Genomic DNA, 453,895 nt, shown 5'->3' on the forward strand with positions numbered 1-453,895 from the left:
CAGCAGCCATTACACAACGGGTCCAGCGGATCCATAATCGCAAGACGAGGAGTAAGACCATGAAGAACGATCTGTTTTCCACCAAGACCCTGGCCGGCGCCGTCGGCAGCGCGGCAATCGGCATGGCCATGGCGACCAGTCCGGTGTTCGCATCGGCCGATCTGAATCACGGGTACCAGCAGTCCGGGCAGTCGGCGCTCATGCTGGCCGAGGGTGCCTGCGGTGAAGGTACTTGCGGTGGGGCGGCCGAAACCAAGGACAACGAAGGCAGCTGCGGTGAAGGGACCTGCGGCGGCGCGAGCGATACCAAGGACAGTGAAGGCAGCTGCGGCGAGGGCACCTGCGGGGGCTCGGACGGCGACGAGAAGGATTCCGAAGGCGCCTGTGGCGAGGGGACCTGTGGCGGCTAAGGTCGTCCACCCTGCCAACCCGGCCCGCGTTAGCGGTGCCGGGCTCGGCTTGCGGCGGGCCCTGCTGGGCCCGCTGGCCGAGGCCCCGGAGGCGACGGAACGCCTGGGGTTCTTCGAGGCGGCACCGGAGAACTGGATGCACCTGGGCGGACGCCTGGGCCGCATCTTTCGCGAATATACCGAGGCCCAGCCCTTCATCTGCCACGGGCTGTCTCTCGACATCGGCGGGCCGCGCCCGCTGGACAAGGCCTTCCTGCAGGACCTGCGTGCGTTCCTGGATACCCACGGGATCGAGGACTACAGCGAGCATCTCTCCGCCTGTGGCGACGCCCAGGGGCATCTCTACGATCTGATGCCGATCCCGTTTACCGAGGAGGCGGTGCACTACGTGGCCGATCGCGTGCGCCAGGTGCAGGACATCCTCGGGCGCCGGATGGCGCTGGAGAATGTCTCCTATTACACCCCGGTGGGGGCGGAGCTGGACGAGATCAGCTTCGTGCGCGCGGTGCTGGAGGAGGCCGACTGCGACCTCCTGCTCGACGTGAACAACATCGTCGTCAACAGCATCAACCACGGCTACGAGCCGACTGAATTCCTGGATGCGATGCCGCTGGAGCGAGTGCGCTACCTGCATATCGCCGGGCACGAGGAGGAGGCCCCGGACCTGCGCGTCGACACCCACGGCCAGGCGATCTGCCCGGATGTCTGGGCGCTGCTGGAGGCCACCTATGCGCGCATCGGGCCGGTTCCGACCCTGCTCGAGCGTGACTTCAACTTTCCGCCGCTGGAGGAACTGCTGGCCGAGACCGACCGGATCCGGGACCTGCAGTTGCAGGCGCGCGCGGGCCAGGAGGAGCGGATCCTGCATGCCTGAGGCGGATTTCCAGCAGGTGCAGGAGGCGTTTGCGCGTCACCTGCGCGACCCGGAGCGCTATCCGCCCCCAGAGGGGATCGAGAGCCGGCGCCTGGCGATCTACCGGCGTCTTTTCTTCAACAACGTGGCGAACCTGCTGGCCAGGGGGTTCCCGGTCCTGCGGGGACTGCTGGAGGCGGCCGCCTGGGAACAGCTGGTACGCGACTTCTATCGCGATCATGGCAGCGAAACGCCGTACTTTCCGCAGCTGGCGGCGGAGTTCGTGCGCTACCTGGCGGAGGAACGCCCGGCGCAGCCCGGCGATCTGCCCTTCCTGGCCGAGCTGGCCCACTACGAGCGGGTGGAGACCGAACTGGTCTATGCGGATGCCACGCCGCCCCCGGAAGTCGAGCCGGATGGCGACCTGATGATTCAGGTTCCGGTGTTTTCCAAGGCCGCGCGGCTGCTGGCCTACGAGTACCCGGTGCATCGGATCGGGGCCGACTTCCAGCCGGATCAACCGGGAGAGGTGCCCACCTACCTGCTGGCGTACCGCACCGGGGAGGAGCGGGTGCGGTTTGCCGAGCTGAACCCGCTCGGCGCCCGGCTACTGTGGCGGGTGATCGAGACACCGGCGACCGGCGATGAACAGATCCGCCGGGTGGCCGGCGATTTCGGGCTGGAGGCCACCGATGAACTGGTGGCCAGTGGACGTCAGTTGCTGGAGCACTACCGCGGGCTGGGCGCCATCGTGGGGACCCGGCCTGACTGCGTGGCCTCCTGATCAAGAGGGGTCCTGATTAGCAACGAGCTTCAGCCAATTGCAGGGAACGTTCTCCCATGGGTTGGCACCCTTCCGCCGCGGCAGGGTGCCGTTGAGCGCAGCGAAACGCACCCTTTCCCGGGTCGTGCCAGTCCCTTGATGGGATTCGCTGCGCTCATCCCATCCTACGACCCGGCGGCTGGCCGAACGTCATTGCTAGTCTGGAGAGGGGTTGGACGCGCGCGTCGCAGACGTGGACTTCCGTGCATGGCCAAAGCCCAGGGCGGCCGCTAGTTACTGAAACAGGAAGCAGTGGTTTCAGTGGAGCGGCAGCCAATGCGAAGCATGCTGAATCAATGGGTCGAGTCGATCCGGCAGGGGATCGGACGTCGAACGCCAGGCGGGGATGTCCGTCGGGTGCCTCGCCGCCACCGGATACGGGCCCAGCTGCGTCGGCACAGCGTCGCGATTATTTCATTGCTGATCGCACTCTCGTCCCTGGGCTACAACACCTGGCGCAATGAGACCTCGGAGCTGCATCGGAATTGGCGTCAGGCGTCCTTCGAGCTGACGCGCGAGATTAACGAGCTCCAGCAGGTGGTGCTGTACCGGCGCTATTTTCACCCGGTAGAAACCACCTCGCCGGGTGGGGTCGGGGATGCGGAGACCTGGATCCTGGGCTGGGGGCGGGTGGCCAGCGTGCGCGACCTGACCTCGGTATTGCCGGAGCCGCTGCCGGCGCACGGCGTTCATCTGCACACCACCTGGGCGCAGCATGCGCAGCACCTGAATGCCGGTGACGAATCCGCCCGCGAGGCCGAGGAGGCCCTGCTGGCCGCCCTCGACGATACTCGCGACTCGGTGCTGGAGCTGATCCGGAACCTGCGGTGAGGGCGGGCCTGGGGGCGGGGGTTCAGTAACCGAGGTCGAGGGCGGGTTCGTCGAGGGCGGCGGCCTGCTCGCGCAGGGTCAGGATGTGATCCTCCCAGAAGCGCGGCGTGTAGAAGATCGGAAAGCCGTCGACAAAGGCCGGGTCGTCGGCGCGCCGGGCCAGCCAGGCGGCGTGGCGCAGGATGCGCAGGGTGCGTAGCGGGGCGATCAAGCCGAGCTGGCGGCGATCCAGCGGTACGAAGGTCTCGTAGCCTTCCAGCAGGGCCTGCATCTGCCAGGCCATCTCGGGCGGTTCGCCGGACAGGAACATCCACAGGTCCTGCATGGCGGGGCCGGTACAGGCGTCGTCCAGATCGACAAAGTGCGGGCCGTCGTCGGTCCACAGGATGTTGCCGGGGTGGGTGTCGCCGTGCAGGCGCAGCTGCGGGACCGGTCCGATCGTGTCGAGGTCACGCTGGATCCGCCCCAGCAGGTCGGCGCTGAGATCGCGGTACACGGATTCCAGCTCCAGGGGCAGATAGCCGGAGGCGAGCACGGCCTGGCGCGCCTCCTCGCCACGCGGGACGGGATCGAGCACCGGTCGCTCGTGGAACCGTGCGGCGCGTCCGACCTCGTGGATACGCGCGATGAAGCGGCCGATGCGGACCAGGGTGTCGCGCTGTTCCAGATCCGGTGCGCGGCCGCCGCAGCGCGGGTAGACGGCGAACATGAACCCGGCGTGATCGTGCAGGGTTTCGCCTTGAGGATCGGCCAGAGGGGCGACTACCGGGATCTCGCGGCTTGCAAGTTCCTGGCTGAAGCCGTGTTCCTCGCGGATGGCGGCGGGTGTCCAGCGTTGCGGTCGATAGAACTTGGCGATGACCGGTGTGGTGTCCTCGATGCCGACCTGGTAGACGCGGTTCTCGTAGCTGTTGAGGGCCAGCAGGCGCCCGTCGCAGCGCAGACCGGTCGTTTCCACCGCGTCGAGGATGACACCGGGTTTCAGTTCGTCGTACGGATGTGCATGCATGCTTGCAGTGTACGGGTTTGCCGCGCATCGTTCCGGCAAATTGACCGCGAGGAGTCGCGCTTGAATCGCTATTACTGGGGGTTGGTTGTTGCCCTGGTGGGTCTCGTCGCCGTCTGGCTGGTGGTTGCGATGGGCCCGGGTCTGGATCTGGAGACCCTGCAGGTCGCGCGCCTGCAGGTGGAGGACTGGCGGGTCGCGCACCCGTTCGTCACGGCCTGGGTGTTCTTCCTGTTGTACATGGTGGTGGCCGCCTTTTCGGTGCCGGGGATCGTGGTGATGACCCTGGCCGGCGGTGCCCTGTTTGGCGTGGTCTGGGGCACCGTGCTGTCGTCGCTGGCTTCGACGTTGGGGGCGACCCTGACCTTTGTTGTGGCGCGGGCGCTGGCGCGCGATGCTGTTCAGCGTCGTTACAAGAACCAACTTGGGCGCATCAATGCGGGCTTTGAGCGCGAGGGCGCGTTCTACCTGTTCGCGCTGCGGATGATTCCGGTGTTCCCGTTCCTGTTGATCAACGCCGGGATGGGCCTGTTGCCGATCCGGATCTGGACGTATTTCTGGGTATCACTCGTGGGGATGCTGCCGGCCACGGCGGTGTTCGCGAATGCCGGGACGCAGTTGGGGCGGCTTGATGGCATCGAGGGCATTCTCTCGCCGGTGCTGGTCCTGTCCCTGGTTGCCACGGGGTTGTTTCCGCTCCTGGCGCGGTGGCTGGTGAATGCCGTGCGCCGCAGGCGGGGTCGATTGGAGAACCCGGGCGCGGACTAAGACGCACGCAGTATCTGCCATCGCGTATATAATAGGGTTTACCGTTGGGAGGCGGCCGTGGAGCGCGCACCGCCGGACACAATCTCGAAGTTCAACGAACGATCCCGTCACATATTGCGTGCGCTGTCCGACTCGGGGCGCGAACGACACAAGGAGTTTTCCATGACATTGAATGTTTTGTTGCGCCAGGGTCAGGTGGCCTTCCTCGCGCTGGGCCTGATGGGCTTCGGCATGGCCGCCGTGCAGGCGGAGGAAGCGTCGCTGGATCGTCCGATCGAGAAGGTGCTGGAGCCGATTCAGCTGACCGACCGGGTTCATTACTTTTACGGCTCGCTCGAGAACCGCACGCCGGCCAATCTCGGTTTCACCAACAACACCGGCTTCGTGGTAACCGACGAAGGCGTGGTGCTGATCGATTCGGGGCCGAGCTACCAGGTCGCCCAGCGCATGGAGAAGGCGATTGCCGGGGTCACCGACAAGCCGATCACGCACGTGATCTCGGTGGGCAGCCAGGACCACCGCTGGCTGGGCAACGGCTACTTCCACGAGCAGGGGGCGGAGCTGGTTGCGCTGCAGCGGACCGCGAGCACCCAGGCCGATCGCGGGGAGGGGCAGATCGCCTCGCTGGCCAATTCCGTGGGCGAAGAGGCGATGGAGGGCACCCAGCCGGTTCCGGCACCGAACCCCATCGATGCCGATGAATACACCCTGACCGTGGGCGGTGTGGACTTCGAGCTGATCTATGCCGGGGATGCCCACTTCCCGGGCGACATCATGGTTCACCTTCCGGGCGAGGACGTCGTCTTTACCGGTGACATCGTCTACACCGAGCGCATGCTGGGCATCCATCCCTTCAGCAACCCGGTGGAGAAGCTCGAGGCCTTCCGGCACCTGGAATCCATCGATCCGGAGATCGTCGTGCCGGGGCACGGCCGCGCGACCGACATGGCCGAGGCACGCCAGGATACCGGCGATTACCTGGAACTCCTGGTGCGCGAGGTGACGGCTGGCATCGAGGACTGGGAATCGCTTAACGAGGTGGTCGACCGCCTGGCGGATCTGGAACAGTTCAAGCACCTGCGCCACTACGATGACTGGCACCGCCCGAACGTGAACCGGACCTACCTGTTCATCGAAGGCAACATGTAACAACCGCACGGTAATCCCGGCCACAGCCCGGGAGATCTGCCGACGGCGCGGGGCACATGGTATGCTTCGCGCCGTTGTCGTTTCCGGCAACTCCAAATTTCTGATACGCGACGTTCGACCCCGCGTATGGGTCGGCGAAGGAGCCTCGCAATGCCCGCAATAACCCTCCCCGACGGCAGCCGCCGCGAGTTCGATCACCCGGTCACCGTGCTGGACGTGGCGAAGGACATCGGTCCCGGCCTGGCCAAGGCCACCCTGGCCGGCAAGGTCGATGGCGAACTGGTCGATGCCCGCCACGAAATCGACACAGACGCCGCGCTGGCGATCGTGACCGACCGCGACCCGGAAGGGGTGGAGATCATCCGGCATTCGACCGCGCACCTGATGGCGCAGGCGGTCAAGCAGCTGTTTCCCGACGCGCAGGTGACCATCGGCCCGACCATCGAGAACGGCTTCTACTACGACTTCGCCTATGACCGCGGCTTTACGCCGGAGGATCTGGAGAAGATCGAGAAGCGCATGAAGGAGCTGGCCAAGCAGGATCTGCCAGTCGAGCGCTCGCTGATGGATCGCGACGAGGCGGTCAAGTACTTCCGCGACATGGGCGAGGCGTACAAGGCCGAGATCATCGCGAGCATCCCGCAGGGGGAGAACATCTCGCTGTACAAGCAGGGCGACTTTGTCGATCTCTGCCGGGGCCCGCATATCCCGTCCACCGGCAAGCTGAAGGCCTTCAAGCTGACCAAGGTGGCCGGTGCCTACTGGCGGGGCGACTCCGACAACGAGATGCTGACGCGCATCTACGGTACCGCCTGGCCGAACAAGGACCAGCTGAAGGAGCATCTGGATCGGCTGAAGGAGGCCGAGCGCCGCGATCATCGCAAGATCGGTCAGGAACTGGATCTGTTCTCGATCCAGGACGAGGCCGGTGGTGGCCTGGTGTTCTGGCACCCGAAGGGCGCGCGCATCCGCCGCGAGATCGAGAAGTACTGGTACGACATGCACGAGAAGGCCGGCTACGACTTCGTGGTCTCGCCGCATATCGCGAACCTGGAGCTGTGGAAGACCTCCGGCCACGCGGATTTTTATGCCGAGTCCATGTACGAGCCGATGGAGGACGAGCACCAGTCCTTCCAGCTCAAGCCGATGAACTGCCCGTTCCACGTGCTGATGTACAAGGACCGGCTGCATTCCTACCGCGACCTGCCGCTGCGCTGGGCGGAGATGGGCACGGTGTACCGCCGCGAGATGTCCGGTGCGCTGCACGGGCTGATGCGCGTGCGCGGGTTTACCCAGGACGATGCCCACATCTTCTGCCGCGAGGACCAGATCGAGGCCGAGGTCATGGGCGTGATCGACCTGACCCTCGAGGTTCTGCAGACCTTCGGCTTCGAGAAGTTCGACGTGAACCTGTCGACCAAGCCCGAGGATGCGGTCGGGTCGGATGAAATCTGGGAACACGCGACCGCTTCGCTGCGCTCGGCGATCGAGAAGAAGGGCCTGGATTATTCGGTGGACGAGGGCGGCGGTGCCTTCTACGGTCCGAAGATCGATATCAAGATCCATGACGCGATCGGCCGCGAATGGCAGTGCTCCACGGTGCAGCTGGACTTCAATCTGCCCGAGCGTTTCGACATGGAATACGTCGCCGAGGACAACGAGCGACGCCGTCCGATCATGATCCACCGCGCGCTGCTAGGCTCGGTGGAACGCTTCTTCGGCGTGCTGATCGAACACTATGCCGGACACTTCCCGGCGTGGCTGGCCCCGGTGCAGGCCGAGGTGCTGACCATTACCGAAAGGCAGGATGAATACGCCCGCGAGGTCACGAAGACGCTGCGCGCGATGGGGTTCCGGGTCGAGGCCGACTTGAGAAACGAGAAGATCGGCTTTAAGATTCGCGAGCACACGCTCAAGCGCGTGCCGTACCTGCTGGTCCTTGGAGACAAGGAGATGGAAAATGGGCAGGTGGCGGTGCGTACGCGGAGCGGGGAAGACCTCGGCGTGATGCGCCTCGAGGACTTCGGCGAACGCCTCCGGGAGGAGGTCGGCAGTCGCCAACACTGAACCCTGAACTGGAGAGAAGGCTATTAGCGCAGCGAAAACGGTCCGCCTGAACGATCAGATCACGAGTCCGCAGATCCGACTGATCGACGCCGAAGGCGAGAATCGCGGTGTCTGCAGCACTGCAGAGGCCCTGGAAATGGCCCAGGAAGGTGGTCTGGACCTGGTCGAGATCTCGCCGAATGCCGAGCCGCCCGTGGCCCGGATCATGGATTACGGGAAGTTCAAGTTCGAGCAGGCGAAGAAGGCGCAGGAAGCCAAGAAGAAGCAGAAGCAGATCCAGATCAAGGAAGTGAAGTTTCGTCCGGGTACGGACGAGGGCGACTACAACGTCAAGCTTCGCAACCTGCGCCGCTTCATCGAGGCCGGTGACAAGGGCAAGGTGACCATCCGCTTCCGCGGGCGCGAGATGCGCCACCAGGAACTGGGTGGCGAGCTGCTCGACAAGGTCGAGAAAGACATGGCCGACATCGCGATCGTGGAACAGCGGCCGAAGATGGAAGGACGCCAGATGATCATGGTGCTGACGGGCAAGAAGAAGTAAGTCCGTCAGACGATGGGATACACTGGCCGATATACACGAGCGCGTTGGTTCTTCATTTTTTCCGAGACCAGGCGCGGCGCGCAGACCGGTAGTGGTTCTACCGGCTAGCGGCGCAACGCAGGATCGGGGAAAATGAAGCACCAACCCCGAAGGGGCTCGGCCGATTTTGCGCGCTGATGGCGTTGCGGCTCCCTTGTGCAGAATGCTGCACCGCAGTCGCCGCGCCTTGTCAGCACGCAAAATCGACTCGAGCGCGCACGTGTATATCGACCAGCGTATCCCAAGGGCGATCGGGTTTCCGCATACCCGTATCGCTTTTTCATAAACGGTCGGCCCGCAGTGGGTACGGCCCAAAATGCCGGAGAGAGTAATGCCGAAGATCAAGACCAATCGGGGTGCGGCCAAGCGCTTCACCCGTACCGGGTCGGGGAAGTTCAAGCGGTTCCAGTCGCACCGCAGCCACATCCTGACCAAGAAGCCTACCAAGCGTAAGCGTCACCTGCGCAGTCCGGCGATGGTGCACGAGTCGGATGCCCCGGCCGTGCGCAAGCTGCTGCCGTACCGTTGAACTGACCGAGGAATCGAGACATGCCACGAGTCAAGCGCGGTGTAACCGCTCACGCCCGTCACAAGAAAGTCCTGAAGCAAGCCAAGGGCTACTACGGCGCCCGGAAGAACGTCTTCCGCGTTGCCAACCAGGCCGTCATCAAGGCCGGTCAGTATGCCTACCGTGACCGTCGCCAGAAGAAGCGTCAGTTCCGGTCGCTGTGGATCGTCCGCATCAATGCGGCGGCCCGTCAGTTCGATCTCTCCTACAGCCGTTTGATGAACGGTTTGAACAAGGCCGAGATCGATATCGACCGCAAGACCCTGGCCGATCTGGCCGTGCACGACCTGACCGCGTTCGGCAAGATCGCGGAGAAGGCCAAGGCTGCACTGCCGGCCTGAGGCGCAGGGCCTGAAGGACTGCCCGCCGGCGGTGTGCCGGCGGGTCCCGAGAAGGGAGGGTCGATGCCCTCCCTTTTTTGTTTCGGGAACAGGAAACGAGGCGCCTGCAAGGCAGCGGCCCCCGAGTGCGGGCCACTGCCTTGCAGGCGAATAGGGGGCCGGGGAGGCCCGTACCAGTCGGGGGAAGTCGTGGAACAACTGCAACAGCTGGTCGCCGAGGCGCGCGAGCGCGTCGAAGGGGCCACGGACCTGAAGGCGCTGGACGAGGTCCGGGTGCACTATCTCGGCAAGAAGGGCGCACTCACGGCACAGCTCAAGGAGCTGGGCAAGCTACCGGCGGAGGAACGGCCGGCGGCGGGGCAGAAAGTGAACGAGGCCAAGACCGAGGTCGCCGGCCTGATCGAGTCACGCAAGGAGGCCCTGGCGCAGAGCGCACTGGCGGAACAGCTGGCGGGCGAACAGGTCGACGTGACCCTGCCGGGGCGGCGTCAGGCCGATGGCGCGCTGCACCCCATTACACAAACCCTGGAACGCATCGAGACCTTCTTTGCTGGATTGGGCTTTCGCGTGGCCGAGGGCCCCGAGGTGGAAGATGACTTCCACAACTTCGAGGCCCTGAACATCCCCGAGCATCACCCGGCGCGGGCGATGCACGACACCTTCTACTTTGATGCGCACCGCGTGCTGCGCACGCATACCTCGCCGGTGCAGATCCGCACCATGGAACAGGAGCGCCCGCCGCTTCGCGTGATCGCGCCAGGGCGCGTGTATCGCTGCGATTCGGATCTGACGCATAGCCCGATGTTCCACCAGGTGGAAGGGCTTTGCGTGGATACGGACATCACGTTCGCGGATCTGCGCGGCGTGTTGAGTGCATTTCTGCAGGCCTTCTTTGATCGGGACGATCTGGCCACGCGCTTTCGGCCGTCGTACTTCCCGTTCACCGAGCCGTCGGCCGAGGTCGACATCCAGTGCGTGCATTGCGGCGGTGACGGCTGCCGCGTTTGCAGCCACACCGGCTGGCTGGAGGTGATGGGTTGCGGGATGGTGCACCCCAACGTGCTGGGTCATGTGGGGATCGACGCCGAGCAGTACACCGGCTTTGCCTTTGGCCTGGGGGTCGAGCGCATGGCGATGCTGCGGCATGGCGTGAACGACCTCCGGCTGTTCTTCGACAACGATATCCGCTTCATCGGGCAATTCGGGCAGACAGGCTAATGCGTATCAGTGTGCAGTGGCTGCAGGAATGGCTGCAGATCGACGAGACCCCGGAACAACTCGGCCATCGCCTGACCATGGCGGGTCTGGAACTGGATGCGATGGAAGCGGCGGCGCCCGCGTTCAGTGGGGTGCGGGTGGGCCACGTGGTGGCGGTCGAGCCGCACCCGGACGCGGATCGCCTGCGCGTGTGCCGGGTCGAGGCCGGAGAGGTGGAGCCGCTGACCATCGTCTGTGGCGCGCCCAACGTGCATGAAGGCATGCGGGCGCCGGTGGCGGTGGTCGGTGCGGTATTGCCCGGCGATTTCCGTATCAAGCGCTCCAAGCTGCGCGGCGTGGCTTCCGAGGGCATGCTGTGCTCCGCTCGCGAGCTTGGCCTGACGGATGATGCCGAAGGCCTGATGTCGCTGCCGACGACGCTGGAGGCCGGTCAGGACCTGCGTGAGGCGCTGGGGCTGGACGATACCATCCTGGAAGTGGACCTGACGCCGAACCGGGCCGATTGCCTGGGCATGCGCGGGATTGCGCGGGAGTGCTCGGCATTGCTGGACCGGCCGCTGCATGCCCCGGCCATGCCGGCCGTGGACGTCGCCAGCGATGCCCGGGTGAGCGTGATCATCGAAAACCCGGAGGCCTGCCCCTTGTATGCCGCCCGGGTCCTGGAGGGCCTGGACGCCAAGGCCGCGACGCCGCTGTGGATGACCGAACGCCTGCGCCGTGCCGGGGTACGCCCGCTGAGCGCGATCGTGGATGTGACGAACTACGTGATGCTGGAACTGGGCCAGCCACTGCATGCCTTTGATGCCGATCGCACGGGCGCCCCGATCCAGGTGCGCCAGGGCAAACAGGGGGAAACCCTGACGCTGCTCGGAGGCGACCAGACGGTGAAATTGTCGCCGCAGGATCTGGTCATTGCGGGTGATGACGGCCCCCTGGCGCTGGCCGGAGTGATGGGCGGCGCCGCCAGCGCGGTGGATGCCAGCACCACCCGCGTGATCCTCGAATGTGCGCATTTCGCACCGCGCGCCCTGGCCGGTCGGGCGCGGGCCCACGGCCTGCATACCGATGCCTCCCACCGTTTCGAGCGGGGTGTCGACCCGACCCTGGTCCCGCAGGCGATGGAACGCGCGACCCAGCTGCTGCTGGAACTCTGCGGCGGGCAGTGCGGCCCGGTCGAGCAAGTGGGCGCGACGCCGGCCTCCCATGCGGAACAGGCGATCGTCCTGCGCCCGGATCGTGTCCAGCGCTTGCTCGGGGTGACCCTAGAGGCTTCCGAGGTCGAGCGGATCCTGGAGGCACTGGACTGCCGCATCGAGACAAGCGAGAGCGGCTGGTCGGTACGCGCGCCGCGGGCCCGATTCGACCTCGAACGCGAGGAGGATCTGATCGAAGAGCTGGCCCGGGTGCACGGCTATGACGCCCTGCCGCAGACACTCCCGAAGCCGGTTGCGCCGGTGACGCCGGAGTCGGGTCTGCGGTCACTGCGCAACGGGCTTGCCCGCCAGGGCTTCCATGAGGTGATCAGCTTCAGTTTTATCGCTCGCGAGGCCGCCAGTGCGTTCTACCCGGACGTGGGACCGCTGGCGTTGGCGAATCCCATTTCGTCCGATCTGGCGGTGATGCGCCCGGGACTGTGGCCCGGGTTGGTGACCACCGCCGCCTACAACCAGGCGCGCCAGCAATCGGACCTGCGCCTGTTCGAGCATGGCCTGCGCTTTGTGCCGGATGCGTCCGGTCTGCGGCAGGAGCCGCGACTGGCCGGCCTGCTCGGTGGGAGGGTGGCTCCCGAAGCCTGGGAAGGCGAGGCGAAGAAGGTCGATTTCTTCGACGCCAAGGGCACCGTGGAAGGCTTGTGCGAACGCGTCGCCGGCCCGCTCGGCTTTCGCGCGGAACGTCATCCGGCGCTGCATGACGGGCAATCCGCACGGGTGCTGGTCGACGGCCAGCCGATCGGCTGGGTCGGGCGCCTGCACCCGGCGCTGTGTGAGCGCTTCGACGTGGAGCCGGTCTACCTGTTCGATCTGGACGCGACCGCCGTGGTGCGCGCCCCGGTGGCGCAGTTCACGCCGTTGTCGCCGTACCCGTCCATCCGTCGGGATCTGGCGCTGGTGGTGGCCGAGTCGGTGGCGGCGGGCGATGTGCTGGCGGCCATCGACGAACTGGGCCTTGAGCTTCTGCAGGATGTTCGCCTGTTCGATGTGTATCAGGGCAAAGGCTTGAATCCGGACGAAAAAAGCCTGGCTTTGGGCTTGATTTTACGGGCTTTTGATCGCACCCTAGGCGAACAGGACGTGGCTGGCGTCACCGACGCGGTGGTGCAGCATCTCCAGGCCCGGTTCAACGCAACCTTGAGACAATAGCCGATGGCAGCTGTAACCAAGGCGGATCTCGCCGCCGCGCTAAACGAGGAACTGGGTCTCAACAAGCGCGAGGCCAAGGAATTCGTCGAGATGTTCTTCGAGGAGATGCGGCAGTCGCTGGAGACCGGCGAGGGCGTGAAGCTTTCCGGGTTCGGGAATTTCATCCTGCGTGACAAGAACCAGCGGCCAGGGCGCAATCCCAAGACGGGCGAAGAGATTCCGGTCTCCGCGCGTCGTGTGGTGACCTTCCGGCCGGGACAGAAACTGCGCGAGCGGGTAGAGAGCTATGCTGGAGGCGAGTAACCACCAGGAACTGCCCGCCATCCCGGGCAAGCGCTACTTCACCATCGGCGAAGTCGCGGAGCTGTGCCAGGTCAAGCCGCATGTGCTGCGGTACTGGGAGCAGGAATTCCCGATGCTGGAGCCGGTCAAGCGGCGCGGCAACCGTCGCTACTACCAGCGCCAGGACGTGATCCTGATCCGTCAGATTCGCGCATTGCTGTACGAAGAGGGCTACACCATCAATGGTGCCCGTCAGAAGCTCTCCGGCGACGAAGCCAAAGGTGATCGTCAGCAGGCCCAGCAGATCATCCAGGACACCATCTCGGAGCTTGAGTCGGTTCTGCGCGTACTGCGCGCCTGAGGCCCGGACCCAGGGGGTGGGTGGCTTTCGGGACGTCGTGTTGATGCGATTCGCTTCGCTCGTCGCATCCTACAGAGCTGAATCGGATTTACGGTAACGCAGGCGGGAACCCGCGTAGGATGCGACGAGCGAAGCGAATCGCATCAATGCGCCATTCTCGGCGTACGTGGCACGAATGGTCCGCACGGATCTCGCAGCAATGGGGTGGCCGATGCTTTCGTGAAGGCGGGGAATCGGATATAGTTCGCGGCTTCGGGGCGTGGCGCAGTCTGGTAGCGCATCTGCATGGGGTGCAGAGGGTCGCAGGTTCAAATCCTGCCGTCCCGACCAAACAGGAACGATCAAAAAAGGCCGCTTTAAGCGGCCTTTTTTTGTGTTCGGAGTTGCGGGTTGCGGCGTCGCCTGGGCGCAGGCTCAATCCATCGAGCGGCGGCGCGCTTCGCGCTGGTAATGGAGCAGGGCGATGTTGGTCTGGCGTTCCATCCACTGGGTCATTCCGACGATCTCGAAGCCTGCAAACTCGAAGCCATCACGCGTGCTGCGGCGACGGTTGGCCAGCCGCAGGTCCCCGGAAAGGCGTTCCCTGACATCGGGGAGCAAGAGGTTCTCGAAGGCCAGGTTCGCCTGGTCCTCAAGCGCATCCAGAAGGGTGGTGGACAACTCGATGCACATGCCCTGGGCAGAGAGGTCGGCAACCTCGCCAATCACGGGATCCTTCCAGGCCTTTGCATGGAGTTCGATCTGAGGCCGCTGGGCCATCGGGATGTGCACGCGGAACGTTTCGCGGCGTTGCAGGTAGTACAGAGTTTCCGGATAGGTGCAGACGTAGAGCGCGCCTTTTTGCTCCTGCTCGATGCGTGTTACATGCGTGCCGAATCGTACTGCAACCCCGCGCAGCGCCGCGAATACGCGCAAGTCCATGCCGGCCTGAACCTGCTGGTGCGCCCGAGGCGGGGTCAGCTCGTCGAGAAAGAGTTCCTTGGCGGCTGGGTCCAGACGGACCAGGGCCGAGGTGTACAGGGGGCCGTCGGTATCCACGCGAACGCTCACGACGGTGAGCTTGTGGTCGAGGTCCTTGAGGATGCCGGCAATCCGGTCCGGCTTATCGACGGTATAGTCCGTGTCGTCCATGCGTCCGAAGTGTTAGGAAGGTGTGAGGACGCAAGGTACTGGTGGATGCCGCGAAAAGCCAGCCTCCACCAGGACCGGGCTCTCAGGCCTGGGTGATCTGGCGTCCGCCGTGGTTTCCGGGCCGGGCGCGGCCATACGGGTCGTAGGTGGCCGCGGGGCCGGTTTCCTCGCCGCGGAGGATCTGCATGGAGAGTTCCACGCGCTGGCGGTCACGGTCGATCAGGCGCGCATTGCCTTGATTCAGAGTGTCGCAGCGTTCGATGGACTGGCGCAGGGCCTGCCACAGGTCGTTCAGTACGACGCCATCGTCCATCTTCGAGAACAGGCGCGCGACGCCCTCGGGGCTGAAGGCCTCGCCGGCGGCCTCGACCAGGCCTTGCTGGTTGCGTGTCTCGGTTTCCAGTTCATGCAGCAGGGTCTGCTTGCCGGTCACCACGTCCTGCAGCGTATCGGGTTGGCGCGCTTCGACCGCGCGCGTCTCCTTTAGCAGACTCTCTTCCAGCTGATGAGCCAGCCGGATTGAGGTCTCGAGCGAGCGTTGCAGTTTATGGTGCGCGTCGGCATTCATGGGCGATAGACCGGGTTAGCGCAGCAGGCTTTCGAGGTCGATCATGCGATCGGCCAGCTGCTGGTTGTCCACTGGATAGTTGCCGCTGGAGATCGCCTCGCGCAGTTCTGCAACGCGGGCGGCGTCGAAGGGGGCGGTGTCGCCCGCGCCGGCCGCGGCATTCATTGCCTGGGCGGCCCCGGTGAGCGTGACCGAATCATTGTTTGCCGTCGATGCGTTACCGGAGGCCGGGGCACGGCTTGCCGTGTTGGCGGACTCGTCGCGACCCTTTACCCCGGGGTTCTGGTTGTCGGGGCGCAGGCTGTTCGTATTGAGGCCCTTGATATCCATGATGCCTTCCTGTTGTTGTAACTGTGCTGCAATTGTTTACGGCCAGCGTTGCTGAAACTGTAGGCCTCGGGGGCGGAAAAGTGTAACGGGCTTCACAGTCCGCTTCGAAGATCGTTGGCGTGCCTGGTGGGTCGAGGCCTCAAAGCGCTACCCGGATGTGGCCGGAGGCCTGGATTTCGCCTTCGACGACGCGCCCGGAGGATGCGTTCTTGACGCGGATTCGCTCGCCCAGCGTCCCGTTCTCCAGCGCTTCGCCCTGCATGCGGATGGCGATCGAGCCGTTCTCTGCCAGGATGGTAACCCGCTGGCCGCGACTGATGATCTCGCGCGGGCTCACGTGCTGCGTTCCGATGATCTGACCCGGGCGGATGCTGCGCCGGGTCTGCTGGCCGATCAGGGCATTCTTTTCCTCATGATAACTGCCGGCATGGCGCGAGGTCTCGATTCGCTGGAAACGCAGGTCGCCCGCCGAGAGGGTGTGCTGGCGCGGCAGGGTACGGTTCGCAACCAGCACTTCGGCGTAACGTTCGACCGTCGCCGGCACGTATAACTGCCAGGTCACCGGGCCGGCACACTGGATATGGACAGCGGTGTTGCCGTCACGCCGACCGCCGGGTGGGAAACGCGCTTCCAGGCCGTCCGTGCAGGGGACGAGGCGCAGACGCTTGTCGAGCTGGCCAATCTCGATGGAAACATCCTTCTCGGTATCGGTAACGCCCAGTTCCTGAATCAGGAACTGCTCGGCGGCGTGACGAATGTCGTCAACCGGGTGGACTTCGGCCCGGACGCTGGTAGACAGCAGTACCAGGATGAACAAGAGGGCGACTCCGGCAAGGAGACGCGGAATGCTTCGCACATTTGCGTTCGAGGCGATCACGCTCGCTGGCGAGGCACCGGAGGGCCCGCCTTTTCCTGGAACGAATGAGGCCCCAACGCGAACGAGCGAACGGATCAGCGTCTCCCTGGCAGCGGAAGAAAATTCTGAAATGGGTCGGCGCTGGTTCATGTCGCGGTCCTGTTTGGTCCTGTCCTGCGCAGCCAGTTCGGTGCGGGCGTCGGACTGTGCGCGAATGGCTCGGGTTTGACGGATCTTGCGTCGATGTCGAGCGAGTCGCGTGCAGTTTCAGTACGCAAAAACATGCAGATGTCGTGCCAATGAATGGGCATCTCGCGCCGCGCGCGCATTCAAGGCCCGTCGCGGGCGGCCGTTATGGCCATGAGGCGGCGTCAGAAGGCGCATGCACGCAAATGCAAATGACAGGCCGGGGTTGCGCGGTGCACACTTGGCCTTTGAGGCCTGTCCGGTGCCTAGGGAAACACTGATTAATGTACGCACTCGCGTTGGTACCCCAGGTTCCCCGAGACAAGGCGCGTCGTGCAGCGGGTAGTGGTTCTACCCGCAAGCGGCGCAACGCAGGATCGGGGAACCTGGGGTACCAACCCCACAATCCTTTGAAAAGCAGGGGCTCGGCCGCTTTTGCGTGCGCACGGCGTTGCGGCTCCCTTGTGCAGAATGACTGCACGGCAGTCGCCGCGCCTTGTTCGCACGCAAAAGCGACTCGAGCGCGAGCGTGTACATTAATCAGTGTTTCCCTAGAGCAATCGGGGCAAGGAGAGCGGCACGATGAGTCAATTCATTGACGATGTGAATCAGCGAACCCAGTTGGTGGGGCAGAACCGCATGGAGCTGCTGCTGTTCCATCTGGGCGGGTCGCAGACCTTCGGGATCAATGTCTTCAAGGTCCGCGAGGTGATTCCGTCGCCACCGCTGCGTCAGATTCCCGGCTCCATGAGCGTGGTGCGCGGGGTGGCGTCGCTGCGTGGCGGTACCGTGCCGATCATTGACCTGGCGCGAGCGATGGGCCTGCGTGGCGGCGTCGGGGCGGTCGACAACGGGGAGCAGAAAGTGGTGGTCACCGAGTTCAATCGTTCGGTGCAGGGCTTCTGGGTGTCGGCGGTGGACCGCATCGTCAACGTGAACTGGCAAGACGTGAAGTCGCCCCCGCGCGGAACCGGACGCGAATCCTTCCTGGTGGCCGTCACGGAGATCGACAACAAGCTGGTCGAGATCATCGACGTCGAACGGGTGCTCTCCATCGTCAATCCGCTGCCCAGCGAGGTCTCGCCATCCATCCGCGAGAACGCCAGAGAGGCCAGCGGGCGCAAGGTCGTGATCGTCGATGACTCGGTGGTGGCGCGCAAGCAGATCGAGGGCGCGATCAAGGGCCTCGGTTTCGAATACGACGTCTTCAAGGATGGCCAGGAGGCACTGGATTTCCTTGAACAGAAGGCCGCGGAAGGGCCGGTGGGTGACCAGATCGAGATGGTGATCTCGGATATCGAGATGCCACGCATGGACGGCTACACCCTGACCGCGCGCATCCGGGACAACACCGCGCTGAAGGACCTGAAGGTGCTGCTGCACTCCTCGCTGAGCGGTGAGTTCAATACCGACATGGTCAAGCGCGCGGGCGCGGATGCCTTTCTCTCCAAGTTCAATCCCGATGAGCTGGCCAATGCCGTACTGGATCAGACCGGGCGCGAGAGTCAGCAGGCCGAATGACCGGTCGGGCGGAACCGCGTTGCCGCCCGGCAAGCCCGGAGCGGCGACGGGTGGCCGCCACTCGGTGTGTATGGTGCCATGCGCGCGACGCCGTATACTCGACCCGATCTTCGGGGTCACCCCGGTTTTCCGGCCAAGAGGCCCCGGTCAAGGATTCGTCATCAGGATGCCTAATCACGATGGACAGCGCTCAGGGATGACTCGGTGATCGATTCCCGCGACTACGAGGAGTTCTCCCGCTTCCTGCAGGACTGCTGCGGCTTGGTGTTGGGTGACAGCCGCCAGTACCTGGTTTCCAGTCGTCTGTCGCGGCTGCTCGACGAGTTCGACTTCAAGAGCGTCCCGGAACTGCTGCATGCGATGCGGCAGGCCCCGAATCCGCGCCTGCGCACCCGCGTGATCGATGCGATGACGACCAACGAGACGTCCTGGTTCCGCGATGGCTTTCCGTTCGAGATCCTGCGCCACGTGCTGTTGCCGGAACTGGCCGCGAAGGGAGGCAGCATCAAGGTCTGGTCCGCGGGCTGCTCCAGTGGGCAGGAGGCCTATACGATCTCCATGGTGGTCTCGGAATGGGAAGAATCGCGGCCGGCCCGGAAGGTACCGGTTTCCATTCTTGGCACGGACCTGTCAGAGAAGATCCTGGACGATGCGCGGCGGGCCGTGTACGACGGCCTGAGCATCGTGCGCGGGCTCAGCGAGAGCCGGCGCGCGCGCTTCTTCGAGACCGTCGCGGATGGCCACAAGGTGATCCCGGATGTGCAGCGGCGCTGTCGCTTTCAGAAGCTCAACCTGATCGACAGCTATGCGGCGCTGGGCAAGTTCGACCTGGTGTTCTGCCGCAACGTGCTGATCTATTTCTCGGGCGACACCAAGCGACAGGTTCTTGACGCTATCGCCCGGCAGATGAATCCGGGCGGGTATCTGTTTCTTGGCGCTTCCGAGACCGCAGGGCCCTATACCCAGGCTTTCGAAACCGTACGAACCGAGTACGGCTCGGTACTTCGTCTGAAGTCCTGACGTAATCCAGCCCCGGGGCTGATTCCCGGGAACGCCCGTGCAATGCGGGCGGCGAATCGTTCCATCCCTTCCCCTGGCTGCCCGCTGTGCCTGCGCCCCTGCGGCACGCCGCTCGAGAATGGCATAACGATTGCATCAGTCCCCCTGCGAAGGGTCGCAATCGGTGCGCCCCGTTCTCCAAGCGAGGGTCCGCCGCGGGCGGACAGGACGGAAGCGATGAGTCTCTCTCTCGACAAGGCGATGGGTATTTCTCCGCAGGCCGTGAACGTGCGGGCGCAGCGCATGGAGCTGTTGGCCTCCAACATCGCCAACGCGGATACCCCGAACTACAAGGCGCGGGATATCGATTTTCGTGCGGTGCTCGAATCCGCGGCCGGCGGCGGCAATAGCTTGCCCATGGCGCGCAGCCAGGCGGCGCATCTCGACCCCAACGCCGGCGCGATGAACGGGCAGGTCGAGGCGCTTTACCGCGTCCCCTCGCAGGCGTCGCTGGATGGCAACACGGTGGACCCGCAGATGGAGCGGGCCGCCTTTGCCGAGAACGCCGTTCAATACCAGAGCAGCCTGGAATTCCTCAATCGCCGGGTCTCCGGCATCCGCGAAGCCCTTAGGGGCGATCGCTAACGTGACGCGGACCTGATCGGGAGATCGATGTCGTGAGCAACCTCTTCAGCCTGTTCAATACCTCCGCCTCGGCGCTGTCGGCGCAGTCGGTGCGCCTGAACACCGTGGCCTCGAACCTGGCCAACGCGAACACCGCCGCGACCAACCCCGACGAGGCCTATCGCGCCAAGCAGGTGCTGTTCCAGAGCGTGATGGACCAGGCAAACCCGAACGGTTCGTCGACGGCCGTTCGGGTGGCCGGCGTGACCGAGTCGCAGGCGGCGCCGCATGCGCATTACGAACCCCATCACCCGCAGGCCAACGAGGAGGGCTACATCTTCCGTCCGGCCATCAGCGTGGTGGAGGAGATGGCCAACATGATGTCCGCCTCGCGCAACTACGAAGCCAACGTGGAGGTGATGGAGACCTCGCGTCAGCTGCTCCAGCGCACATTGCAGATCGGTCAAGGCTAGGGAGCCATCGATGACACAGATATCCCCCGAATTGCTGGATCGCCTGGGCCTCTCGCGCCCCGAGCAGAAACAGGACAAGGACATGGACCGCCTGGGCCAGTCCGACTTCCTCAAGCTGATGACGACCCAGCTGGAGAATCAGGATCCGATGGAGCCGATGGACAACGGCGACTTCCTGGGCCAGATGGCGCAGTTCTCGACCGTAACCGGCATCGAGGAGCTGTCCAAATCCTTCCAGCAGCTGGCGCAGTCGCTGGGCCAGAACCAGACGCTGCAGGCGGCCTCCCTGGTAGGCAAGGACGTGCTGGTTCCCGTCGAATTCGGCGAGCTGGGTCCGGACGGCATGGTCAAGGGTGCGGTGGACCTGGATCGCTCCACGGAGGAGCTGCAGATCGACGTGTACAGCCCGAACGGCGAGCGCATCCGCCGCATGAACCTGGGCGCCGCCGGCAGCGGCCTGCAGGAGTTCAGCTGGAACGGCATGCGCGACGACGGGACCTTCGCACCCCCGGGCGTCTACGAGTTTAAGGCCACGGCCCGCTCCGGGACTCAGTCCGAGGCCGTGGATACCTTCCTGGATGCCCGCGTGGAGAGCGTCGCGGTGGGCAATGATTCCGGGCTGGCACTGACCGTGCAAGGCCTGGGCGAGATCAGCTTTTCGGATGTACGGCGGATTGGCGGCTAACGACCGGCGCGCGTCGAACGAACCCTAACGGAGGAAACACCCCATGCCCTTCAATATCGGATTGAGCGGACTGAACGCGGCCCAGGCCGACCTGCAGACCACCGGCAACAACGTCTCCAACTCGGGGACCACCGGATTCAAGCGCTCGCGGGCGGAATTCGGTGACGTGTTTGCCCAGAGCTTCGGCGGCATCAGCCAGACGGCGATCGGTTCCGGCACGCGCCTGCAGGCGGTGACCCAGCAGTTCTCGCAGGGCCGGACCGAGTTCACCGAGAACGGCCTGGACCTGGCCATCAACGGCGAGGGCTTCTTCGTCCTGAACGACCAGGGCAGCACGGTGTACAGCCGGGCGGGAGCCTTCCAGGTCGATCGCGACGGCTACCTGGTGAACAACCAGGGGCTACGTCTGCGTGGCTATGACGAGGCTGGTGGGACCAATCTCGGAGATCTGCGTCTGCAAACCGATACGGCCGCTCCCCAGGCCACCTCAAACCTTGAGGCACTGATTAACTTGCGTTCGGATGCGGCGACATTGAGTGACGATCCGGACGATTTCGTTCTCGATGACCCGGAGACCTACAACTTCTCCACCTCGCTCACCATGTATGACTCCCTAGGTATTGCGCGGGACGCCAACCTCTACTTCGTGAAGACTGCCCAGAACGAGTGGAATGCCCATGTTGCGGTGCGGCGAGACGATGGAAACTTGGAGGAGCTCGCTAACTATGGGGGTGGTGATTCAGGGCCGTTGGGTCTGGAGTTCGATGTCAATGGCCAGCTGGTGGGTGTAGATCCGCCCGCGGAAGGCCTCACCGTCCCGGGCGGTAGCTTGGACGGCGCGGATGACTTGGTCTTCGATATCAACTTCGACGGGACCACGCAGTTCGGTGGTGATTTCTCGGTGAACGACCTGAATCAGGACGGTTTCGCCTCCGGCCAGCTGACCGGCATCGATATCGACCAGACCGGTGTAGTGTTCGCGCGCTTCACCAATGGTCAGTCCTCGGTTCTCGGCCAGCTGGCGCTGGCGAATTTCCCCAACCCGCAGGGTCTGGAACAGCTAGGTGACAACAACTGGGCCGAAACCTTCGCGGCGGGTGACGTGCGACTGGATCGTCCAGGGTCGAGCAACCTAGGTTCCGTACAGGCCGGTGCACTTGAGGCCTCCAATGTGGATATCGCGCAGGAGCTGGTGAATCTGATCACTGCGCAGCGCAACTTCCAGGCGAACGCGCAGACGATCTCCACGGCCGATCAGGTCACCCAGACGATCATCAACATCCGTTAAGTCGCGGATGAGACGCTGAAGAGGGCTTGAGCATGGATCGATTTCTGTACATCGCGATGTCCGGTGCGAAGGAGACGATGCACGCACAGGCCATCAATAACCACAACCTGGCCAACGCCAATACCGACGGCTTCCGCCAGGCCCTGGCTACGGCAGACACCTTGCCGGTGCGCGGGCCGGGCCATGCCTCGCGTGATTACACCCAGATCGGGAACGATGCGGTGGACTTCAGCAAGGGCAAGATGCAGAGCACCGGCCGCGACATGGATATCGCCATCGAGGGCGAAGGCTTTATCGCGGTGCAGGGCCCGGACGGGGAGGAAGGCTACACCCGCGCCGGCTCGCTGCATGTGGATGCCTTCGGGCTGCTGCGCACCGCGCAGGGTCACCAGGTACTGGGGGATGGCGGTCCGATTGCCATCCCGCCGGCGGAGCAGATCGAGATCGGCACCGACGGCACCATCAGCGTGCGCCCCCTGGGCGTGGGTCCGGAGGCCCTGGCGGCGGTGGAACGCATCCGCCTGGTCAACCCGGACACCGACGAGCTCCAGCGTGGGGATGACGGCCTGTTCCGCCTGGCGGAAGGGGGCGAGGCGCCGGCGGATGCCGAGGTGCGCGTGGTCTCCGGGATGCTGGAGGGCAGCAACGTGAACACGGTAGAGGCGCTGACCCGGATGATCGAGCTGTCCCGCCACTTCGAGATGCAAGTGAAGATGATGGATAGCGCCAACACGCTGGAACAAAGCAGCAACCGCCTGCTGGGCCTCGGGTAATTTCCCGGGACTCGCGCGGCACTTGAGAGAAAACAGGAGAACACCATGAACCAGGCACTGTGGATCGCCAAGACCGGCCTCGACGCGCAGCACACGCGCATGTCGACGGTCTCGAACAACCTGGCCAACGTGAATACCACCGGGTTCAAGAAGGACCGGGCGGTATTCGAGGACCTGATTTACCAGACCGTGCGCCAGCCGGGCGCCCAGGCCACTCAGGATCAGCAGCTGCCCTCGGGCCTGCAGATCGGTACCGGGGTGCGCGCCGTCTCCACCGAGAAGATGTTCCAGCAGGGCAACCTGCAGCAGACGGACAACTCGCTGGACATGGCCATCGAGGGCCGCGGGTTCTTCCAGATCCTGCTGCCGGACGGAAATGTGGGTTACACCCGGGACGGCAGCTTCCAGTTGAATTCGGATGGCCAGGTCGTGATGTCCAATGGCTACCCGCTGCAGCCAGGCCTGTTCGTGCCTGAGGACACCCAGTCCCTCTCGATCGGCAAGGACGGCACGGTGACCGCGCAGATCCCGGGGCAGGCCGCACCGGTGGAGCTGGGCAATATCCAGCTGGCGGACTTCGTGAACCCGGCCGGTCTGCAGGCGGTGGGTGAGAACCTGTTCCGCGAGTCTGCGGCCTCGGGCGTGGCGCAGCAGTCCCTGCCGGGCCTGAACGGCACCGGCACCGTGGTGCAGGGCTCACTGGAGACCTCGAACGTGAACATTGCCGAGGAGCTGGTGAACATGATCGAGACCCAGCGCGCCTACGAGGTCAACTCCAAGGCGATCTCCGCGGCCGACCAGTCGCTGCAGTTCGTCAACCAGACCATCGGGTGATCTGATGACGCGCCTCGGAACCGTTCTCCGCCTGGCCCTGGCCGTGACCGCCGCATTGCTGCTGTCCGCCTGCGCCGCCACTCAGACGACCAAGCCGGACGACAACCCGGAGTACCAGCCGGTGATGCCGGCGCAGCCGGTCCCGCAGTCACAGAACAATGGCGGCATCTACCAGGCCGCCCACTCCCAGGGGCTGTTCGAGGACTACAAGGCGCGCAATGTCGGCGACATCCTGACGGTCATCCTGGCGGAGAGCACCAACGCGCAGAAGTCGGCGTCGACTTCCACCGGCAAGGATTCCAACCTGGAGCTGGGCAATCTCTCGGCCTTCGGCCGCGATGCCACGTTCAACGGTCGCCCGTTGTTTGGGGCGAGCAACTCGAGTTCGCGGGACTTCGACGGGTCCGGGGACTCCTCGCAGAGCAACCAGCTCGACGGCGAGATCACCGTGACCGTGGCCGAGGTACTGGCGAACGGCAACCTGGTCGTGCAGGGCGAGAAATGGCTGGGCATCAACCAGGGCGAGGAGTACGTGCGCTTTCGCGGCATCGTGCGCCCAGTGGATGTGACGACCAACAACACCGTGCTTTCCACCCAGGTGGCCAACGCCCGTGTGTACTACGGCGGTTCCGGCGTACTGGCGGACAGCAACACACCCGGGTGGATCACGCGCTTCTTCAACAGCCCGATCTGGCCCTTCTGACCCGGCATGACCGTGGCGAGGTACGACATGAATTCCACACGCACGACACAACGCGCCTCAGGCTTACCGGCTGCGCCGTTCGGCGACTGGCGCCGGCTGGGGCTACTGCTCCTGGCGGCGCTGCTGGTGGCCGGGCTGGGGAGTGCCGCGGTCTCGGCGCAGACCGCGATGCAGCAGCAGGTGGCCATGCAGGAGCGCAGCTACATGGAGCGGGTCAAGGATGTGGCCAGCGTCTCCGGCGTGCGGGATAACCAGCTGATCGGTTATGGCCTGGTGGTCGGCCTCGATGGTACGGGGGACCAGACCACCCAGACCCCGTTCACCGTGCAGAGCCTGAACAACATGCTGGGCCAGCTGGGGCTGACGCCGGATGCTGGCAACCCGCAGCTGCGCAACGTGGCCGCGGTGATGGTCACGGCTGAACTGCCACCGTTCGCCAAGGCGGGTCAGCGGATCGATATCACCGTGTCGTCCATGGGCAACGCGACCAGCCTGCGCGGCGGCACGCTGCTGATGACACCGCTGAAGGGGGCGGATGGCCAGACCTACAGCATCGCCCAGGGCAATCTGATCGTGGGCGGTTTTGGCGCGGAAGGCACCGATGGCTCGCGCATCACCGTGAACGTGCCCAGCGTCGGCCGTATCCCCAACGGCGCAACCGTGGAGCGCGAGGTCCCGACGGCGTTTGCCCAGGGCGATCACGTCACCCTGAACCTCAATCGGCCGGATTTCACCACCGCCAACCGCCTGGTGCAGACGGTGAACGATACCTTCGGCCATGGCGTGGCCCATGCCCTGGACGGCTCGTCCGTGCGGGTGCGGGCGCCGGCGAACCCGGATCACCGGGTCGGCTTCGTGGCCGAGCTGGAGAACCTGCCGATCGAACGCGGTGCGCCGCCGGCGCGGGTGATCGTCAACTCGCGTACCGGGACCGTGGTGATCGGCTCCAGTGTGCAGGTGACCCCGGCCGCCGTCTCCCACGGCAGCCTGACCGTGACCATCAGCGAGGCCCCTCAGGTCGTCCAGCCCGCGCCCTTCGGCGAGGGCGAGACCGCCATCCAGCCGGATACCGACATCGCGATCGAGGAGGGCGACAACACCATGTTCCTGTTCGACCCGGGCACCTCGCTGGACGAGATTGTCCGCGCGGTGAACAACGTGGGCGCGGCCCCGGGCGATCTGGTCGCGATCCTGGAGGCCCTGCGCGAGGCCGGTGCCCTGCGCGCGGAGCTGGTGGTGATCTGATGATTGGTTCGGGTGTCGATACCCAGATGCAGGCCCGCGCGGCCATGGCCTCGGACCCCAGTGGTCTGCAGGACCTGGCCCGGGGCGCGCGTTCGGGCGATCAGAAGGGTCTGGAGGCCGTGGCCCGCGAGTTCGAGGCCATGCTGATCGGCCAGATGCTCAAGCAGATGCGCGAGGCCTCTCTGGGCGACGGCCTGTTCGACAACGACCAGAGCGAGATGTACCTGGAGATGCAGGATCAGGAGTTCGCCAAGGCCATGAGCCAGGGCGACGGCATCGGCCTGCGTGATGCCCTGATGCGCCAGCTCTCCGCCCAGCAGCCTGTCGATCCCGAGACACTGAATGACCCGGATCGCCAGGCGGCCCTGGAAATGCCGCGTCGACGGTCGGAGCTGGATACCCTGCGGGCGTTACAGGGCGAGGCGGAATTCGAGTTGCGCCCGGTGGGCCCGCAACGCCCGGAAGCTGTGTCGCCGGAGGCGGCTCGCAAGGCGGCGCCGCAACCGGCCCCCATCGCCTGGCCGCCGCGGGACGCCGCGGACTTTGTGCAGACCCTGGAACCCCTGGCGCGGGATGCCGCGGCGGAGCTGGGCGTCGAGCCCGGCATCCTGCTGGCGCAGAGCGCGCTGGAGACCGGCTGGGGGCAGCACGTGCCGTCGCGGGCCGACGGCCAGCCGAGTTTCAACCTGTTCGGGATCAAGGCCGACAGCCGCTGGGATGGCGATCGCGTCTCCGTGGGCACGCTGGAGTTCCGCGAGGGCGTCGCCCAGCGCGAACAGGCACGCTTCCGGGCCTATGCCGATCCGTCCGAGTCGTTCTCCGATTACGTCGATTTTATTCGTAACAACCCGCGTTACCACCGGGCCCTGCAGGCCGGCGATGACGCGCAGTACATCCGCGAGCTGCAGGATGCCGGCTATGCCACCGACCCGGCTTACGCGGACAAGGTCCTGCGGGTGCGCGACCAGATGGCCGCGCATCGTGACAACGGATCGACTCAAGTCGCGGCCGATGCGGCCGTTACCCGTACCAAGGGGTAGAGCATGAAGCAGAAATGGCCCAGTCCGATGATTAAACAGGCGTTGTCGCGGGAGGCACGGGCATGAGCGCGTCCGGCATCGGCACCTCCGCGCTGCTGGCGTTCCAGCGCGCGATCGGCACCACCAGCAACAACATCGCGAACTCGGCGACCGAAGGCTACAGCCGCCAGCGCACCGAGCTGTCCAACCTGACGCCGCAGTTCCTGGGCGGCAGCTTCCAGGGTCAGGGCGTGCAGGTGGACACGATCCGCCGTATCTCCGACGATTTTGTGAATACCCAGCTGCGCAACTCGATCTCCGATCAGTCGAACGCCGAGCTGAAGGCGTCGCTGGCCGGGCGCATCGACGACCTGCTGGGCAGCTCCAGTTCCGGGCTGACGCCGGTGCTGCAGGACTTCTTCGACGCCGGCCAGGATCTGGCCAACGACCCCACCTCCAGCGCCGCGCGCACGGTCTTCCTGACCGAAGCGGAGTCTCTGGCCGAGCGATTCGCCTCGATCGACCGGCGCATCGAGGAGCAGCGCGACATCATCAACGGCCAGATCCGCACCAACGTCGACGAGATCAACTCGCTGACCGAGGCGGTCGCCGGGCTCAACCGCGAGATCGTGTCCAAGTCCACCCAAGGCACCCCGAACGATCTGCTGGACCAGCGCGACCGCGTGCTGAACCAGCTGGCGGAGAAGGTGAACGTCCGCATCACCGAGCAGGACGACGGCGCGGTCAATGTGTTCGTCGGCAACGGCCAGGCGCTGGTGCTGGGCGGTAACAACCGCGAACTGGTCGCCGAGTCGCTGACCGGGGACCCGCGTTCGCCGGACATCGGACTGGCCACCAGCGGCGATCCGGTCAACATCTCCCGCTTCATCCAGGGCGGCGAGCTGGGCGCGCTGCTGGAGACGCGCGGCGGGATCATCGACGAGGCGCAGAACACCCTGGGCCGCCTCGCGATCAGTATCGGTGAGGAATTCAACCAGCAGAACAACCTCGGGCTGGACCTGGAGGGCAATCTGGGTGCGAATATCTTCGGGATCAGTGAGCCGACCGTGCGTGGGTTCCCGGGAAATGAGTCCGGTGGTGTCCCGGAAGTGGAGATCACGGATGTCCGCGCCATGACAACGTCCGACTACCGTCTGCGTAATGTCGGGGGCGAATACGAGTTGACTCGGTTGTCTGATGGCACCTCTGTAACGCCCGAAAACGGTGTGCTCGAATTGGACGGGATCAGCGTAAATACCAATGCGATCGGCGGTGTGGAGGATGGGGACGAGTGGCTCATTCAACCCACGCGTAATGGGGCGAGGGATTTGTCCGTCGACATGACCGATCCCGCCGGGATTGCAGCTGCTGCCGCCGTGCGTGCTGACCTCGGCGAGGACAACAAAGGGGGTGCCACGATCGCCTCTGTCCGAGCCGATGCCTCCGACATCAACTTAGGAGATCTGTCCGCTGACGAGCCCGATGTGGTTTCCTTTGTTGCCGATGGCGGTTCCGATGAACAGGGCGCGTTCGTGATCGATGACCAAGCGTTTGACCTCGATGACAATGGGGTGACCACGATCTCGTTCAACGGCTGGGAGATGGAGATCCGTGGCACGCCGGCGGACGGAGACACGTTCGGGGTCAGCAGCAACGAGGGCTATCCGGGTGACAGCCGCAACATGCTGGCGATGAATGACCTGTCGGACGAACGCCTGGTGGGTGGCGATCGCACATTCGGGGATGGCTACAACAGCCTGCTGGCCAACGTCGGCACGCGCACCCGCCAGGCGCAGGTCGCGCAGGAATCCGCCGATGCGCAACTGGAGCAGGCGCGTGCCCAGCGCGAGGCGGTGTCCGGGGTCAATCTGGACGAAGAGGCGGCGGACCTGATCCGCTATCAGCAGGCCTATCAGGCGGCGGCCCAGGTCATCTCGGTCAGCAATTCGCTGTTCGATACATTGCTCGGCGCAGTTCGCCGCTAGCGCCCACTGGGAGACCCGAACATGCGCATTTCCACCACCCAGATCTTCCAGACCGGGATCGACCAGATCCAGCGCGGCCAGACGGAGCTCAACCGGACCTCGCTGCAGATGGGGCGAGGCGAGCGCATCTTGTCGCCGTCCGATGACCCGAGCGGTGCGACCCAGGTCAATCAGTTCGAGCGCATCATCCAGGCCACCAAGCAATACCAGCGCAACATCGACAACACCCAGCCGCGCCTGCAACAGGAGGAATCGGCCCTGCAAAGCGGGACCGACCTGCTGCAGCGCGCGCGCGAACTGGTGGTGGCCGGCAACAACGACAGCCAGACCAACGAGACCCGTAGCTATCTCGCCGGCGAGCTGCGCCAGCTGCGCGAAGGGATGTTCGATATCGCGAACACAAAGGACCCGAACGGCGAATATCTCTTCGCCGGCACGAAGTCCCTGGATCAGCCCTTCCGCCAGAATGGCGACGGGGAAGTCATCTACGATGGGGCCAAGGGAACGGGCAGCGTTCGCGAGGTCGCAATCTCCCCGAACCGGAAGGTTGCGGTGGGTGACACCGGCGAACGAGTGTTCATGGCCATCCCCGAGAACGACGGACGGGTTGGGGCCGCCGCGCATCCCGAAAACACCGGTCGGCTGGTTGTGGAGCAGACTGGGGTAAGTGACCAGGCCGCCCTGAACACCGATGACAATTTTCTGATTCAGTTTAAGGAAGGTCCTGAGGGTGGCTTTAGCTATCACGTGTACCAGGCGGACGAGGATGGCGAGCTGGTGGAGGATGAAGATGGTAATCCAGAGCCGCTCGAAGTTAACGGTGGAGCAGTGACAGGCGATTACGTGCCGGGCGCCGCGATTGAGTTTGCAGGGCGTTCCGTCACAGTGAGTGGCACGCCTGATGACGAGGACATGGTCCTGTCCAGGCCGGCGGAGAACAAGAGTGTCTTCGATACCCTGGATGCCATCATTGCTGCCCTGGAACAGGGCGGAGCCGATGGCCCCAGTCGGGCGAATCTGGCGACGGCCAGCAATACCGCACTTGGCGATCTGGATGCTGTGCTGGGGAATTTCAGCGACATCCGCGCCGAGGTGGGATCGCGCCTGAAGACCTTTGACCAGCAAAAGGATCTGAACGAGGACCGGCTGGTGGACCTGAACAGTGCGGTGTCCGAGATTCGCGACCTGGACTACGCCGAGGCGATCAGCCGCTTCAACCAGCAGCAGGTGGCCCTGCAGGCCGCGCAGCAGACTTATACCCAGGTGAACCGCCTGTCGCTGTTCGACTTCCTCTGATCAATCCCCGGTCGGGCGGATGAGGGTCGTGCCTTTGTGCGACCATGACGCCATTGTGACCTGCGAGAGTCCGGCATGGCGAAGAACAACGAACCCTCTGCGCCCATCCAGTACCGTTCCACCGGGCGTCCCCCGCGCTACCTGATTGTCCTGCTGATCCTGGCTGCGTTGTGGGCCGGCTTCTGGGGTGTGATCCACCTGCAGTCGGGCGAGCCCGAGGCGGTGACGCTGGACGTCGAGGAGCAGGCCGAGCTGGAGGCCAAGTTGCAGGCGCTGGGGCCGCGCGATGCCGAGCCCCGCCCGGATCAGGCGCCCGGAGAACCGATCATCGATCTCGACGCCGAGGCCGAGCCGCTGGTCCCGGAACTCTACGAGGAACGCGCCGAGGCGCGCAGCGTGCGCTTCAGCGAGCGCGAACTGAATGCCCTGATCGCCCAGGACCCGGACTTGGCCGGACGCGTGGCCATGCGTCTGACGCCGGGGCAGGTCAGCACTCGGGTGCGTATTGATGTTCCGGCCGATATCCCACTCCTTGGGGGCCGTGTCCTGAATGTCCGCTCGGGTGTCCGCTTCGAGACCGAGGATGGGCGGGTGCATGCGCGCCTGGTCGGTGTCAGCGTCGCCGGAATCCCGCTGCCGGATGCCTGGCTGGGCGGGCTGAAGGACGAAGACCTGCTGGCGCTGGAGCCCTTCCAGCAACTGCGCGCGGGCATCGAGTCCATCGAGGTCCGCGACGGCGAACTGGTGCTGGAACTCGCCCGCTGAGGGGCGTTCTCGCGAACTCTGATATCCAGGGGCTATCCCTGATCATGAACGACGTAGGGTGCCAATGAGCGCAGCGAATTGCACCGATCGAGGTCGGGGGTACCCGGGGGTCGGGGCCCGCATGGATCGGTGCGGTTCGGCTAGCGCCTCACGGCACCCTACGGGATGGACTTGCGCGCTAACGCGGGGTGACGCGCAGGGTCTCGGCGCCCAGGGCCTGCAGGCGTCCACGTACGCTGAGGGTCAGGGTGGAATGCCCGGCCTCCAGCGACGGCTGGCTGGCTGACTCGTCCATGGCGCGCATGGCCATCATGGGCTGTGGCCGATCGTAGTGGTCGTCCGGCAGTTCCACTTCCAGCGTGCGCAGGTGCGTGGCCCCCAGCGAGCGGGCGATGACGCGCGCTTGTTCCTTCAGGTCTTCCATGGCCTCTTCGATCATCGCCTCGCGATGTTCCTGGCGTGCCTCGGGGCTGAGGGAGAATCGGATCTGGCTGACGTTGAGGTCCCGCTGCTGGAGCGCGCCGACCAGTTCGGTCAACCGATCGAAATCGGCTCCGGTCAGTTCCAGGTTCTGCTGGACCAGCCAGGCATTGATGCGGCTGCGGTCGTCGGAGTCGTGAATGGCGCGGGTGGAATAGCCGATGGTGCGGGCGTCAATCCCATCCTGTTCGCCGGCGCGTTCCAGTGCGGCCTGCATGTTGCGGTTGACGGTGGCAGCGGCCGTGGCGGCCTCCGGGGCGCGGGCCTCGGTCGTCATCAGCACGGTCATGTGGTCGTTGGCGACCTGGCGCTCGGCCTTGCCGGTCAGGGCCAGTGTGGTTCCGCCGTCGCTTGCGATGGCCGTAGCCGGAAACGCCAGGACCAGGGCGGCGAGCCCGGCGACGAGCCAGGACGGGCGGGACGCGAGGGGAGTGTTCTTCGGTCGCATGTTCATAACCTCTACAGATTGCGCGCAAGCCGGAGGCCGGCGAACACGTGGCGTTTTTCGGGGGTGAAGAAGTTGCGCATTGTAGAGCGGGTGAGCAGTGGATCGCTCCAGGCGCTTCCGCCGCGCAGAACGTAGTGTTCGCCGTCGAACCAGGGTAGGGAGTATTCCTTGTACGGAAAGGGCTGGAAGCCCGGGTAGGGCTGAAAGGGGTTGCCGCACCATTCCCATACCTGGCCCGTGGCGCGCAACCGTCCGGCCTGCGCGGCGTGTTCCCATTCGTGTTCGTGGGGGAGGCGGGCACCCACCCAGCGGGCGTAGGCCGAGGCCTCGAACCAGGAGAGTCCCACGGCGGGTGCATGCGGATCGAGTGTCTGGGTGCCGTGGGGGAGGGTTTGTACCCGGGTGCCGTCGGGTAAGTTCCACCATCCGAGAGGTGCCTCGATGCCCGTTTGTTCCAGCCAGGTTCGACCCGGCGGGTCCCAGTGGGGGCCCGGGCGGTAGCCTCCGGCCTCGATAAACGCGGCGATCTCGGCATTGGAGACCGGATGCGAGCGGATCGTGTGGGGCGCGAGCCGGACCGGGTGGAGGCCACGCTCGTTGTCGAAGGCGGTCGCCGCGTCGCTGCCGCTGACATGTTCGCCGCCCGGGCACTCGATCCAGTCGCCGCCGGCCGCCAGTGCGGGTTTTGGCTCCTGCGTTCGGGGTGGGGCGGGGCGATGCAGGCGGGCGAACCAGCGCACCTGCTCCAGGCTTTCCAGGTGCATGGCGTGGTGCTGCGCGAGAAAACCGGTCAGGTAGTCCCGCTCGAGCAGGGGATGGCGCCGCACCGCCGGATGGTTGTGCAACAAGTCCAGGTGATGTTGCTGGCTGGCCTGGCCCCATTCCAGCAGGGATTGGCGCGTCGGGAGTCTTCCGCCGCGGCGCCACTTCGGGCTCTGTTCCGGGAAGTAGAGATCGTGCCAGTCGCGCCGGTCGGGCGGAGGTTCACCCAGGATGCGTTCGTGTAGCCATACCGCCTCGATGAAATGGCAATGGGCGTAGTGCCACCCGATGGGACTCAGGTCCGGGTGATACTGATTGCGCCATTCGTTCCCCGGTGTCGACTCCAGTGCCGTGTTCAGGCGGTCGTGCTGGGTCGCCAGGCAGTCCAGGAGGTCGGATGGGTGCGGGTTTGCACTTGGCTGCGGATGGGCGGCATTCATATCCGGTGGAGCGTGTTACAGCGCCAGGAGTTCCGGCGGTTCGTCGGGATCGAGGATCAAAAGATGGCCGGGCGGGACCGGGCGCCAGCGTTCGCGGTCGGTGAGGGGCTCGGAGGCCACGACCACGCTGTCGTCGGGGAACGTCTCGTCATCGGTGGTGTAGTAGAGGCTGGGACAGGGCGCATTGACCGCATGGCGGCTGGCGATGATGCGGCGGCCGTCGGACAGGATCACGTTCAGCAGGGCGGTGTCGGCACCCAGCCAGGTCTCCACGGTGGAGAACGCCTCGCCGAGGGCGCCCTCCAGCGTCGCGTTGTCGTCATCGGCCAGGTATTGCCGGACCAGGGCGAAGAGGTATTCGGAATCGGTGGTTCCCTCGATGCTCGATTCGACCTCCTGGCTGAGGATGTTCTGGATCTGGCGCCGGATGTCGGGACGGAAGCGGCTGATCAGGCCGTTGTGGCTGTACAGCAGGCCATCGCGGGCGAATGGCTGGGCGTTGACGGTGTCGCCGCCGAAGCCGGGGGTTGCACTGCGGATGGCGGCAACCCACAGGGGCTGGGTCATGTCGCTGGCCAGATCCACCAGGTTGGGATCCTGCCAGAGCGGATCGGCGCGCCGGTAGTGGCGCGCAACGCCCCCCTCGCCAAACCACCCGAAGCCGAAGCCGTCGGCGTTGACGCGGGCATACACCAGCTCCTGCGGGGCCATGGCTTGCTCGATCAGGTTGTGTGGCGGATCCAGGATCAGGCTGCGCAGCGTGATCGGAGGACCCAGATAGGCGAGGTGTCGGCACATGGCTAGGGTCAGTTGGGGCGTCCGGGGTTTCGTGCTAGCGTGCCGCAAACCACCCCGATACGGAAGCCCGGATGTCCGCCGAACCCAGTGCTGTCTCTATTTCCCCTCGTTACAGCCGCCAGGTGGTGGAGGAACGCGACGCCCACGCCGACTTGCTGGCCGATTTCCGCGCGGGGATGCTCGAGCCGCCCCGGTCCCTGCCGCCGAAGTATTTCTACGATGCGCGCGGATCGCAGCTCTTCGATGCGATCTGCGATACCCCGGAGTATTACCCCACGCGCCTGGAGGCCGACCTGCTGGAGCGGCATGCCGAAGCGATCCTGGAGGCGTCCGGGGCGCGCACGCTGTTTGAACTCGGCAGCGGGACGTCGCGCAAGACCGAGTACCTGCTGGCGGCGCTGGAAGCCCGCGTCTCCGCGCCCCATTACGTCGCGAACGATGTCTGTGGCGAGATCCTCGACGAGGCCGGCGCGCGACTCCTGCAGCGCTTCGATCAGATGCGGGTGGACAGCCTGTGCGGGGACTATGCGGCGGCGCTGACCCATCTGGCCGATGTTTCCGGTGCGCAAGCCGACGGTCCGCGTCTGTTTGCCTTTCTCGGCAGCAGTCTGGGGAATTTCGAGGACGCCGAGGCGGCTGCATTGCTGCGACGAATCCGCGACACCATGAACCCCGAAGACCGGCTGCTGCTGGGGCTGGACCGGGTCAAGCCGCGCCCGGTCCTGGAGGCGGCCTACAACGATGCGGCGGGGGTAACCGCGGCATTCAACCTGAACCTGCTGTCGGTGTTGAATACCGAGTTGGGGGCGGACTTCGATCCGGAGGGTTTCGAGCATCGCGCTCCGTTCGTCGAAGACCTCTCGCGGATCGAGATGCACCTGGTGTCGCGGCGGCAGCAGACGGTGCGCGTGTCGGAGCCGGAGGCGGTTCTGGAGATCGCCGAAGGCGAGGTGATCCGGACCGAGATCTCGCGCAAGTTCAGCCGCGAGGCCATCGACCGTCTGCTGACGGCGGCCGGGCTCGAACATGCGGCACAGTGGTCCGCGCCCGAGGAGTGGTACTCCCTGTTTCTGCTGCGGCCGGGGGCGGACTGAGCGGGATGCGCGCACCGCGGCTGGTGCTGGTGCGGCACGCCCAGGCCGGAAACCCCGGCGACTGGGACGGGGCGGATCGTGACCGGCCGCTGACCGACAAGGGCCAGGTGAGTGCGGTACGCATGGCGCAGGCGCTCGGGGATCTGCTGCCGGGATCGGTCGAGCTCCTTTGCAGCCCCTATCTGCGGGCCCGCCAGACGGCGATCCCCCTGTCCCAGGCGCTGGATGTCCCGGTGCGGCAGAAGAAATGGCTGGCGCCCGGGCAACCCACGGGGCTGGAGGTCGAGGCCCTGGCCCGCAATCTCCCGGCGGATGGTGGACTGGTGATCGTGGGACACGAGCCGGACCTGTCGCTGCTCGTAAGCTGTCTGCTGGGCACGACGGGCGGGCGGAGTCTGGTTCATATGGGCAAGGGCGATGCCTGCGGATTGACGGGCGCGCTGCCGGGCCCCATGCAGCTCGCCTGGCACCTGCCTCGACGTATCCTCGAACGGCTGGCCGGCGGTGAGGCGGATTGAACATGCACACGGAGAACGATGCCGAGACGGTTGCGGCCGTTGATCTGGGTTCCAACAGCTTTCACATGATCGTCGCACGGCGCCAGGACGGCGAGGTCCTGAAGGTCGACCGCATCAAGGAGACGGTGCGTCTTGCCAGCGGTCTGGATCCCGATGGACAGCTGGATCCGGAGGTGGGGCAGCGTGCCCTGGCTTGTCTGGATCGCTTCGGCCAGCGACTGCGCCAGCTGCCGCGCGGCTGCGTGCGCGTGGTCGGGACCAACACCTTGCGCCAGATGCACGACAGCCGCGCCTTCCTGCGCGCGGCGGAAGAGGCCCTGGGGCATCCGGTGGAGATCATTGCCGGGCGCGAGGAAGCGCGGCTGATCTACCTGGGCGTGGCGCATGCGCTGGCGGACGATAGCGGCCGCCGGCTGGTGATGGATATCGGTGGCGGCAGTACCGAATTCATTATTGGAGAGCGCTTCGAGCCGGCCCTGGCCGAGAGCCTGGAGATGGGCTGCGTGACGTTCACCCGCAGCTTCTTCGCCGATGGCAAACTGACGCGCAAGGCCTTCGCGGCCGCGCAACTGCAGGCGCAGCGGGAGCTGCAACCCATCGCGAGTGCCTACCGCGCGGCCGGCTGGGAGCAGGCGCTGGGGGCGTCGGGTACGATCCTGGCCCTGGACCGCATGGTGCATGAGGGGGAATTGGACGAGGCGCCGGGTGTAAGCCGCGAGAACCTGGAGCGGCTGCGCGATGCCCTGATCGAGCAGGGGGCCATCAAGCGGCTGAAATGGCCCGGTCTGGCCGAGGACCGGGCGCCCGTGATTGCCGGTGGCCTTGCGGTGATTCTGGGTGCCTTCGAGGCGTTGGGGATCGAGCGGCTGCACCCCTCGGACGGGGCTCTGCGCGAGGGCGTGATTCACGACCTTCTGGGACGTTTTCGGCACGAGGACGTGCGTGGCAGCACCATTCACCATCTGCGCCGGCGGTTCGCAGTCGATGCGTCCCAGGCGGAGCGGGTGCAGGCGACGGTGGCGCGTCTGGTGACCGCCGTTCGCGCCGCCTGGGAGCTCGGCGAGGACGACGCGGAACGCCTGGACTGGGCGGCCGAACTGCACGAGATCGGCCTGGCACTGGCCCACAGCAAATACCACAAACATGGGGAGTACATCCTCACCTGGGCCGACCTGCCGGGTTTCTCGCAGCCCGAACAGGCCGAGCTGGCGTGGCTGGTGCGCCTGCACCGGGGCGGGCTGAAGCCCAAGTTGTTGTCCGGGGTGCGAGAGGATCGCGCGCGGCCGCTGCTGTTCATGGCGGCCCTGCTGCGTCTGGCCGTGTTGCTGCATCGTTCGCGCGCGCCGGATCCGGTGCCGCTGGAGCGCATCGAGGCGACGCAGGAGGGTCTGACGCTGACCTTCGCGCCCGACTGGCTGGATACCCACCCGTTAACGCGCGCCGATCTGGATGCAGAACGCGAGGACTGGGCCCGCCACAAGCTGGAACTGGAGTTCGAGTGAGCCCCTATTCCGAACCTGACACAAGGAACGCAGGATGCTGAACGTGGTGGTCTGGATCTACGTACTCGCGGTGCCACTGTGGATCGGCATCTGGTGGTCGGCGACCGGGTTTCGGTTGATGCGACACAACCGGTTGCTGGCACTGCCCTTCCTGCTCAGCCTGGTGTATGTGATCGGGAATGCGCTGCTGGTGGCGGTGTTCGGCGGGCTCAGCGAAGCCACCTACGAGGAGGGTCGGTACGTGTTCATCACCGACCGGGCCATGATTGCGGTTCAGGCGACGGCGAGTGTGCTGATCGTGGCGACCATCGTCTACGGCTTGAGCATCCGCAGGGTCCCGGTGCATTTCATTCGCTTCATGGTGTACGCATTCGTGGCGCTGCTGGGGGTGATGGCGCCGATCCTGTGGATTCCGGCGCAGGAGGCGGAATTCTTCTTTGTGCTCCGCCATGTGCAGTCGATCGGCCTGAATTTCGGGCTGTTCCTCTGCGTGGCCGGGATCGTGGTCCTGCTGCAGGACCTGCTGCGGCACGGCGACGCCGAAGTCAGCTTGCTGGGCGGGATGCACGATGTCCCGCGTTCCGGCAACGCTTCAGCGGACCGGCACCACGACAAATCCTGACCTGACTAGCCATGACGTTCAGCCAGCCGCCGGGTCGCAGGATGGGATGAGCGTAGCGAATCCCATCAAGGGATTGGCACGACGCGGGAAATGGTGCGTTTCGCTGCGCTCAACGGCACCCTACCGCGGCGGAAGGGAGCCAACGCCTAGGGAGACGCTGATTTAATCGCGCGTTCGCGTTGGTGCCCCCTGTTTCCCGAGCCAAGGCGCGTCGCGCAGCGGGTAGTGGTTCTACCCGCAAGTGGCGCAACGCAGGATCGGGGAACAGGGGGCACCAACCCGACAAGTGATTGAAAGAGCGGGCTCGGCCGCTTTTGCGCGCGAACAGCGTTGCGGTTCCCTTGTGCAGAGTGACTGCACGGCAGTCACCACGCCTTGTTCGCACGCAAAAGCGACTCGAGCGCGAACGCGCGATTAAATCAGCGTCTCCCTAGGAGAACGTTCCCTGCAATTGGCTGAAGCTCGTTGCCAATGAGGGATTCTGAAGTCGGCGAGACAGAGGGTCGCTCAGCCCGTGGTGGCACCCGACAGTTGGGCGGTCAGGGATTCCTGAGCGGAATAGGGGATCTCGCCCGCGGTTGGCCGGATGCGTTGGTAGCTGCCGTCGGGCTGCAGTGCCCAGGCGGTGGAGCTGTCCTGCAGATAGTTGAACAGGGATTCCTCGGCGACGCGGTCGCGCAGTTCCGGGTCGCGTACGGGGAAGGCTACCTCGACGCGGCGGAAGAAGTTGCGCGGCATCCAGTCGGCGCTGGACAGGAACACCTCGGGGTCGCCGCCGTTCTCGAAATAGAACACGCGGGAGTGTTCCAGGAACCGGCCCAGGACCGAGCGCACCTCGATGGTTTCCGAGATGCCGGGCACCCCGGGGCGCAGGCTGCAGATGCCGCGCACGACCAGCTGGATGGGGACGCCCGCCTGCGAAGCCTTGTAGAGGGCCTGGATGATCTTCGCCTCGTTGAGCGAGTTCATGCGCGCGATGATGCGGGCGGGCTTCCCGGCCTGGTGGTTGTCGATCTCGCGCTGGATCTTCTCGAGCATCGCGGCGTGCAGGCGGAATGGCGCCTGGAGCAGCTGGCGCAGCCGGGTCACCTTGCCCAGGCCGGTGAGCTGGAGGAACACGCGGTGGACGTCCTCGGTAAGCACGGGGTCGGCCGTCAGCAGGCCGAAGTCGGTATAGGCCTTGGCGGTGCCGGAGTGATAGTTCCCGGTGCCCAGGTGGGCGTAGCGGGTGATGCGGTCGCCATCGCGGCGCACGACCAGCGCCAGCTTGGCGTGGGTCTTGTAGCCGACCACGCCGTAGGTCACATGGACCCCCGCGTCCTGCATGCGGTTGGCCAGCTCGATGTTGTCGGCCTCGTCGAAGCGCGCCCGCAGCTCGATCACGACGGTGACCTCCTTGCCGGCCTGCGCCGCCTCGATCAGGATCTCGACCAGCGGCGAGCGGGTGCCGGTGCGGTAGAGCGTCTGCTTGATGGCCAGCACCCGCGGATCCGCCGCCGCCTGGCGCAGGAAGTCGACCACCGGCATGAACGACTGGTAGGGGTGATGCAGCAGCAGCTCCTGGTCGCGGATGCAGGCAAAGATGCCGCTGCCGCTCGTGTCACTGCGGGGCAGGGCCGGGACCAGCGGGGGAAACTTGAGGTCCGGCCGCTCCACCAGTTCGTGCACGGCCATCAGGCGGTTCAGGTTGACCAGTCCGGTGACCTGGTAGAGGTCGTCCGGCTCCAGGTGGAATTGCTGCAGCAGGAACTCCGCGACCTCCTGCGGGCAGTTGTCCGCGACCTCGAGGCGCACGCCGGCACCGTAGTTGCGCTGGGGCAGCTCGCCCTCCAGGGCGTTCAGGAGGTCGTCGATCTCCTCTTCCTGCACGAACAGGTCCGAGTTGCGGGTCAGCCGGAACTGGTAGCAGCCGGTGACCTTCATGCCCTGGAACAGCTCGTCCACGTGCGCATGCAGGATGGATGACAGCAGCACGAAGTCGTTGTCGCCGCTGGCGACCTCGCGCGGCAGCCGTACCAGGCGCGGCAGGGAACGCGGGGCCTGGACCACGGCGCGGCCGGATTCACGCCCGAAGGCATCCTTGCCCTTGAGGGTGACGATGAAGTTCAGGCTCTTGTTGAGGATGCGCGGGAACGGATGGGCCGGGTCCAGGCCGATCGGGCTGAGGACCGGCTGGAGTTGTTCGCGGAAGTACTCCCGCACCCAGTCCCGCTGGGCCGCGTCCCAGTGGGTGCGCCGAACGAAGTGGATCCCCTCCGCTGCGAGCGCCGGGATCAGCTCGTCGTTCAGCGTGTTGTACTGCTGTTCCACCAGGTCGTGGGCGCGCGGCGCGATCTGGCGCAGCTGTTCGGCGGCCGAGAGGCCATCCGGGCCCGGGGCCTGCACGTTCAGTTCGACCTGCTGGCGCAGCGAGCCCACGCGGACCTCGAAGAATTCGTCCAGGTTGGTGGAGGAGATGCTGAGGTAGCGCAGGCGTTCCAGTAGCGGGAAGGCCGGGTCCTGGGCGATGGCGAGTACCCGGCGGTTGAATTCCAGCAGGGACAGTTCGCGGTTGAGGAACAGGTCGGTTTGGGTCACGTCGGCATCCGGCATGCACGACTCGCGGCAGAAGTGGGACCGAGAGTCTATGACGGCATTATGTCAGTTCCGTGAACCGGGGTCGGTTGGGACGGCCGAGAACGGTCCTGGAAGTCCCCGGGCGGCGTACCTGAACTGCGCTGTCTCGGCGCTGGTGGCTATACTTGAACGCTTGATCATGCAGCGCGAAACGCGCTGCCGTAAGGAGAAGTCCGTTGGCCGAATTTACCCTGACACTGCACGCGCGCGACGAGGCACAGCCGGAGCTGCACAAGGTCTCGGTGGTCGCCGAAGGCGAGCTGCCCGAATACGGTCAGGTCTGGGTCTGGGACATCCTCTACGCCCGGCAGTTGTTCGCCCTGGGCGAGGTGCAGGCGGCCCAGGACCTCAAGGAGACCCTGGAGCTGTGGGCAGTGAACATGTCCAGCAAGGTGTTTCAGCCCCACGGCCATATCCTGTCCAAGGGCTACCTGGACCTGTCCGAGAACCTGCAGCTCGTGACTGGGGACGATATCCCCGCCGCGGCCGAAGGCGATCGCCAGGTGGTGGTCTCGGTCGATGGCCAGGCCGGGCAGCTGCCGGATGTCGTGGTGTCGCCGGAGAGCCTGACGGCCGAAGAACGCCAGGACCTCGTGCTGGGGCTCGGGCAGTACTTCAACTTCGAAAACCCGATGTTCGCGCGCGAGCTGCCGATCCACGTGCTGGCCATGCGCAAGTACTACGCGGATATCAACTTGCCGCATACGCAGATCGCCCTCGACGAGGCCCCGTTCTTCGCCATCCAGAAGGCGATGGAGTACTTCCAGGCCGCCAACCAGGGCACCGTGCAGTAGGCACCGCCGCCGCTGCGCCGGGTTCGGGCTGCGTGCTACGGTCGCGATCATGAGGACCGTCTATTCTGCCGCCGACCCGGTGATGGCCGGGTTCATCGAGACCCTGCTGCAGGAGGCCGGCATCCCGGCCTACGTGAACCAGGCCGGGCTTTACGGTGCCGTCGGGGAAGTCCCGCCGACCGAGACCTGGGCCCGCATTATGGTGGTGCACGAGGAACAGGCCGAGGAGGCGCGCGCCATCATCCTGGAATATCTGGAGGGCGAGCCCGAACACGACGGCCGCGACTGGAAGTGCCCGCGCTGTGGCGAGGTGATCGAGCCGCAGTTCACCCAGTGCTGGAACTGCGGCCGGGACAAGCCCAAGGCCTGAGGGTCGTCAGTCGAGCCGCCCGTTGCCGCCATACTGGGCGCGGATGCGCTGGATGTAGTTCTGTGTCTCGCGAAACGGGGGCACGCCGCCATGCCGTTCCACCGCGCCGGGGCCGGCATTGTAGGCGGCCAGGGCGAGATCCAGATCCCCCTCGAAGCGATCGAGCATGGCGGCCAGGTAACGCGTGCCGCCATCGATATTCTGGGCGGGATCAAAGCGGTCGGTCACCCCGAGATCGGCGGCGGTAGCGGGCATCAGCTGCATCAAGCCGTGCGCGCCCACCCGGGATACCGCCTGCGGATCGAAGCAGGACTCCACGTGAATCACCGACTGCACCAGCGCCGGGTCCACGCCCTGGCGGTGGGCGGCGTTGTGGATGAGGTCCGCGAAGTCGCCACCGCCGGTGGCCAGGGCATTGCGGGCGCGGGCACCGCAACGTGCGCGGGCGGTCGGTCGGCCGTAGGTAGCGATCAGCTCCATGCCGCTATTCTGCTGACGCTGGTTGGTGATCAGGCGCTCTCCACCCGGGCCCTGGAACACGAAGATCTGACTGGGTGACCAGTTTCCACCGCCGGGTGTCGAGGTGACCGTGCCGGCACCGCCGGGCGAGCGGATGGTCTCGTAGGGAACGCCCTGCGGGCGCTCGTCGGTCAGGACCCGGGCCCCGGAGGCATCGCGAAAGGAGTAGAGCTCGGCCGCGCTGGTGCCGGCCAGAGCCAGCCCCGCCACCAGTATCAGCAGGCGCAGCACCGTCCGACCGGAATGCTTACCATGGTGCCTTGTATGCAAGCCCTGTTCCCCCTGGCCCGGATGCGAGCCGAGTACTGATCCCGATGACCGAGACCGCGTTCACAGTTTGCATTATGGCGCCGGAGAGCGCACGCCTGAAAGCGCGTGTCGAACGCCTGGTCGACGGGGCGGGTGTGACGGCGCCGACGGTCGAGGTGCTGGAGTCGGTGGACTCGACCAACCGCTATCTGCTGGAGACCCGCCCCGAGGCGGGCGATCTGCCACGCGCCTGCGTGGCGCAGGCCCAGACAGCGGGTCGCGGGCGGCGCGGTCGTGTCTGGCATTCGCCTCCGGGGGCGAGCCTGGCGCTGTCGCTGGCATGGCCCATCATGCAGGGGCGGGTGCCGCCCGCCTATCCGGTCGGGGTTGGCATTGGGGTCATCCGTGCGCTGGAAGCGCTGGGTCTGGAAGGTGTGCGGCTCAAGTGGCCCAATGATCTGATGGTCGATGCCGCCAAGCTGGGCGGCATCCTGGTGGAGCAGCGCGCGGCGAGTGGTGGCCAGCCAGGCTGGCTGGTGGTGGGGATTGGTCTCAACCGGCAAGGCGCCGGTGCCCTGGAGCTGGAGCGCGCGGTGACCGATCTCGCGACCCAGCTCCCCGGCCCGGTTCCGGATCTCCTGGAGCTTGCAGCCCGGGTGATCGCGGAGCAATGTCGCCTGCATCCGCTGTTGATGGGCGAAGGGCTTGTGCCGCTGGAGCGTGAGCTGGTACGGCTGGACTGCCTGCGCGGCCGGCCGATCGAAATCCTGGATGACGGCGTCCGCGGACAGGCGCATGGAATCGATCCGGCGAGTGGCTGCCTGGTTGTGCAGTTCGACGACGGTGCGATCCGGCACCTGCATTCGGGCGAGGTCTCGGTACGGAGTTGCGAACATGTCTGACATTGCCCTGGTGGATATCGGCAGTACCCGTGTGAAGTGGCAGGTGCGCAACGCGGAGGGCGAAGTGCTGGGGTCCGGGGCGAATCGTGACCCGGCCGGTTGTGTCCGTGGCCTGGCCTCGATGGCGCGCGAGGCCCCGCTCACGGCCGTCTGGTTGTCGCGGGTCGGGCCCGGCGAGCGCGAGGCGGCGTTCTCGGTCGAACTGGCGGCTGCCGGGATCGACGCGCCGGTACACGCGGTGACGGTGCCGGCGAACGGCCCGCATGGCCTGCGGATCGACTATGCGGCGGGGCAGTTGGGCGTCGATCGCTACTGCGCGCTGGTCGCGGCGCGGGCCCGCTGCGATGCGCCGGTGATCCTGGTCGATGCGGGCACCGCCGTCACCGTGGATGTACTGGAGGCGGACGGTCGCCATGCGGGAGGCTATCTGTTGCCGGGGCGCCAGCTCGGCTGGGAGGCGCTGCAGACGCGTCTGACAGATCGCATTGCGCCGCGCGAGGCCACGCAGTGGCCGGATGACCTGGAGACCGCGCCGGGCCTGAACAGCACCGAGGCCCTGGAGCGCGGATGGAGCCTGGGGCTGGCCGGCGCGCTGGATGGGTTGATCGCGCGCTCACGGACCGTGGAGCGGGCGGGCGCGGCCTGCTGGCTGACGGGGGGCGATGCCTACTGGCTGGCGCCGGTGCTGCGTGCAGAGTCCACGATCTTCCCGAACCTGGTGCTGGACGGCCTCTGGGAGCTGGCGCGCTGGGAGGGCGCCGAATGCGCTGGCTGATCCTGTTTCTCGCGTTGGTGAACCTGGGGTACTTCACCTGGGCCTGGCACGATGGCCGCCTCAACCCCGATCCCTACGCGGACGTGCCCCCGCTGGAGCGCAATGGTGGCCAGGTGGAGCTGCTGGATGCGTGGCTGGAGGCGCCCGCTGATGACCCGGACCCGGGTGATTCGGTGTGGCGTGAACGACGTCGGAGCGGGGTCCCGTAGTGGCTCTCTAACGCTCCCGCTGTGCAGCGCGTTCGGCACGGCGCCGGTCGCGGTGGCGTTGCCAGGCGGCCGACAGGCGGCGGGAGGCCCAGTAGCCGGCAATGGCGGTTGGCGTGGCGATCAGCAGGCTGCCCATCAGGGTATAGGTGATCTCGTCCCCGATGCCCTGCAGATACCAGGCGTCGGGGTCGTGCGAGATCAGGGGGACATAGTAGAACACGGCCTCGCCGAGCTCGTGGAAACCCCAATACAGCGGCGCGGCGGTGAAGGGGTTGCTGACGAACGAGGCCACGAACGCCGTGGGAAAATTGCCCGCCAGTGCAATGCACAGAATGATGATCAACACGGTCTGGAAGCCGACCGTGGGGGTCAGGCCAATAAACAGCCCGATCGCGACCCCGCGGGCCAGCGCCTCCGGGCCGCTCTTCATGCTCCCGGCGGCATGCAGCCCGGCATGCAGGCGCGGATGACGGGCCAGCCAGTTGTGGGCGCGCCAGCGCAAGGCCCGCCAACGGATGCTGGTCCGCCTCAGCATGGCCGCGGGTGCCTCAGGCCGCTCCCCACCGGGCCGCGGTCTCGGGGGTCCAGCCGACGGTGATCGCGGTGTCCTGTTCGATGACGGGCCGCTTGATGAGCGCCGGGTGTTCGAGCATCAGCGCGATGGCGCGTTCCGCATCCAGTCCCTCGCGCTGATCGTCCGGGAGTTGGCGCCAGGTCGAGCCGCGCCGGTTGACCAGGGTCTCCCAGCCGACTGCGTCGACCCAGCCGCGCAGCCGATCCGCCTCCAGCCCGTCCCTGCGAACGTCCACGAAACGATAGCCCACGCCGGCCGCATCCAGCGACCGGCGGGCCTTGCGGACGGTATCGCAGTTGGCGATGCCGTAGAGCGCGATCTCAGACATCGCGCAGCAGGGCGTTTAGGCCCACCTTGGCCTTGGTCTTCTCGTCCACGCGCTTCACGATCACGGCGCAGTACAGCGAGTACTTGCCATCCTTCGACGGAAGGTTGCCCGAGACGACCACGGAGCCAGCCGGCACGCGGCCGTAGAGGATCTCGTCGTTCTCGCGGTCGTAGATGCGGGTGGACTGGCCCAGGTACACGCCCATGGAGATGACCGCGCCTTCCTCGACGATCACGCCCTCGACCACCTCGGAGCGCGCGCCGATGAAGCAGTTGTCCTCGATGATGGTCGGGGCGGCCTGCAGCGGCTCCAGTACGCCGCCAATGCCCACGCCGCCGGAGAGGTGCACGTTCTTGCCGATCTGGGCGCAGGAGCCGACCGTGGCCCAGGTGTCCACCATCGTGCCTTCATCGACATAGGCGCCGATGTTCACGTAGGACGGCATCAGCACCGTGTTGGGGGCAATGAAGCTCCCGCGACGGGCGGTCGCCGGGGGCACGACGCGCACGCCGGCCTCGCGGAAGTCGCGGCTGGAGGTGTCCGCGTACTTGGACGGGACCTTGTCGTAGTAGTTGGTGAAGCCGCCTTTGATGAACTCGTTCTCGGAGATACGGAACGACAGCAGCACGGCCTTCTTGAGCCATTCGTTCACCACCCAGTCGCCGTCCTTTTTCTCGGCGACGCGGGCACGGCCGGTGTCCAGCATATCCAGCGCCTCGTTCACGGCGTCGCGGACGTTGGTTTCCACGTTGCGCGGGTTGATGTCGGCGCGGCGTTCAAAGGCGGCTTCGATGGTGCTCTGGATATCGGACATTAGGTATTCCCTTTAAGGCAATGAAAAATAAATTGATGAGTGGCGTTAACGATAAAGCGCGGTGATCCGCTCGGCCGCCTCGATGCAGGCGGCGGGCGCGGCGACCAGCGCCATGCGCACGTGTCCGGCCCCGGGATTGTGCCCGGTCTCCGGGTCGGTCCGGGAGAGGTAGCGCCCCGGCAGGACCGTGACCCCCGCCTCGCCGTAGAGGCGTCGGGCAAAGCCCTCGTCGTCACCATCCGGCACGCGCGGCCACAGGTAGAAGCCGGCGGCGGGTGCTCGCACGTCGATCACCGATTCCAGGATCGGGACCACCGCAGCGAATTTCTCGGCATAGAGGGCACGATTCTCGGCCACGTGGGCCTCGTCTGACCAGGCGGCGCGGCTGACGGCCTGCGTCGGCGGCGGCAGGGTGCAGCCATGGTAGGTCCGGTACAGCGCGAAGCGGTCGAGCAGGGCCGCATCGCCGGCCACGAAACCAGAGCGCAGCCCCGGGAGGTTGGATCGCTTGGACAGACTGTGGAAGACGATGCAGCGCTCGAAGGCGGTATTGCCCATTCGGGCGGCAGCGCCCAGCAGGCCGGCCGGCGGTTCGGCGTCAGGGTGGTAGATCTCGGAGTAGCACTCGTCCGCCGCGATGATGAAGTCGTGGCGCTCGGCCAGGCGGATCAGGTCCTGCATCGCGGCCTCGGACATGCAGGCCCCGGCGGGATTGCCCGGGTTGCAGATGTAGACCAGCTGCACGTCCTCCCAGGTGGCCGCGTCGACCGCCGAAAAGTCGGGCAGATAGCTGTTCTCCGGCGCCAGGTCGTAGAAGGCCGGCGCGGCCCCGGCGAGCAGCGCCGCGCCTTCGTAGATCTGGTAGAACGGATTTGGCATCAGCACGCGGGCGCCGGGCTTCTGTGCCACGACCGCCTGGGCAATCGCGAACAGGGCCTCGCGCGTGCCGCTGACCGGAAGCACCTGCCGGTCCGCATCCACATTGCCGAGGTCAAAGCGCCGTTGCAGCCACGCCGCGATGGACTCGCGCAGGGCCGGTTCGCCGCGTGTGGTCGGGTAGTGGTTGAAGCCCTGGAGGGAGGCCCGCAGGGCGGGTTCGATGAAATCGGGCAGTGCGTGGCGCGGCTCGCCAATCGACAGTGCGATGGGCTCCCGGTCCGCAGGCGGTTGCAGGTCCGCGAACAGCCGGCGCAGGCGTTCAAACGGATAGGGCTGTAGCCGGTCCAGGCGCGGGTTCATGGCGGCTCGGGCGTCGTGGTCGGAGTTGAACGGGAGACCGCGCAGTATACCGGGCCTCGATGCCCCGCGGGAAAACCCCGACAGACCGGCGGCGACCGGGTGGCCCGGCGCAAACCCTGCAGGCTGTGCGGGGCGGCATCGGGCGGTTCTTGAGAAAGAGGTGCGCGCCCGTGGCAACGGCGACTGGGTCCTGTCACTTGACAACGATACAAGGATCGTTGAAAAATTGGCCTATGGACAAGGTCACCGCCACCCACATGTTCGAGTCGCTGGCCTCCGGCATTCGCCTGGATATCGTGCGCCTGCTGGTGCGATATGGCCACGATGGGCGGGTCGCCGGCGAAATCGCCAAAACCCTGGAACTGCCGCGCACGAACCTCTCATTTCACCTCAAGACCCTGACGCAGGCGGGTCTGCTGACGGTCACGCAGGAAGGGCGCTACCAGCGCTATCGGGTGAATCTCGACGCGATGCAGGACCTGGTCGCCTACCTGACCGAAAACTGCTGTGCGGCCGACGCCGACGGCTGCGCGTTGCCTGCGGCCCTGGACTGTGCAGGGGATACGGAAGCCACAGCGGCTCTGCAAGTGCCGGGCCGGCACGTCCGATAGACCACGCGCCCGGGTGGGGACCGCAACAACCGAGCCGGACCGGGTTCACCCGGGATGGCCAGTGGGACCCCGGGCCGATCCGCGACATGTAGTGAATCAAGGAGTCTGATCCATGAAGCGCATGCACCTGCACGTTTCCGTGCCGGAACTGGAACCGGCGATCCGCTTTTACTCGCAGCTGTTCGCGGCCGAGCCGAGCGTGGTCAAGGGCGACTACGCGAAATGGATGCTGGAGGACCCGCGGGTGAATTTCGCGGTGTCGGCCCGCGGTGCGCCGGTGGGCCTGAACCACCTCGGCATCCAGGCCGAAGAGGCGGCCGAGCTCGAGGAGCTGGGCCAGCGTCTGGACGCCATCGACGCGGACGTGCACGAGGAGATGGGCACGCATTGCTGCTACGCGCAATCCGACAAGTACTGGACCACCGATCCGGCCGGGATCGCGTGGGAGAGTTATCACACGCTCGGGAGCATCCCGATGTTCGGCGCACGGGATGAAGGGACCGGTGACTGCTGTGTACCGGAAGGGACATCAAGCGTCTCGTGCCAGCCAGACCGTGACGATGAAGCCAAGGGTTGCGGCTGACGCTTCACCCCGGCAGATACGGAGAAAGCAATGACCGACCGGAACGCCTCCGTCGAGGAGATCTCGACGAAGGAAGGCATGGGCATCTTCGAGCGCTACCTGAGCGTGTGGGTGGCGCTGTGCATCGTGGCGGGCGTCGCCCTGGGGCAGCTCCTGCCCGTCGTTCCGGAGACGCTGTCGCAATGGGAGTACGCGCAGGTGTCGATCCCGGTGGCCATCCTGATCTGGGCGATGATCTACCCGATGATGGTGCAGATCGACTTCTCCGCCATCCTCGGCGTGCGCCGGGAGCCGAAGGGCCTGGCGATTACCACCTCGGTGAACTGGCTGATCAAGCCGTTCACCATGTTCGCGATCGCCTGGTTCTTCTTCATGGTGGTGTATGCCGCCTGGATCCCGGAAGACCTCGGGCGTGAATACCTGGCCGGGGCGATCCTGCTCGGCGCGGCGCCGTGTACTGCGATGGTGTTCGTCTGGAGCTACCTGACCCGCGGGGATGCCGCCTACACCCTGGTACAGGTGGCGGTGAACGACATCATCATGCTGTTCGCCTTTGCCCCCATCGTGGTGCTCCTGCTGGGCGTGTCCAACATCCACGTGCCCTGGGACACGGTCGCGCTGTCGGTGCTGCTGTACATCGTCATTCCATTCGTCGCCGGCTACCTGACGCGCATCTGGCTGATCCGCAAGAAGGGCATCGAGTGGTTCGACAACGTGTTCATGAAGCGTCTGGGCCCGGTCACGCCGATCGGCCTGCTGGTGACGCTGGTCCTGCTGTTCGCCTTCCAGGGCGAGCGCATCCTGGAGAACCCGGGGCATATCGTGCTGATCGCGATCCCGCTGATCATCCAGACCTTCCTGGTGTTCTACATCGCCTATTACTGGGCCAAGGCGTGGCGCGTGCGGCATGCGGTGGCGGCCCCCGGCGCGATGATCGGCGCGAGCAACTTCTTCGAGCTGGCGGTGGCCGCGGCGATCGCGATGTTTGGCCTGCAGTCGGGTGCGGCGTTGGTGACCGTGGTGGGTGTGCTGGTCGAGGTGCCGCTGATGCTGGCGCTGGTGCGCATCGCCAATCGCACTCGCCACTGGTTCCCGGCGGACATCGAGGGGAAACCGGCATGACCACGGTTACCCTGACCGATGCGGCACGCGACTGGCTGGCCGGGCAGGGCGGCGAGGTGACGCTGCGGTTGTCTACGCGCCACGGCTGCTGTGGCGGCCAGGCCGCGGCGCCGGTGGCCGAACCGGGCGCACCGCGTAATGCGAACGGTTATACCGTCCGGGAGATCGATGGCGTCCGGGTCTTCGTCGCCGATGATCTCGGTGCGGGTCCCTATCGTATTGATGGGGAGGGCCTGTTTCGCTGGCGCCGGCTGGTGGTGGAAGGCGAAATGGGCCAAAGCCAAAACTAAAGGCTGGAGAGCGCGATGTTCGAACATGTTCTGGTTGCAGTCGACTTCTCGCCCGCCTCGGCCCGTCTGGAGGGCCAGCTAGAACGCTTGCGAGCGCTAGGCTGCCGCAGGCTGACCCTGGTCCACGTGCTGGTCGGGGGGTACACCCAGGCCCCCGAGCTGGGGCATGGCCCGTATTACGAAGAGCGCCTGGAGGAAATGGCCGCCCGGTTTCGTGAGCGAGGTTTCGAGATCGATACGGCCGTCTGCGCGGGCGCCGTGGCCTCCGAACTGGAGCGTGTGGCCCGAGAGCGTGGTGCCGGCGTGATCCTGGCCGGCAGCCATGGTCACAGCTCGCTGCGCGACATCTTGCTCGGTAGCACGGTGCTGGATCTGTCGCGCCGCGCCCGGCGCCCGTTGCTGCTGGCACCCACCGGCGGCGATGTGGCACTGGCCGAGGCCCCGGTGTGTCGCCCTTTGCTGGCGACGGATGGCTCGAAGGCCGCAGCGGCTGCCGAGGAGGTCTTCCTCCAGGTCTTGCCTCAGTGTCGGCGCGGGGTGGTGGTGGCGGTCGGGCGTTGGGACGATGATCCCGAACGCGTCGAGGAGCGCCGGACCATCGAGGCCCACGTCGAGGGGCTGGCGCAGCGGGCCGGTGAGCGCCCCTGCGACACCGTGCTCGTCGGCCAGGGCAAGCCCTCGGTCGTGATCGGTCGGGTGGCCGAGGAAAAGGCCGCGGATCTCGTGGTCATCGGCAAGCGCGGCCGCAACCCGGTCACGGACCTGCTGCTGGGCAGCACGGCCGAGGCGGTATGCCGCCAGGCCCGGCGCCTGACGCTGCTGGTGCCATCATCCTGAGAGGCCAAGTTCTGGAGTTCGATGTGCTTTGTTAATGCCGGCGTGGGCGGGTGTACCAGAACCAGCTGAGGCGGCGTGAGCGCAGGCTCCAGGGGAACAGCAGCACCTGCGTCACCACGAGGATGTGGCGACCTGGATGGAACCAGTCCGCCTTGCGGCCGGAGGTCAGTACGGGCGTTTCCAGGATCTCGACGCGCTGGCCGTGCGCGCGGCCCCAGCGTTTCAGCGCGCGGGACAGGAACACCTCTTCCCCCGCGTACACGGCCTCGCTGAAGCCGCCCACCGCCGCGAAGGCCTCGCGGGTGCAGAAGACGTAGCAGCCAGCCGCCAGAACCAGGCGCGCGGAGAGGGTGTTCCACGCGGTGGCACCCCAGCGATAGATCCGGTGGCTGAGGTGGTCGAAGGTCACCCGCGCGCCACCCCCACAGACCTCGCCGCTGTCCAGCGCGTCCAGTGTTGCCTGCAACAGGGCGCGGTCGGGCCAGGTGTCGGCATCGACGAACAGGAGGTAATCGCCGCAGGCTACGGCCGCGCCGACATTGCGGGCGCGGCTGATGCGGCGCTCGGGTTCGAACACGACGCGGCATCCCGCGGCCTGGGCGATCTGTGGCGTGCGGTCGGTCGAGGCGTTGTCGACCACGATGATCTCGCTGTTCCGGTCAATGCCGGATAGCGCTTCCTGCACCGCCGCCAGGGTGCGTGGTAGCCATTCGGCCTCGTTCCAGGCCGGGATGATGATCGACAGGGCCGGTCTGCGGGACACGTGGGTCAGTAGGTCGGCATGTGGGGGTCGACATCGCGCGCCCAGGCATCGACGCCGCCCGTCAGGTTGATCACGTGCTGGAATCCGGCCCGGTCCAGGAATCTGCAGACCTGCTGGCTGCGCACCCCGTGGTGGCAGATCACCACGATCTCGTCCTCGGCGTTCAGATCCTGATAGGCCGTCGGGATCTGGCCCATCGGGAGCAGTTGCGAGCCCCCGATGTGGCAGTGCTCGTATTCCCAGGGCTCGCGGACATCCAGGAGCAGCGGCGGGTTCTCCGCCTGGGCGAGGTAGTCCTGTAGTTCTCGGGGAGACATCTGGCGCATGGGTCGATCCGTGCCTGAGTTAGCCCGCCACGCTAGGGTGCGGCGGGCCGGGGCGCAAGAAACACGATCATTACCGCGTCGAGGGGGATCGACCGGCATGCTGTCGCGGAGGGAGACACCCATTCATGGGCACGGCGGGTCGAGGCGCCCGGGATCGCATCGTCCGGTTTGCGGCAGGAGGGCTGGCTGGAGGTTGCGGCGGTTCTTGTATAACTGCGGCGATGGGGAGGCGTGCGAGAGCATGCGAATGGCGTCCGGACCCGCGACGTTCGGTGGTGGATGGGCCTGGGATCAGAGGCGCTGCATCCATGGCGATCGGGGGGCTGTCAGCGAGACACGCTTAATCGGCGCCCCGTCTGCAGATCAGGCGTCGTCGACAGCAGACGATGGTATTCCGCCCGGACCGCCGCATAGCATTCACAGGCACACGCCTCCAGACCGGGCCGGTCGAGCACGGTGATGTGCCCGCGGTGGTACTCGATCAGGCCCGCTTTTTGCAGTTTTCCGGCGGCGCAGGTGATGCCTTCCCGGCGCACGCCCAGGATATGCGCGATCAGTTCCTGGGTCATTTCGAGGGTGTTCGCGTGCAGACGGTCGAGATTCAGCAGCAGCCAGCGGGCGAGTTGCTGGTCCAGGGTGTGATGACGGTTGCATACCGCCGTTTGTGCCATCTGGGTCAGCAGCGCCTGGGTATAGCGCAACAGCAATTGCTGCATGTGACCGCCGTGGGTGAACTCGTCTTTCAGGACCTGGGCCTTCAGCCGAAACCCGTGTCCGGCGCTATGCACGACCGCGCGGCTGGATGTGCTTTCGCCGCCCATGAACAAGGAGACCCCGATCATGCCCTCGTATCCAACCACGGCAACTTCGGTCGTTCCGCCATCTTGCATCACGTTGAGGAGGGACACGATGGCCGTGGTGGGGAAGTAGGCGTAGCGCATCGGGTGTCCGGGCTCGGCCAGGACTTCCCCCAGCGGCATGGGTACCGCCTCCATGTGCGGGGAAAGATGCGCGTAATCGTCGAGCGGAAGTCCTGCGAGTAGGTGGTTCTCGCGAGTTTTACTGGCGTACGGCATTCCAGGCCTCCTGCCATGAGGTTCCGTCGGCACATAGACGCCCCCCCGATTGCCGCGACCGCAACTGTTCCGCTGCGTGTACTGACGTACGCAGGGCTCGATTGGTTGCATCGCCTATCACATTAATAGACGTACAGGTGCAAGGGGTCAATGCGCGGTTCACAGGGAACGTGAGTTCGACAGATGTTCCCCGAGGGGGCTCGTCCCTGATGCGGGGCGCCCCGGACCACTGGCGTGTGTGCACCCGAGCCTGAATGGCGGGTAGATCGAGTAACACCCGGATGCTACAGAGGTTTGGACGTTCCACGTTCAATGTGCGTGTCCAATGGGCGTGACCAGGGCGTCTGCACGAACTTGCGGAGGCGAACAGACGACAAGGCTCGCGGGGGGCGGAGCGGAAGCTGCCATGGTGCAGCAGGCGCAATGTGCGGGATCGAACATACGGTGAACGCGCCTGGCCCCAGTATAGGTTGGAAGTGTACGGCTTTCGGACCCGCTCCTAGTATCGAGACCGAAAGCCCGGTGTTAGAAACCGGCTCGCCGGCGGTGGGTTGCGAACCCGGCCGCTGGAGTCGAGCCAAGTACGGAGCCTCAGCATGGAACCACCAGCAGCGGTTGTCGAAACCGCCGATGATCCCCGAGCGTTACAGCGTGCCCTGGCCGCCTATCGTACGCCGCTTCTCGCGCGCAGCGTGTTTGAACTGGTCGTTACTGTGATCCCGTTCGGACTTTTCTGGTTTCTGACCTGGGCCAGTGTGAGCGCCGGCTACTGGGTTGGCCTGGTGCTGGCCATTCCCGCTGCCGGATTTCTCGTGCGGCTGTTCATGATCCAGCATGACTGCGGGCACGGGTCATTCTTCCCGTCCCGGCGCGCGAATGACTGGGTGGGACGGGCGCTGGGCATCTTCACGCTCACGCCCTACGACTTCTGGCGCCACACGCATGCCCTCCATCACGCGCACTCCGGCAATCTGGATCGCGCGGACGAGGGGAGCATCGATACCTTGAGTGTGCGGGAATACCAGGCCCTGTCTGCCTCGCAACGCCTGCGTTACCGGCTGTACCGGCATCCGCTGATCCTGTTCGGGCTGGGTCCGGTCTACCTGTTCATGTTGAACAATCGCGTTCCTGTCGGCTTCCTGCGCGCGGGATGGATGCCCTGGGTGAGCACCATGGGTACCAATGCAGGCATTGCGCTGGTCGTCGTTGCGATGATGTGGCTGGTGGGTGCGGGCACCTTTCTCCTGGTGCACCTGCCGATCGCGGTTCTGGCGGGTTCGATCGGCGTCTGGCTGTTCTATGTCCAGCACCAGTTCGAGAATACGCGCTGGGCGCACGACGAGGCGTGGAGCTTCCAGGAAACGGCGCTCTACGGAAGTTCTTATTACGAGCTGCCTGCGGTGTTGCGCTGGATGACCGCGAATATCGGGGTACACCACGTCCACCATCTCGCCAGCCGCATTCCGTTCTACCGATTGCCCGAGGTGCTGGAAGACCATCCGCAGCTTCGCAAGATCAGCCGTGTCACGCTGAAGCAAAGCCTCCATTGCGCCCGGCTCGCCCTGTGGGACGAGGAACGGCAGCGTCTGGTGCCCTTCGAGCACGCAAGCACGGAGACGCCTCCGGTACGCGCGTAGGCATGCAGAGCGGGGTCTCCGGCAGGGCGCTCGACGCGTGCGTCGGCCACCGGTGCGCGACGTGCGAATGGATCAGGGTCTCCCTGGCGCGCAACCGGCCATGTCGGATGGCGCACCCTGCCTGACGGATGGGGGCCTGTGGCTGCTCCCCCGAATGACCGGCGGGCTGTTCGGCGGCCCGGCAAAGCTGCGGGCAAACCCTCCGCGGCGACGATGCGGGTCCTATCGGAGTCCGAAGAATCCCAGTATGAACAGGACGATAACGATGGCGCCGACGATGTAGATGATCTGGTTCATGAGCTTTTTCCTGGTTGGACGGGTTCGGCGACAGGCTGTCCGAACCCCGTGATTCGCCTTTAAGCGTATGCGTGGCCGGATTGCCCGTCGGTGCGGCACCGCACAGGGCGTCTCGGGACTCATGCGAGCGGGCCGCGCACGCTTCGAGGTCATCACTGCATTGGCTTGCTTGTCGCGCACAGACACCCGCATGGCCGCATGCCGAAGTAGGACGGGTTGTGTTCCGCTGCCGGGTTTTGTTCGGCAACAGACAGACGCGGGGCTTGGCGCTCACGTAGCTTGACGCTGGCTAAACACCGAGAACGTGGGCGGTGGCTCGAACACGCCGGAGACCGCATCCGGGATGCGGGTCGGGCCCCCGTAAGTGATTGGCGGGTGGGCCGGGCGGTGATCCCGGACGTGACTCCTTTTTATCCACAACCGTTAACGGGAGAACAACATGAACAAGGACCAGATCAAGGGCCGCGTCGAAGAGGCGAAGGGCCAGGCAAAGCAGACCGCCGGCAAGGTCGTTGGCAACAAGGAACTGGAAGTGAAAGGAAGCGCTCAGAAGGCGGGTGGAAAGCTCCAGGCGGGATATGGCGACCTGAAGAAGGACATCAAGGATTCCACCTGACCCGGACTTTCCGCGAGTGAAACCGGTCACCGGCTGCGAACGCGGTGCGTCCGCCGGGAAGCAGAGCGGCCCGGCACCGGGCTATTATGCGCGCACCAGGGGCGGTGACCTCGGGATGGATTTGACTGGAGGACCGATGCGGAAGCTGAGCCCGGAGTTCGAGAGACAGTTGCAATTGCGCCATGAGGCGGAGTGCCGGCTTAAAGAGGGTTCGGCTCCGCCTACCGGTGGCTGGACGGTTGGCCCGGATTCGCTGACGCTCCTTTACCGCCTGGCGAGTGACCCCGATACCGCCGCGGATGCCCTCAGGCTGCTGAGTGAACTGCAGACCCACCAGGTCGAGCTGGATCTGCAGAATTTCCAGCTGAGAACCGACCAGGAGGAGCTGGACCAGGCCCTGGCGCGTTATCGAAGTCTCTATGAGTTTGCGCCGGTGGGGTATCTGGTGGTCGGGCTCGATGGAAGAATCCGCGAAGGCAATCGCGCCGGAGCGGAGCTGCTCGGTACGGCACCGGATGGACTCGAGGGCGCGCCCCTGGCGTCGTGGTTCGCGCAGGGCAGCCAGTCGGCGATCCAGGGCGTGGTTGAAGCGTGCCGGGAAGGCGCCGGGGGTGTCTGCTGCTCGGTCGAATCCAGCGGCCGAGGGGGTAATGGCGCAGAACTTTTGCGAATCACCGCGAGCCTGGGCCCGGGGGGCGAGGACGTATTGCTGATCGTCTCGAGGTGCGAATCATCGCCGCGATGAGTCTGCCCGAGAGGCGCTGAGTATGGGTAACCGTTCCCCTGTCGATGCTCCGGAGGCGGTGCGCATTATAGGAATCGGGGCATCGGCCGGCGGTCTGGTCGCGCTGGAGGAGTTTCTGCACCGCATACCGCCGAATCGCGGCATTGCTTGTGTCGTGGTGCAGCATCTTGATCCCACCCAGAAGGGGTTGCTGCCCGAACTGCTGCAGCGGGTTACGGCCATGCCAGTGCGTGCGGCCGAACAGGGGATGCGCATCGAACCGGGTCACGTGTATGTGATTCCGCCGAACACGGAACTCACCGTGGTCGGCACGACACTGCATTTGGCCGCACCCGCGGAGCCACGGGGCATGCGCTTGCCAGTCAATATCCTGTTTTCGTCGCTGGCCAGTGGGCAAGGCGAACGCGCCATCGGTGTCGTGCTCTCCGGTATGGGCTCGGACGGAACGGCGGGCCTGGAGGCGATCAAGGCCGTGGGCGGCCTGACGGCGGTGCAAGACCCAGAATCGGCGCAGTTCGACTCGATGCCCCGAAGCGCCATCAATGCGGGGTGTGCCGATATCGTGGCGACGCCGAGCGAGTTGCCGGAACGGATCCTGGCCGTCGTGCGCGAGGCGAGCGTCGTTTCAGAAGAGGCGCCCCCCTTGGATAGCTCCACGCCTCTGGAACGGATCGTTGCCGCGTTGCAGCAGCGGATTCGCCATGACTTTTCGTTGTACAAGCCCAGCACGCTGCAGCGCCGGACGGAACGGCGCATGGCCATCCATGGCATCGCCTCGCTGGAGGAGTACGCGGCGTTCCTCGAACACAACGCGCAGGAATCCGAACTGCTGTTCAAGGAACTGCTGATCGGCGTGACCCGTTTCTTCCGTGATCCCGCCGCCTGGGAGTATCTGGCGGATACGGTGCTGCCCGGGCTTCTGGAGCGGCAGAAGGGGGCAGAGAAGCTTCGCGCCTGGGTGATTGGCTGTTCGACCGGCGAGGAGGCCTATTCGCTGGCCATGGTGTTCACCGAGGTCATGGAGCGATCGCAGCCGCCGCCTGCCGTCACGCTGCAGATCTTCGCGTCGGATTTGAGTCCGGACGGCATTGCGACCGCGCGCCGGGGCCGGTATCCACTCGCGATCGCGGACGATGTGTCGCCCGAACGGCTGGAGCGTTTCTTTACCGCCCATGAACACCACTATCAGGTGATACCGGGCATTCGGGACATGGTGCTGTTCTCCCAGCATGACGTGATCCTCGACCCGCCATTCACCAAGCTCGACCTGATTGCCTGCCGCAACCTGCTGATCTATTTTGGGCCGGTGTTGCAACGCAAGCTGCTGCCCCTGTTCCACTACACCCTGCGCCCGGGTGGCGTGCTGTTTCTGGGGACTTCCGAGACCGTCGGGCAATTCAACCATCTGTTCACGCCGATCGAGTCGCGGATGCGGTTCTATCAGCGCCAGGATCACACCTACATGGGTGGGCGTGATTTCCTGCTGCATGCCTTCCCGCCGCTGTCGGGCCCGAGCAAGGAGCGTCCCGTGTCCCCATCCGAGGTTTCCTCCCAACCCACCGATGCGCTGCAGGCGGAGGCCGATCAGGTCCTGCTGCAGGTGTATGCGCCGGCCGCGGTGGTGCTCAACGCCGATGGGGATATCGTCTACGTCAGCGGCCATACCGGAAAGTACCTCGAGCCGGCCGCCGGCAAGGCTAACTGGAATATCTTCGCCATGGCGCGCGAAGGCCTGGGTGGACCTCTGGTCGGGGCGTTGAAGCAGGCCGCGAAGGCCGACCGCCCCCTGCATCTGCATAGCCTGGAAGTGTCCACGCACGCCGGAGTGCAGCGCGTCGATGTCACCGTGCATGCCTTTCATGACGCATCCCCCTTGCGGGGCATGACCATGATCGTCTTCCGTGATCTGGCCCCGAGCACGGCCGGGCGGGGTGGGCGCGGGAACAAGAACAAGGGCAAGGGGCCCATGCCGGCGGCGCATGATGCCCAGCTGCAGCAATACCGCGCCGAGATCGAGGCCTTGCGCGAAGAGGCGCGCACGGCCCGGGAAGACTCGCAGGCTGCGACCGAGGAGCTGCAATCCGCCAACGAGGAACTGCAGTCGACCAACGAGGAGCTCAACAGCTCGAAGGAAGAGATGCAGTCCATGAACGAGGAACTGCAGACGATCAATGCCGAGCTGCAGGCCAAGCTGGACGATCTCGCGCTCGCGCAGAGCGACATGCAGAACGTGCTCAACAGCATCGATATCGCCATCCTGTTCCTGGATCAGAATCTGGATGTCCGGCGTTATACCGATCAGGCGGCCCGGGTCTTCCGACTCCGGGAGAGCGATGTCGGCCGGCCGCTGAGCGATCTGACCACCAGCCTGGAATACCCGGAGCTGCATGACGATGCCCGCGATACCCTGCGCACCCTGGCCGTCTCGGAGAAACAGATCACGACCGACGACGGGCGCTGGTTCACGGTCCGCATCATGCCCTATCGGCGGGTGGACAACGTGATCGATGGGGTGGTGATCACCATGGTCGATATCACCGAGACCAAGAGGCTGGAAGCCGCGTTGCGGGAGTAGGCAAACCGATGACGGCCCGCCCCAATGGGCGGGCCGTCATGGAGCATGGACGAGTGGCGGCGCGCCACCGCGGCCTCGGCAGGGGGGCCGCGCGTGCGTATCGGGGCCGGCTGTTCGCGTCCGGCCGCTATTTGAGCTGCATGTCGTTCTCGACCGACCGTACGCCCTCGACGCCACGTGCGATCTCGACGGCCTTGTTGATGTCCTCCTGGGAACTGACGAAGCCGCTCAACTGCACGCGGCCCTCGTAGGTCTCGACGCTGACTTCGAAGCCGCTCAGGGATGGCTCGTTGAACAATGCCGCCTTCACCTTGGTGGTGATCACGCTGTCGTCGACGTACTCGCCGACCGTCTGTCGTTCACCCGATCCAGCGCAACCCGCGAGGAGCAGGGCCAGCAAAAGGGTCAGGAAGATCGGGGGTAAATATCGCAACTGTCTCATTTCTTGTTCTCCAGATGGGTGTGGACCAAGTCACCGTGGACGGTGTCGGTCCGGGGCTGCCTTGGCTTCGGGGTGTCGGTGGCGGCATGTCCGTCGGCAGGAACGATGGGGACTAGATCCGGCCGGTGAGTAGCAGGATGAGAAGGATGATCAGCACCACGCCGATTACCCCGCCCGGGGCATAACCCCAGTTCCGGCTATGCGGCCACGTCGGGATCACGCCGATCAACAGCAGGACGAGGACGATGAGCAGAATGGTTCCCAGTGTCATGGCGTTTCACTCAGTGTTGTGGGCCTTTTTGTGGCCGGGTCTTCTTGACCAGCACCTGTGAGAAAGTCTGGCGCGTGGCCGATGGGCTGTCTGTACGATCCCGCACACATAGCGGGCCTTTCCGCAAGCGAGAAAGATCCGGCGTTACTGCGGGGCAGGCGGGCCGGCTTGAGTTCAACCGGCGCGTGGGCCCCCAACTTGTCGACCAACGGGCGGTGCGCCGCGCCTGGTCCGGTTACCGATCGGAGGGGCAAGGCAGGGAAGGGAAGGTTGTTTTGTTCGGCGGCGAACAGAGTCGTCCGCAGGGGCATGGCATTCTTGTCCGGTCGCGTTTGCCCAAGCCGGGTCAGCCCGGGTAGCGGGTTGGCGGCTTTCTGCCTGGGGAAGCCAGAATGAGGAGGGCTGTCCGCGCTATGGAACGCGCATTCGGTCCGGAGAGAGGAGTGATCATGACCGCCAACGAGCTCGGAAACGCCCCCGGTGATGCCCTTGACCGCACGGGTAGCTGCGCAGACGGGGGCGATGGCCCTGTCTTCTCCAGGAGTGCCCTTGCCAGAGTCTGGAGCGGGCAGGAACGGCTGCGACAGAAAATGCGGAGCCGAACCTCGACGAGCGCTGCTCGCCGCAACGGCTAAGGGCACGGCCCTGCCTTGCGCAATAGCCGCTGAAAATCGTCCAGTGGCAGTGGCGCGCTGAACAGGAAACCCTGGAAGGTATCGCAGTCCTGATCGGCGAGGAGACGGCGCTGTGCCTCGGTTTCTACGCCTTCGGCAACGGTCGCGAGCCCCAGGCTCTTGGACAGGGCGAGGATGGCCGAAACCAGGGTGGCGTCATTCCCCGGTTGACCCATGTTGGCCACCAGCGATCGGTCGATCTTGATTTCCTGCAGCCGCAGCCGAGTAAGGCGAGACAGGGACGACCACCCCCTTCCGAAGTCATCCACCGATAAGCGAACGCCGAGGTCCATGAGCTGGCACGACCGCGCGATGGTCGCTTCACTGCTGTCGAGGGTCGCGCCCTCGGTCAGCTCCAGGGTCAGCCTTTCCGGATTGGCGCCAGTGGACTCCAGTGCCTGGCGGACCTGATCGATGAAATCGGCCTGCCGGAACTCCAGCGCACTGATATTGACCGCCAGGGTAAGTTCGCGGGTAGCGGGATCCTGCGCCCAGGCGGCGAGCTGGGCGCAGGCGATCTCCAGCACCCAGCGTCCGATGGGCAGGATCAGACCCGTCTGCGCGGCCATCCCGAGGAAGGCGCCAGGCGCCATCAATCCGTGTTTCGGGTGTCGCCAGCGCAGCAGCGACTCGGCCCCCACCACGCGCCGTGTTCCATCGAACCGGGGTTGGTAGTGGAGTTCGAGCTGTCCCTTGCTTAGCGCCTGGCCCAGTGCGTCCTCCAGGATGCCCCGGGCATCCAGCACTGCCTGCATGGACGGGTCAAAGAAGATTACCCGGTTACGTCCGGCCGATTTCGCCCGGTACAGGGCCAGATCGGCATGCTGGAGCAATTCTTCTTCGGCTTCGCCCGGACCGAACAGGCGCACGCCGATACTGGTCGTGCAGTGGAACGCGAAGTCGCCGAGATCGACGGGCTCGGCAATGCTTTGACGCAGTTTCTCGCCAATGCTCTGGGCGAGCAGGGCGGCGCTGTCCCGCGTCGGCCCCAGGCCATCCAGGATGACCACGAATTCGTCTCCACCCATGCGCGCCACGGTATCGCCTTCGCGCAGCCCGGCACGCAGGCGCTGTCCCAACTCGGCGAGGAGCCGATCGCCGGCGTCGTGACCCCGGGTATCATTGAGCACCTTGAAATCGTCGAGGTCGAGAAACACGATCGCGCCGTAGAGGCCCTTGCGCTCGGATGCCGCCAGCGTCTGGGCCAGGCGGTCCAGCAGGAGCCGACGGTTGGGAAGGCCGGTCAGCGCATCGAAATAGGCCAGCCGGTGGATCTCTGCCGCGGCCTCGGCGCGCTCAGTGATGTCGAAGAACGCGATGCGCATGGTGGTCCCGGTGTGGGAGCGGTCCAGTGCGCCGCATTGCAGTTGGGCCGGGAACTGTGAGCCCTCCGCATTCTGGAGTAGAAGTTCGTGCTCCTGGGGTGCGTCGAGGCGGCCCGCCCACACGGCCGCGGCCCGTTCCTGCCACCGCCCCCGGTCGCAGGAAGCGATGAACTGGTCGAAGGAATGTTCAAGCAACTGTGCCTGGGTGAGGCCCAGGAGCCGGGTGGCGAGCTGATTGGCGTCGGTCAATCGGCCATCGCGCGCAAGGATCACATAGGCCACAGGGGCGGATTCGAAGAGATCGACATAGCGGTTACGCGATTCCTCCAGTTCATGCTGGGCCTGACGCAGGGTCTCGTTCTGTATCTCCAGTTCGATCTGATGAACCCGGAGTTCGTGCACGAGCGCCTGGGTCGATTCGGGGGGCTCCCGGGAAGCGACCCTTGCGAGGCGGGCCTCCGCCGCGCGCCGCAATGCGTTCTTGGTCTGGTACTCATCCCTCATCTGGTACTCAAGCCTCATGGTATCGTCCCTGTCGCATTCGGGGTTCGGCACGCCTCGTGGCCGTCTGCGTGTACCACCAGGTGTAAAGATTCATCACAAACGATTCGACCGGACGCATGCAGATGGCAGGCCGGCGCGGTGTCCGCGCGGGGTCGAACGCTCATGCCCAACCTTGGCACCGACCCTCCAGGGGGTCTGTGCGCTAGCGAACACGCGGCCGGTTCAATGGGCGTTGCCATCGTTCCGGGCCGATGGGCCGGGCCGTGTGGGCCATGCGGCATTGGTCGCTGGCTGGTGCGGGCGCGATCATGCCTTTGTAACGAGATGGAGTTCGACATGATGCTCCTGGTGGTCGTCCACCAATGGGATGCGTGAATCCGGGCACTCGACACCGTCCACCGTCATGCGCGTCGCCTGACCTTCAGGTTCCCCGATCGGCCGGATGGTGATGTGGTAGACCGTCTCGCGGTAGCGGTAGTGGATGCGGTAGGCGTCCCAGTCCGCAGGGATGCGGGGCGCGATGCGCAGATGGTCGGCCTCCAGGTGCAGGCCCAGCAGGGTCTCGACCGTCAGCCGGTACATCCAGCCGGCCGCCCCGGTGTACCAGGTCCAGCCGCCGCGGCCGGTGTGCGGTGGGGCGCCGTAGATATCCGCGCACATCACGTAGGGCTCGACCCGGTAGCGTTCGATCGCCTCCGGGGTGCTGCCCTGGTGGATGGGATTGAGCATGGCGAAGAACTCCCAGGCGCGTTCCGTGTCGCCCATCCTGGCGAATGCCATCGTGGTCCAGATCGCGGCATGGGTGTACTGGCCGCCGTTCTCGCGCACACCGGGGATGTAGCCCTTGATGTACCCCGGTTCCAGGTCGGAGTGGTCGAAGGGCGGGTCGAGCAGCTGGATGATCCGCTCGTCGCGTCGCACCAGGCGCGTGTCCACCGCCGCCATTGCCTGGCGGGCGCGCAGCGGGTCGCCACCCCCGGAGAGGATCGCCCAGCTCTGGCTGATCGAATCGATCTGGCACTCCTCGTTGCTGGACGAACCCAGCGGAGTCCCATTGTCGAACCAGGCGCGCCGGTACCAGGCACCGTCCCAGGCTTCGGCTTCGATGTTGTCGCGAAGCGCTTCGGCCTGCGCGGTGCACAACTCGGCAAAGTCCGCGTCGCCGTGCTTGCGTGCGAGGTCGGCGAATCGCTCGAGATTCTCGAACAGGAACCACGCGAGCCACACGCTCTCGCCCTTGCCCTCGTTGCCGACCAGATTCATGCCGTCGTTCCAGTCGCCGCAACCCATCAGCGGCAGGTGGTGTTCGCCGAAACGCAGGCCGTGCCGAAGGGCGCGCACGCAGTGTTCATAGAGGCTGGCCGATTCCGACGAGGTCTGCGGCTGGTCGTAGTAGGCCTCCTCGTCCGCATGGAGTTCGCGGCCCTCCAGGAACGCGATGGACTCGTCGAGCACGCCGGTGTCCCCGGTGGCTGCCACGTAGCGACAGGCGGCATAGGGCAGCCACAGGTAGTCGTCGGAGAACCGGGTGCGCACGCCCTGGCCGTTGGGCGGGTGCCACCAGTGCTGCACGTCGCCCTGCGGGAACTGGCGTCCGGCACAACGAAGCAGCTGTTCGCGGGCCAGCCAGGGCGTGGCATGGACGAGCGCCATGGTGTCCTGCAACTGATCCCGGAACCCGTAGGCACCGCCGGACTGGTAATAGCCGCTGCGGCCCCACAGCCGGCACGATATCGTCTGATACACCAGCCAGCCGTTGGCCAGCACGTTCAGGGCGGGGTCGGGCGTGTCCACATGCACCGCGCCCAGCGTGTGATTCCAGTACTCCCAGACCGCTTCGAGGGCGTGGCGCGCGCCGGCGCGGCCGCCGAATCGCTGGATGTACTGGCGCGCCTCGTCGGCGTTGGCGGCCGCACCGAAGACGAACACGATCTCTTGTTCCTCTCCTGCAGCCAGTTCGATCCGGGTCTGGAGCGCGGCGCACGGGTCGAGGCCGGGCCCGGTCTTGCCGGACAGCCGCTTAAGGCGCATCGCCTCCGGGCTGGCCAGCGAGCGGTTGCGGCCAATGAATTCGTTGCGACTCCCGCTGATCCAGCGCTCGCGTCCGCCGACATGGGCAAACACCACCCGGTTGGCGCATTCGCGGCCGTAGGCATTGCGGGCCAGCAGCGCCCCGGTTTGCGCATCGGCTTCGGTGACGATGTGCATCATGTTCGCGTGCCGCCACTCGCCGAGCACCAGTTCCCAGTACCCGGTCAGCGACAGGCTGCGTGGCCGCTGCGATGTGTTGCTCAGTTTGACCCGCACGATCTTCACCGGAGCGTCCATGGCGACGTAGGTATGCAGCTTCGAGGCGATCTCCGATTCGGTGTGCTCGAACACGCTGTAGCCAAACCCGTGCCGGCATACGTAGCCGGATTGGCCGCGGGCTGGCAGCGGCGTGGGTGACCAGAACATCCCGGTCTCCTCGTCGCGGATGTAGAAAGCCTCGCCGCTGGCGTCGGAGAGCGGATCGTTGTGCCAGGTGGTGAGGCGGAACTCGTGCGCGTTCTCGACCCAGGTGTAGGCACTGCCGCTCTCGCTGACGACCGTGCCAATGTGGGGGCTGGCGATGACGTTGACCCACGGCGCCGGGGTCGTCTGGCCGGGCTCCAGGGTGACCACGTATTCCTGCCCGTCGGGGGTGAAGCCGCCCAGCCCGTTGCTGAAGACCCGCTCGCGTGACGCCAGCGGATGAACCGCTTCGGGGGTGGCGGGCTTGGCGGGTTCCAGCAGATCGGAGGCACGCGTTGCGGTCACGCGCCGGTCCACCGATCGGCCCGGCTTCGAGCGGCGCCGATCCACCGATCGTCCCTTGTTCGAGACCCGCCGATCCAGCGACTTGGCCGAGAGCCTCCGGTCCATCTCTTCGCTCAGGGTCTTGGCCGTGTCGCTGAAGACGATCCGCGCCACCGTCTGCAGCAACACCCGTTCGTCCTCGGTCAGTTCTTCGGCACGCCGCACGAAGACCCCGCCGGGGTGGTCGACGACCTGCGCCTCGGGTCCGGCGTGGATCAGCCCCATGATTTGATCCTGGAGCAGGGCGCGGTAGCCGGAGAAGTCCTCGTTCACGATCACCAGGTCCGCGGCCAGGCCCTTCAGACGCCAGTAGGTGTGGGCCTGCAGGATCTGCCGGACCAGGCCGATGCGATCCAGGTTGCGGATGTGCAACAGGACAATGGGCAGGTCCCCCGAGATGCCGAAGCGCCACAGCCCGGACTGGCCCAGCCGGTTGCGCGCGATGGTGGCGGGCTCGGTGCGGCGCAGGGCGTTGCCGTAGACGACGGAACTGGCCAGGCGACCGAAGAGCTGGGCATCGACTTCGGTGGCATTGATGTGGCGCAGCACCTCCTGGCTCTGGAACCAGGCCATCTCGAATGCCCGCTCGACAAAGTAGCGGTCGCAATACTTTTCCAGCAGGGCCAGTGCGGTCTCGCGGGTGTCCACGGCCCCGGAGATGATCTGCACGCTGGCCGACTCGTCGGGCGCCAGGGTCAGGGTGCGGCGGATCGCGACCACGGGGTCGAGCACCGGCCCATCCGTATTGGAAAGGGTCGCCTCGCTGTCCGGCTTGTCGAGCACCAGCGGGTTGGCGGCGCTGCGCCCGCGGCCGATGAAGCGGGCACGGTCGGTCTCGTAGGAGGGTTCGTCGGTTGTCGCACCCGGGGCCGCCATCAGGTGGAACATCCAGGGCACTTGTTCGCCCGGCGTGCGTGGGCGCCGCGTGCAGAGGATCGCCTGGCGCTCCGGCAGGATCTCGGTCTGCACGAACAGATTGCTGAACGAGCGGTGCGCGAGGTCGTTGTTCAACGGCGCCAGCACCACCTCCGCGTAGCTGGTCACCTCGATGTGGCGGGTACTGGACGACTGGTTGGTGAGGGTGACGCGGCGGATCTCGACATCGTCCTCGGGCGAGACACAGATCTCGGTGTGGGCCTCGATCGCGTGGTCGCGGCGGCGGTATTCCGCCCGCCCCTGGACGAAGATCGCCTCGTAGTGGTCGGCGGGGCGCAGGGTGGGCTGGTGGGCTGTCGACCAGTAGGTGCCGCTGTCGCGGTCGCGCAGGTAGATAAACGTGCCCCAGCCATCGGTGGTGGCATCCTCGCGCCAGCGGGTGACGGCGAGGTCGCGCCAGCGGCTGGCGCTGCCGCCGGCATGCGTCGCCACGACGTGGTAACGACCGTTCGACAGCAGATGAACCTCGGGCATCGGCGTGTCCGGGTCGGTGAACATGCGCATGATCGAACCGGTGTCCGCGCCGGAGGGGCGAGCGGCGGCACTGACCTCCGCAGCGTGCGGGTGCACGGTGGCGCCCTTCTTTGGCACCCGTTCCTGGAGCAGCAATTCGGTCGCCCGCACCAGCGGATCGGACATGAAACGGCGCTGCATTGGCTGATCGAGCAGGACATGGGCAAAGGCGAGCAGGCTCATGCCCTGGTGATGCGCCATGAAGGAGCGCACAACGGCATGCGGATTGCCGTGCGGCACCCGGGTCGCCGTATAGTCGATCGCCTCGTAGAAGCCGTAGGCGCCGAGGAATCCCTGATCCGCCAGGTTCTGGAGGTTACGGCAGGCGTCCTGCGGTGCCACGGTCAGGGCCAGGGCGCTGGCGTAGGGTGCGATCACCAGGTCATCGCCCAGCCCCCGCTTCAGGCCGAGGCCGGGAACGCCGAAGGCGCGGTACTGGTACACCTGATGGAGATCCGTGGCGCTGTAACAGGACTCGGATATACCCCAGGGCACTGCCCGTTGACGGCCGTATTCGATCTGGCGTGCCACGGCCGCCTTGCCGGTCTGGTCCAGCAGGGTATTGGCGTAGCTCGGCATGATGAGCTGCGGCATCAGGTACTCGAACATGGAGCCGCTCCACGAGATCAGGCTGATGTCGCCTCCATGGCGAGTCAGCAGGCGGCCGAGCGTGAACCAGTGTTTCTGCGGCACCTGTCCCTGCGCGATGAGCAGGAAACTGGCCAGGCGGGCTTCCGATGCCAGCAGGTCGTAGCACGATGGGTCACGCCGCCGTTCGGTCACGTCATAGCCGATGGCCAGCAGGTCGCGCGGCGCGTCGTAGAGAAACTCGAAATCCATGGTCGCCAGTGCGCTGCAACGCCCGATCAGGTCATCGATGCGGTCGATCTGCGCCCGGGCCCCGCCATCTCCAGTATCCGCTCGGGCCAGTTCCGCCAGCGTCGGGAGGCCGTTGTCCGGCCACGTGGCGGGAACCAGCTGCGCGAACTCTTCCTGGAGGGCCTTGGCCTGGCGCTGGAATGCCTGCGTCCAGGCATCCAGTTCAGGGTCGGTTTCGGTACCTGGCGGCGGCTCCTCGAGGAGCATGCCTCCGAGTAGTCGGTGAAGCTCGCCGAGCGCACGGGTGGCGGCCTCCAGGGTCTGCGGGGGGCCGTTCAGCATCAGGGTGCGCAGGGTCTCCTGCAGCCGGCCGACCGTTTTCGTCAACTCGGGCGCGGAAGCAGGGGGCAAGTGTTCGGCGAGCACCTCCAGGGTGTCCTGTAGGCCCTGCCACGCGTTCGCGGTCAGTATCGGTTGGTGCTTCAGCTCCTCCAGGCCGGCCTGCAGGGTCAGCAGGCTGCCGGCCAGGTTACCGCTGTCCACCGACGATACGTATTGCGGCTGGAGGGGTTGCAGCGTGCGGGTGTCGTACCAGTTGTAGAAATGCCCGCGATAGCGTTCCAGCTGCTCCATCGAGCCCAGGGTATTGCCGATGCGTTCCAGGCATTCCCCGGTCGTGAGATAGCCGAAATCGACCGCTGCCAGATCGGCCAGTAGCGCCATGCCCATGTTGGTCGGCGAGGTCCGCGTGGCGATGGCCGAGGCGGGGGATTCCTGAAAATTGTCGGGTGGGAGCCAGTGGTCTTCGGGGCCGACGAAGTCCAGGAAGTAGCGCCAGGTGCGTCGGGCCACGGCCCGCAGGAAAGCCCGCTGATCCGCGCTCAGGTCCGGGGTGGAAACGATCAGCGGCCGGCTGATCCACCAGCCGATCACCGGCGAGACCAGCCACAGCAGCAGGATCGGGGCGGCGGCAAGCCAGACCGCCGCCGGGCTGCCGGTTAGGGCCAGTAGCATGCCCAGCACGACGGCAAGGCCGGGTGCGCTCGCCATCTCCCGGAAGAAACCGGCCGGCGTCTGGCGGGCGTTGCGGCGCGCGTACGATGGCAGGTACCACAGCAGCAGACCGCTGCGCGTGTACAGCATGCGGATGCCCGAGTGCAGGATCGCACCCACGCTGATCCGCGCGTCGTAGGGCAGGAAGGCCAGGGTCAGCAGGGCGAGCAGCAGCGGCCGGCCGGTCGACCGTCCGGTCAGGTTCAAGTGTGGCGCCCAGTCGCGTCCGGTTGGCTTGTCGATCAGCTCGATGATGCTGGACAGCAGGGTGGGCAGGAGCACCACGGCCACGACCAGCAGGGTCCACAGCCACGCCGGTCCCAGCAGCCAGCCCCCTGCAAGCAGGAGCACCAGCGCGGGCGCCACCAGGCTGCGCCGCAGGTTGTCGAACAGTTTCCAGCGCGACAGGGCCGAGAGCGGGTTCGGCTGGCGCGGTCCCATGGATCCGTCCGGGCCGGGCGGCCCCGGTACCCGCGGGCGCAGCCAGCCTGCCAGTTGCCAGTCGCCGCGTATCCAGCGGTGGCGCCGACTGGCCTCGATGGCAACACTGGCCGGGTGTTCCTCGATCAGTTCGATATCGGTCACCAGGGCCGACCGCGCATACCCGCTTTCGAGCAGGTCGTGACTGAGGATCAGGTTTTCCGGAAAGCGTCCGTCGACGGCCTGGCGGAACGCATCCACGTCATAGATGCCCTTGCCGATAAACGAGCCTTCGCAGAAGACATCCTGGTAGACGTCCGACACTTCACGGGTATACGGGTCGAGGCCGGACTCGCCGGCAAACAATCGGCTGAAGTGCGACTGCTCGGCGCTGGTCAGGCTGATCATCGCGCGGGGCTGGAGGATCGCATAGCCCTCCACCACGCGGCCCTTTTCGGGGTCGTAGACCGGGCGGTTGAGCGGATGCGCCAGATTGCCGATCAGGGCGCGGGCGGCGTCGCGCGGTAGCTGTGTATCGGTATCCAGGGTGATGACGTACTGGATCGACGCGAGCACGGACGGATCGCCAACGAGATCGGAGAAGGCGGTCAGGGCTTCGCCTCGCAGCCGCGCATTGAACTGCTCCAGCTTGCCGCGCTTGCGCTCATGGCCCATCCATATCTGCTCGAACGGATTCCACACCCGGGGCCGGTGGAACAAGTAAAAGATGCAGGGGCGGTCGTCGCTGTAGGTCTGGTTGAGTTGTTCGACTGCACTGCGCGCATGGGCGAGCAGGGCCTCGTCCCCGGGCATGGTTTGTTCGGGCGCGTCGCGGAAGTCCGTCAGCAGGGCGAAAAACAGGTTGGGATCACGATTCCCGAGATAGCGGATCTCCATGGCTTCGAGCAGATCATCGACGTCCTGAGGACTTCCCAGCAGGGTGGGTACGACTACCATGGTGCGGTGGCGGTCGGGAATCCCGTGGGAAAAATCCATGCGCGGCAAGGCCCGTGGTGGCAAAACGCGCGTGTACAGCAGGTTCACCAGGGCGATCGCCAGCGCCGAGGCGGCGATCAGGAGCGGAAGCGCAAGCAGCCAGTTCCACCCGGAACCGGCGCCGAAGAAGCCTCCAAGGGCTGCCGCAACCCCTGCGATGACGAGCGTGAGCAGCCCAATGGGCCCCAGATACAGGGGCAGGCTGTGTTCCCGGAACACCCCGCGGATGCGGGATCTCCACGAGGGCCGGTAGCCCACTGCATGCTCCAGGTCCGGACGTCCCCGGTCGACCAGGTAGTAACCCACATGCACATTGCGGTCGCGGTGGTTCCGGTGTGTGGCTGCCGCTTGTGCCAGACCGATGGCTTCGTGCGCGACGGTCGGTTCGCTGCGGCCGCTGTGGCGCGCCACTTCCTCAATGACGTGGCGATACCGGTCGCGGGTCGCGAAGTCCTGGCCGGCGTAGCTGCCCATTGGATCCTCGCTCAGGATCCGTTCCACCACGCTGAGTGACTCGACATACTGCTTCCAGTCCATCGAGGAGATGAACCGCAGGCTGCCGATGCAGTTGGCGATGGAAATCTGGTTGGCTGCCGCCGTGCGTCCATACGCCTCGGACAACCCGGTAGTGGTGACCCCCTGTTCCTGCAACCGTTGCTCGACCCATGTCTGCACGAAGGCCATGGCCGGCCCCTGCGCCTGGAGCCGGCCGTAGAACTCCTCCACAAACGGCGCCGTCAGCGGTACATCGGCACTGGCAAACTCGGCCAGCAACTGGATCAGCTGCGCGGGTTCGCGTTCGGCGGCCGCGAGCATGCGGTCCGCCCAGCTGATGGCCGCGTCGCGCTCCACGCGGCGCTGGGCGATGCGCACCCCGACGCGGCGCAGGTTCTCCAGCAAGGCCAGCTGGAGCATGATCGGGAACGCCCACAGCTCACCCAGTTTCAGGGGCTCGACGGTTTGATAGGCGGCGATCATCTCGGTGGCGTTGTCGCGATCGACCCGCCCATCCATGTGCGAGATCAGTCCCAGCGCCAGGTCGTAGATGCGCGGGAATCCCGCCGAGGGGCCATCGGCCAGGTGCGGCAGCTGCCGGCTGTAGCCGTCCGGCAGATGCCGTCGTGCCATCGCGATCTGCTGCTCGATCAGGTAGAAGTTGTCGAGCAGCCACGCCTCGTCCGGCACGATTCGCTGGCCCGGTACTTCGGCACGGGTCGCGGTGATGACGTCGTAGGCCGCGATCAGGACCCGTTCATTGTCCGCCAGCCGTGGCAGCAGCCGGTCCGGTCCGGGGCGGGGATCGATACGGTGCTGCTCGGCCAGCGTGACCGCATGCCGCTTGAGCTGCTCGACGCTCAGAAGCTCCGAACGCAGCAACTCGGTGTCGCGGTCGTGGCGAAGCGCCTCGCGCGTACGCGAGGAAGATCCGAACGCCTTGATGTCGATGACCTTCTCCTTGTCCGGACGCAGGTGGGTCAGGGCCGGGCTGGCCTACCCCGTCGTTTGCAGCCATTTCAGTCTTGCACCATGCATCGCCCCCGTATGTTCGCCAGCGCACTGTCGCCTTCCCTTGAATAGTGTCCATCGAGAACTGGAAGGCTTCGGTCAGGCCAGGGAAACACGGATCCAGTTAGGCGTTCGGCTAAAGCCCTTTCCAAAACGTCCGCAGAAACGGGGTTAAACTCAAGCGGAGTACCATCAGCGACTTTAAAGGTCCGCGCGTGCAGCGCGAACCAAACCAATGAGTCTTCGGGAAATCCGGGGCGGTTCAGTTCCGCGGCGGTGGCGGGCGCCTGTTGACCAATGCGTATTTGGCTTGAAGGTGGTTGGAAGCAATGACGAACATGGAGCCTTCAGAGCCGCGGAGCTGGGTTCTGGCCACAATTGTGTTTGCCGGCATGGCGCTCATCCTGGCGACCGAGTTGGTGACGCAGCAGGGCTTTGCGCACGGATTTCTCTACATACCTCTGGTTGTTCTGGCCTTCTATGCCGGTGGTGTTCGCTTTCTGGCATTGGTGACCGCATTGGCCGTTGGCGCGATCTGGGTCGGGTTCCTGCTGTCACCTCCCGCGCCAGAAGGCTTTTCGATGGGGTACGTGCTAGCCAACCGGCTGGGGGCAGCGGCTGCTCTGGTGACGGTTTTCTTTGTCTTTTACCACCACCAGTTAGTCTATGAGCAGGAGCGCAGATGGCTGGAACGTCTGCGCGGGGAACGAGAGCGCTACGAACAAATCGCGGATGTGATCCCGATCCATGTCTGGACAGCGGGGCCTGATGGCGAGCTGGACTATGTCGGGGCCCAGTGTGCCCAGTTTTCCGGGGCATCCAAGCAGGAATTCTTAAGCGCTTGGCGCGATTTCCTCCATCCGGACGACTGTGAACCCACGCTCGAGCAATGGGGCCGGTGTGTGGAGACTGGAAAGCCCTATCTACGCGAGCTGCGGCTGCGCCGCGCGGATGGCGAATACATCTGGCATCTGGCCCAGGCGGTCCCGCAGACGTCGGCGGATGGCGTTGTCCATCGCTGGTTGGGGGCGGCTATCGAGATCACTGCACTCATGCAACTGCGCGAGGAGGCCAAGGCGCTGGACCTCCGCCTGCAGGACACCGTCGAGAGCATTACGGATGCGTTCTTCACGGTGGACCGGGAGTATGGGCTGACGTACGCCAATCTTAAGGCGAGGAGCTTGCTTGGGTTACCGGGCGGCCCGGACGAGGCCCGCTCCATCTGGGGCAAGGGGCGGTTCTCGCCGAGCGACCCGTTCGGAGTCCAATTTCGCCGTGCAATGCGGCGAGGGGAGGCGGTCACCTTTCAGGCGCATTTCGAATCCCGCGGCGTGTGTCTTGATGTGCGGGCCTACCCGTTTCCCGACGGTCTGACCGTATACCTTCTGGATGTGACCGAGGAGCGCAAGCAACAGCAGGAGCTCAAGCTGTTGCGAGCGGCGATTTCGCGAATCAACGACATTGTCCTGATCACGGAAGCCGAGCCGGTCGAGTACCCGGGGCCACGGATCATCTTTGCGAACGAGGCGTTCGAGCGACGCACCGGCTACACGCGCGACGAAGCCATTGGGAATACGCCACGCATGCTCCAGGGGCCGGGTACGCAGCCCGCAGAACTCCGCCGGATTCGGCGCGCCTTAGAGCAGTGGCGTCCCGTCCGGGCCGAGCTCCTGAACTACACCAAAAGCGGCGAGGAGCTGTGGTTGGAGCTGGATATTGTGCCCTTGGCCGACGAGACCGGATGGTTTACCCACTGGGTGTCGGTCGAACGCGATATCACGGCTAAACGGGCGGTGGAGCGAGAGCTGATGAACTCGCAACGCATGGAGGCGACGGGGCGGCTGACTGGTGGTCTGGCACATGATTTCAACAATCTGTTGACCGTCATTCTGGGCAACGTTGATCGACTCGAAGAGCATGTGCCCCTAGGGTCGCAACCGGCTCGGCTGCTGCGGGTCATCGAGCAGGCCGCGGAACGAGGCCGGAACCTCACGCAAAGCCTGCTGGCCTTTGCCCGACGCCAGACCTTGTTGCCCGAGACGCTGGATTTCCAGGATCTCCTCGAAGAGATGCGGCCGATTCTCGAGGCCTCGCTCGGGCAGCGGAGCCGACTGGTCATCCTGACCCCGGATGAAGCAGTCCTGCCGGTGCATATGGATCGAAGTCAGCTGGAGAGCACGCTGCTGAACCTCGCCTTCAATGCCGCCGATGCGATGCCGGAAGGGGGCGTGCTGGAGATCGGTATGCGCAACGCGGACGGTGACGCGGCTGTGGGTGCGCTCGACGCTGACGCAGGCGACGGCGATTTCCTGGTGGTAACGGTGCGGGATACGGGCACCGGAATGTATCCGGACGAGCTGGACCGTATCTTCGAGCCGTTCTTTAGTGGCAAGGCGACGGGGCAGGGCAGCGGCCTGGGTCTGAGCATGGTGTTCGGTTTCCTCCAGCAGTCGGGTGGGTCGATTCACGTCGACTCCGCGCCAGGGTCGGGGACGACCTTTACCTTGTTATTGCCCGCCTCGAGCGAACCGGCCGATTCGTTTGTAGAACCCGTACCGGACGTGTTGGACAAGGGGTGGGGGCAGGTCATCCTGATCGTCGAGGATCACCCCGAGATCCAGGAGCTGGTGGCGGGGATTCTCCGCGAGGCGGGCTTTCAGACGCGCGAAGCTGAGGATGCCGACACGGCGATCGAGATTCTTCGCAGCGATGCGCAGCTCGACCTGTTGTTGTGCGATGTGGTGCTGCCCGGCGGTTTGTCGGGAACCGATGTAGTCGCGCAGGCCCGCGAGGTGCGACCGGGCCTGCCCATCGTCATGGCGTCCGGCTACACCGGTGACGAGCCGATGGTGGGCAATCCGTCCGGAAGCTCGGCACCGGTGCTACGTAAGCCCTATCGCAAGGCACAGCTCCTGACCGCCATCCATCAAGCGCTGCACAAAGGGGTCTGAGCAGTGGGCGAGCCGAGGTCATCGGTGAGCGAGTCTCGTCGCCGCTGGTCCTTGACTGCCGGACGCGCGCCAGCGGCGGTCTGCTCTCCGGTCACGCCATTTCAATGTGACGAGCAGGCTGGATCCAGTTCCGTTTCTTCGCTCTCTGGCACAAGGGAGGGCGAAAGCGGCTTGATCTGGGAGTACTGAACATCCATCAGGCTGTCAATCTGGGTATGTTCGATCGGTTTGCCGAGCAGTGGACCCTGGAGTTCGTCGCAGCCCAGATGCACGAATTCGGCTAGTTGCGTGGAATTCTCGATTCCGGCGCCAATCACCGAGAGTCCCAGGTCATGCGCCATCCGCACGATGGCCTGGATGGAGCGCGGGTCTTGCAGCTTACCGGAGGTGTAGCAGAGGGCCTTTGCATCCAGGTTGATCGTGTCCAGGGGGAGGGTGCGCAAGTGGGTGAGCGGCACATGTTTGCCGTGGAAGCTATCTACAACACAGCGCATGCCGGACGCGCGCAGATGGCGCAGATGCCGCAGTTGCCGACCTTTCAAGGACATCACGTAGCGTTCGTGGATCTGTAAGCCTAGTTGTGCCAGGGATAGGTTATGGGTCCGCAGCTGCCGCGCCACCTCTCCAAAGAAGGTGTGGTCATGCAGCATGTGAGGGTGCAGGTCCAGATAAACGACGGGCTCGTAACCCTGGGCTTTCCACTCGGCCAGGCGTTCCACAACGTCCTCGACTACCCAGCGGGCAAAATGCTGGACCATCCCCGCGTGTTCGATCAGCGGCAGGAAACGGCTGGGCGGGATGAGTCCCCGGATGGGATGGTTCCAGCGGGGCAAGGCCTCGAGCTTGAGGAACTTGCGGCTGCGCAACTCGAGGACCGGTTGATAGACGACCTGGATTTCCTGGTCCTCGATGGCCTTGGCGATCTCGCCCAGCAGTTGCGTGTCGCCGTGCCAAGAAGGGGCGGGTCCACCGGAGTTCAGGTCGGGCTCGGCCATCAGGGCATCGCGCGCACGCCCCAGCAGCCGGCTTGCCGCGTCGCTGATGTCGGCCGGCGGGACATCCGTATCGCCCACGCCAAGATTGGCACTGCGCGGTTCCATGCGTTGGCTGACCGTGCTTGAGACCAGCTCGGTATGAATCTCGAGGCCGTCAATCTGGAGCGGGGTCTCGCGTACCGAGCGCAGTCGCTGGGCCTGCTCGGCAGGGTTCCAGGGCGCATGCGAGCTGTTGACTACGGAGAGCGAGTCCGGGGCCGAACGACTGACGAAGGTTCCCGCGGGCATCACGAGACGGATGCGCTCCGCCAAAACCTGCATGACCTCATCCATGCGCCGTGTCCCGAAGCGCTGTTGCAACGCCTTGAAATTTGCTACCCGTACTTCCGTGACGTTTGCGTACTGGTCGCGGCCGGTGGTGCTGCTCAGCAGAACTTCCACGTGTTTTTGTGCAGACTCGTAATCGGGGTCGCCATTTTCCGGATTGAGACCTCGTAGCATGTTGACGCGGCCCTCGAGGTTACAGACCGCGCAGGAGAGCATGGCGACCAGCACCCCGATCACGGTCAGCCACGTGGCGCGGATGCCCCAATCCAGCCAGAGCCAGGCATGTCCCGGCGATAGGCTCAAGGCGGAATAGGGAGCGATCAGCGCGGTTGCAACCAGCGTCGCGAAAAAACCGCCGGAGATGCCAAACGCCAGGGCTGCGAGGATAACGGGAGCAAACAGGAATAACGTGAAGGTGCCCTGCTGACTGTCGTCAACGTACAGAAAGGCCAGGCTACTGACGAACACCAGGACGACGAGGGCCGCCGACTCTTTTGGGTTCCGGCGCAGGGCATGGACGAGGTCGGTCATCCCCGAGAGCGAGGGGTTCCAGTCGCGCAGGCGCTGGACAGGGCGCAGCCAGGGCTTCATCGCTGGGCCTCTATTCCTCGTGGGGTCCGCCCCGAGGAAAAATCCACCCAAAGTGGGTCAAATAGGCGCCGCTGCGAAGCATTCCGGTGGGCATGGCGCTTAGTGAGCCATGCCGGCAGCCGACGCATGCCACACGCCTGAGTGTGGTCTTCCGGCGGTCTGGGCCTGACATGGGTGCGGTGGATGGCGAGTTTCCTCGAGTCGCGGCTAGGCATGTCGAGTCTCCGTGTTTCCGAATGCTCGTCCTGCTTCCAGCATGTTGCCGCCGCAGCGAATCAGCCAGGCATGTTTGTCCCAGTCTGGTGGGATGCCCTTGGCGCATTAGGCGCGGTCCATGGGGACGGAGATTTCCGGACGCGGGTCGAGCGCGACGGGATCGCCCAGACCGGCTGCCACCGGGTGGCGCAAAAGGACCGGATCCTCGACCCGCCCGGGCTTGAGGGTCAGGCCGGCGGCTTGTAGCGTCTGGTTCACTCGATCATGCAGTGAGTCGAGCAGTCCAAGCCCGTCCAGGGTGTCTCTGAATTCGTTGATCCGTTTGCCTTCGACCGATGTTTCGGTCCCGCAGAAGGCACAGAAAAGGGGAATTTCGTACAGGGCTTCTTCGACTGCCGGGTCGGTATAGGTGAACCACTGTTGCAGGCAATGGATGCGCAGGTGGGTGTTCAGCCCTGCCGGGAAGTGATCCTCGGCAACGCCGGCATCGATCAGCTGCTGGATCAGCGTCTCCCACGGAAGCAGGCGTTCGATTCGGTCCAGAAAAAGCGCACGATGGGTCATGCAGGCCGGGTCATCGGTCAGCGGGCGGGGCCAAGTGAGCAAGGCCATCGGTTTGGGTTCCTCAAATGGTAGAAGGCGGACGGAAAGGATGTTTCTACGGTTGTGCGTTGGGGGGCAGCGGTAGATAAACCGAGACGCGGGCGCCACCGCTCGTGGATGCCAGTTCGACCTGGCCACCGCGGGCCTGTGCGATCCCCTGGACGAGCGTGAGGCCCAGTCCGAGGCCCTGCTCCTTGGTCGTGTAAAATGGTTCGAACAGGCGCGCCGAAGGGCCCTCGGGGAAACCACAACCGGTGTCCTGGATCGCAAGCACCGCCCAGGGGGCACCGTCGTATGTCTCGCGGGACGTGGTGATCCAGATGGTGTCCTGTCCATTGCGCATGCGGGAACCGGGCTTTGTCTCCAGTGCATCGCGTGCATTGGTCAGGAGGTTGGCCACGATGTGTTCGAGATCGCCGAGTGCGGCGTGGACTGCGGGTAGCTCCGCGAACTGACACTGAACCCGGATGTCGCGCATCTCGAGTTGTTGCCGCATCAACGTGAGGACATGGTCAACCGCATCCTGCACCTGGATGGCTTGAGGGGGGGTGGTCTCCTGTCCAAATAACCGCAACAGGCGGATCAGTTCGGCCGCCCGCTCGGTCTGCTCCATGATCCGTTCGAGCCGTGCAAGGGCATAGGACGGTGGCGGACCGCCACCGGGTTTGCGCAAGAATTCCTGGGCATTGTCGGCCGCTAGCTGGATGACCTGAAGCGGCTGGTTGAACTCGTGCGTTAGTCCCTGTGCGATCTGGCCCATGGTGGCCATGCGAGCGTTTTCGAGCAGGCGTTGCTGATTGAGGCGGGCGCCCGTGACATCCAGGGCGAGCCCGGCGATGGTCCAGGGTCCCTCCGTTGTCCTGTCACAGATGGCCAGTCGTTCGTGGATCCAGCGCAGGGTCCTGTCAGGCAGCTGGATGCGATAGTCGACTTCACACCGTCCCTGTTCACGCAGTGTTTCCAGGGCGCGGTCGATGTTCGATGTGTCCTCTTCCACGGCTGTCCCGAACCAGTCGTCCGGAGGTTCGTTCAGCCCGGTAAGGGTGGCATAGCCATCGCTTACGGAGTCCGCCCTGGGGCGACCCTGTGGCGGCAGTGTCCCGCTCCACAGGGCGAGGGGGGCGGGTAGGCCGGTCAGGCACGCCAGTTGATGGCGTTGCGTTGCCTCGGGTGCGGAAGGCTCATCGGGGGGCCCGGGCCTGTCACTCTCTCGCCCGGCGGTATTGGTGCTCGTCACGTCGGCGCCCAGAAATCCGATCAGCCAGGCAGTGGCCAGCCCCACGACCAGGCCCCCAAGCGCGAACCAGGGGCCTCCGGTCGATGGAGGTGAAGCCATGACTGCGTGGCCGGCCCAGGGGATCCCGAACATCACGATCGGGATCACAAGTGCAAGCAGCAAGCCGATGCGTAGCAGGCGGGGTTTCATCAGTGGTGCAGCGCCGCGGTGGTAGAGGATCGACAGGTGTTTCGCGACGGCGAGCGCGCGCAGGCCTGCCTGAATGCCTTGCGGATCTGTTCTCGCGATACCGGTTTTTCAAGGTATTCGGCATGGTGCTCGCGGGCCTGGTTGGCTATCGTCTCGTTGCCATGCCCGGTCAGGATGATGGGAATGGGTGCGAGCTGACGATCGAGAAAGACCGGATGCTGGAGTAACTGCAGGCCGTTTCCGTCGGGCAGGTCGATGTCGATGAACATGACCGCCACATCGTCGATATTTGCCAGTTGCCACTCGGCATCGCTGACGCTGCTGGCCAGCCAGCACGTCACGCCTTCGCCGGTAAGAATCGCGGACATCTCTTCGCGAATATGGGGATCGTCGTCGACGATCAGGCACCAGGCGGATGGTTCGTGGGTCGTCGCTGCATGCGATGAAACGAGGGCCTCGGGTTCCAGGGAGACCTCCGTCGTGCGAATGGTCCGGTTCGGGGCGTCGCTCTTCGAGGTGGATTCCGTGTTCAGGGCGAAGTGATCGGCGCACTCCATGGCGTGCTCGATCGGCACCGGATGCCCGAACAAGTATCCCTGTGCGACACCGAAGCCAAACCGCTGGGCCATCTCCAGCATGGCCTGGTCCTCGATCCCTTCGATGACAGTCTCGATTGCCCGGTGGTTGCAAAGGATGGCGATATCCCGCAACAGGGCCTGACGGCGCCGGTCGCTTGTGGCGTTGCGGATGAACCAGCTATCCACCTTGGCTTCGGTCAAGGGCAATTGGGCCAGCCGTGTCAGACCTGCCGAGCCGGCACCGAAGTCATCCAGAGAGATCCCGAACCCCGTGATGCGTGCCCGGGCGAGACCCAGGCGTTGCTCGACGCTGAGTGACGGTGCGCTCTCGGTCAGTTCGATGGTTAGTGAATGAACGGGCAGCGCTGCCTCGGTGCATGCCCGAACCAGATCGCCCGGGAAGCGGGCGTGTCCAAAAATCGTTGCACCGGCGTTGACGGAAAAGCGCAGGTGAGCGCCGAACCGTTGTTGCAGGGCGGAGGCGTGGCGCAGGACTTGGCGGAAGATCTGTTCGAATACGGGCCATGCGAACTCAGGATCATCCAGATAGGCCGCAAATGTAGCGGGCGTCAGCGTTTGGCCGAGTTCCCAATGCTCCCAGCGGGCGAGGCTCTCGAATCCGAGCAAACGCCCGCTGCGCAGACAGTATTGGGGTTGAAGGTAGGGGATCAGCCGCCTCTGTGCGAGCCCTTCGGTGAATTCACGCCGGCCAAGGACGGCTGGGAGCTCGACCCCGGGGCGGGAGCGAGGCTCTTGTTCCAGTTGCCGAAACAAAGCGGTCAGGGATGCGTGCCGGATGGGCTTGCCGAGTGGGGCGAGCACGTCCAGCCCGAGTTCGGCCGCCACGTCGCCCGCGGCACCCAGGATGTCCGCGTTGAGTCCGGACAGAAACGCCAGCGCGGGTGCCGCCGATTTCATCCGCGCGAGTTCGGGCAACAGGGCGAGCCCGTCCCCTTCCGAGAGCTTCAGGTCGAGCAGGATCAGGTCGTAGCGAACGGTTCGTAGGCGTCGCCGTGCTTCCGCCAGATCGGGGGCGCCATGGGCTGCGATGCCGTGATGGCTGGCGCTGGCGATCAGTTCCTCCCGAATCTCGCGCACATCGTCCACAATCAGCATGAGTGGCGCGCTGGGCATCTTGGCAGGCTGCGTGTGATCCACTGGCGTCATGCTGGGCCCCGGAGTCATTCCGACGATCGTTTTGTGTTGGCTCCAGCATACGGAACCAGCCGCCAAGCGGAAGCGAGCGACAGGGACACTTCTGCCAGAATGGGGCCATTGTGGCGATGCGATGAAAGGCATCTGTGGGGAATCGCTCCGCGCCGGTGCGCTCATTCGGTGCCTGTGGCCGACGAATCGAGGCAGGTGCTGCTCGCGGTGCCGTTTGAGTGTCCTTCCAGAATGAAAGAAGTGGCTTTGACGAGCCGATGTGCTGATGATGCATTGGGCGCGCAGGTATAACACTTCAATCCGGCCATGGATAACCCTCCGCATGAACACGACGTCACTTCCCGAATCGGCGGTTGCCCCGATTGCGCTACTGGTCGATGACGACCCCGATGTCCTGGACGAACTCCAGGGCAGCCTGTCGCTTTCGGATATCCCGTGCGTTGCGGCGATGGACGGACGTGAGGCACTGCGATGGCTGCAGGGACACCCCGGTATTCTGGTCGTTGTCGTGGACCTTCGAATGCCGGGCATGGATGGCTTCGCGCTCATCCGCGCCATACATGACATCGCGGAGGATGGCGCGCGCCCTCGCATCGTCGTGATGAGCGGCCACCTGGATGCCGATGCGGCCGTGACGGCGCTGCGCCACGATGTTGAGGACGTGCTCAGCAAGCCGGTCAGTCGGGAAGTCCTGCACGGAGCGGTCACCCGGGCGATCCGCCGGGCACGCGAAGAGCGCGAGAGAAGTGGCTTTGTCGATAATGTGTCGTCCGCGATGGAGCATTTGCGCAAACAGATGCGCGATATGGACCGCCAGTTGAAGGCGTTCGGGTCGACCAGCCACAGGCGCGGGGCTGGCTCGACGCAACCGGACGAAATCGATCTGTCGGACGGCGAGATGTTGGAGCGTGTCGGAGAGGTGTTGGCCCTGCAGCGACGACGGCTACAGCATTTCCCATCCGATCTCTTTTCCGACCCGGCCTGGGACATGCTCCTCGATCTGACCCATAACCACCTGACTGGCCATGCGACCTATGTCTCCAGCCTCGCGGTAGGCGCGCGAGTGCCGTTGACGACCACCTCCCGCTACCTGGATACCCTCGAGCGGCTCGGTCTGACGAGTCGGTATCCCGATCCAGGAGATCGCCGGCGAATGCGAGTTGCTTTGACGGACAAGGGGCTGGGCTCGATGCGCGCCTACCTGGCATCTCTCTGACGTGACTCTCCCTGGCATCGCAGCGTCATAGGGCGTTGTACGACGGGGGCTGGCGTGACTGGTTAAGAGGGGTCACCGACGCCCTGGAGCCCATAACGAGAAAGGGCTCCCGAATGGGGTGCCCTTTCTCTGGAGTGTGGAGCGCCCGGAAGGATAGCGGCGACGCTGCGCGTCTTGCCCTTCCGGGTGTCGGCCTGCGGTCGACACGTACCTCGCTGCGCTCGGGATCGAACCGGATTGTTGAACGGAGGTTCGAATCCTTTGTGCTGGTAGAAACGAAAAAAGGCACCCGGGTGTGGGTGCCTCTTCTCTGAAATATGGCGCGCCCGGAAGGATTGCTACGACGCTGCGCGTCTTGCCCTTCCGGGTGTCGGCCTGGGGCCGACACGTTCCTCGCTGCGCTCGGGATCGAACCGGATTGTCTGACGGAGGTTCGAATCCTTTGGGGAACTGGAAACGAAAAAAGGCACCCGGGTGTGGGTGCCTCTTCTCTGAAATATGGCGCGCCCGGAAGGATTCGAACCTCCGACCACCTGGTTCGTAGCCAGGTACTCTATCCAGCTGAGCTACGGGCGCATCGACTGAAGGCGCGCATTATCGCGATTGGTCCCGAAGGATGCAAGCCGTCGCGGGGTATTCTTTGCGTTCGGGTTGGTCTGCCTGGCTCTCCCAGCCGTTCATGATCGGGCGATATCGCGTACTTCGCACTCCGTCGCGTTCACGAATGCGGTCGTGGGCGAAATCCGACATGCCGCCGAAGCCCACGGAGGCATGGCCGGCGCGCCGTTGTTCCGGTGTGGATTTTACGATTCGAGCGTGCGCCTGAAAAGCCCCGGCCCCGGACGCGAATCAGAAGTTGTAGCCAAGTCCGACAGTGTACGAAAAGTCACCATCGAGGAACGCATTCTCTGCGTCATTCGAGCGGCTGAAGAACCACTGGTATTCAATGCGCCCCAGGGCGTAGGTGTCCTCCAGGAGGTAGTACTTCAAGCCCCCATCCAATGCGGCGAACCCGCTGTCGTTGACTCCGTCGCCGTAGACTGCGCCCAAGCTCCCGCCAGCGAAGGGACGCATCCGGCCGTCTGTGTCTTGAAGGTTGAGATAGCCTCGAGTGGCGCCGCTCCAGAAGTCATTGGTCAGGAAGTCGCTCTCGAGGTCGGCGTAGTGGATGCTCTGGCGGACGCCGAGGACCAAGTGACCACGCAGATACCAGCCTATATCACCCGTGATGCCGAGGTTGGTGTTGTCGAACCTCCGGTCACTGCTGCCGCTTCCGGAAAGCGAGAATTCGCGGTCGCCTATGGAGGGCCCAAAGTTGGCGGCCGATCCTTGTTGAGCCTGGACGGAAAGGGTGAACGGTCCAGCCAGGCAGAGCATGACTGCGGCTACCTTTTTCATCATTACGTGCCTCCTGAAACGTTACCCACCGCGTTGGCATGGCGCAGAGCGTTTGGAGTGCGACGGCGACCGGGAGGGCCCGCTTTGCATCCGAAACGGCAGATTGCGGTCGCAACCGAGAGGGCATCTGTACGTTGCCGCACATTCGCCCCCGGGCGCGTTGGGTTTCAGATAACGGGAGACAGAAAAAATACGAGAGATCAATGGCGTAACGATGATTACGATACGCCATATGAGATGTTGAAAAGGATCTTCAGCGAGACGCTGATTGAAGCGCGTTTGCTTGTTCTCGCGGTGGCGCCCCATGTCGTCCGAGACAAGGGTGCTGTGCTTTGGGTAGTGAACGAAAGGGGCCTGATCGGGGACGCACAGAAGTCTCTGTCAACCTGGTCTTCGACCCGCTATGAAGCGACTTTGTGGCCCGATTGGATGGTGGCGGGGGGCGGCTGCTCCCCTGATCGTGGTGTGCCTCGGGGCAGGGCAGCAGGCCTTCTTTCGAATGGGCCCTACCCCGGGCAAGAAGGGTCAGAAGTTGTAGCCGAGGCCTACGGTGTAGGCGAACGCACCATCGCGGAAGGCATCTTCTGCATCGCTGGAGCGGCTGAAGAACCACTGGTATTCGACGCGGCCCAGGACGTAAGTGTTCTCCAGGACGTAATACTTCAGGCCGCCTTCCAGGCCGGCGAACGCACTGTCCTTGACGCCGTCGCCGTAGATGAAGCCCAGGCTGCCACCACCAAAGGGACGCAGACGGCCGTCCGTCGTCTGGAAGTTGAGGTAGCCGCGCGTGGCGCCATTCCAGAAGTCATTGGTTATGTTCTCGCCCTCGATGTCGGCGTAGTTGATGCTCTGGCGGACCCCGACGATCAAATGATCGCGCAGGTACCAGCCCATATCGCCCGAGATACCGAAGTTGGTGCTGTCGAACTTGCGGTCGCTGCTGCCGCTTCCGGAAAGCGAGAACTCGCGGTCGCCCATGGAAGGTCCAAAGTTTGCCGTTGATCCGGCTTGCTGGGCCTGGACGGCGAGGGGGAGTGTTCCGGCCAGACAGAGCGTGAGCGCGATTAGCCTTTTGGTCATTAGGTTTCTCCTGATTGGTTCCCATCCGGGGAGGGATGGGGTGGGGTGGTTGTCTCGGTGGGTTCTGGGCGTGGCCGGGATGGTCCCGGTCGATACTCGGAATCAGATTACGTTTCCAGCGATGGGGTATCTGTACGTTGGCGCACACAGACAGCCGGTCGCGCTGTGTCCTGGTTCGCGAAAATCAACAAGCTCCTCGATTTCCCGGAACCGTGGGTCCAAGTAGTGCTTTTCAGGAAGGGAAGAAGCCTCGATGGCAAGAACGAAGATGGACGCTGCGCGTCACGTTCGGGCGGGTTTGTGCGGTCCCGCACAGACGGGCACGGGTGTGCTCCGCAGGGTTCTGGATCGGGCGGCAATCAAGCTGACCAGCCATTCGGAGGAGTGCGAGATGAACTGGAATATCGCGAGAGATCACTGGAAGCAGTTCAAGGGCAAGGTCAAGGCACGTTGGGACCAGCTGACCGACGATGAACTGGAAACCGTGGCGGGGGAACGCGACGAGTTGGTGGGCTGTATCCAGGAGCGGTATGGCGTGAGCCGGGCCGCGGCCGAAGGGCAGCTCGTAGAGTTCGAGAGGAAGGTGAGTCGGGTCCACCACTGAACCGCCAGCCGTGGGTGGGGCCTGGCCCGCCTGGGCTCACCTCCAGGGTGCGGTGATTGGCGTGTGTCCGGGGTGGTGGCGTAGTGGCGGGCGGCCCTGCTAGCCGGAAACCGGCTAGGCGGTTTGGGTGGCGCACTGTGTTTGCGCAAGTGCAGGGCCCCACCCGGACGCGCGAGATAACCAATGTCTGCGTAGCGAGTCGGTGGCCCCGAGGAGTGTGGTACCCCTCGGGGCGAGGACGACCAACGCGTTAGTCGCGTTCGTATTCCGGTATTTCTTGCAGCGTGTCTTCATTCATGTCGATGTAAAGCTTGACCTCTCCGTCTTCGGACGTACGCTCGATACGGTCCCAGGCGATCGCCACGTCCTTTCCGCCGAGGCCGAGAACGCCGCTGCCCGTGCCGATCACGACCGCGACGATACGGCCATCCTGATCGACGACCAGGTCATGGACTTCCCCGATCTCGTCCTGGCTTTCACGGCTATGGATCTTCTGGTCCATCAGGTCCGAGACGTGCAGCCCCTGGTCCGGCATGCGCTGGATATGGGGGGCATCGTCACGGGCGTCCGCACGTGGTTGTTCCATGGCGTCGCGGTCGAAGCCTTCGGCGCCACGTTCTTCCATCACCTCGTGGTCGTCCGAATCCTTCTCGTGTTCGCCGGCCATCGCGCCGGTCATGACACCGCCCAGGCCAAAGACGAAGATGGGGACCGTGGCCGCGGCGAGTTTGAGTGAGGCAAGTTTTTTCATGGTTTACGCTCCTTGATGGGTCCGGCGTTCAATCCGGAAGTCGATGTCGCGTGCATCGCGCGGGCACTTGGACCCGGCGATGCGAACGCACCAACGATGTTGCGGAGCGCTGTCACCCACGTCTGTACGTTGAGGCACACACCTGGTTCGTAGCCAGGAAGTCTATCCAGCTGCGCTGGCATCGACTGGATGCACGGTGGACCGCGATGGGCCCCGACGTAGCAAGCCGTCGCGCTGAGTGTGTTGTGGTTTTCCGGCCCCGTCCGCCGTCCTTATCCCCTCGGGATGGGGTGATAGGGCGTACTGCGTACTCGGTCGTGTTCATGCATGCGGTAATGGACGAAGGCGTCCTTGTCGTCAAAGTGCAGGAAGGGGTTGCCCGCATCCTCCTCCGCCAGCGTGGATTCCGCCTTTTCCGCGTAGTTGTGGCCCGGGTGGATGCAGGTATGGGCCGGAAGCCCCTCGCGCAGGCCGTTGAGGGTGTGAAACATCTGTTCCGGATCGCCGCCGGCCAGGTCGCAGCGGCCGCAGCCGAAGACGAACAGGGTGTCGCCGGTGATCAGGTCGTCGCCCGCCGGCATGTGGAAGCAGGCGGAGCCGGGGGTGTGGCCGGGTGTATGCAGGAAGCGGATCTCGGTGTCGCCCAGACGCATCTCGTCGCCACCGTGGTGCAGTTCCGGACGTTCCAGCTCCTTGCCCCAGAATTCGGCCTCGGGCTTGAGCAGGTGCAGCCGCGCATTTGGATACTGTTCAAGGATTGCCTCGACCCCGTTGATGTGGTCGTGGTGGCTGTGCGTCAGCAGGATGTCGGAGATGTCGACTTCGTTTGCGCGGGCCTGACGGATGATCGCCTCCGGGTCCCAGGCTGGATCGACCACCGCACCACGATGGCTGGCGCGGTCCTCGATCAGATAGACGAAGTTCTCCATCGGGCCGAGTTCCTGGCGGTGGATGCGATAGGGCAGTTGGGTACGGTCCATCGAGGTCTCCGGGAGTTATTCGTGGTTTGGTAGGGTCTATCCGTTTCCTATCCTGTGCCGAGAAGGGGAGTGATGCCAATTTCCGAAGGTTCGCCAGTTGATACCGAAGTTCTGGATGCCGAGACCGACTGGGAGGCGCGCTATCAGGCGGGTTCGACCCGTTGGGATCGCGGCGCGCCCAGCCCTTCGCTGGAGCGGTGGTTGGAGGTCACCGCGCTGGGACCCGGTTCGCGGATTGTGGTGCCCGGTTGCGGTTTTGGGCACGAGGTGCCGGCTTTGGCCACGCGGGGTTTCCGTGTGACCGGGCTGGATGTGGCGCCAACGCCGGTAGAGCACTTGCGCCGCGAACTGGCGCAGGCCGGGCTGGAGGCGGAAGTGGTGCAGGCGGACATGCTCGCCTGGCAACCAGAGGGGCCAGTGGACGGCATCTACGAGCAGACATCTCTTTGTGCCCTGCCGCCCGAGCAGTGGTCGACCTACGAGGCGAAGCTGCATGGCTGGCTGCGTGAAGGCGGTGAACTGTTTGCGTGTTTCATGCAGACCGGTCGCGAGGGCGGGCCGCCCTACCATTGCGCAGTGCCAACGATGCGTCAGCTGTTTTCTGCCGATCGTTGGGATTGGCAGGACGAGGTGGGCCGTACCGACCATACCAATGGCAAGCACGAACAGCTGTTTCGCTTGATCCGGCGTTGAGGCGCTGATGTGGATCGTGTCGGGCGGGCCTGTGCGGGGCCCGTGCGGCGATCGGGAATCTCCCGCGTACAGGCGTGGTAGATGCGGTGAAGTGCATGCGCATGATCTAGATTCGCACTAGGGAGGGCCGCAAGGGCTTTCGGCCGGCGGGCTCTCCCGTCCACCCGAACCAGGAGTGCGCGATGAAAGTCTGGATGCTCGTGTTGTTGTTATTGCTGCTGCCGCTTCCGCTGACCGCGTCCGAATCGACGGAGGGGGACGAGGCGCTGGATCCTGAAACGTTGCAACAGATGGTTCGGCAGAGTGCCGAGATTTTCAAGATCGAAGATGGTGTCACCATCGACGAGGCCATCGAGTCGATGAAATTGCGGGCCAATCTGCGCAATTTCCAGGAGGTCGCCGATTTGCCGCTGTCGGATCAGGTGCAGGCAATGGGCGGCGAGGGCAATTACATGCGTATTCTCGCCTTCTGTGATGCCCTGATCGCCAACCAGATGGTGAAGCACGACATCATCTTTGCGAGCTTTCTGCCCTGTCGTATCGCAGTGGTGGAGGATGACGAGGGGCAGGGCTGGATCGTCACCACCAACATGGACATGATGCTGCATGCGACGGATCTCCCCGAGGATCTCGAGGTCGTGGCCCGCGAGGTGCGCGACACGATCTACAGCATCGTCGAGGCGGGGCGCACCGGAGATTTCTGAACGTCCAAATGAAACGCCCGCGGCTCCTTTCGGAGGCCGCGGGCGTTGTCTGGTACGCGCCTTTGAGTCGCCGCGCTTAGCCGTTGGCGGCCTTGCGCTTGATCATCAGCGTGCCGTCCGCGCGCGAGCCGGTGTTCTTGGGCCCGCTGGTACCCTTGCGTACGGGGCGTTTGCCGGGTGCGGCGGCATAGGCCGGGCGCTTGCCGTTGCCTGGGGCCGGGCCGCGCTTGGCCGGTGTGGGCTTGCTGGTCGGCTTGGACCTGCCGCTGGTCTCCGGCTTGTCACTGCGCGGCTTGGCGGTCTTGCGCGGCGCAGGCTTGCGCGCGTCGTCCTGGTTCGCGGCCTGGCGCGGGGCCTGAAGGGTCAGTTCCAGCTTGCGGTTGGCAATATGGATGTTGCCCAGGCGACGAATCGCGGCTTCGTCCAGCGACGCCGGAAGATCCACATGGCTGTGGTCGTCACGCAGGCCAATGCGGCCGATGTCGCGGCCGTTCAGGCCGCCCTCGTTGGCCAGTGCGCCAACGATGGCACCCGGCGCCACGCCGTTGTTGCGGCCGACCGGCATGTAGTAGCGCACCATGTCGGCTTCCGGCTCGCGATCCTTGCCGCGCGACGGACGCTCGCCCCGGGGCTTGCTGTCCCGGCGGTTGTCGCCGCGTTCGGAATAGGGGGCACGGGCGGCCGCCAGCAGCGGATCGGCGCCCTTGTTGGCGTTGGCATCCAGCGGGCTGCCGGCAGTGGCCAGTGCGACCAGGGCGGTGGCGAGTTCGCGCTCGGATACGCCACTGTCGGCCAGCAGGCGATCGACCAGGGCTTCGTGTCCGGAGTTCTGTTCGCTGCCCAGGAGGGCCTGAACGCGCTCGGCGAAGCGCGTCTCGCGGCGGGCCTGTACGGCCTGGCGGTCGGGCACCGGCTGTTCGCGCACCGGCTTGCCGGTGAGGCGTTCGATGTCTTTCAGCATGCGGCGCTTGCGCGGCTCCAGGAACAGGATGGCGCGGCCCTTGCGGCCGGCGCGACCGGTACGGCCGATGCGGTGGACGTAGACCTCGGCATCGCCGGGGGCGTCGAAGTTGAAGACGTGGCTGATGCGCGGCACATCGATGCCGCGGGCGGCGACGTCGGTGGCGACGATGACATCCAGGCGGCCGTCGCGCAGGTCACTGACCACACGCTCGCGCTCGCCTTGTTCCATGTCGCCGTTCAGCGCGGACGCGGCGATGCCGGCCTGGCCGAGTGAATCGGCGATCTCGACCGTGGAGGCCTTGGTGCGGGCAAAGACGACCGCGCCGTCCAGGTCTTCCTCGGTCTCCATCAGACGGGTCAGGGCCTCCACCTTGTGGCGGGCATCGACCAGGCAATAGCTCTGGTCGATGTCGGTGCCGGCCTCGTTGCCGGCGCCGATGCGGATCTCTTCCGGTTCGCGCATGTGGCGGTGCGCGATCCGACGGATGGGCGCCGGCATGGTGGCGGAGAACAGGGTGGTCTGACGCGCTTCGGGGGTCTGTTCCAGGATCCACTCGATCTCTTCGACAAAGCCCATGCGCAGCATTTCGTCGGCTTCGTCCAGCACCACGACGCGCAGGGCGTCCAGGTTCAGGGTGCCGCGCTTGATGTGGTCGACCACGCGGCCGGGCGTGCCGACCACGATCTGCGGGCCCTTGCGCAGGGCGCGCAGCTGTTCGCCCATCGGCTGGCCGCCGTAGACGGGCAGCACATCGATGCCAGAGAACTCGCGGGCGAACTCAGTCAGGGCGCCGGCGACCTGGTTGGCCAGCTCGCGCGTCGGAGCCAGCACCAGTGCCTGGGGCACACGCTTGCCGGCGTCCATCAGGTCAATCAGCGGCAGGCCGAAGGCCCCGGTCTTGCCGGTGCCGGTCTGGGCCTCGCCCAGAACATCGCGGCCTTCCAGCAGCGCGGGGATGCAGGCGGCCTGGACCGGGGTCGGGGTCGTGAAGCCCATGTTCGACAGGGCATGAACCAGCGACTCGGAAAGCCCGAGCTGGGAGAAGGAGGGGGAATCAGACATTGAGGGTACTCACACAGGCCGGAAACGAAGGCCCGGCGAAAATCGGATGGCAACTGCCAACCCCGCATCATACACGAATCGAAGACGTAACGAGCGAAAACGTCGGACATCTTCCAGGGAGATGCGGCCGGATGTTCGAAATGCCGCAACCGGCTTGCTCGTCCTGGACTGGGGCGGAATCGTGGGGACGCCTATTCGTTGTTCCACTTGAGCTGTCGGGATATAGTTCGTCCAAGGATTTTTGCTGGATACGGTATGTCGCTTACCCCTACGGACCTGTTCAACTTGCTGGCCGACGAGACACGGCTGCGCTCGCTCTTGCTGATGCAGGCGGAAGGGGAGCTGTGTGTCTGCGAGCTGACCCACGCTCTGGAGATGTCCCAGCCGAAGGTATCGCGTCACCTGGCCGCTCTGCGCCATTATCAGGTGGTGCGTACCCGGCGCGAGAGCAACTGGATCTATTATCGGCTCTCGCCGGAGCTTCCTGATTGGGCCGCGGAGATCCTGAAGACTGCGGATCGTGCCGCCTCCCGAACGGAGCCGTACACAAGTGATCGCGACCGGCTCAACACCGCGCCCAGTCGTGCGGAGTGCCTGGATTCGGCCTGAGGGTCGTCGTACTCAGAAAGCTGCAATAACGTCAAAACGGCCGGACCACCAAGAGGGTGGTCCGGCCGTTTCTGTTTGGATGCGAAGCCTTGCGCGTGACCGCTCAATGAGGCTCGCGGTGGACGCAGGCGAGGATCGCCGTCGCGATGTCGCTGGCTTCGATGCCCGGGGCGTCCAGGCCGATCTCCTGCATGCAGGTGGTCGCAGCAGTCCGCAGGGCTTCTTCTTCCAGTGGCTGGCCGTGCAGGGCGTCGGCGATGCGATCCATGCCGTCTTCCGGGAAGACCGTGAAATCGCCGGACAGCAGGAGATCGGCGATGTGGTCGTCCTTCTCCATCAGCTGGGCCCGGATCAGCCCGCCGGGGGCCTTGTGGGCACCTTCGGTCAGGTGGGTTCCGGCGGCGATCTTGACCCCCATCTCGACGAATTTGCGGCCCTTGCGGTAGGTCCATTCGGGGTCGGTCAGCTCGGCCATCTGTTCCTCAATGGCGGCGGTTTCCTCGGCCGTGGGTTCGCTCATATCGACCTCGACGGCGAGGTCGCTGGCCACGCGTTTCAGGAAGGCATCGCGCACGGTCTCGCGGGCAGGCATCTCGCCGAGTTCGCGTGACAACGTGGTGATGTAGTCCTCCATGCCGGCGCGCAGCTTGTCGCGGAACTTCTCCGAAGGGACCTTGAGGCAACGCGCCATGGTCGCGGTGTCGAAGTCGAACATGAAGCTGCCGACCATCACGGTGGCGTTGCCAATGCTGGCGGCACCCGTGCCACCGATCTTGCGTCCGTCCACGTGGATGTCGTTCACCGGGCGGAAGGTCGCGTTCACCCCCAGGTCCTGGTAGGTGTTGATCACCGGGTCGATGAACTTTTTGTAGATGTCGGAGACGATCCGCGGGGCCTTGGACGACGGATAGATGAAGTGGAAGAACATCTGGTTGTGGTCCAGATACACCGCACCGCCACCGACATGACGGCGGATGATCGGCAGGTTCTGTTCCTTGCAGAAGTCTTCGTCGGCCTCCAGGGCAATCTCCTGATGCAGCCCGACGCAGACATACGGGTCGTCGGGGTTGACCAGGGTGAGCACCGGATCGTCGTCCTTGCCCATGGCCTCGGCGATGCCGTGGTAGACCGCCTGGGACCGCACGGCGGGCTGCTGGCCAAAATCGATTACGCGTAAACGCATGGTGTTGTCCTTGTCTTGTCTTGGGGGCGAAGGCGGGGCCGGTCTAGAACTCGGCGTTCCAGGTCAGCCCGAAGCTGCGGCCGGGGGCCCAGATATCCTGTACGCCATTGGCCGGGTCCAGGCGTGCCTCGGTCATCTCGTTGACGTGCTCGCGATAGGCCTTGTTCGCGACGTTGGTCACGCTAAAGGTGATCTCATTGGAACGAAAGCCGGCGCTCGGCCCGAAGCGGTAGCCGACAGCGAGATCGGCGGTGGCGAATCCGGAGGTGTTGCGTTCGCTGTTCTCCGTGAAGGTGTCGGCCGTCCGGCTCTGGCTCGCCACGGCCCGGATGCGGGCATCCCATTGCCAGCCCTGTGCGACAGAATGGCTGAGCCCGACGCTGGCCTCCGGCGGCGGCATCTGGGTCAGCGGCTCGTCAAAGCGGCGGTCGCGGTTCTCGCCGCGGATCCAGGTACCACTGGCGTAGCCGGTGATCGCAGCGGTAAACGCGTGCTCCACCAGGGCTTCGATGCCGTGTATGCGGGCCTCGTCGAGGTTGATCGTCTGCTTGGTTTCGGAGCCGATTACTTCGCCACCTATGTAGTCGCGGATCCGGCTTTCGTAAGCGGATACGGTGTAGGAGGTCGCGCCGATCTGGCCGCGTGCGCCCACCTCGAACGTGCGGTTCCGTTCCGGGTCCAGCTGCGGATTGCTGAGCCAGGTGTAACCGTCGCTGTAGGGGTAGGTGAGATAGCGTTCCAGCAGACTGGCAGAGCGATAGCCCTCGGAGAGGCTGAAATACGGGTTAAAGGCCTCATACAGGTGCCAGGTCAACCCGGCCGACCAGCTGAGGTTACGGTCGGTCTTGTCGAGTGGGGGGGCGACCATGAACGCATCATCCGCTTTCCCGGAAATCTCGTCGTACCGTACACCAAGATTGACCGTGGCCCAGTCCAGGTAGGTTTCGTGCTGCGCGAATATCCCCACCGACTCAATGCGGCCGTTCTCTACCAAAGGCTGAGGCGTATCGATAAACGGATTGACATACTCGCCTGGTTGGAACTCATTGCTCTCGGTCCCGAAATACGATTCGGGGCTTGCACGAAGACGCCAGGCCTCGGCTCCGACCAGCAGGATCTGGTCATCGGTGGGTATCAATTCGGCCTGAAGACGCAGTCCATCAGTCGTGAAGTCCGTGTCGGACGTGCGGTAGTCCCGTCCGAGCTGTTTGTTCCAGTCGTAGTTGCCGCGCGATAGTTCGTGGCGGTAGACCGAGGCTTCGACACGCGGTGCCCAGGCGCCATTCAGTTCGCCTTCGTACCGGAGTTCGTACAGGTCGCGGGTCTGGCGCGGGGTGTAGTGCGTATTCAGCCCCATCGGCGGATCAATAGATCCTTCCCGGGGTTCATCGGTGTTGAAGTTGCGCGAGGCGAGGTACCAGACGTCCTTGCGCTCGTCGCGCTGGGCGCGGAACTGGACTTCGTGGCCTGGTGCCAGCTTGCCGCGGTAGCGCAGGTGGTAGGCGTTCTGTTCGGTGCCGGAGTCGCGCAGACGGTCGCCGTCGCCGTTCTTGTAGTCGTCGGTGTTCAGGTAGGCGGTGGAGAGGTCCAGCACGTTGCGGTCGTTGGAGACGGTGACGCCGACCGCGCCGCGGATGCCTTCGTCCACCGAGGTGACGCCCAGGCGGGAGAAGCCGCGGGTCTCGGGTTCGTCGGTGAAATCGCCGCCGCGGGTGATGATGTTGATCACGCCGCCCATGGCGCCGGCGCCGTAGAGCACGGAGCCCGGGCCGCGCACGATCTCGATGCGTTCGATCAGGTCGACGTTGACATAGGAAGCCAGCGAGCCGCGGGCCGGCGGCTGCATCGCATTGATGCGCACGCCGTCCACCAGAACCAGCACCTGGTCGCGCTTCAGGCCGCGGATGATCGGATCGGAGCCCACCGATCCGTCCACGGCCGTGGCGACACCCGGCTGGCCGCGCAGGAGGTCGCCCAGGGTGCGGGCCTCGCGGTTGCGGATTTCGCTGGCCTCGATCACGGTGACGGAGGACGGCGTCTCGTCGATCAGGGTCTCGTATCCGGTGGCCGTAACCGATACGGTGCCCAGTGTCTGAGCGGCCTCCTGGGCATGAGCGAGGGCGGGTGATGCAAGCAGACTGGCCAGCGTCAGATGACCGACAACACGACGTTTCATGACTCGATGGCTCCCCAATAAGCGTTTCAGAACGCGCTAAAGTAGGTTCGTCGATCACGAAGGGCAACTTAAACCCCGGATGGCCAGGCCCATTCCGGGCGTGTCATGGCCGTTGAAGAACAGCCGCCAGAGGAGGGATCCGCCATGCTGGAACTGGGAATCGTCGCGCTCGCCACGTTTTTCGTGACCATCGGGCCGGTGGATGTCGCGGTGGTATTCGCGGTCCTCAGTCGGGGCGTGGACCCAGCCCAGCGCCGTGCCATGGCCATCCGCGGGGCGGCGGTCGCGGGCGGCATCCTGTTGCTGTTCGCGCTGGTCGGGGAGGCGCTGCTGTCGCTGCTGGGGATCTCGCTGGCGGCGCTGTACACCGCGGGCGGGATCCTGCTGCTGTTGATTGGCATCGACATGGTGTTTGCCCGCAGCTCGGGCGGGGTGTCGGCCACGGCGGCCGAGACGCAGGAGGCGCGCACCCGCAAGGACTTGTCGGTCTTTCCGTTGGCCACGCCCTTGCTGGCCGGCCCCGGCGCGATGGGGGCCGCGATCCTGATGATGAGCCGGGCCGAGGGCGACTGGGTGGCCCAGGTCGTGGTGCTCGGGGCGTTGGTGGCCGTTATGGTGCTTGCGCTGGTGTGCCTGCTGGTGGCGTCACGTCTGCAGCACTGGCTGGGCGTGACCGGCGCGCATGTGCTCACGCGCATCCTGGGCGTGCTGCTGAGCGCGCTCGCGATGCAGTTTATCTTCGACGGGCTTCAGCGAAGCGGTTTGCTCGGCGCCTGAAACGGCTGGCGTGGTCATGCGATGAACGGGGCCCTCCGCTCGCGCGAGAAGGCCCCGGCAGATGGTGGGGTCAGAGCAGGTCTTCGGTGATGGCGTCGATGCCGGCTGCCGCGCATTCGTCATCGACCTGTCCGCTGGGGGCGCCGGAGATGCCGATCCCGCCGACAATCCGACCACCGGTGGTGATCTGCTTGCCGCCGCCCAGAGTGCTGACCCCCGGCAGGTGCTGGATGCCATAGCCGGCCTCTCCCGGTTCCGTCATCTCGCGAAGCTCCAGGGTGTCGGTGCGGAAGCTGACGGCGGTCCAGGCCTTGCGGATGGCGGTATCTACCGTGTGCGGGCCGGCAAAGCGGTCGCGCTTCAGGGCCTGGGGGGTGCCATGTCGGTCGACCACGGCTGCAGTGACCTGGGTGTCGCGTTCGCGGCAGGCCTCGACCGCGGCCTCTGCGGCCTTGACCGCAAGCTCGGGGATCAGCGTCGGGGTGTCGAAAGTACCCTCGCTGGCGTGCAGGGGCGCGGCGGCAAACGCCAGGAAGATCGGGGCAGCAAGGCAGTAACGCAGGGTGGTCATGATGAGCCTCCAGAAAGCTGTGGTTTCGCAACTCTGATAACTAGATGCCCGGGCACCGCTCTTCAACGCGCCGAGACCCCGCGCTAAGTGGTATCCACTTTCGATCAGGTAAATCTGACTATTCGACAGTAAGGTACGGAAGAAGTCTTATAAAACGGATTGAATAACGCCACGCCTGGCGGGTGTGCAGCTGGGGCCCGTAGGACGGGCCGATCAGGCGGCGCCGCTCGCGGCTTCACGCTCGCGACGGGCGAGATCGCGCAATGCGTGGCGCAGGGCCGGGCGCAACGGGGTATTCAGGTGAGCCCTCGCTCGGGACGGCGGGATGGCGTGCCGCCGGCAGAACAACCCCAGGGCGTAGGCAAGGTCGTCGCGCGAGAGTGCGGTTTCGCGTTCGGCGCTCGGCCCCTTGCAGGCACCGCACTGATTCACGCGGACCTGGAAGGCAGTATTGGCCAGCATGACCCCGAAGCCCATCTGGGTGGCGAGGAGTTCCGCGATATGGGCCTCGTTACCCTCCAGAGCGGGTGGGGGCTCGCCAGCCGTGGCGAGCAGGCGCAAGGCGATCTCGCGCGCGAAGTGGGCAATCAGCGCCTGGGAATGGGCGACGAGCTCCGGGTCGTAGGGGATGCCGACGCCCGCCGACTGGGGCTCCCCCGGGTTGCGGCTGGGTCGGGCCGTATTCATCGCATCCCAGGGGATGGGATCGTCCATCAGGTTTCCAGGGTGCACGAGCCGGAATGGGCTGTCCCCGAGCCCGGCATGTTCCAGCACGCGATCGAACACCAGTTGAGCCATGGCCTGGCGATTGTCGGCTTGCCCGGGGAAGTGCTCGGCCGTGGGCAGTACCAGATGTGCCTTGCGCAGCATCGATCCCAGGTGTGGTTCGTTCCCGGCCCAATCGAAGATGGCGTGGATCCAGGCCCGGCTTTCGGGATCGAGGGCCGGGGCGCGTTGAAACAGGCGGGGAATGAGCGAGATCACAGGCGATCCTGAACAGCAGATGTAGGCTCATTGTAAGGGAGGCGAGCGGGGCGTCGCGATGCGCGGGAAGGTCGGGCCGGCAGGGTAAGGGAGAAGCCTGCTATGTTCGACGAACAGGGTGTGCATAACGGCATGCCGCCCCTTGGGGAAAACGCTGGATGAGCCGCGCTTGCGGGTAGCGCCGCGGCGAAGCAATCCATGAACAGCGGATGGCCAGGCCCGATCGATTGGCTCGCTGCACTCGAAATCATGGAAAGCGGGTGGTTCATTTTTCCGGGAACGCTACAAAGGAGGTTGGTATGAGCACGATGAAGGCGGCAGTTTTTGTCGAACCCGGGCGGATCGAGTTGCAGGAGCGTCCAATCCCGGAGATAGGGCCGACGGACGCCCTGCTGCGGGTGACGACCACGACTATCTGCGGGACCGATGTGCATATCCTCAAGGGCGAGTACCCGGTGGAGGCGGGCCGCATCGTGGGGCACGAACCGGTTGGGGTGATCGAACGCCTCGGGGACGCAGTGACCGGCTATGAGGTCGGCCAGCGGGTCATCGCGGGCGCGATCACGCCCTGCGGGCAATGCCATTCCTGCCTGGAGGGCATCTCCAGCCAGTGTGGTGGCAAGGCGATGGGTGGCTGGCAGCTGGGAAACACGATCGATGGCTGTCAGGCGGAGTACGTGCGCATCCCCAATGCGCAGGCGAATCTGACCCCGGTGCCGGACGGCCTGAGCGACGAACAGGTGCTGATGTGTCCGGACATCATGAGCACCGGTTTCGGCGGCGCCGAGCATGGGCACATCCACATCGGTGATACGGTGGCCGTGTTCGCCCAGGGCCCTATCGGCCTTTGTGCCACGGCGGGTGCCAAGCTCATGGGGGCCACCCGGATCATCGTGGTGGACGGGGTGCCGGAGCGCCTGGAGACTGCCCGCAAGCTGGGCGCGGATGTGGCAATCAACTTCCGCGAGCAGGACCCGGTCGAGACGATCATGGAGCTGACTGGCGGGCGCGGGGTCGATGTGGCCATCGAGGCCCTGGGGCAGCAGCAGACCTTCGAGGCCTGTCTGCGCATCCTGAAACCGGGCGGGACGCTTTCCAGCCTCGGGGTGTATTCGGGCAAGCTGTCCATGCCGCTGGATGCGATTGCGGCCGGGCTGGGCGATCACACCATCGTGACCACCCTGTGCCCCGGCGGGAAAGAACGCATGCGGCGGTTGATGGAGGTCGTGGCCTCGGGGCGCGTGGACCTGACGCCGATGGTGACGCACCGTTACAAGCTGGCGGATATCGAGACGGCCTACGAACTGTTCTCGCATCAACGCGACGGCGTGCTGAAGGTCGCCATTACGCCGTAGGCAAGCACTTGCTGAACCAGGCGGCCGCGAGTTCGGCTGCCTGTTCCAGCGTGCCCGGTTCCTCGAACAGGTGGCTGGCGCCGGGTACGATCTGGAGCTCGCAGCGCGCGTGCATGAGCGCCTGCGCCTGGCGATTCAGTTGAATCACCATGGTGTCGTCACCGCCCACGATGAGGAGGGTGGGGCTCTCGACTCGGGGCAGGGCGGCGCCCGCCAGATCCGGGCGCCCGCCGCGCGAGACCACGGCCCGGATGGTCTCCGGCGCTGCGGCGGCGGCCTGCAACGCTGCCGCGGCGCCGGTGCTGGCGCCAAACAGCCCGAGCGGCAGGGGTGCCAGGCGAGGCTGGGCGGCCGCCCATTGGCAGGCCTGCACCAGCCGCCGGCCGAGGAGTTCGATATCGAAGCGGTTGGCGTAGGTGCGATCTTCCCCTTCGGTCAGCAGATCGAACATCAGGGTGGCGATGCGGCTGGCCTGCAGTGTCCGCGCCACTTGATGATTGCGCGGGCTCAGGCGGCTGCTACCGCTACCGTGCGCGAAAACGACGAGACCAATGGGTGTCTCGGGTACGCCGAGAATCCCCTGGTGGACCTGGCCGTCCAGGGCCAGGTCGACGGACTGTTCATTCGCGCGAGACATCGGGGTTTTCCGCACGGTGGACGGAGGCCATCATCGCGATGACCGCGTCGTCGGAGACTTGTTCGAAGTCCTCGTAGTACGCCCCCACCGAGCCGCGGTAGTACTCGGGGATGTCCAGGGTGACCAGTTCATCGACCTCGTTTTCCAGGCGCGCCGCGGTCTCCCCTGGTGCCACCGGGATCGCCACGACCAGATGGCGAGGCCGGCGCTGACGTGCGTCGCGGATCGCGGCGCGCATGGTGAGTCCGGTGGCGATCCCGTCGTCGACAATGATCGCCAGCTTGCCGCCAACGTCCGGGGAAGGCGTCGTGCAGTACAGTTGGCGCCTGCGCCGGGCTTCGGCGCGTTCGCGCGCCTCGGCCTGGTCCAGCCAGCCTGGATCGAGCCGTTCCGCCTCGCGTGGATTGCAGACCGGTTCGCCCTGCTCGGGCACGGCACAGATCGCGTACTCGGGATGGAACGGGTGGCCGATCTTGCGCGGGATCAGGAGATCGAGGGGCATGCCCAGGTGCCGGGCGACGGCGATCCCCAGGGGGACTCCGCCACGCGGCAAGGCATACACCACGCCGGGTTGGCCGCGATAGCGGTCCAGGGCATGTGCGAGTTGCTCGCCGGCTTCATTTCGGTCTCGAAATCGCATTGGGCCTACGCTCAGCGTGAGTGGGTATCACCTGAAGTGTAGACAGGCGTTGATCACTCGCGGGCGGCGCAAACAAAAAGGCCCGGGACCAGCGGTGCCCGGGCCTTGGAAGGAGTGGGGACCCCTTGGTTTTAGTTGAAGGCTTCCCCGGGCTTCACGCCCATCGCCTTCAGGATCATGGCCAGCGGGCAGAAGCCGGTGAAGGCGGACTGCAACAGGTTGGCGCCGACGAACAGGGTCAGGATCAGCCACATCGGGGTGAAGACCCACCCGAGGATGGCGCTGATGATCACGACGGTGCCGGCGAAGGCGAGGACGATGCGGTCAATGCTCATGGATGGTGTCTCCTGGTTAAGTATTAGCTAAGTCTAATATGCAGTCTGCCGCTTACGAACACAAGGGGCGCGTAGTCGATGGGGTTTCCTCGCCATCCACCGCGCGTGTCGGGTTCAGGGGAAGATTTCGCCGGGCTTGAGCCCCATGGATTTCAGGATCATTACCAGCGGGCAGAAGCCGGTAAACGAGGCCTGAATCAGGTGGATGCCCATGAAGACGGCGAGCAGCAGCCACCAGGGGCTGGCCAGCCAGGTGAGCAGTACGCTGACCAGGACGACAATACCGGCAAACAAAATGAAAAAACGGTCGGTGGACATGAGCACTCCCTCCCTTGTTACTACCCAGTAGATAGCACCGGCGCAGGGGTTCGGCAAGCATCCGATCGGATGCCCGCCTGGGGTGGATGCGGATCAACGCACGTGTTCGCGCTCGCACGGCAACACCGTCGCGGGGCAGAAGCGGCCAAGCCCCGGCGTTCCATCGGTCGTGGGGTGGGGCTCCACGCTCCCCGATTTGTTTTGCGACCTCCAAAGAGAGGACACCGTCCGGTAGCGCGTCTACCAGTCGATGTGCCGTATCGGGTCGCGGAAAACATGGGGTGCCAACGCGGACGTACGCATGGACCGGACCAGCGTCTCTCTAGCGTTCCTCGATGGAGGTGTAGTCGCGCGAGCGGTAGCCGGTGTAGAGCTGGCGCGGGCGGCCGATGCGGGATTCGGGATCCTGCATCATTTCGTTCCAGTGCGAGATCCAGCCGACGGTGCGGGCGAGGGCGAAGATCACGGTGAACATATTCAACGGGATGCCCATCGCGCGCAGGATGATGCCGGAGTAGAAGTCCACGTTGGGGTAGAGCTTGCGCTCGATAAAGTAGTCGTCCTCCATCGCGATACGTTCCAGCTCCATGGCGACGTCGAACAGGGGCTGGTTATCGGCGCCCATGTCGCCCATCTCCGCCAGCAGGTCGTGGCACATCTTGCGGATGATCTTGGCGCGCGGATCGTAGTTCTTGTACACGCGATGGCCGAAGCCCATCAGGCGGAAGGAGTCGTTCTTGTCCTTCGCGCGGGCCACGAAGTCCTCCACGCTCTTGTCGGAGTTCACGATCTCCTCGAGCATGCGGATGACCTTCTCGTTCGCCCCCCCATGCAGTGGGCCCCAAAGTGAGGCGATGCCGGCGGAGATCGCGGCGAACGGGTTGGCCTCGGAGGAGCCGGACAGGCGCACGGTGGAGGTCGAGGCGTTCTGCTCGTGGTCGGCGTGCAGGATCAGGATCAGGTCGAGCGCGCGCACGAACACCGGGTTCGGCTGGTAGGGCTCGCTGGGCACGCCGAACATCATCGCCAGGAAATTGGCGGTGTAGGACAGGTTGTTGTCCGGGTACATGAACGGCTGGCCGTTGGCGTACTTGTACGACCAGGCGGCGATGGTGGGCATCTTGGAGATCAGCCGGTGCGCGGCGATGCGCCGATGTTCCGGGTTATGCACGTCCACGTTGTCGTGATAGAAGGCCGATAGCGCGCCGACCACACCGACCATGATCGCCATTGGATGCGCGTCGTGGCGGAAGCCGTCGAAGAAGCGGCGCACGGCCTCGTGCAGCATCGAGTGCTCCTTGATGATGCGCGAGAAATCGTGCAGGTCGTCGGCGGCAGGCAGGTCGCCGTTCAGCAGCAGATAGCAGACCTCGAGATAGGTGCTTTCTTCCGCCAACTGTTCAATCGGGTAGCCGCGGTAGAGCAGGGTGCCCTCGTCGCCGTCGATGAAGGTGACGTCCGAACGACAGCTGGCCGTGGACATGAACCCCGGGTCATAGGTGAAGTAGCCGAGCTCCTTGTACAGGGTGCGGACATCCAGGCAGTTCGGGCCGTGCGAGCCCTCCTGGATCGGCAGTTCGATGCTCTTGCCGGTGGTGTTGTCGGTCAGCGTGACGGTTTTGCTCATGAAACGGCCTCGTAGCGAAGGGGACGTCCGGATGCGGATTAGGTGAATGGTAAACCATCGACCGGCCCGCGGCAGAGGGGTGCGTGAAGTGTGTTGGGCCGGGAGGAAAAGGGCGATCGCGCTTGCCGCGCGAGGGCGTCAGGGCCCGGGGGTTCCGCGGCGCTGGCGCTTGTCGGCGTACATCGCGGCATCGGCGCTGGTCTGGGCCTCGGGCAGGGACCCGCTGACGGTGCGGCAGGCGTAACCGATAGAGGCCGACACACCGGCCTCTTGCAGCGCCGCACGCAGCCGGTTCGCGATCCCGGGGAGGTGGTCGGCCGGCGTCTCCGGCAGCAGCACGCCAAACTCGTCTCCACCCAGGCGGGCAACGATGTCGATTTCGCGACTGGCATCCCGCAGGGCCTGGCCAGCCGCCTTGATCAATCGGTCGCCGGCGTCATGGCCGTCCTGGTCGTTGACGGTCTTCAGGTTGTCGAGGTCGATGGCGACGATGCCCGCCGGGAGGTTGTGATCCTGGCAGCGCTGTTCCTCGGCGCTCAACGCGAGTAGCCAGCCGCGCCGGTTGTAGGTGCCGGTAAGGGCGTCGTTGTAGGCCTCCAGTCGCAGGGCCTCGCGCTCGCGTTCCAGTTCGTCGATCTGGCGGCGCTGGCGGATCAGTGACTCGATGACGGTGACGGCGGCCTGGATCTGTTCCGATTGCGCTTCGATGTCGGCCGATATGGGCTCCGGATTCATCGCGCAAAGCACGCCGTACATCTCGTATTCGTGGTCCTGTACCGGAAATCCGATGTAGCTGCCGATGGCGGGGGGATCGGGTTGTGCGGCGAGGGCTTCCCGGTAGGCGGGAACCTGTTGTACGTCCGGCGTGATTCGCGGGCCGCGTTCGGCGAGCATGCGGATGCAGAAGGAATTGCTCCAGTCAAAGGCCGTGCCGGCCTGAATGCCGTAGCCGTGGTCGTCGGCGCGCACGACGATCTGCTCGTTATCCTCGATGCGGGTCAGCATCCAGACGTCCAGGGGGGCGATCCGGTGGAGCAGTTTCAGGACATGATCGACCCCGAGGTTGAACGGCGAGGGCGCGGGATCGGGGAGGTCGAAGATTCGGGCCATGGGACATTCCGTCGAGACGGTGGGACGGCGGTTCGCCGCGCAGGATGGAAAAAGTCTAGGAGATCGCGGGTCGCGCTGCCGGTCGCAGTTCGCGTTCCGCGCGCTTCAGGGCGTGTTGCAGGCTTCCAGCACCGGGTTCGCGCATGGCGTGGCCAATGGCCGCGGGGATGGCCTTTGCGGACAGGGCCTGGCGGATGTGTCGCGCCCGCGCCGCCAGGGGTTGCGCCCTCAAGTCGATCGCGAGCAGGCCGAAGCGGGTGCCGCCGAGTCGACCGATCAGGTCGGTGGGGCCTGCCAGGCCCTGCAGGGCGAGGATCGCGCGAACCAGTTCGGTGTCATCCTGAATGCCAGTGCTGTCCACGCTCGAGTCCCCGGGGAAGAGATCGAACAGGATGATGCCGGCGGGTTGGCCGCTCTGTTGGCAGCGGGTCTCCTCAGCGTCCAGCGCGAGCTCCCAGCCGTGGCGGTTGAGCACGCCGGTCAGGGGATCACCGTGGGCGGCCAGCGCAGCGTGCTGTCGCAACCGGTCCAGCCCCTCGGCGCGCTGGCTGAGACGCAGCAGGTGCCCCAGCGATCCTGCCAGGGCACGCACGACCGGCTCATGGTGTTCGATGGCGGAGTCCATGGGTTCGGGATGCAATCCGCAAAGCGTGCCGAAGAGTTCGCCATCGGCATCGTACAGCGGGAACCCGATGTAGCAGCCAATCGTTGCGACGTCATTGATCGGGGCACTGGCATAGGCTGGAACCGTGCGTGCGTCGGCGGCGATGTTGGGTCCGTCTCCGGCGTTCATGTGCACGCAGTAGGAGTGCTGCCAGCTGAATGCGGCCCCGGGACGGATGCGCGGTGCGTGGCCGTGGGTGTGCAATACCACCCAGTCGTCGGATTCGACCCGCGTGAGCATCCACATGTCCAGCGGGATCAACGCTTGCAGCGCCCTCAGGGTGGCGTCGACGGCTCCCGAGAAGTCGTCGGCCAGTGCGGTAGCAAGGGTGGCCCGGGGCATTGGAGGTTTAGCTCGGTTCGGTCGAGCCGGTCATCCTACAGGCGCGGGAGTTCCGGGTGCGACAGCTGCCCACCGTGGACGTGCTGGCGCCCGAACTCGGCGCAGCGGGCGAGGGTGGGGATGGCCTTGCCGGGGTTGAGCAGCCCCAGCGGGTCGAACGCGCGGCGCAGGTGGTGAAACTGCTCCAGTTCCGGCGCGGCGAACTGCACGCACATGCCGTCCAGCTTTTCCACGCCTACGCCGTGTTCCCCGGTGACGGTGCCACCCACCTCCACGCAGAGTTCGAGGATCTGCTGGCCGAAGGCCTCCGCGGTTTCCAGTTGCCCGGACTGGTTGGCGTCGTAGAGGATCAGTGGATGCAGATTGCCGTCACCGGCGTGGAACACGTTGCACACGCCGAGGCCAACCTCGCGCGACAGGGTGTTGATTCGTTCCAGCACCGTCCCGATCTGGTGGCGCGGGATGGTCCCGTCCATGCAGTAGTAGTCCGGCGAAATACGCCCGGCGGCAGGGAACGCGGCCTTGCGCCCGGCCCAGAACAATGCGCGTTCGGCGTCGTCGCGGGCGGTGTGCACCTCGGTGGCCCCCAAATCCAGGAGCTTCTGGCGTACCACCATGACGTCCTCGGAGACCTCGGCGTTGGTCCCGTCGAGTTCGCACAAGAGGATCGCGGCCGCCTCCACCGGGTAGCCGGCGTGGACGAAGTCCTCCGCAGCGCGGATGGCAGCGTTGTCCATCATTTCCAGCCCGGCGGGAATCAGTCCGGCGGCGATGATGCCTGCCACTGCGCGTCCGGCGGCCTCGGCCTGGTCAAAGCTGGCCAGCAGGACCTGGGTGCGCTCGGGGCGGGGCAGCAGGCGCACGGTGACTTCGGTGACGATGCCCAGCATGCCCTCCGAGCCAACCATGAAGGCGAGCAGGTCCAGTCCGGCACTATCCAGCGTCTTGCCGCCGAGGCGGATGATCTCGCCCTCCAGGGTGACCAGTTCCAGCCCGATCACGTTGTGCACGGTGAGTCCGTACTTGAGGCAATGCACGCCTCCCGCGTTCTCGGCCACGTTGCCGCCGATGGAACACGCGATCTGCGAGGACGGGTCGGGTGCGTAGTAGAGCCCCTGCGGGGCCGCCGCCTCGGAGATCGCGAGGTTGCGCACGCCGGGCTGGACGACCGCGCAGCGGTTGTCGGCATCGATCTCCAGGATGCGATTGAAGCGCGCCAGGGACAGCAGCAGCCCAGTCTCGCTGGGCAGGGCGCCGCCGGACAGCCCGGTGCCAGCCCCGCGCGGCACGATCGGGACCCCGTGCTCGCGGCACAGCCGCAGGCAGGTCAGCAGTTCTTCGTGGGTCCGTGGCAGGGCCACGGCCCCGGGGATCTGGCGGTAGGCGGAGAGACCGTCGCACTCGTAGGCTCGGCGTTCCGCGGCCTCGACCACCAGGGCGTCCGAGGGCAGCTCGGTGGTCAGAGCCTCAATGACCGTGGCCAGCGCCTGTGCGGCGGCCTCGGTCGGCGGTGTGGCGGGATGGGCGCTCATGGCCTCGATGGTAGGGGTCTGCTGGGTCCGTGCGAGGTGATCGCATAAACTGTGGGTCTTTTCCGCAAGCGGGACGTGATGATGGGCATTGGGCTGGGCTCGTATCTGGCAGTGGCGGCCGGCGGTGCGCTGGGCTCGGCACTGCGCCTGGGGATGCAGGAGTGGATGGTGGCGCACTTCGGGCGTGCCTTTCCCTGGGGTACGTTGAGCATCAACATCCTTGGCTCGTTCCTGATCGGGGTACTGGCCGTGGTGCTGGTGGAGCGCCTGGAACTGCACCCTGCCTGGCGCTTGTTGCTGGTAGTGGGGGTGCTCGGGGGGTTCACGACGTTTTCAACCTTCTCCCTGGAAGTCGTTCACATGGTGGATGTAGGCGCCTGGGCGCGTGCACTGGGCTACATGCTCGCGAGCCTGCTGGTCTGCGTGCTGGCTGCGGCAGCGGGGCTCCATGGAACTCGATTCCTGCTGGGGGTCGGGCCGGTCGCCTCGTGAGGGCATTGGCCGCGACCGTGGACGCCACGGGGCGGCAACCGTAGACTTCCCCGTCGTTCTTTCCACCCCTTGCCGGAAATCCGTCATGCTTGATATCCACAGCCTGCGCCAGGACCTGGATGCGACTGCCACCGCTCTGGAACGCCGTGGCTATACCCTGGACCGCGAACGCTTCAAGGCCCTGGAGGCCCGCCGCAAGGCGTTGCAGATGCGCACCCAGGAGCTGCAGGCCGACCGCAACACCCGCTCCAAGGGTATCGGGCAGGCGAAGGCGCGGGGCGAGGACATCGAGCCGCTGAAGGCCGAGGTCGGGCGCCTGGGCGACGAGCTCAAGCAGTGCGAGACCGATCTGCACGGGGTCCAGCAGGAGCTGGATGCGATGCTGATGCAGATCCCGAATCTGCCGCAGGCGGACGTGCCCGACGGACTGGACGAGAAAGACAACGTCGAGGTCCGCCGCGAGGGAACCCCCCGGACCTTTGATTTCACGCCGCGCGATCACGTGGACCTGGGCCTGCCCGGTGGCTGGCTGGATTTCGAGGCCGCGGTGCGGGTGGCCGGTTCGCGGTTCGTGGTGATGCGCGGTCAGATGGCGCGCCTGCACCGGGCACTGACCCAGTTCATGCTGGATCTGCACACCGGCGGGCACGGCTACCAGGAGACGTACGTCCCCTACCTGGCCAATCCCGAATCGCTGGAGGGGACCGGGCAGTTGCCGAAGTTCGACGATGACCTGTTCTCGGTCGATTGTGACCAGCGCTACCGTCTGATCCCCACCGCCGAGGTCACCCTGACCAACCTGGTGCGCGAGCAGATCCTCGATGCCGAGGCCTTGCCACTGAAGATGGTGGCCCACACCCCGTGTTTTCGTTCCGAGGCGGGCAGCTATGGGCGCGACGTGCGCGGCCTGATCCGGCAGCACCAGTTCGAGAAGGTGGAGCTGGTGCAGATCGTGCAGCCGGAGAGCTCGGATGCCGCACTGGAGGAACTCCTGGGCCATGCCGAGCGGGTCTTGCAGGCGCTGGAACTGCCGTACCGTGTGATGCTCCTCAGCGCCGGGGACATGGGCTTTGCCGCGGCGCGCACCTATGACCTGGAAGTCTGGCTGCCGGCCCAGGATGCCTACCGCGAGATCTCCTCTTGCTCCAACTTCCAGGCCTTCCAGGCGCGCCGCATGCAGGCGCGCTTCCGACCGAAGGCGGGCGAACGCCCGGAGCTGGTGCATACCATCAACGGCTCCGGGGTTGCGGTCGGCCGGGCCCTGGTCGCATTGCTGGAGAATCACCAGCAGGCGGACGGCTCGATCCGCATCCCGGAAAAACTGCGCCCGTATCTCGGGGGAACCTCGGTGATGGAGCCACCGTCCGAATAGGAGGTCCACCGGGAGTCGGCTTGACGTGAATAACGCCCTTGGCAGGAAGAGTTGGTTGGGTTGGCTGGCGAGCGTCTCGCTGGTAGGCATGGTGGTGTTGTTCGCGACCGCCTCTGTGGCGGACGAATCCGTCGAATCCGACGAGGGGATCGTGTTCGATGACACCCCGCGCCCGATCGGGCTGCATACGCCCGACTGGTTCGAGCTGAGCTTCCTCGATCTGCGCGAGGACCTGGAAGACGCGGTGGAGCAGGGAAAGATGGGGCTGGCCGTCTACTTCGGCATGGATGACTGCCCCTATTGCGAGGCGCTGTTCGACAAGAACTTCGCACAGGACGATATCCGCGAGTACCTGGCGTCACACTTCAACGTGGTGGCCATCGACGCGCTGGGCACGCGTGAAGTCACGGACCTGGACGGCGAGACCTGGCTTGAACGGCGCTACGCCGCCGAACAACGGCTGAACTTTACCCCCTCGATTGCCTTTTACGACGAGGACGGCGAGCGCATCCATCAGATGCGCGGATACTACCCGCCATACCGGTTCCGCGCGCTGCTGGAATACGTGATTGACCGGCATGACCGCGAGGAGAGTTTTCGCGACTATCTGGAGCGCGCCGACCCACCGCCAAAGTTCGATCTCGACGACATCAACCAGCGGGAGTTCTTCATCAACCAGCCGTATGCGCTGGATCGGAGCCGGATCCCCGCCGAACGCCCACTGGTGGTGTTCTTTGAGCGCGAGGCCTGTCATGCCTGCGATATCATGCACTCCGAGCCGCTGCAGCAGGACGAAGTGCTGGAGCGCATCGGCCTGATGGATGCGGTGCAGCTGGATGCCGACGATGCCGATACGCCGGTGCTGACGCCGGGTGGCGACCGCACTAACGCAAAAGACTGGGCCGCGGAACTGGGTGTGCACTGGGCGCCCACGCTCATTTTCTTCGACGAGCGTGGCGAAGAGATTATCCGCATCGATTCGGTCGTCCACCAGAATCGGCTACGCAACGTGCTGGACTTTGTCCTGACCCGTGGCTACGAGGAGTATCCGACCTTCGAACGCTGGCGTGCCCAGCAGCCGCCACGCCCCTGACCACGCCGCTGACTCAAGGAATCATCCCTTTGCATTTCGACCGTGACTTCGTAATCCGCAACCGTGATGTGCTGGAAGGTATCGTTGCCCGTTCCCACCGCGTAGCACTGGGAATCTTCGCGGTGACCTTCGGGGGCTATGGGGCGGCGGTATGGCTCTGGTTCCAGGACAACGTGTGGGCCGCCCTGGTGGCGGCGACGCTCAGCTACCTGGTGTTCCGCCAGTTCCGCATGCTGGCGCTGGGAGTAGCGCGCATGCCGCTGCGCGGCGATGCGGAGGCGGTGGAGGCGCTCAAGGCGATCGATATGGCGCTGGAACAGGACAAGCCCCACCCGGTACTGGCCGAGGTCGAGGCGCATCTGCGGGCGCTGGAAGAGGCGCCCGCAACGCAGGAGGAACGCGAGGCCGCGGGCCCGGACGATTCGAAGAAGGGGGCCGGCAAGGGCGACTGACAGCGACCTGTGGTCGTCGGATCAGAGCTCGACGGGTACGCCCAGTTTCTGCTCGATGACCCGCACCAGGGTCGCGTGCAGTTCTTCGCCGTTACGATCGTCGATCCAGGTGCCTTCCTCGTCGGAATAGCCGAAATGGGCCGGTCCTTCGGGCGAGGAGAGCCAGATCTGCTGTGCGGCCTCCTGGCGGTTCAGGATCATCTGGGCGCCATCGTCGAATTCGATCGTCATCACGCCGTCGATCAGGTCAATGTCCAGGTCGTCCAGCGCGCTTTGCTCGGTGAGGCGGGTCTGGATGTCGTCCAGGGTGTTTTCGGCGAATACGGCGAAGGAGGTCTGGCTCATGGGGATCTCGATACGGTCGGGAAGAGGGGGGTGGCTGCGCCGTGATTATAGGTCAGCTGCGCCAGGCGGCAATGGCCAACCCGGCCCAGCCGAGGATAAACGCGGTGCCGCCCAGCGGTGCAATCGCGCCGAGGATACGGGGTGCGCCGAGCGCCAGGGCATACAGGCTCCCAGAGAACAGCAGGATGCCGATCACGAACGCCACAGCACTGGCAGCGGCCCAGCCGTTGGCCAGGTGGGCCCACAACGCCGCGACCAGCAGCAGGGCCAGGGCATGGATGAAGTGATACTGGACGCCGGTATGCCAGGTCGCGAGGGCCTGTTCCGTCAGGCGTTCCTGCAGGGCGTGGGCGCCGAAGGCGCCGAGGACGACGGCAATCCCTGCCAACAGGGCAGCGATGACAACAAGGGGGCGAATCAGCGGTTCGCTGGCCCCCATCAGGCGTCGTCGCCCATCTCGCTGTCGATGTCCTGGCCGGCGACCCAGCCGTGCTCGCGGGCGCGCTCGATGGCTTCGTTATGGATGCGCTCATGGCGCTCGCGCAGCTCGGGCGGGAGGTTGCTGATGCGCAGGCTGTATTTGTCCCACTCGGCGTTGACCTGGTCATGCAGCATCTGGATACGCGAGACATCCCAGCCATCGCAGGTTTCGTCCTCCGGGAGGATGCCGAATACCCAGGCATCGCGGATGAAATTGCCGATGGGGGTCATGCCGGCGTACATGTCGTTGTACAGGCCGACGTAGGTGCGACTGGAGCGTTTGGGTTCATTCATGCTGCATAGTCTAGGGAAATACTGATGAATGTACACACTCGCGTTGGCACCCCAGGTTTTCCGAGACAAGGCGCGTCGTGCAGCGGGTAGTGGTTCTACCCGCAAGCGGCGCAACGCAGGATCGGGGAACCTGGGGTACCAACCCGACAGGTGATTGAAAGAGCGGGCTCGGCCGCCCGTTGTTGATGAAAACGGGCGCGCGCACGGCGTTGCGGTTCCCTTGTGCAGAATGACTGCACGGCAGTCACCGCGCCTTGTTCGCACGCAAAAGCGACTCGAGCGCGAGGGTGTACATTCATCAGTGTTTCCCTCGGCTGCGTCCGTCTCAGGCAAAGCGATTTCGACGAGGTGTCCGAGGGCTTCCGGACGCGAACGGGGATACTAGGTGCACGCAGAAAACGACTCGCTGACTCGGGTACGCATCCGCGCCCTGATCAAACTGATGGTTCTCGGGGCCGCCCTGCTGCTGGTTGGGGTGATGCTCCGGTACGCCTTTTCCGGACCGGGCGATACCCGTGGCGAGACGCTGCGGGTGGATCTTGCCGAGATTGCCCCGGGCGAGGCCCTGCGTGTGATTCACGGTAGCCGCCACGTGCTTGTGGTCCATCGCGATGCCGCGTGGCAGGCCGCCCTGGCCGGTGATGACGAGCTGGTCGACCCGGAGGCCCGCCGCGGCCAGCAACCGGACGGGCTGGATCGGCCATTGCGCAGCTTCCGGCCCGAGTGGCTGGTGGTGATCGGCGAAAGTGCGGATCTGGGTTGCGAGCTGGACCTGGTCCACCCGGACGAGGCCGACGGCTGGAGCGGTGGCTTTGTCGACCGCTGCCGGGGCGGACGTTACGACGGCGCCGGCCGCGTATATGCGGATCAATCGGCCCGGCGCAACCTGCCCATCCCCGACTATCGTTTTGCCGGGGATGACCAACTGATCCTGGGCAGACCGTGAAGGTGACCTCCCAAGCGGCCCTGGCTCTTTCACAGGGCCCCAGGGGTGACGTGGTTCCGCGAGGCGCCAACTCGGTATGGGGGTGTCTCTGCGGACGCGGAAAACCGTGTCCGGCCTGGACGGTCTGAGTCAGCCGTCCTCCACCTTCGCGAGGGTGATGGCAGGGTAGAGGTCAAAGCGCACGCTCTTGCCCTTGATGCTCGCCTGGGGCGAGTCGGGACCGAGGGCGGGCGCATGCAGCGGGCGCTTGACGATGACGCGACGTTCCACGTTCTGGCGCAGGGTGGCCAGGGTTTGCTCTGCGTCGGGGTCGGCCGCCTCGGGCATCAGCGCCTGCATCAGCTGCATGTCCTTTTTCACCGCGGCCCGCTTGGCCCGTTCCGGGAACATGGGATCGAAGACCGCGGCCATTGCCGGGACGGCGAGATGCTCCGGATCGGCCTTCCCCTCGTGCAGGGTGATGCGCCCGATGATGGGCGCGAGTTCCGGGCTGGCCGCCGCGCGTTCTAGCGCGTCGGCGAGCAGGTGGTACACCACGGGATGCCGCTCCCAGGCCGTGACCCGGAAGCCGTGCGCGGCCAGCAGGAGGGTGTCGCGGCCCAGGCCGGCGGAGGCATCCAGCACATGACCGTCACGCGGGAGTCTGCCGAAGGCGCGGATCAGGCCCTCGCGCTGGTGACCGGCATGGGCGAGGCGGTAGCCCTGGCGCCCGGCGGCAAAGTCCAGCTGCAGTCGCAGCGGCGGGTGTACGTCCTCGCGGACCAGTTCGAGCCCGCGGTCTCCCGTCTCCAGCACGAGCGTGGCTTCCCCGGCATGGGCGTAGCTGCGCGCCGCCAAGGCTTGGCGCAGTGCGTTGGCGGCGGACTCGTGGCCGGGGGCCGCGCGTACGGTGAGTGGCATGGGCGTCAGTAGTGCGGCGGGGGTGGTTCGGCGCCCTCCGGCCCGCCGCCGTGCTCCTCGAGGTCGCGCATGCGATCGCGCAGCCACTGGACCTGCTGGCGCAGCTCGGTATTGGCCTGTTGCAGCTCCAGTTGCACGCGGGCCTGCTCCTCCTGGGTGTATTCCTGATGGGCCAGGCGGATCTCCAGATCCTCGATGCGTTTTTGCAGGGCTTCCGAATCCATGTGGGTTACTCCACCACGTTGCGCGGCTGGTCGCTCGCGAAGCCGTGGATATTGGCCGTGACCTCGGCGATCACCCGCTGCCGGGCGGTTCGCGCGGCCCAGGCGGTGTGGGGCGTGAGGACGAGGTTGGGGATATCGTCGGCCAGCAGGGGGTGATCCGCCGGTGGGGGTTCCGGTTCCAGTACGTCGATGCCGGCGCCGCCGAGATGCCCGCTGCGCAGGTACCTGGCCAGGGCCTCGGGATCGACCAGGCCACCCCGGGCGGTGTTCAGCAGCAGGGCCCCCGGACGCATCTGGCGCAGGGCGGCATCATCGATGAGGTGCCGGGTCGTCGCGGTCAGGGGGCAGTGCAGGCTGATGACGTCGCATTGTCCCAGCAACCGTTCCAGCGGCACGCGATCCTCTTGTGCTGCGCGGTCCGGATTCAGGCTCTCGGCGACCAGCACCTCCATGCCAAAGGCCTCGGCGACGCGCGCGGTGGCCCGGCCCAGTGCGCCCCAGCCAATGATGCCGAGGCGCATTCCGGCCACCGTGCCGATGGGGTGGTCGAGGAGACAGAACTGATCGGAGGCGCTCCAGCGACCGGCGCGAATGTCCGCGCGGTAGGCGTCCAGTTGGGTGACCAGCGTCAGCAGCAGGGCGAAGACGTGCTGCACCACGGAGTCGGTGGCGTAGTCGCGCGCATTGCTGACGACGATACCCAGGCGGCGGGCTCCCTCCACGTCGATATTGTTGGTTCCGGTGGCGGCGGCGCAGACGAGTCGCAGGCGGGGTACGGCGGCCAGTACCTCCGCATCCAGCTCGACCTTGTTGGTGACGATCACCTCGGCATCGCCGATCCGGCCCAGTCGTTGATCCGGCTCGGTGTGCTCGTGGAAGGACCACACGGGGAGGCTGGCCCGGAGTTCGGTCAGGTCAAGATCGTCGCGGTCGACCGTGGCGAGATCGAGAAAGACGCCGCGTTTAAGGTGGCTCATGATCGGCGTGTATCCGTATTCAATGAAGATGGTGTCCAATGAAAAGGGCCCCGCTGTGCGGGGCCCTGGAACGCATTCCTGCCGTGCTGTGCAGCGCGGAACCCTAGTTGTCGCCCATGAAGGCGTGGAACAGGTTCAGCAGGTGCAGGAACATCACATAGAGGTTCGCGTACAGCGAGACCGTCATCACGATGTAGTTGGCCTCGGGGTCGTGAATCATCCGGCTGGTGTCGAACAGGATGGCGGCCGACAGCAGCAGGACAACCGCGGCCGAGATGGCCAGCGACAGGGCCGGGATCGCCAGGAACAGGTTGGCGACGATGGCCAGCAGGGCGACGATCAGGCCGACGACCAGGAAGCCGCCGAGGAAGCTGAAGTCCTTCTTGGTGGCCAGGGCGTAGCCGGAAAGCGTGACAAACGCGACCGCAGTGGCGGCGAAGGCGTTGCCGACGATCTGGGGCCCGTTCGGCAGACCCAGGTACATGCTCAGGATCGGGCCGAGGAAGAAGCCCAGCACGCCGGTGAAGGCGAAGGTCAGCACGATGCCCAGCGCCGAGTTGCGCGCGGCGTGGATGGCGAACGGGCCGCCGATCAGCACCCCCAGCATGATGATCCAGTGCACCGGCGGCGCGTTGACCGCCATGGCGATGAACGCGGTGATCGCGCTGAACGCCAGGGTGAGCGACAGCAGCATGTAGGTCTGCCGGATCACCTTGTTGGTGGAGATGGTCTCGCTGATGGAACCAGTGCTGGACGGATTGCGACTCGAGCGGACGATCTGGTCTCGGGACACGGGTCAACTCCTCATTGGATTCGAAACAAGCACAGTGTAGCGACAAGCGTTCCCGGTTGCAGCGTTTCCCTTGAGGTTTCAGGGCATGCGGGCCGATCACGCGGTGATCGGCCCGGTGCGGGTTACTTGATCGGCTCGCCGACCTTTTCCGAGATGGTCTTCACCGCATGGTCGGTGGACTTGAAGATGTTGTCCTTGCCGATGATGTCGTCCAGCCCCGTGCGCTGCATGACCTCCATGATCTGGGCCTTGACGCCGGCGAACACGAGCGTGATGCCGCGGGCCTTGAGGCGGTGCACCAGTTGATGGATGACCTCTTCGCCGGAGGCGTCGATCTCGTTGATGCCCTTGCCGACGACGATCAGATATTTGGATTGTGGGTGGCGGGCCAGCAGGTCCAGTACGGCATCTTCGAAGTAGGGCACGTTGGCGAAGTACAACGACCCATCGAAGCGCATGATGCCGACCTTCTCGTTGGTCTCCAGGCCGTAGCGCTGGGCCTCGCGCAGGGTGCCGTCCTCATAGCGTGCCAGTTCCGAGACACGCGGCTTCATGGTGCGGTACAGATACAGCACGATGGCCAGACCGGCACCGGTGAGGATGCCGTAGTCCAGGTTCGGAGCCATTGCGAGGGTCGCAACGAAAGTCACGGCCGCGGCAGCGCCATCGTGCTTGTTGGCCACCCATGCGTGCTTGATGGCCTTGAAGTTCACGAGCCCGGCAACCGCCATCATGATGATGGCAGCGAGGACCGCCTGTGGCAGGTGATAGATCAGCGGCGTCAGGAACAGCAGGGCCAGGCCGATGAGTACCGCAGTAAAGACCGAGGAGAGGCCGGTCTTGGCGCCGGAGTTCAGGTTGACCGCTGATCGCGAGAACGAGCCGCTGACCGGATAGCCCTGGGTGAAGCCGCCGGCGATGTTCGCCAGACCCTGACCCATCAACTCCTTGCTGGGGTCCAGGCGCTGGCCGGTCCGTGCTGCCATGGCCTTGGCGATCGCGATGGCCTCGGTGAAGCCCACCAGCGCGATGACGAAGGCGGTGGTCAGCAGCGTGGTGAAGGTGCCGAAGGTAATATCCGGGATCGAGAACCCGGGGAGGCCCTGGGGCACATTGCCCACCACGGCGCCGCCGCCATTCAGATGCACGGTATCTTCACCGACCCGTTCGATACGCCATGCGGCGCGATCGGCGCGTGCACGTTCGGCATCAGTCAGGTGATCGTCTGCAATGAACCGCGCAGGCTGATCGTTCTCGCCGGGGACGCGACGCAGCGTGATGTCGCGGATCTCCTCGCGCATGCCGGCAAGTTCGGGGCGCAGTTCATCGCGCTGCAGACGCAGCTGGTCGGCCTCGTGGCGCAGGCGCACGGCCTCGGCGCCCTCCTGTTCCTGGAGCTCTGCTTCCAGTCGGCGGATCTGCTCGTCGAGATCGGCGAGGCGCCTGCCATCGCTCTCGATGGACTGCGCGAGAGTCAGAACCTGGGCCGGGGCGATCTGCTGAAGGGACGTCTCGGCCTTCTGCTCGTAGCCGATTGCCCAGCTCACCAGGATCGCCACGACCACGGCGACCAGTACCCCCGGGATCTTCGGCACGAACCGTTTCATCAGCACCATCAGGCCAATGGCGCCGACGCCGAACGCCAGCGTGGGCCAGTGGACGCTGCCCAATTCCGTCATCACGCCCCAGAGGCCCAGCATGAAGTGGCCGCTGGTATCAATCGGGACACCGAGGATCTTGTTCAGCTGCGACAGGGCGATGATGATGGCCGCGGCATTGGTGAAGCCGACGATGACCGGATGCGAGATAAAGCTGACCAGCGCGCCAAGCTTGAACAACCCCAGCATCAACTGGACCAGGCCCACGATGAATGCCAGGGCAATGGCCAGCATGACAAATTCGGAAGAGCCCTCGGCGGCCAGCGGTATCAGCGCCGAGGCGGTAAGTAGCGAGACCACCGCGACCGGGCCGGTGGCGAGCTGGTTCGATGAACCCCACAGCGCGGCGACCATGACGGGCAGCAGGGAGGCGTAAAGCCCGTACACCGGCGGTAGCCCGGCCAGCTGGGCATAGGCCATGGACTGCGGGATCAGGACCAGGGCGACCGAGATCCCGGCGATGAGGTCCGCGTTGAGGGTTTGCTTCGTCGGGCGCCAGCTGAGGAAGGGGAACACTCGCAGCAGAATCGAAGTCATCGGGTCGCTCGCTTGGCCAGTTCGTGAGGGTTGACGACGGCCGGAACCGATGCAATAGGCCCAAGGGCAGTCCGGGCCGGGGCTTGCCAGGGCCGTCGTCACAATACTGGCAGCCGGTGCTGGGCCCGGTCGGATGCACGGGCGCAGTCGCGAAAGTAGCGCCAGATTATAGGCGGTCAGTCCATTTTCTTCTATCTAACTTGTTCTATATGACACATACCATATCGGCTATGGATTGCGAGCAAGCTGCGAAGGGGGTTCGTCTGGCGGAGGCGGGAGATGACTGCGGCCGGGAGGCTGGAAATGGCGGAGAGGGAGGGATTACGGCCAGCGCCGCTGGCCGCCCTTCGGGCCGCCTTCACGTTGCTACGGCGTTCCGGTGTCGCGTTGCGCCACCGGTCGAACCCGCTTTCTGGAATCTCGGGTTCGAATCCCGGACCGCTGGGGCTTGGCGGCACAGTGCTTTGGGTGAATCCTGAGGATTGGGAATGGCGGAGAGGGAGGGATTCGAACCCTCGAGGGGCTTTCACCCCTGCCGGTTTTCAAGACCGGTGCAATCGACCACTCTGCCACCTCTCCGAGGTTGAGCATTGTCTGGCAAGGGGGACGGGCTGGCAACCGGGGGTGGCCCGCCTGGCCTGGCGGCCACGAGAGGGAGGGATAGATTCGGACCTGCGGTCCTCACCCTTCGGGCGTTGCCTGGCGGCAACGTCCTGCGGCGGCTGCGCCGCCTTGTCGAACCCTCGAGGGGCTTTCACCCCTGCCGGTTTTCAAGACCGGTGCAATCGACCACTCTGCCACCTCTCCGAGGTTGAGCATTGTCTGGCAAGGGGGACGGGCTGGCAACCGGGGGCGGTGCCGGGTCTCCCGGCGAAGGGCTCGCTGGGAGCGGGATATTCGGCATGCAACGCTTGACGTTCGCTCGCTTGAACCCTAATCTTGTCCGCGCTCCGGGCGGTTAGCTCAGCGGTAGAGCACTGCCTTCACACGGCAGGGGTCACTAGTTCGAACCTAGTACCGCCCACCAGCTTTGAATAACAAGAAAGCGGCCTCGGGAAACCGGGCCGCTTTTTTTGTGCCTGTGAGACGGTCGCATGTGACATGAGAGGCGCTTGCGGAATCTGGCGAGCGGGAGCGATTACTCGGCGTGTTGCGCCTCGTCCTTCGGGTCGTCGCCTGCAGCGACGTTCTGGCATCGCTGCGCGCTGCCAGTCGAACCGTCATTTTCGATTCCTCGGGTTCGAACCCCGAAACCGCAGAGGCCAGACATGCGAAAGGGGCCGCTCGGGGCCCTTTGCTAGTATTTGGCGGAGAGGGAGGGATTACTCGGCACTTCGCGCCTTGCCCTTCGGGTCGTCGCCTGCGGCGACGTTCTAGCGCCACTATATGGCGCCAGTCGAAGCTGAATTTCTTTATTCCTCGGGTTCGAATCCCCGCGCGTCTGGGCTAACCATGCAAAAGGGGCCACTCGGGCCCCTATGCTTAAATCTGGCGGAGAGGGAGGGATTCGAACCCTCGGTACTCGCGAGAGTACAACGGTTTTCGAGACCGCCCCGTTCGACCACTCCGGCACCTCTCCGAATCTGCTTGCCGCGCGGGGTCGAGCCGCTACGACGGAGCGAATCCTAGCAGATTCGGTTGGCCGAGCGGTAGCGTCTCCCTTAGGGCATCAGACGGGTGATCTCCCAGTCGCTGCCCACGCGGTGGTATTGGAACCGGTCGTGCAGCCGATTGGGGCGGCCCTGCCAGAATTCGAACAGTTCGGGCTGCAGGCGGTAGCCGATCCAGGCGGGATCGCGCGGAATGTCGCCCTCCGGGTATTGCTGCTCCAGCGAACGCACACGCTGCTCGAGTTCGTCGCGGCCGGCGACCGGGTGGCTCTGGGTCGAGGCCGCCGCGGCAATCTGGCTGCCGCGCGGGCGCTGGTGGAAGTAGGTATCGGCCAGTTCGCCCGGGAGGGCAGTGACCGGGCCTTCGACCCGGATCTGGCGCTCGGTCTCGGGCCAGTAGAACAATAGGGCGGCCTGCGGGTTTTCGCTCAGGTCCTGACCCTTGCGGCTGCGCGAGTCGGTGTACCAGGCCAAGCCCTCGGGATCGACGTGCTTGAGCAGAACGGTGCGAGCGGAGGGCTGGCCGTCGGCGCCGGCGGTGGCCAGGATCATGGCGGTGGGGTCCGGGTTGCCGGCTTCACGGGCGGCCTCGAGCCAGTCATTCAGCAGGCCGAGCGGGTTTTCGTGCAGGTCGCTGCGGCGAAGTTCGGCGCGGGTGTAATCGCGGCGGGTATGGCGGTGGTCGGCGGTGCTCATGGGGCCCCCTGGGCTGGATGCGACGACTTCATCATACGGCGCCGGCGGGGATTCGGAAATTTGTGCGACTTTCACTGTCACAGATGAGGACGATTCAATTCGAGCGCAAGGAGCATCCGATGGCTGAACCGATTATCGCCGCAGTGGAACCCCGGGGAGTGGAACTGACAAAGGGCGAGGAGTACGCGTTCTGTCGCTGCGGGCGCTCGAAGGATCAGCCATTCTGCGACGGCTCGCACGAGGGCACAGGTATCGAGCCGCTGATTTTCACGGCGGAAGAGGACGGCGAGGCGTACCTGTGTCAGTGCAAGCAGTCCGGCAATCTGCCGTACTGCGACGGGACGCATGCGCAGTTCGATCAGGACGCGGTGGGTCAGCCCGCGAGCGCGGCGGAAGGGGATTCCGAGGCATCGGATCAGGGCGATCAGGCCCCGAGCCCCCGTAACAGCGAGGTCGAACCGCATGTCGAGTGGATTCACGCCCTGGCACGCGATGGCTTGGAGGGTGTGGGCCGCCATGGCACAACGGTGGCGATGGGTGTCCCGCGCGATCGATTGCCCGCGTGGGACGGGCTGCAGCTCCTGGCGGCGCAACTGGCCACACGCCCGCTCGACGAAGATGCCGACGTGGGCACCTCGCTGGTGATCGGGCCCGAGGCGAAGCGCCCGCTGGAACTGGCGATTCCGCTGCTGGTGTCGGACATGAGCTTTGGTGCGCTTTCGTACGAGGCAAAGATCGCCCTGGCGCGCGGGGCAGAGCGGGCCGGGACCGGTATCTGCTCCGGCGAGGGGGGCATGCTGGACGCCGAGCAGGCAGAGAATTCGCGCTACCTGTTCGAGTTGGGGCCGGCGCAGTTTGGCTATTCGGACGAGGTGCTGGACCAGATTCAGGCGTTTCATTTCAAGGCCGGGCAGGCCGCGAAGACCGGGCTGGGCGGGGTTCTTCCGGGCAGCAAGGTGAGTGACGAGATTGCGCGGGTGCGTGGGATCGAGGCGGGGCAGGATGCCCATTCACCCGCTGCCCATGCCGATCTGCAAAGCCCGGACGATTTCCGCCGGTTTGCCGACGCGGTGCGCGAGAAGACCGGTGGTGTGCCGGTCGGATTCAAGCTGTCGGCCAACCACATCGAGGCGGACCTGGCCTTTGCCCTGGAGGCTGGCGCCGACTACCTGATCCTGGATGGCCGAGGCGGCGGCACGGGCGCCGCGCCGGCCCTGCTGCGCGATCACATCAGCGTGCCTACCATCCCGGCGCTGGCACGGGCGCGGCGCTTTCTCGATGCCAACGGCGCCACTGGACGGGTGACGCTGCTGGTTACCGGTGGGCTGCGCACGCCCGCGGACTTCGTGAAGGCCCTGGCCCTCGGTGCGGACGGGATTGCCCTCGCCAATTCGGCGATCCAGGCCGTGGGCTGCGTGAGCGCGCGGATGTGCCATACCAATCAGTGCCCCAGTGGTGTAGCGACCCAGGATCCGAAACTGCGCAGCCGGCTGGACCCGCAGGAGGGGAGCGAGCGGCTGGAGCGTTTCCTGAATGGTTCCACCGAGTTGATGAAAGTACTGGCGCGGGCCTGTGGGCATTCCAGTCTGGAGGACTTCGGGCCGAATGATCTGACCACGTTCGATCGCGATCTCGCACGTCTCGCCGGTATCCAGTACGCAGGGGTTCTCGAGGGACGTTGATGGCCGTCCTCTGGAGCCGGGTAACCCCGATGTGTTCCTGCTCCCGGGGGGATCTGGATTAGCCCGCCTCGGAGCAATCCCGGTAGAATCGCGCTTTTTCGGGAATGGGGGTTTTGATGAGCTACTCCGATGTCCACCAGAGCTACGGGCGTTGTCGGCGGGCCGGCAACTTCGTGGATCGCTTCTACGAACGCTTTCTCGCCGCCGACGAGCGGGTGGCACAGGCGTTCACGACCACCAACTGGTCGCAGCAGAAGCGGGCCCTCGGGCAGGCAATCTCCACTGCGATCAGTTACGCCGAGGGCGAGAGCTTCGTCGCACCGACCATGGAAAAGATGGCCGAGGTGCATAGCCGCCATGGCCGCGTACCGGTCGCGCCGGAGCTGTACGGGGTGTGGCTGAACTGCATGGTGGAGACGGCCCGCGAGGTGGATCCGCGCTGGGACGAGTCCCTGGCGCAGCGCTGGCGCGGCGCGCTGAGTCCGGCGATCGATCTGTTCATCGAGCGCTACTGACGCGAGCCGGGCCGTTTCCGGCGGCCCGGTCAACCACTGCGAAGTCCCGCCCGCGGGCGTGCCCTGTTGATCTTGGGGCGCCCCCGGCGTGTAATGCGCGCATTTCCTGTTGCCGGCGTCCGCCGGAAGAAGCCTGGTCATGTCCGCAGCACCCGATTCCCTGTTCGCCCGCAAGCCCTACTGGGCCAAGCGCTTTGGCACGGCGCCGTTTCTGCCAACCACGCGCGAGGAAATGGACGACCTCGGCTGGGACAGCTGCGACATCGTGCTGGTGACCGGCGATGCCTATGTGGACCACCCGAGCTTCGGCATGGCGATCATCGGCCGGCTGCTGGAGGCACAGGGGTTCCGCGTGGGCATTCTGGCGCAGCCGGACTGGACATCGGCCGAGCCGTTCCGGGCCCTGGGGCGGCCGAACCTGTTCTTCGGCGTGACCGCCGGGAACATGGACTCGATGGTCAACCACTACACCGCGGAGCGGAAGATCCGCTCCAACGATGCTTATACGCCGGGGGACGTGCATGGCAAACGCCCGGACCGTGCGGTGATCGTGTACGCCCAGCGCGCCCGCGAGGCGTACAAGGACGTGCCGGTCGTGGCCGGCGGGATCGAGGCCAGCCTGCGGCGTATCGCGCACTACGACTACTGGCAGGACAAGGTGCGCCGCTCCGTATTGCTGGATTCGCGCGCCGACATCCTGCTGTTCGGCAATGCCGAGCGCGCCCTGGTAGAGCTCGCCCATCGCGTCGCTGCGGGCGAGCACCCGCGCGAGATCACGGACCTACGCGGGACGGCCCTGCTGCGCGATGCCGTGCCGTCCGGCTACGTCGAGCTGGATTCCAGCGAGGTTGATACCCCCGGACCGGTGGATGCCAACCCCGACCCCTACGCCATGGTCTCGCCCGAGACCTGCGCCGATGCCGAGGCACAGGATGCACAGGCGGCCGAAGCGGAGGCAGGTGCGAAGGTCGTGCGTTTTCACCGGGATATCCCGCGTGGCACCCCGCGCGAGCAAACGGTGATCCGTATTCCGGCCTTCGAGCAGGTGAAGGGCGACGCGGTGCTCTACGCGCATGCCTCGCGGGTGCTGCACCTGGAGACCAACCCGGGGAATGCCCGCGCGATCGTGCAGCGCCACGGGGACAAGGAGGTCTGGCTCAATCCGCCGCCGATCCCGCTGTCGACGCCCGAGATGGACGCGGTGTTCGACCTGCCCTATGCGCGGGCCCCGCATCCGTCCTACGGGGATGCGCGCATCCCGGCATGGGAGATGATCCGCTTCTCGGTGAACATCATGCGCGGCTGTTTCGGCGGCTGTACGTTCTGTTCCATCACCGAACACGAAGGGCGGATCATCCAGAGCCGCTCCGAGGACAGCGTGCTGCGCGAGATCGAGGAGATCCGCGACAAGGTGGACGGGTTCACTGGCGTGATCTCGGATCTGGGCGGCCCGACCGCCAACATGTACCGCCTGGCCTGCAAGGACCCGAAGATCGAGCAGAGCTGTCGGCGACTGTCCTGCGTGTACCCGGGCATCTGCAGCAACCTGGACACCGACCACGCGCCGCTCATCCGCCTGTACCGCAAGGCGCGGGCGCTGCCGGGCATCAAAAAGATCCTGATTGCATCGGGTCTGCGCTACGACCTGGCGATCGAGTCACCGGAGTATGTGAAAGAACTGGTGACCCACCATGTGGGGGGTTACCTGAAGATTGCGCCGGAACATACGGAAAAGGGACCGCTTTCGCGCATGATGAAGCCGGGCATGGGGACCTATGACCGGTTCAAGGCCATGTTCGAGAAGTACTCGAAGGCGGCCGGGAAGGAGCAGTACCTGATCCCGTATTTCATCGCCGCGCATCCCGGCACCACCGACCAGGACATGCTGCAGCTTGCGCTCTGGCTGAAGCGCAACGACTTCCGCGCCGACCAGGTGCAGGCGTTCTTGCCCAGTCCCATGGCCCTGGCCACCGCCATGTGGCACTCGGGGCGTGACCCGCTGCGCGGCATTCGGCGCACGACCAGCGAACGCGTCCCCGTGCCTCGCGGGGTGCGCGCGCGGCGTCTGCACAAGGCGTTCCTGCGCTATCACGATCCGAACAACTGGCCGCTACTGCGCGATGCCCTGCAACGTATGGGGCGTGCGGACCTGATCGGCAATGGCAAGCATCACCTGGTGCCGACCTGGCAGCCGGCCGGGACCGGTCAGGGTTCGGCACGTCCGGCCACCGGAGGGCGCATCACCCGTGGCGGCAAGGCGCTGAAAAAGCGCGGCCAGACCTTCCAGACGCAGCACAACGGCGTCGAGGCCGCAGCACGCCCCGGTGGCAAGCCAGTAGAAGCGGGCAAGGCCGGGGCGCGTTCGGCCACGCCCAAGGGCGGCAAGCCGCGCGCGGGTGGTGGGAAGGTGCGCAAAGGGCGCCCGGCCGGAAAACGACCGCGCGCCTGACGCCGCTGCGGTTCAGGACGCCGCGTCGGGCACCGGGACCTGGCCTTCCAGACTGATGTTCAGACCGGTGGTGGTGCGGTCGCCGGGGTCAAGGAAGTACAGGTAGGGGCCAACCACGGCCTCGGGCTCGGGCAGTAGGTCGGGGTTTTCCCCGGGATAATGCCCGGCGCGGAAGCGGGTGCGCACCGGGCCGGTGTCGAGACCGTTCACGTGCAGGAAGCGCGGTTCGTTGCGATGCTCGTGCGACAGGATGTCGATCAGGCCGTCCTGGGCCGCCTTGGCCATGCCGAAGGCGCCCCAGAAGGCCTTGCGCGCGTTCTGGGTGGACACGACCAGGCTCCCGGTGGGACTGGCCTCCAGCAGCGGCAGGACGGCCTGCGTGAGGAAGAACGGGCCGTGCAGGTTACTGTTGATGACCTTGAACCACAGCTCCGGGTCGTAGTTCTTCATCGGCATCAGGGCGCCGGCCCAGCCCGCGTTCAGTACCAGCCCGTCCAGACGGCCCAGCGAGTCGCGGATGTTCTCCGCCAGGTCACCATAGTCCTTGACCGTCGCGCCTTCGAGATTCAGTGGGTAGATCGCGGGCTGCGGGTAACCGGCCTGTTCAATCCGGTCATAGACCGCTTCGAGGCCCTTCAGGTCCTTGTCCAGCAGGACCACGATCGCGCCGGCCGCGGCACAGGCCTCGGCAACCGCGCGGCCGATGCCGTCGGCGGCCCCGGTGACCAGGATCACGCGTTCATCGAAGGCGCCGGGTTCGGGGCGGTAGGCGAGCAGGCGGGGAATATCGAGATCGGTCAAGGATGGTCCTCCAGGTACAGGTGCGCCGATTCTAGTCCAGATTGTACGGCCGCTTCGAGCGTGGACGGCAGTGCAGGCGTCAGGTAATCCCCGGCCAGATAACACCCCGGCCAGGGCGTGCGGGCCGGCGGGCGACGTGCATCCAGACCGGCTTGCGCGTCCAGCGTCGCGCGGCGTTCGCACACGCTGTGGCCGGTCTCGGGTCCGCCCAGTTCGGGGAAGGTTTGGGCCAGGGAGCGGGCGACGGTGCGCCATCGCGCACCCGCCGTCAACGGTTCGAGGTCGTCGGCGGCGGAGATCACGACCGCCAGCCAGTGTGGCGCCCCGGCCACATGCCGCGCGATCAGCCATTGGCCATGCTGGTCCAGCAGCCCCTGTAGTGGCGGAAGATCATCAAGGCGCCGCGCATAGCGCAGGTAGACCGTGCAGATGCTGCGGGCGCCCATGGCATTCAGGCCCTGGTGCGTGGCCTCCCAGCCGGTTTCGTGTGGCAGCAGGGCAGCGGCGGTGGCTGGAGGGGTCGCCAGGATCACGCCGCGCGCCGGGCTCGCCACGCCCTGGCGGTCGCGCAGGCGGTAGGGGGCGGCGTCGTGAGTCGTGCTGCGCTCAATGGCGGTGATGCGGCGGCCCAGATCCACTCTGGCGCCACGCTCCCGGAGTTCCTGGACAGCCGGTTCCGGGAACAGCTCGCCGAGTGGCCGCGCGGGGACGAGAAGGCGCGCGGCCTCCGGGCCATGGTTGAGCGCCAGGCGCAGGACGTTCTGGAAGATGCGGGCCGAGGCGGTTCGGGTCGGGGTGTTCATCACCGCCAGGCACAACGGGTCCCACAGGCTGCGAATGAGGGCGTCGGGCTGACGGCGCTGGCGCAGCCAGTCGAGGACGGGGAGATCGTCGCGCAGGGGCCGGTGCAACATGGCGGCGGCGCCGGACAGGGCACGCAGGCGTGTACCAAGGGAGTGCTTCGCAAGCGCCCGGTAAAGCGCGGCGGCCAGGGCGGGCAACCGGGGCGAACGCGGTTCCAGCAGGAACGCCGGGGCCTGCGGCCGGCCGGTAGGCTCGAACATGCGAAGGCCGAAGGGCAGGGCCTGAAACGCCTGCTCGGGGTTGATGCCGACCGAACGGATCTGCTGCAGGGTCTGCTGGCAGGCCCCGACCAGGATGTGCTGGCCGTTGTCGAGCGGGGTGCCGTCCAGGTCGAGGTTGCGGGCACGGCCACCGGGGGTCTTGCCGGCCTCGATCAGGTGCACGGATTGCCCGGCGCGAGCAAGCGCCAGCGCAGCGGTCAGGCCGGCCCAGCCCGCGCCGACCACGACCGCCGGGGCCGGGGGGGAGCTGGAGGTCATGGCATCAGGCCGCGCGGCGGCGTTGTTCGCGCTTCAGGCGGCGCGCGGTGCGCCACGCGATCCACAGCTTGCGGATCGGGGTCAGGCGTACGCGGTGTTCCAGCACGCGATAGCCATCGTCCGCGATCTCGTCGAGCAGGGTGCGGTAGATGGTTGCCATGATCAGGCCCGGGCGCTGGGCGTAGCGGTCGGCGTCCGGGAGGTGTTCCTCGGCGCGTTCGTAGTAGCGTCGCGCCCGTTCCGCCTGCTCCGCGAACAGGGCGCGGTGGCGGTCGTCGGTGATGTTGATCTGGAATTCCTCAGGCTTGACCCCGTGCTTGCTGAGCTCGTCCATGGGGATGTACACGCGGCCGCGCATGGCGTCCTCGTGCACGTCGCGCAGGATGTTGGTGAGCTGCAACGCCATGCCGAGGTCGTGGGCGTACTTGAGAGTGCGCCGGTCGGTGTAGCCGAAGATATGAGCGGACAGGATGCCCACGACGCTGGCGGCGCGGTAGCAGTACAGCGACAGCGTGGTGAAGTCCGGGTAACTGTCGTAGTCGAGATCCATCTGCATGCCGTCGATGATCTCGTCGAAATACTCGCGGCCGAGGTCGAAGGCGGCGATGTGGGGCTGCAGTGCCTGGGTGATGGGGTGGCGGGGTTCGCCGGCGAACAGGCGTTCGATCTCCTGGCGCCACCAGTCGAGCTTGGTGCGCGCAATGCTCTCCTCGCTCACCTCGTCGACGATGTCGTCGACTTCCCGGCAGAAGGCGTACAGCGCCGTGATGGCGCGACGGCGGTCCGGCTCCAGAAAGCGGAACGCGTAGTAGAAGCTGGAGCCGCTTTGCGCGGCCTTCTCCTCGCAATACTCGTCGGGGGACATGCGCTCTCGCGTGGCGGGTGTCGAACAGGGAGGAGAAGGCTAGCACAGGCAGCACAGGGGGCGGGAGAGGGCGCCCTGAAGGCGGATTGTTGACCTGTATCAAGCTCGGGCCTGGCGTGCGGCCGTAGTCTGCAGAACCAAGGTCGCGAGTGCGCGGCGACGGCTGTGGAGCTCCCAATGGAACAACGCCTGGTGTTTGATCCCGAAATCCTGCGCCGATACGACGTGAGTGGGCCGCGGTACACGTCGTATCCCACCGCGCCACAGTTTCACGAGGGCTTCGACGACCGCGCCTATGCCGAGGCGGCGCAGGCGACCAACGGGGCCGATCCGGCGCGCCCCCTGTCGCTGTACGTGCATGTCCCGTTCTGCGACACGGTGTGCTTCTACTGCGCCTGCAACAAGGTCATCACCGGAAATTACCAGCGCGCCCAGCGCTACCTGCAGTATCTGGAGCGTGAGGCCGAACTGCAGGGCGAGCTGTTCGACCGGGAACGCACTGTCGGGCAGCTGCACTTCGGGGGCGGCACGCCGACCTATCTTGGCGATGAAGATCTGCGCCGGGTGATGGCGACGCTGGGGAGGCACTTCCGCCTGGACGAAAGCGATGCCCGCGAGTTCTCCATCGAGATTGATCCGCGCGCGGTGCGGCCCGGGACCATCCCGCTGCTGGGCGAGCTGGGTTTTAACCGGATCAGCCTCGGGGTGCAGGATTTCGACCCGAACGTGCAGCGGGCGGTGAACCGCATCCAGCCGTTCGAGGTGACCGCGCAGGCGGTGGAGCAGGCGCGGGCCAACGGCTTCGAATCCACCAACCTGGACCTGATCTACGGCCTTCCCTTGCAGACGGTGGAGACCTATACCGCCACCCTGGAACGCGCGCTGGAGCTGCGCCCGGAGCGCCTGGCGATCTACAACTACGCGCACCTGCCGCAGATGTTCAAGACTCAGCGCCAGATCCGCGAGGCCGATCTGCCCGACGCCGCGGAGAAGCTGGCGATCTTCGAGACTACGATCGCTCGCCTGACCGATGCGGGCTATGTCTACATCGGCATGGACCACTTTGCCCTGCCGGACGACGAACTGGCCACGGCCCAGCGCGCCGGGACGCTGCAGCGCAATTTCCAGGGCTATTCCACACGGGCGGAGTACGACCTGGTGGCACTGGGTCCGACGGCCATCGGCAAGGTGGGCGCCACCTACAGCCAGAACCTGCGCGAGCTGGATGCCTATTACGCGCGGCTGGATGCCGGGCGCCTGCCGGTGTTTCGCGGACTCGAACTGAGTGCCGACGATCGGCTGCGCCGGGACGTGATTACCGAACTCATGTGCCACTCGCGCATCGATTTCGCCGCGATCGAGGCGCGCCACGGGATCGTGTTCGGCGAGGTCCTTGGGGATGCACTGGAGCGGCTGCAGGGCATGGAGGCCGATGGACTGGTACGGATCGGCGCGGGGCGCCTGGAAATCCTGCCGCGCGGGCGGTTGCTGCTGCGCAACGTCGCCATGGCCTTCGACGCCTACCTGAAGACGGAGAGCGCGCAGCGCTACAGCAAGGTAGTGTGAGCGGCTTGACGGCGATCCGTTCTCGGCGGAAGCTTTGAACAATAGCAACCGGTAACAGGGACGTTCCGGTGAAGACGACACGTTACTTCGAGACTGTACGCGAGAGGCCGGATCGGCGAATGATCCGGGATCACTGGATCAGTAGTGCAATCGACCAACCGTTGTGCGAAGAAGTCCAAGGCGATGGGCGTATCCGCAGATGGGCTCGTGTCGAGGAGGCTGAAGGACGCTACCTTCGCGTTGTTCTGCTGCCGGATGGAGAAACCGTTCACAACGCCTTTTTCGATCGAGGGTTCCAGCCATGAAACTCCAGTACTTCGGGGATACGGATACGCTTTATATCGAATTCCGAGGCGATAGCGTGGCCGAAACCCGCTCGCTTGACGAGAACACTACCCTGGATGTCGATGCCAGTGGTGGTGTTTGCGCCATTACCTTTGAGCACGCAAGCGAACGAACTGACCTCCAGCACCTTACGGTCGAGGGCATTGCCGCTTGATGCCTTTTAAGCCCTCAGCTTAACCAGGGGTTCTCGGCGGCTCGATCCCTACGGTCTTCGGCGGCGCGGCCGAAGGCTGTGGCTCAGGATGATCCAGGCGTCGCGGGTACGCAGGCGCGGGCGGGCAAAGACGTCATCCTGCTGCCGCAGCCGCCAGAGGATGCGTGCCCCGCCGTTGATGATCGCCCGGATCTCCAGCCCCATGCGTCCGCGCAGCAGCCCGCCCAGCGGCGCCCCGGCGCGCAGCAGCCGGTCGGCGCGGGCGTATTGAAACTGCATCAGGTTGCGTAGCTGGAAGGTGGTCTGCCCGGTGGCCAGCATCGCTTCGGTCACGCCGTACTGGTCCATCTCTTCCTGCGGCAGGTAGATGCGGTTGTTCTCCTGCAGGTCCTGCTGCAGGTCCTGGTAGAAGTTGATCAGCTGCAGCGCCGAGCAGATGGCGTCCGAGTACCCCAGCATCTCGTCGGTCGGGTTGCCGTTCAGGTGCAGCATCAGCCGGCCAACCGGGTTGGCCGAGCGGCGGCAGTAGTCCATGACCTCGCCGAAGGTCGCATAGCGGGTCTGTTCCAGATCCTGCAGGAAGGCGTCGATCAGGTCGGAGAACGGCGCGGCCGGGAGGTCGAAGCGGGCGCGGGCGTCGGCAAGGGCAATCCATTCGGGTTCGTGTTCGGCGGCGGGGTCTTCCAGGATCTGCACCCGTTCCTGCATCGTCAGCAGCGCCTGGCGCCGCTCGGCGACCGGACGCGGGTCCTCGTCGGCCAGGTCGTCGGCATTGCGTGCGAAGCAGTAGATCGCCGCCACGGGGCCGCGCAGGCGACTGGGCAGCAGCCAGGAGGCCACGGGGAAGTTCTCGTAATGCGCCTTGGCACGCTGGCGACAGTGGCGGTAGGCCGAACGGATACGGGGCGACATGGGTGCTCAGGCCCTGTTTCCGGCGTGCGGGGCGCCGGGGTGGGCGGATTCAGCGCGCAAGCCCGGGCTCCGTGGCGGCTCCGTCGGCGTACCAGGCCCAGAAGTCGTTCGGCTGTTCCAGGGCGGCATCGGCGCCCCATTGATCCGGACGCTGGTTGGCGTCGATGTAGCCCCAGTTGGCGATCAGGGTGGGCATGCCGGCGGCCCGTCCGGCCGCGATGTCGCGTTCTGCATCGCCCCAGTAGCAGTGGCGTTCCGGCGGCAGGCCAGTCTGCCGGGCGGCCAGCCACATGGGTTCCGGGGCGGGTTTGCGCTGGGGCAGGGTATCGCCGCTGACGACGGCTGCCATGCGCGCATGCAGCCCGAGGGCCTCCAGCAGTGGATCGGTCAGCCAGCCCGGCTTGTTGGTCACCACGCCGACGGACCAGCCGCGGGCCTCGCAGGCGTCCAGCAGCTCTGCGAGTCCGGGAAACAGGGCGGTGGTCCGGCACAGGTCGCGGGCGTAGATCTCCAGGTAGCGCTTCTTGAGATGCTCCGCGAAGGCGGGATCGGCGTCCGGGAAGGCGAGATCCACCAGGGCCCGGGACCCGTGGGAGACAAAGTTACGCACGACCTCGAACGCCAGCGGCGCACGGTCGTGTTCGGCCATCAGGGTGACCAGGGCCGCATGCATGTCGGGAGCGGTGTCCAGCAGGGTCCCGTCGAGGTCGAACAGGACCGATCCGAGTTCGCGGGTCATTCGTCGGGGCCGGCTTCGTCGCGGCGGGCGGCCATCAGGTAGTTCACGTCGGTGCGGGCGACCAGGCGATAACGCCCGCTCAGGGGCGAATAGGTCAGGCCGGTCATCGCGGTGACCTCGAACCCGTGGCGGCGCAGGGCGGTGCCCAGTTCGGAGGGACGGATGAAGCGGCCGTACTCATGGGTGCCGGTGGGCAGCATGTGCAACACGTATTCGGCCCCCACGATGGCCTCGGCAAAGGCGCGCGGAGTTCGGTTGATGGTGGACAGGAACAGCCAGCCGCCGGGGCGCACGAGCTTTGCAAGGGCGTCGATGACGGCATCCGGATCGGGCACGTGTTCCAGCATCTCCAGGCAGGTCACCACGTCGTAGTCGCCGGCGTGACGTTCGGCGTGCGCCTCGGCGGTGGTGTGCAGGTAGTGGATCTCAAGCCCTGCCTCCACCGCATGTTCGCGCGCCACCTCCAGGTGTTCGGCGCCGGCGTCCAGCGCGGTGACCTGAGCGCCGCGAACCGCCATTGCCTCGGAGAGGATGCCGGCGCCGCAGCCTACATCCAGCACCTTCTTGCCGGCGAGATCGGCCTGGCCGTCGATCCATTCGAGGCGCAACGGGTTGATCGCGTGCAACGTGGCGAAGGGGCCCTTCGGGTCCCACCATTCGTGGGCCCGATGGGTGAATTTGTGGATCTCGGCGCTATCGACGTTTGCGTGCGCAGAAGTTTGGGAGAGGGGTTCGGGGCTCATGGCGTCTGTCTCGCTCAGGGAAACACTGATTAATGTACACGTTCGCGCTCGAGTCGCTGTTGCGTGCGAACAAGGCGCGGTGACTGCCGTGCAGTCATTCTGCACAAAGGAACCGCAACGCCGTTCCCGCGCAAAAGCGGCCGAGCCCCTCGGGGTTGGCACCCCAGGTTCCCCGATCCTGCGTTGCGGCCCTTGCCGGTCGAACAACTATCGGCTGCGCACCGCGCCTTGTCTTGGAAAACCTGGGGTACCAACGCGAGCGTGTACATTGATCAGTGTTTCCCTCAGGCAGTGGGCTGCTGGGTTTCCAGCACCCGGATGCGCCAGTACTCGGCTTCGGCGTGGAGATCCTGCGAGTTCAGCGTAAGCAGTTCGCGGTCGCGTAGCAACGGCCGTCCGGCCACGTAGACATCGCGCACGGCATCGCGGGTGGCGGCGTAAACGATCTGTGCACTGGGGTCGTGCGCCGGTTGCAGTTCCAGCGCCTGCAGGTCTACTGCGACCACATCGGCCTGCTTGCCGGGCTCCAGGGAGCCGATCCGATCCGCGAGTCCCAGGGCTTTGGCACTCCCCAGCGTCGCCATTTCCAGCGCGGCGGTGGCGGGCAGGGCGGCGGCATCGCCACTGACCCCCTTGGCCAGCAGTGCCGCGGTGCGCATCTCGCCGATCATGTCGAGATCGTTGTTGGAGGCAGTGCCGTCGGTCCCGAGGGCGATGTTGATGCCGGCGGCCTGTAACCGCGTGACCGGGCAGAAGCCGGAGGCGAGTTTCAGATTGGATTCCGGGCAGTGGGCGATGGAGACCGGGCGTTCGCGCAGCAGATCCAGATCGGTATCGTCTACCTGGGTCATGTGCACCGCGATGAAGGGCTGGTCCAGCATGCCAAGGCGTGCGAGGCGGGCCAATGGTCGTTCGCCCTGGTCGCGCAGGGCGTCGGCGACCTCGCTGGCCGTCTCGTGAACATGCATGTGGATGGGCACGTTCAGTTCGCGGGCACGGGCCGCCACGCGCTCCAGGCTTGTATCCCCCACGGTGTATGGCGCGTGCGGGGCGACATTGAAGGTGATGCGGTCATGGTGCCCCCAGTTCGCGACGACGTCCGCGCCGCGCTGGAAGTATTCGTCTGCCGTGCTGGCCCAGGGCGTTGGGAAGTCGAACACGGTGAGGCCCAGCGAGGCGCGGATGCCGGTCTCGTCGACCACCCGGGCCGCATCGTCCACAAACAGGTACATGTCACTGAAGCACGTCGTGCCCCCGCGCAGCATCTCGGCTATGGAGAGGCGGGTGCCTGCGCGTACGAATTCGGGGGAGAGCAGCTTGCCCTCGGCCGGCCAGATATAGCGCTTGAGCCAATCCATCAATGTGTGGTCGCTGCCGATGCCGCGCAGGAGGCTCATGCCGGAATGCGTATGGGCGTTCACCAGGCCCGGGATCAGGACCTGTCCGGGGTGGTCCCGGTACTCGGCGTCGGGATGGTTTGCGCGAGCGGTGGCTTGCGGCTCGATGGCTTCGATCACGCCGTTACGAATCACCAGGGCGTGCTCCCGCAGGATGGTGTCGCGGGGAATGACCGGGAGGATCTGCGGGGCGCCGAGGATCAGCGTCTGGGCGTTGTGCATGGCGGTATGTCTGCGCGGGGGCCAGGGTCGCGCATGGTACCCGAAAGGGGCGGCATTGCGCCGCCCCGGGAAACGGCCGGGACTACCAGCGATTAATCGCCAGGCGGCCCGGACCGGTCAGTGCCAGGGCGATGGCCGTGAACAGGAACATGCCCTGCAGCTCGAGGGCCCAGCCGCCGGTGCCGGTGAGCAGGAAGACCTCGTGGGTGTGGGCGAGCGCGATGGCGAAGAGCATGTTGATGGCGATAATCACCGCGCCGATGCGCGAATACAGGCCGATGATGACGAGGATCGGGGCGAGGATCTCGCCGATGTAGACGCCATAGGCGAGGATCGCCGGGAGTCCGGCGTTGGTAACCATGCTTTCGATGCCGCTGATCCCGCCAGTCAGCTTGGCGATGCCGTGCAGCAGGATCATGATCCCGAGGGCCAGGCGGAGTACGAGCTTGCCACTGTCGTCTAGCGTGTTGTCCATTGCCATCCTCTCCTTGTCGTGCTGCGGATCGATGTCCCCAGTCGCTACGGTCGGGCCTGTGCCCGACCGGGTTTGTCCCCGGGCAACATCCAGCCAGGGCATGCGCCCCTTTGGGATGTACCTGTGGCGGGTCAGCCGGCGTTGCGCCCCAGACGCTGGGCCCGGGCGACCTCGGCGACGTGACGCCCCTGAAAGGCGGCCATGCCCAGTTCGTTTTCGCTCGGTTGGCGCGAGCCGTCGCCGTCGGCCAGCGTGGTCGCCCCGTAGGGGGTGCCGCCGCAGACCTCGCTGACATCGAGCAGGCGCTTCTCGGTGTAGGGTAGACCAACCACGGTCATACCGTAGTGCAGCAGGTTCACGATGGTCGAGACCAGGGTGGTCTCCTGGCCGCCGTGTTGCGAGGCGGTGGAACTGAACACGCTCCCGACCTTGCCGACCAGCTTGTCGCCGAACCACAGGGCACCGGTCTGATCGAGGAAGTTGGCCATCTGCGCGGCCATCCGGCCGAAGCGGGTAGGGGTGCCGATGATGATCGCGTCGTAGTCCGCCAGTTCTTCGGGCTTGGCGATGGGGGCGGCCTGGTCGAGCTTGGCGCCGGCATTGCGGGCCACGTCTTCCGGCATCAGCTCGGGGACGCGCTTGATCGTGACTTCGGTCTCCGGGACCTCACGGGCGCCGCGGGCAACAGCTTCGGCCATCTGCTCGATGTGGCCCCAGGTGGAGTAGTACAGGATCAGGATCTTGGTGCTCATGGCGGGTCGCCTCTGGTTGGCTAGGTTGCAATACCCGCTACCTTAGATCCGATTTATACGAATGAAAATGGCGAAAAACGGCTCCAACGATTCGGATAATACGAATGGTTAGGGGTGGGTTGTGGCGTTTCCGTTGCCGCTCTGGCGCAGTACCAGGGCCTCAAGTTCTGCCAGCGTGTCGGGGTGGCCGTACAGGTAGCCCTGAAAGTGGCGGCAGCCGAGGCCGAACAGGAAGGCCCGCTGCTGGTCGTTCTCCACACCTTCGGCGATGACGTCCAGGTCGAGGGTGTGAGCCAGGTTGACCACCATCTGGGCGATCGCGGCATCGTTGGGATCGTCCAGGACGTCGCGTACGAAGGACTGATCGATCTTCAGCTGAGCGAGGGGCAGTCGCTTGAGGTAGGCGAGAGAGGAGTAGCCGGTCCCAAAGTCGTCCAGGGAGAACTCGATTCCGAAGCTCCGCAATTCCTCGATGTGGGCAATGACGGTCTCCACGTTTTCAAGCAGCATGCTCTCGGTCAGCTCCAGCTTCAGGCGGTGCCCCGGTGCGCCGGTAGCCTCGAGCGTCTCGGCCAGATTGCGCACGAAGTACTTGTGCCGGAATTGGCGCGCGCTGACGTTGACCGACAGGGTGAGGTCCCGAAAGGCGGGCTGGTGTTTCCAGGCAGCCAGCTGCTCACAGGCCGCGCGCAGCACCTTGCGGCCAATCGGGACAATCAGACCGGTCTGTTCTGCCACGGGGATGAACTCGGCGGGCGAGATCATTCCGCGGCTGGCATGCTGCCAGCGCAGCAGGATCTCGGCCCCGATGACTGCGCCCGACGTGTTCACCTGTGGCTGGTAGTGCACGCTGAAGGCGTCCTCATCCAGGGCGTGGCGAAGCTCGCTCTCCAGCTCGAATCGGGCCTCGACGGCACGGTGCAGCTCGGGGTCGTAGAAGCGCACAGTGTTGCGCCCGGCGTTCTTGGCCCGGTACATGGCGAGGTCCGCCTGCTTGAGGATCTCCTCCACGCTCAGATTGCGGCCGCTGAACAGTGTGGCGCCGATACTGGGCGTTACGTGTCGCCTCTGTCCCGCCAGCTTGAATGGATCGCGCAGAATCTCGATGAGCTTGCGACCCACGGCCTCGGCCTGGGTCGCCGCGCGTGCCGGGTCCGGGTGGAGATCATTGAGGATGATGACGAACTCGTCGCCCCCGAGGCGGGCGAGGGTGTCCGCCTCGCGCACGGAGTTCAGCATGCGCTCGGCGACCTGGCGTAGCAGGTCATCGCCGACTGCATGGCCGAGGGTGTCGTTGATGTCCTTGAAGTTGTCGAGATCGATGAACAGCAACGCGCCATGCAGTCGGGTGCGTTCGGTATTGGCGAGACTCTGACCCAGCCGGTCGTGCAGCAGGGTGCGATTGGGCAGTTGGGTCAGCCCGTCGAAGAAGGCGAGACGCCGGATCTCGTCCTCGGCCTGCTTGCGATCGGAGATGTCGGTCATCGTGCCGAAGGTCGCCGTCACCTGGTCGTGGTCATCGAAGCGGGCACTGGCGTAGATGCTGACCCAGCGGATGTCACCGTCGCGGGTGCGCAGACGGATCTCCTCGGATTGGGAATGGGAGCCGCCCTCGAGGAGGGTGGCACAGAAGCTATGGGCGTCGTCGTGGTCCTCGGGGGCTACAAAGTCGCACAGCGGGCGGCCGAGAGTCTCTTCCACGCTAAACCCCGTCAGGGCCTCCCAGGCTGGATTCAGCAGGGTCCAGTGGCCTTCGGCATCGGTACGGAAGATGACCTCGGAGATGTGGTCCACCACGTCGCGGTAGCGGTTCTCGCTTTCCGCCAGTGCATCGGTGGTGCGTCGGTGGGTGGTGATATCCAGGGTCAGGCCGCGCAGGCTCTCCCGGCCGTCCGCGTCCCGGGCCCAGGAGAGGATGTCTCGCAGCCAGATCCACTGGCCGTCGCGATGGGCGAAGCGGTAGTCCACCGTGCGCGGGCTGGTCCGGCTCTCGCGGGCGGCGTTCTGCACGCGCGGCAGGTCGGCCGGGTGGATATGCCGGGCGCGCAGCTCGCCCCGGCCCAGGTTGTGGGCCGGGAAGCCCAGCAGGCGGCGGGCGTCGCCGGCCACGAACTCCCATTCGTGGGTGCGCGGGTCAGCCTCCCACAAGATCGCGTTGGCGCCGCCGAGCATGGATTCCAGGCGCGCGACCGAGCGGTTCAGTTGTTGGTTCTGTTGTTCCAGGGTGGTCTGGGTGGACCCCAGGTGGGCGGCGACATCGTTGAAGGTGCGCGCGAGGTCGCCGAACTCGTCGTGCGACCGCACCGGGATGCGATGGTCCAGACGGCCGCCCTGCAACGCCTTGCCGCCCTGGTTCAGCAGGCGCAGGCGGCGAGTAATAACCAGGCTGAAGACCACCGCGGCCAGCATGGACAACACGAGCACGCCCAGCGCCAGCAGGACGTTGCGCTGCAGGAGGGTAGCGGACAGGGCGTCGATCGCATCGGTGGAATAGCCCACCGCCAGGGTCCCGAGCGGTTGCCCGGCCAGATCAATGTCGCGCAGGATCTCGATCTGCCCGGGCGTGGTGCGCGTGCCGTCCGCGCGTGCCGGGATGGTGTCCGGCGAGATGCCCACCGACGCCATCGGCTGGTCCTGGGCGTCGAGTACCACGGCATAGAGGACATGGGAGTCGTCCGCGACGAGCTCGAGCAGGTCCTGCAGCATCGCCGGATCCGCGTAGGCCAGGCCGGGGGTCAGCGCGCTGGAGAGCAGGCGGCCCTGCTGTTCGGCAAAGCGTTCCAGCATCTGCGACTGGTTCTGCTGCACCTGGGAGATGCCGCTGATCATCAGCGCTGCCACCATCGCGACCTGGATCGCGACGGTGCCGATGATGATCTGCCAGGCGAAATTCAGGCGCATGTGGGGGGCGCCGACGCCTGTGGGGCGATGCCGGCAGGGGTGGGGCCAGAGCTGGTTGGAGCCGGGCCGGGAAGGGGCATCGATGGAATCCGGGTTGCGTGCGCGCCAGAGTCACCGCGTGGTGCGGCAATGGATGTGATCCCGACCATTTTAACGATACTGGACGATGGATGCCCGTGCCGTTTGAAATTTGGGGAAGGCCACGGCGGTCGGGGGTGATCATCGGGGTGGGTGGATGGCGAGGTAGCGGGGGAGAAGCCGAAACTCCAGGAGCGGTCCGCGTCCGCGCGGCGGGCGTGATGGATGCTGCGGGCTGGACTTACGGGGTCGGCTTCCCGGCCGGGATGGGGGCCCGGAGATCGAATTTGGCTTCCAGGTCATCCAGCGCACCCTGAAATGCCGCGTACTCGCCGGCATGAGCCTCGATGAATCCGCGGTGTCCGATGTGCCTCAGGAGTGTTGTGCCGGACGGGCTCTGCTGCAGCGTGATCAGGCGATGGTGCAATCGCGGGGTGTCGCGATCCAGACGTTCGTGTACCAGAAGGGTAAGTCCCGGGAACCGTTCGGATTGGGCGAGGATACGCACCAGGCTTCCGTCGCCCAGCGACATGTGGCGTTGGCGGGCGCCTTCCATATCCGGTCGTACCGGCAATACGTTGCCTTCGATGATCATGACCAGGGCATCGGCGATTCCGCGTTGGAATGCGGCCACTGCCGCGCTGTTGTGGTGATAGTGCAGGTAGCGGGGCGGGCCGGGTGGGTCGGGCCAGTCCTGGGCGTCAGTCAGGCTGCGTGCGAGGGTCGCCGCGCGGCTTTCCTTGTACGGGACTGCCAGGGATCGGCCTGCGAGGCCGGCAAGCGAATCGATGCCACCCCCGGGCCGCACCAGGAGGACCATCGCCAGCTCTTCCTCGCTGCGTACCAGTAAGCGGTAGGGCCCGTTTTCCGTGAGGAGCGGCACTACCTGCGGTGCCACGAGGATCAAGTCGTAGCGGCCCTCTCGGCTGCGTTCGAGCAGCGTCGGCAGGTCGCGTGCGGACTCCAGCCGTACCGGCTGGCCGAGTTCCGTTCCCAGCCAGTCGCGCAGGGGCGCGTAGCGTGTGAACAGCGCTGGCGGGCTGGCAAATGGCTGAATCCCGAAGGTCAATGGGGCTTGTGCCTGAGCCGGGGTACTCAGCAACCAGAGCAAGATGGCGAATGCCAGCCAGACGAGCGCCGGCCGCCGCCGGGGCGGGCCGGTGGGCTTGCATGACACGTTCGCAGCAGGCGTGACCGTCGCAGGCATGGAGCCACCGTCTATTGGGCTTCACTGGGTAAGACGGATCAAGCGGGCGATTTCGTCCCGTTGCGGGGCGTCAAAGAATGGACGATTGGGCTTTGGTTGGGCTTGGCCGTCTGGTCCGTGGGTGTCGGGAATCCGTCGTCATCTTGTGGCGCGCCCGGTCCTGTCGTGCCTGAAAGCCCCGCTCCGTGGGCCTTTGGCAGGTCTGGCGTTGTTTTTGCTTGCATCCGGTTCCTACGAATCGCACGACCGCGCGCGTGCTACCGGCGCCGCGGGACGGAGGAAGCACATGACCGGAATTTTCGATCGGGTCGCCGAGGCGCTGTTGGCCACGTTGCAGGGGCTCAGTCCATTAAGCGTGATTGGCTTGTTCGCGCTGTTGCTGTTTGGGCTGTTCCTGGCGGCGTTGACGGCGACGGCATTGCGCCGCGCCGAGTCCTTGCAGGGAGCGGCGCCCGCGCTGCTGACCACCGTGGGGATTCTCGGCACCTTCCTCGGGGTCGCCATTGGGCTGCTGGATTTTGACGCTGGACGGGTGGAGGCCAGTATCCCGGCCCTGCTGGAGGGGCTCAAGCTGGCCTTCGTGACCAGTATCGTGGGCATCTTGCTGGCGGCGGTGTTGCGTATGGTTCAGGTGATGGTACCCGCACCGGCGGCCTCCCCCGAAGCGTCTGCGGAGGGTGCGTCGGATGCACCATTGGATAATGCGCACCTGGCGGCACAACAACGGGATGCCTCGCTCGCCGTAGTGGAGGCGGTGCGGGCCCTCGATCAGCGCCTGGATGCCCGGCTGGAGCAACAACACCGCGAACTGACCGGCGCGCTCGATGGCATGGCCGAGCGCATCACCGAGATGAGCAGCGGGCACCTGGTAGAAGCGCTGGAGCGGGTGATCCACGATTTCAACGATCGCCTGGGTGAACAGTTTGGCGAGAACTTCCGGCGTCTGGATGACTCGGTCGCTCGCCTGGTGGAGTGGCAGGATCAGTATCGCGAGCAGATGGACACCCTGCATCGGGCCTTCGACCAGGCCCGTGCCGGGGTCGAACAGACCGAGCAGACCCTGGAGCGCATGACCGGGCAGGCCTTGCAGATCACCCGGCACGTGGAGGACCAGGAATCGACGCTCTCCAGTCTGCGGCGCGAGACGGTGGAACTGGAGGCCCTGCTGGGGAGCATCGCGGCCCTGCGGGATCGCGCCACCGAGGCCTTCCCGGCGATGGACGCACGGCTGGAGGCGATGCTCGAGAGTATCGAGAATGCCGTCCAGGCTGGGCTCGCGGCGGAGACGCGCTGGGGTGGGGAACGTTCCGCCGCCATCGCCTCCGCGGGCGGGCGTAACTGATGTTTTCCTGGTTGGCGCGACGCCGTCGGCGACAAGGTGTGGCCGCGGGAAACGAGGCCGACCAGGGTTCGCACTGGCTGGCGGTGGCGGACCTGATGGCCGCGCTGATGATGATCTTCCTGTTCCTCGCGCTGCTGCACATGGTTCAGGTGGAGCGCGAGAGCGCGGTGCATACCGAGGTTCGCAACGAGGCGGCCGCCTTGCGCGCGGCGATCTATTCGGTTCTGGAGGAGGAGTTTCGCGAGGATTTGCCGCGCTGGAATGCGGAACTGGACCGCGACAGCCTGACCTTGCGCTTTCGCGAGCCGGAGGTCCTGTTCGAGCGCAGTTCGGCACGCATCCGGCCGCGCTTCGAGGCGATTCTCGAGGACTTCATGCCGCGCTACGCGGCACAGTTGCGTCCGTTCGCCGAGGTCATTCGGGAGGTGCGGATCGAGGGCCACACCTCCAGCGAGTGGGCCGGCAGCGACGATGCGCTGGAGGCCTATTTCGGAAACATGGATCTTAGCCAGCGCCGCACGCGCGCGGTGCTGGAATATGCCTATCAGCTAGAGCCCCTGCAGGAGGCGGACTGGTTCCGCTCGCGGGTCGCGGCCGTGGGGTTGTCCTCTTCACGCCGGGTGCTGGACGAGCGCGGCGAGGAGGATCGTCGGGCATCCCGCCGAGTCGAGTTCAGTGTCCTGACCGATTTCGAGGCGCGCCTGCTGGGCGCGGGGGTGGCGTCCGACGAGGCAGGGCCCCGACCTCTGGAGGCTCGCGCCCGCTGACCCGGCTGCCGTCAGATGGCGCCGAGCAGGGCCTTGCGCAGGTGGGCCTGATCCTCGTCGTCGAGCGCCGCGTGGCCGGGGCGGCTGAGGAGGAAACTGTCCTCGACCTGTTCCCCGGCCGTGGCGATGCGTGCAGTCCGCACGTCGATTCCCTGCTCGGCAAGGACATGCCCGATGGTCGACAGCAGGCCGGGTCGGTCCAAAGCGCGCAGCCGCATGCGCGTTGCCTGGCCGCCCGCGGCGGGTTCGAATTCGATCTGCGTATCCACGTCGAAGTGCTTGAGGCGGCGTGGAAGCTGGCGTGAGGCCGGGTTGGGGATGGTCCCTTCGCGTTCGAGTTCGCGTTCGAGGCTCTGGCGGATCTCTTCGGAGCGATAACCGGCATCCACCGTCTGGCCCCCGCCGCTTTCGAGAACCAGAAAGGTATCCAGCGTGCGGCCGCCTGCAGTCGTGATGATCCGTGCGTCCACGATGTCCAGTCCCAACTGGGTCAGGGCGCTGGTGATGCGCGCGAAGATCCGGGGATGGTCGCTGGCGTAGACGAAGATCTCCGTGCTCCCGCGCGAGGTCTTCGGGCGCACCAGGATCAGGGGGAGGGCGTCCGGGGGGAGTGGCAGCAGGGCCCGGCCGTGCCAGGCGATCTCGTCGGCGGAATGGCGCAGGAAGTATTCGTCGTCCAGTTCGTCCCACAACTTCCGGGCCTGATCGGTATCGAAGCCTTGTTGTTCGATTAACGCGAGTGCCTCGGTGCGGGTTTGCCGGATCTGTTCGTCCATGTCCGGCGGGGTATCCAGACCCCGGTCCAGGACATTGCGGGTGGCGTGATAAAGGGTTTGGAGCAGGGAATCCTTCCAGCTGTTCCACAGCTCCGGATTGGTTCCGCGGATATCGGCAATGGTCAGCAGATAGAGAAAGTCCAGGCGTTCGCGGGTGACCACCTCGCGGGCGAAACCCATCACGACCTCGGGATCGGAGATGTCCTTGCGCTGGGCCGTCAGCGACATCAGCAGGTGGGAACGCACCAGCCAGGCAACCAGGCCGGCATCCGCGTCCGACAGGCCGTGATGCTGGCAGAAATGCAGGGCATCGTGGGCCCCCAGCTCGGAATGATCACCCCCGCGGCCCTTGGCGATGTCGTGAAACAGGGCGGCCAGCACCAGGCGTTCGGGGCGCACCAGTCCGGAGTAGATCTGGTGCGCCAGGGGCTGTTCGTGCGCGAACTCGGGCAGCGCCAGGCGGCGCGCGTTGCGCACCACGTTCAGGGTGTGCTCGTCCACGGTGTAGGCGTGGAACAGGTCGTACTGCATGCGTCCGATGATGCGCCCGAAGGCCGGCAGGTAATTGCCCAGCACGCCGTAGCGGTTCATGCGGCGCAGCTGGCTGGTGATCCCGCGCGGGGCGCGCAGGATGTCCATGAACAGCTCGCGGCACACCGGATTGCGGCGGAAGTGCCCATCGATCAGGTGGCGGTGGGCCCGGATCAGGCGGATGGTGGAGGCGCGGATGCCCTGGATCTCCGGGTGTTCCTGGAGCAGGCGGAAGACCTCCAGCAGCGCCGGCGGATAGATCATGAAGACCTGATCGTGCGCCGCCTCGAGGTAGCCGCCCCGGACCTGGAAACGCTGGTGGATGCGTACGGGGTCCTGCAGGGCTTCCGGATCGTCGAGGATGGCCTCGTTGAAGTGCTGCAGCAGCAGTTCGTTCAGCCGTTCGAGATCGTTGATGGTGCGGAAGTAGCGCTGCATGAACTGCTCGACCGCCCGGTTGTGGTTCTGGTCGACGAAGCCGAAGGTGTTGGCCAGCTGGCGCTGCAGATCGAAAAGCAGGCGGTCCTCGCGGCGGCCAGCGAGCATGTGCAGGGCAAAACGCACCCGCCAGAGGAAGTTCTGGCCCTCCATCATCTCGCGGAATTCGCCCTCGCGCAGGAAGCCGAGCGATACCAGCTCCTCGATGCGTTCGGCGCCGTAATGACGCTTGGTGACCCAGCCGATCATCTGGATGTCGCGCAGGCCGCCGGGGCCTTCCTTGACGTTCGGCTCGAGGCGGTAGGCGGTCTCGCCAAAACGCCGATGGCGGGCTTGTTGTTCGGCCAGCTTGGCGGCATAGAAGCTGCGCGAGTCCCAGATGCGGTCGGGCTCGATGGCGCCACGGAAGTCGTTGAACAGGCTGAGATGGCCGGCCAGGTAGCGGGCCTCGATCAGGTTGGTCGCGACGGTGATGTCGTCGCGCGCCTCGCGGGTGCAGTCGTCGATACTGCGCACGCTGTGCCCGACCTCGATGCCGATGTCCCAGAGGAACGTGACGAAGTCACTGATCCGGTCGAAGAGGGCGGGATCATGTTCGCCCTCGAGGATGATCTGGATGTCGATATCGGAGGCCGGGTGCAGTTCGCCGCGGCCATAGCCACCGACCGCGATCAGGCATAGCTGGTCGTCATCCGCGAGGCCCTTCTGGGCCCAGATCAGCTTGAGCAGCTCGTCGATGCGCCGGGCGTGGCCATGGATCAGCTCGGCGATCGGCATGCCGTCGCGAAAGCCCTGGTATTGCTGTTCCAGGATGGCGCGGCGCCGGTCCCGAAACAGCGCAATATTCCCCGGGTTGCGGCTCAGCCGCTGGTAGTCCTCGCCCCAGCCGGGGGTGAAGGCCGGGGTGTCGAGTTCGCCGGGGTTGCTGCCCGCAGGATTCATTGGGGCTCCGTGGAATGGGCGGTTCGAATCGGCGGGGAACAGGCGTGATGGCCTTCGATCAGGCCGCGATCTCCTGCGGTGGGGTTTCGTCCTTGCGCAGGGTCAGGATCTCGTATCCGTCGGCGGTGACCAGCAGTGTGTGTTCCCACTGCGCCGACGGACTGTGATCCTTGGTCACGGCGGTCCAGCCATCCGCCAGGATGCGAGTGTGGCGGCGGCCGGCATTGATCATCGGCTCGATGGTAAAGCACATGCCTTCTCTCAGGGTCATACCGGTGCCGGGCTTGCCATAGTGCAGGACCTGCGGATCCTCGTGGAAGCCGCGCCCGATCCCGTGGCCGCAGAACTCGCGTACCACGGAGCAGCGTTGTGCCTCGGCGTAAACCTGAATCGCGTGGCCGATATCGCCCAGCGTTGCGCCCGGGCGAACCTGCTGGATGCCGAGGTACATGCTGGTACGTGCCACGTCGATCACCCGCTGGGCCTGGATACCGGCCTTGCCGATCACGAACATGCGGCTGGTGTCGCCGTGGAAGCCGTCCTTGATCACGGTGATATCGATATTGAGGATATCGCCGTTCTTCAGCTTGCGATCCCCCGGGATGCCGTGGCAGACCTGATGGTTCACCGAGGTACAGATCGACCTTGGGAAGCCGCGATAGTTGAGTGGGGCCGGGATCGCGTCCTGGGTGTTCACGATGTAGTCGTGACAGATCCGGTCCAGTTCCCCGGTGGTCACGCCGGCTTGCACGTGGGGCTCGATCATCTCGAGGACTTCGGCGGCCAGGCGGCCGGCGACGCGCATGTGTTCGATCTCTTCGGGGGTCTTGATGGAAACGGACATGGGGGCTCCCGCCGCGGCGCCCGGAGGGGCTCGGCGTTTGGTTCGGGTAAGTGTCCTATGCTATAAAGCGCGCGCCTCGCTGGCAATTCGGCGGGGCCGGAAGCCGCCTTTTGCGGGGCGACTCCCGAAACCTTAATCCACACACGCATCGGCACGATCTGTCGGGTGCCCGCCCTCGAAGAAGATTCGGTTCGGGTTTCAGATCGGGATGCGTGGAGGCTCAACCCGTTACAGGAGAAAACTCATGTCCCTCGTGACTATGCGACAGATGCTGGAGGCCGGTGTGCACTTCGGCCACCAGACGCGTTACTGGCATCCCAAGATGGCCCCGTACATCTTCGGGGAACGCAACAAGATTCATATCATTAACCTCGAGAAGTCCCTGCCGATGTTCAACGATGCGTTGAACTTCCTCGGCAAGATCGCGGCCGACGGTGGCCAGATCATGTTCGTCGGCACCAAGCGCTCGGCCCGCGACGTGGTGGCCGAAGAGGCAAACCGTTGCGGCATGCCGCACGTGAGCCACCGCTGGCTGGGCGGCATGCTGACCAACTTCAACACCGTCAAGCAGTCGATCAAGCGCCTGAAGGACCTCGAGACGATGGACGCCGATGGCAGCTTCCAGGTCCTGAACAAGCGCGAGGCCCTGAGCCGTCGCCGCGAAAAGGACAAGCTGGATCGCAGCCTGGGCGGTATCAAGGACATGAACCGCATGCCCGATGCGATGTTCGTGATCGACGTCGGCTACGAGAAGATTGCGGTGGCCGAGGCGAAGAAGCGCGGCATTCCGGTCGTCGCCGTGGTGGATTCCAACCATTCCCCGGAAGGCGTGGATTACGTGATCCCGGGCAACGATGACGCGATGCGTGCGATTCAGCTCTATGTGGCCGCGATCGCCGATACCATCATCGAGGCCAAGGGTGCGGTGACCACGGGTGGCATGGGCGAAGCAGAAGCCGCCGAGCCGGCCGCTGCAACGACTGACGCCCCCGACACCGCGTCGCCCGCCAACCCCGCTTGATAACAGGAGCCGGTCGCCACGCTGGCGGCCGGCTCGAGCATGATTCAGGAGCAAGCAACGATGCAGATTACTGCTGCACAAGTAAAAGAACTGCGCGAGCGCACCGGCGCCGGCATGATGGAATGCAAGAAGGCCCTGACCGAAACCGGCGGCGATCTGGAAGCGGCGGTCGAGGCCATGCGCAAGTCCGGCATGGCCAAGGCCGACAAGAAGGCGGATCGTGTCGCGGCCGAAGGTCGCGTCGAGATTGCCAGCGACGGTTCGCGCGCGGTGATCGTCGAGATCAACTGCGAGACGGACTTCGTCGGCAATGACGACAACTTCCGTGCCTTCACCAGCGCCTGCGCCAATGTGGCGCTGAACACCGCCGCCGATTCGGTGGAAGGTCTGATGACCGAGACCGTCGATGGTCAGACCCTGGAAGAACAGCGTACTCAGCTGATCGCCAAGGTCGGCGAGAACGTCCAGGTCCGCCGTTTTGAACGCATGACGGCGGAAGGTGCGCTGGGTTTCTATCAGCATGGTGCCCGGATTGGCGTGCTGGTTGGTCTGAACGGTGGTGACGAGCAGCTGGCCAAGGATATCGCGATGCATATCGCGGCGAGCCATCCGGTGTGCATCGACGAGAGTCAGGTGCCGACCGAGATGCTCGACAAGGAACGTGCGATCTTCAAGGCCCAGGCCGAGGAATCGGGCAAGCCGGAGAACATCATCGAGAAGATGATCGAGGGGCGTATCCGCAAGTATCTGGGCGAGATCACCCTGGTGGGCCAGCCGTTCGTGAAGGATCCGGATCAGACGGTCGCACAGCTGCTGGAAAGCAAGGGGGCTTCGGTCTCCGGCTTCATCCGCTTCGAGGTGGGCGAGGGGATCGAGAAGAAGACCGAGAACTTTGCCGAAGAGGTAATGGCTCAGGCGCGCGGCGCCTGATCCAGCAGGACTCCGGGGCGGCCGCTTGATGCGGCCGCTTCCGGATAATAGGGCCAGAAAAAACTGGCAAGCGAGAACAACCGAGCCCGAGATAAGGAACCCCATGAGTCAGGACAGCCAGCCCGCGTTCCGGCGCATCCTTCTGAAGTTGAGTGGGGAGGCCCTGATGGGTCAGCAATCCTATGGGGTTGACCCGGATGTCCTGGCGCAGGTGGCCGAAGAGGTCTCGGAGCTCTCCCGCATGGGGGTCGAGGTCGGCATCGTGATCGGTGGCGGCAACATCTTCCGTGGTGCGGGTCTGGCACAAGGCGGCATGGACCGGGTGACCGGCGACCACATGGGCATGCTGGCAACGGTGATCAATGCGTTGGCGCTGCAGGATGCGATCGAGCGCGCCGGGCGTTTTTCGCGGGTGATGTCGGCGATCCGCATCAATCAGGTGTGCGAGGACTACATCCGCCGGCGTGCGGTACGCCACCTGGAAAAGGGGCGCATCGTGGTGTTTGCGGCCGGTACTGGCAATCCGTTCTTCACCACGGATTCCGCGGCCAGCCTGCGGGCGATCGAGATCAACGCCGACATCATGATCAAGGCGACCAAGGTCGACGGGGTCTACGATGCCGATCCGATGACCACCAAGGATGCCCGACGCTACGAGCGGCTGACGTTCGACGATGCGCTGGAACAGCGTCTGGGCGTAATGGATACCACGGCTCTGGTGATGTGCCGAGACAATGGCCTGCCGATCCGTGTAATGAATATGTTTGCCAAGGGCGACCTGCAACGGCTCGTGATGGGCGAGGCGGTCGGCACCTTGGTCGAGGGAGCCCGTAATGAGTGACGCCACCCTGAAAGATGCGCGCGAACGCATGGACAAGAGCCTGGAAGCGCTGCGCAACGAGCTATCGAAGATTCGAACCGGCCGTGCGCACCCCACGCTGCTCGAACATGTGCATGTGGAGTACTACGGCATGGATGTGCCGATCAACCAGGTCGCGAACATCAATGCCGAGGACGCACGCACGCTCTCCGTGGTCCCGTACGAGAAGGACATGGTCGGCAAGATCGAGAAGGCCATCATGACTTCGGATCTGGGACTCAATCCGGCGAGCATGGGGACGACGATCCGTGTGCCGCTGCCGGCGCTGACCGAAGAACGGCGCCGTGACCTGGTCAAGGTCGTCCGGGCTGAGGCCGAGCACGCGCGGGTGGCCGTGCGCAATATCCGGCGGGATGCCAACAACGCGTTCAAGCAGCTGGTCAAGGACAAGGAGATGTCCGAAGACGACGAGCACAAGGCGCAGGATCAGATCCAGAAGCTGACCGACGACCACATCGCCAAGGTCGACGCGATGCTTGCGGACAAGGAAGCCGAGTTGATGGAAGTCTGACCGGCGCAGGCGATGCCGGTTACTACTTCACCCAGCGAGGCGCTCCCGGCGCACGTGGCCATCGTGATGGACGGCAACGGGCGTTGGGCCGAGGCCCGAGGTCTGAGTCGTTCCGAAGGCCACCGGGCGGGGCTGGAGGCGACGCGGCATGCCGTGCGGTTTTTCGCCGAACAAGGCGTGGGCACCCTGACGCTGTTCGCCTTTAGCAGCGAGAACTGGGGCCGCCCGCGCGAAGAGGTCGAGGCACTGTTCGATCTGTTTGTGTCCGCCATCGAGGCGGAACTCCCGGAACTGATCGAGCGCGGGATCGCGCTCACCTTTATTGGCGATCGCGCAAGCTTCCCGTCGGATCTGCAGACGCGGATGGCGGAAGCCGAGCAGGCCTCTGCCGCCAACGAGGGTATGCGGGTTGTCGTGGCACTGGGATACGGTGGCCGCTGGGACATCCTGCAGGCGGCCCGCCGGTGGGTGGCCGCGGGCGACGAAGGGGCGAATCCCGAGACTTCTTTCGCCGGCTATTTGAGCACGGCCGGGATGCCGGACGTCGATCTGTTGATCCGCACCGGCGGCGAACGCCGCATCAGCAATTTCCTCCTGTGGCAGGCGGCGTATGCCGAGTTGCTCTTCATCGAGACGTTCTGGCCGGACATCACAGCCGATGATCTGCGACAGGGGCTGGCGTGGTATGCGAGTCGCCAGCGGCGTTTCGGCTGCGTGACCGGAGCCGCCGAGGCAAGTGCGCGGGAGGTACCGAGTGCTTAAACAACGGATTCTGACCGCCGCGGCACTGGGTTTGCCGGCGCTGGCCCTGGTGGCCTGGGGCCCGAACTGGGCGGTGCTGGCGCTGGTCGCGCTGGTCCTCGGGTTGGCGACCTGGGAGTGGGGTGGACTGGCTGGGCTCGAACACCCGTTGGCACGCGGCGCGCTGGTGGCGGCCGTGGTGGTTCCCGTGCTTGCGCTCGGTCTGGCGCCGGTTGCGGGGCTGCACTACCTGATCCTGGGTCTGGTGTTGCTGTGGTGGCTGGTGATCCTGTTGCTGTTGCCGTTTTATCGCGAGCGCGAGACGGCCGCACCGGCATCCAGTCGGATCCTCTTTGCGGTGGCCGCGATCATGACGTTGGTGCCGGCGGGAATGGGCCTGGTTTGGCTGCATGCCCTGGCACCGTTGCTGGTGGTCTATCTGGTGGTGCTGGTTGGCCTGGCCGACACCGGGGCGTATTTCGCCGGGAAGGCGTTCGGGCGCAACCCGCTGGCGCCGCATATCAGTCCCGGGAAGACCCGCGAGGGCTTGCTTGGCGGTCTACTGACGGTGCTGGCCTTCGCGATCGTGGTGGCGGCCGTTTGGGGCCTCGAGCCGATGGACGCGATGGTATTCCTGCTGCTGTCGGTGCTGATCGGGCTGGTCTCGGTCGTGGGGGACCTGTTCGAGAGCATCCTGAAGCGACAGGCTGGCGAGAAGGACAGTGGTTCCTTGCTGCCGGGCCACGGGGGTATTCTGGACCGGTTCGACAGCATGGTCGCGGCGGCTCCGGTTTTCCTGGCGGGGTTGCTGTGGCTGGCGCTGATTCCGGCCCCGCCGGTGGCGGCATAGCGCGAACGGACGCAGGTACCCATGAAGACGACGCAGATCACCATTCTCGGATCAACCGGCAGCATCGGGTTGAGTACGCTCGATGTCGTGGCGCGTCAGCCGGAACGCTTCCGCGTGTATGCCCTGACGGCGCATCGCAATGTGGAGCGCATGCGCGCGCAGTGCCTGGCGCACCACCCGGAAGTGGCCGTGATGGTCGATCCCGATGCCGCCGAGGCTCTGCGCACGGCTTTGGCGGCGGTCGGCTCGCGTACCGAGGTGCGGGCGGGTGCGGAGGCCCTGGCTGAGGTCGCCCGGGAGCCCCGGGTCGACGCGGTGATGGCGGCGATCGTGGGCGCAGCCGGACTGTTGCCGACGCTGGCCGCGGCCGAGGCGGGCAAACGGGTGCTGCTCGCCAACAAGGAGGCGCTGGTCATGTCCGGGGCCTTGCTGATGGATGCCGTGCGCCGCTCCGGTGCCTGTCTTCTGCCGATCGATTCCGAGCACAACGCGATCTTTCAGTGCCTTCCCAATGGCTACGTCTGTGCCGAGTCGGTGACACCGCACGGGGCACGCCGGATCTGGCTCACCGCATCGGGGGGGCCGTTTCGCGACCGTCCGCTGGACAGCTTTGCCGGGATTACGCCGGACGAAGCCTGCGCCCACCCCAATTGGGATATGGGGCGCAAGATCTCGGTGGACTCGGCGACGATGATGAACAAGGGGCTCGAGGTGATCGAGGCCTGCTGGCTGTTTGCCGTGGCGCCCTCGACGATTCAGGTGGTACTTCACCCGCAGAGCATCGTGCATTCGATGGTGGCCTACGATGACGGGTCGGTACTCGCGCAACTCGGCAATCCCGACATGCGCACACCGATCGCCCATGCGCTGGCCTGGCCCGAGCGTATGGAGTCGGGCGTTGAACCGCTGGATCTGCTCACGATGGGCAAGCTGGAGTTCTCCGAGCCGGAAGCGGCACGTTTCCCGGCGCTCGGTCTCGCCTACGCCGCACTGGAGCGTGGAGGGACGGCCACCGCGGTTCTCAACGCGGCCAATGAAGTGGCGGTGGATGCCTTCCTGGGAGAGCGCCTGGCCTTCAGCGAGATCCCGGCGGTGATCGCCACGACCCTGGAGGCGATCGAGGCCGAGGCGGCCGATTCGCTGGAGCGCGTCCTGGGTGCGGACCGGCGGGCTCGCGAGGTCGCGAGCGAGTATGTCGCGAACGCACGACCCGTCCTGTCATGACGTTCCTGACGAGCCTGCTGGCGTTTGCGGTGGCCATTGGCGTACTGGTGACCGTGCACGAATATGGGCACTACCTCGCCGCCCGTCTGGTGGGGGTGAAGGTGCTGCGCTTCTCGGTGGGTTTCGGCCGGCCGATTTTCAAGCGCTACTTCGGGCGGGACCGGACGGAATTCGTGATTGCCGCATTGCCGCTGGGTGGCTACGTGAAGATGCTCGACGAGCGCGAGGGTCCGGTGGCGGAGGAGGAGGTCACGCGCGCCTTCAACCAGAAAGGTCTTGGGGCCCGTACATTCGTGGTGTCGGCCGGTCCGGCGGCGAATTTCCTGCTTGCGATCCTGGTCTACGCCGTGATGTTCATGGTGGGTGTGGGCGGGATCAAGCCCATTCTGGGCGAGGTGGCGCCGGATACGCCGGCCGCCGAGGCGGGCCTCGAGCGGGGGCAGGAGATCCTGCGGGTGGGCGATCGTGAAGTGGCGGACTGGGAGCAGGTCAACCTGCGCCTGCTGGACCATGCGGTTCGCGGCGAGGCGGTCACCCTGCTGCTGCGGGGCACGGACGGTCGAGAGATCGAGCGGGAGGTGGACCTGCGGGATCGTCAGGCGTTGCTGGCAGAGGGGCAGTTCCTCGACAAGCTGGGGTTGCAGCCCTATCGACCGATGCTGGAACCGCGGATCGGTGCCGTCGAGGGTGGGAGCCCCGCGGCGGCGGCAGGACTGGAGGTCGGGGATCGCGTGCTGGCAGTGGAAGGCGAGCCGGTCGCGGACTGGAATCGCTGGGTCGAGGTGGTGCGTGCGCATCCAGAAGCCGATCTGCGGGTCACCGTGGAGCGCGACGGGCGCACCCTGGAACTACGGATGACGCCGGAGGCGACGGATCACGAGGGGGTGGCCATTGGCCGTATCGGCGCGGGCGTGGATACGGATCAATCGGCGGCACGGGACATGGCCGTACTGGTGCGCCAGGGTCCGGGATCGGCATTTGTCTCGGGGGCGGAGCGGACGTGGGATGTGACCGTCCTGACACTTGGCATCCTGTGGCGAATGATCACCGGGGATGCGTCGGTTAAAAATATCAGCGGACCGGTTACCATAGCCGAGTTTGCGGGGGTCTCGGCATTGATCGGGATTTCGGCGTTCCTGGGATTTCTCGGGCTGGTGAGCGTCTCGCTCGGGATCATCAATCTGCTGCCGATCCCGATGCTGGATGGCGGCCATTTGCTGTATTACGCCGCCGAGGCGGTGAAGGGCAGCCCGGTGTCGGAGCGCACCCAGATAATCGGTCAGCAGGTGGGTCTGCTGGCGATCGCGGGGCTGATGGTACTGGCCCTGTACAATGATTTGACACGACTGTTCGGTTAGGCGAGGGCACTCTGGAGCGGCATCCCGGGTGCCTCGATCAGCCCACCGAACGGCCTATTTTTTGGCGGAGAGCATGGCGCGAAACAGCTTGAGAGGAATGGCCCTGGTCGGTTTGCTGGGCCTGGCGGGGACGGCCTGGGGCCAGGCCTACGAGATCGAGGATATCGAGATCGAGGGGCTGGAACGGATCACCGCCGGTACCGCGCTCAGTTATCTGCCCGTGCAGGTTGGGGATACCTTCGACGACAATCGCAGTCCGGAGGTGATCCGCGAGCTGTTCCAGACCGGCTTCTTCGACGATGTGGAGATCGCCCGGCGCGGGGACGTCCTCGTTGTGATTGTCTCGGAACGCCCCGCGATCAACGAGATCAATTTTTCCGGTAACCGGGATATCCCCGACGAGGGCTTGCGCGAGGCGCTGGATTCGGCCGGCCTGCGTTCCGGGCGGGTATTCAACCGCACGATGCTGGACCGCATCGAGAGCGAGCTGCGCCAGCAGTATTTCGCGCGCGGACGCTACAACGTGCAGGTCGATGTGGAGATCGTGGAACTGCCGCGTAACCGCGTGGACATCGAGATCGACATTACCGAAGGGCCGGTGGCCAAAATCCGCCAGGTCAATGTGGTGGGTAACGAGAGCTACTCGGGTCGTGAACTGACCCGGCGTTTCGAGTCCGGCGTGCCACGCTGGTGGGCCTTTTTCAGTCGGCGGGACAATTACTCGCGCGAGAAGCTGTCCGGGGATCTGGAACAGCTCCGTTCGCATTATCTGGATCAGGGTTTCCTGGAGTTCGATATCGACTCCACTCAGGTGACGCTGACGCCGGATCGCCGGGATCTGTTCATCACGATCAACGTCGACGAGGGCGATCGCTATACGGTGACTGGTGTGGATCTCGCCGGGGAGTTCGTGATCCCGCGGGAGGAACTGGAAAGCCTGATTGACGTGGACATCGATGCGCCGTTTTCGCGCAGCCAGGTGACCGAATCCGCCGAACGGATCAGCGAGCGCCTGACCCGGGAAGGTTTCGCATTCGCCAACGTGAACCCGGTGCCCGACGTGGACGAGGACAACCGCGAAGTGGCGATCACGTTCTTCGTCGACCCGGGTCCGCGCGTCTATGTTCGGAACATCCGGATCACCGGCAATCAGAACACCGAGGAACGGGTGTATCGCCGCGAGATGCGGCAGATGGAGAGTGCCTGGTACAACGGGGCATTGGTCGAACGTTCCCGGGTGCGTGTCCAGCGGCTGCCGTTCGTCCAGAGCGTGAACGTGGAGACCGAGCGGGTCGCCGGTACCGATGACGAAGTGGACCTGAATATCACCGTGACCGAGCAGCAGTCCGGGGCCTTGTCGCTGGGCGCCGGGTTCTCGCAGAACCAGGGGCTGCTGCTGACCGCGAGCCTGACACAGGACAACTTCCTTGGGACCGGCAATCGCTTCTCCACCGAGGTGAGTACCAGCAAGGTCAACCAGCTGTTCCGCATGAGCGTCACCAATCCGCACTTCACCCCCTCCGGTGCGAGTCGCGGGTTCTCCGTGTTTTATCGCAAGATCGACGCCGAGGAGGCCAACATCTCGCGGTATTCATCCAACCGCTTTGGCTTCGACGTGACCTACGGGATTCCGCTGTCGGAGTTCGACCGGATTCAGGTGCGACCGGGTTTCGAGAACATCGAGATCGAGACGGTCGAACGCTCCGACACTCGTATCGGAACCCCGGACGAGATCATCGACGAGCTGGACGAATTTGGCGATTCCGCGAACCTCTACAAGCTCGAGACCAGCTACGTCCACGATACGCGGGACAGCACGACCTTCGCCTCGCAAGGCCGTCGTCATCGGGTCGGCCTGGAAGTCACGGTGCCGGGCAGTGACCGCGAGTTCTACAAGCTCACCTATTCGGGCCAGGAGATCTTCCGGCTGTCCGATCGGTACTCCTTCAGCCTCTCCGCCGGACTCGCGTACGCGGATGGCTACGGAGGGGATGACGTGCCGTTCTACGAACGGCTGTTTGCCGGGGGCATTCGCTCGGTCCGCGGCTACGAGGACAACCAGCTGGGCGATCTGCGACCGATCCGCGATGGTCAGGTGGCGACGCGCGATTCCAATGATGATCCTTACGGTGGGCGTTTCCGGACTACGCTGTCCGCGGAATTGTTCTTCCCGATGCCGTTTGCGGCCGACAACGATGCAGTCCGCATGAGTACCTTTGTGGACGCGGGGAATGTGTTCCATGATGTGTCGGACTTTGATACCAGCGAGTTGCGGGCATCGGCGGGTGTGGCGGTGACCTGGTTCTCGCCGGTGGGGCCGTTGAGCTTCAGTGTGGCCGAGCCGTTCAACGATCAGCCGGGTGATGAGCTGCAGCGCTTCCAGTTCCTGCTGGGGGCCAGTTTCTGAGGATGATCGATGCAAGCGCATCGGGAGGCGTCATGAGATCCGGGATGGCCTGGTTCGCGGCGGTGATCCTCGTCGTCAGCGGATGGCTGGTGGTACCCGCTGTGGCCGGGGCGCAGAACGTCGCATTCGTGACGATGAACCGGATTCTCGAGGATTCGCCGCAGGCCGAAGAGGCCATGCGCGAACTGGAGCGCGAGTTCTCGCCGCGCGATTCGGAGCTGGTGGCGGAGCGTGAGGAGCTGCAGCGGCTGCGTGACCGGCTGGAACGTGACGGGGACCTGATGAACCCATCGGAACGGGCGGACCTGGAGCGGGAGTTCTCGCAACGTTCGCGCGAATTCCGGCGGGCGCAGGAGAGCTTCAGCGAAGACCTGAACGTACGCCGCAACGAGGAGCTGGCCAAACTGCAGCGACGGATCAACGATGCCATCGTCGATCTCGCCCGGGAACGCGACATTGATCTGATCCTGACCGAGCGCAACGTGCTGTATGCCAGCGACCGGATCGACATCACGGACGACATCCTTGCCACAATGCAGCGAGACTGACGGCGGGTATTTGGCCCGTGAGCTGGCCGAGGCGCTGGGCGGGCAGCTCACGGGAGATGGGCAACGCCGCTTCACCGGGTTGAGCCCGCTGGCCACGGCAGGCCCCTGCGATCTGAGTTTTGTGACGGACGCCGGGCGTCATGCCGAGGCCCTGGCAGCGAGTGCCGCGGGTGTCATCCTGGTACCGGTGGCCGCGGGGCTGCAAGCGACGGCTTCCCGAACCCTGATCCACCTGGATGATGTCTACCTGGGCTATGCGCGAGCGAGTCAGTGGCTGGGCAGGCCACGTCGCGCCCGAGCTGCGGGTGTCCATCCGGGTGCGTTTGTGGATCCCGAGTCCTCGGTTGCTCCCGACGCATTCGTGGGGCCCGGGGCGGTGATCGGCGCGGGGGCTACGGTGGGACCCCAGAGTGTCGTGGGGGCGCACTGCGTGGTGGGCGAGGGGGTGATGGTGGGGGCCGATACCTTCCTGCACCCCCGTGTGACCCTGCTTGAAGGCGTTGCGGTGGGGGATCGCTGCATCCTGCACAGTGGTTGCGTGATCGGGGCCGATGGCTTTGGCTTCGCCCCCGCGGGCGACCAGGGTTGGGAGAAGATCGAACAGCTGGGCCATGTCGTGATCGGTTCCGATGTGGAAATCGGAGCGAACACGACCATCGATCGCGGGGCGTTGCGCGCGACGCGGATCGGGAGGGGTGTAAAGATCGACAACCTGGTTCATGTTGCCCATAACGTCGAGATTGGCGACCATACAGCCATTGCCGGCTGTGTGGGGATCGCGGGCAGTGCCCGGATCGGCGCGCATTGTGCAATCGGGGGCGGCGCCGGGATCCTGGGCCACCTGTCCATCGTGGATCACGTCACCATTCACGCGATGACCCTGGTCACGCGCTCCATTACGCGGCCGGGTCACTACGCCTCTGGAGTCCCGCATCAAGAGGCCCGGTTGTGGAATCGCATGCTGGCCCGACTGCGCCGTCTGGCGCGTTAGGCGATCGAGGGGCGATCGATCGGCCCTGGTAGTAACTGGCCTTGCCGCGCGTGGGGAGGCCGAGTCGAACGTCGTATTGCACGTCCCGCGCAGCGGTCCGGATGCGGCACAACAAGATCAAGAGAAAGGACACCGGCGTGGATGACTTTAATGTCCAGGAGATCATGCGCTACCTGCCGCATCGTTACCCGTTCCTGATGGTGGATCGGGTGCTGGAGTGGGAGGCGGGCAGCTATCTGACGGGGATCAAGAACGTCAGCATCAACGAACCGTATTTCCAGGGGCACTTCCCGATCAAGCCGGTGATGCCCGGGGTTCTGATCCTCGAGGCCCTGGCACAGGCCACCGGCCTGCTTGCGTTCAAGACCGAAGAGGCGCGTAACGAGAACCAGGACAAGCAGCAGCTGTACCTGTTTGTCGGGATCGACGAGGCGCGCTTCCGGCGCCAGGTGGTACCCGGCGATCAACTCCACCTGCGGGTGGATCTGAAGCGTACGGTGCGGGGTATCTGGCGCTTCGACGCGGTCGCGAAGGTGGGCGACGACGTGTGCGCGACGGCGCAGCTCATGTGTTCCGGTCAGGAAATCCCGGCGTGATCGATCCGCGCGCGGACGTCCACCCCAGCGCCGAGATCGACAGCTCGGTGACGATCGGGCCGTTCTCGGTCATCGGTGCCAATGTGAAGATCGGCGCGGATACCTGGGTGGGCCCGCATGTGGTGATCAACGGACCGACCGAGATCGGGCGGGAAAACCGAATCTTTCAGTTCTCCTCGATCGGGGAGGAGCCTCAGGACACCAGCTATCGGGGTGAACCCACGCGGCTGATCATCGGCGATCGCAACGTGATTCGGGAGTCGGTAACGCTGCACCGCGGAACCGAGAAGGGGCTGGGTGAGACGGTCATCGGGCACGACAACCTGATCATGGCGTATGTCCACATCGCGCACGACTGCACCATCGGGAACGGCATCATCTTCTCCAATGCCACGTCGCTTGCCGGGCACGTGGAGATCCAGGATCACGCAACGCTGGGTGGTTTCACCCTGGTGCATCAGTTCTGTCGCGTCGGCACCTACGCCTTCACCAGCATGGGTGCGGCGCTGAACCGTGACCTACCGCCGTATTGCCTGGCGAGCGGCAACTATGCGCGGCTGATCGGGATCAACAAGGTTGGACTCAAGCGCAACGGTTTCTCCAATGACGCCATTCAGGCGCTGCACCGGGTATTCATCCAGGGAATGCGTGGACGCGCCGGGCGCGAAAGTCATCTGGACGCCATGTTCGAGGAGACCGAGGTGCCGGAGGTGCGCAATCTGATCGGTTTCGTGCGCGGCAGTCGTCGCGGCATTCTGCGCGGCGGTCGTCCGCACTGACGCGGTCGCTGCGGGGCAGGGCCCTGTGTGCTGCCCAAGCGTTTGCTCCCCAAACGAACCGTCGCCCTTAGATCGGCTTCTCGCTGTCGCTTAGTTGGCCGTGGTGCAGGAGTTGGTGCGCCATTTCGGCCACGCGGCGGTCGGCTCCGCCATTGCCCAGGTGATCGCGCACTTGCGCCAGGCGATCGCGCATCGCGTCCAGGGCCGGGGGGCGGTCGAGCAGATCCGCGGCGTCGTGGGCCAGGCGCTCGGCGGTCGCCTGCTGTTGCAGGTATTCGGGCACCAGGCGCTCGCCGCCCACGATGTTGACCAGGGCGATGTTCTCAACCCGCACGAGACGCGAGAAGACCGCGTGGCTCAGGGTGCCCATGCGGTAGAACACCAGCATCGGGGCCTGGAGCAGACCGGCCTCTAGGGTTGCCGTGCCCGAGGCGATCAGCAATAGATCCGCCCCCGCCATCAGGGAGTGGGTGGCGGTGTCGCCGCCCACGAAATGGACGGGGAGATCGTCACAGGTGGCGAGGGCCCCCAAGTGTTCCGTGGTGACCCCCGGCGCCATGGAGGCCACGAACTGGATGTCCGGGTGCGACATGTGGAGGCGGCGGGCGGTGTCCACGAGCATGGGCCAGTGGCGCTTCAGTTCGCCGTTGCGGCTGCCGGGGAGAAGACCGACCAGGCGCGTATTGGCCGCGAGGCCAAGCTGTTCGCGAATCGGCTGTTTGGGCGGCTGCACCCGATCCACGAGAGGGTTTCCGACATAGCGTACTGGCACCCCGGCCTTCTCGTAGACGTCGGTTTCGAAGGGAAAAAGTACCGCCATCGCGTCCACGCTGCGCTGGATGCGCTTGATCCGGCCCGAACGCCACGCCCACAGCTGCGGGCTGACATAGAACAGCACGCGGATACCGAGGCGGCGGGCGTGGGCAGCCAGGCGCAGGTTGAACTCCACGTAGTCCACCAGGACCAGCAGGTCCGGGCGGTGGGTCTCCAAATGCTCGCACATGCGCCGGAACAGCCGGCGCAGGCGCGGGTAGTTGACCAGCACATCGACCAGGCCCACCACGGCCAGTTCGGAGACGTCGATCAGGGTGTCGACCCCGGCGGCGCGCATCTGCGTCCCGCCCATGCCCGTGTAGCGGAGACCGGGCTCCAGTGCCGAGAGTTCGTGGACCAGTCCCGCCCCGAGTGCGTCACCGGAGCTTTCGCCGGCGCAGATCACGACATGCTGCGTCATGACCGGTGGGGACCCCCTGTGGAAGCGATGTGGCGCGGCGTCACGCGAGGGCGGCGCGGATCTTCCCGCAGATCATGTCGATGGTCGCATCCTCGAGTTCCGGGAACACCGGCAGGGACAGGCAGCGCGCGGCGACGTCTTCGGTGACCGGCAGCGATTCCGGCCGGTTCGGGAGATCGGCGAAGGCCTTTTGCTGATGCAGGGGTACCGGGTAGTAGATTGCACAGGCCACCTCGGCGGCCTTGAGCGCCTCCATGATCGCGTCGCGATGATCAGTCAGCAGCGTGTACTGGTGGTAGACGTGGACCCCGATGCCGTCCTCGAACGGCACTTCGACCGGCAGCCCGGCCAGGCCATCGCGATAACGTGCCGCCACCCGGCGGCGTTCGGCGTTGTAGGTGTCGATATGCGGCAGCTTCACCCGCAGGATCGCCGCCTGCATCTCGTCCAGGCGGCTGTTGTAGCCGATCTCGTCGTGGTAGTAGCGCACGCTGGAACCGTGGTTGCGCAATCGGCGCAGGGTATCGGCGGCGGACGGGCAGTTGGTGGTCACCAGACCCCCGTCGCCGAAGGCCCCGAGGTTCTTGCTGGGGAAGAACGAAAAGCAGCCGAAGGCGGTGGCCGCGCCGGTCTGTACGCCATCGACCGTCGCGCCGAAGGACTGTGCGCAATCCTCGACGATCATCACCTTGTGTTTATCGGCGATAGCCTGCAGGCGCGGCATGTCGGCCGGCTGCCCGAACAGGTGGACCGGCAGGATCGCGCGGGTGCGCTCGGTGATGGCCGCCTCGACCTGGTCCGGGTCGATGTTGAAGGTGCGCGGGTCGATGTCCACGAATACCGGGTCGGCCCCGACATAGCGGATCGCCTCGGCCGTGGCAATGAAGGTAAACGGGGTGGTGATGACCTCGTCGCCCGGGCCGATGCCGGCCGCGGCCAGCGCCAGATGCAGGGCATCCGTGCCGGAGGCACAGGTGATCGCGTGTTCCACGCCCAGGTACTCGGCGATCTCCTGCTCCAGGGCCTGGACGTTGGGGCCGAGGATAAAGCGCGCACCGGCCAGCACGTCCTGTAGCGCGGCATCGATTTCGGGGCGCAGGGTCTGGTACTGGCGCTGCAGGTCGACCATCGGGATCACGGCTTGACTCCTGTGGGGTTCGCGTCGAGGTGGCTGTGCGGACCGTCGGCCCGGCTCATGATGTTCAGGTTTTCGTAGACCAGGTCGGTGATGCGGCTGGCCGTTTCCAGGGCCCGCTGGCCGTCACGGCCGCTGACCACGACCGGTCCCTGACCGCGCACGGCGGCGACAAAGGCCTGGATCTCCGCCAGCAGGGCATCCGCCTCGTCGAAGACACTCTCCGTGCGGTGAATCGCAGGGGCTCCCGTCTCCGGATCGGGTTCGCCAATGTGGTTCAGCGACAGGATGCGGTTCTGGAAGTCCACCGAGGCGTAGGCATGTGACTGGAAGATGCGCATGCGGCGCTCGGACTTGGTGCTGATGCGACTGGAGGTGACGTTGGCTACGCAGCCGTCCGCGAATTCCAGTCGGGCATTGGCGATGTCGATGTCGCCGGTCAGCACGCGGGCGCCGGAGGCGCGAATGTCGGTCAGCGGGGCATCCACCAGCGACAGGATGATGTCGATGTCGTGGATCATCAGATCGAGCACGACCGACACGTCGGTGGCGCGCGGCTTGTAGGGCGCCAGGCGGTGCGACTCGATAAACCGCGGGTGCAACGGGGTCTCGGTCAGGCGGCGTAGCGCGGCATTGAAGCGTTCCAGGTGCCCGACCTGGAGGACGACGCCCTGTTGCTCGGCGATCTGGTTCAGCGTTTCGGCCTGCTCCAGGGTGGCGGTAATCGGCTTCTCGACCAGGACATGACAACCGGCCTCGAGGAAGTCCCGGGCGATGTCGAAGTGCAGGGTGGTCGGTGCGGCGATGGAGACCGCATCGACCTGACCGATCAGGGCGCGATGGTCGGTCTCCGCGCGGCAGCCGTGCTCCGCCGCGACGCGGCTGGCGGTTTCGGAATCGGCATCGACCACGGCAACCAGTTCGGTGTCCGGCAGCGCGGCGTATTTGGCGGCATGCCATTTGCCAAGATGGCCCACGCCGATAGCGGCGCAGCGTAACGGAGATTGGGACATGAGTAGGCTCGGATCCGGAGGGGGTGTGCTAGGATTTTCGGCGCTATTGTAACGGATCCCCGGCGCGGCGCATGTTCGCGTTCGGGCGATTGCCCGCAGTTCACCGTGGTGGAGACTCCATGTCCGATTTAGAGGCAGCGCAGCGCTACGTCGCCGGCGTGGACGAAGTGGGGCGCGGGCCGCTGGCCGGGCCGGTGGTGGCGGCCGCCGTCATCCTGCCGGAGGGCTACACCTGCCCCGGCTTGACCGACTCCAAGAAGCTCAGCGCGAAACGCCGCGAGACGCTGGACGTGCAGATCCGTGCCGACGCGCTGGCATGGTCGCTGGGCCGGGCCGAGGCGGCGGAGATCGATGAACTGAACATCCATCATGCGACGCTGCTCGCCATGCAGCGAGCGGCGGCCGGGCTCGCCATCGCGCCGGCACATCTGCTGGTGGACGGGCGCTTCACACCGCAGGGTCCCTGGACTGCCGAGGCGATCGTCGGCGGGGATGGCTCGGTGGCTGCAATCAGTGCCGCCTCCATCGTCGCGAAGGTGGCGCGCGACGGCTGGTTGCGCGATCTGCATCACGACTACCCCGATTACGGCTTCGATCGCCATTCCGGCTACCCCACGGTGGCGCATCGCGAGGCCCTGGAACGGTTGGGGCCGTGCCCGCAACACCGCCGTAGTTTCGGCCCCGTAGCGCGTGCGCTGGCGGCGCGTGAACAGGAGATGGGGGCATGAGCGAAGGCCATCCCGGTTTCGTGCACCTGCGGGTGCATTCGGAGTATTCCCTGATCGACGGGCTGGTCCGCCTCAAGCCACTGGTGAACGCGGTGGCCGAGGGCGGGATGCCGGCCGTCGCGGTAACCGATCACTGCAACCTGTTCGGGCTGGTAAAGTTCTACCGTGCCGCGATCGCAAAGGGTGTGCAGCCCATCATCGGTGCGGACGTTCTGGTGCGCGATGCCCGTGCCGACGGGAGCCTTGCTCGCATGACCCTGCTGGCGCAGAACGACCCGGGTTATCGCAATCTGACCCGGCTGATCTCGCGCGCCTGGCAGGAGGGCCAGGAGAAGGGCATTCCGCGGGTGGACTGCGCCTGGCTGGATGCGGCCGCCGAGGGCCTGATCGCATTGTCTGGCGGGATCGACGGCCTGTTCGTGAACGGTTCGGGGGCCGCGCGCGCGCTATTGGCCGAGGATCTCGAGCCGTGGATGCAGCGCTTCCCGGGTCGCTTCTATCTGGAACTGGTGCGCAGCGACCGCCCGGGCGAAGAGGCCTGGATCGAACAGGCGCTGGCCGCGGCCGAGGCCTTCGATCTGCCGGTGGTGGCCACCAATGATGTTCGCTTCCTGCGGCCCGAGGACTTCGAGGCCCACGAGGCGCGCGTCTGCATCCATGACGGCGTGACCCTGGACGACCCACGGCGCCCGCGCCGTTACTCGGAGGCGCAGTATCTGCGTACACCCGAGGAGATGGCGGAGCGGTTCGCGGACATTCCCGAGGCCCTGGCCAACAGCGTGGCGATCGCCCGGCGCTGTTCGGTGAGCCTGACCCTGGGCGAATCGGTGCTGCCGGACTTCCCGGTCCCCGAGGGCTATACGGTCGAAGATCATCTGCGCGAGACCTCGGCGCAGGGGTTGGCGGGGCGCCTCGAGCGCTTCTGCTTCGCGCCGGCGGCGGATTACGAGGCGCGCTTGCAGCGCGAGCTGGACGTGATCTGCCAGATGGGTTTCCCCGGCTACTTCCTGATCGTGGCGGACTTCATCCAGTGGGCCAAGGACAATGGCATCCCCGTGGGCCCGGGGCGTGGTTCCGGTGCGGGCTCTCTGGTGGCCTATGCGCTGGGTATTACCGACCTGGATCCATTGCGTTACGATCTTCTTTTCGAGCGATTTCTCAACCCTGAACGTGTCTCCATGCCCGACTTCGATGTCGACTTCTGCATGGAGCGACGCGACGACGTGATCGACTACGTCGCCGAGCGCTACGGGCGCGACAAGGTCTCGCAGATCATCACCCACGGCACCATGGCCGCCAAGGCGGTGGTGCGCGACGTCGGGCGTGTGCTGGGCCATGGCTACGGTTTCGTCGACCGCATTGCCAAGCTGATCCCGTTTGAGCTGGGCATGACCCTGCAAAAGGCCCTGACCGAGAGCGCGGACCTCAAGACGCAGTACGACGAAGACGAGGAGGTGCGCGCGATCATCGATCTCGCGCAGAAACTCGAGGGCCTCACCCGGAACGCGGGCAAGCATGCCGGCGGGGTGGTCATTGCGCCCTCGGCGCTGACCGACTTCTCGCCGCTGTACTGCGAAGACGACGGTGGCTCGCTAGTGACCCACTTCGACAAGGATGACGTCGAGGCGGTCGGCCTGGTGAAGTTCGACTTCCTCGGCCTGCGCACGCTCACCATCATCGACTGGGCGGTGGACAACATCCGCAAGATGGATGCCGCGGTGCAGGTGGATCTGGATGCGATCCCGCTGGATGACCCGGACACCTTCCGCCTGCTGAAGGACTACCAGACCACCGCGGTGTTCCAGCTGGAATCCGGCGGGATGAAGGATCTGATCAAGCGTCTGCAGCCGGACAGCTTCGAGGAGATCATCGCGCTGGTGGCGCTCTACCGCCCGGGCCCGCTGCAGTCGGGCATGGTGGACGACTTCATCGACCGCAAGCATGGTCGTGCCCAGGTGGAATATCCGCATCCGGATCTGGAACCCATTCTCCAGCCCACCTACGGCGTGATCCTGTATCAGGAGCAGGTGATGCAGATCGCCCAGGTGCTGGGCAATTACACCCTGGGTGGTGCGGATCTGTTGCGCCGCGCGATGGGCAAGAAGAAGCCCGAGGAGATGGCCAAGCAGCGCGAGATCTTCCTCGAGGGTGCACTGGGGCGCGGTGTGGATGAAGGGGTTGCGACCTACATCTTCGACCTGATGGAGAAATTCGCGGGCTACGGCTTCAACAAGTCGCACTCCGCGGCCTATGCCCTGGTTGCCTACCAGACCGCCTGGCTCAAGGCGCATTATCCGGCGCCGTTCATGGCGGCGGTGCTGTCCGCGGACATGGACAACACCGACAAGGTGGTGGGGCTGATCGAGGAATGCCGCAACATGGGCCTGGAGGTCCTGCCGCCGGACGTCAATCAGTCGGACTACCGCTTTACCTGCCACGACGCGCAGACCGTGGTCTACGGCCTGGGCGCGATCAAGGGCGTTGGGGAGTCGGCCATCGACACCCTGCTCAAGGCGCGCGGCGAGGGCGGTGAATTCCACGGGCTGGTGGACCTGTGCCAGCGGGTGGATCTCGGCAAGCTGAACAAGCGTGTGCTGGAGACGCTGGTGCGCGCCGGCGCGATGGATCGGATCGGCGCCAACCGTGCGACGCTGCTGAACGACATCCCGATGGCGGTCGCGGCAGCCGAACAGAGCGAGCGCAATGCCAATCTGGGTGTGGTGGACCTGTTCGGGGATCCGGCTGCGGCCGTGATCCCGGATAGTGCGACCCTCGCCGAGATGGAGGACGACGATCGTCTGCGCGGCGAGAAGGACACCCTGGGGCTTTATCTGACCGGTCACCCGGTGGAGCGCTACCGCGCCGAGTTGCTGCGCCTGACCGGCACCACGCTGCAGGCGCTGGAGGCCAAGCTGGAGGATCGCCCGGACGAGCCCCAGGGCCAGAAATGGCGGGGCAAGCAGGAAACCGTGCGCATCGCCGGTCTGATCGTCGGGGTGCGAGTGCGCAACACGCAGAGCGGGCGCATGGGCATCGTCACCCTGGACGACCGCAGCGGGCGGGCCGAGGTGGTGTTGTTCAACGACGACTTCACCACCTACAAGGACCGTCTGGAGCCGGATGCCCTGCTGGTCGCGGAGGGCACGGTGACGCTCGACGACTATGCCGGCGGGATCCGTATGCGGGCCCGTACCGTGTACAGCCTGGATGAAGCGCGGGTCCAGTGGGCCCGCGCGCTGCACCTGTGCCTGGAAGGGGTGGTTCCCGAGCAGGTGGCCCATTTGCGCGGGCTGATGGAGCCGCATCGTGAGGGGCCTTGCCGGGTGCACCTGTGCTATCGCCGTGACGGGCTGGAGGCGGATATCAGCCTGCCGGAGGGATGGACCATCCGCCCGGACGAGCGGCTGTTGCGTGGCATTCAGCAGTCCCTGGGTCCGGGTTGCGAGGCCGAGGTGCTCTACGGCCGATAGCTGGAAACAAGGCGTCGCCGCACCTGCATTGGAGCGGGGATCGCCGCAATTGGTTACAATTCGCATCCTTCGTCGGTATCCACAACCAAGTCTTCGGGACCCTGCATGAATCCGGACTTTCTCGACTTCGAACAGCCCATTGCCGAACTGGAAGCGAAGATCCGCGATCTGCGCTATGTCGGCGACGATGCCGAGGTCAACATCCAGGAAGAGATCCAGCGCCTGGAAGGCAAGTGCCGGTCTTTGACCGAGAGCATCTTCGCCAAGCTGACCCCGTGGCAGGTCTCGCAGATGTCGCGGCATCCGCGGCGACCCTACACCCTTGACTACATTCCCGACTTGTTCGACGAGTTCGAGGAACTGCATGGCGACCGGGCGTTTGGCGACGACCCGGCGATCGTGGGCGGCGTGGCGCGCCTGGACGGGCGGCCGGTGATGCTGATCGGGCACCAGAAGGGGCGCCAGACCCGCGACAAGGTCTACCGCAACTTCGGCATGCCGCGCCCGGAGGGCTACCGCAAGGCCCTGCGTTTGATGGAGATGGCCGAGCGCTTTCGCATGCCCGTGCTTACCTTTATCGACACGCCGGGTGCCTACCCGGGCGTCGGGGCGGAAGAGCGTGGCCAGAGCGAGGCGATCGCGCGCAACCTGCGAGTGATGGCGCGGCTCGATACACCGATCATCGCCACGGTGATCGGCGAAGGCGGCTCCGGTGGGGCCCTCGCGATTGGGGTGGGCGACGCCACCCTGATGCTGCAGTACTCGACCTACTCGGTGATTTCGCCGGAGGGCTGTGCCTCCATCCTCTGGAAGAGCGCGGAAAAGGCCTCGGAGGCCGCGGAGGCCCTGGGCATCACGTCGGAACGCCTGCGCGAGCTGGGGCTGGTGGACCGCATCGTGCCGGAACCCCTGGGCGGTGCCCACCGCGACCCCGACACCATGTCCTCCAGTCTGCGCGCCGCGCTTCTGGAAACCCTGGACGGCCTGGAAGGGCTGGACCCGGGCAAGCGCCTGGAGCGGCGCTATCGCCGGCTGATGGATTACGGTGCCTTCCAGGAAGCCGCTTCCTGATCCCGGTGCCGGGGCGCTCGATCCTGTAGCCGCGGCGCTACGGGACTTCCTCCAGGCGCATCCCGGCTATCGTCAGGTGCGCATCGCCTTCAGCGGCGGTCTCGATTCGACCGTGCTGCTCCACGCCGCGGTGCGCCTGGGTATCCCCAAGCTCGAGGCCATGCACGTGGATCATTGCCTGCGTCCGGACTCCGGCGAGCAGGTCGAGCACTGCCGCGCCTTTGCACAGGCACTGAACTGCCCGTTCCGGCTCCGTACCCTCGGCTCACTCGACACCCGTGCCCTCGGCGTGGAGGCCGCGGCGCGCGAGGCACGCTACGCGATGCTGCGCGAAGGGCTGGACGCTACGGGCATCATCCTGGCCGCGCAACATGCGGACGATCAGGCCGAAACGTTCCTGCTGGCCGCCCTGCGCGGCAGCGGGCCCGAAGGGCTGCAGGCCATGCGGCCGCTGCGCCGCGAGGGCGAGACCTGGCTGGGGCGACCCTTGCTGGGCCTGCCCCGCGAGGCACTGGCCGCCTTGGCGGAGCAGGAGGGCCTCGACTGGTATGACGATCCCAGCAATCAAGATCCCCGATTCGACCGCAATTTCCTGCGCCAGTCGGTGCTGCCCTTGTTGCAGGAGCGATTTGATGGCGCGGCCGGGCTGGCGCGCGCTGCCGCCTGGCAGCAGGAGGCGGTCGGGCAATCCCGTCAGCACTTTTCCGGGCTACTGAAAGGGCTGCGAGACCCGCTGGACGGTAGCCTGGATCTCCGCGCCTTGCGCGCGCTCGACTCGAGTACCCAGCGCGGGCTGCTACGGCACTGGCTGCGCGAGCAGGGCCTTCGTGCGCCCGGCCACGACCGCCTGGGCGAATTCCTGCGCCAGGTTCTCGTGGACAACCCCGAGGCCTCCCCCGCCGTGGAATGGGATGGCGGATGGATGCGGCGTTATCGCGATCAGCTGCACGCCGGGCCGAAGGAGGAGGCTGCGGGTCCGCCGCCCGAACAGCCCTGGCCAGCCGATCAGTCGGAACTGATTCTGGCAGACGGACGCCGCCTGACCCGGGAGATGCTGCCGCGGCTCGGCGTTGACCGCGAGGCCGCGCTCACCGTTAGCTATCGAAGCGGGGGCGAGGTGGTCGCGACCCCCGTCGGGCGCCGATCCCTGAAAAAGCTGATGCAGGAGCGCGGGATCGCCCCCTGGGAACGCAATCGGGTTCCGCTTTTGTGTCAGCTGGATGGAACGATTGTGGCGGTGCTCTGGCCCGGGTCGGTTCACGCTGGGAGTTGACGCGCCTGTCCAAATCGGACAATTCTTGGATCGTATTCAGGGGTGCGGGTGAGTGGTACGTGACAGGTTTCGCGGCACAATGCGGACGACGTACGGGCATGGGGGTGCTGGCGGCCGGGATGTTGCTGGCCGCGCCTCTGGCCGCGGACTCGCTGATGCTCACGACCGAGAGCTACCCCCCGTTCAATTTCGAGACCGAAACGGGCGAGCTGGACGGGATCTCCATCCGGGTGATGGATGCCCTGCTGGATGTCGCCCAAGTGGACGCCGAGATCCGCCTGCTGCCGTGGAGTCGGGCCTACGCCGAGGCTCAGTCGGACCCTGGTACCTGCGTCTTTTCCACCACGCGCACCTCCGAACGCGAAGATCTGTTCACCTGGGTCGGTCCTCTCGTGGAAAACCAGTGGCATGCGTTCGTGCTTGAAGGTGCCGAGGTGGATGCGCAGTCTCTGGAGGATCTGGAACGCTACCGCGTCGGGGGCTATCGAGACGATGCCGTGGCGCTCTTCGTTGAGGGCCGGGGCATCCCCGTGGATACCGCACCGAATGACCGGCTGAATGCGCGCAAGCTTGCGGCCAACCGGATCGATGTATGGGTCAGCGGTGAACATCTGGCCCCGTGGTTTGCCCGCCAGGAGGGTATCGGTGAACTCCGGTCCCTGTTCGCGTTCAACGATACCGTGATGTCCCTGGCCTGCCACCCGGAAACCGCGCGAGCCCCGCTGGATCGCATGCAGGAGGAACTGGATGCGATGCGCGCGGACGGGCGCTATGCGGCCATCGTGCAGGATGTCCTGGACAGCAATGGAGAGCGCAATGACTGACGCAGCCGAGGCCCGGACGGAATCGTCGGCCCTGATCGCCGAGGAGGTGCTGGGCTTTCAGCGCAACATGACGCGGCGCGGCATCATCTTTTCGTTCACTGGCTACATTTCCGAGGGCATCCTGAAGGCCCTGGGGGATGCACTGCGGCAGAAAATCCGACTGGAGTCCACCGATACGAAGACCGTGAACCGCGTCTTTTCGGTATTCGTGGAACAGGTGCAGAACGTGATTCGCTATTCAGCGGAGCGTATCGAGCACGACGCGGAGCCCCCCGTCGAGCTGAGCTCCGGGATGATTACCGTCGGGTCGGAAAACGGCCGCTTCTTCGTCATTTGCGGCAACGTGATCGGGCGCAAGGATGCCGACACCCTGGCCGTGCGCCTGCGTGAGCTCGCGGGCATGGACAGCGATGAGTTGCGCCGCTTTTACAAGGAAAAGCTGCGGGAACCACCGGACGAAGGCAGCAAGGGCGGCAGCATCGGCCTGATCGAGATCGCACGCCGGGCAAGCGAGCCAATCCAGTTCGACTTTCAGCATCTCTCCGATGCGCAATCCTATTTTGTCCTGAAGGCCTATATCTGATGGCAGTCGTCGAGACCATTGAACACGCGGCAACCGACCGGACCCCGGCTGTCGTTTTCGATTTCGTGGCGGGGCAGTACCGGCTGTCCGGCGAGTCGTATCCGGAAGATGCCGCGAACTTCTACGGCCCGCTGACTCAGGGGTTGCGGCAGGCGATCGAGGACCGGGCCAGCGACGAGGTGGAGTTCACCGTGGAAATGATCTACTTCAACAGTTCGACTGCGAAGGCCTTGATGAACATGTTCCAGATCCTGGAAGAGGGCGCCGAGTCGGGTCTGAAGGTGCGGATCAACTGGTGTTACCACGATGACGACGAAACCATGGAGGAGTTCGGCGAGGACTTCTCCGAGGATTTCGAACACGCTGACTTCCGAATGTGTCCGCTGACATGAAGGCCCCCTCCCGAGAGGACCCGATGAATCCTGCTACCCGGCCACGGGAGGGCCAGGAAATGGAGAGGCTCGCGGACTTCTCCCTGTTCGAGCAGGAAAAGTCCGTCATGCAGCGCTCCGAGCAGATGCTCGAGGCGCTGGATGCGGTAGGCGATGGCGTGAAGGTGCTCGCCAAGGCCTATTCCGAGAGCTATCGGGCGCAGCGTCGCATGATGCGCATGAGCGACCGCATGCAGGCGGATCTGCAGGAGGCCAACCGCCAGTTGCGCGAGCAGGCGGAGCACCTGGCACAGCTCAACAATGCATTGTCCGACGAGGTGCGCGAGCGCGAGCGCCTGACAGCCGAGCTGGAGCGCCTGGCGCTGGAGGATGCCCTTACCGGCCTGTTCTCGCGTCGCCGGGTGATTGACTGCGTGGAGGGCATGGCGGATAGCGTCGGCGAGGAATCGCGTTCGCTCACCGTGATGATGCTGGATCTCGACGACTTCAAGGCGCTGAACGACACCCACGGCCATGCCGCCGGCGATTTCGCCCTCGAGAGCTTTGCCGACATCCTGCGGGGCGAGCTGGGGGCGGAACAGTACGCTGGGCGCATGGGCGGGGAAGAATTCCTGGTAGTGGCGGCGGATCTGGATTCCGAAGAGGCAGTCGCGCTGGCCGAGCGCATTCGTTCGTCGGTGGAGAATGCATCGCTGCACTGGAAGGACGAACCGCTCGCGCTGGCGGTTTCCATTGGCCTGGTCATCACCACGAACCCGTGGCCGGATGCCGGCGAGCTGGTGGCCCTGGCCGATGACCTGCTCTACCGGGCCAAGAACGAGGGACGCAACCGTGTCATCGTGCAAATGCACGGCGAACGCGGGTGATGGCGGGCGGCACCCGCCGGAATCGTAGCCTTGTCGCCAAGCTGGCCGTCGCCACGCTGCTGGCGGCGCTGGCGCTGAGCCTTCTCAGCAGCGCCTATGTCATTGCCTCGGACTGGCATGCCTTCCGTGCCGAGACCGGGGAACAGATCGACCGTCTGCAACGCCTGGTCGAACCACCCGCCGCCGAGGCGGCCTTCCAGTTGAGCGCTGCCCAGGCCGATTCCCTGGTCCAGGGCCTGCTGGTTTTCGACGAGATCCGGCGGGTCGAGATCCTCGACGATTTTGGCAACATCCTTGCGGAAGATGCCCAGGAGCGCACCCAGACCGGTGGTGAGTGGGCGCACTGGCTCTTCGGTGATCTGCAAACCCATGAGCGCGAGCTGCGCCACCCTGATACCCGCGGAAATATCCAGGGCGTGGGCGTCCTGCGCGTGGAATTGGACCCCGGCGTGCTGGGGCGGGCCTTCGTCAACCGGCTGCAGACCGGGGTCGTGACCAGTGTGACCCAGGCGGTGATCGTCTCTCTGGTGGTGGTTGTACTGTTCTATCTGCTTATGCTCCGTCCGATGTTGAAGATTTCACGTGCGGTGGCGGACACCGACCCTGAGCAGCCCGCGCACTGGCCGAGGCCGCGCCTGGGCCATCACGAAAACGATGAGCTGGGGGCGCTGGGGCGTTCGCTGGATCGTTTGCTGCGGGCCTTTCAGGCGGGGCTGGACGCGCGCGACGGGGCCCGGGGCGAGCTCAAGGCCCTGAATGCGGACCTCGAGCGGCGCGTCGAGGACCGCACCCGGCAGTTGGAGGCCGAGAAATCCGAGACGGAACGGGCACTGGCCAAGGTGGACGAGGCCAACCGTGAGCTTGAACGCAGTAATCGCCTGGTGGTGGAGAGCATCCGCTATGCCCGCCGCATCCAGACCGCCATGCTGCCGGACAAGCATGCCCTCGATGGTCACATGGACGAGGTGCAGATCTACTGGGAGCCTCTGCACCTGGTGGGTGGCGACTACTTCTGGGTCGAGGCCATCGACGGACACAGCATCCTGGTGGTGGCGGACTGCACCGGCCACGGTGTACCGGGTGCCTTCATCACCCTGGTAGTGGCCTCGGCGCTGGATCGCATCCTGCACGAACACCGCTTGCTGGAGCCCTCGGCCATCCTGCGCGAGATGGATCGACTGGTACGCTCGCGGCTGCGTCAGGATGGCTATGACTCCGACTCGGACGACGGGCTGGAGGCCGCGGTCTGCGTGTATCGACCGGAGGACCGCAAGCTGGCCTTTGCCGGGGTCGGGCTGCCGTTGATGATCGACCGCGGCGGCGAGGTCGAGGAGATCCGGGGCGTACGCGGCGGCCTTGGCTACCGCAGCCTGGAACCGGCCCAGCCCGTGGACCACGAGGTCGACGTGGAGCCGGGCACGGAATTCTTCCTGATCACCGATGGCGTGCACGATCATGTCGGCGGAGAGCCGCCGCGATTGTTTGGTCGGCGGCGGTTGCGCCAGGTGCTGACGGACAAGAGTGGCCGCGATCTGTCGGCCAAGATCGATGCCGTGGTGCGGGTGCTGGAAGATTATCGCGACGGCGAGCCGCGGCGTGACGATATGACCCTGGTGGCCTTCCGGCCGTTGTCATCTCGGGCCGGAAACGAGGCACTGCCCCCACCTTCCGATTGAGCGGGGGCGGGTGCTCTGGTACTCTCTCAGGGGTTTTCCGCCTGCCCCGGATTGCGTGTGCGAACCGGGGCAGGGTGCTTGTCAGCTCCCAGCCAGGTTTCCCGCATGACGCGTTTTGTTTTCATTACCGGAGGCGTGGTCTCGTCTCTGGGCAAAGGTATTGCATCCGCCTCGCTGGGGGCGATCCTGGAGGCGCGTGGCCTCAAGGTGACGCTGCTCAAGCTGGATCCGTACATCAACGTGGATCCGGGCACCATGAGCCCGTTTCAGCATGGCGAGGTGTTCGTCACCGATGACGGCGCCGAAACGGACCTGGATCTCGGGCACTACGAGCGCTTCGTGCGCATTCGCACCTCGCGGCGCAACAATTTCACCGCCGGGCAGATCTACGAGAACGTGATCCGCAAGGAGCGTCGCGGGGATTATCTCGGCGGCACGGTGCAGGTCATCCCGCACATCACCGACGAGATCAAGCGCTCGATCCACGAGGGGGCCGGCGATGCCGACATCGCCCTGATCGAGATCGGCGGTACGGTCGGTGACATCGAATCCCTGCCGTTTCTCGAGGCGATCCGTCAGATGGGCGTGGAGCTGGGGCATGACAACGCCCTGTTCATGCATCTGACGCTGGTGCCGTATATCGAGGCCGCCGGCGAGATCAAGACCAAACCGACCCAGCACTCGGTCAAGGAACTGCGCTCCATCGGTATCCAGCCGGATATCCTGCTGTGCCGCTCCACGCAGGCGATCCCCGAGGGTGAACGGCGCAAGATCGCGCTGTTCACCAACGTCGAGGAGAAGGCGGTCATCTCTGCAGTGGACGTAGACAATATCTACAAGATCCCGCTGTGGCTGCATTCGCAGAAGCTCGACGAGATCGTGCTGCGCAAACTCCATATCGAGGTCCCGCAAGCCGACCTTTCGGACTGGAAGCACGTGGTCAATGCCATGGAGTTCCCGGAGTCCGAGGTGACGGTCGGCATGATCGGCAAGTACGTCGATCTGACCGAGTCGTACAAGTCGGTGAACGAAGCCCTGACCCACGCGGGCATCCAGGCGGGTACCCGGGTCCGGATTCGTTATCTCGATTCGGAAAAGCTGGAAGGGGCCGAGAACGAGGCCGCGCGCGAACTCGAGGGCCTGGACGCCATCCTCGTTCCGGGTGGCTTCGGCGAACGCGGCGTGGAGGGCAAGATTGCCGCGGTGCGCTACGCCCGCGAGAACCATGTGCCCTATCTTGGAATCTGCCTGGGCATGCAAGTGGCGGTCATCGAGTTTGCGCGCGATGTGGTCGGGCTGGAAGGTGCGCACAGCACCGAGTTCGCCCCCGACACGCCGCATCCCGTCATCGCGCTGATTACCGAGTGGCAGGACAAGGAAGGCCGCATCGAACAGCGCGATGCCGACAGTGACCTCGGTGGCACTATGCGTCTCGGCGCCCAGAGCGCGCGCCTGACCCCGGGGTCACGCATTGCCGAGGCCTATGGTCGCGAAGAGGTGGGAGAACGCCATCGTCATCGCTTCGAATTCAACAACGCCTATCGTGAACGCCTGGAGGCCGCAGGTCTTCGACTCTCCGGGGTCTCGGAATCCGGCGAACTGGTAGAGGCCGTGGAGCTGGCCGACCATCCGTGGTTTGTGGGCTGCCAGTTCCACCCGGAATTTACCTCGACCCCAAGGGATGGCCACCCGCTGTTCACCGCGTTTGTGTGTGCCGCCCGGGATTACCAGGATGCCCGCGAACCGGAAACCACCACGGCGCTGACGGAATAGGCGCCCGTTCACTTTTTTGTGGCCGCACCCGGAGGGTGGTGGCCTCCAGACAGGACAGAGCATGCAGCTTTGCGGTTTTGAAGTCGGCCTTGATCGGCCCTTTTTTCTGATTGCCGGCCCCTGCGTCATCGAATCCGAGGCCATGGCCCTGGAGACGGCCGGCGCGCTGAAAACGATGGCGGACGATCTCGGCATTCCGTTCATCTACAAGTCCTCGTTCGACAAGGCCAACCGGTCGTCGACGAAGAGCTTCCGCGGGCTGGGCATGGAAGAGGGCCTGCGCATCCTGGACAAAGTGAAGTCGGAGATCGGTGTGCCGATCCTGACGGATGTTCACGAGGACACCGCGCTGGACGAAGTCGCCAGTGTTGTTGATGTGCTGCAGACCCCGGCCTTCCTTTGTCGGCAGACCAACTTCATCCAGAACGTTGCGCGCCAGGGCCGGCCGGTGAACATCAAGAAGGGCCAGTTCCTCGCACCCTGGGATATGGGCAATGTCGTGGATAAGGCCCGCGAGGTCGGTAACGATCAGATCATGGTTTGCGAGCGCGGGGTCTCGTTTGGCTACAACACCCTGATCTCCGATATGCGCGGCCTGGCCCAGATGCGTCAGACCGGCTGCCCGGTCGTCTTCGATGCGACCCATTCGGTGCAGCAGCCGGGCGGGCAGGGCGCCTGCTCCGGTGGGCAGCGCGAATTCGTGCCGGTGCTGGCACGGGCGGCGGTGGCCGCTGGCGTATCCGGCCTGTTCATGGAGACCCATCCGGACCCCGAGAAGGCCCTGTCCGACGGTCCCAACGCCTGGCCGCTGCCGAAGATGGCCGCGCTGCTGCAGACGCTCAAGGCGCTGGACGCCGCCGCCAAGGCGCAGCCGTTTGCAGAGGCGGAGTACGGTCTCGGTTAACGACCGAAAGAATCGATAAAACGTCCCGGACGGGCCCGTCCGGGCGGGTATTTTCAAGGAGAGAGCATGTCCAAGATTGCGGAGATTCACGCCCGCGAGATCATCGATTCTCGGGGCAACCCGACGGTCGAGGCCGATGTTGTCCTGGATTCCGGCGCCATGGGGCGCGCGGCGGTGCCCTCCGGTGCCTCCACAGGCGCCCGCGAGGCCCTGGAACTGCGCGACGACGAAAAGCGTTACGGCGGCAAGGGCGTGCTGAAGGCCGTCAGCCACGTGAACGGCGAGATCCGCGACGCCCTGCGAGGTATGGAGCTGGACCAGACCGCGGTCGATCGCCGCATGCTGGAACTGGACGGGACCGACAACAAGGCACGCCTGGGTGCCAATGCCCTGTTGGCCGTCTCCATGGCCACTTCGCATGCTCTGGCCGCGGATCGCGAACAGCCACTGTTCGAGACCCTGGGCGGCGACGACGCCACGCTGCTGCCGGTGCCGATGATGAACATCATCAATGGTGGCGCCCACGCCGATAATAGCGTGGACATGCAGGAGTTCATGATCCTGCCAGTGGGGGCGGATTCGGTACGCGAGGCCGTGCGCTACGGCGCCGAGGTCTTCCACGCGCTGAAAAAGGTGCTGTCCAAGCGCGGGCTGGCGACGGCGGTGGGCGACGAGGGCGGTTTTGCGCCGGACCTGCCGTCCAACTCCGCCGCGATCGAGGTGATCCTGGAAGCGGTTCACAACGCCGGCTTCAAGGCGGGCGAGGACATCTGGATCGGCCTCGACTGCGCCAGCTCCGAGTTCTACCGTGATGGGCGCTATCACCTCGATTCCGAAGGCAAGGCCTTCTCTGCCGACGAGTTTTCCGAGTATCTCGCCCACTGGGTAGACCAGTACCCGATCCTGACCATCGAGGACGGGATGGCCGAAGATGACTGGGACGGCTGGAAGACGCTGACCGAGCGCCTGGGCAATCGCGTGCAGCTGGTGGGTGACGACCTGTTCGTGACCAATACCCAGATCCTGCAGGAAGGCATCGACAAGGGCGTTGCGAATTCCATCCTGATCAAGCTCAACCAGATCGGCACCGTGACCGAGACGCTGGAAGCCATCGAGATGGCGCGCAAGGCCAATTACACTGCAGTGATCTCGCATCGCTCGGGCGAGACCGAAGACGTGACCATCGCAGACCTGGCCGTGGCCACGCGCGCCGGCCAGATCAAGACCGGTTCGCTGTCGCGTTCCGATCGGGTCGCCAAATACAACCAGCTGATCCGGATCGAGGAACACCTGGGTTCGCGGGCGACCTATCCGGGCATGTCGGCGTTCACCTTCGGGCGCTGATCGAGACCCGGGACGGCCTTGGTCACCACGCAGTCCTCAGCCTGCGGCGCGGTTCCTGTCCCCGGTCGTCCGGGGCTCGTAGAATGCCGGGCATGCCGGCCACTTGCGAAAGCCCTCGTCTCCACGTTGTCGCGTCTGTCGCGCTGCGCGGGCGAGGGCTTTCTCTGTTCAACCATACGGAGTGCGGGTGATGCGCGGCCTGTTGATCGGTCTGGCCCTCGTGCTGCTGGCCCTGCAATGGCCCCTGTGGCTGGGCGAGGGGAGTTGGCGCGATGTGCGCGATCTGCGCGAGCAGGTCGCGCAACAGCAAGCCGCAAATGCCGAGCTGGAACAACGCAACCAGGCCCTGGAGGCCGAGGTGCGCGATTTGCGCGGCGGTACCGCGGCGGTCGAGGAGCGCGCGCGTCGCGATCTGGGGATGATCCGCGAGGACGAGATCTTCTTCTTCGTGGTGGGCGAGGACGAGCCCACGAGGCTGCAGGTCGAGCCGCTACCGGGCCCGGCTGGAGAGACCGATCCGGGCCCGGACGCGCAAGTCCCGGAGGATGCGGAGCCCGCCACCGACACCCTGCCACCCGAGGACCCCTTTGATGGCTGACGCGGAACACGTGCCGACTCGGGAGCCAGCGTTCTGGGCGTTGATCCCTGCGGCTGGCATCGGTCGGCGCATGGGATCCAACCGTCCGAAGCAGTACCTGACACTCGGATCGCACACAATCCTGTCCCACACCCTGTCGATCTTTCTCGAACACCCGCGGATTCGCGGGGTGGTTCTGGTACTCGGTCCAGACGTCGACCCGGATGCCCTGGACCTGCCGCTGGCCGGCGGGCGGCTGTTCCGTGCGGCCGGAGGGGCGGAGCGCGCGGATTCGGTCCAGAACGGGCTCGATTTCCTTGCCGAACGGGCGCACGAGGACGACTGGGTACTGGTGCATGACGCGGCACGACCCTGTCTGCCGCTAGCGGATGTGGACCGGCTGCTGCACGAGTTGCGTGACGATCCGGTGGGGGGGCTGCTCGCCAGTCCCAGCACCGATACCATCAAGTGGAGCGATGGTGCCGGGAAGGTCGAACGGACGCTGGATCGCGAACGGGTCTGGCGGGCCCTGACCCCGCAGATGTTCCGGCTGGGCATGCTCCGAACGGCCAACGCGCAGGCGCGTGCCGAGGGGCATCCGGTGACGGACGAGGCCAGCGCCATCGAGTTCCTGGGCCAGGCACCCCGACTGATCGAGGGCTCCCCGATGAACATCAAGATCACCCGCAGCGAAGACCTTGAGCTCGCTCGCCTGTATCTGATGCAGCAGGGACGCCTGGAAGGCGGGTTTCGCGCATGAGCGGCTTGCGGATTGGCCAGGGCTTCGACGTACACGCCTTCGGCGAAGGCGACCACTTGGTACTCGGTGGCGTTCGCATCCCGTTCGAGCGTGGATTCGTCGCCCACTCGGATGGGGACGTGCTGATCCACGCGGTGTGTGACGCCCTGCTGGGCGCGGCGGCGCTGGGGGATATTGGCCTGCACTTTCCGGATACCGATCCGGCGTTTCGAGGGGCGGACAGCCGCGTCCTGCTGCGGGAGACGCTCGAACGAGTGGCCGGGGCCGGCTGGCGCCCGGTCAACATCGACACCACGGTGATCGCGCAGGCGCCCAAGCTTGCACCGCATGTGCGCGCGATGCGTGAGAACCTGGCAGCCGATACGGCACTGACAATCGCCGATGTCAGCGTGAAGGCGACGACTACCGAGCACCTCGGTTTTGCTGGGCGCAAGGAAGGGGTGGCGGCCCAGGCCATTGTGTTGCTCGAACCGGCTTCGGGGGTGATGCGGGTATGACTTCGGCGAAGCGGGTAGAACCCGGCATCCTGCGTCTGCATCACGCAAGCCTGGTGATTGCGGACACACGGGTGGCGGCGACCTTTTACGGGGAGCAGCTCGGCCTGGTGCCACTGGAACGCCCGGATCTCGACTTTCCCGGTCTGTGGTATGACCTGGGGAGCGGACAGGCTCTGCATCTGTTGCAGGTGCCGAACCCCGATCCGACCGAGCGCGGCGTGCGCTGCGGTCAGGACCGTCATCTGGCGTTGCGCGTCCGTGGCCTGGAGGTGCTGGCAGCGCGTCTTGAAGGGGCGGGGATTACCGTGGAGCGCAGTCGTTCCGGACGCCCGGCCGCATTCGTTCGCGATCCCGATGGCAACGCCATCGAGCTGATCGAGGAAGGCGTCTGATCCCGGACCCGGGGGCCGGTCACGAACAAGCGACCCTGCACCCGTTGCGGGGCCATCCTTCTCCACGGAACGGATCGTGGGATCACCGGATCCAGCCCCAAGCCTAGCTGGGTGGCCCGCGACGCCATCCATAACGACCTTGGCTCCCAAAGCCCCTTCACCGCAGCCGTAACGAACCGAAGAGCCGTGGTTTTCTGCATGGGTGCGAGACAGCGGGTCGGGGCTCGTTCCACGCAGTGAGATCCCGGATAACCGCTGCGCGGTTCCCGGGATGACGAAAGCGGTAGGTGGCGGGGGATGCAAGTATCACCGGTCGGGTGATCTTCCTCGGCGTCATCCCGGCCGCAGCGGAGCGAAGAGCCGGGATCTCCGGCGCGGGTGCCAGGCAGCAGGTCTTGGTCCACGCGGTGAGATCCCGGCTAACCGCTGCGCGGTTTCCGGGATGACGGAGAGGGGGATTCGCGCGAGGAACTTGCGGGATGCTGGGCCGGCTCGAGCTCAGTCCATGCTGGCCGGTTCGGCGGCGAGCTGGCCGGACTGGTAGTCGCTGATGGCCTGTTCGATCTCGTCGGAGGTGTTCATCACGAACGGGCCGTAGTGGGCGATCGGTTCGCCCAGCGGCCGCCCCTTGAACAGCAGTACCCGGGCATCCTGCTGCGCGATCAGGTGGATCTGGGTGTGGCCGTGCCAGACGCCCAGTTGGCCCGTGCCGAGGCCGGTCAGCTCGCCGTCGAACACGTAGGCCAGCACACGATCCTCCAGTTGCACCGCAAGCGACAGGCGATAGCCGGCCGGTAGTGTGAGGTCGGCCATGGCGGCGCCTTCGCCGATCTGCGGCAGCGCGCCTTCGGTGTCCCCGGCGCTGGTCTGCCAGGAGCCGGCAATGGCCTTGAAGCGCAGCGAATCGTCGTCTTCCGGCAGGTGACGCATCGCGTCGGCGCGTACGTCGCGGTAGCGCGGCGGGTCCATCTTGCGCGCGGCGGGCAGGTTTACCCAAAGCTGGAAGCCGTGCAGGCCGTCCGCGTCCAAAAGCGGCATCTCGGAGTGGATTACGCCACGCCCGGCACTCATCCACTGGGCCTCGCCGGCCTCGACGCGGCCCTGGTTGCCCATGGAGTCCTCGTGGGTGAGCCCGCCATGGACCAGGTAGGTCAGCGTCTCGAAACCGCGGTGCGGGTGCGAGGGGAAGCCGCCGATGTAGTCCTCCTGGGCGCTGGCGTTCAGTTCGTCCAGCATCAGGAAGGGATCCAGCCCGCCACTAAAATCATGGATGCGCCGAATCTTCACCCCGGCCCCGTCCTGGGTGGGATGAGAGGTCTTCACGCTGTCCGGCGGTGTCGGGTTCATGGCGTTCTCCTTCGCAACAGATCTGCACCATACCGACCATGAAACGAAAAGAAAATTGCATCGTTTCCCGTCATGGGGCGTTCTGTCAGGTGGCCGAAAGCTCCCAGGAATCGGCGAACATCTCCAGGCTTTCGATGAAATCGGGATCGTGTTCCTGGCGATTGATGGTCAGGTGCAGGATGACGGCGTGGGCGGCGGGCGGATGACCCGTGGTCAACGTCCAGGCGAGGCCATTCGGGCATTCCGGAAGGGAAAAGCGAACGCCACCGTTGATGACTTCCCGATGGACGCGAAACTCGCCCCACAGGCAGTACACGACGCCGGCATCCGGGCCCTCGTCGGCGATCAGCGTATCGATCGCGCCGCTGGCGTCGGGTAATGCGGGCACGGTGAGGCTTCGTTGCAGGCTTTCGGCATCCAGATCGGAATGCAGGGTGCGGAAGAATTCCATGGGGACTACTCGTTGCGCGGCAGGAAGACGGGCAGGCCGTCCACCTCGCCCACGCTCAGGCGTTGGTTGTACAGGCGCTCCAGTGCGCTGGGCACCAGCATGGTGGCCGTGGGGCCCCAGCACGCCTGTCCGTCAGGGAATAGCAGTAGCAAGTGATCGCAGTAGCGCGCCGCGAGGTTGACGTCGTGCAGGACCAACACCGCGCCTCGGTCTTCCTGACCGACGATGGACTGCACGCGGTTGAGCACGGCCACCTGATGATGCAGGTCCAGCTGGCTGGTGGGTTCGTCCAGCAGGAGCAGGCTGGGGTCCTGCGTCAGCACGGTCGCGATTGCCAGGCGCTGGCGTTCCCCGCCGGACAAGGTGTCCACCATGCGGTCCTCGAGGTCGGCGAGATCCATCGCCGCGAGTGCCGCCCGGGCGCGGGCGTAGTCCTCGGAAGATTCGATATCCCAGGGCCGCAGATACGGGTGGCGTCCGATCAGGGCCGTCTCCAGCACCGTGGCGGGAAAGCCGTCGTGGTGGGTCTGGAAGACCAGGCCCAGGCGACGGGCCAGTTCCGCGCGGGCGAGGGTCGCAATGGATTGTCCCTTGACCTTGATGGTTCCGGCACGCGCGGCCCGCAGGCCGGCGAGGGTCTGCAGGAGGGTGCTCTTGCCGGCCCCATTCGGCCCCAGGATGCCCCAGCACTGGCCCGGATCCACCGTCAGGTCCAACGGCGATCCGGGCGGCCGCTCGGGCACGTCGATGACGAGCTCATGCGTGGCGAGCAGGGTCTTGGGCCCCGGTTCCTGGTGGACGCTGCGCGCGCCCAGGCCCAGCGTGTCGTGTGGCTGGGTCGCTGCGGGGGCGGGGGAAGGCGTACGCGGCATCAGCGGCTCCGGTAGAGCAGGAACAGGAACACCGGGACACCCAGCATCGCGGTGATGACGCCCACCGGCAATTGTTCCGGGGCAATGATCGTCCGGGCCAGGGTGTCGGCCAGGGTGAGGAGGATGCCCCCGCCCAGGGCCGAGGCCGGGAGGATCACGCGCTGGTCGTTGCCAAAGATCAGACGCAGCATGTGTGGCACGATCAGCCCGACAAAGCCAACCGCGCCGACCTGGGTGACTGCGGTCGCGGTGATCAGGGCCGCCACCACATAGATCGTCCATTCCACCGGGCGTACGGCCACTCCGAGGGCCGCGGCCTGCATGGGCCCGCGCGCCAGGACGTTCAGGGTGCGGCCAAATGGCAGGGCGAGCAGCGCGACGACCACGAGTACGCCCCAGGCCGGGTAGGGGTTGCGGGCATGGGAGACGTCGCCCATTAGCCAGTACAGCATGCCCGGGAGCTCCGCAGTGGGGCTGACCGCGAGGATGAAACTGATCATCGCGCCCCAGCCGGCGGCCACCACGACACCGGTCAGCAGCAGGCGGGTCGGGGTCCAGCTGCCCGTGCCGTGGGCCAGGCCGAACACCAGAATGGTGGACAGCAGGGCGCCCACGAAGGCCGCGGCCGAGACCGAGAACATGGACAGCCCCGCGAGCATCGCCAGCAAGGCGCCCACCGAGGCACCGCCAGAGAGCCCCAGCACGTAGGGATCGGCCAGTGGATTGCGTAGCAGAACCTGCATCAGCGCTCCGGCCAGGCCCAGCAACCCGCCGGCGGCGAACGCGGCCAGCGCGCGCGGCAGGCGCAGATCCAGTACCAGGGTGCTGTGCAGTCGCGAGGCCTCGCCGAAGAAGACACTCAGGAGGTCAGGGAACGGAATCTGCACGCTGCCGTAGGCCAGTGCCACCAGAACGGAGAGCACAGACGCGGGCAACAGCACGCCCAGGGCCAGGAGGAACGAACGGGTCAAGCGGTAGCCCTCCGCTCCAGGCGGACGAAGCGGTAGGTTGCCGGAACGGCGGGAGCGCTGCCTTCAGCGCACGTACCACGCTCCTTCATTGGTGTCCCGCGATATCCTTTCCGGGAGACTGCGAGGCGGACCGTCATGGTCATGGGGCGGAACGGCGGGCGCGGGCGCGTTCGAGTTCTTCGCACATCAGGGCCGTGCCTTCCGCGATGCGTCCGGTATGGCGTTGCAGGAGCGAAGGGGGAATGAAGAACAGATTGTCGCGCTGGACCGCGGTCAGGTCCTCCCATTGGCCCCAGGCGACCACCCAGTCGGGACGGTCCTCGCCCATGCCGCCGCCGATGATGACCTCGGGGTCGGCATCCAGTACGGCTTCGCGCCCAATGCGTGGCACCAGGCGGTCGAGATCGCCGAACACGTTCACGCCGCCACACACGGCGATGGCCTCGGCGATCAGGTGGTCGTCATTGACCGTCATCAACGGTTGCTCCCACACCTGATAGAACACGCGAATCGGGTCCCGGTCACCGTACGTGGCGCGGAGCGCGTCCATTCGGCCCAGGAAGTCCTCTGCCGCGGCGTCGCCCTGGTCATGCGTGCCGGCGAGCGTGGCCATGCGCCGCATGCTCGAGGCCACACCCTCGAAGCTGCGTGGTTCCGATACGTACACCGGCAGTCCCAGTTCGCGCAGGCGTTCGACCTGGGAGGCGGAGTTGCCGCTCTTCCACGCGATCACCAGATCGGGGTCCCTTTCCAGTACCCGTTCCAGGTCAATCCGGCTGTAGCCGCCAATCCGCGGGATGGCCTCCGCCTCGGGCGGATAATCGCTGTACTGCGTTGCGCCCACGATGCGGTCCCCCGCACCCACGGCAAACAGCACCTCGGTGATGTGCGGCGCCAGGCTGACGATGCGCTCGGCAGGCTGCTCCAGATGGACCTCGCGGTCATCGTCGTCGGTGACCGTGATTGAGTCCGCCATTGCGATCAGCGGGGTTGAGAGCAGGCCCAGGAGGCAAGCGAGAAGTGGAGTTCGGGAAGTCCAAAATTGCATGATTTTACAGTCGCATTGGATTGGTTGTTCAAGCGCCTTCGAGCCGGCTGGGGAGCCGCCACCTGGCGCTGGACTAGCGGGGCATCATAGCAGCAAGCCTGGGGCGCCTCGGAGCGTCAATTGGTCGGCAGTGGGCTTGCCGCGTATGATTGGCGCCTTGCTACCAGGTGCCCGGGCGACTGATCGCGCGGGTTAAACGGGAAGTCGGTGCAGGCGCGAGATCCTCCGCAGCCCCATTCCGACGCTGCCCCCGCGACGGTAAGCGAGTGGGTTCGAGGGGTGCTTCCGCAGGCCGCTCGGACCTCGACAAGTCGAAAGCCACTGGGCCGAACGCGGCCCGGGAAGGCGACTTGCCGCCCCGGGTTGCCGGGGCCTCGCGAGCCCGGAGACCGGCCTGGACGATGTTTCTGCGACCGCGCGGTGGGCGAGGGTCGGTAGGTGCGGGCCCCTGTGGCCACACCCCGATCCCTCTGCATCCGCGTCGTGTCCCCCTGACGGTAAGCCGATGCAGTCCGAGTTGCCCGCCAATGAGAACCCTTCCTGCCCGGGCGCTGATGCCGGGGGTTCGGGGTTTGCCCAAGATGAGCTTGCGGCCGTCTATCGCGTGATCGCGGAACGCCGGGATATGCGCCATTTTCGGCCGGACCCGGTCGATCCAGCGGTGTTGCGGCGGCTGCTCGAGGCGGCGCATCGCGCGCCGAGCGTGGGCTATATGCAGCCCTGGCGCTTCCTGCGCATTACCGACCCAGCGGTGCGCGAGGCGCTCCACGCCCACGCGGCGGAGGAACAGGCGCGCACCGCCGAGGCCTGTGGCGAGCGCGCGGCCGACGTGCATCGCTTGAAGCTGGAGGGCATCCGCGAGGCGGGCGAGTTGCTGGTCGTGGCCCTGACCGATGGCCGCGAGCGCTACGTGCTCGGCCGGAGGACCCTCCCCGAGATGGACCTCTGTTCGGCCGCGTGTGCGATCCAGAACCTGTGGCTGGCCGCCCGCGCCGAGGGCCTGGGCATGGGCTGGGTCTCCCTGTTCGATCCGGACTGGCTGGCCAACCGGCTGGAGATGCCCGAGGGCGGGTACCCCATTGCCGTGCTGTGCCTCGGGCATGTCGAGCGCTTCTATGACCGGCCGATGCTGGAAACGGCGGGCTGGGACACCCGCCGCCCCTTGGAAGACCTGGTGTTCCAGGATCGCTGGGGTGCGCCGTGCGAGCTGGCCTTGCCCACGGTTGTGCGGGAATCCGCCGCGCGTCCGGATGGGCCATCCGGGGGTGGCAACACATGAGTACCTTTCTGATCCTGATCGGAGCCCTGATCCTGGACCGACTGTTTGGCGACCCACGGCGGTTCCATCCGCTCGCCGGATTCGGCCAGCTCGCGGCCTGGGCCGAATCCCGCTGGCATGCGCCGAGTCGTGTACGCGGAGCGCTCCTTCTCGCGGCGCTGGTCCTGCCCTGGGTGGTGCTGGCCGCACTGGGCACCTCGTTGGCCTGGGGCTGGCTTCTGACGCTGGCGATCCTGACGCTGGCGATTGGCTGGCGCAGCCTGGACGAGCATGCGGAGGTGGTGGCCGAGGCCCTGGAAAAGGATGACCTGTCTGGGGCGCGCACCGGCGTCGGCATGCTGGTCAGTCGCGACACGGCGGCCCTGGACGAGCGTGGGGTGAGTGGCGCGACCATCGAGTCGGTGCTGGAAAACGGCAACGACGCACTGTTCGCCACGATCTTCTGGTTCCTGGTGGCTGGCGCGCCGGGCGTGGTGGCCTATCGCCTAGTGAACACGCTGGATGCGATGTGGGGCTATCGCAATGACCGGTTTCGCTCGTTTGGCTGGGCCGCCGCGCGCCTGGACGATGCCATGAACCTGATCCCCGCCCGCCTGACGGCACTGGGCTATGCCCTGGCCGGTCGTGGCCGGGACGCGCTGCAGTGCTGGCGCGAGCAGGCCGCCGGCTGGAAGAGCCCGAATGCGGGGCCGGTGATGGCCGCAGGGGCGGGTGCGCTGGGCGTGGTCCTGGGCGGAGCGGCGCCCTATGGCGGGCAGCGCGAGTGGCGACCCCGTCTGGGGATGGGCCGCATGCCGGACGCGGCGGGCATTCGCCAGGCGATTACGCTGCTGGATCGTGCGCTGGCCATCTGGATGGCCTTCATTGTGGCCGGGGTGATTGTCGTTGTCCTGTTCTGAGGCCCAATCGATGCAGACGCCGGAGCCGCAGGCACTGATCCAGGTGCACGGGGGCGGTATCCGCCAGGCGGCCGCGCGCTACCGGATCCCCGAGGCCGACTGGCTGGATCTCTCCACGGGCATCAACCCGCATGGCTACCCCGCGGGCGAGCTGCCGCCAGGGGTCTGGGCGCGCCTGCCGGAACCGGACGACGGCCTGGAGGCCGCAGCCGCCGCCTATTACGGGACCGGGGCGCTGCTGCCGGTGCCCGGTTCCCAGGCCGCGATCCAGCTGCTGCCCGCGCTACGGGAAGGCCCTTCGCGCGTGGGCATCCTCGAGCCCAGCTACAACGAACACGCCCGGGCCTGGCACGGGGCCGGGCATGACGTCGTCCCGCTGGGTGGGGATTCGATTGAGGCCGCATTGCCCGGCCTGGACGTGCTGGTGCTGGTCAACCCCAATAACCCGACCGGACAGCGGTTTGACCGCGCGGACCTGCTGGCGTGGCATGCGACCCTGGCCGCGCGCGGCGGCTGGCTGATCGTGGACGAGGCGTTCATGGACGTGACACCCGAGGCGAGCCTGGCGACGGACGCGCCGCGCGAGGGTCTGGTGGTACTGCGCTCGCTGGGCAAGTTCTTTGGCCTGGCCGGGGCGCGCGTGGGATTTGTCATCGCGGAGGACACGCTGCGCACGCGACTGGCCGCCCGGATGGGCCCGTGGGGTCTTGCCGGACCGTCCCGCTGGATCGCCACCCAGGCGCTGTCGGACCGGGCCTGGCAGGCCGAGACACGCGGCATGCTCCAGGCACGTGGTCAGCGCCTGGCGGACTTGCTGCGCGACCAGGGGCTGGAACCCGCCGGCGGCACCGCGCTGTTTCAGTGGTGCCGCGTGGACGATCCCGCAGGCTGGCAGGATCACCTGGGCGCGCAGGGCATCCTCGTGCGGCGGTTTGATGAGCCGGGCAGCCTTCGTTTTGGCCTGCCGGGGCAGGAATACGAATGGAAGCGCCTGGAACAGGCGCTGGGGGCGTCCTGATGGGTACGACGCTGATGGTGCAGGGCACGACCTCGGATGCTGGCAAGAGCGTGCTGGTCGCGGGGCTGGCGCGCGTGCTGCATCGGCGGGGGCTGTCGGTGGTGCCGTTCAAGCCGCAGAACATGGCGCTGAACAGCGCGGTCACGGCCGATGGTGGCGAGATCGGGCGCGCCCAGGCCCTGCAGGCCGCGGCCTGTGGCCTGGACCCGCATACGGACATGAACCCGGTACTGCTCAAGCCCAGTTCGGACCAGGGCGCGCAGGTGATCATCCACGGCCGCCCGGCGGCGGAGCTGGATGCCCGGGCCTACCACGACTACAAGCCAGTGGCGCGCGAGGCGGTGCTGGCATCGCATGGCCGCCTGACCGCACAGTACGACCACGTCCTCGTGGAGGGCGCCGGATCGCCGGCGGAGATCAACCTGCGTGCCGGCGACATTGCCAACATGGGCTTTGCCGAGGCGGTGGACTGCCCGGTGATCCTGGTCGCGGATATCGACCGGGGCGGGGTGTTCGCGCACCTGGTGGGCACGCTGGCGCTTTTGAGCGAGACGGAGCGCGCCCGGGTGCAGGGCTTCGTGATCAACCGCTTTCGCGGCGATATCGGTTTGCTGCAACCCGGCCTGGACTGGCTGGAACAGGAGACCGGCAAGCCGGTGCTCGGCGTGATTCCGTACCTGCACGGGCTTTATCTGGATGCCGAGGACGCCCTGCCGCGCGAGGCGATGCCTTCGACGCCCGCGGACGCGCTGAAGGTGGTCGTGCCGGCACTGCCGCGCATCTCCAACCATACGGATTTCGATCCGCTGCGCCTGCATCCGGCAGTGGACCTGCGCTTTGTCGGTCCAGGCGAAGCCCTGCAACCGGCGGATCTGGTCATCCTGCCGGGCTCGAAGTCCGTGCGCGCCGATCTCGCCTGGTTGCGCGAACAGGGCTGGGAAGAAGCGTTGCAGCGGCATGCGCGCTATGGCGGAAAGATGCTGGGCATCTGCGGCGGTTTCCAGATGCTGGGGCGTGCCGTGCACGATCCCGATGGGGTGGAGGGCCAGTCGGGCTCCACGCCGGGGCTGGGCTGGCTGGATATCGAGACCCGGCTCGCACCCGAGAAGCACCTGGAGCGGGTTCGCGGAGATCGCGTACTGGACCGAGAAGCCGGCGTAGAAGGTTACGAGATCCATGCGGGCGTGACGACCGGTCCGGGCCTGGAGCGGCCGCTACTGCACCTGGAACACGGCCCGGATGGCGCGCGTAGTGCGGATGACGCGGTGGCCGGCACCTATGCCCACGGCGTGTTCGATACATCGGACGCCGCCCAGGCCTTGCTGCACTGGGCGGGTATGCGCAGCGGGATGGAGACCGGCGAAGACCTGGCAACGGCGCGGGAACGCGGCCTGGAGCGCCTGGCCGATTCTCTGGAAGAACACCTGGATATGAATTACATACTGACCCTTCTGCAAGCCGAGACGAGGGAGCCAGTCGCATGAAGACCCTGGTACTGGGTGGCGTGCGCTCGGGCAAGAGCCGGCTGGCAGAACAACTGGCGGCGGCCAGCGGCCTGCCCGTGACCTACGTGGCGACGGCGCGCGCGGACGATGCCGAAATGGCGCGCCGGATCGAACGCCATCGCGCCGACCGGCCCGGAGACTGGGGCCTCGTCGAGGCGGGCACGGGCTTGGCCCGGTCGCTGGAGCAGGCCGCGGGACCCGAGCAGTGCCTGCTGGTGGACTGCCTGACCCTGTGGCTGACCCAGCTACTGTGCACCGATGACGAGGGCCGGATCGAGCGTGAGCGCGAGGCCCTGATCGAGACGGTTCCGCGCCTGCCGGGCACGTTGGTGTTCGTCTCCAACGAAACCGGCATGGGGATCACGCCCATGGACGCACTGTCCCGCCGCTTTGCCGACGAGGCCGGCTGGCTCCACCAGCGCTTGGCCCCAACAATGGACCGCGTCGTCCTCACCGTCGCCGGCCTCCCGCACGTCCTGAAGGGAGACCCGCTGTGACAGGCCGGCATACAAGCATTCCGCCCGCCAGGCACATAGACAAGCACGCCGGCAGGCCGGCACCACCGCAGTATCCCGACCCCAACCGTCACCCCTGCCACCTAACCCTCGTCATCCCGGAAACTGCGCAGCAGTTATCCGGGATCTCCACCGTTGGCAGGTGGCACGGACGTCGGGGGTATCCCTGGCGTGGGGAGATCCCGGCTCTCCGCTTCGCTGCGGCCGGGATGACGGGAAGTGGTTGGCGAAGACGGGCAATGGATGGCTGGGATCGGGGAAGTAATAGGCCGGCATGACAGTTGGGTGGGCGGCGAGGAGCCTTGGTCCACATGTTCGGATGTCCCCCCCAACGTCGTCATCCCGGAAACCGCGCAGCGGTTATCCGGGATGACGACGTGGGAGGATGGCGCAGACGTCGGGGTATCCCTGGCGTGGCAGATCCCGGCTCTCCGCTTCGCTGCGGCCGGGATGACGGACAGTAGTGGGAGGGCGGGCTGACGTCAGGGGGTGTGCTGCGCCCGGGATGACGCCAAGGGAAGCGCTTACGGCCGGGATGGCGAGGAGCCATGGGTCGGGATGATGGAAAGTGGCAGAGCGTGCACGAGAGACAAACGAGGACGAACAAGTGACCGAAGACTGTGACTGGCTGCAGGTGCCGCCGGCGACCCTGGACGCCGCCGCGCGCCAGGCCGCCGCCGAACGGCAGGCCCAGCTGACCAAGCCGCCCGGGTCGCTCGGGCAACTGGAGGCGATCGCCGAACGCCTGGCCGGCATGCAGGGCCAGGAAAAGCCCGCGCTGGAGAACGTCCACATCGCGGTGTTCGCCGGCGATCACGGCGTGGTGGCGGAGGGCATCTCGCGCTTTCCGCAGGCCGTGACGGCACAAATGGTCGCGAACTTCGCGACGGGTGGGGCGGCGATCTCGGTGCTGGCGCGGTACCTGGGCGCCTCCATCGAGGTGATCAACCTGGGCACGGTCGCAGAGCCGCCCGCCGTTAGCGGTGTGCAGCAACTGAACCTGGGCCCCGGCACCGCCAACCTGGCCCGCGAGCCGGCGATGACGCCGGCGCAGCTGGAACGCGCCCTGAACGCCGGCCGCCAGTGCGCGGAACGCGCCCGGCGCAGCGGCGCCCAGATATTCGTCGGCGGCGAGATGGGGATCGGCAACACGACCGCCGCCGCCGCGCTGGCCTGTTCCCTGCTGGATCTGCCGCCCGCCGATCTGGCCGGCCCCGGCACGGGCCTGGACGCGAACGGGGTGCGGCACAAGGCCGAGGTCATCGAACAAGCCCTGCACACCCATGCGGCCGTGCGGGGCGACGCCCTCGGCAGCCTTCGCTGCCTGGGGGGCTTCGAGATTGCCGGGCTCGCCGGCGCGTATATCGCCGCGGGGCAGATCGGTCTGCCGGTGCTGGTGGACGGCTTCATCAGCACCTCGGCGGCGCTGGTGGCCGAGCGCCTGTGCCCGGGCACAGCGGACTGGTTCTTCTATGCCCATACCTCGGCGGAGCCGGGTCACCAGCGCCTGTTGGCGGCGCTGGAGGCCGAGCCGCTGCTCGATCTTGGCATGCGCCTGGGCGAGGGGAGCGGGGCGGCCACGGCCGTGCCCCTGCTGCGCCTGGCCTGCGAGTTGCACTCGGGCATGGCCACCTTCGCCGAGGCGGGAGTCAGCGGAGAGGACGCTTGAGCGTCGGCCCCGCGCGGATCGGCCTGCTGCGCCACGGCGAGACCACTGGCCAGGGATTCTGTGGCCGGGGCAGCGATGTCCCGCTGACCGAGGCCGGCTGGGCCACAATGCGCGACGCTTTGGCGCGAGATACCGCCTGGGATCGCATCGTCTGCTCGCCGCTGACGCGTTGCCGCGCCCCAGCACAAATGTTTGCGGAAGAGGCCGGTGTACCGCTCGCCGTCGACGACCGCCTGGCCGAACTCGACTTCGGCGCCTGGGAAGGCCGCACGGCGGCGGCGCTGATGGAGACGGACGCCGATGCACTGGGCCGTTTCTGGCAGGACCCGGTGAATCACTCGCCCCCCAAAGGCGAGTCGCTCCTGGAGTTTCGCGAACGCGTTGTCGCCGGCTGGAATGACCTGGCGCCCGAGGAAGGCGAGCGGGTGCTCGTGATCGCCCACGGCGGCGTCATCCGCCTGCTCCGCGCCCTGCACGAGGGCTGGCCGCTGGAGAAGCTGCTGGGCATCGACGTCCCGCTCGCCTCCCTGCATATTGTCGAGCCATGGAAGCCCTATCCATGAATCTCCTGCCCTTGGTGCGGAAAGCCCCTGTGGGTGATCTTGTGAGGGCTCTTGTGGGAGCGTGCTTGCACGCGAAGCCCCTGCCAAAGTCAGACGCGGGCAGCAGGGGCTTCGCGGCCAAGGCCGCTCCCACAGGAATGCCGAGAACCAGCGGTGTGCGTCCCGCATATTGTAGGAGCGCCCTTGGCCGCGAATACCTCCCACCAAAGTCCGACCGGGCACCCGCATGAGCGCCGCGCTGACACCCCTCTGGCTGGCCCTCCAGTTCCTCACCCGCCTGCCAACCCCCGCGCTCGACCCGCAACCGGCCGACCTGGGGCGTTCGGTGCTGGCTTATCCGCTGGTCGGCCTGATCCTGGGCCTGGTCGTGGTACTGGTCGGTATCGCGCTGGCGGCCATACCCGGCGCGCCGCCGCTACTGGTCGCGGCGCTGGTGCTCGCGTTATGGGTCGGCCTGACCGGCGCGCTGCACCTGGACGGGCTGGCGGACACGGTGGATGCGTGGGTCGGCAGCCATCAGGACCCGGAGCGGGCCCAGGCCATCATGAAGGACCCGGCCAGTGGCCCGATGGCAGTGGCAGCGCTGGTCCTGGTGCTGCTGATCAAGTTCGCAGCCCTGGTAACCGTGGTGGAGACGGGTGCCTGGATCGCGTTGCTGGTCGCCATCGTGCTGGGGCGCGCGGCACTCACCGGGCTGTTTGTGCTGGTGCCCTACGTGCGGGAGCAGGGCCTGGGGGCCGAGATGGCCGCACACTTGCCACGCAGTCCCGCCCAGATGGTGCTGGTAGCCACCGGCGTCTTGATCCTTCTGCTGGCACTGATCACTGGCCTCTGGGGCCTGATCCTGGGCCTGGCCGTTGCGCTGGCGTCGGTATTCGCCATCGCCGCCTTCCTGCGTCGCTGGCTCGGCGGCTTCACCGGCGACACCGCCGGCGCCGCCCTGGAACTGGTGGAGGTGGTGGCGATTACCGTCATGGCGCTAGTGCTCGCCCTGCATTAGGGAGCTGCCGCTCAATGAGGCGAGGTGTTCCCCATCGCCTTGTCCATGAGCGCCAGACCTTCCTGTTCCTGACCCTGACCACGCTGGGCGCGCACCCGGAACCGGGTCCCGCATCGTGTTCCGCAATCATCGGCATAGACATCTCGTCGACAAGGCGGTTCACGCGGGTCCCACGTTTGCGTGCCAACGCCTTCAGACGTTCGTACTTGTCGTCCGGCAAACGGATCGTCAATCGAGCCAATTCAGGGTCTCCGCGTTCAGGACCAGATGATTCAAGCCCAAAGTCAGCAAAACCTGTCATCGAATGGTCACGTTATTGCCACATAATTTGGCGATGACCGTTCTCGTGAGATTCAATCCGGCCCGCCTGACCCTGCGCGCGCTCGTGAACCCGCTAGGGGCCGTGCGCGATGCGCGAGCAATCCAGCCCGCGCCCCCATGGTGGCAGACGTTCCTGGGGCTGGCATTGCCGGTGTTATTGGTGAGCGTGATCGCCAGTCAGTGGCTTTACCAGGTGATCCCGACCGGCCTGCCGCCGGAGGCCATGCCGGACGCCTGGGCCTTTGGCGTCTACAGTGCGCTGGCGATGAGCATCGGGGTGCTGGGGATGGTTTGGTCCGCGCACTACCTGACCGATCTTTTCGAGGGCTACTCGCACCCGGACCGGGCGATGCTGGCGGTTTCCGTCGGGCTGCTGCCCGTGTGGGTCGGCAAGGTGGTCGCGGCGTTTCCCTGGCCCTGGGGCAACGGCATCGCGTTGTTGCTGATCCTGTATTCCCTCTGGCTGCTCTACTGGTCCCTGCGCGAGATCATCGGCCTGCGCCGGGGCAACCGCATCGGCCTGTTCGTGGCCACCATCTTCTGCGGCGCCTTCATCACCCTGATCTTCGGCTGGCTCCTGATGGACCTGATCCCCGGCGCCACCCCCGAACACCGTATAGGGAGCACCTGGCTGATCTGAGACGGCTCCCTCCGCGTTTGGTGACGTACAATCAGCAGCCACGTAAAGACGGGACGTGTTTTATGGCTGTGGAGCCCAAGATCGTTAGGGAGTTACGGGCGGCCAAGCCGCACAAGCGCGCGCAAATCCTCAAGCGGCAGCATCGGCGGAACGTGGCGTTTCTGGAAAAGAAGTTTCCCGAACTGGCCCAATACGTTTCCCGCGTTGGGATCGGCCGCTTTCAGGTGGAGCCGGACGGGGCTCTAGTGGCGGTGACTGACAAGACGGCGGGTACGTTGCTGCATCCGCCGGGGAAGCTGGCGGAGTTCGCGAGCCAGTTGGGTGAGGTCAACCATGGCGGCTGGTGGGAATACCAGCTCTCCGCTACCCGAATCTCCGAGACCATCGAGACGGAACATCAGCGGATCGTGCAGGACTGGGTGGACCAGTTGGAGGGGCTGGTTCCGGACATGACGGAGACGGGCGCGCAGACACGTTTTGTACTACCAGCGTCGGACAAGGCTCGGGTGTTCTCCCCGCTCGTGTTCTTTCTTGGCCTAAACACCGGCCTGCACATTGAGTATTACCTGACGCGGGCTCGGGTACAGGATCTGGTGCTGCTGGAACCCGATCCGGAACGATTCGCGCTGTCCTGCCTGTTCCTCGACTACGCCGCGCTGCACGAACGCCTGGGCCACCTGTACCTGTTCGTGGGCGAGGCCGATACGGACCGGGTGCTGGGGACTGTTTCGGCAGCCTTCCCATTGTCCAGCCAGGTATGGGTGCGAATGCTTCGGGGCTACGACGCTCCGGAATTCACCTTGTTTGCCGATCGTGCACGTCTGCACTTCCGCAAAAACACCTATCTCCCGATGGACCGTCAGTTACGCGGCATGGATTCCGCTGTACGGAATCTGCAGGGTAAACGGGCGATCTGGAGCGATGACCGCCGGGGCCTTGGGGATGTGCCGGTGGCCGTAATTGGGGCGGGGCCCTCGCTGGACGACGCCATCGAATGGCTCAAGCGGTACCGCGACCGGATGGTGATCGTCTGTGCGGTCTCGGCGGTTCGCGCTTTGCGTGCCGCGGGTCTTCGACCGGATTTTCAGTGCGCCCTAGACTACGAATACCCCGAAACCACCCTTGAACGACTGGAATTGGATACGGATGTGCCGCTGATCGCGTCGATCAACGCCTCCTCGAGCCTGCTGGATCGCTTCGATACGCCCCTGTTGTTTGCCGAGGCGGCCACGCCGAATATTGCATCGTTCCCTCTAACGTGGCGGCATACCGGCCCGACCTCCGGCAACCTGGCGCTCGCTGCCGCGCTTCGTTTCGGCGCCTCGGAGGTGTATCTTGCCGGGCTCGATTTCGCTTTTCCGAAGGAGGATCGAAGCCATGCAACGGGGACCCTGCATGGGTTCCGCCAATCCGGGGAAGACACCGGAGCACCGCTGCTGCAGACCAATCATCCGGCGTCCGAAGAAGGGGCCTGGGTGAGCACGCCCTATCTCAACAACGCGCGGCAATCCGCGGAGATCGCGATTGCCGACACTGATATCCCGGTGCGCAATCTCTCGCATGGGGCGCTGATCGAGGGGGCAATCCCGGATTACCCGGAAAACATCGAGCTGCCACCGGTGGCCGGACTCGCCGAATGCCTGGAAAAGATCTGTGCAGGGTTCGGGAGCGATGTGCCGTGCCGGCCGTTCTCGACCTGCCCTTGCGAACTGCTCGATCGGCTGCGCAAACCGTTGCAGGAACTCCCAGGATCGCTCGACTGGGTAAGCTTCGTGGCGGGCCTGGACCGGTACTGGTGTGATGTCTCGGATCCCATAGTGAGGAGGGACCCGGAGGACCGTCGTCTCGAAGTATTCGCCAGTCTCATGAGACACATCCTGTTGCGCTGGTATCAACTGATGTTGCGCGCGCCGGCCGCGGCGCAGGCCGACCTGTACCGGGAGGGACGGAGGCGACTTCTTGAGCTGGCGACATCGTTAGAGTGGCCGGAGAGTGCGGAACGGTACATGCGCGAGCGTTGCGACCATGGGGCGGAAGAGACAAACCTGGACCATCCGTGAAAAAAATTAATGGCCAGGACTAAAGGATGCGCGCGGACGGTCGTTAAAGGCCCTGAGAGCGGACGAGTACCGCCGGAAGAGCCGCCCGAAGGGTGGCGTCAGCATAGCTCAGGAGAATGACCATGTCCCAGGTAATCAACACCAACATCTTGTCGCTGAATGCCCAGCGCAATCTGAACAACTCCCAGGGTGCCCTGCAGACGTCGCTGGAGCGGCTGTCGACGGGTTTGCGGATCAACAGTGCGAAGGATGACGCTGCGGGTCTGGCGATCGCCGAGCGCTTTACCACGCAGATCCGGGGTCTGAACCAGGCGGTTCGCAATGCGAACGACGGGATTTCGTTCTCGCAGACGGCCGAAGGTGCCCTTGGCACGATCGGGGATGCCCTGCAGCGCGCGCGGGAGCTGTCGGTGCAGGCGGCGAACGATTCCAACTCCCCGTCGGACCGTCAGGCGTTGAATGACGAGGTACAGCAGCTGATTGCGGAAGTGGGCCGTGTTGCCAACGAGACCGAGTTTAACGGTCAGCGGGTGCTGGATGGCAGTCTGGATGATCTGTTCTTCCAGGTGGGTGCGAACCAGGGCCAGATGATCGCGGTCAGCGGCGTGGATTCGCGCTCCTCCGAGCTGGGGGCGACCGAGGTGATGTCCAGTGGTTCGCTTACGCAGACGCAGATCAACGACGGCATTCAGTTCGCGGCCGGGTCGGGGGATATCACGATTGTGGTGGACCCCGGTGGGGCCAGTGCAGACTTAACCGTTACTCTCGGTAACGATGTGACTTCGCTGGAGGATGCGGTTCGCGAGATCAACACCGCTATCCAGGAGGCGGGCTCCAATGATTCCGATATCTCCGATGCGCGCCTGACCGCAGCCCTGCGGGTGGATAACGACGGGAACACCGGGATCGTGATTAACGGTGCGTTTGACGCCGAATTCCAGGTCGATGGCGGTAGTATCCAGGACGAGGATGGTGTTGCACTCGCTACCCTGTTTGGTGAGTCCGGCCAGACTCAAGTCAATCTGACCGAGATTGGGGTCAGTACTCGCGAGGATGCCTTCCAGACGATTTCCACGATGGACGGGGCGCTGACCCAGATCAGCAGTCTGCGTGCGGAGCTGGGTGCGGTGCAGGTGCGTTTCGAGAACACCATTGCCAACCTGGAGATTTCGTCGGAGAACCTGTCGGCGGCGCGTTCGCGGATTCAGGACGCGGATTTCGCGGCGGAGACGGCGGAGCTGACGCGGGCGCAGATCCTGCAGCAGGCGGGCACCTCGGTGCTTTCCCAGGCCAACGCCGTTCCGCAGAACGTGCTGGCTCTGCTGCAGTAAGCTCGATCACTCGGGCTCTGGTTGAGGGTGGATGGCAAACGCGCCATCCGCCCCTTCTGATGAGGACAGCGATATGAGTGATGGAATCGGCAATATCACATCACCGCTGGTTGCAGTGAACCCGCGCGCGGGCGAAGGGGCCAAGGCGCCCGGTCCCGGCGCGGGTCTTGTCCGTGGCGAGGGACGGCCCGAGGCCGTAGTTCGTTCGGATAGTAGTTCGGAATCAACGGCTCCTGGTGCCACCGGACCGGCGATCGAGGCCATGGATATGGCCGAGGTCAATCAGGTGGTCGAGTCGATCAATTCCTACCTGCAATCCACCAAGCGGGCGCTGGAGTTTAGCGTGGACGACAGCAGCGGCCGCACGGTGATTACGGTGATGGACGGAGAACGCGAACAGGTGATCCGCCAGATCCCTCCGGAGGCCGTGCTGGCCTTGGTGGAGCAGTTCCAGACCGAGCAGGAGCTCGGCGGGACGGGGCTGGCGGACAAGGCCTGAGGGCTCTATCGAGACTGCACCTCAACGCGGTATGTTTCATTGAGCCGGATCCGGGAATGGGTCCGGCTTTTTTTTCGTTGTGGGAACGCCACCGAAGTGGGAGCTTCAAACCATATCGGCCACAGCCCCGCTGTTCACGTAATCCCGACCGCAGCGAAGCCGAGAGCCGGGATCTCCCGCTGCTGGAAGTGCGCATGCGAAAGGGGCACCAGTTACGTTGGAGATCCGTATTCCTGCTGCGCAGTTTTCGGGATGACGGTGTTCCGAAGGATTTCCGGATTGGTGTCAGGTGTTGGAGATCGCTTCGCTGCGCGTGCAAGGACGGGGTCAGCCTGGGCCGCGGAGGGTCGGGACTGAAGGGCGGTTTTGAGCGGTATTTTCTGTGGTGGACTCAAGATTTCGGCTAGTCTGTCGTAAAGGGATATAACGCACGTGCAAACGGTTCGAGACGTCGAACGCCGAGGAGCAAAGTCATCATGGCCATTAGTTCACTGGGGATCGGCTCCGGTCTGGATCTTAACCAAATCGTCAACGATCTGGTGAATGCCGAACGGGTGCCCAAAGAGACCCGTTTCAACCAGCGGGAACAGCGGCTTGAAGCGCAGATCTCTGCCTACGGGAACTTGACGAGTGCCATTGATCAGGTCAAGGGAACGCTCTCGCAGCTTTCCGAGTTCGAGTTGTCGCAGAATGCGTCGGTCTCCAATCGCGATGTGGCCCGGGTTACCGCGGATGGCACGGCCGCGAACGGGAATTTCTCGCTGGAGGTAAAACAGCTTGCGCAGGCGCAAGCCCTAGCCTCCGCCCCGGGTGACTTCGCGGATCCGGACGCCGCGGTGGGAGCTGGGCAGCTCGCAATTCAGGTGGGCGATGGCGATGCGTTCACGGTCAACGTCCAGGAAGGTGACACGCTGCGCGACGTGCGTAATGCGATCAACGACGCGGAGGGCGGCGTCACGGCCTCGATCGTGAATGACGGGGATGGTGCGCGCCTGGTGCTGACGGCGAACACGACCGGGGCAGCCAATACCATTAACGTCACTGCGACTGAGGATCCCGCGGGTAGCGGGCTTGCACGTCTGGATGGAGCCAACCTTGTGCAGACCCGGGCTGCACAGGATGCCGAGGCGGTGATCAACGGCCTGACGGTAACCAGCACGACGAATACCCTAGAGGACACGGTCGAGGGGCTGTCGATCGAGCTTCGGGGCACTTCCGACTCCCCGGTGACGGTCTCGGTCAGCGAGGATCAGGGTGCGTTGCAGCGTGCGCTCGAGGGCTTTGTCGAGGCCTACAATGGCTTGATCGGGCAGACAAGCAACCTGACGGCCTACAACGCCGAGGAGCAGCAGGCCTCGGTGCTAACCGGTGACAGCACGGTGCGCGGCATCCGGAGCCGGTTGGGGAACGCCCTGGTGGAGCCGGCGCAAATCCCGGATGTGAATGCGCGTACCCTCGCATCGCTGGGGGTGGTGTCGAACCGCGACGGTACGCTCGGTTTTGACAGTGACCGGTTCAACCAAGCGCTGGAGAACGACGGTTTCGACAACGTCACGGCGGTGGTCCGGGCGATCGGCGAGCGCATGGAGAGTGTGACCAGCAGCTTCACCGGCCCCGATGGTCTGATTGGCGTGCGCACCGAAGGCCTGCAGAACGATCTGGAGCGGCTTAGTCAACAGCGCGTGGATCTGAATGTCCGCCTGGAGCAATTGGAATCGCGGCTGGTACGCCAGTTCGGACGCATGGACAGCACCGTTGCACAGTTGCAGGGGACTAGTGATTTTCTGATGGGGCAGCTGGCAAACATGCCGCTGGCCCAGAACAATTCTCGTCGATAGTCGCCTCGTATTGGGCGAACGGATAACGGAGACCAACGCATGTACGGACCGGGCATGAATCGAGCGGTGAACCAGTACCGTCAGTCGGGCGCGCTGGCCGAGGCCCAGGTGGCGGACCCGTACCGGCTGATCCAGATGCTCTTCGAGGGTGCGCTGGAGCGTATCGCCGTGGCCAAGGGTGCGGTGCAGCAGGGTAACGTGGGCCTGAAGGGCGAAAAGATCGGCAAGGCGATCGACATCGTTGAGTCCCTGCGGGCGCTACTGGACCACGACAAGAATCCCGAACTCGCGGGGCGGCTGGATGCACTGTACGAATACATGTCTCGCCGCCTGCTGGAGGCGAACGCGAAAAACGATCCGGCGGCACTGGAAGAGGTTACAGGGCTGCTGCGCCAAATCAAGGCTGGGTGGGACGAGATCCCGTCTGAACAGCGAGCCGCCCGCGCGAGCTGAAATTCCTTGATGGTCTCTCTCGCCAAGTCCAAAGGCACCCGATGATCATGAACGGCATCGATATGCGGGAGATGGCGGCCACACTGGAGGATTCGGTGGAGGCGATTCGAGCCCACATGGTGCGAGCCGTGGCGGAGGAAGACTGGGAAGAACTGCAGGAGCTGGACCGACAGGCGAAGTCCCTGGTGGAACGAGCCTTCGGGGCCGAGCCGGTGCCGCTGCGTGATGACTCCGGGGCGGCCCTGCGCGCGGCCCTGGAGGACTTGGCGCGCTTCTACGAGACCTCCGTACAGGACCTGTCGCAACGACGGGGCGAGGTCGCAGAGCAGATCCGCGAGCTGAAGTCCGGGCGCAAGGGCACCAACGCCTACGAGACGACTCGCCGGCATTCAATGCGGACTGGGCCGGGCCACTCGGTCGACTGACGGGGCTCTGTACCCGGTCGACGCTTTTCGACTTCCCCCAAAGCCCGAACACCCCCTCCCGTCATCCCGGAAACCGCAACCCGGTTATTCGGGATCCCCGCGGTGTGCCTCGCCCGAACGTTGGGGTAAACCAAACCGCAGAGATCCCGGCTCTTCGCTTCGCTACGGCCGGGATGACAGTAAAGGGGGGCGCGGCCGGGATGACGGGCCGGGTGGGGCGCGGCCGGCGCTACAGGGTGGGAAGGCGTGCGGTCGGGACGACGAGGCGGGGTCAGGGGTTTGGGGGTAGGCGGCGGACGGTTTGGACGCTGCTGAGGGATTGGAGGCGGTCGAAGAGGTGGCTGAGTTCGCCGAGGTCGCTGAATTCGGCTTCCAGTTCCATGCGCACACTGCGGTCTTCGCGGTTGGTTTCGGTGTTTACGCGCAGCAGGTTGATGCCGCATTCGGAGAAGGCGTTGCCGACTTCGCCCAGCAGGCCGGGGCGGTCGTGGGCATCCACCTCCAGGGTGATGGCCTCGCGTTCGGGCTCTTCACCCCAGGAGACGGGGATCAGGCGGCCGCGCTTGTCTTCCGGCATGTGCAGGATGTTTACGCAGTCGCTGCGGTGGACGGAGACGCCGGCGCCGCGGGTGATGAAGCCGATGATCGGATCACCGGTCTGCGGATTGCAGCACTGGGCGCGCGTGGTCAGCAGCCCGCCGACGCCGCGGATTCGGATGTCGTCCGGTTTGGCTTCGCCCTCGTGGCGGCGCGGCCGCTGGGGCGCAGGGGTGGTGGCCGGTTGTTCTCCCGTGCGGGCGTCGCGCAGCTGGTGGGAGATGCGTCCGGCGATCTGGGCGGTGGTGACATCCCCCGCGCCCAGGGCAATCAGGAGTTCGTCGAAGGTCTGATACTTCATTGCCTCGGCCAGCGCGCTGCGGTCGAGGTTGTGGCCGCAGCCGAGGCGCTGGCATTCGCGATCGAACAGGTGCTTGCCCGTCGCCAGGTGTTCGTCCTGGTGTTGCTGACGGAACCAGGTGCGGACCTTGGAGCGCGCGCGGGCGGTGTTGAGATAGCCCAACGCGGGGCTCAGCCAGTCGCGGCTGGGCCCGCCTTCGCGGGTGGTCAGGATCTCCACGCGCTCGCCGGACTTCAGCTTGTAGGTGAGCGGGACGATATGGCCGTCGACCTTGGCGCCGCGGCAGCGGTGGCCGACCTCGGTGTGGACCGCGTAGGCGAAGTCCAGGGGGGTCGCGCCCTGGGACAGGTCCAGCACTTCGCCTTGGGGCGTGAGCACGAACACGCGCTGGTGCAGCGGTTCGCTCTGGATCTCGTCGAGCAGGTTCTGGTCGTTGTTGTCGGCGGCCTCCAGCAGCTGCCGCAGGCTGTTGATGGCGCGGTTGAGCGCCTGATCCTCGCGTCCGCCTTCCTTGTAGCGCCAGTGCGCGGCGACCCCCAGTTCGGCGAAGTCGTCCATCTCGCGGGTGCGGATCTGCACCTCCACGACCTTGCCCTCCGGTCCGACCACGGCGGTGTGCAGGGACTGGTAGCCGTTGTCCTTGGGGTTGGCGATGTAGTCGTCGAACTCGCTGGGCAGGTGGCGCCAGTCGTTGTGGACGATGCCGAGCACGGTGTAGCAGGTGGCCAGCTGGTCGACGATCACGCGGGTGGCGCGCAGATCGTACAGTTCGGACAGCGAGGTGCGCTTGCGCTGCATCTTTTTCCAGATGCTGTAGATGTGCTTCGGCCGGCCGAAGACCCGGGCCTCGATGCCGTCTGCCTGCAGGCGTGTCTTCAGTGTCTGGGCGAACTCTTCGACGTAGGATTCTCTTTCAGTGCGGTTTTCCTCGAGGCCGACGGCGATGTCGCGGTAGGTTTCCGGTTCCAGGATGCGCAGGGCGAGGTCTTCCATCTCCCACTTGAGCTGGCCCACCCCGAGGCGGTTGGCCAGCGGGGCGATGACGTCGAGGGTCTCCTGGGCGAGGATGCGGGCGCCCTCGTCGGGCTCGCGGACGAGCTGGCGCAGGTGCTGCACCCGAAACGCCAGCTTGATCAGCACGGCGCGCACGTCGTCCACCATGGCCATCAGCATGCGGCGCAGGCGTTCGGCCTGTTCCGGACGCCCGGCCGGGGCCTCGAAGCGGCGGCGCACCAGCGCGGCGACGTTGGTGGTCAGCCGGGCCACCGCGGCACCGAAGCGCTGCTCGAGCTCGGCCGGCTTGAGCAGGTCCGCCAGATACACGGGTACCAGCAAGGTCGCGATCAGCGTCTGCCGGTCGACGTTGAGATGGCGCAGGATCTCCGCCACGTCCAGTGGATGCGATTCGAGCCCGGCGGTATCGACGGCCTCCAGTGCTTGATCCAGTGCCTCGGCCAGCTGCAGGCCGGTGGCGTCGTCCAGGGGCTGGCTGCCCGCGAAATGACGCAGCAACGCGTCGCGGTCGAGCCCCTGAAGATCGGTATTGGTCAGCAGCGAATGGCGCATGGAGGCAATCGTCGGAACGGAGCGAGGCCCCTATTGTACGGGAGCGCAGACGGTGGCGAGAGGCTTGCGCATGGGGGTGACCGGGGTCAGGATCGCGGCATGGCCAACTTGTTCAAGATCCTGGTATTCGCGGGGCTGGGTTATGTCCTGATCACCGGGTTGATCTTTATCACCCAGGACCGCCTGATCTACATGCCTTCCAGCACCATCACCAGCACGCCGGAGCGCATTGGGCTGGACTACGAGGATGTCGAGCTGGTCACCGAGGATGGGGTGCGGATTCATGGCTGGTTCGTGCCGGGCCCGGATGGCGACACGCCCGTGTTGCTCTTCCTGCATGGCAATGCCGGAAACATCGGCCACCGGTTGCATTCCCTACGGCAGTTCCACGAGCTGGGACTGGCCGTGCTGATCATCGATTACCGCGGCTACGGGCGGAGTGCGGGGCGCCCGGACGAGGCCGGCACCTATGCGGATGCCCGCGCCGCCTGGCAGTACCTGATCGACGACCGTTCGATTCCGCCGCAGGAGATCGTGCTATTTGGCCGTTCGCTGGGGGCGGCGGTCGCGGCGGAACTGGCAACGGGCGTGGAGCCGGGGGCGGTGATCCTGGAATCCGCCTTTACCTCGGCTGCCGATCTGGGGGCGCGGCATTACCCCTGGCTCCCGGTGCGAGCGCTGCTGCGGCACCAATACGACACCCTGGGCCGGGTGGGCGCGATCTCCGCGCCCATCCTGCTGGCTCATAGTGCCCAAGACGAGATCGTGCCATTCGAGCATGCCAAACGCCTGCGGGCCGCCGCTACGAACGCGCGAGTGCTGGAGATGGAGGGTGGCCACAACGACGCCTTCCTGACCACGGGGGACGACTACACGGAGGGCCTGCGGGCGTTCCTCCGCGATGCGGGCGTGGCGGTCGACGGCCCTCAATGACGAACGGACAAAGAGACTGGATGAGGCAGGTCGAGGGGAGAACCCGTGTTTCCATCGTGGGAGATTGGTAGACTCCGCGGCTGTTTTGGCTGGAATGGATCTCCCTGGCGTCCGGAATGAGCGAATCTGCCGCAAAAGCCCCCCTGACGGTTACCTACTGTCGTGATGAGCAGCCGGAATGCGCGTCGGCGCCGGTGGTGATCCGCTTTGGCGGGGCGAGCGGTGTGGAACGTCTGCCGGGGCGTCTGGAGATCCGCGTGGGGCTGGAGCCCCTGGGCGTCGAGTCGGACTGGGCGGAATGCTGGTCGCTGCCGGACGGCGCCGAGGGCGAGACCGGGGTGGAAGGCTCGCTGAGCTACCTTCGCCACAAGGATTGCCTGATCGGTTGCTGGATTCAGCCGCTGGATGCCGCAGGCGACCCGGATCCCCTGACCGAGCGCGCGTACCGCGAGATCCTGGCTGGCTGCCGTGCGCTGGGTTTCGAACACCTGGTGCGGGTGTGGAACTATCTTCCCGCGATCAATGACCCGGTCGCCGGCCAGGAGCGCTACCGTGGCTTCTGCAGCGGGCGGGCGCGGGTGTTCGAAGCATTGCCGGAGTACGAACAGTTCCTGCCGGCGGCGACGGCGATTGGCACCCATTCCGACGGCTTGCTGATCTATTTCATTGCCACTCGCGAGGCGGCCGCGCGTATCGAGAATCCGCGCCAGGTCAGCGCGTATCGCTACCCGCCTCAGTACGGGCCGCGCAGCCCTTCGTTTGCCCGCGCCAGTTTGTGGCAGTCGGGGCCGGAATCGGCCGAGCTGTTCATCTCGGGCACCGCCAGTATTGTCGGCCATGAAAGCCGGCATATTGGCGATCTCGAGGCGCAGATCGACGAAAGCCTGCGCAATGTCGGTGTGCTGCTGGAACAGGCCGCCACGGATCACCCGGTTCGGGTGGAGAGGCCGCGCGACTTGTCGCTGCTCAAGGTGTACCTGCGCCATGCGGCCGATGCGTCGGCCGCGGAACGTCACTTGCGCGCGCGCCTTGGTCACGATGTGCCGTGCCTGTTGCTGCACGGGGATATCTGCCGCGAGGAGTTGCTGGTGGAGATCGAGGGACTTTATTCGGAGCGTCTGACCACGACGTTCGCGACACCATGAAGGATTGATGCCGGGCCGGTCAGGCCGCCGACTTGCGGTGGCGCCGGTCCCTTGCCTGGGGAGTACACGCAATGCAGCCAACCACCAAGAAGCCACACCCGGTCCTGAAGGACTACTACGGGGATGAAGCCAGCCGGCGCGCCTACGTCGACGACCTGTTCGACCGGACTGCCCCGTATTACGACCGAATCCTGCGGGTCGGCTTCTTCGGCACCGGGCAGTCGTATCGCCGGTTTGTCCTGAAACAATCCGGTCTCGAGGCCGGCATGGAGGTGCTGGACGTGGCCACTGGCACCGGCCCGGTTGCGGAGGAGATCCGCAAGGTGGTGGGCGATGACCACCTGACCTGCGTGGACCCGAGCCGCGGCATGATGGATGTGGCCCGAACCAAGATGGATGCCACGTTCGTGCAGAGCCTGGGCGAACAAATGCCCTTGCGCGACCAGCAGTACGACCGCCTGTACATGGGGTATGGGCTTCGCCATGTACGCGACCTGCACGAGTTGTTCAGCGAGTACTTCCGTGTGCTGAAGCCGGGCGGGCGCTGCACCATTCTCGAGGTCTCGCGGCCACGTACGAAGTTCCAGTTTGGCCTGGCGCGTTTCTATTTCCGCGATTTCGTGCCGTTCGTGGGCAAGGTGCTCACCCGCGACCCGGACGGGCAACTGTTGATGCGCTATTTCTGGGACACCATCGATCAGTGCGTCCCCCCGGACGACATCATGGAAACCCTGCGATCCGTCGGTTTCGAGGACGTGCAGCGCAATGTCCAACTCGGCGTCTTCAGCGCCTACATGGCGACGCGCCCGGCCGGGTAGGGTTTTGGGCCGGCTGAAGGTCAAGGTGGCGCCCGGGAGCAAGCGCAACGCCATTGGCGGCTGGATGGGCGACACGCTCAAGCTGAAGGTCCATGCACCGCCCGAGAAGGGCCGCGCCAACGCGGCGGTGATCGGGCTCCTGGCGGCGGAACTGGACTGTCCCAAGTCGGCCGTGCAGGTGGTAGCCGGTGCGACCTCGCGCAGCAAGACCGTGGTGGTCGAGGGCTGGTCGGCGGACGAGTTGCACCGCGCGTTATCCTCATGACTCATACACTGTGACGGGGCCCAGTACCGGACGGCCCCCCTGCGAAGGGAACTACGGATGAACCGCCTGACCCTGACTCGACCGGACGACTGGCACCTGCACCTGCGCGATGGCGATGTGCTGGCGACGGTACTGCCGGACACGGCGCGCCGCTTCCGCCGCGCCATCATCATGCCCAACCTGAAACCGCCGGTGACGACGGTGGAGGCCGCCGCCGAGTACCGCGACCGCATCCTGGCGGCGCTGCCGGAAGGGGCGGACTTCGAGCCCCTGATGACGCTGTACCTGACCGAGGGCACGACACCGGGCATGATCGACGCGGCGAAGGCCTCCGGGTTCGTGCACGGGGTCAAGCTCTATCCCGCGGGTGCCACCACCAATGCGGCCAGTGGCGTGACCGATATCCGCCGCTGCTATCCGGTGTTCGAGGCGATGCAGCGGGTGGACCTGCCGTTGCTGATTCACGGCGAGGTGACCGATCCGGACGTGGACATCTTCGATCGCGAGGCGGTGTTTATCGAGCGCCACCTGGAGCCGCTGATCCGCGATTTTCCGGAACTTCGGGTGGTGCTGGAACACATCACCACCGAATCGGCCGTGCAGTTCATCCAGGACGGGCCGGCCAATGTCGGCTCCACGATCACGCCCCAGCACCTGCTGTACAACCGCAATGCGCTGTTCGCGGGCGGCATGCGGCCGCATCACTTCTGCCTGCCGATCCTGAAGCGCGAACGCCACCGCAAGGCGCTGCTCGAGGCGGCCACCAGTGGCCACCCGCGCTTCTTCCTGGGGACCGATAGCGCTCCGCATCCACGCCACGCGAAGGAGTCGGCGTGTGGCTGTGCGGGTATCTATTCCGCGCACGCGGCCATCGAGCTGTACGCGGAGGCCTTTGCCGCGGCGGATGCACTGGACCGGCTGGAGGGCTTTGCCAGTCATTTCGGCCCCGATTTCTACCAGCTGCCGCGCAACACCGACACCCTGACGCTGGAGCGCTCCCCGTGGACTGTGCCGGAGGCGGTGCTGTTCGGGCATGATCCCGGGGTACCGCTGCGCGCGGGCGAGACCGTCGCCTGGCAACTGGCGCGGTGAGGACGGCCGTCACGGCGAACGCTGTAACGCGCGGGCGGTCAGCTAGGTAGAGATACAGGACGAGACGAGGATGGAGACATGACCGAACCCAATGTGCAACGCGGGACTTTGTTGTTCTGGATGGCCATCAGCCTGGGGGTGGCGTTGCTGATCGTGGCTCTGGGGGTCGGGCTGCAGCCGGCCGGCGCGCCGATCCTGCGCGCGCCGCTTAGCTCGCCGGCCGCCGGTGCCCTGGGCTTTGGTCTGCTGATGGTCTGGGCCGCGTATGCCTATGCGCTGTCTGCCGGACGTGCCGCGGGCAGCCAGGAGATGGGGGTGGTGATCCTCAACCTTGGGCTCCCGGTGGCCCTGATCCTGCTGTGGCGTGCCGAACTGAACGCGCTGGCGTTCTTCGTCGCGTTGGGCTGGGCGCTGACCCTGGGTGGCATGGCCGTGCGTCTGTTCCGGCGCGAGGCCCTGGCCGGCGTGATGATGTTGCCGCTGATCGGGGTCAGCCTGACGGCGATCCTGCTGTCGCTGACGCTCTGGGTGCTGCCGGCCGCGACCGGCGGGGCCTGAGGCCGGATTCCTATCCGTCCGCCGGCGCCGCTCGATTGGTGTCCGGCTTCAGCGCTGGCGCGCGGCGGCAGTGATCGAAAAAGGCATTGGCATCCATGGGCCGGGCGAACAGGAACCCCTGAAAGAGCAAGTCACCGTGGGTGGTCAGCCAGCGGTACTGGGCCTCGGTCTCGACCCCCTCGGCCACCACCGCCAGACCGAATTGGCGTGCGATGTCGCAGATTGTGCGCACCATGGCCTGGTCGTCCGGGTCGTGGTCGACCTGGCGGACGAAGCTCCGGTCGATCTTGAGTTCGTCGAACGGGAGACGCTTCAGGTAGCTGAGCGAGGAAAACCCGGTCCCGAAGTCGTCCATCGAGAAGCGCAGGCCCATTTGCCGCAGGGCCTGCATGATGTGGATCACCCGGTCGGTATCCTCCGCCACCACGTGCTCGGTGATCTCGAGCGTGATGCGGTGGGCGTGTTCACGGCCCAGATAGCGGGTGATCAGGTCCTGCATGCGGTGGACAAAGTTCAGGTGCACCAGCTGGCGCGGGCTGATGTTGATTGCGAGCTGCTCCAGGGGGAACCCGGCGCGATCCCAGTCGCGCAAGGCCTGGAACGCCCGCGCGATCACCGCGTCGCCCAGTTCGCTGATATAGCCGGTCTGTTCGGCGATGGGGATGAACTCGGCGGGTGATACGGCGCCCAGCTCGGCGCTGTGCCAGCGGATCAGGGTCTCGGCGCTGCGGATCCGCCCAGTGGTGTCCACCTGGGGCTGGAACAGGACCTCGATCTCGCGATTGTGCAACGCAAAGTGCAGGCAGCGCTCGATCTGCAGATGCCGCTCCACCGCCCGCGACAACTCGTCGCTGAAGACGACCACGCCGTCGCGCCCGCGGTCCTTCACTTCGTACATGGCGATATCGGCCTCGCGCACGAGCTGATGCGAGTCGACCGGCTGCGCGGGCTCGATCAGGCGGATCCCGATGCTCGCGCTCACGTGCAGGTGATGGTTGCGGATAATGTAGGGCGTCTTGACCACCTGAAGCAGCGAATGCGCCAGGCGGCGGGCGGCGCGCTCGCAGGTCTGGCGGTCTTCCTTGCCGGGGGCCACGATGACGAACTCGTCGCCGCCCAGGCGGGCGAGGTGGTGGCCCGGGGGCAGGGTGTTGGCGAAGTCGCGCGTCACGGACTTCAGCAGCTCGTCGCCGATGTCGTGCCCCAGCAGGTCGTTGACCGTCTTGAAATGGTCCAGATCGATCAGCAGCAGGTACGAGTGCTGTCCGTGATGCTGCAGGACCTCGAGGCTTTGTTCGAGATGCTCGATGAAGGCGGCGCGATTGTTCAGTCCGGTCAGGGCATCGTGGGAGGCCTGGTGGAAGCTGTTGCGGAGCAACCCGAAGCTGCTGTTGGCCGCGTAGAACAGGACCAGGGCAAGGGTTGCCGAGAAGGCCGCCAGGACATAGCTATACCAGTCCCCGATTAGCAGGAAATACCCGGCCAGCGGCACCATCATGGCCGGGATTAGCGGCCGGAAAACCCAGGGGGCCGGGTAGAGCAGGGCCGCGACCACCGTGGTGGCGCCGATCTGCGTGAAAATGGCGATGTAGTGGAGATTGTGCGAGTCCAGGCGCACAAAGATCAGAAAGATCGCGGTCCACAACGCCAAGTAGAGATACAGGAAGAGGGTGAGGTGCAGCCGCCAGCGGAGCCGTTGCTCCGGCGACAAGGGAGAGCGGTGGTAACGCCAATACAGCTGCAGGCCCCAGAGCGATGTGGCAAGCATCACGCTGTACCAGGCTGCAGCCGCGGTGAAGGCCCCGTGCAGCGCACCCAGCAGGATGTAGCCCAGGCCGGGGACCAGGGACAGCGCCACCAGCACCGGGATCTGGCGCGTCAGATAGGTGTCGAACTGGGGATCGGCGCGTAATGCCTCGCGGGCCGGAACAAGCGCGCGTACGCTGGACGCCGGTGGATTGTCTCGCGGGGTGAGTGCCATCGGGGTCCAGACGGGGACGGTTTGTGGAAGAGCTGGACGTTACGGTAAATCGGGCGGGGCCTCAACAAGCGCGGCCCGGCGCATGAACAACGGACTACGGGATGTTGCTAACCGAGTTACAGATCGAGGCCCAGCTGGCCGATGCGGCGCGCCGCGGGGAGTTCGATGACCTCCCGGGGGCGGGTCGACCCCTGGAACTGGATGATGACAGCGCGGTGCCGCAAGAGCTGCGCATGGCCTTCCGGGTGATGAAGAACGCCGGCTATGTCCCCGAGGCCGTGCAACTGAGGGGCGAGATCGCCTCCACGGAGGCGTTGCTGCAGGCGGCGGACGACGAGGCGGCGCGCCAGCAGGCGGCCAAGCGTCTGCGCTTGCTGCTCGACCGGCTGAACCGCAGCGATGCGGGTCGGGGCATGCTCTCCGAGTCCGGCTATTTCCGACAGCTGTGCGAGCGCATGGATGGCCCCAGCCAATGAAACCGGTCCATGGACCGACCAAGGGCCGCGGCGCGACCATCGATCCCCATGCCCGCTTTGAGTCGACCCGGCACGAACCCTTCGACGACGGGTGGGTCGGTGATGGCGAGGCACCGGCGCCGCTGCGCACCGAGGTGACGGTCGAGCACCCGCGCAGGGTCCTGTCCTGGAATCAGTCCCCGGATGTGCCATTCGAGCTCTCCCTGAACCCTTATCGTGGCTGCGAGCACGGCTGTGCCTACTGCTTTGCGCGGCCGGCCCATGCCTATGTGGGCCTTTCGCCGGGGCTCGACTTCGAGAGCCGGCTGTTCGCCAAGGTCGGCGCGGCCGACTGCCTGCGGCGCGAACTGGCGCGACCGTCCCACCGGGTGACCCCGTTGGCGCTCGGGATCAACACCGATGCGTACCAGCCGATCGAACGTGAATGGCGGATCACGCGTGAGCTGCTGGAGGTGCTGGCCGAGACCGGGCATCCCGTATCCATCGTCACCAAGTCCGCACTGGTCGAGCGCGACCTGGATTTGCTGGGTCCGATGGCGGAGCGCGGACTGGTGCAGGTGGCGATCTCGGTGACGACCCTGGATCGCGGGCTGTCGCGACATCTGGAGCCGCGCGCGGCGGCCCCGCAACGGCGCTTGCAGACCGTGGAGCGGCTCACGGCGGCGGGCGTCCCCGTCAGCTTGCTGGTGGCGCCGTTGATCCCCGTGCTCACGGACGGGGAGCTGGAGGTCTTGCTGGATGCCGGGGCGGCGGCTGGCGCAGTGGCCGCCGGCTATGTGCTGCTCCGGCTCCCGCGTGAGGTGGCCCCACTGTTCGAGGACTGGTTACGCACCCATCACCCGCTCAAGGCGGAGCATATACTGCAGCGCCTGCGCGAGGCGCATGGGGGCAAGCTCTACGATTCCACCTTCGGTCACCGTATGCGCGGGGCCGGGCCGTATGCGGAGCTGTTGCGGCAGCGCTTCCGGCTGGCGCGGCGCCGGGCGGGGCTGGCCGGACGTCTCGTGGAGCTGGACTGCAACCAGTTTGTCCCGCCCGCGCGCCCGCAGAAGACGCGGTCCGAAGGGCAGCTCGACCTCTTCTGACGCTCGGCGAATGCGGTCCGGCTGGCGCCGTTGTCCCGAGGACGCTTCTCCCGCGGGCGGGGTGTTCTGGTTTACAGTGAGGCCAACATCAAGACAGGGCGGACGATGCCGCAGAATCCAACCATGAGTACCGGCGATGCGGCCTGGTGGGGGCGCCGGGCACTTGCATCGGGGCAACATGGACGCTGGTCCATCGGCCCCCTGGACCTCTGGCTGCTGCACGGTGAGCAGGAATGGCAGATGGTGCTGGAACGCCCGCGCGACCCCGCCGATGCCACACTGGCGATCGATGTTCCCTGCGCCGAGGGGTTCCCTGCCGACGCGAACGACCTGCTGCGTTTTGCCGGATCCCCGGCGGATTCGGTACCGGAGCTGCGGGTGGCCCTGGCGGATCGGCCGATGGTCAGCCGGCCGCAGAACCCCTTCTATGTGCCGGCCCGTGGTCAGGTCACGCTTTATCTGAGTTCCCCGGCCTGGGTGCAGTTGCACCTGGGCGAGGCCATGGTGCAGGAGTTTCCGGTCTATACGCCGTCCGATACCTGGTTCGGCCCGAATACCGTGAACGGGGAGCTCTGTTATGCCACTCGCACCCAGGCTCGCCTGGACCTGGCCGACGTGCCCGTGCGCCCGCACCGCGTCATCACTCCGCTGACCATCGAGAACAAGGCTTCGGATGCCCTGTTCCTGGAACGCGTGAACCTGCCGGTGCCGCGCCTTCCGGTGTTCGCCGACGAGCACCACCGGTTGTGGACCCCGGCAGTGCGCATGGAGCGCGAGGAAGATCGCGACATGGCGGACATGAAGATCGACGCCGGCCCCCCCGGTGTGGCCGGCGGGGCCCAGCGTATCGCCGAGCCCCGCCAGGCCGGGGGACGGCATTTGATGGTCAGGGCGTTCACCGCCCTGTTTCAGTAGGGAGCATCCGGCGCGATGAATGAATGGCTGCAAACCGCTCAGACCTTTGTGACCAGCGAGGCCTTTCTCGCCGCCATCCGCGCCGCGGTCTACCTGCTGGTGGGCCTGTTGCTGGCGCGCCTGCTGTCGCGCGGTCTGGCGCGCGCGCTGGAGGACAAGCTCGACGCGCAGCAGGTCATGCTCACCCGCCGCATCAGCTTTTACTTGATCGTTCTGCTGGTGCTGGCCTCGGCGCTGCGCGAGCTGGGCTTCGATCTCACCGTGCTATTGGGCGCGGCCGGCATCCTGACGGTCGCGCTTGGCTTTGCATCGCAGACCTCGGCCTCGAACCTGATCTCGGGGCTGTTCCTGATCGGCGAACGCCCGTTCTCCGTGGGGGATGTCATCAAGGTCGGGGATGCCACGGGCGAGGTGCTGTCGATCGACCCGCTGTCGGTCAAGCTGCGCACCTTCGACAACCTGATGGTGCGCGTGCCGAACGAGACCCTGGTGAAGACGCAACTGACCAATCTCAGCCGCTTCCCCATCCGCCGCCTGGACATGCAAATCGGGGTGGGCTACCGGACTGATCTCAAGCAGTTGCGCGACGTGCTCATGGGCGTGGCCGAGCGCAATCCGGTCTGTCTGGAGGAGCCCAAGCCGCTGTTTATCTTCCTCGAGTACGGTGATTCCGCGCTGAAGATTCAGCTCTCGGTGTGGGCGCGGCGGGAGAAGTTCCTGGATCTGCGCAATTCCATGCACGAGGGTGTGAAGGCCGCGCTGGACGAGGCGGGGATTGATATCCCGTTCCCGCAGCGCACGCTGGGTGGCCTGGATGGAAGCCCGTTACCCGTGCGCATCGTCGACAACGTGCCGGAGGCCGAGGCGGAAGCGTCCGCGCGCGACTGACCGGCAGGCCGCCGGAGCGGGGTTGGGCCGTCCCTCAATCCAGGCGGAGATCCGCCCAGACCGGGTCGTGATCCGAGGCGCGCCAGGGCCCCGTGGCGGGCGCGCGACCGTCAAAGCCGAGGAAGCCGGGTTCGTCTGCATTGACCGGCCAGGTCGCCCCGTCGTGCACGGCGTCGCGCAAGGCATCGGGACCCAGCAGGTAATCCAGCTGTCCGGCCCGGCCGCGAAAGACATAGGTATGGGCGGACGCTGGATCGTCATGCACCAGGTCCCGCTTGCCGGCCGCGGCCAGCGTTCGCACCGGGTCTTCGGCGGCGTAGGCGTTCAGGTCGCCGAGGATCAGTACGGGAACATTGGCAAACTCATTGCGTTGCTGTTCCCGGATCCATGTCACCAGACGTTCGGCCTGGGCCGTGCGCCGTTCATTCCAGCAACCCTGGCCGCGGTCGATATCGCCCGCGTCGGGGCAACCGCTCTTCGCCTTGAAGTGCACCACCACGGCCCCGAAACGCTTGCCACTCCCGGGTTGCTGGAACCAGCCGAGCAATGGCGGGCGATGATGCACGGCATCGCGATCGGTGGCGGACCCAACGAGTTGCAATCGGTCCGGACGGTAGAGCAGGGCCACCTTGATCGCGTCGTCGCCCGGACCCGGGTGGGCGATGGCCGCATAGTCGCCGCGCGGCGGAGGGACGGCATTCAGTCGTTCGACCAGCTGCCGGCGCGCCGCCTTGGCGTTTTCCAGTTCGACCGCGCCCAGCAGGTCGGCGTCCAGCGTTTGCAGCAGGGCATCCAGCTTGGCCGTCTGGCGCTCGCGTTCCGCCCGGTTTTGTGCGCCGCGCTCGCCCAGCGTCACGAAGTCGTTCTCCAGATTGGCGGTGGCGATGCGCAGGTGGTCCGCTCCCGGCGTCGACGGCGGATCGGGGCGCTCGCCGCCGAGCCAGTTCAGCGAGTCGGTGGGATGGATGCGATGGTCGCCGAAGGCGTGGGTCAGGATCCCGGTCAGGCCTGCCAGCGTGCTGCCCACCCGGCGCGTGCCATGATCGTCGCGATAGGGGATCGGGTCGGGTTCCGCGCGATAGCTGCCATCATCCAGGATGATCCGGCGCTTCTCGTCCCGTGCGGTTCCCGCGGCCCCGATCTGGCCGGGGTGCATGAGCCGCCCCCCGGCCGAGAGCGTCAGGCTGCCATAGCGCGCGAGTTCGTGGTTGGCGGTCAGCGCCAACGGTTGCACAAAACGAACACGGAGGTCGGCGTACTCGCCGAGGCGGCTGGCGTCTTCAGGCAGGCGCACCTCCAGCGGTGCCGGCAGTTCGCCGTGCCCGCAGCGTTGGATGCGGTCCAGCCGAGCGATCTGCGGGCGTCCGCGGTGGCGGCTAAAGACCCCGTGTACTTGCACATGCTCGCCGGTCGAGACCGGCTCGCGCCGCGGGGCATACACGAACATACCCGCCGAGTCGGGCCCGACGCCCTGCTGCAGATAGAACCCGCCGAGTTGATCGGGCCCCATAAACACACCGGTGACGAAGCCCTCCGCGATGACGGCATTCCCCTCGGCGACCGCGCCGGCGCGGAGCTCGGCGAGAGGGGCGACCTCGGCCCCAGGGTGGGGGCAGGCCACCCGGGCATCGACCGGGGAGGCTGCGAATAGCAGAACCACCAGTGCGCCCCCCAGCGTGCGGCGCACGCTCGGGGCCGGGTTGGCGTGGCGGCGGGGGTGCGTCAGCCGATCCATGGCCGCATGAGAAGAATCAGGCGCTCTTGCTGGGGTTCAGCAGTTCGTAGAGATAATCCGGCGCCTGGGTGACATCGGCGATGGTGTAGCGGTCGAGGACGTCCAGGAAGGCATCGCGCGCATCGTTCAGGACCCCACGCAACTGGCAACCAGGGAGAATCGGGCAGACGGGATTCTCGCAGTCCACCACGTTCAGGTTCGGCTCCATGTCGCGGATGACACTGCCCACGTTGATCTCGTTCGGCTCGCAGGCGAGCGAGATCCCGCCCCCCTTGCCACGCCGGGTGATGATGTAGCCCTTCTGGCCGAGCTGGTGAACGATCTTTACCAGGTGGTTGCGCGGGATCGTGAACTGCTCGGAGATATCGCTCACGGTCACGCGCTGGTCGCGCGGCTGCACGGTGAGGTACATCAGGACCCGAAGGGAGAAATCGGTATAGCGAGTGAGCTGCATAGGGAAGGAATCGTCGGTTCGCGGTTATGAAGGATATGCATGCGCGCATATGTCTTGGAACCTTAATCGCTCCGGACACCCGTCACAAGTTCGGTCGTCGCCGCTGAGTGAAGGCCGGGGCGTATTCGGGGTTCAGAAACCGCACAGCCCGGCCGTTACATGCCAATAATAACAAGGCTTCTGAAGCCGAAATACAGGGGAATTCAATGGGGTCAATCAAAGGGTTGGGCCGGCTGTCACTCGCAGGACGGTTTTCGCTGGCGCTGAGCGCGATCGTGGGGGTGTTCTTTCTGATTGCCGCTGCCGCGGTGTTCTGGCATACCGCAACGCTGAAGGCGGGTATGGAGGCGACGTTGACGGGCGTCATGCAGGGCCACGAGACGACCCCGGCACTGGAGGCCGAGGTGGCGCTCGAGATCGACCGTCTGCTGGATCTTGCGGCCTGGCAGGTCAACGCGATGATGCTGGGTGTCGCGATCGGCGTGGTCGTCGTCGTGTATTTCCTGTTCGTGTTGATGATTCGCCGGCGCCTGGCGCATCTGGCCTCGCAGTTTCGCGGGGTATCGGAGGGGGAGGGCGATCTGAGCCAGCGGATCGAGGCCCCGCGCAATGACGGGATTGATCGCCTGGCGCGTCTGTTCAACGCATTTATCGAGCGCTTGCAGGGGATGGTGTCGGAGATGGTGGAACACGCGCGTGAACTGGGGGAGTCCGTCGGCACCCTTCACCGCGTGGCGGAAGAGACCAACCAGGAGGTGCAACAGCAACAAGCCCGGATCGGCCAGGTTGCTACCGCGATGAACCAGATGACGGCCTCGGCCGAGGAGATCGCGCGCAATGCCCAAACCGCGTCGGAAGCCGCCGATCAGGCCGAGAGCGAGACGCGTACCGGGTCCGATGTGGTGGACGCCTCGGTGCGCACGATGCGCGAACTGGCGAGCGAGATTGGCACGGCAAACGAGCAGGTGGCGCGCCTGCAGTCCGAGTCGGACAGCATCGGTTCGGTGCTTGACGTGATCCGCGGCATTGCCGAGCAGACCAATCTGCTGGCGCTCAATGCGGCCATTGAGGCTGCGCGGGCGGGGGAGCAGGGAAGGGGATTCGCTGTCGTAGCGGACGAAGTGCGGACCCTCGCCACGCGTACACAGGACTCCACCACCGAGATCCAGGCCATGATCGAACGCCTGCAGGCCGGCGCTCGGGCGGCGGCCAGCGCGATGGAGCGCAGCCGCGAGAGGGGCGAGGCCGGAGTCGACCAGGCCGCTGGTGCGGGCGACGCCCTGCAGGCGATCCGTTCCGCGGTGGAACGCATCCGTCATCTCAACAACGAGATCTCCGGGGCGGTATCGCAACAGGCGGAGGTCGCGCGCGAGGTGGATGGCACCCTCACGGAGGTTAGCCAGGGAGCCCAGATCACCGCGGGGAATGCCGAAGCCACGGCCAGCGAGACGGACGCCCTAGTGGGGCGGATCGAGCGGCTGCGGGGACTGACCACCCAGTTCCGGGTCTGATCCACGCCTGGCTGGGCGTGCGAACGGGGTCCCGGCGCCTCCCTGGCGTTTTCCGTATACTGCGGCCCGCCTCGGGTTCACGGAGCCGTATCTGCAATGACAGTCTGGGTCGCCGCCCTCCTCGGGATCGTTCAGGGCATCTTTATGTTTCTGCCGGTCAGTTCGACCGCGCACCTGGTCCTGACCCAGCACTGGCTGATCCGTCAGGGCGAACCGCTACCGGCGCCCGAGAGCCCCGAGATGATCCTGTTCGACCTGGTAGTGCACGTGGGCACCCTGGTCTCGATCGTCTTCGTCTTCCGCAAGAGCCTGACCCGGCTGACCGGTGGCATTGCCCGCGAAAGCCTGCAGTGGGCATCGGCCCGCGGGTCGGCCGGGCGCGAGATGCTGTCCCTGCGTCTGGCCCTGCTGGTGGTGCTTTCGGTGTTCGCGACCGCGGTGGTCGGATTCACCCTGAAGGCGGGCTTCGAGCAGGTGTTCGCCCACCCGACCCTGATCGCGGGCACGCTTAGCCTGACCGGGGTATTGCTGTGGTGGACGGACCGGCTGCAACGGCGCCCGTTGGGGCTGCGCCAGCTGAGTCCGAAGATTGCCACCATCATCGGCGTGGCCCAGGGCTTTGCACTGATCCCGGGGCTCTCGCGCAGCGGCATGACCATCACCTTCGCCCTGTTCACCGGGCTCAAGCGGCGCTGGGCGGCGGAGTACAGCTTCTTCCTCGCGATTCCGACCATCCTCGCCGCCACCGCCGTGCAGTCGCTGGACGTGCTCAATGGCGACGGGCTGGGGAACCTGAACTGGACGGCGCTCGCGGTGGGCTTCTTGGTGTCCGCCCTGGTCGGGATCGTCTCGTTGAAGATGGTCCTGTTCTTCCTGTATCGCGCCAACCTCAAGGTCTTCTCGTTCTACCTCTGGGCGCTGGCGCTGCTGGTCCTGTTCGGATTCCTCGACGTGGAGATCATGTACGGAAAATGACCGGATCCCCGGGTGTGGAGTCTCACGAGGGGGGCCCATTTTCCCCAACTCTCCGTGCGTCCCAATGATCGACGCGGGACCGGAGAGTGACCAAGGTGCTGCGCACCGCGCCTTGTCTCGAAAAAAATGGGGTAACCACGCGGACGGGTGAGTGAATCAGCCGCTCCCTGGATTCCTCGGCTTACTCCGGTCCGCGCAGGACCGCCAGGGGCGCCTGATCCAGCACCCGCCGGGTGCCCAGCCAGCCCGCCAGGGCAATCCCCAGCGTACCGCCACCGATGCCGTAGACGAAGGTCAGCGGGTTCACGCTGTAGTCGAACCCGAAGACCTGCCACGCGAGCAGGGCGCCGACCGCCGTGGCAATGACGGACGCCAGCAGCCCGGCCAGCAGCCCCAGGGCGCCAAATTCGGCCAGCAACCCGTTGCGGATCTGGTCGCGGCGTGCACCCAGGGTGCGCAGCAGCGCGGCCTCGCGCCGGCGTACATCGCGCGTCGCCTGCACCGCCGCATAGAGCACGGTCAGACCCGCAATCAGCGTGAACAGGAAGACGTACTCCACCGCCCGGGTGGCCTGATCCATGACGTCGCGCACCTGCGCGAGGATCGCGCTGACATCGATCGCCGAGACCGCGGGGAATTCGCGCAACCACTGGTTCTGGGCGGAGCGCTGCGCCTCGGGTACGTGCATGGCGGTGATGAAGGTCCGGGGCTGCTCGTCCAGCAGCGGCGGCGGACCGATCACGAAGAAGTTCACCTGGAAGCTGTCCCAGTTGACCTCGCGGACGCTGGTGATCGGGCTGCGAATGGCCTGACCGCCGACACGGAAGGTCAGCTGGTCCCCGAGTGCCAGGTTGAAGCGTTCCATCAGCCCGGCCTCGACCGACCACCCGCTATCGGGGTCCTGCCCCTCCTCGCCAAACCAGTCGCCCTCCACGATGGGGTTATGGTCCGGGGGCGACTCGGCGTAGGACAGGTTGAACTCGCGATCCACCAGCCGGCGATCGCGATCATCGTCGAAATCATCCGGACGCACGCGCTCCTCGTTGATCTCGATCAGCCGGCCGCGGATCATCGGGTCCAGTTGCGGGCGCTCGAGACCGGCCGCCTCGACGCGGTCGGCAAAGGCATCTTCCTGTCCCGGCTGGATGTTGATGAAGAACTGGTTCGGGGCATCCTCGGGGATGCTGGCATCCCAGGCCTCCAGCAGGTCTACCCGGACAATCGCAAGCAGCAGCAGTGCCAGGATGCCCACGCTGAAGGCCACGAGCTGCACGGCACTCAGGCCACCCCGACGGGACAGGTTGGCCAGGCCGAAGCGCAGGGCCATGCCGCCGCGGTTGCGCAGGGGCCGCAGGGCCAGCACCAGCGCCATCCCGAGTGCGGCCAGCACCGCGATCGCAACGGCCGTGCCTACCAGCACCCAGGCGGCCAGGCGGGGATCGGCGGCCTGCCAGTACAGCAGGCCGCCGAACGCCAGCAGTGCCAGGGCGCCGGACAGCCAGACCGAGGTCGGCGGCAGACCCAGATCGCGCCGGAGGACCCGCAGCGGCGAGACCTGGCCGATCCGCAACAGAGCGGGCAGGGCAAAGCCCACGGCCGTGATCAGCCCCACCCCAAGGCCGGCGATGACCGGGCGTGAACCGGGCGGAGGCAGGTCCCCGGCGAGCCAGTCGCCCAGCAGGGCCGCGAGGACAAACTGGGCCGCGAAGCCGATCGCGAGCCCAACCCCGCTGGCCAGCAGGGCGACCAGCACAACGCGGCCGAAGTAGATGAGCAGGACCTGGCGTCCGCTGGCTCCCAGCGCGCGCATCACCGCCGCCGGGTCGGCGCGGCGCTGGGCGAAGTGATGGGCCGCGACGGCGATCGCGGCCCCGGCCAGCAGCACCGCCATCAACGAGGCGAGGCCGAGGAAGCGCTCCGCACGCTCGATCGCGGTACGCAGTTCCGGGTTGGCGTCCTCCAGACCCAGCAGGCGCTCGCCGGACTCCAGGTCATCCTCCAGCCAGTCACGGAACTCCGCGACCCCGGCGCTGGGTCCCGCGGCAAAGAACTCGTAGCGTACGCGGCTCCCGGGGCCGATCAGGCCACTGGCCTCCAGGTCATCGAAGGCCAGCATCAGTCGCGGGGCAATATCCAGCAGGTTGCTGCCGCGATCGGGCTCGTGCGTGATGACCCCGGTCACTTCCAGATCGAGGTCGCCGACCTCCACCCGGTCCCCGACCTCCAGTCGCAGGGCCTCGAGCAGCGCCGGCTCCAGCCAGGCCGTACCCGGTTCCGGACCGCGGTCGCGGACCCGCTCGTCCGCCTCGCGGCCAGGACGGATACGCGCCTCGCCTTTCAGTGGCCAGCCCGCCTCGACCGCGCGCAGGGCGGCCAGTCGCGATTCGTCGTCCGCAGTAAAGACGACGCTGGGGAGGGAGGCCGTACGCGCCGTTTCCAGTCCGTTGCTGGCCGCTTCGGCAGGCCAGCCTCCCGGCAGCGGGTTGTCGCTGACGACGGCCAGGTCACCCCCCAGCAGCGCGGTCGCCTGCTGGGCCATGCCCCGATCCACCCGATCGGTGAAGAAGCCCACCGCCGCGACGGCTGCGACGGCGACGACCAGGGCGGCGGCGAGGACGCGCAGCTCGGCCGAGCGCCATTCACGCCAGGTGCCACGCAGCAGGGCGCGTAGATGGCTGCGGTCGGTTCCCCGGGTGGCGATCATTCGAGCACACCATCCTGGATCGAGATAATGCGATCACATTGTCCGGCCAGCTCGGGGTCGTGGGTAACCAGCACCAGGGCCGTTGCCGGCCCATCACTGTCGGGGTGGCGCGCGGGGCTGAACAGCAGCTCGATGATGCGGTGCCCCGTCCGCCCGTCGAGGTTCCCGGTGGGTTCGTCGGCGAACAGCACCGCCGGGTGATCCACAATGGCGCGGGCAATCGCTACGCGTTGTTGCTCGCCACCGGAGAGTTGATGGGGGTAGTGTGCGGAACGTTCGCCCAGACCCACGCGTTCCAGGGCCTGTGAGGCCCAGTGGTTCAGGGTTTCCTGACTCTCTTGCGCATGGGCCGGGTTGAGCTCCAGCGGGAGCAGGGTGTTTTCCATCGCTGTCAGTGCCGGCAGGAGCTGGAAGGACTGGAACACAAACCCGACCCGGCCGGCGCGCAGGGCGGCCCGGCCATCCTCGTCCAGTTCGCTGATGGTTTGCCCGAGCAGCCGAACTTCTCCCGCACTCGGGGCGTCCAGACCTGCAAGCAACCCGAGAAGGGTGGACTTGCCGGAACCCGAGGCGCCGAGAATGGCCACCGTCTCGCCCGCCTGGACCGCCAGTGAGATGCCGCGCAGGATGTCCAGCGGTCCGCTGGGTCCGTTGATCCGCTGCTCGAGGTCCCGGGCCTCCAGTACAAATGACGAGGATGCATCCATGTTGCGTATTCCGTTGGTCGTGATGGGCTTGATCGCGTTGCTATGGAGTCCTGTTGCGGCTGCGAATTCCCTACCGGACGAAAATCGTTCGGCCGAGCCGCTCCGGGTCCTGGTGTTCGGGGACTCGCTGAGTGCCGCGTACGGCATGCCGGATTCCGCCAGCTGGCCGGCCCTGCTGGGCGAACGGCTGGCCGAGCGAGAGAAGGACTGGAAAGTGGTCAACGTATCCATCAGCGGTGATACCACTGCCGGTGGACGGAGTCGCTTGCCCGACGTGCTGGAACGCGCAGCGTTCGAAGTCGTCATCCTGGCCCTGGGCGGCAACGATGGCCTGCGCGGCCTGCCGCCGCAGGCCATGCGCGAAAACCTGGAGGCCATGGTCGATGCGATCGAGGCCGTCGACGCCAACACCCTGTTGCTGGGTATACGCATCCCGCCGAACTACGGCCGCCGCTATACCGAGCGTTTCGAGGCCGTATTCGCCGATCTTTCCGAGGAGCGGGGACTGGCATTCGAGCCATTCTTCCTCGAGGACATCCTGCTGGAAGACGGCATGTTGATGGACGACGGTATCCACCCCAGCGAGGCCGCTCAACCCCATCTGCTGGACGCGGTGTGGTCGCGGCTGGAACCCATGGTGGAGGAGGCCGAAGCCCGATCGCGCCCATGCAACGGAGCCGGGTAAACCCTCACTCCGTCAGCAAACCCCGCAGTTCGGCCACGACGGATTCCGGAAGCAGCTGGCGCAGGACCGGGTGCAGGTCGCGTTCAACCTCTGACAGCAACGAGAGGGTGCGAATTTCCGAATGGCGACAGAGGGGATTGCCGTACTGATTGGCCTGGATGCTGCGCTCGGCGCCCATGCTCATCAAGGCGACCCCGGGCAAACCCCGAGGCCCCTCGTCCAGGACCTCGACCAGTTCCACCATGCAGCCGTCCACCTCGCCCTGAATGCCGATCAGCGGGGCGAGGAGGTCGATCATGCGGGTGGACTGTTCGGTCGTCAGCATGGCCATCCGCCTACCTTACGACCGATGCGGGCACGGCGCCAGACCGGAGATCGACGCCCGCCTTGTGAATTTGGTGTCCCCGGCAGGATTCGAACCTGCGACCTGCCCCTTAGGAGGGGGCTGCTCTATCCAGCTGAGCTACGGAGACCTAGCGCGAGAGTATAAGCGCCGGGCAGGGGCAGCCCCAAACGCTTCAGTCACCCGGGGCGGATTTCGGGTCGAGCTGGTGATGGACCCAGGCGGTGAATTCCTCTAGCGTGGCGCGGTCCTCGCCGGGGGTGTCCGGCCCCGCAAGGTTGCGGTAGGTCACTTGCCCGTCGTCGATACGTAATACGCGCCGCACGGCCCAGTCGGCATCGCTCTCGCCATTGCTGAAACAGTGATCCGGCTGGATCGCGTCCGGCGTGATGGGGTCGGGGTGCTGGTGATGGCGCCGGGCCAATAGGTACAGGCGTGCGAGGTCGTCTTCCGTGAGGTCGAGATACAGGTTCATTTCGCGCATGGCGTATTCGAGGTCGTCCTGGCCCAGTCCTGCTCGCTCCAGGGCGGCCAGGGGACCTTGCTTGGGGGCTTCGGGCGTCGGCGTCAGGCTGGCCGGGTAGCGCCGCCAGGGGAACGGGTAGTTGATGATTACCGCGACAACCAGCATGACGCCCACGCTGGTCAACACGGGATGCAGGAGGAACCAGGGGCCCAGGGCCTGCACCGAGTCACCCCCGAGCACCGCATAGAGCGCGGTGGCGCCGCCGGGGGGATGCAGGCAGCGCAGGTAGTGCATCAGCCAGATTGCGAGCCCGACGGCGACCGCTGCAGCCAGCAATGGGTGGGGCAGAACGTCGCGCACCAGCACCCCCACGATGGCGGCGACGGCATGACCACCGAGCACGTTCCTGGGCTGCGACATCGCCGCGTGGGGCGCAGCGAAGAGCAGCACGGCGGTGGCACCCAGAGACGCGAGGATCAGACCGTTGATCCCGTTCTCGGTGACCGATGCGGCGACTTCCAGCGAGAGGTAGAGGCCGATCACGCCGCCAATCAGGGCAATCAGCTTGTCCTTGTGGTCGGTGGTATCGAGCCAATCCCCCAACAGGGATCCGCGTCCAGAGCGCAAACCGGCCTCCTCGTAAGTGGAAAACGGAGTATATGTTCTGCGCACGCCGTCTCCGGGTCAAATGGCATCGCTTTGACGCGGACTGGCGGAGGATGTCAGCGCGGCAGGTCTATAACGCGGCCGCACCCGGAAAACGCTAATCACAGGCTTCTCCGGAGATCCAGTTTCCGCTACGCGGCCAGCGAGCGAGGCAATCACATCCGGGAAATGCCTGCATGAGCCTGCAGGACCCGTGGGAGGCCTTGCGAAACCGGGGCAGGGTGCCCGAGATGGTAGCCCTGTGCGAAATCGAACTTCAGGGCGCGCACCCGGCTGAGTTGTTCGGCGGTCTCGATCCCTTCCGCCACGGTGGTGTAGCCCACATCGCGAATCATCTGGACCAGGCCCTCGAGGATGTGGTGCTGGTCCGGCACATCCAGGCTGCGTATCAGGGTGATATCGAACTTGACGGTATCCACGGGCATGGAGGCCAGATAGCGGATGGAAGAGTAGCCGCTGCCGAAATCGTCGAGGGCGACGAGAAATCCTTGCCGGCGCAATCGCTGGAGATTTTCCGTCGCCAGTCCGATCTCGGTGATCAGGGCGGTCTCCGTGACCTCGAGGATGATTGGCCGGTCCTGTAGGAAGGGGACGAAGGCCTCCAGCCACTGGGTAACTCCGGCATTCACGATGGTGGGGCCCGACAGGTTGATCGAGATACCGACCTCAGGCGGGATGAGGGAGGCTCGCAGATCGCCGAGGATGCGGGTTAGTACGGCCCGGTCCAGGTCGACCTCCAGGCGGCGCGCCTCGACGACGGGGAAGATATCCGCGGGTCCGATGACCTCGCCCTGGTGTTCGATACGCAGCAGGGCCTCGACATACGAGCGATGGTGCTCGTTGAGCGCAACCACTGGCTGGTAGGCCATTCGGATCCCGGTTCCCCGGGTGGTGGCCTCGTACACGGCATTGTTGATCCAGTTCGAATAAAGGCTCTGGGTATCCTTCTCCAGTTCCGGGGTGAACAGCACGACCGGCGAGGATCCGGGGCGCTTGGCCTTGTACATGGCAACGTCGGCCTGCCACTGCAGGGCAAGCATGGCCGGTGCATCGTTGCCGGGCGCGACGGCCAGGCCGATACTGATCTTGATGGGTTCCCGCACCCCGTGCTGGGTGAAATCGGTGGCCCGGATCCGCTCCTGGCAACGCTCGCCCAGGCGCTGGGCGCCCGATTCGTCGCAGTTGAGGAGAATCGCGGCGAATTCATCGCCGCCGATGCGAAACAGGTGTTCCCCCTCCCGCAAGACCTCGTCGATGCTGCGCGCCACACTCTGCAGGACTGCGTCGCCCGTCTGATGGCCGTAGCTGTCGTTGATGGCCTTGAAGTGATTGATGTCGAACAGGGCAAAGCACACAGGATAGCTGTGGCGGGCGGCCAGTCGCGGAAGGGTGTCCCAGTATTCATCGAAGGCCCGGCGGTTGCGCACGCCGGTCAGGGCATCGTGATGCGCGATGCGCCAGAATTCGCGGTTCTTCTCCTCCAGGCTGGAATGGACGTCCTGGAGCCGGGCCTGGTAGGAATTCAGCGATTCGCGGATCTTTTCCGTCTCCGCGACGGGCAGCAGCCCGCCGACGCGTTTCAGCACAAGGCCCCCGGCGCTTTCGCGCAGCCGGTCGACGTGGCCGGAGATGTCGCGCAGGGGGCGGACGATCAGATAGGCCAACGTGGAGAACAGGACAAGCGTGATCACACCCAGGATGGCCCCGAGATTGACCACCGCGCCCGACAGCAAGTCCTCCACCTGATCGGCCATGGGATTGGGGCGCAGATCGAACTGAGCATGCTGCAGAAGTTCCCTCGCGGGGATGGCGTTCCGCTCGCCGAGGTCGAATCGGATCGATTCGGGATCGACATGGCGGTAGACACGGCCCTCGCGGAGGGCATCCAGGAACCGGCTCTTCAGACCGACGAAGCCGGGTGGGGACTGGGCTGCGTCCGGCGCGGGAATCGGCTCGATGACCAGCAGGAAGGGCTCGGTGTCGCCCCGTACCGCCCGTGGAGCGGGTGGCGGGAGCTCGAGTCTCCCGGGCAAGTGGTCGCTGTCCGAACCGGGCAAGGTCATTCCCTGGTGATCATAGATCCCGGCGTCCAGGATCCTGTCGGTCAGGATCCCCGCCTGGTGCATGCGATGATTCTTCCAGTAGGCATAGTAGTGCGGCGTGCCCAGTTGCTGGCGCACTTCCTCCCAGCGGGCGAACCTTGATGCCTGTTCTGCCGCCTGCGTGAGGACGTGCTCGAGCGTGCCGGCAAGCTCCTGGCGGGCGGCCTCGCGGCCACTTTCCTGGATCTCGCCGCGTAGCTGGTCGACCTTGTACCAGGTGTAGAGGCCAAAACTGGCGAGGGTGACCAGGGCGATCGCTGCTAGCAGTAGGGCATAGTGCGTGATTGACGGGGTTCGGCCAGAAATCATTGCGCGCGGTGTCCCTGGAGGACGTGCTCGATCTCGTCCAGCAGGTCGAATTCGTGAAACTGATCGAAGAAGTGGTTGGCACCCTCCACGATGCGGACCTCTGCGCCATGCTGTTGCAGGGTCTCGATCCATTCCAGGTCGATCCGGTCATCGGCGCTGCCCGCGATCAGGGTGGAAGACACACCGCACGACTGGAAGGCCCGGTTGGTACGTTGCTTGTCCCAGTCGTAGTAGGACAGGTACGCCGCGGGCGTGGTGACGTACTGGCGACAGAAACCCAGGGCATATTCCGCCAGCCCGGCCTCACCACGGGCAAGGGCAGCGCGGGCACGAGTGGCATGTTCGGGGGATTCGAACGCGGCCTCGCCGTGCCCGAAATAGGTCACGCTGATGAAGATGGCGTGGGCGACGGGGCTGCCCGGGGAGTGCGTAAGATAGTCGAGAAGGTTGATGCTGCCGGCGCTGTGTCCGATGACGACGGGTTCCTGGCCGGTCTTTGCGTACAACCAGTCGACCCAGATCGCGATCTCTTCCTGGGTGTGTTCCATGGTGTGGGTATGTACGGCCTCGCATGGCAGGCTCGCCGTGCGCCGATCGATCCCCAGTGTCAGTGTGGGGGTCAGGACCGTGAACCCCGAGTCCGCTAACGCCAAGGCGAGGCGGCGCACGGTGGGGAAGTGACGGGTCTGCAGGAAACCGTGCTGGATCAGGATCGCGGGCATGTCCGGTTCGCCCGCCCAGTACGCCGCTTCAGCCGAATCCCCGGACGACATCTCCAGGATCACGGCTGTTTCCTTGGCGGTTGCAACCGTGTTCAGGCTCAGGAGGATCACGGTCGCAACCGCTGCCGCACTTCGCAAGAACCATCCAGACATCCTTGTATCCCCCTGTCCTGACGCGCAAACCGCTAACGAAAAATCCCAGATCGCAATGTACCAGCATCCTGCGTCGGCGGCATGCGTTGGCTAATAAACACGCGTGGGTCGTACCGCCTGTCGCGCGCTCGCCGCACCGGCGAAGACCCGCTTTTTCGTCGCGGTCGAGCAACGTTGCCTGAGCCGAGCCTACTGGCCGGGATCCGTGTGTGGCACCGCATCGGTCTCCAGCATGAGTGACACACGACGGTTGGCGGCGCGGCCTTCCGGGCTGGCGTTGTCGGCAACCGGACGAGTGTCGGCCAGCCCGACCGCGCGGAGCTGGGCTGCGTCCAGCTCGCGGGCCACCAGGTAGCGCACGACGCCGCTGGCGCGAATCGAGGATAGCTCCCAGTTCGACGGGAAGCGCTCGGTCGCGATGGGGATGTTGTCGGTATGGCCTTCCACGGTGATGGTGCCGGGGTGGTCTTCCAGGATGGGGAGCAGATCCTGGAGCAATGATTGCCCATCCGGGCGCAGGTCGGCCTCGGCGGTCCCGAACAGGATGTCGTCGCGGATGCGCAGCTCCATTCGTCCAGGTTGCTCGACGACGTCCACACCCTCGGGGGCGCGCGCGCGTAATCGGCCGGCCTCGCGGCTTGGGGGCTGTTCGGCGACCACCTCCGGGCCGGAGCGCTCACCGACCGGCGCCTCCTCCAGGGCGGGCCGATCCAGCAGAGAGGAATGGACCAGGGGTTCGATGAGGGCGCTGCGGTCCGGGTGGGCCAGGGCGATCGGGCTGGCCGAGACCGCCCTCGGATCATCGTCACGCGGGTCCATGAAGGTGAGCATGATGACGAACACCACGATAACCAGGGTCAGAACGTCCAGATAGGTCAGGATCCAGGCGTGCTCGTCGTCGCGCTGGCGTTCGCCCGGGTAGGAACCGAGAAAGGCCTGCTCCGGGCGTGTGGCGGCGTGGGCATCCATCTCTGCCTGCAGCGCGTCGCGTTCGGCGGTGGAGGGGCTGGGTCCGGACATGGACTCAGCGCCGCTCCGTGGATTCGCCGCTGGCGCGTTCGTCCGCCTCGGGTTCTTCCTCGCCATTCGGGGCCGCCTGGCGGATCTCGTCGCTGTGATTCTCCATGAACGAGCGCAGGGTCTCGCGGATGTAGCCAGGTGAGCGTCCCTTGCGCATCAGCATGATGCCCTCCAGCACCATGGTCATCAGCACCACGCGCTCCTCGGTCCGGCGCTCCAGCTTGATGGCGATGGGCCGGAAGACCAGGTTGGCGAGCAGGATGCCGTAGAACGTGGTGATCAGGGCGATACCCAGGTTCACCGCGATGACGGTGAAATCGTCGTTTTCGGTGGTCAGCAGCAGGTTGATCAGGCCAATGAGCGTGCCGAGCATCCCGAACGCCGGGGCATAGGTGGCCATGGTTCGGAACATCTGCGCATCGGCCTGTTCACGGGCTCGCAGGCGCGCCATGCGCCAGTTCAGCAGGTCGGACACATCGTCCATCGGGGTGTCGTCGATAACCAGCTGGATGCCGGTGCGCAGGAACGGGTTGCGGATCTGGTCCAGGCGATCCTGGATGCGCCGCAGGTTCTGGGAGAACCAGTAGCGCGAGACCTGGACGATCTCCTCGAGATCCTGGGTGACGTCGTAGCGTTCCTCGCGGATCGCGTTGGCACCGGCGCGAAACACGCGCATCACCTCGTGGAAGGGGTAGCTCATCAGCGTGGCCGCGATGGTGCCGCCTACCACGATGCCGAGGCCCGGCAGGTTCAGAAAGGCGTCGATATTCTGCGAGGAAAACGCGATGACGCTGCCGAACACCAGCAGACTGCCAAGGATGCCGAGGAGGGTGGAGAGATTCATGCGTACTTCCGGAAGGAGACCGGGGTCAGCATAAAACACCGCCATCGTGAGCGTCTGCCTTGTCGTGCTACCCGCATTCCGGCGTACACTCGGCTCGTCGACGATCAAGGAGTGTGGCGGGATGGATATGACTTGGGTGGTACTGGGGATCCTGGTTCTGTTGGTGATCTGGGGGGTGTGGACCTACAACCGCCTGGTGACCTCGCGCAACCGGTACAAGAACGCCTTTGCCCAGATCGACGTGCAGTTGACCCGCCGCTATGACCTGATCCCCAATCTGGTCAAGGTTGCGGAACGCTACATGAGTCATGAGCGCGACACCTTGGAGGCGGTCATCCAGGCCCGTAACAATGCGAAGGAAAGCCTGCAGGAGGTCGGCGGTGATCCAACCAACACCGAGGCCGTGCGCAAGCTCTCGAGCTCGGAACAGGGGCTGTCGGGGGCCTTGGGGCGGTTGTTCGCGCTGTCCGAGAGCTATCCCGACCTGAAGGCCAACGAGAACATGATGCAGCTGTCCGAAGAACTGACCAGTACCGAAAACCGCGTGGCTTATGCCCGCCAGGCCTTCAACGATGCCGTCATGCAGTACAACATCCTGCGCGAGATGTTCCCCAACAGCCTGATTGCCAACAACCTGGGGTTCCGCCCGGGGCAGCTGCTGGAGATCGAGGACCCGCAGAAGCGCGAGCCCGTGCAAGTGAACTTCTCCTGATCCCCGAGGCGTCATGAATTTTTTCGAGCAGCAGGACCGGGCGCAGCGCCGGACGCGCTGGCTATTGTTTCTGTTCGGCCTGGCGGTACTCGCCATCGTGTTGGTGATGAATGCCATCGTGCTGGTGGTGTTCGGTCAGGCAGAGCCTGTCGCTGCGGGCGAACCCTGGCTGACCCGTGAGTTCCTTGCCAGCAATGTCGCCGTGATGGTCTGGACGACCGTGCTGACGGTTGGCTTGATTGGCCTGGGCAGTCTCTACCGCACGCTCGGTCTGCGCGATGGCGGCGGGGCGGTGGCCCGCGAACTCGGCGGGACGCGGGTGGATGGCGATACCCGTGACCCGCTGCGGCGTCGCCTGATGAACGTGGTGGAGGAGATCGCCATCGCCTCCGGCGTGCCGGTGCCCGAGGTCTACGTGCTCGAGCAGGAGGCCGGTATCAACGCCTTTGCCGCGGGTTACTCGCCGGACGACGCGGCCATCGCCGTGACCCGCGGGGCCCTGGAACAACTGGACCGCGATGAATTGCAGGGCGTGGTGGCGCACGAGTTCGGGCACGTACTCAACGGCGACATGCGCCTGAACATCCGCCTGATGGGGATGCTGTTCGGGATCCTGGTGATGGCCCTGATTGGCCAGCGTGTGCTGCTCGCCATGAGCCTGTCGCGCAATAACCGCAACGCCGGGGGCATCGTCGCCGCGGGCGTGGCACTGATCGTGGTGGGCTATATCGGGCTGTTCTTCGGGCGCTGGATCCGCGCATCCGTTTCGCGCCAGCGGGAATACCTGGCGGACGCCTCGGCGGTGCAGTTCACCCGGCAGCCGGAGGGTATTTCCGGAGCGCTCAAGAAGATCGGCGCCGCCCATACCGAGCTCGGGGCGGACACCGAGGAGGTCGGACACATGCTGTTCGCTTCCGGGGCCGTCAGTCAGATGTTTTCGACCCATCCACCGCTGGTCCAGCGCATCCAGGCGATCGAGCCGGGATTCAAGCCGGAAGAACTGGAGGCCATCCGCGAGCAGATGCAGAAGGATGCCCAGGCGCGTCGTGTCGAAAAGGACGCCCAGGCCGAGGCGGAGGAACGCGACCGCGGCTCGACGGAACGCCCGGGTGGCCTGCTCCTGAATCCGGAGCGGCTGATGGAAAACATCGGCGACCCGGGGCTTTCGCAGATCCTCGGGGCGGGGCTGCTGGTGGCGGCGATGCCGGGGCCGCTGGAGCGCGCGGCGCATTCCGATGCCTGGGGTGTCGATGTCTTGTTGTATCTGCTGATCAGTAATGATCCGGAAGTTCGCGATCACCAGCTCCTGCGGATCGCCGGCACGCGGGGGGCGGAGAGCGAGTCCCACGTCCGCACCCTGCTGGAGGCCGAACCCGAGCTGCGCCCGGACCTGCGCATTCCGCTGCTGGAGATGAGCTTTCCGGTATTGCGCCATCGCCCACGCGAGGAACGCCGGCAACTGGAAGGCCTCATCGACGAACTGATCCGCGCCGACGGCCGGGTATCGGCGTTCGAATACGCGACCGGCCGTCTATTGCGGCGCCAGTTGCGCGACCTGGAACAGCCCGAACGTGCCCGCGCGGGCGGACGCGACCGGCTGGCTCGCCATGCTGCCCACGCGCAGGACACGCTGGCCGTGCTCGCGCATCACGGACACCCGGACGACCCCGACAAGGCCCGGGCGGCCCTGCGCGCGGGCATTCTGGTCCTGGCGATCGAGGATCCCACCGGCGAGGCGATTGCCGCGGCTCTGGAGCGGACTGCCGATGAGGCCGCCTGGGCCGAGGGGCTGGATAGGACGCTGGAGGCACTGGATGCCCTGCGCCCGGCGGACAAGCAGACCCTGGTCACGGCGATGCTTGCCACGATCACTCATGGCGGCCAGACGGTGGTCGCGGAAGTGGAGCTGTTGCGGGCGATCGCCGCCTCGCTGCACGTGCCGTTACCCGTCGCGGAGATGCCCGCCGCCGACGCGGAATAGTGCGGCCCGCTCCCGCGGGTGCGACGATCGGGGCCGCGCGGTATGATGCGGCCGCTCCGGGGGCGTGGCGGAACTGGTAGACGCATCGGACTTAAAATCCGCTGGGCGCAAGCCCGTGCCGGTTCGATTCCGGCCGTCCCCACCAATCATTTCTACCCGGGTGTGTGATCGTGGCCAGCCCCCAACCCTGGTACGTCTATCTCCTGCAGTGCCGCGGTGCCCGGATCTATACCGGGGTTACACCGCGGCTTGCGGCGCGACTGGCCGCTCATCGTGCGGGGCGCGGGGCGCGTTTCACCCGCATGTACCCGCCGGAGCAGCTCCTGGGGGCGAAGGTGTTTCCCGGCCACGGCGAGGCACTGCGCGAGGAACAACGTATCAAACGCCTGCCACCCGTCGAGAAGCGACGTCTCGCGGCGACCTGGAAGAGGCAAAACGACGGGCCCGAGGGCACGCTCGATCACGAGGCGTGAGGCGAAGGTTGGTGTTACATCCATGCAACGGTTCAGCGAGGACCGGGAAAAGCGCATAGTGGGGCTCTGAGCGTCCCTGTGAAAAGATCCGGCATGCCCCAGTCCACGGACACAACGGAAGGATCCGAAGCGCGGCCAGCGGCCCAGCCGGCCGACGCCCGCACCACCGAACCGCATATCAGCGGCCCGGTGGTGGCGGCGCTGATTGCCGGGTTGCTGTTTGCCCTGCTGTTCGTGGCCATCGACCAGGGCTGGAAACAGCAGATGGCCGACCGCTATCAGCAAGCCCTGGTCTCGGAGGCAAGCAGCCTTCGGACCCAACTGGAAAGCGTGCTGAATGGCACGGTCCATGCGACGATCGGGCTTGCCGCCTATGCCTATGTCCACCCGGACCTGACCGAGGATGACTTCGACCGGGCAGCGGACCGTCTTTATCGCAGCCAACCGGAACTGATTCGCTCTCTGACCCTGGCGCGCGGCGAGATCCTTGCGCTGGTCTACCCGCGCGATGGCAACGAGGACGCGATCGGCCTCAACCTGGCGGAACATCCGGAGCAGGGCGCCTCCTTTCAACAAGTGCTGGAGAGCCGGCAAACGGTCGTCGCCGGGCCCTGGACGTTGGCACAGGGGGGCCGGGGTCTTCTGGTGCGCGCCCCGGTCCTGACCGATCCGGAAGATCCGCCGGCGTTGGCCAATCCGTGGACACTGTCGAGTATTGCGCTGGATTTCGAAACGATCCTTGGCAAGGCGGGCCTGGCCCCGCGCCCGCCCAGCCTGCAACTGGCACTGCGCGGCCTCGACGGGACCGGCGCCGACGGTGAGGTCTTCTACAACCCCGAACAGATCGACGTGGCCAGCGCGCCGCTCGCGCTCGACGTGACCTTTGCCGGCGGCCAGTGGCAGATGCTTGCACACCCTGTCCCCAACCCATCCGCCACGGAGCGCCCGGCCGCCTGGTGGGTGATGGGCGTGGTCGGGCTGCTGGCGGTCAGTGGGTACACCTTCCGTGTGGGGGAGGGCATCCGGCAGCGGCGGGAGGCCCTCACGCGCTATCAGGCGCTCGTGAATCGTCTGGCGGATGCCACTCTGGTGGTCGCGGGGCGCCGGGTCCTTTGGGCCAATCCGGCCTTTACCCGCATGACCGGCCTGTCGCCGGATCCTGGCCAGACTCTTTCGGCGCTGGGGGTGATTCAGGCCGACGATCGCCGGCGCCTTCCCCCTGCGCTCGATTTTTCAATGGCATTGGAGGAGCCGCGCGGGCGCGAGATTCGCGTCCACACGGCGGACGGAGACCAGCGGTTTCATCTACTGCGTTGGGTGCCGATTGACTGGGAAGGGCAGCGGGCCTTCCTGTTGAGCTTTGTGGATGTACACGACAACCGAATGCTGTTCAACGCGTTGAGCGAGGCCCGTGATCTTCAGGACGCGCTGTTCGAGGCCATGCCCGGCGATGCCCTGGTGATCGACGACACTGGTCTCGTTCGCGCGGTCTTTGGCGAAGCGCGGCGCGGCCAGGCACCCCAGCACACGGCGGCCGGGCACACACTGGCGGAACTGCTTCCGGATGAGGTCGCGCAGCGCTTTTCCGGCGTCGTGCGCCGGGCCTTGCGCGAAGGCGAATTGCAGGAGATTCAGTACCGCCTGCAGGCGAGCGTGTTCCACGGAGGCGAGACGAGTCCGTCAACGGAGGAAACCCGCTGGTATGAGGCGCGGGTACGCCCAATCGACGCACCGTTCGAGGGTTCGTCGGCCGTGGTGTGGCACGCCCTGGACGTGACCGAGCGCAAGCAGCTGGAAGACCGCATGCAGGCCCTGGCCTGGGAGGACCCGTTAACCAGAACCGCGAATCGCGCGGCGCTGGATCGGGCATTTCCGCGGCTTGCGGCGCGCGCGGATCGCAAGGAGGGACAACTGGCGCTGCTGTTCATTGACCTGGACCGTTTCAAGCCGGTGAACGATCAGTACGGCCATGCCGTAGGGGACGAGCTCCTGCGCCAGCTGGCGCAACGGCTTGCGGCCAATCTGCGTCCGGATGACCTGCTGGTGCGCCTGGGCGGGGACGAGTTCATCGTGCTGAGTGCGCCGTTGAATCGGAATCGACGCGAGGAGGCCGGGGGGCTGATTGAACGGTTGCAGGGGGCTTTCCGGCAGCCATTCGAGTTGCATCCCGGCCATATGGAACCGGTGGAGGAGACCCTCTCCTGTAGTATCGGGGTCGCCTTCTACCCCCGAGATGGTCAGCGCCTGGCGGACCTGATGATGGCCGCGGACCATGCGATGTACCGCGTCAAGGCCGCCGGACGCAACGACGTGGCCTACGCGTCGGAGGCGGCGCCAGAATCCGGCACGGAGTGACGCGCCGGGGCGAACCGAGCCGCGGTTTGCGCCTCGAGGGGTTCGACCAGACCCAGCAGATGATCGGCCAGCCATTCGCCGGCCAGTGGGGCATAGAGCAGGCCGCGCGAGCCATGCGCCAGGCTCAACAGCACCCGGCCACCGGGATCCAGCCGGCTGCGCCCGACCAGCGGCAGGCGATCGCGGACCACAGCGCGTTCCCCGGTCCATTGCGCGAGGATCTCGACTGCCTGGGCATCCTGTAGCCCCGGCACCCAGGCCAGATGCCGCAGATTGGTCTGATCATCCTCGGCCTGCGGGGACTGGGACTGTTCATTTTCGGCCCCTGGGGCCTCCGTGCGGCGATAGGTCGCCCCAATCCAGGCGGTTCCGCCGCCCTCCGGGATGCAGTAGCCCTGACCTGTTGCCACAAAGCCACCCCAATCGGGGAAGGGTGCCCGGACCCGGGTCATCTGACCGGTCACCGTGGAGATATCCGCCTGTTCCGGGCACAAGGTCGTGCCACTGCCGGCGGCTGTGGCTACCACGACCGCGTCGAAGGCTTCAGATCCGGTGTCGCTCTCGACCTGCACGGGACCGGCGTTGGACGACGGTTTCAGCGCCTGTACCGGTTCCTTGCGCAGCGGCGGCAGGTCGTCGGCCACGGCCTGGCAAAAGGCCCGCATGTCGATCGCCAGACCGTCTGGGTAATAGAGGTGTGGGGCCGCGGCGGTACAACCGGGACCGCCAGGGTCAAACAGCAGGGCCGCATGTTCGGGACCCGCTTTCAGCAGACGTTCCACGCGCTTGCGTCCGTGGGCGCTGATGCCATGGAAGGCCACGCCCGTTGCCAACCGGGTGCCGTATCCGCCGATCGCGTCGAGCTGGCCGGCAAGGAAACCGGTATGGCGCATTCCCGCGAGTGCCAGGGTATTCAGCTCCCCGTCGCGAGGATGAAGGTTCGGCAACAGGACGCCCGCCGGGTTGCCGGAGGCGCCACCGCCAACACCGTTCGGGTCGAAGACCGTGACCTCCACTCCTCGCGCCTGCAGGGCATGGGCGGCGCTGAGCCCGGCAATCCCGGCCCCCACGATGGCGACACGTTGCGGTACCTCGAGGGGCGGTGACTTCGCGGGCGACTGGGTGTCCCGAAGGGTCCCTACGAGACGCTCGCGTTTCGGGCCATGACCGGGCATCCGGCGTACCTCGAACCCCGTGCTCTCCAAGTCGCGGCGAACCTGACCGGCTGCGGTGTAGGTGCCGAATGTAGTACCCGGCGCGGAAAGCCGCGCCACTTGCCGGAACACCCCGGTGTTCCACAGGGCGGGATTGCTGCGCGGCGCGAACCCGTCAAAGAACCAGGCGTCCACGGTGCCGCGGATCTGTGCAAGAAGTGGAGCGGCGTCACCCAGGCCCAGGGTCAACACGGCCCTGGCCTCGGGGAACTGGATTCGGTGGAGTCCGGGAACCGGTGGTGGATACTGGGCCCGTAGTCGGCGGGCGTCGGCATTGTCGAGGCCCAGGCGTTGGTGCAGGGCCGCAAGGTCGGCGGGTGCGAGCGGGTGGGCCTCGAGGCTCAACAGGGACAGGAAGGCGCCGGGGGGCGCGTGGCGTTGCCACTCCTGCAGCGCCAGCAAGAGGTTGAGCCCGCTCCCGAAGCCGGTCTCGGCAAGCACGAAGCGCTGACACTGGCGGAAGCGCCGGGCGAGGTCGTTGGCCTCGATGAAGACCTCGCGCACCTCGGCATGCGGATCGCTGGAGCCGAAGTAGCCGTCCCCGTAGTCGGCGGCGAAAGGTTGTCCGTCACGCCATTCGAGGCGTGCCCAGTCGAGCAAAGTGGGGGAGAGCAAGGGTGTCGCCAAGGACCGGACCGTCACAGCCCGCCAGGCGCGATTGCGCGAGACGGGCCGTAATGGGAGGTTAGCGGGCCAATTCTTCGAACGGGGTGAACGCCACCTGCTGGTTGCGCTGTCCGTTATCCAGCTGGGCCAGCAGGGTCTGGCTGATGGACTTGAAGCGGTCGAGCTCGTCGCCTTCCAGGGCGTCGCTTTCCGGCAGTTCCACGCGCATCGGGTTCTGGGGGCGGCTGTTCACGTGGATCTCGTAGTGAAGATGCGGCCCGGTACTGCGACCGGTATTGCCGGACAATGCGATGCGGTCGCCCCGCTCGACGGTCTGACCCGGGCGTACCAGCTGGCGGTCCAGATGCAGGTAGCGGGTGGAGTAGCCTTGACCGTGCTCGATCACGATGAAGCGACCGGCATACGGGTGGTTCTCGACGCGGGTTACGCGACCGTCGGCGGGTGCCTGGATCGGAGTTCCGATTGGCATGGCGAAGTCCGTCCCCTGGTGCGGGGCCACGCGTCCGGTCACCGGGTGACGACGGTTCGGGTTGAAGCTGGAGCTGATGCGATAGTTGCCGGAGAACGGGCGGCGATCGAACGGGGGCAGCAGGCTTTCGCCATCCGGGGTGTAGAAGCGCCCGTTGACGTTGCGCGCCGCTCGGATCTCGATGCGCTCGCCTTCGTAGTCGAATGCCAGCAGACGCAGGTTGAGCGGGGTGTCGTCGCCTACCAGGGTTTCCTGCTCTACCAGCAGGGTGAACTGGTCGCCGGTACGGGCGTGGGTGCGCACCGGCAGGTAGCGGTCCAGCAGCACGGCCAGGGCGTTGGCCGAACGCGCGGAGATATCCGCGCGTTCGGTCAAGGCGTTGGCGATGTTGCCATCGATCTCGCTCGTAATGATCAGGTGGCTGACCTCGCGGCCGTTCTCGACTTCGCCGAGTTCAAACTCCCAGCCATCGGCCTCGCGAACCCACTCATGCCCGCGGGCCCGGTCGGTCCACAGGCGCAGGCGAGTCAGGTAGCCCTCGTCGTCGACCTGCCATTCGATCTCCTGGCCGGGGCGTACACGGTTCAGGATCGAGGCGTTGTCGTCGTCGTCCAGCAGGCGGTAGAGGGTCGCCAGCGGGAGTTCCCATTCGCGTTCCCAGAGGCCCGTCAGACGCTCGCCTTTCTGCAGGGTGTGGGTGTACCAGTCGGTGTCCATGGCTGCGGCGTCAGCGGCGACATCGGAGTCGCCGTCGAGATCGAAGGTCTCGTAGGACGTCGGGGCCTCGGCGTCCGGGTCGATTGTGGCGTCGTCGTAATCCGGGGCGGGCTCGCCCGGCAGGTCGGAGGCAAAAGCCACGGTCTGGGCGCCACCCTCGAATGCGGCACTATGCGCCGTCCGTATCGACGCGCCGCCAGCCGGATGCTCCCCACGGGCGAGCGCGAGCTGGGCAGTGGGGAGCGGATTGCCGGCGCCGATTTTCAGCGGTTGGGACGTCTCGGAGGGCTGGGAGGCGAGAAGCAGGCTGGTGCCCACCAGAATGGTGAGTCCGGCGGTGCCCGCCAGAAAGAAATGCAAAGTCTTTCTGTTGTTACCCATATGGCCGTTGCCCTGCAGAGTTTCCGCTTTATACCACGTTTTTTCGGGCAATAAACAGCGTCGGAAGGCGGTCTCCCGGAGTTTCGCGGCCTGCGCGTCTCAGGATCGAATCCCCACGCCCCGGTTGAGCAGGACCAGCGCAACCCCGTACATGACTGCAATGAACCCGGCAATGATGGCAAAGGACATGGCGATCGGGAAGTCGCTATGGCCCAGGCTGCCGTAACGGAAGGCGTCGACCATGTAGAGGATCGGGTTCAGCATGGACACCCCCTGCCAGAACTCCGGCAACAGGCTGATCGAGTAGAACACCCCGCCGAGATAGGTCAGCGGCGTCAGGATGAAGGTCGGGACGATGGCGATGTCGTCGAAGGTACGCGCGAAGACACCGTTGATCAGCCCGGCGAGGGCAAACAGGATGGACGTCATCAGCACGATGATCAGCATTACGGCGGGGTTGTGGATGCTGAGCGGGCTGAAGAACAGCGAGACCAGCAGTACGGCCACGCCGACCGCCAGGCCCCGCGCCACGCCGCCAAAGACGAACCCGAGAATGATCACGCTGTTGGGGATGGGCGAGACCAGCAGTTCCTCGATGTGGCGCTGGAACTTGGAGCCGAAGAACGACGACACCACATTGGCATAGCTGTTGGTGATCACCGCCAGCATGATCAGGCCCGGGACGATGAAGTCCATGTAACGGTAGCCTTCCATCTCCCCGATGCGCTCGCCGATCAACCCCCCGAAGATGATGAAGTACAGCGCCGTGGTAATGACCGGGGGCAGGACCGTCTGCACCCAGATCCGGGCAAAGCGCAGCACTTCCTTGCTAACGATAGTCCGGAAGGCGGTCCAGTAATCGCGCAGATGGGAGTCGCTCATGCCTGATTCTCCGGCTGCTCGGTGGTCCCGCTCGCGCCGGGGGTCAGATGGCTGGGGCTCTGGCCGGGGCGGGTCATGCGGATGAAGAGTTCCTCCAGCCGGTTGGACTTGTTGCGCATGCTCTGGACGCGAATGCCGGCCTGGTCCAGCACCCGGAACAGGTCGTTCAGGTGCTGGCCGCTGCGGATATCGGCCTCCAGCGTCATCTCGTCCACCTGGCGCAGGGCAATCGGGGAATCCAGCGGGATGCCGGGTGGCGGCTCGCTGAGATCCAGCACCATGGTCTCGGTCTCGAGCTTGGCCAGCAGCTGCTTCATCGTGGTGTTCTCGATGATCGCACCGTCATCGATGATCGCGATGTTGCGGCACAGCGTCTCCGCCTCTTCCAGGTAGTGCGTGGTCAGGATGATGCTGCGCCCGTCGGTATTGATGCGGGTCAGAAAGTCCCACATCGAACGCCGCAGCTCGATGTCGACCCCGGCGGTGGGTTCGTCGAGAATCAGCAGGCGCGGTTCGTGGACCAGGGCGCGGGCGATCATCAGGCGGCGCTTCATGCCGCCGGAGAGCGTGCGCGCCATGTCCTTGCGCTTTTCCCAGAGCCCCAGCTCCTTCAGGTAGTGCTCGCAGCGTTTCCAGGCCTCGCGCCGGGGGATGCCGTAGTAGCCGGCCTGATTGACCACGATCTCGCCAATCGGCTCGAAGTTGTTGAAGTTGAACTCCTGCGGGACCAGCCCGATGGAGCGCTTCACTGCCTGCAGGTCGGTATCCACGTCATGGCCGAAGACCTTGACCGTGCCGGCGGTCTTGTTGATCAGCGAGGTAATGATCCCGATGGTCGTCGACTTGCCGGCCCCGTTGGGCCCCAGCAGGGCGAAGAAGCTGCCCGGGGCCACCTCGAGGTCGATGCCCTTGAGAGCCTCGAATCCGTTTTTGTAGGTCTTTTTGAGCCCGCGAATCTCCAGCGCTGGCGTCATCGTCACATCCTGTAAGGCTAGGGGAACACGACCCCGGAGGGTCGACAAGGCAGGTATTATGAAGGCTTTGAATCGTTTTCGAGGAAAGCCGCGTGGATTCTGTTTTTGTTGCGTCGTCCGAAACCGCCGTTCCCCTGATCCCGGTAAGCCGCGAGTCGCTGCCGGTCCGCCTGGAGAGTGCGCCGGAGAGCTGGCGCAAATGGGTGGAAGCCTCCGGGTTCGAGGCGGAGCCGGGCGCAACCCTGCGCATCCCCGATGCCGAGGGCGGACTGGCGGCGGTGCTGGCCGGCTTCGATGCGGAAACTCCGATCTGGATGGTGGCCGCGGCGGCGGAGACCCTCGGGACCGGGGATTACCATCTGGAAACCGATCCCCTGAACCCCGAGATCCAGAACCTGGCGGCCATTGGTTGGGGGCTGGGGCGTTACCGCTTCGAGCGTTACCGCGAGCCGCTGGCGCGCTCGCCGCGGCTGGTGTGGCCGGAAGACGCGGATCAGGCGCGGGTGCTCGCGTTTGTGGAGTCCATCGGGCTGACCCGCGACCTGATCAACACCCCCGCCGCCGACATGATGCCGGCCAATCTGGTGTTGAAGGCACGGGAGCTGGCCGAGGAATTCGGCAGCAGCCTGCATCTGGTCAGCGACAGCGACAAGCTGGAGCAGGATTTCCCCTGTATCCACGCCGTGGGGGCTGCCAGCGACCATGGGGCCCGGGTGATCGAACTGACCTGGGGGGCGCCCGACGCGCCGTCGCTGGTGCTGGTGGGCAAGGGCGTGTGCTTCGATTCCGGTGGCCTGAACCTGAAGCCCGGCAATTCCATGCGCCAGATGAAGAAGGACATGGGCGGGGCGGCGATCGTGCTGGGGCTGGCGCGCCTGATTATGGCGCAGGCACTCCCGGTGCGGCTGACGGTGCTGATCGGGGCCGTGGAGAACGCCATCGGGGCCGGGGCCTTCCGCCCGGGCGATGTGCTGACCGCACGCAACGGCAAGCGGATCGAGATCGACAACACGGACGCCGAGGGGCGCCTGGTGCTGGCCGATCTGCTGGATCGTGCGGGGTCGTTCCATCCGGACCTGCTGGTGGACTTTGCGACGCTCACCGGGGCGGCGCGCGTCGCCGTGGGGACCGAGATCAGCGCCTGCTTCACCCAGGACGACGGCTGGGCGCGAGCACTGGTCGAGCCGGCGCGCGAATGGGATGACCCGGTCTGCCAGTTGCCGCTGCATACGCCTTATCGGTACATGCTGGACAGTGACGTGGCGGACATCGTGAACAGCACCACCGGGGGCCACGCCGGGGCGATTACGGCCGGTCTGTTTCTCAAGGAGTTTGTCCCGGAGGGCACGACCTGGATGCATTTCGACATCATGGCCTTCAACGACCGCGCGCGCCCGGGGCGGCCCAAGGGCGGCGAGGCGATGGGCCTGCGGGCCCTGTTTGCGGCGCTCGAATCGCGCTATCGGAAGCCGGGGTAAGGGGATACTCCCGTCCTGGACGCGGCGCGGCGGCATCAGATCAGTTTCAGGTCGCTGCGGGCACGAATGATCTTGCGCAGCGCGATCAGATAGGCGGCGGTGCGGTAGTCGAGCACCTCGCCATTGCTTTCCATCTCGCGGACCTCGTGCATCTCGCGGAAGGCCTCGCGCATGGCGTCGTCCAGGCCCGAGCGGACCAGGTCGATTTCCTCGGCCCCGCGCACCACGGCATCACGAATCCATTCGGGGACACTCTCGTTGGTCATCATCTCGATGGCACTGACGATGTGCTGGCCCTGGGCCTGATCGTAGCGCCGCTCCAGGCGCCCGAAGCGCATGTGCGACAGATTCCGCACCCACTCGAAGTAGGACACGATGACGCCGCCGGCATTGACATACACGTCCGGCAGGATCGGGACGCCGCGTTCGCGCAGGGCCTGGTCGGCCTCCCAGGTGCAGGGACCGTTGGCGGCCTCGGCGATTAGCCGCGCCTGGATTTGGTCGACGTTATCCCGATGGATGGCGCCTTCCAGGGCGGCCGGAATCAGGATGTCGCATTCGCGTTCCATGATGCGGTTGCCATCGCGCACGAACTCGACCCCCGCGAAACCCTCCATGGTGCCGCTGCGGCGCACGTAGTCGTGCAGGGCCTCGATATCGATCCCGTCCTCGGAATACACCCCGCCATCGCTCTTGATGACGCCGACAATCTTCGCGTGATCGTCCTCCTGCAGGAAGCGGGCGGCGTAGTAGCCCACGTTGCCGAAGCCCTGGATGATGATGCGCTGGTCACCCAGGCCGCCCTCGAACCCGGCCTCGCGGGCCGCCGAGCCTTCGCGGAAAAAGGCCTGCAACGCATACTGAACCCCCCGACCAGTGGCCTCCAGGCGCCCGACCATGCCGCCCAGCTCGACCGGCTTGCCGGTCACCGAAGCGGCATGGTCGAGGTCCTCCGGGTGGCGATCGCGATAGGTCTCCATGATCCAGGCCATCTCGCGCTGGGACGTCCCCACATCCGGCGCGGGGACGTTCTGGGCCGGGCTGATGTAGTCGCGTTGAATCAGTTCGTGGGCAAACCGTCGGGTAATGCGCTCCATCTCCCATTCGTTGTACTTCTGCGGGTCGATGCGCAGGCCGCCCTTGGACCCTCCGAAGGGGATATCCACGATGGCGCATTTGTAGGTCATCAGGGCCGCCAGGGCCTCGGCGTGGTCCTGGTCCATGGTCGGCGAGAACCGCAGGCCGCCCTTGGCCGGCAGGCGATGGGCGGAATGCACCGCGCGCCAGCCCTTGAACACCTCGATGCGGTCGCGAAAGCGGATCGGAAAGCTCACCTGAATGACCGAGTCGCAGGTCTTGACGGCCTCCCGGGCCCCCTCGGGAAGATCGAGGTAGCTCATGGCCCGGTCGACCATGTGTGAGACACTATCGCGAAAGGTTTCAGGCACTTCGCTTTCCGACATGATGGCAATCCTTTCTGATTTTTGGGCGCCGCCTGCGCGGCATGGAGATTCTGTGAATGGGTAACGCGGGCCACGCTCCCGACCCGCGGTTTTCGGTTGCGCCGATGATGGACTGGACGGACACCTGGTGTCGCCGGTTCCATCGGCTGCTGACCCGACGGGCATTGTTGTACACCGAGATGGTGCATGCCAACGCGGTCATCCATGGGGATCGCGACCGGCTGCTGGGGTTCTCCCCGGTGGAACATCCGATCGCGCTGCAGCTGGGCGGCTCCGATCCGGCCACGCTGGCGCAGGCCGCCCGTATCGCGGCGGATCGCGGTTACGACGAGATCAACCTTAACGTGGGTTGCCCCTCCGACCGTGTGCAGTCGGGCGCGTTCGGCGCATGCCTGATGGCACAACCGGGGCTGGTGGCCGAGTGCGTCGCAGCCATGCAGCAGTCCGTTGACGTCCCGGTCACCGTCAAGCACCGCATCGGCATTGACGACCAGGACTCGGAGGCTGATCTGCACGCCTTTGTCGAACGCGTGGCCACCGCCGGGTGCCGCCACTTCGTGGTGCACGCGCGCAAGGCCTGGCTCCAGGGCCTCAGTCCAAAGGACAATCGCGACGTTCCCCCGCTGGACTATCAACGCGTCTATCGGCTGAAGGCCGAGTTGCCCGACCTGACGATTGTCCTGAACGGCGGACTGGATGACGTCGGCGCCGCGCGCGCGCACCTGCAGCATGTGGACGGGGTCATGTTCGGTCGGCTGGCCTACCACCAGCCCTGGAGCCTGTCGGTGGTGGACCGCCTGTATTTCGGGGGCGGGGACGACCCGACGCGTGAAGAGGTTCTGGAGGGCATCTTGGGGATTGCAGAGGGGATGCGCCGTGATGGCGTGCCGCTGGCGCGTCTGACCCGGCATATCCTGGGTCTGTTCCACGGCGCGCCGGGCGCGCGCCAGTGGCGGCGGATCCTGACCGAAGGGGCCCACCACCCGGATGCCGGGCCGGCACTGATCGAGCGGGCCGCGCAGGCCTGTCTCCCCCGGGCAGCCTGAGAGCCCGGAGTCGTCCCGGCGTGACTATTCGCGCGGGTCGTCCGGTGCCAGCCAGCCAGCCTCGAGCCCATCCTCGAGGATCTGCCGGATCATGGGGATTGCCTCCTCCCATTCCGCGATGCTGAGCGTCTCCGCGCTACAGAAGGCTTCGAGAACGTCCGCCGCGACGGCTTGTGCGGGATAGTCTTTTCCGGCGATGCACAGGGTCGGGCCATCGGGGCCCTGGAACCACGCACGCCGGACGCCGGGGTGGATCGCAAAGCGATCGGCCGGGCCGGCGGTGGCCGCCAGTCCCGGATCCCCCGGGGCGAGCTCGACGTTGCCGGCGGGGCGGGTCAGGAAACGCCCCAGATAGGCGTCCAGATCGTGATCCTCCGCCGCCAGCAGGGCACGTAGGGCCTCGCGCAGCTCCTCGCGATCCGCGGTTGGGAGCTCGGCCGCGTGCGCGGACGGGTGCCGACCCGGATCCTCGAAGCGCGCCTGGTCGCCGATCACGTTGGCGCGCTCCTCGAGAAACCCGGTCAGGACATCGAGGATGGTCGGGGCGCGAAACCCCACCGACCAGGTCATGCACTGGTCGTCCAGCGACAGCCCGTAATGCGGCAGGTTGGGGGGCAGGTAGAGCAGGTCGCCGGGACCCAGCTCCCAGGTCTCGGTGGGATCGAATGCCCGCAGGATGGCCAGTGGCAGATCGTCGTGGCAATCCAGCGATCCCGGAGGGTCCTGGATCTGCCAGCGGCGCCGCCCCGCGGCCTGGAACAGGAAGACGTCGTACTGATCCACATGCGGCCCGACCGAACCGCCGGGTGGGGCGTAGGAGATCATCAGGTCGTCCCGGCGCCAGCGTGGGATGAAGTCAAAGCGCGACAGGAAATCCGGGCCACCGGGCCAGAAGCGCTCCACGTCAGTAACCAGCAGGGTCCAGTCGCGTTCAGGAAGCTCGCCCAGCCGCTCGGCTTCGAAGGGGCCGTATTCGACATCCCAGTCCTGGCGGTCGACATGCCCGCTGACGATCCGGCTGGCCGCGTCCGGATCGGTGGCCAGGCCGGCGAGGTCATCGGGCTCGATCGGATTGTCGAAACCCGCAATCGCGTCGCGCACCAGTAGCGGGCGCTGTTGCCAGTAGTCGCGCAGGAATTCGGCGGGCGTCAGGCCGCCGAGTAGCGCGAGCGGTTGGTTCGGGTCCGGGGCCCCCATGCCGCGCGCGGGATCAGAGTTCGCGCGCGAGTCGGTCGGCGATCCCGGTGTAACTGCCAGGCGTCAGATCGCGCAGGCGGGCACGGGCCTCTTCCGGGATCTCGAGGCCGTCGATGAACGCCGCCAGGCCCTCGGGGGTGATGCGCTGACCCCGGGTCAGTTCCTTGAGCTTCTCGTAGGGCGACTCGATGCCGTAGCGGCGCATCACGGTCTGCACGGCCTCGCCGAGGACCTCCCAGTTCTGGTCCAGGTCCTCTGCCAGGCGTCCCGGCTCGATCTCCAGCTTGCCGAGGCCGCGGCCGAACGCCTTGTAGGCGATCAGCGACCAGGCGAATGCCAGGCCGATGTTGCGCAGTACGGTGGAGTCGGTCAGGTCGCGCTGGAACCGCGAAACGGGCAGCTTGCTCGCCAAGTGGTCGAACAGGGCGTTGGCCAGACCCAGGTTGCCCTCGGCGTTCTCGAAGTCGATCGGATTGACCTTGTGCGGCATGGTCGAGGAGCCGACTTCGCCGGCGACCACCTTCTGCTTGAAATAGCCCAGCGAGATGTAGCCCCAGATGTCGCGCGACGCATCCAGAAGGATCGTGTTCGCGCGCATGAAGGCGTGGAACAACTCCGCCAGGAAGTCGTGCGGCTCGATTTGGGTCGTATGGGTGTTCGGTTCCAGGCCCAGACTCTCGATCATCCGGCGCGACAGGGACGGCCAGTCGACCTCGGGGTAGGCCACGGAATGGGCGTTGAAGTTGCCCACCGCGCCATTGATCTTGCCGAGGCAGGCCACCCCGGCGATCTCGGCGCGCTGCCGCTCCAGTCGCGCGACCACGTTGGCCAGTTCCTTGCCCATGGTGGTGGGGGAGGCGGGCTGGCCGTGGGTGCGCGCGAGCATGGGCTGTTCGGCGAAGCGGCCGGACAGTTCGCGCAGCGGTGCGAGCACGGCGTCCAGGGCCGGCAGCATCACCATGTCGCGCGCCTCGCGGACCATCACGCCATAGGCGAGGTTGTTGATGTCCTCGGAGGTGCAGGCAAAGTGCACGAACTCGATCTGGCTCTGCAGGTCGGAGCGATCCGCCATCTGCTCCTTGATGTAGTACTCGATCGCCTTCACGTCGTGGTTTGTGGTCGCCTCGATCTCCTTGACCCGGGCGCCCGCGGTCTCGTTGAAGCTGAAGGCGATCTCGTCGAGGAAGGCGCCGGCCGTATCGGTCAGCGCCGGGACCTCGGGGATCGCGGGCTCGGCGGCCAGGGCCTTGAGCCAGGCGATCTCCACCCGCACGCGGGCCTGCATCAGACCTTGTTCGGAGAAGTAGGGGGCCAGGTCGCGGGTATGCCGGGCATAGCGGCCATCGACGGGGCTGATCGCGGACAACGGGCTCAGGGACATGGGGATTCCGGGGTCGGGTTCGGGACAGGCGGCGCAGTATACTAAGGTGCTCAACTGCAATACAGCATCGCGCCACGCGCAAACCAGGAGGAAGGCATGTCGAAGCCCGCAATGCGTCAGGAACAGGACAGTCTCGGGACGGTGGAGGTCCCGGAGCAAGCCCTGTGGGGCGCCCAGACCCAGCGCGCTGTGGACAACTTCCACATCAGCGGGCGGCCGCTGCCGCAGGCCTTCATTCGAGCCCTGGCCCAGACGAAGGCCGCCTGCGCCGAGGCCAACCAGGGGCTCGACCAGCTCCCGGACGAGGTGGCCGCGGCGATCGTCGCGGCTGCCGAGAGCATCGTCAGCGGCGAGCATGCCGATGCCTTCCCGGTGGATGTCTATCAGACGGGTTCCGGGACCAGCAGCAACATGAACATGAACGAGGTGATCGCGCGGCTGGCCTCGAGTGATGCCTTGACAGTCCACCCGAACGATCACGTCAACCGTTCCCAAAGCTCCAATGACGTGATCCCCACCGCCCTGCATGTGGCTGCGTCCGTTCAGATGGAAAAGCAGCTGATGCCGGCCTTGCGTCATCTCATTGCGACCATCGCCCGGCGCGAGGGCGAACTGACCGCAATCGTGAAGACCGGACGCACCCATCTGATGGACGCGATGCCGGTGCGGATGAGTCAGGAGCTGTCCGGCTGGCGCCGGCAACTGGAACTGGACGTCGAACGCCTTCGCGACACGCGCGCGCGGGTCAACCGACTGGCGATTGGCGGCACGGCGGTGGGCACCGGCATCAATGCACCGGCCCAGTTCGGGGACCGGGTCACCCACCGCCTGGCGGAGCGCACCGGGATCGCCTTCGAGCGCGAGCCCAACGGCTTTGCGGGCCTGGCCAGCCAGGACACCGCTGTGGAGCTCTCCGGCCAGCTGCGCACCACGGCCACCAGCCTGATCAAGATCGCCAACGACCTGCGCTGGATGAATTCGGGCCCGCTGGCCGGACTGGGTGAGATCGCCCTGCCGGCCCTGCAACCGGGCAGTTCGATTATGCCGGGCAAGGTCAACCCGGTGATCCCCGAGGCGGTGATCATGGCCGCGCAGCAGGTCGTGGGCCTGGACGCCGCGGTCGCCGCCGCGGGACAGGGGGGCAATTTCCAGCTCAACGTCGGCCTGCCGCTGATCGCCGACAATCTGCTCAACCAGATGGGTCTGCTGGCGCGCGCGTCCGAACACCTTGCCGATCGGGCCATCGCCGGCTTTACGGTGAACGAGGACGTGTTGCGCGCGGCCCTGGACCGCAACCCGATCCTGGTGACGGCGCTGAACGCGGAGATCGGCTACGAGGCCGGCGCCCGGATTGCCAAGGAGGCGTACGCCAGTGGCCGGCCGATCGTTGATGTCGCGGCGGAACATACGGACATCCCGCGTGAACGCCTGCAGGCCTTGCTGAACCCGGCGACCCTGACCGAGCCCCAGACGGACTAGTCCGAGGCCGCCCGGGCCCATGCATCGGGGGTGACGAACGGGGTCAGGCGGTCGCGGCTGGGAGCTGGATCCGGTCGCGGAGCAGACCCCGAAGCGCATCGAACGCCACCGGGTGCGAGAAATAGAAGCCCTGGGCCGTATGGCAATCCAGCTGTTGCAGGATCTCCGCCTGGCGTTCGGTCTCCACGCCCTCCGCAATCACGTCCAGCCCCAGGGTATGGGCCATCAGGATGATCGCGCGGACGATCTGCGAATGTTCCTCGCCCTGGTCGAGATCCTTCACGAAGGAGCGGTCGATCTTCAGGGTGTCGGCCGGTATCTGCTTGAGCTGCACGAGGGACGCATGACCGGTTCCGAAATCGTCGACCGCCAGGGACATGCCGGCGTGACGCAGTCGCTGGAAGACCCGCGCCGCCCCTTGGGGATCGTCCATGATCGCGGTCTCGGTGAGCTCCAGCTCGATACAGCGGGGCGGAATGCCAGTCTCGCGGATAATGCGGTGGAAGGTCCCCGCAAGATCCGGCTGGCGCAGTTGGCGCGCGGAGACATTGATTGCGATACGCGGCAGTTCGTCTTCGGCCAGGCGCAGGGACTGCAGGTCCCGACAGACCTGGCGCAACACCCATTCCCCGATCTCCTCGATCAGGGTCATGTCCTCGGCCAGTTCGATGAAGTGGCTGGGGGGCAGCAGACCCAGCGTTGGGTGCTGCCAGCGAATCAACGCCTCCGCGCCGATGATTCGGCCGCTGTCCAGGTCGATCTTGGGCTGGTAATGCAGTCTTAGCTGATCATTGGCAATTGCCTGCCCCAGTTCGTTTTCCAGCTCAAAGTGGCGGAAGGTGCGGGCGTTGAGGTCCTGAGTGTAGAACCGGAACCCGTTGCGACCGCGCTGCTTGGCCTCGTACATCGCCGCATCGGCATTGCCGAGCAGGGTGTCCGCATCCTCGCCGTCATAGGGGTAGACGGCAATCCCGCAGGAGACACTGCTGACCACGGGCTGATCGAAGATCTGCCGCTCGGTCGCCGTTTTGCGCACGACATCGGTGACCAGCCGGACAACGCCCTCCAGGCCATGGGTGTCCTCGACGAGGATGCCGAACTCGTCGCCGCCAAGACGCGACAGGGTGGTTCGCAGGTGGCGTCCCGAGCGTTCTCGGGCATGGTCCAGCAGAGCGGACAGGTCCTGGGCGACCTTGCGGATCAGCTCGTCGCCGGCGCGGTGACCCAGCGAATCGTTGGTGCGCTTGAAGTTGTCCAGATCCAGCAGGATCAAGGCCACATGACCCGCCGCAGCACCCGCGTGGCGCTCCATCGCCTGCGACAGCCGGTCGCTGAACAGCATGCGGTTGGGCAGGTTGGTCAGCGAGTCGTGGGACATGTGGTGCAGCAGCTCGCGTGACTGGCGCTCGGTGATGCGCTGCAGTGCCTTCTGGCGCCGGTCCATCATCTGAAACAGGTCGGCACTCTCCAGGGCATAGGCGGTGTTGAACAGCACCATGGTCAGTGTCGACAGGATCATCTCGTAGCGTTGCAGCTCCGCCTGCCGGAAGCGGGCGACGAACATCCCGCGAATCCGGGTGCGCGTCGAGATCACGTGCAGCATCACACTCTCGCCCTCGACCGGGGAGGGCAGACAGACCGGATGGTTCTGGTGCAGCGCCCAGGAGAACTGGCCGTCCTGGATCAGTTGCTCGACAGTCTCCGACAGGTCCGGCGCCAGTTCCCCGGGGCGTTCCTGATAGTCCAGGTTGAACGAGCAGTCGTTGTCCAGGACGTACACCGCCATGTCCTGCGTCGGCAGCAGGCGCCGGATGGACTCGACGGTGTTCTGGATGATCAGTTCGGGACTGCGGTTACGGTCAGTGTCGCCGAAGATCGCCGTGGTCGAGGCGAGCACATCCATCGCGTAGGCGTTGGCCTCCAGCGCTTCCTCGAGGAAACGGATGCGCTCATGGAGGGCATTGACCTCCTCGGGCGTGCGGTACGATGGGCTCATGCAACAGCGTCCTTTGCTTGCATACAGGCTCAGTCGAGGAGGATCGTCTGCATCTGATCCAGATGCTTGCGGGCGTGGCCGATGATGTCCTCGTAGACCGCCATCTCCAGGCCAATGCGGTCGAAGATCTCCGGGGCAACCGGGGGCACGAAACGTTCCCCGGAGGATCCCAGGCGCAAGGAGTTGGCGATGCTGTCGGCGACGTGCACGATGGCCGTCTCCACGGGAAACGCGCGGGCCTCTTCCGGGGCATGGTGGTAGCGCGTGGCTTCCACCTGGGCCGGGGCCATGCCCCATTCCTCCAGCAGGGCGGACCCGATGGCGGCGTGGTCAAAACCCAGCAGCTCGCGTTCTGCCTCGTACAACAGGCACTGCTCGCGCTCGCGGATGTTGATCAGCTCCTCGGTGCGGCTGCCCAGCCGGAGAAACAGCAGCAGCCGCCCGAGGTCGTGCATGATCCCGTAGAGGTACAGACGTTCGATGTTCGCTTCGCGCCGAAAGCGGGCGATCGAGCGGCTGAGCACGCCGACTGCAATGCTGTGGCGCCAGAACGATTCCATGTCGACGCCGATGACCGGCAGGCCGCGGAAGTGCTCGATCACGATGGTCGACAGCACGATCTGCCGCATCTGTTGCAGGCCGATGATGGAGACTGCCCGGTGCAGGGTATCGATCGGTTCGGGGAAACCGTACAGCGAAGAGTTCGCCATGCGCAGCGTCTTCGCCGCAATGGCCGGGTCCAGTTCCACCGCCTCGGTAATCCCGGCCACGTTCGCGGTCGGGTCGCTAAGGCGCGAGAAGATCGTGTTGTAACTCCCGGAAAAGCTGCACAACGAGTCATCCTGCTCGAGAAACTCGGCAACGGTCATCATGCGCTCCGGGCCTTGTGGCCGCGGCGCATGAGCTCGTCGAGCAGCTGGGTACGCGCGATGGAGTAGATGCCGTCCATGGGATAGCCGGTCAAGTCACAGTGACGGAAGCGCTCGGCCAGGATGGCATCGGCCTGTTCCTCCATCTCCGGCGTGGGCCGGGCATCAGCGGCCAGGTCCGGGAACTCGTCGTCCCGGGAATCGTTGGCTGCGGCATGTTCGTCCTCGACGATCTCGACCGTGCTGATGCCCCAGGACAGGAGCACGCGGATCTGCTTGTCCTGGAGCACCATGCCGGCGGGGATCAGGAGACGGCCGGAACGGTCATGCACGGCTGTTGCCAGCGTCTGACCGGACTGAATCACCTCCGTGGATACCCGCCGTCCCATGGCCAAACCTTATGCGGAAGCCGCGAGCTGGCGCAACACGTAGGGCAGGATGCCGCCGTGGCGGAAGTAATCCACCTCCTGCGGGGTATCCAGGCGCACACGCACGGCAAAGGTCTTGCGTTGGCCATCATCGGCCACGGCCGTGACCGTGGCCTCGCGCGACTCGCCGTTCTCCACGCCGGTAATGCTGTAGGTCTCGCGCCCGGTCAGTTCGTGGCTGGCCGCGTTCTCGCCGGGCAGGAACTGCAGCGGCAGTACACCCATCCCCACCAGGTTGGAGCGGTGGATACGCTCGAAGGTCTCGACGATGACCGCCTTGACGCCCAGCAGCAGGGTGCCCTTGGCGGCCCAGTCGCGCGAAGAGCCGGTGCCATATTCCTGTCCGGCGATGACGATCAGCGGGGTGTCCTCTGCCTGGTACTGCATCGCCGCGTCGTAGATCGACATCTGCTCGCCATCCGGCAGGTGCTGAGTCACGCCCCCCTGGGTCCCGGGCGCCAGCAGATTGCGCAGGCGCACGTTGGCGAAGGTCCCGCGCATCATCACTTCATGGTTCCCGCGACGAGAGCCATAGGAGTTGAAGTCGGCCGGCTTCACGCCCTGGGACTCCAGGTAGCGACCGGCCGGGCTGTCCTTGGCGATGGAGCCGGCCGGGGAGATGTGGTCGGTGGTGACCGAGTCGCCCAGCAGCGCGAGGACGCGCGCGCCCTGGACATCGGTCCAGGGCGTAGGCGTCATGCTCATGCCCTCGAAGTAGGGCGGGTTGCGCACGTAGGTGGAATCCTCCTGCCAGTCGAAGCGCTGACCCTGCGGGGCCTCCAGGTTGCGCCAGCGTTCCTCGCCGGAATAGAGGTCACCATACGCGCTGGTAAAGCTGCTGGCGCCGACGTGGCTGGCTACCGCCTCGCGCACTTCTTGCGTGGTCGGCCAGATATCCTTCAGGTAGACCGGCTCGCCCTGTTCATTCTCCCCGATCGGGTCGCTGTACAGGTCGATATTGCTGCGCCCGGCCAGGGCGTAGGCGACCACCAATGGCGGCGAGGCCAGGAAATTCATCTGCACCTCGGAGTGGATCCGCCCCTCGAAGTTGCGGTTGCCGGAGAGCACCGAACTGACGATCAGGTCGTCCTTGATGATGGCCTCGGAGATGGGCTCCGGCAGCGGGCCGGAGTTACCGATGCAGGTGGTGCAGCCATAGCCCACCACGTGGAAACCGAGGGCTTCCAGATCGGTCAACAGCCCGGACTTCTCCAGGTAATCGGTTACCACGCGGGAGCCGGGGGCCAGCGAGGTCTTGACCCAGGGCTTCACTTGCAGCCCGGCCTCGCGCGCCTTGCGCGCCACGAGGCCGGCACCCAGCATCACCGAGGGGTTGGAGGTGTTGGTGCAGGAGGTGATCGCCGCGATCACGATGTCGCCGTGATCCAGGGTGAAGGTCTCGCCGTCCATCTCGATGGCGGTGTGGTGGGGCTCCTCCGCCTGATGCTCCACGCCGACCGCGGTGTGCCCGCCCTCGGCCGCGAAGCGCTCGGCGTCGTCCGGTTCGTCGGCGCCGCTGGCGCGCTCCTTCAGCATGGTGTCGAGGTGACGGCTGATGGTCGCGCCGGCCTGGCTCAGCGGGATGCGGTCCTGTGGGCGCTTGGGCCCGGCCAGGCTCGGCTCCACAGTGGACAGATCCAGTTCGAACATGTCGCTGTAGCGGGCGATCGGGGCGTTGTCGTTGCGCCACAGGCCCTGGGCCTTCGCGTAGGCCTCGATGAACTCGATGTGCTGGGCGTCGCGCCCGGTCAGGCGCAGGTAGGTCAGGGTCTCGTCATCGATCGGGAAGATGCCGCAGGTGGCGCCATATTCCGGCGCCATGTTGGCGATGGTGGCGCGATCGGCCAGCGGCAGATCGGCCAGGCCGTCGCCGAAGAACTCGACGAACTTGCCGACCACGCCTTTCTTGCGCAGCGTCTCGACGATCACCAGCACCAGGTCGGTCGCGGTCGCGCCCTCGGCCAGCTTGCCGGTCAGGCGGAAGCCCACGACCTGCGGGATCAGCATGGAGATCGGCTGGCCGAGCATCGCGGCCTCGGCCTCGATGCCACCCACGCCCCAGCCGAGCACGCCCAGGCCGTTGATCATGGTGGTGTGGGAATCGGTCCCGACCAGGGTGTCCGGGTAGGCCATGCAGCCCCCCTCGGCCTGGTCATCCACGAACACCGTGCGCGCCAGGTACTCCAGGTTTACCTGGTGGACGATGCCGGTATCCGGCGGCACCACCTTGAAGGTGTCGAACGCCTGCTGGCCCCACTTGAGGAAGCTGTAGCGCTCGCGGTTACGCGAGTATTCGAGCTCCGCGTTCAGGTTCATCGCGTTGGCGTTGCCGTGGGCGTCCACCTGCACGGAGTGGTCGATGACCAGCTCGGCCGGCTGCAGCGGGGTGATCTTCTTCGGATCGCCGCCCAGGGCCTCCATTGCATCGCGCATCGCGGCGAGGTCGACGACCGCCGGCACGCCGGTGAAGTCCTGCAGCAGCACGCGCGCCGGACGGAACGCGATCTCCTGGGTCGGTTCGGCCTTCGGATCCCAGTCCAGCAAGGCCTCGATGTCGGCGCGGCGCACCGTGCGCTCGTCCTCGAAGCGCAGCAGGTTTTCCAGCAGCACCTTCAGCGCAAACGGCAGGTCGGTCGCCCGGGCGTCGTCGGTGATCGGCACGTAGCGGCATTCGCGGCCGCCAGCGGTGAGGGTCCGGGTGTTCTTGGGGTCAGCGTGGCTCATGTGCGTCTTCCGCGTTCAGGTATTGAGTCGATTGAGGATGGCATGCGCTTCGCGAATCAGCCGCTTGCGGCCGAAAAGCAATTTCCAGCGCGATCCACCGGCCTGGCGCCAGAGGACCGCCGCGCGGATCCCGGCCAGCAGCAACGCACGGATGCGCGCGGCGGTGTCGGGATTGGAGAGGTTGTTCTGCTCGCCCTGCACGATGATGCGCGGGCCGAGTTCGGAGATGGTCTCCTTGTAGATCTCGGCCAGCCGGGCAATCACGCTTTCGTGGGTGATGTGGAAGTAGTCGATCTGGCGCTGGGCGCCCTGCAGGCCGTCGGTCAGCTTCTGCAGCATGTCGTCACGCTTTTGCAGCTTGCGCTCGAGGAAGATCAGCCCGATGGCGTAACGGGTGATCTCCATGTCCGGCGGCTTGCTGCCGTTTTGCAGTTGGCTCTCGATACGCTCCAGACCACTGCGCAGGCTGACCGCCTCGCGATAGACCGCTTCCGGGGTGTCCGCGTCGAAGGCGAACAGGCTCCCGACCAGGACCTCGAATTCGTAGTCGTCGCAGCTCCCGCGCCAGGCCAGATCCTTGACCAGGCTCGCGCACTGGAAGAGGGCGGCCAGCGCCAGGGTGCGGTTGTGATCGGAGCGGTCCAAACCAGTCGGTTCCTTGGGTGGGTCGGAGTCGGGTCGCCGGGCAGCGGCCACTATACCGGAAGTGGCCTGGCAGACTCACGGCGCATTCGTGGTTCGTGTGGCGATCACCGCCCCACCCAGACAGACATCGCCACGGTAGAAGGCGATGGACTGCCCCGGCGTCGCCGCGCGTTGGGGTGTGTCGAAGACCACGGTGGCGCCGGCCGTGTCCAGCGCCTGCACCCGGCATTCCTGCAAGGGCTGGCGATGGCGTAACCGGGCCTGCAGCGGCTCACCGGGGACCGGTACATCGTGGATCCAGTGCACCAACTCGGTGGTCAGCGACGGGCTCATCAATAGCGGGTGCTGGGGATCCTGGGCGACCACCAGGGTGTTGCTGTCCAGGTCCTTGTCGACGACATACCACGGGGCTTCGGCAAAGCCGTCGACCCCGCCGATCCCCAGGCCCTGGCGCTGACCGAGGGTGTAGAACATCAGACCCTGGTGGCGACCGACCACCTGGCCTTCCGGGGTGCGCATCGCTCCCTCGGGCGCTTTCAGGTACTGGGCGAGGAAGTCACGGAAGCGTCGCTCGCCAATGAAGCAGATCCCGGTGGAATCCTTGCGCGCATGGTTCGGCAGACCCAGTTCCCGGGCGCGTTCGCGGACCTGATGCTTGGGAATGTCTCCGAGCGGGAACAGGGCGGGGCGCAGTTGCTCCTGGGTCAGGGTATGCAGGAAGTAGGTCTGGTCCTTGTTGGCATCGGCCGCCTGGCACAGCTCACTGTAGTGCGCGTGATGGCGCACCCGGGCGTAGTGACCGGTGGCAATCCAGCGCGCCCCGAGATCCCGGGCATGATCGAGGAACGAGCGGAACTTGATCTCGCGGTTGCAGAGGATGTCGGGGTTCGGGGTGCGCCCGGCCTCGTACTCATGCAGGAATTGCGCGAAAACGCGCTGGCGGTAGTCCTCGGCAAAGTTCGCCTTGTGCAGCGGGATTTCCAGGCAGTCCGCCACCTCACGGGCCATGGCATAGTCGGCCTCGGCGGCGCAGTACTCGGCGTCGTCGTCATCTTCCCAGTTCTTCATGAACAGGCCTTCGACGCGATAGCCGGCCTCCAGCAGGCGGCTCGCCGCGACAGCGGAATCGACCCCACCGGACAATCCAACGATGACGCGCTCGCCGCGCATCATGCGCCCGGCGCCCGAACCAGATCGCCCACCGCCGCGAGCGGCAGCCGCAAGCCGTCCTGATACCGGCGGATGCTGCGCATCACCAGCAGACTGCGCAACGGCCATTCACCCTCGGCCTGTTCGGGCGCCAGCCAGTGCAGGGCATGAATCGCCGGGTCGCGGGGGGCTGGGGATTGAACCGGTGTCACCGGGCCGCAGAAGGCCACGCGCAGGATCACGGCGCCGCTGGCCACTTGCAGCAAGTCGCAGCCGAGGACCGCCTCGGGCACGAATTCCAGGCAGGTTTCCTCGCGGACCTCGCGGATCACGGCCGCGATCAGGTCCTCGCCGGCATCCAGGTGGCCTGCGGGCTGGTTCAGCACCCGGCGGCCGGCGTCGGTCTCCTCGACGAACAGGAAACGGCCCTCGCGCTCGATTACGGCGGCCACGGTGATATGACAGGGGAGGCGATCGGTCATGCCACGGATGATAACGCAGGCTGCCGGTCGGGCTGCCATAGGGGAACGCGCAATCGCGCACTGGTTCGGTCACCGGAAAACCCGGTCCGGCATGTATAATCAGGTCATACGTGATTAACGATTCATCTACGAGATCCGCACAAGGAGTTGGCATGGCCTATCAGCACATTCAGGTCCCGGAGAAGGGCGAACGCATCACTGTCGACGGCCAGGGGAAGCTGCAGGTGCCGGATCATCCGGTGATCCCCTACATCGAAGGTGACGGGATCGGTGTGGACATCACCCCGGTGATGCGCCGGGTGACCGATGCGGCGGTGGAAAAGGCCTACGGCGGCAAGAAGGCCATCGAGTGGATGGAGGTTTACGCCGGCGAGAAGGCGACGCAGGTCTACGATGACGACTCCGGGCTGCCTGACGAGACCCTGGAGGCGGTGAAGGACTATCGCGTGTCGATCAAGGGTCCGCTGACCACCCCGGTGGGTGGCGGCTTCCGCTCCCTGAATGTGGCCCTGCGTCAGAAACTGGATCTGTATGTCTGTCTGCGCCCGGTGCGCTATTACGATGGCACCCCGAGCCCGTTGAAGGAGCCGGAGAAGACCGACATGGTGATCTTTCGCGAGAACTCCGAGGACATCTACGCCGGGATCGAGTTCGAGTCGGGGACCCCGGAGGTCAAGAAGGTCATCGACTTCCTGCAGGACGAGATGGGTGTCACCCAGATCCGCTTCCCGGAGACCGCCGGGATCGGTGTGAAGCCGGTCTCCAGCGAAGGCACCAAGCGCCTGGTGCGCAAGGCCATCGAATATGCGATCGATAACGATCGCCCGTCGGTGACCCTGGTGCACAAGGGCAACATCATGAAATTCACCGAAGGCTCCTTCAAGGCCTGGGGCTACGAGCTGGCACGCGAGGAATTCGGCGCGAAGGATCTGGACGGCGGTCCGTGGCAGACCTTCAAGAACCCGAAGACCGGGCGTGACATCGTGATCAAGGATGTGATCGCCGACGCCTTCCTGCAGCAGATCCTGCTGCGCCCGGAGGACTACTCGGTCATCGCGACCCTGAACCTGAACGGCGACTACATCTCCGATGCCCTCGCGGCCCAGGTGGGTGGTATCGGCATCGCGCCGGGGGCGAACCTGTCCGACAGCACGGCGATGTTCGAGGCCACGCACGGCACGGCGCCCAAGTATGCCGGTCAGGACAAGGTGAACCCGGGGTCGCTGATCCTGTCTGCCGAGATGATGCTGCGGCACCTGGGCTGGTCGGAAGCGGCCGACCTGGTGGTCAAGGGGATGGGTGGAGCGATCAGTGCCGGCGAGGTCACCTACGACTTTGCGCGGCAGATGGATGGTGTCGAGCCGATCGACTGCTCGGCCTTCGGCGAGGCGATGATCAAGCACATGTGAGGGTCGGGTGGTCGGAGTGTCCGTAAGGGCACTTGGCCTGAACCCGGAACCAATCGAGGATGACGACTAACAAACGAGTAACCGCTGAAGGCGTAATTTCGACCGATGAGTAATGACAAGCCCCAATCCCCCGATCGAGACGACTCGGTAACGGTCGAAGAATCGAGGCCGGAGCTCAAGCCACCGCGACAGTACAAGGTGGTATTGCTCAACGACGATTTCACGCCGATGGAGTTCGTGATCGAAGTACTGGAGACCTTCTTCAGCATGGATCGCGAGAAGGCCACCCGGGTCATGTTGCATGTGCATACGCGTGGCAAAGGCGTATGCGGCATCTTTACCCGGGATGTGGCCGAGACCAAGGTGGCGCAGGTGAACGACTATGCCCGCAGTCATCAGCACCCACTGCTTTGCTCGATGGAGGAGGTCTGACTCCCATGCTCGACAAGGAACTCGAATTCAGCCTGAACATGGTCTTCAAGGAGGCCCGCGAAAAGCGTCACGAGTTCGTGACGGTTGAGCATCTGCTGATGGCGCTGGCGCAAAACCCCAGCGCTGCCACGGTGCTGCGGGCCTGCGGGGGCGATCTCGATCGCATCCGCGACGAGCTTGCGGCCTATATTGACGAAAACACGCCGCGCATCCCGCCGAGCGATTCGCGCGAGACCCAGCCAACCCTGGGCTTCCAGCGAGTGCTGCAGCGGGCGGTATTCCATGTGCAATCCAGCGGGCGCAAGGAGGTCTCCGGCGCCAACGTGCTGGTGGCCCTGTTCGGAGAGCAGGACAGCCAGGCCCTGTACGTGCTGGGTCAGCAGAACATCTCGCGTCTGGACGTCGTGAATTTCATCTCCCACGGCATCTCCAAGGTCGGGGAAGACGAACTCGGGGCCCAGCCCAACCCGGGCGAGTCCCAGGGCGAGCCGGTGGAGGGTGAGCGCGAAGAAAAGACCAACGCGCTGCAGCTCTACGCCGCCAACCTGAACGACAAGGCGCGCAAGGACGAGATCGACCCGCTGATCGGGCGCGATCACGAGATCGAACGCACCATCCAGATCCTCTGCCGCCGCCGCAAGAACAACCCATTGCTGGTGGGCGAGGCCGGCGTGGGCAAGACCGCGATCGCCGAGGGCCTGGCGCGCCGCATCGTCGATGAACAGGTACCGGACGCGATCGCGTCTGCCACCGTCTATTCGCTGGATCTGGGCGCGCTGGTCGCCGGCACCAAGTACCGCGGTGACTTCGAAAAGCGTCTGAAAGGCGTGCTCGCCCAGCTCAAGAAAGAGCCGGGCGCGGTGCTGTTCATCGACGAGATCCACACCATCATCGGGGCCGGCGCGGCCTCCGGCGGGGTGATGGACGCCTCCAACCTGATCAAGCCGATGCTCGCCTCGGGCGAATTGAAGTGCATCGGGTCCACCACCTATCAGGAATATCGCGGCATCTTCGAGAAGGACCGGGCCCTGGCGCGGCGCTTCCAGAAGATCGAGGTGCCGGAGCCGACGGTGGACGAGACCGAGCAGATCCTCCGCGGCCTGAAGTCCCGCTTCGAGACGCATCACAACGTGCGCTTCACCAAGCCGGCCCTGCGCGCGGCGGCGGAACTGGCCGATCGCTACATCACCGACCGCTTTCTGCCGGACAAGGCCATCGACCTGATCGACGAGGCCGGGGCCAGCCGGCAGTTGCAGCCGGTCAGCCAGCGCAAGAAGACCATCGGCGTCCAGGACATCGAGACGATCGTGGCCAAGATCGCGCGCATCCCGCCGAAGTCCGTCTCCAGTTCCGACAAGGAGACCCTGCGCCACCTCGATCGCAACCTGAAGATGACCGTCTTCGGACAGGACGAGGCCATCGGGACGTTATCCACCGCGATCAAGATGGCCCGCTCCGGGCTGGGCGACATGGACAAGCCGATCGGCTCGTTCCTGTTTGCCGGGCCGACCGGTGTCGGCAAGACCGAGGTCACGCGCCAACTGGCGCAGCAGATGGGCATCCATCTGGCCCGCTTCGACATGTCCGAGTATATGGAGCGGCATACCGTATCGCGCCTGATCGGGGCGCCGCCGGGCTATGTGGGCTACGAACAGGGAGGGTTGCTGACCGATGCCATCCTCAAGCATCCGCATTCGGTGCTGCTGCTGGACGAGATCGAGAAGGCCCACCCGGACGTCTTCAATGTGCTGCTGCAGGTGATGGATCACGGCACGCTGACCGATGCCAACGGGCGCGAGGTCGACTTCCGCAACGTGATCCTGGTGATGACCACCAACGCGGGGGCCGAGCAGGCCAGCCGTCCATCGGTGGGCTTTACCAAACAGGATCATTCCAGCGATGCGATGGAAGCGATCAAGCGCACGTTCACGCCGGAGTTCCGCAACCGCCTGGATGCCACCATTCAGTTCGGGCCGCTGGACGAGGCCACCATCCTCAGCGTCGTCGACAAGTTCCTGATCCAGCTGCAAGCCCAGCTCGACGAGAAGAAAGTGCATATGACGGTCGAGCCGGAGGCGCGTGCCTGGCTGGCCGAGCACGGCTACGACGTCAAGATGGGCGCGCGCCCGATGGCGCGTACGTTGCAGGAGTACATCAAGAAGCCGCTGGCCGACGAGCTGCTGTTCGGGCGACTGGCCCACGGTGGCGAAGTGGTGGTCCGATTGGGCGAGGCCGGTCTGGAGCTGGATATCCAGGAAACCGCGGTGCCGTCCTGACGCGGCTCGCCGATCCGGCGTTACCGGGCCCGGGAGGGCCCGCAAACGAAGAAGCCCCGGTCCGGCCGGGGCTTCTTCGTTGGAGAGGGAACTTACTTGTTGCGGTAGACGATACGACCCTTGGTCAGGTCATAGGGCGTCATCTGCACGATCACCTTGTCGCCGCGCAGGATCCGGATGTAATGCTTGCGCATTTTTCCGGAGATGTGCGCCGTGATCGTGTGCCCGTTTTCGAGCTCCACCCGGAAGGTGGTGTTGGGGAGCGTTTCGACTACAGTGCCCTCCAGCTCGATTTCGTCTTCCTTCGCCATACGGTCCCTCTCGTATTGAATCAAGGTGCGACATTATCCGGATGCACCGGCGGAACACAAGTCACGTGGCGGCTTTCGGGGGACATAGCCTCCCCCCGGCGACGGACCAGAGCCGGTCCCTGCGGATGGGCGGCGTTTGCCGGGGTGTACGTGACCGCCTACACTACGCGCGCTTTCACGCGCGAGATCTGTAACGAATGACAACTTCTTGGGCCGCCGTATTTCCGGGGCAAGGGTCCCAGTCCACCGGCATGCTGGCCGATCTGGGCGATGACCACGCCATTGTCCGCGACACCTTTCAGGAAGCGTCGGATTGCCTCGACGCGGATCTCTGGAGCCTTTGCCAGCATGGTCCGGTGGAACAACTCAACCAGACCGAGTGGACACAACCGGTGATGCTGGCTGCCGGGGTTGCCACTTGGCGCCTCCTGACCGAACAAACGGACGCCCGCCCGCAGGCCGTCGCGGGCCACAGCCTGGGCGAGTACAGCGCCCTGGTCGCCGCCGGCGTCCTGCGCTTCCCGGATGCGGTACGCCTGGTCGCCGAGCGCGCCCGGGCCATGCAGGCTGCGGTGCCGGAAGGTGAAGGCGCGATGGCCGCCATCCTTGGGCTCGACGATGCCGCGGTACACGCGCTTTGCCTCGAGCATGCCGGAGGCGAGATCCTGGAGGCGGTCAATCTGAACGCGCCGGGGCAGGTCGTGATTGCGGGCAATGCCACCGCGGTGGATCGGGCCGTCAGCGTCGCCAAGGATGCGGGTGCGAAGCGCGCCCTGAAGCTGCCGGTCTCGGTCCCGTCGCATTGCGCACTGATGCGCCCGGCCGCGGAACGCCTGCAGGCGGCCCTGGACGGCACCCGCTTTCAGTCCCCAACCATCCCGGTCTGGCAGAATGTGACCGCAGGGCCGACCGATTCCGCCGCGGCCATCAAGGATAATCTGGCCGCACAGCTGTATCGCCCGGTGCGCTGGGTCGAGACCATTCGCGGCTTGCGCGGGCAGGGCGTGGCGGTTCAGGTTGAATGCGGGCCGGGACGCGTCCTGACCGGTCTTGCCAAACGCATCGACCGCGAACTGGAGCTGTTCGATGTCGCCGACCGCGATACCCTGAAGGTCACGCTCGAACGTCTGGCCGCAGGCTGATCGACCGATCGCGACGGCGGCTTCCTCTCATTTGAAGTAAAGGCACAACCATGTCCGACAGCAAACGTGTAGCCCTTGTAACCGGTGCAAGCCGCGGAATTGGCGCGGCCATTGCCCGCCGTCTGGCGGAGCAGGGCCTGCAGGTGGTGGGTACCGCGACCAGTGCGTCCGGCGCCGAGCGGATCACCGAAACCCTGAAGCAATGGGGCGGGCGCGGCATTGCGCTGGACGTGACCGACGCGGACTCCGTCGCGACCGGCCTGCAGGCGATCCAGGAACAGGAAGGGCCGATCGAGGTGCTGGTCAACAATGCCGGCATTACCCGCGACAACCTGTTCATGCGCATGAAGGACGCGGAATGGGACGCAGTCCTCGACACCAACCTGTCCGCTGCCGTGCGCCTGACACAGCGCCTGCTGAAAGGCATGATGAAACTGCGCCGCGGCCGCATCATCCTGGTTGGTTCGGTCGTGGGCTCCACCGGCAACGCCGGGCAGACCAACTACGCCGCCGCGAAAGCCGGCCTTGCGGGATTTGCCCGTTCCCTGGCGCGCGAGGTCGGCAGCCGCAGTATCACCGTGAACACGGTCGCACCGGGTTTCATCGATACCGACATGACCCGCGAACTGGGCGATGACACCAAACAGGCCCTGCTCGGACAGATTCCGCTGGGGCGCCTGGGGGCGCCGGAAGAGATCGCCGCGGCCGTCGGTTTCCTGGCCTCCGAGGAGGCCGGGTACATCACCGGCGAGACCCTGCATGTGAACGGCGGGATGTTCATGCACTGATCACGACGGGTCGGCCGCAGGCCGCCCGCACGACCCGCTGCGCGGATCGCTAGATCGCGGCGGGGCTTTTCTCTAGAATGGCGGACCTTTCAACGAAGCCGCCTCACACTGAAGGGGATTTCTGAACCATGAGTAGCATTGAAGAACGCGTCAAGAAAATCGTTGTCGAGCAGCTGGGTGTCAAGGAAGAGGACGTGACCAACGCGGCCGGCTTCGTCGACGACCTGGGTGCGGATTCGCTGGACACGGTGGAACTCGTCATGGCGCTCGAAGAGGAATTCGAAACCGAAATCCCCGACGAGCAGGCGGAAAAGATCACCACCGTGCAGCAGGCGATCGATTACATCAACGAGCACATGAAGGACTGATTCGACGCCTCCGGGCGCCGATCAGGACGACGCGAACGGGCCTTCCTGCGCGCAGGGCGGCCCTTCGTCGTTGCGCTGAGCGCGTAATTTCAGTCTTTCGAGGAGAACACATTGGCTAAGCGACGTGTCGTGATTACCGGACTGGGGATCGTCTCCCCGGTCGGATCCACTATCGACAAGGCCTGGAGCAACATCAAGGCCGGCAAGAGCGGCATTTCCCCCATCGATGTCTTCGATGCCTCGGACATGCCGGTGAAGATTTCCGGCGCGGTCCGGGACTTCGAGGCCAATGACTACGTCCCGCCGAAAGACCAGAAGAAGATGGATACCTTCGTCCTTTACGGGATCGCGGCGGGGCTTCAGGCCCTGGATGACTCCGGGCTGGAAGTCACCGAGGAGAACGCCGAGCGGATCGGGGTGGCCATTGGCTCCGGCATCGGCGGGCTGCCCTATATCGAACGTTCCTACGGCGCGTATCTGAAGGGCGGGGCGCGCAAGATCTCCCCATTCTTCGTGCCCAGTGCGATCATCAACATGGTGGCGGGGAATCTGTCCATCATGCGCAACCTGCAGGGCCCGAATATCTCCATCGTCTCGGCGTGCGCCACTGGCACCCACAATATTGGCGACGCCGCTCGCATGATCGCTTATGGCGACGCCGATGCCATGGTCGCCGGCGGGGCCGAGATGGCCACCACGCCACTGGGCATTGGCGGCTTTGCTGCCGCCCGCGCGCTGTCCACTCGCAATGATGATCCCGAGCGCGCCTCGCGTCCCTGGGACAAGGATCGCGATGGCTTTGTGCTGAGCGATGGCGCCGGGGTGATGATGCTCGAGGAGTACGAGCACGCGAAGGCCCGCGGGGCCCACATCTACTGCGAAGTGGCCGGCTTCGCCTGGAATGCGGATGCGCACCACATGACGCAGCCGGTCCAGGATGGTTCCGGTGCCGCCAAGTGCATGCATCGTGCCTTGAAAGATGCCGGTGTGAATCCGGAAGAGGTTGGGTACATCAATGCTCACGGAACCTCGACCCCCGCGGGTGACCTGGCGGAGACCCAGGGCCTGAAGAAGGCCTTCGGCGATCATGCCTACAAGCTCATGGTCAACTCCACCAAGTCGATGACCGGCCACCTGCTGGGTGCCGCCGGCGGGATCGAGGGCGTGTTTACCGCCCTGGCGCTGCGCGACCAGGTGTCACCGCCGACCATCAACCTGGATAACCCGAGCGAAGGGTGCGACCTGAACTACGTGGCCAACGAGGCACGCGAGATGAAGACCAAGGTCGGCCTGTCGAACTCCTTCGGTTTCGGGGGCACCAACGGCACCCTGGTGTTCCGCAGCATTTGACGTTGCGGCGCCGCCATGGCGGTCCATGAACTGGCCGCCGGGGTCGACTTTGCGGCCCTGGCGCGGCGATTCCCAGAGCGCTATCCCCACCTGCTGGAGTCGGCCCTGATCGGGCAGGCTCCCGCTCGTTTTTCCATCCTGTTCGCCTTCCCCGGCCGCACGTTGTCCAGTGCGGCCGGGGAAGACGTCCTTGGCGTGCTGGACCAGGATCTCTCGAGCACACCACCACTCGACCCCGAAGACGCCGCGTATGCCCATCTCCCGTTCCTCGGGGGATGGTTTCTGTACGCCGGGTACGAACTGGCCTGGCGCATGGAGCCGGCCCTGGGTGACTGCCGATCCGACCCCTGGCTGCCGGATGCACTGGTGACCTATTTTCCGGCGGCACTGGTCCACGATCACCACGAGGGGACGACCTGGTTCGTCGACGAGGCAGGCGATTACGCGCGTTTGGAGCGGGTGGAGTCGGACTGCGCGACAGTCCGGGGCCAGCCGAGTCCCGCATCCGAGCCGCTGCCCGCCCTGGCCCTTCAGGAGGAGGACGCCCAGTGCTATCGCGACGCAGTGATGAAGGGTCTCGAGTACATCCGGGCCGGCGACACCTTTCAGGTCAATCTGTCCCGCGAATGGCGTGCCACCGCCACGCAGCCGCTGGATCCGGCGGGGCTGTACACCCGCTTGCGCGAGGCCAATGCCGCGCCGTTTGCCGCGTGGCTGCAACTCCCCGGGGCTCACGTGATCAGTTCCTCCCCTGAGCGGCTGGTGTCGGTGGAAAACGCCATGGTCGAGACCCGGCCGATTGCGGGGACCCGTCGCCGCGATCCGGATGCGGAAGAAGACCGGCGTCTTTTCAGTGAGTTGACGTTCAACATCAAGGAACGCGCCGAGCATGTCATGCTCGTGGATCTGGAACGCAATGATGTCGGGCGCGTGGCCGAGATCGGTAGCGTGCGCGTGGCGGAGCTGATGACCATCGAGAGCTATCGCCGGGTGCATCACATCGTCTCCAGCATTGTCGGACGCCTGCGCCCGGGCACCACCACGGCCGACATCCTGCGCGCGGTCTTTCCGGGCGGCACCATCACCGGCTGCCCGAAGATCCGCAGCATGCAGATCATCCAGGAACTGGAACAACAGGCCCCGCGTGGGGCCTACACCGGAGGCTGCGGGTACGTCAGCCGCCACGGCCGCATGGATACCAATATCCTGATCCGGACCCTCGTCGTTCGGGGGAACGAACTGCGTTTTCGGGCGGGGGCCGGGATCGTCGCGGATTCCGATCCCGAGCGCGAGCTGGAGGAGACCCGGCACAAGGCACGCGGCCTGCTGGAGGCGCTGCAGGGGGCGGGGGAGAAGAGCCCATGATCCTGGTGAACGGCGAGCGCGAGGGGCGGGTATCGGCATTGGATCGCGGGCTACTCCTGGGCGACGGCCTGTTCGAGACGCTACGGGTGCGACAGGGCCGACCGCAGCTATGGTCCTACCACTGGGCCCGCCTGACGCGCGGGCTGGAGCACCTCGGGTTTCGGCAACTCGGCGAGACCGAGGTGCTGGACGAGATTGCCCGAGTGGCGACCCTGCCAGCCTGCATGGTGCGCCTGACGGTGACCCGGGGTGAGGGGCCAAGGGGCTACGCGTCGCCCGCGACACCGGCACTGACTCGGATCGTCAGTGCCGGTCCGGCGCTGGACGACACCGCCCCCACTGAACGCGAACCCCTGAGCCTGGGTTGGGCCGCAGTGCCGATCGGCGTAAACCCGGCGCTCGCGGGGCTCAAACACACCAGTCGCCTCGAGCACGTGATGGCCCGGCGCAGCTGGCAACCGGGCTGGGACGAGGCAATCCTCCACGATGCGCTGGGGCGCGTGGTCAGCGCCACGCAGGGGAATCTCTGGCTGCGCGAAGGGCGTACCTTGCTCACCCCGCCGGTGGATCAGTCCGGGATTGCCGGTACGCGGCGCGCCTGGGTCCTCGAGCATGCCGAACGGTTCGGGTTCGAGGTGATCGAGGCGTATCCGGAGCCCGCGCGTATCGAGCGTGCCGATGCGCTCTATGTCAGCAACGCGCGGATCGGGATGACCCCGGCCGTGCTGTCCGAAGGGGACAAGCGGGGGGCTGCGTGGCAGGATGATCCGCTGTATCCAATGGGAATCGCATTGCATGAAGCGGATTAGCCTCGCTGTCCTGGCCCTCCTGGTCGTTCTGGCCCTGGGCGCCGCCTGGTGGCTGAGCGAACACTACCAGGCGCAGCTGGATACGCCGATGGCGCTGGACGCCTCGGAACGCTTTCAGTTGGAACCGGGACAGGGGCTGCGTTCGGTGAGCAGGACCTTTGCCGAACGCGGCTGGGTGGATTCTGCCTGGGTGCTCGAGGCCTATGGACGGCGTCAAGGCATTGCAGCGCGTCTCCAGGCGGGGGAATACGCCGTGACGCCGGGCATGACCCCGCGCGAACTGATCCATGCGATGGCCCGCGGCGAGGTGGTGCAGCATCGCCTCACGTTCCCGGAGGGCTGGACCATCCGCCAGGCGCTGGCCGCCCTGCGCGAGCACCCGGAACTCATCGGGCCCGCCGAATCGGTCGGGGTCGACAACCTGCTGGAGGCACTGGGGCTCGAGGACCAGGGACACCCGGAGGGATGGTTCCTGCCGGACACCTATTTCTTCGGCTCCGGAACCGAGGCCCTGACGGTGCTGCAACGCGCCCACCAGGCGATGCGCCTGCACCTGGACCGCGCCTGGGAGGACCGAATCGAGGACCACCCGGTGAATTCCCCCTATGAGCTGCTGATCCTTGCCTCCATCATCGAACGCGAGACCGGGCGCGGGGACGAGCGTGACCGGGTGGCCGGGGTGTTCGTGAATCGGCTCAAGCGCGGCATGCGCCTGCAGACCGATCCCACCCTGCTGTACGCGCAGGAGCCCGGCGTACAACGCCTGACGCGCGCCGAACTGGACCGCGATCATCCCTACAACACCTATACCCGTGCCGGGCTCCCGCCAACGCCCATCGCCCTGCCGGGGCGCGCGGCCTTACAGGCGGCGGCACGTCCGGCCGCAACCAATGACCTGTTCTTCGTCTCGCGCGGCGACGGCAGTCATCATTTCTCCGAGACCTATCGTGAGCATCGCGAGGCCGTGATCCGCTACCAGCTGGGCGGGGATGGCAGCCGCTACGGCATACGCAACCGGTAACTGGAGACGCCCTGCACATGGAACGCTCGCCCCATCCCGGCCACTTCCTGGTCTTCGAAGGCATCGAGGGCTCGGGCAAGACCACCCAGATCGAGCGCCTGGACACCGTGCTGCGCGCTGCCGGACACCCGGTGCGCAACACCCGGGAGCCGGGCGGGACCGCCCTCGGCGAACGCCTGCGCGGCCTGCTGCTGGACCCCGATCTGCCGGGCATGTGTGCCGAGTCCGAGCTGCTGCTGATGTTCGCCGCGCGGGCCCAGCACCTGCACGAGGTGATTCGGCCGGCTCTGCAGGCCGGCGATTGGGTGCTTAGCGACCGCTTTACCGATGCCTCGTTTGCCTACCAGGGGGCCGGGCGGGGGCTCGGCTCCCAGCGGGTCGCGCAGCTGGAGGACTGGCTGCAGGGCGATCTCCGCCCGGATCTGGTAATCCTGCTGGACATCGACCCAGAGACCGGGCTCGATCGCGCCGTCCAGCGCGGCCGGCGAGACCGCATCGAACTCGAGGCGCTGGACTTCTTCGAGTGCGCACGCCAGGCGTATCGGGAACGCGCCGAGCGAGCGCCGGGACGCTATCTGGTCGTGGATGCATCCGCGGACCCGGACACGGTAGCCGAGCGCATCCTCGCGGGCGTGCGCGAGCGCCTGCCGTTGCACGCGCTGGAGGGTTAAGGGGGCCATGGCTGCGCCAGTCACCGACGATACCTTGCCGCCCTGGCTGCAAAAGCCGTGGGAGGCGCTGGCGCGGCGCGGGCGCGAAGGGCGCCTGCCCAGCGGTCTGCTGATTCATGGCGCTCCGGGCGTTGGCAAGGCACTGCTGACGCGGGCGCTAGTCCAGGCCCTGCTGTGCCAGCGCGCGACGGGCACCGAGCCGCCGTGCGGCGAATGCAACGGCTGTCGCAGCTTCCTTGGTGCTGTACACCCCGAGGTGATGACGCTGGAGCCGGAGGAGGCGGGCAAGGAGATCCTGATCGCGGCGGCCCGCGAGGCGATCGAGTTTCTCTCGCTGTCCGGTTCGGGCGGGCTGCGCAGCGTGATCATCCGCCCGGCCGATGCCCTGAACACGAATGCGGCGAATGCGCTGCTGAAGACCCTGGAGGAACCCCCGCCCAGGGCCATGCTGATTCTCGAGGCGGCGCAGCCGGCGCGTCTGCCAGCGACCATCCGCAGCCGCTGCCAGATGGTCGAGATCGCCACGCCGGGGCCTGCCGAAGCAACGGACTGGCTGCGCGGGGCCGCCGATGACCCTGCGGCAGTGGACGAGGCCTATGCCGCCAGTCTCGGGCGTCCGCTGGCCGCCCGCGAGATCCTGACCGACCCCGACCGTATGGCGCGCTGGGAACAGGACCGCGAGGCCCTGACCCTGCTACTGCGTCGCCCCGGGGTGACACCGATGGCCAGTGCCATGCAACGCAGCCTGCCGGAATCCCTGATCCCACGAATCCAGGCCCTGCTGGTTGCGGCCCAGCGCCTGCTCGTGAACGGCGAGCCGGATGCGTTTGGCCGGCAGTTCCCGCGCGATCGACTCGAGGACTTCGCGCGCCGCATGGGACCGCGTCGGCTGGCCGAACTTTCGAATCAAGCGCTCGGCTGGCAACGCCAGGCCTCGCGCCAGCTCAACCCGCAGCTGCGCATGGAAGACATCGCATTGAGCTTCCTCGAGCAGTAAGGCGTCACCCGCCACGAGTACAGGTCGGGGTGGCGCGGTATCGGTGCGATGGGCGATACTGCCAGACCCAGTACGATTTCAGGTCACACGGAGGGTCTATGGCCGGGCAGGGCATGCTCACCTTGGCAATCAAGGAAAAACCCGCGCTGTATGCGGCATACATGCCGTTCGTGACCAATGGCGGTCTATTCATCCCGACCGACAAGGCCTACAAGCTCGGAGACCAGGTCTTCCTGCTGCTGTCACTACTGGAGGATTCGGATCGCCTTCCGACCCCCTGCACGGTGGTCTGGATTACGCCGCCGCGCGCCCAGGGCAACCGGCTGCGGGGCATCGGCGTGCAGTTCAACAAGTCGGACAAGGGTGTGACCCACCGCCGCATCGAGGAACATCTGGGCGGCATGCTGAACTCCGACCGCAAGACCCATACCTTCTAGAAGAGATCTCCTTGCAGACGAGGCCTCACGCCCTTGGGGCGCGCTCCCACACGCGTTACCACCGGCCGTTCTCCGCCGTACCTCTCAGCGTACCGTAGCCGCGCCGGCTTCGTGGATGGCCTCTCCCAGATATTCCAGCGCCTGGTCGATCTGCGCCCGCGTCAGGTAGAAGTGGGGCGCAAAGCGGATCCCGCCGCCTCGCATGGCACACAGGATGCCGCGCCCCTGAAGCCTCGCGTATAGCGCTTCCAGGTCATCCACCGGCGGTCGGAACGTCAGGATGCCGGCACGCCGGCCGCGCGGTGTCAGGATTTGGCAGCCATGCGCACGCAGGCCGTCTTCCAGGTGCAGCCAGTGCTCGCGGATCTCGTGGTCGATGCTGTCCAGCCCGATCTCCAGCAGAAGGGAGAGACTGGCGTGCAGGGCGTGAATTCCGAGCATGTTCGGACTGCCCGGTTCGAAACGCCGTGCACTCGTGGCGGGCTCGATCCCCGGGTTCGCGAAATCGCCGGCATGCGCCAGCATGTTCCAGCCATATTCCTGCAGCGTCAGCCGTTCGCGGATCTCCGGGTTTACGTAGAACACCCCGATTCCCTCGGGCGCCAGCATCCACTTGTGGGCATCGGCCATCACGAAGTCGGCATGGCAACCCGGGGCATCGAAGGGCAGGGCGCCCAGGTGCTGGATCGCATCGACACAGAACAGGATGCGCCGCGAGCGCAGTTCCGCACCCAGCGCCTGGATGTCGACACGCAGCCCGGAGTCGTAGCGCACAGCACTGGTGGCCACCAGGCGGGTCCGCGCATCACAGGCGGCCAGCAGGTCGCGCTCCGGTTCCTCGCCAATGGCGACCTCGCGCGCCTCGAGGCCGAAACGCTCTGCGGCGGCCAGCCAGACGACACGATTGGACGGGAACTCGTGCGCCGGGAACACCACATTGTCGCCCGGCTGCCAGTCCAGGCCGAAGGCCACCATCGACAGCGCCTCGGACGTGTTCTTCACGAAGGCAATGTCCTCTGCGGACGGCGCCCCGATCAACGCTCGTGCGAGTTCCCGCGTCGCGTCGATTTGCTGCAGCCACTGCAGGTAGTCACGCGAGCCATGGGCCACGTTCTCCCGGGCGAAGCGGCAGACCGCGTCCTCGGTGCGCCGGGGCCAGGGGCCCACGGCGGCATGATTGAGGTGGATGATCCCTTCCTGTGGAAACTCCGGGTGCATGCGATCCTCCTTGGCGGGAGCCAAAGGGTAACCCAGTCAGGCGAGGCTTAGAACACCCGGAGAGACGCAGCCGAAGGAGCCCGCCTGCGCACCCGACGCATCAGCCGCGCCCGGGAACTGGTTGTGAAAATGCGCTCAAGTTGTTAATTTACCGGCTTCTGAAGGTCCCGCTACCCCGCCCATCGACAGCGGCAAGGGTCAGCATCTTACTCGCAGCTCTTCCGGACGCCGTTCGCGTGCGAATGGCCATTCCGTATTCCTAGAGCTTGAGCGCCCCGAACGTCCCGGGATGCACGCGCATCCTCGCCCATCGCTGCGGCGAGGCACTCCAATTTCAGTTTGTCGGCACAGGAGTCGCGGATGAATTCCGTTGTCCAGTTCTATCGTGATCCCCAGCTTGGTGCGGTCGAGCCGCGCGAGTTCCGCGTCTTTAATGAACGCTCGATCGAACGCATCCCGGCCCTGGCCAGCCTGCCCGAGGCCATGCGCTTCGAGATGCAGGTGGTTGCCAGTGTGCTTCCGTTCCGGGTCAACGACTACGTGATCGATGAGCTGATCGACTGGAGCCGGGTTCCCGACGATCCAATCTTCCAGCTAACCTTTCCGCAACGGGACATGCTGGCCCCCGAGGCCTTCGAGCGTATGGCCGTTCTGCATCGCCAAGGGGCAGGGCGGGCCGAGATCCAGGCCCTCGCGCGCGCGCTGCGCGAGGAGCTCAACCCGCATCCGGCCGGGCAGATGGAGCTCAACCGCCCGAGCGAGGAAGCGGGCGAGGTCATCAACGGCCTCCAGCACAAGTACCGTGAAACCGTGCTGTTCTTCCCCGGCCAAGGCCAGACCTGCCACAGTTATTGCACCTTCTGCTTCCGCTGGGCCCAGTTCGTCGGTGACAAGGAGCTGCGCATCGCCAGCACCGATGCCGCGTTGCTGCACGACTACCTGCGCGGCCATCCGGAGATCAGCGACCTTCTGATGACGGGAGGCGACCCGATGGTAATGAAAACCAAGCACCTGAAGGCCTATCTTGAGGCCTTGCTGGAGCCCGAGCTGGCCCACATACAGACCGTACGGATCGGCACCAAGGCCCTGACATTCTGGCCTTACCGATTCGTGACCGACTCGGATGCGGACGAACTGTTGCGTCTACTGGAACGGCTGGTCGAGGCGGGCAAGCACGTGGCCCTGATGGCGCATTACAACCATCCGAACGAACTGCGGACCCCGATTGCCCACGAGGCCATCCGTCGGGTACGGGATACCGGCGCCGAAATCCGTTCCCAGGGGCCCTTGCTCCGGCACATCAATGACGACGCCGAGGCCTGGGCCGAGCTGTGGCGCGAACAGGTACGCCTCGGGATCATCCCGTATTACATGTTCGTAGAGCGTGACACCGGGGCACGGCGGTACTTCGAGGTCCCGCTGGCGCGCGCCTGGGAAATCTACCGCGAAGCCATGAAACAGGTCTCGGGGCTCGGGCGTACCGCCCGCGGCCCCTCAATGAGCGCCGAGCCCGGCAAGGTGGAGATCCAGGGCGTTGCCGAGGTCCAGGGCGAGAAGGTCTTCGTCCTGCGCTTCATCCAGGCACGCAACCCCGACTGGGTCCAGCGCCCGTTTTTTGCGCGCTACGATGACCAGGCCACCTGGATCGATCAGCTCAAACCCGCCTTGGGCGAAGATCGCTTCTTCTTCGAGGACGAGCTGATGGCGATGAAGGCCGAATCGGCTCACTGAGTCCGCCTCAGCCGGGCGGGTTTGGCACAATGGACCTCATGGACAACAACACGCTCAAGCAACGCGACCTGCGCACCCTCTGGCATCCCTGTACCCAGATGAAAGACTACGGCGAGGAGGGGACCCTCCCGCTGCTTCCGATCGAGCGGGGGGAGGGCGTCTGGCTGTACGATTTCGACGGCAATCGCTACCTGGATGCCATCAGTTCGTGGTGGGTGAACCTGTTCGGTCACGCCAACCCGCGCATCGGTGATGCGGTCAAGGACCAGCTGGACCGGCTGGAGCATGTGATCCTCGCCGGCTGCACCCACGAGCCGGTGGTCGAGTTGTGCGAACGCCTGATCGACATCACCCCCGAAGGCCTGGACCGGGTGTTCCTGGCGGACAACGGCAGCGCCGGGGTCGAGGTCGCGCTCAAGATGAGCTTTCACTACTGGCGCAACGTCGATCGCCCGCAGAAGACCCGCTTCATCCGCCTGTCCAACAGCTACCACGGCGAGACCCTGGGCGCCTTGTCCGTGAGCGACGTACCGCTGTACAGCGCAACCTACGAACCGCTGATGCTGGACGTCATCACCGTGCCGGCACCGGATTGTTTCGACCGCGAAGACGGCGAAACCTGCGCCGATGTGGCGCGTCGCCAGTTCGACCACATGGAGCAGGCGCTGGCGCAACATGCCGATGAGGCCGCCGCGGTCATCGTGGAGCCCCTGGTCCAGTGTGCCGGCCACATGCGCATGTACGACCCTGAATACCTGCGGCTGCTGCGCGAAGCCTGCGACCGTCACGGCGTCCACCTTATTGCCGACGAGATCGCGGTCGGCTTCGGGCGCACGGGCACGCTGTTCGCCTGCGAACAGGGGCCAATCACGCCCGATTTCATGTGCCTGTCCAAGGGCCTGACCGCCGGCTATCTGCCCATGGCAGCCGTGTTGACCACGGATACCATTTACCAGGCGTTCTACGACGATTACGAAAAGCTCAACATGTTCCTGCATTCGCATTCCTATACCGGGAATCCGCTCGCGTGCAGGGCCGCACTTGCCACACTGGACATCTTCGATTCCGATCCCGTTCTCGAGAGAAACCGGGAGCTTGCCGCCCATATCGAGAAACGACTCGAACCCTTGCGGGAACATCCGCATGTCGCCGACGTGCGCCAGCACGGCATGATTGCGGCGGTGGAACTGGTGCAGGACAAGTCCCGGCGCACCCCGTATCCGTGGCAGGAACGTCGCGGACTGCATATCTATCGCCACGGCCTGACACGCGGTGCGCTGTTGCGACCACTGGGGAACGTGAGTTACCTGATGCCGCCGTACGTGATCACCGAGGAACAGATCGACTTCCTCGTCGAGGTGATGACCGAGGGCATCGAAAAGGCCGTGCGCGCCTGACGTGCGGGATCAGCCCTAAACGGGAACGGGAACGGGATTGGGCCTGGCGCAGGCCGCGTTCATGACTTCGGCGGGAACATCCCGGTCATTCCACTCGAGGCACGCCCATCTTCAATGTCGCATAATACATATTATGTTAAATCGTAGATAAGTGACCGTGTTGGTCGCCTTAGCGAGCCCCTGGACCATGCACGTGCGGTCACCCGGCCCGGGTTCTCTCCCCGGCCGGCCCTCCGAATTGTTAACGCCGTGGCGTCAGGAAAGACTGCTGATGACGTGCGTGAGGATCTGTTTCACCCGCGCCATGCCGACATCGAGATTCGCGGCGATGTCGTCCATGGTGATCTCGCCTTCGGCGCGTCCGGCCGCCCAGTTGGCGATTACGGCACAGCAGGCGTAGTTCAGCCCCAGTTCACGCGCCAGCGCCGCCTCGGGCATGCCGGTCATGCCCACCAGATCGCAGCCGTCGCGTTCCAGGCGATCAATCTCCGCGGCCGTCTCCAGGCGCGGTCCCTGGGTGGCCCCGTAGGTCCCGTGCTCCACGGCCTCGATACCCAGGTCGTCAATCGCGCGGATCAGCGTCTGGCGGACGCTGTCGCTATAGGGCCAGGTCATGTCGATGTGGGTGACCTCTTCCAGGTCTTTCCCCTCGAAGAAGGTATTCGCCCGTGACCAGGTGTAATCGATGATCTGATCGGGGATCGCGACCATACCCGGCTTCATCTCTTCGCCAATCCCGCCGACTGCAGCCACGGCCACCACGTTGTCGATCCCGGCATTTTTAAGCGCCCAGATATTGGCGCGGTAGTTCACCTCGTGCGGCGGGATGGTATGCCGGGCCCCGTGCCGTGGCAGAAACACGATCTCGGTGTCGTTCAGGCGGCCGAACACCAGCGGCCCCGAGGGCTCGCCATACGGCGTGTGCATTACCTGACGCCGAGTGATCTCCAGATCCTTCAGCCGGGTCAGGCCGGTGCCGCCGATGACGGCGATACGGGGTGTGGACATGAGCGCCTCGGACGTCAGTGGTTTATTGGTCGGCCACGGCGAAGATGCCGGGCGCATTGCGCAGATAGTCCTGGTAATCCATACCGTACCCGAACAGGTAGCGGTTGGGGGCCTCCAGGGCGGCGTAGTCGACGGTGATCGCCGGGTCCCGCTCCGGGTTGTGCTTGTCCACCAGGACGATGGAGATCACCTGCGCCGCACCCTGCTCCTCGCAGAACGTCTTGATTCCCTCCAGGGTGATCCCGCCGTCGAGGATGTCATCAACGACGACGACGGTACGGTCCTTGAGCGACGCCTGCGGACGAGCCAACCAGTGCAGCTGATCGCCGCCGCGGGTGCCACCGCGATAGCGCGTGGCGTGCAGGTAATCCACCTGCATGGGAAACGACCAGCGGGTCAGCAACCCGCCCATCAGCACCACACCCCCGTTCATTACGCCCATGACCAACGGATTGCGGTCCTTCAGCGTGGCGGCCGTGCGTTCCGCCAGGCGGTCGATCGCCGTCTCGACGGCATCGCGGCTGAAGAGGCAGTCGGCGTCGCGCAGCGTGGCTCGGGCCTGTTCCGGGCTCATGGCATGTCCTGAGGGTGTCGATGCGGGGAAATCATGTCCGAGCGTCGAACATTCGGCAAGGTTGGCCTCGCCTTTTCGGGGCCCGGAAACGCAACCGGCCGGCACAAGGGCCGGCCGGCTGAAAACGAACGTCGATAACCTTAGTAGGTAAAGGTGACCGTGTCGTCGTCCATCGCTTCGGAGATGACGTAGGCGCCGCCCACGGTTTCTTCGATCTCCGGAATCAGGTCGTTGCCCCACAGATCCAGCGTCGGGGTGCAGACCTTCATTACGACGCCGGCTTCGTGGGCGTCCTTCATGAAGTCGTAGACGCTCTTGCTGGAGCCTTCCTGCACGAACAGGTTCTCGGCAACGCCCTTCTTGGCGAGCTCGCCAGCACGGCCGGTCATCACGATTTCAACGTCGTATTCCATGGCGGCAGCCACGGTGGCCTGGAAGAACGGGGCACCCAGTTCGGAAGCGTTGCTCGGGTCGGTGTTGACCATGACGATCATGAGCTTATCGGCCATTTTGGATCTCCAACTTCAGTGGTGAGTGTGAATATTACTAGCTGCTCAAATGCAAACCGGTGGCGCATTATAGGCGGCTCGGCACGCGGGTGCCAATGCGCCCTTTCCATGGGGTTATGCCGTGGCGATCTGGGTGGCTTGAATCCAGTGCGTCAACTGCGCGCGCAATGCGACGAGACGCTGTGGATCAGGCTCCACTGGGCGCGCGCGCAAGCGTTCCAGTCGGCGCCGCGATTCAGGTGACAGCGGCTGATCCGCCTGGGCGGCAAGGATGATGTCGGCTTGTTCCGGCTGGTTGCAAATCAGCACCATGTCGCAGCCGGCCGCACGTGCGGCCGCAGCGCGCTCGGCGGGCCCGCCGATGCCCTCCGCCCCAGCCATGGCGAGGTCGTCGCTGAGGATCGCCCCGCGATAGCGCAGTTCGCGGCGCAGGATGTCCTGCAGCCAGACGCGCGAGAAGCCCGCGGGATGTTCATCCACCTGTGGGTATACGACGTGGGCCGGCATGATGGCCTCGAGTTCCCCAAGCACCGGGCGAAACGCCTCCAGGTCCTGATTCTCGATCTCGGAGAGTGGACGGTCGTCGACCGGCAAGGCGACATGCGAATCCGCGGCAACAGCCCCGTGACCCGGGAAATGCTTGCCCACGGCCGCCATGCCGGCCGCGGACAGGCCCCGGATCAACTCGCCGGCCAGGCGCGCGATCACGTCCGGGTCATAATGGAAGGCACGATCGCCGATGATCTCGCTGATGTCGAGGTCGCGATCCAGCACCGGGGTAAAGCTGAAGTCGATGTCCACCGAGCGCAGCTCACGCCCGAGAAGTTCGCCGGTCGCATGCGCGAGCTCGCAGGCCTTGTTGCGGTCGTAATCGTGGACATGGCCCAACTGACGCATCGGCGGGATGGCGGTGAAGCCATCGCGCAGCCGTTGCACCCGTCCGCCCTCCTGGTCCACCGCAATCAGGATGCCGGGGCGCTCGGCGCGAATGGCGGCGACCAGCGCGCTCACCTGCTCCGCAGTGCCGACGTTGCGGGCGAACAGGATCACGCCGCCGGTGGCGGGATGACGCAGGCGTTCACGGTCTTCGGGAGTCAGTTCGGTACCGGCGACATCGAGCATCACCGGACCCAGGGGCAAGGGGTCGTTCTTGGACATCACTCAGGGGCTCGATTCGGCGCTCCCGCGGGAGCCATCTTTTCAGGATAGCGAGGCTTCGGGGAGAAAGGCGAGTGCCTTGAGCTTCTCGATGCGGTTGCGAATGCGCGCGGCCTCCTCGAATTCGAGGTCGCGGGCCTTGGCAAACATCTCCTTTTCCAGGCGTTCGATCTCCTTGGCCGCGTTGTCCGGCGCGCCCACGTAATCGGCGCCCTCCTCCGCCACCTTCCGGCCTCGTCGGCCACCGGCGCCGGGCATCGCGTTGCGCGCCTCCAGGATATCCGCGACGTTCTTGCGAATGCCCATGGGCGTGATCCCGTGGGCCTCATTGTGCTCGATCTGCTTGGCCCGGCGGCGCTCGGTCTCGTCGATCGCGCGCCGCATGGATCCGGTCACCTTGTCGGCGTACAGGATCGCCTTGCCGTTGACGTTGCGCGCGGCGCGGCCGATCGTCTGGATCAGCGAACGGTCGGAGCGCAGGAAGCCCTCCTTGTCCGCATCCAGGATCGCCACCAGCGAGACCTCCGGCATGTCCAGGCCTTCCCGCAGCAGGTTGATCCCCACCAGCACATCGAACTCGCCCAGGCGCAGGTCGCGGATGATCTCCATGCGCTCGACGGTATCGATATCCGAGTGCAGGTAGCGCACGCGTACCCCGTGCTCGGACAGGTAATCCGTCAGATCCTCGGCCATGCGTTTGGTCAGCGTGGTGATCAGGACGCGCTCGTTGCATTCGACCCGATCGCGAATCTCGGAGAGTGCGTCGTCCACCTGGGTACCGGCCGGGCGGATCTCCAGGATCGGGTCCAGCAACCCGGTCGGGCGCACCACCTGGTCCACGATCGCGTCGGCATGCTCACGCTCATAGGGCCCCGGGGTGGCGGAGACGTAGATCGTCTGCGGCTGCAAGGCCTCGAACTCCTCGAAACGCAGCGGCCGGTTGTCCAGCGCCGATGGCAGGCGAAAGCCGTATTCGACCAGCGTCTCCTTGCGCGAACGGTCGCCCTTGTACATCCCGCCCACCTGCGGGACCGACACGTGCGACTCGTCGATCACCAACAGCGCATCCTTGGGCAGGTAGTCGAAAAAGGTCGGTGGCGGCTCGCCCGGGGCGCGGCCGGAGAGGTAGCGCGAGTAGTTCTCGATGCCGTTGCAGTAGCCAATCTCGAGGATCATCTCCAGATCGAACAGCGTGCGTTGCTCCAGCCGCTGCGCTTCGACCAGCCGGTCTTCCTTGCGCAGAAAATCCAGGCGCTCCTTCAATTCGTCGCGGATGTGGTCCACCGCCCCCAACAGGGTTTCGCGCGGCGTCACGTAGTGGGTCTTCGGGTAGATCGTCAGGCGCGGGACGGTGCGCAGCTGTTCGCCGGTCAGGGGGTCGAAATACGACAGGCGTTCCACCTCGTCGTCGAACAACTCGATGCGCACCGCCTCGATGTCCGACTCCGCCGGGTGGATGTCGATGACTTCGCCGCGGACGCGGTAGGTCGCACGGCGCAGCTCCGCATCGTTTCGGGTGTACTGCAACTCCGCCAGGCGCCGCAGCAAGTCGCGCTGGTCAATACGCTCGCCGCGCTCCAGATGCAGCACCATAGAAAGATACTTGCGCGGATCACCCAGGCCGTAAATCGCGGAGACCGACGCCACGATGATCGCATCGCGGCGCTCCAGCAACGCACGCGTGGCCGACAGGCGCATCTGCTCAATGTGGTCGTTGATCGACGCGTCCTTCTCGATATAGGTATCCGAGGACGGGACGTAGGCCTCCGGCTGGTAGTAATCGTAATAGGAAACGAAATACTCCACCGTGTTGTTCGGGAAAAACTCCTTGAATTCCCCGTACAATTGGGCGGCCAGGGTCTTGTTTGGCGCCAGGATAATGGTGGGGCGCTGGATATTCTCGATCACATTGGCGATGGTGAACGTCTTGCCCGACCCGGTGACCCCGAGCAGGACCTGATGTGCCAGGCCCGCCTCGAGGCCTTCGGTCAATGCCGCGATCGCCGCGGGCTGGTCGCCAGCCGGCTGGTATTCGGACACCACCTGGAATTGTTCGCCTTCGCCTGGCTGCACCTTATCCTCCGCGCCTGATTTCAGTATCATTTCGCACCCGACCGCCCGCGCGGCCCTTCGCCCCGATCACACAGAGGCCCCACCTTGGAAATCGAGCTCTCCGACCGCGTCCAGCGCATCCAGCCCTCCCCCACTCTCGCCGTCAGCGCCCTGGCCGCCCAGTTGCGAGCCGAGGGACGGGACATTGTCGGGCTGGGGGCGGGAGAACCGGATTTCGATACCCCCGAGCATATCAAGCAGGCCGCGGTCGACGCGCTTGCCCGCGGAGAAACCAAGTACACTCCGGTGGACGGAACGGTCAGTCTCAAGGCCGCCATCATTCGGAAGTTCGATCGCGACAACGGCCTGACGTTCACCCCCGACCAGATCCTGGTCTCCTCCGGCGGCAAGCAGAGCATCTTCAACCTCTGCCAGGCCCTGCTGAACCCGGGCGACGAAGTGGTGATCCCCGCCCCCTACTGGGTCTCCTACCCGGATATCGCCCTGCTCGCCGGTGCCCGGCCGGTGGTCGTCAGCGCCGAGCAGGAAGCCGGCTTCCGCATCACCGGCGCACAGCTGGAAGCGGCGATCACCCCGAACACCCGCCTGGTGTTCCTGAACAGCCCTTCCAACCCCACAGGTGCCGCCTATTCGGCCGAGCAACTGACGGAACTGGCCGAGGTCCTGCGGCGCCATCCGCGCGTCGTCATCGCCACCGACGACATGTACGAGCACATCCTGTTCGGCTCCACGCCGTTCGTGAACATCGTCAACGTGGCCCCGGACCTGCTGGACCGTACCGTGGTCCTGAACGGCGTTTCCAAAGCGTACGCGATGACCGGCTGGCGTATCGGCTACGCCGGTGGACCGAAGAACCTGATCGCGGCGATGAAGAAGATCCAGTCGCAAAGCACCTCCAACCCGACTTCCATTGCCCAGGCCGGGGCCGAGGCCGCCCTCGATGGCGATCAGGACTGCGTGGTCGCCATGTGCTCCGCCTTTGCCGAGCGGGCACGTCGTGTGGTGGACGGCCTCAATGCCATCGACGGCATCGAGTGCCTGATGCCAGACGGTACGTTCTACTGCTTCCCGCGCGTCACCGGATTGATGCAGGCCGCGGACATCGATACCGATGTGGCCCTGACCAAACAGCTGCTGGACGAGGTGGGGGTGGCTCTGGTGCCGGGCAGCGCCTTCGGGGCCCCTGGTCATGTCCGCGTCTCGTTTGCCACCAGCGTCGATCAGCTCGACAAGGCCCTGGAACGCCTGCGCCAGTTCGTGGCCAACCACAGCTGAGGCCGCGAACGGCGGTAAAACGCGAAGGGCGGCCAGATTTTCCTTGACGCCCTCGCCCCGCCCCATTAGCATTTGCGCCCAATTCCCCGGTAGCTCAGTCGGTAGAGCGGGTGACTGTTAATCACTAGGTCGGCGGTTCGAGCCCGTCCCGGGGAGCCAGATACAGGAAAAGGGCCAGGTCATTGCGACTTGGCCCTTTTTCGTGGTGCGTACGGCGGTGCCGATTACTCGGGATCGTGTTCGATGGGCTCCAGGGAACCGATATAGACCGCGATGGCGCGGCGATCGGCATCGGTCAGATGGGCAGTGCCGTGATCGATCACGTCGGCCATGCCGCCGCCGGCAAAATCACCGTCACGGGTCAGGCCCATCTCCAGATAGCGCGCGATATGCCGCTCCCCCCAGCGTCCGATGCCGGTTTCGCGATCCGGGGTGATATTGGAGGCAACGTCCCCGTCGGGCAGTCGGGCGCCGGCCCCAATGCGCTTGAGGTCCAGACCACCGGTCCGCGTGCGCGGAGTATGGCACTCCATGCAGTGTCCAAGGGCGTTGGCGAGGTAGGCCCCACGGTTCCATTCGTCCGACTGGTCGGGGTCCGCCTCGAAGGTGCCCGGTTCGAAATGCAGCCACTTCCAGCCCATCAGGGATGACCGGAACCGGGCATACCAGACCAGGTCATGCGGGGTGTTTTCCCGAGCGACGGGCTCCACCTCGGATTGCAGAAAGGCCCACAGGGCTTCCACGTCACGCGGCTTCATCTGGGTGTACGACGTATACGGAAAGGCCGGATAGTAGTGGCGCCCGTCCGGGCTGCGGCCCTCCAGCAGGGCGCGCTTGAAGTCCTCCTCCGACCAGCCCCCGATACCGTGTTCCGCATCCGGGGTGATGTTCGGACCATAGAACGCACCAAACGGGCTCTCGATCGCACGCCCGCCGGCCAGAAATTCCCCGTCTTCTGCCGTGTGGCAGGTCACGCAGCCACCGGCTCGCAAGACGTACTCACCGTAGGCGATCTGCTCGTCCGTACCCGCGGACGGGTCGTGCTCGCCAATCTGCACCCCTGCCTGCACCGTGGCCGCCGACCCAGCCAGAAAAAGGGCTGACAGACAGGCTGTCAGCCCCTTGTTGCGCACTGCCGCCATGGATCACTCGCGGCGGAAGTCGTCGTGGCAGGCCTGGCAGGACTGTCCGAGGTTGCGGAAACGGATGGCGTACTCGTCTTCGTCACCGGCCTCCACCGCTGCGTGCAAGGCCTCGGCGGCCTCGACGGTGTCATTGGAGAGCTCCTCGAAGCGCTCCCAGTCGCCCCAGATCTCTTCCTTGGCATCGGTGTCCGGGAAGTCGCTTCCCTCCGGGAAGAGGCCCGGGATGTCCTGGCTCAGCGCTACCAGCTGGCTGGTATGCATCTCGAGGTTGTCGCCGAACTCGGCTCCGTCCACCACCACGGCGGCAATGGCCCCCACGTTGCCACCAATGGCGCGCATCACACCCTGGCGGTAGTCGATCGTGGCCTCGTGCTCATCGAATGCGTGAACGGTACTTCCGGCACCCAACCCCAAGGTCAGTGCGGCGGCCACGGAGGTGGCGGTAATCAGGCGTGCGACGTTCTTCATGGTGCTTCCTCCCTGTAACAATCAAGACTTCGCGGATATCTGGCGAACCGGATATGCGAAGCCACTATAAACGGCGGGCCCGCCCCATTTCCATGAGCGAAATGGATTACCCATCACGATTGCGGGCTTTTCCCGATTGACCACATTCCCTGCGCGGGGTTCCCGGGCGAACCCGGTACAATCGCATTACGCCCAAGCGCTTCCGAGAAGATGACCCTGAACTCCCCCCACATGACCGACGAGACCGGCCTTCGCCAGGCCATCATCAACGCCGGCCTGGAGACCAATCGTCGGGGGCTCAACCAGGGCACCTCGGGCAACATCAGCGCGCGCTTCGGCGACGGCATGCTGATTACGCCTTCTGGCATCCCGTACGAGGCGTTACAGCCGGACGACCTGGTGTATGTCGCTGCAGACGGACAATGGGCGCCTGGCCGCAAGCCCTCGAGCGAGTGGCACTTCCACCGCGCCATCCTGCAGGCGCGACCAGAGCTGGGAGCGGTCGTCCATGTCCATTCCGTCCATGCCAGTGTCGTGGCGATCCAGGGACGCGACATCCCCGCGCTGCACTACATGATCGCCGCCGCCGGCGGGAACTCCATCCGCTGCGCCCCGTACGCCACGTTTGGAACGGAGACCCTCTCGCGGCTCGCGGTGGCGGCCCTGCAGGACCGCACGGCCTGTCTGCTGGCCAATCACGGGATGATTGCCACCGGGACGGACCTGGAGCGCGCCCTGTGGCTGACAGAGGAGGTTGAACTCCTGGCACGGCAATATGTGCTGAGCCTGCAGATCGGAGGGCCGCAATTGCTGGATGACGCGGAGATGGATCGCGTCCTGGAAAAGTTTCGCCACTACGGGCCACAGCGCGACAGGAAATAGACACGCGTGGAGCGCGCCACCCTCAAAGACCGGGGGTGACACCTTCTCCATCGGCCAGCGGGGCCGAGCGCGGGGCGAAGTCGGCGCGATCACGGGTTTCCAGATAGTGCTGCAGGGCCCAGGTCACCGACGGGAAGGCGCGCTCCTCCGGCAGTTCATCGAATCGGAACAGGCCGACCTCTTCCGATTCAGGGCCCGGCGCAATCGCATCGCTCAGCAAGCGCGCCCGATAGATCATCTGCACATGCCCGATGTGCGGGACGCTATAGACGCCCAGCAACTGTTCGATTTCGAGATCGGCCCGTGCCTCCTCCCAGGCCTCGCGGCGGGCCCCCTCGGCCGGGCTTTCCCCCTTTTCCATGAACCCCGCCGGCAGGGTCCAGAAACCACGACGCGGCTGAATGGCCCTTCGGCAAAGCAATACGCGGTCTTCCCAGATGGCCACGCTGCCGACGATGATTCGCGGGTTTTCGTAGTCAACGAAGCCACAATGGTCGCAGACACGCCGTTCGCGATCATCGCCTTCGGGGATATGGTGATGGAAGCTGGCATCCAGCCTGTTTTGATTGCGACTCATGGCGGTACCGTTAGGGGCGTTATAGCTTTTAATACAAAGTCGTACAGTGCCATGCGGTGCACCCGAGAGCCGAGCTCGAACACGCGCCGGTGGCCGGGGTCCACAATAGAGGCTTGCGCACCGAGGCAGGACAGAGGCGAACATGACCACACGCACGCGCTTTACCGTTGGTGAGCTCATTCACCATACCAAGTTCGATTACCGGGGTGTGATCGTCGATGTGGATCCGGTGTACGCCGGGTCGGACGAATGGTACGAAACCGTGGCCAAGAGCCGCCCCCCCAAGGACCAGCCGTGGTATCACGTGCTGGTGGACGGCTATTCGCACAGCACCTACGTGGCCGAACGCCACCTGGAGCCGGATACTCGCGGCGAACAGGTCGAACACCCCGCCCTCGGGCAGTTCTTCGATCGTTTCATGAACGGCCGCTACTCGCGCCACGGCGAGCCCGGCGCCCACTAACCCACAACCGCAGGGAAGACCATGGCACAGGACAACCGCCGCAGCCGCGTCGTCACCGAAGGCCCCCGCCGCACGCCCAACCGCGCCATGCTGCGCGCAGTCGGCTTCGGCGACGACGACTTTCAGCGCCCGATCGTGGGCATTGCCAACGCCCACAGCACGATCACGCCCTGCAACATGGGCATTGGTGCCCTCGCCGCCCGCGCCGAACAGGCGGTGCGCGAGGCCGGTGGTATGCCGCAGACCTTCGGTACCATCACCATCTCCGACGGCATCTCCATGGGGACGCCGGGGATGAAGTACTCGCTGGTCTCGCGCGAGGTCATCGCCGACGCCATCGAGACCGTAGTCAACGGCCAGAGCCTGGACGGCATTCTCGCCACCGGCGGCTGCGACAAGAACATGCCCGGGGCGATGATTGCCCTGGCCCGTCTCAACGTGCCGGGCATCTTCGTCTACGGCGGAACCATCAAGCCCGGGCACTACAAGGGTCAGGACCTGACTATCGTCAGCGCCTTCGAGGCCGTGGGCCAGCATGGTGCCGGCAATCTGTCCGACGAGGACCTCCAGGGCGTGGAACGCAACGCCTGCCCCGGCGCCGGCTCCTGCGGCGGCATGTTCACCGCCAATACCATGTCGAGTGCCTTCGAGGCCATGGGCATGAGCCTCCCCGGTTCGTCCACCCAGGCGGCCGAGGACCCGGAGAAGGGTGATTCGGCCGCCCGGTCGGCCGAGGTCCTGGTAGAGGCCATCCACGCGAACCGGCGCCCGCGCGACATCCTGACCCGCGAGGCCTTCGAGAACGCCCTCGCAGTGGTGATGGCCATCGGGGGCTCCACCAACGCAGTACTCCACCTGCTGGCGATTGCGCATGCCGCCCAGGTCCCCCTGGACATCGACGACGTCGAGCGCATCCGCCGCAAGGTCCCCGTGCTGTGCGACCTGAAGCCTTCCGGGCGCTACGTGACCACCCAGTTCCATGCGGTGGGCGGCACGCCCCAGGTGATGAAGATGCTCCTGAATGCCGGGCTGATGCACGGTGAGTGCCTGACGATTACCGGGGCCACCCTGGCCGAGACCCTGGCGGAGATCCCCGATACGCCCTCCCCGGATCAGGAAATCATCCGCCCGCTGGAGCGGCCGCTGTACCCACACGGGCACCTGGCCATCCTCAAGGGCAATCTCGCGACCGAGGGTGCGGTGGCCAAGATCACCGGACTCAAGCGGACCGCCATCGCCGGCCCCGCGCGCTGCTTCGACTCCGAGGAGGCCTGCCTGGATGCCATCCTCGACGGCCAGATCCAGGCCGGCGATATCCTCGTCATCCGCTACGAGGGGCCGCGTGGGGGTCCCGGCATGCGCGAGATGCTCGCGCCGACCGCCGCGATCATCGGTGCGGGCCTGGGCGATTCCGTTGGTCTGATTACCGACGGGCGCTTCTCCGGCGGGACGTACGGAATGGTGGTTGGACATGTCGCGCCCGAGGCGGCGACCGGCGGCACGATTGCGCTGGTCCGGGACGGGGATACGATCGAGATCGACGCCGGAGAAAACCGGCTCACGCTGCGGGTCGACGAAGCCGAACTGGAACACCGCCGCGCGGCCTGGGAGCCGCCGACGCCCCGCTTTGACCGCGGGGTCCTGGCGAAATACTCGCGTATCGTGGGCTCGGCCAGTCGCGGTGCCGTAACCGACGATTTCACCTGACGGCGGGGAGCAAAAGAGTCCGATGACACACCCGGACCCCCGGCACCCCGACTTCAGCATGATGCCGCCGGTGATCGGCTTCCTGCTGATCGCCAACGTGGGCCTGTTCCTCACCATGCCATGGCTGGGTGACTGGTTGATCACCCATTTCGGGCTCTGGCCCATCGGCACGCCGGCCACCGTCCATCAGGACGGCAGCTGGATGCGGGTGCCCGACTTCCAGCTCTGGCAGCTGGTCAGTTACGGCTTTCTGCACGGCGGTCCAGTCCATTTGTTCGTGAACCTGTTCGCCGTATGGATGCTGGGCGTGCAGATCGAGAACGCGTGGGGTTCACGCACCTTCGGCACCTACTTTCTGGTGTGCGTGATCGGCGCCGGGCTGGTGCAGCTGGTCATCACTGCCCACGGCAACGGTGACATGATCTACCCGACCATCGGGGCCTCGGGCGGGGTATTCGGGGTTCTGCTCGCGTTCGGGATGATGTTCCCCAACCAGCGCCTGTTCCTGATCTTCCTGCCCATCCCGATCAAGGCCAAGTATTTCGTGATCGGCTACGGTGCGCTGGAGCTGTACCTGGGGATCTCCGGCACGCTCGCCGGCATCGCGCATTTCGCTCATCTGGGCGGGATGGCCTTCGGCTTCCTGCTCATCCAGTACTGGCGCGGGCGCCTGCCGATCCGGCCGCGTCAGCGCCGTTTTTGGTGGTGACAGGACCCGCCGGGGCTCGGCGTCTCCCTAGCGGTTGCGGAGATACTCGGCGAAGTCGTCTTTCAGCTCCGGGTGGTTTAGAGCGAGCTCCACGGTCGCCTCCAGATAGCCCAGCTTGGAACCGCAATCGAAGCGGCGCCCCTCGAAGTTGAAGGCCGTTACCCGCTCCAGCTCCAGCAACCGCGCGATGGCATCGGTCAGCTGGATCTCGCCGCCGGCCCCTGGCTTTTGTGTGGCCAGCATCTCGAAGACTCTCGGGGTCAGGATGTAACGCCCAACCACCGCCACGTTCGACGGGGCCTGGTCCGGATCGGGCTTCTCGACGATCCCCTTCACATCCCAGCTGCGCGGGCCGGTCTTCACTGGATCGATGATCCCGTACTGATGTGTGCGGTCACCCGGCACTTCTTCCACCCCGAGCACGCTGCACCCGTGCTCGGCGTATTGCTCGACCATCTGCCGCGTCGCCCCACCATTACTTGACTCGATCAGGTCGTCCGCCAGGATCACGGCAAAGGGTTCGTTACGCACAATCGGATGGGCGCAGGCCACCGCGTGGCCGAGACCCAGCGCATCGGACTGGCGCACATAGACACAGGTCACGTTCGGCGGAACGATATTGCGCACCTGCTCCAGGAGTTCTGTCTTGCCGCGCTCCTCCAGCTCGTGTTCCAGCTCGTAAGCCTTGTCGAAGTGGTCCGGAATGGAGCGCTTGTTGCGCCCGGTCACGAACACCAGGGTCTCGATCCCCGCTTCCACCGCCTCCTCCGCTGCGTACTGGATCAGCGGCTTGTCCACGATCGGCAGCATCTCCTTCGGATTCGCCTTGGTGGCCGGCAGAAAGCGCGTACCCATGCCGGCAACCGGGAACACGGCGGTACGGATCGGGGGGTGATTCTGGCTCATTCCATCTCCTGGGCGCTCAATAACGAACCCCTGGCCCACGCGTCCTGCCGGACCCATTGACCAGGGGCTGGAACCGGATGGCAGCACGCGCCGCCATCCACTACGCTACAACGTTACTCGACGACGATGCGGTCGAGATTCATCTCCACGGTGCGTTCACCAATCCCGGAGACCTCGGTCAGTGCCTGCACCGAAGCGAACTCACCGTGTGCCTCGCGGTGCTCCACAATCGCCTGGGCCTTCACCGGACCGACGTTGTCCAGCGCGGCCAGCTCTTCGGCGGATGCGCCATTCACGTTGAGCGGCTGGCCTCCCGAGGCCGTAACCATCACCAACGGCAGGACGCAGAGGCCCGCCAGGGCCCAGCACTTCGCGCATTGAAAAAGCTTCTTCATGAAAACGCTCCTTATCTTCATTGAACGATCGGTGCATCCATGCACCAACGGCATCCTAGCGGGATTGATGCCCTGCGAAAACCCCTCCAATCCACGCCGTCATTCCCTCTTCCCCAATCGTGTGATGAAGGCCTCCATGGCCATGCCCGGGTCCGCGGCACGCGTGATCGGCCGGCCGACCACGATGGCGCTGGCCCCGGCCGAGATCGCCCGTTCGGGGGTCATCACCCGCTTCTGATCGTCCCCGCCCGCGTCCTCCAGCCGAATTCCGGGCGTTACCAGCAACGGTTCCTCGCCGAGCAGGCGGCGCAGCATGGCGGCCTCCTGCGCCGAACAGACCAACCCTTCCAGGCCCGCCTTGCGCACCGCCAGTTCACCCAGCAGCCGCACCTGCTCGGCCGGTTCGCGATTCACGCCGATCTCACGCAAGGTACCGGCGTCACTGGAGGTCAGCACCGTTACGGCCAGAAGCGCCGTCGTATCATTCGTCTCGCGCACCGCCGCGTGCGCGGCGCGCATCATCTCTTCACCGCCGCTGGCATGCACGTTAATCAACCAGACACCGGTCCGCGCCGCGGCCCGACAAGCCGCTGCCACCGTATTCGGGATGTCGTGGAACTTCAGATCCAGAAAGACGCGAAAACCCAGGCCGTGCAGACGGTGCAACAGGTCGGGCCCGGCGACCACGAACAGCTCAAACCCGACCTTCAGCGCGCACTGGGCTGGATCGAGCTTTCGGGCGAACGCCAATGCGGCTTCGGCTTCGGAAAAATCGAGCGCCACAATCAGGCGCGTTGCTGGTTCCGGAATCGGATTCATGAACGGGGACTCCCTTCGCGGATTAGCGCCTCTTCGGCGGCCTCCGTCGTTTGATCAATGTCGAAGTCGAGACCGCGCAGCGTATCCCAGCGACGACAGCTTGGGCATTGCCACACATGCGCACGCCCTTGATAGCCACAGTTCACGCACTGGTACAGATGCTGGCTCCCGAGCTGGTCCGCAAGGGCCTTCTCGAATGCCGCAAACTCGGTGCTGTATTGCTGGACCGCCGGGAGAATCTTCATCCAGCGCACCGCCTCCAGCAATCCCGAGGTCGGCACCGGGCGCTGTGCCAGGATCGAACCCAGCTCCATCAGCGCGGCATCCAGTCGGCCCGTACGTCGGTAAAGACGCATCAGGGCAATGCGCGCCATCGTGATCCCACGGTTGCGCGCGAGATCGTCGAGGAGCTCCTCCAGCTGACCCAGACGATTCTCCCCAGGCAGCTCTTGATGCAACCGCTCGATACGCGGTACCAGCAAGGGCGCCAGCTGCGGGGTACGCGCCACCGCATCGCGTCCGAATCCGATCGCCTCGCGGATCTCGCCCTTGCGTGCCGCGATCTCCGACTGGATCAGCAGTGCCCGCGAAAGCCCCGGCACCAGGCCCTCGGCCTGTTCCGCGCGCGCTCTGGCGCTTGCCCAGTCACCCTTGTCCAGCGCGATCTGGGCCAGTTCGCAATGATAATGCGCGATCCTCTGATGCTCGTGCGCGACCCCATGTTCTTTCAGCCGGTCGCCCACCTCGATCGCACGCTCCCATTCCCGCTGGGTCTCGTAGACCTGACGCAGGCCTTCCAGTGCGGCGACCGCCTGATGCGGCGAATCCGCCAATTCACGAAACACTGCCTCCGCCCGATCCAATACGCCAGCCAGGAGAAAATCCTCGCCCAGTTCGCACAGGGCCTGCGCCCGCTGCGCCGCGGGCAGCGTGGGCCGCGCGACCAGGTTCTGATGGATACGGATGGCGCGATCGACCTCGCCCCGGCGCCGGAAGAGCCGGCCCAGGATCACATGGGTCTCGAAGGTTTCGTGATCGACTTCCACCATTTCGATGAAGGCCTGAAGGGCATCATCCGTGCGGTCGTCGAGGAGGTGGCGCACACCTTCCAGGTAGCGATCCAGTGACGGCTCCCGTTCCTCACGGTCTTCCGGCACGCCGTAACGCGCGAGCCACCAGCCACTTGCAGCCGCAATAGGGAGCAGCAACCAGAACCAGTCGTCGATCATGAGCGAGAATGGTTCCCGGATAAGAAAAGAAACGTGGAGGGCGTCAGTGGCCGCATACGCGCCACGTGACTAGTAGAAATCCCGCATGGGTGCGGTACGCAACTGCTCGACCTCGACCTTGAGGGCATGGTTCTGTTCGCGCAGGTCTGCAATCTTTTGCCGCAACCGGCGCAGCCGCAGCCAGAGTACGAGCGAAGCCAAAACGACCCCGAACAGGGCCGCAATCCCGAGGAACACCACGAGCGGCGCCTCGATCTGCACACCGGGTAACGCAAGGGTCACCAGATCTTCGTTCAATACAACAAGAATGCCAACAGCGGACGAAATCACGATAAGCGCGGCAAAGGCCACGGCATTGCGAATCTGCTGTCGACGTCGGTCGTCCACGGACGGTCCCTAGTCGTTCCCGTCGATGGAACCGTTTACCCGTTCGCGCAATTCCTTGCCGGGCTTGAAATGGGGGACATGCTTACCGGGCAAGGCAACACCTTCACCGGTCTTGGGGTTACGTCCCAGCCTTGGGGGCCGGAAATGGAGGGAAAAACTGCCGAAGCCGCGAATCTCTACCCGCTGCCCATTGGCCAGCGCATGACTCATCCGTTCGAGTAATGCCTTGACCGACATCTCGACATCCCTGGCAGGCAAATGTGGCGATTTCCGGGCGAGGTTCTCGATCAATTCCGATTTGGTCATCTGGCACTCGTCACAGACAGGAAGGAAACCCGGTTTCCCGGAACAAAATGGCCCACGGCACCTTCCGGCACCGTGGGCCGCTGCAGAACGGACTTAGTCGTTCTTGTCCATCTGCTCCTTGAGCAGATCGCCCAGGGTAGTACCGGTACCGGCATTGCTGCCGTAATCGGAGACCATCTCGGCTTCCTCGGCACGATCCTTGGCCTTGATCGACAGGCTGATGGCGCGGGTCTTCTTGTCAACGCCCATGAATCGGGCTTCGACGGTTTCGCCGACCTTCAGCACGGTGCTGGCATCTTCCACACGATCCTGGGAGATGTCGGCGGCACGCAGGATGCCGTCGATGCCGTCGGCCAGTTCGATCACCGCGGCCTTGGCGTCCACTTCCTTCACGGTACCGGACACGATGCTGCCCTTGCTGTGCTCGGCCACGAAGTTGGCGAACGGATCGCGGTCCAGCTGCTTCAGACCCAGGGAGATGCGCTCGCGCTCGGGATCCACGGACAGGACCACGGCCTCGACCTCGTCACCCTTCTTGAAGTTGCGGATCGCCTCTTCGCCGGCCTCGTGCCAGGACAGGTCGGAGAGGTGGATCAGGCCGTCGATGCCGCCTTCCAGGCCAACAAACACACCGAAATCGGTGATCGACTTGATCTGGCCACTGACCTTCTCGCCCCGGTTGTGGTTGGCGGCGAAGTCGTCCCACGGGTTGGACTGGCACTGCTTCATGCCCAGCGAGATGCGGCGGCGCTCTTCGTCCAGGTCCAGGATCATTACCTCGACTTCGTCACCGATGGCAACCATCTTGCCCGGGTTGACGTTCTTGTTGGTCCAGTCCATCTCGGACACGTGCACCAGGCCTTCCACGCCGTCTTCGATCTCCACGAAGCAGCCGTAATCGGTGATGTTGGTGACCTTGCCGAAGATCCGGGTGCCGGTCGGGTAACGGCGGGTGATGTTTTCCCACGGATCCTCGCCCAGCTGCTTCAGGCCCAGCGATACGCGCATGCGCTCGCGGTCGAACTTCAGGACCTTGACCTCGACTTCCTGCCCGATCTCGACCACGTCGGACGGGTGCTTGACGCGCTTCCAGGCCATGTCGGTGATGTGCAGCAGGCCGTCGATGCCGCCCAGGTCCAGGAACGCACCATAGTCGGTCAGGTTCTTGACGATGCCCTTGACCTGCGCGCCTTCCTGCAGGTTCTTCAGCAGCTCTTCGCGCTCGGCGCTGTATTCCTGCTCGACCACGGCACGACGCGACACAACCACGTTGTTGCGACGGCGATCCAGCTTGATGAGCTTGAATTCCAGCTCCTTGCCTTCCAGGTACGCGGTATCGCGCACCGGACGGACATCCACGAGTGAACCCGGCAGGAACGCCCGGATATCGCCCAGCTCGACGGTGTAGCCACCCTTGACCTTGCCGGAGATCTTGCCGGTGACGTACTGCTCTTCTTCCATCGCACCTTCGAGACGGTCCCAGGCCTTGGCCCGCTTGGCCTTCTCGCGCGACATGCGCGTCTCGCCGAAACCGTCTTCCGGGGTCTCGAGGGCCACTTCGACGACATCGCCGACCTTGACCTCGAGCTCACCCTCTTCGTTCATGAACTGCTCGGTGGGAATGACCCCCTCGGACTTCAGGCCGGCGTTCACCACGACGACTTCCGGGGTGACCTCAATGACGGTGGCACTGAGGATGGCACCCGGCTGCATCTGGGTGTAGGCCATGCTCTCTTCGAGCAGTTGCGCGAAACTTTCACTCATGGATTTGTGAACCTGTGGTTTAACAAATGCTTGCAGATACTTCCTGCAACCAGTTCTAGACGTTTATGATCCCGCTTCCGACGGCTTATTCCGCGGGGCGGGGGCTTTGTTCCGGGAGTACGTCCCGAAGGCGCTCCAGGATCATGTCCACCACGCCGACGATGTCCAGGTCCGTGGTATCCACTTCCCAGGCATCTTCGGCGGGCTTGAGGGGGGCCACGCTGCGTTCGCGATCACGCCGGTCGCGGGCCTCCATCTCGTCCTGAAGGGCGGAGAGATTAGCACTAAGTCCTTGTTCCTTCAACTGCATGTATCGCCGCCTGGCCCGCTCCTCGGCCGAGGCCGTCAGGAAGATCTTCAGGTCCGCTTCGGGGAACACGACCGTGCCCATGTCGCGCCCGTCGGCGACCAGCCCCGGGGCCTTGGCGAAACCGCGCTGACGCTCCAGCAGCGCCTCGCGCACCGCCGGAATCGCAGCCACTTGCGAAGCGTCATTGCCCGTCTGCTCCGTGCGCAGTAGTTGGTCCACGGGTGCCCCTTCCAGCAGCGTGGTCACGGCCGTGGCATCCCGATTGACCTCGAAGTCCACATCCAGACCCGCGGCCAGCCGGGCCAGTGCCTCCTCGTCGGTCAGTTCCACGCCGTGCTGCCGCGCAGCCAGCCCCAACAGCCGATAGAGGGCTCCGCTATCCAGAAGATGCCAGCCCATCGCCGCCGCCACGCGCATGCAGACCGTGCCCTTCCCTGCACCGCCGGGGCCATCAATGGTCAGTACCGGAATGGCCGTACTCATGCCGCCTCCAGTTGCAGTCCAGCCTCACGCGCCAGCGCCACGAAGCCGGGGAAGGAGGTCCCCACGTTGGCGCAATCGCGGATGCGGATCGGCGCTCGGGCACGCAGCCCGGCCATCGCGAACGACATGGCGATGCGGTGATCGCCATGACTGTCGACCTCGCCCCCAGTGAAACCGTCACCGCCCTGGATGCGAATGCCATCCGGCTGCACTGCGCAGTCCACGCCCAGCGCGGCCAGACCATCGGCCATCACCTGGATACGATCACTTTCCTTGACCCGCAGCTCCTCCGCGCCGGTCAGGACCGTCTCGCCCTCGGCACAGGCCGCGGCGACGAAGATGGCCGGGAATTCATCGATTGCCAGTGGCACCAGGTGCTCGGGGATCTGGATCCCCTTCAGAGTGGCCGCCTCGACCTCGAGATCGGCCACGGGCTCGCCGCCGGCCTCGCGCTGATCGAGGACGCGGATCTCGGCGCCCATCAGACGCAGGATGTCGATCACGCCCGTGCGCGTCGGGTTGATCCCCACATGTTCCAGGCGCATGCGCGAGCCGGTGGCAATCGAGGCACCGACCAAAAAAAACGCCGCCGACGAGATATCCGCGGGCACATCCACCGGGCTTGCGACCAGGCGACCGCCGCCCTCTACACAGGCACGGGGTCCGTCGCGCTCCACGCGGTAACCGAATCCGGCCAGCATCCGCTCGGTGTGATCGCGGGTGGGCGCCGGCTCGGTCACGCAGGTCCTGCCGTCGGCCCAGAGACCGGCCAACAACAGGGCCGACTTCACCTGGGCACTGGCGACTTTCAATACATGGTCCGTACCCCGCAACGGGGCCCCGCCGTGTACCCGCAACGGTGGCGTCCCGGCCTCGCTGGTATCGATGTGCGCACCCATGTGCGCGAGCGGGTCGGTGACTCGGCGCATCGGGCGCCCGCTCAGGGAGCGATCACCGACCAGCTCGCTGTCAAACGCCTGACCGGCCAGTACGCCGCACAGCAGCCGCATCGCCGTCCCCGAGTTGCCCATGTCCAGTGCCGCCGCCGGGGCCTTGAGCCCGTGCACGCCGGCACCCTCGATGCGCACATCGCCTGGCCCAGTCCGTTCGATCGCCACGCCCATAGCACGAAACGCCTCCAGTGTCGCAATACAATCGGCCCCCTCGAGGAATCCGGTCACACGCGTCTCGCCCTCGGCCAGCGCACCCAGCATGATCGCCCTGTGGGAGATCGACTTGTCGCCCGGCACGCGGGCGCGGCCCGAAAGCTGCCCTCCGGGCTGTACGGTAAAGGTATTCATCGATTTTCAGGTATCCAGTTGTGCGTCCGCGGGGTCGCAAAGGCGATCGCGGGTTTCCTTGGCGTGTTCAAAGCTCTGTTCGATGGTCGCGCCATCGCCGTGTTCGATGGCGCTGCGCAAACCCTCCAGATCGGTCTGGTACTGCCCGATCACCTCGAGGATGGCGGTGCGATTGGCGAGGCAGATATCCCGCCAGACCACCGGATCGCTGGAGGCGATGCGCGTGAAATCGCGAAACCCCCCGGCGGCGTAATGAAAGATCTCGTCGCGCTCGCTCATGTTCGCAAGCGACGACACCAGCGTGAAGGCCAGCACATGGGGCAAATGACTGGTCGCGGCCAGCACCCGGTCGTGGTGCGCCGGGGTCATGTACTCGACCCGCGCCCCGACGGCCTGCCACATCGCGGCCACTCGGTCGGTCGCCAGCGCATTCGTGGCATCGACCGGTGTCAGGATTACCAGGCGCTCACGGAACAGGGTGGCAAAGGCCGCCCCCACCCCGCTCTTCTCGGTTCCCGCAATCGGATGGCCGGGGACAAACGCGCGCGGGACCTTGCCGAAGCCGGCACCCACCGCATCGATTACGGCCTGTTTGCTGCTGCCCACATCGGTCAGCGGGCTGTCTTCGGGCCACGCCGCAGCCAGGTCGCGCGCCAGTGGCTCCATCGCCCCCAACGGGACGGCGAGCACGCCCAGGTCCGCCCCCTCGGCGGCCTCGGCGACATCGGTGGTCCAGCGATCGATCACGCCCAGGCGCTGCGCCTCGCGCAGGTTGTCTGCATTGCGCGAACAACCCACGATCTCGCGCACGGCCCCCGCCTCGCGCAGGGCCAGGGCCAGCGAACCGCCGATCAGCCCGACGCCGAAGATGACCAGCCGGTCGATCACGCCAGGGCCTTTTTCAGGGCCGCGAGAAAGCGGTCATTGTCCGCACGGGTCGAGACCGTGACGCGCAGATGCCCGGGGAGACCGTAATTCTCTACCGGGCGCGTAATCACGCCGTCGCGCAGCATGGCGTCATATACCGGGCCCGGATCCCGGCCGGTGTCAAACGTCACGAAATTGCCCACCGACGGGATCACACGCAAGCCCAGCTCGCGCAGGGCCGCGCTCACCTGACGAACCCCCTCCCGATTGATGGCCACCGACTTTTCCACATGCTCGTGGTCGTCCAGCGCGGCCAGGCCGGCCGCCTGGGCAATCGCATTCACATTGAACGGCTGGCGCACTCGATTCAGCAGGTCCGCGATGGCCGGCGAGCTGACCGCATAGCCGAGGCGCAGTCCGGCCAGGCCCTGGATCTTGGAGAAGGTCCGGGTGACAATCAGGTTCGGATAGCGATCCAGCCATTGCGTGGTGTCCGGATACTCGGCCTCCTCGACATATTCGAAATAGGCCTCGTCGATAACGACCACGGTCGTGACTGGCATCGCGGCCACGAAGGCTTCGAGCGCCGCCGCATCCAGCCAGGTGCCGGTCGGGTTGTTCGGGTTGGCCACGAACACGACCCGCACATCGCCGTCCACCCGCGCCTGCATCGCGTCAAGATCGTGCCCGAAGGGCTGTTCCGGATGGTCGGCGGGCAGCGCCGCGGCAACTCGGGCCTCGGCATCCACCGCCTGAGTCACCAGCGGATAGACCGCAAACGCGTGGGCAGAAAACACGGCAGCACGCCCCGGCGCCAGCCAGGTCCGTGCAACCAACTCCAGCACCTCGTTGGAACCATTGCCGAGGGTGATCTGCTCCGGGGTCACGCCATGGCGTTCGGCCAGACGTGCCTTCAGCTCGAAGCCGTTGCCGTCGGGATAGACATGCGCATCGGCCAACGCCGCGCGCCCGGCTTCCACCGCAAGGGGCGACGGGCCCAGCGGATTTTCGTTGGAGGCCAGCTTGACTGCCTGGGTAATCCCCAGTTCGCGTTCCAGCGTGGCCACGGGCTTGCCCGGCTGGTAGGGGCTAAGCCCCTGGACGCCAGCAACCGCCAGGGTCACCGGATCAAACGCCGGGCCGGCCGTAGCGGATACGGAAGGATTGGATGCCATGCGGAAACCTCGGGGATTCAGGTGGCGGCCTGGGGATAGCTCCCCAGCACCTTGACGGTATCGGCGCTCGCGCGCAGCTGCTCCAGACATTCGCGGATCAGCGGATCCTGCTGGTGGCCGACCAGGTCGAGAAAGAAGACGTAGTTCCACGGCGTGCAGCGCGACGGGCGCGATTCGATACGGGTCAGGCTGATACCCGACTCGGCAATCGGCTTGAGCAGCGAATACAGCGATCCCGGGCGGTTGGCGGTCGTCAGCATCACCGAGGTGCGATCCGCGCCACTGGGTTCCGTGGTGCCGGAACCGATAATCAGGAAACGTGTGGTGTTGTCGGCGCGATCTTCCACGTGCGGCGCCCGCACCGGGATCTGGTAATGGTCGGCCGCGGCCTGGCTGGCGAGTGCCGCCACGGTCGGGTCCTGCGCCGCAATCTCGGCTGCGCGGGCGTTGCTGGAGACCGCCTCGCGTTCGGCGTGCGGCAGCTCCGCGTCCAGCCACTGGCGGCATTGCGCCAGCGCCTGGGCGTGAGCCAGCACGCGCCGGACCTGACCGAGATCCTCGGCGTGCGTCAGCAGATGATGGTGAATCGGAGTCACGACCTCACCGCAGATCTGCAGCGAAGAATCCATGAAGCAGTCGACCGTGTGGGTTACCACCCCCTCGGAGCTGTTCTCGATGGGCACCACGCCGAACTGCGCGCGACCGGTCTCCACGGCGTCGAACACGGCATCGATAGAGGCCAGCGGCTGGGTCTCGACCGCATGGCCGAAATGCTTGCGCGCCGCCAGATGCGTAAAGGTGCCCACCGGTCCCAGATAGGCCACATGGAGCGGATGCTCCAGCGCCAGGCATTCGGACATGATTTCGCGGAACAGCCGGGTAATCGCCTCGCCCGACAGCGGGCCGGGGTTCTGCTCACGCACCCGGCGCAGGATCTCGGCTTCGCGCTCCGGACGATAGAACACCGGATTGCTCTCCTGGCTGCGCTTCACCCGGGCCACGGCCTCGGCACAGCGGGCACGCTCGCTCAGCCGCTCGAGCAGCTCGACATCCAGCGCGTCGATGCGCGCCCGCAGGGCAGCCAGATTCTCCTGGCCGCCGGCGGGCTGCGACGAATGCGGGTCCGCGGCCACGATCTACAGCACCCGCGCCCGCAGCACGCCATCGATCTCATGCAGTGCATCCAGGGTCGCCTGGTCCGGCTGGCCATCCACATCCAGCAGGGTGTACGCAATGTCGCCGCGGGAGTCGTTCATCAAGTGCAGGATGTTGATGTTGGACTCACCCAGGGTATGCGAGATGCGCCCGACCCGGTCCGGCAGGTTGCGGTTGACGACGGCGATCCGAGTATCCCCCTTGCGATCCAGCACCAGGGTCGGCAGATTCACCGAATTGACCACATTGCCGTTTTCCAGGTAGTCACGCAGCTGATCCGCGATCATCACGGCGCAATTCTCCTCTGACTCGGTCGTCGAGGCCCCCAAATGCGGCAGGGTGATTACCCGCGGGTGCCCCATCATGCCCTGCACCGGGAAATCGGTGATGTAGGCGTGCAGGCGTTCGGCGTCCAGTCCCTCGCGCACCGCGGCGTCGTCCACGATGCCCTCGCGCGCCAGGTTCAGCACCATCGCCCCGGGATTCATCCCGCTCAGGTTCTTCGCGTTGACCAGGTTGGCGGTGTTCTCGGTCAGTGGCACATGCACGGTGACCGCATCGGCCCCCTCCATCGCGGCTTCCACCGAGCGCGCGCGCTCGATGCCGGAGTCCAGACGCCATGCGTTCTCGACCGTCACCTTCGGGTCGAAGCCCACCACCTCCATGCCGAGCGCCCGCGCGGCATTGGCCACACCCACACCGATCGCACCCAGGCCGAGCACGGCCAGGCGCCGGCCGGGCAGTTCGAAGCCGGTGAACTTCTTCTTGCCGTGCTCCACCGAGGACATGAAGTCCTCCTTGGTGGGGTCCAGCCCCTGCACGTAGCCTGCCGCCGGCAACAGATTGCGCGCGGCCAACAGCAGACCGGCAATCACCAATTCCTTAACGGCGTTGGCATTGGCGCCCGGGGCATTGAACACCGCCACCCCGCGCTCGGACAGCGCCTCCACCGGGATGTTGTTCACCCCGCTGCCGGCGCGCCCGACGGCCAGGACGGAATCCGGGATCTCCACCGAATGCAGGTCGAACGACCGCAGCATCAAGGCGTCTGGCTGGTTGATGTCCGACGCGACCTCATAGTGGTCGCGCGGGAAGCGGTCCAGCCCACGCACGGCGATGTTGTTGTAGGTCTGAATTCGGTACATCACGACCTCCTGGCCCGGTAGTTACGCCCGGCGACCACGATTCAACAGGATCAGGCGTGGCGGTTCTCGAAGTCCGCCATGAAATCGATCAGGGCATCCACGGAGCTTTCCGGCACGGCGTTATAGATACTTGCGCGCATCCCGCCCACCGAGCGATGTCCCTTCAACGAGGACAGGCCGGCCGCATCCGCCTCGTTGAGGAACGTCCCGTCGAGGGAATCATCCGCCAGGATAAACGGCACATTCATCCACGACCGCACCGAGGGCTCGACCGGGTTGCGATAAAAGGCGGAGTTGTCGATGTACTGGTACAGCTTGGCGGCCTTGCGCTGGTTGGTCTTGCCCATGCTCTCCAGGCCGCCCTGCTCCAGCAACCATTCGAACACCAGCCCGGCCAAGTACCAGCCAAAGGTCGGCGGGGTGTTGTACATCGAATCGTTCTTGGCCTGCAGTGCCCAGTCCAGCACCGCCGGCACGTTGCCCTTGTCGCGCTCCAGTAGGTCATTGCGCACGATCACCACGGTCAGGCCGGCCGGACCGATGTTCTTCTGCGCCCCGGCATAGATCACGCCGAACTTCGAGACGTCGATCGGACGCGACAGGATGGTGGAGGACATGTCCGCCACCAGCGGTACGTCGCCAACATCCGGGATATCCGGGAACTCGACCCCGCCAATGGTCTCGTTCGGGGTGTAGTGCACGTAGGCGGCGTTCGGGTCCAGTTTCCACGAGGCGCGATCCGGGATCGAGTCGTACCCGCTCGCTTGCGAGCTGGCCACGATATTCACCGGCCCGTACTTCTGAGCCTCCTTGATGGCCTTGCCGGACCAAGCCCCGGTATCGATGTAGTCCATACCCCGGCCATTCGCCAGGTTCATCGGGATGGCGGCAAACTGCCCGGTCGCCCCGCCCTGCAGGAACAACACCGAGTAGTTGTCGGGGATGTCCATCAGCTTGCGCAGGTCCTGCTCGGCCTTCTCGGCCACGGCCATGAAGGGCTTGCCGCGGTGGCTCATCTCCATCACCGACATCCCGGACCCGCGGAAGTCCAGCAGCTCGTCACGCGCCCGTTCGAGCACCGCCTGAGGCAGGGCCGCCGGCCCCGCGCTGAAGTTCATCACTCGCGTCATGCCTGTTCTCCATCGTCACTGGATTCGGGACCCGTCTCCGGGTCCGGGTCCGTCCCGATTTCCGATTGACCGGGCTCTTCATCGTCTTCGACGCCGTCCTCGCCTTGCAACTGGGCGACCCGGGCGAGCTCGACCAGGTTTTCGTCTTCATCCAGACGGATCAGACGCACGCCCTGCGTGTTGCGACCGATCAATGGAATCTGGTCGATCGGTGTCCGCACTAGCGTCCCGCCATTGGTGATCAGCATGACCTCGTCGTCGTCCAGCACCCGTGCTGCCCCGACCAGCAGGCCATTGCGGCCCTCGGTCTGGATCGCGATCACGCCCTGGCCACCACGGCGATGCACCGGGAATTCGTCGAAACGGGTGCGCTTGCCGTAACCGTGTTCGGTCGCCAGCAGCGCCGATCCCTCGTCGACATTCAGCAGCGCGATCACCCGCTGATCATCCTCCATGCGCACGCCGCGCACGCCGCAGGCCGTCCGCCCCATGGCGCGCACGTCGCTCTCGTGGAAACGCACGGCCTTGCCGGCCGTGGTCACCAGCATCACGTCGAGGGTGCCGTCGGTCAGGGAGACATCGACCAGATGATCCCCCTCGCGCAGATCCACCGCGATGATGCCGGAGGCGCGACGGCGCGAGAAATCCGTCAGCGGGGTCTTCTTCACCGTTCCCTGCGCGGTCACCATGAATACATAGTGATCCGGGTCGTACTCGCGCACCGGAAGGATCGTGCTGATGCGTTCATCCGCTTCCAGCGGAAGCAGATTGACGATGGGCTTGCCGCGCGCCGCCCGCGACCCCTGCGGCAGCTCGTAGACCTTCAGCCAGTACACCCGGCCGCGGCTGGAGAAGCACAGGATCGTGTCGTGCGTATTGGCCACCACCAGCCGGTCGATGAAATCCTCTTCCTTGAAGCTGGTCGCCGCCTTGCCGCGACCGCCCCGGCGCTGGGCGCGGTAGTCGGCCACGGGCTGGTACTTCACGTAGCCGGCGTGCGAAAGCGTGACGACCACGTCTTCCTCGCCAATCAGGTCCTCCAGCGTCAGGTTGGCCTGGCGCTCGCGGATCTCGCTGCGGCGTTCGTCGCCGAACTGCTCGGCCACCCCCAGCAGTTCGTTGCGGATTTCCTGTTGCAGGCGGTCGCCCGAACCGAGGATATCCAGGAGGTCTTCGATCAGCTCCAGAAGGTCGCGATATTCGTCGAGGATCTTGTCCTGTTCCAGCCCGGTGAGCCGGTGCAGACGCAGATCCAGGATCGCCTGGGCCTGGGCCTCCGACAGCCGATAACCATCCTCGCTCACGCCATATTCCGGCGCCATGTCCTCGGGACGCGAGGCACTGGCCCCGGCGCGATCGAGCATGTCGCTGACCACGCCCAGCGGCCAGGCACGCGCCAGCAGCCCGGCCTTGGCCTCGGCCGGGTTCGGCGCGGCACGGATCAGTTCGATCACCGGATCGATATTGGCCAGCGCAATCGCCAGGCCTTCCAGGATGTGGGCGCGCTCGCGCGCCTTGCGCAGATCAAAGATCGTGCGCCGGGTCACCACCTCGCGGCGATGACGCAGGAAGGCCCGCAGCACCTGGCGCAGATCCAGCACCTTCGGCTGGCCATCCACCAGCGCGACCATATTGATGCCGAAGACATTCTGCATCTGGGTGTGCATGTAGAGGTGGTTCAGGACCACCTCGGCCATCTCGCCGCGCTTGAGCTCGATGACCAGGCGCATGCCGTCCTTGTCCGACTCGTCGCGCAGCTCGGAGATGCCCTCCATGCGCTTTTCCTTCACCAGCTCGGCGATCTTCTCGGTCAGACGCGCCTTGTTCACCTGGTAGGGCAGCTCGGTGACGACAATCGCCTCGCGCTGGCCGCCTTCCAGCGGCTCCACGTGCGAGCGCGCCCGGATCAGGACCCGGCCGCGACCGGTCCGATAGGCCTCGCGCACGCCATCGATGCCGTTGATGATGCCGGCGGTGGGGAAATCCGGCGCCGGCACGTGTTCCATCAGGCCCTCAATGGAGATGTCGGGGTCATCGATCAGCGCCACGCAGGCGTTGACGACCTCGCGCAGGTTGTGCGGCGGGATATTGGTCGCCATCCCCACCGCGATCCCGGCGGAACCATTGACCAGCAGGTTGGGAAACTTGCTCGGCAACACGGCCGGCTCGCTCTCGGAGCCGTCGTAGTTGTCGGTAAAGTCGACCGTTTCCTTTTCGATATCGGCCAGCAGCTCGGCCGCGATGCGCGCCATGCGCACCTCGGTGTAGCGCATGGCCGCCGGCGAGTCGCCGTCGATGGAACCGAAGTTACCCTGCCCGTCTGCGAGCATGTAGCGCATCGAGAACGGCTGCGCCATGCGCACGATGGCGTCGTAGACGGCGGAGTCGCCATGCGGGTGGTATTTACCGATCACGTCACCGACCACACGCGCCGACTTCTTGTACGGCTTGTTGTAGTCATTGCCCAGCTCGCGCATTGCGTAGAGCACGCGGCGATGGACCGGCTTGAGGCCGTCACGGACATCGGGGAGGGCCCGGCCCACGATTACGCTCATCGCATAATCGAGGTAAGACTGCTGCATCTCGTCTTCGAGATTGACCGGAAAAACTTCCTTGGCAAATTCAGCCATCGAGGGTTACGCCGTCCGTCTGAACAAGCTCGCGATGATACCACAGGGGTAACCACTGGGGGCGCCCTTTTCTCCCCTCAAAACGGTTCTCCGAGGCTCTCAGGCCCGACACCGGCCTGTGCCGGGCCCATTTTCCCGGGTGTCAGGCCCCGGTCGTGGCGGATTCCGCGGCCGCGGGCGCGCGCAGTGTGGCCAGGCGCTCCCGCGTCGGGGCCTCGACCACACCGCGTTCGGTGACGATGGCATCGATCAGGTCCGCCGGGGTCACGTCAAAGGCCGGGTTGTATCCGCGCGCACCCTCGGCGGCCACGCGCTGGCCGGCCAGCGCCAGCACCTCGTCCTCGCCGCGTTGTTCGATGGGGATGCCCGATCCGTCTGCCATCTCGAAGTCGATCGTCGCCACCGGTGCCGCCACCATGAACCGCACCCCGTGGGCCCGCGCCAGCAACGCCAGGCCATAGGTGCCGATCTTGTTGGCGGTATCGCCGTTGGCGGCAATCCGGTCCGCCCCGACGATCACCCAGCCCACCCGGCCGGAGCGCAACAGGCTGGCCGCCGCACCCTCGCACAGCACCTGCACCGGAATGCCGTCGTGCACCAGTTCCCAGGCGGTCAGTCGGCTGCCTTGCAGCCAGGGGCGGGTCTCGTCGGCAAACACCTCCTTGATACGCCCGGCATCCCAGGCGGCCCGGATCACACCGAGCGCGGTGCCATAGCCCCCGGTTGCCAGCGAACCCGTATTGCAGTGGGTCAGCACGCCGCGACCCGGCTCGATCAATTGCGCACCCAGGGCGCCCAATTGCCGATTGCCGGCAATGTCCGCCTCCAGCATCCGCTCGGCTACTGCCCGGGTCTCGCTCACGGCAGCATCCACCGACTCGCTGGCGGCCACGACCGCCTGCATGCGATCCAGCGCCCAGAACAGATTCACCGCTGTCGGGCGCGAACCGCGCAGGGTCTCGATATCGGCGGCTACACGCGCACGCCAGTCGTCGTGACCTGTCGCGCACTGACAAGCCAGCACCACACCGAATGCCGCCGTGATGCCGATCGCCGGCGCCCCGCGCACGACCATGTCGCGGATCGCCACGGCCACGGCGGGCGCGTCCTGATAGGTTTGCCAGACGCTCTCCTGCGGGAGGCGGCGCTGGTCCAGCAACTGGAGCGCGCCCTCGCGGAAGCGGATGGGACGGATGGTGTCGGAATGTTCGCGATTCATCCGGTCATTCTACCAGCGTGTCTCGTCCGTCGGCGTGGGGGTGCAACCCTCCTGCCCGCGCAAGGGTGGCAAGGGCGCAGGCTGCCAGAGCCTCCGGTGGCGGGCTCGATGACCGGGCCCCACCTCCAGCTCCGAGTTCGCTTCCAGGCGCAAGGCGCCATGCAGCCCGGTCTCCTGCAGTGGCACACAGGCCGCCTTCAGACGTTCGCGGACAGCGCCCTCCAGACCGCGCCCGCGCCCATCGGTACTCGCCCAGGCGATGCGCGGCGGCGCATCCACCAGCCACCCCCGGCTCAAGCTGCCCGTGCCAGCCCCGCGCGGCAGCACCAGAAGATCACTGGCACGCCCGTCCGGCACATCACGCATCAGCACTGCCTCGCCCAGTCCTCCGAGCCCGCCCGTCAGCAACAGACGGACACCACCGGCCGTCTCCACCGCCAGCACGCAGGAGGCCGAGGCGCTGCCATCCCATCCGGGCGGCGGGTGCAGCACTTCGAATCGCACCGCGTCCCATTCCCAGCGCTCTCCGACCTCGCACGCCCGCTCGTCGGCCTCTGCCGGCACCCGTCGCAGGGTCTCGACCACGGGTATGGAACCCCGGACCCCGGCGCTGCCTCCGGCGTGCGCGGCGTGTTCGTGGCTGAGGATCATGCGGTCCAGCCGGCGCACCCCCTCGGCCCGGAGAGTCGGGACCACAATCTGTTCACCCGCACTGTAGCCACCCGCACGCCCGGGACCCGCATCGAACAACAGGTTGTAGTTACGCGTCTGCAGCAAGGCCGACTGCCCGTTCCCGACATCCAGCAGGAGCACGTGCACGGCACCCGGCTCGATATCCGGTCGCATGGGCAAGGCCAGCGCCATGCCTGCGAGCACGACCCACAGGGCACCCAGACGCAGCCGCGGCTGCAAGGCCACGAGCACCGCGACCCCACCCAGCAAGCTCGCAGCCAGCGGGACCCGCCGCTCGTCCACCAGCACGGGCAATCCGGACAGGAGATCCAGCAACCCGACGAGCAGAGCCAGTACGCCGTCGCCCGCGTGCAGGAACGGCTGCCCCAAGGGGGCCCACAAGGCGGCCAGCCCTGCCCCGACCAGCAACACCGGCAGCACCAGCAGGCTGATCACGGGCACTGCCACCAGGTTGGCCACCGGCGCGACCCACGAACCCAACTGGAACCAGGCGAGACTGAGCGGAAGCATCGCCAGTGCCAGCATCACCTGGATACTCCCCGCCTCGCGCCAGCCCGGACGCCCCGAGCGCCCCTGCAACAACAGAAGAATGACCGCGACCGCGCCAAACGAAAACCAGAAACCGGGGGCCAGTACACTCGTCGGCTGCCACAGCACGACCGCGATCGCGGCCAGCATCAGACCTCGCCAGGCGAACGCCTCGCGGCGCCACAACAGGGCCGCCATGAAGGCCGCGAGCATGATCAACGCCCGTTGCGTCGGGATGCTGAAGCCGGCCAACGCGGCATACACCGCAGCCCCCGCCAGACCGGCCAGCGCCATGAAGGCCGCCTTCCGCAGACCCCGTTGCAGCGGCAACAAACCGCTCCAGACCAACCCCGACAGCAACCCGACAAAACCGGCAACCAGCCCCACATGCAAGCCGGAGATCGCCATCAGGTGGTTGGTTCCGGTGCGCAGAAAGGCCTGCCATTCCGGCGCGGTCATCCCCTGACGGTCGCCAATGACCAGGGCCTGCACCAGCCCCGGATGGCGCAACTCCGGGGCCGCGACTTCCAGCCGCCCGCGCAGCCAGCCGCGGACGCGGTGCAAGTCGGCCCGCCAGGGCCGTGCCGGTGCGGCCGACACTCCGTTCCCGATCGACTCCAGATCAAGCAACGTCGCGGAGCCATGCAGGCCCTCGCGGTAAAACCACCCCGCGCGATCGAATCCGCCAGGATTCGCGGGCCCTTCGGCCGGGCGCAGGCGCAGGGTCATCTGGCCGCGTGTGCCTACCTCGACCTCAGGCCGCGCCGGATACGCCGTCACCAGGAGCTCACGGGCAGCGAATGCCTCCGGCCCCGCGATGACCGCCTCCACCGTGACCCGAAACCGGCTGCGATGCCCGGTGTGTTCCGGCAAACTGGTGACCGTGGCAAGAACGGTGACCTCTTCTCCCGCAAGCGAAGGTGCCAAGGCCTCCTCGAGCCAGATGTTCGCGGTCATGGAGACGCTCCCCCAGGCGACCACCACACCCAGCGCCATCGCCCATGGCACAGTGGCCCGGTAGCCGTATCGTCGCAGGCCGGCGCTGGCGCCCGCGGTGACCACGAGCAGCGCGAGCAGCAGACCCGGGGCCATCGGAAGCGGCTCCGGTACCCGGTGTAGCCACCACGCCGTGACCAGAAGTCCGAGGGTGAAAGCGGTCACGTTGAGGCCCTGAACGCCCGGCCCACTGCGTGGCCCAAGACCCAAGTGCCGGGCGACACGGGCATTCGCCGGCCCAAATCAGCGAGAATGGAACCCACATGCGCGGTCGCGAGCCCGCGCCAGGCGCACCATCGGCAACCCGGAACATGGCAAGACACATCATCAAGAAGATGTTTCCCGGCATGGAGCGCATGCGTGGGCACAAGGCGCTCGCCCCGCTGGGGCCGCGTCTGGGGTCGCCGGATCTGTGGCATCTGAACCGCCGCTCCGTGGCTGGTGCGTTTGCCGTGGGGCTCTTCGTGACCTTCCTGCCACTGCCCATGCAGATGCTGATCGCGGCGGCCGTGGCCATTATCGTCCGCGTCAATCTGCCGATTTCGGTGATCCTGGTCTGGATCTCCAACCCGATCACCATGCCGCCCATGTTGTATACGGCCTACACGATCGGGCGCAAGCTTCTGGACGAACCCCGTCGCGATATCCGCCTGGACTGGAGCTGGGAGTGGTTCAGCACAGAGTTACTGACCATCTGGCAGCCCCTGCTCCTGGGGAGCGTCCTGCTGGGCTCGGTCGCGAGCCTGTCGGGTTATTTGCTCGTGCGCTTCCTGTGGCGGCTGAACGTGGTCCAGCGCGTGCGCAGCCGCCGTTATCTGCGGCGGTTGCGCAAGGAACTGGCGGAACGCGAAGCCGCGGAACGCAGCGAAGAGGAAAAATCGAACAAGAAGCAACCGCCGTTGGGCTGATCAACCGAGCCCGTTCAGGGTCGGATGCTGCCAGGCGCGCGGATGCGCGCTGCACGGGGGCCTATTCGTGGACCGCCGCCAATTGGCCGTCGAAGACCTCCGGCTCGAGGTGTCCCTTGACCAGCTGCACCGAGCGGTCCAGCTCGCGCGCCAGGGTGATGTCGTGGGTAACCAGGGCCAGCGCGGTGCCGGTGGAGCGATTCATCGCACGCAGCAGTTCGAACACCTGCGCCGCCCGCTCCTGGTCCAGGTTCCCGGTCGGCTCATCCGCCAGGATCGCCGAGGGTCGGGTGACCAACGCACGGGCGATCGCGACCCGCTGACGCTCGCCACCGGAGAGCTCCGAAGGCTTGTGCTCCAGGCGGTGGCCCAGATCCACCTGCTGCAGCCAGTGGCGGGCCTCCTCCCGCGCCTTGCGGTTGGACATCCGCCGGATCAGCAGTGGCAGGGCCACATTCTCGGCGGCCGTCAGTTCCGGCAACAGGTGGTGGAACTGATAAACGAACCCCAGATGCTGGTTGCGCAGATGCCCGCGCCGCGCCTCGCTCATGCGGGTCCAGTCCGTGCCCAGCAAGCGCACCTCGCCGGCCGTCGGGCGGTCCAGACCACCGAGCAGGTGCAGCAGCGTGCTCTTGCCACTGCCCGAGGCGCCGATAATCGCGGTCTGGTCCCCCGGCTGCAGGGCGAAATCGACCCCGGTCAGCACGGCCACATCCAGCTTGCCGTCGCGGAAACGGCGTTCCACGCCCAAGGCCTCGAGGACCGGGGTCTCGCGGTCAGTCATAGCGCAGCGCCTCCGCCGGCTGGGTACGGGCCGCGCGCCAGGCCGGGAACAGTGTGGCCACGACCGTCAGCAGGAAGCCCAGAATGCCGACCCGGAGAACATCCGACAGTTTAAGTTCAGATGGCAAATCACTGATGTAATAGACCTCAGCGGACAGGAATTCGACGCCCACCAGCCGCTCGATGAAGGGCACGACGACATCGATATTGGACGCCAGGGCGACCCCGGCCGCGGTGCCCAGGAGGATGCCGATCGCCCCGATCACGACCCCCTGGACCATGAAGATCACCATGATGCCTGCGGGCGACAACCCGAGCGTTCGCAGGATCGCGATATCCCCCTGCTTGTCGGTCACCAGCATGATCAGGGTCGAGACGATATTGAAGGCGGCCACCGCCACAATCAGCGAGAGGATGATGAACATCACCATCTTCTCCATCTGGATGGCGCGGAACAGATTCGCGTGCTGACGGGTCCAGTCGGACACCCGGAAAAGCCCGTCCAGCTGCGCCGCGACGTCGCGTGCAATCACCCCGGCCTGCATCATGTCGGTCAGCCGCAGCCGCAGCCCGGTAACCTGATCGCCCATCTGGAACACCGCCTGGGCATCCTCCAGATGGATGAAGGCAGTCCCCCGGTCGTATTCATACATGCCGACCTCGAACAGGCCGGACACCTCGAAGCGCCGCATGCGCGGCATCACCCCGGCCGGCGACACCGAGGCCTGGGGAGCCATCAGGATGATCGAATCGCCAACCTGCACACGCAGTTCCGCCGCCAGTTCGCGCCCGAGCACGACGCGGTAGCGACCGCCCTCCAGGCTCCCCAGCTCGCCGCGGATCATGTGTTCGCCGATGCGCGCCACCCGTTCCTCTGCCTCCGGCTCCACACCGCGGATCAGCGCCCCGGAGATGTTCCCGCGCGCACTCAGCATCGCCTCGCCCTGAACATAAGGGGCCGCGGCCACCACCCGGTCATCGATCTCCGGCGCCTCGCGCTGCAGGCGCTCCCAGTCACGCAGCCCTCCGTTGGCCTCACCGATGGTCGCATGCGAGGCCATCCCCAGGATGCGCTCGCGCAATTCGCGCTCGAACCCGTTCATCACCGACAACACGGTGATCAGCGCCATCACGCCGAGCACCAGCCCGATGATCGACACCACCGAGATGAACGAGATGAAGTGGTTACGCCGCTTGGCACGCGTATAGCGCAGGCCGATGGCAAGGGTCAGGGGGCGAAACATCGCGAAAGCATGCCAGAGATACCGGGTCGCGCCTATAGGGGAAGCCTCGGGGGAGGCATGGCGTCGCGGTTGACGCTACCATGGAGCCATCCAGCAAACGGAGAGTTGGTCATGCTAGGGAAATGCAACGCAGCGAACCCCACCTTGAAGTCCGGCGCACGCCGGGGCAGCACCGTGCGCGCCGCGGCCAGCGCCCTTGTACTGGCGCTTTTCGCCGGGGCCATGGCCACCGCCTCGGCCGACATCCTGCGCAGCCCCGAAGGGGGGTTCACCGTAAAGGAACGTGAAGGGGCCCCAACCCGTGGTCAGAGCCAGTCAGCGGTCATTCGCCAGCACGGCGAGCCGGAACAACGGCACGCCACCGTGGGCGATCCGCCGATCACACGCTGGGACTATGCCGACTTCTCCGTGTTCTTCGAGGGCGAGTACGTCCTGCACAGCGCAGTGCGCAACGGATCCCGCTCCGACCGTCCATGAGTACCGGGGACGCCACCCCGGTGCCGCCCAAACGCCGCCTCCCCGCCGAGTGGGAGCCCCAGGGTGCGATCCAGCTGACCTGGCCGCATGACGCCACGGACTGGGCACCCGTCCTGGATCAGGTGCACCCGGTATTTGCCACCATTGCCGCGAGCATCAGCCAGTACGAGCCGGTCATCATCGTCGCGCGCGATCCCGAGCATATCGAGGAGATCTCCGGCTTCCTGACCGAGACCGCCATCCGGCCCGACCGGCTGTGGTTTGCCCTGGCCTCGAGTAACGACACCTGGGCGCGCGACCATGGCGCCATCACGGTATTCGACGGCAATCAGCCACGCCTGCTGGACTTTACCTTCAACGGCTGGGGCGGCAAATACCCCGCCGACCTGGACGACGCGATCACTCGGGCCCTGGCCAGCCAGGGCGTATTCGGCAGCTGTGTACCGGAACCCACCGGGCTGATCCTCGAAGGCGGGTCGATCGAATCCGACGGCGCCGGCACACTGCTCACTACAACGCGCTGCCTGCTCTCCAGCACCCGCAACCCCGATCTGGATCGCACCGGGCTGGAACAGCGCCTCGGCGAATGGCTGGGTGCCGAGCGGATCCTCTGGCTGGAACACGGGCAGCTGGAGGGCGACGACACGGATGCCCATATCGACACGCTGGCCCGCTTCTGCGCCCGCGATACGATCGCCTACGTCCAGTGCGACGATCCGCAGGACCCCCATTACCCCGAGCTGCAGGCGATGGAACAGGAACTCCGGGCCCTGCGCCAGACCTCCGGAGAGCCCTACCGCCTGATTCCGCTCCCTTGGCCGGCCCCCATCGTCGAGGACGGCCGACGGCTGGCCGCCACCTATGCGAACTTTCTGATTCTGAACGGTGCGGTGCTCCTTCCGGTCTACAATGGCCCCGCCGATGCCGTCGCCCGCGACCGTCTCGCCGGGGCCTTTCCGGGACGCGAGATCGTGGAGATCGACTGCCGGGCGATCATTCGCCAGGGGGGCAGCCTGCACTGCCTGACCATGCAATACCCTGCGGCCGCCCTCGGCATCCCGCAGGAATAACCTTCTGCACCGAGCACCCGTCATGCCCAACGCCCCACTGTCCGTCGCCCTGATCCAGCACCGCGATGCCGGGAGCGTCGACGCCAATCTCGACGCCACCGCGGCCGCGGTCGCCGAGGCCGCCGCGAACGGCGCCCGCCTGGTCGTATTGGCCGAGTTGCACACCGGCCCCTACTTCTGCCAGACCGAGGACCTCGCCACCTTCGACCGCGCCGAAGCGATCCCCGGCCCGAGCTGCGAGCGCCTGGGCGCAATGGCACGGGACAACGGCGTGGTCCTGGTCGGCTCCCTGTTCGAGCGTCGCGCCCCGGGCCTCTATCACAACACCGCGGTGGTCTTCGAAACCGACGGCCGCCCGGTCGGCACCTACCGCAAGATGCACATCCCGGACGATCCCGGCTATTACGAGAAGTACTATTTCACCCCGGGGGACACCGGCTTCGTCCCCATCGACACTTCGGTCGGTCGCCTTGGGGTCCTGGTCTGCTGGGACCAGTGGTACCCGGAGGCCGCCCGCATCATGGCGTTGTCCGGCGCCGAGCTACTGATCTATCCCACCGCCATTGGCTGGGACCCGCAGGACACGCCCGAGGAACAGGCCCGGCAGCAGGACGCATGGATGACCGTCCAGCGCGGCCACGCCGTTGCCAACAACCTGCCGGTGATCGCCTGCAACCGCACGGGGCACGAACCGGACCCCTCCGGACACGCGCCCGGGGCGAACTTCTGGGGCACAAGCTTCGTCGCGGGGCCCCAGGGCGAGATCCTGGCCCGCGCCGGCGAAGCGCAGCCGGAGATCCTCACCGTCGAGCTGGATCGCGGCCGGACCGAGGCGGTACGCCGCCAGTGGCCTTTTCTCCGCGATCGCCGCATCGATGCCTACGGCCCGATCCTGCAACGCTACATCGATCCCACCTGAGGCGATCAACACCCACTAGCGCGATCCGCCCCAGGTAATCCCCGCCTTCTGCGTGACCTCCATGCCATCCGCCGCAAAAACACCCTTGACCCGCACACGGCACAAACCGATTCGTCAGGGCGGCCTCTGGCTCACGCGCACCCATCAGGCGGAATCCGTATAATCGCGGCCCTTTCCGCCCCCCGACCGAACAACAGGCCCATGTCCGAACAACGGCGCAACCCGCTCCATCCCGGCCGCCTCCCCGGCTCCGGATTCGAGGTGTGGTCGGGGCTCAATGCCTCGGCTGCGACGCTCGCACTTTCGCGGAACGCCGGCGAGTTCGCCCGGCCACTTCTGGTGATCACGGAATCCAACGAGGCGGCCGACCGCTGGCAGGAAGAGTGGGAGTTCTTCGCCGGCGACCACGACCTGCCGCTGCTGCGCCTGCCGGACTGGGAGACCCTGCCGTTCGATGTCTTCTCCCCGCACGAGGACATCATCTCCGAACGCCTGCGCACGCTGTACCACCTGCCGGGGCTGGAACGCGGGATCGTGTTGATGCCGGTCTCGACCCTGATGCAGCGCCTGCCGCCGCGCGACTGGCTGACCACCCAGGGCCTTTCGCTGCAAACCGGCCAGCGCCTGGACCGCATGACCCTGCGCGAGAACCTCACCGAGGCCGGGTACAGCGCCGTTCAGCAGGTCATCAGCCATGGCGAATTCGCCGCCCGCGGGGAGATCCTCGACCTGTTTCCGATGGGCGCGGACGAACCCGTGCGCATCGAGTTCCTGGATGACGAGATCGACTCCCTGCGCCGCTTCGACCCCGAGTCGCAGCGCTCCACGGAAAAGGTCGAGCGACTGGAGATCCTGCCCAGCCACGAATTCCCGCTGAACGACACCTCCATCAGCGAATTCCGCACCCGCTACCGGGCGCATTTCTCAGGCGATCCCGCCAAGCACCCGATCTACCGCGACATCAGCGAGGGCCTGGTCCCGCCGGGTATCGAGGCCTACCTGCCACTGTTCTTCGAGGGCATGGACACGGTGTTCGACTACTGCCCCGAGGTCCAGATGGTGCAGGTCGGCAACATCGCCGGGGCGGCCGAGGAGTTCGCCCAGGAGATCCATGACCGCTTCGAACAGCTCAGCCATCAGTATGATCGACCGCTGCTGCCGCCCGAACGGCTCTACCTGGACGTCGACGGCCTGGCCGGCGCGCTGCGCGAGCACTCCGGCATTGCCTTGGGCGACCCGGCCGCCCCGCTCCCCGCGGGACGCGGCGCGGACATCGCATTTGCCTGCGACGCGCTGCCGGAACTCGGCATGCAGCAGGGCCGCGACGATCCAGCCCAGCCCCTGAAGGTCTTTGTCGAGGGGCAACAGCGCGTGCTCCTGACCGCGGAATCCGCCGGTCGCCGCGAGGCCCTGCTGACGCTATTGCGGGACCAGGCCGTACCCCATCATGCCGTGGACGACTGGGACGCCTTCCTCACCGCCGAACCCGGCCTGTACGTCACCGTGGCCGCGCTCGGCGAGGGCTTCGTGCTGCCCGAGGGCGTAGCCGTCGCCCCCGAGGCCGCCCTGCTCGGAGAACGCGCGCGCCAGACCCGCGGACGCAACCGCACCACGCGGGACGCAGACGCGGTCATCCAGAACCTCAGCGACCTGACCATCGGTGCACCGGTGGTCCACGAGGAACAGGGCGTCGGCCGTTACCTCGGGCTGCAGACCCTGGACTTCAACGGCCAGCCTTCGGAGTTCCTGACGCTCGAGTACGCCGACGAGGCCAAGCTCTATGTCCCCGTGTCCTCGCTGCACCTCATCAGCCGGTATACCGGCGCGGATGCCGAGCACGCCCCCCTGCACCGGCTCGGCAGCGAGCAATGGGGCAAGGCGCGCAAGAAGGCGGCGGAAAAGGCGCGGGACGTGGCCGTCGAACTGCTCGATATTCATGCCCGGCGCGCGGCGAAACAGGGCACGGTCTTCGCTACCGACACCGCCGAGTATCACGCCTTCGCCGCCGGGTTCCCGTTCGAGGAGACCCTGGATCAGCAACAGGCCATCGACGCCGTGCTCGCGGACATGGCCGACACCCGACCCATGGATCGCGTGATCTGTGGCGACGTGGGCTTCGGCAAGACCGAGGTCGCGATGCGCGCCGCCTTCGTCGCGGTGCAGAACAACAAGCAGGTCGTGGTCCTGGTCCCGACCACCCTGCTCGCGCAGCAGCACCACCAGAACTTCACCGACCGCTTCGCCGACTGGCCGGTCCACATCGAGTCGCTGTCACGCTTTCGCAGCGCCAAACAGCAGGCCGCGGTACTGGAGGGCCTGAAAGACGGCAAGGTCGACATCGTGATCGGCACCCACAAGCTGCTGCAGGCCAACCTGGACTTCTCCAACCTCGGCCTGGTGATCGTCGACGAGGAACAGCGCTTTGGCGTGCGCCACAAGGAGGCGCTGAAGAAGATGCGCGCCGAGGTCGACATGCTCACGCTGACCGCCACGCCGATCCCGCGCACCCTGAACATGGCCCTGGCCGGCCTGCGCGACCTGTCGGTGATCACCACACCACCGCGTGACCGCCTGGCGATCAAGACCTTCGTCAACGAATGGAACGACGCCATCATCCAGGAGGCCTGCCTGCGCGAGATCCGGCGCGGGGGCCAGGTGTACTTCGTGCACAACGAGGTCAACACCATCGAACGCACTGCCCAGGGCCTGCAGGAGCTGTTGCCCGGGGCACGGGTCGGCATTGCCCACGGGCAGATGCGCGAGCGCGAACTGGAACAGGTGATGCTCGACTTCTATCACCGGCGCTACAACATCCTGGTGTGCACCACCATCATCGAGACCGGCATCGACGTCCCCACCGCGAACACCATCATAATGAACCGTGCGGACAAGCTGGGCCTGGCACAGATGCACCAGTTGCGTGGCCGCGTCGGGCGTTCACACCACCGCGCCTACGCCTACCTGATCACGCCGCCGGAGAAGGCAATGTCCGCCGATGCCAAGAAACGGCTGGAGGCCATCGCATCGCTGGAGGACCTGGGCGTGGGCTTCACCCTGGCCAGTCACGACCTGGAGATTCGGGGTGCCGGCGAGCTGCTCGGCGACGAGCAGAGCGGGCAGATCCACGAGGTCGGATTCTCGATGTACAACGACCTGCTCAACCGCGCCGTGAATGCCCTGCGCTCCGGCAATATGCCGGAACTCGAAGGGCCCGCGGCCACCGGGACCGAGGTGGAACTGGGCCTTCCCGCCCTGCTCCCGGGCGACTACGTACCCGACGTACACACCCGGCTGATCCTCTACAAGCGCATCAGCAGCGCACCGACCTCCGATGCCCTTCGCGAGCTTGAAGTCGAACTGGTGGACCGTTTCGGCCTGCTTCCGGACCCGGCCAAGGCCCTGTTCGAGGCCGCCCGTCTGCGGCTGAAGCTGACCCCGCTCGGGATTCGCAAGCTGGAACTGGGCCCTGCTGGCGGACGCCTGGTTTTTGGTCCGAGTCCCAATCTGGACATCGCGGCCCTGATCCAGCTGGTGCAATCCGATCCGCAGATGTACAAACTGGATGGCCAGAAGGCCTTCCGCTTCTTTGCCCCGATGGAGACACTGGAGGCTCGGGCGCAGGCCGTCCTGCGCCTCTTAAACACCATCAGCCCCGAACAACAGGCCGCCTGAATGCGCAACGACCCATCCGAATCCCACAACCCCCTCCGACGCCGCCTGCTGGGCGGGCTGGCCGCCCTGCCCCTGGCTGGCGCCACGGGACCGGCCCTGGCACAGGCCGGACGCCAGTATCGCATCGAACTGGTGATCTTCGAGCATCGCACGGACGAGAGCCGGCGGCTGCAGATGGAGCTCGCCGCGCCGCGCGAGGCCATGCTCGGCGAATCCGAACTGGGCGGGCGGATCTATCGCGATTCACGCAAGGGCTTTGAACTGCAGCGCGTGGTACGCCGGGTGGAGGACTCCGGCGCCGGGCGCATCCTGGCGAGCCTGGCCTGGGATCAGACTGGACGCGACCACGCCTCCGCCCCCTGGCTGCGGGTGCAGCAGGGGCGGCGGCTCGGTACGCGTGATCATCTGCGCGACGAGGCCGACCGGATGCCGCGTCCGCTGATGGAGGAACAGGACGAACGCTTCGAGCTGGAGGGCCGGCTGCGTATCTGGGTGGGGCGATTCCTGCACCTGGAGACCGACCTGATCTACCACGTCGAGGAACCGCAGGGGGACCAGCCGCCGCGCGCGATAACGGTACGCGGCAGCCAGCGCATGAACTCCGGCGACGAGCTGTTCTACCTGGACCATCCGGTGATCGGCATGATCGCCCGCGTCACCCGCATCGATCGCAGCTGACCCGCAGACTGGGAGGCCAGGCAGCGCGCCTCAGCGCCACTGCGGCGTGGTCTCCCAGCTCATCCATTGCTGGAAAGCCGCCATGCCGAGGTCTTCGAACAGCAACTGCAGCGCACTGCGCCGCGGCTTGAACTCCACCATCTTCTCCACACCGATCACGTCGCGCGCAACGCTGCGGTCCGTGCCGATGCCATCGATCAGGCCGAGCTCCACCGATCGATCGCCCGTCCAGATCAGGCCGTTGAACAGATCGTCGCGTTCGACCAGGCGATCGCCACGACCGGCACGCACGACATCCACGAACTGCTCGTGCACGCCCTGCAGCACCCCGTCGAGGTGATTCACATGGTCATCGTCCAAGGGCAGGAACGGGTCCAGGAACCCCTTGTTCTCGCCGGCGGTAAACAGACGTCGTTCCACACCGATATTGTCGATCAGATCCACGAGCCCGAAGCTGTCCATGCGCACGCCGATCGAACCCACCATGCTGGCCTGGCTGGCATAGATCTCGTCCGCCGCTACCGCGATGTAATAGGCCGCCGAGGCGCCCACATCCCCAATGACCGCATACACGGGGATATCCGCGTGCTTCTCCTTTAGCCGCAGGATCTCGTCGTGCACGTTGGCGGCCTGCACCGGGCTTCCGCCCCCGCTGTTGATACGCAGCATTACCGCCTGGGTGCCATCCGCCTCAAAGGCCTCTTTCAGCACCTTGGAGATGTCCTCGGCATTGGCCGCCGCGCTGGAGGCAATCAGTCCCTCGACTTCGACCACGGCAACGTGTTCGGCGGGCTCGCGTTCGCTCTCGAACATCCCCGAAAGCCCCAGATCGCCGCCGCGCACCAGGATCAGCAGCGCGACCAGGTAGAAGAAGAACAACAGCTTGAAGAAGATGCCCCAGCGTCGGGCCCGGCGTTGCTCGATCACCTGTGCCTGGACCAGGTTCTCCAGGGCCTCGCGTTCCCAGCCCGGTTTGTTCTCGTTCGCCCAGCCCATCGTCATTCCTTTTCTAAGTTGTACCTTCAGCCCGCCGGAACGCCTCAAGCAGCGATTCCAGATCCGGCTGCAAGGCCAAAGGGGATTCGTCACTCAGGCGTTCCGGCGAATGCACCCCGTGGGTGACGCCCACGGCCGGTACTCCTGCATGCCGCGCCATTTCGAGATCATAAACGCTATCACCGACCATGCGCGTCCGGGCCGGTTCCACCCCCGCGCGCCCCATCACGGACTGGAGCATCGTCGGATTCGGCTTCGACGGGTATTCGTCGCCCGTAGCGGTTGCCACGAAGTACCTGCCCAGACCGGTCGCCTCCAGGGCCTGGTCCAGTCCCCGTCGCGATTTGCTGGTCGCCACGGCCAGCAGGATCTCGCGCGCATCCAGCCAGTCGAGCAGGTCGCTCACGCCGGCGAACAGCGGGGTCTCCGGGGCATCGTCAGCCGCCAGATAACACTCGCGATAGGTGTCGGAAAAGTGCTGCACGAAGGCATCATCGGCGTCCGGGTAGAGCTCGCGGACCGCCGCCTGAACCCCGAGCCCGATAATATTGCGCAGCGTCGCCTCGTCCCGCACCGGGGCACCGGTATCCTTAGCCGCACGCTGCAGGCAGTGCACGATCCGGCGAGGCGAGTCCATCAGCGTTCCATCCCAGTCAAACACAACCAGGCGCAGGTCACCCTCCTCCGGTGGCAGCAACGGGGTCATCATGCGTCGTCCTCGCCTCCGGCATCCAGGTTCGCGAGCACCGCGGTCAGCTCGTCCGGCAACGGGGCGGAGAAGATATGTCGCTCGCCGTCCGCCGACTGGTATGCCAGTGCCTGTGCATGCAGGAACAGCCGTTTCAGCCCATGGCGCCGCAGGCTGCGATTGGCATCCGGCAAGCCGTAGTCGTGATCGCCCCCCACCGGATGGCCGATCGACTGACCGTGGACGCGTATCTGGTGCGTGCGGCCGGTCCCGATCTTCACCTCCGCCAATTGGAAGGCACCGTGCGCCTCCAGCGGCACAAAGACGCTCCGGGCTTCCCGTGCCCGCGGCCCGTCGCTGTCGGTCTCGCCCGCACGCATCCGGCGGCGGCCATCTTCCTGTCGGCCACTGGCGACCGGGGCATCGCATTCGACGGCCTGTTCGCCCGCGAACCGCCCCACCAGCAGCGCCAGGTAGCGCTTCTCGACCCGCCCTTCACGCAGCGCGGCATGGAACTCTTGCAGCGCCGAGCGGCGCTTGGCCAGCAGCAGGCAGCCACTGGTCTCGCGATCCAGGCGGTGCCCCAGTTCCAGCTCGATATCCGGCCGTAACTGGCGCATCGCCTCAATAATGCCAAACGCCAGCCCGCTCCCGCCGTGCACCGCCAGGCCGGATGGCTTGTCCAGCACCAGCACATCGTCATCCTCGTGGATAATCGCCCGACGCAACCGGTCCAGTACCTTCGGCGGGATCTCGCTGCTGGCCGCCTCCGGTCGATCCAGATCCGGCACCCGGACCTCGTTGCCGACAGCCAGGCGCTTGTGGGCCTTGGCCCGGCGCCCATCCACCCGCACGGCACCCTGACGGACCAGGCGGTAGATCAGGCCCTTGGGCACGCCCTTCAGTTCGCGGAGCAGGAAGTTGTCGAGCCGCTGACCGTCACCACGCTCGGTGACCTGGAAGGTACGTGGGCCGGAGGGTTCGCGCGTTGCTTTCATGGCGCGGGATGCTACCGGAGGCGCGCTCACCGGGCTACTGTACCCGTCCCCTTGCGGGCGGAAAAACTTGCCCGGACGGGGGGTTATGCCCTACATTGGCCCACGGTACGTTGCTGTGCTACGCCTGCAACGCGCCTCGAATCACCCGCCGCTTCGATCCACAGGCTGAAAGCAGCCTCCGGTCGAAGGGCCATCGCCACAAAGCGACACTGTGACGCTATTTCTTCTAACCCAGTCCTGTCTCCCCGGCTACGCCTCCCGCAGGCGACTGATCCCGTGGTTGCTGGTGAACACCTGGCTGGCGCGTTGGCTTGTGCTACGCGCCGCCGCTGCGAGCACGCGTGCGCAAGCGTTGCCGTGCCGCCGCTCGATCGCCGCACCCCGGACCCCGATCTTCCCCGCCGGACGCCAGGACGCCCTACCGAGTCCAATGCATGAAACGCATCCTGATCAATGCCACGCAGCCGGAAGAGTTGCGGGTCGCCATGGTCGACGGCCAGCGGCTGTACGACCTGGATATCGAACTGCCTTCGCGCGAACGCAAAAAAGCGAACATCTACAAGGCCAAGATCACCCGCGTCGAACCGAGCCTGGAGGCCGCGTTCGTCAACTTTGGTGCTGATCGCCACGGCTTCCTCCCGTTCAAGGAAATCGCTCATTCCGCGGTTGGCGCCCCTGCCGACAGCGACAAGCCAATCCGCGACTTCCTGAAGGAAGGCACCGAACTCCTCGTCCAGGTAGAAAAGGAAGAACGCGGCAACAAGGGTGCCGCGCTGACTACCTACATCAGCCTGGCCGGCCGCTATCTGGTCCTGATGCCCAACAACCCGAAAGCCGGCGGAGTCTCGCGCCGCATCGAGGGCGAAGACCGCGCCTCCCTGCGTGACGCACTCTCCGGACTGACGATGCCGGACGGCATGGGCGTAATCGCCCGGACCGCGGGCGTCGGGCGTACCACCGAAGAGCTCCAGTGGGATCTGGATTACATGACTGCCCTGTGGGCGGCGGTCACCGAAGCCGCGGAAAAGGCCAAGACCCCGGCGCTGATCCACCAGGAAAGCAACGTCATCATCCGCGCCCTCCGCGACCACATGCGCAACGACGTCGGCGAGGTCATCATCGATGACAACGACGTGTACCAGCAGGCCGAGGAATTCGTTCGTCTGGTCATGCCCAACAGCCTGCGCAAGCTCAAGCGCTACGATGACCCGGTCCCGCTGTTCAATCGTTACCAGATCGAGAGCCAGATCGAGAGCGCATTCGACCGCGACGTCACCCTGCCCTCCGGCGGTGCGCTGGTCATCGACCACACCGAAGCCCTGATCTCCATCGACGTCAACTCTGCGCGCTCGACCAAGGGTGGCGACATCGAGGAGACCGCCTTCCACACCAACCTGGAGGCGGCGGAAGAAGTCGCGCGCCAGTTGCGCATCCGCGACCTGGGCGGCCTGATCGTGATCGATTTCATCGACATGAACGCCAACAAGCATCAGCGGGAGGTCGAAAACCGCCTGCGCGAGGCGCTGGAGATGGATCGCGCCCGGGTCCAGGTCGGGCGCATCAGCCGCTTCGGACTGCTGGAGATGTCGCGCCAGCGCCTGCGTTCGTCGCTGGGGGAATCCAGCCAGAACACCTGCCCGCGCTGCCAGGGTCACGGCCAGATCCGTAGCGTGGAATCCCTCGCCCTGTCGATCCTGCGATTGATCGAGGAAGAGGCGATGAAGGACCGCACTGGCCTGGTGATGGGTCAGGTCCCGGTCGACGTGGGCACCTTCCTGCTGAACGAGAAGCGCGAATCGATCAACGACATCGAGGAGCGCCACAAGGTCGACATCAGCATCATCCCCAACCCGCAGTACCTCACCCCACGCTTCGAGGTCCGCCGCGTGCGCGGCGACGAACGCGAAGAGGCGATCAGCGACCGCGGCTCGCACGAACTGGTGGAGACCACCGAGGACGAGAGCGATCCGCATCAGGAGCGCCGCAGCAAGGTCGAGAAGCCGCTGGTCCAGGGCGTCAAGATGACCGGGCCGGCCCCGGTCAGCGACAGCGCACCCTCCGCACCGGAGACGTCACAGCCGGTATCGAAGCCCGGATTCTTCACACGCATCTGGTCCTCGCTGTTCCCCAACGCGCGTCCGGCGGACGGACCGGAAGATGAACAGGAAGACAGCCGCAAGGGCGGAGGTCGCGGGCGCGCCGGCGAAAGCAACCGCGGCGGCAAGGGCAGCGGCCGCGGGGGCAGTCGGAAAAAGGCCGACAACGGCGGCCGCAATACCGGCGACAAGCGTGACGACGCCGACAAGGGCAAGAAGGGCGCACCCGACAAGACGGATAGTGCCAAGGGCAATGGCACCAAGCCCGATGGTGCCAAGGGCCGTTCCCGTCGTGGCGGCAAGAAAGATGCCGATGCCGCGAAGGGCACGAGCAACGAATCGCCGAAACAAGCAACCGAAAGCCGGACGCCTGACACCAGGGGACCCGAGAAGTCCGCAGACTCGAAACCGGCCGAGAAGCCGGCCGAGAAGCCAGCACGGGACAAGGACGAGGCCGCCACGAGCGTAGCCGCGGACACTCCTGCGGGTAACGGACCGGAGAAGTCGGACGAGGATGACGGCGGCAAGGGTCGCAGCACCCGTTCCCGCCGTTCCCGTCGCGGTGGCCGGCGTCGTGGCGGTCGTGGACGTTCTGGCGAAAACGCCGGCGAAGCCGGCACCGACGGTGCGCAGAACACTGCAACCGAGGGTTCCGCTCCGGAGTCCGGCAGTGATACGACCGCCCCGGACTCAGCCCCCGCGGCCGACACCGGAAAGGCACACGCTGAGACCCCCAAAGAAGTTCAGAACGCCGAGTCCTCGGCCCCAACCAGGGACGGTGGCGAGAGCACCCCGCCACCGGAAAAGGCCAGCCCCGACGATGGCGCCCCCAAGGACGCCGCGCCCGCCAAGGGGCGTAGCCGCGGTGGTCGCGGCCGCAAGCCGGCCCCGGCCTCCGCAGAGACCTCCACCGGCGAAGTGACTCCGGGCTCCAGCGAGCCGAACACCCCGACGGAAAGCCAGCCGGCCGTTTCCGATTCCCGGGAACCGGCCCCAAAAGCCGAGCCGGCAGCGAAGCAGGACACGGCGGACGCCACAGGCCAAAGCGACAAGGCCCCGGCCAAGCGCCCGGCCCGGGCCAAGAAGGCCGATGCCGGGGATGCCGCGAACAAGACCGATGCGACCCCGACAGACCCGCCGGACACCGCTCCCAAGCCAAGAACCCGGCGGCCAAAGGCGACCAAGGCGGAGACCACCCCCACCGATGAAGGGGCCGCTGCTTCAAGGCCGGACGAAGTGAAAGCAGAAAAGCCTGCGGAGGCGAAAGACGACAAACCTGCCGCGCCCAGGCCCACTGCCGAGCCAGCGGAACCGGCCGCCGAAAGTCCGAACCGAAAAGGCGACGACTGACAGGACGAGGTCCCGCGTCCAACCAAAAAGGGCCCGCCTATTGGCGGGCCCTTTTTGGTTCTGGCCTCGGGATTCCGAATGGATGATCTTCCAGAAGGGTCATACCGATGCCTTTGGCTCGGCTTGCACGCGACCCTGCGCCAGTCGACTCCGGCAGCGACTCCTGCGCCCGGTCCGCAACGCGTCCGGCAGTGCTGTCAGGAGGCCTTCAACGTGTGGCGATCGCGGATATGTTCCAGCAACCCATCCGCTGCCGCTTCCACCAGGTCCATGACGTGCACGAACCCTTCGTCCCCGCCGTAGTACGGATCCGGGACTTCGTGTTCGCCGAACTGTGGCGCAAAGTCCAGAAACCGCAGCAACTCCGCCCGCGCATCTGCCGGACGGATGCGCTCGGCATTGCGGTAGTTTGCGTCGTCCATGGTCAGGATGTAATCGAACTCCAGGAAATCCTCGGGCTCCAGCTGACGCGCGCGCAGATGTTCCAGATCGTAGCCGCGCGAGCGCGCCTCCTGGCGGGCCCGGCTATCCGCCTTCGCCCCCACGTGATACCCGGCGGTTCCGGCCGAATCGACCTCGATGGCCTCGCCCAGTCCGTGGTCGCGCACTCGCGCCTCGAACACCCCATGGGCCATCGGCGAGCGACAAATATTGCCCAGGCAAACCATCAGTACACATATCTTCGACATCGCTCCACAGTCCGAATCGCGAAAGGCATCAGGATAACAAACCGGGCATCCTGGGCGGGCCCGTTCGTTCCGCGCCCTCCGGTATGCCATGCTGAGGCTTTGCATCACGAGATCCCTTGATGGTCGACCTTGGCGGTCCGCGCATTCCCGGCTGGTCACCCCCCGGCAATGTGGCCAGTGGGGCGGGCACCGGAACGCGACAATCCCTCCAGACCGGAACGCGCATCGAGGTTCGTGTCCTGGACGTACTTGCCGATCGCGGGGTGCGGCTGCGTCTCGAACCCTCCCCGGGCCGCAGCGGCGCATCGACCGCGGCACGCCCCTCCCCCCCTGCAACGGTGGTCACCGCCCAGCTGACCGGCGCATTGCCCACGGCCTTGTTGAACCGACCCGGTTCGGGCGCTTCCGGCACCGCCATGCTGGCCGAGATCACCCGCACCGAACCACGCCTGGAGGTCCGCCTGCTCCCCCTGACCATGGATCGCGCCGCACCCCGCCCCGCCGGTAGCGGCTCAGCGCCCAACCCGGCCCAGCAGTGGCTGGGACAAGAACTGCGTCTGCAGCTCCCCGGGGCACGCCCGCTGGGGCCGGCTCTGCATGGCCTGCTGACCCAGCCCTCCGGGACCGGGGCGCCAGCCACGAGCGCCATGCCCGGGGCCCAGGCCGCACCCGCACTGCACCGTATCCTGGAGCTCCTGCCCACCCCGGCCCAACTGGCACAGCCCGAGACCCTGCGCCAGCACATCCAGCAATCGGGACTCTGGATGGAGGCCATGCTGGGGCATGCCGGACGCGGTCAAGGCCCGATGCATCCATTCGCGGCAGATCTCAAGGCCCAGCTTCTGCGTGCCGCAGACCAGGTTCGCCAAGCGGCGGACGCACGCCCTGCAGCGCAAGCACCCCCCGCCACCGCCTCGACTCCCCCTGCCCCGGCCGCGGCCCTGTCCGGCCTTCTGGAGGGACTCCTGAAACGTGTCACGTCGCTCCAGCTCCAGTCGCTGCAATCCTTCGCAAGTGACGAACCCGGCAACAGTCGCTGGTTATTCGAACTTCCACTGCGTAGCGAGCAGGGTATCCACGGTGTTTTCGGCGAGATCCACCGCGAAGGCGGAAGCGACGACGAAGCCGAAGCGCCCTGGTCGATTGTGTTGACGCTGGATATCGGTGACCTCGGCCCGACGCGGATCGCCCTGGCATCGCGCAATGGGGGCGTCAGCGTGCACTTCACCGCACCCGAGGCCGATACCGTCACGCGACTGCGCAGCGAAATGGCTTATCTCCGCGATCGGCTGGGCGAGCGCGACCTGACGGTGACGGGGCTATCGGTACGTCAGGGCGAGGTCGATACGGACCCGCGCCCCACGAATTCGCATCGCATGCTGGACGAACAGGCCTGAGCCGATGGCACGAAAGGATCATGGGGACCGAACGGCCGACCGCGGCCGATCACCGGCCAAGGCGGTCGCACTGGAATGGGATCGTCGGCAGGCGCCGCGGATCACAGCCAGCGGCTCGGGCCTGACGGCCGAGGCCATCCTGCGCATTGCCGAGGAACATGGAATCCCGCTGCATCAGGACCCGGCCCTGAGCGAGGCGCTGGCGCAGGTCCCCGTGGGCAGCGAGATCCCGGAGGAGCTCTACGTCGCAGTCGCGGAGATTCTGGCCTTTGTGTTCCTGCTGGCAGGGATCACACCCGACGACCGGGGCCGTGGGTATCAGCCCCCCTCGCGCCAGTCCAACCCGGACCGCGAAGGGCCGGACCGGGGCTCATGAGCGCCCGGCGAACCCGGTGCCGCCGGCATTCCCGGAGCCATGCAGGCTAAACAACAAGTCGAGTTCGGTGGAGGTAAGGCCGCAACGCCGACGGACCTCTTCGCGCCCCAGGCCCTGCTGGATCAGAAGAATCGCCTGCTCGTAGGCGCCGCTGTCGCCCTCGCGGGCGCGTAGCTCGCTGTGCTGGTCATGCAGGCGCTCCAGGGCACGCTGTACCGAGGCCTGTGCCTGACCATGGGTCGCAACCCCCTCGGACAGGGCCTTCATCGCCCCTTGCAGGGCCATTACCGAGGTGGCCTGGCGCTGATAATCCTGGCGCAGGGCCGCCAACTGCCGACGCAACAGAATCACGAGCCCCACGGCAAATCCGGCGACGATGGTCGCCAGCAACGCAATCAACGCGGCGAGCCAGATCAGCATTCCCTCTCCCATTGCCTGCACACTCCTGAAACCCGGGGCCTGCCGATTGTCGCGTGATTCGTGAGGGCGTGACCAGCCATGGAGAAAAATCGGACACGGACCCGTGCCCGGACCCAGTTGGTGCCGGTCCCCGGGGACTTCAGGCGTAGTCGTCGATCAGGCCGCGCCGCTGGCGGCGTTCTTCCTTGCGCGGCGGACGCTGCTGGGTTGGACGCACTGCGGGACGAAAGACCGGGTCGCGGTCATGGTCGTCGCTCAAATTGCGCCCGGGAACAGTGGTATGGACCGGTCGAACAGTCCGGTCCGGCTGGAGTTCGTCGACCATGGTTCACCTCCCGGCTTGCGCCTCATGGTCATGGTCCTCGTCTGTTGACTGTAGACCCGACGTGCGCGGCTACAGTTCGCGCAACTGCGCCCACTCGTCGTCCGATAGCAGCCTGTTGAGGTCCACCAGGATGGTGAGGCCCTCCTCGGTGCTGGTCACGCCCTGGATAAAGCGGCTGCTGTCATCGTTACCCACCTCGGGCGCCGGCTCGACCGAATCCGGGGAGATCCGCACGACCTCCGAGACGGAATCCACCAGAATCCCCACGTTCTGGTTGTCTACATCGATGATCACGATGCGCGAGGCCTCATCCGACTCGCGATCATCCAGCCCCATACGCCGCCGGGCGTCGATCACCGTAACGACATTCCCGCGCAGGTTGATGATCCCGAGGATGTAGTCCGGCACACCCGGTACCGGGGCGATCTCGGTAACCTTTAGCACCTCCTGAACCTGCAAAACGTCGATCGCATAGGTTTCCTCCGCCAGACTGAAAGTCACATACGGAGCGGTGTCGGCCTTGGTCATGGCTTCTACGTCTTGTGCGCTGCTCATGTCATCCTCGATATTCCGTGCCGGCGGGGGCCGCCCTGTGGTGTCGTCTTGACCGGGTTATCGGCCGATTACCGCCATGCTTGAATGGCCCCGGCCAGGATCAGTCCCAGCCACCCTCGTCGAGGGTGCGGTCCAGCGCCTCCAGGTCCAGCAACGTCGCCATCTTCTCGCGTTCCACGCCGGCCAGCCAGGGCAGGCGCCGGCGCTGGTTGCGCCAGCGCAACGACTCCGGATGGATCACCCGGGTGCCGTGAATCGCGCGGCAGGCCAGCGCGAACCGCGAACCCGCGAGGAACACCACCTGCCGGGCCGTATCCGGCTCGTAATCGCGATCTTCCGGTGTCACCACGGCGGCCAGGTCAATCAACTGCACCCGCCCCTGCTTGGTATCCGCCAATCCAAGGTACCAGACCGAATGATTCGGGGTGGGCCGCACTTCCAGGCTGTCCAGCGGCGCCACCCCGCCCAGCGCATGTAGCGGCGCCAGCAGGGTCAGATTGCCAGCCTCGATCACGAGGGCCGAAAACGGCTGCTCGGGCCGCGCATACTCGCGCTCCGCCGGATCGGCCGGTGGGGCTGGTGGGGTCGAGGCCACTACCGGCGCCGGGAGGTCCACCGCGTCTGCTTCACGGACCGGGGCTTCCAGCTCCACTACGGGCGCCGCTTCTTCTACCGGTGGCCGTGGCTCCAGGATATCCGGTCGCAGAAGCGGCCGAACGGGCTCCGGCTCGTCCAGCAGGCTGCCGAAGTAGTCATCCAGCGCCTCCGGCTCGGCCTTAAGGGCCAGGTTGTCGACTATGGAACGTTTCATCCGCGTCGCCTCCGTTCATGGGGTTCGGACAGCCGGCCACCAATGGCCTCCAGCAGATCCGAGTAGGCAAGCACGCCCCGGGCGTCCGGGATCATGAAACACAGCGGCTGCCCGGCACTGGAGGCATCACGGAATTTCGTGTCCACCGGGATTACGCCCGGCCAGACGTCGTCGCCGTACAAACGGCGCAGTTCCGACAAGGCCTCGTGCGCCGCCCGCGTTCGACGGTCGAACAGGGTCGGAATAATTCGGTACGCCAACTCGGACTTGCGCGATTTCTGTACCATTTTCAGCGTATTGATCATTCGTTCCAGCCCCTTCAGGGCGAGGAACTCGGTCTGCACCGGCACCAGCAGTTCGTCACAGGCGGCCAGCGCATTGACCATCAGCACACCGAGCATCGGCGGGCAATCCAGCAGCACGTAGTCGTACTGCTCCGAGATCTTCTCCAGCGCATGACGCAGCACCAGCCCCATGCCACTGCGGGTGCCCAGCTGGCGATCCAGCGTCGCCAGCGCGGTACTCGCGGTCAGTAGGTCCAGCCCCGGGAACCGGGTCTCGCGGATCAGACCATTCGGGTCTGGATCCGCACCCTCGGCACACTGGCTGAAAAGCTCGTACACCCCGCGCGTGGCGGTCTCCGGATCATGGCCGAAATACGCGGTCAGCGATCCGTGCGGGTCCACATCCACCAGCAGCACGCGTTGTTCCGGGCCCGACAGCAGGCCGCCCAGCGTCACCGTGGTGGTGGTCTTGCCCACACCCCCCTTTTGGTTTGCAACCGCCCAGACCTTCATGGTGTGTCTCCATCCATCGGGAGCGGTGCGGGCGGAAGATCCTCGCGCAGGCGCTCCGGTTCCTGCGCGCCCTCGGCGCGCGGACGCCCCCCGGGCAGTACCACGATGGACACGCGCCGGTTCTCGGCCCGCCCCTCCGCGGTGTCGTTGCTGGCCGCCGGCCGGTGCTCGCCATAGCCAAGGGCGACCAGATTCTCCGGATCGACCCCGACCTCCTCGAACACGCTGACCACCGCGGCCGCCCGTCCGGACGACAGCTCCCAGTTCGACGGATAGATCGCGGTCTGGATGGGCACATTGTCCGTGTGTCCCTCCACATGAACGCGCGAGACACGTGGCGCCAGAATCCCGCCAACCTCTTGCAGAAGACCCTCCGCCTGGGGGTTCAGGGTCGCCGCCCCGGACGCAAACAGCAGACGGCTGGTGATCTCGATCTCCAGCCAATAGGCCTCGCGCGTCACGCGCAGATCGCCATCCTCGATCCATTGCGCCATCGCCTGTTCGATCTCGCGCGCGGTATCCGCCAGTTCGTCCAGGAACACCTGCATCCCGGCGTCGTCCGGGCCCTCGTCAAGCATCCCACTCAAGGCCATGTCGATGGGCTGCGGACCCTCTTCCACCAGACCCGGCTGGACCTCGATAGGCACCAGGGCACGCAGATCCTGCGGTGTACGTTCCCGGGCCACAGTGGGGTCCCCGACCTGAATCGGGTCGGCCTGCATCGGTGCGCGGAAGGCGTCCACCAGCGACTCGGACAGCACCCGGTACTTGCCGTCGTCCACCGAGGAGATGGCGTACATCACCACGAAGAACGCCAGCAGCAGTGTGACCAGATCCCCATAGGGGATGGCCCATGCCTCGTGATTCTGGTGTTCTTCCGCCCGCTTGCGTCGCGCCATGGTGACCTCACTCGTGGATGAAGCCACTCAGCTTGCTTTCGATGTTCCGCGGGTTTTCACCTTCCGCAATGGCGATCAGGCCTTCCATCAGCATTTGCTGGTGTTGCGAACGGTTCTGAATAATCGACTTCAATTTGTTGGCCACCGGCAGGAACAGCAGGTTGGCCGAGGCAATGCCGTAAATCGTGGCGACAAAGGCCGCCGCGATGCCCGCCCCCAGCTTGCTTGGATCCGCGAGGTTCTGCATCACTGCCATCAGGCCCATCACCGCGCCGACGATCCCCAGGGTCGGGGCATAGATCCCCATGCTCTCGAAGATCTTCGCGCCCTGCAGGTCGAAGTGCTCGCGGTTGTCGAGGTCGGCCTCCATGATCTGGCGAATGGTCTGCGGTTCACTACCGTCCACCAGCAGTTGCAGTCCCTTGCGGGCAAAGCCGTCGGTCTCCTCGTCGGCCAGCGTCTCCAGGCCTAGCAGGCCTTCCTTGCGCGCGACATGCGACCACTCGACGATCTGCTCGACCGTCGCGCGATTGTCGACCTTCGGCGGCTTGAAGGCCCACGGCAAGATGCGCATACCGTGCATGAAGACCGACAGCCGTGCCTGCACCAGGGTCGCCCCCAGGGTCCCCAGCACCACGATCAGGAAGGCCGCGGCATTCCACAGCGCGCCCAGGCCACTGCCCTTGGCAATGCTACCGCCGAGCACCGCCACCAGCCCCAGGGTAATCCCGATGAGGCTCAGGATATCCATGTCAGCAGAACCCCTTCACCATTGCGGGCCCGATTTCGGGCAGCGGGTACACATGATCGGACAGGCCGGCCTCGGCCACTGCCGCCGGCATCCCGTACACCACGCAGGTCGCCGCATCCTGCGACCACACCTGCGCGCCGGCGCCCTTCAGCGCCCGCGTGCCTTCGCGGCCATCGGCGCCCATGCCGGTGAGGATCACGGCAAGCACCTGCCCGCGCAGCGCCTCCACGGCGGAACCGAAGGCCGCATCCACGCTCGGCTTGTAGATGGTGCCCAGGGGGCTCTCCGCGATTCGCACATGCGTCTGGCTGCCGCGCTCCAGCGTTGTCTGCATCCCGCCCGGGGCCAGCAGCGCCACGCCCGGCTTCAGCACATCACCGTCCTTCGCCTGACGCACCTCGATATTGCACATGGCGTTCAGGCGTTCGGCGAAGGCCGGGGTAAAACTGGCGGGCATGTGTTGCACCAGCAGGATCGGCAGCGGGAAATTCGCCGGGAGCGGCTTCAGCACCTCCTGCAGCGCCACTGGACCGCCGGTGGAGGTACCAATCAGCACCGCGCGCAACTGCCGTAACGGCGTCGGCGGCCGGGAACTGGCAACCGCCGGACCCGGCTTGCGCGCATCGGCCGCGGCCTGACGGTCGGTCTCTTCGCGGCGCGCGGACGGCCGGGCCTCCCGCGCAGGCGTGGTCGTGCCCGGGGCACTGACGGAACGCGCCCGGCTGCGTGACAGCGAGCGCACGCGGCGCCGAAGCAGCATGCGCGCGCTGTCCTCGTCCCCCGCCATGTCGCTGAAGCGCTTGGGAAGAAAGTCCACCGCCCCGGCCTCCAGCGCATCCAGGGTCGCCTGGGCTCCCTCGGTCGTGAGACTGGAGAACATCAGGATCGGAAGCGGGCGCTCGGCCATGATCTTGCGCACCGCGGTGATGCCGTCCATCACCGGCATCTCGATATCCATGGTCACGACATCGGGATCGAGGTCCCGGACCTTGGCGATCGCCTGCTCGCCATTCTCGGCCGAACCTACGACCTCAATGCCGGAATCGGAATCCAGGATCTCGGCGATACGCCGACGAAAGAACCCCGAGTCGTCAACTACCAGAACCCTGATCGGCATCCTCAGCCCTCGCTCGAGCGCGACGCGCGGCGCGGTCGACCGGACATTTGCAGTTGCCGCATCAGAATGGTCACCAGGTCGGAGACGTCGAGGATCAGGGCGATGCCCCCATCCCCGGTGATCGTCGCTCCCGCCAGGCCCTTCACGCCTTGCAGATTCTGGCCGAGCGGCTTGATGACCACCTCTTCCTGCCCCACGAGATCATCCACCACCAGTCCTACCTTGCGGTCGGCCGTATGGACCACCACCACGTGGGCATCCTTGCGCGCCTCAGGCTCGTGCCCAGGCTTCAGCCAGCGCTTGAGGTAATGGACTGGCAGGGCGTGCTTGCGCACCATGATGACTTCCTGATCATCCACGTAATTCGTCTTGGTCAAATCCAGATCCAGGATCTCGGAGACCGAGGCCAGCGGGATCGCAAAACGCCGGCCGTCCAGAATCACCATCAGCGCGGGCAGGATCGCCAGGGTCAGGGGCAGCTTCACCCGCAGCGTGGTCCCTACGCCGATCTCGGAATCGATCTCGATGGTGCCGTTGAGCTGCGAGATCTTGGTCTTGACCACGTCCATGCCAACCCCGCGGCCGGAGACGTCCGAGATCTCGGTCTTGGTGGAGAATCCGGCCATGAAGATCACGTTGAAGGCCTCGCGATCGGTCATGCGTTCGGCCATCGCGGGCTCCATCAGCCCCTTCTCCACCACCTTGCGCCGCAGGGCCTGCGGGTCCATGCCACCGCCGTCGTCCTTGATCAGCAGTGCGATGTGATCACCCTCCTGGGCCGCGCCGAGCACGACCGTACCCTTGCGCGGCTTGCCCGCCGCTTCGCGCACATCGGGCGTCTCGATGCCATGGTCCACAGCATTCCGCACCAGATGCACCAGCGGATCGGACAGGGCCTCGACCAGATTCTTGTCGAGGTCGGTTTCCTCGCCGAAGATCTCCAGTTCGATCTCCTTGCCCAGATTCCGCGACAGATCGCGGATCACTCGAGGGAAGCGATTGAAGACCTTCTTCACCGGCTGCATGCGGGTCTTCATCACCGAGGTCTGCAGGTCGGAGGTCACCAGTGCCAGCGAACTGATCGCCTTGCCCAGTTCGTCGTCAACATGCTGCGAACGCAGCATGCTCAAGCGGTTTCGCACCAGAACCAGCTCGCCCACCAGGTTCATGATCTCGTCCAGCCGCTCGGTATCCACGCGCACGGAGGTCTCGCCCTGTGGAGCCGGGCGCCCCCCAGCCTCGGCCCCGCCGGCGCGGGCACCACCACCGCCCTGCCCACCGGCGGCCGCCGGCTCCGGCGTTACCGCTTTTTCCGGCTCGGGCGCCGCTGCCGCAGGCTCGGTCGGCAGTGGATCCGCAGGGGCGTCCGCAGCCGGTTCGGGCGATGCCGGACCTCCGCCCTTGGCCTGCAACTCGTCCAACAGATTCTCGAACTCGTCGTCGCTGATCAGATCGCCGCCCGAGTCTTCGCTGGCCCCGGCGCCGCCCGACACGGCCGCGTCCACGGGTGCCGGGGCACCGTCACCATGCAACGTATCCAGCAGGGCCTCGAACTCGTCGTCCGTGATCTCCTCCCCGCCGCCCACCATGGCGTCGCCGGGGGCCGAGGCCTGTGGCTCGGGGAAGGGCTCCGGTTCAGGCGCGGGCGGCGCCGCGGCGGTATCTCCGGCGACGTCTTCGTTTTTTGCCATGCGCCGCAGGTCCTCGACCACCGCGGCATCGGCGGGGGTCGGGTCCACTCCGGAGCGCAGATCCCCGAACATGACGTTCAGGGAGTCCAGCACGCGGAGCATGGTGTCCATCAGATGGCTATCGGCCCGACGCTCGCCGTTGCGCAGCAGATTGAAGACGTCCTCGGCGTGATGACACACCGTCACCAGCGGATCCAGGCTCAAGAACCCGGCGCCCCCCTTGATGGTGTGGAAGCTTCGAAAGACCGCATTCAACAGATCCCGATCGTCCGGATTCTGTTCCAGGTCGATGAGTTGCTCGTTGAGCCCCTCCAGCAGTTCCCCGGCCTCGATCAGGAAGTCCTGAAGGATTTCGTCATTGGGGTCGATGGCCATTCAGTCTCTCCGGTCCCGTGGCGCCAGTCGTATGGGGGGCACTGCTAGAAGCCCAGGCTTGATAGCAGATCGTCCACCTCGTCCTGTCCTTGAACGACATCTGCGCTGGAATCTTGAGTCTTGGGCACACTGGGGCCGTGGCCCTTGCGGTCCGCCTCGCGGTCTTCTTCGCCACGTTCCAGCGACGCTTCGGCCGCTTCGACCTGCTCCATGCGCCCGCTGGAGAGCCGAATCAGGGTAACGAGGTTCTCTTCGAGGTCAGTCACCAACTGGATCACCCGGCGAATCACCTGGCCGGTAATGTCCTGATAACTTTGTGCCATCAGCACCTCGGAGAGCAGCCGCCGCAACTCCTCGGCGTCCTCGCCCGCCTGCCCGAAGAAGCTGTCCAGCTCACGCGCGAAATCGCGGAACTCGTCCACCGAGAGCTGCCGGTTGCGAAACCGCGTCCATTTGGCGGTCAAGTCGGCCGCCTGCTGGCTGAACGACTCGGCGATCGGCAGGCTCGACTCGATGGCGCCCATCGTGGCGTGCGCGGCCTGCTCGGTCATGGTGACCACGTAGTTCAGGCGTTCCTTCGCATCCGGGATCTCCGCCTGGGTCAGCTCTACCAGACGCGAGTCCCCACGGAAGCTTTGCAAGGCCTCGTGAAGGTCGCGCGTCAGCTTGCCCAGTTCGTCGAAGAGCTCGCGGTCGTAAGGACGCGCAAGATCCTGCACCAGTGCGCGCGCCGCCGCGTCGTCGCCCGCCTCGAGCGTCTGCACCAGTTGTCGGGCCAGCTCGAGCTGACCGTCGCGTGGGGGGTGTTCCTGTTCAGTCATGAGGAGCCTCTTGCTGGTACGGCGCCGAAGGAGCCGGGTCACGCCCACCCGCGCAAGCGAGACGGACGTCGTCCGTATTCACCACCGGGCGATCCTTAGCCCTGTGCTTCAATACGTTCGAAGATCTTGTCGATCTTTTCCTTCAGCGTTTCAGCGGTAAACGGCTTGACCACATAACCGTTCACACCCGCCTCCGCGGCCTCCACGATCTGGTCGCGCTTGGCCTCGGCCGTCACCATCAGCACCGGCATCGACTTCAGGTTGGCATCCGCGCGGACGGCCTTCAGCAGGTCGATGCCCGGCATGTTGGGCATGTTCCAGTCGGTAATCAGGAAGTCGAAGTCACCATTTTGCAGCATCGGCAGCGCGGTGCTGCCGTCGTCGGCTTCCTGCGTATTATTGAAGCCAAGATCTCGCAAGAGGTTCTTGATAATGCGCCGCATCGTGGAAAAATCGTCCACGATGAGAATTTTCATTCCCTTGTCCACACGTCACTCCGGGATTCGTAAGGTGAGTTTTAGAATAACTGCAAAGCCGCGCCGTCTTCGAGCCACGACCCCATGCGCGCGCGCAGCCGAATGACCGCCTGGCTGCGAATCTGGCTCACGCGCGACTCGGTCACGCCCAGAACAGCCCCGATCTCGCGCAGATTCAGTTCTTCGGTGTAATACAGCGAAAGCACCAGGCGTTCGCGTTCAGGCAGATCCCCAAGGGCCTCGGCCAACTCCTCGCGAAACTCGCCAGCCTCAAGGCTACGCGACGGCGAGACTTCCTGCCCCTCGATCACACGATCGGCCCCGTCATCCCCGCCGCCGAGATCGTCCAGTGCAAACAGATGGGCCCCGGCGTGGTCCTTGAGCATGTCGTAATAGTCATCGATAGGCACGTCCAGCTCGGCCGCCACCTCGCTCCCACGCGCCGCACGCCCCTCGCGGGCCTCGACACTCTGGATCGCGGCGGCCATACGCCGGCTGTTGCGATGCACCGAACGTGGCGTCCAGTCACTGCGACGCAACTCGTCGATCATCGCACCGCGGATGCGGATCCCGGCGTAGGTGGCAAAGGTCGCCCCCTGCCCGCCCTCGAACTGCCGCGCCGCCTCCAGCAGACCGATCATGCCGGCCTGGATCAGATCATCGACCTGGACCGACGCCGGCAGACGGGCCATCAGGTGGTGCGCGATGCGATGCACCAGTTCAACGTGATCGGCAATCAACTTCTCGTGTCCACCGGTCGCGGTGGACGTCGCCTGGTAGCCGGAAAGGCGATTACGCGTCGTCATCATGCGCTCTGCAGCATTCGTTCCACGAAGAACCCGACGCCCCCGTGGTCACCCCCACCGACTGGCCAGCGATCCACCGTGTGTGCCAGGTCGGCAAACGCCTTGCCGGCCGGACTGCCGGGATACTGCTGAACCACCGGCGCCCTTTTCTGCACGGCCTTGCGCAGATGTTCGTCCATGGGGATATAGCCGGCCAAGTCCAGGACCACCTCCGGCAGGTACTTGCCGCAGACGGTATTGAGTTTCTGCATCAGCCGCTCCGCCCCCTCGCGCCCGCTGACCATGTTCGTGACCATGCGGAAACGCCGCAGGCCGTGGTCACGGTGCAGCACCTTGATCAAGGCATAGGCATCGGTAATCGAAGCCGGCTCGTCGCAGACCACCACCAGGGTCTCCTGTACCGCCCGGCAGAACGAAGTCACCGACTCCTGCAGGCCTGCGGCGGTGTCCACGATCAGGACATCCAGCGGCCTGCGGTAGGCGCTGAAGGCATGGATCAGCCCTGCGTGCTCGGCCGGCGTGAGGTTCGCCATCGCCGCGATACCGGAGGCCGACGGGACCACCTTCACCCCGTCCGGCCCCTGGACCAGGACATCGTCCAGGCTGTCCACCGCGCCGGTCACCAGATCATGCAGGCTGCGCTCCGGGCGCATCCCGAGCAACAGGTCCACGTTGGCCAGACCCAGATCCGCATCGAACAGCATCACCTCGCGGCCCAACCGGGCCAGGCCGACCGCCAGATTGACCGACACGTTGGTCTTCCCGACCCCGCCCTTACCCGAGGCGACCGCAATGACCTTCAACGGCTTGTTAGTGCGTGGCATAACGCCCCTTTCCAACCGGCTGAATCAGTTCCAGTGTTGCCGGCTCGGCCCCCTGCGCCGGGCGCAGAGGCGAGCGCGAGCGCCCCGGCGGTTCCATTTCGGCAAGCCGTTCGGCAGCCCAGGTCTCACGGGCATTGCCACCCGCCCGCGCGCCCTCCGCGTCGTCGTCCAGCGCCAGACGGGTCAGATACCCCGTATCAACCCGGTGAAAATCCTCGGCAATGCGCTGGCCATCGCTCACGAACCCAAGTCCCAGGTGCTGATCCAGCAGGACCGACAGGACCTCGCCCAGCTGTTCTGCCTCGTCCAGCTTGGTCAGCACCAGCGCCGAGGGATCCGCCTTGCGAAACGCCTCCAGCACCCGCCGCAACGTACTGCCCTGGGTCGTGGCCGACACGACCAACCAGCTCTCGGCGCGGATATCCGGCGGCAGATGCGCGAACAGCGACTCCTCCTCCACCGCGCGCGGCGCCTGCCCAGCGGTATCCACCAGGATCAGGTGGCCATCGTCCACGCGCCGCGCCAGATCGCGCAGTTCGCGCGCATTCTGCAGCACGCGCACCGAGATCCCCGCCATCTGGGCGAAGGCTTGCAACTGCCGTGTTGCACCGATGCGCTGGCTATCGAGGGTCACCAGCGTAACCGAATCCGGTCCCATCCGACGGATCTGGCGCAACGCGATCCGTGCCAGCGTGGTGGTCTTGCCGACACCGGTCGGACCCACCATCGCCAGCAGCCCACCTTCGTCCAGGATCGCCGGGCGATGCGTGGCAATCGCGCCCGAAAGCCGCGCGCGGAGACGCTCCCAAGCCTGCTCGGGGGAGCTGTCATCGAGGATGCTGCCCGCCAGGCTGCGCGCCAGCGATTCACTAAAGCCGCGGTCGATCAGGCGGACCTTGCATTCTGCCGCCAGCGGATGACGGGCCGCCCAGCGAGCCTCGTCACTCTCCGCATACTGACGCGTCATCAGGCTGCGCAGGTCACGCAACTCCTGGCGCATCGCGGTGAGCTCGGGATCGGCCGGCCAGGAAGGCGCCGCCGAATTCGGGGCGCGGTCGGCGGTACGCGCCTCGCGGGCCGGTTTTGCAGCCTCCGGCTCGCGCACCGGCTCCGAGGACTCGCCATCCTCCAGGGCGGCGACCACCTCCAACCAACCATCCACCCGGCGACTGGAGAGGATCACGGCATCCTCTCCCTGTTGTTCGCGCACCTGACGCATGGCGTCGCGCATGTCCCGGGCCCGATATCGTCTGACATTCATGCTTTGATCTCCTGCGCCGCTCGCGCGGCGGAACCCCTATGTCTCATGCGGACTGCTTCGCTGTTTCTTCCTGACCGACCGTGGCCACTACCCGAATCCGCCGGTTGTCGGGGATCTCGGTAAACGCCAGGACGGTCAGGCTGCGAACCGCGCCGCGCAACCAGCCGGCAATCCAGGAACGGATCTCCGGTGCCACCACCAGGATCGCCGCTTGACCGGCTGTCTCCTGGCGGCGCGCCGCGTCCGCAACCGAACGCTGCAACCGTTCCGCCAGCCCGGGCTCCAGTCCAACCGTGCCACCCGAGCTGCCCTGCAGGGACTTATGCAAGAGCTGTTCCAGCGATGGGTCCAGGGCAATCAGTGGCAGCTCATCCTCCGGTCCCACAAGGTCCTGGACGATGGAGCGCGACAGCGCGACGCGCACCGCAGCGGTCAAAGTGCCGGGATCCTGACTCTTCACCCCGTCGTCTGCCAGGGTTTCGGCGATCGTGCGCAGGTCGCGGATCGAGACCTGCTCGGCCAGCAGGTTCTGCAACACCTTCAGCACGATCGAAAGCGACAGCGTCTTGGGCACGAGGTTCTCTACCAGCTTCGGCGAATGCCGCGCCAGCTGATCCAGCAGATGCTGTGCCTCCTCGTGCCCGATCATGCGGTGGGCGTTCTCGCGGAACACCTGCGACAAATGCGTCGCAATCACCGTGGAACAGTCGACTACGGTATAGCCGGCGCCCTGGGCCTGGTCGCGATCCGACGGGTCGATCCACAGGGCATCCAGGTTGAAGGTCGGGTCCTTGGTCGGGGTGCCCGGCACGGTGCCGAAGACCTCGCCTGGATTGATCGCCAGTTCGCGGTCGGGGAATACCTCGGCCTCGGCCACAGTGACCCCCAGCAGGCTGATCCGATAGGCGTTCGGACTGAGCTCCAGGTTGTCGCGGATGTGCACCGGCTGCAGCAGGAAGCCGAGCTCCTGCGACAGCTTGCGGCGCACGCCCTTGATCCGTCCCATCAACTGGCCGTCCTGGGTACGGTCCACCAGCGGGATCAGGCGGTAGCCGACTTCAAGGGAGACCAGATCCACCGGCGGGACATCTTCCCAGGTCAGGTCGCGATCCTCCGAACGCGCCCCGCCCTCGTCTTCCTGCGGGATGCGCTCCACTTCCACCTCGGCCTCGCGGCTCCGGCGCTTGAGCAGATAGGCCCAGCCAAAGATCAGCGCCGCCAGCCCCAGGAACACGGCGTTCGGCATGCCCGGCACGACGCCCAGCGCGCCGATCACGCCACCCGCGACGTACAGGACCCGCGGGTTGGAGAACATCTGCCCGTACACCTGCTGGCCCATGTCCTGGCTGCTGGTCACGCGGGTCACGATGATCGCGGTGGCGGAGGACAGCACCAGCGACGGGATCTGGGCGACGATGCCGTCGCCGATGGTCAGCAATACGTAGTTGGTCGCGGCATCGCCAATCGACATGCCGTGCTGCACCGCACCGATGGTGAGCCCGCCGATGATGTTTACGAACAGGATCAGGATCCCCGCGATGGCATCGCCGCGGACGAACTTGGAGGCACCGTCCATGGAGCCGTAGAAGTCCGCCTCGCTGGCAATCTCCTCGCGGCGCTTGCGCGCCTCTTCCTGAGTCAGGATGCCGGCGTTCAGGTCGGCGTCGATCGCCATCTGCTTGCCGGGCATGGAGTCCAGGGTAAAGCGGGCGCTGACCTCGGACACACGCCCGGCCCCCTTGGTCACCACCACGAAGTTGATGATGATCAGGATCGCGAACACCACCAGCCCCACGGTGTAGTTGCCGCCGACCACGAAGTCGCCGAAGGCCTGGATCACCTTGCCGGCGGCATCCGTGCCGGTGTGGCCTTCCAGCAGGATCACGCGGGTGGAGGCGATGTTCAGCGCCAGGCGCAGCAGCGTGGCGACCAGCAACACGGTCGGGAAGACCGCGAATTCCAGCGGCCGCGGGGTGTACACCGCAACCATGATCACCACCAGCGACAGCGCGATATTGAAGGTGAACAGCACGTCCAGCGCCAGCGGCGGCAGCGGCAGCACCATCATCGAGAGCATCGCGATCAGCAGGATCGGCGCCCCCAGCCCCCACTTGCCCACGTTACCCAGACGGTCAAAGAAGGCCATTAGCGATCCCTCCGCGGGCCGCGTTGCTTGTCGGGATCGAGATAGTCCTCGGGCACTGGAAGGTCATCCGGCATCTGCGCGTCGGCATCGGCCCGCTTGAGCTGGTAGACGTACGCCAGGATGCGCGCCACGGCCACGAACAGACCGTTGGGCACTTCCTGGTTCAGATCGGTGGTGAAATAGATGGCGCGGGCCACGCGCGGGGCCTCGACACGGATGATGGCGTGTTCGTCCCCGACTGCGCGGATCGAGGCGGCCACCTCGTCGACGCCCTTGGCCACCACCTTCGGTGCCGCCATGCGCGAGGCCTCGTAGACGATAGCCACCGCATAGTGGGTCGGGTTGGTGATGATCACGTCGGCCTTGGGGACCTCTTCCATCATTCGCCGCTGCGCCATCTCCTGCTGCAACTGACGGATCTTTTGCTTGACCTCCGGCTTGCCGTCGGTCTCCTTGTACTCGTCCTTGACCTCCTGACGGGTCATGCGCAACTGCTTCTGGTGATTCCACATCTGGAACGGCGCATCAATGGCGGCGACCACGATCAGGGCCGCCGAGACCGCGATGAACGTGCCCAGCACCAGCTGGGCGGCATGGATGATGCCCTGATGGACCGGTTCGTAGCCAAGCATCAGCAGCCGGTCGGAGAAGGTGGCCAGCACGGCGACCGCGACACTGCTGATCAGTACGAACTTGGCGAAGGTCTTGCCGAACTCCATCAGCCCCTGCCAGGAGAAGATTCGCTTGAGGCCCTTCCCGGGATTCAGCTTGGAGACCTTGGGCGCGGCGGCCTTCCAGGAAAAATTGGCCCCGCCGATCACGATCGGCGCGAGTACCGCGGCTACGATCAGTACGCCGAACAACGGGAACAGGGTCTGCAGGGTACGGAAAATCTCCTGGGACAGGTACGGCAACAGCAGCGACGAGTCGTAGGCCATTTCGCGTTCGAAATCCAGGCGACTGCTCATCTGTTCAGTAAGTTGCGCCCCCATGTTCGGGCCGTACATCAGCAGGAAGCTCCCGCCCGCCATCAGCACCAGAAAGGTGCTCAGCTCGCGCGAGCGCGGGACCTGCCCCTTCTCCTTCGCCTCGCGCAGGCGTTTCGGAGTGGGCTCTTCGCTTTTTTCCTGTCCGCTCTCGTTCTCGGCCATCTCAGAAGCCCATCCGGGTCTGCATCAGGTTAAAGCCCTCGAGCATCAGCTCGCCGAAGCGTTCGGGCAGGCCCGGCAGGATCAACATCATCAGTACGAACCCGATCAGGATCATCATCGGGAAACCCACCGCGAAGATGTTGAGTTGCGGGGACGCGCGGGTGATGACCCCCATGGAGATATTCACCAACAAGAGCGAGGCAACCGCCGGCAACGCCACCAGCACCGCTCCCACAAACATCGTGGAGCCGAAGCCCACCAGGGCGTAGAAGGCCTCGGCGTTCAGACCGGTCGGCGCGATCGGCATGGTCTCGAAGCTGGTCAGCATCAGCTCCAGAGCAATCAGATGGCCGTTCATCGCCAGGAACAGGAGGGTCGAGAAGATCACAAAGATGGTGGAAACCACCGGGACCTGCACGCCCTGGGCCGGATCCATGATCGAGGCAAAACCCAGGCCCATGCCCAGTGCGACCACCTCGCCCGCCTGGGTCACGGCCGAGAACACCATTTGCAGGATAAAACCCATGAACACGCCGATCGCGATCTGGTGCAGGGTGACCAGCACGCCCTCCAGGCTGAGCGGATCGATATCCGGCAGGACCGGCCCCTGCATGGCCACGAAGATCGCCAGCAACAGCGCCAGCCCCATGCGCACCCGCGCATTGACCGTATCCGCACCGAAGATCGGCATGGCGACGAGCATGGCGCCAATGCGGGCGAACGGCCACAGGACCGCCCCCACCCACAGCACCAGCTGTTCCGCCGCCAGGGCCATATGCCTACCCCACCATCCCCGGCGCACCCTCGTAGAGGCGCTCGGTGTAGTCGATCAACAACGCCAGCATCCAGTGCCCGCTGATCAGCAGCGCCGCGAACATCGCCAGCAGCTTGGGGATGAACGACAGGGTCATTTCCTGTATCTGGGTCGCTGCCTGCAGCATCCCGATGGTCAGACCCACGGCCAGCGCCGTCAGCAGCGGCGGCGCGGCCAGCAGGACCACCACGGTCAGCGTCTCGCGACCGATATCCACAACGAGTTCGGGGGTCATCGCGCTCTCCTACACGAAGAAACTGGTGGCAAGGGTGTTCATCATCAGCGCCCAGCCGTCCACCAGAACGAACAGCATCACCTTGAACGGCAGCGAGATAATCAGCGGGGAGAGCATCACCATCCCCATCGACATCAGGACCGAGGCCACCACCAGGTCGATGATCAGGAACGGGATCAGGATCAGGAAGCCAATCTGGAATGCGGTCTTGAGCTCGCTGGTAATGAACGCTGGCACCAGCAGGTTCAACGGGATGTCATCCGCCTCCTCGAATCCGTCGATCCCGTTGATCTCGGCAAACATCGCGATATCGCTTTCGCGGGTATGCATCAACATGAACTCGCGCAACGGCTGCACCCCCGCCTCGATCACCTCCTCCGTCCCGATCTCCTCGTTCACGTAGGGCACAAACGCGGTCTCGTAGATCTCGTCGAGCACCGGGGCCATCACGAACAGGGTCAGGAAAAAGGCCAAACCGATCAGGATCTGGTTCGAGGGTGTCTGGGTCGTGCCCAGGCCCTGGCGCAGGATCGCCAGCACCACAATGATCCGGGTGAAGGAGGTCATCATGATCAGGATCGACGGCAGCAGGGTCAGCAGCGTCATCAACAGGATGATCTGCAGCGTGACCGAGTAGGTCTCGCCCCCGTCTCCGTTGGTGGTCACGGTCAGGGCCTCGATGCCCTGCGCCACCTGGGCCCCGGCGAGGCCCGGCAGGAGCAGCAGGCCCAGTGCCAGCGCGAACCGCAGGAACAGCGCCATCACGACTGCCCCCGCTCGCTGCTACCGGGCGGAGCCCGGCGGGTCACGGCGCGCTTGAGTGCGCTGGAGAAATCCGGCGTCTCCCCGGCCGGCGCCACCACCGGCTCGCGCATCGTGTGCAGGGTGCGCATGCCCGAAGGCGCCACGCCCACCAGCACCTGTTCATCGCCCACCTGAACCAGCACCAGACGCTCGCGCGTGCCCACCGAGCGTGCCGCGACGATCTCGATCACCTGCGAGCCGCGGTTCAGTCCGCCCTGGGTCCGGCGCAGGATCCAGCCCAGCACCACAATGGCACCGATCACCAGTACCAGACCGCCGATTAGCTGGGTCAGATAGGCCGCGGCCCCGCCACTGCCACCCTCCGCAAGGGCAGTCAAAGGCCAGAGGGTCCCCGTGACGGCCGCCAGGACGAGGGCCGAACTGCGCGTATTACGTGGATTCATGGCTATTTGAGCTTGCGGATGCGCTCACTGGGGCTGATCACATCGGTCAGCCGGATACCGAACTTCTCGTTGACCACCACGACCTCGCCGTGCGCGATCAGCGTGCCGTTCACCAGCACGTCCAGCGGCTCCCCGGCCAGACGGTCCAGCTCCACCACCGAGCCCTGGTTCAGCTGCAGAAGGTTGCGGATCGGGATGCGCGTGCGACCGATCTCCATGGCGATGGTCACCGGCACGTCCAGCACCATCTCCAGGTTCATCTCCTCGCCGTCGCCCTGCACCACGCCCGACAGTTGTTCCGGCTGCAGCGCCTCCGCGGCCGAATCCGGCTTGTGCTTGCGTTCCTTCTTCTCGGTCTTCGGCGCCGCTTGCGCGGACGCGGCACCCCCACCGCCTTGCGCCTCGTTCAGCAGGGCGTCCGGGTCGGCGGCCTCTTCGTCATCCTTCTGTTCGGCCAGGGCGGACTGTTCCGCCAGAGCGGCCCCCCATTCGTCGGCCAGCGCCTGGTCGTCGCTACCGCCTTCGGTCTCGGCCATGGTTTCAGCGCCCGCGGTATCTTCATCCACGGCCGGGGTGTCCTGTTTGGGATCGTCGGTGTCAGCCATGCTGCGCCCTCTATCGTTTGATAATGCGTTCCGAAACCTGGATCGCATTCATGCCATTGGATACGCCGAACTTCCCGCGGAACATCGGGATGTCTTCGACCTGCAAGGTGATCTTCTCGGGGAGGTCCACCGGGATGATGTCGCCCGGCTGGATATCCAGTAGCTCGCGCACGGTGACCTCGGTCTCCGCCAGCATGGAGCTGATCTCGACCTCGGCGGTCTGGATCTCCTCCTGCAGCGCGTGCATCCAGCGCTGGTCGACGTCGGAGCGATCCGACTGGATGCCGGTATCCAGCTGCTCGCGGATCGGCTCGATCATCGAGTACGGCAGGGTCACGTGCAGGTTGCCGCCGCCCCCGTCGAGCTCGATGTGGAACTCGCTGATGACCACGATCTCGGTCGGCGAGACGATGTTCGCGAACTGCGGGTTGACCTCGGAGTTCAGGAACTCGAACTTCAGCTCCATCACCGGCTGCCAGGCCTTCTGCATATCCTCGAAGGCCCCCTCCAGCACGCCGTGGACGACCTTCATCTCCATCGGGGTGAAGTCTCGTCCCTCGATGCGGGTGTAGTAGCGTCCGTCGCCACCGAAAAAGTTGTCGACCAGGATGAACACCAGCTTGGGATCGAACACGAACAAGCCGGTGCCATGCAGCGGATGCGCCCGCACCAGATTCAGGCTGGTGGGGACAAACAGCGAGTGCATGTACTCGGAGAACTTGGTGATACGCGTGCCGACCACCGAGATCTCGGCCGAGCGGCGCAGTACATTGAACAGACGGACCCGGAGCTGACGCGCAAAGCGCTCGTTGATCATCTCCAGCGTGGGCATGCGCCCACGGACGATGCGATCCTGCGTGGCAAAGTTGAATTCCCGCGCCTCACCGTCACTCGGATACGGGTCTTCGGTCTCGACGTCGCCCTCGTCCACACCATGCAGGAGGGCATCGATCTCGTCCTGGCTGAGGATATCCGTCTGCGCCATAACGGGGCTCCTACTGCATCACCAGTTCGTTGAACAACACGGCCTCGACCGCGTCCGGCGCATCCCGCGAGCGCAGAATCTCGCGGATTGCTTCCTTCAGCTCCTCCGCCAGCGATTCCTTGCCATCCCGCGTATTCAGATCCTCGTAACGCTGTTCCGCCAGGATGCCCAGGATGTCGTTGCGGATCGCCGGCATATGCCGCTCGAACGCCTCGATCACCGGCGCCTCGTGCGTCACCAGGCTCACCTCGGCACGCAGATAGCGGATGCGGCCCGGCGCTTCAATGTTGACAGTCATCGGCTCCAGGCTGGTGTAGAAGCGCTCAGGAGGGCCTTCCACCACCTGTTCGGCAGCCTCGTCGCCCGCAACCAGGAAGAACCAGGCCGCAGCGGCCCCGCCGCCCACCAGCAGAATCACGATCAGCAGCAGCACAAGCAGCTTGCCCATGCCGCCCTTCTTCGGGGTGCCGCCTTCTTCGTCGTCCAGATTGACTTCCTTCTTCGCCATGTCGCACCCGCTATCCGGTAAACCGAGGATTTGCTCTCGGAAAAGACCCTAGCAAGGCCGATGCCAGCATTGGCTTTCTATCGCTTTATCCAATAGTTAGCGACCAGTACTGGAGGGGGAGGAAGGACACTTCCGGGGAAGGAACGGGCGATAACGTCAAGAATCGGCCGCCCGCCGCGCGGGAAAGACGGATTCTTGGCGGCACTCATGGAAGATCGCTACGACAGTGAAAGGGGCCCGATGGGGCAGGTCACGGATACCGCCGGCTGCCCATCGGATAGCGCAAGACCGAGCCCGCGCCGAGCTCGCCTCAGGCAAACAGATCCAGTCGCCGATTCAGCATCGAGAGCGTGCTGCCCTCATTCTCGTTGTCTTCGGCCTCGTCCAGCTCCGAAGCGGTCCCGGCGGCGGTCTGGCGCTCATCCTGCTCGGCCTGCTCCTCGGCCGCCTGGTCGGAGACGGTCGCGTCCTCGAGCATCAGCCCGCTCTCGGCGAGGCTGTCGCGCAAGCGCGGCATGGCCGCCTCCAGCACCTCGCGGGTCACCGGATTGGCGCTGATGAACTGGATGCTTGTGCGGTCACCCTCGACCAGCACCCGAATATCCAGACTGCCCAGCTGCGGGGGATGCAGCTTGAGCTCGGTTCGACCACCCTGTGCCTGGGCGAGCATGCGCACCTGATCGGCCAGCTCGCGGGCCCCATTGGGCTGCTGCAGGAGCCGGGTCAGGTCCAGTCGCGGCAGCGCACGCGCGGCCTCCGCCCCCTCGGCCTGCCCACCGGCGAGAGCCGGCAGGACGCCCCCCAGGGGGTCGGTACGCCCGCGGCGCGACTCGTCGTCCCCGCCCTGGGTCATCCACTGGGCGAGGACATCGAGCACGCCGTCCCGCGACAGTCCGCCCTGCGCGCCCAGCAATTCGGGCTTCAATGCGGCCAGGCCGTCGTGCCCGCCTGCCGCCTGGCTGGCCTCGACAAACAGGCGCATGACAGCTGCAGGCAGGGGCTTGACCGGCAACGCCTGGCCCTCGGCACCCCCGCGGCCAGAGGCGCTCGCCTCCCCACGGGCCGCGTCCATACGCCCCGGTTCCTGCACTGCCGCCATCAGGCTGGCGACCGGCAAGCCCTTGCCCCCCGCCTCGTCGCCCGCGGCGAAACCCTGCCCGTCGAGTAGATCCTGCAGCCGCGCCAGCATGGCTTCCAGATCGAGCCCTTCCAGCTCGTCCCCGGGCACGCCCAGGTTCGCCAGCAAGGCCTCCATCTGCGGCTCCAGAACCGCGAGGAACCCCTCGCCGTCCTTCCCTTTCAGCCCCTTCAGGTCGTCCAGGTCCTGCAGCGATGCCTCGCCGCCCAGCAATTGCAGCAGCGGCAGCATGCCCTGACCGGTGTTCTGTGTCGCGATCATCTCCGAATCCTCGGTGTGCCGGGTGGATCCCCGGGCCCTTGCCCTAATCGATAGTCACGGTCCATTCAAGAACCTTGCCAACGCGACGCTTCCTCGCGCGCATGAGCCTGCCGCGTGGCCCACATATCCTGTTCGGTCTGCTGGCGCCGGGCGCCGTGTTGCGCCGTCTCGGCCTTCCGGCGTTGCAGCAGCTTTTCCAGCGACAGGCTGTTGCGGTGGCGCTCCAGCCACTCCTGGCGCGCGGTCTCCACCTGCGACTCCGCCGCCTGAATGCGCAGGTCCTGTTGCTCCAGCGCCGAGCGCAACTGGTCGCGCATGCCCGCCAACCACTTGAGGGCGTTGGCGTCATCCGGCAGGGTCGCCTGCAGATACTCACGCTGATAGGTTTCCAGGCGCTCGCGCTGACCGGCAATGCCATCCAGTTGCTGCAGACGTTCACCCAGCTGGCGGGTGGCCTCGGTCTCCTCGATCCGGCGCAGGCGCAACAGTCGTTCCAGGCGCTTCGGGTTCATGCCGCCCCGCCAACCAGCGCCAGCAGGTCATCCCGCGCACGGTCAAAGCCGACGGCCTCTTCGCGGCCCTGCGCCAGATACGCCTCCAGGCGCTCGTGCATCGCCACTGCCTCGTCCAAGTGCGGGTCGGCCCCCTTGCGATAGGCCCCGACCGCGATCAGATCGCGATTCTGCATATAGGTGGCGGAGAGGCCGCGGAAGCGTCGCGCCGCCCGCTCGTGTTCCGGCGAGATCAGCGAGGACATTACGCGCGAGACCGATGCACCGACATCGATCGCCGGGTAACGCCCGGTCTCTGCCACCTCGCGCGACAGCACGACATGGCCGTCCAGGATCGCGCGCGCGGCGTCCACAATCGGGTCGTTCTGGTCATCGCCCTCGGCCAGCACGGTGTAGAAGGCGGTAATCGAGCCGCCCCCTACGTCGCCGTTGCCGGCACGCTCCACCAGTTGCGGCAGGCGCGCAAATACCGATGCCGCATAGCCCTTGGAGGCCGGCGGCTCGCCGATCGCCATCGCGATCTCGCGGGCGCCCTGGGCAAAGCGGGTCAGGGAATCCATCAGCAACAGCACGTGCAGGCCCTGGTCGCGGAAATGCTCCGCCACCGCAGTGGCCACCCAGGCCCCGTGCTGGCGCAGCAGCGGCGACTGGTCGGCCGGCACGGCGACCACCACCGTGCGCGTGCGCGATTCCTCGTCGAGAATCTCGTGGATGAACTCGTTCACTTCCCGACCGCGCTCGCCGATCAGCCCGACCACGATCACGTCCGCCGTCGTGTTGCGCGTCATCATCCCCAGCAGCACACTCTTGCCGACCCCGGATCCGGCGAACAGACCGAGGCGCTGACCACGACCCACCGACAGCAGACCATTGATTGCCCGGATCCCCACATCTAGCGGCTCGCGTACCGGTGCGCGTTGCAGCGGGTTGATCGGCCGCCCGGCCAACAGCCCAAAATCATGGGTGCGGATTGGGCCTTTTCCGTCCAGCGGCTGCCCGTTGGCATCGATCACGCGGCCCAGCAGCCCCTCCCCGACCGGAATCTGACGCTGGTTGTCCAGCGGCTCGATGCGCGCGCCGGGCGTCAGGCCCGCCGCGATTTCCTCGGGCATCAGGAACGTGCGTTCATTCTGGAAACCGACGACCTCGGCCGGCACCGTGTCTCCGTTCTCGCCGTGGATCAGCGCGCGCCCCCCAATGGGCAAGCGCAGGCCTTCCGCCTCCAGCGTCAGACCGGTCAGGCGCGACAGGTGACCCTCCGACTGCGGCGGATTGACCCGCTCGACCCGCCCGCGCGACTGCTGTAGACGATCCAGCAAGCCACTACTCAGCCGTTCCCGGCCCTTGCGGCGGACCTCGTCGATCGGGGTACTCATGAATCCTCCGGGGCCGCGCTGTCCACGGAATTGGCGGACTGGTGATCTTCCTCGTCGGGTGCGCCGTCCATCTCCGGATACTCGCCATCCCAGAGGGCTTCCACCGCGTGCTGCAGACGCCGCTCGAGGCTTGCGTCGACACTTGCCGCGCCCGATTCGAGGCGACAGCCGCCGCGCGCCAGGCCCGCGTCCGGGACCCAGGTGATGCGCGCATCCGCCCGCTCACCATAGGCCTCCACCAGCGCCTGGTCCTCCGGGTTCAAGTGCACCCGAACCTCCTGGTTGCGTCCGGGAAGCTGGGCCAATGCCCCTTCCAGGACGGTCCGGATGTGCTCCGGTCGCGTCTCCAGTTCGCTCTGGACGACCTTGCGTGCAAGCGCCGTCACCAGCGCCAGCAACTCCGGCTCCAGGGCATCGGCGGCATCCGCCAGGGGATCAGCAAGGCCGCCGGCCACGGATTCCAGCATGGCGACCGTCTCGCGCAGTTTCTTGTCCTCGCGCGCCCGGGTGGCCTTCTCGGCCTCTTTCTTGCCAAGCTCATGCCCCTCGGCATAACCGCCCTCGAACCCGTTCTTGCGGGCTTCGTCCTCGATCGCCTCGATCTCGGCGGCCGTCGGCAGGCGACGCGGGGGATGGACCCCATTGTCACCAATCTCCGGCGGCTCCCAAAGCGATGCCGCCGCGTCGGTGTAAAGCCTGGCCGCCGGGCCATCGGTCACAACATCGCCTCGCTACCACCGCCACCCAGCACGATATCGCCGTTCTCCGCGAGCCGGCGGGCCACGGACAGGATCTCTTTCTGCGCGCCCTCGACCTCGCTGACCCGGACCGGGCCCTTGGCCTCGAGGTCCTCGCGCAGCATCTCGGCCGCGCGCTTGGACATGTTGCGGAAGATCTTGTCCTTCATGTCGTCGTCGGCACCCTTCATGGCGAGCACCAGCGATTCCGTCTGAATCTCGCGCATCAGCGTCTGGATACCGCGGTCGTCGATCTCCACCAGGTTCTCGAACACGAACATCTCTTCCTCGATGCGCGAACCCAGATCGGAATCGGACTCCTTGATCGTATCCATGATCTCCGCCTCCCGTGAGCCTTCCATCAAGTTCATGATGTTGGCCGCCGAACGCACGCCACCCAGCATCGACGTCTTGCTCGCGGCATTGCCGGAAAGCTGACGGTCGAGGATCTCGTCCAGCTCCTGCAGGGCCTGGGGCTGGACTCCATCCATGGTCGCAATGCGCATCACGATGTCGGACTGCACCCGCGCGGGCAGGTACTGCAGGGTATCCGACGCCTGGTCGGAGTCGAGGTGGGAAAGCACAATCGCCACGATCTGCGGGTGCTCGTTGCGCAGCATGTCGGCAATCGCCCGTGGATCCAGCCACTTGAGGGCCTCGATTCCCTTGGAATTGCGCCCCAGCAGGATGCGGTCGATCAGGCCCGAGGCCTTGTCGCCCAGCGCGCTCTCCATGACGCTGCGCACGTACTCGTCAGCACCCACGCCCAGCGCCGTCTGTTCCTGCACGTGGGTGGAGAATTCATGCAGCGCGGCATTCACGTCACTGCGCGAAATGCGGTCCATGGACGCCATCGCGGTGCCAATCTTCTGCACCTCCTTGGGCCCCATGTGGCGCATGACCTCGGCGGCCGCGTCCTCGCCGAGGCTCATCATGAACACGGCGGCGCGCTCGGCACCTTCCTGTTTGGCGTTCTTGTCAGCGGCCATCGTCACCCAACCACGTCTTCATCACCTGTGCCACGCGCTTGGGGTCCTCGCGGACCATCTCGCGCACCGCCTCCAGATCCATCTCCTGCTGGTCCGGACCCTTGGGGCCGGTCAGCGCAGCCACGGCCGAACCCTCGCCCTGACCCATCCCCATGCCCATGCCCATCTCGCTGCCCGCTGACTCGTCGGTCAGCGCTTCGCGATCTTCCTCGCGCCGCGGCGGCGGCGCCGGCCGCTTCATCAGATGTTTCATCGCCGGACGCACCACCGTCAACAGGATAATCAGAGCCAGCAGCAATGCCGCCACGATCTTGACCACCCCGAGGAACCAGGGTTGTTCCCAGAACGCGATTTCGTCCGCCGCCACCGCCTCGATGGGCGCCTCGAACGGGGCGGTCACTACATTGATCGTATCCCCCCGTTCGGCATTGAATCCAACCGCCTCGCGCACCAGCGCTTCGATGCGTTGCAGTTCCTCCGCATCCCTCGCCACCTGCACGGTCTCGCCGTCCTCGTTGACCTCCTGGCGGAAGTCCACCACCACCGCCGTGGACACGCGTTGCACGCCCCCCGGCATCTCGCGGATATGGTTTATGCGGCGATCCACCTCGTAGTTGCGGGTGATATTGGTGCTGCGGCTGCCCGGGAGCGCCGCGGGCGGGCCCTCACCCTCCTCGCCTTCCTCGCCGACAACCCCACCGGCGGGCGGCTGGTTGGTCAGCGCCCCGGGGACACCCCCGATACCGCCCTCGGGTCCCGTGCGCTCGTCCTCGCGGGTCTGCTCGGACCGCAGGGCAATCGTCTCGGGATCGTACAGTTCCTCGGTGCGCTCGACGCTCGAGAAGTCGATGTCCGCGTTCACCTGCACCCGTACCTTGTCGCGCCCGACGATCGGAATCAGCAGGTCACGGATACGGTCGGTATAGCGGGTCTCCACGTCGCGGGTGAAACTCAGGCGGTCGCCACTACCACCCATGCCCGTCTCGCCGCCATCCTGGGTCAGGAGCGTCCCGCTTTGGTCCACCACGGTGACCCGATCAGGATCCAGATCAGAGGTGCTGGACGCGACCAGATGCACGATCGCACCGACCTGCGACTCGCTCAGGGACCGCCCACCGCGCAGGTGCACGACCACCGACGCGCTGGCCGGGCGCCGATCACGCACGAACACCGACTGCTCACCCTCGGCAATATGCACACGCGCCCGGTCCACCGCATTCAGCGATGCCACGGTACGCGCCAGTTCGCCCTCCATCGCCCGATGGTGGCGCGCCCCCTCGATCATCCGGCTCGTACCCAGGCCGGTATCCTCCTGCAGCAGCTCGAAGCCCATGTCGCCCGAACGTGGCAGGCCTTCGCCGGCCAGCTGCAGCCGCGCACCCGCCACCTCGCCCTGGGGCACCTTCACCTGCCCCGTCGTGGAATCGACCTGATACTGGATACCGGCCTGCGAAAGGACTTGCACGACCTCCGCCGCATCCTCCGCATCCATGCGCGGAAACAACGGTACGTAGGTCGGGCGCAGCGCCCAGTACAGCAGCGCCACGATCACCACAATGGCACCCGCCAGCATGCCGATCAGGGCCAGCTGGCGGCCCGCAGGCATCCCGTTAAACTCCTTGATCCCGCCGGTCACCACCGCGGGCAGGGATTGTGCATCTTCGGCCATCGTCCGTTCTCTCCCTCAGCCCGATCGGCCGATCAGACCTGCATCCGCATGATTTCCTGATATGCCGTCAGCAGACGGTTGCGCACCTGGTTGGTCGCCTCGAAGGCGATGCTCGACTTGCTCATCGCGGTCATCACCTGCGGCAGGCTCACGTTGTCGTCGCCCAGCTCGAAGCGCGTCTGCAGATCGGTCGCCTGCTGCTGCACCTGATTGACACCCCGTAGCGACTCCGTCAGCACGTTCTGGAAGTCCGTGCCGCCGACGCGCTGGGGTTCGCGCGTCTGCTGGGCCGCATTCGTGTTTTCCACGCCGTTGGCTTGCGTCAGTTGACGCATCTGCTGCAGGACGTTCTGGATCTGCATCTCGCTCATGCTCACTACCCCCGGGGCGTCTTGTTACGCCGGCCGACCGACCACGACGGGCCCGTCGTATTTTCGTGTTCGACAGAAACTCTCAAGCAATCCATATGCCAGGCGACTGCACATTAGCCCGACGCGGGCACCGCAAAGCCGTGCTCGCGCAGACGCGCAATCTTGTAACGCAATGTTCTGGGGCTGATTCCCAGCCGGTCGGCGGCCTCCTTGCGCCGCCCGCCGGACTCGCGCAGGACGTTCATGATCACCCGGCTCTCCTGCGTCTGCAGGGTCTGCTCCAGCATCGGTGTCGGGTTCTCGTCATCCGGCTTCGATTGCGCCCCGGTGGTCACCTCGCCGGCCCCGGTACTCCAGGGATTCACCATGTCCGCATCCAGCCAAACCGACTCTGCACTCACCTGCGGATCCGCGTTGTCATGCAATGTGACCGCGCGTTCCATCACGTTCGCCAGTTCGCGCACGTTGCCCGGCCAGTCGTGTTCGCGCAGCCGTCGTTGTGCGCCGTCATCCAGGGTCTGGAGCTGGCCGCCACTCAGGCGTCGGAGCAAGGCCTCGCCCAAGGGCACAATATCTTCTGCACGCTCGCGCAGTGGCGGGATGCACAGGGGAAAGACGTTCAGTCGGTAGTACAGGTCTTCGCGCAAATGCCCTTCGGCCACGGCCGCGCGCAAATCCCGATTGGAGGTCGCGATCACGCGCACGTCCACGCGCTGCGGCCGCCGCCCGCCCAGCGGCTCGACCTCGCGCTCCTGCAGCGCACGCAGCAGCTTTGCCTGCAAATGCACCGGGATCTCCGTCACTTCGTCCAGCAGCAATGTGCCGCCGTCGGCCCGCACAAACTTGCCCGGTCGCGCCTCGACCGCGCCGGTAAAGGCGCCCTTGGCATGCCCGAAGAGCATCGCCTCGAGCATCGCCTCGGGCAGTGCGGCGCAGTTGATCGCTTCGAATGGTCCCCGTCGCCGCGGCGAGCGCGCGTGCAGCTGCCGCGCCAGGACCTCCTTGCCCACCCCCGACTCACCGGTAACGAAGACGGTTGCCGTGCTGCCGGCAATGCGCGTCACGAAGCGATCGATGCCGCGCATCACGGGACTGCGTGTCACCAATGCAGGGACCTCGAGCGACGGCTCCGGCCGCACTCGCGGACGCAGCCACCCGGCCAGCTCGTCCGCCATCCGCGGGAGCGCGAAGTGCGCCTCCAGCCCGTGTCGCATCGCAGCCAGTTCCTGATCCTGGCTTGCGTCGCGGCTGACTGCCGCCAGTGCTGCCGTGGCTTGGCTCAGGGCATCCCGGGACACGTCCGCAGGATGCGCCAGCAGGATGACCACCGGGGCGGACACCTCCAGGGATTGCACCAGCGCGTCGGCAGTACACGTCTGCAGACGCACCCGCGGGATCGTGGCCAGCACCTGGACCACGGCCTCTCGCAGTTCGGGTTCGGCATCCACCAGCAGGATCGTGGCTCGCGACATGAAGGTCTTCCCGTATCGATTCGGGAAAGATCTAGCAAACATCGCGCCACCAAGGCAGGCGATTGGTTTATAGAGGGTTTTTCTGGATCGGCCCGGGATCCGTCAAGCCTATGACGCGGGGGTTGCCCATCTCGGATCCATCGAGTGACGGGATTCCGTCCACTTGAGCACACCGATTTCCGGGCGCGTTCACGCCCGCATTCGCGTCTTCTCAGGCCTTGCCCAGGCCGAACTTGCGCATGCGCTCAACCAGGGTGGTCCGCCGCATGCCCAGACGCCGCGCGGCGCGCGCCACCACGTGCCCGGTCTCGTCCAGGGCACGGGTGATCATGTCGCGCTCGAGGTCGTTGAGGAAGCTGCGCAGATCGACGCCCTCCGGTGGCAGACCACCGGCCAGCAGGTTGGCGCCCGCAGCGGAACCGCCTTCGAAACCATTCGGCGTAGTCGGCGGCAGGGTCAGATCCTCGATTCCATCCGGACGCACCCGCGGTGGCAGCTGCGCCAGGTCCACCGGTAGATCCGGATAGATGATCGCAAGCTGCTCCAGGAGGTTCGCCAGCTCGCGGATATTCCCCGGCCACGCTAGTTGCCCCAGGTGGGCAACCACCATAGGGGTCAGGTGGGCGGGGGCCATGCCCTGGTCGCGCAGCCGGTCTTCCAGAGCGGCGATCAGCAGCGGCATATCGCTGGTGCGTTCGCGCAGGGGTGGCAGCTCGATCGGGAATACACTCAAGCGGAAGAAAAGATCCTGCCGGAAGCTGCCATCCGCCACCGCATCATCCAGATTCCGGTGGGTGGCCGCGATGATTCGCGCGCGGGCCGGGATCGATTTGTTGGAACCGACCCGCTCGAACACCCGCTCCTGCAGTACGCGTAGCAGTTTCACCTGCATCGGCAAGGGCATGTCGCCGATCTCGTCGAGAAACAGCGTGCCATCCTCGGCCAGTTCAAACCGGCCGGCGCGCGCGGTGAAGGCGCCCGTAAACGCGCCCTTCTCGTGGCCGAACAGCTCGCTTTCCAGCAGATCCGCGGGGATGGCGCCACAGTTGACTGCCACGAACGGCTTGTCCGCGCGGTCGGAGGCGTTGTGGATCGCGCGGGCCACGACCTCCTTGCCGGATCCGGTCTCGCCCAGGATCAGCGCCGTGGCATCGGTCCGCGCCACTTGCCCGACCAGGCGCTTGACCGCCTGCATGGTCGGATGCGACCCGACCAGCCCGGGGATATCGTCGTACCCCGGCTCGCGACCGAAGCGCAGCCACTGAAGGACCTGAGAAACCCGGCCAATCGAGAGCGGATGCTCGACGATGCAATCCACCCCGTTGGCCTGCACCTGGCCACCGTCAGTCGGTTGCACGACAACCGGTGCCAGATTCCCGCGCGGCTCCTGCAGGCGCGCGGAGAGTTCGGCGGCAGGTCCGCAAAGCCACACGGCTGCGGCGGGCGTGCCGTCCATCAGATCAGTCGGGTTGGAGTGGGTCTCGGCCTCGCAACCAAGGCAGTTCAGGATCGCCCGTGTTGCGTCCGCGGCTCCCGCATCGCCGCTGAGTGCAATGCGCATGGCCTGTTGTTGTTCCCCCGGATCCCGCATCTGTGCCCCGATTGCCGCGATCGGATGCGCCCACCCGAGAAAAGTCCGGGCCGACATCCAATGGTGTGATCGAGTTCGCAGTATCGAGCTTATTTGTGATTGCCGTCAACTTTCTGGCGTTTCCCGGCGACCTCGCGGCGATGCAACCGAAAGATCCAGCGACCGATCGCCTCTTCCAGGGGACCTTCAATCCCTGTCCAGCGAGTCATCTGCAGGCCTCCACGGGTTGTCGGAGTCTCGACACCCAGAACGCACGGCTGGGGCAACAGGCGACTGAGATAGACCTCCACGCGGTCACAATCCTCCGGCAGCGTGCCCGCTGGCAGCACAATCCCGTGGCCACTGAGCGTCGCCTCCACCGGATCCGGGCGCTCGGGGTGGAGTGACTCCGCGACCAGATGCAACAACAGATCCAGCTTGTGTTCCAGACGCTGCACCTCGGGCGAGGACTCGTCCTCGTGCGGCATCGCTCCGCGCGGGTGCGCGTCGTCGAACAGGTCCAGGCTCTCGATCAGGCGCTGCGCCAGCACAGGATCGGTGGCGGACCGGACCGACGGACCAATCATCAGCGCGGTCGTCACACGCAGGTCATCTCCGAGAAACTCGTCCTGACTGGCGTCATCCATGTGCGCTCCCGCCTCCCTCGTCGCCGGAACAAATGTTTCCGTTATAGACCATGGCGGGCTTCAGCCGACGAACACCCGGGCATTGCGGAACAGCCGCAACCACGGGCCCTCCTCGCCCCAGTCCGCCGGGTGCCAGCTGTGCTGCACGCTGCGGAACACGCGTTCCGGATGCGGCATCATGATCAGCGCGCGCCCATCCTCACTCGCGAAGCCGGTGGCCCCGCCGGCAGAGCCATTCGGATTGGCCGGATAAACCGTCGCCGGGGTGTCATCGGCCTCCACGTAGCGCAGGGTGGCCTGATCATGGACCGGCACACCATTAGCGTAACGGGTGCGTCCCTCGCCATGCGAGACCACGACCGGCAGCACCGAGCCGGCCATTCCGTCGAGCAGCACGGCCGGGCCCGGCTCGATGCGCACCTGCGACAGGCGCGCCTCGAACTGCTCGGAACGGTTGCGCACAAAGCGTGGCCAGTGATCGGCTCCCGGGATCAGCGGGGCGAGATGCGAAAGCATCTGACAGCCGTTGCAGACCCCCAGCGTGAAGGTCTCGGGACGCTCGAAGAATCCCTGGAAGGCATCCCGCAGAGCCGGATGATTCAGGATCGTCTGCGCCCAGCCGCCGCCGGCACCCAGAACGTCGCCGTAGGAAAACCCGCCGCAGACGGCCATCCCCTGCATCGAGCCCAGATCCTGGCGCCCATCCAGCAGGTCAGTCATGTGCACGTCCACCGGGGCAAACCCGGCGCGCTCGAACGCCGCCGCCATCTCCAGCTGCCCGTTGACCCCCTGCTCGCGCAGGATCGCAATGCGCGGACGTTCGCCGCGCGCGATCATCGGGGCGGCCACATCCTCGGCCGGATCGAAATTCACCCGTGGCTGCAGACCGCCATCGGCATCCACCCGCGCGAGCTCCTCGTCGGCACACTCCGGATCATCGCGCAGCCGCTGCATCCGCGCCGAGGTCTCCTGCCACTGACGCTGCAGACCGGCACGGTCACCGGTGTACAGATCCCGCCCGTCCTGGCGGATGGCGATCTGTTCGTCCTCGCGCAGGCGCGCCACCGGGTGCAGGTGCGCCTCCAGCCCCGCCTCCGCGAAGGCGTCGCGCAGCGCGGACTCGGCACCCGCAGCCATCTGGACCACCGCACCCAGTTCCTCGTTGAACAGCCAGGCCGCTACCGGCTGTCCGCCAGGGATCTCCACATCGAGCCCACAGCGCCCGGCAAAGGCCATCTCCAGCAATGTGGTGACCAGTCCGCCGTCGGAGCGGTCATGGTAGGCGCGCAACAGGCCGTTGCGGCGCAGGGTGCCGATGGCGTCGAAGAAGGCGCGCAGACGGGCGGCATCCACCAGGTCCGGGGCGGTCTCGCCGATATGTCCGTAGCCCTGGGCCAGCGCCGAGCCCCCCATGCGCGCGCGACCCTCGCCCAGATCGATCAGCCACAGTCGATCGTCCGCAGCCGGATCCGGCTGCGGCGTCAGGGTCCGGCGCGCATCCGCGACCCGGGCAAAGCCCGAGACGATCAGCGATACCGGTGCGTGCATGTGCCGCGCCTGCCCGTCCTCGGTCTCCCATACCGTGCGCATGGACAGCGAGTCCTTGCCCACCGGGATCGATATCCCCAGCGCCGGACACAGGTCCTCGGCAATGGCGCGCACGGTGTCGAACAGGTTGGCGTCCTCGCCCGGTACCCCGGCGGCGGCCATCCAGTTGGCCGAAAGGCGAATCGCATCCGTACCGTCGATATCGGCCCCGGCCAGGTTGGTCACCACCTCGCCGATGGCCATGCGCCCGGAGGCCGGCGCCGACAGGATCGCCAGCGGCGTGCGCTCGCCCATCGCCATCGCCTCGCCGGTATAACCATCGAAATCCGTCAGCGTGACGGCGCAGTCCGCCACCGGCACCTGCCAGGGACCGACCATCTGGTCGCGCGCGACCAGCCCTCCCACGCTGCGATCCCCGATCGTGATCAGGAAGTGCTTGGCCGCGACCGAAGGCATGTGCAGCACGCGCTCCAGTGCCTCCGCCAACGGACAGGCCTCGGGATCGAAGTCCGTCACCGGCGGCGCCCGGCGGCGGTCCTCGCGGGTCATCAACGGCATCTTGCCCAGCAACATGCCCATGGGCATATCCACCGGCGGCTCGTGGAACAGGTCGTCCTCGACCTTCAGGTGCCCCTCGTCCGTGGCCTCGCCCACCACCGCGAACGGGGCGCGCTCACGCGCCGCCAGGGTACGGAAGGTCTCCAGATGTTCGCGGGCAATCGCCAGCACGTAGCGTTCCTGTGCCTCGTTGCACCACAGCTCCATCGGCGACAGACCCGGCTCGGCCGTCGGCAGGTCGCGCAACTGGATCACCCCACCGCGCCCGGCGTCGTCCAGGATCTCCGGAATGGCGTTGGACAACCCGCCCGCGCCCACATCGTGGATCGACAGGATGGGGTTGCCGGCCCCCAGGGCCGTGCACCGGTCGATCACTTCCTGGCAGCGCCGCTCCATCTCGGGGTTGCCACGCTGCACCGAGGCGAAGTCCAGCTGCTCCGAACTCGCCCCGCTCGCCATGGACGAGGCCGCCCCGCCGCCCAGACCGATCAGCATCGCCGGGCCACCCAGGACGACGATCGGGGTACCGGCCGGCACATCCTGCTTGTGCACGTGCTCGCCCCGGATCGACCCGACCCCACCGGCCAGCATGATCGGCTTGTGATAGCCGTACAGGGTCTCGCCGCCCGCGGCATCCGGCAGTGCCATCTCCAGGGTACGGAAGTAGCCAGCCAGCGCCGGCCGCCCGAACTCGTTATTAAAGGCAGCCGCGCCGATCGGGCCATCCAGCATGATCTGGCGCGCGCTCTCGATCCGGCCAGGGCGGCCAAAATCCCGCTCCCAGGGCTGTTCGAAGCCGGGAATGCGCAGGTTGGACACGGAGAACCCGGTCAGCCCTGCCTTGGGCTTGGACCCCTGTCCCGTCGCGCCCTCGTCGCGGATCTCGCCACCGGAGCCGGTGGCAGCCCCGGGAAACGGGGAGATCGCGGTCGGATGGTTATGCGTCTCGACCTTCATCAGGATCGCCAGATCCAGCGCCTCGCGACGATACTCGCCGGTAATTGCATCCGGCATCAGGCGCGTCCCTTCATGCCCGGCGATGACCGATGCGTTATCACTATAGGCGGACAGCACGCCCTCGGGATGGCGCGCATGGGTCTGGCGAATCATCCCGAACAGCGTGCGCTCGTCGGCCTCGCCGTCCAGCACCCAGGCGGCATTGAAGATCTTGTGCCGGCAGTGTTCCGAGTTGGCCTGCGCGAACATCATCAGTTCGGCATCGGTCGGCGCGCGCCCCAGCGCGGAGAACCCATCGGCCAGGTAATCGATCTCGTCCGGGGACAGCGCCAGGCCCAGCTCGCCATTCGCGCGCTCCAGCGCCGCGCGGGCATCCTCGCCGAGCTCCACACGCCCCAGCGACCGTGGCGTCTCGTGGTGAAAGAGTTGGGCCGCGGCCGCCGGATCCTCGATCACCGCGTCGGTCATGCGATCATGGAGCAGGTCGGCCAGCGCCTCCAAATCGGCCCTCGCCGCTGCTTCGCCCCCGATCTGCCAGTGGATGCCGCGCTCGATGCGCTCGACCGCGTCCTCCAGCCCGGCATGGTGGGCAATCTCGGTGGCCTTGGACGACCACGGGCTGATCGTGCCAAAGCGCGGGATCACCACCAGTTCGCGTTGCACCGCAAACTCGGGGGCCTCCCAGGCATCGCCCTCGCGCAGCAGGCGCGCCAGCACTGCCTCCTCGTCCGGACTCAGCCGACGGCGAGTCGCCACGAAATAGATGAACCGTGCCGCCAGCGGGCCGGCACCCGGTACGCTTGCCCGCAGCCCTGCCTCCAGAGCCCGCAGCCGAAACGGCGAGACCGCCGCGCCCCCTTCCACAACCCGCATTACGCTTCCTCGAAACCGGACGTACCGAAAGCCGCGCATTGTACCGGAGGCGCCTGCCGCGCGGGACCGGTACGTGACAGCAATTGCGCTGGTTGGGGAACTCCCGATGCGTTACCCTGTCCATGTAGTACTTGGGGGCGACATGGCTTCGACGCGGGTCGCGAAACCTGAGGTGCATGCCGAGGCTGTAGTGGACCTCGTTAAAACCACTGCAAAAAAATAGTTGCCAACGACGACAACTACGCACTCGCCGCTTAAAAACCGGTAGATGCCGTCCGACTGGAGCCGTGCTTATGCGTCCAGTATCGGGCGTCGACTCTCATAAGATCGTGGTGAAGCGCGCCCGGCGTGGACCCATTAAAACTCAACCGGGATCGCCAGCTACATGCCCTGACTGTCGGGTGGTCGCTGGTTAAACTAAAAGACAGAATAAGCATGTAGAGCCGAAGGCGGAGGTCCTGCGGACGCGGGTTCGATTCCCGCCGCCTCCACCAATTTAGATCGACCAATCAAGCGCCTACGGGCGCTTTTTTGTTTGTATTCGAGGAATACGCATGGCCGTCTACCAGGACACCCTGACCCAGCAGACCCGCGGACGCGGCACCCTGAACATTACTCAGGCGGTCGAGCACATTGTGCGCGCCTCCGGCATTACCACCGGCACCTGTCACGTCTTCCAGCATCACACCAGCGCCTCCCTGCTGGTCACCGAGAACGCCGATCCCGACGTCCGCCACGACCTGGAGACCCTGATCGCACGCATGGCCCCGGACGGCGACCCCGCCTACCGCCACGACATGGAAGGCGACGACGACATGGCCGCCCACGCCCGCGCCATGCTCACGCACAACGACCTGACCGTGCCGGTCGGCCAGGGCCGCCTGATCCTCGGCACCTGGCAGGGCCTCTTCCTCTGGGAGCACCGCTACGCCGCCCACACGCGCAAGCTCACGATTACGGTCCAGGGCGAATAGAAGCCGAGTCAGCCCCGCTCGACATGCAACGTAATCATCTCCCTCCGGACCTCATCAACGCGCACCCGGATCGGCGAATGCCGCGAGGCCCGGAAAGGCTTGAAACACGAAACTCAGACCAGAATCAGCAGCGTCGCCAGCCCCAGGAATGACAGGAATCCGACCACGTCGGTGACGGTCGTCAGGATGACCGCTCCGGAAAGTGCGGGGTCCATGCCGAGGCGTTTCAAGGTCAGCGGTATGGTGATCCCGGCCACGTTGGCCACCGTCATGTTGATGATGATCGCCAGCGTGATGATGAAGCTGATCGCCAGGTCCTGGAACCACAAATGGGCCACCAGGCCGACAACCAATGCCCAGATAATCCCGTTGGCCAGGCCGACCCACAGCTCCTTATTCAAGAGCCACCAGCGATTCGTACCGGCGATTTGACCCATGGCCAGGCCACGGATGACCACAGTCAGGGTCTGGCTCCCGGCAATACCCCCCATGCTGGCCACAACGGGCATGAGTACCGCCAGGGCGACGACCTGCGAGAGCACGGCCTCGAACTGGCCAATAACGTAGGCGGCCAGAAAGGCCGTTGCCAGATTGATGCCGAGCCAAATACCCCGACTGCGAATACTGAACCGGATCGGTGCGAACAGCTCGCCTTCTTCCTTGACCCCGGCCATCCCGAGCAGGGTCGCGTCCGCATCCTCGCGCACGATCTCCATGATGTGGCTCATGTTCAGCTGACCCACGAGGACGCCTTCGGCGTCTACCACGGGCGCAAACGGAAGTTCCCGGGCACGCAGGATGGTTGCCGCCTTGCGGATATCCATGGTGTCGAGCAGGCACGTCGGCATGTACATGAAATCGGCAACCGTCCTTTTTTGATGGTTGCGCACGAGGTCGACCAGACGTAGCGAGCCAACGAGGCGGGCATCCTTGTCCGTGACCAGCAATTCCTGCGACTCGCTGTCCAGCGAGTGACTAATGCGTACAAACCGTTGAACGGCCTCGAGTGTTACATCCGGTTTCACATTGGTGGTTTCGGGATCCATGTAACGCCCGACCGCATCGTCATCGTAGCCATGAAGCGTCGTGACATGGTGTCGCACTCCCGCGGCCAGCGTTTCGATCACGGACTCGCGGATCGGATCGTCGATCGTGTCCAGGAGCTCCGCCACCGTTTCCGGTGGAAGATCCTGCGCCAAGGCCGTGACCTCCTCGACCTGCATGTCCGCCATCAAATGCTCGCGGGCATCCACGCCGACTTCGGCCAATACCTCCCCGCGCTGGTCTTGAGGTATGCAGGACCAGATGCGTTCCCGCTCGCGGAATGGAAACGATTCCAGCAACAAGGCGATGGCCTGTTCGTCCAGCCCTTCCAGGAAGTCGCAGACAGCGGCTTGGGAGTCGGATTCGGCGAGCTGCGCCTGCAGGCCAAGCAACAACTCTTCGATCGTGGCGGAACCGTCACTGGCCAGAACTGAAGTCTCCCGTTGCGGATCAGGGGCGTCTTCGGTGGCGGGAGTCATTAGCAGGCCTCTTCAGTCCAGGTGCAGGGGGCCCGACCGCAACCCTCTCCTGCGGTCCTGGCATATGGTACATGGCCACCGCCCGGCCCGACGGGTGACCGCCAGGGTCGGACCACGGTAACCACCTGACTCCACGTCTTTTATGCCCACAAAAACCGCCCAGTGGGACGCTTATCCGTGCAATTTCGGACGCAAAACGGCCGCGTCAGGGCGAGTACATCCAACTCAGCCCCGCTCGACATGCACGGTGATCTCCTCGCGGTCGTGGTAGAGCTGGCGCGCCCGCATCTGGTGGGCGATCCGGGCGTCCAGAAGGCGCTCCTCGATGTGGTCGAGGCAGTCGTATACGGTCTGCCAGCGCTGTTTCATCGGCAGCTTGAGATTGAAGATGGCCTCGCGGCACCAGCCGGCCTCCAGCCAGTCCGCCATGCGTGCGGCCACCCGCGAGGGCTTGTCCACGATGTCGCAGACCAGCCAGGTGACCGATTTCGGTGGCACCCAGGAGAAGGCGTCCTCGCGGTGGTGCTCCACCTGGGTGGTTGCCATCAACGGGGCATCCATCGGCCCGTTATCTACGGCATGCACGTACATGCCGCGCCGCACCAACTGCCAGGTCCAGCCGCCCGGGGCTGCCCCCAGGTCCACGGCCTGCATGCCCTGCGCCAGGCGCGCGTCCCAGGCATCCCGCGGGATGAAGGTGTGCCAGGCCTCCTCCAACTTCAGGGTCGACCGGCTGGGTGCTTCGCGCGGCGAGCGCAGGTGCAGGATCCCGCCCGGCCACTCGCTGCGCTCGCCGGGCCGGCTAAGGCCCAGTTGCACGCAGTCGCCGGAGTGCCAGAACACATGCAGGCGCAGCCCGCCTGCCTGCGCCCGCAGTACCCCGCGTTTGCGCAGGACGGAGGCCAGCGGGCGTTCCACGGCCTTGATCAACCGGCGCAGGCCCTTGCCCTCGTTGGTATCGGGCATCTCGTGCCAGATGGAATCCACCGGGCATCCGGCTGCAAACGCCTGTTCGATGATGGGCGTCAGCCGATCCGCGCGATCCAGGCCCTCGAGTGCGGGCAACGCCGGAAACACCTGCCGCGCAAAGATCAATTCCTCGAACGGTAATGCGCGCGCCAGCGCCTCCACCGTGCAGCCGGCCGGCTCGAAATGGACGTACCCGCTGCCGGGCTGCACCCGCGCAAAACCACCCAGCCCCGCGCGCGCTGCGCGGTCGGTCAGCTCGGCCGTCAGGTCCGCCTCGAAGCCCGCGCGACAATACAGCAGCAGGCCGGAAAAGCCTGATCCGCTCGTTCCCATCCCAGAACCCCTCTCCCACACACAAAAAAGCCGCCGCACACCCCAATGGTGCACGGCGGCTGCGAGACTACCCGGACCGCTTGCGCGGGCCAAGCCAAACGCCGATCAGCGATCCAGGCCAGGATCACCCGCGACGTTCTTCAGCTTCGGCAGGTAGGGCTTGCCGGGGCTGATGGTGTCGCGATCGCGCAGATACCCGGCGACCACATCCCATACCGGATCGGTATCCAGCGGCTCGTGGACATTGGCCCAGCCGGCGACCACGTAGTTCTTGTCCGGGTCCAGCGGCTCACCGTTGATGTGCATGTCGCTGATACGGCTACCCATCGATTCGTGCGGATCGATGGTGTATTCGATGCCGGAGGTCCGCACCATGTCCCCGCCGCGGTGATGGTAGGGATTGGCATTGAAGATCGAGTTGGCCACGTCCTCCAGGGCATTCTTCAGTTGGGCACCGGTCATCTCGTTGCGCTGCGTCTCCGAGTAGGTGGTCGCGGTCTGCGTCATCAACTCCTCGAAGGTGATGGGCGAACCCGGCAGGACGCTAATGCCCCAGCGGAAGCCGGGCGACAGGGCCACCTCGGCATCCATTTCCTTGATCATCGCATCCATGATGACCTCGTCGAAGGTACCGTTGAAGTTGCCGCGGCGGTAAAGAACACCGTCGGTTACGGCCAGTTCTTCATTCAGTTTGTCCTCATAGGGCTCGCGCACCGAGCGGATGTGCTCCTCCATCTCGGCATCCGCCTCGATCAGGTTGGAGAACACCGGCAGCAGCGTGAACTTGTAGTCGCGGATGCCGCTGTCGGTCACGTCGAGATCCATCACGCCAAGGAACTTGCCATTGGAACCGGCATTGGTGACCAGCGTGGTCTCGCCGCCGGCATTCTCGATCTCCATCGCGCCCGGCACCGCGTCATGCGTGTGCCCGCCCATGATGATGTCCACATCGCGCAGGCGACGGGCCATCTCCATGTCGGTGACCATCCCGTTGTGCGACAGGATCGCCACCACCTTGGCGCCCTTCTCGCGGCACTCGTCGATCATGCGCTGCATGTTCTCGTCGCGGATGCCGAAGCTCCAGTCCGGGAACATGTAGTCGGGGTTGGCCACGGATGTATAGGGAAACGCCTGGCCGATCACGGCGACCGGCACGCCATTCATCTCGCGGATGGTATAGGGCTCGAACACCGGGTCGCCCCAGTCGCGATCCTCGATGTTCTGCGCCAGGAACTCGATGTTGTTGGGTTTGAAGTCGTTTTCGATGATCTCCATCACCCGCTCGTCGCCGAAGGTGAACTCCCAGTGGCCGACCATGATGTCCACGCCCAGCAGTTTCTGCGCATCGACCATGTCCTGCCCGTTCGTCCACAGCGACGTGGCGGAGCCCTGCCAGGTATCGCCACCATCCAGCAGCAGGGAATTCGGGCGATCCGCGCGCAGCTTCTGGATCAGCGTGGACAGATGGGAGAACCCACCCAGACGACCGTATTTCTCGGCCGCATACTTGAAGTCCATATGGGTGACAGCATGCGCCAGCGGCGTGCCCGGCTGGATATCGAAATATTCCAGCATTTCCTTGCCGGCCAGCACTGGCGGCTTGCCCTGCATATCGCCCACGCCGATGTTCACGTCCGGCTCGCGGAAGTGCACCGGTTTCAGCTGCGCGTGGCAGTCGGTGTAGTGCAGCAGCGACACGTTGCCGAATTTCGGCAGGTCGTACATGTTCGCATCGGCCGGCTTCCAGGACCCCTTCTCGCCTGCCCAGGCATTCATCGAGAAGCCGGCGGCACTGGCCGCGACCATGGCTTCGAGAAACTCTCTGCGCGTGAGACTCATATGGATCTCCTTGGTGGCTTGGTTTTATCCGGGACGCCAATCGCACCCCTTACCAAGCTCCCGACGCACGGCCACCGCGAATGTTCCCCGAACCGGGCGGGGGAATGCGCACAACAAAAGCGTATTTTCGCGCTGTTTGATGGAGATCGGGAGGAAAACACGCCATTTCCTGAGTGTTGGCGAATTTCCATCTTTTTGCCACGCCCGTCACATTTCGCACCGGTGCAGACACAAAAAAGCCTGCTATCCGGAGATAGCAGGCCAAGACGCGACATACACCGTCGGAAGCAATCGGCCCGCAGCGCACGCTGGGGGATCGTGCATCCCTTGCTGGGCCGAGGATCGGATCCGACGATCTCAGGCTAGTCAGCCTTCCGACGGTCTTTCTTGATCCAGATCAATGTATACGGCGATCCGTTTGCTGCGCTTGCGCACCGCGGCTGGCAGGCGGCGACCTCAGGCCCCGTACTTTCCCTGGGCCGCCAGCCCGTTGTCCCGGGCGCGCTCGAACACCGTCTGCTGGGCCTTCTCGAAATTGGCGGCGGGATCCTTGCCCCAAAGCTCCATCGCGGCCTGCTGCATGCCACGGCCATAGGAGAAGGACAGCGGCCACGGTGTCCCACCGATCTGGTTCATGGCGTCCAGGTGGTTGGTGGCATCGGCGTCGCTCTGCCCGCCCGAGAGGAACACCACCCCTGGCAGGATCGCCGGCACGGCGGATTCCAGGCAGCGCAGGGTCGCATGGGCGACGTCCTCGACACTGGCCTGCTCGGGGCAGTCCTTGCCCGGCAGCACCATGCTGGCCTTGAGGATGGTGCCCTCGAGCAGCACGTGATGCTCGTACAGCGCCCGGAACACGGCCCGTTGGGTCGCCTCGGTCACGCCGTAACAGGTCTCGATGTCATGGTCGCCATCCATCAGGACCTCGGGCTCCACGATCGGCACGATCCCGTGCTCCTGGCACAGTGCGGCATACCGTGCCAGGGCATGCGCATTCGACTCGATGCAGGTATCCGTGGGCATGGTCTCGCCAATGGTGATGACCGCGCGCCATTTGGCGAACCGGGCCCCCATCCGCGCGTACTCCTCGAGCCGCTCGCGCAGTCCGTCCAGGCCCTCGGTCACCTTCTCCCCGGGAAAGCCGGCCAGATCCTTCGCGCCGGTATCGACCTTGATGCCGGGCAGGATGCCGGCCTCGTTCATCACGTCCACGAACGGCTTGCCGTCACGGGTGGACTGGCGAAGCGTCTCGTCATACAGGATCGCGCCCGAGATGTACTCCTTCAGCTTCGGCGTCGTCAGCAACAGCTCGCGGTACGTGCGGCGGTTCTCCTCGGTATTCTCGACACCGACCGCGCCCAGGCGCTTGGCAATCGTCCCCGTCGATTCATCAATGGCGATGATGCCCTTGCCGGGGGCCACCATCGCTTCGGCCGTCTCTACCAACTGATCGATCTTCATGCCTGCTCCTTGGGTTTCTGCGTGGGACTGCCTTCGAAGAGTAGTCACCCTCCGCGGGTTCTTCCAACCCGACAGGGAAAACCCCACCACAGTTTCCGGAACAGCACGAAAGGCCGTGTGCACGGCGCACGAAAACCGCTCAGGCGTACTCGCCCGCGGCGTGTCCGGAGGCCCAAGCCCACTGGAAGTTGTGGCCACCCAGGTGCCCGGTTACATCCACCACCTCGCCAATGAAGTAAAGGCCCGGGATCGTCCGGCACTCCATCGTCTTGGATGACAGCGCAGCGGTATCCACCCCGCCCAGGGTGACCTCCGCCGTACGATAACCCTCGGTCCCTGCGGGCCACACCGTCCATGGCTGACAAGCGGCCACTACCTGCTCGATATCCGCGTTGCTCAAGTGCTCCAGCGCCCGGTTCTCCACCCACAGCTCGCACCAGCGCTGCGCAACCCGGCGCGTCAGCTGCTCGCCCAACACACTCTTGAGCTCCAGCTTCGGTCGCTGTTCGCGCAGTTCGCGCAAATGCGCCGCCAGATCCATGCCCGGGAACAGGTCGATCGCCACCGCTTGCCCCTCCTCCCAGTAGGACGACGCCTGCAACACCGCCGGCCCGCTCAGCCCCCGATGCGTAAACAGCAGATTCTCCCGAAACCCCATGCCCCCGGCCGTCGTCACCGTATCCAGCGCCACACCCGAAAGCCCCTCCAGCTCCTCCAGGGGCCGCCCGCTCAGGGTGAACGGCACCAGGGCCGGACGGGTTGGCTGCACCGGCAGCCCCAGCGAACGCGCAAGGTCCAGCCCGAATCCGGTGGCCCCCATGCGCGGGATGGAATAGCCGCCCGTGGCGATCACCAGCGACTCGCAGGCAATGGCCTCCGCACCGGCCTTCAGGCGGTGCGGCGTGCCCGTTTCCACATCCGTCACCGGCGTGTCGGTGCGCACCGTGACACCGGCCGCCGCGCACTCGTCCAGCAGCATCTGCACGATGTCCTTCGACGAATGGTCGCAGAATAGCTGGCCCAGCTTCTTCTCGTGGTACGGAATGCCGTGCTTTTCCACCAGGCCGATAAAGTCCCACTGGCTGTAGCGGCTGAGCGCGGACTTCACGAAATGCGGGTTCGCGGAGATGAAATTCTCCGGCTCGCAGTACATGTTGGTGAAGTTGCAGCGGCCGCCGCCCGACATCAGGATCTTCTTCCCGACCCGGTTGGCGTGGTCCAGTACCAGCACCCGGCGCCCGCGGTCGCCCGCCGTCAGGGCACACATCAGCCCGGCTGCCCCGCCCCCGATCACGACCACATCGAAATGCTTCGCCGCCTCACTCATGGCGCGCGCTGCGGCTCGAACCGGGAGTCGGGCGTCGTCCCCGGCACAATCAGCGCACCCACTCCTTGCGCACCACCAGGGTCTGCGCGATCAGGTCATGCAAGGCCTGCCGACGCTTGGTAAAGGCCACCATGATGTAGCCGATCATCAGGATCAGCCCGGACAGGATGGTCGCGAAATGCCGCCCGGTCGCACGCAGGAACGAGATCCGCTCGCCCTGGAAGTCCACCACCCGCAGCCCGAACACCATCTTGCCCAGCGTCGCCTGGTATTGGGAGCTGTGCATGCCGGCCCAGTACAACCAGGCCACCACGACATTCACCAGAAACCAGGCCGCCTCCCCCGGCGGCACAGGGTCATCCGGCCCGCGCGCGGCCAGGGTCTCCGGGCTGATCAGCGCCTGCGCCACGATCTGCGGGACCCCGATAATCACCGCATCCAGCAGATAGGCCCCCACGCGCACCCAGAAGCCACCGTAGGCCGCGCGCGCCTCGGGCGGGCCGTCGTCACTACCGACTCCGGCCGCCAGTGGCGCACCACACTGAATACAAAACCGCGCCTCTGGCGGGTTCTGCTTGCCACACTGTCCACAATCCATGATGTCTCGCTCTCCCTTTATGTTGTGCGGTCTCGCCGGGGCGGTCCGCCTACAATAACGGCTCGACGGGAAGGATCCGGGTCATCCCGGACACAAACCGACGCCACAGACCCGCCTTGGGCTCCTGACGGTAGGCATTTCCGGAACCGTCCCGCCATACCAGACCACCGGATGCATCCCGCTCCACCCGGTAGGCCACCTGCGGTCGAATCCCCCGTTGATGCAGCGCGGCCAGCTGCTCCACCAAAACCGGCTCGGACAGGAACACTCCGGACTCGCTGTTGGTATGCGCCGAGCGCGGGTCCAGGTTGAACGAGCCGACAAAGGCCTCCTCGCGGTCGAAAACCAGCAGCTTGGAATGCAGGCTGGCCTGGGAGGCCTCGATGCCGCGATCGCGCTCCAGGCGCGCCCAGCGCGGCGGCCCGGTCGGACGCAGCTCGAACAGCTCGACGCGTGCATCCAGCAACGCATGTCGCCGTCGCGCATAGCCGGCATGGGTAAAGGCCACATCGTTGGCCGCCAGCGAGTTCGTCAGCACCTGTACACGCACCCCCGACTCGCTCATCCGCGACAGCTGGGCGGTCCCGTCACGCCCCGGAACAAAATACGGCGAGACGATCAGCAGTTCCTGCTCCACCCCCAGCAGCCGCTCACCCAGGGCGTCCGCAACGCGCGAGCCATCGCCTCGTGCACGCGCCTTGGCCTCGTCATCGACCACGAACTCGGCTTGCGTCGTCCACACATATGCCGCCGGATCGGCAATCGGCTGCGGCACCGGTTGCCCATTCAGGGGTTCCATCTGCATCAGGGGATGGGTGTGATTCTGCGCCAGCCAGGCCCGCAAGGACCCCTGCTGCATTGCCAGGCGCTCCGGCGAACCGTCCTTTCGCGCAACGCGCTCGACCCCGATCGCGCCCGGACTGTTCCAGAATTCCACGAACGACCGGTCGATCTCCCGGACCAGCGGCCCCACCACCACCAGATCCAGATCCGCAAAATTGTAATCGGGGCTCACCTCGAAGTACTCGTCCCCGACATTACGCCCGCCCGTAATCGCCAGGCGCCCGTCCACCACCCAGGCCTTGTTGTGCATCCGATGGTTCAGGTCGCTACCGCGAAAAAAGAACTCGGCACTGGCCCGCAGCAGGCCCTCGCGCGTACGAAACGGATTGAAGATCCGAACCTCAACATTCGGATGCTGCGCAATCGCGGCCAGCGTCGCGTCACGCCCGCGCGCGTCGACGTCATCCAGGAGCAACGAGACCCGAACGCCACGATCGGCCGCCCCGAGCAATTCGCCCATCAACACCCGTCCGGCAGCATCGTCGCGCCAGATATAGGCCTGCACCTGGATTCGTTCGCGCGCCATGCGCACGCTCATCACCCGCCAGCGGAAGGCCTCGGCCCCCTCGTCCAGCAGCCGGAATCCCGTCTTGCCGTGATCACGGGCCGGCGCGAATCCTTCCAGCCACTCCGCCAGCGGTCCTTCTGAGGCGGGGGGCTCCAGCGCTTGCCATCCGCGTTCCGGCGCCGGCTGCAACGGCGCACAACCCGCCGCGAGTGCCAGAAACAGCACTCCCAGAAGCCAGGAAAACCGATACGAATCACGCATGCACAAGCAATCGCCCGACGCGATGCCCCCTTTATCGAATAGCACGCCCGGTGCCAGCCTGACGCCGCGTACGCGCCCTGTCGATACCGACCGCCCAGGCATAAAAAAAGCGAGCCGGGCGGACCCTGACTCGCTTTTTTCAACAAATTGGTAGGCGCGATTGGACTCGAACCAACGACCCCTACCATGTCAAGGTAGTGCTCTAACCAGCTGAGCTACGCGCCTGTCGTCTTCGAGCCGCGTATTCTACCGACTCCCCGCCCCCTGTCAAAGCATCCGTTAACTCATTTTGCGTGCCGCGTTAACGGGGTCGGCCCACGGCACCCTGGACGCGCAACGCTGCATTGACCGTCGATCGCGCTCTTGCCGGTCGCCGCGGTTTCCCGGCGCGCGACGCACCAGGGTGTGGACGAGCGGTTCCGGCCTCGAGACCCAACCGGCCTCAGCCCCGTTGCACCGCCTTTTCATAGAGTCCCGGAAAGCGCCCTTCGGGATCGCATTCGCGCTTGAGGGCCTCGTAGGCCGGGCGGTCGTAGTTCTGCCAGAAGGTGGCTTCGTCGTAGGTGCTGCGCGAGTACAGGCTTTTCTTGCCGCCGTGTTTCGCAACCAGTGCCTCGACCCGAGCGTTGTAATAACCGTCGGGCTCGCTGGAGCGGACCATGTCCCAGAAGCCGAAGTTGATGTACGCGGTATCGGTACGCAGCTGGAACAACGAGAACCCGGCCTCGGGTACGACAAACGGGCAGATCCACACCGGGCGGATACCGATTTCGGCCTCGAAATCGGCCAGAAACGCCGCGGCGCTGGCGATCGGGATGTCGACGTCCTGGATCACCGCCTCGCTGCGCGGGCGCACGGCGTGGAGCAGGCTCAGCGGCCAGCGGCGGCTGGCGCGCATGATCTTCTGGTAGGTCACGCTCGACAGGCGCTTGCGCCCCAGAAGCAGCCGCACCGGCTTGAGGTGGGCGCCGACATTCCTGCTGCACCAGAACCAGTCGGTGTCCCAGCGCCAGAGGTAGTCGTGGATGCTCAGATAATCCTCGCGCCGTTCGCGCAGGCTCTGCCAGTACTGTCGCATCCAGGTGTAGTCGCTGGCCTCGGTGTCCGCCGGCGGCGATTCCACGCAATGCGCGCGGGTCAGCACGAAATCGCCGGGGGCGAAGTACACGCCATCGAGAAACGCGCAGGTCGGGTGCGCGCATTCCTCGGCGATCGCCGCGAACAGTTCCTCGGGATCGTGGAAGCGGGTGTGCGCCAGCCGGATATAAGGCTGCACCCGGATCAGCCGCAGCCGGACCCGCGTGGCGTAACCGAGGCTGCCGTAGGAGTTCGGAAAGCCGTAGAACAGTTCCGGGCGCTGCTCGCGCGAGCAGGTCAACACGCGGCCGTCGGCGACCATGACGTCGAGCTCGTCCACCGTGTCGTGCACCAGGCCGTAGCGGAACGCGCCCGACTCGATGCCGATCCCGGAGGTCGCGCCGCCGACCGTGATGCTCCTGAGTTCCGGCACGATGGCCGGTGCCAGACCGTGCGGCAGGGTTGCGTCGACCACGTCGGCATAGGTCGTCATGCCCTCCACCTCGGCAACGCCGGCCTCGGCGTCGATCTCGATCACGTGGTTGAGCGAAGCCACGTCGATCTCGGTCCGGCGGGCCTCCTGGCGCGGCCTGAACAGGTTGCTGGTGGACTTTCTCAGGCGCACCGGTCCGTCCGACCCGGCCAGCGCCGCGGCCATCGCCTCCACACGATTGCGGTGGGCGGCCCAGGCGGCGCTGCTCATCGGACCGGCTCGTAACGCGGCAGATCCCCGTGGCTGAGCACGAGCTGCCAGAGATTCAGATGGCGCGCCCGGAACGCGCCGGCACAGCTGAGCAGGTAATAGCGCCACATCCGGTAGAAGCGCTCGTCCAGCCCTTCGCTTTGTTTCAGCTCCGGCCAGGCGGCGACGAAATTGTCGTCCCAGGCCATCAGGGTGCGGTCGTAGTCCGGACCGAAGTTGTGCCAGTCCTCGAGCACGAACAAACCCTCCTTGGCCCGGGTGAGCTGCGCCTCGGACGGGATCACGCCGCCGGGAAAGATGTATTTGGCGATCCAGCGGTCGGTACGAACGCAGCTGACGTTGCCCCCGATGGTGTGCAGCAGCATCAGGCCAGCGGGCTTCAGGCGGGCCCGGGCCAATTCGAAGAAGGCGCGAAAGTTCTTCGGGCCGACGTGCTCCATCAGACCGATGCTCACGACACGATCGTATTGCCGGGATTCGTTGGCGGCCTCGCGGTAGTCCTGCTTCCGGACATCGACCGGCAGGCCCTCGCAGAGTCCTCTCGCGTACTCCACCTGCTGGCTGCTGATGTTGTAGCTGTCCACCTCGCAGCCGTGCTCGGCGGCCAGAAACCGGGCCAGCTCGCCGAACCCGCCGCCCAGTTCGAGCACGCGCATACCCGGCTCCAGGTGCAGCTTGCGCGCGATCAGGTCCAGCTTCGCGCGCTGGGCTTCGTCCAGGGTCGCGTCAGCCCCGTCGGGGCCGTAATAGGCGCAGGTGTATTGCATGGTCGGCCCGAGCATGGCCTCGTAGAGCCGGTTCGAGAGGTCGTAGTGCTGCTCCGCGACCCGCCGCGAGCGCCCTCGACTCTGCTCATTGGCGAGCCAGCTCAGCAGCACCCGGCCGAGCACCGCGGGGCTGCGCACCTTGCGCTCCAGGCGCGCCCGGAGGATCCGGAAGAACAACTCGTCCAGCCGCTCGACGTCCCACCAGCCGTCCATGTAGGCCTCGCCGGTCCCGAGCGACCCCTCGGCCAGAATCCGCTGATACAGCCGCTCGTCGTGGACCTGAACATCCCAGGGCCGCTCGCCGCCGACCTCGACGTCAGCGCTGCGCAGCAGTTCCCTGACTTGTTGGCTTGCTGACATGCTCGTGCTCCTTGCAAGAATCGGACGGCCGGTTTCCAGCCGCGATAAATCCCTCCACTGTAGGCATAGTTATGAGCTAGACCCAAGTTCGCAATGGTCCGTTCTCCTCCGGATCCGGCCCCCTCGTTCACCCGACTTCCGCCGTTGTGCATGAACGATCCGCCACCAAAAAGACCTGCGACGGGATAAGCCAACCCACATCACAGCCCGTACCCAGAAGATGTACGGCCAGGCCAGGGCTGCGCCGCTACGTCGGCAAGCAGCCCACCGGTGCCGGGCTACCTCATCAGACCGCCTCCGGCAGGTCCGCACACGCGACTGATTGATCCGCTCATATGCCCCGGGACGACCGAACACTGCTTTTTGGAACATGATCGCCCTTCAGACCATGCGCGCAAGCCGTATCCCGTGCAAAGCGGAAACCCCGGTCGCGCACCCTCGCACACCCCGGGGCCATTTCGGATTCCAATCCCGTAGCGAAGGCCGCATCTCAGGACACAGCATTCTGCACCTCCGGGGCCTCGCCTGATATCTCTGGAACAGAACCGAACTCGAAGTGCAGGGCCTGCAGAATACGGTTGTATTTTTCCAGCAATGCCTTGCGATCCTCTGCGCCCGTATGGACATGAGCGATATCGTAGCTGTAGCTGTCCTGCTCCAGCAGGCTCGAGAGCCGCGTCCCCTGCTCGACCTTGAGCTCGATCAGGGTATCCGGAAATTCCTCTTGGATACGCTCGATATCGCCGGCGCTGGGAACATGCGTGGCGATGCCATCCTCGAACACGCGCACGTGAAACTTCGCGGCACACCCATAACGGCCGCGTCGTAACGGTAAATCCGGTGCCCTTCCCAATGCCAGTTCAAGCATGATCTGGAAATTGGAAGCCCCATCCACTTTTTCGAACATATCGCTATGTGATTGTGACAATCGAGGATTGACTTCCAGCAACGTGAGCTCCTCGGTCTTTGGCCGGTAAAAAAATTCCACGTTGTAGGTCGCACTGTCGTAGCCAAAGTGTAGCAATACTTTGTTGGTTGCCTCACTGATCCTGTTCTTCACCCGCTTCGGAAGGCTAGACGGGTATTGATAGCGAAGAAACGACGAACGGTTGGGATAATTGATCGAATCGATGATCCCGTAATGCTGCGGCTTGCCGGCAAACACGTAACCCTCTATCGTGCACTGGCGCCCGCCAACAGCCTGTTCAACGATACAGTTCCGGCCGCCGATGGCGGCAATCTCCTCTGGGAGATCTGCATACGAAAGGATCTGGTCGAAGGGTCCGGCGATCCGATCGATGCGCGCGCGGAACTGGCCAATGGCATGGCTCAGCTGGCGCCGGTTGCCCACCCTGAATGCAAGAAGCGAGTCCATCCCCTTAACTGGCTTGATCCAGAAGGGAAAGGGAACGTCCATAGCGTCGATGGCGGCATCATCGAACGGATCCAGGACATCGAATCGCGGGACCATGCCCGGGATTACTTTGTGCTGTTCCAGCCGACTCCAGTATTTGTGCTCGCAGCGGAGGACACTCTCGAGCGAGGGCGAGGAAAGTCCATATTCGCGGCAGAGGATCGCCACCATCGTGGTCACTGGAAAATCCCAATAACCGAGAATTCCGTCGATCGAACCGTCGAACTCCTGTAGACGTTCTCGTGCCTTGCCAAGGCATTCTTCGACAGGATAAAACCCTTTGGCTTTTACTTCATCAAAACTCAATAGCTCATGGAGTCTGTAGTCGATGCCGATGTCGACCGCCCTGATCTTCTTCATGTTAAACGGGTCGGCCCCGACGATGAAAATATTCTTGGCCATTTAAAATCCTCCACGGCGAAGTGGTACAGAACACAATCGCCTTGGCCTGCACCAGACCAAGTGCAGGAAGTACAGAGCCGGGCTGGCCAAAACGCTCGCCCTGTCACATGAGGGCATTACTCCGAGATTAGATGCTGCCTACCAGATAGCAAGCTCGGGGGCCGCCCCGATGACCGGCCCGACTGTCGTGGCGAGAGGAGTTTGTCAGCGTGATCCGTCAATCGAGTGCGCGAAGCGGCTGATCATCATCCTGGGCCCGGAGATCAGGACACACAGGGCCTGGTTCGCCCCACGGCTCAGGGTTTCAACGAGGATCGCCTCTTTCCAGGCCGTCTTTCATGCTGACGTCCACCGGTTACGGGAGATCGTCCACCCTATCGGTCAACGTAGTGGTCACCTGCCGGGTTCTGCCGCAGCGCCCAGTTCCTCCAGCGCGGACTGCAGGGTGCGGACAATCTCTCGCTCGTCGGTGCCGTAATGCGCGGGAAGGACCGGCTCCCCAATGACCACGCGCACCCTTCCGCCGAAACGCGGGAAATGCTTGCCCGGCGGCAGCACCTCGCGCGTGCCCTCGATCCACACGGGCACCACCGGTACGGGCTGTGCCGCGAGGACGAGCCCGATACCGGGCCGCAGTCTCTGGAGCGTGCCGTCCAGGGAGCGCTGGCCTTCCGGAAACCAGATCAGGCTGTTGCCCCGCTTCACGCTCGCCGCGGCCAGAGCGAGGCTCCGGCGCGGCGCGGACCCGGGGTCGACCGGCAAGACGCGCGCGGTGCGGCTGAGGGCTCCATATACCCGGTTGGAGAAGAAGTAGTCCTCCAGACCGGCCCAGTACAGCGACTCGAGATCCTGCCTGCTCAGGGCGGGCAGTAGCGCCAGGGGGTCCACGAAACTCAGATGGCGGGGGGCGAGCAGGTAAGGACCGTCGGCTGGAAGACTGCCCTGGACCTCCACGCGCATCAGCAACCGCGAGAGCAGCCGCGCCAAAACCAGCAGCAGGCCGCCGATCACACGGCGGGCCGCGCCGGGGGGCTCCAGGTCCTTTTTCTGGTCTTCGACGAGCAGCGCTTCCGGATCTACGAGCTGCGCCTTCAGTTCGCCCCGACCCTCCTTGGCTTCGGAGGCCCCGGCCGCCTCCTGCAGCAGATCCCGGACCGTCTCGACGCGTTCGATCGCCGAATCATCCAGGTCGATCCCGGCGCGATCCTGCAGCGCAAGCGTGAGGTCGACCCAGCTGAGCGAATCGATCCCGAGCTCCTCGGCGAGGCTACTGTCGGGCGTAACGCGGATATCATGAAAGCGCTCGGCGAGGTAGTTCCAGGTACGTTCGGCGCCCGGGTCCGAGAGCAGCTGCTGGTCCTCGGGGGCCATCGACTCCGGAGAGACCGGCTTTGGTCGCGCCTCGGAAACGGCATCTTCCTTGCCCAATTCCTCGAAGAGCTCTTCGAGCTTGTGCCGGCGCAGCTTGCCCAGGCGCGTACGCGGAAGGGGATCGAGCGCAATGCGCACCACGCCCGGGCGGTGATGACTCGGCAGTTCCTCTGCCGCGCGCTTGACCGCATCCTTCACCCGTTTCTCCAGGTCCTCGCCGGTGACCTCGCGCAACAGCCGCGACTCCGGAACCACGACCGCCGCCAGGCGATCGTCATGCGCCAGCACGCCGGCCTCGCGGATCGCGTCAATGCCTTGCAGGGCGCCCTCTACCCGTTCCGGGTCGACGTTCTCGCCCCCGGAGAGCAGGATCATCGAGGACTCGCGACCGTGCAGGTGCAGGTAGCCATCGTCGTCGATCTCGCCCGTGTCCCCAGTGCGGAACCAGCCGTCCTCGTCGAGGACCTCCTCGGTCTTGTCCGGAAGATTCAGGTAGCCGGCAAAGATGTTCGGGCCGCGTGCCATCACCTCGCCGCGGCCGTCGCGGGAATCAGTGTCGTCGATGGCCAGCTCGACGCCCGGCAAGGGCAGCCCCGCAGCCTCCAGTCGCAACCGGTCCGGGGGGTTGTACGTGAGAATCGGCGCGGTCTCGCTGAGACCGTAGCCGGTACCCAACTCCCAGCCCAACGCCTGCAGATCGCGCCCGAGGTTGGGGTCGAGCGCGGCACCCCCGGCGACTACCAGGCGCAGGCGCGGGGCGAGCCGCTGGTGCAGGCCCTTGAACAGCCTCTGGCCCAGGCGCAGTCCAAATCGCTGGCGCGCCAGTTTCGACAGCCGCAGCATCTGCCGGAACAACAGCGCCGCGATCCGCCCACGCCCCGCAACCCGGTCCTCCAGGGCCTTCCACACGGCCTCGTAGAGGCGCGGCACCCCCAGCATCACCGTTGCCTCGCCGCCGCGCAGGCCGCGCACGATCTGCGGCCCTACCAGGGAGAACGGCACGATGATGGGCGCCCCGAGGGTCAGGGGGACCAGGATGCCGACGGTGAACGGATAGACATGATGGAACGGCAGAGGGACCAGGACCCGGTCGCGATGGTCCGCGATTTCCTCCGCACACAGCGCCTCGACATTGCTCGTCAGGTTCCGGTGGGTCAGCGGCACGCCCTTCGGCGGTCCGGTGGTACCGGAGGTGTAGAAAACCGCCGCGACATCGTCGTGTCGCGCAACCGACGATGCCGCATCCTGCTTCAGAAGCCCCTCCCACGCCTTGGAAGCCTCCGGCTCGGCATCAAAGAGGCAGGTGCGCCCCTCACCCAAATCAGCCGGGAGGCGCTGTTCCAGCCTCGAGGTAGTGAAGATGAAGCGCGGCCGCGAATCGGACAGGGCGTGCTGCAGATCCTCGGAGGGCATCTGCGTGTCCAGGGGAACCACAGTGCCCCCCGCGTTCATCACCCCCAGCGCGGCGATGACCCACTCCGGGCTGTTCGGGGCGAACAGCCCCACCCGGTCTCCGCGTTCCAGGCCGGCCTCCCGGAGTCCGGCCGCCAGACGCCCGGCTCGCTCGAGCAGATCCGCCCGCGAAGTGGTTTCGAGGCCATCGCGGGTCATGGCGACCACCGCCACCTGCCCCTCCTCCGGCGACTGCGAGGCGAAGAGTTCGTCGACGGTCTGGGCATTCATGTCGGAAACCTCCAGGGAAACACGGATCAATGTGCCGCGTCGGGCTCGACCCCGCCGGTGCGATTCTCGTCGCGCACGCGTTCCTCCGGCTTCAGCAGCCGGAAGCGGCAGTCGTCGCCGGGCGCCAACTCCCGGTAATGACCGCGGTAAGCCACCATGATCGAGTGGGTGGTATAGGCACCGCTGCGGATCTCCAGCAACTCGCGGGTGGCCTCCACCTCCAGCGTTTGGTTGCGGTAATGCAATCGCACCTTCACGCAGTGCAGTTCCGGGGGGAACACCGGATCGAAGTGGAGCACGTTACCCCGCATGTCGATCCCCAGGTAGCAACGCTGAACCAGATCGACGCTCCCGGCCATCGCGCCGACATGGATGCCCTCGGGCGTCGTACCGCCCTGGATGTCCTCTAGGTCGCTGTCCAGGACGCGCTGAAAGAGATCCCAGGAATGGGAGCGGTCAGACCGCGCCATCACCCAGGAATGCGGCACGTGGCTCAGGGTCGAGCCGTGCGAGGTGCGGGCCAGGTAGTAATCGACGTTGCGCGGGATCATCGACGGATCGAACGGATAGCCGAGCTGTTCGAACAGCATCGCCAGCTCCTCCGCCGAGAACAGATAGAACATCATCAGGACGTCGGCCTGCTTTGAGACCTTGTAGCGATTTGACGAATCGCCCTCGGCCTCCAGGATCCGGTCCAGGCGCTGGATATCACCGTAGCGTTCCCGGTACTCCTGCCAGTCGAACTCTGCGAGCTGTTCATAGCCCTCGAACTGACAGATGATCCCGTCCGCGTCCATCGGCACGCGCAGCTTGCGGCTGATCTCGTCCCAGAGATCGAGTTCCGCGTCGTCCAGGCCGACACCTTCCCGCAGCTCCCGCCAGCGGATCTCCGGAAGCAGGTCGATGACGTCCCGCGCGCGGGTCAGTACCCAGGCCGCCATCACGTTGGTGTAGGCATTGTTGTCCACCCCGCCCTGGGCCTCGGGGTCGGCGTCCGGATACGCGGTGTGATACTCGTCCGGCCCCATCACGCCCTTGATCTCGTAGCGGTCCAGGTTCGGGTTGTAGACCGATGCACCGGCCCAGAACCGGGCGATCTCCAACAGCATCTCCGCCCCGTAGAAGTTCATGAACTCCTGGTCACCGGTGGCCTGGAAGTACTGCCACAGGTTGTAGGCGATCGCGGAGTTGATGTGCCGCTGCCGGTGGGAGGTATCCGGGAGCCACCGCCCCGAAGTCGGGTTCAAATGCAGTCGCTGCGTCTCCTCGCGTCCGTCGCTGCCGCTCTGCCAGGGATACATCGCGCCCCGATAGCCGGCCTCAAGCGCCGCCTGCCGGGCCTCCCCGAGGCGGCGATAGCGGTAGCGGAGCAGCGCCCGGGTCAGCATCGGAATACGCAGGTTCAGGAAGGGGAAGATGAACAACTCGTCCCAGAAGACATGTCCGCGGTAGGCCTCGCCGTGCCAGCCCCGCGCGGGGATGCCGGTATCGAGATCGACCGAGTGCTTCGAGGTGGTCTGCAGCAGGTGAAAGATGTGCATCCGCAGCTTGAGTTCGGTATCCGGCGCCGCGTCATCCTCGAGCGCAATGTCGCATTCCCCCCACAGGTGGCACCAGGCCATCTCGTGGCGGGCGCGAAGGGCGTCGAAGTCACCGGCACGGCCGAGGGTTCGGAGGGCCTCTATGCCGGGTTCGGTGATCGCGGCATCACGCGACGAGTACAGCGCGAGGACCTTCTCAATCCGGAGGTTCGCGCGTTCCGGCAGATCGAGGATGATCTCCTGCGCCACGCCCTGCGCCTCCCGCAGCGTTTGGCGCTCGGCCCCGGCCTCCACGCCTTCGTGGTACACACGGGTGCGGGCGGCCTGCGCAATGTCGAGCCGGGACTGGTTGGTCCGGGCCCGAAGAAACAGGGTGTCGTCGCCCCGGTGGTCCGCCTCGAGAATCTCGAGATGGCGGTTCTCGAGCCCCCGGTAGCGCGCCACGCCATCATTGACCACCCCGCCGTCGAGCGCGGAATGCAGGGTGACCCGTCCCGACCAGTCCTCCGCGGTCAGCTCCACGCACAGGGCCGCGAGGTGCGGGTTATCCATGCTGACCAACCGAAGCTCGCGCCACTGCGTGGTACGGCCCGCCGGATCGCGGAAACGCAGGCTGCGCAGCAACAGGCCGCGGTCAACATCGAGTTCCTGTGCAAACGACAGGATCTCCGTGTCGTCAAGCCGGAACCAGTCGCCGTCATCCACGCGGAAGGTCAGCGGCAAGGCGTTGGGTAGGTTGACTAGGTCCTCGTTCTCGACCTTCCTACCGGCCACCTCACTGATCAGGCGGTTGTAGCCGCCGGCGAGATAGGTGCCCGGGTAATGCACGTCATCCGCCCACGCGTCCGGCGCGGCACCCCGCATCGCGAAATACCCGTTGCCCAGCGTGCACAGCGCCTCGCGCAGACGCTCCTGCCAGGGACGGTAGCCGGAGTAGCGCAACACCCAGCCTCCCTTGTCCCGTGTATCCGCCGCCGCGGCATCGGAGACGCGCGCCGTCAGGATCCCGGTCAGGGACTGGAGCAGACGTTTCACGCCGAGGACGTCATCCACCACGCAGTCGGCAGCGGTCGCCCGGGTTTCGTCATGTCGCACCGCGACGCAGATACCCTCCCCCGCAAGCGCGCGGAAGGCGTCCTCGTCGGTCAGGTCGTCGCCGACATACACCGGCACGAGGTTCTCGCCCGGGCCGTCCACCTCGCCGAGAATCCAGCGCACGGCTTCGCCCTTGTTCCAGTGGATGCCCGGACCGATATCCAGCACCTTCTTGCCGTGGCCGAGACGCAGTTTCGGGTGTGCCTCCAGCACCTCGCGGACGATCGAGCCAACCCGATCCACCTCCGCAGCGCCAACACGCCGGTAATGCACGGCAATGGAGAAGCGCTTGCGCTCCACCATGTGGCCCTCAATCCCGGCCAGCCGCTGCGTTAGTTCCTGTTCCGTCGCATCCAGTTTGGGGAGGAACTCACCGCCCATCTCCAGACTTCGGCCATCGTCCTTCGGACCGGCGATCTCGAAGCCGTGGCTGCCCGCGAGCCACACGGAGTCGAGCGCGACCAGCTCCCGCAGCTTCGTCAGATCGCGACCGCTCACAATGACCACGCTGCAGTGCCGGGCCAGCGCCGCCACCGTCGCGCGCATGTCGGCGGCCAGCCATGCCTGCGTATGATCCTCGATGATCGGCGTCAGGGTGCCGTCGTAATCCAGAAACACCACCGGACGCGCGGCCTGCAGGCGAGCGAACATCTCGCTTTCGCGATCCCGGGCACGGGGCAGATCGACGAGCGTGCGCCGGGTCAGTCCGGCGGCACGACTGTAGCGAAGCTCGGCGGCATCGCGGACCACCAGGTCGGCGCCGAGCTCGAGCAAGGCATCGGCACGGTCGGGACCGGCCATGCCGATCACGGGCCGAAAGCGGCCGCGCACCGCCGCCTCGACACCACTGCCCGCATCCTCGAGGACCGCGCATTCCTGCGGCGCTACGCCCAGTCGCCGCGCCGCCTCCAGCAGCATCGCCGGATCCGGCTTGCCGGGGATATCCAGCCGCGCCAGCTCGTTGCCATCCACCCGTACGTCGAAGGCGTCGAGCAAGCCGGCGCTGCGCAGGACGGCCTCCGCATTGCGACTGGAAGAGAACACCGCGGCCGGGATGCCACCGCGGCGCAGTACATCAAGCAGTCGCAGGGTGCCCGGGAGCGGCTGCACCCGGTTCGCCTCCAGCCAGGCATGGAAATACCGGTTCTTGCGCCGGCCCAGGCCCGCGACCGTCTCCGCCTGCGGGCCGTCCTCGTCGCTGCCGGCCGGCAGTTCGATGCCGCGCGCGTCAAGAAACGTGCGGATGCCCTCGGCACGAGGGCGCCCGTCCACATACCGGCGATACTCCGCATCGGCGTCGAAGGGCTCGAACGTCTCTCCGAAACGCTCGGCGCGCGCCTCGAGGAACTCGTCGAACAGGTGCTTCCAGGCCGCGGCGTGGGCGCGTGCCGTATCCGTCACCACCCCGTCCATATCGAACAGCACGGCCCTGGTGTTTGCCCCTCGTTCCGCCTGATCCTTCATGCGGGCCTCCCGCTGCATGAAATCCCTCGGCCGAATGGCGGCGCCTGCAGGCAACCCCCACTCTCATCATACGCATGGACAGATTTCGCCAAGAAACCCTGATCTTCGATGAAACCCTGCCGCCGCCACGCGGCACGGATATCACCCTCGCGCAGATAATGAGCGCCCCGACTGTCGTGCTCAACGGGGTTTTTCAGAGTGATTAGCCAATCGAGTTCGCCAAGCGGCTGATCATCATCCCCGGCCCGGAGATCAGGGCACACGCCCCGGGCCTGGGTCGCCCCAAGGCGCGGGTGTTTCAACGAACATCGGCTGGTTCCAGGCCGTCTTTCATGCGGACTTCCACCGGTTATGGGCGATCGTCCGGGCCGGACCGATCGTTGTCTTCACCACCAGTCTCCCGAAACAACCGTTCGACATCCTCTGCACGGCACATCACGGTTCCTTCGCTCAACAGCGCGGCGGCACCCGCGGCGACGGCATACCGGGCTGCATCCCCGAGTGACTCTTCAGCCGCCAGTCTGAGCACAAGGGCGGCCACAAAGCTGTCACCCGCACCCACCGCGCTGCGGGCTTCAACCTCTGGCGAGGGAACATGGAAGACACCCTCGGACGAGGCAAACAGCGCCCCTTCGCCGCCAAGGCTCAGCGCGACGATCTCCGAGCCGCCGGCGTCGAGGATCTTCTGCAGCGCGGCCTCCTGCTCTTCCCGCGAATCCAGATCGGCCCCGGTTAGCTGGCGCAATTCCTGTTTGTTGGGCTTGACCAGGAAGACCCCTTCATCCAGCGCAGCCTCCAGGGAGGCGCCGGAAGCATCGACAACACAGCGGGTCCCTGCCTGCTTTGCCAGCCGTGCCACCCGGGCCGTGAAATCGTCCGGGACCCCTTCCGGCAGGCTGCCGCTCACCACCAGATAGCCACCGTCCGAAAGCGCCTCCTCCACACGGTCCAGCGCCCCGCGCCACTCCTTCTCCTGCCACTCCGGACCCTCCAGAACAAAGCGATATTCCTTTCCGGTCGAGTCCTCGGTCACGTTAAAGCTCTGGCGGGTGCTGCCCTCGATTTCGATCGGCTGTGCCCCATCCAACTCGGCTTCCAGCAACCCGCGGTACACGTCGCCCATCGGGCCGCCCACGGCGTAGAGCGCCGTCGCCTCGCCTCCCAGACGCTCGATCACGCGGGCGACATTGACGCCACCGCCACCGGGATCGAAACGGCCGCCCGAGCAGCGCAGCTTGTGTTTGCTGACCACCTCGTCCACCGACGTGCTGACGTCAAGTGCGGGATTCATGGTGAGCGTGACGATCGGTTGCATGCATTTCCTCCGGTCCTTGCGTGCGGATGTTCACGAGTACCGCATCCGGGTCTCGGCGTGGCGCCCCACTCATCGGCTGCGAGTTCCTCTTTGCATTCGGCCTGCGCGACCATCCGCTTCACGGCTGTCAACGCCCATGAAGCTGTCCGGCTCACCGAGCTGTGTCGATCCCCTGCCCTGACCGAGGCGGGGCGAATTTCCGGGAGTCGCGCGGGACCTGACCGCCCAGTCCATTCTTCACACTGACATCCCAGGCCTTTCCAGCATCACGTCGTTCGCGGCGATGCTCGCGCCGAAGCCGGGATCCCGAGACCACTTGTCCGGCACTGGCATCCAGGCAACGGCGTGCGCATTGACAGACTTCGGCATAAAACGCCAGTCTCTGCTCGGACCCCGATGTAGCCGGGCGACGCGGTCTCACCGCCCGGGCAAACCGTTGACTTTCGGGGCCACCCGCCACCGCAGCCGGGCGGGTTCCCTGACATCAGTGTAGCCCACCATCGGAGGGGTCCCATTGAACGTCTCTGAGATGCCCCCGCCACCTCGGGACGGCTATGTGCCGATCGAGGATCACGGCCTGATCGGGGATGGTGCCAGGACCGGAACGCCGCCGCGTTCGTCCCTGGCCTGCGCTTCGGGCTGCCCATGAGGCGCGGGCGCTGGTTCCTGCTTGGGTTGCTGGCTGTCTACCTCTCGACCGGCGCCTACCACCTGTACAAGCCGCTTCCCGAAGGGCTCGATGTCGTCACGCCCTACCATCCCGCCGAGGGGGTCGAGTTCCTCGCGGATGCCACGTGGACGGACACGCAGGGCAATCAGCACACAGAGCAGGAGATATTCGATGCCGCCCTGGAGATGATCGGACAGGCGCAGTCGCTGGTTGTCGCGGATTTCTTTCTGGTGAACCAGTTTGCGGCGACGTCCGAGGCTGCGCATCGTCCACTCTCAAGCGAGTTCGTCCTCGGACTGGCGGAGTGGCACGCACAACGACCCGGGGTCGAGGCGCTGCTGATCACCGATCCCTTCAACACCCTCTACGGCGGCATCAAGCAGCCCCTGTTCTCCCGGCTGGAGGCGCATGGCATCTCCGTGATCGAGACGGATCTGCGGGCCCTGCGCGATCCCAACCCCCTGTGGTCGGCCGCCTGGCGCATCTGTTGTCAGTGGTTCGGCAACAGTTCGCATGGTGGTTGGCTCCCGAACCCGGTGGGCGATACACCCGTCACCCTGCGCACGTACCTTGCGCTTCTAAACTTCAAGGCGAACCACCGCAAGACGCTGGTCACGGATGGGCCGGACGGCTGGACCGGACTGGTGACCTCGGGGAATCCGCATGACGCCAGCAGCCGGCACGACAACATCGCCGTGCGTTTCCGGGGCGCCGCGGCCATCGACCTGCTGCACACCGAGCGCGCGGTCGCAGAGTTCTCGAATGGAACCCGAACGGCCCTTCCGGATCGCGTGGAAGCGAACGGAGCCGTCGATTCGCCCGTCCGGATCCGAGTCCTGACCGAGTCACGGATCCGCGACGCCGCCCTGGAGATGATTGACGCCGCGGATCCCGGGGACCAGCTGGACCTGTGGATGTTTTACCTCTCGCACCGGGCCATCGTGAAGGCCCTTCTGGCCGCGCAGCAGCGCGGCGTCGACCTGCGGGTGCTTCTCGATCCGAACCGTGATGCATTCGGCCGGAAAAAGCAGGGACTACCCAACCGGCAAGTGGCGCTGGAACTGAACGCCGGGGGCGTCTCGGTGCGCTGGTGCAATACCCAGGGCGAGCAGTGCCACGCGAAGATGCTCCTGCATCGTCCTCGCGATGGAGATGCCACGCTGCTTGCGGGCTCCGCGAACTTCACCCGGCGCAACCTGGACAATTTCAACCTGGAGACCAACGTGCAGATTCAGGCCGAGGCCGGGACTCCGGTTATCGCCGATGCCGCCCAATTCTTCGATACCCGCTGGCACAACGAGCCGGACCGGGTTCACAGCCTCCCCTACCAGGAATATGCCGACGACTCCCGGCTGCGCTACTGGCGCTACCGGATGATGGAGGCAACCGGGCTGTCTTCTTTCTGATCCGCACCAGACACCGCTTACTGCGGTGCGGACCCGTTCCACACTCGGAAACACCACGCCGAGGGCGGTCGCCAACGAGTATGGCGGTTATTCGCGAACCAGCAGGCGCGGGCCACACCACGCTGGGCTGAACCCACCGAAGCGACCTCCCTCCACCGGGGACGCACCGCCCCCCGGGACGGACTCGCGGCCATGCCTCTGGCAGTGCCAGGCACTGGGCCGGGGAGCAAGAAAAGGCGATCGGGGCGGCGACGCGGCTCGCGCGACCGTTTCCATTTCGCCAGGCCTCGTTCTTACCGGAAGCGATCCGAAGCGTTCCGAAGTGCCTTTGCCATGTCATCCCAGGCGGACTCCATTCCTTCCCGCAACTCCTTCCACGAATCCTCGCTCGCCTCGCGCACCTGGCGTAGCCGTTCCTCGGCCTCGTCGCGCCGTTTACGCAGTTCCTGGATTTGCTCTTCGTACTTGGCGCGCAGATCCGCATCCGCCTGCTTGGCCTTCGCCTCCAGCTTTCCCAGGTCGTGGTTCCACTCGTCAATTTTTGCTTTCATCTTCTCGACGTATTGTTCGCGATCACTCATCTCGTCCGTATCCTTGTTCTTCGTGAATTGCATGGGTCCGCTGCGAACCAAGGATCCGCAGCATATAAAGCTGCGCCCTGAACACGCCCCAATACATCCGTTAGCGGAAGCATTGGTCCGGGACTAGGGCCTGCTGGCTCGAACTAAAGCCCTCTGCTGTATGTGCGGGGGAATCAGCCCAGTTTTTCGAGCAACACCCGACAAAATGCAGGCAAGTCATCCGGCGTGCGGCTACTGATCAGGTTGCCATCCTGCACGACTTCCTCGTCGAACCAGTCGGCCCCTGCGTTGACCATATCGTCACGGATCGAATGGAACGAGGTCACCCGCCGCCCGGCCAGTATGTTGGCCGATACGGCCATCCAGCCACCGTGACAGATCCAGGCCACCAGCCCGCCACGCGGGTGCACGGCGCACACCAGATCGACCATTGCCCGATGCCTCCGCATCTTGTCGGGTGCCATGCCGCCCGGGATGATCAGCGCATCAAGGTCGTTCGCATCGACCCCGACTGGGTGGTGATCGAATCGCGCGACCATGCCCGCAACGGCGAGATCCTCGTGGCCCTGATCAATGGCGAAGAAGCCACCCTCAAGCGTATCGAGCAGACCCCGAATGTCGTCCTGCTGCACGCGGAGACTCGGACCTATGCGCCCCACTTCGTCGCCCCGGACCGGCTCCGCATCCAGGGCGTACTGGTCGGGCAGATGCGCCGTTACCTCTGATCGAAGCAGCCCGTCAGCAGGCGAAGTCGAAAGGATGCTGCGGCGGCTCGGCCGGGTAGATCCAGGCGGGTTTGCCCTGGCTCCACTGCCAGGCCGCCAGACCCGCGGCACAAGCCGCCACCGAATGGTCGCTGGCCCGATCGAGATCGCGCACCCCACTGAGGCCCTTCCGCTCCAGCCAGGCCAGCAGCTCCCGTCGCGCCTCCGACGTGCGCTTCATGGCCTTCAAGGTCGCAATCGTGGCGCCTCTCAGGGCCATGGCCACCGTGGGGTGTACCTCCACCACCCGGGCGTCCGGGCGCTCGCTGCGGAGCATGCGGCTGACCGCCACGCCCCGCAGCGTCAGGTAGGCCATGCGCGGTGCGGAAGGTGCCATGACGGTTCCGGCCGGCAATCCGTGTTCGACCGCCACGCGTCGCAGGGACTGGTCGGATGTGCGGCTGCCTCCGATGGGCGAATACGACAAGGGCGCATCCAGCCCCACAATCGCGCCCGCGGGTACACGGTCGAGGATCGCCTGGTCGTTGGCCCCCGCCACCAGCTCCAACAGATCGAGCGCCCCACCCTGTTCACGGAACACGGCGACGGAGGTATGCGCGGCACTCCCGGGACCGGACAGGTCCACCCCGATGATCGTCTGCCCCATTCGATCTACCTCGGCCCGCTTCTGACGAAGGGCCACCATCGCATCGATCCTGGCCGGGTGCGATCAAAAACGGGATCGCGTGGTCCGAAAGTAACCTTCACAACCATCGTGAGCCGCGCCGCCTATGAATTCTCCGGATGTGGAACGCGACCGAACCGTCGATCCGAACGAGGTGGACCGCTATCGCGCCCTCGCCGACATGTGGTGGCAACCGGATGGCAGGCTCTGGCCACTGCACGTGCTGAACCGCCTGCGTAGCGACTATATACGCTATCAGCTCTGCCACTCGCTCGGACGGGAACCGGAAGCCGACCGCCCCCTGACCGGCCTGCGCATGCTGGACATCGGCTGCGGCGGCGGCCTGTTGAGCGAGGCCATGGCACGCCTCGGTGCGGACGTGCTGGGCGTCGACGTGGTGGACCGCAACATCGCCGCGGCACGGCATCACGCGGACGAGCAAGGGCTCGATATCCAGTACGAGGTCAACACGGCGGAGGCCCTCGCGGAGCGCGGGGAAGACTTCGATGTGATCCTCAACATGGAGGTAGTCGAACACGTCGCGGACCTGCCCGCGTTCATGGGGAGCGTCAATCGCATGCTCCGCCCCGGCGGCCACACCTTCGTGGCCACGATCAACCGCAATCCGGTCTCGTTCATGGTCGCCATTGTCGGGGCCGAGTACCTCTTCCGCATCCTGCCCCGGGGCACCCATCAGTGGAAGCGATTCGTCACGCCCCGGGAAACGCGGGACCTACTGGCACATGACGGCCTGGAGCCCGTGACGCAGACGGGGGTCAGGGTCAATCCGCTCAACCGCCGGATGTGGCTGTCACGATCCATGAGCGTCAACTACATGATCCTGGCGCGCAAGCCCATTGCCTGATCCGGCGCTCTCGCTCGCCGGACACGCCACCACGAGGCAGGAAGCACGCGACCCATGGGTGGCCAGCACGCTCCATTCCTCCACCACCAGATCCGCGGCCGCGAGCTGGGCGCGGAGATCCGCCTCGTAGGTCACGTGCCCGAAATCGATGGTCGTGATCCGCCGCAGCAGGGGCTTGAGGATCTCGACCCAGCGCACCGGGTGGCGCTGGATGGTCTGCGTGAACAGGAACCGGCCGCCTGGCGCGAGCAGCCCCTTGCAGTGGCGCAGGGCCTGTTCCGGATCGGGCAGCAGCATGAAGCTCGCGGAAAAGTACACCACGTCGTAGGGACCACCCGCGTGGTCGTACACGGATTCCCGAAACACCGCGGCGCCGTCGGCCAGGGTTGATTCCTGCAACCGGCGCCGCGCCCGCCGGACGTAGTCGCCATCGATATCGATCCCGGTCAGGTGCAACTGCTTGTGCCGCGCCCGCTCGGCATTGGCCACCAATGCCCCCGCCGTGCCGATGCCCACATCCAGCACTCGCGCGCCATCGGGCATCCGCTCCAGGGCCTCCGCATACCAGCGGGCGGTCAGTCGCAGGATCAGGAGATCGTAGATCGCACTTCGCATCAGGCTTCTCGCCAAGGACCGGTAGGGCAGCGCGGCAGGGACAAGGGCCGTACGAACCCTCGCCAGGCCCTGCGCGCATCATCGCACCCAAGCAGACAGTCTTCCACGAACCTCTCGCCTCCCGGCCCGACCCATAACTGGCATCTTCTTTGCATGTCGCTACAAGAGGGCGGAAACGTCATTTTTCCGTCGCCCGACGGAGGACCCGCCCCTCGATGACGAAAAGGCAAAGATTGCCAAGGAGGGTCACAAGATGATCAATCTGTTCCTTACCCGACGCCAACTGTTCCTCCTGGTGCTGGGCACCCCGCTGGCCACGGTCCTGCTGTTCATTCTGGGTGTCTTCTCGGGCGCCGCGATCGGGGCCCCCGGACCGCTTGGCGCCGAGCCCGAATCGCCGGCAACCGAGAACACGGGCTCGGCGCCGGAATCCGGACGCGCCCGCGCGTCTTGGCTGGATACCCCAGCACCCTTGTCGACCCGCGCCGGCGATGACACCGCATTGCCACTCTTCTCGCCGGCTCGCCATTCCGGCCGCATTGAGGGGAAAAGCCAGGAGCCGTCGCTGGCGGAGCCCACGCCGCAACGCCAGCATGAGCGGAGCGAAGACGCCTCCGCACCCGAGGAGCTGTATTCCATCCAGGCCGGCGTATTCACCGAACTGGAAAACGCCCGGAAGTTGAACCGGACCCTCAAGGCCCGCGGGCTTGCCAGCCGGCTGGAGGTCGTGGACGGACCCGAGCCGGCCTCCGAACGCTACCGGGTTCGCATCGGCCTGTTCGACTCGCGCGCAGCCGCGATGGCCGCCCTCGAGGCACAGGAAAGGGATACGCTCGCGGATGCCTTTATCGTCGCGCGGCCGTTGAACCACTCCTGAAACGCACCTCAGTCCGTGCGCGGCAAGCTGCGCAGGTAGCGTTCCTGGTCGGGGCTTTCGATCGCGCCGGGACGGGCCGACCGGACCTCCCGGATGGCCGCCTCCGGCGCAAGCCCACGTTCGATGAGGGTCAGGGCAGCAATGGTGCCCGCACGGCCCTGACCACCCCCGCAGTGGAACACCACGCGCTCGCCGGCCCGCAACCGCTGGTGGACCTGCGGCCCGACATCCTGCCAGCCCTCTTCCCAGGGCTGATCGGGAGCGGCCATGTCGCCGATCGGAAGATGCAGCCAGCGCATCCCCGCCGCCTGAACGCTCTTCCCGAGACCCGGGACACCCAGATCAGTTAGCTCGGACCCCTGATTCAGGGTCACGAGTACGTTCGCACCCCAGTCCCACAGCGCCGCCAGATCCGCCTCCACGTCCTGCGCCGCGCAACTCGTTCCATCCGGCCGCTTGCCGGGGCAGCGAGTCATGCCAATCGCCCCGCCCTCGGGCAGATGAATGACCCCGATGTCGAGCGAAGGGGTCTGGCCGGCCGTGGGGGATGTCATGGCGTGCTCCTGCCGTGGGGGTCGAAATGGTGCATCAAAGATAGGGACCAATCAGGTGCGTGATCCACCCCGCCAGGCGGCGCCGCAGCGGCCGGTTCTCCCAGTCCTCGATGGTCAGGCGCTCGGCATCGGCCTTGTCCACCTCGATCAGTTCGCGGATCTCGCGGGCGAAGCCTTCGTCCCAGATGTTCAGGTTGGCCTCGTCGTTCAGGCGAAACGACCGGTTGTGCAGATTCGCGGAGCCGATACTGGCCCAGCGGTCGTCGATCGCCATCAGCTTGGAGTGGTACATGCGCGGATGATACTCGTACAGTTCCACCCCGGATTCGAGCATCGGCCGCCAGCGATTAACCGATGCATGACGGAAGAAACCGAAGTTCATGCTGTCGCCCGGGACCAGCACGCGAATACGGACACCCCGGTCGGCCGCCTCCTCCAGCACCTCCAGGAACCGCGGATCGGGATAGAAATAGGCCGTGCCGATCGTGATGTGCTCTTCCGCCGCGGCAATGGCATGCAGAAACATCAGGCGCACCCGGTGACGCCCCTCGCGCGGGGCACTGTTAACCATCTGGGCGTCGCGATCCCCCATTTCGGACAGCTCGGGGAAATACGCCGCGCCGGTGGGCATCCGCCCCGTGGCGTCCAGCCAGGTCTCCAGGAACACCGCCTGCAGATTGCCGACCACCGGGCCCTGAATGCGAAAGTGGTTGTCGCGATAGCCATCGCGGTCGTCACCGTCAATCCAGGGATCCGCTACGTTGGCTCCCCCGATGAAACCGGTATGACCGTCCACCACCAATAGCTTGCGGTGCGTGCGGTGATTGAAGCGCGACAACTGGTACCAGGACGGCTCGCGCCAGCGCACTAGCTCCACCCCGGCCTCTTCCATGCGTTCGAACATCTCCGGGTCAGCATCGCGCGAACCAATGAAATCCAGCATGGCATGCACCCGAACCCCGCGTTCCGCCGCACGCGCCAGGACCTCGGAGAAGATCGCCGCCTGCTCGCCCCAGTACTCGTATACCTCGAAGGTGACCGAATGCTCGGCGTTTTCGATCGCCTCGATCTTGGCCGCGTAGATGGCCTCGCCGTCCTGTAACAGGTCAATGCGGTTGCCGCTCACGATCGGCTGCTGCAGGAGCAGGCCCATGTCCCGCCGGAACTGCTCCGACGAAGTCCCGTACTCCAGCGCCAGCGGCTCTTTCAGCCGGTCGGGTTTCGGCAACGCATTGAACAGCACCACATTCCCCAGCGCAAAGATCAGGGCAATCAGCACCACCGGGAGCAGGACGTAGCGCATGGGGTCTCCAGGCACGCAGCGAATACATGAGGATTTTGGCCCAGTGTACACAGCCGGTTACAAAAACCGGCGAAGGTTCGTCAGGTGGCCTGTTATCCCGGCACCGCGTTCAAGCGTAATGGGTTGGCGATCCCCCCGGTCATTGTGGGACGGATTCCATATACTGTATATATCGACAGTATATGGAATCCGCAGCCCATCCCCCCACTCGCAGGCATCCTGTCGCCCCCCCGGCCTATGCCGAACTGACGACGCTCAGCAACTTCTCGTTCCTGCGCGGGGCTTCGCACCCGGAGGAACTGGTCGAACGGGCGCAGGCGCTGGGCTACCGCGCGCTGGCGCTGACCGATATCGCCTCGCTGGCGGGTGTAGTACGAGCACACTCGGCAGCAAAGGAATGTGGGTTACACCTGATCCTGGGGGCGACCTTCCGGCTGGCCGATGGCCCCACCCTGACGCTTCTGGTGCGCAATCCCACGGGATACGCCGCCCTGTGTCGATTGATCACTCGGGCCCGCGGCGCGGCGGACAAGGGACACTACCACCTGACGCGCGCCGACCTGGATACCCTGCCCGCCGAGAGCCGCACCGGCTGGCACAGCCTGCTGCGGGTCGAGGCCGACAGCCCAGGGGCGTCGCTCGCCGAAGCGGCCCACTGGCTGTCCGGATGGGCCGCCCCAGGTCAGGGCCACCTGGCCGTGAGCCAGTTGCGTATCCCCGAAGATGCCACCCTGACGGCCCGCGCCCAGGCGCTGGGAACCGCCACTGGACTCCCGCTCGTCGCCTGCGGCGACGTGCACATGCACCGGCGCGGGCGGCGCGCCCTGCAGGACGTGCTTACTGCCCTGCGCCTGCGTTCGACGGTCGCGGAGGCGGCGCATGAACGCTTCCCCAATGGGGAACGCTGCCTGCGCCCACGGGCCGAGCTGGCCGCGCTGTATCCCGCCGCCTGGCTTGAGGCCAGTGTGGCCCTCGCGCGGGACTGCGACTTCTCTCTGGACGCGGTCACCTACCGCTACCCCACCGACCCGCTGCCGAAGACCATGACCCCATCCGCCTACCTGCGCGAGGAGACCCTCAAGGGCGCGCTCAAGCGTTGGCCCGATGGCATCCCGGCCCCGGTGCGCGAACAGATCGAACGCGAACTGGGCATCATCCGCGAGTTGGGCTACGAGCCGTACTTCCTGACCGTCTACGACATCGTGTGCTTTGCCCGAGGCCGCGGGATCCTGTGCCAGGGGCGCGGCTCGGCCGCCAACTCGGCTGTGTGCTACGCACTCGGCATCACCGCAGTGGACCCCTCGCGCTCCAGCATGCTGTTCGAGCGCTTCATCTCCGCCGAGCGCGGCGAGCCGCCGGACATCGACGTCGACTTCGAGCACGAACGCCGCGAGGAGGTGATCCAGTACATCTACCGGCGCTACGGCCGCGAGCGCGCCGCGCTGGCCTGCACGGTAATCCGCTACCGCCGCCGCAGCGCCCTGCGCGATGTCGGCCGGGCGCTGGGCATCTCGCGTGCACGGCTGGATGCGCTGACCGCCAACCTCGCCTGGTGGGACGACGGCATCCCCGCCGAGCGCCTGCGCGAGGTCGGGCTGGACCCGGGCGGCGCCCTGGCCCGGCAGTGGCAGACGCTGACCGCCGAGCTGCTCGGCTTCCCGCGCCACCTGTCGCAGCACACCGGCGGCTTCGTGATCGCCGACGGCCGACTGGACGAGCTGGTCCCCATCGAGAACGCGGCGATGCCGGAACGCTCCGTGATCCAGTGGGACAAGGACGACCTGGACGCGGTGGGCCTGCTGAAGATCGACGTGCTGGCGCTGGGTATGCTCTCCTGCGTGCGCCGTGCGCTGGAGCTGATGGCGCATCACCGGGGCCGCGACTGGGGCCTGGCCGACATCCCCGCCGAGGACCCGGCCGTCTATCGCATGCTGCAGAAGGCCGACACCCTTGGCGTGTTCCAGATCGAGTCGCGCGCGCAGATGAGCATGCTGCCGCGCCTGAAGCCCGCGAACTTCTACGACCTGGTGATCGAGATCGCCATCGTGCGCCCCGGCCCGATCCAGGGCGAGATGGTGCACCCGTATCTCAAGCGCCGCGCCCACCCGGAGCGGGTGCGCTATCCGAACGCAGAGGTAAAACGCGTGCTCGGACGCACGCTGGGCGTGCCGATCTTCCAGGAGCAGGTGATCGAGCTGGCGATGGTCGCGGCCGGTTTCTCCGCCGGCGAGGCGGACGGGCTGCGCCGCGCGATCGGCGCCTGGCGGCGCACCGGCCAGCTCGCGCGCTACCGCGAGCGCCTGATGGACGGCATGCGCGAACGCGGCTATCCGGAGAGATTCGCCGAGCAGCTGTACAAGCAGATCCTCGGCTTCGGCGAATACGGCTTCCCCGAGTCGCACTCGGCGAGCTTTGCGCTGATCACCTATGTCTCGTCCTGGCTCAAGTGCCACGAGCCCGCGATCTTCGCCTGCGCCCTGCTGAACAGCCAGCCGATGGGCTTCTACGCCCCGGCGCAGATCGTCGCCGACGCCCGCCGCCACGGCGTGGAGGTCCGCCCGGTGGATGTGCGCTGTAGTGACTGGGAGTGCACGGTGGAACCGCTGGCCGGGAGCGACGCGCTGGCCCTGCGCCTGGGCCTAAACCGCGTCGGCGGGCTGGCCCGCGACGTCGCCGGGCGCGTGGTCACCGCCCGCGTTGAGCGGCCATTCGCGGACGTGCCGGACCTGGTGGCTCGCGCCAGGCTCACCCGCGCCCAGGCCAATCGCCTCGCGCGCGCCGACGCCCTGAAGGGCCTGGCCGGTAACCGCCACCAGGCGCGCTGGGCGACCGAGGCGGTGGAGGAGCCTCTGCCGCTGTTCGCCGAGGGTCCGGGCGAGACCGTGCGCGAGGCCGACGTGACCCCGTTGCTGCCCCGCCCGGATGCGGTGGACGACCTGGTGCAGGACTACGCCACCCAGGGCCTGAGCCTGGGCCCGCACCCGCTGGCGCTAATGCGCCCATTCCTGGAACAGCACCGACTGTCCACCGCCGCCCGGCTACTCGAACAGCCCGGCTACAGCGGGGCCCGCTACGCCGGACTGGTGATCACCCGCCAGCGCCCCGGCTCGGCCAACGGCACGGTATTCCTCACCCTGGAGGACGAAACTGGCACGTTGAACCTGATCGTCTGGCCGGACCGGGTGGAGCACTTTCGCGCCGAGGTCCTGCACGGCCGCCTGCTGGAGGCCCACGGCGAGTGGCAGTACAGCGAAGGCGTCGGCCACCTGATCGTGCAGCACCTGATCGACCGCAGCACCTGGCTCGGCGAACTCGCCACCCACTCCCGCGACTTCGGCTGAACCGCAAAGCGGCCAGTTCAGGTACGTCCGGCGAGGTGGCCGATGCGCTGGCTGACCTTCTCCCAGGCTCCTTCCAAAGCGGCCAGCGGATCGCGGCGCCGGAGGGCGCGGCGGGAATGGATCCACTGCCCCGTGGGACCAGCCGGCTCGGTGTCGTGTGCAGCCTCGATAATCCGCGAGACCACGGCGAACTGGTTGTACTCCTCCAGCACCCGGCGCCGGGCCTCGAGGATGTGTGGCAGGCGCTGTTCATACTCGTTGTCGCGGATGGCGCGGCGAATGCGTTCCGCCGTCCCCTCCACGTCATCGATATCAACCGCGATGAAGCTTTCCGGCGGAAAATAGTCCGCCGCATTGGGCGCACCGTAGTAAAACGGGAGCGTCGCGCCGAGAAAGGCGTCCGCCAGCTTCTCGGTCCAGTGATGCGGCCCCACGTAGTTCTCCACCGCGAGGTGATAGCGGTACGCATCCAGGCATTCGGCCTTGTCATCCAGCGGCTGCACCCCCTTGCCGAAGATCTCCAGTTCTGGCAGCTCGGCCTTCAGCGCCCAGGTGAAGTCATAGCGCCGCCGGTGCAGAGTGTGGCGCTGGCGTTTCGCCGAACACATGGTGGCGATCTCGCGGGTCTTCTCCAACGGCGGGTTCGCCCGCATCTCGTTGTACGGCCGCTCGCCCTGACTGCCGAAACCGTAGTACCAGAGCATCCCCTGCTGGGAATGGATGCGCCGACGGTGCTTGAGGGCCCATTCCGGGTGCGAGGTCAGCACGCGACCAAACTGCCGGGTAAAACGCCGGCCATAGGACTTGATGGACGGCGGCTCCATGGTTACCAGCAGAGTGCGCTCGGCCCCGCAGGCCATTTGCTCGCTGTAGTGCCGATTACGCCCCGTGTTCGAGGGAAACTCGTCGTAGACCACCAGCCAGTCGTATTCCGTCGCCTGGGGATCGAAAATGAACTCGCAGTCTCCCCACCGCCCTTCACCGTCCGGCAGCTGGTGGCGCCAGATGCTCTCGCGCATGGTCGAGAGGAACTTGACCCGGATTGGACGCGACACGGGGTCCGTCACGGCCTCTCCCCGCCGCGTTCCAGGAATTCGGCATAAGCTCCCGCGAGGCCCTCTTCAAGTTCGATCCGGGCCTTCCATCCCAGCGCCGCGAGTCGCGAGACATCCAGCAGCTTGCGCGGCGTCCCGTCCGGCCGCGAGGTGTCAAAACGCAGTTCGCCGGCAAAGCCGACCACCCGGGCCACCAGCCGCGCCAGATCGGCGATCGCTAGATCCTCGCCGGTGCCGACGTTGATATGGCTCAGCATCGGTTGCGTGTGTTCTGCGTAGGTCACGTGATCGAGGTTCATCACGTGTACACAGGCCGCCGCCATGTCATCCACGTGGAGGAACTCCCGGCGCGGGGTGCCACTCCCCCAGACGGTCACATGCCCGGCTCCGGCCCGCTTCGCCTCGTGAAAGCGCCGGATCAGCCCGGGAATCACGTGGCTGTTCTCCGGGTGATAGTTGTCACCCGGGCCGTAGAGGTTGGTCGGCATCACCGAGCGGTAATCCGTGCCGTACTGCCGGTTGTAGCTCTCGCACAGCTTGATGCCGGCGATCTTGGCAATCGCGTAGGGCTCGTTGGTCGGCTCCAGCGGCCCGGTCAGCAGGGCCTCCTCGGGGATCGGCTGCGGCGCCTCGCGCGGATAGATGCAGCTGGACCCGAGAAAGAGCAGCCGCCGCACGCCCGCTCCGTGCGCGCCATGGATCACGTTCGTCTGGATCGCGAGGTTGTCGCGGATGAACTCGGCCGGATAGGTGTTGTTGGCATGGATGCCCCCGACCTTCGCCGCCGCGAGGTAGACCCGATCCGGGCGCTCCACGCGCATGAAGGCCTCGACCGCCGCCTGATCGGTCAGGTCCAGCTCCGCATGGCTGCGGGTCAGCAGTTCCACCCCCGGCCAGTCCTCGAGCTGGCGACACACCGCGCGGCCCACCATCCCGCGGTGTCCGGCGACGAAGACGCGTTGCAATTTACTCATGGCGACTCAGGGTCCGGTAGCCGTGGTCGCGCACCAACTCGTCCCGCTCGGCACTCCTGAGATCCTCGCGCACCATCTCGGCCACTAGTTCGTCAAAGCGAATACGCGGTTCCCAGCCCAGCTCGCGCTTGGCCTTGCTGGCATCCCCCAACAGGGTCTCGACCTCGGTGGGACGAAAATAGCGCGGGTCCACCGACACGATGCAGCGGCCCTTTTCGTCGAAGCCCTGCTCGTCCACGCCCTCGCCGCGCCATTCGATGCGCATGCCCAGCTCGCGCGCTGCGGCGTCGACGAAGTCGCGCACGCTGTGCTGTTCGCCGGTGGCGATCACGTAGTCGTCCGGGGTTTCCTGCTGCAACATCAGCCACTGCATCTCGACGTAGTCACGGGCATGTCCCCAGTCCCGTTTGGCATCCAGGTTGCCCAGATAGAGGCGTTCCTGCAGCCCCAGCTTGATGCGGGCCAAGGCGCGCGTAATCTTGCGGGTGACGAAGGTTTCGCCGCGCACCGGCGATTCGTGGTTGAACAGGATGCCGTTGCAGGCATACATCCCGTAGGCCTCGCGGTAATTCACCACGATCCAGTAGGCATACAGCTTGGCCACCGCATACGGGCTGCGCGGATAGAACGGGGTGGTCTCGTCCTGCGGGGTGGCCTGAACCTTGCCGTAGAGCTCCGAGGTGCTGGCCTGATAGAAGCGCGTGGTCTGCTCCATGCCAAGGATGCGGATCGCCTCCAGCACGCGGAGCGTGCCCAGGGCATCGGAGTTGGCGGTGTACTCCGGCTCCTCAAACGAGACCGCGACATGCGACTGCGCGGCGAGATTGTAGATCTCGTCCGGCTGCACCTGCTGAATGATGCGGATCAGGCAGGTCGAATCAGTCAAGTCGCCATGATGCAGGATGAACCGGCGATCACTCTCGTGCGGATCCTGATACAGGTGGTCGATACGATCGGTATTAAACAGAGAGGAGCGGCGCTTGATGCCGTGCACCTCGTAGCCCTTGTCCAGCAAAAACTCGGCCAGGTAGGCCCCGTCCTGCCCGGTAATCCCGGTGATCAATGCCACTTTGGCCATGCCAACTCCTGCTCGCAGGCCACGCCCCGTCCGCGCGCCGCCCAAAAGGGCGGATCATAGCATTCCCGGAACCACCCGATGCCCGGTCACGCGCGGCCGTACACGTCCTCCAGGCGGACAATGTCATCCTCGCCGAGGTAGCTTCCGGACTGCACCTCGATCAATTCCAGCGGGAGCGCGCCGGGGTTCTCCAGGCAGTGAACCTGGCCAATCGGGATGAAGGTCGATTCGTTCTCGGTGACCAGGTAATTCTGCTCGCCATTGGTCACCCGCGCGGTGCCGCTGACTACTACCCAATGTTCGGCTCGATGATGATGCATCTGCAGGGAAAGACGCGCACCGGGGTTCACGGTGATGCGCTTGACCTGATAGCGCGCCCCGGTATCGATGGATTCGTAGCACCCCCAGGGACGATAAACCGCCGTGTGATTGACGTGCTCGCTGCGGTTGTCCGCTTTCAGGCGCTCCACGATGAGTTTGACGTCCTGAACGCGGTCGCGGTCGGCAACCAGTACGGCGTCACGGGTGGCGACCACGGCCAGGTTGCGCAGGCCAATGCCGGCGACCAGCAGGCCGTCGGCATCCACCACGCAGCCCTCGCTATCTTCCAGCAGGCAGTCCCCGCGCAGGGTGTTGCCCTGCTCATCCATACCACGCACGCGCGCCAGAGCGGACCACGAGCCGATGTCGCTCCAACCGGCGGCCAGCGGTGTGACGGCGGCGTGCTCGGTGCGCTCCATCACGGCGTAATCCACCGAGATGTTCGGGGCCGCGGCGAAGGCCTCCGGGTCCACCCGCAGGAAGTCGAGGTCCTCGCGAGCGCCCTCCAGCGCGGCGCGACAAGCCTCGACGATGCCCGGTTCGAAACGCTGCAACTCCTGCATGTACAGCGAGGCGCGGAACACGAACATGCCGCTGTTCCAGAGGTAATCGCCACTGTCGACGTACTCGCGCGCGGTGGCGGCATCCGGCTTCTCGACGAAACGCGCCACTCGCGCCCCGGCCTCCCCCAGGGACTCACCCTGTTGGATGTAGCCATAACCGGTCTCCGCAGCAGTAGGTACGATCCCGAAGGTCACCAGGTGGCCCGCCTCCGCCAGCGTCATGGCTCGCGCCACGGCGGCCTGGAAGGCCTCGGGATCACCGATGTGGTGGTCCGCCGCCAAGATCAGCAACAACGGGTCGCGCCCTTCCACCTGCGCCTGCAATGCGGCCAGGGCGATTGCCGGGGCGGTATTGCGCCCCTCCGGCTCCAGCACGATGCGGGCATGCTCCACACCTGCCGCCCGCAACTGCTCGGCCGCCAGGAAGCGATGCTCGACGTTGGCCAGCACCAGGGGCGCCGACGCGCCCAGGCCGTACAGCCGCTGGGCCGTCTGCTGCAGCAACGTCTGCTCCCCGGTCAGGGGCAGGAACTGCTTGGGGTAGTGACTGCGCGATACCGGCCACAGCCGAGTCCCCGATCCGCCGGCCAGGATCACCGGCTGCAGTTCCGTCCGGCTTTGCGTATGTTCCATCGGCCTTACCCCCGTATCAGGCGTGAAATCTCGTCCACGCGGCGTTCCAGCAGGGCCGGATCGGCGCGGGTCTCCACATTCAACCGCAGCAGCGGCTCGGTATTGGAACTGCGCAGGTTGAAGCGCCAGTCCGCGAATTCCAGACTGACGCCATCCGTATGATCCAGCCCCACGGCTTCCGACGCGTAGGCCTGCATCACCCGATCGGTGGCGGCAGCGGCGTCCTCGACCTCGAAGTTCAGCTCGCCGCTGCAGGGGAAGCGCGCCATGCGCTCGGCCACCATCTCGCCCAGCGTTTGACCGCGCCGGCCCATGAGCTCGGCCACCCGCAACCAGGGCAACATCCCGGTATCGCAGTAGTAGAAGTCCCGGAAGTAGTGGTGAGCACTCATCTCGCCTCCGTAAATCCCATCCTCGTGGCGCAGCCGCTCCTTCATGAAGGCATGTCCGGTCTTGGACTGGATGGGCTCGCCCCCCGCGGCACACACCATCTCAATGGTGTTCCAGGTCAGGCGCGGATCATGGACGATGCGCTCCCCGGCGTGCCCCTCCAGGCATGCCTCGGCCAGCAGGCCCACGATGTAATACCCCTCGATGAAGTTGCCTTCGGCGTCGAACAGGAAGCAGCGATCAAAGTCGCCGTCCCAGGCCACGCCCAGATCGGCGCCGTGCTTGCGCACCGCCTCCGCGGTGGCCGCGCGGTTCTCCGGCAGCAATGGATTGGGAATGCCATTGGGGAAATGCCCATCCGGTTCGAAATTGACGCGGATCAGCTCGAACGGGAGATGCGGCTCCAGGGCCTCCAGCACCGGCCCCGCGCCCCCGTTGCCGGGGTTCACGACCACCTTGAGTTTCGGCAAGGTTTCGCGGTCGACCGAGGCCAGCAACCGGGAGATGTAGTCCGCCCGATGATCCAGGTGCCGGACCTGCCCGTGGGGCATGGGCCGGAAGTCACCGCGCTCAGCGCGAGTGCGAATCGCCTGCAGCCCGGAATCCCCGCTGATCGGGCGCGCATCGCTGCGTACCAGTTTCAGCCCGTTATAGTCCAGCGGATTGTGGCTGGCCGTCACCATGATCCCGCCACCGGCCCCATAGTGCGCGGTGGCGAAATACACCTCTTCGGTGCCACACATGCCGATATCGGCAACATCACTCCCGCCCGCCGTAAGCCCTTCGGTGAGCGCCCGCGCCAGTTCCGGGCTGGAAAGGCGGATATCGTGCCCGACGACCGTGCGTCCCGGCCGGATCTCCTCGGCGAAGGCGCGCCCGATCGCTCGCACCACATCCGGATTGAGCTGGTCCGGCACCCGGCCACGTATGTCGTAGGCCTTGAAACAGTCGATCTTCATGCACGCCCCTTACCGGCATCATTCGATTCCCGCACCGGACAGAAATCCGTTGCGTACACCTTCATGATACATAGCCAAAGGGCTCCGCGAGGCCATGCCAGCATCACTGGCGTGAGTGCCGTTACTTGACGCTCTACACGCATACCCCCGAGCATGGTGGGTTTATACAACGAGGAAAAGCCGATGAGTGAGCCGCAAGTGAAGACCGAGGAGAAGAAACAGCATTTCGACGATATCTACGTCGCCGAGACCCCGGTGCCGTTCAAGGAGCGCATCATCGACGCGCTCGACTACATCTCCGACGACTTCAACCGGCAAACCTTCGACCGGCTGATCCTTCCTTGGGCCGAGAAACAGGCCGCCACCGGCAAGACCCTGAACTACGTGGACCTGTGCTGCTGTTTTGGCAACACCACCATGGCCGCCATCCACAACATGGATGTCGAGGCGATCCGCGCCAACTGGGCCGATGAGCAGACCTGCAAGACCGTCGCCGCCCCGCGCCGTCTGCCGATGAAGACCACCGGCATCGACATCTCGGGCAACGCGCTGGCCTATGGCAAGAGCGCCGGGCTGTTCGACGAAACCTTCGAGGCCGACCTGAACCAGCCCGCACCGGAGACCCAGGCCGCGATCGAAAAGTCCATGGCCGACGCGGACATCGTGATCTCCACCGCATCGCTGGTCTATCTGGACCCGCCGGCAATCGAGAAGCTGATCCGCTCCTTCGCCGAGACCCCGCGCGAGGGCTACATGCTGGTCAACTTCCTGAACCCCTTCGCCCTGGAAAAGGCCGACGCGACCAAGCGCCTGCTGCTGGAACACCTGGAATTCGTCGGTAGCACCGCCAGCCGCCATCGCCGCCTGTCGCCGCTGGAGCAGGAGAACTATCCGGGCGAAGACTGGGCCCTGCTGGAGATCTGGGTGCTGCGCCGCCGCGCGTAGTCCGGACGCTGCCGATAGCGGGGCATGGCATCCCCGACAGGACGGGCCGGCCCTTTTGGGGGCGGCCCGTTTTCGTTGGGGCCGCCGACGCACCACCGGAACCACGGCCTCACAGCAAGACGACGCGGTTACGACCCGCCTCCTTGGCCTGATACATCGCCTCGTCCACTCGGCGGGCGAAGGTCTTGGGGGTATCGCCCTGGCGCATCTCGGTCACCCCGAAACTCGCCGTAACCGACACCGGGCACGCCGTTTCCATGGCCGCCACGGCCTTGCGCAGCTTTTCGGCCATGGCCTCGGCACCCACGCCAGGGGTCTCCGGCACGACGACCATGAACTCCTCCCCGCCCCAGCGCCCAAGGGCATCCGCCTCGCGCAACGCGCCCTGCACCGTATCGGCCAGCCGCTTGAGGACGTCATCTCCGGTCTCGTGGCCGTAGTCGTCGTTGAAGTCCTTGAAATGGTCGATATCGAACATGATCAGGGAAAGGGGCCGTCCGTAGCGGCGGCTGCGCTCCATCTCCGCCTCCAGTGTGTTGCCCAGGCTCAGGCGGTTGGCCAGCCCCGTCAGCCAGTCGGTATGCGCCAGGCGCCGGATCTCGTCCTCCATGCGCACTCGATCGGTCACATCCTTGCTGATCGACACGTAGTGCGTCACCCGGCCATGGGCATCGGTCACCGGACTGATGCTCTGCTCCATGTTCATCAGGGTGCCGTCGCGACGGCGGTTCACGAACTCGCCACGGAAGGCTTCGCCGCGCGCGAGCGTATCCCACATCTCGCGATAGAACCCGGGCTCCTGCTGACCGGACTGAAGGAACCGCGGATTCTTGCCTACCGCTTCATTCCGGCTGTATCCGGTCTGCTCCTCGAAGGCCGCGTTCACATAGGTGATCGTGCCTTCGGGGTCGGTGATCAGCACGGGGTCCACCGACACCTCAAGCGCGGTCGACAATAGCCGCAGCTCGTCATCCCGCCGCCGCTCCTCGGTAACGTCCTTTTGTACCGAGACGAAGTGGGTGATGTCACGGTCGTTATCGCTGGCATATACGGGCGAGATGTGCCAGCGAACCTCGTACGGGGAGCCATCCTTGCGGTAGTTGACCGTTTCGCCCTCGAAATACTCGCCACTGACGAGGGCCCCGCGCAACCTGTCCAGAACGGCGCGCGAGGTTGCCGGACCCTGAAGGATACGCGGGGTTTTCCCCAGGGCTTCCTCCCGCGAATACCCGGTCATGCGCTCGAAACCCGCATTGACGTAAACGATCCGCGGACCGCCGTCCAGATCGGCGTCGGTAATGACCACCGAGTTGTACGATTGCTCGATAGCGGCATCCAGCAGTCGGAGTTTCTCGAACCCCTCGATGATCGACACGGACGCCATATCGGGCCTTCTGCAAAAAATGAACGCACGACACGGGGTCATGCGCGAGGTCACTGAAATCCGACCCGCTTGGGGCGGCGCGGTTCAGTCCATGTCCGCCATCTCGAGGATCGATCCGACAATGTCGCTGGTCGTCACGATCCCTTCCAGCTCGTTGCCCTTCAGCACCACCAGCCGCCGGATCCCCTGGCTCACCATCAGCCGCGCGACGTACTTCACATCCATCTCGGCGGGCACCGTGATCACCGGTTTCGTGCAGACATCATAGACATTCGAGAGGTCGATATCGCCCTCTTCCGCCACGATCGTCTTGAGGATGGTGGTGTAGGTGATGATGCCGTAGGCATCGTGGGCGTGCTGCTTCTCCACCACCAGCGACTTGACGCCATGCTTGCGCATCAGCTGCATCGCCTCGCGCAGCGGTGCCAGGGGAGACACAGTGACGACATTGGGTCTTAGAATTTCGCTTACCAGCATGTTGCTCTCCGTCAGAGTTCTTCCTTGACCTGTTCCTGGAACTGCTCGATCTGCTTGCGCCCGATACCGGCGAGATGGGCCACATCCACCGTAAAGGCCACTCCCCGGGGGTCATTGGCCAGGTCCAGCTCCCTCGAGATGCACTTGAGCACGTCCAGGGCCACCTTCTTCTCCAGCACCCACAAGAGGACCGACTGACTGCCCTCGTAGGTCATGCCGAGAAACGTCCTGCGGGCCTCGGCGCCAATCCCGCGCGCATCCATGATGGTTACGCCACCTGCGCCAGCTTCCTTGGCCGTGGCAATCGCCTGCTCCTCCAGATCATCCGAGAGGACGGCCACCAGTGCAGAAAATCGCATTGCTCACTCCTCCTGCCGCTCGTCGCGAGCGGACCAGCGTTCGTAAAGATCCACGGCGATCGCATAGAGCATCACCGTGACGATGGGAAATATCGACGCGAACGCGATCAGACCGAAGCCGTCGATCAGTACGTTGCGATCATCCAGGTGCGTCGCCAGGCCGATCCCCAGAGCCGTCACCAGGGGCACAGTCACCTCGGAGGTGGTCACCCCGCCAAGATCGAAGGCCAGTGCCACGATCTGCTTGGGCGCCAGGATCGTGAGCACGATAACCAGCAGGTAGCCGCCCATGATGTAGTGGTGGATGGAGTCCCCCGCCAGGATGCGGTGCACTCCGATGGTGATGCCAATGGCCACGCCCAGCGCCACCAGGATGCGGATTACGTTGCCGCGCAACGAACCGCGAGCGGCCTCCTCGGCCTTCTGGCCGATCGCGATCAGCGCCGGTTCCGCCATGGTGGTCGCGAACCCGATGGAAAAGGCGAACAAATACACCCACACGAACAGTTCGTTGGTAATCAACTGCTCGGCCATGCTCTCGCCGATTGGGAACAGGCCCAGCTTCAGCCCTACCACGAAGGCATAAAGCCCCAGCACCACCAACACGAAACCGAACATCACCCGCGGCAGATACGGGATGCGCTTGCGCAGCACGAAATACTGGAACACCACGATCACTGCGATGATCGGTGCCACGTCACGCAGCATCAGCAACAGGTCCATGCCCATCGCGGACAGCCAGTGCCGCTCGCCTGCGCCTGGCAGATCGGTTCCCGGATCCATGGCCGCTGTCTCGGCGCCGGTTGGAGCCGCGATCTCCGCTCCCGTGAACACGATGATCCCGTAGATCTGCACCGTGATCATCGGCACCATCACCGCCAGCGCCACCAGCCCGAAGCCGTCGCGCAGTGGGTTACGCCCGCTTATGGAGGCCGCCAGCCCCAGGCCCAGTGCCGCCACGAGCGGCACCGTCACGATGTTCGTGGTCACCCCGCCCGAATCGTAAGCCAGGCCCACGATCTCCTCGGGGGCAAAGAAGGTCACCAGCACCACCAGCACATAGCCGGTCAGAATGTACCAGTGCAGCGGATGTCCGAGCACCGTGCGCAGGATCCCCAGCGCCACCACGGCCCCTACCGAAAGCGCGACAATCAGCCGCAGCACCATGCCCTCGATACGGCCCTCGCTGATCACCTCCGCCTGCTCCGCCACCGCGATCAGGGCCGGCTCCGCGATCACCGTCGCAAACCCGAGCGTAAAGCCGAAGGCCATCAGCAACAGCAACGATCCACGCCGCGCCAGTGCGTTGGACAGGTTCTTGCCGATGGGGAAGATCCCCATCTCCAGGCCCTGCAGGAACAAGGCCACGCCGAACACCACGATGGCCAGGCCCACCACCATCGACAGCAGGCCATCCGGCACCGTGCGCAGCACCAGCGCCTGGAACACCGCCACCACGATCACGATCGGAGCGAGGTTGCGTGCCGCATGACCCAGGGTGTGGAGAAAATTCATGCGCTCCCTAGGGAAACACTAATTAATGTACACACTCGCGCTCGAGTCGCTTTTGCGTGCGAACAAGGCGCGGCGACCGCCGTGCAGTCATTCTGCACAAGGGAGCCGCAACGCCGTGCGCACGCCCGTTTTTGATAAGCACGGGCGGCCGAGCCCCTGCTTTGCAATGGCTTGTGGGGTTGGCACCCCAGGTTCCCCGATCCTGCGTTGCGCCGCTTGCGGGTAGAACCACTACCCGCTGCACGACACGCCTTGTCTCGGAAAACCTGGGGTACCAACGCGAGTGTGTACATTAATCAGTGTTTCCCTAACCGAGGCGCCGCCCCGGAATCAATCGCAAGCGTAATGGTCGTACGCTGCATGGAATCCCTGCAGATACCCTATCGCGCTGTAGTCATCGGCGCCACGGGCGGCCTCGGTGCCGCGTTTGTCGACCACCTGGAGAACGACCCGAACTGCGAACGCGTGGTCGGCCTCGGACGCCAAAGCACCCCGCCCGTGGACCTGCTCGACGAGGCCAGCATCGAACACGCCGCCGCCTGGCTGCGAGACCAGGCACCCGAGTGGGACCTGATCCTCGACGCCACCGGCATCCTGACCATCGACGGCCACGGGCCGGAGAAGCGCCTGCGCGATCTCGACCCGACGATCATGGCCCATGCCTTCGCCATCAACGCCATCGGCCCGGCCTTACTGTTCAAGCACCTGGCACCCCTGCTCCCGCGGGGCCGCAAGGGAATCCTGGCCACCCTCTCGGCCCGGGTGGGCTCCATCGAGGACAACCACCTGGGCGGCTGGGTGAGTTATCGCGCCTCCAAGGCCGCGCTCAACCAGATCGTGCGGACCACGGCCCTGGAACTACGCTTCAGCCATCGCCATGCGCTGGTGATTGCGCTTCAGCCTGGCACCTGCGACACCCGTCTGTCGGAGCCGTACCGGTCACGCGCCCCGGAGATCCTCAGCCCCGAATACGCAAGCGAACGTCTGCTCGGTGTCCTGGACCATCTGGAGGCCGACCAGTCCGGCAGCTTCCACGACTTCGAGGGCCAGCGCCTGCCTTTCTGAACGCTCACCCGCCACAACCATGATCTGCATCAACAACCGCTAATACCGTTGGCGGGATAGTGCCTGCGAACATACACCGATTCGGAGGCTCGACATGCAACGTTCCACCACCCTGCGCGCTCTGACCCTAGCCGGCCTGCTGGCCCCCGCAGCCATGATCCCGGCCCACGCGACCGCTGCCAACGCCGATGTCTCCGCTGGCGACTGGCTCGTTCGTGGCGGTCTGCATCATGTCGAGCCCAAGTCGAACAATGGCTCTTTGCTCGGCGGAACGACCGACGTCAACGTTCGATCGGATGCCAAACCCAGCGGGACGATCGCCTACATGCTGACCGATAGTCTAGGCTTGGAGCTCTTGGTGGCCTGGCCCTTCGAGCACGACATCCACCTTGAGAACGTGGGCCGCGTGGGCAGCACCAAGCACCTGCCACCGACCCTGAGCCTGCAGTACCACTTCAATACCGGTACGCAATTCCGTCCCTACGTGGGTGCCGGCGTCAACTACACCCACTTCTTCCGGACCCGCAGTTCGCTCGGCGACCTGGATCTGGACGACTCCTGGGGCGCGGCGGTGCAGGCCGGACTCGACTACGCCATCACGGATGACTGGTTCGTCAACGCCGAGATTCGCTGGATCGATATCGACAGTGACGTCAGCCTCGGCGGTGCGGACATCGGGACGGTCAACATCGACCCGATGGTGGTTGGTTTCGGCGTCGGCCGACGCTTCTGAGGCGCCGACGTAACCGCATAACGTCGGCCTAGCCGCCGACGTCTCCGACGAGGCCGAGGACCCGCGCAATGCGGTCCTCGGCCTCTTGCGTTTCCAGCCCGCGCGATTTCGGGGCACCCCACACGGGGCCGGGCCACGCCGGGTCCCCCTCGCAGCGTGCTACATGATGCAGGTGCAGCTGCTCCACGATATTGCCAAGCTTGGCCACGTTCAGCGCCTTCGGGGCGAAGGCCTGCTCCATCGCCCGCGCCAGTGCACCGGACTCGCGAGCCAACTGGATGGCATCCTCGGGGGCCAGTTGATGCAGTTCGCGCACATCGGCGCGACGCGGCACCAGGATGAACCAGGGATAGTCGTGATGATCCATCAACCGCAGCCGCGAGAGTGGCCACTCGGCCGCCGCCCAGGTATCGGCCTCCAGGCGTGGATCCAGCGGAAATTCAATCGTCATTGGCAAGCTCCTGCCATATTCCCGGCTGGGACCAGAGGCCGGTCTGCCATTCGCCCTTCGCGCCGGGCAACAGGTAACTGTAGTGGGATCGATGCCGCAATGCGGCCAATACCTCGCGCCGTGTATTCGCGTCCGCCCCACTGATCACAACCAACCGGGAATCCGGTACGGCCCAGGCCCGCGCTCCCGAGCCGATCTCGCCTGCGTTCGCCAGTGCGACAGGGTCGCTCGGCAGGCCACGCCGCCCCAGCCAGTCGGCCACGGAGGAATGCGAGCCCAGCACGATCCGCATGCCTTCTGCGTCGTCCGCGGAGCCCGGCACTCGACCCAGCCAGGGAGTTACTTCAGAAGGGTCCGCATCGTCCAGCGCCACCACCCGGGCTTCCGGGTCCAGCGCCCCCTGACGCAGGATGGCGGGCGACTCGTCCGCTGCCAGATGGCGGAACATTCGCCAGTCGGGGTCGATGGCAATGGCCTGGGGACGGCTGGAGGTCTCCAGCGAAACCCCCTTCTTTGCCGCATTCAGCTCGACCCAATGCGTCTCGCGGCCGTTCTCGGTTTCCAGCTCCAGCGGCACATACAGCTCCCAAGGGGCCTGCTCGTCGCGTTGTTGCAGCCGGCCCTGTACTCGCCAACCGTTCCCCCGCGCCTCGCGGTGCAGTCCCGTCAGTTCCAGCACAGGCGCGCCGGGGCGCTCTACCCACTGGGAAAAGAAGGGCCGCAGATCTTCATCCGTCGCTCCGTCGAACGCCCCGATCACGGCGTCCCAGTCCGCCTCGCGAAAGCGCCATTCGTCGTACAGGGCCCGCGCACCCAACAGCAGCGCCTCGCGCCCGATTCGATCCTCCAGCATTCGCCACAGCATCGCGCCGCGGTGATAGCCGGCGATGCGAGCCGCCCCCGAATTGCCGCCCCGGAAGCTCCCGTGCGCGCGATCTTCGCCGGCCGGCAAGGCCGCGTAATCGCGCAGCCACTGGCCCCGTTCCTCCCGTCCTTCGCCGCGGTCGCGCTTGAACTGATAGTCGGCCATGTAGGTCGTCAGCCCTTCCGACCAGTTGCCTGCGGAATAATCCACGTACACTCCGGTTCCCCACCAGGCGTGCAGGACCTCGTGGCCCAGCGAGGTGTACGGAATAAACGGCAGCGGAATCACACGTTCCCCCAACAACGTAAAGCCGGAAAACGCCAGTCCCACGGGCTGCGGACTCGCGGCGATCGTGAAGGTCGCAAACGGGTACGGGCCGATCTCGTCATTGAAGCGCTGCAGGTATTTGGCCACCTGCTCGCGATAGGTCTCCCCGAATCGCTCCTCGAGGCCGACCGGAAACAGGGTGCGTACCTCCACATCTCCGACCCGCCGCTCGGCCGACTCCCAGGGGCCGGTGGCGACCGCCAGGGCTCGACCAGCGGGGTGCTCGAACGTGGCATGGTATTCGTCACCCCGGCGCTCTTCGGCCACGCGGGAGCCGGAAGCCACCCCGAGATGGCCACCGAGGCTCCTCAATTCGATACGCACTGCGTGGGGCTCGGCATCGGGACGGCGCGGATACCAGTCGGCGCCCGGCGGCAGATACCCGCCGTCCGGGCCCAGATATCCACTCCCGGGACGTGCCTGGTCCGGTGCCGAAAGACGCGCCCCATAGCGGATCGCCAAAGGCCCGTCATCCGCTCCCGGCTCGCGCGCCAGTTCCAGCCAACCATCCTCGCGGCGGTCGAACTCGACTACCTGGCCGCCGAGCGTCACCGCATCCACGGCAATGCCCGGATCCAATCGGAACCGGCGCAGCGAGGCCGGATCGATCCGGGCCGGATCCGCCTCGAACCGCCCCTCCAGCCGCGCCTGGCTGGGATCCAGTTCCACCTCCAGTGTCACACCATCGTATGCCGTGTCGGCCGAAGCCGCTCCACCGGCCAGCCACAACACAACACTGCACACCAACAACCCCAGGCGCATGCGTCAGTCCTCGCGCGGAAAGCGTGCCACGCGCTCAAGCCGCTCGCCCTCACGCTCGATCTGCAGTGGCAGCCACATGCCCGGTGGAGTCGCTTGCACCACGCGTTGCAGATCGCCAGCGGCGCGGATGGTCTGTTCGCCTGCCCGCAAAACACGATCTCCAGCCTCCAGGCCGGCCTCCTCACCGACTGACCCCTCCTGCACACGCAGGATGCGAATCCCCGGCGCGTCATCGGACTCCAGGTGCACGCCCAGCATCAAACTCGAGCGTTCAAAACGCTCGTCGTGTGGCACACCGAAGACGGCGTGCGCAAGCGCCGGATCGCTGTTCGCACAACCGCCGGGCTCGCGCGGCAACAAGACCGCGGCCTCGGTTACGCCCAGATCGGCAAGTTGATGCGGCACCCCATAGCCGTATTCCAGGTGCCCGGAGCCAATGATCGCGGCCACCAGTGGCGGCGTATCGCCGCCCGCCTTGATGCGCGCCGCAATCCCACCAGCCATCATCCGATCCCACGCCAACTGCGTCGCGATAAACCGTTCCGGATCCGGTCCCATGCCCGCTGGGTGACGTTCCAGCACGGCTTCCAGATAGTCACGGTAGCCCTGACTCGCCGCGGCCGGGGCCGACACCCCGTCGCGCGTATCGGCATCCACGGTATCCCAGCCCTCGTGACCCAGACGCTGGATATACTCCCGCTCCAAGTTCAGCGCCAGCAGCGGCACGTCGTGGACCCGGGAAAAGTGCAGGATCGGCCAGTACAACTCCGGGTCGAAACCCCAGTGCTCGTACCAACCGCTCTTCTCCAGGAATGCCTCCGGGTCCAGCTCGCCCGCGACCCAGGCATCCAGCGCCGGCTGCCTGGAGCGGGGCAGCATTTCCAGCCCGATCACCATGTCCGGGCGCTGACCATGCAGCGCAGAAAGCGTGCCCAACTGCCAGCGATGATGATCCATCCGGTCGTGGCGCTCGCCCAGCAACACCACCTCGCGGGTGGCAAGGTCGGCATACAGCTCGGCGGCATCCAGCGGCTCGCCCGCCGGCGTGGACCACGCCCCCGGAGCCGGACAATCACTGCCCGCCTTCACGGTACCCGCCAACAAGGTCGCCAGCAGGCCAACCGCGCCCACCCATGTCCCCACCCGAAAATCCGCCTGCATGCAGTACTCCTCGTTGCGAACCCACTACGCGCGGGACCATTTTCCAACGCCCACTCTTCCACGAACCCGGAGATCGGGTCCCGGCACGGCCAAACTATCCAGAAGACCCTGCGGCGCCTCCAGCGTTCCCCCGAGAGCTCCGCTCGGTTAGCCTGAAAGGATGAGCACACCCCCGCAAAACCCACGCCACCTGGCCTGGCTGGATCAGACCATCGGTGTCCTGCGGTCCCTGATCATCTATCGCCGCCCCGGACGCCAGCGCGGACTCCAGCATATGTATGCCCCGTTTATTCAGTCCGGGGATCTGGTGTTCGACATCGGAGCCCATGTCGGCGACCGTACCCGCGCCTTTGCCGATCTTGGCGCGCGTGTGGTCGCCCTGGAACCGCAACCGCAGCTCCTGCCCTGGCTGCGCCGCGCGGTGCGCGGGCGCCCGGGCATCTCGATTCGACGCGAGGTGGCCGGGCCACGCCCAGGTACCGCACAGCTGCAGGTCAGCCGACGTCACCCGACCGTCTCCTCCGCCTCGCGTTCCTGGGTGCGATCACTGCGCACCCGCAACCGCAGCTTTGAACACGTACGCTGGGACGAAGAGATCGCGGTGCCCATGGTCACCCTCGACCAGCTCATCGCCGAATACGGGCCTCCAGCCTTCTGCAAGATCGATGTGGAGGGCATGGAGGCCGAGGTTCTGCGCGGCCTGAGCTACCCCATCTCCGCCCTGTCCTTCGAGTTCGTGGCCGGCGCGCTGGACGTCACCCGCGACTGCCTCGACCAGCTGGCGGAACTGGGCACGTACGAATACAACCTGATCCGCGGCGAACGCCGCCAGTATCAATTCGCCGACTGGCAATCCGCCGCAGCGATCCTTGCCTGGCTGGAGCGACACGGCGAAAACCTGGGTTCGGGCGACCTGTACGCCCGCCGACACGCCGTTTGATGGGGTCGCCTTGACGGGACCGGTGCGAGCGGCAAGGCTGAGCCTATGAACGCCGACAACCTCCCCTGGTGGCAACACCACACGAGCGACGGGATCGCCGCGCTCGCCGCGCGCGATGCGGTCGCGATCCTGCCCCTGTCGGCCATCGAACAACACGGTCCCCACCTGCCGCTGGATACCGACTACCGCATCGGGCTGGGCCTGCTGCAGGCCGCCTGCGAGACCATACAGGAGGACCTTCCGCTCGCGGTCCTGCCGCCGGTGGCAATCGCCACCAGTACCGAACATACCGGCTTCCCCGGCACCCTGAGCCTGCAGCCCGAAACCGCATTGGCCACCCTGCGCGACATCGGCGACAGCGTGTCCCGCAGCGGCCTGCGGCGCCTGCTGCTCGTCAACAGTCATGGCGGCAATACCGCGATCTGCGACCTCGCTGCCCTGGAGTTGCGCCGCGCCCACGGCATGCTTGTGGTCAAGCATCACTATTTCACCCAGCCCCCGCCAGACGCATCCCGCATCGCGCCCGACGAGCTTCGCCACGGCCTGCACGGTGGCTTGCTCGAGACCGCGATGATGCGGTTCCTCGCTCCGGAGCACGTGCGCATGGAAGCGGCCCTGGACGCGCCTTCACTGGGCGCGGAGCTCGCAGAAAAACTGGAAGTGCTGGAACCCGAAGGGCGCACGGCCTTCGCCTGGATGGCGGGCGACCTCCACCCGTCCGGTGTCGTCGGGGATGCCCGCGGCGCAACCGCCGAACTGGGACAGCAATTGGTGGAACACTACGCCGGCACGCTGGCCGCCACGATCCGCGACGCGGTCCAGTTCGACCTGACGCGCCTCGCCCCCTGACAGAGACGTAGAGTCGCGCGTCAGCCGCGCTCGGCCTCCGAAGCCAGCAGCTCCTGGAGCCAGTGGCCGCCACGGTCGGCTTTGGTGCTGAGGTAGCGCAGGTTGTGCGGATTCAGCTTGCCATGCACCGGCTCGCGTGCCACCACGTCGATGCCACCGGCACGCAGGGCATCCATTTTTCCGGGATTGTTGGTCAATAGCCGCACGCTGTCGATGCCGAGGAACTCCAGCATCTCCACCGCCGCGTCGTAGCGCCGGCCATCGGCCTCGAAACCCAGCTGGCAATCGGAATCGATGGTATCCAGTCCGGCCGTCTGCATGGTATAGGCGCGCAACTTGTTGGCGAGTCCAATACCACGACCCTCCTGCGCCAGATACAACAGGACGCCGCCGCCCGAGTCATTGATGGTCTTCACGCCCAGGCGCAGCTGATCACCGCAGTCGCAGCGGAGGCTGCCGAACAGATCCCCGGTCAGACAGGCAGAGTGCAGCCGGACCGGTACCGCATCCGGCCAGTCACGGGGCTCCCCTATCAGTACCGCGACGTGCTCCAGGATCCCGTTGCCCTCGCGGAACAGCATGAACCGGGTCACCGGCGCGTCCGCCAGCGGCACCGGGGCCTCACTGACATAGGCCAGTTCCAGGCGCGGGTGCTTGGCCACCGCGCGCGCCTCCTGCTCGTCGACGTCGAGGAACATGCCATCCGCCAGCGCCGCGCGAATGGCCTCCGGCACCGGCTCGGGGACCGGCGCGGCCACCACCGCCGGCAACAGACGCCCCGCACGCACAAGCTCCAGGGCCGCGACCTCTGCGGGAAGCGCACGAACCACCGTGGGCTGCCCAATCGCGGCGTACGGATGGGTCGTCTCGTTCGAGGCTTCCGGGGCGCTGGCCAGTGTAAACAGGGCCTCAGGATCGGTGTTCGGAGCGAATTCCAGGGCCACACCTTCCCAGCCTTCCTGCAGCGGCTGGGACCAGCCCATTGCAGAGGCGCGGTGCGCGGTTAGAATCAGTCGAGGCGCGGACCCGGTCATGTGGGTCAGGCGATCCAGCAACACAGGGGTCAGCCCCTCGACGGCCGCAACGAGTACACTCGACTGCGAACCACTCACCAGGACCGGATGGCCCCGGCGAAGATCAAAGATCCCGCGATCGGCGTTGTGCATCGGGTGCTTCCATACGGAGTTTTGTTTATGACCAGCCCGCAAACCGCGAATTCCCCGGATGCGGTTCCCGGCTTGGCCAGGCAGGTCGAAGACGGCGTTAGCCTACCCCAACTCGCTACTTGCGGTCCCGTAACCCCGAGGATTGCGGCATGACGGCCTATCCGGTAACCGAGGAGCAGGCCTGGCGCTGGCTGCTCGCGCAGCGGGCCGATCCCGGGTGCTGCCCCCTGCCCGGCCCCCTGGCACCGGGTGCCCACGAGTTGCTGGATCTCTACGGCCCGATCGTCGAGGCCCCCAGCATCACCGTGGCCCAGCTCGGCCAGAGCCTGGACGGGCGCATTGCCACCGCGAGCGGCAAGTCGCACTACGTCACCGGCCCCGAGGACATCGAGCGCCTGCATCGCCTGCGGGCCCTGGTCGATGCCGTGATCGTCGGCGCCGGCACGGTCGTAGCCGACGACCCTCGCCTGACCGTGCGCAAGACCGAGGGCCCCAACCCGGTCCGCGTGATCCTGGACCCCGATGGCCGCATTCCCGCTGATGCCCATGTCTTTCGCAATGCCGAGGTCCGGACCATTGTCCTGCACGCGGCCGGGTATGGACCCTGCGGCCTGCCCGAGCATGTCGAATGCCTGGAGATGCCCACCGGGGCCGACGACCGCTTCGACCCCGCCAGGATCCGCGGCCAACTCGCGGAGATGGGCCTGCATCGCCTGCTGGTCGAAGGCGGCGGCCAGACGGTCTCGCGCTTTCTCGAGGCCGACACCCTGGACCGGCTGCACCTGACCATCGCGCCCATGCTGATCGGCTCCGGGCGCCCGGGTGTGACGCTGCCGGAGATCGATTCTCTGGATCAGGCGTTGCGCCCGCCTTGCCGTATCTTCCGACTGGGCGGCGACACCCTGTTCGACCTGGACCTGCGCAGCAAGCCCTGACCCGACCCAGATTCGTTCGCCGCCATCGCGTCACGCGCGATGGCGCGGTGCCTCAAACCAGGTTGTCGCGGATCGCGCGGGAGACCGCGTCCAGCTCCGCCGGGACCTTGGCTGGCTGAATCACGCTCTGGGCGATGGCCGTATCCGGGTCCTTCAGGCCGTTGCCCGTAAGGGTGCACACCACGGTGGAGCCTTCCTGGATCTTGCCCTCGCGGATGTCGCGTAGCGCACCCGCCAGCGACGCGGCAGAAGCCGGTTCACAGAACACGCCTTCCTTTTCCGCCAGCAGCTTCTGCGCAGCCAGAATCTCGTCGTCCTGGCACTCGTCGAACCAGCCACCGGATTCCTCGCGGACCTTCCAGGCCATGTCCCAGGACTGCGGATGGCCGATGCGGATCGCGGTCGCCACGGTGTCCGGGTTATCGACCATCGCCCCACGCATGAACGGTGCGGATCCCGCCGCCTGATAGCCGACCATGTGCGGACGGTTACCCACCATGCCGCCACCGGCGTACTTGCAGTGGCCCTTGCAATAGGAACAGGCGTCGGTCACGTCGTCGCTGCTCTTGGCCGCCATCTCGCTATACCCGATCCAGTGCGCGGTGATGTTCCCCGCGTTGCCCACCGGCAGACAGTGGTAGTCCGGGGCGCGGCCCAGCTCCTCGACGATCTCGAAGGCAGCCGTCTTCTGGCCCTGCAGGCGATACGGGTTCACCGAGTTCACCAGCGTCACCGGCGTATTGGAGGCAACCTCCTTGACCAGCCGCATGCCGTCATCGAAGTTGCCCTCGATCTGGATCACCGTGGCGCCGTGCATCATCGCCTGGGCGAGCTTGCCCAGGGCGATCTTGCCGTCCGGGATCACCACGAACGCGGTAATGCCGGCGCGCGCCGCATACGCGGCGGCGGCCGCCGAGGTGTTGCCGGTGGATGCGCAAACAATCGCGCGCGAACCCTCCTCGATGGCCTTGGTCACGGCCATGGTCATACCGCGATCCTTGAACGAGCCGGTCGGGTTCAGCCCCTCGAACTTGACGTAGATCTCGACCTCGCGCGTGAGCGCGCGCGGGATGTTGTTCAGGCGGATCAACGGCGTGTTGCCCTCGCCCAGCGAGATGATGCGCGTGTCGTCGTGTACCGGCAGGCGGTCACGGTAGCGCTCGATCAGTCCGGTATAGCGATGTCCAAAGGCCATAGTGTTCTCTTCGTCGTTGCGAAAGGGATAGAGCGCCGACTAGCGCGCCAGTCCTTCCATGCGGATACGGGTAATCGGGGTCAACAGGTGATCCAGGGCCTCGATCGCGGCAATTGCCTCGTTCATCGCGCCCTCGCGAACCTTGTGTGTCAGCATGATGATCGTGGCCTCGCCGCGCTCCGGGTCCGGCTCGCGCTGCAGGATCGCCTCGATGCTGATGCCGTGCTCGCCCAGAATACGGGTAATGTCGGCCAGAACGCCGGGCCGGTCCTGGGTGCGCAGGCGCAGGTAGAAGGAGGTCTCCACCTCGGCAAGGTCCAGCACCGGCTTGTCCGACAGGGCATCCGGCTGGAACGCCAGATGCGGCACGCGGTTCTCCGGATCGGTGGTCAGGGCACGCACCACGTCGACCAGATCGGCCACCACTGCGGAGGCGGTCGCCTCGGCCCCGGCCCCGGCGCCGTAATAAAGCGTCGGGCCGACGGCGTCGGCATTCACCAGCACGGCGTTCATCACGCCGTCGACGTTCGCGATCAGCCGGCGCTCCGGGATCAGCGTCGGGTGCACCCGCAGCTCGTAGCCCTTCGGCGTCCGCCGGGCAATGCCCAGGTGCTTGATGCGATAACCGAGTTCAGCGGCGAAGCCGACATCCTCGCGGGTGATATCGCTGATCCCCTCCACCGCGACACGGTCGAACTGGAGCGGGATGCCGAAGGCGATCGAGGCCAGGATCGCCAGTTTGTGCGCGGCGTCGATCCCCTCCACGTCAAAGGTCGGATCGGCCTCGGCATAGCCCAGTGCCTGGGCCTCGGCCAGCACGTCCTCGAAGTCGCGACCCTTGTCGCGCATCTCGCTGAGGATGAAGTTTCCGGTACCGTTGATGATCCCGGCCAGCCACTCGATCTGGTTGCCGGCGAGACCCTCGCGGATCGCCTTGATGATCGGGATGCCACCGGCGACTGCCGCCTCGAAGGCCACCATCACGCCCTTCTCCTGGGCGCGCTCGAAGATCGCGTTGCCATGCAGCGCGATCAGGGCCTTGTTGGCAGTGACCACGTGCTTGCCCGCGTCAATCGCGGCCAGTACCAGGCTCAGGGCGAGATCCGTCCCGCCCATCAGTTCGACGACAACCTCGACCTCCGGATCGTTGACGACCTCGGCCGGATCGGTGGTCAGGCGGATCTGCGAGCAATCGCATTCGCGCTCGCGCTGGATGTCGCGCGCGGCGGCCGCCACGACCTGAATGTCGCGACCCGCGCGGCGAGCAATCTCGGTGCCGTTGCGCGCGAGCACGTTGATCGTCCCGCAGCCGACAGTTCCCAGTCCCAGAATTCCGATCTTTACCGGCGTCATAGCCTTGCTGTCCTTGACGTCGGGCACCAGCGGCGCCCCGTGTTCATTGCGTTGAGGGTCTGCGGCGGTCGAACTAGCTGCCCGAACCCGGATTTTCCTCGGAGGCGTCGGCCAGGATCGAGTCCGCGCGGAACATCGCCTTGATCCCGCGCAGGGCCTGGCGCGTACGCTGCTCGTTCTCGATCAGGCTGAAGCGCACGTGGTCGTCTCCGTAGTTGCCGAAACCCACCCCCGGCGAGACCGCCACCTTGGCGTCGCTCAGCATCTTCTTGGCGAACTCCAGCGAGCCCATCTCGCGGTAGGGCTCGGGGATCGGCGCCCAGACGAACATGGTCGCCTTCGGCTTCTCGACCTGCCAGCCGAGCTTGTTCAGCCCCTCGCAGAGGACATCACGGCGCACACGGTAGAGCTCGCGAATCTCCTCCACGCAGTCCTGCGGGCCCTCCAGCGCCGCAATCGCGGCGACCTGGATGGGGGTGAAGGTGCCGTAGTCGAGGTACGACTTGATGCGCGCCAGGGCCGCGACCAGGGTCGCGTTGCCGCACATGAAGCCGACGCGCCAGCCCGGCATGTTGTAGGTCTTGGACAGGGTGTAGAACTCCACCGCAATGTCCTTCGCCCCCGGCACCTCGAAGATCGAAGGCGCCTTGTAGCCGTCAAAACTAATCTCGGCATAGGCCAGGTCGTGCACGATCCAGATGCCATGTTCCTTGCAGATCGCCACGACCCGCTCGAAGAACTCCCGATCCACGCACTGGGTGGTCGGATTCGCCGGGAAGTTGAGGATCAGCATCTTCGGCTTTGGCCAGGAGTCCTGGATCGCCCGCTCCAGCTCGGCGAAGAAGTCGACATCCGGCGTCAACGGCACATGGCGCACATCCGCGCCGGCAATCACACAACCATAGGGATGAATCGGATAGGCCGGATTCGGCACCAGCACCGCATCGCCCGGCCCCAGGGTCGCCAGCGCAAGGTGCGCCAGGCCTTCCTTGGAACCGATGGTCACGATCGCCTCGGTCTCCGGGTCCAGATCGACGTCGAACCGGGTCTTGTACCAGCGCGTGATCGCCCGCCGCAGCCGCGGGATGCCCTTGGACACGGAATAGCGGTGGGTATCGCCGCGCTGCGCCGCCTCGCACAGCTTGTCCACGATGTGCTGCGGCGTCGGCTGATCCGGGTTGCCCATGCCGAAGTCGATGATGTCCTCGCCGCGGGCGCGGGCCTCGGCCTTCAACTGGTTCACGATGTTGAAGACGTAGGGCGGGAGGCGCTCGATACGGGGAAAGACGTCGGTCACGGATTCTGGGTCCTGGTTGGGGCCTTGGGGATCGCTTTGCAGGGCCAAAACGGCCCCTCCGGATGCCGCACCGGAAAGCGCGCCAAAGTATAACCCGGGCCCTCGGCTGTCAACGAACCGAGGCTCGGACACCCCGCCGGACGGGGATGGAATCTTGAGCCTGTCGCGGGCTCGGAGTAGCGTAAGGGAATGCTGTTTTCCGAAGTCACCAGCGAAGACTCCTACATCGTGACCGGCTACGAGTCGGGGCGCGTCGGAATCAACCAGATTGCGCACAGCCGCAGCCTGATCGTGCGCCCGCACGAACTGCGCACCGACTGGCCAGTCGACTCGGTCGAACAACTGGGCGTGGATCACCTGCAAGCAATACTGGACGCGCCGCCCGAGGTCCTGCTAATCGGCACCGGTACGGTCCAGCAATTCCCGGACCGCGCGGTATGGCGTCATCTACGCTCGCAGGGTCTGGGGGTGGAGATCATGGACACCGCGGCTGCCTGCCGCACGTACAACCTGATCATGGCCGAGGGCCGCGACGTCGCCGCTGCCCTGATCATTAACGGATAAGCGACACGTCATCCTCTAGCAAAGTGGAGGGCTCGGGCGCTTTCCGGCAACCCGCTCAGGAACTCGGCAGGACCTCGTCGCCCTTCATTCCACGCGACTCCAGCAGCTTCCGCAGCCGCTTCAGCGCATCCATCTGAATCTGCCGCACCCGCTCCCGGGTCACGCCGATCTCCGCCCCTACCTGCTCCAGGGTCGAGCGCTCGAAACCGTGCAGCCCGAACCGGCGCACCAGCACCTCGCGCTGTTTGTGGTCCAGTTCTTCCAGCCAGGCATCCACCAGATGATGAAGATCCTGATCCTCCAGCAAAGTGGAGGGCTCGGGCGCATTCACGTCTGCAAGGATATCGGCCAGCGAGCGATCGCCGTCCGGGCCCGACGGCAGATCCATCGAGGTGGAGGGTTCGGACATCGCGCGTAGCTTCTGGATCTCCGCCACCGGCCTTCCCAGGCGCTCCGCCAGCTCTTCCTCCGTGGGGTCGCGGCCCAGTTCCTGCGTCAGGTTGCGCGCAATCCGTGCGTGCATGCGCAACTCCTTGCTCACATGCACCGGAATGCGGATGGTCCGCCCCTGATTCATCAGGGCCCGTTCGATGGTCTGGCGGATCCACCAGGTGGCGTAGGTGGAAAAACGAAAGCCGCGCTCCGGGTCGAATTTTTCCACCGAGTGCATGAGGCCGAGATTGCCCTCCTCGATCAGGTCAAGCAGTGGCAGACCCCGGTTCAGGTAGCGACGGGCGATTTTGACCACCAACCGAAGATTGCACTCGATCATGCGCCGGCGGCCACTCTCATCTCCCTCGCGCGCCAGACGCGCGTACTTGCGCTCTTCCTCGGGAGTCAGCAGCGGGCGGTATTCGATATCGCGCAGATAGATCTGGATCGCATCCAGTTCCGCGGGACGGGCGTCGCGCAGGGTTTTCGGCCGTACCGGAGCGCCTTCTTCCGGTTTCAAGCCGGCGGTGACTTCGGGTACCACCGCCTCCGAGACGTCTTCCGGATCCTCGGATTCCTCGATCTTTTCGACCGGATGGGCCAGATCCTCGGGCACCTGGACCGCCTCCTCCGGATCCGGATCGTGGGTCAGGTTGTCGTTGTGCAGTTCCGGAGCGGCCGGTTGCCGGGTCTTGGCCATGTAGTGTCCTGCTCTCGATCGAGTCAGCGGTCCGGGAGGTATCGCGCCGGGTCTACCGGCGTCCCGTCCACCCGGATCTCGAAGTGCAACATCGGGCGCTCGGCCCCCGATGACCCCAGACGCGCGATGGTGTCGCCCGCCTGCACCTGGTCACCCTCGCTCACCAGCAATTCATCGTTGTGCCCGTAGGCACTGAGGAACCGCGCGTCGTGCTTGAGGATGATCAATCGACCATACCCCACCAGGCCGCCACCTGCATAGACCACTTCCCCGGCCCGCGTTGCCTGTACGTGATCCCCCCGTTCGCCGCCGATCGCAAGCCCTCGGCGCGTGCCGCTGCTGGAGAATCCGCGCAACACCTCGCCCGCCGCCGGCCATTGCCAGCCCCCCGGATCGGAGGGCGGCGGACTCGAAGTCGACGAGCTTGAGGTAGAGCCGGACGAGGTCCCGCCCCCGCTGTCGCGGCCAGAAGCACCCGAGGATGGTTGCCGCGTGCGCGGCGCTGAAGAGGCCTGTGGCGCACTGGGCGGCGACGAGCGCGCCGCACCTCGCAGCCGCAGGCGCTGACCGGGATGGATGACATAAGGGGCACCGATGGCATTGCGCCGGGCCAGATCGCGCCATTCCAAGCCGTAGCGCTGGGCAATGCGATACAGCGTCTCGTTGCGTTGCACCACGTGGGTGTCCGGCATTGAGGCCCCGCTGGGCGCACGCGCCGCACAACCGGCCAGGACACTCGCAACCAGGACCAGCACCAACCCCGTCACCAATCCCTGAACCATGCGCCGGCGCATGTCAGTCCATTACCAGATAGATCGCCATGGCCACGGCCAGCAGGATAATGGCCGCCCAGCCCAGACGCTCCATATACGGTCGCAGATGGCGCTCCGCACGCGGCCCGGCCCAGGCCATGAACAACGCGACCAGGAAGAAACGCAGCCCGCGCCCCACCAGCGACGCGATCAAGAACGGCAACAGGGCCATAGAAAGCGCCCCGGCGGTCACGGTGAACAGCTTGTAGGGGATCGGTGAAAAGCCGGCGACCAGGACGACCCAGACTCCCCAAGTGTCAAACCAGGCCTCGGCCTGGCTTAACTCCTCGCCGTACCCGACCTGATGCAGCCAGGGCCCGATCCACTCGAACGCCAGCCACCCGATCAGGTACCCGAGCAAACCGCCAAGCGCGGAAAACAGGGTGGTCAGCGCGGCCAGCCGCCAGGCGGAACGCGGCTGCGCCGCCGCCATCGGCGCAAGCATCACGTCCGGGGGGATTGGAAAGAACGAAGACTCGGCGAACGAGAGCCCAGCCAGGTAACGCGGCGCATGACGATGGCGGGACCAGGCCATCACCCGGTCGTAGAGCGGCTCGAAGAGCTTCATCGATGCCGTACCACCGCGACCAGTTCAGCCACAAATGCCTCGACCTGCACGGTCCGCCGTCATTGCTCGGCCCCCGGAAGCATCGGCACGAACATCACCGCATCCAGGATATCGCGCACATAGGCCTCTTCCGTCCGGGTATAGCGCACCAGCTGCTGACGCCCGTCCGGGCCTTCCACGGGCGCGACCAGGCGCCCGCCCAGCGCCAGTTGGGTCAGCAACGCCTCGGGCACCTCCTTCGGCGCCGCGGTCAGGATGATGCCGTCGAACGGCGCCTTGTCCGGCCAGCCGTCGGCCCCGTCACCGTGCCGAAGATTGACATTATTGATGCCCAGACGACTCAACAGTTCGCGGGCGTTCCGGCTGAGCGCCTGAATGCGCTCCACCGAGAACACCCGATCCACGATCTGCGCCAGGACCGCCGCCTGATAGCCGGAGCCAGTCCCGATCTCCAGGACCGTCCGGGGGCGCTCGCCCTCGAGCAGTGCCTCGGTCATGCGCGCGACGATAAAGGGCTGGGAGATGGTCTGGCGATGTCCGATCGGCAACGCCGTGTTTTCGTAGGCGCGATGGCTGAGCGCCTCCTCGACAAACAGGTGGCGGGGAATCGAACGGATCGCCTCCAGTACTCGCGGGTCGCGGATGCCCTGCCCTTCCAGCAACCGCACCAGTCGGTCACGGGCACGCTGCGAGGTCAGACCGGCGCCGGTGGCGTCAGGAACCATGTCCCGCCTCCGGGAGCGAGTCGTCCAGCCAGCGTCCCACCGTGTCGATGGCGTCAAAGCGCGTGAGGTCCACCTGGATCGGCGTCACCGAGACGTAGCCCTCGCGCACCGCGTGGAAGTCGGTACCCGGGCCGGCGTCCTGTTCCGATCCGGCCGGCCCGACCCAGTAGATCGGGCGCCCGCGGGGGTCCTCGTCCGCGATCATCGGCTCCGCCCGATGGCGATGCCCCAGGCGCGTGGCCTGCACACCACGGATCTCCGAGCGCGGCAGATCGGGGACATTCACATTCAGGATGGTGGCCGCCGGCAGCGGCACTCGGTTGATGCGGTCCAGCAATTCGACCACTACGCTTGCCGCAGCGTCGTAGTGCTGCAGATCCGGGCCCACCAGCGATACCGCAATCGACGGGAGCCCCAGAAAGCGTCCTTCCATCGCAGCTGCCACCGTGCCGGAATACAGCACGTCGTCGCCCATGTTCGCGCCGGCATTGATGCCGGAGATGACCACATCCGGCTCCTGCTGCAACAATCCGGTGATCGCTAGGTGTACGCAGTCCGTCGGGGTCCCATCGACCTGTACATCACCGCTCTGGAGGTGACGCGCCCGCAGCGGCCGCACCAGCGTCAGGCTGTTGCTGGCACCGCTGCGATCCCGGTCCGGGGCCACCACGTGCACCTCGGCAATCCGCCGCAGATGCGTCGCCAGGCACTGGATGCCCGGGGCGTGAATTCCATCGTCGTTGCTAACCAGAATGCGCATGCAGGAACAGGGCCGTTGGGAGGGCACTCAATATACTGGAAACCGTCCAGGGAGACGCTCTCGAATCGACTCGATCGCGCCCGCCCCCCGAAAAGTGCGAGTATCCTGCCATGAACTCCGGGGATGATCCCAACGATTTCGACGAATTCCTGCAGGCCGTTGGCAACGTGCGACGGCTGCACAGTGATCAGGCCGATGTCCGACCCCCGCCTCCCGCAGCCCGGGCACGCCAGCGAGAGGCCGACGAGACGCGCGCCCACGCCGACTGGCTGAGCGATCCGCTTAACGCCGCCGACCTGCAGCCGGGCGATGAACTCCGCTTTGCCCGCCCCGGCATCAGCCCGCGCGTATTTCGCAAGCTGCGGGGCGGACACTACCGCGTACAGGACGAGATCGACCTGCACGGCCTGTTCGCCGCCGAGGCGCGCCGCGCGATCGGCCTGTTCCTTGATGATGCCCGCCGGGGCGGCGCCCTGTGCGTACGGATCGTGCACGGCAAGGGCCTGCGTTCACGCCAAAAAGGCCCGGTACTCAAGGGGCTGACCGACCACTGGCTGCGCCAGCGCGACGATGTCCTTGCGTTCTGCTCCGCGCGGCCGACCGACGGCGGCACCGGTGCCGTCTATGTCCTCCTCAAGCGGCCCCGTGGCTCGGATCCCGGGCGCTGAAAGCCACATCCAGAGACCATCTTCAACACAACAAACGGCGCGCTCACATGCGCCATTCGATATATTCGCATTTTGCGATTTGGATGCTTAGACTGGCTCCAGACGCGCAAGGCGGAACCGGGAATCCTGACCTGGATTCATCTATCATCTGGTGAAGATCGTCCTTGCGCTTTATCCACGATCGGTCCATTCTTTGTATAGGTCTTGTACAAACACAGGACGCAACGGACTCTGCACTGCGAGGTATTTGCCATGAAGAACTGGAAGCTTGCCCCCCTGGCCCTCGGCCTGATCGCCTTCTCTGCCGCCAGCGGCCAAGCGGGCGCAGACAGCATGCCGCAGCTCTCTCAGGACGACCTGCAAGAGCGCATCGCTGCCAATCGTGACGCCATTCAGAAATTTGCCAGCACCCTCCAGGGCGAACTGATGTCCGCGATGGAGTCCGGCGGCCCCACCGAGGCGATCCAGGTGTGCAACGAGCGCGCCCCCGCAATTGCGCGTGACATCTCGGCGGAAACCGGCATCGAGATCGGCAGAACCAGCCTGAAGCTGCGCAACCAGGACAACGCCCCCGACCGCTGGGAACGCCTGACCCTGCAGGGTTTCGAGGCCCAGCATGCGGCTGGCACTCCAGCCACGGATCTGCCGCCGCGCTTTGGCGTGGTCGAATCCGATGATGGTGACCCGAAATTCCGCTTCATGGCGGCCATCCCGACCGGCGGCGCCTGCCTGACCTGCCACGGCTCCGACGTCAGTGGCGACGTCAAGCACGCGCTGGAACGTCTCTACCCCGACGACCAGGCGACCGGCTTCCGCGAGGGTGACGTGCGCGGTGCCTTCACCGTGACCCAGGAAATGTAGGCATTCCGGGACCATCGGGCCCGAGTCCCGGGCCCATCGGAAGAGGCCGCCTCCGGGCGGCCTTTTTTGTGGCCGGGACGATCCCGGGGCGCCCACCACAGCCTCCATCCTTGAGCACAACCGCACCGGAACGTGCTATTTTCGTGCCATGAAAGCCGAGAGGGGCGCCAGCAAAACGCCCCTCCGCGCGCACGACCCCCAGACCCGACCGAAACGCCATATATGACGCGAACCATAGATGCCGAACTGCTTGCCCTCGCCGTGGATGCCTCCAATGACGGCATCGTCATCGCCGAGCGCGAGGGCGACGACAATATCCTGATCTACGTGAATCGTGCCTTCGAGGAACTGACCGGCTATCGCTCCGAGGAGATCCTCTACCGCGACTGCCGCTTCCTGCAGGGGGAGGATACCGACCAGGGCGTGCGCCAGGAGATTCGTGCGGCCATCGACGAAAACCGGCCCTGCCGTGTGACCCTGCGCAACTACCGCAAGGACGGCAGCCTGTTCTGGAACGAGCTGTCGCTGACCCCGGTGTTCAACGACGAAGACCGACTCACCTACTACATCGGTATCCAGAAAGACATCACCGACCGCGTGGAAGCCGAGCAGCGCGCCGAACGCGCCGAACGCAAGCTCAGGAACTCCGCCTGACGCGGACTCAGGCGCGATCCGCTGCCCGCGGGACGCAGATCGCCTCAAGCACACCGGTCGCATACTCCCCGGCCCCCAGCTCCAGCGTCAGCCACAGGTCATGCCCCTCCCAGCGCCACTCCACGGCGCCTGGCACCATGCGCAGCGCGCGCCGCGCCGCCTTCACGTCCGCCTTCTCCAGTCCTTCCGCCAACGCCGGCTCGCCAGCGGCCATCGCCGTCTCCAGTGCCTCAACCTCGCCTTCCGTCTGCATCCCACCCTTGCCCCACAGCGGCCCCGTCGGATGGAGATCCAGCCGGGCAGCGCGCGCCTCCAGCTCGGCATCCACCTCCGCCACCGGAAACACGCTGCCCGAGCCTTCGAGATTGGCCACGTCGCCCGGCAGCAACCGGTCCCAGTCGCCGCGGCGGACCCGCTCGGCCAGTACCGCGTTGAAGATCGCGGAACGGGCGGCCGACAAGAGCAGACTGCGCTGGTTGCGGCTGCGCGGCGCGCGACCGCCTCCCAGCCAGGCCCGCGCCTTGGCCAGGTTGTCGCGGCCAAAGCGTTGCGCCCCGAAGTAGTTGGGAAGCCCCCCGCTACGGATTGCCTCGAGGATCTGTTCTGCGGCCGCGCGATCGCCCTGCACATCACCCAGACGGATCTCGAAGCGATTGCCCGCCAGGTGCCCAGTACGCAGCTTGCGCGCATGGCGGGCGATCTGCAGCACCCGCATCCGGCCCGCCTCCTCCCCGCCTTCCTGGGCGGCATTCCAGGCCTCGGCCCGGGCCGTCCAATCCGGCTCGGACTCCGGCGGGCATTGCACGCTGAACCACTGGCGCGTCACCGCCTGGCGGTCCTTGCGCCCGGCGTAGCTGACCTTGCCTCGGCCTGCGCCCGACTCGCGCGCCAGCCAGACCGCCACGTCCTCGCTGTTCAGCAGGCGCTTCTCGATCTCCAGCCAGACATGTTCCCCCTCGCCTTCGGGCGTCGTTGCCGGCAATTCCTCAACCCGGAAATCTTCCGGGCACGCCTTGATCATCGCGGTCAGTGGCGGGCGCCAGGGGTAGGGTGTCGCGTTCATCTCGGGCTCCTGACTCATCGCGGGGATGCCGGCCGGGCAACATCGTCGCGCACATAGACCGGCTGCGCGTCTTCAGGCGCCACCGCCTCGCCGCGCTCCCAGGCATCCACTGCCAGCAGCGCAACCTCTTGCGCGTCGGGCAAAGCGTCGGCGTCCACCGCCTCGCTCGCCAGCCCCTGCGCGGCGGCCAAATCGGGGAAGGTGACGAATGCCGACCCCAGCCCATAGCGCTCGCCCACCGGCCAGGCCACGACCAGGCTCTCCGGTGCGGCCACCTGCTCCGGCCCAATGCCCACGCGCTCGCCCTGAACTGGACAAAGGCTCCAGTACACCTCCCCCATGCGTGCATCCAGCGCCGCAAGCACGGCCGCCGGCCGGCGATCGTCGCGCAGCGCCTGTTGGGCCAGCGCCTGCAACGTGGAGACGGGAACCACCGGGCGGTCCAGGGCGAAGGCAATCCCTTGCGCCACGCCCAGCCCCAGGCGTACACCGGTAAACGCACCCGGCCCCCGTCCGACGGCCACGCCATCCAGACTGCTGCGCGGCACGTCCGCCTCGCGCAGCAATTGCTCGATCTGCCCCAGGATCAGCTCGCCATGCCGGCGCGCCGCGCGCTCGCGCACACAATGGATCTCGCCATCAAGATAAAGGGCTGCCGAACACTGTTCGGAAGCGGTCTCCAGTGCGATCAAGCGCATGTGTTGCGTCCCCGGGCATGCGCGAGAAAACGCAGCGCGGCGGCCGGCTCCCGCGTACGGTGAAACGCCGGCAGGCTGGCCAGAAAGCGCCGGCCGTAGGATTTTCCGGTTAGCCGCGGATCACACAAGGCGAGGATACCCGCATCGTCGGCGTCCCGAATCAGCCGCCCCGCGCCCTGTTTCAGCGCCAGCACGGCCTGCGGCAGGGTGAATTCCATGAACGGGAAACGCCCCTCCGCCTCCAGCGCGGACGCGCGGGCCTGCAGCACCGGGTCATTCGGCGCGGCAAACGGCAAACGATCAATGATCACCACCGACAGTGCCTCGCCGCGGATGTCGACGCCTTCCCAGAAACTGTGCGCCCCCAGCAGCCACGCATTGCCCGACTCTCGAAAACGCGCCAGCAGGTCGCCCCGCGGCTGCTCGCCCTGCACCAGCAGTTCGCGATCCGCCGGCAACTCCGCACGCAGGATCGCCGCCGCTTCCTGCAATGCGCGATGGCTGGTAAACAGGAAGAATCCGCCGCCCGGGTTGTCACGCAGCAGCGGCCAGGCCCAGGCGATGCAGGCGCGGGTATAGCCCGGGTCGTTCGGATTGGGCAGCGGGGGCTGTGGGTGGACCAGGCAGGCCTGATTGGGGAAATCGAACGGGCTGTCCAGGCGTTCGCTTGCAACATCGGCCGGCAGGCCGAGTCGGCGCGCCGCATGGCCGAAGTCCTCGCCCACCGCCAGGGTGGCCGAGGTAAAAATCCACGCCGCCGGCCGCGCGGCGCGCCGCTGTGCCAGCGGCCGTGCCGCATCCAGCGGTGTCCGGTGCAAGATCAGGCTCTGACTGAAACGCTCCGCCCAGGCCACCGTGTCCGGGGTCTCCTCGCGCCAGTCGCGCAGGCGTTCCAGCAACAGGGCGCTGCGCCCGCGCAGCTGCTCCAGGCCTGGTGCCCGTGCGGCCGCGGCCTCCAGCGCGTCGCCGACAAAACCGAGATTCGTATCCAGCCGATCCAGCAACGGATCGAGCTCGCCGCCGGGACTGACCGTATCCCAGCTGGAGCGGCCCTCCCAGGTGCGCGAGGCATCCAGCAGCTCGGCCACACTCGCCTCCAGCTCCGCGATGCGCTGGCGGATATCCAGCATCTCCGGGGCATGCTGTTCCTGCTCGCGCCGGGTGTCCCGTGCCAGTTCGCGCAACGCGCGCGTGCCGACCGCAATGCCAAAAAACGACCCGGCGATATCCGGCAGCTGATGAGCCTCGTCGACAATCACCGCGTCGACCTCCGGCAGGAGTTCGCCGAAGCCCTCTTCTTTCAGGGCCATATCCGCGAGCAACAGGTGATGATTGACCACCACCACGTCGGCCTCCTGTGCGCGCTTGCGGGCCTGCACCACGAAGCAGTCGTTGTAGCTCGGGCATTCCCCTCCCAGGCAGTTGTCCACGGTCGAGGTGACCTGCGGCCACAACCTGGAGTCCTCCGCGAGGATCCCGGCCTGCCCCAGGTCGCCGGTAGGGCTTGTACGCGCAAACCGCTGCAGGGCCTCGATGACCGGCAACTGCTCGCGGCGCACGGGGCTGCCGGTCGCACCCCCGGCCTCGGCCGCGGCCAGTTCCAGGCGGTAGTGGCACAGATAGTTGGCGCGGCCCTTCAGCAGCGCAGCCCGCGGGCGGTATCCCAGGGCCTCGCAGACCACCGGCAGGTCGCGATCGAAGAGCTGATCCTGCAGGGTCTTGGTTCCGGTGGAGATCAGGGCACGCCGGCGCGACTGCAGGATCGGCACGAGATATGCGAAGGTCTTGCCGACCCCGGTCGCCGCCTCGACCAGCAGAGCGGTGGGCGCAGTCGCCAGCGCCTCTTCGACCGCCACGGCCATGCGTTGCTGTGGCTCGCGCGGACGGAAGCCTGCGACCGCAGTGGCCAGGTCCCCGCCCGGGCTCAGGGCCCGTACCGCCGCCGACTCCACCGTTACCGCGTTCGACGAGTCAGACAATGTCGGCTTCCAGGCGGCGGATCGCCTCGCGGGCCTCGTCGGCCCCGCCCGCGTCGCCCTGCGCCTCGCGGGCCTTCAGGATCAGTCGCCAATTCTGCAGGGCCAGTTCGCGGTCCTCACCGCCCACCATCTGCAACGAACGACCGGCCAGACGCTCGGCCTGCTGATAGCGCCCCTGTTCCATGCGCAGTGCGGCCATCTGGTGCCACAGCCCGGCATCCCGCGGCGCGATCCGCAAGGCGCGCTCCAGACGCTGCTCCGCGCGCGCGGTGTCCCCAGCCTGGCGCGCGGACTCGGCCTGCTGGGCCAGGTTCAGGGCCGCGGCGGGTGTCGCCGCGCGTTCCGGCTCACGGGGTTCGGCCCGATCTTCGCTGGGCGCTGCATCCTCCCCGGTGATATCCCCGTCGTCGGGCACCGGGGCACTCGCATCCCGGGGCGCCGGCGTCGCACAGGCGGCGAGCAGCGCGGCCAGCGCAACAGCACCCAACCACTGCGCCGGGCGCCACGCCGAACCGGCGGGCAGCGCGACGCGAAACGGGGATCGTGCGGTACACAACATCTTCACCGGAATAGCCTCTCGAACCAGCCTTGCGGGCTGGAATCACTGCGCAGATCACACTCGGCGCGTGTCTCGGGGCTCGAATTCTGCCAGAACGGCAGCCTCTTCACCGACTCGCAGGCGTGATCATCGCTTTCCACACGCAACCCGGAGGCAAGATCGACCCCCTGATAGTCGATGCCGGGGTGGCCCTCCAGGCGCAGGGATTGCACCCCGATCCCCGCCATGATTTCCGCCCACACCGGCGCGGCGGACACCCCACCGGTCAGACCGGTCGGACGGTTATCGTCCATACCCAGCCAGACCACCGCCACGTGGCGATCATCAAAACCCGCAAACCAGCTGTCGCGAAAGTTGTTGGTGGTTCCGGTCTTCCCGGCCACGACCTCACCGTTCAGGCGCGCATTGATCCGGCTCCCAGTACCCTCCCGGGTCACGTCATGCAGCGCGTGGGTCAACAAACGCACCGCACCATCCGACACCGCGCCCTGCAGGGACAGCCCGTAGTGCGAGAGCATCTCGTCGTCCTGATCCAGCACGTCGCGGATCACCCGGGTTTCGGTCGCATAGCCACCGTTCGCCAGTGCCTGATAGAGCCCGGCCACCTCCAGTGGCGAGAGCTCGATCGCACCCAGCGCCAGCGACGGCAGCGGGGCCGGCGTGCGCTGCAGACCCAGCGTCTGCAGCAAGCTGACCACCTGCGAGATCCCGATATCCTCGGCCAGACGCACCGTAGCGATGTTGTAGGACTGCACCAGGGCCTCCCACGCGGTCACCGGCCCCCGGTGTTCGCGGTCGAAGTTGCGTGGCGTCCAGGGCTCGCCATGCGGCAGCTGCAGGGTCAGCGGGCTGTCGTCGAGGAGCGTCGCCAGGGTGTATCGGTTCGGGTTGGTCAGAGCCGCGAGGTACACGAACGGCTTGATCACCGAACCGACCTGCCGTTGGGCCTCCACCGCCCGGTTATAGCCGGGATAACGCGGGTTGCGATCCCCGACCACCGCCAGCACCTCGCCAGCCTGCGGGTCGGTCACGACGGCCGCGGCCTGCAAATCGTCCAGGTCGGTCCCGCCCCCGCGACGCCGGACCAGGTCGTCCACGCCGCGTACCAGCCGTTCCTCGAGGCGCATCTGGACGACCGGGTCCATGGTCGTGAAGATCCGCAGACCCTCGCTGCGCAGGTCCTCGTCCGCGTAATCCGTACGCAGCTCCCGGCGCACCAGATCCAGGAACGCCGGAAAGCGGCTGCGCCCTTCCGGCATGACCGGGGAAACATCCAGCGCCGTCGCCAGCGCCCGGTCCACCCGGTCGCGTTCGGCCAGTCCGGTCTCGGCCATCGCCTCCAGCACCCGGTCCCGGCGCTGCGTGGCACGCTGCGGATAACGTCGGGGGTCGTAGTAACTGGCCCCGCGCGCCAGCCCCACGAGCAGCGCCAGCTGGTCCAGACGCAACTCGTTCAACGGGCGCTGATAGTAGAACTGCGCAGCCTGACCGAAGCCGTGGATCGCCCGTTCACCGGTCTGCCCCAGAAACACCTCGTTCAGGTAGGCCTCGAGGATTTCCCGCTTGTCATAGCGGTGCTCAAGCAACAGGGCCATCACCGCTTCGTTCAGCTTGCGCGTCAGCGTCTGGTCACGGGTCAGGTAGAAATTCTTCACCAGCTGCTGGGTCAGAGTGCTGCCACCCTGCACCGTGCGTCCGGCCCGCAGGTTCGCGACCGCGGCCCGCCCGATGCCGACCGGGTCCACCCCCCGATGGGACATGAAGCGGCGGTCCTCGATCGCCAGCAAGGCCCCGATCAGCTCGCGCGGCACCTCGTCAATATCGACCAGGATACGGTCCTCCCCATGGGTCGGATAGATACTCCCAATCAGCAGCGGCTCCACCCGCATCAGGTCCACATTGCGCCCACTGGACTGCTCGGTGACCGACTCCACGCGGCCCTCGGACAGGCGCACCCGCACCGAATGCGCCGGCTCCCGACCATCCCCAAAGGTGAACGGCCGGGTGGTCAGGCGCGCGCTACTGCCTTCGATGCGGAACTCGCCGGGCCCGGCGCCATCCGGGGTCTGACGATAATTCAGGGTGCGCAGCTCGGTCTCCAGCGCATCCGCGGTCAACGACCGCCCCGCATAGAGCTCCAGGGGCCGCGCATACACCCGCGCCGGCAGCGCCCACCGCTGCCCCTCGAACCGTTCACGAATCTCGCGGTCCAGTTGATGCACATAGATGCCACCCACCGTAAGGCCGGCGAGCAGCAGCCCTGCCAGGGTCCAGCTGCCCGCACCGAACAGGCGCCGGAGTCGGCCCCTTCGGGGCGCGCTTCGCTTGCGGGGACGTGTAGTGGCTTTTCGCGGCATGGGGTGTGATGGGCGAGGTGACCGAAACGGCAGCAATGGTAACCTGATGCGTAAGCGAAAACGGGTGCATGGCCGGCGATTCCGGGAAAAAGACCCGGCTCCCGATGTCCAACAGCCCCACGGCCTACTGCGGAGCCCCGATGACCGAACTGGAACAGCACCACAAGCGCCTGCACCAACTGGTCGCGGACCGCGGATTTCCCGCCCCGGTGCCGGATGCCGACACCGTGCGCACCATCGAGACCCACATCTCCACGGTCATCCTCGCGGGCGAGGACGCCTACAAGTTCAAGAAGCCGCTGAACCTCGGTTTCCTCGACTTCTCCACCCTCGAGGCTCGCCAGCACTACTGCGAGACCGAGCTGGAGGTCAATCGCCGTCTGGCACCCCAGATCTACCTGGAGGTTGCCACCCTCAATGGCGACGATGCCCACCCCGTCATCAACGGCGAGGGGCCCATCCTCGACTACGCCGTGCATATGCGCCGGTTCGACCGCAAACGGCAGCTGGACCACCTTCTGGACAAGGGCCAACTGCCCGCCGCCGCCATGGATGCCCTGGGGCACTACATCGCCGCCTTCCACGAACGCACCGAACGCACCGATGCGCAGTCCGAGTACGGCACCGCAGAGGCCGCCACCCAACCGATGCTGGACAACTTTCCGGCCCTGAAGGAGACCGTTCGTGGTGCGTCGGACCGGGCACGCCTGGAACGGCTGGAACAGTGGACGCGATCGGAAATCAATCGATTGAAGGCTACACTTGAAGCTCGGCATGACGCGGGTTTCGTGCGCCATGGCCATGGCGACCTGCACCTGGGCAACCTGGTTTATGTCGATGACGAGAACGGCGAGGAAGTGCCGGTCGCCTTTGACGCGATCGAGTTTGACCCCGCCCTGCGCTGGATCGACGTGATCTCCGAGATCGCCTTTACCACCATGGATCTTCTGGCCCGTCAGTCGCGCGCCCACGCCTGGCGGCTACTCAATGCCTACCTGGACGGGCGCGAAGACTTCGACGGTCTCGCGCTCCTGCCGCTGTACCAGGTCTACCGCGCACTCATCCGGGCCAAGGTCCAGGGCATTCACGGGGCCGAGGCGCAGCTCCCTTCCGACGAACAGGCGGCCCACCAGGCGGAGATGGGCCGCTATCTAGCCCTCGCCGAGCGCCTGACCGAACCTGGATCCCCCCGCCTGATCCTGATGCATGGCGTCTCCGGCAGCGGCAAGACCGTGATCAGCACACAGATCATCGAAGCCCTGGGCGCCGTGCGCCTGCGCTCGGATATCGAACGCAAACGCCTGTCCGACGCCGTCTCCTACAGTGCCGACGCCCGGGCCCAGATCTACGACCATCTGCGCGAGCGCGCCCAACGCCTGCTGGCGCTCGGCCTGACCGTGGTGGTCGACGCCACCTTCCTGACCCAGAACCAGCGCGCCCCGTTCCAGCGTCTGGCACTGGAACAGGCGGCCGGCTTTGCGGTGGTTGCCTGTCGCGCCCGTGACGAAGTACTGCGCGAACGACTCGAGGCCCGCACCCGTGCGGGCCTCGATGCCTCGGATGCCGGCGTCGAGGTGATGGAACAGCAACAGCCGCAGCAGGAATGGCCCGCCCCCGAGGAGGGCCGCATCGAGGTGGCCCCGGAGGCACCGCTGGATCCGGACGCGCTCGCCCGCCAATTGCTGCAACCCGTCGCAAGCTGAGCGACCGCGTACAATCAGCGATAGACAGACCCCGGATACTCCGTCAACTTCGAGACACAGGAACTGGCACGCTCGCCCTCGAGCCCGGAACCCGACCAGGAACCCGCAGGAGCCCCCATGCATCATCACCGCCCCGGTCCGCTCGACCGAATCCGCCGCACCCTCACGCCCATTGCTGTCGGCGGGTTGCTGGCCATCGGCTCCACCGCCCAGGCCGATGCCCTGCTGCATTATGTCGACGACGAAGGACTGGAGAGCCAGATCCTGGTGCGCGGCGACATCGTGCGCATGGAGCTCAACGAGTCCATCAGCGGCACCTCCGGCTACATGCTCTTCGACGCCAGAACCGACCAGCTGACGGTCGTGGACGACACGGAACAGACCTACACCCCGCTGACTCGCGAGGTGATGGACCAGCAGATGCGCGCCATGACCGACATGGTCAGCGACCTGCGCCGGCAAATGGAGCAGCTCCCGCCCGAGGTGCGCCAGCAACTCGAGGAGCAGCTGGGCATCGGGGCGGAAGGTTTCGATGCCGAGATCGACACCCGCGCCACCGGCGAACAACGCAAAATCGGGGACTTCGTCTGCGACGATTACGAGGTGCTGATCGACGGCCAGGTGCAAAGCACGGTCTGCGTAACGGAGCCGGCTACCCTGGGCCTGGGCAGCGCGGATTTCGCGACCCTGGGTGCCCTGATGGATCGCCTGTACGAGCTGTCCCTGAGCGCCCTTGAGGCCGGCGGGCCGATGGCCTCGCAGATGGGCGCCTCCTTGCTGCCGCGCGTCGACGGCATCCCGCTGCAGGTCAGCGAAAAGGACGGCGTGACCACGCGCCTTGCCGGCATCTCCACCGACGACCTCAGCGCCGCACTCTTCAGCGTCCCCGACAGCTATGCCGAACGCGACCTTTTCTGACACTTGGCGCCGACGGCTGCCGCTTGCCTTGGCCGGCACCGGGCTTCTGCTGCTTGCCGCCTGCAGTGCGGGCCCCGAACCCCGCGGAGGGGATACCGCGCCCGTTGCCGCACCCGAAGGCCTTGCGGACGGCCCAATGAGCCCCACGCCCGAGGCTGGCCTGGAACGCTCCGAGGTCGTGCTGACCGCCCTCGGTCACCTCGACACCCCCTACCAGTACGGCGGCACCGATGCCACCGGGCTGGACTGCTCGGCCCTCGTCCAGCGCGCCTACCGCGAGGCCGGGCGCGCCGTCCCGCGCACGACACGCGATCAGGCCCGCGCCGCGACGCGGCGCGACGGCTCGCCCACCCCGGGCGACGTGGTGTTCTTCGCCATTAACGGGAATCAAATCGACCACGTCGGGGTCTACGTGGGAGACGGCCGCTTCGTGCATGCACCCAGCGCCCGCGGCCAGGTACGCATTGAGCATCTGGACAACCCGTACTGGGCGCCCCGAACCCGCTTTGCCGGTCATTTCTTCAACTGACCGCGATCAGAACCCGCCCGTCGTCGCCGGATCCACCGCTGACGGCGCGCATACAACCCCATCCTGGCCAGGCCTGGAATCACAATAGAGGAAGGAACCATGAAACCACTCACCGGTATTTCGCGCACCCTGCGCCACTCCGCCCTGGCGATCGGCCTGGGCCTCGGTCTCGCCGTCGGCGGCACCGCCAGCGCCTATGAGACGTTCATGGAGACCGACGAACGCGTCATCTTCACGACCGAAGGCGAATACGACTTCTACTTCGAGATGGTCGAAGAGGCCATCGCCGCTGAAGGCCTGGTCATCAACAACGTCGGCTACATCGCCAACATGCTGGACCGCACCGGCGGACAGGAAAGCGGCGAAGGCATCTACCTCAACGGGCAATCGGTCGACTTCTGCAGCGCCACCTACTCGCGCGCGACCATGGAGGCCGATCCGCACAACATGCTCTTCTGCCCCTACATCATCACGGTCTACGAGCTCTCCGAGGAACCGGGCACAATCTACATGGGCTACACGCCAGTTCCCGAAGTCGGCGACAAGGACTCGAAGGAAAGCCTGCGCGCCGTGAACGAGCTGGTCGAGCGCATCATCAAGGAAGCCCTCGCCTTCTGATCCCAAGGGCCTTTGTCGCAACGAAAAATGCCCGGAAGCCTTGCGGCCCCGGGCATTTTTATGTCCCCTGTCCTGCATGGCTAGGACAGGGTGATTCGGACAGGCGTGACCCGGGTCAGGGCGTCTGATCCTCTTCCGCGCCTTCCTTCTTCACCGGCAGCAGGACCTGACGGTCCACACCCAGCATCAACGCCGCGGTCGCCGCGATGAAGATCGACGAGTACGTCCCGACGACCACCCCGATGATCAGCGCAATCGAGAAGTTCTGCAGGGCCGCCCCACCCAGAATGGCGAGCGAGAGCAACACCAGCAGGGTGGTCAAGCTGGTCACGATGGTCCGCGCCAGGGTCTTGTTCACCGCATTGTTCATCACCTGTTCCGTGCTCTGCTTGCGCAGCACACGGAAGTTCTCGCGTATTCGGTCGTACACCACGATGGTGTCATTCAGCGAGTAGCCAATCACCGCCAGCACGGCGGCGAGCACCCCCAGGTCGAACTCCATCTGCAGCAGCGAGAAGATCCCCAGCGTGATCAGCACGTCGTGCACCAGCGCCAGCACCGATCCAATGGAGAAGCGCCACTCGAAACGCACTGCCACATAGATCAGGATGCCGGCCAGCGCATAGATCATCGCCAGACCGCCCTGCTCGCGCAGCTCCTCGCCGACGGCCGGACCGACGAACTCCACGCGGCGAAGGTCCGGATCAGACGGCCCACCTTCCTGCAGGGCGTTCAGGACCCGGTTGGACAACATCGCCGGGTTGTCGTCGTCTTCGCTTGGCGGCAGGCGAATCAGCACATCGCGCGAGGTGCCGAAGGTCTGAACCTGCGCCCCCTCATAGCCGCCCGCCGACAGGGTCTCGCGGATCGTATCCAGCTCCACCGCTTCGGGGTAGCCCACTTCCACCAGGGTCCCCCCGGTGAAGTCGATCCCGAAGTTCAGCCCGCGGGTGGCCAGCAGCGCTACCGAGATAATGATCAGGACCAGCGAGATCGCGATCGTGATCTTGCGCTTGCCGAGGAAATCGATGTGCGATTCAGCGAAATTCAGATGCGGAAGCATGGTTTTCTCCGCGCTCAGATGGCCAGGCGCGTCAGTCGACGCTGGCGCCCGTAGGTCAGATTGACGATTGCGCGGGTCACGATGATCGCGGTGAACATCGATGCGATGATCCCGATCGACAACGTGATGGCAAAGCCCTTGATCGGCCCGGTGCCGAACAGGAACAGCACCAGGGCCGCGATCAGCGTGGTCACGTTGGCGTCCGCGATGGTGGTGAACGCTCGGTCATAGCCCGACGAAATCGCCGCCTGGGGTGACAGTCCGTTGCGGATCTCCTCGCGTATGCGCTCGAAGATCAGCACGTTGGCGTCTACCGCCATGCCGACGGTCAGCACGATCCCCGCGATCCCCGGCAGGGTCAGGGTCGCCTGCAGCATCGACAAAACCGAGACGATGAAGATCAGGTTCAGTGCCAGCGCCACGTTCGCGATCAGTCCAAAGGCGCGGTAGTAGAGGATCATGAAGATCATCACCAGGATGAATCCGATCACCACCGACTGCATGCCGCGATCGATGTTCTCCTGGCCCAGGCTCGGACCCACCGTGCGTTCCTCGACAATCGACATCGGCGCGGCCAGCGCACCGGCGCGCAGCAGCAGCGCGAGGTTGCGCGCCTCACGCGTGGTATCCAGACCCGAGATCTGGAAGCGTCGGCCCAGCGGCTCGTTAATGCGCGCAACGTTGATGACCTCTTCGCTGCGCGAGGTACGCATGACCTGCTCGCCGTCTTCCTCCACCGTCTCGGTGGTCGTCTCGATGAACACCGACGCCATCAGGCGGCCCACGTTATCCGAGGTCACGCGCGAAAAGATGCGCGCCCCCTGGCCATCGAGATTGATGAACACGGCCGGGCCGCCGCTATCCTGGGCAATCCCGGAAGAGGCGTCGGTAATATAGTCACCGGTGAGCATCACCTGACGCTGCAGCAGCACCGGGGTCCCGTCACGCTCGTGGTACAGGCGCGTCCCGGACGGTGCGCGGCCGGTTTGGTCGGCCTCCATCGGGTCGCCGGCCTCGGAGACCAGGCGAAACTCCAACGTGGCGGTCGCACCCAGTACTTCCTTGGCCCGCGCGGTGTCCTGCACGCCCGGCAGCTGCACCACGATCCGGTGCTCGCCCTGCTGGGCAATGATCGGCTCGGCCACGCCCAGCTCGTCCACGCGCGAACGCAGGGTGGAGATGTTCTGCTGCAGGGCCTGGCGGCGTAGCTCGGTCAGGTGGTCATCGCTCAGGGTGGCCACCATGCGGGTGGTTTCGCCGCTCCCACGGATCTCCCATTCCAGCTCGCCGCGATATTCGCGGGTCAGCCAGCTCTCGGCCGCCGCGAGGCTTTCCTCGTTCGCGAACATCACGGTCAGGTCACTGGAACTGCGCTCGATCGTGCCGAACGTCAGACGTTCGTCGCGCATCCGCCCGCGCAGCTCGTTGGAGTAGCGCTCCATCGCCGTGCCGATCACGGCATCCAGATCGACTTCCATAAGGAAGTGCACCCCGCCGCGCAGGTCCAGACCCAGCGCCATCGGCTGGCCATTGATTGCGCGCAGCCAGTTCGGCGTCGCCGGGGCCAGATTCAGGGCGACGGTGTGGTTGTCATCCAGGGCATTGCGCAGGATCTCCGCGGCCAGCGACTGCTCGTCGGTGGTCTCGAAGCGCAGGAGTAGCTGCCCATCGTCCTGCTCCTCCACCTGTTTCGGCGTCACGCCCTGGGCACCCAGGATGGTGCCCATCAGGTCACGGATGTTCCCGTCGATCTCGCCGGTGACCGGATTGCCGATCTGCACCGACGGGTCTTCCGGGAACAGGTTGGGCGCGGCATACAGCCCCGCGCCCAGAACGACCACGACGATCAGGGCGTACAGCCACGCCGGATAGGAATTGCGCATATCAAAAACCCTGGAGGGCGTTTAGAGATCTTTCAGCGTGCCCTTGGGCATCACGGAGGCGACCGACTGCTTCTGTACCGCCACGTTCACGCCGTCGGCAATGTCGACCTTGATGAAGTCGTCGCTGACTTCGGTAATCTTGCCGGCCACACCGCCATTGGTGACGATCTCGTCGCCCTTGGACAGGGCCTCGACCATGGAGCGGTGCTCCTTGGCGCGCTTGCTCTGCGGGCGGATGATCAGGAAGTACATGATCGCAAAGAAAATAACGATCATGATCAGGAACTCGATCATGCCGCCGCCGGCCGCTCCACCTTCCTGGGCATGCGCTGCAGAAATCAGAAAGTCCATCGAAACACTCCGTCTTCGGTTCAGATTCGGACGCTACCGGGGAGCTCGGGCCACACCCGGCGAGCGAAAAAATACCGCGCGGATTATGGCACAGGCGGGATTGCCATGCCGCGTCGACTGTAGAAATCGGCGACGAACTCATTCAGGGCGCCGGCCGCGATCGCCTCGCGCAATCCGCGCATCAAATCCTGGTAGTAATGGAGGTTGTGGGTCGTCGCCAGGCGCGAACCGAGGATCTCGTTGCACTTGTCCAGGTGCTTCAGATACGCCCGCGAATAGTGGCGACAGGTGTAGCACCCGCATTCCGGATCGACCGGGCCGACATCGTCGCGGAAGCGCGCATTGCGGATGCGCAGCACGCCCTCGCGGGTATAGAGGAACCCGTTGCGGGCATTGCGGGTCGGCATCACGCAATCGAACATGTCCACGCCGCGTCGCACGGCCTCGACGATGTCCTCCGGCCGGCCCACCCCCATCAGGTAGCGCGGACGATCCTGCGGCAACAGCGGCAGGGTGGCATCCAGCGTCTGCAGGCGCTCGTCCTCCGGTTCGCCCACCGACAGCCCGCCGATCGCGTAACCGTCAAAGCCGATCGCCTGTAACCCCTCGGCCGACTCCCGCCGCAGGTCCGGGTACATCCCGCCCTGCACGATGCCGAACAGCGCCGCCGGGTTGTCACCGTGTGCCGTGCGTGAACGCGCCGCCCAGCGCAGCGACAACTCCATCGACTGGCGCGCCGCTTCCTCGGTCGCCGGATAGGGCGTGCACTCGTCGAAGATCATCACGATGTCCGAGCCCAGCTCGCGCTGCACCTGCATCGAGGACTCCGGCGTCATCAGCACCTTCGAGCCATCCACCGGCGACTGGAAACGCACACCCTCCTCGCTGATCTTGCGCATCTCCGCGAGGGAGAAGACCTGGAATCCGCCGGAATCGGTCAGGATCGGGCCCTCCCAGTGCATAAAGTCGTGCAGGTCGCCATGCGCCCGGATCACCTCGGTGCCCGGGCGCAGCATCAGGTGGAAGGTGTTACCGAGGATGATCTCCGCGCCCAGCTCGCGCAGCTCCTCCGGCGTCATCGCCTTGACCGTGCCGTAGGTTCCCACCGGCATGAAGGCCGGGGTCTCCACCGTCCCGCGCGGGAAGTGCAGACGGCCGCGGCGCGCCGCGCCATCGGCGGCCAGATTCTCAAACTCCATCGGACTCTCCCGCGGCGGTGGCCATACTCGGGGGCAGATCATCGCCCTGCCCCGGCGCCAGCCACATCGCGTCGCCGTAACTGAAAAACCGGTAGCGCTGTGCCACCGCGTGGGCATACGCATCCAGGATCCGGCGATAGCCGGCAAATGCCGCCACCAGCATCAACAGCGTGCTCTGCGGCAAATGAAAATTGGTCACCATCCGGTCCACCACCCGAAATCGATCCCCCGGCTGGATGAATAGCCGCGTCTCGCCCTGGAACGGCGCCAGTTCTCCCCCCGCGGCCGCGGTCTCCAGCGAGCGCACGCAGGTCGTACCGACCGCGACCACACGCCCGCCACGCGCCTTGCAGGCCGCTACCGCCGCGCAGGCCTCGGGCGACACCTCCAGCCACTCCGCATGCATCTCGTGCGCCGCGGTGTCCTCGACCTTCACCGGCTGGAAGGTCCCCGCCCCGACGTGCAGGGTCACCGTCGCGGTCTCCACCCCCGCCGAGCGCAGGCGCCCCAGCAGGGCATCATCGAAATGCAGGCCCGCCGTGGGGGCGGCAACCGCGCCCTCGCGCGCCGCGAACACCGTCTGGTAGCGATCGGCATCATGCGCCTCGTCGGCGCGCTCGATATAGGGCGGCAGGGGGATGTGCCCATGCTCGCGCAACAACGCGAGCACATCGTCCGCATCAACCAGGGCCAGGCGGAAGAACGGGCCGTCGCGGCCGGTTACTTCGACGGTAAAGGCATCCGCCAGGCGTAGCCGGGCCCCGACCTTCGGCGCCCGGCTGGCGCGGACCATCGCCAGCACTTGGCCGGGCGACTCGATTCGTTCGACCAGAACCTCCACCTGCCCCCCGCTCTCCTTGCGCCCGAAGACACGCGCCGGAATCACCCGGGTATCGTTCAGCACCAGCAGGTCACCCGGCCGCAGAAGATCCTCGATCTCTGCAAAGCGAGCGTCCCGCGGCCGCTCTTCCTCCAGGACCAGCAGGCGCGAACCCGCCCGGTCCGGTAGCGGATACTGTGCAATCAGCTCCGGCGGGAGCTCGTAATCGAAATCGGCGACACGCATGGCGCGCGATCCTACCACGCACCACTCGACGCGGCTCGGAGTGCCGAAGATCGCTCTGCCCCGTTTGTGCCGCAGAGAACCTGCGCTACACTACGGCCCCACAAGCCGGGATGGCGGAACTGGTAGACGCGCCGGATTCAAAATCCGGTTCTGGCAACAGAGTGCGAGTTCGATTCTCGCTCCCGGCACCAAATTTTCTCGGGCCCGCCGCCAGGCCCAAACCCCAGGGAAGCATTCAATGATGCTTCCCTGGCACCAGGCCGGTGTAGCTCAGTTGGTAGAGCATCTGATTTGTAATCAGAGGGTCGCAGGTTCGACTCCTGTCGCCGGCTCCATTTTTCTCGGGGAACACCCCGGCACCGGCCGGATCGCCCGCAATCCGCACCTCATTGCCGGGCCGGTCGTACTACCAGAGTGGATGCCACCATGTCGTGCAGCCCTTGCTTGCGTTCGGTGAACGCGACCATCAGAAAGCCGATGTAGAGGGTCATGGCGGAGAGGATCTTGGACCAATAGCGAGCGTTGGCTCGCCCGAAGCCGATCCGCTGGCCATCCGCATCCGTGACTCGCAGGCCCAGCATCCGCTTGGCCGGTGTCGCCTGCCAGCCGGACGACTCGAAAACCGTGAAGTAAAGCCAGAACACAGCCGTCCCCATCACGATCCCCAGCAAGGCCCCGGCGCCAGCAATCACCTCGGGTTCATGGCCCACCATCGTCATGCCCAGGACAAAGCTCAGGGGCAGCACGACCAGCATCCCCAGGATGTTGGCGAGCACCCAGTCGATCAACAACGCCAGCGCCCGATACCAAAAGCCGGCGTATTGGGCGCAAGCCCGGGGCGTCGCAACCTCGCACTCGACGCCCAACGCCTGCGGCTTTAGCGCCGTCCCGCACCCGTGACAGAACCGCGCTTCCTGGTGGACTTCCTGTCCGCATTGCATACAGAACATCTCACTCTCCTTGTGTCACGCCCGTTCCCGGGCCCATCTGAAGGCCTTCTCCTTGGTCTGGCATCCGCCTGAAACGCGCGCGCCATCACTTGTCCCGCCGTGCGCGGAAGAAACGGCGCAGTCGCTCTCCGGCCACATCCCCGAGCACTCCACCTGTCACATCGATGCGGTGGTTGTGCGCGGGGTGGCCGAACAGCTCCAGGGCGCCTCCGGCGGCCCCGGTGCGGGGGTCGCTGGCACCGAATACCACGCGCGCTAAGCGGGCGTGGATCATCGCGCCGGCACACATGCTGCAGGGTTCAAGGGTCACGTAGAGCGTCACACCCGGGAGCCGGTAGTTCTCCAGGCGCTCACCGGCGGCCCGGAGCGCCCGGATTTCGGCGTGCGCGGTCGGGTCGTGCAGCCCGATCGGCGCGTTGTGGCTGGCCGCCAGGCATGTGCCATCGGCGGCCACCAGCACCGCCCCCACCGGCACCTCGCCGACCTGTGCCGCTTGTTCGGCCTGTTCCAGGGCCTTCTCCATCCAGTAGTCATCGGCCCCTGCGTGATCCGGCGCGGGGCCGGCGCCGCTAGGATCCATTCGCCGCGCTCGGGCGTGGTTCGTCCAGCGCCGCCTCGATCGCGGGCGCCAGGTCGGCCGGCTTTTTCTGCGGGGCGAAGCGGTCGATCACGCGGCCGTCGCGCCCGACCAGAAACTTGGTGAAGTTCCACTTGATGCCCTGCGTGCCCAGGGCACCCGGCGCCTGGGCCTTGAGATACCGGTAGAGCGGATGCGCACCGTCCCCGTTCACCTCGATCCTGGCGAATACCGGGAACGCGGCCCCGAATTTCACCCCACAGGCCCGAATCTGGTCCGCGTCTCCCGGTTCCTGCCCGCCAAACTGGTTGCAGGGGAAGCCCAGCACCCGGAACCCCTGTTCAGCGTAGCGATCGTGCAGGGCCTGCAGGCCCTCGTACTGGGGAGTAAAACCACACTGGCTCGCGACATTCACGATCAGCAGGACATCGCCCCGCCAGTCCGCCAACGGCTGCTCGCCTCCCTCCGGCAACGGCGCGGAAAAGTCGAAAACGTCGCTCATTCGCGGGCCTCCCCTTCAGCTGCACGCAGCAGTTCGTGCTCCAGCTCCGCGAGGACATCAGCGGTCGCCTGCGACAACGCGGAGACCAGGCGCGCCGCCGAACGCCGGTCGATGGTGTGTTGTGCCTCCATGTGGACCAGGCGGGAACGCTCCGCAGTGCGCAACTGGGTGCGCAGGCCTACACGACCGACCCCGCGCACCGGGTCATCGGGACCCACCTCGCCCAGCTCTTCCAGATTCGCGGTATCGAGATCGCCATACAGGGCCGTCACCAGGATGTGCAATTGCACGGCCGGACGCCCCTGCGCGCGCGCAGCGGAGGCGTTGTCGACCAGCTCGATGGCCGCCCCGTGGCGCGTCCAGCGTTCCCGCAGCAGCTGCTCGAGCTGCTCCGCCGGCGCCAGGAACCATTCGTTGTAGTAGTCCGACTCGTAGCGGTGATCTCCCAGTCGGTAGACCAGCCCCTTCCCGCCATACGCCGGCGCCACCCGCACCGACCCCAGCTCCACGGCCAGCGGTTCGCTCGTCTCGGCCATTCGCGGGGCCGGATCGGGCGGGAGTTCCAGCAGGAACCACGCGCGGTCCACTGCATCGCGCTCGGGAATCAGCGTGCAGCCGCCCAGCGTCCAGGCCATCAGTAGAAGCGCGGGAAGGGTCCATCGGGTCATCGGTTTACTCCTCGTCCATCGAACTGCGCGGCGGCGGGGCACCGAACAGCGCACCTCCGGGATTGCGGCGAACATCGTCCGACAGGCTGCGCAAGCCGGTGATCGTAGCCTGCAGCTCGTCCAGAGTCTCCAGCAACTTGCTCTCACTGACGTCCATCCCCCTGTCCAGTCGCTCCACCATGGCATCCATCCGGTCCACCAGGCGCCCGACATCGGCCGCCTCGGCGGTCTCGCGCAGTTCGCGCAGCGCGGCGCGGGTCTCGCTGGGCAGGGCCTGGGTATCCGGATGCTCGACCAGACGCTCGACCGACTCCATCACCCGGGTCGCCGTGCGGGTCGTGGTCTTCAGTTCGTCGATCATTTCATCGGCCTGCTCCGCCAGGCGCCCGGTATCCAGTTCGTTAAGCGTGGTATCCACGGTCACCAAGAGGTTGGTCAGGTTGTCCACGACGCCCTCGATATCCAGCTCGTCGATGCGCTTGAGCAGGTTCTCCGCGTATTCGAGGAACTGCATTGCGGTGCTGGGCGCAGACGGCACATAGATCGAGTGTGGCTCCCAGTCATGGGCTAGTGGCGGATGGGTTCCCGGCTCGGAGAAATCCGTCTCCAGGTAGCTCATGCCGGTGATTCCCTGTGCCGCCATGCGCACGCGCAGCCCGGCCTCGACCAGATTCTCGAGAATACGGGTCTCGAACTCGCCTTCCCGCGCACTGGCGGCAAAACGGTCCGGGTACAGCCGCGCCCGCACCATCACGTAGCGCCGGCGATCACGCGGGCGCACATCGGATTCGTAGACCACCGAGGTAAAGGTCAGGTCGGTCACCTCGCCGATGTTCACGCCGCGAAACTTGACCGGCGCCCCGATCTCCAGGCCCTGGATCGAGGAATCCATGTAGGTCTCGATCTGGATGGACGGGCGCAGCAGGTTACCCGCCGTCAGGATCAGCAACGCCGCCACCAGGGCCGCCAGCCCGCCGAGGATGAACAACCCCAGTCGGAAATGATGTCGGGCACTCATGCGGACCTCTCTTGGTCGGAATCCGTCCGCCGCAGGAAGCGCTGCACCCACGGATGATCTGATGTGTCACGCAGGGTGGCCGGGTCGCCCTCGGCGGCAATCCCCTGACTCTCCTTGTCGAGCATAATCACCCGGTCGGCAATCGCAAAAATGCTGGCCAGTTCGTGACTCACGATCACGATGGTCATGCCCAGGGTCCGGGCCAGGCGCTGGATCAGCCGATCCAGATCCGCCGAGGTGATCGGGTCGAGGCCGGCAGAGGGCTCGTCCAGGAACAGGACCTCCGGGTCCAGCACCATGGCGCGGGCGATGGCCGCGCGTTTCTGCATGCCGCCGCTGATCTCCGAGGGCATGAAATCGGCGAACGCCCCCAGCCCCACCAATTGCAGACGGGCGCGCGCGACCGCATCCATCGCCTCGCGCGGGAGATCGGTGTGCACCTCCAGTGGCAGGCGCGCGTTCTCCAGCAGCGTCATTGACCCGAACAGCGCCCCCATCTGGTACATCACCCCGACCCGGCGCAGGATCGCCTCGCGCTGCGCGCCCTCCGCCTCGGTGATATCCGCACCGGCGACCCAGATATGGCCGGCCTGAGGCCGGTAAAGCCCGATCATGTGCTGGAGCAGCGTACTCTTGCCACTACCGGAGCCACCGAGAATCACGAATATCTCGCCCCGGCGCACCTCGAAGTTCAGATTGCGCATCAGGACGAGGTCGTCGAAGCCCATGGTCAGCCCGCGAACACGGATGACCACTTCACCTTGCGCGTTATCCGGGTTCGTCGCGGCCACACCTGTCATCCCTCAGACCCCCAGGTGGTAGAACAGCACGGCGAAGACGCCATCCAGCACCACGATGAGGATGATGGACGTGACCACCGCGCTGGTGGTCGAAAGCCCCACCGAGGCGGCCCCGCTGCCAGTCTGCAATCCGCGCAGGCAGCCGACCGTGGCGACCACCAGGCCGAACACCACCGCCTTGACCAGCCCGGAAAACAGGTCCGAAAGTGACAGCGCGGACGTCACCTGATTGAAGAACGCCACCCAGGGGATCCCAAAGCCCTGCATCACCACCGCGGCTCCGATCAGCCCGATCATGTTCGCGTACAGCGCCAGTAGAGGCGCAACCAGCAACCCCGCGAGCACCTTCGGCAGCACGAGAAAGCGCACCGGATCCAGCCCCATCGTCTTCAGGGCGTTGACTTCCTCGTTCACCTTCATCGTGCCGATCTCGGCCGCAAAGGCGGCGCCCGAGCGGCCCGCCAGCAGGATCGCCATCATCAACGGCCCCAGTTCGCGGAACAGCGACACCGCCACCAGGTTGGCGACGAAGATCTCGCCCCCGAACTGGCGCATCGCGATCGCCGACTGGAACGCCAGGATCACGCCCAGCAGGAAGGCAATCAGCGAGACGATTGGCAGGGCCTGGAAGCCCGCCGCCTCCGCCACCCGCAGGGTATCGCCCCAACGCACCTGACGCGGGTGGCGCAGGGCACTGCCGACGGCCTGGCTCAGCTCGCCGACAAAGCTGAACTGCGAGTGCGCCGCACGCCCCACCCGGTCCACGCCGTCCATCCACCCCTGCCACCAGCCGCGCCCGTCCGCAGCCCGAGCCGGCTCGACCGCATCCAGCTCCCGATAGGGGGCAAGCTGCTCCTCGACCATGCGGCTCATACCCTCGAACTGGACCTCGGCGTCTGCGCGCGTGAAGTCTTGCTCCAGCGCATGCAGCAACGCCGCCCCCGCCCCGTCGCAGTACTCGACGCCCCGCAGGTCAACCAGCACCGCACCCGCCGCCTGCTGCCCCAGATCGCGGGCACGGCGACGCAGCGAGCCCCAGTGTTGCTCCACGGCATGCACGTCCAGCCGCCCCGACAGACGCAGCCGGGGCGCGGGATCGACTGTGGCATCATATTCGAACGGGGGTTCCGCACTGGCGGCCGTGGAATCCATCGCGTGACTCGCGGAGAACGAACCTTCATGGTAGCCGCATCCTGGACCCTGGAACCATTCGCCGGTGAAGAACTCTTCAAGGCAGACTGCCAATCCATCCGCAGCAACCCACAACGAGGCTCGAATGTCATCGGCCAAGGACGCCCTGCAACAGGTAGAACGCGCACTGAACGAGGTCCTCCTTGGCAAACCCGAGCCGGTGCGCCTGGCGCTGGCCTGCCTGCTGGCCAATGGGCACCTGCTGATCGAGGACGTGCCCGGGGTGGGCAAGACCACCCTGGCCCACGCCCTGGCCCGGGCGATGAACCTCGAGTACCAACGCGTGCAGTTCACCAGTGATCTGCTGCCCGGCGATGTCCTCGGTGTCTCCATCTTCGAGCAGGCCAGCGGCCAGTTCCGCTTCCATCCCGGGCCGATCTTCACCCAGGTCCTGCTCGCCGACGAGATCAACCGCGCGCCCCCGAAAACGCAGAGTGCCCTGCTGGAAGCAATGGAAGAGCGCCAGGCCAGTGTGGAGGGCGCCACCCGCGAATTGCCGGTGCCGTTTTTCGTCATCGCCACCCAGAATCCGGAGGAGCAGGTTGGCACTCACCCGCTGCCGGAATCCCAGCTCGACCGGTTCCTGATGCGCATCCAGCTTGGCTACCCGGACGCCGGCGCCGAACGGGCCCTGCTGGAACGCAGCGGTCCCGCCCCCGCGGCCGCACCGGTGGCGGAGAGCCACCCCACTCCGCCCAGCCTGGTGGCCCCGCACCAGCTGCGGGAGTGGCAGGACCGGGTAGCCGAGGTCCATGCCGGTGCGGAGGTCCTCGACTATCTCCAAGGCCTGATCAGTGCCAGCCGCGACCGAGCGCGCTTCGCCCACGGCCTGTCACCGCGTGCCGGGCTGGGACTACTGCGTGCGGCCCGGGCCCACGCCTTCCTGGAGGGCCGTGACTACACGACACCCGACGATATCGCCCTCGTATTGCCAGCCGTTGCCGGACATCGGGTGCGCGCACGCGAGCCGGAGCCCCCCGAACGCACGGTCGCGCGCCTGATGGAATGCGTCCCGACTCCGTGACCGGACCGGCCCGCTCGCGCGGCCGAATGGCCCGCCTGCGCGACGATGCCATCCGCTGGATCACCCGGCGCCACGCACACGATGGCGACCAGGCGCACCTCGGGCGCGACCGCATCTACATCCTGCCCACGCGTGCCGGGTACACCCTGTTCGGCATCATCCTGGTGATGCTCCTGGGGGCGATCAACTACTCCAACAACATGGCGTTCCTGCTGACCTTCCTGCTGGTGGGCATCGGCCATAACGCCATGTGGTATACCCATCGCAACCTGCTGGGGCTGCAGGTCTCCACCCTGCCCGTCCCTGCGGTATTTGCCGGTCAACCGCTGCCCCTCCCGCTACGCCTGAGCGAGACCGCTGGACGGGCCCGCGAGGCCCTGGTCCTGCGCATCGGGGCGCACTCCAGCGCCCCCTTCCCGGTCCCGGCACAGGGGACCCATACCGCACAGCTGGAACTCCCCGGACTCGCGCGCGGCGTCTACCGCCTGCCACGCCAGCGGCTGGACACACGCTACCCGCTGGGCATCCTGGAGGTCTGGAGCTGGCTGACCCTGGCGCCGGAGATCGTGGTCTACCCGGCGCCGATCGATCCGGGACACACCGCCGGGGACGATGGCGAAGAAGCCGCAGGGGCACACGACCGGCGCGAGGGCGATGCGCCCGACCAGATCCGCCCCTACCGTGCGGGGGATCCACCCGGTCGCATCGTCTGGAAGGCCTTCGCCCGCAGCGGCAAGCTGCATGTCCGTGAATTCGCCAGCGGCCAGGGTGATCGCCTGTGGCTGGAATGGGGGGCCATGCCCGCCTCCGATACCGAGACCCGCCTGTCCATGCTGTGCCATCAGGTACTCGCGGCCCACGCGGAGGGCCGCGTCTTCGGCCTGCGCCTGCCAGACCAGGCCCTGGAGCCGGCCCAGGGAGTGATTCACCGCGATCACTGCCTGCATGCCCTTGCGCGATTCCGCAGCAACCCGGTCGAATTGAACCCGGAGCCGGGCTCATGAGAGACAAGACCACCAGGCCTGCAGACCACACGGATCTGCGCGGATTGGAGCTGGCCCTGGTCGCCCTGCCGGTCGCCGCCCTGCCACACGTCTGGCATCAGCCACCGTGGATCACCGCGCTGGTCGTGCTCGCGATCGCCGCGCGGGCGTGGCTGCTGGGCACGGGCCGCCCCGCCCCTTCGCTGGGCGTGATGAGCGTGCTGGCCGTGATCGCCGGTGGCCTGACCTTCGCGCAGTTCGGCACCGTATTCGGCCAGGAGGCCGGCACCGCGCTGTTGCTGGTGATGATCGCCTTCAAGCTGCTGGAGACCCGCAACCGCCGCGACATCGTGATCGCACTGTTCCTCGGCTACTTCGTGGTGGTCACCACCTATTTCTTCGACCAATCCATCCTGATCGCGGCCTATTCGCTCCTGGCCACCTGGCTGCTCACCGCCGCACTGATCCAGGTGCATGCCGGACGCGTGATCCCCCGCCCGCGCCTCGCGCGGCAGGCGGGCGCCATGCTGCTGCATGCCCTGCCCTTCATGCTGATCCTGTTCTTCGTCTTTCCGCGCGTCGAGGGTCCGCTGTGGGGCGACCCACAACGCGAGCAGACCGCGCGCACCGGGTTGTCCGGCGAGCTCAATCCCGGCGATATCGCCAACCTGCTGCAGGACGAATCGACCGCGCTGCGGGTCGAATTCGACCGCCAAGTGCCGCCCCTGCGGGCGCAATACTGGCGCGCCCTGGTCATGACGGACTTCGATGGCCGGCGCTGGTCCGCGGACGAAAATCGCTCGGTGATCCAGCCCACGGCCGCCGACACCGACAACGTCATCCGCTACACCGCCACCCTGGAGCCCACCCGAGCGCGCTATCTGCCGATGCTGGATTACCCAAGCGCCCTGCCCGAGGATGCCGAGCTGCGCGCGAACTACCAAGTCCTGCGCGATCGCCCCGTGACCAGCCGCATCCAGTACAGCGCCGAGGCCGCCCTGACCACCCCACCCGGAGCGGGCGAACCCACACTGGATCCACAGGAGCGTACCCGCGCACTGCACCTGCCGACTTCCGCCGCGCCCCGGTCGCGGGCCGAGGTTGCCCTGTGGCGCGCCACCCACGGAGACGACGATCGCGCCATCATCCAGGCGGCGCTGCAACGGTTCAGCGCCGAGCCATACCGCTACACCCTCCAGCCCCCACGACTCGAAGACGACACCACCGACACCTTCCTGTTCGAGACCCAGGCCGGTTACTGCGAGCACTATGCCTCCGCGTTTGCAGTGCTGATGCGCGCGGCCGATATCCCGACCCGCGTCGTCACCGGCTACCAGGGCGGAGCATGGCAGGCCCGTGGCGAATACCTGCGCCTGCGCAACGCCGATGCCCACGCCTGGAACGAGGTCTGGCTGGATGGCGAAGGCTGGATCCGGGTCGACCCCACCGCCGCCATCGCACCCGAACGCATCGAACAGGGGCTGCCCGGGCTGGCCAACGACACCGGCGAGGAGATACCCGGCTTTCTTCGCCGCGGGGAGGGGCTCTCCTGGCTGCAGCGGGCGCGCTTCGGGATGGACGACTGGGGCGACTTCGTACGCTTTCGCTGGGAAAGCTGGGTGCTGGCCTTCGACCCCGAACGCCAGCGCGAGCTGTTCGCTCGCCTCGGGCTGGATTCGCAGGACTGGCGCTCGGTCCTGATCGCGCTGGGGGTTGGGTTCGGCAGCCTGGCGCTGATCGCCCTGACCTGGGTAGGGCTGCGCCGGCCGCGCCAGCGGCACGCGCCCGCCGATCGCGTGCTGCAACAACTATCGCGCCGCATCGCGCGCCACGACCGCCGCCTGGCCCGCCAGGCCCACGAGCCTGTGGATGCCTGGTCCCGCCGCGTCGCACGGGCGCGCCCGGATCTGAGGGAATCCTTGAAGGCCTTCGCAGAGGCCTACAACCGCCAGCGTTTCGCCCCGTTGACGCCCGAACAACGCCGAGAAGATTTGCGTCACCTGCGCGGCCTGCAGTACACGGTACCGCGAGGGAAGCCGCCCGCGCCCGGACCGGACCCCGTCCAGGCGTAGTGCGCGCTCGTGTTTCCGGCGCCCCAAACGAGTCGGGGCCGTCCGGTCTGTCTGACCCGGACGGCCCCGTTTTCTGTCCACGACCCGCGGTGAGCGAATCGTCCCGCGTGACGCCTTATGCCGCGTCGTTACGGAAGATGAAGTGGTGCCGCGCACCGCGCCGCTCGTCCTGACGCCGCGCGACCTTCTGCACCTCGGGACGGTTGGCAAACTGCGCCAGGGTAATCCCGTCGAGGAAGTCGTAGAGCTGCTGGCTCAGGTCGTCCCACAGCTCGTGGGTCAGGCAGCGATCGCCGTCCTGGCAGTCCTTGTGGCCCTTGCAGCGCGTCACGTCGACGGATTCATCCACCGCCGTAATGATGTTGGCAATGCTGATCTGGTCCGCACGCTTGGCCAGGCGATAACCACCACCCGGGCCCCGCACGCCTTCCACCAGATCGGCCTTGCGCAGCTTGGCGAACAGCTGCTCGAGGTAGGACAGCGAAATGCCCTGGCACTGCGAGATGTCGGCAAGCGTCACAGGACCGATCCGGTCGTGAATCGCCAGATCCATCATGGCCGTCACTGCATAGCGGCCCTTGGTTGAGAGTTTCATGCTTGTTGCCTCCGAATAACCTTGAGTATGTGTCCTGCTCGACATCCGTTCGCAGGCTGGCATCCATTCTTAATTCCTGACAACGCCTGTCAAGAATAATTCCTTACTTACCTGACAATGGTAGTCGGGAATAATTCCCTCATTCTAGCAGGCGAATGAAGAAAGATCACGGAATGCTAACGTAGGTATTCAGAACCGTTCCATGCAACGGAGTTCCCCGGCACAAGAGCGAATCGGCAACGGGCCAGCCCTGGCAGAAGGCAGGGGGGAGGAAGGACGAAGAGACGATATGCCCGAGCGGAGACGCGCTTTTCCGATGGGTACCGGAGATGACGGACGTGCCCGTCCGGGCACTTGGCTTGTCAGCCGGACGGCCGACTGAGCTCCGGCACGGCCGGACCCTCGAGGATCATCACCAACGTCCCGACCGGCAGGCGCGGGAACAGCTCGATCACTTCATCGTTGCGCATGCGCACACAGCCCTCCGAGGCCGGTTCGCCAATGCGTCCCTCCTCGTCGGTCCCGTGGATGTAGATGTACCGGCGCAGCGAATCCACATTGCCGCCCCGATTGATGCCCGGCTCCAGCCCTTCCAGCCAGAGGATCCGCGAGGTGATGTTATCGCGCGGGCTTTGCGCGCCCGGTTCGGTCAGGATTTCCGCGATCTGGCCGGTGTTGCCGCGGGCACGGAAGATCGTGCCACGCGGCGCGCTGTCACCGAAGCGCTCGGCAATCCGATGCAGGCCCAGCGGCGTCTTGAAGGTTCCCTCCTCGAAACCCACCCCGCGCGCCGAGGTCGATACATCGAAGATATCCGTCACCCGCCCGGCCTCCCAGACATACAGCCGCTGCTGGTCCACCCGGACCACCACCACCGGGACATCATCCGCATTGGGGGCTCGTTCGCGGGCATCCCGGACGACGCGTTCGATCCATTGGAGACTGGGCAAGAGCACCTCGCGTCTACTTCTTGTTGGCCAGATCCAGCACCTCGCCGGCGACCGGCGTGTTCACCAGCCCGTCACCGCGCAGCGCTGCGAGGTGTTCCAGGTAGTCCGGAGGCAGTCCAGTCACGTACTCCCCGGTGAAGACCGAGCAGTCGAACTCCTGAATGTTCCGGTTGCCGCGGCGCACGGCCTTTTGCAGGTCTTCAAGGTCCTGGTAGATCAGGCGGTCGGCGGCAATCGCCTCGCACACCTGGGCCTCGTCCCGACCGTGGGCAATCAGCTCGTCGGCGGCCGGCATGTCGATCCCGTACACGTTGGGATAGCGCACCGGCGGCGCGGCCGAGGCGAAATAGACCTTCTTCGCCCCGGCCTCGCGCGCCATCATCACGATCTCGCGCGAGGTCGTGCCGCGCACGATGGAGTCGTCCACCAGCATCACGTTCTTGCCGCGGAACTCCAGCGAGATCGCGTTGAGCTTCTGGCGCACGGATTTCCGCCGCTTGGTCTGGCCCGGCATGATGAACGTACGCCCGATGTAGCGGTTCTTGATGAACCCCTCGCGGTACTTGATGTTCAGTTCGTGCGCCATCTCCAGCGCTACGGTACGGCCGGTGTCGGGGATCGGTACGATCACGTCGATGTCGTGATCCGGCCAGATACTCCGGATCTTTTCGCCCAGCGCGGTCCCCATGCGCATGCGCGCGCGGTGGACGAACACGTTGTCGATCACCGAGTCTGGGCGCGCGAAGTAGACGTGCTCGAAGATGCACGGGTTCAGGCGGGTCCCCTCGGCACACACGCGCGTGCTGACCTCGCCGTCCGGCGTGATGAACACCGCCTCGCCCGGTGCCAGGTCCCGCTCCAGATCAAAGCCCTGGGACTCCAGCGCGGCACTTTCGGAGGCGACCATCCATTCGCGCCCGCCCTCTTCGGCCTCGCGCGAGCCATAAACAATGGGCCGAATGCCGTGCGGATCGCGGAACGCCAGCAGACCGCCCCCGGCGATCATCGCGACCACCGCGTAGGCGCCTTCGGCCCGCTGGTGCACGCGCTCCACCGCATCGAACACGGAATCCGGCGTCAGCCCGTTGTCGAGGAAGCGCAGCAGCTCCTGGGCGAAGACGTTCAGGAGGATCTCGGAGTCCGAGTCGGTGTTGATGTGCCGGCGATCCGTGGCGTACAGCGCCTGCTTGAGCTCGCGCGCGTTGGTCAGGTTGCCGTTGTGCCCCAGCGTAATCCCGAACGGCGAGTTCACGTAGAACGGCTGCGCCTCGGCCGAGCTGGACGAACCGGCCGTCGGGTAGCGCACATGGCCGATACCCATATGGCCCGTCAGGCTCTGCATGTGCTGGTTGTTGAACACATCGCGCACCAGACCGTTGTCCTTGCGCAGATGCAGCCGCCCGTCATCGTCACAGGTCACAATGCCTGCGGCATCCTGGCCCCGATGCTGCAAGACCAGCAGGGCGTCATAAAGGGGCTGGTTCACCGGGCTGCGCCCGACGATTCCGACAACTCCACACATACGGTTTCAGGCTCCAGGGTTTTGCAAACGCTGACCAAAGCCGTTCACGGCCTGTCAGCACACGTTGCGCTGCAAATGCCGTTTGCAGCTCGCTTCTAGGGCGTCGCCGGCTCGTCGGCGTCGGGGATTACTTCTTCGACCGGCTCGTCACTCGCCAGCAGATCATGGATCTGTTCCTGCCAGCCTTCCGGCAATTGGGCAATCAGCCAATCCACCAGGCGCTCGAACTCCGGGATCAGGCGGCTGTTTTCCCACCAGGACTCGTCCGGCATCAAGGTCAGCGAGGCAAGGAAGATCAGCACCGCCACCAGCAGCACACCGCGCAGCAGCCCAAAGATCACGCCCAGCGAGCGGTCGGTACCGGTCAGCCCGGTCCCCTTCACCAGGCGATTGGCCACCACGCCGAGAATGCCGCCCACAATCAGGACGCCAATAAAGATCAGAGCGAAGCCAATGCCCAGGCGCAGGGTGGCATCCGACACCGCCTGGGGGACTTGTTCCGCCACCTCGGCCGCATAGCGGATACCCAGCCACACGCCCACGATCCACGTGGCGAGCGAAAAGGACTCGCGCACGAAGCCACGGAAAAGGCTGATCAGCCCTGACACAACGATCAGGGCGATGATGATGAGGTCGATCCAGTTCACGGGGCCGGCATCGCGTGCTGAAAGGGCGCGTAGTTTACCCCAGCCATCGGTTCCTCGCAGGGTGCCCCGGTCGTCATGGCCATCAGGGGTGTGCCACCACGATACCGGACAACTCCAGCTCGTCCTGCAGGCGTTCGCCCAGCTTCACGGCCTCCTCGCGCTGCGCCAGCGGACCGACCTTCACCCGGTAAATCGGGCGGCCATCGGCCATGGAGTCATCGATGAAGGCGGGCCAGCCCGTGTCGCGCAGGCGGGCCGCCTGCTCGCGCGCGTTGTCCTCGCCGCGGAAGCTCCCCACCTGCACCGCCCACCCGGCCTGGACCGGCTCGTCTGGCTCGACCGAGCGCACCGGCGCATCCTGGCGGGCCGCGGAACCTCCCTGCTCCCCAGCGGCCGCGCGCGCGCCCTCGCCATTCTCCAGGCTGTGCAACTCGGCAACCGGCCTGTCGCGTTCCGCCACCGGCGCGGCGGGTGCCGTGTCCCGACGTGCAGCCGGGCGCTCCGATGGCAGGGCGATATCGGGCTCGGCAAAGGTGGGCGCCGCGGGCACCGGGTCATCGATCCCGCTCATGTACTCGTACCCTGCCCCGTCGAACAACCAGGGCAAAAAGATGACCGCCAGCACGATCAGGATGACCGCGCCAACCAGGCGAAAGCGGATGGGATTGTCGCTGCTGGTCATGCGGTCATCCGAGGGCGGCGCCAGGGCCAGTTAAGGAAACACTACACGCCTGTGACACTACGCTCGCTCGCGCCGGCGTCGCAAGCCGTCGGGCGTGACGCGCCTGACGCTCAAAGGGCATGCACAACCTCGCCCGCGCCACCAAGCGCCTCGGCCTGTCCGGACAGTGCCAGGTCGGCCAGGTCCTGCGACTGCTCCAGTACCGCCGCCACGGTGTAGAACGAACCGAACACCACCACCCGGCCGCAAGGTCCGGCGCAACGCGTTGCTTCTGCGATGGCCGCCGCGACGTCATCCACGCGGGACACCCGGCGTTGTCCGCTCGCCTCCAACTCGGTGGCCAGCGCCGCGGCGGGCAATGCCCGCGGCAGGTCCAGCGGGACTGGCACCCAGGCATCGACGAGGCCATCCAGACGACTCCACATGGCGGCCCGCTCCTTGTCCGCCATGACGGCGACCAGGGCCACCACCGCGCCCGGGACGGGATGCGCCTCCAGCCAGCGCGCCAGTTCGTTGACCGCATGCACGTTGTGGGCAACATCCAGCAGCCATTCCGGCTCGCCGTGTAGCCGCTGCAGACGCCCCGGCGCCGAGATCGCCAGGGCCCGACTGACGACACCATCGTCGAGCCCCCGGGCCAGTCCCAGTGATTCGACCACAGCGAGGGCCGTAGCCGTGTTCAGGAGCGCCGCACCATCAATCCGGGCGGCTGCGCCCTCGACCCGCCATTCGCGCGCCGTCCCCTGCCACTGCCATCGTAGCGTCGTCGCGTCGCGCGTCAGGGCGAAATCACGCCCACTGCGCAGGACCTGCGCCCCCAGTTGTGCGGCATGCTCCAGCACGCTGGCCGGCGGTTCGGGCTCGCCCAGCACTACCGGGCGATTGGGGCGCATGATACCGGCCTTCTCGCGGCCGATCGCCTCGCGACTGTCGCCCAGCCAGGTCTGATGATCGAGGTCCACCGCGGTGATCGCAGCGACGTCGGCATCCCAGATGTTGACGGCGTCCAGGCGCCCGCCCAGCCCCACCTCCAGCACCTGTACCGCGACTCCCTGCTCGCGGAACAGCCAGACCGCGGCCAGTGCACCGAATTCGAAATAGGTCAGGGAATCCTCGCCGCGAGCCTGGTCGATCGCCTCGAAGGCACGGCACAGGGCGGCATCGGAGACGGGCTCGCCGTCGATGCGGATGCGTTCGTTGTAGCGCAGCAGGTGCGGCGAGGTGAACAGGCCGACCTTCAGCCCCTGCGCCTGCAGCAGGGCCGCGGTGCGCGTCGCCACCGTCCCCTTGCCGTTGGTCCCGGCCACGATCACGGTGGGCGGTCTGCCGGCCCCACGCAGCCCCAGGCGGTCGGCCACCAGGGCAATGCGCTCCAGGGTCAGATCCATTCCCACGGGATGCAGTTGCTCCTGGAAGGCGAGCCACTGCGCCAGGGTCGTGAAGCGCACCGGCTGCCTCAGGCGGGGCGCGGCGCGTCGACGCGCTCGCCGTCCGCCCCGTTTTCGGGACTGATAACCTCGACGGACCCCTCACCCTCCGCCTCATCCGCGGTTGGGTCGGCGCCCGGCGCCGGGGCGTGGGTCAGCATGCCCAGCACCGCAGCCAGACGGCTGCGCATGTCACGGCGATCGACGATCATGTCGATCGCGCCATGCTCGAGCAGAAACTCCGAACGCTGGAAGCCCTCGGGAAGGGTCTCGCGCACGGTCTGCTGGATCACGCGCGGCCCGGCAAAGCCAATCAGGGCATTCGGCTCGGCCACGTTCAGATCACCCAGCATGGCCAGGCTCGCCGACACACCCCCCATGGTCGGATCCGTCATCACCGAGATGAACGGGATGCGTTCTTCCTGCATGCGCGCCAGTACCGCGCTGGTCTTGGCCATCTGCAACAGCGAGAACAACGCCTCCTGCATGCGCGCACCACCGGAGGCACTGAAGCACACCAGCGGGATGCCCTGTTCCAGCGACCGGTTGGCCCCACGCACGAAGCGCTCGCCCACCGCGGAGCCCATGGAACCGCCCATGAAGCGGAAGTCGAAGGCAGACGCCACCAAGGGGCGCCCCAGAAGCTGGCCCTGCATCACGACCAGGGCATCGCGCTCGCCGGTGGCCCGCTGGGCCGCCACCAGGCGATCCTTGTACTTCTTGGAATCGCGAAATTTCAGGACATCGGAGGATTCGATATCCGCCGCGATCTCCTCACGGCCCTCGGCATCCAGGAAGGTTTCCAGGCGCCGGCGTGCGCTCATGCGGCGGTGATGACTGCATTTCGGGCAGACATCGAGGTTGCGTTCCACCTCGGGGCGATAAAGCGTCGCGTCACAGCCCTCGCAACGGACCCACAGGCCCTCCGGGACCCCCCGCTTGGTCGCATTGTCGGTGCGGATGCGCGAAGGCATCAACTTCTCGAACCAGCTCATGCCGTCTCCCCGTAATTCGAATCGGCGCCGCGCATTCTACACCGTGGCTGCCGCGCCCGGGGAGCGCGCCGCATCCATGGCACGACGCATCTCACTGACCACCGCCGCCGCCGCACGGGCGAAGCCGTCGGCATCGCCGTCGTGCTCCTCGGCCAGGCGCACGATTGCGCTGCCCACCACCACGGCATCGGCCACCTGCGCGACCCTCCCCGCGGTCTCCGCATCGCGAATGCCGAAGCCGACGCCCAACGGCAGCCCGGTGTGGCGACGCAGACCCTCCAGGCGCGCGGCCAGTGCCGAGGTATCCAGGGTCTGCGAACCGGTCACGCCCTTCAGCGATACGTAGTAAACGAAGCCGCGCGCCGCCCGGGCCACATGATCGATACGCGCCTCCGAGGTCGTGGGTGCGATCAGGAAGATGGGATCGATGCCGGCCTGCTCCAGCAGCCCCACCACGTCCTCGCTCTCCTCCGGCGGCAGGTCCACCGTCAGCAACCCATCCAGCCCGGCCGCCTTCGCGGTCTGGGCAAAGGTCTCGTACCCCATGCGCTCCACCGGATTCAGGTAGCCCATCAGGACCACCGGCGTGGTGGTGTCCTGCTTGCGGAACTCCGCCACCATCGCCAGCACGTCGCGCAACCCGGTGCCAAAACGCAGGGCCCGTTCGCAGGCCTTCTGGATCACCGGGCCATCGGCCATCGGGTCGGAAAACGGGACGCCCAGCTCGATCAGGTCGGCCCCGGCCTCCACCAGTGCGTGCATCAGGGGTACGGTGGCCCCCGGCTCCGGGTCGCCCGCCGTCACGTACGGGATCAACGCCGCGCGATTCTGTTCGCGCAGTTCGGCAAAACGCTGCTCGATGCGGCTCATAGCGTAATCCCCTCGCGTTCGGCCACGGTGTTCAGGTCCTTGTCGCCGCGCCCGGACAGATTGATGATGATGCTTTGATCGGGACGCATCTGCGGGGCCAGGTCCAGCACATGGGCAATCGCATGACTGGTCTCCAGCGCCGGGATGATGCCCTCGGTGCGGGTCATGCGGTGGAAGCCAGCCAGCGCCTGGTCATCCGTTACCGACACGTAGTTCACCCGGCCGATGTCCTTCAGCCACGCATGCTCCGGCCCGACGCCCGGGTAGTCCAGGCCCGCCGAGACCGAGTGCGTGCCGATGATCTGGCCATTCTCGTCTTCCATCAGGTACGTCCGGTTGCCGTGCAGAACGCCCGGCTGCCCGGCGCACAGCGGCGCAGAGTGGCGTCCGGTCTCGACCCCGTCGCCCCCGGCCTCGACCCCGATCATCGCCACCGACTCGTCGCCAAGGAACGGATGGAACAGCCCGATGGCATTGGACCCGCCGCCAACACAGGCGACCAGGGTATCCGGCAGGCGGCCGGTCATTGCCAGGTGCTGCTCGCGGGCCTCGCGGCCGATCACCGCCTGGAAGTCACGGACCATCGCCGGATACGGGTGCGGCCCTGCCACGGTGCCAATGATGTAGAAGGTGTCGTCGACGTTGGTCACCCAGTCGCGCATCGCCTCGTTCAACGCGTCCTTCAGGGTGCGGGTGCCGGACTTTACCGCCACCACCTCGGCGCCCAGAAGGCGCATGCGATAAACGTTCTGAGTCTGGCGCCGGGTGTCCTCCTCGCCCATGTAGACCACGCATTCCAACCCCAGCCGCGCGGCCACGGTGGCCGTCGCGACGCCGTGCTGTCCGGCACCGGTCTCGGCGATGATTCGCTTCTTGCCCAGGCGCTTGGCCAGCAGGGCCTGGCCGATCGTATTGTTTACCTTGTGCGCCCCGGTGTGGTTCAGGTCCTCGCGTTTGAGGTAGATCTGCGCACCACCCAGTTCCCGCGACATGCGCTCGGCGTGATAGAGCGGGTTGGGCCGCCCAACGAACTGCTTCAGGTCATGATCCAGCTCCGCCAGGAAGTCGGGATCCTGCATGTACTGCTCGTACACCGCCTGTAGCTCGTCCAGCGCCCCCATCAGGGTCTCGGACACGAAGCGCCCGCCATACGGCCCGAAATGCCCACGGGCATCCGGGAAAGCCGCCCAGTCAATCTTGTTCATCAGTCTCCACCTCGCATTGACGCACCGCCTGCACGAAGGCCCGCATGCGTCGTGCATCCTTGACCCCGGGCGCGGATTCCACCCCGGAACTCACATCGACCCCGTACGGGCGCAGGTGTTCCAGCGCAGCGCGCACCGAGTCCGCATCCAGCCCCCCGGCCAGCAGCCAGGGCCGTTCCAGGGCATCGGGGACGCGCTGCCAGTCGAAGCGGTGCCCCGACCCGCCGCTGCGCCCCCCACCATGGCTATCCAGGAGAAACC

The 453,895-nt window shown here is 65.8% G+C and carries 414 protein-coding genes, 12 tRNA genes, 3 other RNA genes, 1 pseudogene and 1 riboswitch (1 of these 431 running past the window's edge); of the genes and pseudogenes, 189 read left to right on the top strand and 241 right to left on the bottom strand.

Annotated features, from left to right (window positions below):
• Positions 1-59 precede the first annotated feature (59 nt).
• The 4 genes from D575_RS0108245 to D575_RS0108260 all read left to right on the top strand — a co-directional run bounded on the left by D575_RS0108245 (position 60) and on the right by D575_RS0108260 (position 2,917).
• Positions 60-410 carry a hypothetical protein gene (locus D575_RS0108245; protein ID WP_018145445.1) on the top strand — a complete coding sequence of 117 codons (351 nt, stop codon included), beginning with the start codon at positions 60-62 and terminating at the stop codon, positions 408-410.
• Positions 400-1,284, top strand: coding sequence for a DUF692 domain-containing protein (locus D575_RS0108250; RefSeq protein WP_018145446.1), 885 nt, complete (start codon positions 400-402; stop codon positions 1,282-1,284). Before D575_RS0108245 ends, D575_RS0108250 begins: the two co-directional genes overlap by 11 nt.
• The gene (locus D575_RS0108255) at positions 1,277-2,047 is read left to right on the top strand and encodes a DUF2063 domain-containing protein (RefSeq protein ID WP_018145447.1); all 771 of its coding nucleotides are present in this window, start codon (positions 1,277-1,279) and stop codon (positions 2,045-2,047) included. Before D575_RS0108250 ends, D575_RS0108255 begins: the two co-directional genes overlap by 8 nt.
• A gap of 447 nt (positions 2,048-2,494) precedes the next feature.
• Complete coding sequence (locus tag D575_RS0108260; protein WP_026182093.1) at positions 2,495-2,917, top strand: hypothetical protein; 423 nt, start codon at positions 2,495-2,497, stop codon at positions 2,915-2,917.
• A 22-nt stretch (positions 2,918-2,939) separates the two neighbouring features.
• Here D575_RS0108260 and D575_RS0108265 read toward each other — a convergent pair whose 3' ends face one another.
• Positions 2,940-3,926 carry a serine/threonine protein kinase gene (locus D575_RS0108265; RefSeq protein ID WP_018145449.1) on the bottom strand — a complete coding sequence of 329 codons (987 nt, stop codon included), beginning with the start codon at positions 3,924-3,926 and terminating at the stop codon, positions 2,940-2,942.
• Between the two features lie 60 nt (positions 3,927-3,986).
• On the opposite strand from D575_RS0108265, the gene D575_RS0108270 reads away from it, so the two are divergent.
• The 11 genes from D575_RS0108270 (at position 3,987) to D575_RS0108320 (ending at position 13,947) form a co-directional block, all read left to right on the top strand.
• A complete protein-coding gene (locus tag D575_RS0108270) occupies positions 3,987-4,691 on the top strand; it encodes a TVP38/TMEM64 family protein (RefSeq protein WP_018145450.1) in 705 nt (234 codons plus the stop codon).
• 162 nt (positions 4,692-4,853) lie between these two features.
• The gene (locus tag D575_RS0108275; RefSeq protein WP_018145451.1) at positions 4,854-5,840 is read left to right on the top strand and encodes an MBL fold metallo-hydrolase; all 987 of its coding nucleotides are present in this window, start codon (positions 4,854-4,856) and stop codon (positions 5,838-5,840) included.
• 150 nt (positions 5,841-5,990) lie between these two features.
• Positions 5,991-7,907, top strand: coding sequence for a threonine--tRNA ligase (gene thrS / locus D575_RS0108280; protein ID WP_018145452.1), 1,917 nt, complete (start codon positions 5,991-5,993; stop codon positions 7,905-7,907).
• A 22-nt stretch (positions 7,908-7,929) separates the two neighbouring features.
• Positions 7,930-8,448: a translation initiation factor IF-3 gene (gene infC / locus D575_RS0108285; RefSeq protein ID WP_077276933.1), complete on the top strand. Its 519-nt coding sequence runs from the start codon at positions 7,930-7,932 to the stop codon at positions 8,446-8,448.
• A gap of 370 nt (positions 8,449-8,818) precedes the next feature.
• A complete protein-coding gene (gene rpmI / locus D575_RS0108290; RefSeq protein WP_017942014.1) occupies positions 8,819-9,016 on the top strand; it encodes a 50S ribosomal protein L35 in 198 nt (65 codons plus the stop codon).
• Positions 9,017-9,036: 20 nt separating this feature from the next.
• Positions 9,037-9,396: a 50S ribosomal protein L20 gene (gene rplT, locus D575_RS0108295; protein ID WP_018145454.1), complete on the top strand. Its 360-nt coding sequence runs from the start codon at positions 9,037-9,039 to the stop codon at positions 9,394-9,396.
• A 189-nt stretch (positions 9,397-9,585) separates the two neighbouring features.
• Positions 9,586-10,614 carry a phenylalanine--tRNA ligase subunit alpha gene (gene pheS, locus D575_RS0108300; protein ID WP_018145455.1) on the top strand — a complete coding sequence of 343 codons (1,029 nt, stop codon included), beginning with the start codon at positions 9,586-9,588 and terminating at the stop codon, positions 10,612-10,614.
• Positions 10,614-12,974 (top strand): phenylalanine--tRNA ligase subunit beta, encoded by a 2,361-nt coding sequence (gene pheT / locus D575_RS0108305; RefSeq protein ID WP_018145456.1) that lies wholly within the window; start codon positions 10,614-10,616, stop codon positions 12,972-12,974. Before pheS ends, pheT begins: the two co-directional genes overlap by 1 nt.
• 3 nt (positions 12,975-12,977) lie before the next feature.
• Positions 12,978-13,277, top strand: a complete 300-nt coding sequence (locus D575_RS0108310; protein WP_018140932.1) for an integration host factor subunit alpha — start codon at positions 12,978-12,980, stop codon at positions 13,275-13,277.
• Positions 13,261-13,617 carry a MerR family transcriptional regulator gene (locus tag D575_RS0108315; RefSeq protein ID WP_018140933.1) on the top strand — a complete coding sequence of 119 codons (357 nt, stop codon included), beginning with the start codon at positions 13,261-13,263 and terminating at the stop codon, positions 13,615-13,617. Before D575_RS0108310 ends, D575_RS0108315 begins: the two co-directional genes overlap by 17 nt.
• Positions 13,618-13,870: 253 nt before the next feature.
• Positions 13,871-13,947: transfer RNA gene (locus tag D575_RS0108320), tRNA-Pro, on the top strand.
• 84 nt (positions 13,948-14,031) lie between these two features.
• On the opposite strand, the gene D575_RS0108325 is transcribed toward D575_RS0108320, so the two are convergent.
• The 4 genes from D575_RS0108325 to flgA all read right to left on the bottom strand — a co-directional run bounded on the left by D575_RS0108325 (position 14,032) and on the right by flgA (position 16,463).
• A complete protein-coding gene (locus D575_RS0108325) occupies positions 14,032-14,748 on the bottom strand; it encodes a flagellar brake protein (protein WP_018145457.1) in 717 nt (238 codons plus the stop codon).
• Between the two features lie 82 nt (positions 14,749-14,830).
• Entirely contained in the window at positions 14,831-15,316 is a 486-nt protein-coding gene (locus D575_RS0108330; RefSeq protein ID WP_018145458.1) for a flagella synthesis protein FlgN, read from the bottom strand.
• Between the two features lie 15 nt (positions 15,317-15,331).
• A complete protein-coding gene (gene flgM / locus D575_RS0108335; protein WP_018145459.1) occupies positions 15,332-15,646 on the bottom strand; it encodes a flagellar biosynthesis anti-sigma factor FlgM in 315 nt (104 codons plus the stop codon).
• Between the two features lie 139 nt (positions 15,647-15,785).
• Positions 15,786-16,463, bottom strand: coding sequence for a flagellar basal body P-ring formation chaperone FlgA (flgA, locus tag D575_RS0108340; RefSeq protein ID WP_018145460.1), 678 nt, complete (start codon positions 16,461-16,463; stop codon positions 15,786-15,788).
• Between the two features lie 807 nt (positions 16,464-17,270).
• Here flgA and D575_RS0108345 point away from each other — a divergent pair.
• The 14 genes from D575_RS0108345 to D575_RS0108410 all read left to right on the top strand — a co-directional run bounded on the left by D575_RS0108345 (position 17,271) and on the right by D575_RS0108410 (position 30,898).
• On the top strand, positions 17,271-18,209 hold the full coding sequence (locus tag D575_RS0108345; protein ID WP_018145461.1) for a chemotaxis protein CheV: 939 nt from the start codon (positions 17,271-17,273) through the stop codon (positions 18,207-18,209).
• 204 nt (positions 18,210-18,413) lie between these two features.
• Positions 18,414-19,229 carry a protein-glutamate O-methyltransferase CheR gene (locus D575_RS0108350; protein ID WP_018145462.1) on the top strand — a complete coding sequence of 272 codons (816 nt, stop codon included), beginning with the start codon at positions 18,414-18,416 and terminating at the stop codon, positions 19,227-19,229.
• Between the two features lie 216 nt (positions 19,230-19,445).
• Entirely contained in the window at positions 19,446-19,853 is a 408-nt protein-coding gene (gene flgB, locus D575_RS0108355) for a flagellar basal body rod protein FlgB (RefSeq protein ID WP_019563558.1), read from the top strand.
• A gap of 32 nt (positions 19,854-19,885) precedes the next feature.
• Positions 19,886-20,305, top strand: a complete 420-nt coding sequence (gene flgC, locus D575_RS0108360) for a flagellar basal body rod protein FlgC (RefSeq protein WP_018145464.1) — start codon at positions 19,886-19,888, stop codon at positions 20,303-20,305.
• 10 nt (positions 20,306-20,315) lie between these two features.
• Positions 20,316-20,990: a flagellar hook assembly protein FlgD gene (locus D575_RS0108365; protein WP_018145465.1), complete on the top strand. Its 675-nt coding sequence runs from the start codon at positions 20,316-20,318 to the stop codon at positions 20,988-20,990.
• A 43-nt stretch (positions 20,991-21,033) separates the two neighbouring features.
• Positions 21,034-22,278 (top strand): flagellar hook protein FlgE, encoded by a 1,245-nt coding sequence (flgE, locus tag D575_RS0108370; protein WP_018145466.1) that lies wholly within the window; start codon positions 21,034-21,036, stop codon positions 22,276-22,278.
• 32 nt (positions 22,279-22,310) lie between these two features.
• Positions 22,311-23,051 (top strand): flagellar basal-body rod protein FlgF, encoded by a 741-nt coding sequence (gene flgF / locus D575_RS0108375; RefSeq protein ID WP_018145467.1) that lies wholly within the window; start codon positions 22,311-22,313, stop codon positions 23,049-23,051.
• Positions 23,052-23,096: 45 nt separating this feature from the next.
• Positions 23,097-23,885 carry a flagellar basal-body rod protein FlgG gene (flgG, locus tag D575_RS0108380; protein WP_018145468.1) on the top strand — a complete coding sequence of 263 codons (789 nt, stop codon included), beginning with the start codon at positions 23,097-23,099 and terminating at the stop codon, positions 23,883-23,885.
• A gap of 4 nt (positions 23,886-23,889) precedes the next feature.
• Complete coding sequence (gene flgH, locus D575_RS0108385; protein WP_018145469.1) at positions 23,890-24,588, top strand: flagellar basal body L-ring protein FlgH; 699 nt, start codon at positions 23,890-23,892, stop codon at positions 24,586-24,588.
• Positions 24,589-24,615: 27 nt separating this feature from the next.
• Positions 24,616-25,833: a flagellar basal body P-ring protein FlgI gene (locus tag D575_RS0108390; protein ID WP_018145470.1), complete on the top strand. Its 1,218-nt coding sequence runs from the start codon at positions 24,616-24,618 to the stop codon at positions 25,831-25,833.
• Positions 25,833-26,873: a flagellar assembly peptidoglycan hydrolase FlgJ gene (gene flgJ, locus D575_RS0108395; RefSeq protein WP_018145471.1), complete on the top strand. Its 1,041-nt coding sequence runs from the start codon at positions 25,833-25,835 to the stop codon at positions 26,871-26,873. The genes D575_RS0108390 and flgJ overlap by 1 nt, the downstream gene beginning before the upstream one ends.
• Positions 26,874-26,935: 62 nt before the next feature.
• Positions 26,936-28,837, top strand: coding sequence for a flagellar hook-associated protein FlgK (gene flgK / locus D575_RS0108400; RefSeq protein WP_018145472.1), 1,902 nt, complete (start codon positions 26,936-26,938; stop codon positions 28,835-28,837).
• 21 nt (positions 28,838-28,858) lie between these two features.
• On the top strand, positions 28,859-30,133 hold the full coding sequence (gene flgL, locus D575_RS0108405; protein ID WP_018145473.1) for a flagellar hook-associated protein FlgL: 1,275 nt from the start codon (positions 28,859-28,861) through the stop codon (positions 30,131-30,133).
• A 75-nt stretch (positions 30,134-30,208) separates the two neighbouring features.
• On the top strand, positions 30,209-30,898 hold the full coding sequence (locus tag D575_RS0108410; protein WP_018145474.1) for a hypothetical protein: 690 nt from the start codon (positions 30,209-30,211) through the stop codon (positions 30,896-30,898).
• A gap of 178 nt (positions 30,899-31,076) precedes the next feature.
• Here D575_RS0108410 and D575_RS0108415 read toward each other — a convergent pair whose 3' ends face one another.
• The 3 genes from D575_RS0108415 to egtC are packed head-to-tail and all read right to left on the bottom strand — an operon-like array spanning position 31,077 to position 33,826.
• Complete coding sequence (locus D575_RS0108415; RefSeq protein ID WP_018650020.1) at positions 31,077-31,826, bottom strand: SIMPL domain-containing protein; 750 nt, start codon at positions 31,824-31,826, stop codon at positions 31,077-31,079.
• Positions 31,827-31,837: 11 nt separating this feature from the next.
• Positions 31,838-33,028, bottom strand: coding sequence for an SUMF1/EgtB/PvdO family nonheme iron enzyme (locus D575_RS0108420; protein ID WP_018145476.1), 1,191 nt, complete (start codon positions 33,026-33,028; stop codon positions 31,838-31,840).
• 15 nt (positions 33,029-33,043) lie between these two features.
• Positions 33,044-33,826: an ergothioneine biosynthesis protein EgtC gene (egtC, locus tag D575_RS0108425; protein ID WP_018145477.1), complete on the bottom strand. Its 783-nt coding sequence runs from the start codon at positions 33,824-33,826 to the stop codon at positions 33,044-33,046.
• A gap of 71 nt (positions 33,827-33,897) precedes the next feature.
• Between egtC and egtD the strand changes: the two genes are divergently transcribed.
• Genes egtD through D575_RS0108445 form a run of 4 tightly spaced genes read left to right on the top strand, consistent with a single transcriptional unit; the run spans position 33,898 to position 37,562 of the window.
• Complete coding sequence (gene egtD, locus D575_RS0108430) at positions 33,898-34,920, top strand: L-histidine N(alpha)-methyltransferase (protein ID WP_018145478.1); 1,023 nt, start codon at positions 33,898-33,900, stop codon at positions 34,918-34,920.
• A gap of 5 nt (positions 34,921-34,925) precedes the next feature.
• The gene (locus tag D575_RS0108435; protein WP_018145479.1) at positions 34,926-35,438 is read left to right on the top strand and encodes a histidine phosphatase family protein; all 513 of its coding nucleotides are present in this window, start codon (positions 34,926-34,928) and stop codon (positions 35,436-35,438) included.
• A gap of 2 nt (positions 35,439-35,440) precedes the next feature.
• Complete coding sequence (ppx, locus tag D575_RS0108440; protein ID WP_018145480.1) at positions 35,441-36,940, top strand: exopolyphosphatase; 1,500 nt, start codon at positions 35,441-35,443, stop codon at positions 36,938-36,940.
• A 34-nt stretch (positions 36,941-36,974) separates the two neighbouring features.
• Complete coding sequence (locus D575_RS0108445) at positions 36,975-37,562, top strand: hypothetical protein (RefSeq protein WP_018145481.1); 588 nt, start codon at positions 36,975-36,977, stop codon at positions 37,560-37,562.
• Positions 37,563-38,069: 507 nt separating this feature from the next.
• Here D575_RS0108445 and ppk1 read toward each other — a convergent pair.
• Positions 38,070-40,154, bottom strand: coding sequence for a polyphosphate kinase 1 (ppk1, locus tag D575_RS0108450; RefSeq protein WP_018145482.1), 2,085 nt, complete (start codon positions 40,152-40,154; stop codon positions 38,070-38,072).
• 200 nt (positions 40,155-40,354) lie between these two features.
• On the opposite strand from ppk1, the gene D575_RS0108455 reads away from it, so the two are divergent.
• Positions 40,355-40,972 carry a hypothetical protein gene (locus D575_RS0108455; RefSeq protein ID WP_018145483.1) on the top strand — a complete coding sequence of 206 codons (618 nt, stop codon included), beginning with the start codon at positions 40,355-40,357 and terminating at the stop codon, positions 40,970-40,972.
• A gap of 49 nt (positions 40,973-41,021) precedes the next feature.
• Positions 41,022-41,342 carry a DUF2007 domain-containing protein gene (locus D575_RS0108460; RefSeq protein ID WP_077276935.1) on the top strand — a complete coding sequence of 107 codons (321 nt, stop codon included), beginning with the start codon at positions 41,022-41,024 and terminating at the stop codon, positions 41,340-41,342.
• 6 nt (positions 41,343-41,348) lie between these two features.
• On the opposite strand, the gene D575_RS0108465 is transcribed toward D575_RS0108460, so the two are convergent.
• Positions 41,349-42,092: a lytic transglycosylase domain-containing protein gene (locus D575_RS0108465; RefSeq protein WP_018145485.1), complete on the bottom strand. Its 744-nt coding sequence runs from the start codon at positions 42,090-42,092 to the stop codon at positions 41,349-41,351.
• Between the two features lie 113 nt (positions 42,093-42,205).
• On the opposite strand from D575_RS0108465, the gene D575_RS0108470 reads away from it, so the two are divergent.
• Genes D575_RS0108470 through D575_RS0108480 form a run of 3 tightly spaced genes read left to right on the top strand, consistent with a single transcriptional unit; the run spans position 42,206 to position 43,996 of the window.
• The gene (locus tag D575_RS0108470) at positions 42,206-43,012 is read left to right on the top strand and encodes a biotin--[acetyl-CoA-carboxylase] ligase (RefSeq protein WP_018145486.1); all 807 of its coding nucleotides are present in this window, start codon (positions 42,206-42,208) and stop codon (positions 43,010-43,012) included.
• Positions 43,005-43,787, top strand: a complete 783-nt coding sequence (locus tag D575_RS0108475) for a type III pantothenate kinase (RefSeq protein WP_018145487.1) — start codon at positions 43,005-43,007, stop codon at positions 43,785-43,787. The genes D575_RS0108470 and D575_RS0108475 overlap by 8 nt, the downstream gene beginning before the upstream one ends.
• On the top strand, positions 43,775-43,996 hold the full coding sequence (locus D575_RS0108480) for a hypothetical protein (RefSeq protein WP_018145488.1): 222 nt from the start codon (positions 43,775-43,777) through the stop codon (positions 43,994-43,996). The genes D575_RS0108475 and D575_RS0108480 overlap by 13 nt, the downstream gene beginning before the upstream one ends.
• A gap of 7 nt (positions 43,997-44,003) precedes the next feature.
• Here D575_RS0108480 and D575_RS0108485 read toward each other — a convergent pair whose 3' ends face one another.
• The 4 genes from D575_RS0108485 to dapC are packed head-to-tail and all read right to left on the bottom strand — an operon-like array spanning position 44,004 to position 46,951.
• Positions 44,004-44,531 (bottom strand): DUF2062 domain-containing protein, encoded by a 528-nt coding sequence (locus D575_RS0108485; RefSeq protein WP_018145489.1) that lies wholly within the window; start codon positions 44,529-44,531, stop codon positions 44,004-44,006.
• A 13-nt stretch (positions 44,532-44,544) separates the two neighbouring features.
• Positions 44,545-44,898, bottom strand: coding sequence for an ArsC family reductase (locus tag D575_RS0108490; protein WP_018145490.1), 354 nt, complete (start codon positions 44,896-44,898; stop codon positions 44,545-44,547).
• A complete protein-coding gene (gene dapD, locus D575_RS0108495) occupies positions 44,891-45,712 on the bottom strand; it encodes a 2,3,4,5-tetrahydropyridine-2,6-dicarboxylate N-succinyltransferase (RefSeq protein ID WP_018145491.1) in 822 nt (273 codons plus the stop codon). Before dapD ends, D575_RS0108490 begins: the two co-directional genes overlap by 8 nt.
• 45 nt (positions 45,713-45,757) lie before the next feature.
• On the bottom strand, positions 45,758-46,951 hold the full coding sequence (gene dapC, locus D575_RS0108500; protein ID WP_018145492.1) for a succinyldiaminopimelate transaminase: 1,194 nt from the start codon (positions 46,949-46,951) through the stop codon (positions 45,758-45,760).
• Positions 46,952-47,184: 233 nt separating this feature from the next.
• On the opposite strand from dapC, the gene D575_RS0108505 reads away from it, so the two are divergent.
• From D575_RS0108505 to D575_RS0108525, 5 genes are all read left to right on the top strand, one after another.
• Positions 47,185-47,562 carry a helix-turn-helix transcriptional regulator gene (locus D575_RS0108505; RefSeq protein ID WP_018145493.1) on the top strand — a complete coding sequence of 126 codons (378 nt, stop codon included), beginning with the start codon at positions 47,185-47,187 and terminating at the stop codon, positions 47,560-47,562.
• A 112-nt stretch (positions 47,563-47,674) separates the two neighbouring features.
• On the top strand, positions 47,675-48,145 hold the full coding sequence (locus tag D575_RS0108510) for an ArsI/CadI family heavy metal resistance metalloenzyme (RefSeq protein ID WP_018145494.1): 471 nt from the start codon (positions 47,675-47,677) through the stop codon (positions 48,143-48,145).
• 30 nt (positions 48,146-48,175) lie between these two features.
• Positions 48,176-49,267, top strand: a complete 1,092-nt coding sequence (gene arsB / locus D575_RS0108515; RefSeq protein WP_018145495.1) for an ACR3 family arsenite efflux transporter — start codon at positions 48,176-48,178, stop codon at positions 49,265-49,267.
• The gene (locus D575_RS0108520) at positions 49,264-49,557 is read left to right on the top strand and encodes a CC/Se motif family (seleno)protein (RefSeq protein WP_018145496.1); all 294 of its coding nucleotides are present in this window, start codon (positions 49,264-49,266) and stop codon (positions 49,555-49,557) included. The genes arsB and D575_RS0108520 overlap by 4 nt, the downstream gene beginning before the upstream one ends.
• A gap of 15 nt (positions 49,558-49,572) precedes the next feature.
• Complete coding sequence (locus D575_RS0108525) at positions 49,573-50,394, top strand: universal stress protein (RefSeq protein WP_018145497.1); 822 nt, start codon at positions 49,573-49,575, stop codon at positions 50,392-50,394.
• Between the two features lie 31 nt (positions 50,395-50,425).
• Here D575_RS0108525 and D575_RS0108530 read toward each other — a convergent pair whose 3' ends face one another.
• From D575_RS0108530 to D575_RS0108540, 3 genes are all read right to left on the bottom strand, one after another.
• Positions 50,426-51,157: a glycosyltransferase gene (locus D575_RS0108530; RefSeq protein ID WP_018145498.1), complete on the bottom strand. Its 732-nt coding sequence runs from the start codon at positions 51,155-51,157 to the stop codon at positions 50,426-50,428.
• Positions 51,158-51,162: 5 nt separating this feature from the next.
• Positions 51,163-51,483 carry a rhodanese-like domain-containing protein gene (locus D575_RS0108535; protein ID WP_018145499.1) on the bottom strand — a complete coding sequence of 107 codons (321 nt, stop codon included), beginning with the start codon at positions 51,481-51,483 and terminating at the stop codon, positions 51,163-51,165.
• Positions 51,484-51,809: 326 nt separating this feature from the next.
• On the bottom strand, positions 51,810-52,463 hold the full coding sequence (locus D575_RS0108540; protein ID WP_018145500.1) for a Crp/Fnr family transcriptional regulator: 654 nt from the start codon (positions 52,461-52,463) through the stop codon (positions 51,810-51,812).
• Between the two features lie 692 nt (positions 52,464-53,155).
• On the opposite strand from D575_RS0108540, the gene D575_RS0108545 reads away from it, so the two are divergent.
• The 4 genes from D575_RS0108545 to D575_RS0108560 all read left to right on the top strand — a co-directional run bounded on the left by D575_RS0108545 (position 53,156) and on the right by D575_RS0108560 (position 58,429).
• Positions 53,156-54,196, top strand: a complete 1,041-nt coding sequence (locus D575_RS0108545; protein WP_018145501.1) for a fatty acid desaturase — start codon at positions 53,156-53,158, stop codon at positions 54,194-54,196.
• Positions 54,197-54,932: 736 nt separating this feature from the next.
• Positions 54,933-55,109 carry a CsbD family protein gene (locus D575_RS0108550; protein WP_018145502.1) on the top strand — a complete coding sequence of 59 codons (177 nt, stop codon included), beginning with the start codon at positions 54,933-54,935 and terminating at the stop codon, positions 55,107-55,109.
• Between the two features lie 136 nt (positions 55,110-55,245).
• Positions 55,246-55,854 (top strand): PAS domain S-box protein, encoded by a 609-nt coding sequence (locus tag D575_RS0108555; RefSeq protein WP_018145503.1) that lies wholly within the window; start codon positions 55,246-55,248, stop codon positions 55,852-55,854.
• 22 nt (positions 55,855-55,876) lie between these two features.
• On the top strand, positions 55,877-58,429 hold the full coding sequence (locus D575_RS0108560) for a chemotaxis protein CheB (protein WP_026182094.1): 2,553 nt from the start codon (positions 55,877-55,879) through the stop codon (positions 58,427-58,429).
• Positions 58,430-58,556: 127 nt separating this feature from the next.
• Here the strand turns inward: D575_RS0108560 and D575_RS0108565 are convergent, their stop codons facing one another.
• The 4 genes from D575_RS0108565 to D575_RS0108580 all read right to left on the bottom strand — a co-directional run bounded on the left by D575_RS0108565 (position 58,557) and on the right by D575_RS0108580 (position 70,597).
• The gene (locus D575_RS0108565; RefSeq protein WP_018145505.1) at positions 58,557-58,871 is read right to left on the bottom strand and encodes a BON domain-containing protein; all 315 of its coding nucleotides are present in this window, start codon (positions 58,869-58,871) and stop codon (positions 58,557-58,559) included.
• A gap of 112 nt (positions 58,872-58,983) precedes the next feature.
• Positions 58,984-59,142, bottom strand: a complete 159-nt coding sequence (locus tag D575_RS14070; RefSeq protein ID WP_018145506.1) for a DUF3309 family protein — start codon at positions 59,140-59,142, stop codon at positions 58,984-58,986.
• 631 nt (positions 59,143-59,773) lie between these two features.
• Complete coding sequence (locus D575_RS0108575; RefSeq protein WP_026182095.1) at positions 59,774-61,543, bottom strand: EAL domain-containing protein; 1,770 nt, start codon at positions 61,541-61,543, stop codon at positions 59,774-59,776.
• 408 nt (positions 61,544-61,951) lie between these two features.
• On the bottom strand, positions 61,952-70,597 hold the full coding sequence (locus D575_RS0108580) for a GH36-type glycosyl hydrolase domain-containing protein (RefSeq protein ID WP_018145508.1): 8,646 nt from the start codon (positions 70,595-70,597) through the stop codon (positions 61,952-61,954).
• A gap of 458 nt (positions 70,598-71,055) precedes the next feature.
• On the opposite strand from D575_RS0108580, the gene D575_RS0108585 reads away from it, so the two are divergent.
• Complete coding sequence (locus tag D575_RS0108585) at positions 71,056-73,677, top strand: PAS domain-containing sensor histidine kinase (protein ID WP_018145509.1); 2,622 nt, start codon at positions 71,056-71,058, stop codon at positions 73,675-73,677.
• A gap of 101 nt (positions 73,678-73,778) precedes the next feature.
• On the opposite strand, the gene D575_RS0108590 is transcribed toward D575_RS0108585, so the two are convergent.
• The 4 genes from D575_RS0108590 to D575_RS0108605 all read right to left on the bottom strand — a co-directional run bounded on the left by D575_RS0108590 (position 73,779) and on the right by D575_RS0108605 (position 79,580).
• Positions 73,779-75,530 (bottom strand): GGDEF domain-containing phosphodiesterase, encoded by a 1,752-nt coding sequence (locus tag D575_RS0108590; protein ID WP_026182096.1) that lies wholly within the window; start codon positions 75,528-75,530, stop codon positions 73,779-73,781.
• A 381-nt stretch (positions 75,531-75,911) separates the two neighbouring features.
• Positions 75,912-76,418: a transposase gene (locus D575_RS0108595; RefSeq protein WP_018145511.1), complete on the bottom strand. Its 507-nt coding sequence runs from the start codon at positions 76,416-76,418 to the stop codon at positions 75,912-75,914.
• A 46-nt stretch (positions 76,419-76,464) separates the two neighbouring features.
• Positions 76,465-77,835, bottom strand: coding sequence for an ATP-binding protein (locus D575_RS0108600; RefSeq protein WP_018145512.1), 1,371 nt, complete (start codon positions 77,833-77,835; stop codon positions 76,465-76,467).
• The gene (locus tag D575_RS0108605) at positions 77,835-79,580 is read right to left on the bottom strand and encodes an EAL domain-containing protein (protein ID WP_018145513.1); all 1,746 of its coding nucleotides are present in this window, start codon (positions 79,578-79,580) and stop codon (positions 77,835-77,837) included. Before D575_RS0108605 ends, D575_RS0108600 begins: the two co-directional genes overlap by 1 nt.
• A 322-nt stretch (positions 79,581-79,902) precedes the next feature.
• On the opposite strand from D575_RS0108605, the gene D575_RS0108610 reads away from it, so the two are divergent.
• The gene (locus tag D575_RS0108610) at positions 79,903-80,796 is read left to right on the top strand and encodes a response regulator (RefSeq protein ID WP_018145514.1); all 894 of its coding nucleotides are present in this window, start codon (positions 79,903-79,905) and stop codon (positions 80,794-80,796) included.
• A gap of 499 nt (positions 80,797-81,295) precedes the next feature.
• Here the strand turns inward: D575_RS0108610 and D575_RS0108615 are convergent.
• The 3 genes from D575_RS0108615 to D575_RS0108625 form a co-directional block, all read right to left on the bottom strand.
• Positions 81,296-81,372: transfer RNA gene (locus D575_RS0108615), tRNA-Arg, on the bottom strand.
• Between the two features lie 273 nt (positions 81,373-81,645).
• Entirely contained in the window at positions 81,646-82,197 is a 552-nt protein-coding gene (locus tag D575_RS0108620) for a hypothetical protein (protein ID WP_018145515.1), read from the bottom strand.
• Between the two features lie 522 nt (positions 82,198-82,719).
• Positions 82,720-83,274, bottom strand: a complete 555-nt coding sequence (locus D575_RS0108625) for an outer membrane beta-barrel protein (protein WP_026182098.1) — start codon at positions 83,272-83,274, stop codon at positions 82,720-82,722.
• Positions 83,275-83,665: 391 nt separating this feature from the next.
• On the opposite strand from D575_RS0108625, the gene D575_RS14545 reads away from it, so the two are divergent.
• A complete protein-coding gene (locus D575_RS14545) occupies positions 83,666-83,878 on the top strand; it encodes a CsbD family protein (RefSeq protein WP_026182099.1) in 213 nt (70 codons plus the stop codon).
• A gap of 250 nt (positions 83,879-84,128) precedes the next feature.
• Here D575_RS14545 and D575_RS0108635 read toward each other — a convergent pair whose 3' ends face one another.
• Together D575_RS0108635 and D575_RS0108640 are read right to left on the bottom strand one after the other, a co-directional pair.
• Positions 84,129-84,629, bottom strand: coding sequence for a PRC-barrel domain-containing protein (locus D575_RS0108635; RefSeq protein ID WP_018145518.1), 501 nt, complete (start codon positions 84,627-84,629; stop codon positions 84,129-84,131).
• Positions 84,630-84,901: 272 nt separating this feature from the next.
• Positions 84,902-85,609 (bottom strand): MBL fold metallo-hydrolase, encoded by a 708-nt coding sequence (locus tag D575_RS0108640; protein ID WP_018145519.1) that lies wholly within the window; start codon positions 85,607-85,609, stop codon positions 84,902-84,904.
• A gap of 72 nt (positions 85,610-85,681) precedes the next feature.
• Between D575_RS0108640 and D575_RS0108645 the strand changes: the two genes are divergently transcribed.
• Positions 85,682-86,302: a methyltransferase domain-containing protein gene (locus tag D575_RS0108645; RefSeq protein WP_018145520.1), complete on the top strand. Its 621-nt coding sequence runs from the start codon at positions 85,682-85,684 to the stop codon at positions 86,300-86,302.
• 182 nt (positions 86,303-86,484) lie between these two features.
• Positions 86,485-87,006: a DUF302 domain-containing protein gene (locus D575_RS0108650; protein ID WP_018145521.1), complete on the top strand. Its 522-nt coding sequence runs from the start codon at positions 86,485-86,487 to the stop codon at positions 87,004-87,006.
• A gap of 76 nt (positions 87,007-87,082) precedes the next feature.
• Here the strand turns inward: D575_RS0108650 and D575_RS0108655 are convergent, their stop codons facing one another.
• On the bottom strand, positions 87,083-89,032 hold the full coding sequence (locus D575_RS0108655) for a DEAD/DEAH box helicase (protein WP_018145522.1): 1,950 nt from the start codon (positions 89,030-89,032) through the stop codon (positions 87,083-87,085).
• A gap of 255 nt (positions 89,033-89,287) precedes the next feature.
• Here D575_RS0108655 and D575_RS0108660 point away from each other — a divergent pair, with 255 nt between their 5' ends.
• A complete protein-coding gene (locus D575_RS0108660) occupies positions 89,288-89,641 on the top strand; it encodes a metalloregulator ArsR/SmtB family transcription factor (RefSeq protein ID WP_018145523.1) in 354 nt (117 codons plus the stop codon).
• 103 nt (positions 89,642-89,744) lie between these two features.
• Here the strand turns inward: D575_RS0108660 and D575_RS0108665 are convergent, their stop codons facing one another.
• Together D575_RS0108665 and D575_RS0108670 are read right to left on the bottom strand one after the other, a co-directional pair.
• Complete coding sequence (locus D575_RS0108665; protein ID WP_018145524.1) at positions 89,745-90,824, bottom strand: lipoate--protein ligase; 1,080 nt, start codon at positions 90,822-90,824, stop codon at positions 89,745-89,747.
• A gap of 43 nt (positions 90,825-90,867) precedes the next feature.
• Positions 90,868-93,000, bottom strand: a complete 2,133-nt coding sequence (locus tag D575_RS0108670; protein WP_018145525.1) for a TonB-dependent siderophore receptor — start codon at positions 92,998-93,000, stop codon at positions 90,868-90,870.
• A 144-nt stretch (positions 93,001-93,144) separates the two neighbouring features.
• Here D575_RS0108670 and D575_RS0108675 point away from each other — a divergent pair, with 144 nt between their 5' ends.
• Positions 93,145-93,777, top strand: coding sequence for a MarC family protein (locus tag D575_RS0108675; RefSeq protein ID WP_018145526.1), 633 nt, complete (start codon positions 93,145-93,147; stop codon positions 93,775-93,777).
• Between the two features lie 70 nt (positions 93,778-93,847).
• Here D575_RS0108675 and D575_RS0108680 read toward each other — a convergent pair whose 3' ends face one another.
• A complete protein-coding gene (locus tag D575_RS0108680; RefSeq protein WP_018145527.1) occupies positions 93,848-94,348 on the bottom strand; it encodes a heme-binding protein in 501 nt (166 codons plus the stop codon).
• A gap of 213 nt (positions 94,349-94,561) precedes the next feature.
• Entirely contained in the window at positions 94,562-95,332 is a 771-nt protein-coding gene (locus D575_RS0108685) for a hypothetical protein (RefSeq protein WP_018145528.1), read from the bottom strand.
• Between the two features lie 299 nt (positions 95,333-95,631).
• Between D575_RS0108685 and D575_RS0108690 the strand changes: the two genes are divergently transcribed.
• Positions 95,632-96,687, top strand: coding sequence for an NAD(P)-dependent alcohol dehydrogenase (locus D575_RS0108690; RefSeq protein WP_018145529.1), 1,056 nt, complete (start codon positions 95,632-95,634; stop codon positions 96,685-96,687).
• Here the strand turns inward: D575_RS0108690 and D575_RS0108695 are convergent.
• The 8 genes from D575_RS0108695 to D575_RS0108730 all read right to left on the bottom strand — a co-directional run bounded on the left by D575_RS0108695 (position 96,677) and on the right by D575_RS0108730 (position 103,892).
• Entirely contained in the window at positions 96,677-97,324 is a 648-nt protein-coding gene (locus tag D575_RS0108695) for a dienelactone hydrolase family protein (protein ID WP_018145530.1), read from the bottom strand. The two genes, D575_RS0108690 and D575_RS0108695, sit on opposite strands and share 11 nt — an antisense overlap.
• Positions 97,308-97,964: a phosphoribosyltransferase gene (locus D575_RS0108700; protein WP_018145531.1), complete on the bottom strand. Its 657-nt coding sequence runs from the start codon at positions 97,962-97,964 to the stop codon at positions 97,308-97,310. Before D575_RS0108700 ends, D575_RS0108695 begins: the two co-directional genes overlap by 17 nt.
• A 131-nt stretch (positions 97,965-98,095) precedes the next feature.
• Positions 98,096-98,299 (bottom strand): DUF2892 domain-containing protein, encoded by a 204-nt coding sequence (locus tag D575_RS0108705; RefSeq protein ID WP_018145532.1) that lies wholly within the window; start codon positions 98,297-98,299, stop codon positions 98,096-98,098.
• A gap of 114 nt (positions 98,300-98,413) precedes the next feature.
• Complete coding sequence (locus tag D575_RS0108710; protein WP_018145533.1) at positions 98,414-98,617, bottom strand: DUF2892 domain-containing protein; 204 nt, start codon at positions 98,615-98,617, stop codon at positions 98,414-98,416.
• 322 nt (positions 98,618-98,939) lie between these two features.
• The gene (locus tag D575_RS0108715) at positions 98,940-100,244 is read right to left on the bottom strand and encodes a citrate synthase (protein WP_018145534.1); all 1,305 of its coding nucleotides are present in this window, start codon (positions 100,242-100,244) and stop codon (positions 98,940-98,942) included.
• Positions 100,245-100,382: 138 nt separating this feature from the next.
• Positions 100,383-101,354 carry a sensor domain-containing diguanylate cyclase gene (locus D575_RS0108720; protein ID WP_018145535.1) on the bottom strand — a complete coding sequence of 324 codons (972 nt, stop codon included), beginning with the start codon at positions 101,352-101,354 and terminating at the stop codon, positions 100,383-100,385.
• Between the two features lie 55 nt (positions 101,355-101,409).
• Positions 101,410-102,360, bottom strand: coding sequence for a GGDEF domain-containing protein (locus tag D575_RS0108725; RefSeq protein ID WP_018145536.1), 951 nt, complete (start codon positions 102,358-102,360; stop codon positions 101,410-101,412).
• A gap of 35 nt (positions 102,361-102,395) precedes the next feature.
• Complete coding sequence (locus tag D575_RS0108730; RefSeq protein ID WP_018145537.1) at positions 102,396-103,892, bottom strand: FAD-linked oxidase C-terminal domain-containing protein; 1,497 nt, start codon at positions 103,890-103,892, stop codon at positions 102,396-102,398.
• A gap of 81 nt (positions 103,893-103,973) precedes the next feature.
• Between D575_RS0108730 and crcB the strand changes: the two genes are divergently transcribed.
• From crcB to D575_RS0108750, 4 genes are all read left to right on the top strand, one after another.
• On the top strand, positions 103,974-104,384 hold the full coding sequence (gene crcB, locus D575_RS0108735; protein WP_018145538.1) for a fluoride efflux transporter CrcB: 411 nt from the start codon (positions 103,974-103,976) through the stop codon (positions 104,382-104,384).
• Positions 104,385-104,469: 85 nt separating this feature from the next.
• The gene (serS, locus tag D575_RS0108740; protein ID WP_018145539.1) at positions 104,470-105,756 is read left to right on the top strand and encodes a serine--tRNA ligase; all 1,287 of its coding nucleotides are present in this window, start codon (positions 104,470-104,472) and stop codon (positions 105,754-105,756) included.
• 55 nt (positions 105,757-105,811) lie between these two features.
• The gene (locus tag D575_RS0108745) at positions 105,812-106,849 is read left to right on the top strand and encodes a thioredoxin fold domain-containing protein (RefSeq protein WP_018145540.1); all 1,038 of its coding nucleotides are present in this window, start codon (positions 105,812-105,814) and stop codon (positions 106,847-106,849) included.
• A gap of 29 nt (positions 106,850-106,878) precedes the next feature.
• Complete coding sequence (locus D575_RS0108750) at positions 106,879-107,301, top strand: hypothetical protein (protein ID WP_018145541.1); 423 nt, start codon at positions 106,879-106,881, stop codon at positions 107,299-107,301.
• Between the two features lie 21 nt (positions 107,302-107,322).
• Here D575_RS0108750 and cyaY read toward each other — a convergent pair whose 3' ends face one another.
• Genes cyaY through D575_RS0108765 form a run of 3 tightly spaced genes read right to left on the bottom strand, consistent with a single transcriptional unit; the run spans position 107,323 to position 108,420 of the window.
• Positions 107,323-107,646 (bottom strand): iron donor protein CyaY, encoded by a 324-nt coding sequence (gene cyaY / locus D575_RS0108755; protein WP_018145542.1) that lies wholly within the window; start codon positions 107,644-107,646, stop codon positions 107,323-107,325.
• A gap of 52 nt (positions 107,647-107,698) precedes the next feature.
• Complete coding sequence (locus tag D575_RS0108760; RefSeq protein WP_018145543.1) at positions 107,699-108,085, bottom strand: DUF423 domain-containing protein; 387 nt, start codon at positions 108,083-108,085, stop codon at positions 107,699-107,701.
• A complete protein-coding gene (locus D575_RS0108765; RefSeq protein ID WP_018145544.1) occupies positions 108,085-108,420 on the bottom strand; it encodes a hypothetical protein in 336 nt (111 codons plus the stop codon). Before D575_RS0108765 ends, D575_RS0108760 begins: the two co-directional genes overlap by 1 nt.
• 385 nt (positions 108,421-108,805) lie before the next feature.
• On the opposite strand from D575_RS0108765, the gene D575_RS0108770 reads away from it, so the two are divergent.
• Complete coding sequence (locus tag D575_RS0108770; protein WP_018145545.1) at positions 108,806-109,366, top strand: hypothetical protein; 561 nt, start codon at positions 108,806-108,808, stop codon at positions 109,364-109,366.
• Between the two features lie 129 nt (positions 109,367-109,495).
• On the opposite strand, the gene D575_RS0108775 is transcribed toward D575_RS0108770, so the two are convergent.
• The 7 genes from D575_RS0108775 to D575_RS14390 all read right to left on the bottom strand — a co-directional run bounded on the left by D575_RS0108775 (position 109,496) and on the right by D575_RS14390 (position 115,262).
• Complete coding sequence (locus tag D575_RS0108775) at positions 109,496-110,266, bottom strand: class I SAM-dependent methyltransferase (protein WP_018145546.1); 771 nt, start codon at positions 110,264-110,266, stop codon at positions 109,496-109,498.
• A 5-nt stretch (positions 110,267-110,271) separates the two neighbouring features.
• On the bottom strand, positions 110,272-110,490 hold the full coding sequence (locus tag D575_RS0108780) for a SlyX family protein (RefSeq protein ID WP_018145547.1): 219 nt from the start codon (positions 110,488-110,490) through the stop codon (positions 110,272-110,274).
• A 5-nt stretch (positions 110,491-110,495) separates the two neighbouring features.
• Positions 110,496-111,467: a D-2-hydroxyacid dehydrogenase gene (locus D575_RS0108785; RefSeq protein ID WP_018145548.1), complete on the bottom strand. Its 972-nt coding sequence runs from the start codon at positions 111,465-111,467 to the stop codon at positions 110,496-110,498.
• 103 nt (positions 111,468-111,570) lie between these two features.
• Positions 111,571-112,260, bottom strand: a complete 690-nt coding sequence (locus D575_RS0108790; RefSeq protein ID WP_018145549.1) for a Bax inhibitor-1/YccA family protein — start codon at positions 112,258-112,260, stop codon at positions 111,571-111,573.
• Positions 112,261-112,382: 122 nt separating this feature from the next.
• Positions 112,383-114,455, bottom strand: coding sequence for a SulP family inorganic anion transporter (locus D575_RS0108795; protein ID WP_018145550.1), 2,073 nt, complete (start codon positions 114,453-114,455; stop codon positions 112,383-112,385).
• A 489-nt stretch (positions 114,456-114,944) separates the two neighbouring features.
• A tRNA-Ser gene (locus D575_RS0108800) sits at positions 114,945-115,034 on the bottom strand.
• 68 nt (positions 115,035-115,102) lie between these two features.
• Positions 115,103-115,262: transfer RNA gene (locus D575_RS14390), tRNA-Ser, on the bottom strand.
• A 145-nt stretch (positions 115,263-115,407) separates the two neighbouring features.
• Here D575_RS14390 and D575_RS0108805 point away from each other — a divergent pair.
• A tRNA-Val gene (locus D575_RS0108805) sits at positions 115,408-115,482 on the top strand.
• 94 nt (positions 115,483-115,576) lie between these two features.
• Here the strand turns inward: D575_RS0108805 and D575_RS14095 are convergent.
• The 4 genes from D575_RS14095 to pdxH all read right to left on the bottom strand — a co-directional run bounded on the left by D575_RS14095 (position 115,577) and on the right by pdxH (position 116,761).
• Positions 115,577-115,717: non-coding RNA, RtT sRNA (locus tag D575_RS14095), on the bottom strand.
• Between the two features lie 43 nt (positions 115,718-115,760).
• A non-coding RNA gene (locus tag D575_RS14100) (RtT sRNA) lies at positions 115,761-115,908 on the bottom strand.
• A 36-nt stretch (positions 115,909-115,944) separates the two neighbouring features.
• Positions 115,945-116,034: transfer RNA gene (locus tag D575_RS0108810), tRNA-Ser, on the bottom strand.
• A gap of 82 nt (positions 116,035-116,116) precedes the next feature.
• On the bottom strand, positions 116,117-116,761 hold the full coding sequence (gene pdxH, locus D575_RS0108815) for a pyridoxamine 5'-phosphate oxidase (protein WP_018145551.1): 645 nt from the start codon (positions 116,759-116,761) through the stop codon (positions 116,117-116,119).
• A gap of 119 nt (positions 116,762-116,880) precedes the next feature.
• Between pdxH and D575_RS0108820 the strand changes: the two genes are divergently transcribed.
• The 3 genes from D575_RS0108820 to D575_RS0108830 all read left to right on the top strand — a co-directional run bounded on the left by D575_RS0108820 (position 116,881) and on the right by D575_RS0108830 (position 121,407).
• Entirely contained in the window at positions 116,881-118,443 is a 1,563-nt protein-coding gene (locus D575_RS0108820; protein WP_018145552.1) for a glutamate synthase-related protein, read from the top strand.
• A 116-nt stretch (positions 118,444-118,559) separates the two neighbouring features.
• Entirely contained in the window at positions 118,560-118,958 is a 399-nt protein-coding gene (locus D575_RS0108825; protein ID WP_018145553.1) for a globin, read from the top strand.
• A gap of 139 nt (positions 118,959-119,097) precedes the next feature.
• Complete coding sequence (locus D575_RS0108830; RefSeq protein WP_018145554.1) at positions 119,098-121,407, top strand: YgiQ family radical SAM protein; 2,310 nt, start codon at positions 119,098-119,100, stop codon at positions 121,405-121,407.
• Between the two features lie 12 nt (positions 121,408-121,419).
• On the opposite strand, the gene D575_RS0108835 is transcribed toward D575_RS0108830, so the two are convergent.
• From D575_RS0108835 to hpnD, 3 genes are read right to left on the bottom strand one after another with little or no spacing between them, the layout of a single operon-like run.
• Positions 121,420-122,208: an SDR family NAD(P)-dependent oxidoreductase gene (locus D575_RS0108835; RefSeq protein WP_018145555.1), complete on the bottom strand. Its 789-nt coding sequence runs from the start codon at positions 122,206-122,208 to the stop codon at positions 121,420-121,422.
• Entirely contained in the window at positions 122,205-123,551 is a 1,347-nt protein-coding gene (gene hpnE, locus D575_RS0108840; RefSeq protein WP_018145556.1) for a hydroxysqualene dehydroxylase HpnE, read from the bottom strand. The genes D575_RS0108835 and hpnE overlap by 4 nt, the downstream gene beginning before the upstream one ends.
• Positions 123,552-123,555: 4 nt before the next feature.
• The gene (hpnD, locus tag D575_RS0108845; RefSeq protein ID WP_018145557.1) at positions 123,556-124,416 is read right to left on the bottom strand and encodes a presqualene diphosphate synthase HpnD; all 861 of its coding nucleotides are present in this window, start codon (positions 124,414-124,416) and stop codon (positions 123,556-123,558) included.
• 177 nt (positions 124,417-124,593) lie between these two features.
• Between hpnD and hemN the strand changes: the two genes are divergently transcribed.
• Complete coding sequence (hemN, locus tag D575_RS0108850) at positions 124,594-125,982, top strand: oxygen-independent coproporphyrinogen III oxidase (protein WP_018145558.1); 1,389 nt, start codon at positions 124,594-124,596, stop codon at positions 125,980-125,982.
• 301 nt (positions 125,983-126,283) lie between these two features.
• The gene (locus D575_RS0108855) at positions 126,284-126,481 is read left to right on the top strand and encodes a DUF2283 domain-containing protein (protein ID WP_018145559.1); all 198 of its coding nucleotides are present in this window, start codon (positions 126,284-126,286) and stop codon (positions 126,479-126,481) included.
• A 48-nt stretch (positions 126,482-126,529) separates the two neighbouring features.
• On the opposite strand, the gene hpnC is transcribed toward D575_RS0108855, so the two are convergent.
• From hpnC to D575_RS0108895, 8 genes are all read right to left on the bottom strand, one after another.
• Entirely contained in the window at positions 126,530-127,393 is an 864-nt protein-coding gene (gene hpnC / locus D575_RS0108860; RefSeq protein WP_018145560.1) for a squalene synthase HpnC, read from the bottom strand.
• Positions 127,394-127,442: 49 nt separating this feature from the next.
• Positions 127,443-128,132, bottom strand: a complete 690-nt coding sequence (gene gph / locus D575_RS0108865) for a phosphoglycolate phosphatase (RefSeq protein ID WP_018145561.1) — start codon at positions 128,130-128,132, stop codon at positions 127,443-127,445.
• Complete coding sequence (gene ubiG, locus D575_RS0108870) at positions 128,129-128,875, bottom strand: bifunctional 2-polyprenyl-6-hydroxyphenol methylase/3-demethylubiquinol 3-O-methyltransferase UbiG (protein ID WP_018145562.1); 747 nt, start codon at positions 128,873-128,875, stop codon at positions 128,129-128,131. Before ubiG (D575_RS0108870) ends, gph begins: the two co-directional genes overlap by 4 nt.
• A 284-nt stretch (positions 128,876-129,159) precedes the next feature.
• Positions 129,160-130,494 (bottom strand): TRZ/ATZ family hydrolase, encoded by a 1,335-nt coding sequence (locus D575_RS0108875; protein WP_018145563.1) that lies wholly within the window; start codon positions 130,492-130,494, stop codon positions 129,160-129,162.
• An 82-nt stretch (positions 130,495-130,576) separates the two neighbouring features.
• On the bottom strand, positions 130,577-130,969 hold the full coding sequence (locus D575_RS0108880) for a DoxX family protein (protein WP_018145564.1): 393 nt from the start codon (positions 130,967-130,969) through the stop codon (positions 130,577-130,579).
• A 131-nt stretch (positions 130,970-131,100) separates the two neighbouring features.
• Positions 131,101-131,721: an NAD(P)H:quinone oxidoreductase gene (wrbA, locus tag D575_RS0108885; protein WP_018145565.1), complete on the bottom strand. Its 621-nt coding sequence runs from the start codon at positions 131,719-131,721 to the stop codon at positions 131,101-131,103.
• Positions 131,722-131,829: 108 nt separating this feature from the next.
• Positions 131,830-134,622, bottom strand: a complete 2,793-nt coding sequence (locus D575_RS0108890) for an EAL domain-containing protein (RefSeq protein ID WP_018145566.1) — start codon at positions 134,620-134,622, stop codon at positions 131,830-131,832.
• A gap of 319 nt (positions 134,623-134,941) precedes the next feature.
• Positions 134,942-135,802, bottom strand: a complete 861-nt coding sequence (locus tag D575_RS0108895) for a PhnD/SsuA/transferrin family substrate-binding protein (RefSeq protein ID WP_026182100.1) — start codon at positions 135,800-135,802, stop codon at positions 134,942-134,944.
• A 391-nt stretch (positions 135,803-136,193) separates the two neighbouring features.
• Between D575_RS0108895 and D575_RS0108900 the strand changes: the two genes are divergently transcribed.
• Both D575_RS0108900 and D575_RS0108905 read left to right on the top strand, forming a co-directional pair.
• Positions 136,194-137,249: a hypothetical protein gene (locus D575_RS0108900; protein WP_018145568.1), complete on the top strand. Its 1,056-nt coding sequence runs from the start codon at positions 136,194-136,196 to the stop codon at positions 137,247-137,249.
• Entirely contained in the window at positions 137,249-138,016 is a 768-nt protein-coding gene (locus D575_RS0108905) for an OmpA family protein (RefSeq protein WP_018145569.1), read from the top strand. The genes D575_RS0108900 and D575_RS0108905 overlap by 1 nt, the downstream gene beginning before the upstream one ends.
• Positions 138,017-138,027: 11 nt before the next feature.
• Here D575_RS0108905 and glnD read toward each other — a convergent pair whose 3' ends face one another.
• Complete coding sequence (gene glnD, locus D575_RS0108910; RefSeq protein WP_018145570.1) at positions 138,028-140,703, bottom strand: [protein-PII] uridylyltransferase; 2,676 nt, start codon at positions 140,701-140,703, stop codon at positions 138,028-138,030.
• 58 nt (positions 140,704-140,761) lie between these two features.
• Positions 140,762-141,547, bottom strand: coding sequence for a type I methionyl aminopeptidase (map, locus tag D575_RS0108915; protein ID WP_018145571.1), 786 nt, complete (start codon positions 141,545-141,547; stop codon positions 140,762-140,764).
• 244 nt (positions 141,548-141,791) lie between these two features.
• Between map and rpsB the strand changes: the two genes are divergently transcribed.
• The 13 genes from rpsB to lpxA all read left to right on the top strand — a co-directional run bounded on the left by rpsB (position 141,792) and on the right by lpxA (position 154,383).
• On the top strand, positions 141,792-142,568 hold the full coding sequence (rpsB, locus tag D575_RS0108920; protein ID WP_018145572.1) for a 30S ribosomal protein S2: 777 nt from the start codon (positions 141,792-141,794) through the stop codon (positions 142,566-142,568).
• A 60-nt stretch (positions 142,569-142,628) separates the two neighbouring features.
• Positions 142,629-143,498: a translation elongation factor Ts gene (gene tsf, locus D575_RS0108925; protein WP_018145573.1), complete on the top strand. Its 870-nt coding sequence runs from the start codon at positions 142,629-142,631 to the stop codon at positions 143,496-143,498.
• Positions 143,499-143,601: 103 nt separating this feature from the next.
• On the top strand, positions 143,602-144,339 hold the full coding sequence (gene pyrH, locus D575_RS0108930) for a UMP kinase (protein ID WP_018145574.1): 738 nt from the start codon (positions 143,602-143,604) through the stop codon (positions 144,337-144,339).
• Positions 144,332-144,889, top strand: a complete 558-nt coding sequence (frr, locus tag D575_RS0108935; protein WP_018145575.1) for a ribosome recycling factor — start codon at positions 144,332-144,334, stop codon at positions 144,887-144,889. Before pyrH ends, frr begins: the two co-directional genes overlap by 8 nt.
• Positions 144,890-144,901: 12 nt before the next feature.
• Positions 144,902-145,651 carry a polyprenyl diphosphate synthase gene (uppS, locus tag D575_RS0108940; RefSeq protein WP_018145576.1) on the top strand — a complete coding sequence of 250 codons (750 nt, stop codon included), beginning with the start codon at positions 144,902-144,904 and terminating at the stop codon, positions 145,649-145,651.
• A complete protein-coding gene (locus tag D575_RS0108945; RefSeq protein WP_018145577.1) occupies positions 145,644-146,480 on the top strand; it encodes a phosphatidate cytidylyltransferase in 837 nt (278 codons plus the stop codon). The genes uppS and D575_RS0108945 overlap by 8 nt, the downstream gene beginning before the upstream one ends.
• Before the next feature lie 21 nt (positions 146,481-146,501).
• The gene (gene ispC, locus D575_RS0108950) at positions 146,502-147,704 is read left to right on the top strand and encodes a 1-deoxy-D-xylulose-5-phosphate reductoisomerase (protein WP_018145578.1); all 1,203 of its coding nucleotides are present in this window, start codon (positions 146,502-146,504) and stop codon (positions 147,702-147,704) included.
• Positions 147,701-149,062 (top strand): RIP metalloprotease RseP, encoded by a 1,362-nt coding sequence (gene rseP, locus D575_RS0108955; RefSeq protein WP_018145579.1) that lies wholly within the window; start codon positions 147,701-147,703, stop codon positions 149,060-149,062. The genes ispC and rseP overlap by 4 nt, the downstream gene beginning before the upstream one ends.
• 73 nt (positions 149,063-149,135) lie before the next feature.
• Positions 149,136-151,469 carry an outer membrane protein assembly factor BamA gene (gene bamA / locus D575_RS0108960; protein WP_369699422.1) on the top strand — a complete coding sequence of 778 codons (2,334 nt, stop codon included), beginning with the start codon at positions 149,136-149,138 and terminating at the stop codon, positions 151,467-151,469.
• 44 nt (positions 151,470-151,513) lie between these two features.
• Positions 151,514-152,017 (top strand): OmpH family outer membrane protein, encoded by a 504-nt coding sequence (locus tag D575_RS0108965; RefSeq protein WP_018145581.1) that lies wholly within the window; start codon positions 151,514-151,516, stop codon positions 152,015-152,017.
• Positions 151,995-153,008, top strand: a complete 1,014-nt coding sequence (gene lpxD, locus D575_RS0108970) for a UDP-3-O-(3-hydroxymyristoyl)glucosamine N-acyltransferase (protein WP_026182101.1) — start codon at positions 151,995-151,997, stop codon at positions 153,006-153,008. The genes D575_RS0108965 and lpxD overlap by 23 nt, the downstream gene beginning before the upstream one ends.
• Positions 153,009-153,109: 101 nt before the next feature.
• On the top strand, positions 153,110-153,604 hold the full coding sequence (gene fabZ, locus D575_RS0108975) for a 3-hydroxyacyl-ACP dehydratase FabZ (protein WP_018145583.1): 495 nt from the start codon (positions 153,110-153,112) through the stop codon (positions 153,602-153,604).
• The gene (gene lpxA / locus D575_RS0108980; RefSeq protein ID WP_018145584.1) at positions 153,601-154,383 is read left to right on the top strand and encodes an acyl-ACP--UDP-N-acetylglucosamine O-acyltransferase; all 783 of its coding nucleotides are present in this window, start codon (positions 153,601-153,603) and stop codon (positions 154,381-154,383) included. The genes fabZ and lpxA overlap by 4 nt, the downstream gene beginning before the upstream one ends.
• A gap of 67 nt (positions 154,384-154,450) precedes the next feature.
• Here lpxA and lpxB read toward each other — a convergent pair whose 3' ends face one another.
• The 3 genes from lpxB to D575_RS0108995 are packed head-to-tail and all read right to left on the bottom strand — an operon-like array spanning position 154,451 to position 157,765.
• Positions 154,451-155,617, bottom strand: coding sequence for a lipid-A-disaccharide synthase (lpxB, locus tag D575_RS0108985; RefSeq protein WP_018145585.1), 1,167 nt, complete (start codon positions 155,615-155,617; stop codon positions 154,451-154,453).
• Between the two features lie 40 nt (positions 155,618-155,657).
• On the bottom strand, positions 155,658-156,755 hold the full coding sequence (locus D575_RS0108990; RefSeq protein WP_018145586.1) for a DegT/DnrJ/EryC1/StrS aminotransferase family protein: 1,098 nt from the start codon (positions 156,753-156,755) through the stop codon (positions 155,658-155,660).
• On the bottom strand, positions 156,752-157,765 hold the full coding sequence (locus D575_RS0108995) for a Gfo/Idh/MocA family protein (RefSeq protein ID WP_018145587.1): 1,014 nt from the start codon (positions 157,763-157,765) through the stop codon (positions 156,752-156,754). Before D575_RS0108995 ends, D575_RS0108990 begins: the two co-directional genes overlap by 4 nt.
• A 119-nt stretch (positions 157,766-157,884) precedes the next feature.
• On the opposite strand from D575_RS0108995, the gene rnhB reads away from it, so the two are divergent.
• The 16 genes from rnhB to D575_RS0109075 all read left to right on the top strand — a co-directional run bounded on the left by rnhB (position 157,885) and on the right by D575_RS0109075 (position 174,895).
• Positions 157,885-158,493, top strand: a complete 609-nt coding sequence (gene rnhB / locus D575_RS0109000) for a ribonuclease HII (RefSeq protein ID WP_018145588.1) — start codon at positions 157,885-157,887, stop codon at positions 158,491-158,493.
• Complete coding sequence (gene dnaE / locus D575_RS0109005; protein ID WP_018145589.1) at positions 158,490-161,963, top strand: DNA polymerase III subunit alpha; 3,474 nt, start codon at positions 158,490-158,492, stop codon at positions 161,961-161,963. Before rnhB ends, dnaE begins: the two co-directional genes overlap by 4 nt.
• Positions 161,964-162,068: 105 nt before the next feature.
• The gene (locus D575_RS0109010) at positions 162,069-163,034 is read left to right on the top strand and encodes an acetyl-CoA carboxylase carboxyltransferase subunit alpha (RefSeq protein WP_018145590.1); all 966 of its coding nucleotides are present in this window, start codon (positions 162,069-162,071) and stop codon (positions 163,032-163,034) included.
• 76 nt (positions 163,035-163,110) lie between these two features.
• Positions 163,111-164,307: a tRNA lysidine(34) synthetase TilS gene (gene tilS / locus D575_RS0109015; protein ID WP_018145591.1), complete on the top strand. Its 1,197-nt coding sequence runs from the start codon at positions 163,111-163,113 to the stop codon at positions 164,305-164,307.
• 98 nt (positions 164,308-164,405) lie between these two features.
• Entirely contained in the window at positions 164,406-165,131 is a 726-nt protein-coding gene (locus tag D575_RS0109020; protein WP_018145592.1) for an ABC transporter substrate-binding protein, read from the top strand.
• Positions 165,124-165,714 carry a SiaB family protein kinase gene (locus D575_RS0109025; RefSeq protein ID WP_018145593.1) on the top strand — a complete coding sequence of 197 codons (591 nt, stop codon included), beginning with the start codon at positions 165,124-165,126 and terminating at the stop codon, positions 165,712-165,714. The genes D575_RS0109020 and D575_RS0109025 overlap by 8 nt, the downstream gene beginning before the upstream one ends.
• The gene (locus D575_RS0109030) at positions 165,714-166,106 is read left to right on the top strand and encodes a DUF1987 domain-containing protein (protein ID WP_018145594.1); all 393 of its coding nucleotides are present in this window, start codon (positions 165,714-165,716) and stop codon (positions 166,104-166,106) included. Before D575_RS0109025 ends, D575_RS0109030 begins: the two co-directional genes overlap by 1 nt.
• A 59-nt stretch (positions 166,107-166,165) precedes the next feature.
• Positions 166,166-166,972: a GGDEF domain-containing protein gene (locus tag D575_RS0109035; protein ID WP_018145595.1), complete on the top strand. Its 807-nt coding sequence runs from the start codon at positions 166,166-166,168 to the stop codon at positions 166,970-166,972.
• Positions 166,972-168,648, top strand: coding sequence for a SpoIIE family protein phosphatase (locus D575_RS0109040; RefSeq protein ID WP_018145596.1), 1,677 nt, complete (start codon positions 166,972-166,974; stop codon positions 168,646-168,648). Before D575_RS0109035 ends, D575_RS0109040 begins: the two co-directional genes overlap by 1 nt.
• 105 nt (positions 168,649-168,753) lie before the next feature.
• On the top strand, positions 168,754-170,421 hold the full coding sequence (locus tag D575_RS0109045) for a CTP synthase (protein ID WP_026182102.1): 1,668 nt from the start codon (positions 168,754-168,756) through the stop codon (positions 170,419-170,421).
• Between the two features lie 61 nt (positions 170,422-170,482).
• Positions 170,483-171,325, top strand: a complete 843-nt coding sequence (kdsA, locus tag D575_RS0109050; protein WP_018145598.1) for a 3-deoxy-8-phosphooctulonate synthase — start codon at positions 170,483-170,485, stop codon at positions 171,323-171,325.
• Between the two features lie 66 nt (positions 171,326-171,391).
• Positions 171,392-172,669 (top strand): phosphopyruvate hydratase, encoded by a 1,278-nt coding sequence (gene eno, locus D575_RS0109055; RefSeq protein ID WP_018145599.1) that lies wholly within the window; start codon positions 171,392-171,394, stop codon positions 172,667-172,669.
• Between the two features lie 190 nt (positions 172,670-172,859).
• Positions 172,860-173,267, top strand: coding sequence for a cell division protein FtsB (ftsB, locus tag D575_RS0109060; protein WP_018145600.1), 408 nt, complete (start codon positions 172,860-172,862; stop codon positions 173,265-173,267).
• Positions 173,260-174,006: a 2-C-methyl-D-erythritol 4-phosphate cytidylyltransferase gene (ispD, locus tag D575_RS0109065; RefSeq protein ID WP_019571334.1), complete on the top strand. Its 747-nt coding sequence runs from the start codon at positions 173,260-173,262 to the stop codon at positions 174,004-174,006. Before ftsB ends, ispD begins: the two co-directional genes overlap by 8 nt.
• On the top strand, positions 174,003-174,503 hold the full coding sequence (gene ispF, locus D575_RS0109070; protein WP_018145602.1) for a 2-C-methyl-D-erythritol 2,4-cyclodiphosphate synthase: 501 nt from the start codon (positions 174,003-174,005) through the stop codon (positions 174,501-174,503). Before ispD ends, ispF begins: the two co-directional genes overlap by 4 nt.
• A complete protein-coding gene (locus D575_RS0109075; protein WP_018145603.1) occupies positions 174,500-174,895 on the top strand; it encodes a VOC family protein in 396 nt (131 codons plus the stop codon). The genes ispF and D575_RS0109075 overlap by 4 nt, the downstream gene beginning before the upstream one ends.
• A gap of 498 nt (positions 174,896-175,393) precedes the next feature.
• On the opposite strand, the gene D575_RS0109080 is transcribed toward D575_RS0109075, so the two are convergent.
• The 5 genes from D575_RS0109080 to D575_RS0109100 form a co-directional block, all read right to left on the bottom strand.
• Positions 175,394-176,242, bottom strand: a complete 849-nt coding sequence (locus tag D575_RS0109080) for a pirin family protein (protein ID WP_018145604.1) — start codon at positions 176,240-176,242, stop codon at positions 175,394-175,396.
• A gap of 85 nt (positions 176,243-176,327) precedes the next feature.
• On the bottom strand, positions 176,328-176,693 hold the full coding sequence (locus D575_RS0109085; RefSeq protein ID WP_018145605.1) for a hypothetical protein: 366 nt from the start codon (positions 176,691-176,693) through the stop codon (positions 176,328-176,330).
• Between the two features lie 5 nt (positions 176,694-176,698).
• Entirely contained in the window at positions 176,699-177,565 is an 867-nt protein-coding gene (locus tag D575_RS0109090; RefSeq protein WP_018145606.1) for an ABC transporter ATP-binding protein, read from the bottom strand.
• On the bottom strand, positions 177,565-178,536 hold the full coding sequence (locus D575_RS0109095; protein WP_018145607.1) for an iron ABC transporter permease: 972 nt from the start codon (positions 178,534-178,536) through the stop codon (positions 177,565-177,567). Before D575_RS0109095 ends, D575_RS0109090 begins: the two co-directional genes overlap by 1 nt.
• Before the next feature lie 139 nt (positions 178,537-178,675).
• The gene (locus D575_RS0109100; RefSeq protein WP_018145608.1) at positions 178,676-179,512 is read right to left on the bottom strand and encodes a cobalamin-binding protein; all 837 of its coding nucleotides are present in this window, start codon (positions 179,510-179,512) and stop codon (positions 178,676-178,678) included.
• A gap of 220 nt (positions 179,513-179,732) precedes the next feature.
• A riboswitch (cobalamin riboswitch) is annotated at positions 179,733-179,997 on the top strand.
• A 92-nt stretch (positions 179,998-180,089) separates the two neighbouring features.
• Between D575_RS0109100 and bluB the strand changes: the two genes are divergently transcribed.
• The 8 genes from bluB (at position 180,090) to D575_RS0109145 (ending at position 188,032) form a co-directional block, all read left to right on the top strand.
• A complete protein-coding gene (bluB, locus tag D575_RS0109105) occupies positions 180,090-180,863 on the top strand; it encodes a 5,6-dimethylbenzimidazole synthase (RefSeq protein WP_018145609.1) in 774 nt (257 codons plus the stop codon).
• Positions 180,860-181,762 carry an adenosylcobinamide-phosphate synthase CbiB gene (cbiB, locus tag D575_RS0109110; protein ID WP_018145610.1) on the top strand — a complete coding sequence of 301 codons (903 nt, stop codon included), beginning with the start codon at positions 180,860-180,862 and terminating at the stop codon, positions 181,760-181,762. Before bluB ends, cbiB begins: the two co-directional genes overlap by 4 nt.
• 10 nt (positions 181,763-181,772) lie before the next feature.
• Positions 181,773-182,780, top strand: coding sequence for a threonine-phosphate decarboxylase CobD (gene cobD / locus D575_RS0109115; RefSeq protein WP_018145611.1), 1,008 nt, complete (start codon positions 181,773-181,775; stop codon positions 182,778-182,780).
• Positions 182,780-184,264 carry a cobyric acid synthase gene (locus D575_RS0109120; RefSeq protein ID WP_018145612.1) on the top strand — a complete coding sequence of 495 codons (1,485 nt, stop codon included), beginning with the start codon at positions 182,780-182,782 and terminating at the stop codon, positions 184,262-184,264. The genes cobD and D575_RS0109120 overlap by 1 nt, the downstream gene beginning before the upstream one ends.
• A complete protein-coding gene (cobU, locus tag D575_RS0109125; RefSeq protein WP_018145613.1) occupies positions 184,261-184,782 on the top strand; it encodes a bifunctional adenosylcobinamide kinase/adenosylcobinamide-phosphate guanylyltransferase in 522 nt (173 codons plus the stop codon). The genes D575_RS0109120 and cobU overlap by 4 nt, the downstream gene beginning before the upstream one ends.
• Before the next feature lie 625 nt (positions 184,783-185,407).
• A complete protein-coding gene (gene cobT / locus D575_RS0109135) occupies positions 185,408-186,469 on the top strand; it encodes a nicotinate-nucleotide--dimethylbenzimidazole phosphoribosyltransferase (RefSeq protein ID WP_018145615.1) in 1,062 nt (353 codons plus the stop codon).
• Positions 186,466-187,032: a histidine phosphatase family protein gene (locus D575_RS0109140; protein WP_018145616.1), complete on the top strand. Its 567-nt coding sequence runs from the start codon at positions 186,466-186,468 to the stop codon at positions 187,030-187,032. The genes cobT and D575_RS0109140 overlap by 4 nt, the downstream gene beginning before the upstream one ends.
• A 226-nt stretch (positions 187,033-187,258) precedes the next feature.
• Positions 187,259-188,032, top strand: a complete 774-nt coding sequence (locus tag D575_RS0109145) for an adenosylcobinamide-GDP ribazoletransferase (protein WP_018145617.1) — start codon at positions 187,259-187,261, stop codon at positions 188,030-188,032.
• A gap of 11 nt (positions 188,033-188,043) precedes the next feature.
• Here the strand turns inward: D575_RS0109145 and D575_RS14550 are convergent.
• Positions 188,044-188,252 (bottom strand): annotated as a pseudogene (locus D575_RS14550) (toxin-antitoxin system HicB family antitoxin).
• A 114-nt stretch (positions 188,253-188,366) separates the two neighbouring features.
• On the opposite strand from D575_RS14550, the gene D575_RS0109155 reads away from it, so the two are divergent.
• The 7 genes from D575_RS0109155 to D575_RS0109185 all read left to right on the top strand — a co-directional run bounded on the left by D575_RS0109155 (position 188,367) and on the right by D575_RS0109185 (position 195,599).
• A complete protein-coding gene (locus D575_RS0109155) occupies positions 188,367-188,993 on the top strand; it encodes a YIP1 family protein (protein ID WP_018145618.1) in 627 nt (208 codons plus the stop codon).
• Positions 188,994-189,055: 62 nt separating this feature from the next.
• Positions 189,056-191,053, top strand: coding sequence for a 6-hydroxymethylpterin diphosphokinase MptE-like protein (locus D575_RS0109160; protein ID WP_018145619.1), 1,998 nt, complete (start codon positions 189,056-189,058; stop codon positions 191,051-191,053).
• Positions 191,054-191,175: 122 nt separating this feature from the next.
• Positions 191,176-192,384 (top strand): flagellin, encoded by a 1,209-nt coding sequence (locus D575_RS0109165; RefSeq protein ID WP_018145620.1) that lies wholly within the window; start codon positions 191,176-191,178, stop codon positions 192,382-192,384.
• A 73-nt stretch (positions 192,385-192,457) separates the two neighbouring features.
• Positions 192,458-192,883 (top strand): flagellar protein FlaG, encoded by a 426-nt coding sequence (locus D575_RS14635; RefSeq protein ID WP_155985179.1) that lies wholly within the window; start codon positions 192,458-192,460, stop codon positions 192,881-192,883.
• Positions 192,884-193,359: 476 nt separating this feature from the next.
• Entirely contained in the window at positions 193,360-194,721 is a 1,362-nt protein-coding gene (fliD, locus tag D575_RS0109175) for a flagellar filament capping protein FliD (protein WP_018145622.1), read from the top strand.
• Between the two features lie 39 nt (positions 194,722-194,760).
• Positions 194,761-195,174, top strand: a complete 414-nt coding sequence (fliS, locus tag D575_RS0109180) for a flagellar export chaperone FliS (RefSeq protein ID WP_018145623.1) — start codon at positions 194,761-194,763, stop codon at positions 195,172-195,174.
• 41 nt (positions 195,175-195,215) lie between these two features.
• Entirely contained in the window at positions 195,216-195,599 is a 384-nt protein-coding gene (locus D575_RS0109185; protein ID WP_018145624.1) for a flagellar protein FliT, read from the top strand.
• A gap of 271 nt (positions 195,600-195,870) precedes the next feature.
• Here the strand turns inward: D575_RS0109185 and D575_RS0109190 are convergent, their stop codons facing one another.
• Complete coding sequence (locus D575_RS0109190) at positions 195,871-198,063, bottom strand: bifunctional (p)ppGpp synthetase/guanosine-3',5'-bis(diphosphate) 3'-pyrophosphohydrolase (protein ID WP_018145625.1); 2,193 nt, start codon at positions 198,061-198,063, stop codon at positions 195,871-195,873.
• A 99-nt stretch (positions 198,064-198,162) separates the two neighbouring features.
• On the opposite strand from D575_RS0109190, the gene D575_RS0109195 reads away from it, so the two are divergent.
• From D575_RS0109195 to D575_RS0109220, 6 genes are all read left to right on the top strand, one after another.
• Complete coding sequence (locus D575_RS0109195; protein WP_018145626.1) at positions 198,163-198,996, top strand: alpha/beta hydrolase; 834 nt, start codon at positions 198,163-198,165, stop codon at positions 198,994-198,996.
• Between the two features lie 116 nt (positions 198,997-199,112).
• Positions 199,113-200,141, top strand: coding sequence for a hypothetical protein (locus D575_RS0109200; RefSeq protein WP_018145627.1), 1,029 nt, complete (start codon positions 199,113-199,115; stop codon positions 200,139-200,141).
• 71 nt (positions 200,142-200,212) lie between these two features.
• Positions 200,213-200,959, top strand: a complete 747-nt coding sequence (locus D575_RS0109205; RefSeq protein WP_018145628.1) for a class I SAM-dependent methyltransferase — start codon at positions 200,213-200,215, stop codon at positions 200,957-200,959.
• Between the two features lie 4 nt (positions 200,960-200,963).
• Entirely contained in the window at positions 200,964-201,224 is a 261-nt protein-coding gene (locus D575_RS0109210) for a DUF167 domain-containing protein (protein WP_018145629.1), read from the top strand.
• 57 nt (positions 201,225-201,281) lie between these two features.
• Entirely contained in the window at positions 201,282-202,316 is a 1,035-nt protein-coding gene (gene pyrC, locus D575_RS0109215) for a dihydroorotase (RefSeq protein ID WP_018145630.1), read from the top strand.
• A 78-nt stretch (positions 202,317-202,394) separates the two neighbouring features.
• Positions 202,395-202,874: a hypothetical protein gene (locus D575_RS0109220; RefSeq protein WP_018145631.1), complete on the top strand. Its 480-nt coding sequence runs from the start codon at positions 202,395-202,397 to the stop codon at positions 202,872-202,874.
• Between the two features lie 10 nt (positions 202,875-202,884).
• On the opposite strand, the gene D575_RS0109225 is transcribed toward D575_RS0109220, so the two are convergent.
• Entirely contained in the window at positions 202,885-204,855 is a 1,971-nt protein-coding gene (locus tag D575_RS0109225) for a bifunctional diguanylate cyclase/phosphodiesterase (RefSeq protein WP_018145632.1), read from the bottom strand.
• A gap of 101 nt (positions 204,856-204,956) precedes the next feature.
• On the opposite strand from D575_RS0109225, the gene D575_RS0109230 reads away from it, so the two are divergent.
• The 4 genes from D575_RS0109230 (at position 204,957) to D575_RS0109245 (ending at position 208,219) form a co-directional block, all read left to right on the top strand.
• Entirely contained in the window at positions 204,957-205,331 is a 375-nt protein-coding gene (locus D575_RS0109230; protein WP_018145633.1) for a DUF1992 domain-containing protein, read from the top strand.
• Complete coding sequence (locus tag D575_RS0109235) at positions 205,328-206,416, top strand: PA0069 family radical SAM protein (RefSeq protein ID WP_018145634.1); 1,089 nt, start codon at positions 205,328-205,330, stop codon at positions 206,414-206,416. The genes D575_RS0109230 and D575_RS0109235 overlap by 4 nt, the downstream gene beginning before the upstream one ends.
• A gap of 105 nt (positions 206,417-206,521) precedes the next feature.
• Positions 206,522-207,331 (top strand): hypothetical protein, encoded by an 810-nt coding sequence (locus tag D575_RS0109240; RefSeq protein ID WP_018145635.1) that lies wholly within the window; start codon positions 206,522-206,524, stop codon positions 207,329-207,331.
• 15 nt (positions 207,332-207,346) lie between these two features.
• Complete coding sequence (locus tag D575_RS0109245; protein WP_018145636.1) at positions 207,347-208,219, top strand: mechanosensitive ion channel family protein; 873 nt, start codon at positions 207,347-207,349, stop codon at positions 208,217-208,219.
• Positions 208,220-208,253: 34 nt separating this feature from the next.
• Here the strand turns inward: D575_RS0109245 and D575_RS0109250 are convergent, their stop codons facing one another.
• Together D575_RS0109250 and D575_RS0109255 are read right to left on the bottom strand one after the other, a co-directional pair.
• Positions 208,254-209,954 (bottom strand): ExeM/NucH family extracellular endonuclease, encoded by a 1,701-nt coding sequence (locus tag D575_RS0109250; protein WP_018145637.1) that lies wholly within the window; start codon positions 209,952-209,954, stop codon positions 208,254-208,256.
• A gap of 16 nt (positions 209,955-209,970) precedes the next feature.
• Positions 209,971-210,408: an Rrf2 family transcriptional regulator gene (locus D575_RS0109255; protein WP_018145638.1), complete on the bottom strand. Its 438-nt coding sequence runs from the start codon at positions 210,406-210,408 to the stop codon at positions 209,971-209,973.
• A 206-nt stretch (positions 210,409-210,614) separates the two neighbouring features.
• On the opposite strand from D575_RS0109255, the gene D575_RS0109260 reads away from it, so the two are divergent.
• Both D575_RS0109260 and D575_RS0109265 read left to right on the top strand, forming a co-directional pair.
• The gene (locus tag D575_RS0109260; protein ID WP_026182104.1) at positions 210,615-211,919 is read left to right on the top strand and encodes a methyl-accepting chemotaxis protein; all 1,305 of its coding nucleotides are present in this window, start codon (positions 210,615-210,617) and stop codon (positions 211,917-211,919) included.
• Positions 211,920-212,015: 96 nt separating this feature from the next.
• The gene (locus D575_RS0109265; protein ID WP_018145640.1) at positions 212,016-212,894 is read left to right on the top strand and encodes an undecaprenyl-diphosphate phosphatase; all 879 of its coding nucleotides are present in this window, start codon (positions 212,016-212,018) and stop codon (positions 212,892-212,894) included.
• A 181-nt stretch (positions 212,895-213,075) separates the two neighbouring features.
• Here D575_RS0109265 and D575_RS0109270 read toward each other — a convergent pair whose 3' ends face one another.
• Complete coding sequence (locus tag D575_RS0109270; RefSeq protein WP_018145641.1) at positions 213,076-215,598, bottom strand: ABC transporter permease; 2,523 nt, start codon at positions 215,596-215,598, stop codon at positions 213,076-213,078.
• Complete coding sequence (locus D575_RS0109275) at positions 215,595-216,305, bottom strand: ABC transporter ATP-binding protein (RefSeq protein WP_018145642.1); 711 nt, start codon at positions 216,303-216,305, stop codon at positions 215,595-215,597. Before D575_RS0109275 ends, D575_RS0109270 begins: the two co-directional genes overlap by 4 nt.
• Between D575_RS0109275 and D575_RS0109280 the strand changes: the two genes are divergently transcribed.
• Positions 216,304-216,990, top strand: coding sequence for an arylesterase (locus tag D575_RS0109280; protein WP_018145643.1), 687 nt, complete (start codon positions 216,304-216,306; stop codon positions 216,988-216,990). The genes D575_RS0109275 and D575_RS0109280 overlap by 2 nt on opposite strands.
• A 4-nt stretch (positions 216,991-216,994) precedes the next feature.
• Here the strand turns inward: D575_RS0109280 and D575_RS0109285 are convergent, their stop codons facing one another.
• The 7 genes from D575_RS0109285 to D575_RS0109315 form a co-directional block, all read right to left on the bottom strand.
• On the bottom strand, positions 216,995-217,321 hold the full coding sequence (locus tag D575_RS0109285) for a hypothetical protein (RefSeq protein ID WP_018145644.1): 327 nt from the start codon (positions 217,319-217,321) through the stop codon (positions 216,995-216,997).
• Positions 217,322-217,386: 65 nt separating this feature from the next.
• Positions 217,387-217,463: transfer RNA gene (locus D575_RS0109290), tRNA-Arg, on the bottom strand.
• Positions 217,464-217,508: 45 nt separating this feature from the next.
• Positions 217,509-218,426 (bottom strand): HPP family protein, encoded by a 918-nt coding sequence (locus D575_RS0109295; RefSeq protein WP_026182105.1) that lies wholly within the window; start codon positions 218,424-218,426, stop codon positions 217,509-217,511.
• 194 nt (positions 218,427-218,620) lie between these two features.
• On the bottom strand, positions 218,621-220,876 hold the full coding sequence (locus D575_RS0109300; RefSeq protein WP_018145646.1) for a bifunctional diguanylate cyclase/phosphodiesterase: 2,256 nt from the start codon (positions 220,874-220,876) through the stop codon (positions 218,621-218,623).
• A complete protein-coding gene (locus tag D575_RS0109305) occupies positions 220,873-221,736 on the bottom strand; it encodes an alpha/beta hydrolase (protein WP_026182106.1) in 864 nt (287 codons plus the stop codon). The genes D575_RS0109300 and D575_RS0109305 overlap by 4 nt, the downstream gene beginning before the upstream one ends.
• 204 nt (positions 221,737-221,940) lie before the next feature.
• Positions 221,941-222,771 carry an OmpA family protein gene (locus D575_RS0109310; protein ID WP_018145648.1) on the bottom strand — a complete coding sequence of 277 codons (831 nt, stop codon included), beginning with the start codon at positions 222,769-222,771 and terminating at the stop codon, positions 221,941-221,943.
• A gap of 4 nt (positions 222,772-222,775) precedes the next feature.
• Positions 222,776-223,615 carry a motility protein A gene (locus tag D575_RS0109315; protein WP_018145649.1) on the bottom strand — a complete coding sequence of 280 codons (840 nt, stop codon included), beginning with the start codon at positions 223,613-223,615 and terminating at the stop codon, positions 222,776-222,778.
• A 121-nt stretch (positions 223,616-223,736) separates the two neighbouring features.
• Between D575_RS0109315 and D575_RS0109320 the strand changes: the two genes are divergently transcribed.
• The 5 genes from D575_RS0109320 to D575_RS0109340 all read left to right on the top strand — a co-directional run bounded on the left by D575_RS0109320 (position 223,737) and on the right by D575_RS0109340 (position 229,136).
• A complete protein-coding gene (locus D575_RS0109320) occupies positions 223,737-224,327 on the top strand; it encodes a LemA family protein (protein WP_018145650.1) in 591 nt (196 codons plus the stop codon).
• Positions 224,328-224,340: 13 nt separating this feature from the next.
• Positions 224,341-226,308, top strand: coding sequence for a M48 family metallopeptidase (locus D575_RS0109325; protein WP_018145651.1), 1,968 nt, complete (start codon positions 224,341-224,343; stop codon positions 226,306-226,308).
• Between the two features lie 58 nt (positions 226,309-226,366).
• Positions 226,367-226,453: transfer RNA gene (locus tag D575_RS0109330), tRNA-Leu, on the top strand.
• A gap of 19 nt (positions 226,454-226,472) precedes the next feature.
• Positions 226,473-226,781: a GIY-YIG nuclease family protein gene (locus D575_RS0109335; RefSeq protein ID WP_018145652.1), complete on the top strand. Its 309-nt coding sequence runs from the start codon at positions 226,473-226,475 to the stop codon at positions 226,779-226,781.
• Positions 226,782-226,874: 93 nt separating this feature from the next.
• Positions 226,875-229,136 (top strand): diguanylate cyclase domain-containing protein, encoded by a 2,262-nt coding sequence (locus tag D575_RS0109340; RefSeq protein WP_018145653.1) that lies wholly within the window; start codon positions 226,875-226,877, stop codon positions 229,134-229,136.
• On the opposite strand, the gene mnmD is transcribed toward D575_RS0109340, so the two are convergent.
• From mnmD to D575_RS0109360, 4 genes are all read right to left on the bottom strand, one after another.
• Positions 229,097-230,950, bottom strand: a complete 1,854-nt coding sequence (gene mnmD / locus D575_RS0109345) for a tRNA (5-methylaminomethyl-2-thiouridine)(34)-methyltransferase MnmD (RefSeq protein ID WP_018145654.1) — start codon at positions 230,948-230,950, stop codon at positions 229,097-229,099. The two genes, D575_RS0109340 and mnmD, sit on opposite strands and share 40 nt — an antisense overlap.
• Positions 230,951-231,035: 85 nt before the next feature.
• A complete protein-coding gene (locus D575_RS0109350; RefSeq protein ID WP_038032166.1) occupies positions 231,036-232,544 on the bottom strand; it encodes a peptidoglycan DD-metalloendopeptidase family protein in 1,509 nt (502 codons plus the stop codon).
• Between the two features lie 99 nt (positions 232,545-232,643).
• On the bottom strand, positions 232,644-233,426 hold the full coding sequence (locus tag D575_RS0109355; RefSeq protein ID WP_018145656.1) for an ABC transporter permease: 783 nt from the start codon (positions 233,424-233,426) through the stop codon (positions 232,644-232,646).
• Positions 233,423-234,400: an ABC transporter ATP-binding protein gene (locus D575_RS0109360; RefSeq protein WP_018145657.1), complete on the bottom strand. Its 978-nt coding sequence runs from the start codon at positions 234,398-234,400 to the stop codon at positions 233,423-233,425. Before D575_RS0109360 ends, D575_RS0109355 begins: the two co-directional genes overlap by 4 nt.
• 92 nt (positions 234,401-234,492) lie before the next feature.
• Here D575_RS0109360 and D575_RS0109365 point away from each other — a divergent pair, with 92 nt between their 5' ends.
• Entirely contained in the window at positions 234,493-235,878 is a 1,386-nt protein-coding gene (locus D575_RS0109365) for a M17 family metallopeptidase (protein ID WP_018145658.1), read from the top strand.
• Between the two features lie 35 nt (positions 235,879-235,913).
• Here the strand turns inward: D575_RS0109365 and D575_RS0109370 are convergent, their stop codons facing one another.
• Positions 235,914-237,341: a Glu/Leu/Phe/Val dehydrogenase gene (locus tag D575_RS0109370; protein WP_018145659.1), complete on the bottom strand. Its 1,428-nt coding sequence runs from the start codon at positions 237,339-237,341 to the stop codon at positions 235,914-235,916.
• Between the two features lie 56 nt (positions 237,342-237,397).
• Between D575_RS0109370 and dusA the strand changes: the two genes are divergently transcribed.
• A complete protein-coding gene (gene dusA, locus D575_RS0109375; protein ID WP_018145660.1) occupies positions 237,398-238,387 on the top strand; it encodes a tRNA dihydrouridine(20/20a) synthase DusA in 990 nt (329 codons plus the stop codon).
• 24 nt (positions 238,388-238,411) lie between these two features.
• Here dusA and D575_RS0109380 read toward each other — a convergent pair whose 3' ends face one another.
• Positions 238,412-239,584, bottom strand: a complete 1,173-nt coding sequence (locus tag D575_RS0109380) for a cupin domain-containing protein (RefSeq protein WP_018145661.1) — start codon at positions 239,582-239,584, stop codon at positions 238,412-238,414.
• Between the two features lie 13 nt (positions 239,585-239,597).
• Positions 239,598-240,965: an adenylosuccinate lyase gene (gene purB, locus D575_RS0109385; RefSeq protein ID WP_018145662.1), complete on the bottom strand. Its 1,368-nt coding sequence runs from the start codon at positions 240,963-240,965 to the stop codon at positions 239,598-239,600.
• Between the two features lie 96 nt (positions 240,966-241,061).
• On the opposite strand from purB, the gene D575_RS0109390 reads away from it, so the two are divergent.
• A complete protein-coding gene (locus tag D575_RS0109390) occupies positions 241,062-242,444 on the top strand; it encodes a lyase family protein (protein WP_018145663.1) in 1,383 nt (460 codons plus the stop codon).
• 43 nt (positions 242,445-242,487) lie between these two features.
• Here D575_RS0109390 and D575_RS0109395 read toward each other — a convergent pair whose 3' ends face one another.
• The 7 genes from D575_RS0109395 to D575_RS0109425 all read right to left on the bottom strand — a co-directional run bounded on the left by D575_RS0109395 (position 242,488) and on the right by D575_RS0109425 (position 250,737).
• Positions 242,488-244,440: a bifunctional diguanylate cyclase/phosphodiesterase gene (locus D575_RS0109395; RefSeq protein WP_018145664.1), complete on the bottom strand. Its 1,953-nt coding sequence runs from the start codon at positions 244,438-244,440 to the stop codon at positions 242,488-242,490.
• A 29-nt stretch (positions 244,441-244,469) separates the two neighbouring features.
• Positions 244,470-245,309, bottom strand: a complete 840-nt coding sequence (locus tag D575_RS0109400) for an HDOD domain-containing protein (protein ID WP_018145665.1) — start codon at positions 245,307-245,309, stop codon at positions 244,470-244,472.
• On the bottom strand, positions 245,309-245,641 hold the full coding sequence (locus D575_RS0109405; RefSeq protein WP_018145666.1) for a hypothetical protein: 333 nt from the start codon (positions 245,639-245,641) through the stop codon (positions 245,309-245,311). Before D575_RS0109405 ends, D575_RS0109400 begins: the two co-directional genes overlap by 1 nt.
• Positions 245,642-245,707: 66 nt before the next feature.
• On the bottom strand, positions 245,708-248,461 hold the full coding sequence (acnA, locus tag D575_RS0109410) for an aconitate hydratase AcnA (protein WP_018145667.1): 2,754 nt from the start codon (positions 248,459-248,461) through the stop codon (positions 245,708-245,710).
• 15 nt (positions 248,462-248,476) lie between these two features.
• Positions 248,477-249,106, bottom strand: coding sequence for a high frequency lysogenization protein HflD (gene hflD / locus D575_RS0109415; RefSeq protein WP_018145668.1), 630 nt, complete (start codon positions 249,104-249,106; stop codon positions 248,477-248,479).
• Between the two features lie 75 nt (positions 249,107-249,181).
• Complete coding sequence (mnmA, locus tag D575_RS0109420; RefSeq protein WP_018145669.1) at positions 249,182-250,279, bottom strand: tRNA 2-thiouridine(34) synthase MnmA; 1,098 nt, start codon at positions 250,277-250,279, stop codon at positions 249,182-249,184.
• A complete protein-coding gene (locus D575_RS0109425; protein ID WP_018145670.1) occupies positions 250,276-250,737 on the bottom strand; it encodes an NUDIX domain-containing protein in 462 nt (153 codons plus the stop codon). Before D575_RS0109425 ends, mnmA begins: the two co-directional genes overlap by 4 nt.
• A 152-nt stretch (positions 250,738-250,889) precedes the next feature.
• On the opposite strand from D575_RS0109425, the gene icd reads away from it, so the two are divergent.
• From icd to clpA, 3 genes are all read left to right on the top strand, one after another.
• A complete protein-coding gene (icd, locus tag D575_RS0109430; RefSeq protein WP_018145671.1) occupies positions 250,890-252,146 on the top strand; it encodes an NADP-dependent isocitrate dehydrogenase in 1,257 nt (418 codons plus the stop codon).
• A 105-nt stretch (positions 252,147-252,251) separates the two neighbouring features.
• On the top strand, positions 252,252-252,578 hold the full coding sequence (clpS, locus tag D575_RS0109435; protein WP_018650138.1) for an ATP-dependent Clp protease adapter ClpS: 327 nt from the start codon (positions 252,252-252,254) through the stop codon (positions 252,576-252,578).
• A 5-nt stretch (positions 252,579-252,583) separates the two neighbouring features.
• Entirely contained in the window at positions 252,584-254,854 is a 2,271-nt protein-coding gene (gene clpA, locus D575_RS0109440) for an ATP-dependent Clp protease ATP-binding subunit ClpA (protein ID WP_018145673.1), read from the top strand.
• 92 nt (positions 254,855-254,946) lie between these two features.
• Here the strand turns inward: clpA and infA are convergent, their stop codons facing one another.
• Positions 254,947-255,165: a translation initiation factor IF-1 gene (infA, locus tag D575_RS0109445; RefSeq protein WP_012982660.1), complete on the bottom strand. Its 219-nt coding sequence runs from the start codon at positions 255,163-255,165 to the stop codon at positions 254,947-254,949.
• A 197-nt stretch (positions 255,166-255,362) separates the two neighbouring features.
• On the opposite strand from infA, the gene fabD reads away from it, so the two are divergent.
• The 10 genes from fabD to D575_RS0109495 all read left to right on the top strand — a co-directional run bounded on the left by fabD (position 255,363) and on the right by D575_RS0109495 (position 264,113).
• A complete protein-coding gene (gene fabD, locus D575_RS0109450; RefSeq protein WP_081612118.1) occupies positions 255,363-256,307 on the top strand; it encodes an ACP S-malonyltransferase in 945 nt (314 codons plus the stop codon).
• A gap of 50 nt (positions 256,308-256,357) precedes the next feature.
• Positions 256,358-257,095 carry a 3-oxoacyl-ACP reductase FabG gene (gene fabG / locus D575_RS0109455; RefSeq protein ID WP_018145675.1) on the top strand — a complete coding sequence of 246 codons (738 nt, stop codon included), beginning with the start codon at positions 256,358-256,360 and terminating at the stop codon, positions 257,093-257,095.
• Between the two features lie 128 nt (positions 257,096-257,223).
• Complete coding sequence (acpP, locus tag D575_RS0109460; protein WP_018145676.1) at positions 257,224-257,463, top strand: acyl carrier protein; 240 nt, start codon at positions 257,224-257,226, stop codon at positions 257,461-257,463.
• Positions 257,464-257,592: 129 nt separating this feature from the next.
• Positions 257,593-258,813, top strand: a complete 1,221-nt coding sequence (gene fabF / locus D575_RS0109465) for a beta-ketoacyl-ACP synthase II (RefSeq protein ID WP_018145677.1) — start codon at positions 257,593-257,595, stop codon at positions 258,811-258,813.
• Between the two features lie 15 nt (positions 258,814-258,828).
• Positions 258,829-260,178, top strand: a complete 1,350-nt coding sequence (locus tag D575_RS0109470; protein WP_018145678.1) for an aminodeoxychorismate synthase component I — start codon at positions 258,829-258,831, stop codon at positions 260,176-260,178.
• Complete coding sequence (gene pabC, locus D575_RS0109475; protein WP_018145679.1) at positions 260,175-260,987, top strand: aminodeoxychorismate lyase; 813 nt, start codon at positions 260,175-260,177, stop codon at positions 260,985-260,987. Before D575_RS0109470 ends, pabC begins: the two co-directional genes overlap by 4 nt.
• Positions 260,974-262,008, top strand: coding sequence for an endolytic transglycosylase MltG (mltG, locus tag D575_RS0109480; RefSeq protein ID WP_018145680.1), 1,035 nt, complete (start codon positions 260,974-260,976; stop codon positions 262,006-262,008). Before pabC ends, mltG begins: the two co-directional genes overlap by 14 nt.
• Positions 262,009-262,025: 17 nt before the next feature.
• Entirely contained in the window at positions 262,026-262,679 is a 654-nt protein-coding gene (gene tmk, locus D575_RS0109485; RefSeq protein WP_018145681.1) for a dTMP kinase, read from the top strand.
• A gap of 7 nt (positions 262,680-262,686) precedes the next feature.
• The gene (locus tag D575_RS0109490; protein ID WP_018145682.1) at positions 262,687-263,676 is read left to right on the top strand and encodes a DNA polymerase III subunit; all 990 of its coding nucleotides are present in this window, start codon (positions 262,687-262,689) and stop codon (positions 263,674-263,676) included.
• Between the two features lie 98 nt (positions 263,677-263,774).
• Positions 263,775-264,113, top strand: coding sequence for a PilZ domain-containing protein (locus D575_RS0109495; RefSeq protein WP_017941553.1), 339 nt, complete (start codon positions 263,775-263,777; stop codon positions 264,111-264,113).
• A gap of 84 nt (positions 264,114-264,197) precedes the next feature.
• Here D575_RS0109495 and D575_RS0109500 read toward each other — a convergent pair whose 3' ends face one another.
• Positions 264,198-265,331, bottom strand: a complete 1,134-nt coding sequence (locus tag D575_RS0109500) for an aminotransferase class V-fold PLP-dependent enzyme (RefSeq protein WP_018145683.1) — start codon at positions 265,329-265,331, stop codon at positions 264,198-264,200.
• Positions 265,332-265,691: 360 nt separating this feature from the next.
• Here D575_RS0109500 and D575_RS0109505 point away from each other — a divergent pair, with 360 nt between their 5' ends.
• Complete coding sequence (locus D575_RS0109505) at positions 265,692-267,062, top strand: KamA family radical SAM protein (protein WP_018145684.1); 1,371 nt, start codon at positions 265,692-265,694, stop codon at positions 267,060-267,062.
• A gap of 38 nt (positions 267,063-267,100) precedes the next feature.
• Complete coding sequence (locus D575_RS0109510) at positions 267,101-268,459, top strand: adenosylmethionine--8-amino-7-oxononanoate transaminase (RefSeq protein WP_026182107.1); 1,359 nt, start codon at positions 267,101-267,103, stop codon at positions 268,457-268,459.
• 255 nt (positions 268,460-268,714) lie between these two features.
• Here the strand turns inward: D575_RS0109510 and D575_RS0109515 are convergent, their stop codons facing one another.
• The 5 genes from D575_RS0109515 to uvrB form a co-directional block, all read right to left on the bottom strand.
• Positions 268,715-269,467: an S-methyl-5'-thioinosine phosphorylase gene (locus D575_RS0109515; RefSeq protein ID WP_018145686.1), complete on the bottom strand. Its 753-nt coding sequence runs from the start codon at positions 269,465-269,467 to the stop codon at positions 268,715-268,717.
• Positions 269,468-269,489: 22 nt separating this feature from the next.
• Positions 269,490-270,041, bottom strand: coding sequence for a hypoxanthine-guanine phosphoribosyltransferase (locus D575_RS0109520; RefSeq protein WP_018145687.1), 552 nt, complete (start codon positions 270,039-270,041; stop codon positions 269,490-269,492).
• A gap of 140 nt (positions 270,042-270,181) precedes the next feature.
• Complete coding sequence (locus D575_RS0109525; protein WP_018145688.1) at positions 270,182-270,550, bottom strand: DsrE family protein; 369 nt, start codon at positions 270,548-270,550, stop codon at positions 270,182-270,184.
• Between the two features lie 114 nt (positions 270,551-270,664).
• The gene (nagZ, locus tag D575_RS0109530) at positions 270,665-271,708 is read right to left on the bottom strand and encodes a beta-N-acetylhexosaminidase (RefSeq protein WP_018145689.1); all 1,044 of its coding nucleotides are present in this window, start codon (positions 271,706-271,708) and stop codon (positions 270,665-270,667) included.
• Positions 271,709-271,750: 42 nt separating this feature from the next.
• Positions 271,751-273,781 carry an excinuclease ABC subunit UvrB gene (gene uvrB, locus D575_RS0109535; protein ID WP_018145690.1) on the bottom strand — a complete coding sequence of 677 codons (2,031 nt, stop codon included), beginning with the start codon at positions 273,779-273,781 and terminating at the stop codon, positions 271,751-271,753.
• 84 nt (positions 273,782-273,865) lie between these two features.
• Here uvrB and D575_RS0109540 point away from each other — a divergent pair, with 84 nt between their 5' ends.
• Both D575_RS0109540 and D575_RS0109545 read left to right on the top strand, forming a co-directional pair.
• Positions 273,866-275,056, top strand: a complete 1,191-nt coding sequence (locus tag D575_RS0109540) for a pyridoxal phosphate-dependent aminotransferase (protein WP_018145691.1) — start codon at positions 273,866-273,868, stop codon at positions 275,054-275,056.
• Positions 275,057-275,139: 83 nt separating this feature from the next.
• Positions 275,140-275,215, top strand: a tRNA-Asn gene (locus D575_RS0109545).
• A 65-nt stretch (positions 275,216-275,280) separates the two neighbouring features.
• Here the strand turns inward: D575_RS0109545 and D575_RS0109550 are convergent.
• Both D575_RS0109550 and D575_RS0109555 read right to left on the bottom strand, forming a co-directional pair.
• The gene (locus D575_RS0109550; protein ID WP_018145692.1) at positions 275,281-276,198 is read right to left on the bottom strand and encodes a cytochrome c; all 918 of its coding nucleotides are present in this window, start codon (positions 276,196-276,198) and stop codon (positions 275,281-275,283) included.
• 3 nt (positions 276,199-276,201) lie between these two features.
• Positions 276,202-276,669, bottom strand: a complete 468-nt coding sequence (locus D575_RS0109555) for a cytochrome c (protein ID WP_018145693.1) — start codon at positions 276,667-276,669, stop codon at positions 276,202-276,204.
• Between the two features lie 210 nt (positions 276,670-276,879).
• Here D575_RS0109555 and D575_RS0109560 point away from each other — a divergent pair, with 210 nt between their 5' ends.
• Positions 276,880-277,551, top strand: coding sequence for an L-fuculose-phosphate aldolase (locus D575_RS0109560; RefSeq protein WP_026182108.1), 672 nt, complete (start codon positions 276,880-276,882; stop codon positions 277,549-277,551).
• Positions 277,552-277,573: 22 nt separating this feature from the next.
• On the opposite strand, the gene D575_RS0109565 is transcribed toward D575_RS0109560, so the two are convergent.
• On the bottom strand, positions 277,574-278,128 hold the full coding sequence (locus D575_RS0109565; RefSeq protein ID WP_018145695.1) for an NUDIX domain-containing protein: 555 nt from the start codon (positions 278,126-278,128) through the stop codon (positions 277,574-277,576).
• A 142-nt stretch (positions 278,129-278,270) separates the two neighbouring features.
• Here D575_RS0109565 and hspQ point away from each other — a divergent pair, with 142 nt between their 5' ends.
• From hspQ to D575_RS0109580, 3 genes are read left to right on the top strand one after another with little or no spacing between them, the layout of a single operon-like run.
• A complete protein-coding gene (hspQ, locus tag D575_RS0109570) occupies positions 278,271-278,591 on the top strand; it encodes a heat shock protein HspQ (protein WP_018145696.1) in 321 nt (106 codons plus the stop codon).
• Between the two features lie 21 nt (positions 278,592-278,612).
• Positions 278,613-280,298, top strand: coding sequence for a dihydroxy-acid dehydratase (gene ilvD / locus D575_RS0109575; protein WP_018145697.1), 1,686 nt, complete (start codon positions 278,613-278,615; stop codon positions 280,296-280,298).
• Positions 280,299-280,320: 22 nt separating this feature from the next.
• Complete coding sequence (locus D575_RS0109580) at positions 280,321-281,007, top strand: rhomboid family intramembrane serine protease (protein ID WP_018145698.1); 687 nt, start codon at positions 280,321-280,323, stop codon at positions 281,005-281,007.
• Positions 281,008-281,034: 27 nt separating this feature from the next.
• On the opposite strand, the gene galU is transcribed toward D575_RS0109580, so the two are convergent.
• The 17 genes from galU to D575_RS0109665 form a co-directional block, all read right to left on the bottom strand.
• Positions 281,035-281,913 (bottom strand): UTP--glucose-1-phosphate uridylyltransferase GalU, encoded by an 879-nt coding sequence (gene galU, locus D575_RS0109585; protein WP_018145699.1) that lies wholly within the window; start codon positions 281,911-281,913, stop codon positions 281,035-281,037.
• A 113-nt stretch (positions 281,914-282,026) separates the two neighbouring features.
• Entirely contained in the window at positions 282,027-282,308 is a 282-nt protein-coding gene (locus D575_RS0109590) for a ComEA family DNA-binding protein (protein WP_018145700.1), read from the bottom strand.
• A 99-nt stretch (positions 282,309-282,407) separates the two neighbouring features.
• Positions 282,408-283,127, bottom strand: a complete 720-nt coding sequence (gene pyrF / locus D575_RS0109595; protein ID WP_018145701.1) for an orotidine-5'-phosphate decarboxylase — start codon at positions 283,125-283,127, stop codon at positions 282,408-282,410.
• Positions 283,124-284,356 carry a tetratricopeptide repeat protein gene (locus D575_RS0109600; protein ID WP_018145702.1) on the bottom strand — a complete coding sequence of 411 codons (1,233 nt, stop codon included), beginning with the start codon at positions 284,354-284,356 and terminating at the stop codon, positions 283,124-283,126. The genes pyrF and D575_RS0109600 overlap by 4 nt, the downstream gene beginning before the upstream one ends.
• Positions 284,357-284,425: 69 nt before the next feature.
• The gene (locus D575_RS0109605) at positions 284,426-284,743 is read right to left on the bottom strand and encodes a lipopolysaccharide assembly protein LapA domain-containing protein (RefSeq protein ID WP_018145703.1); all 318 of its coding nucleotides are present in this window, start codon (positions 284,741-284,743) and stop codon (positions 284,426-284,428) included.
• Between the two features lie 9 nt (positions 284,744-284,752).
• Positions 284,753-285,049 (bottom strand): integration host factor subunit beta, encoded by a 297-nt coding sequence (locus tag D575_RS14125; RefSeq protein WP_018145704.1) that lies wholly within the window; start codon positions 285,047-285,049, stop codon positions 284,753-284,755.
• Positions 285,050-285,142: 93 nt separating this feature from the next.
• Complete coding sequence (gene rpsA, locus D575_RS0109615; RefSeq protein ID WP_018650149.1) at positions 285,143-286,813, bottom strand: 30S ribosomal protein S1; 1,671 nt, start codon at positions 286,811-286,813, stop codon at positions 285,143-285,145.
• Between the two features lie 85 nt (positions 286,814-286,898).
• Complete coding sequence (cmk, locus tag D575_RS0109620) at positions 286,899-287,606, bottom strand: (d)CMP kinase (RefSeq protein ID WP_018145706.1); 708 nt, start codon at positions 287,604-287,606, stop codon at positions 286,899-286,901.
• Positions 287,603-288,907 carry a 3-phosphoshikimate 1-carboxyvinyltransferase gene (aroA, locus tag D575_RS0109625; RefSeq protein ID WP_018145707.1) on the bottom strand — a complete coding sequence of 435 codons (1,305 nt, stop codon included), beginning with the start codon at positions 288,905-288,907 and terminating at the stop codon, positions 287,603-287,605. Before aroA ends, cmk begins: the two co-directional genes overlap by 4 nt.
• Positions 288,908-288,913: 6 nt before the next feature.
• Complete coding sequence (locus tag D575_RS0109630) at positions 288,914-289,795, bottom strand: prephenate dehydrogenase/arogenate dehydrogenase family protein (RefSeq protein ID WP_018145708.1); 882 nt, start codon at positions 289,793-289,795, stop codon at positions 288,914-288,916.
• Positions 289,792-290,949: a histidinol-phosphate transaminase gene (hisC, locus tag D575_RS0109635; protein WP_018145709.1), complete on the bottom strand. Its 1,158-nt coding sequence runs from the start codon at positions 290,947-290,949 to the stop codon at positions 289,792-289,794. The genes D575_RS0109630 and hisC overlap by 4 nt, the downstream gene beginning before the upstream one ends.
• Positions 290,950-290,966: 17 nt before the next feature.
• A complete protein-coding gene (gene pheA, locus D575_RS0109640; protein ID WP_018145710.1) occupies positions 290,967-292,082 on the bottom strand; it encodes a prephenate dehydratase in 1,116 nt (371 codons plus the stop codon).
• A gap of 3 nt (positions 292,083-292,085) precedes the next feature.
• A complete protein-coding gene (locus D575_RS0109645) occupies positions 292,086-293,249 on the bottom strand; it encodes a 3-phosphoglycerate dehydrogenase family protein (protein WP_018145711.1) in 1,164 nt (387 codons plus the stop codon).
• Positions 293,250-293,299: 50 nt separating this feature from the next.
• On the bottom strand, positions 293,300-294,379 hold the full coding sequence (serC, locus tag D575_RS0109650) for a 3-phosphoserine/phosphohydroxythreonine transaminase (protein WP_018145712.1): 1,080 nt from the start codon (positions 294,377-294,379) through the stop codon (positions 293,300-293,302).
• On the bottom strand, positions 294,376-297,009 hold the full coding sequence (gyrA, locus tag D575_RS0109655) for a DNA gyrase subunit A (RefSeq protein ID WP_018145713.1): 2,634 nt from the start codon (positions 297,007-297,009) through the stop codon (positions 294,376-294,378). Before gyrA ends, serC begins: the two co-directional genes overlap by 4 nt.
• A 142-nt stretch (positions 297,010-297,151) precedes the next feature.
• Positions 297,152-298,228: an S-methyl-5-thioribose-1-phosphate isomerase gene (gene mtnA, locus D575_RS0109660; protein WP_018145714.1), complete on the bottom strand. Its 1,077-nt coding sequence runs from the start codon at positions 298,226-298,228 to the stop codon at positions 297,152-297,154.
• Positions 298,229-298,237: 9 nt separating this feature from the next.
• Positions 298,238-300,541, bottom strand: coding sequence for a DNA internalization-related competence protein ComEC/Rec2 (locus tag D575_RS0109665; RefSeq protein WP_018145715.1), 2,304 nt, complete (start codon positions 300,539-300,541; stop codon positions 298,238-298,240).
• 215 nt (positions 300,542-300,756) lie between these two features.
• Here D575_RS0109665 and D575_RS0109670 point away from each other — a divergent pair, with 215 nt between their 5' ends.
• Positions 300,757-301,353: a DUF2062 domain-containing protein gene (locus tag D575_RS0109670; RefSeq protein WP_018145716.1), complete on the top strand. Its 597-nt coding sequence runs from the start codon at positions 300,757-300,759 to the stop codon at positions 301,351-301,353.
• Between the two features lie 61 nt (positions 301,354-301,414).
• Here the strand turns inward: D575_RS0109670 and D575_RS0109675 are convergent, their stop codons facing one another.
• Together D575_RS0109675 and D575_RS0109680 are read right to left on the bottom strand one after the other, a co-directional pair.
• Complete coding sequence (locus D575_RS0109675; protein WP_018145717.1) at positions 301,415-302,137, bottom strand: ABC transporter ATP-binding protein; 723 nt, start codon at positions 302,135-302,137, stop codon at positions 301,415-301,417.
• Positions 302,130-303,380: a lipoprotein-releasing ABC transporter permease subunit gene (locus tag D575_RS0109680; protein WP_018145718.1), complete on the bottom strand. Its 1,251-nt coding sequence runs from the start codon at positions 303,378-303,380 to the stop codon at positions 302,130-302,132. Before D575_RS0109680 ends, D575_RS0109675 begins: the two co-directional genes overlap by 8 nt.
• A gap of 144 nt (positions 303,381-303,524) precedes the next feature.
• Here D575_RS0109680 and D575_RS0109685 point away from each other — a divergent pair, with 144 nt between their 5' ends.
• The 5 genes from D575_RS0109685 (at position 303,525) to D575_RS0109705 (ending at position 310,196) form a co-directional block, all read left to right on the top strand.
• Entirely contained in the window at positions 303,525-303,857 is a 333-nt protein-coding gene (locus D575_RS0109685; protein ID WP_018145719.1) for a hypothetical protein, read from the top strand.
• The gene (locus D575_RS0109690) at positions 303,854-304,927 is read left to right on the top strand and encodes an agmatine/peptidylarginine deiminase (RefSeq protein WP_018145720.1); all 1,074 of its coding nucleotides are present in this window, start codon (positions 303,854-303,856) and stop codon (positions 304,925-304,927) included. The genes D575_RS0109685 and D575_RS0109690 overlap by 4 nt, the downstream gene beginning before the upstream one ends.
• Before the next feature lie 22 nt (positions 304,928-304,949).
• Positions 304,950-305,846 (top strand): carbon-nitrogen hydrolase, encoded by an 897-nt coding sequence (locus D575_RS0109695; RefSeq protein WP_018145721.1) that lies wholly within the window; start codon positions 304,950-304,952, stop codon positions 305,844-305,846.
• Between the two features lie 201 nt (positions 305,847-306,047).
• Positions 306,048-309,518 (top strand): transcription-repair coupling factor, encoded by a 3,471-nt coding sequence (mfd, locus tag D575_RS0109700; RefSeq protein WP_018145722.1) that lies wholly within the window; start codon positions 306,048-306,050, stop codon positions 309,516-309,518.
• A complete protein-coding gene (locus D575_RS0109705) occupies positions 309,519-310,196 on the top strand; it encodes a CsiV family protein (RefSeq protein ID WP_018145723.1) in 678 nt (225 codons plus the stop codon).
• A gap of 30 nt (positions 310,197-310,226) precedes the next feature.
• On the opposite strand, the gene D575_RS0109710 is transcribed toward D575_RS0109705, so the two are convergent.
• From D575_RS0109710 to D575_RS0109720, 3 genes are read right to left on the bottom strand one after another with little or no spacing between them, the layout of a single operon-like run.
• Positions 310,227-311,192: a S49 family peptidase gene (locus tag D575_RS0109710; protein WP_018145724.1), complete on the bottom strand. Its 966-nt coding sequence runs from the start codon at positions 311,190-311,192 to the stop codon at positions 310,227-310,229.
• 13 nt (positions 311,193-311,205) lie between these two features.
• Positions 311,206-311,901: an HAD family hydrolase gene (locus tag D575_RS0109715; RefSeq protein WP_018145725.1), complete on the bottom strand. Its 696-nt coding sequence runs from the start codon at positions 311,899-311,901 to the stop codon at positions 311,206-311,208.
• On the bottom strand, positions 311,898-312,878 hold the full coding sequence (locus D575_RS0109720) for an RluA family pseudouridine synthase (protein WP_018145726.1): 981 nt from the start codon (positions 312,876-312,878) through the stop codon (positions 311,898-311,900). Before D575_RS0109720 ends, D575_RS0109715 begins: the two co-directional genes overlap by 4 nt.
• A 434-nt stretch (positions 312,879-313,312) precedes the next feature.
• On the opposite strand from D575_RS0109720, the gene D575_RS0109725 reads away from it, so the two are divergent.
• Positions 313,313-316,324 (top strand): Rne/Rng family ribonuclease, encoded by a 3,012-nt coding sequence (locus tag D575_RS0109725; RefSeq protein ID WP_018145727.1) that lies wholly within the window; start codon positions 313,313-313,315, stop codon positions 316,322-316,324.
• 197 nt (positions 316,325-316,521) lie between these two features.
• On the opposite strand, the gene D575_RS0109730 is transcribed toward D575_RS0109725, so the two are convergent.
• Positions 316,522-317,013 carry a low molecular weight protein-tyrosine-phosphatase gene (locus D575_RS0109730; RefSeq protein ID WP_038032174.1) on the bottom strand — a complete coding sequence of 164 codons (492 nt, stop codon included), beginning with the start codon at positions 317,011-317,013 and terminating at the stop codon, positions 316,522-316,524.
• A 119-nt stretch (positions 317,014-317,132) separates the two neighbouring features.
• Between D575_RS0109730 and D575_RS0109735 the strand changes: the two genes are divergently transcribed.
• Positions 317,133-318,410 (top strand): flagellar hook-length control protein FliK, encoded by a 1,278-nt coding sequence (locus D575_RS0109735; protein WP_018145729.1) that lies wholly within the window; start codon positions 317,133-317,135, stop codon positions 318,408-318,410.
• Between the two features lie 4 nt (positions 318,411-318,414).
• Positions 318,415-318,786 (top strand): EscU/YscU/HrcU family type III secretion system export apparatus switch protein, encoded by a 372-nt coding sequence (locus D575_RS0109740; RefSeq protein ID WP_018145730.1) that lies wholly within the window; start codon positions 318,415-318,417, stop codon positions 318,784-318,786.
• Here D575_RS0109740 and D575_RS0109745 read toward each other — a convergent pair.
• From D575_RS0109745 to purL, 34 genes are all read right to left on the bottom strand, one after another.
• Positions 318,781-319,206, bottom strand: a complete 426-nt coding sequence (locus D575_RS0109745) for a DUF2802 domain-containing protein (RefSeq protein ID WP_018145731.1) — start codon at positions 319,204-319,206, stop codon at positions 318,781-318,783. The genes D575_RS0109740 and D575_RS0109745 overlap by 6 nt on opposite strands.
• Before the next feature lie 139 nt (positions 319,207-319,345).
• A complete protein-coding gene (locus tag D575_RS0109750) occupies positions 319,346-319,531 on the bottom strand; it encodes a hypothetical protein (RefSeq protein ID WP_018145732.1) in 186 nt (61 codons plus the stop codon).
• A 69-nt stretch (positions 319,532-319,600) separates the two neighbouring features.
• Positions 319,601-320,059: a chemotaxis protein CheW gene (locus D575_RS0109755; RefSeq protein WP_018145733.1), complete on the bottom strand. Its 459-nt coding sequence runs from the start codon at positions 320,057-320,059 to the stop codon at positions 319,601-319,603.
• 127 nt (positions 320,060-320,186) lie between these two features.
• Positions 320,187-320,897 (bottom strand): chemotaxis protein CheW, encoded by a 711-nt coding sequence (locus tag D575_RS0109760; protein WP_018145734.1) that lies wholly within the window; start codon positions 320,895-320,897, stop codon positions 320,187-320,189.
• The gene (locus D575_RS0109765) at positions 320,894-321,694 is read right to left on the bottom strand and encodes a ParA family protein (protein WP_018145735.1); all 801 of its coding nucleotides are present in this window, start codon (positions 321,692-321,694) and stop codon (positions 320,894-320,896) included. Before D575_RS0109765 ends, D575_RS0109760 begins: the two co-directional genes overlap by 4 nt.
• Complete coding sequence (gene motD, locus D575_RS0109770; protein ID WP_018145736.1) at positions 321,691-322,593, bottom strand: flagellar motor protein MotD; 903 nt, start codon at positions 322,591-322,593, stop codon at positions 321,691-321,693. Before motD ends, D575_RS0109765 begins: the two co-directional genes overlap by 4 nt.
• Before the next feature lie 7 nt (positions 322,594-322,600).
• The gene (locus tag D575_RS0109775; protein ID WP_018145737.1) at positions 322,601-323,344 is read right to left on the bottom strand and encodes a flagellar motor protein; all 744 of its coding nucleotides are present in this window, start codon (positions 323,342-323,344) and stop codon (positions 322,601-322,603) included.
• A 1-nt stretch (position 323,345) separates the two neighbouring features.
• Positions 323,346-324,461, bottom strand: coding sequence for a chemotaxis response regulator protein-glutamate methylesterase (locus tag D575_RS0109780; protein ID WP_018145738.1), 1,116 nt, complete (start codon positions 324,459-324,461; stop codon positions 323,346-323,348).
• A gap of 2 nt (positions 324,462-324,463) precedes the next feature.
• On the bottom strand, positions 324,464-326,527 hold the full coding sequence (locus D575_RS0109785) for a chemotaxis protein CheA (protein ID WP_018145739.1): 2,064 nt from the start codon (positions 326,525-326,527) through the stop codon (positions 324,464-324,466).
• A gap of 44 nt (positions 326,528-326,571) precedes the next feature.
• Positions 326,572-327,348 (bottom strand): protein phosphatase CheZ, encoded by a 777-nt coding sequence (locus D575_RS0109790; protein ID WP_018145740.1) that lies wholly within the window; start codon positions 327,346-327,348, stop codon positions 326,572-326,574.
• Between the two features lie 95 nt (positions 327,349-327,443).
• Positions 327,444-327,824, bottom strand: a complete 381-nt coding sequence (cheY, locus tag D575_RS0109795) for a chemotaxis response regulator CheY (RefSeq protein WP_018145741.1) — start codon at positions 327,822-327,824, stop codon at positions 327,444-327,446.
• 41 nt (positions 327,825-327,865) lie between these two features.
• Positions 327,866-328,633, bottom strand: a complete 768-nt coding sequence (locus D575_RS0109800; protein WP_018145742.1) for an RNA polymerase sigma factor FliA — start codon at positions 328,631-328,633, stop codon at positions 327,866-327,868.
• On the bottom strand, positions 328,630-329,454 hold the full coding sequence (locus tag D575_RS0109805; protein ID WP_018145743.1) for a MinD/ParA family protein: 825 nt from the start codon (positions 329,452-329,454) through the stop codon (positions 328,630-328,632). Before D575_RS0109805 ends, D575_RS0109800 begins: the two co-directional genes overlap by 4 nt.
• On the bottom strand, positions 329,441-330,685 hold the full coding sequence (flhF, locus tag D575_RS0109810) for a flagellar biosynthesis protein FlhF (RefSeq protein WP_018145744.1): 1,245 nt from the start codon (positions 330,683-330,685) through the stop codon (positions 329,441-329,443). The genes D575_RS0109805 and flhF overlap by 14 nt, the downstream gene beginning before the upstream one ends.
• A gap of 73 nt (positions 330,686-330,758) precedes the next feature.
• A complete protein-coding gene (gene flhA / locus D575_RS0109815; protein WP_018145745.1) occupies positions 330,759-332,861 on the bottom strand; it encodes a flagellar biosynthesis protein FlhA in 2,103 nt (700 codons plus the stop codon).
• Positions 332,861-334,012 carry a flagellar biosynthesis protein FlhB gene (gene flhB / locus D575_RS0109820; RefSeq protein WP_018145746.1) on the bottom strand — a complete coding sequence of 384 codons (1,152 nt, stop codon included), beginning with the start codon at positions 334,010-334,012 and terminating at the stop codon, positions 332,861-332,863. The genes flhA and flhB overlap by 1 nt, the downstream gene beginning before the upstream one ends.
• Before the next feature lies 1 nt (position 334,013).
• Entirely contained in the window at positions 334,014-334,787 is a 774-nt protein-coding gene (gene fliR / locus D575_RS0109825; protein ID WP_018145747.1) for a flagellar biosynthetic protein FliR, read from the bottom strand.
• Between the two features lie 4 nt (positions 334,788-334,791).
• A complete protein-coding gene (gene fliQ / locus D575_RS0109830; protein ID WP_018145748.1) occupies positions 334,792-335,061 on the bottom strand; it encodes a flagellar biosynthesis protein FliQ in 270 nt (89 codons plus the stop codon).
• 9 nt (positions 335,062-335,070) lie between these two features.
• Positions 335,071-335,823 (bottom strand): flagellar type III secretion system pore protein FliP, encoded by a 753-nt coding sequence (gene fliP / locus D575_RS0109835; protein ID WP_018145749.1) that lies wholly within the window; start codon positions 335,821-335,823, stop codon positions 335,071-335,073.
• The gene (gene fliO, locus D575_RS0109840; protein ID WP_018145750.1) at positions 335,823-336,269 is read right to left on the bottom strand and encodes a flagellar biosynthetic protein FliO; all 447 of its coding nucleotides are present in this window, start codon (positions 336,267-336,269) and stop codon (positions 335,823-335,825) included. Before fliO ends, fliP begins: the two co-directional genes overlap by 1 nt.
• Before the next feature lie 2 nt (positions 336,270-336,271).
• A complete protein-coding gene (fliN, locus tag D575_RS0109845; protein ID WP_018145751.1) occupies positions 336,272-336,874 on the bottom strand; it encodes a flagellar motor switch protein FliN in 603 nt (200 codons plus the stop codon).
• Positions 336,875-336,884: 10 nt separating this feature from the next.
• Positions 336,885-337,859, bottom strand: a complete 975-nt coding sequence (gene fliM, locus D575_RS0109850; RefSeq protein WP_018145752.1) for a flagellar motor switch protein FliM — start codon at positions 337,857-337,859, stop codon at positions 336,885-336,887.
• Between the two features lie 10 nt (positions 337,860-337,869).
• On the bottom strand, positions 337,870-338,367 hold the full coding sequence (fliL, locus tag D575_RS0109855) for a flagellar basal body-associated protein FliL (protein WP_018145753.1): 498 nt from the start codon (positions 338,365-338,367) through the stop codon (positions 337,870-337,872).
• Positions 338,368-338,677: 310 nt separating this feature from the next.
• Complete coding sequence (locus D575_RS0109860; protein ID WP_018145754.1) at positions 338,678-339,766, bottom strand: flagellar hook-length control protein FliK; 1,089 nt, start codon at positions 339,764-339,766, stop codon at positions 338,678-338,680.
• Between the two features lie 65 nt (positions 339,767-339,831).
• Positions 339,832-340,278 carry a flagellar export protein FliJ gene (gene fliJ, locus D575_RS0109865; RefSeq protein WP_018145755.1) on the bottom strand — a complete coding sequence of 149 codons (447 nt, stop codon included), beginning with the start codon at positions 340,276-340,278 and terminating at the stop codon, positions 339,832-339,834.
• A complete protein-coding gene (locus D575_RS0109870) occupies positions 340,275-341,654 on the bottom strand; it encodes a FliI/YscN family ATPase (RefSeq protein WP_018145756.1) in 1,380 nt (459 codons plus the stop codon). Before D575_RS0109870 ends, fliJ begins: the two co-directional genes overlap by 4 nt.
• Positions 341,651-342,373, bottom strand: a complete 723-nt coding sequence (locus tag D575_RS0109875) for a FliH/SctL family protein (RefSeq protein ID WP_018145757.1) — start codon at positions 342,371-342,373, stop codon at positions 341,651-341,653. Before D575_RS0109875 ends, D575_RS0109870 begins: the two co-directional genes overlap by 4 nt.
• A complete protein-coding gene (gene fliG, locus D575_RS0109880; RefSeq protein ID WP_018145758.1) occupies positions 342,370-343,380 on the bottom strand; it encodes a flagellar motor switch protein FliG in 1,011 nt (336 codons plus the stop codon). The genes D575_RS0109875 and fliG overlap by 4 nt, the downstream gene beginning before the upstream one ends.
• Positions 343,370-345,049 carry a flagellar basal-body MS-ring/collar protein FliF gene (gene fliF / locus D575_RS0109885; RefSeq protein WP_018145759.1) on the bottom strand — a complete coding sequence of 560 codons (1,680 nt, stop codon included), beginning with the start codon at positions 345,047-345,049 and terminating at the stop codon, positions 343,370-343,372. Before fliF ends, fliG begins: the two co-directional genes overlap by 11 nt.
• 32 nt (positions 345,050-345,081) lie before the next feature.
• Complete coding sequence (gene fliE, locus D575_RS0109890) at positions 345,082-345,420, bottom strand: flagellar hook-basal body complex protein FliE (RefSeq protein WP_018145760.1); 339 nt, start codon at positions 345,418-345,420, stop codon at positions 345,082-345,084.
• Positions 345,421-345,533: 113 nt separating this feature from the next.
• Positions 345,534-346,892, bottom strand: a complete 1,359-nt coding sequence (locus tag D575_RS0109895) for a sigma-54-dependent Fis family transcriptional regulator (protein WP_018145761.1) — start codon at positions 346,890-346,892, stop codon at positions 345,534-345,536.
• Between the two features lie 211 nt (positions 346,893-347,103).
• Positions 347,104-348,483 (bottom strand): sigma-54-dependent Fis family transcriptional regulator, encoded by a 1,380-nt coding sequence (locus tag D575_RS0109900; RefSeq protein ID WP_026182109.1) that lies wholly within the window; start codon positions 348,481-348,483, stop codon positions 347,104-347,106.
• An 89-nt stretch (positions 348,484-348,572) separates the two neighbouring features.
• Positions 348,573-349,109, bottom strand: a complete 537-nt coding sequence (locus D575_RS0109905) for a PilZ domain-containing protein (protein ID WP_018145763.1) — start codon at positions 349,107-349,109, stop codon at positions 348,573-348,575.
• A gap of 60 nt (positions 349,110-349,169) precedes the next feature.
• Positions 349,170-353,045, bottom strand: a complete 3,876-nt coding sequence (gene purL, locus D575_RS0109910; RefSeq protein ID WP_018145764.1) for a phosphoribosylformylglycinamidine synthase — start codon at positions 353,043-353,045, stop codon at positions 349,170-349,172.
• 133 nt (positions 353,046-353,178) lie between these two features.
• Between purL and ssrA the strand changes: the two genes are divergently transcribed.
• Positions 353,179-353,539: a transfer-messenger RNA gene (gene ssrA, locus D575_RS14130) on the top strand.
• A gap of 60 nt (positions 353,540-353,599) precedes the next feature.
• Complete coding sequence (locus tag D575_RS0109915) at positions 353,600-354,019, top strand: secondary thiamine-phosphate synthase enzyme YjbQ (protein ID WP_018145765.1); 420 nt, start codon at positions 353,600-353,602, stop codon at positions 354,017-354,019.
• Between the two features lie 113 nt (positions 354,020-354,132).
• Here D575_RS0109915 and mgtE read toward each other — a convergent pair whose 3' ends face one another.
• The 14 genes from mgtE to D575_RS0109990 form a co-directional block, all read right to left on the bottom strand.
• On the bottom strand, positions 354,133-355,542 hold the full coding sequence (gene mgtE / locus D575_RS0109920) for a magnesium transporter (RefSeq protein ID WP_026182110.1): 1,410 nt from the start codon (positions 355,540-355,542) through the stop codon (positions 354,133-354,135).
• A gap of 225 nt (positions 355,543-355,767) precedes the next feature.
• Positions 355,768-356,844: a 23S rRNA (cytidine(2498)-2'-O)-methyltransferase RlmM gene (gene rlmM / locus D575_RS0109925; RefSeq protein WP_018145767.1), complete on the bottom strand. Its 1,077-nt coding sequence runs from the start codon at positions 356,842-356,844 to the stop codon at positions 355,768-355,770.
• A 105-nt stretch (positions 356,845-356,949) separates the two neighbouring features.
• A complete protein-coding gene (gene soxB, locus D575_RS0109930) occupies positions 356,950-358,683 on the bottom strand; it encodes a thiosulfohydrolase SoxB (RefSeq protein WP_018145768.1) in 1,734 nt (577 codons plus the stop codon).
• Positions 358,684-359,139: 456 nt separating this feature from the next.
• Positions 359,140-360,144: a class I fructose-bisphosphate aldolase gene (locus D575_RS0109935; protein ID WP_018145769.1), complete on the bottom strand. Its 1,005-nt coding sequence runs from the start codon at positions 360,142-360,144 to the stop codon at positions 359,140-359,142.
• Between the two features lie 139 nt (positions 360,145-360,283).
• Positions 360,284-361,471 carry an NAD(P)/FAD-dependent oxidoreductase gene (locus D575_RS0109940; RefSeq protein WP_018145770.1) on the bottom strand — a complete coding sequence of 396 codons (1,188 nt, stop codon included), beginning with the start codon at positions 361,469-361,471 and terminating at the stop codon, positions 360,284-360,286.
• A 49-nt stretch (positions 361,472-361,520) separates the two neighbouring features.
• Positions 361,521-362,069 (bottom strand): RDD family protein, encoded by a 549-nt coding sequence (locus tag D575_RS0109945; RefSeq protein ID WP_018145771.1) that lies wholly within the window; start codon positions 362,067-362,069, stop codon positions 361,521-361,523.
• 49 nt (positions 362,070-362,118) lie between these two features.
• On the bottom strand, positions 362,119-363,681 hold the full coding sequence (locus tag D575_RS0109950; RefSeq protein WP_018145772.1) for a phospholipase D family protein: 1,563 nt from the start codon (positions 363,679-363,681) through the stop codon (positions 362,119-362,121).
• Positions 363,682-363,829: 148 nt separating this feature from the next.
• Positions 363,830-363,906, bottom strand: a tRNA-Val gene (locus tag D575_RS0109955).
• 217 nt (positions 363,907-364,123) lie between these two features.
• Positions 364,124-365,461, bottom strand: a complete 1,338-nt coding sequence (locus D575_RS0109960) for an FAD-binding oxidoreductase (RefSeq protein WP_018145773.1) — start codon at positions 365,459-365,461, stop codon at positions 364,124-364,126.
• Complete coding sequence (cfa, locus tag D575_RS0109965) at positions 365,458-366,588, bottom strand: cyclopropane fatty acyl phospholipid synthase (RefSeq protein ID WP_018145774.1); 1,131 nt, start codon at positions 366,586-366,588, stop codon at positions 365,458-365,460. Before cfa ends, D575_RS0109960 begins: the two co-directional genes overlap by 4 nt.
• A gap of 490 nt (positions 366,589-367,078) precedes the next feature.
• Positions 367,079-368,404: an acetyl-CoA carboxylase biotin carboxylase subunit family protein gene (locus tag D575_RS0109970; protein WP_018145775.1), complete on the bottom strand. Its 1,326-nt coding sequence runs from the start codon at positions 368,402-368,404 to the stop codon at positions 367,079-367,081.
• A 393-nt stretch (positions 368,405-368,797) separates the two neighbouring features.
• Positions 368,798-371,458, bottom strand: a complete 2,661-nt coding sequence (locus tag D575_RS0109975; protein WP_018145776.1) for an AMP-binding protein — start codon at positions 371,456-371,458, stop codon at positions 368,798-368,800.
• Positions 371,459-371,484: 26 nt separating this feature from the next.
• Positions 371,485-375,576 carry a trehalose-phosphatase gene (gene otsB / locus D575_RS0109980; RefSeq protein ID WP_018145777.1) on the bottom strand — a complete coding sequence of 1,364 codons (4,092 nt, stop codon included), beginning with the start codon at positions 375,574-375,576 and terminating at the stop codon, positions 371,485-371,487.
• Between the two features lie 331 nt (positions 375,577-375,907).
• Complete coding sequence (locus tag D575_RS0109990) at positions 375,908-376,873, bottom strand: 1-phosphofructokinase family hexose kinase (RefSeq protein ID WP_018145779.1); 966 nt, start codon at positions 376,871-376,873, stop codon at positions 375,908-375,910.
• Positions 376,874-377,518: 645 nt separating this feature from the next.
• Here D575_RS0109990 and D575_RS0109995 point away from each other — a divergent pair.
• Positions 377,519-378,949 carry a phospholipase D-like domain-containing protein gene (locus D575_RS0109995; RefSeq protein ID WP_026182112.1) on the top strand — a complete coding sequence of 477 codons (1,431 nt, stop codon included), beginning with the start codon at positions 377,519-377,521 and terminating at the stop codon, positions 378,947-378,949.
• Between the two features lie 293 nt (positions 378,950-379,242).
• Here the strand turns inward: D575_RS0109995 and D575_RS0110000 are convergent, their stop codons facing one another.
• Positions 379,243-379,563 carry a hypothetical protein gene (locus D575_RS0110000; protein ID WP_018145781.1) on the bottom strand — a complete coding sequence of 107 codons (321 nt, stop codon included), beginning with the start codon at positions 379,561-379,563 and terminating at the stop codon, positions 379,243-379,245.
• Between the two features lie 140 nt (positions 379,564-379,703).
• The gene (locus D575_RS13650) at positions 379,704-380,069 is read right to left on the bottom strand and encodes a DJ-1/PfpI family protein (protein WP_081612120.1); all 366 of its coding nucleotides are present in this window, start codon (positions 380,067-380,069) and stop codon (positions 379,704-379,706) included.
• Between D575_RS13650 and D575_RS0110010 the strand changes: the two genes are divergently transcribed.
• The gene (locus D575_RS0110010) at positions 379,968-380,255 is read left to right on the top strand and encodes a LexA family transcriptional regulator (protein ID WP_018145783.1); all 288 of its coding nucleotides are present in this window, start codon (positions 379,968-379,970) and stop codon (positions 380,253-380,255) included. The genes D575_RS13650 and D575_RS0110010 overlap by 102 nt on opposite strands.
• A gap of 13 nt (positions 380,256-380,268) precedes the next feature.
• Here the strand turns inward: D575_RS0110010 and D575_RS0110015 are convergent, their stop codons facing one another.
• Positions 380,269-380,940 (bottom strand): DUF429 domain-containing protein, encoded by a 672-nt coding sequence (locus D575_RS0110015; RefSeq protein WP_018145784.1) that lies wholly within the window; start codon positions 380,938-380,940, stop codon positions 380,269-380,271.
• An 85-nt stretch (positions 380,941-381,025) separates the two neighbouring features.
• Between D575_RS0110015 and ubiG (D575_RS0110020) the strand changes: the two genes are divergently transcribed.
• Positions 381,026-381,784: a bifunctional 2-polyprenyl-6-hydroxyphenol methylase/3-demethylubiquinol 3-O-methyltransferase UbiG gene (gene ubiG, locus D575_RS0110020; RefSeq protein WP_018145785.1), complete on the top strand. Its 759-nt coding sequence runs from the start codon at positions 381,026-381,028 to the stop codon at positions 381,782-381,784.
• Here the strand turns inward: ubiG (D575_RS0110020) and D575_RS0110025 are convergent.
• Entirely contained in the window at positions 381,731-382,399 is a 669-nt protein-coding gene (locus D575_RS0110025) for a bifunctional 2-polyprenyl-6-hydroxyphenol methylase/3-demethylubiquinol 3-O-methyltransferase UbiG (RefSeq protein ID WP_018145786.1), read from the bottom strand. The genes ubiG (D575_RS0110020) and D575_RS0110025 overlap by 54 nt on opposite strands.
• Positions 382,400-382,652: 253 nt before the next feature.
• Between D575_RS0110025 and D575_RS0110030 the strand changes: the two genes are divergently transcribed.
• Positions 382,653-383,276 carry an SPOR domain-containing protein gene (locus D575_RS0110030; RefSeq protein WP_018145787.1) on the top strand — a complete coding sequence of 208 codons (624 nt, stop codon included), beginning with the start codon at positions 382,653-382,655 and terminating at the stop codon, positions 383,274-383,276.
• Between the two features lie 8 nt (positions 383,277-383,284).
• On the opposite strand, the gene D575_RS0110035 is transcribed toward D575_RS0110030, so the two are convergent.
• Together D575_RS0110035 and D575_RS0110040 are read right to left on the bottom strand one after the other, a co-directional pair.
• Positions 383,285-383,830, bottom strand: coding sequence for a cyclin-dependent kinase inhibitor 3 family protein (locus tag D575_RS0110035; RefSeq protein WP_018145788.1), 546 nt, complete (start codon positions 383,828-383,830; stop codon positions 383,285-383,287).
• 34 nt (positions 383,831-383,864) lie between these two features.
• Positions 383,865-385,133 carry a phosphatidylserine/phosphatidylglycerophosphate/cardiolipin synthase family protein gene (locus D575_RS0110040; protein ID WP_018145789.1) on the bottom strand — a complete coding sequence of 423 codons (1,269 nt, stop codon included), beginning with the start codon at positions 385,131-385,133 and terminating at the stop codon, positions 383,865-383,867.
• A 182-nt stretch (positions 385,134-385,315) separates the two neighbouring features.
• On the opposite strand from D575_RS0110040, the gene D575_RS0110045 reads away from it, so the two are divergent.
• The gene (locus D575_RS0110045) at positions 385,316-388,474 is read left to right on the top strand and encodes an error-prone DNA polymerase (protein ID WP_018145790.1); all 3,159 of its coding nucleotides are present in this window, start codon (positions 385,316-385,318) and stop codon (positions 388,472-388,474) included.
• Between the two features lie 17 nt (positions 388,475-388,491).
• On the opposite strand, the gene D575_RS0110050 is transcribed toward D575_RS0110045, so the two are convergent.
• The 5 genes from D575_RS0110050 to D575_RS0110070 all read right to left on the bottom strand — a co-directional run bounded on the left by D575_RS0110050 (position 388,492) and on the right by D575_RS0110070 (position 394,447).
• Positions 388,492-389,541, bottom strand: a complete 1,050-nt coding sequence (locus tag D575_RS0110050; protein WP_018145791.1) for a glycosyltransferase family 10 domain-containing protein — start codon at positions 389,539-389,541, stop codon at positions 388,492-388,494.
• Positions 389,538-390,503 (bottom strand): GDP-L-fucose synthase, encoded by a 966-nt coding sequence (locus tag D575_RS0110055; RefSeq protein ID WP_026182115.1) that lies wholly within the window; start codon positions 390,501-390,503, stop codon positions 389,538-389,540. The genes D575_RS0110050 and D575_RS0110055 overlap by 4 nt, the downstream gene beginning before the upstream one ends.
• Complete coding sequence (gene gmd, locus D575_RS0110060; RefSeq protein ID WP_018145793.1) at positions 390,496-391,581, bottom strand: GDP-mannose 4,6-dehydratase; 1,086 nt, start codon at positions 391,579-391,581, stop codon at positions 390,496-390,498. The genes D575_RS0110055 and gmd overlap by 8 nt, the downstream gene beginning before the upstream one ends.
• Positions 391,582-391,667: 86 nt before the next feature.
• Positions 391,668-393,098: a mannose-1-phosphate guanylyltransferase/mannose-6-phosphate isomerase gene (locus tag D575_RS0110065; RefSeq protein ID WP_018145794.1), complete on the bottom strand. Its 1,431-nt coding sequence runs from the start codon at positions 393,096-393,098 to the stop codon at positions 391,668-391,670.
• 5 nt (positions 393,099-393,103) lie between these two features.
• Positions 393,104-394,447, bottom strand: coding sequence for a phosphomannomutase/phosphoglucomutase (locus D575_RS0110070; protein WP_018145795.1), 1,344 nt, complete (start codon positions 394,445-394,447; stop codon positions 393,104-393,106).
• Positions 394,448-394,630: 183 nt separating this feature from the next.
• Here D575_RS0110070 and D575_RS0110075 point away from each other — a divergent pair, with 183 nt between their 5' ends.
• A complete protein-coding gene (locus tag D575_RS0110075) occupies positions 394,631-395,392 on the top strand; it encodes a class I SAM-dependent methyltransferase (RefSeq protein ID WP_018145796.1) in 762 nt (253 codons plus the stop codon).
• Between the two features lie 109 nt (positions 395,393-395,501).
• Here D575_RS0110075 and D575_RS0110080 read toward each other — a convergent pair whose 3' ends face one another.
• From D575_RS0110080 to D575_RS0110095, 4 genes are all read right to left on the bottom strand, one after another.
• Complete coding sequence (locus tag D575_RS0110080) at positions 395,502-396,776, bottom strand: diguanylate cyclase (RefSeq protein ID WP_018145797.1); 1,275 nt, start codon at positions 396,774-396,776, stop codon at positions 395,502-395,504.
• Positions 396,777-396,860: 84 nt separating this feature from the next.
• Positions 396,861-397,253, bottom strand: a complete 393-nt coding sequence (locus D575_RS0110085) for a CBS domain-containing protein (protein WP_018145798.1) — start codon at positions 397,251-397,253, stop codon at positions 396,861-396,863.
• Positions 397,254-397,264: 11 nt separating this feature from the next.
• A complete protein-coding gene (locus D575_RS0110090; RefSeq protein ID WP_018145799.1) occupies positions 397,265-397,612 on the bottom strand; it encodes a hypothetical protein in 348 nt (115 codons plus the stop codon).
• A gap of 3 nt (positions 397,613-397,615) precedes the next feature.
• Positions 397,616-399,127, bottom strand: a complete 1,512-nt coding sequence (locus D575_RS0110095) for a DUF1538 domain-containing protein (protein WP_018145800.1) — start codon at positions 399,125-399,127, stop codon at positions 397,616-397,618.
• Between the two features lie 360 nt (positions 399,128-399,487).
• On the opposite strand from D575_RS0110095, the gene D575_RS0110100 reads away from it, so the two are divergent.
• Together D575_RS0110100 and D575_RS0110105 are read left to right on the top strand one after the other, a co-directional pair.
• Complete coding sequence (locus D575_RS0110100; RefSeq protein ID WP_026182116.1) at positions 399,488-400,192, top strand: SDR family NAD(P)-dependent oxidoreductase; 705 nt, start codon at positions 399,488-399,490, stop codon at positions 400,190-400,192.
• Between the two features lie 94 nt (positions 400,193-400,286).
• The gene (locus D575_RS0110105) at positions 400,287-400,925 is read left to right on the top strand and encodes an OmpW family protein (RefSeq protein ID WP_018145802.1); all 639 of its coding nucleotides are present in this window, start codon (positions 400,287-400,289) and stop codon (positions 400,923-400,925) included.
• 28 nt (positions 400,926-400,953) lie between these two features.
• Here the strand turns inward: D575_RS0110105 and D575_RS0110110 are convergent, their stop codons facing one another.
• From D575_RS0110110 to D575_RS0110120, 3 genes are read right to left on the bottom strand one after another with little or no spacing between them, the layout of a single operon-like run.
• Entirely contained in the window at positions 400,954-401,376 is a 423-nt protein-coding gene (locus D575_RS0110110) for an HIT domain-containing protein (protein ID WP_018145803.1), read from the bottom strand.
• Entirely contained in the window at positions 401,366-403,330 is a 1,965-nt protein-coding gene (locus D575_RS0110115) for a M1 family metallopeptidase (RefSeq protein ID WP_018145804.1), read from the bottom strand. Before D575_RS0110115 ends, D575_RS0110110 begins: the two co-directional genes overlap by 11 nt.
• 3 nt (positions 403,331-403,333) lie before the next feature.
• A complete protein-coding gene (locus D575_RS0110120) occupies positions 403,334-404,491 on the bottom strand; it encodes a ChaN family lipoprotein (RefSeq protein ID WP_018145805.1) in 1,158 nt (385 codons plus the stop codon).
• Positions 404,492-404,651: 160 nt separating this feature from the next.
• Between D575_RS0110120 and D575_RS0110125 the strand changes: the two genes are divergently transcribed.
• Complete coding sequence (locus tag D575_RS0110125; protein WP_018145806.1) at positions 404,652-405,431, top strand: FkbM family methyltransferase; 780 nt, start codon at positions 404,652-404,654, stop codon at positions 405,429-405,431.
• A 45-nt stretch (positions 405,432-405,476) separates the two neighbouring features.
• The gene (locus D575_RS0110130; protein WP_018145807.1) at positions 405,477-406,280 is read left to right on the top strand and encodes a creatininase family protein; all 804 of its coding nucleotides are present in this window, start codon (positions 405,477-405,479) and stop codon (positions 406,278-406,280) included.
• Positions 406,281-406,300: 20 nt separating this feature from the next.
• Here D575_RS0110130 and ribA read toward each other — a convergent pair whose 3' ends face one another.
• Positions 406,301-407,446, bottom strand: a complete 1,146-nt coding sequence (gene ribA, locus D575_RS0110135; protein WP_018145808.1) for a GTP cyclohydrolase II RibA — start codon at positions 407,444-407,446, stop codon at positions 406,301-406,303.
• Positions 407,447-407,595: 149 nt separating this feature from the next.
• Here ribA and D575_RS0110140 point away from each other — a divergent pair, with 149 nt between their 5' ends.
• Positions 407,596-408,381: a RibD family protein gene (locus tag D575_RS0110140; protein ID WP_018145809.1), complete on the top strand. Its 786-nt coding sequence runs from the start codon at positions 407,596-407,598 to the stop codon at positions 408,379-408,381.
• A 52-nt stretch (positions 408,382-408,433) separates the two neighbouring features.
• On the opposite strand, the gene thrC is transcribed toward D575_RS0110140, so the two are convergent.
• The 3 genes from thrC to alaC form a co-directional block, all read right to left on the bottom strand.
• On the bottom strand, positions 408,434-409,576 hold the full coding sequence (gene thrC / locus D575_RS0110145) for a threonine synthase (RefSeq protein WP_018145810.1): 1,143 nt from the start codon (positions 409,574-409,576) through the stop codon (positions 408,434-408,436).
• 39 nt (positions 409,577-409,615) lie between these two features.
• Entirely contained in the window at positions 409,616-410,929 is a 1,314-nt protein-coding gene (locus D575_RS0110150; RefSeq protein ID WP_018145811.1) for a homoserine dehydrogenase, read from the bottom strand.
• 73 nt (positions 410,930-411,002) lie between these two features.
• Positions 411,003-412,226: an alanine transaminase gene (gene alaC, locus D575_RS0110155; RefSeq protein WP_018937712.1), complete on the bottom strand. Its 1,224-nt coding sequence runs from the start codon at positions 412,224-412,226 to the stop codon at positions 411,003-411,005.
• A 189-nt stretch (positions 412,227-412,415) separates the two neighbouring features.
• On the opposite strand from alaC, the gene D575_RS0110160 reads away from it, so the two are divergent.
• The gene (locus D575_RS0110160; protein WP_018145813.1) at positions 412,416-412,790 is read left to right on the top strand and encodes an Mth938-like domain-containing protein; all 375 of its coding nucleotides are present in this window, start codon (positions 412,416-412,418) and stop codon (positions 412,788-412,790) included.
• Positions 412,791-412,845: 55 nt separating this feature from the next.
• Here D575_RS0110160 and rpoS read toward each other — a convergent pair whose 3' ends face one another.
• The 5 genes from rpoS to surE are packed head-to-tail and all read right to left on the bottom strand — an operon-like array spanning position 412,846 to position 416,787.
• Positions 412,846-413,922 (bottom strand): RNA polymerase sigma factor RpoS, encoded by a 1,077-nt coding sequence (gene rpoS, locus D575_RS0110165; RefSeq protein ID WP_018145814.1) that lies wholly within the window; start codon positions 413,920-413,922, stop codon positions 412,846-412,848.
• A 23-nt stretch (positions 413,923-413,945) separates the two neighbouring features.
• Positions 413,946-414,716, bottom strand: coding sequence for a peptidoglycan DD-metalloendopeptidase family protein (locus tag D575_RS0110170; protein WP_018145815.1), 771 nt, complete (start codon positions 414,714-414,716; stop codon positions 413,946-413,948).
• Between the two features lies 1 nt (position 414,717).
• Complete coding sequence (locus tag D575_RS0110175) at positions 414,718-415,302, bottom strand: YqaA family protein (RefSeq protein WP_018145816.1); 585 nt, start codon at positions 415,300-415,302, stop codon at positions 414,718-414,720.
• Positions 415,303-415,361: 59 nt separating this feature from the next.
• Positions 415,362-416,027, bottom strand: coding sequence for a protein-L-isoaspartate(D-aspartate) O-methyltransferase (locus D575_RS0110180; RefSeq protein WP_018145817.1), 666 nt, complete (start codon positions 416,025-416,027; stop codon positions 415,362-415,364).
• Complete coding sequence (gene surE / locus D575_RS0110185; RefSeq protein ID WP_018145818.1) at positions 416,017-416,787, bottom strand: 5'/3'-nucleotidase SurE; 771 nt, start codon at positions 416,785-416,787, stop codon at positions 416,017-416,019. Before surE ends, D575_RS0110180 begins: the two co-directional genes overlap by 11 nt.
• A 110-nt stretch (positions 416,788-416,897) precedes the next feature.
• Between surE and D575_RS0110190 the strand changes: the two genes are divergently transcribed.
• The 3 genes from D575_RS0110190 to D575_RS0110200 all read left to right on the top strand — a co-directional run bounded on the left by D575_RS0110190 (position 416,898) and on the right by D575_RS0110200 (position 418,970).
• Complete coding sequence (locus D575_RS0110190; protein WP_018145819.1) at positions 416,898-417,455, top strand: Smr/MutS family protein; 558 nt, start codon at positions 416,898-416,900, stop codon at positions 417,453-417,455.
• Positions 417,456-417,707: 252 nt separating this feature from the next.
• Positions 417,708-418,316 (top strand): DUF3365 domain-containing protein, encoded by a 609-nt coding sequence (locus D575_RS0110195; protein WP_018145820.1) that lies wholly within the window; start codon positions 417,708-417,710, stop codon positions 418,314-418,316.
• 222 nt (positions 418,317-418,538) lie between these two features.
• Positions 418,539-418,970, top strand: coding sequence for a PAS sensor domain-containing protein (locus D575_RS0110200; protein WP_018145821.1), 432 nt, complete (start codon positions 418,539-418,541; stop codon positions 418,968-418,970).
• 7 nt (positions 418,971-418,977) lie between these two features.
• Here D575_RS0110200 and truD read toward each other — a convergent pair whose 3' ends face one another.
• The 5 genes from truD to mrcB are packed head-to-tail and all read right to left on the bottom strand — an operon-like array spanning position 418,978 to position 425,626.
• Entirely contained in the window at positions 418,978-420,033 is a 1,056-nt protein-coding gene (gene truD, locus D575_RS0110205; protein ID WP_018145822.1) for a tRNA pseudouridine(13) synthase TruD, read from the bottom strand.
• Positions 420,034-420,047: 14 nt separating this feature from the next.
• On the bottom strand, positions 420,048-420,731 hold the full coding sequence (gene tsaB / locus D575_RS0110210) for a tRNA (adenosine(37)-N6)-threonylcarbamoyltransferase complex dimerization subunit type 1 TsaB (RefSeq protein ID WP_018145823.1): 684 nt from the start codon (positions 420,729-420,731) through the stop codon (positions 420,048-420,050).
• On the bottom strand, positions 420,722-422,683 hold the full coding sequence (locus tag D575_RS0110215) for an ATP-dependent DNA helicase (protein WP_018145824.1): 1,962 nt from the start codon (positions 422,681-422,683) through the stop codon (positions 420,722-420,724). Before D575_RS0110215 ends, tsaB begins: the two co-directional genes overlap by 10 nt.
• A gap of 19 nt (positions 422,684-422,702) precedes the next feature.
• A complete protein-coding gene (locus D575_RS0110220) occupies positions 422,703-423,275 on the bottom strand; it encodes a tetratricopeptide repeat protein (RefSeq protein ID WP_026182118.1) in 573 nt (190 codons plus the stop codon).
• Positions 423,272-425,626, bottom strand: coding sequence for a penicillin-binding protein 1B (mrcB, locus tag D575_RS0110225; protein ID WP_155985180.1), 2,355 nt, complete (start codon positions 425,624-425,626; stop codon positions 423,272-423,274). Before mrcB ends, D575_RS0110220 begins: the two co-directional genes overlap by 4 nt.
• A 140-nt stretch (positions 425,627-425,766) precedes the next feature.
• Here mrcB and D575_RS0110230 point away from each other — a divergent pair, with 140 nt between their 5' ends.
• From D575_RS0110230 to D575_RS0110245, 4 genes are all read left to right on the top strand, one after another.
• A complete protein-coding gene (locus D575_RS0110230; protein WP_018145827.1) occupies positions 425,767-427,329 on the top strand; it encodes a bifunctional aminoglycoside phosphotransferase/ATP-binding protein in 1,563 nt (520 codons plus the stop codon).
• Between the two features lie 117 nt (positions 427,330-427,446).
• Positions 427,447-428,247: a hypothetical protein gene (locus tag D575_RS0110235; RefSeq protein WP_018145828.1), complete on the top strand. Its 801-nt coding sequence runs from the start codon at positions 427,447-427,449 to the stop codon at positions 428,245-428,247.
• Positions 428,225-428,776: a C40 family peptidase gene (locus D575_RS0110240; RefSeq protein ID WP_231367513.1), complete on the top strand. Its 552-nt coding sequence runs from the start codon at positions 428,225-428,227 to the stop codon at positions 428,774-428,776. The genes D575_RS0110235 and D575_RS0110240 overlap by 23 nt, the downstream gene beginning before the upstream one ends.
• Positions 428,777-428,875: 99 nt before the next feature.
• The gene (locus D575_RS0110245) at positions 428,876-429,394 is read left to right on the top strand and encodes a DUF302 domain-containing protein (protein ID WP_018145830.1); all 519 of its coding nucleotides are present in this window, start codon (positions 428,876-428,878) and stop codon (positions 429,392-429,394) included.
• A gap of 115 nt (positions 429,395-429,509) precedes the next feature.
• Here D575_RS0110245 and secF read toward each other — a convergent pair whose 3' ends face one another.
• From secF to queA, 5 genes are all read right to left on the bottom strand, one after another.
• Positions 429,510-430,457 (bottom strand): protein translocase subunit SecF, encoded by a 948-nt coding sequence (gene secF, locus D575_RS0110250; RefSeq protein WP_018145831.1) that lies wholly within the window; start codon positions 430,455-430,457, stop codon positions 429,510-429,512.
• Positions 430,458-430,471: 14 nt separating this feature from the next.
• Complete coding sequence (gene secD, locus D575_RS0110255; RefSeq protein WP_018145832.1) at positions 430,472-432,340, bottom strand: protein translocase subunit SecD; 1,869 nt, start codon at positions 432,338-432,340, stop codon at positions 430,472-430,474.
• A 21-nt stretch (positions 432,341-432,361) separates the two neighbouring features.
• Positions 432,362-432,691, bottom strand: a complete 330-nt coding sequence (yajC, locus tag D575_RS0110260) for a preprotein translocase subunit YajC (protein ID WP_018145833.1) — start codon at positions 432,689-432,691, stop codon at positions 432,362-432,364.
• Between the two features lie 83 nt (positions 432,692-432,774).
• Positions 432,775-433,890 carry a tRNA guanosine(34) transglycosylase Tgt gene (tgt, locus tag D575_RS0110265; RefSeq protein WP_018145834.1) on the bottom strand — a complete coding sequence of 372 codons (1,116 nt, stop codon included), beginning with the start codon at positions 433,888-433,890 and terminating at the stop codon, positions 432,775-432,777.
• Complete coding sequence (queA, locus tag D575_RS0110270; protein ID WP_018145835.1) at positions 433,880-434,956, bottom strand: tRNA preQ1(34) S-adenosylmethionine ribosyltransferase-isomerase QueA; 1,077 nt, start codon at positions 434,954-434,956, stop codon at positions 433,880-433,882. Before queA ends, tgt begins: the two co-directional genes overlap by 11 nt.
• A gap of 104 nt (positions 434,957-435,060) precedes the next feature.
• Between queA and D575_RS0110275 the strand changes: the two genes are divergently transcribed.
• Both D575_RS0110275 and D575_RS0110280 read left to right on the top strand, forming a co-directional pair.
• Positions 435,061-435,147: transfer RNA gene (locus tag D575_RS0110275), tRNA-Leu, on the top strand.
• A 68-nt stretch (positions 435,148-435,215) separates the two neighbouring features.
• Positions 435,216-435,291, top strand: a tRNA-Thr gene (locus D575_RS0110280).
• A 51-nt stretch (positions 435,292-435,342) separates the two neighbouring features.
• Here D575_RS0110280 and D575_RS0110285 read toward each other — a convergent pair.
• The 7 genes from D575_RS0110285 to D575_RS0110315 form a co-directional block, all read right to left on the bottom strand.
• Positions 435,343-435,906: an RDD family protein gene (locus D575_RS0110285; RefSeq protein ID WP_018145836.1), complete on the bottom strand. Its 564-nt coding sequence runs from the start codon at positions 435,904-435,906 to the stop codon at positions 435,343-435,345.
• 85 nt (positions 435,907-435,991) lie between these two features.
• The gene (tadA, locus tag D575_RS0110290) at positions 435,992-436,486 is read right to left on the bottom strand and encodes a tRNA adenosine(34) deaminase TadA (RefSeq protein ID WP_018145837.1); all 495 of its coding nucleotides are present in this window, start codon (positions 436,484-436,486) and stop codon (positions 435,992-435,994) included.
• Entirely contained in the window at positions 436,476-436,985 is a 510-nt protein-coding gene (locus tag D575_RS0110295) for a glutathione peroxidase (protein ID WP_018145838.1), read from the bottom strand. The genes tadA and D575_RS0110295 overlap by 11 nt, the downstream gene beginning before the upstream one ends.
• Positions 436,982-437,653, bottom strand: coding sequence for a membrane integrity-associated transporter subunit PqiC (locus tag D575_RS0110300; protein WP_026182119.1), 672 nt, complete (start codon positions 437,651-437,653; stop codon positions 436,982-436,984). Before D575_RS0110300 ends, D575_RS0110295 begins: the two co-directional genes overlap by 4 nt.
• 4 nt (positions 437,654-437,657) lie before the next feature.
• On the bottom strand, positions 437,658-438,671 hold the full coding sequence (locus tag D575_RS0110305; RefSeq protein ID WP_018145840.1) for an MlaD family protein: 1,014 nt from the start codon (positions 438,669-438,671) through the stop codon (positions 437,658-437,660).
• On the bottom strand, positions 438,668-439,471 hold the full coding sequence (locus D575_RS0110310; protein ID WP_018949645.1) for an ATP-binding cassette domain-containing protein: 804 nt from the start codon (positions 439,469-439,471) through the stop codon (positions 438,668-438,670). The genes D575_RS0110305 and D575_RS0110310 overlap by 4 nt, the downstream gene beginning before the upstream one ends.
• A 3-nt stretch (positions 439,472-439,474) precedes the next feature.
• Positions 439,475-440,623: an MlaE family lipid ABC transporter permease subunit gene (locus D575_RS0110315; RefSeq protein ID WP_018145842.1), complete on the bottom strand. Its 1,149-nt coding sequence runs from the start codon at positions 440,621-440,623 to the stop codon at positions 439,475-439,477.
• A gap of 124 nt (positions 440,624-440,747) precedes the next feature.
• On the opposite strand from D575_RS0110315, the gene D575_RS0110320 reads away from it, so the two are divergent.
• From D575_RS0110320 to D575_RS0110330, 3 genes are read left to right on the top strand one after another with little or no spacing between them, the layout of a single operon-like run.
• Complete coding sequence (locus D575_RS0110320) at positions 440,748-441,686, top strand: MoxR family ATPase (protein WP_018145843.1); 939 nt, start codon at positions 440,748-440,750, stop codon at positions 441,684-441,686.
• Positions 441,668-442,690: a DUF58 domain-containing protein gene (locus D575_RS0110325; protein ID WP_018145844.1), complete on the top strand. Its 1,023-nt coding sequence runs from the start codon at positions 441,668-441,670 to the stop codon at positions 442,688-442,690. The genes D575_RS0110320 and D575_RS0110325 overlap by 19 nt, the downstream gene beginning before the upstream one ends.
• 44 nt (positions 442,691-442,734) lie before the next feature.
• Positions 442,735-444,741: a transglutaminaseTgpA domain-containing protein gene (locus D575_RS0110330; protein ID WP_018145845.1), complete on the top strand. Its 2,007-nt coding sequence runs from the start codon at positions 442,735-442,737 to the stop codon at positions 444,739-444,741.
• 115 nt (positions 444,742-444,856) lie between these two features.
• On the opposite strand, the gene iscR is transcribed toward D575_RS0110330, so the two are convergent.
• The 10 genes from iscR to D575_RS0110385 form a co-directional block, all read right to left on the bottom strand.
• On the bottom strand, positions 444,857-445,336 hold the full coding sequence (gene iscR, locus D575_RS0110335; RefSeq protein WP_018145846.1) for a Fe-S cluster assembly transcriptional regulator IscR: 480 nt from the start codon (positions 445,334-445,336) through the stop codon (positions 444,857-444,859).
• A 362-nt stretch (positions 445,337-445,698) separates the two neighbouring features.
• Positions 445,699-446,286 (bottom strand): L,D-transpeptidase, encoded by a 588-nt coding sequence (locus tag D575_RS0110340; protein ID WP_018145847.1) that lies wholly within the window; start codon positions 446,284-446,286, stop codon positions 445,699-445,701.
• A gap of 13 nt (positions 446,287-446,299) precedes the next feature.
• Positions 446,300-447,808 (bottom strand): amidophosphoribosyltransferase, encoded by a 1,509-nt coding sequence (gene purF / locus D575_RS0110345; protein WP_018145848.1) that lies wholly within the window; start codon positions 447,806-447,808, stop codon positions 446,300-446,302.
• A 95-nt stretch (positions 447,809-447,903) separates the two neighbouring features.
• Positions 447,904-448,455 (bottom strand): CvpA family protein, encoded by a 552-nt coding sequence (locus D575_RS0110350; RefSeq protein ID WP_018145849.1) that lies wholly within the window; start codon positions 448,453-448,455, stop codon positions 447,904-447,906.
• Positions 448,456-448,537: 82 nt separating this feature from the next.
• Positions 448,538-449,137, bottom strand: a complete 600-nt coding sequence (locus D575_RS0110360) for an SPOR domain-containing protein (protein ID WP_018145850.1) — start codon at positions 449,135-449,137, stop codon at positions 448,538-448,540.
• 110 nt (positions 449,138-449,247) lie between these two features.
• Positions 449,248-450,585 carry a bifunctional tetrahydrofolate synthase/dihydrofolate synthase gene (gene folC / locus D575_RS0110365; RefSeq protein ID WP_018145851.1) on the bottom strand — a complete coding sequence of 446 codons (1,338 nt, stop codon included), beginning with the start codon at positions 450,583-450,585 and terminating at the stop codon, positions 449,248-449,250.
• An 8-nt stretch (positions 450,586-450,593) separates the two neighbouring features.
• On the bottom strand, positions 450,594-451,559 hold the full coding sequence (accD, locus tag D575_RS0110370) for an acetyl-CoA carboxylase, carboxyltransferase subunit beta (RefSeq protein ID WP_018145852.1): 966 nt from the start codon (positions 451,557-451,559) through the stop codon (positions 450,594-450,596).
• A gap of 36 nt (positions 451,560-451,595) precedes the next feature.
• A complete protein-coding gene (trpA, locus tag D575_RS0110375) occupies positions 451,596-452,429 on the bottom strand; it encodes a tryptophan synthase subunit alpha (protein ID WP_018145853.1) in 834 nt (277 codons plus the stop codon).
• Positions 452,426-453,634 (bottom strand): tryptophan synthase subunit beta, encoded by a 1,209-nt coding sequence (gene trpB / locus D575_RS0110380; protein ID WP_018145854.1) that lies wholly within the window; start codon positions 453,632-453,634, stop codon positions 452,426-452,428. Before trpB ends, trpA begins: the two co-directional genes overlap by 4 nt.
• Positions 453,621-453,895, bottom strand: the final stretch of a protein-coding gene (locus D575_RS0110385) for a phosphoribosylanthranilate isomerase (protein ID WP_018145855.1). The gene runs 367 nt beyond the window's last position; 275 of the gene's 642 nt are visible here — the last part of the coding sequence; the start codon falls outside the window, past its right edge — the gene reads right to left on this strand; it ends in the stop codon at positions 453,621-453,623. Before D575_RS0110385 ends, trpB begins: the two co-directional genes overlap by 14 nt.

The organism is Thioalkalivibrio sp. AKL6 (assembly GCF_000376905.1).
GTDB lineage: Bacteria > Pseudomonadota > Gammaproteobacteria > Ectothiorhodospirales > Ectothiorhodospiraceae > Thioalkalivibrio > Thioalkalivibrio versutus.

Excerpts from the sequence above, each read along its gene's own strand:
- D575_RS0108245 (WP_018145445.1), top strand. The coding sequence starts at position 60 with ATGAAGAACGATCTGTTTTCCACCAAGACCCTGGCCGGCGCCGTCGGC.
- D575_RS0108255 (WP_018145447.1), top strand. The coding sequence starts at position 1,277 with ATGCCTGAGGCGGATTTCCAGCAGGTGCAGGAGGCGTTTGCGCGTCAC.
- D575_RS0108265 (WP_018145449.1), bottom strand. The coding sequence starts at position 3,926 with ATGCATGCACATCCGTACGACGAACTGAAACCCGGTGTCATCCTCGAC.
- D575_RS0108275 (WP_018145451.1), top strand. The coding sequence starts at position 4,854 with ATGACATTGAATGTTTTGTTGCGCCAGGGTCAGGTGGCCTTCCTCGCG.
- thrS (WP_018145452.1), top strand. The coding sequence starts at position 5,991 with ATGCCCGCAATAACCCTCCCCGACGGCAGCCGCCGCGAGTTCGATCAC.
- rpmI (WP_017942014.1), top strand. The coding sequence starts at position 8,819 with ATGCCGAAGATCAAGACCAATCGGGGTGCGGCCAAGCGCTTCACCCGT.
- rplT (WP_018145454.1), top strand. The coding sequence starts at position 9,037 with ATGCCACGAGTCAAGCGCGGTGTAACCGCTCACGCCCGTCACAAGAAA.
- pheT (WP_018145456.1), top strand. The coding sequence starts at position 10,614 with ATGCGTATCAGTGTGCAGTGGCTGCAGGAATGGCTGCAGATCGACGAG.
- D575_RS0108310 (WP_018140932.1), top strand. The coding sequence starts at position 12,978 with ATGGCAGCTGTAACCAAGGCGGATCTCGCCGCCGCGCTAAACGAGGAA.
- D575_RS0108315 (WP_018140933.1), top strand. The coding sequence starts at position 13,261 with ATGCTGGAGGCGAGTAACCACCAGGAACTGCCCGCCATCCCGGGCAAG.
- D575_RS0108325 (WP_018145457.1), bottom strand. The coding sequence starts at position 14,748 with ATGGACGACACGGACTATACCGTCGATAAGCCGGACCGGATTGCCGGC.
- D575_RS0108330 (WP_018145458.1), bottom strand. The coding sequence starts at position 15,316 with ATGAATGCCGACGCGCACCATAAACTGCAACGCTCGCTCGAGACCTCA.
- flgM (WP_018145459.1), bottom strand. The coding sequence starts at position 15,646 with ATGGATATCAAGGGCCTCAATACGAACAGCCTGCGCCCCGACAACCAG.
- D575_RS0108345 (WP_018145461.1), top strand. The coding sequence starts at position 17,271 with ATGAGTCAATTCATTGACGATGTGAATCAGCGAACCCAGTTGGTGGGG.
- flgB (WP_019563558.1), top strand. The coding sequence starts at position 19,446 with ATGAGTCTCTCTCTCGACAAGGCGATGGGTATTTCTCCGCAGGCCGTG.
- D575_RS0108365 (WP_018145465.1), top strand. The coding sequence starts at position 20,316 with ATGACACAGATATCCCCCGAATTGCTGGATCGCCTGGGCCTCTCGCGC.
- flgE (WP_018145466.1), top strand. The coding sequence starts at position 21,034 with ATGCCCTTCAATATCGGATTGAGCGGACTGAACGCGGCCCAGGCCGAC.
- flgF (WP_018145467.1), top strand. The coding sequence starts at position 22,311 with ATGGATCGATTTCTGTACATCGCGATGTCCGGTGCGAAGGAGACGATG.
- flgG (WP_018145468.1), top strand. The coding sequence starts at position 23,097 with ATGAACCAGGCACTGTGGATCGCCAAGACCGGCCTCGACGCGCAGCAC.
- flgH (WP_018145469.1), top strand. The coding sequence starts at position 23,890 with ATGACGCGCCTCGGAACCGTTCTCCGCCTGGCCCTGGCCGTGACCGCC.
- D575_RS0108390 (WP_018145470.1), top strand. The coding sequence starts at position 24,616 with ATGAATTCCACACGCACGACACAACGCGCCTCAGGCTTACCGGCTGCG.
- flgJ (WP_018145471.1), top strand. The coding sequence starts at position 25,833 with ATGATTGGTTCGGGTGTCGATACCCAGATGCAGGCCCGCGCGGCCATG.
- flgK (WP_018145472.1), top strand. The coding sequence starts at position 26,936 with ATGAGCGCGTCCGGCATCGGCACCTCCGCGCTGCTGGCGTTCCAGCGC.
- flgL (WP_018145473.1), top strand. The coding sequence starts at position 28,859 with ATGCGCATTTCCACCACCCAGATCTTCCAGACCGGGATCGACCAGATC.
- D575_RS0108410 (WP_018145474.1), top strand. The coding sequence starts at position 30,209 with ATGGCGAAGAACAACGAACCCTCTGCGCCCATCCAGTACCGTTCCACC.
- D575_RS0108415 (WP_018650020.1), bottom strand. The coding sequence starts at position 31,826 with ATGCGACCGAAGAACACTCCCCTCGCGTCCCGCCCGTCCTGGCTCGTC.
- D575_RS0108420 (WP_018145476.1), bottom strand. The coding sequence starts at position 33,028 with ATGAATGCCGCCCATCCGCAGCCAAGTGCAAACCCGCACCCATCCGAC.
- egtC (WP_018145477.1), bottom strand. The coding sequence starts at position 33,826 with ATGTGCCGACACCTCGCCTATCTGGGTCCTCCGATCACGCTGCGCAGC.
- egtD (WP_018145478.1), top strand. The coding sequence starts at position 33,898 with ATGTCCGCCGAACCCAGTGCTGTCTCTATTTCCCCTCGTTACAGCCGC.
- D575_RS0108435 (WP_018145479.1), top strand. The coding sequence starts at position 34,926 with ATGCGCGCACCGCGGCTGGTGCTGGTGCGGCACGCCCAGGCCGGAAAC.
- ppx (WP_018145480.1), top strand. The coding sequence starts at position 35,441 with ATGCACACGGAGAACGATGCCGAGACGGTTGCGGCCGTTGATCTGGGT.
- D575_RS0108445 (WP_018145481.1), top strand. The coding sequence starts at position 36,975 with ATGCTGAACGTGGTGGTCTGGATCTACGTACTCGCGGTGCCACTGTGG.
- ppk1 (WP_018145482.1), bottom strand. The coding sequence starts at position 40,154 with ATGCCGGATGCCGACGTGACCCAAACCGACCTGTTCCTCAACCGCGAA.
- D575_RS0108460 (WP_077276935.1), top strand. The coding sequence starts at position 41,022 with ATGAGGACCGTCTATTCTGCCGCCGACCCGGTGATGGCCGGGTTCATC.
- D575_RS0108470 (WP_018145486.1), top strand. The coding sequence starts at position 42,206 with ATGGCGCCGGAGAGCGCACGCCTGAAAGCGCGTGTCGAACGCCTGGTC.
- D575_RS0108475 (WP_018145487.1), top strand. The coding sequence starts at position 43,005 with ATGTCTGACATTGCCCTGGTGGATATCGGCAGTACCCGTGTGAAGTGG.
- D575_RS0108480 (WP_018145488.1), top strand. The coding sequence starts at position 43,775 with ATGCGCTGGCTGATCCTGTTTCTCGCGTTGGTGAACCTGGGGTACTTC.
- D575_RS0108485 (WP_018145489.1), bottom strand. The coding sequence starts at position 44,531 with ATGCTGAGGCGGACCAGCATCCGTTGGCGGGCCTTGCGCTGGCGCGCC.
- D575_RS0108490 (WP_018145490.1), bottom strand. The coding sequence starts at position 44,898 with ATGTCTGAGATCGCGCTCTACGGCATCGCCAACTGCGATACCGTCCGC.
- dapD (WP_018145491.1), bottom strand. The coding sequence starts at position 45,712 with ATGTCCGATATCCAGAGCACCATCGAAGCCGCCTTTGAACGCCGCGCC.
- dapC (WP_018145492.1), bottom strand. The coding sequence starts at position 46,951 with ATGAACCCGCGCCTGGACCGGCTACAGCCCTATCCGTTTGAACGCCTG.
- D575_RS0108505 (WP_018145493.1), top strand. The coding sequence starts at position 47,185 with ATGGACAAGGTCACCGCCACCCACATGTTCGAGTCGCTGGCCTCCGGC.
- D575_RS0108510 (WP_018145494.1), top strand. The coding sequence starts at position 47,675 with ATGAAGCGCATGCACCTGCACGTTTCCGTGCCGGAACTGGAACCGGCG.
- arsB (WP_018145495.1), top strand. The coding sequence starts at position 48,176 with ATGACCGACCGGAACGCCTCCGTCGAGGAGATCTCGACGAAGGAAGGC.
- D575_RS0108520 (WP_018145496.1), top strand. The coding sequence starts at position 49,264 with ATGACCACGGTTACCCTGACCGATGCGGCACGCGACTGGCTGGCCGGG.
- D575_RS0108525 (WP_018145497.1), top strand. The coding sequence starts at position 49,573 with ATGTTCGAACATGTTCTGGTTGCAGTCGACTTCTCGCCCGCCTCGGCC.
- D575_RS0108535 (WP_018145499.1), bottom strand. The coding sequence starts at position 51,483 with ATGCGCCAGATGTCTCCCCGAGAACTACAGGACTACCTCGCCCAGGCG.
- D575_RS0108540 (WP_018145500.1), bottom strand. The coding sequence starts at position 52,463 with ATGCCGCTGGGGGAAGTCCTGGCCGAGCCCGGACACCCGATGCGCTAC.
- D575_RS0108545 (WP_018145501.1), top strand. The coding sequence starts at position 53,156 with ATGGAACCACCAGCAGCGGTTGTCGAAACCGCCGATGATCCCCGAGCG.
- D575_RS0108550 (WP_018145502.1), top strand. The coding sequence starts at position 54,933 with ATGAACAAGGACCAGATCAAGGGCCGCGTCGAAGAGGCGAAGGGCCAG.
- D575_RS0108555 (WP_018145503.1), top strand. The coding sequence starts at position 55,246 with ATGCGGAAGCTGAGCCCGGAGTTCGAGAGACAGTTGCAATTGCGCCAT.
- D575_RS0108560 (WP_026182094.1), top strand. The coding sequence starts at position 55,877 with ATGGGTAACCGTTCCCCTGTCGATGCTCCGGAGGCGGTGCGCATTATA.
- D575_RS0108565 (WP_018145505.1), bottom strand. The coding sequence starts at position 58,871 with ATGAGACAGTTGCGATATTTACCCCCGATCTTCCTGACCCTTTTGCTG.
- D575_RS14070 (WP_018145506.1), bottom strand. The coding sequence starts at position 59,142 with ATGACACTGGGAACCATTCTGCTCATCGTCCTCGTCCTGCTGTTGATC.
- D575_RS0108585 (WP_018145509.1), top strand. The coding sequence starts at position 71,056 with ATGACGAACATGGAGCCTTCAGAGCCGCGGAGCTGGGTTCTGGCCACA.
- D575_RS0108590 (WP_026182096.1), bottom strand. The coding sequence starts at position 75,530 with ATGACCGACCTCGTCCATGCCCTGCGCCGGAACCCAAAAGAGTCGGCG.
- D575_RS0108595 (WP_018145511.1), bottom strand. The coding sequence starts at position 76,418 with ATGGCCTTGCTCACTTGGCCCCGCCCGCTGACCGATGACCCGGCCTGC.
- D575_RS0108600 (WP_018145512.1), bottom strand. The coding sequence starts at position 77,835 with ATGAAACCCCGCCTGCTACGCATCGGCTTGCTGCTTGCACTTGTGATC.
- D575_RS0108605 (WP_018145513.1), bottom strand. The coding sequence starts at position 79,580 with ATGACGCCAGTGGATCACACGCAGCCTGCCAAGATGCCCAGCGCGCCA.
- D575_RS0108610 (WP_018145514.1), top strand. The coding sequence starts at position 79,903 with ATGAACACGACGTCACTTCCCGAATCGGCGGTTGCCCCGATTGCGCTA.
- D575_RS0108620 (WP_018145515.1), bottom strand. The coding sequence starts at position 82,197 with ATGATGAAAAAGGTAGCCGCAGTCATGCTCTGCCTGGCTGGACCGTTC.
- D575_RS0108625 (WP_026182098.1), bottom strand. The coding sequence starts at position 83,274 with ATGACCAAAAGGCTAATCGCGCTCACGCTCTGTCTGGCCGGAACACTC.
- D575_RS14545 (WP_026182099.1), top strand. The coding sequence starts at position 83,666 with ATGAACTGGAATATCGCGAGAGATCACTGGAAGCAGTTCAAGGGCAAG.
- D575_RS0108635 (WP_018145518.1), bottom strand. The coding sequence starts at position 84,629 with ATGAAAAAACTTGCCTCACTCAAACTCGCCGCGGCCACGGTCCCCATC.
- D575_RS0108640 (WP_018145519.1), bottom strand. The coding sequence starts at position 85,609 with ATGGACCGTACCCAACTGCCCTATCGCATCCACCGCCAGGAACTCGGC.
- D575_RS0108645 (WP_018145520.1), top strand. The coding sequence starts at position 85,682 with ATGCCAATTTCCGAAGGTTCGCCAGTTGATACCGAAGTTCTGGATGCC.
- D575_RS0108650 (WP_018145521.1), top strand. The coding sequence starts at position 86,485 with ATGAAAGTCTGGATGCTCGTGTTGTTGTTATTGCTGCTGCCGCTTCCG.
- D575_RS0108655 (WP_018145522.1), bottom strand. The coding sequence starts at position 89,032 with ATGTCTGATTCCCCCTCCTTCTCCCAGCTCGGGCTTTCCGAGTCGCTG.
- D575_RS0108660 (WP_018145523.1), top strand. The coding sequence starts at position 89,288 with ATGTCGCTTACCCCTACGGACCTGTTCAACTTGCTGGCCGACGAGACA.
- D575_RS0108665 (WP_018145524.1), bottom strand. The coding sequence starts at position 90,824 with ATGCGTTTACGCGTAATCGATTTTGGCCAGCAGCCCGCCGTGCGGTCC.
- D575_RS0108670 (WP_018145525.1), bottom strand. The coding sequence starts at position 93,000 with ATGAAACGTCGTGTTGTCGGTCATCTGACGCTGGCCAGTCTGCTTGCA.
- D575_RS0108675 (WP_018145526.1), top strand. The coding sequence starts at position 93,145 with ATGCTGGAACTGGGAATCGTCGCGCTCGCCACGTTTTTCGTGACCATC.
- D575_RS0108680 (WP_018145527.1), bottom strand. The coding sequence starts at position 94,348 with ATGACCACCCTGCGTTACTGCCTTGCTGCCCCGATCTTCCTGGCGTTT.
- D575_RS0108690 (WP_018145529.1), top strand. The coding sequence starts at position 95,632 with ATGAGCACGATGAAGGCGGCAGTTTTTGTCGAACCCGGGCGGATCGAG.
- D575_RS0108695 (WP_018145530.1), bottom strand. The coding sequence starts at position 97,324 with ATGTCTCGCGCGAATGAACAGTCCGTCGACCTGGCCCTGGACGGCCAG.
- D575_RS0108700 (WP_018145531.1), bottom strand. The coding sequence starts at position 97,964 with ATGCGATTTCGAGACCGAAATGAAGCCGGCGAGCAACTCGCACATGCC.
- D575_RS0108705 (WP_018145532.1), bottom strand. The coding sequence starts at position 98,299 with ATGAGCATTGACCGCATCGTCCTCGCCTTCGCCGGCACCGTCGTGATC.
- D575_RS0108710 (WP_018145533.1), bottom strand. The coding sequence starts at position 98,617 with ATGTCCACCGACCGTTTTTTCATTTTGTTTGCCGGTATTGTCGTCCTG.
- D575_RS0108715 (WP_018145534.1), bottom strand. The coding sequence starts at position 100,244 with ATGAGCAAAACCGTCACGCTGACCGACAACACCACCGGCAAGAGCATC.
- D575_RS0108720 (WP_018145535.1), bottom strand. The coding sequence starts at position 101,354 with ATGGCCCGAATCTTCGACCTCCCCGATCCCGCGCCCTCGCCGTTCAAC.
- D575_RS0108725 (WP_018145536.1), bottom strand. The coding sequence starts at position 102,360 with ATGCCCCGGGCCACCCTTGCTACCGCACTGGCCGACGACTTCTCGGGA.
- D575_RS0108730 (WP_018145537.1), bottom strand. The coding sequence starts at position 103,892 with ATGAGCGCCCATCCCGCCACACCGCCGACCGAGGCCGCCGCACAGGCG.
- crcB (WP_018145538.1), top strand. The coding sequence starts at position 103,974 with ATGGGCATTGGGCTGGGCTCGTATCTGGCAGTGGCGGCCGGCGGTGCG.
- serS (WP_018145539.1), top strand. The coding sequence starts at position 104,470 with ATGCTTGATATCCACAGCCTGCGCCAGGACCTGGATGCGACTGCCACC.
- cyaY (WP_018145542.1), bottom strand. The coding sequence starts at position 107,646 with ATGAGCCAGACCTCCTTCGCCGTATTCGCCGAAAACACCCTGGACGAC.
- D575_RS0108760 (WP_018145543.1), bottom strand. The coding sequence starts at position 108,085 with ATGGGGGCCAGCGAACCGCTGATTCGCCCCCTTGTTGTCATCGCTGCC.
- D575_RS0108765 (WP_018145544.1), bottom strand. The coding sequence starts at position 108,420 with ATGAATGAACCCAAACGCTCCAGTCGCACCTACGTCGGCCTGTACAAC.
- D575_RS0108775 (WP_018145546.1), bottom strand. The coding sequence starts at position 110,266 with ATGCCACTCACCGTACGCGCGGCCCCCGGCCACGAGTCCGCCGCCAAC.
- D575_RS0108780 (WP_018145547.1), bottom strand. The coding sequence starts at position 110,490 with ATGGATTCGGAAGCCCTGCAAAAACGCATCGAGGATCTGGAGATCCGC.
- D575_RS0108785 (WP_018145548.1), bottom strand. The coding sequence starts at position 111,467 with ATGAGCCACCTTAAACGCGGCGTCTTTCTCGATCTCGCCACGGTCGAC.
- D575_RS0108795 (WP_018145550.1), bottom strand. The coding sequence starts at position 114,455 with ATGACTTCGATTCTGCTGCGAGTGTTCCCCTTCCTCAGCTGGCGCCCG.
- pdxH (WP_018145551.1), bottom strand. The coding sequence starts at position 116,761 with ATGAGCACCGCCGACCACCGCCATACCCGCCGCGATTACACCCGCGCC.
- D575_RS0108820 (WP_018145552.1), top strand. The coding sequence starts at position 116,881 with ATGGCTGAACCGATTATCGCCGCAGTGGAACCCCGGGGAGTGGAACTG.
- D575_RS0108825 (WP_018145553.1), top strand. The coding sequence starts at position 118,560 with ATGAGCTACTCCGATGTCCACCAGAGCTACGGGCGTTGTCGGCGGGCC.
- D575_RS0108830 (WP_018145554.1), top strand. The coding sequence starts at position 119,098 with ATGTCCGCAGCACCCGATTCCCTGTTCGCCCGCAAGCCCTACTGGGCC.
- hpnE (WP_018145556.1), bottom strand. The coding sequence starts at position 123,551 with ATGACCTCCAGCTCCCCCCCGGCCCCGGCGGTCGTGGTCGGCGCGGGC.
- hpnD (WP_018145557.1), bottom strand. The coding sequence starts at position 124,416 with ATGTCCCCCGACGAGTATTGCGAGGAGAAGGCCGCGCAAAGCGGCTCC.
- hemN (WP_018145558.1), top strand. The coding sequence starts at position 124,594 with ATGGAACAACGCCTGGTGTTTGATCCCGAAATCCTGCGCCGATACGAC.
- D575_RS0108855 (WP_018145559.1), top strand. The coding sequence starts at position 126,284 with ATGAAACTCCAGTACTTCGGGGATACGGATACGCTTTATATCGAATTC.
- hpnC (WP_018145560.1), bottom strand. The coding sequence starts at position 127,393 with ATGTCGCCCCGTATCCGTTCGGCCTACCGCCACTGTCGCCAGCGTGCC.
- gph (WP_018145561.1), bottom strand. The coding sequence starts at position 128,132 with ATGACCCGCGAACTCGGATCGGTCCTGTTCGACCTCGACGGGACCCTG.
- ubiG (WP_018145562.1), bottom strand. The coding sequence starts at position 128,875 with ATGAGCCCCGAACCCCTCTCCCAAACTTCTGCGCACGCAAACGTCGAT.
- D575_RS0108875 (WP_018145563.1), bottom strand. The coding sequence starts at position 130,494 with ATGCACAACGCCCAGACGCTGATCCTCGGCGCCCCGCAGATCCTCCCG.
- D575_RS0108880 (WP_018145564.1), bottom strand. The coding sequence starts at position 130,969 with ATGGACAACACGCTAGACGACAGTGGCAAGCTCGTACTCCGCCTGGCC.
- wrbA (WP_018145565.1), bottom strand. The coding sequence starts at position 131,721 with ATGAGCACCAAGATCCTGATCCTGTACTACTCCACCTGGGGCCACATC.
- D575_RS0108890 (WP_018145566.1), bottom strand. The coding sequence starts at position 134,622 with ATGCGCCTGAATTTCGCCTGGCAGATCATCATCGGCACCGTCGCGATC.
- D575_RS0108900 (WP_018145568.1), top strand. The coding sequence starts at position 136,194 with ATGACCGGAATTTTCGATCGGGTCGCCGAGGCGCTGTTGGCCACGTTG.
- D575_RS0108905 (WP_018145569.1), top strand. The coding sequence starts at position 137,249 with ATGTTTTCCTGGTTGGCGCGACGCCGTCGGCGACAAGGTGTGGCCGCG.
- glnD (WP_018145570.1), bottom strand. The coding sequence starts at position 140,703 with ATGAATCCTGCGGGCAGCAACCCCGGCGAACTCGACACCCCGGCCTTC.
- map (WP_018145571.1), bottom strand. The coding sequence starts at position 141,547 with ATGTCCGTTTCCATCAAGACCCCCGAAGAGATCGAACACATGCGCGTC.
- rpsB (WP_018145572.1), top strand. The coding sequence starts at position 141,792 with ATGTCCCTCGTGACTATGCGACAGATGCTGGAGGCCGGTGTGCACTTC.
- tsf (WP_018145573.1), top strand. The coding sequence starts at position 142,629 with ATGCAGATTACTGCTGCACAAGTAAAAGAACTGCGCGAGCGCACCGGC.
- pyrH (WP_018145574.1), top strand. The coding sequence starts at position 143,602 with ATGAGTCAGGACAGCCAGCCCGCGTTCCGGCGCATCCTTCTGAAGTTG.
- frr (WP_018145575.1), top strand. The coding sequence starts at position 144,332 with ATGAGTGACGCCACCCTGAAAGATGCGCGCGAACGCATGGACAAGAGC.
- uppS (WP_018145576.1), top strand. The coding sequence starts at position 144,902 with ATGCCGGTTACTACTTCACCCAGCGAGGCGCTCCCGGCGCACGTGGCC.
- ispC (WP_018145578.1), top strand. The coding sequence starts at position 146,502 with ATGAAGACGACGCAGATCACCATTCTCGGATCAACCGGCAGCATCGGG.
- rseP (WP_018145579.1), top strand. The coding sequence starts at position 147,701 with ATGACGTTCCTGACGAGCCTGCTGGCGTTTGCGGTGGCCATTGGCGTA.
- bamA (WP_369699422.1), top strand. The coding sequence starts at position 149,136 with ATGGCGCGAAACAGCTTGAGAGGAATGGCCCTGGTCGGTTTGCTGGGC.
- D575_RS0108965 (WP_018145581.1), top strand. The coding sequence starts at position 151,514 with ATGGCCTGGTTCGCGGCGGTGATCCTCGTCGTCAGCGGATGGCTGGTG.
- fabZ (WP_018145583.1), top strand. The coding sequence starts at position 153,110 with ATGCGGCACAACAAGATCAAGAGAAAGGACACCGGCGTGGATGACTTT.
- lpxB (WP_018145585.1), bottom strand. The coding sequence starts at position 155,617 with ATGACGCAGCATGTCGTGATCTGCGCCGGCGAAAGCTCCGGTGACGCA.
- D575_RS0108995 (WP_018145587.1), bottom strand. The coding sequence starts at position 157,765 with ATGTCCCAATCTCCGTTACGCTGCGCCGCTATCGGCGTGGGCCATCTT.
- rnhB (WP_018145588.1), top strand. The coding sequence starts at position 157,885 with ATGTCCGATTTAGAGGCAGCGCAGCGCTACGTCGCCGGCGTGGACGAA.
- dnaE (WP_018145589.1), top strand. The coding sequence starts at position 158,490 with ATGAGCGAAGGCCATCCCGGTTTCGTGCACCTGCGGGTGCATTCGGAG.
- D575_RS0109010 (WP_018145590.1), top strand. The coding sequence starts at position 162,069 with ATGAATCCGGACTTTCTCGACTTCGAACAGCCCATTGCCGAACTGGAA.
- D575_RS0109020 (WP_018145592.1), top strand. The coding sequence starts at position 164,406 with ATGGGGGTGCTGGCGGCCGGGATGTTGCTGGCCGCGCCTCTGGCCGCG.
- D575_RS0109025 (WP_018145593.1), top strand. The coding sequence starts at position 165,124 with ATGACTGACGCAGCCGAGGCCCGGACGGAATCGTCGGCCCTGATCGCC.
- D575_RS0109030 (WP_018145594.1), top strand. The coding sequence starts at position 165,714 with ATGGCAGTCGTCGAGACCATTGAACACGCGGCAACCGACCGGACCCCG.
- D575_RS0109035 (WP_018145595.1), top strand. The coding sequence starts at position 166,166 with ATGGAGAGGCTCGCGGACTTCTCCCTGTTCGAGCAGGAAAAGTCCGTC.
- D575_RS0109040 (WP_018145596.1), top strand. The coding sequence starts at position 166,972 with ATGGCGGGCGGCACCCGCCGGAATCGTAGCCTTGTCGCCAAGCTGGCC.
- D575_RS0109045 (WP_026182102.1), top strand. The coding sequence starts at position 168,754 with ATGACGCGTTTTGTTTTCATTACCGGAGGCGTGGTCTCGTCTCTGGGC.
- kdsA (WP_018145598.1), top strand. The coding sequence starts at position 170,483 with ATGCAGCTTTGCGGTTTTGAAGTCGGCCTTGATCGGCCCTTTTTTCTG.
- eno (WP_018145599.1), top strand. The coding sequence starts at position 171,392 with ATGTCCAAGATTGCGGAGATTCACGCCCGCGAGATCATCGATTCTCGG.
- ftsB (WP_018145600.1), top strand. The coding sequence starts at position 172,860 with ATGCGCGGCCTGTTGATCGGTCTGGCCCTCGTGCTGCTGGCCCTGCAA.
- ispD (WP_019571334.1), top strand. The coding sequence starts at position 173,260 with ATGGCTGACGCGGAACACGTGCCGACTCGGGAGCCAGCGTTCTGGGCG.
- ispF (WP_018145602.1), top strand. The coding sequence starts at position 174,003 with ATGAGCGGCTTGCGGATTGGCCAGGGCTTCGACGTACACGCCTTCGGC.
- D575_RS0109075 (WP_018145603.1), top strand. The coding sequence starts at position 174,500 with ATGACTTCGGCGAAGCGGGTAGAACCCGGCATCCTGCGTCTGCATCAC.
- D575_RS0109080 (WP_018145604.1), bottom strand. The coding sequence starts at position 176,242 with ATGAACCCGACACCGCCGGACAGCGTGAAGACCTCTCATCCCACCCAG.
- D575_RS0109085 (WP_018145605.1), bottom strand. The coding sequence starts at position 176,693 with ATGGAATTCTTCCGCACCCTGCATTCCGATCTGGATGCCGAAAGCCTG.
- D575_RS0109090 (WP_018145606.1), bottom strand. The coding sequence starts at position 177,565 with ATGCCGCGTACGCCTTCCCCCGCCCCCGCAGCGACCCAGCCACACGAC.
- D575_RS0109100 (WP_018145608.1), bottom strand. The coding sequence starts at position 179,512 with ATGGCGGACTCAATCACGGTCACCGACGACGATGACCGCGAGGTCCAT.
- bluB (WP_018145609.1), top strand. The coding sequence starts at position 180,090 with ATGCAGTCCGAGTTGCCCGCCAATGAGAACCCTTCCTGCCCGGGCGCT.
- cbiB (WP_018145610.1), top strand. The coding sequence starts at position 180,860 with ATGAGTACCTTTCTGATCCTGATCGGAGCCCTGATCCTGGACCGACTG.
- cobD (WP_018145611.1), top strand. The coding sequence starts at position 181,773 with ATGCAGACGCCGGAGCCGCAGGCACTGATCCAGGTGCACGGGGGCGGT.
- D575_RS0109120 (WP_018145612.1), top strand. The coding sequence starts at position 182,780 with ATGGGTACGACGCTGATGGTGCAGGGCACGACCTCGGATGCTGGCAAG.
- cobU (WP_018145613.1), top strand. The coding sequence starts at position 184,261 with ATGAAGACCCTGGTACTGGGTGGCGTGCGCTCGGGCAAGAGCCGGCTG.
- D575_RS0109145 (WP_018145617.1), top strand. The coding sequence starts at position 187,259 with ATGAGCGCCGCGCTGACACCCCTCTGGCTGGCCCTCCAGTTCCTCACC.
- D575_RS0109155 (WP_018145618.1), top strand. The coding sequence starts at position 188,367 with ATGACCGTTCTCGTGAGATTCAATCCGGCCCGCCTGACCCTGCGCGCG.
- D575_RS0109160 (WP_018145619.1), top strand. The coding sequence starts at position 189,056 with ATGGCTGTGGAGCCCAAGATCGTTAGGGAGTTACGGGCGGCCAAGCCG.
- D575_RS0109165 (WP_018145620.1), top strand. The coding sequence starts at position 191,176 with ATGTCCCAGGTAATCAACACCAACATCTTGTCGCTGAATGCCCAGCGC.
- D575_RS14635 (WP_155985179.1), top strand. The coding sequence starts at position 192,458 with ATGAGTGATGGAATCGGCAATATCACATCACCGCTGGTTGCAGTGAAC.
- fliD (WP_018145622.1), top strand. The coding sequence starts at position 193,360 with ATGGCCATTAGTTCACTGGGGATCGGCTCCGGTCTGGATCTTAACCAA.
- fliS (WP_018145623.1), top strand. The coding sequence starts at position 194,761 with ATGTACGGACCGGGCATGAATCGAGCGGTGAACCAGTACCGTCAGTCG.
- D575_RS0109185 (WP_018145624.1), top strand. The coding sequence starts at position 195,216 with ATGATCATGAACGGCATCGATATGCGGGAGATGGCGGCCACACTGGAG.
- D575_RS0109190 (WP_018145625.1), bottom strand. The coding sequence starts at position 198,063 with ATGCGCCATTCGCTGCTGACCAATACCGATCTTCAGGGGCTCGACCGC.
- D575_RS0109195 (WP_018145626.1), top strand. The coding sequence starts at position 198,163 with ATGGCCAACTTGTTCAAGATCCTGGTATTCGCGGGGCTGGGTTATGTC.
- D575_RS0109200 (WP_018145627.1), top strand. The coding sequence starts at position 199,113 with ATGAGCGAATCTGCCGCAAAAGCCCCCCTGACGGTTACCTACTGTCGT.
- D575_RS0109205 (WP_018145628.1), top strand. The coding sequence starts at position 200,213 with ATGCAGCCAACCACCAAGAAGCCACACCCGGTCCTGAAGGACTACTAC.
- pyrC (WP_018145630.1), top strand. The coding sequence starts at position 201,282 with ATGAACCGCCTGACCCTGACTCGACCGGACGACTGGCACCTGCACCTG.
- D575_RS0109220 (WP_018145631.1), top strand. The coding sequence starts at position 202,395 with ATGACCGAACCCAATGTGCAACGCGGGACTTTGTTGTTCTGGATGGCC.
- D575_RS0109225 (WP_018145632.1), bottom strand. The coding sequence starts at position 204,855 with ATGGCACTCACCCCGCGAGACAATCCACCGGCGTCCAGCGTACGCGCG.
- D575_RS0109230 (WP_018145633.1), top strand. The coding sequence starts at position 204,957 with ATGTTGCTAACCGAGTTACAGATCGAGGCCCAGCTGGCCGATGCGGCG.
- D575_RS0109235 (WP_018145634.1), top strand. The coding sequence starts at position 205,328 with ATGAAACCGGTCCATGGACCGACCAAGGGCCGCGGCGCGACCATCGAT.
- D575_RS0109240 (WP_018145635.1), top strand. The coding sequence starts at position 206,522 with ATGCCGCAGAATCCAACCATGAGTACCGGCGATGCGGCCTGGTGGGGG.
- D575_RS0109245 (WP_018145636.1), top strand. The coding sequence starts at position 207,347 with ATGAATGAATGGCTGCAAACCGCTCAGACCTTTGTGACCAGCGAGGCC.
- D575_RS0109250 (WP_018145637.1), bottom strand. The coding sequence starts at position 209,954 with ATGGATCGGCTGACGCACCCCCGCCGCCACGCCAACCCGGCCCCGAGC.
- D575_RS0109255 (WP_018145638.1), bottom strand. The coding sequence starts at position 210,408 with ATGCAGCTCACTCGCTATACCGATTTCTCCCTTCGGGTCCTGATGTAC.
- D575_RS0109260 (WP_026182104.1), top strand. The coding sequence starts at position 210,615 with ATGGGGTCAATCAAAGGGTTGGGCCGGCTGTCACTCGCAGGACGGTTT.
- D575_RS0109265 (WP_018145640.1), top strand. The coding sequence starts at position 212,016 with ATGACAGTCTGGGTCGCCGCCCTCCTCGGGATCGTTCAGGGCATCTTT.
- D575_RS0109270 (WP_018145641.1), bottom strand. The coding sequence starts at position 215,598 with ATGATCGCCACCCGGGGAACCGACCGCAGCCATCTACGCGCCCTGCTG.
- D575_RS0109280 (WP_018145643.1), top strand. The coding sequence starts at position 216,304 with ATGTTGCGTATTCCGTTGGTCGTGATGGGCTTGATCGCGTTGCTATGG.
- D575_RS0109275 (WP_018145642.1), bottom strand. The coding sequence starts at position 216,305 with ATGGATGCATCCTCGTCATTTGTACTGGAGGCCCGGGACCTCGAGCAG.
- D575_RS0109285 (WP_018145644.1), bottom strand. The coding sequence starts at position 217,321 with ATGGCCATGCTGACGACCGAACAGTCCACCCGCATGATCGACCTCCTC.
- D575_RS0109300 (WP_018145646.1), bottom strand. The coding sequence starts at position 220,876 with ATGATTTCTGGCCGAACCCCGTCAATCACGCACTATGCCCTACTGCTA.
- D575_RS0109310 (WP_018145648.1), bottom strand. The coding sequence starts at position 222,771 with ATGTCCGGACCCAGCCCCTCCACCGCCGAACGCGACGCGCTGCAGGCA.
- D575_RS0109315 (WP_018145649.1), bottom strand. The coding sequence starts at position 223,615 with ATGAATCTCTCCACCCTCCTCGGCATCCTTGGCAGTCTGCTGGTGTTC.
- D575_RS0109320 (WP_018145650.1), top strand. The coding sequence starts at position 223,737 with ATGGATATGACTTGGGTGGTACTGGGGATCCTGGTTCTGTTGGTGATC.
- D575_RS0109325 (WP_018145651.1), top strand. The coding sequence starts at position 224,341 with ATGAATTTTTTCGAGCAGCAGGACCGGGCGCAGCGCCGGACGCGCTGG.
- D575_RS0109340 (WP_018145653.1), top strand. The coding sequence starts at position 226,875 with ATGCCCCAGTCCACGGACACAACGGAAGGATCCGAAGCGCGGCCAGCG.
- D575_RS0109350 (WP_038032166.1), bottom strand. The coding sequence starts at position 232,544 with ATGGGTAACAACAGAAAGACTTTGCATTTCTTTCTGGCGGGCACCGCC.
- D575_RS0109355 (WP_018145656.1), bottom strand. The coding sequence starts at position 233,426 with ATGAGCGACTCCCATCTGCGCGATTACTGGACCGCCTTCCGGACTATC.
- D575_RS0109360 (WP_018145657.1), bottom strand. The coding sequence starts at position 234,400 with ATGACGCCAGCGCTGGAGATTCGCGGGCTCAAAAAGACCTACAAAAAC.
- D575_RS0109370 (WP_018145659.1), bottom strand. The coding sequence starts at position 237,341 with ATGTCGGAAAGCGAAGTGCCTGAAACCTTTCGCGATAGTGTCTCACAC.
- dusA (WP_018145660.1), top strand. The coding sequence starts at position 237,398 with ATGGGTAACGCGGGCCACGCTCCCGACCCGCGGTTTTCGGTTGCGCCG.
- D575_RS0109380 (WP_018145661.1), bottom strand. The coding sequence starts at position 239,584 with ATGGGGGCCCCGGACCCGAACCAACCGCTCGCGCTACTCGGCGGCCTG.
- purB (WP_018145662.1), bottom strand. The coding sequence starts at position 240,965 with ATGTCCCTGAGCCCGTTGTCCGCGATCAGCCCCGTCGATGGCCGCTAT.
- D575_RS0109390 (WP_018145663.1), top strand. The coding sequence starts at position 241,062 with ATGTCGAAGCCCGCAATGCGTCAGGAACAGGACAGTCTCGGGACGGTG.
- D575_RS0109395 (WP_018145664.1), bottom strand. The coding sequence starts at position 244,440 with ATGAGCCCATCGTACCGCACGCCCGAGGAGGTCAATGCCCTCCATGAG.
- D575_RS0109400 (WP_018145665.1), bottom strand. The coding sequence starts at position 245,309 with ATGACCGTTGCCGAGTTTCTCGAGCAGGATGACTCGTTGTGCAGCTTT.
- acnA (WP_018145667.1), bottom strand. The coding sequence starts at position 248,461 with ATGAGCCACGCTGACCCCAAGAACACCCGGACCCTCACCGCTGGCGGC.
- mnmA (WP_018145669.1), bottom strand. The coding sequence starts at position 250,279 with ATGATGCGCGGCGAGCGCGTCATCGTTGGATTGTCCGGTGGGGTCGAT.
- D575_RS0109425 (WP_018145670.1), bottom strand. The coding sequence starts at position 250,737 with ATGACCGATCGCCTCCCCTGTCATATCACCGTGGCCGCCGTAATCGAG.
- icd (WP_018145671.1), top strand. The coding sequence starts at position 250,890 with ATGGCCTATCAGCACATTCAGGTCCCGGAGAAGGGCGAACGCATCACT.
- clpS (WP_018650138.1), top strand. The coding sequence starts at position 252,252 with ATGAGTAATGACAAGCCCCAATCCCCCGATCGAGACGACTCGGTAACG.
- clpA (WP_018145673.1), top strand. The coding sequence starts at position 252,584 with ATGCTCGACAAGGAACTCGAATTCAGCCTGAACATGGTCTTCAAGGAG.
- infA (WP_012982660.1), bottom strand. The coding sequence starts at position 255,165 with ATGGCGAAGGAAGACGAAATCGAGCTGGAGGGCACTGTAGTCGAAACG.
- fabD (WP_081612118.1), top strand. The coding sequence starts at position 255,363 with ATGACAACTTCTTGGGCCGCCGTATTTCCGGGGCAAGGGTCCCAGTCC.
- fabG (WP_018145675.1), top strand. The coding sequence starts at position 256,358 with ATGTCCGACAGCAAACGTGTAGCCCTTGTAACCGGTGCAAGCCGCGGA.
- acpP (WP_018145676.1), top strand. The coding sequence starts at position 257,224 with ATGAGTAGCATTGAAGAACGCGTCAAGAAAATCGTTGTCGAGCAGCTG.
- D575_RS0109470 (WP_018145678.1), top strand. The coding sequence starts at position 258,829 with ATGGCGGTCCATGAACTGGCCGCCGGGGTCGACTTTGCGGCCCTGGCG.
- pabC (WP_018145679.1), top strand. The coding sequence starts at position 260,175 with ATGATCCTGGTGAACGGCGAGCGCGAGGGGCGGGTATCGGCATTGGAT.
- mltG (WP_018145680.1), top strand. The coding sequence starts at position 260,974 with ATGAAGCGGATTAGCCTCGCTGTCCTGGCCCTCCTGGTCGTTCTGGCC.
- tmk (WP_018145681.1), top strand. The coding sequence starts at position 262,026 with ATGGAACGCTCGCCCCATCCCGGCCACTTCCTGGTCTTCGAAGGCATC.
- D575_RS0109490 (WP_018145682.1), top strand. The coding sequence starts at position 262,687 with ATGGCTGCGCCAGTCACCGACGATACCTTGCCGCCCTGGCTGCAAAAG.
- D575_RS0109495 (WP_017941553.1), top strand. The coding sequence starts at position 263,775 with ATGGCCGGGCAGGGCATGCTCACCTTGGCAATCAAGGAAAAACCCGCG.
- D575_RS0109500 (WP_018145683.1), bottom strand. The coding sequence starts at position 265,331 with ATGCACCCGGAGTTTCCACAGGAAGGGATCATCCACCTCAATCATGCC.
- D575_RS0109505 (WP_018145684.1), top strand. The coding sequence starts at position 265,692 with ATGAATTCCGTTGTCCAGTTCTATCGTGATCCCCAGCTTGGTGCGGTC.
- D575_RS0109510 (WP_026182107.1), top strand. The coding sequence starts at position 267,101 with ATGGACAACAACACGCTCAAGCAACGCGACCTGCGCACCCTCTGGCAT.
- D575_RS0109515 (WP_018145686.1), bottom strand. The coding sequence starts at position 269,467 with ATGTCCACACCCCGTATCGCCGTCATCGGCGGCACCGGCCTGACCCGG.
- D575_RS0109520 (WP_018145687.1), bottom strand. The coding sequence starts at position 270,041 with ATGAGCCCGGAACAGGCCCGAGCCACGCTGCGCGACGCCGACTGCCTC.
- D575_RS0109525 (WP_018145688.1), bottom strand. The coding sequence starts at position 270,550 with ATGGCCGATAAGCTCATGATCGTCATGGTCAACACCGACCCGAGCAAC.
- nagZ (WP_018145689.1), bottom strand. The coding sequence starts at position 271,708 with ATGTCCAAGAACGACCCCTTGCCCCTGGGTCCGGTGATGCTCGATGTC.
- D575_RS0109550 (WP_018145692.1), bottom strand. The coding sequence starts at position 276,198 with ATGGCGGCAGTGCGCAACAAGGGGCTGACAGCCTGTCTGTCAGCCCTT.
- D575_RS0109555 (WP_018145693.1), bottom strand. The coding sequence starts at position 276,669 with ATGAAGAACGTCGCACGCCTGATTACCGCCACCTCCGTGGCCGCCGCA.
- D575_RS0109560 (WP_026182108.1), top strand. The coding sequence starts at position 276,880 with ATGACCCTGAACTCCCCCCACATGACCGACGAGACCGGCCTTCGCCAG.
- D575_RS0109565 (WP_018145695.1), bottom strand. The coding sequence starts at position 278,128 with ATGAGTCGCAATCAAAACAGGCTGGATGCCAGCTTCCATCACCATATC.
- hspQ (WP_018145696.1), top strand. The coding sequence starts at position 278,271 with ATGACCACACGCACGCGCTTTACCGTTGGTGAGCTCATTCACCATACC.
- ilvD (WP_018145697.1), top strand. The coding sequence starts at position 278,613 with ATGGCACAGGACAACCGCCGCAGCCGCGTCGTCACCGAAGGCCCCCGC.
- D575_RS0109580 (WP_018145698.1), top strand. The coding sequence starts at position 280,321 with ATGACACACCCGGACCCCCGGCACCCCGACTTCAGCATGATGCCGCCG.
- galU (WP_018145699.1), bottom strand. The coding sequence starts at position 281,913 with ATGAGCCAGAATCACCCCCCGATCCGTACCGCCGTGTTCCCGGTTGCC.
- D575_RS0109590 (WP_018145700.1), bottom strand. The coding sequence starts at position 282,308 with ATGAAGAAGCTTTTTCAATGCGCGAAGTGCTGGGCCCTGGCGGGCCTC.
- pyrF (WP_018145701.1), bottom strand. The coding sequence starts at position 283,127 with ATGAATCCGATTCCGGAACCAGCAACGCGCCTGATTGTGGCGCTCGAT.
- D575_RS0109600 (WP_018145702.1), bottom strand. The coding sequence starts at position 284,356 with ATGATCGACGACTGGTTCTGGTTGCTGCTCCCTATTGCGGCTGCAAGT.
- D575_RS14125 (WP_018145704.1), bottom strand. The coding sequence starts at position 285,049 with ATGACCAAATCGGAATTGATCGAGAACCTCGCCCGGAAATCGCCACAT.
- rpsA (WP_018650149.1), bottom strand. The coding sequence starts at position 286,813 with ATGAGTGAAAGTTTCGCGCAACTGCTCGAAGAGAGCATGGCCTACACC.
- cmk (WP_018145706.1), bottom strand. The coding sequence starts at position 287,606 with ATGAGTACGGCCATTCCGGTACTGACCATTGATGGCCCCGGCGGTGCA.
- aroA (WP_018145707.1), bottom strand. The coding sequence starts at position 288,907 with ATGAATACCTTTACCGTACAGCCCGGAGGGCAGCTTTCGGGCCGCGCC.
- hisC (WP_018145709.1), bottom strand. The coding sequence starts at position 290,949 with ATGGCATCCAATCCTTCCGTATCCGCTACGGCCGGCCCGGCGTTTGAT.
- D575_RS0109645 (WP_018145711.1), bottom strand. The coding sequence starts at position 293,249 with ATGTACCGAATTCAGACCTACAACAACATCGCCGTGCGTGGGCTGGAC.
- serC (WP_018145712.1), bottom strand. The coding sequence starts at position 294,379 with ATGACGCGAGTGATGAACTTCAGCGCGGGGCCGGCGGCCCTGCCTCAG.
- gyrA (WP_018145713.1), bottom strand. The coding sequence starts at position 297,009 with ATGGCTGAATTTGCCAAGGAAGTTTTTCCGGTCAATCTCGAAGACGAG.
- mtnA (WP_018145714.1), bottom strand. The coding sequence starts at position 298,228 with ATGAATCGCGAACATTCCGACACCATCCGTCCCATCCGCTTCCGCGAG.
- D575_RS0109665 (WP_018145715.1), bottom strand. The coding sequence starts at position 300,541 with ATGGCCCCGGGTCTGCTGCTCGCGCTGCTCGTGGTCACCGCGGGCGCC.
- D575_RS0109670 (WP_018145716.1), top strand. The coding sequence starts at position 300,757 with ATGGCAAGACACATCATCAAGAAGATGTTTCCCGGCATGGAGCGCATG.
- D575_RS0109675 (WP_018145717.1), bottom strand. The coding sequence starts at position 302,137 with ATGACTGACCGCGAGACCCCGGTCCTCGAGGCCTTGGGCGTGGAACGC.
- D575_RS0109680 (WP_018145718.1), bottom strand. The coding sequence starts at position 303,380 with ATGTTTCGCCCCCTGACCCTTGCCATCGGCCTGCGCTATACGCGTGCC.
- D575_RS0109690 (WP_018145720.1), top strand. The coding sequence starts at position 303,854 with ATGAGTACCGGGGACGCCACCCCGGTGCCGCCCAAACGCCGCCTCCCC.
- D575_RS0109695 (WP_018145721.1), top strand. The coding sequence starts at position 304,950 with ATGCCCAACGCCCCACTGTCCGTCGCCCTGATCCAGCACCGCGATGCC.
- mfd (WP_018145722.1), top strand. The coding sequence starts at position 306,048 with ATGTCCGAACAACGGCGCAACCCGCTCCATCCCGGCCGCCTCCCCGGC.
- D575_RS0109705 (WP_018145723.1), top strand. The coding sequence starts at position 309,519 with ATGCGCAACGACCCATCCGAATCCCACAACCCCCTCCGACGCCGCCTG.
- D575_RS0109710 (WP_018145724.1), bottom strand. The coding sequence starts at position 311,192 with ATGGGCTGGGCGAACGAGAACAAACCGGGCTGGGAACGCGAGGCCCTG.
- D575_RS0109715 (WP_018145725.1), bottom strand. The coding sequence starts at position 311,901 with ATGATGACCCCGTTGCTGCCACCGGAGGAGGGTGACCTGCGCCTGGTT.
- D575_RS0109720 (WP_018145726.1), bottom strand. The coding sequence starts at position 312,878 with ATGAAAGCAACGCGCGAACCCTCCGGCCCACGTACCTTCCAGGTCACC.
- D575_RS0109725 (WP_018145727.1), top strand. The coding sequence starts at position 313,313 with ATGAAACGCATCCTGATCAATGCCACGCAGCCGGAAGAGTTGCGGGTC.
- D575_RS0109730 (WP_038032174.1), bottom strand. The coding sequence starts at position 317,013 with ATGTCGAAGATATGTGTACTGATGGTTTGCCTGGGCAATATTTGTCGC.
- D575_RS0109735 (WP_018145729.1), top strand. The coding sequence starts at position 317,133 with ATGGTCGACCTTGGCGGTCCGCGCATTCCCGGCTGGTCACCCCCCGGC.
- D575_RS0109740 (WP_018145730.1), top strand. The coding sequence starts at position 318,415 with ATGGCACGAAAGGATCATGGGGACCGAACGGCCGACCGCGGCCGATCA.
- D575_RS0109745 (WP_018145731.1), bottom strand. The coding sequence starts at position 319,206 with ATGCTGATCTGGCTCGCCGCGTTGATTGCGTTGCTGGCGACCATCGTC.
- D575_RS0109750 (WP_018145732.1), bottom strand. The coding sequence starts at position 319,531 with ATGGTCGACGAACTCCAGCCGGACCGGACTGTTCGACCGGTCCATACC.
- D575_RS0109755 (WP_018145733.1), bottom strand. The coding sequence starts at position 320,059 with ATGACCAAGGCCGACACCGCTCCGTATGTGACTTTCAGTCTGGCGGAG.
- D575_RS0109760 (WP_018145734.1), bottom strand. The coding sequence starts at position 320,897 with ATGAAACGTTCCATAGTCGACAACCTGGCCCTTAAGGCCGAGCCGGAG.
- D575_RS0109765 (WP_018145735.1), bottom strand. The coding sequence starts at position 321,694 with ATGAAGGTCTGGGCGGTTGCAAACCAAAAGGGGGGTGTGGGCAAGACC.
- motD (WP_018145736.1), bottom strand. The coding sequence starts at position 322,593 with ATGGCGCGACGCAAGCGGGCGGAAGAACACCAGAATCACGAGGCATGG.
- D575_RS0109775 (WP_018145737.1), bottom strand. The coding sequence starts at position 323,344 with ATGGATATCCTGAGCCTCATCGGGATTACCCTGGGGCTGGTGGCGGTG.
- D575_RS0109780 (WP_018145738.1), bottom strand. The coding sequence starts at position 324,461 with ATGCCGATCAGGGTTCTGGTAGTTGACGACTCGGGGTTCTTTCGTCGG.
- D575_RS0109785 (WP_018145739.1), bottom strand. The coding sequence starts at position 326,527 with ATGGCCATCGACCCCAATGACGAAATCCTTCAGGACTTCCTGATCGAG.
- D575_RS0109790 (WP_018145740.1), bottom strand. The coding sequence starts at position 327,348 with ATGACTGAACAGGAACACCCCCCACGCGACGGTCAGCTCGAGCTGGCC.
- cheY (WP_018145741.1), bottom strand. The coding sequence starts at position 327,824 with ATGAAAATTCTCATCGTGGACGATTTTTCCACGATGCGGCGCATTATC.
- D575_RS0109800 (WP_018145742.1), bottom strand. The coding sequence starts at position 328,633 with ATGATGACGACGCGTAATCGCCTTTCCGGCTACCAGGCGACGTCCACC.
- D575_RS0109805 (WP_018145743.1), bottom strand. The coding sequence starts at position 329,454 with ATGCCACGCACTAACAAGCCGTTGAAGGTCATTGCGGTCGCCTCGGGT.
- flhF (WP_018145744.1), bottom strand. The coding sequence starts at position 330,685 with ATGCGCGACGCCATGCGTCAGGTGCGCGAACAACAGGGAGAGGATGCC.
- flhA (WP_018145745.1), bottom strand. The coding sequence starts at position 332,861 with ATGGCCTTCTTTGACCGTCTGGGTAACGTGGGCAAGTGGGGGCTGGGG.
- flhB (WP_018145746.1), bottom strand. The coding sequence starts at position 334,012 with ATGGCCGAGAACGAGAGCGGACAGGAAAAAAGCGAAGAGCCCACTCCG.
- fliR (WP_018145747.1), bottom strand. The coding sequence starts at position 334,787 with ATGGCCCTGGCGGCGGAACAGCTGGTGCTGTGGGTGGGGGCGGTCCTG.
- fliQ (WP_018145748.1), bottom strand. The coding sequence starts at position 335,061 with ATGACCCCCGAACTCGTTGTGGATATCGGTCGCGAGACGCTGACCGTG.
- fliP (WP_018145749.1), bottom strand. The coding sequence starts at position 335,823 with ATGGCGCTGTTCCTGCGGTTCGCGCTGGCACTGGGCCTGCTGCTCCTG.
- fliO (WP_018145750.1), bottom strand. The coding sequence starts at position 336,269 with ATGAATCCACGTAATACGCGCAGTTCGGCCCTCGTCCTGGCGGCCGTC.
- fliN (WP_018145751.1), bottom strand. The coding sequence starts at position 336,874 with ATGGCTGACACCGACGATCCCAAACAGGACACCCCGGCCGTGGATGAA.
- fliM (WP_018145752.1), bottom strand. The coding sequence starts at position 337,859 with ATGGCGCAGACGGATATCCTCAGCCAGGACGAGATCGATGCCCTCCTG.
- fliL (WP_018145753.1), bottom strand. The coding sequence starts at position 338,367 with ATGGCGAAGAAGGAAGTCAATCTGGACGACGAAGAAGGCGGCACCCCG.
- D575_RS0109860 (WP_018145754.1), bottom strand. The coding sequence starts at position 339,766 with ATGATCGCGACACAGAACACCGGTCAGGGCATGCTGCCGCTGCTGCAA.
- fliJ (WP_018145755.1), bottom strand. The coding sequence starts at position 340,278 with ATGAACCCGAAGCGCCTGGAACGACTGTTGCGCCTGCGCCGGATCGAG.
- D575_RS0109870 (WP_018145756.1), bottom strand. The coding sequence starts at position 341,654 with ATGAGTACCCCGATCGACGAGGTCCGCCGCAAGGGCCGGGAACGGCTG.
- fliG (WP_018145758.1), bottom strand. The coding sequence starts at position 343,380 with ATGGCCGCTGACAAGAACGCCAAACAGGAAGGTGCCGAGCGCGCCGCC.
- fliF (WP_018145759.1), bottom strand. The coding sequence starts at position 345,049 with ATGGCCGAAGATGCACAATCCCTGCCCGCGGTGGTGACCGGCGGGATC.
- fliE (WP_018145760.1), bottom strand. The coding sequence starts at position 345,420 with ATGAGCGAGATGCAGATCCAGAACGTCCTGCAGCAGATGCGTCAACTG.
- D575_RS0109895 (WP_018145761.1), bottom strand. The coding sequence starts at position 346,892 with ATGTCGCGAGCCACGATCCTGCTGGTGGATGCCGAACCCGAACTGCGA.
- D575_RS0109900 (WP_026182109.1), bottom strand. The coding sequence starts at position 348,483 with ATGCGGGATCCGGGGGAACAACAACAGGCCATGCGCATTGCACTCAGC.
- D575_RS0109905 (WP_018145763.1), bottom strand. The coding sequence starts at position 349,109 with ATGGATGACGCCAGTCAGGACGAGTTTCTCGGAGATGACCTGCGTGTG.
- purL (WP_018145764.1), bottom strand. The coding sequence starts at position 353,045 with ATGCGGGTTGTGGAAGGGGGCGCGGCGGTCTCGCCGTTTCGGCTGCGG.
- D575_RS0109915 (WP_018145765.1), top strand. The coding sequence starts at position 353,600 with ATGGCCGTCTACCAGGACACCCTGACCCAGCAGACCCGCGGACGCGGC.
- mgtE (WP_026182110.1), bottom strand. The coding sequence starts at position 355,542 with ATGACTCCCGCCACCGAAGACGCCCCTGATCCGCAACGGGAGACTTCA.
- rlmM (WP_018145767.1), bottom strand. The coding sequence starts at position 356,844 with ATGGGAACGAGCGGATCAGGCTTTTCCGGCCTGCTGCTGTATTGTCGC.
- soxB (WP_018145768.1), bottom strand. The coding sequence starts at position 358,683 with ATGAGTCTCACGCGCAGAGAGTTTCTCGAAGCCATGGTCGCGGCCAGT.
- D575_RS0109935 (WP_018145769.1), bottom strand. The coding sequence starts at position 360,144 with ATGAAGATCGATCAGTTGGTAGAGACGGCCGAAGCGATGGTGGCCCCC.
- D575_RS0109940 (WP_018145770.1), bottom strand. The coding sequence starts at position 361,471 with ATGAGTGAGGCGGCGAAGCATTTCGATGTGGTCGTGATCGGGGGCGGG.
- D575_RS0109945 (WP_018145771.1), bottom strand. The coding sequence starts at position 362,069 with ATGGATTGTGGACAGTGTGGCAAGCAGAACCCGCCAGAGGCGCGGTTT.
- D575_RS0109950 (WP_018145772.1), bottom strand. The coding sequence starts at position 363,681 with ATGCGTGATTCGTATCGGTTTTCCTGGCTTCTGGGAGTGCTGTTTCTG.
- D575_RS0109960 (WP_018145773.1), bottom strand. The coding sequence starts at position 365,461 with ATGAGCAGCGCCGCCTGGGCCGCCCACCGCAATCGTGTGGAGGCGATG.
- cfa (WP_018145774.1), bottom strand. The coding sequence starts at position 366,588 with ATGTCAGCAAGCCAACAAGTCAGGGAACTGCTGCGCAGCGCTGACGTC.
- D575_RS0109970 (WP_018145775.1), bottom strand. The coding sequence starts at position 368,404 with ATGGCCAAGAATATTTTCATCGTCGGGGCCGACCCGTTTAACATGAAG.
- D575_RS0109975 (WP_018145776.1), bottom strand. The coding sequence starts at position 371,458 with ATGAATGCCCAGACCGTCGACGAACTCTTCGCCTCGCAGTCGCCGGAG.
- otsB (WP_018145777.1), bottom strand. The coding sequence starts at position 375,576 with ATGCAGCGGGAGGCCCGCATGAAGGATCAGGCGGAACGAGGGGCAAAC.
- D575_RS0109990 (WP_018145779.1), bottom strand. The coding sequence starts at position 376,873 with ATGCAACCGATCGTCACGCTCACCATGAATCCCGCACTTGACGTCAGC.
- D575_RS0109995 (WP_026182112.1), top strand. The coding sequence starts at position 377,519 with ATGAGGCGCGGGCGCTGGTTCCTGCTTGGGTTGCTGGCTGTCTACCTC.
- D575_RS0110000 (WP_018145781.1), bottom strand. The coding sequence starts at position 379,563 with ATGCAATTCACGAAGAACAAGGATACGGACGAGATGAGTGATCGCGAA.
- D575_RS0110010 (WP_018145783.1), top strand. The coding sequence starts at position 379,968 with ATGCCTCCGCATCTTGTCGGGTGCCATGCCGCCCGGGATGATCAGCGC.
- D575_RS13650 (WP_081612120.1), bottom strand. The coding sequence starts at position 380,069 with ATGGTCGCGCGATTCGATCACCACCCAGTCGGGGTCGATGCGAACGAC.
- D575_RS0110015 (WP_018145784.1), bottom strand. The coding sequence starts at position 380,940 with ATGGTGGCCCTTCGTCAGAAGCGGGCCGAGGTAGATCGAATGGGGCAG.
- ubiG (WP_018145785.1), top strand. The coding sequence starts at position 381,026 with ATGAATTCTCCGGATGTGGAACGCGACCGAACCGTCGATCCGAACGAG.
- D575_RS0110025 (WP_018145786.1), bottom strand. The coding sequence starts at position 382,399 with ATGCGAAGTGCGATCTACGATCTCCTGATCCTGCGACTGACCGCCCGC.
- D575_RS0110030 (WP_018145787.1), top strand. The coding sequence starts at position 382,653 with ATGATCAATCTGTTCCTTACCCGACGCCAACTGTTCCTCCTGGTGCTG.
- D575_RS0110035 (WP_018145788.1), bottom strand. The coding sequence starts at position 383,830 with ATGACATCCCCCACGGCCGGCCAGACCCCTTCGCTCGACATCGGGGTC.
- D575_RS0110040 (WP_018145789.1), bottom strand. The coding sequence starts at position 385,133 with ATGCGCTACGTCCTGCTCCCGGTGGTGCTGATTGCCCTGATCTTTGCG.
- D575_RS0110045 (WP_018145790.1), top strand. The coding sequence starts at position 385,316 with ATGGAATCCGCAGCCCATCCCCCCACTCGCAGGCATCCTGTCGCCCCC.
- D575_RS0110055 (WP_026182115.1), bottom strand. The coding sequence starts at position 390,503 with ATGAGTAAATTGCAACGCGTCTTCGTCGCCGGACACCGCGGGATGGTG.
- gmd (WP_018145793.1), bottom strand. The coding sequence starts at position 391,581 with ATGGCCAAAGTGGCATTGATCACCGGGATTACCGGGCAGGACGGGGCC.
- D575_RS0110065 (WP_018145794.1), bottom strand. The coding sequence starts at position 393,098 with ATGGAACATACGCAAAGCCGGACGGAACTGCAGCCGGTGATCCTGGCC.
- D575_RS0110070 (WP_018145795.1), bottom strand. The coding sequence starts at position 394,447 with ATGAAGATCGACTGTTTCAAGGCCTACGACATACGTGGCCGGGTGCCG.
- D575_RS0110075 (WP_018145796.1), top strand. The coding sequence starts at position 394,631 with ATGAGTGAGCCGCAAGTGAAGACCGAGGAGAAGAAACAGCATTTCGAC.
- D575_RS0110080 (WP_018145797.1), bottom strand. The coding sequence starts at position 396,776 with ATGGCGTCCGTGTCGATCATCGAGGGGTTCGAGAAACTCCGACTGCTG.
- D575_RS0110085 (WP_018145798.1), bottom strand. The coding sequence starts at position 397,253 with ATGCTGGTAAGCGAAATTCTAAGACCCAATGTCGTCACTGTGTCTCCC.
- D575_RS0110090 (WP_018145799.1), bottom strand. The coding sequence starts at position 397,612 with ATGCGATTTTCTGCACTGGTGGCCGTCCTCTCGGATGATCTGGAGGAG.
- D575_RS0110095 (WP_018145800.1), bottom strand. The coding sequence starts at position 399,127 with ATGAATTTTCTCCACACCCTGGGTCATGCGGCACGCAACCTCGCTCCG.
- D575_RS0110100 (WP_026182116.1), top strand. The coding sequence starts at position 399,488 with ATGGAATCCCTGCAGATACCCTATCGCGCTGTAGTCATCGGCGCCACG.
- D575_RS0110105 (WP_018145802.1), top strand. The coding sequence starts at position 400,287 with ATGCAACGTTCCACCACCCTGCGCGCTCTGACCCTAGCCGGCCTGCTG.
- D575_RS0110110 (WP_018145803.1), bottom strand. The coding sequence starts at position 401,376 with ATGACGATTGAATTTCCGCTGGATCCACGCCTGGAGGCCGATACCTGG.
- D575_RS0110115 (WP_018145804.1), bottom strand. The coding sequence starts at position 403,330 with ATGCGCCTGGGGTTGTTGGTGTGCAGTGTTGTGTTGTGGCTGGCCGGT.
- D575_RS0110120 (WP_018145805.1), bottom strand. The coding sequence starts at position 404,491 with ATGCAGGCGGATTTTCGGGTGGGGACATGGGTGGGCGCGGTTGGCCTG.
- D575_RS0110125 (WP_018145806.1), top strand. The coding sequence starts at position 404,652 with ATGAGCACACCCCCGCAAAACCCACGCCACCTGGCCTGGCTGGATCAG.
- D575_RS0110130 (WP_018145807.1), top strand. The coding sequence starts at position 405,477 with ATGAACGCCGACAACCTCCCCTGGTGGCAACACCACACGAGCGACGGG.
- ribA (WP_018145808.1), bottom strand. The coding sequence starts at position 407,446 with ATGCACAACGCCGATCGCGGGATCTTTGATCTTCGCCGGGGCCATCCG.
- D575_RS0110140 (WP_018145809.1), top strand. The coding sequence starts at position 407,596 with ATGACGGCCTATCCGGTAACCGAGGAGCAGGCCTGGCGCTGGCTGCTC.
- thrC (WP_018145810.1), bottom strand. The coding sequence starts at position 409,576 with ATGGCCTTTGGACATCGCTATACCGGACTGATCGAGCGCTACCGTGAC.
- D575_RS0110150 (WP_018145811.1), bottom strand. The coding sequence starts at position 410,929 with ATGACGCCGGTAAAGATCGGAATTCTGGGACTGGGAACTGTCGGCTGC.
- D575_RS0110160 (WP_018145813.1), top strand. The coding sequence starts at position 412,416 with ATGCTGTTTTCCGAAGTCACCAGCGAAGACTCCTACATCGTGACCGGC.
- rpoS (WP_018145814.1), bottom strand. The coding sequence starts at position 413,922 with ATGGCCAAGACCCGGCAACCGGCCGCTCCGGAACTGCACAACGACAAC.
- D575_RS0110170 (WP_018145815.1), bottom strand. The coding sequence starts at position 414,716 with ATGCGCCGGCGCATGGTTCAGGGATTGGTGACGGGGTTGGTGCTGGTC.
- D575_RS0110175 (WP_018145816.1), bottom strand. The coding sequence starts at position 415,302 with ATGAAGCTCTTCGAGCCGCTCTACGACCGGGTGATGGCCTGGTCCCGC.
- D575_RS0110180 (WP_018145817.1), bottom strand. The coding sequence starts at position 416,027 with ATGGTTCCTGACGCCACCGGCGCCGGTCTGACCTCGCAGCGTGCCCGT.
- surE (WP_018145818.1), bottom strand. The coding sequence starts at position 416,787 with ATGCGCATTCTGGTTAGCAACGACGATGGAATTCACGCCCCGGGCATC.
- D575_RS0110190 (WP_018145819.1), top strand. The coding sequence starts at position 416,898 with ATGAACTCCGGGGATGATCCCAACGATTTCGACGAATTCCTGCAGGCC.
- D575_RS0110195 (WP_018145820.1), top strand. The coding sequence starts at position 417,708 with ATGAAGAACTGGAAGCTTGCCCCCCTGGCCCTCGGCCTGATCGCCTTC.
- D575_RS0110200 (WP_018145821.1), top strand. The coding sequence starts at position 418,539 with ATGACGCGAACCATAGATGCCGAACTGCTTGCCCTCGCCGTGGATGCC.
- truD (WP_018145822.1), bottom strand. The coding sequence starts at position 420,033 with ATGAACGCGACACCCTACCCCTGGCGCCCGCCACTGACCGCGATGATC.
- tsaB (WP_018145823.1), bottom strand. The coding sequence starts at position 420,731 with ATGCGCTTGATCGCACTGGAGACCGCTTCCGAACAGTGTTCGGCAGCC.
- mrcB (WP_155985180.1), bottom strand. The coding sequence starts at position 425,626 with ATGCCGCGAAAAGCCACTACACGTCCCCGCAAGCGAAGCGCGCCCCGA.
- D575_RS0110230 (WP_018145827.1), top strand. The coding sequence starts at position 425,767 with ATGACCGAACTGGAACAGCACCACAAGCGCCTGCACCAACTGGTCGCG.
- D575_RS0110235 (WP_018145828.1), top strand. The coding sequence starts at position 427,447 with ATGCATCATCACCGCCCCGGTCCGCTCGACCGAATCCGCCGCACCCTC.
- D575_RS0110240 (WP_231367513.1), top strand. The coding sequence starts at position 428,225 with ATGCCGAACGCGACCTTTTCTGACACTTGGCGCCGACGGCTGCCGCTT.
- D575_RS0110245 (WP_018145830.1), top strand. The coding sequence starts at position 428,876 with ATGAAACCACTCACCGGTATTTCGCGCACCCTGCGCCACTCCGCCCTG.
- secF (WP_018145831.1), bottom strand. The coding sequence starts at position 430,457 with ATGCTTCCGCATCTGAATTTCGCTGAATCGCACATCGATTTCCTCGGC.
- secD (WP_018145832.1), bottom strand. The coding sequence starts at position 432,340 with ATGCGCAATTCCTATCCGGCGTGGCTGTACGCCCTGATCGTCGTGGTC.
- yajC (WP_018145833.1), bottom strand. The coding sequence starts at position 432,691 with ATGGACTTTCTGATTTCTGCAGCGCATGCCCAGGAAGGTGGAGCGGCC.
- tgt (WP_018145834.1), bottom strand. The coding sequence starts at position 433,890 with ATGGAGTTTGAGAATCTGGCCGCCGATGGCGCGGCGCGCCGCGGCCGT.
- queA (WP_018145835.1), bottom strand. The coding sequence starts at position 434,956 with ATGCGTGTCGCCGATTTCGATTACGAGCTCCCGCCGGAGCTGATTGCA.
- D575_RS0110285 (WP_018145836.1), bottom strand. The coding sequence starts at position 435,906 with ATGTTCTGTATGCAATGCGGACAGGAAGTCCACCAGGAAGCGCGGTTC.
- tadA (WP_018145837.1), bottom strand. The coding sequence starts at position 436,486 with ATGGATCCTAGCGGCGCCGGCCCCGCGCCGGATCACGCAGGGGCCGAT.
- D575_RS0110295 (WP_018145838.1), bottom strand. The coding sequence starts at position 436,985 with ATGAGCGACGTTTTCGACTTTTCCGCGCCGTTGCCGGAGGGAGGCGAG.
- D575_RS0110300 (WP_026182119.1), bottom strand. The coding sequence starts at position 437,653 with ATGACCCGATGGACCCTTCCCGCGCTTCTACTGATGGCCTGGACGCTG.
- D575_RS0110305 (WP_018145840.1), bottom strand. The coding sequence starts at position 438,671 with ATGAGTGCCCGACATCATTTCCGACTGGGGTTGTTCATCCTCGGCGGG.
- D575_RS0110310 (WP_018949645.1), bottom strand. The coding sequence starts at position 439,471 with ATGACAGGTGTGGCCGCGACGAACCCGGATAACGCGCAAGGTGAAGTG.
- D575_RS0110315 (WP_018145842.1), bottom strand. The coding sequence starts at position 440,623 with ATGGATTCCACGGCCGCCAGTGCGGAACCCCCGTTCGAATATGATGCC.
- D575_RS0110320 (WP_018145843.1), top strand. The coding sequence starts at position 440,748 with ATGTCATCGGCCAAGGACGCCCTGCAACAGGTAGAACGCGCACTGAAC.
- D575_RS0110325 (WP_018145844.1), top strand. The coding sequence starts at position 441,668 with ATGCGTCCCGACTCCGTGACCGGACCGGCCCGCTCGCGCGGCCGAATG.
- iscR (WP_018145846.1), bottom strand. The coding sequence starts at position 445,336 with ATGAAACTCTCAACCAAGGGCCGCTATGCAGTGACGGCCATGATGGAT.
- purF (WP_018145848.1), bottom strand. The coding sequence starts at position 447,808 with ATGTGTGGAGTTGTCGGAATCGTCGGGCGCAGCCCGGTGAACCAGCCC.
- D575_RS0110360 (WP_018145850.1), bottom strand. The coding sequence starts at position 449,137 with ATGACCAGCAGCGACAATCCCATCCGCTTTCGCCTGGTTGGCGCGGTC.
- accD (WP_018145852.1), bottom strand. The coding sequence starts at position 451,559 with ATGAGCTGGTTCGAGAAGTTGATGCCTTCGCGCATCCGCACCGACAAT.
- trpA (WP_018145853.1), bottom strand. The coding sequence starts at position 452,429 with ATGAGCCGCATCGAGCAGCGTTTTGCCGAACTGCGCGAACAGAATCGC.
- trpB (WP_018145854.1), bottom strand. The coding sequence starts at position 453,634 with ATGAACAAGATTGACTGGGCGGCTTTCCCGGATGCCCGTGGGCATTTC.